368 protein-coding genes, 1 tRNA gene, 3 rRNA genes, 4 pseudogenes and 2 riboswitches (1 of these 378 only partly in view) are annotated in these 461,373 nt (G+C 70.1%); of the genes and pseudogenes, 227 read left to right on the top strand and 149 right to left on the bottom strand.

Annotated elements, in window-relative coordinates:
• Nucleotides 1-336: 336 nt before the first annotated feature.
• A pseudogene (locus RPQ07_RS10430) lies at nucleotides 337-750 on the bottom strand (peptidoglycan DD-metalloendopeptidase family protein); the annotation flags it as partial.
• A gap of 256 nt (nucleotides 751-1,006) precedes the next feature.
• Here RPQ07_RS10430 and rpsB point away from each other — a divergent pair.
• From rpsB to RPQ07_RS10375, 11 genes are all read left to right on the top strand, one after another.
• Nucleotides 1,007-1,930 (top strand): 30S ribosomal protein S2, encoded by a 924-nt coding sequence (gene rpsB / locus RPQ07_RS10425; RefSeq protein ID WP_313943831.1) that lies wholly within the window; start codon nucleotides 1,007-1,009, stop codon nucleotides 1,928-1,930.
• Between the two features lie 108 nt (nucleotides 1,931-2,038).
• Entirely contained in the window at nucleotides 2,039-2,875 is an 837-nt protein-coding gene (tsf, locus tag RPQ07_RS10420) for a translation elongation factor Ts (protein WP_313943830.1), read from the top strand.
• A gap of 181 nt (nucleotides 2,876-3,056) precedes the next feature.
• Entirely contained in the window at nucleotides 3,057-3,839 is a 783-nt protein-coding gene (gene pyrH, locus RPQ07_RS10415) for a UMP kinase (protein WP_313948849.1), read from the top strand.
• A 127-nt stretch (nucleotides 3,840-3,966) separates the two neighbouring features.
• Nucleotides 3,967-4,524: a ribosome recycling factor gene (gene frr / locus RPQ07_RS10410; RefSeq protein WP_313943829.1), complete on the top strand. Its 558-nt coding sequence runs from the start codon at nucleotides 3,967-3,969 to the stop codon at nucleotides 4,522-4,524.
• Nucleotides 4,524-5,642, top strand: coding sequence for a phosphatidate cytidylyltransferase (locus tag RPQ07_RS10405; protein ID WP_313943828.1), 1,119 nt, complete (start codon nucleotides 4,524-4,526; stop codon nucleotides 5,640-5,642). The genes frr and RPQ07_RS10405 overlap by 1 nt, the downstream gene beginning before the upstream one ends.
• A 366-nt stretch (nucleotides 5,643-6,008) precedes the next feature.
• Nucleotides 6,009-9,215 (top strand): AfsR/SARP family transcriptional regulator, encoded by a 3,207-nt coding sequence (locus tag RPQ07_RS10400; protein WP_313943827.1) that lies wholly within the window; start codon nucleotides 6,009-6,011, stop codon nucleotides 9,213-9,215.
• Between the two features lie 193 nt (nucleotides 9,216-9,408).
• On the top strand, nucleotides 9,409-10,062 hold the full coding sequence (locus RPQ07_RS10395; protein ID WP_313943826.1) for a M15 family metallopeptidase: 654 nt from the start codon (nucleotides 9,409-9,411) through the stop codon (nucleotides 10,060-10,062).
• A gap of 129 nt (nucleotides 10,063-10,191) precedes the next feature.
• Nucleotides 10,192-11,040 carry an RNA polymerase sigma factor gene (locus tag RPQ07_RS10390; RefSeq protein WP_313943825.1) on the top strand — a complete coding sequence of 283 codons (849 nt, stop codon included), beginning with the start codon at nucleotides 10,192-10,194 and terminating at the stop codon, nucleotides 11,038-11,040.
• Nucleotides 11,037-11,903, top strand: coding sequence for an NlpC/P60 family protein (locus RPQ07_RS10385; RefSeq protein WP_313948848.1), 867 nt, complete (start codon nucleotides 11,037-11,039; stop codon nucleotides 11,901-11,903). The genes RPQ07_RS10390 and RPQ07_RS10385 overlap by 4 nt, the downstream gene beginning before the upstream one ends.
• A gap of 69 nt (nucleotides 11,904-11,972) precedes the next feature.
• Nucleotides 11,973-12,743, top strand: coding sequence for a M23 family metallopeptidase (locus RPQ07_RS10380; RefSeq protein ID WP_313943824.1), 771 nt, complete (start codon nucleotides 11,973-11,975; stop codon nucleotides 12,741-12,743).
• On the top strand, nucleotides 12,737-13,144 hold the full coding sequence (locus tag RPQ07_RS10375; protein WP_313943823.1) for a hypothetical protein: 408 nt from the start codon (nucleotides 12,737-12,739) through the stop codon (nucleotides 13,142-13,144). Before RPQ07_RS10380 ends, RPQ07_RS10375 begins: the two co-directional genes overlap by 7 nt.
• A 79-nt stretch (nucleotides 13,145-13,223) precedes the next feature.
• On the opposite strand, the gene RPQ07_RS10370 is transcribed toward RPQ07_RS10375, so the two are convergent.
• Both RPQ07_RS10370 and RPQ07_RS10365 read right to left on the bottom strand, forming a co-directional pair.
• A complete protein-coding gene (locus RPQ07_RS10370; protein WP_313943821.1) occupies nucleotides 13,224-13,625 on the bottom strand; it encodes an SH3 domain-containing protein in 402 nt (133 codons plus the stop codon).
• Nucleotides 13,626-13,781: 156 nt separating this feature from the next.
• Entirely contained in the window at nucleotides 13,782-14,228 is a 447-nt protein-coding gene (locus tag RPQ07_RS10365) for a hypothetical protein (protein WP_313943820.1), read from the bottom strand.
• Nucleotides 14,229-14,466: 238 nt separating this feature from the next.
• Between RPQ07_RS10365 and RPQ07_RS10360 the strand changes: the two genes are divergently transcribed.
• Entirely contained in the window at nucleotides 14,467-14,880 is a 414-nt protein-coding gene (locus RPQ07_RS10360) for an SH3 domain-containing protein (protein ID WP_313943819.1), read from the top strand.
• 421 nt (nucleotides 14,881-15,301) lie between these two features.
• Nucleotides 15,302-16,429 (top strand): hypothetical protein, encoded by a 1,128-nt coding sequence (locus tag RPQ07_RS10355; RefSeq protein WP_313948847.1) that lies wholly within the window; start codon nucleotides 15,302-15,304, stop codon nucleotides 16,427-16,429.
• A 144-nt stretch (nucleotides 16,430-16,573) separates the two neighbouring features.
• On the opposite strand, the pseudogene RPQ07_RS10350 reads toward RPQ07_RS10355, so the two are convergent.
• Nucleotides 16,574-16,696: pseudogene (locus tag RPQ07_RS10350) on the bottom strand (MerR family DNA-binding transcriptional regulator); the annotation flags it as partial.
• Between the two features lie 286 nt (nucleotides 16,697-16,982).
• Here RPQ07_RS10350 and rlmN point away from each other — a divergent pair.
• The 5 genes from rlmN to RPQ07_RS10325 all read left to right on the top strand — a co-directional run bounded on the left by rlmN (nucleotide 16,983) and on the right by RPQ07_RS10325 (nucleotide 23,687).
• Entirely contained in the window at nucleotides 16,983-18,089 is a 1,107-nt protein-coding gene (rlmN, locus tag RPQ07_RS10345; RefSeq protein ID WP_313943818.1) for a 23S rRNA (adenine(2503)-C(2))-methyltransferase RlmN, read from the top strand.
• Nucleotides 18,090-18,116: 27 nt separating this feature from the next.
• Nucleotides 18,117-18,226: riboswitch (TPP riboswitch) on the top strand.
• Between the two features lie 77 nt (nucleotides 18,227-18,303).
• A complete protein-coding gene (locus RPQ07_RS10340; protein WP_313943817.1) occupies nucleotides 18,304-19,395 on the top strand; it encodes a thiamine ABC transporter substrate-binding protein in 1,092 nt (363 codons plus the stop codon).
• An 83-nt stretch (nucleotides 19,396-19,478) separates the two neighbouring features.
• A complete protein-coding gene (locus tag RPQ07_RS10335) occupies nucleotides 19,479-21,122 on the top strand; it encodes an iron ABC transporter permease (RefSeq protein ID WP_313948846.1) in 1,644 nt (547 codons plus the stop codon).
• On the top strand, nucleotides 21,122-22,144 hold the full coding sequence (locus tag RPQ07_RS10330) for an ABC transporter ATP-binding protein (protein ID WP_313943816.1): 1,023 nt from the start codon (nucleotides 21,122-21,124) through the stop codon (nucleotides 22,142-22,144). Before RPQ07_RS10335 ends, RPQ07_RS10330 begins: the two co-directional genes overlap by 1 nt.
• Before the next feature lie 283 nt (nucleotides 22,145-22,427).
• Nucleotides 22,428-23,687: a serine hydrolase domain-containing protein gene (locus RPQ07_RS10325; protein WP_313943815.1), complete on the top strand. Its 1,260-nt coding sequence runs from the start codon at nucleotides 22,428-22,430 to the stop codon at nucleotides 23,685-23,687.
• Nucleotides 23,688-23,701: 14 nt separating this feature from the next.
• Here the strand turns inward: RPQ07_RS10325 and RPQ07_RS10320 are convergent, their stop codons facing one another.
• The 6 genes from RPQ07_RS10320 to RPQ07_RS10295 all read right to left on the bottom strand — a co-directional run bounded on the left by RPQ07_RS10320 (nucleotide 23,702) and on the right by RPQ07_RS10295 (nucleotide 29,977).
• Entirely contained in the window at nucleotides 23,702-24,658 is a 957-nt protein-coding gene (locus RPQ07_RS10320) for a hypothetical protein (RefSeq protein WP_313943814.1), read from the bottom strand.
• Nucleotides 24,659-24,817: 159 nt separating this feature from the next.
• Nucleotides 24,818-25,954, bottom strand: a complete 1,137-nt coding sequence (locus tag RPQ07_RS10315; protein WP_313943813.1) for an LOG family protein — start codon at nucleotides 25,952-25,954, stop codon at nucleotides 24,818-24,820.
• A gap of 107 nt (nucleotides 25,955-26,061) precedes the next feature.
• Nucleotides 26,062-27,216, bottom strand: a complete 1,155-nt coding sequence (locus tag RPQ07_RS10310; protein WP_313943812.1) for a hypothetical protein — start codon at nucleotides 27,214-27,216, stop codon at nucleotides 26,062-26,064.
• A complete protein-coding gene (locus RPQ07_RS10305) occupies nucleotides 27,198-27,923 on the bottom strand; it encodes an ABC transporter ATP-binding protein (protein ID WP_313943811.1) in 726 nt (241 codons plus the stop codon). The genes RPQ07_RS10310 and RPQ07_RS10305 overlap by 19 nt, the downstream gene beginning before the upstream one ends.
• A 183-nt stretch (nucleotides 27,924-28,106) precedes the next feature.
• Nucleotides 28,107-29,486 carry an aspartate aminotransferase family protein gene (locus tag RPQ07_RS10300; RefSeq protein WP_313943810.1) on the bottom strand — a complete coding sequence of 460 codons (1,380 nt, stop codon included), beginning with the start codon at nucleotides 29,484-29,486 and terminating at the stop codon, nucleotides 28,107-28,109.
• Nucleotides 29,471-29,977 carry an Lrp/AsnC family transcriptional regulator gene (locus tag RPQ07_RS10295; protein WP_313943809.1) on the bottom strand — a complete coding sequence of 169 codons (507 nt, stop codon included), beginning with the start codon at nucleotides 29,975-29,977 and terminating at the stop codon, nucleotides 29,471-29,473. The genes RPQ07_RS10300 and RPQ07_RS10295 overlap by 16 nt, the downstream gene beginning before the upstream one ends.
• A 165-nt stretch (nucleotides 29,978-30,142) precedes the next feature.
• Here RPQ07_RS10295 and RPQ07_RS10290 point away from each other — a divergent pair, with 165 nt between their 5' ends.
• Nucleotides 30,143-31,582: a gamma-aminobutyraldehyde dehydrogenase gene (locus RPQ07_RS10290; protein WP_313943808.1), complete on the top strand. Its 1,440-nt coding sequence runs from the start codon at nucleotides 30,143-30,145 to the stop codon at nucleotides 31,580-31,582.
• Between the two features lie 82 nt (nucleotides 31,583-31,664).
• Here the strand turns inward: RPQ07_RS10290 and RPQ07_RS10285 are convergent, their stop codons facing one another.
• Nucleotides 31,665-32,219 carry a TetR/AcrR family transcriptional regulator gene (locus RPQ07_RS10285; RefSeq protein ID WP_313943807.1) on the bottom strand — a complete coding sequence of 185 codons (555 nt, stop codon included), beginning with the start codon at nucleotides 32,217-32,219 and terminating at the stop codon, nucleotides 31,665-31,667.
• Entirely contained in the window at nucleotides 32,216-32,578 is a 363-nt protein-coding gene (locus RPQ07_RS10280; RefSeq protein WP_313943806.1) for a DUF1304 domain-containing protein, read from the bottom strand. The genes RPQ07_RS10285 and RPQ07_RS10280 overlap by 4 nt, the downstream gene beginning before the upstream one ends.
• Before the next feature lie 177 nt (nucleotides 32,579-32,755).
• Here RPQ07_RS10280 and RPQ07_RS10275 point away from each other — a divergent pair, with 177 nt between their 5' ends.
• Nucleotides 32,756-33,928 carry a spermidine/putrescine ABC transporter substrate-binding protein gene (locus RPQ07_RS10275; protein WP_313948845.1) on the top strand — a complete coding sequence of 391 codons (1,173 nt, stop codon included), beginning with the start codon at nucleotides 32,756-32,758 and terminating at the stop codon, nucleotides 33,926-33,928.
• Between the two features lie 87 nt (nucleotides 33,929-34,015).
• Here RPQ07_RS10275 and RPQ07_RS10270 read toward each other — a convergent pair whose 3' ends face one another.
• From RPQ07_RS10270 to RPQ07_RS10260, 3 genes are read right to left on the bottom strand one after another with little or no spacing between them, the layout of a single operon-like run.
• Nucleotides 34,016-34,804 carry an SAM-dependent methyltransferase gene (locus tag RPQ07_RS10270; protein WP_313943805.1) on the bottom strand — a complete coding sequence of 263 codons (789 nt, stop codon included), beginning with the start codon at nucleotides 34,802-34,804 and terminating at the stop codon, nucleotides 34,016-34,018.
• A gap of 44 nt (nucleotides 34,805-34,848) precedes the next feature.
• Nucleotides 34,849-35,589: a glycerophosphodiester phosphodiesterase gene (locus tag RPQ07_RS10265; RefSeq protein WP_313943804.1), complete on the bottom strand. Its 741-nt coding sequence runs from the start codon at nucleotides 35,587-35,589 to the stop codon at nucleotides 34,849-34,851.
• Nucleotides 35,574-36,599 carry an adenosine deaminase gene (locus RPQ07_RS10260; protein ID WP_313943803.1) on the bottom strand — a complete coding sequence of 342 codons (1,026 nt, stop codon included), beginning with the start codon at nucleotides 36,597-36,599 and terminating at the stop codon, nucleotides 35,574-35,576. Before RPQ07_RS10260 ends, RPQ07_RS10265 begins: the two co-directional genes overlap by 16 nt.
• A 111-nt stretch (nucleotides 36,600-36,710) precedes the next feature.
• Between RPQ07_RS10260 and RPQ07_RS10255 the strand changes: the two genes are divergently transcribed.
• Nucleotides 36,711-37,409 (top strand): DUF4190 domain-containing protein, encoded by a 699-nt coding sequence (locus RPQ07_RS10255; protein WP_313943802.1) that lies wholly within the window; start codon nucleotides 36,711-36,713, stop codon nucleotides 37,407-37,409.
• 396 nt (nucleotides 37,410-37,805) lie between these two features.
• On the opposite strand, the gene RPQ07_RS10250 is transcribed toward RPQ07_RS10255, so the two are convergent.
• Nucleotides 37,806-38,366 carry an NADAR family protein gene (locus RPQ07_RS10250; RefSeq protein WP_313943801.1) on the bottom strand — a complete coding sequence of 187 codons (561 nt, stop codon included), beginning with the start codon at nucleotides 38,364-38,366 and terminating at the stop codon, nucleotides 37,806-37,808.
• A 175-nt stretch (nucleotides 38,367-38,541) separates the two neighbouring features.
• On the opposite strand from RPQ07_RS10250, the gene RPQ07_RS10245 reads away from it, so the two are divergent.
• From RPQ07_RS10245 to RPQ07_RS10210, 8 genes are all read left to right on the top strand, one after another.
• Entirely contained in the window at nucleotides 38,542-40,056 is a 1,515-nt protein-coding gene (locus tag RPQ07_RS10245; protein WP_313943800.1) for a gamma-aminobutyraldehyde dehydrogenase, read from the top strand.
• A gap of 46 nt (nucleotides 40,057-40,102) precedes the next feature.
• Nucleotides 40,103-41,347, top strand: a complete 1,245-nt coding sequence (locus tag RPQ07_RS10240; protein ID WP_313943799.1) for a spermidine/putrescine ABC transporter substrate-binding protein — start codon at nucleotides 40,103-40,105, stop codon at nucleotides 41,345-41,347.
• Between the two features lie 38 nt (nucleotides 41,348-41,385).
• Nucleotides 41,386-42,537, top strand: coding sequence for an ABC transporter ATP-binding protein (locus RPQ07_RS10235; protein ID WP_313943798.1), 1,152 nt, complete (start codon nucleotides 41,386-41,388; stop codon nucleotides 42,535-42,537).
• Nucleotides 42,534-43,460 carry an ABC transporter permease gene (locus RPQ07_RS10230; protein ID WP_313943797.1) on the top strand — a complete coding sequence of 309 codons (927 nt, stop codon included), beginning with the start codon at nucleotides 42,534-42,536 and terminating at the stop codon, nucleotides 43,458-43,460. Before RPQ07_RS10235 ends, RPQ07_RS10230 begins: the two co-directional genes overlap by 4 nt.
• Entirely contained in the window at nucleotides 43,460-44,257 is a 798-nt protein-coding gene (locus RPQ07_RS10225) for an ABC transporter permease (RefSeq protein ID WP_313943796.1), read from the top strand. Before RPQ07_RS10230 ends, RPQ07_RS10225 begins: the two co-directional genes overlap by 1 nt.
• A 40-nt stretch (nucleotides 44,258-44,297) precedes the next feature.
• Entirely contained in the window at nucleotides 44,298-45,710 is a 1,413-nt protein-coding gene (locus RPQ07_RS10220) for an FAD-binding oxidoreductase (protein ID WP_313943795.1), read from the top strand.
• Nucleotides 45,711-45,825: 115 nt separating this feature from the next.
• Nucleotides 45,826-46,287 (top strand): hypothetical protein, encoded by a 462-nt coding sequence (locus RPQ07_RS10215; RefSeq protein ID WP_313943794.1) that lies wholly within the window; start codon nucleotides 45,826-45,828, stop codon nucleotides 46,285-46,287.
• Between the two features lie 127 nt (nucleotides 46,288-46,414).
• Entirely contained in the window at nucleotides 46,415-48,217 is a 1,803-nt protein-coding gene (locus RPQ07_RS10210) for a glycoside hydrolase family 18 protein (RefSeq protein ID WP_313943793.1), read from the top strand.
• Here RPQ07_RS10210 and RPQ07_RS10205 read toward each other — a convergent pair.
• The gene (locus RPQ07_RS10205) at nucleotides 48,168-48,986 is read right to left on the bottom strand and encodes a phosphatase PAP2 family protein (RefSeq protein WP_313943792.1); all 819 of its coding nucleotides are present in this window, start codon (nucleotides 48,984-48,986) and stop codon (nucleotides 48,168-48,170) included. The two genes, RPQ07_RS10210 and RPQ07_RS10205, sit on opposite strands and share 50 nt — an antisense overlap.
• A 173-nt stretch (nucleotides 48,987-49,159) precedes the next feature.
• Nucleotides 49,160-50,494, bottom strand: a complete 1,335-nt coding sequence (gabT, locus tag RPQ07_RS10200) for a 4-aminobutyrate--2-oxoglutarate transaminase (protein ID WP_313943791.1) — start codon at nucleotides 50,492-50,494, stop codon at nucleotides 49,160-49,162.
• A gap of 331 nt (nucleotides 50,495-50,825) precedes the next feature.
• Between gabT and RPQ07_RS10195 the strand changes: the two genes are divergently transcribed.
• The 11 genes from RPQ07_RS10195 (at nucleotide 50,826) to RPQ07_RS10145 (ending at nucleotide 67,174) form a co-directional block, all read left to right on the top strand.
• Nucleotides 50,826-53,057 carry an ATP/GTP-binding protein gene (locus tag RPQ07_RS10195; protein WP_313943790.1) on the top strand — a complete coding sequence of 744 codons (2,232 nt, stop codon included), beginning with the start codon at nucleotides 50,826-50,828 and terminating at the stop codon, nucleotides 53,055-53,057.
• Nucleotides 53,058-53,188: 131 nt separating this feature from the next.
• Complete coding sequence (locus tag RPQ07_RS10190; protein ID WP_313943789.1) at nucleotides 53,189-54,748, top strand: PucR family transcriptional regulator; 1,560 nt, start codon at nucleotides 53,189-53,191, stop codon at nucleotides 54,746-54,748.
• 221 nt (nucleotides 54,749-54,969) lie between these two features.
• Nucleotides 54,970-55,974 carry an EamA family transporter gene (locus tag RPQ07_RS10185; RefSeq protein ID WP_313943788.1) on the top strand — a complete coding sequence of 335 codons (1,005 nt, stop codon included), beginning with the start codon at nucleotides 54,970-54,972 and terminating at the stop codon, nucleotides 55,972-55,974.
• 215 nt (nucleotides 55,975-56,189) lie between these two features.
• On the top strand, nucleotides 56,190-57,635 hold the full coding sequence (locus RPQ07_RS10180; protein ID WP_313943787.1) for an aldehyde dehydrogenase family protein: 1,446 nt from the start codon (nucleotides 56,190-56,192) through the stop codon (nucleotides 57,633-57,635).
• A 207-nt stretch (nucleotides 57,636-57,842) separates the two neighbouring features.
• Nucleotides 57,843-59,786 carry an acyl-CoA dehydrogenase family protein gene (locus RPQ07_RS10175; RefSeq protein ID WP_313943786.1) on the top strand — a complete coding sequence of 648 codons (1,944 nt, stop codon included), beginning with the start codon at nucleotides 57,843-57,845 and terminating at the stop codon, nucleotides 59,784-59,786.
• A 179-nt stretch (nucleotides 59,787-59,965) separates the two neighbouring features.
• Nucleotides 59,966-61,216 carry a 1-deoxy-D-xylulose-5-phosphate reductoisomerase gene (gene dxr, locus RPQ07_RS10170; protein ID WP_313943785.1) on the top strand — a complete coding sequence of 417 codons (1,251 nt, stop codon included), beginning with the start codon at nucleotides 59,966-59,968 and terminating at the stop codon, nucleotides 61,214-61,216.
• Entirely contained in the window at nucleotides 61,213-62,514 is a 1,302-nt protein-coding gene (locus RPQ07_RS10165) for a site-2 protease family protein (protein WP_313943784.1), read from the top strand. Before dxr ends, RPQ07_RS10165 begins: the two co-directional genes overlap by 4 nt.
• A gap of 178 nt (nucleotides 62,515-62,692) precedes the next feature.
• A complete protein-coding gene (gene ispG, locus RPQ07_RS10160) occupies nucleotides 62,693-63,847 on the top strand; it encodes a flavodoxin-dependent (E)-4-hydroxy-3-methylbut-2-enyl-diphosphate synthase (protein ID WP_313943783.1) in 1,155 nt (384 codons plus the stop codon).
• A 122-nt stretch (nucleotides 63,848-63,969) separates the two neighbouring features.
• Nucleotides 63,970-64,812: a GNAT family N-acetyltransferase gene (locus RPQ07_RS10155; RefSeq protein WP_313948844.1), complete on the top strand. Its 843-nt coding sequence runs from the start codon at nucleotides 63,970-63,972 to the stop codon at nucleotides 64,810-64,812.
• Nucleotides 64,813-64,841: 29 nt separating this feature from the next.
• Nucleotides 64,842-65,411, top strand: coding sequence for a GNAT family N-acetyltransferase (locus tag RPQ07_RS10150; protein ID WP_313943781.1), 570 nt, complete (start codon nucleotides 64,842-64,844; stop codon nucleotides 65,409-65,411).
• Between the two features lie 68 nt (nucleotides 65,412-65,479).
• A complete protein-coding gene (locus tag RPQ07_RS10145; RefSeq protein ID WP_313943780.1) occupies nucleotides 65,480-67,174 on the top strand; it encodes a proline--tRNA ligase in 1,695 nt (564 codons plus the stop codon).
• A 570-nt stretch (nucleotides 67,175-67,744) separates the two neighbouring features.
• Here RPQ07_RS10145 and RPQ07_RS10140 read toward each other — a convergent pair.
• From RPQ07_RS10140 to RPQ07_RS10130, 3 genes are read right to left on the bottom strand one after another with little or no spacing between them, the layout of a single operon-like run.
• Nucleotides 67,745-68,629: an aminoglycoside phosphotransferase family protein gene (locus RPQ07_RS10140; protein ID WP_313943779.1), complete on the bottom strand. Its 885-nt coding sequence runs from the start codon at nucleotides 68,627-68,629 to the stop codon at nucleotides 67,745-67,747.
• 15 nt (nucleotides 68,630-68,644) lie between these two features.
• Nucleotides 68,645-69,079: a ferritin-like domain-containing protein gene (locus RPQ07_RS10135; RefSeq protein ID WP_313943778.1), complete on the bottom strand. Its 435-nt coding sequence runs from the start codon at nucleotides 69,077-69,079 to the stop codon at nucleotides 68,645-68,647.
• Nucleotides 69,076-69,564 carry a hypothetical protein gene (locus RPQ07_RS10130; protein WP_313943777.1) on the bottom strand — a complete coding sequence of 163 codons (489 nt, stop codon included), beginning with the start codon at nucleotides 69,562-69,564 and terminating at the stop codon, nucleotides 69,076-69,078. The genes RPQ07_RS10135 and RPQ07_RS10130 overlap by 4 nt, the downstream gene beginning before the upstream one ends.
• Nucleotides 69,565-69,717: 153 nt before the next feature.
• On the opposite strand from RPQ07_RS10130, the gene rimP reads away from it, so the two are divergent.
• From rimP to RPQ07_RS10085, 9 genes are all read left to right on the top strand, one after another.
• Nucleotides 69,718-70,215, top strand: coding sequence for a ribosome maturation factor RimP (gene rimP, locus RPQ07_RS10125; protein ID WP_313943776.1), 498 nt, complete (start codon nucleotides 69,718-69,720; stop codon nucleotides 70,213-70,215).
• A gap of 2 nt (nucleotides 70,216-70,217) precedes the next feature.
• The gene (nusA, locus tag RPQ07_RS10120) at nucleotides 70,218-71,225 is read left to right on the top strand and encodes a transcription termination factor NusA (protein ID WP_313943775.1); all 1,008 of its coding nucleotides are present in this window, start codon (nucleotides 70,218-70,220) and stop codon (nucleotides 71,223-71,225) included.
• Nucleotides 71,226-71,343: 118 nt separating this feature from the next.
• Complete coding sequence (locus RPQ07_RS10115) at nucleotides 71,344-71,622, top strand: YlxR family protein (protein ID WP_313943774.1); 279 nt, start codon at nucleotides 71,344-71,346, stop codon at nucleotides 71,620-71,622.
• A 151-nt stretch (nucleotides 71,623-71,773) separates the two neighbouring features.
• On the top strand, nucleotides 71,774-74,917 hold the full coding sequence (gene infB / locus RPQ07_RS10110; RefSeq protein WP_313943773.1) for a translation initiation factor IF-2: 3,144 nt from the start codon (nucleotides 71,774-71,776) through the stop codon (nucleotides 74,915-74,917).
• A gap of 140 nt (nucleotides 74,918-75,057) precedes the next feature.
• Entirely contained in the window at nucleotides 75,058-75,351 is a 294-nt protein-coding gene (locus tag RPQ07_RS10105; RefSeq protein WP_313943772.1) for a DUF503 domain-containing protein, read from the top strand.
• Nucleotides 75,352-75,378: 27 nt separating this feature from the next.
• Nucleotides 75,379-75,822 (top strand): 30S ribosome-binding factor RbfA, encoded by a 444-nt coding sequence (rbfA, locus tag RPQ07_RS10100; RefSeq protein ID WP_313943771.1) that lies wholly within the window; start codon nucleotides 75,379-75,381, stop codon nucleotides 75,820-75,822.
• Nucleotides 75,819-76,718, top strand: coding sequence for a tRNA pseudouridine(55) synthase TruB (truB, locus tag RPQ07_RS10095; RefSeq protein WP_313943770.1), 900 nt, complete (start codon nucleotides 75,819-75,821; stop codon nucleotides 76,716-76,718). Before rbfA ends, truB begins: the two co-directional genes overlap by 4 nt.
• Nucleotides 76,719-76,962: 244 nt before the next feature.
• Nucleotides 76,963-80,721, top strand: a complete 3,759-nt coding sequence (locus RPQ07_RS10090; RefSeq protein ID WP_313943769.1) for a trypsin-like peptidase domain-containing protein — start codon at nucleotides 76,963-76,965, stop codon at nucleotides 80,719-80,721.
• 40 nt (nucleotides 80,722-80,761) lie between these two features.
• Nucleotides 80,762-81,706, top strand: coding sequence for a bifunctional riboflavin kinase/FAD synthetase (locus tag RPQ07_RS10085; protein ID WP_313943768.1), 945 nt, complete (start codon nucleotides 80,762-80,764; stop codon nucleotides 81,704-81,706).
• A 28-nt stretch (nucleotides 81,707-81,734) separates the two neighbouring features.
• Here the strand turns inward: RPQ07_RS10085 and RPQ07_RS10080 are convergent, their stop codons facing one another.
• On the bottom strand, nucleotides 81,735-82,643 hold the full coding sequence (locus tag RPQ07_RS10080; protein ID WP_313943767.1) for a LysR family transcriptional regulator: 909 nt from the start codon (nucleotides 82,641-82,643) through the stop codon (nucleotides 81,735-81,737).
• A gap of 155 nt (nucleotides 82,644-82,798) precedes the next feature.
• Here RPQ07_RS10080 and RPQ07_RS10075 point away from each other — a divergent pair, with 155 nt between their 5' ends.
• Complete coding sequence (locus RPQ07_RS10075; RefSeq protein WP_313943766.1) at nucleotides 82,799-83,509, top strand: type 1 glutamine amidotransferase domain-containing protein; 711 nt, start codon at nucleotides 82,799-82,801, stop codon at nucleotides 83,507-83,509.
• 83 nt (nucleotides 83,510-83,592) lie between these two features.
• Here RPQ07_RS10075 and RPQ07_RS10070 read toward each other — a convergent pair whose 3' ends face one another.
• The 9 genes from RPQ07_RS10070 to eccE all read right to left on the bottom strand — a co-directional run bounded on the left by RPQ07_RS10070 (nucleotide 83,593) and on the right by eccE (nucleotide 95,692).
• Nucleotides 83,593-84,567 carry an ABC transporter ATP-binding protein gene (locus tag RPQ07_RS10070; RefSeq protein ID WP_313943765.1) on the bottom strand — a complete coding sequence of 325 codons (975 nt, stop codon included), beginning with the start codon at nucleotides 84,565-84,567 and terminating at the stop codon, nucleotides 83,593-83,595.
• 14 nt (nucleotides 84,568-84,581) lie between these two features.
• Nucleotides 84,582-85,559, bottom strand: a complete 978-nt coding sequence (locus RPQ07_RS10065; RefSeq protein WP_313943764.1) for an ABC transporter ATP-binding protein — start codon at nucleotides 85,557-85,559, stop codon at nucleotides 84,582-84,584.
• On the bottom strand, nucleotides 85,556-86,458 hold the full coding sequence (locus tag RPQ07_RS10060; RefSeq protein WP_313943763.1) for an ABC transporter permease: 903 nt from the start codon (nucleotides 86,456-86,458) through the stop codon (nucleotides 85,556-85,558). Before RPQ07_RS10060 ends, RPQ07_RS10065 begins: the two co-directional genes overlap by 4 nt.
• Nucleotides 86,455-87,507, bottom strand: a complete 1,053-nt coding sequence (locus RPQ07_RS10055; protein ID WP_313943762.1) for an ABC transporter permease — start codon at nucleotides 87,505-87,507, stop codon at nucleotides 86,455-86,457. Before RPQ07_RS10055 ends, RPQ07_RS10060 begins: the two co-directional genes overlap by 4 nt.
• Before the next feature lie 3 nt (nucleotides 87,508-87,510).
• Complete coding sequence (locus RPQ07_RS10050; RefSeq protein WP_313943761.1) at nucleotides 87,511-89,346, bottom strand: ABC transporter substrate-binding protein; 1,836 nt, start codon at nucleotides 89,344-89,346, stop codon at nucleotides 87,511-87,513.
• Nucleotides 89,347-89,556: 210 nt separating this feature from the next.
• Nucleotides 89,557-92,715: an SCO5717 family growth-regulating ATPase gene (locus tag RPQ07_RS10045; protein ID WP_313943760.1), complete on the bottom strand. Its 3,159-nt coding sequence runs from the start codon at nucleotides 92,713-92,715 to the stop codon at nucleotides 89,557-89,559.
• A gap of 486 nt (nucleotides 92,716-93,201) precedes the next feature.
• On the bottom strand, nucleotides 93,202-93,435 hold the full coding sequence (locus RPQ07_RS10040; RefSeq protein WP_313943759.1) for a DUF397 domain-containing protein: 234 nt from the start codon (nucleotides 93,433-93,435) through the stop codon (nucleotides 93,202-93,204).
• Between the two features lie 215 nt (nucleotides 93,436-93,650).
• Complete coding sequence (locus RPQ07_RS10035; protein WP_313943758.1) at nucleotides 93,651-94,349, bottom strand: hypothetical protein; 699 nt, start codon at nucleotides 94,347-94,349, stop codon at nucleotides 93,651-93,653.
• 8 nt (nucleotides 94,350-94,357) lie between these two features.
• On the bottom strand, nucleotides 94,358-95,692 hold the full coding sequence (gene eccE, locus RPQ07_RS10030) for a type VII secretion protein EccE (RefSeq protein WP_313943757.1): 1,335 nt from the start codon (nucleotides 95,690-95,692) through the stop codon (nucleotides 94,358-94,360).
• A gap of 180 nt (nucleotides 95,693-95,872) precedes the next feature.
• Here eccE and eccB point away from each other — a divergent pair, with 180 nt between their 5' ends.
• The 7 genes from eccB to RPQ07_RS09995 all read left to right on the top strand — a co-directional run bounded on the left by eccB (nucleotide 95,873) and on the right by RPQ07_RS09995 (nucleotide 103,298).
• The gene (gene eccB / locus RPQ07_RS10025; protein ID WP_313943756.1) at nucleotides 95,873-97,393 is read left to right on the top strand and encodes a type VII secretion protein EccB; all 1,521 of its coding nucleotides are present in this window, start codon (nucleotides 95,873-95,875) and stop codon (nucleotides 97,391-97,393) included.
• An 11-nt stretch (nucleotides 97,394-97,404) separates the two neighbouring features.
• Nucleotides 97,405-98,628 carry a type VII secretion-associated serine protease mycosin gene (gene mycP, locus RPQ07_RS10020; RefSeq protein WP_313943755.1) on the top strand — a complete coding sequence of 408 codons (1,224 nt, stop codon included), beginning with the start codon at nucleotides 97,405-97,407 and terminating at the stop codon, nucleotides 98,626-98,628.
• Between the two features lie 241 nt (nucleotides 98,629-98,869).
• Nucleotides 98,870-99,355 carry a hypothetical protein gene (locus RPQ07_RS10015; protein WP_413777722.1) on the top strand — a complete coding sequence of 162 codons (486 nt, stop codon included), beginning with the start codon at nucleotides 98,870-98,872 and terminating at the stop codon, nucleotides 99,353-99,355.
• Between the two features lie 6 nt (nucleotides 99,356-99,361).
• The gene (locus RPQ07_RS10010) at nucleotides 99,362-101,200 is read left to right on the top strand and encodes a hypothetical protein (protein WP_313943754.1); all 1,839 of its coding nucleotides are present in this window, start codon (nucleotides 99,362-99,364) and stop codon (nucleotides 101,198-101,200) included.
• 193 nt (nucleotides 101,201-101,393) lie between these two features.
• Nucleotides 101,394-102,476, top strand: a complete 1,083-nt coding sequence (locus tag RPQ07_RS10005; protein ID WP_313948842.1) for a S8 family serine peptidase — start codon at nucleotides 101,394-101,396, stop codon at nucleotides 102,474-102,476.
• Nucleotides 102,477-102,582: 106 nt separating this feature from the next.
• Nucleotides 102,583-102,930, top strand: coding sequence for a WXG100 family type VII secretion target (locus RPQ07_RS10000; protein ID WP_313943753.1), 348 nt, complete (start codon nucleotides 102,583-102,585; stop codon nucleotides 102,928-102,930).
• A gap of 68 nt (nucleotides 102,931-102,998) precedes the next feature.
• Complete coding sequence (locus tag RPQ07_RS09995; protein WP_313943752.1) at nucleotides 102,999-103,298, top strand: WXG100 family type VII secretion target; 300 nt, start codon at nucleotides 102,999-103,001, stop codon at nucleotides 103,296-103,298.
• A gap of 187 nt (nucleotides 103,299-103,485) precedes the next feature.
• Here RPQ07_RS09995 and RPQ07_RS09990 read toward each other — a convergent pair whose 3' ends face one another.
• The 6 genes from RPQ07_RS09990 to eccCa all read right to left on the bottom strand — a co-directional run bounded on the left by RPQ07_RS09990 (nucleotide 103,486) and on the right by eccCa (nucleotide 116,380).
• The gene (locus tag RPQ07_RS09990; protein ID WP_313943751.1) at nucleotides 103,486-105,567 is read right to left on the bottom strand and encodes a serine/threonine-protein kinase; all 2,082 of its coding nucleotides are present in this window, start codon (nucleotides 105,565-105,567) and stop codon (nucleotides 103,486-103,488) included.
• Between the two features lie 45 nt (nucleotides 105,568-105,612).
• Nucleotides 105,613-107,826 (bottom strand): protein kinase domain-containing protein, encoded by a 2,214-nt coding sequence (locus tag RPQ07_RS09985; protein WP_313943750.1) that lies wholly within the window; start codon nucleotides 107,824-107,826, stop codon nucleotides 105,613-105,615.
• A 690-nt stretch (nucleotides 107,827-108,516) separates the two neighbouring features.
• Nucleotides 108,517-109,029: a hypothetical protein gene (locus tag RPQ07_RS09980; RefSeq protein WP_313943749.1), complete on the bottom strand. Its 513-nt coding sequence runs from the start codon at nucleotides 109,027-109,029 to the stop codon at nucleotides 108,517-108,519.
• 101 nt (nucleotides 109,030-109,130) lie between these two features.
• A complete protein-coding gene (locus RPQ07_RS09975; protein ID WP_313943748.1) occupies nucleotides 109,131-111,419 on the bottom strand; it encodes a hypothetical protein in 2,289 nt (762 codons plus the stop codon).
• A gap of 2 nt (nucleotides 111,420-111,421) precedes the next feature.
• On the bottom strand, nucleotides 111,422-111,919 hold the full coding sequence (locus RPQ07_RS09970; RefSeq protein ID WP_313943747.1) for a hypothetical protein: 498 nt from the start codon (nucleotides 111,917-111,919) through the stop codon (nucleotides 111,422-111,424).
• A gap of 489 nt (nucleotides 111,920-112,408) precedes the next feature.
• A complete protein-coding gene (gene eccCa, locus RPQ07_RS09965) occupies nucleotides 112,409-116,380 on the bottom strand; it encodes a type VII secretion protein EccCa (protein ID WP_313943746.1) in 3,972 nt (1,323 codons plus the stop codon).
• Between the two features lie 225 nt (nucleotides 116,381-116,605).
• Here eccCa and eccD point away from each other — a divergent pair, with 225 nt between their 5' ends.
• From eccD to RPQ07_RS09935, 6 genes are all read left to right on the top strand, one after another.
• Complete coding sequence (gene eccD / locus RPQ07_RS09960) at nucleotides 116,606-118,105, top strand: type VII secretion integral membrane protein EccD (RefSeq protein ID WP_313948841.1); 1,500 nt, start codon at nucleotides 116,606-116,608, stop codon at nucleotides 118,103-118,105.
• A gap of 166 nt (nucleotides 118,106-118,271) precedes the next feature.
• Nucleotides 118,272-118,562 carry a 30S ribosomal protein S15 gene (gene rpsO / locus RPQ07_RS09955; protein ID WP_093600212.1) on the top strand — a complete coding sequence of 97 codons (291 nt, stop codon included), beginning with the start codon at nucleotides 118,272-118,274 and terminating at the stop codon, nucleotides 118,560-118,562.
• A 279-nt stretch (nucleotides 118,563-118,841) separates the two neighbouring features.
• Nucleotides 118,842-121,061 (top strand): polyribonucleotide nucleotidyltransferase, encoded by a 2,220-nt coding sequence (locus RPQ07_RS09950; protein ID WP_313943745.1) that lies wholly within the window; start codon nucleotides 118,842-118,844, stop codon nucleotides 121,059-121,061.
• Nucleotides 121,058-122,437 (top strand): pitrilysin family protein, encoded by a 1,380-nt coding sequence (locus tag RPQ07_RS09945; protein ID WP_313943744.1) that lies wholly within the window; start codon nucleotides 121,058-121,060, stop codon nucleotides 122,435-122,437. Before RPQ07_RS09950 ends, RPQ07_RS09945 begins: the two co-directional genes overlap by 4 nt.
• A 26-nt stretch (nucleotides 122,438-122,463) precedes the next feature.
• Nucleotides 122,464-123,216, top strand: a complete 753-nt coding sequence (gene dapB / locus RPQ07_RS09940) for a 4-hydroxy-tetrahydrodipicolinate reductase (RefSeq protein ID WP_313943743.1) — start codon at nucleotides 122,464-122,466, stop codon at nucleotides 123,214-123,216.
• A 14-nt stretch (nucleotides 123,217-123,230) separates the two neighbouring features.
• Nucleotides 123,231-123,683 (top strand): tetratricopeptide repeat protein, encoded by a 453-nt coding sequence (locus tag RPQ07_RS09935; protein WP_313943742.1) that lies wholly within the window; start codon nucleotides 123,231-123,233, stop codon nucleotides 123,681-123,683.
• 220 nt (nucleotides 123,684-123,903) lie between these two features.
• On the opposite strand, the gene RPQ07_RS09930 is transcribed toward RPQ07_RS09935, so the two are convergent.
• Nucleotides 123,904-124,458, bottom strand: coding sequence for a hypothetical protein (locus tag RPQ07_RS09930; RefSeq protein WP_313943741.1), 555 nt, complete (start codon nucleotides 124,456-124,458; stop codon nucleotides 123,904-123,906).
• A 131-nt stretch (nucleotides 124,459-124,589) separates the two neighbouring features.
• Nucleotides 124,590-124,829 carry a hypothetical protein gene (locus tag RPQ07_RS09925; protein ID WP_313943740.1) on the bottom strand — a complete coding sequence of 80 codons (240 nt, stop codon included), beginning with the start codon at nucleotides 124,827-124,829 and terminating at the stop codon, nucleotides 124,590-124,592.
• 180 nt (nucleotides 124,830-125,009) lie between these two features.
• On the opposite strand from RPQ07_RS09925, the gene thyX reads away from it, so the two are divergent.
• The 7 genes from thyX to RPQ07_RS09890 all read left to right on the top strand — a co-directional run bounded on the left by thyX (nucleotide 125,010) and on the right by RPQ07_RS09890 (nucleotide 134,568).
• Nucleotides 125,010-125,750 carry an FAD-dependent thymidylate synthase gene (gene thyX / locus RPQ07_RS09920; RefSeq protein WP_313943739.1) on the top strand — a complete coding sequence of 247 codons (741 nt, stop codon included), beginning with the start codon at nucleotides 125,010-125,012 and terminating at the stop codon, nucleotides 125,748-125,750.
• Nucleotides 125,751-125,949: 199 nt separating this feature from the next.
• The gene (gene dapA, locus RPQ07_RS09915) at nucleotides 125,950-126,849 is read left to right on the top strand and encodes a 4-hydroxy-tetrahydrodipicolinate synthase (RefSeq protein WP_313943738.1); all 900 of its coding nucleotides are present in this window, start codon (nucleotides 125,950-125,952) and stop codon (nucleotides 126,847-126,849) included.
• 130 nt (nucleotides 126,850-126,979) lie between these two features.
• Nucleotides 126,980-128,665: a ribonuclease J gene (locus RPQ07_RS09910; protein WP_313943737.1), complete on the top strand. Its 1,686-nt coding sequence runs from the start codon at nucleotides 126,980-126,982 to the stop codon at nucleotides 128,663-128,665.
• A gap of 524 nt (nucleotides 128,666-129,189) precedes the next feature.
• A 16S ribosomal RNA gene (locus tag RPQ07_RS09905) occupies nucleotides 129,190-130,716 on the top strand.
• Between the two features lie 299 nt (nucleotides 130,717-131,015).
• Nucleotides 131,016-134,136: ribosomal RNA gene (locus tag RPQ07_RS09900) — 23S ribosomal RNA — on the top strand.
• An 88-nt stretch (nucleotides 134,137-134,224) separates the two neighbouring features.
• Nucleotides 134,225-134,341 (top strand): 5S ribosomal RNA (gene rrf / locus RPQ07_RS09895).
• Together the 16S, 23S and 5S rRNA genes with 1 tRNA gene alongside form the textbook arrangement of a ribosomal RNA operon.
• A gap of 154 nt (nucleotides 134,342-134,495) precedes the next feature.
• Nucleotides 134,496-134,568, top strand: a tRNA-Thr gene (locus RPQ07_RS09890).
• 45 nt (nucleotides 134,569-134,613) lie between these two features.
• Here RPQ07_RS09890 and RPQ07_RS09885 read toward each other — a convergent pair.
• Nucleotides 134,614-137,268: a SpoIIE family protein phosphatase gene (locus tag RPQ07_RS09885; RefSeq protein ID WP_313943736.1), complete on the bottom strand. Its 2,655-nt coding sequence runs from the start codon at nucleotides 137,266-137,268 to the stop codon at nucleotides 134,614-134,616.
• A 268-nt stretch (nucleotides 137,269-137,536) separates the two neighbouring features.
• On the opposite strand from RPQ07_RS09885, the gene RPQ07_RS09880 reads away from it, so the two are divergent.
• The 10 genes from RPQ07_RS09880 (at nucleotide 137,537) to RPQ07_RS09835 (ending at nucleotide 152,318) form a co-directional block, all read left to right on the top strand.
• Nucleotides 137,537-143,038: a HAMP domain-containing protein gene (locus RPQ07_RS09880; RefSeq protein WP_313943735.1), complete on the top strand. Its 5,502-nt coding sequence runs from the start codon at nucleotides 137,537-137,539 to the stop codon at nucleotides 143,036-143,038.
• Between the two features lie 274 nt (nucleotides 143,039-143,312).
• Complete coding sequence (locus tag RPQ07_RS09875; RefSeq protein ID WP_313943734.1) at nucleotides 143,313-143,993, top strand: two-component system response regulator; 681 nt, start codon at nucleotides 143,313-143,315, stop codon at nucleotides 143,991-143,993.
• 122 nt (nucleotides 143,994-144,115) lie between these two features.
• Entirely contained in the window at nucleotides 144,116-146,920 is a 2,805-nt protein-coding gene (locus tag RPQ07_RS09870; protein ID WP_313943733.1) for a DNA translocase FtsK, read from the top strand.
• Between the two features lie 190 nt (nucleotides 146,921-147,110).
• The gene (locus tag RPQ07_RS09865; protein WP_313948840.1) at nucleotides 147,111-147,935 is read left to right on the top strand and encodes a helix-turn-helix domain-containing protein; all 825 of its coding nucleotides are present in this window, start codon (nucleotides 147,111-147,113) and stop codon (nucleotides 147,933-147,935) included.
• Between the two features lie 72 nt (nucleotides 147,936-148,007).
• Nucleotides 148,008-149,501 (top strand): 30S ribosomal protein S12 methylthiotransferase RimO, encoded by a 1,494-nt coding sequence (rimO, locus tag RPQ07_RS09860; RefSeq protein WP_313943732.1) that lies wholly within the window; start codon nucleotides 148,008-148,010, stop codon nucleotides 149,499-149,501.
• Entirely contained in the window at nucleotides 149,498-150,163 is a 666-nt protein-coding gene (pgsA, locus tag RPQ07_RS09855; RefSeq protein WP_313943731.1) for a CDP-diacylglycerol--glycerol-3-phosphate 3-phosphatidyltransferase, read from the top strand. The genes rimO and pgsA overlap by 4 nt, the downstream gene beginning before the upstream one ends.
• Nucleotides 150,160-150,669 (top strand): CinA family protein, encoded by a 510-nt coding sequence (locus RPQ07_RS09850; RefSeq protein WP_313943730.1) that lies wholly within the window; start codon nucleotides 150,160-150,162, stop codon nucleotides 150,667-150,669. The genes pgsA and RPQ07_RS09850 overlap by 4 nt, the downstream gene beginning before the upstream one ends.
• A gap of 109 nt (nucleotides 150,670-150,778) precedes the next feature.
• Nucleotides 150,779-151,162, top strand: coding sequence for a helix-turn-helix transcriptional regulator (locus RPQ07_RS09845; protein ID WP_313943729.1), 384 nt, complete (start codon nucleotides 150,779-150,781; stop codon nucleotides 151,160-151,162).
• Nucleotides 151,163-151,352: 190 nt separating this feature from the next.
• Complete coding sequence (locus tag RPQ07_RS09840) at nucleotides 151,353-151,823, top strand: DNA starvation/stationary phase protection protein (RefSeq protein WP_313943728.1); 471 nt, start codon at nucleotides 151,353-151,355, stop codon at nucleotides 151,821-151,823.
• A gap of 111 nt (nucleotides 151,824-151,934) precedes the next feature.
• A complete protein-coding gene (locus RPQ07_RS09835) occupies nucleotides 151,935-152,318 on the top strand; it encodes a hypothetical protein (RefSeq protein ID WP_313943727.1) in 384 nt (127 codons plus the stop codon).
• Here RPQ07_RS09835 and RPQ07_RS09830 read toward each other — a convergent pair.
• From RPQ07_RS09830 to RPQ07_RS09820, 3 genes are all read right to left on the bottom strand, one after another.
• Entirely contained in the window at nucleotides 152,281-153,045 is a 765-nt protein-coding gene (locus tag RPQ07_RS09830; protein ID WP_313943726.1) for an SDR family NAD(P)-dependent oxidoreductase, read from the bottom strand. The two genes, RPQ07_RS09835 and RPQ07_RS09830, sit on opposite strands and share 38 nt — an antisense overlap.
• Nucleotides 153,046-153,165: 120 nt before the next feature.
• Entirely contained in the window at nucleotides 153,166-153,996 is an 831-nt protein-coding gene (locus tag RPQ07_RS09825) for an Fpg/Nei family DNA glycosylase (protein ID WP_313943725.1), read from the bottom strand.
• Nucleotides 153,997-154,231: 235 nt separating this feature from the next.
• Nucleotides 154,232-158,863 carry an ATP-dependent helicase gene (locus RPQ07_RS09820; RefSeq protein WP_313943724.1) on the bottom strand — a complete coding sequence of 1,544 codons (4,632 nt, stop codon included), beginning with the start codon at nucleotides 158,861-158,863 and terminating at the stop codon, nucleotides 154,232-154,234.
• Between the two features lie 90 nt (nucleotides 158,864-158,953).
• On the opposite strand from RPQ07_RS09820, the gene RPQ07_RS09815 reads away from it, so the two are divergent.
• From RPQ07_RS09815 to RPQ07_RS09805, 3 genes are read left to right on the top strand one after another with little or no spacing between them, the layout of a single operon-like run.
• The gene (locus RPQ07_RS09815) at nucleotides 158,954-159,814 is read left to right on the top strand and encodes an AraC family transcriptional regulator (protein ID WP_313943723.1); all 861 of its coding nucleotides are present in this window, start codon (nucleotides 158,954-158,956) and stop codon (nucleotides 159,812-159,814) included.
• Nucleotides 159,815-159,824: 10 nt separating this feature from the next.
• The gene (locus RPQ07_RS09810; RefSeq protein ID WP_413777721.1) at nucleotides 159,825-160,721 is read left to right on the top strand and encodes an AzlC family ABC transporter permease; all 897 of its coding nucleotides are present in this window, start codon (nucleotides 159,825-159,827) and stop codon (nucleotides 160,719-160,721) included.
• Nucleotides 160,718-161,026, top strand: coding sequence for an AzlD domain-containing protein (locus tag RPQ07_RS09805; RefSeq protein WP_313943722.1), 309 nt, complete (start codon nucleotides 160,718-160,720; stop codon nucleotides 161,024-161,026). The genes RPQ07_RS09810 and RPQ07_RS09805 overlap by 4 nt, the downstream gene beginning before the upstream one ends.
• A 40-nt stretch (nucleotides 161,027-161,066) precedes the next feature.
• Here RPQ07_RS09805 and RPQ07_RS09800 read toward each other — a convergent pair whose 3' ends face one another.
• Nucleotides 161,067-162,002: a hypothetical protein gene (locus RPQ07_RS09800; protein ID WP_313943721.1), complete on the bottom strand. Its 936-nt coding sequence runs from the start codon at nucleotides 162,000-162,002 to the stop codon at nucleotides 161,067-161,069.
• Between the two features lie 79 nt (nucleotides 162,003-162,081).
• Between RPQ07_RS09800 and RPQ07_RS09795 the strand changes: the two genes are divergently transcribed.
• The 4 genes from RPQ07_RS09795 to recX all read left to right on the top strand — a co-directional run bounded on the left by RPQ07_RS09795 (nucleotide 162,082) and on the right by recX (nucleotide 165,691).
• Nucleotides 162,082-162,276 carry a DUF3046 domain-containing protein gene (locus tag RPQ07_RS09795; RefSeq protein ID WP_313943720.1) on the top strand — a complete coding sequence of 65 codons (195 nt, stop codon included), beginning with the start codon at nucleotides 162,082-162,084 and terminating at the stop codon, nucleotides 162,274-162,276.
• 181 nt (nucleotides 162,277-162,457) lie between these two features.
• Nucleotides 162,458-163,753: an AI-2E family transporter gene (locus RPQ07_RS09790; protein ID WP_313948838.1), complete on the top strand. Its 1,296-nt coding sequence runs from the start codon at nucleotides 162,458-162,460 to the stop codon at nucleotides 163,751-163,753.
• Between the two features lie 231 nt (nucleotides 163,754-163,984).
• Nucleotides 163,985-165,115, top strand: coding sequence for a recombinase RecA (recA, locus tag RPQ07_RS09785; protein ID WP_313943719.1), 1,131 nt, complete (start codon nucleotides 163,985-163,987; stop codon nucleotides 165,113-165,115).
• A 3-nt stretch (nucleotides 165,116-165,118) separates the two neighbouring features.
• Nucleotides 165,119-165,691: a recombination regulator RecX gene (gene recX / locus RPQ07_RS09780; protein WP_313943718.1), complete on the top strand. Its 573-nt coding sequence runs from the start codon at nucleotides 165,119-165,121 to the stop codon at nucleotides 165,689-165,691.
• Between the two features lie 135 nt (nucleotides 165,692-165,826).
• Here the strand turns inward: recX and RPQ07_RS09775 are convergent, their stop codons facing one another.
• The 8 genes from RPQ07_RS09775 to RPQ07_RS09740 all read right to left on the bottom strand — a co-directional run bounded on the left by RPQ07_RS09775 (nucleotide 165,827) and on the right by RPQ07_RS09740 (nucleotide 172,258).
• Nucleotides 165,827-166,222 carry a rhodanese-like domain-containing protein gene (locus tag RPQ07_RS09775; RefSeq protein WP_313943717.1) on the bottom strand — a complete coding sequence of 132 codons (396 nt, stop codon included), beginning with the start codon at nucleotides 166,220-166,222 and terminating at the stop codon, nucleotides 165,827-165,829.
• The gene (locus tag RPQ07_RS09770; RefSeq protein ID WP_413777829.1) at nucleotides 166,219-166,776 is read right to left on the bottom strand and encodes a cysteine dioxygenase; all 558 of its coding nucleotides are present in this window, start codon (nucleotides 166,774-166,776) and stop codon (nucleotides 166,219-166,221) included. The genes RPQ07_RS09775 and RPQ07_RS09770 overlap by 4 nt, the downstream gene beginning before the upstream one ends.
• 214 nt (nucleotides 166,777-166,990) lie before the next feature.
• On the bottom strand, nucleotides 166,991-167,062 hold the full coding sequence (locus RPQ07_RS09765; protein ID WP_309544753.1) for a putative leader peptide: 72 nt from the start codon (nucleotides 167,060-167,062) through the stop codon (nucleotides 166,991-166,993).
• A 47-nt stretch (nucleotides 167,063-167,109) separates the two neighbouring features.
• On the bottom strand, nucleotides 167,110-168,705 hold the full coding sequence (locus RPQ07_RS09760) for an FAD-dependent monooxygenase (RefSeq protein ID WP_313943716.1): 1,596 nt from the start codon (nucleotides 168,703-168,705) through the stop codon (nucleotides 167,110-167,112).
• A gap of 229 nt (nucleotides 168,706-168,934) precedes the next feature.
• Entirely contained in the window at nucleotides 168,935-169,840 is a 906-nt protein-coding gene (locus tag RPQ07_RS09755; RefSeq protein ID WP_313943715.1) for an amino acid ABC transporter permease, read from the bottom strand.
• Nucleotides 169,837-170,505 (bottom strand): amino acid ABC transporter permease, encoded by a 669-nt coding sequence (locus RPQ07_RS09750; protein WP_313943714.1) that lies wholly within the window; start codon nucleotides 170,503-170,505, stop codon nucleotides 169,837-169,839. Before RPQ07_RS09750 ends, RPQ07_RS09755 begins: the two co-directional genes overlap by 4 nt.
• Nucleotides 170,506-170,579: 74 nt before the next feature.
• Nucleotides 170,580-171,419 carry a glutamate ABC transporter substrate-binding protein gene (locus tag RPQ07_RS09745; protein WP_313943713.1) on the bottom strand — a complete coding sequence of 280 codons (840 nt, stop codon included), beginning with the start codon at nucleotides 171,417-171,419 and terminating at the stop codon, nucleotides 170,580-170,582.
• Between the two features lie 53 nt (nucleotides 171,420-171,472).
• Nucleotides 171,473-172,258 carry an amino acid ABC transporter ATP-binding protein gene (locus tag RPQ07_RS09740; RefSeq protein ID WP_313943712.1) on the bottom strand — a complete coding sequence of 262 codons (786 nt, stop codon included), beginning with the start codon at nucleotides 172,256-172,258 and terminating at the stop codon, nucleotides 171,473-171,475.
• Between the two features lie 261 nt (nucleotides 172,259-172,519).
• On the opposite strand from RPQ07_RS09740, the gene RPQ07_RS09735 reads away from it, so the two are divergent.
• Both RPQ07_RS09735 and RPQ07_RS09730 read left to right on the top strand, forming a co-directional pair.
• Nucleotides 172,520-173,224, top strand: a complete 705-nt coding sequence (locus tag RPQ07_RS09735; protein WP_313943711.1) for a response regulator transcription factor — start codon at nucleotides 172,520-172,522, stop codon at nucleotides 173,222-173,224.
• Between the two features lie 6 nt (nucleotides 173,225-173,230).
• Nucleotides 173,231-174,616 carry a HAMP domain-containing sensor histidine kinase gene (locus RPQ07_RS09730; RefSeq protein WP_313943710.1) on the top strand — a complete coding sequence of 462 codons (1,386 nt, stop codon included), beginning with the start codon at nucleotides 173,231-173,233 and terminating at the stop codon, nucleotides 174,614-174,616.
• Nucleotides 174,617-174,701: 85 nt separating this feature from the next.
• Here the strand turns inward: RPQ07_RS09730 and RPQ07_RS09725 are convergent, their stop codons facing one another.
• The gene (locus tag RPQ07_RS09725; RefSeq protein WP_313943709.1) at nucleotides 174,702-175,697 is read right to left on the bottom strand and encodes a TAXI family TRAP transporter solute-binding subunit; all 996 of its coding nucleotides are present in this window, start codon (nucleotides 175,695-175,697) and stop codon (nucleotides 174,702-174,704) included.
• A gap of 99 nt (nucleotides 175,698-175,796) precedes the next feature.
• On the opposite strand from RPQ07_RS09725, the gene miaB reads away from it, so the two are divergent.
• A complete protein-coding gene (miaB, locus tag RPQ07_RS09720; protein ID WP_313943708.1) occupies nucleotides 175,797-177,287 on the top strand; it encodes a tRNA (N6-isopentenyl adenosine(37)-C2)-methylthiotransferase MiaB in 1,491 nt (496 codons plus the stop codon).
• Between the two features lie 327 nt (nucleotides 177,288-177,614).
• Entirely contained in the window at nucleotides 177,615-178,325 is a 711-nt protein-coding gene (locus RPQ07_RS09715; protein ID WP_313943707.1) for a class III extradiol dioxygenase subunit B-like domain-containing protein, read from the top strand.
• Nucleotides 178,326-178,491: 166 nt separating this feature from the next.
• On the opposite strand, the gene RPQ07_RS09710 is transcribed toward RPQ07_RS09715, so the two are convergent.
• Nucleotides 178,492-178,797, bottom strand: a complete 306-nt coding sequence (locus tag RPQ07_RS09710) for a hypothetical protein (RefSeq protein WP_313943706.1) — start codon at nucleotides 178,795-178,797, stop codon at nucleotides 178,492-178,494.
• A gap of 182 nt (nucleotides 178,798-178,979) precedes the next feature.
• Here RPQ07_RS09710 and miaA point away from each other — a divergent pair, with 182 nt between their 5' ends.
• The 6 genes from miaA to hflX all read left to right on the top strand — a co-directional run bounded on the left by miaA (nucleotide 178,980) and on the right by hflX (nucleotide 186,874).
• On the top strand, nucleotides 178,980-179,918 hold the full coding sequence (gene miaA / locus RPQ07_RS09705; protein ID WP_313943704.1) for a tRNA (adenosine(37)-N6)-dimethylallyltransferase MiaA: 939 nt from the start codon (nucleotides 178,980-178,982) through the stop codon (nucleotides 179,916-179,918).
• A gap of 105 nt (nucleotides 179,919-180,023) precedes the next feature.
• A complete protein-coding gene (locus RPQ07_RS09700; RefSeq protein WP_313948836.1) occupies nucleotides 180,024-180,464 on the top strand; it encodes a hypothetical protein in 441 nt (146 codons plus the stop codon).
• Nucleotides 180,465-180,540: 76 nt separating this feature from the next.
• Entirely contained in the window at nucleotides 180,541-181,464 is a 924-nt protein-coding gene (gene dapF, locus RPQ07_RS09695) for a diaminopimelate epimerase (RefSeq protein WP_313943703.1), read from the top strand.
• Nucleotides 181,465-181,605: 141 nt separating this feature from the next.
• Entirely contained in the window at nucleotides 181,606-183,684 is a 2,079-nt protein-coding gene (locus tag RPQ07_RS09690; RefSeq protein ID WP_313943702.1) for a RelA/SpoT family protein, read from the top strand.
• 65 nt (nucleotides 183,685-183,749) lie between these two features.
• Nucleotides 183,750-185,213: a M1 family metallopeptidase gene (locus RPQ07_RS09685; RefSeq protein WP_313943701.1), complete on the top strand. Its 1,464-nt coding sequence runs from the start codon at nucleotides 183,750-183,752 to the stop codon at nucleotides 185,211-185,213.
• Nucleotides 185,214-185,383: 170 nt separating this feature from the next.
• Nucleotides 185,384-186,874: a GTPase HflX gene (gene hflX, locus RPQ07_RS09680; RefSeq protein WP_313943700.1), complete on the top strand. Its 1,491-nt coding sequence runs from the start codon at nucleotides 185,384-185,386 to the stop codon at nucleotides 186,872-186,874.
• A 138-nt stretch (nucleotides 186,875-187,012) separates the two neighbouring features.
• Here the strand turns inward: hflX and RPQ07_RS09675 are convergent, their stop codons facing one another.
• Together RPQ07_RS09675 and RPQ07_RS09670 are read right to left on the bottom strand one after the other, a co-directional pair.
• The gene (locus RPQ07_RS09675; RefSeq protein ID WP_313943699.1) at nucleotides 187,013-188,182 is read right to left on the bottom strand and encodes a hypothetical protein; all 1,170 of its coding nucleotides are present in this window, start codon (nucleotides 188,180-188,182) and stop codon (nucleotides 187,013-187,015) included.
• A gap of 351 nt (nucleotides 188,183-188,533) precedes the next feature.
• Nucleotides 188,534-189,709 carry a hypothetical protein gene (locus tag RPQ07_RS09670; protein WP_313943698.1) on the bottom strand — a complete coding sequence of 392 codons (1,176 nt, stop codon included), beginning with the start codon at nucleotides 189,707-189,709 and terminating at the stop codon, nucleotides 188,534-188,536.
• 316 nt (nucleotides 189,710-190,025) lie between these two features.
• On the opposite strand from RPQ07_RS09670, the gene RPQ07_RS09665 reads away from it, so the two are divergent.
• Genes RPQ07_RS09665 through RPQ07_RS09645 form a run of 5 tightly spaced genes read left to right on the top strand, consistent with a single transcriptional unit; the run spans nucleotide 190,026 to nucleotide 198,077 of the window.
• On the top strand, nucleotides 190,026-191,399 hold the full coding sequence (locus tag RPQ07_RS09665; protein WP_313943697.1) for a diaminobutyrate--2-oxoglutarate transaminase family protein: 1,374 nt from the start codon (nucleotides 190,026-190,028) through the stop codon (nucleotides 191,397-191,399).
• A 24-nt stretch (nucleotides 191,400-191,423) separates the two neighbouring features.
• Nucleotides 191,424-193,319, top strand: coding sequence for an IucA/IucC family protein (locus RPQ07_RS09660; protein ID WP_313943696.1), 1,896 nt, complete (start codon nucleotides 191,424-191,426; stop codon nucleotides 193,317-193,319).
• A 42-nt stretch (nucleotides 193,320-193,361) separates the two neighbouring features.
• Nucleotides 193,362-194,099 (top strand): GNAT family N-acetyltransferase, encoded by a 738-nt coding sequence (locus tag RPQ07_RS09655; protein ID WP_313943695.1) that lies wholly within the window; start codon nucleotides 193,362-193,364, stop codon nucleotides 194,097-194,099.
• A gap of 59 nt (nucleotides 194,100-194,158) precedes the next feature.
• Entirely contained in the window at nucleotides 194,159-196,066 is a 1,908-nt protein-coding gene (locus tag RPQ07_RS09650) for an IucA/IucC family protein (RefSeq protein ID WP_413777720.1), read from the top strand.
• 43 nt (nucleotides 196,067-196,109) lie between these two features.
• Nucleotides 196,110-198,077, top strand: coding sequence for an ATP-dependent DNA helicase (locus RPQ07_RS09645; protein WP_313943694.1), 1,968 nt, complete (start codon nucleotides 196,110-196,112; stop codon nucleotides 198,075-198,077).
• Nucleotides 198,078-198,184: 107 nt separating this feature from the next.
• On the opposite strand, the gene lexA is transcribed toward RPQ07_RS09645, so the two are convergent.
• Nucleotides 198,185-198,970, bottom strand: a complete 786-nt coding sequence (gene lexA / locus RPQ07_RS09640; protein WP_313943692.1) for a transcriptional repressor LexA — start codon at nucleotides 198,968-198,970, stop codon at nucleotides 198,185-198,187.
• A 577-nt stretch (nucleotides 198,971-199,547) separates the two neighbouring features.
• On the opposite strand from lexA, the gene nrdR reads away from it, so the two are divergent.
• Both nrdR and RPQ07_RS09630 read left to right on the top strand, forming a co-directional pair.
• Entirely contained in the window at nucleotides 199,548-200,060 is a 513-nt protein-coding gene (gene nrdR / locus RPQ07_RS09635) for a transcriptional regulator NrdR (RefSeq protein ID WP_313943691.1), read from the top strand.
• A 165-nt stretch (nucleotides 200,061-200,225) separates the two neighbouring features.
• On the top strand, nucleotides 200,226-203,108 hold the full coding sequence (locus RPQ07_RS09630; protein ID WP_313943690.1) for a vitamin B12-dependent ribonucleotide reductase: 2,883 nt from the start codon (nucleotides 200,226-200,228) through the stop codon (nucleotides 203,106-203,108).
• Between the two features lie 110 nt (nucleotides 203,109-203,218).
• Here the strand turns inward: RPQ07_RS09630 and RPQ07_RS09625 are convergent, their stop codons facing one another.
• The 3 genes from RPQ07_RS09625 to RPQ07_RS09615 are packed head-to-tail and all read right to left on the bottom strand — an operon-like array spanning nucleotide 203,219 to nucleotide 205,484.
• The gene (locus tag RPQ07_RS09625) at nucleotides 203,219-203,893 is read right to left on the bottom strand and encodes an RraA family protein (RefSeq protein ID WP_313943689.1); all 675 of its coding nucleotides are present in this window, start codon (nucleotides 203,891-203,893) and stop codon (nucleotides 203,219-203,221) included.
• 43 nt (nucleotides 203,894-203,936) lie between these two features.
• Nucleotides 203,937-204,461 (bottom strand): TerD family protein, encoded by a 525-nt coding sequence (locus RPQ07_RS09620; protein ID WP_313943688.1) that lies wholly within the window; start codon nucleotides 204,459-204,461, stop codon nucleotides 203,937-203,939.
• A gap of 54 nt (nucleotides 204,462-204,515) precedes the next feature.
• Nucleotides 204,516-205,484 carry a DUF1152 domain-containing protein gene (locus RPQ07_RS09615; protein ID WP_313943687.1) on the bottom strand — a complete coding sequence of 323 codons (969 nt, stop codon included), beginning with the start codon at nucleotides 205,482-205,484 and terminating at the stop codon, nucleotides 204,516-204,518.
• Nucleotides 205,485-205,725: 241 nt separating this feature from the next.
• Here RPQ07_RS09615 and RPQ07_RS09610 point away from each other — a divergent pair, with 241 nt between their 5' ends.
• From RPQ07_RS09610 to RPQ07_RS09600, 3 genes are all read left to right on the top strand, one after another.
• The gene (locus RPQ07_RS09610; RefSeq protein WP_313943686.1) at nucleotides 205,726-206,331 is read left to right on the top strand and encodes a YdbC family protein; all 606 of its coding nucleotides are present in this window, start codon (nucleotides 205,726-205,728) and stop codon (nucleotides 206,329-206,331) included.
• A 115-nt stretch (nucleotides 206,332-206,446) separates the two neighbouring features.
• Nucleotides 206,447-207,106: a histidine phosphatase family protein gene (locus tag RPQ07_RS09605; protein ID WP_313943685.1), complete on the top strand. Its 660-nt coding sequence runs from the start codon at nucleotides 206,447-206,449 to the stop codon at nucleotides 207,104-207,106.
• A gap of 12 nt (nucleotides 207,107-207,118) precedes the next feature.
• A complete protein-coding gene (locus RPQ07_RS09600) occupies nucleotides 207,119-208,027 on the top strand; it encodes an ADP-ribosylglycohydrolase family protein (protein ID WP_313943684.1) in 909 nt (302 codons plus the stop codon).
• 161 nt (nucleotides 208,028-208,188) lie between these two features.
• Here RPQ07_RS09600 and RPQ07_RS09595 read toward each other — a convergent pair whose 3' ends face one another.
• Nucleotides 208,189-209,742, bottom strand: a complete 1,554-nt coding sequence (locus RPQ07_RS09595; RefSeq protein WP_313943683.1) for an MFS transporter — start codon at nucleotides 209,740-209,742, stop codon at nucleotides 208,189-208,191.
• Between the two features lie 118 nt (nucleotides 209,743-209,860).
• Here RPQ07_RS09595 and RPQ07_RS09590 point away from each other — a divergent pair, with 118 nt between their 5' ends.
• The 3 genes from RPQ07_RS09590 to RPQ07_RS09580 all read left to right on the top strand — a co-directional run bounded on the left by RPQ07_RS09590 (nucleotide 209,861) and on the right by RPQ07_RS09580 (nucleotide 211,984).
• Nucleotides 209,861-210,487 (top strand): TetR/AcrR family transcriptional regulator, encoded by a 627-nt coding sequence (locus tag RPQ07_RS09590; RefSeq protein WP_313948834.1) that lies wholly within the window; start codon nucleotides 209,861-209,863, stop codon nucleotides 210,485-210,487.
• Nucleotides 210,488-210,582: 95 nt separating this feature from the next.
• Nucleotides 210,583-211,284 carry a ribonuclease HII gene (locus RPQ07_RS09585; protein ID WP_313943682.1) on the top strand — a complete coding sequence of 234 codons (702 nt, stop codon included), beginning with the start codon at nucleotides 210,583-210,585 and terminating at the stop codon, nucleotides 211,282-211,284.
• Between the two features lie 82 nt (nucleotides 211,285-211,366).
• Nucleotides 211,367-211,984, top strand: coding sequence for a hypothetical protein (locus RPQ07_RS09580; RefSeq protein ID WP_313943681.1), 618 nt, complete (start codon nucleotides 211,367-211,369; stop codon nucleotides 211,982-211,984).
• Nucleotides 211,985-212,349: 365 nt separating this feature from the next.
• Here RPQ07_RS09580 and RPQ07_RS09575 read toward each other — a convergent pair whose 3' ends face one another.
• Both RPQ07_RS09575 and RPQ07_RS09570 read right to left on the bottom strand, forming a co-directional pair.
• Nucleotides 212,350-212,979: a hypothetical protein gene (locus RPQ07_RS09575; RefSeq protein ID WP_313943680.1), complete on the bottom strand. Its 630-nt coding sequence runs from the start codon at nucleotides 212,977-212,979 to the stop codon at nucleotides 212,350-212,352.
• Between the two features lie 217 nt (nucleotides 212,980-213,196).
• Nucleotides 213,197-215,377 carry a RecQ family ATP-dependent DNA helicase gene (locus tag RPQ07_RS09570; protein WP_313943679.1) on the bottom strand — a complete coding sequence of 727 codons (2,181 nt, stop codon included), beginning with the start codon at nucleotides 215,375-215,377 and terminating at the stop codon, nucleotides 213,197-213,199.
• A 109-nt stretch (nucleotides 215,378-215,486) separates the two neighbouring features.
• Here RPQ07_RS09570 and RPQ07_RS09565 point away from each other — a divergent pair, with 109 nt between their 5' ends.
• The 6 genes from RPQ07_RS09565 (at nucleotide 215,487) to RPQ07_RS09540 (ending at nucleotide 223,837) form a co-directional block, all read left to right on the top strand.
• Nucleotides 215,487-216,863 carry a DUF4192 domain-containing protein gene (locus RPQ07_RS09565; RefSeq protein ID WP_313943678.1) on the top strand — a complete coding sequence of 459 codons (1,377 nt, stop codon included), beginning with the start codon at nucleotides 215,487-215,489 and terminating at the stop codon, nucleotides 216,861-216,863.
• Between the two features lie 158 nt (nucleotides 216,864-217,021).
• Complete coding sequence (locus RPQ07_RS09560; protein ID WP_313943677.1) at nucleotides 217,022-217,786, top strand: NUDIX hydrolase; 765 nt, start codon at nucleotides 217,022-217,024, stop codon at nucleotides 217,784-217,786.
• A gap of 420 nt (nucleotides 217,787-218,206) precedes the next feature.
• A complete protein-coding gene (locus RPQ07_RS09555) occupies nucleotides 218,207-219,943 on the top strand; it encodes an ATP-binding cassette domain-containing protein (RefSeq protein WP_313943676.1) in 1,737 nt (578 codons plus the stop codon).
• A 159-nt stretch (nucleotides 219,944-220,102) separates the two neighbouring features.
• The gene (locus tag RPQ07_RS09550) at nucleotides 220,103-220,990 is read left to right on the top strand and encodes a FadR/GntR family transcriptional regulator (protein ID WP_313943675.1); all 888 of its coding nucleotides are present in this window, start codon (nucleotides 220,103-220,105) and stop codon (nucleotides 220,988-220,990) included.
• A 334-nt stretch (nucleotides 220,991-221,324) separates the two neighbouring features.
• Entirely contained in the window at nucleotides 221,325-222,884 is a 1,560-nt protein-coding gene (locus RPQ07_RS09545) for an RNA polymerase sigma factor (protein WP_313943674.1), read from the top strand.
• A 137-nt stretch (nucleotides 222,885-223,021) separates the two neighbouring features.
• Entirely contained in the window at nucleotides 223,022-223,837 is an 816-nt protein-coding gene (locus tag RPQ07_RS09540) for a serine protease (RefSeq protein WP_313943673.1), read from the top strand.
• 130 nt (nucleotides 223,838-223,967) lie between these two features.
• Here RPQ07_RS09540 and RPQ07_RS09535 read toward each other — a convergent pair whose 3' ends face one another.
• On the bottom strand, nucleotides 223,968-224,198 hold the full coding sequence (locus RPQ07_RS09535) for a hypothetical protein (protein WP_313943672.1): 231 nt from the start codon (nucleotides 224,196-224,198) through the stop codon (nucleotides 223,968-223,970).
• 433 nt (nucleotides 224,199-224,631) lie between these two features.
• Between RPQ07_RS09535 and RPQ07_RS09530 the strand changes: the two genes are divergently transcribed.
• From RPQ07_RS09530 to RPQ07_RS09510, 5 genes are all read left to right on the top strand, one after another.
• On the top strand, nucleotides 224,632-226,749 hold the full coding sequence (locus tag RPQ07_RS09530) for a DNA topoisomerase IV subunit B (RefSeq protein ID WP_313943671.1): 2,118 nt from the start codon (nucleotides 224,632-224,634) through the stop codon (nucleotides 226,747-226,749).
• Between the two features lie 101 nt (nucleotides 226,750-226,850).
• Complete coding sequence (locus RPQ07_RS09525; protein ID WP_313943670.1) at nucleotides 226,851-228,020, top strand: sensor histidine kinase; 1,170 nt, start codon at nucleotides 226,851-226,853, stop codon at nucleotides 228,018-228,020.
• A complete protein-coding gene (locus RPQ07_RS09520; RefSeq protein WP_313943669.1) occupies nucleotides 228,017-228,691 on the top strand; it encodes a response regulator transcription factor in 675 nt (224 codons plus the stop codon). The genes RPQ07_RS09525 and RPQ07_RS09520 overlap by 4 nt, the downstream gene beginning before the upstream one ends.
• Nucleotides 228,692-228,789: 98 nt before the next feature.
• A complete protein-coding gene (locus RPQ07_RS09515; RefSeq protein WP_313943668.1) occupies nucleotides 228,790-229,287 on the top strand; it encodes a DUF485 domain-containing protein in 498 nt (165 codons plus the stop codon).
• Nucleotides 229,284-230,876: a cation acetate symporter gene (locus RPQ07_RS09510; protein ID WP_313943667.1), complete on the top strand. Its 1,593-nt coding sequence runs from the start codon at nucleotides 229,284-229,286 to the stop codon at nucleotides 230,874-230,876. The genes RPQ07_RS09515 and RPQ07_RS09510 overlap by 4 nt, the downstream gene beginning before the upstream one ends.
• A 36-nt stretch (nucleotides 230,877-230,912) precedes the next feature.
• On the opposite strand, the gene RPQ07_RS09505 is transcribed toward RPQ07_RS09510, so the two are convergent.
• Nucleotides 230,913-231,614, bottom strand: coding sequence for a response regulator (locus tag RPQ07_RS09505; protein ID WP_313948833.1), 702 nt, complete (start codon nucleotides 231,612-231,614; stop codon nucleotides 230,913-230,915).
• 26 nt (nucleotides 231,615-231,640) lie between these two features.
• On the bottom strand, nucleotides 231,641-233,293 hold the full coding sequence (locus RPQ07_RS09500; protein ID WP_313943666.1) for a sensor histidine kinase: 1,653 nt from the start codon (nucleotides 233,291-233,293) through the stop codon (nucleotides 231,641-231,643).
• A gap of 329 nt (nucleotides 233,294-233,622) precedes the next feature.
• Here RPQ07_RS09500 and RPQ07_RS09495 point away from each other — a divergent pair, with 329 nt between their 5' ends.
• The 6 genes from RPQ07_RS09495 (at nucleotide 233,623) to RPQ07_RS09470 (ending at nucleotide 244,120) form a co-directional block, all read left to right on the top strand.
• Nucleotides 233,623-237,912, top strand: a complete 4,290-nt coding sequence (locus RPQ07_RS09495; RefSeq protein ID WP_313943665.1) for a discoidin domain-containing protein — start codon at nucleotides 233,623-233,625, stop codon at nucleotides 237,910-237,912.
• A gap of 90 nt (nucleotides 237,913-238,002) precedes the next feature.
• Nucleotides 238,003-239,013, top strand: coding sequence for a LacI family DNA-binding transcriptional regulator (locus RPQ07_RS09490; protein ID WP_313943664.1), 1,011 nt, complete (start codon nucleotides 238,003-238,005; stop codon nucleotides 239,011-239,013).
• A gap of 134 nt (nucleotides 239,014-239,147) precedes the next feature.
• Nucleotides 239,148-240,560: an extracellular solute-binding protein gene (locus tag RPQ07_RS09485; RefSeq protein WP_313943663.1), complete on the top strand. Its 1,413-nt coding sequence runs from the start codon at nucleotides 239,148-239,150 to the stop codon at nucleotides 240,558-240,560.
• Nucleotides 240,561-240,563: 3 nt separating this feature from the next.
• Nucleotides 240,564-241,520, top strand: a complete 957-nt coding sequence (locus tag RPQ07_RS09480; RefSeq protein ID WP_313943662.1) for a sugar ABC transporter permease — start codon at nucleotides 240,564-240,566, stop codon at nucleotides 241,518-241,520.
• Nucleotides 241,521-241,534: 14 nt separating this feature from the next.
• A complete protein-coding gene (locus tag RPQ07_RS09475) occupies nucleotides 241,535-242,410 on the top strand; it encodes a carbohydrate ABC transporter permease (RefSeq protein WP_313943661.1) in 876 nt (291 codons plus the stop codon).
• Between the two features lie 108 nt (nucleotides 242,411-242,518).
• A complete protein-coding gene (locus tag RPQ07_RS09470; protein WP_313943659.1) occupies nucleotides 242,519-244,120 on the top strand; it encodes a glycoside hydrolase family 13 protein in 1,602 nt (533 codons plus the stop codon).
• Nucleotides 244,121-244,214: 94 nt separating this feature from the next.
• Here the strand turns inward: RPQ07_RS09470 and RPQ07_RS09465 are convergent, their stop codons facing one another.
• Nucleotides 244,215-245,450 carry a citrate synthase gene (locus tag RPQ07_RS09465; RefSeq protein ID WP_313943657.1) on the bottom strand — a complete coding sequence of 412 codons (1,236 nt, stop codon included), beginning with the start codon at nucleotides 245,448-245,450 and terminating at the stop codon, nucleotides 244,215-244,217.
• A gap of 87 nt (nucleotides 245,451-245,537) precedes the next feature.
• Between RPQ07_RS09465 and RPQ07_RS09460 the strand changes: the two genes are divergently transcribed.
• Nucleotides 245,538-246,674 carry a citrate synthase/methylcitrate synthase gene (locus RPQ07_RS09460; RefSeq protein WP_313943656.1) on the top strand — a complete coding sequence of 379 codons (1,137 nt, stop codon included), beginning with the start codon at nucleotides 245,538-245,540 and terminating at the stop codon, nucleotides 246,672-246,674.
• A gap of 52 nt (nucleotides 246,675-246,726) precedes the next feature.
• Complete coding sequence (locus RPQ07_RS09455) at nucleotides 246,727-247,806, top strand: GTP-binding protein (protein WP_313943655.1); 1,080 nt, start codon at nucleotides 246,727-246,729, stop codon at nucleotides 247,804-247,806.
• A gap of 33 nt (nucleotides 247,807-247,839) precedes the next feature.
• Here the strand turns inward: RPQ07_RS09455 and RPQ07_RS09450 are convergent, their stop codons facing one another.
• A complete protein-coding gene (locus tag RPQ07_RS09450; RefSeq protein WP_313943654.1) occupies nucleotides 247,840-250,290 on the bottom strand; it encodes a DNA topoisomerase IV subunit A in 2,451 nt (816 codons plus the stop codon).
• A gap of 164 nt (nucleotides 250,291-250,454) precedes the next feature.
• Between RPQ07_RS09450 and RPQ07_RS09445 the strand changes: the two genes are divergently transcribed.
• The 4 genes from RPQ07_RS09445 to RPQ07_RS09430 all read left to right on the top strand — a co-directional run bounded on the left by RPQ07_RS09445 (nucleotide 250,455) and on the right by RPQ07_RS09430 (nucleotide 255,507).
• Complete coding sequence (locus tag RPQ07_RS09445) at nucleotides 250,455-251,807, top strand: pitrilysin family protein (RefSeq protein ID WP_313948832.1); 1,353 nt, start codon at nucleotides 250,455-250,457, stop codon at nucleotides 251,805-251,807.
• Between the two features lie 26 nt (nucleotides 251,808-251,833).
• Nucleotides 251,834-253,201 (top strand): pitrilysin family protein, encoded by a 1,368-nt coding sequence (locus RPQ07_RS09440; RefSeq protein WP_313948831.1) that lies wholly within the window; start codon nucleotides 251,834-251,836, stop codon nucleotides 253,199-253,201.
• 264 nt (nucleotides 253,202-253,465) lie between these two features.
• Nucleotides 253,466-253,637, top strand: a riboswitch (cyclic di-AMP (ydaO/yuaA leader).
• Between the two features lie 13 nt (nucleotides 253,638-253,650).
• A complete protein-coding gene (locus RPQ07_RS09435) occupies nucleotides 253,651-254,442 on the top strand; it encodes a M23 family metallopeptidase (protein ID WP_313943652.1) in 792 nt (263 codons plus the stop codon).
• A 387-nt stretch (nucleotides 254,443-254,829) separates the two neighbouring features.
• Nucleotides 254,830-255,507, top strand: coding sequence for a GntR family transcriptional regulator (locus tag RPQ07_RS09430; RefSeq protein ID WP_313943651.1), 678 nt, complete (start codon nucleotides 254,830-254,832; stop codon nucleotides 255,505-255,507).
• Between the two features lie 204 nt (nucleotides 255,508-255,711).
• On the opposite strand, the gene RPQ07_RS09425 is transcribed toward RPQ07_RS09430, so the two are convergent.
• The gene (locus tag RPQ07_RS09425; protein ID WP_313943649.1) at nucleotides 255,712-255,993 is read right to left on the bottom strand and encodes an HPr family phosphocarrier protein; all 282 of its coding nucleotides are present in this window, start codon (nucleotides 255,991-255,993) and stop codon (nucleotides 255,712-255,714) included.
• A gap of 163 nt (nucleotides 255,994-256,156) precedes the next feature.
• On the opposite strand from RPQ07_RS09425, the gene RPQ07_RS09420 reads away from it, so the two are divergent.
• The 4 genes from RPQ07_RS09420 to RPQ07_RS09405 all read left to right on the top strand — a co-directional run bounded on the left by RPQ07_RS09420 (nucleotide 256,157) and on the right by RPQ07_RS09405 (nucleotide 261,625).
• Complete coding sequence (locus tag RPQ07_RS09420) at nucleotides 256,157-259,027, top strand: GNAT family N-acetyltransferase (protein ID WP_313943648.1); 2,871 nt, start codon at nucleotides 256,157-256,159, stop codon at nucleotides 259,025-259,027.
• Nucleotides 259,028-259,063: 36 nt separating this feature from the next.
• A complete protein-coding gene (locus tag RPQ07_RS09415) occupies nucleotides 259,064-259,648 on the top strand; it encodes a DUF5998 family protein (protein ID WP_313943647.1) in 585 nt (194 codons plus the stop codon).
• Nucleotides 259,648-260,883, top strand: a complete 1,236-nt coding sequence (locus RPQ07_RS09410) for an alkaline phosphatase family protein (protein ID WP_313943645.1) — start codon at nucleotides 259,648-259,650, stop codon at nucleotides 260,881-260,883. The genes RPQ07_RS09415 and RPQ07_RS09410 overlap by 1 nt, the downstream gene beginning before the upstream one ends.
• A gap of 76 nt (nucleotides 260,884-260,959) precedes the next feature.
• Nucleotides 260,960-261,625, top strand: coding sequence for a thymidine kinase (locus tag RPQ07_RS09405; RefSeq protein WP_313943644.1), 666 nt, complete (start codon nucleotides 260,960-260,962; stop codon nucleotides 261,623-261,625).
• On the opposite strand, the gene RPQ07_RS09400 is transcribed toward RPQ07_RS09405, so the two are convergent.
• Complete coding sequence (locus RPQ07_RS09400; protein ID WP_313943643.1) at nucleotides 261,600-262,367, bottom strand: VOC family protein; 768 nt, start codon at nucleotides 262,365-262,367, stop codon at nucleotides 261,600-261,602. The genes RPQ07_RS09405 and RPQ07_RS09400 overlap by 26 nt on opposite strands.
• A gap of 227 nt (nucleotides 262,368-262,594) precedes the next feature.
• Here RPQ07_RS09400 and RPQ07_RS09395 point away from each other — a divergent pair, with 227 nt between their 5' ends.
• Complete coding sequence (locus RPQ07_RS09395; protein WP_313943642.1) at nucleotides 262,595-263,422, top strand: sulfurtransferase; 828 nt, start codon at nucleotides 262,595-262,597, stop codon at nucleotides 263,420-263,422.
• A gap of 78 nt (nucleotides 263,423-263,500) precedes the next feature.
• Here the strand turns inward: RPQ07_RS09395 and sepH are convergent, their stop codons facing one another.
• Nucleotides 263,501-264,571, bottom strand: coding sequence for a septation protein SepH (gene sepH, locus RPQ07_RS09390; protein ID WP_313943641.1), 1,071 nt, complete (start codon nucleotides 264,569-264,571; stop codon nucleotides 263,501-263,503).
• A 449-nt stretch (nucleotides 264,572-265,020) separates the two neighbouring features.
• Here sepH and RPQ07_RS09385 point away from each other — a divergent pair, with 449 nt between their 5' ends.
• Nucleotides 265,021-265,860, top strand: a complete 840-nt coding sequence (locus tag RPQ07_RS09385) for a hypothetical protein (protein WP_313943640.1) — start codon at nucleotides 265,021-265,023, stop codon at nucleotides 265,858-265,860.
• A gap of 62 nt (nucleotides 265,861-265,922) precedes the next feature.
• On the opposite strand, the gene RPQ07_RS09380 is transcribed toward RPQ07_RS09385, so the two are convergent.
• Both RPQ07_RS09380 and RPQ07_RS09375 read right to left on the bottom strand, forming a co-directional pair.
• Nucleotides 265,923-267,245 (bottom strand): D-arabinono-1,4-lactone oxidase, encoded by a 1,323-nt coding sequence (locus RPQ07_RS09380; RefSeq protein ID WP_313943639.1) that lies wholly within the window; start codon nucleotides 267,243-267,245, stop codon nucleotides 265,923-265,925.
• On the bottom strand, nucleotides 267,202-268,449 hold the full coding sequence (locus RPQ07_RS09375) for an MFS transporter (RefSeq protein WP_313943638.1): 1,248 nt from the start codon (nucleotides 268,447-268,449) through the stop codon (nucleotides 267,202-267,204). Before RPQ07_RS09375 ends, RPQ07_RS09380 begins: the two co-directional genes overlap by 44 nt.
• A gap of 137 nt (nucleotides 268,450-268,586) precedes the next feature.
• Here RPQ07_RS09375 and RPQ07_RS09370 point away from each other — a divergent pair, with 137 nt between their 5' ends.
• Nucleotides 268,587-269,714, top strand: a complete 1,128-nt coding sequence (locus tag RPQ07_RS09370; protein WP_313943637.1) for a ferrochelatase — start codon at nucleotides 268,587-268,589, stop codon at nucleotides 269,712-269,714.
• Nucleotides 269,715-269,736: 22 nt separating this feature from the next.
• The gene (locus RPQ07_RS09365) at nucleotides 269,737-270,537 is read left to right on the top strand and encodes an inositol monophosphatase family protein (RefSeq protein WP_313943636.1); all 801 of its coding nucleotides are present in this window, start codon (nucleotides 269,737-269,739) and stop codon (nucleotides 270,535-270,537) included.
• Nucleotides 270,538-270,640: 103 nt separating this feature from the next.
• Here RPQ07_RS09365 and RPQ07_RS09360 read toward each other — a convergent pair whose 3' ends face one another.
• Nucleotides 270,641-270,826: a hypothetical protein gene (locus RPQ07_RS09360; RefSeq protein ID WP_313943635.1), complete on the bottom strand. Its 186-nt coding sequence runs from the start codon at nucleotides 270,824-270,826 to the stop codon at nucleotides 270,641-270,643.
• A gap of 332 nt (nucleotides 270,827-271,158) precedes the next feature.
• Between RPQ07_RS09360 and RPQ07_RS09355 the strand changes: the two genes are divergently transcribed.
• The 4 genes from RPQ07_RS09355 to RPQ07_RS09340 all read left to right on the top strand — a co-directional run bounded on the left by RPQ07_RS09355 (nucleotide 271,159) and on the right by RPQ07_RS09340 (nucleotide 274,689).
• Nucleotides 271,159-271,812, top strand: a complete 654-nt coding sequence (locus RPQ07_RS09355) for a response regulator transcription factor (RefSeq protein WP_313943634.1) — start codon at nucleotides 271,159-271,161, stop codon at nucleotides 271,810-271,812.
• 4 nt (nucleotides 271,813-271,816) lie between these two features.
• Nucleotides 271,817-273,055 (top strand): HAMP domain-containing sensor histidine kinase, encoded by a 1,239-nt coding sequence (locus RPQ07_RS09350; RefSeq protein WP_313943633.1) that lies wholly within the window; start codon nucleotides 271,817-271,819, stop codon nucleotides 273,053-273,055.
• A gap of 394 nt (nucleotides 273,056-273,449) precedes the next feature.
• Entirely contained in the window at nucleotides 273,450-273,746 is a 297-nt protein-coding gene (locus RPQ07_RS09345; protein WP_005310959.1) for a DUF4193 domain-containing protein, read from the top strand.
• A gap of 13 nt (nucleotides 273,747-273,759) precedes the next feature.
• Complete coding sequence (locus tag RPQ07_RS09340; RefSeq protein WP_313943631.1) at nucleotides 273,760-274,689, top strand: hypothetical protein; 930 nt, start codon at nucleotides 273,760-273,762, stop codon at nucleotides 274,687-274,689.
• Between the two features lie 21 nt (nucleotides 274,690-274,710).
• Here RPQ07_RS09340 and RPQ07_RS09335 read toward each other — a convergent pair whose 3' ends face one another.
• Nucleotides 274,711-275,169 carry a DUF3093 domain-containing protein gene (locus RPQ07_RS09335; RefSeq protein ID WP_313943630.1) on the bottom strand — a complete coding sequence of 153 codons (459 nt, stop codon included), beginning with the start codon at nucleotides 275,167-275,169 and terminating at the stop codon, nucleotides 274,711-274,713.
• Nucleotides 275,170-275,317: 148 nt separating this feature from the next.
• Between RPQ07_RS09335 and RPQ07_RS09330 the strand changes: the two genes are divergently transcribed.
• The 7 genes from RPQ07_RS09330 (at nucleotide 275,318) to RPQ07_RS09300 (ending at nucleotide 281,995) form a co-directional block, all read left to right on the top strand.
• Nucleotides 275,318-275,881, top strand: a complete 564-nt coding sequence (locus RPQ07_RS09330; protein WP_313948830.1) for a PaaI family thioesterase — start codon at nucleotides 275,318-275,320, stop codon at nucleotides 275,879-275,881.
• Entirely contained in the window at nucleotides 275,878-276,393 is a 516-nt protein-coding gene (gene dut, locus RPQ07_RS09325; RefSeq protein ID WP_313948829.1) for a dUTP diphosphatase, read from the top strand. The genes RPQ07_RS09330 and dut overlap by 4 nt, the downstream gene beginning before the upstream one ends.
• Nucleotide 276,394: 1 nt before the next feature.
• Nucleotides 276,395-277,177, top strand: coding sequence for a DUF3710 domain-containing protein (locus RPQ07_RS09320; RefSeq protein WP_313943629.1), 783 nt, complete (start codon nucleotides 276,395-276,397; stop codon nucleotides 277,175-277,177).
• A gap of 273 nt (nucleotides 277,178-277,450) precedes the next feature.
• Nucleotides 277,451-279,994: a sensor histidine kinase KdpD gene (locus RPQ07_RS09315; protein ID WP_313943628.1), complete on the top strand. Its 2,544-nt coding sequence runs from the start codon at nucleotides 277,451-277,453 to the stop codon at nucleotides 279,992-279,994.
• Between the two features lie 77 nt (nucleotides 279,995-280,071).
• Nucleotides 280,072-280,761: a response regulator gene (locus RPQ07_RS09310; protein ID WP_313943627.1), complete on the top strand. Its 690-nt coding sequence runs from the start codon at nucleotides 280,072-280,074 to the stop codon at nucleotides 280,759-280,761.
• A 76-nt stretch (nucleotides 280,762-280,837) separates the two neighbouring features.
• A complete protein-coding gene (locus RPQ07_RS09305) occupies nucleotides 280,838-281,254 on the top strand; it encodes an OB-fold nucleic acid binding domain-containing protein (protein WP_313943626.1) in 417 nt (138 codons plus the stop codon).
• 3 nt (nucleotides 281,255-281,257) lie between these two features.
• Entirely contained in the window at nucleotides 281,258-281,995 is a 738-nt protein-coding gene (locus RPQ07_RS09300; protein WP_313943625.1) for a DUF3159 domain-containing protein, read from the top strand.
• An 83-nt stretch (nucleotides 281,996-282,078) separates the two neighbouring features.
• On the opposite strand, the gene RPQ07_RS09295 is transcribed toward RPQ07_RS09300, so the two are convergent.
• Together RPQ07_RS09295 and RPQ07_RS09290 are read right to left on the bottom strand one after the other, a co-directional pair.
• Nucleotides 282,079-282,750 carry a TrkA family potassium uptake protein gene (locus RPQ07_RS09295; RefSeq protein WP_313943623.1) on the bottom strand — a complete coding sequence of 224 codons (672 nt, stop codon included), beginning with the start codon at nucleotides 282,748-282,750 and terminating at the stop codon, nucleotides 282,079-282,081.
• Complete coding sequence (locus RPQ07_RS09290) at nucleotides 282,750-283,418, bottom strand: TrkA family potassium uptake protein (RefSeq protein ID WP_313943622.1); 669 nt, start codon at nucleotides 283,416-283,418, stop codon at nucleotides 282,750-282,752. The genes RPQ07_RS09295 and RPQ07_RS09290 overlap by 1 nt, the downstream gene beginning before the upstream one ends.
• A 184-nt stretch (nucleotides 283,419-283,602) precedes the next feature.
• Here RPQ07_RS09290 and RPQ07_RS09285 point away from each other — a divergent pair, with 184 nt between their 5' ends.
• Together RPQ07_RS09285 and RPQ07_RS09280 are read left to right on the top strand one after the other, a co-directional pair.
• The gene (locus tag RPQ07_RS09285) at nucleotides 283,603-285,651 is read left to right on the top strand and encodes an APC family permease (protein ID WP_313943621.1); all 2,049 of its coding nucleotides are present in this window, start codon (nucleotides 283,603-283,605) and stop codon (nucleotides 285,649-285,651) included.
• A 101-nt stretch (nucleotides 285,652-285,752) separates the two neighbouring features.
• Entirely contained in the window at nucleotides 285,753-287,081 is a 1,329-nt protein-coding gene (locus RPQ07_RS09280; protein ID WP_313943620.1) for a class I SAM-dependent RNA methyltransferase, read from the top strand.
• Nucleotides 287,082-288,533: 1,452 nt separating this feature from the next.
• Here RPQ07_RS09280 and RPQ07_RS09275 read toward each other — a convergent pair.
• Together RPQ07_RS09275 and RPQ07_RS09270 are read right to left on the bottom strand one after the other, a co-directional pair.
• The gene (locus RPQ07_RS09275; protein WP_313943619.1) at nucleotides 288,534-288,902 is read right to left on the bottom strand and encodes a DUF6193 family natural product biosynthesis protein; all 369 of its coding nucleotides are present in this window, start codon (nucleotides 288,900-288,902) and stop codon (nucleotides 288,534-288,536) included.
• Between the two features lie 161 nt (nucleotides 288,903-289,063).
• Nucleotides 289,064-289,336 carry a hypothetical protein gene (locus tag RPQ07_RS09270; RefSeq protein ID WP_313943618.1) on the bottom strand — a complete coding sequence of 91 codons (273 nt, stop codon included), beginning with the start codon at nucleotides 289,334-289,336 and terminating at the stop codon, nucleotides 289,064-289,066.
• 303 nt (nucleotides 289,337-289,639) lie between these two features.
• Between RPQ07_RS09270 and RPQ07_RS09265 the strand changes: the two genes are divergently transcribed.
• From RPQ07_RS09265 to RPQ07_RS09255, 3 genes are read left to right on the top strand one after another with little or no spacing between them, the layout of a single operon-like run.
• A complete protein-coding gene (locus RPQ07_RS09265) occupies nucleotides 289,640-294,490 on the top strand; it encodes a DUF6531 domain-containing protein (RefSeq protein ID WP_313943617.1) in 4,851 nt (1,616 codons plus the stop codon).
• Between the two features lie 15 nt (nucleotides 294,491-294,505).
• A complete protein-coding gene (locus RPQ07_RS09260) occupies nucleotides 294,506-294,862 on the top strand; it encodes a DUF6193 family natural product biosynthesis protein (RefSeq protein WP_313943616.1) in 357 nt (118 codons plus the stop codon).
• 59 nt (nucleotides 294,863-294,921) lie between these two features.
• Entirely contained in the window at nucleotides 294,922-295,368 is a 447-nt protein-coding gene (locus tag RPQ07_RS09255) for an LLM class flavin-dependent oxidoreductase (RefSeq protein ID WP_313943615.1), read from the top strand.
• Nucleotides 295,369-295,499: 131 nt separating this feature from the next.
• On the opposite strand, the gene RPQ07_RS09250 is transcribed toward RPQ07_RS09255, so the two are convergent.
• The gene (locus RPQ07_RS09250; RefSeq protein WP_313943614.1) at nucleotides 295,500-296,318 is read right to left on the bottom strand and encodes an SDR family oxidoreductase; all 819 of its coding nucleotides are present in this window, start codon (nucleotides 296,316-296,318) and stop codon (nucleotides 295,500-295,502) included.
• A gap of 499 nt (nucleotides 296,319-296,817) precedes the next feature.
• Here RPQ07_RS09250 and RPQ07_RS09245 point away from each other — a divergent pair, with 499 nt between their 5' ends.
• Entirely contained in the window at nucleotides 296,818-297,477 is a 660-nt protein-coding gene (locus RPQ07_RS09245; RefSeq protein ID WP_313943613.1) for a phosphatase PAP2 family protein, read from the top strand.
• 7 nt (nucleotides 297,478-297,484) lie between these two features.
• On the opposite strand, the gene RPQ07_RS09240 is transcribed toward RPQ07_RS09245, so the two are convergent.
• The 22 genes from RPQ07_RS09240 to RPQ07_RS09135 form a co-directional block, all read right to left on the bottom strand.
• Complete coding sequence (locus tag RPQ07_RS09240; RefSeq protein ID WP_313943612.1) at nucleotides 297,485-298,810, bottom strand: glutamate-1-semialdehyde 2,1-aminomutase; 1,326 nt, start codon at nucleotides 298,808-298,810, stop codon at nucleotides 297,485-297,487.
• 7 nt (nucleotides 298,811-298,817) lie between these two features.
• Nucleotides 298,818-299,369, bottom strand: coding sequence for a dTDP-4-dehydrorhamnose 3,5-epimerase (gene rfbC / locus RPQ07_RS09235; RefSeq protein ID WP_313943611.1), 552 nt, complete (start codon nucleotides 299,367-299,369; stop codon nucleotides 298,818-298,820).
• Entirely contained in the window at nucleotides 299,366-300,613 is a 1,248-nt protein-coding gene (locus RPQ07_RS09230) for a polysaccharide pyruvyl transferase family protein (RefSeq protein WP_313943610.1), read from the bottom strand. Before RPQ07_RS09230 ends, rfbC begins: the two co-directional genes overlap by 4 nt.
• Entirely contained in the window at nucleotides 300,610-301,557 is a 948-nt protein-coding gene (locus RPQ07_RS09225) for a glycosyltransferase family 2 protein (protein WP_313943609.1), read from the bottom strand. Before RPQ07_RS09225 ends, RPQ07_RS09230 begins: the two co-directional genes overlap by 4 nt.
• The gene (locus RPQ07_RS09220) at nucleotides 301,554-302,843 is read right to left on the bottom strand and encodes a hypothetical protein (protein WP_313948828.1); all 1,290 of its coding nucleotides are present in this window, start codon (nucleotides 302,841-302,843) and stop codon (nucleotides 301,554-301,556) included. The genes RPQ07_RS09225 and RPQ07_RS09220 overlap by 4 nt, the downstream gene beginning before the upstream one ends.
• 5 nt (nucleotides 302,844-302,848) lie before the next feature.
• A complete protein-coding gene (locus RPQ07_RS09215; protein ID WP_313943608.1) occupies nucleotides 302,849-304,123 on the bottom strand; it encodes a DUF4910 domain-containing protein in 1,275 nt (424 codons plus the stop codon).
• Entirely contained in the window at nucleotides 304,120-305,145 is a 1,026-nt protein-coding gene (locus tag RPQ07_RS09210; protein ID WP_313943607.1) for an SDR family oxidoreductase, read from the bottom strand. The genes RPQ07_RS09215 and RPQ07_RS09210 overlap by 4 nt, the downstream gene beginning before the upstream one ends.
• 3 nt (nucleotides 305,146-305,148) lie before the next feature.
• A complete protein-coding gene (locus tag RPQ07_RS09205) occupies nucleotides 305,149-305,796 on the bottom strand; it encodes a PIG-L deacetylase family protein (RefSeq protein ID WP_313943605.1) in 648 nt (215 codons plus the stop codon).
• Nucleotides 305,793-306,602 (bottom strand): glucose-1-phosphate cytidylyltransferase, encoded by an 810-nt coding sequence (locus RPQ07_RS09200; protein ID WP_313943604.1) that lies wholly within the window; start codon nucleotides 306,600-306,602, stop codon nucleotides 305,793-305,795. Before RPQ07_RS09200 ends, RPQ07_RS09205 begins: the two co-directional genes overlap by 4 nt.
• Nucleotides 306,599-307,834, bottom strand: a complete 1,236-nt coding sequence (locus RPQ07_RS09195) for a class I SAM-dependent methyltransferase (protein ID WP_313943603.1) — start codon at nucleotides 307,832-307,834, stop codon at nucleotides 306,599-306,601. The genes RPQ07_RS09200 and RPQ07_RS09195 overlap by 4 nt, the downstream gene beginning before the upstream one ends.
• Nucleotides 307,831-309,075 (bottom strand): glycosyltransferase, encoded by a 1,245-nt coding sequence (locus RPQ07_RS09190; RefSeq protein WP_313943602.1) that lies wholly within the window; start codon nucleotides 309,073-309,075, stop codon nucleotides 307,831-307,833. The genes RPQ07_RS09195 and RPQ07_RS09190 overlap by 4 nt, the downstream gene beginning before the upstream one ends.
• 2 nt (nucleotides 309,076-309,077) lie before the next feature.
• The gene (locus tag RPQ07_RS09185) at nucleotides 309,078-310,346 is read right to left on the bottom strand and encodes an O-antigen ligase domain-containing protein (protein ID WP_313943601.1); all 1,269 of its coding nucleotides are present in this window, start codon (nucleotides 310,344-310,346) and stop codon (nucleotides 309,078-309,080) included.
• A gap of 1 nt (nucleotide 310,347) precedes the next feature.
• A complete protein-coding gene (locus tag RPQ07_RS09180; RefSeq protein WP_313943599.1) occupies nucleotides 310,348-311,874 on the bottom strand; it encodes a right-handed parallel beta-helix repeat-containing protein in 1,527 nt (508 codons plus the stop codon).
• A gap of 8 nt (nucleotides 311,875-311,882) precedes the next feature.
• The gene (locus RPQ07_RS09175) at nucleotides 311,883-313,859 is read right to left on the bottom strand and encodes an alginate lyase family protein (RefSeq protein WP_313943598.1); all 1,977 of its coding nucleotides are present in this window, start codon (nucleotides 313,857-313,859) and stop codon (nucleotides 311,883-311,885) included.
• Nucleotides 313,856-316,063 carry a bi-domain-containing oxidoreductase gene (locus RPQ07_RS09170; RefSeq protein WP_313943597.1) on the bottom strand — a complete coding sequence of 736 codons (2,208 nt, stop codon included), beginning with the start codon at nucleotides 316,061-316,063 and terminating at the stop codon, nucleotides 313,856-313,858. Before RPQ07_RS09170 ends, RPQ07_RS09175 begins: the two co-directional genes overlap by 4 nt.
• A gap of 25 nt (nucleotides 316,064-316,088) precedes the next feature.
• Nucleotides 316,089-318,017 carry an asparagine synthase (glutamine-hydrolyzing) gene (gene asnB, locus RPQ07_RS09165; protein ID WP_313943596.1) on the bottom strand — a complete coding sequence of 643 codons (1,929 nt, stop codon included), beginning with the start codon at nucleotides 318,015-318,017 and terminating at the stop codon, nucleotides 316,089-316,091.
• 3 nt (nucleotides 318,018-318,020) lie between these two features.
• On the bottom strand, nucleotides 318,021-319,535 hold the full coding sequence (locus tag RPQ07_RS09160; protein WP_313943594.1) for a Wzz/FepE/Etk N-terminal domain-containing protein: 1,515 nt from the start codon (nucleotides 319,533-319,535) through the stop codon (nucleotides 318,021-318,023).
• Entirely contained in the window at nucleotides 319,532-320,929 is a 1,398-nt protein-coding gene (locus RPQ07_RS09155; protein WP_313943593.1) for a Wzz/FepE/Etk N-terminal domain-containing protein, read from the bottom strand. The genes RPQ07_RS09160 and RPQ07_RS09155 overlap by 4 nt, the downstream gene beginning before the upstream one ends.
• Complete coding sequence (locus RPQ07_RS09150) at nucleotides 320,926-322,224, bottom strand: glycosyltransferase family 4 protein (protein ID WP_413777719.1); 1,299 nt, start codon at nucleotides 322,222-322,224, stop codon at nucleotides 320,926-320,928. Before RPQ07_RS09150 ends, RPQ07_RS09155 begins: the two co-directional genes overlap by 4 nt.
• Complete coding sequence (locus RPQ07_RS09145; RefSeq protein ID WP_313943591.1) at nucleotides 322,181-323,497, bottom strand: nucleotide sugar dehydrogenase; 1,317 nt, start codon at nucleotides 323,495-323,497, stop codon at nucleotides 322,181-322,183. The genes RPQ07_RS09150 and RPQ07_RS09145 overlap by 44 nt, the downstream gene beginning before the upstream one ends.
• A gap of 82 nt (nucleotides 323,498-323,579) precedes the next feature.
• Complete coding sequence (locus tag RPQ07_RS09140) at nucleotides 323,580-325,058, bottom strand: sugar transferase (RefSeq protein WP_313943590.1); 1,479 nt, start codon at nucleotides 325,056-325,058, stop codon at nucleotides 323,580-323,582.
• 720 nt (nucleotides 325,059-325,778) lie between these two features.
• Nucleotides 325,779-326,294: a hypothetical protein gene (locus RPQ07_RS09135; protein WP_313943589.1), complete on the bottom strand. Its 516-nt coding sequence runs from the start codon at nucleotides 326,292-326,294 to the stop codon at nucleotides 325,779-325,781.
• Between the two features lie 517 nt (nucleotides 326,295-326,811).
• On the opposite strand from RPQ07_RS09135, the gene RPQ07_RS09130 reads away from it, so the two are divergent.
• From RPQ07_RS09130 to RPQ07_RS09115, 4 genes are all read left to right on the top strand, one after another.
• Nucleotides 326,812-327,342 carry a toxin-antitoxin system HicB family antitoxin gene (locus RPQ07_RS09130; RefSeq protein ID WP_313943588.1) on the top strand — a complete coding sequence of 177 codons (531 nt, stop codon included), beginning with the start codon at nucleotides 326,812-326,814 and terminating at the stop codon, nucleotides 327,340-327,342.
• Nucleotides 327,343-327,419: 77 nt separating this feature from the next.
• Nucleotides 327,420-328,265 (top strand): DUF4097 family beta strand repeat-containing protein, encoded by an 846-nt coding sequence (locus tag RPQ07_RS09125; protein ID WP_313943587.1) that lies wholly within the window; start codon nucleotides 327,420-327,422, stop codon nucleotides 328,263-328,265.
• Between the two features lie 80 nt (nucleotides 328,266-328,345).
• On the top strand, nucleotides 328,346-329,341 hold the full coding sequence (locus RPQ07_RS09120) for an ATP-binding cassette domain-containing protein (protein ID WP_313943586.1): 996 nt from the start codon (nucleotides 328,346-328,348) through the stop codon (nucleotides 329,339-329,341).
• Nucleotides 329,338-330,129 carry an ABC transporter permease gene (locus tag RPQ07_RS09115; RefSeq protein ID WP_313943585.1) on the top strand — a complete coding sequence of 264 codons (792 nt, stop codon included), beginning with the start codon at nucleotides 329,338-329,340 and terminating at the stop codon, nucleotides 330,127-330,129. Before RPQ07_RS09120 ends, RPQ07_RS09115 begins: the two co-directional genes overlap by 4 nt.
• Nucleotides 330,130-330,303: 174 nt before the next feature.
• On the opposite strand, the gene RPQ07_RS09110 is transcribed toward RPQ07_RS09115, so the two are convergent.
• Nucleotides 330,304-330,744: a MarR family winged helix-turn-helix transcriptional regulator gene (locus tag RPQ07_RS09110; protein WP_413777828.1), complete on the bottom strand. Its 441-nt coding sequence runs from the start codon at nucleotides 330,742-330,744 to the stop codon at nucleotides 330,304-330,306.
• Between the two features lie 211 nt (nucleotides 330,745-330,955).
• On the opposite strand from RPQ07_RS09110, the gene RPQ07_RS09105 reads away from it, so the two are divergent.
• The gene (locus RPQ07_RS09105) at nucleotides 330,956-332,419 is read left to right on the top strand and encodes an MFS transporter (RefSeq protein WP_313943583.1); all 1,464 of its coding nucleotides are present in this window, start codon (nucleotides 330,956-330,958) and stop codon (nucleotides 332,417-332,419) included.
• A gap of 299 nt (nucleotides 332,420-332,718) precedes the next feature.
• A complete protein-coding gene (locus tag RPQ07_RS09100) occupies nucleotides 332,719-334,038 on the top strand; it encodes an aldehyde dehydrogenase family protein (protein WP_313943582.1) in 1,320 nt (439 codons plus the stop codon).
• 29 nt (nucleotides 334,039-334,067) lie between these two features.
• Here RPQ07_RS09100 and RPQ07_RS09095 read toward each other — a convergent pair whose 3' ends face one another.
• A complete protein-coding gene (locus RPQ07_RS09095; protein WP_313943581.1) occupies nucleotides 334,068-335,054 on the bottom strand; it encodes an aldo/keto reductase in 987 nt (328 codons plus the stop codon).
• A 248-nt stretch (nucleotides 335,055-335,302) separates the two neighbouring features.
• Between RPQ07_RS09095 and RPQ07_RS09090 the strand changes: the two genes are divergently transcribed.
• The 7 genes and pseudogenes from RPQ07_RS09090 to mmuM all read left to right on the top strand — a co-directional run bounded on the left by RPQ07_RS09090 (nucleotide 335,303) and on the right by mmuM (nucleotide 340,864).
• Nucleotides 335,303-335,734 (top strand): nuclear transport factor 2 family protein, encoded by a 432-nt coding sequence (locus tag RPQ07_RS09090; protein ID WP_313943580.1) that lies wholly within the window; start codon nucleotides 335,303-335,305, stop codon nucleotides 335,732-335,734.
• Between the two features lie 79 nt (nucleotides 335,735-335,813).
• Nucleotides 335,814-336,230 (top strand): cell division protein SepF, encoded by a 417-nt coding sequence (locus tag RPQ07_RS09085; protein ID WP_313943579.1) that lies wholly within the window; start codon nucleotides 335,814-335,816, stop codon nucleotides 336,228-336,230.
• A 56-nt stretch (nucleotides 336,231-336,286) separates the two neighbouring features.
• Nucleotides 336,287-337,456, top strand: a complete 1,170-nt coding sequence (locus RPQ07_RS09080; protein ID WP_313943578.1) for an ATP-binding protein — start codon at nucleotides 336,287-336,289, stop codon at nucleotides 337,454-337,456.
• Nucleotides 337,453-337,785 carry a nucleotide pyrophosphohydrolase gene (locus RPQ07_RS09075; protein WP_313943577.1) on the top strand — a complete coding sequence of 111 codons (333 nt, stop codon included), beginning with the start codon at nucleotides 337,453-337,455 and terminating at the stop codon, nucleotides 337,783-337,785. Before RPQ07_RS09080 ends, RPQ07_RS09075 begins: the two co-directional genes overlap by 4 nt.
• Nucleotides 337,786-337,975: 190 nt before the next feature.
• A pseudogene (locus tag RPQ07_RS09070) lies at nucleotides 337,976-338,470 on the top strand (DUF6099 family protein); the annotation flags it as partial.
• A 556-nt stretch (nucleotides 338,471-339,026) separates the two neighbouring features.
• Nucleotides 339,027-339,950, top strand: a complete 924-nt coding sequence (locus RPQ07_RS09065; protein WP_313943576.1) for an LLM class F420-dependent oxidoreductase — start codon at nucleotides 339,027-339,029, stop codon at nucleotides 339,948-339,950.
• A gap of 5 nt (nucleotides 339,951-339,955) precedes the next feature.
• The gene (gene mmuM, locus RPQ07_RS09060) at nucleotides 339,956-340,864 is read left to right on the top strand and encodes a homocysteine S-methyltransferase (RefSeq protein ID WP_313943575.1); all 909 of its coding nucleotides are present in this window, start codon (nucleotides 339,956-339,958) and stop codon (nucleotides 340,862-340,864) included.
• Nucleotides 340,865-340,928: 64 nt separating this feature from the next.
• Here mmuM and RPQ07_RS09055 read toward each other — a convergent pair whose 3' ends face one another.
• Complete coding sequence (locus RPQ07_RS09055) at nucleotides 340,929-341,447, bottom strand: GNAT family N-acetyltransferase (protein WP_313943574.1); 519 nt, start codon at nucleotides 341,445-341,447, stop codon at nucleotides 340,929-340,931.
• A 174-nt stretch (nucleotides 341,448-341,621) separates the two neighbouring features.
• Here RPQ07_RS09055 and RPQ07_RS09050 point away from each other — a divergent pair, with 174 nt between their 5' ends.
• The 4 genes from RPQ07_RS09050 to argF all read left to right on the top strand — a co-directional run bounded on the left by RPQ07_RS09050 (nucleotide 341,622) and on the right by argF (nucleotide 348,314).
• Nucleotides 341,622-343,193 carry a 3' terminal RNA ribose 2'-O-methyltransferase Hen1 gene (locus RPQ07_RS09050; protein WP_313943573.1) on the top strand — a complete coding sequence of 524 codons (1,572 nt, stop codon included), beginning with the start codon at nucleotides 341,622-341,624 and terminating at the stop codon, nucleotides 343,191-343,193.
• On the top strand, nucleotides 343,190-345,745 hold the full coding sequence (locus RPQ07_RS09045) for a polynucleotide kinase-phosphatase (RefSeq protein WP_313943572.1): 2,556 nt from the start codon (nucleotides 343,190-343,192) through the stop codon (nucleotides 345,743-345,745). The genes RPQ07_RS09050 and RPQ07_RS09045 overlap by 4 nt, the downstream gene beginning before the upstream one ends.
• 247 nt (nucleotides 345,746-345,992) lie before the next feature.
• The gene (locus RPQ07_RS09040) at nucleotides 345,993-347,225 is read left to right on the top strand and encodes an arginine deiminase (RefSeq protein WP_313943571.1); all 1,233 of its coding nucleotides are present in this window, start codon (nucleotides 345,993-345,995) and stop codon (nucleotides 347,223-347,225) included.
• Nucleotides 347,226-347,288: 63 nt separating this feature from the next.
• Complete coding sequence (gene argF / locus RPQ07_RS09035) at nucleotides 347,289-348,314, top strand: ornithine carbamoyltransferase (RefSeq protein WP_313943570.1); 1,026 nt, start codon at nucleotides 347,289-347,291, stop codon at nucleotides 348,312-348,314.
• 19 nt (nucleotides 348,315-348,333) lie between these two features.
• On the opposite strand, the gene RPQ07_RS09030 is transcribed toward argF, so the two are convergent.
• Nucleotides 348,334-348,768 (bottom strand): ATP-binding protein, encoded by a 435-nt coding sequence (locus RPQ07_RS09030; RefSeq protein ID WP_328862005.1) that lies wholly within the window; start codon nucleotides 348,766-348,768, stop codon nucleotides 348,334-348,336.
• A 277-nt stretch (nucleotides 348,769-349,045) separates the two neighbouring features.
• Here RPQ07_RS09030 and RPQ07_RS09025 point away from each other — a divergent pair, with 277 nt between their 5' ends.
• Both RPQ07_RS09025 and RPQ07_RS09020 read left to right on the top strand, forming a co-directional pair.
• On the top strand, nucleotides 349,046-349,873 hold the full coding sequence (locus RPQ07_RS09025; RefSeq protein WP_313943568.1) for an enoyl-CoA hydratase family protein: 828 nt from the start codon (nucleotides 349,046-349,048) through the stop codon (nucleotides 349,871-349,873).
• On the top strand, nucleotides 349,858-352,269 hold the full coding sequence (locus RPQ07_RS09020; RefSeq protein ID WP_313943567.1) for a bifunctional salicylyl-CoA 5-hydroxylase/oxidoreductase: 2,412 nt from the start codon (nucleotides 349,858-349,860) through the stop codon (nucleotides 352,267-352,269). The genes RPQ07_RS09025 and RPQ07_RS09020 overlap by 16 nt, the downstream gene beginning before the upstream one ends.
• A 69-nt stretch (nucleotides 352,270-352,338) precedes the next feature.
• Here the strand turns inward: RPQ07_RS09020 and RPQ07_RS09015 are convergent, their stop codons facing one another.
• Together RPQ07_RS09015 and RPQ07_RS09010 are read right to left on the bottom strand one after the other, a co-directional pair.
• Nucleotides 352,339-353,145, bottom strand: coding sequence for a PaaX family transcriptional regulator C-terminal domain-containing protein (locus RPQ07_RS09015; RefSeq protein ID WP_313943566.1), 807 nt, complete (start codon nucleotides 353,143-353,145; stop codon nucleotides 352,339-352,341).
• Between the two features lie 4 nt (nucleotides 353,146-353,149).
• On the bottom strand, nucleotides 353,150-354,766 hold the full coding sequence (locus RPQ07_RS09010) for an AMP-binding protein (RefSeq protein ID WP_313943565.1): 1,617 nt from the start codon (nucleotides 354,764-354,766) through the stop codon (nucleotides 353,150-353,152).
• A 130-nt stretch (nucleotides 354,767-354,896) separates the two neighbouring features.
• Here RPQ07_RS09010 and RPQ07_RS09005 point away from each other — a divergent pair, with 130 nt between their 5' ends.
• The 5 genes from RPQ07_RS09005 to RPQ07_RS08985 all read left to right on the top strand — a co-directional run bounded on the left by RPQ07_RS09005 (nucleotide 354,897) and on the right by RPQ07_RS08985 (nucleotide 360,566).
• A complete protein-coding gene (locus RPQ07_RS09005) occupies nucleotides 354,897-356,039 on the top strand; it encodes an acyl-CoA dehydrogenase family protein (protein WP_313943564.1) in 1,143 nt (380 codons plus the stop codon).
• Nucleotides 356,036-356,434 (top strand): RidA family protein, encoded by a 399-nt coding sequence (locus tag RPQ07_RS09000; RefSeq protein WP_313943563.1) that lies wholly within the window; start codon nucleotides 356,036-356,038, stop codon nucleotides 356,432-356,434. The genes RPQ07_RS09005 and RPQ07_RS09000 overlap by 4 nt, the downstream gene beginning before the upstream one ends.
• A gap of 63 nt (nucleotides 356,435-356,497) precedes the next feature.
• Nucleotides 356,498-357,343, top strand: a complete 846-nt coding sequence (locus tag RPQ07_RS08995) for an alpha/beta hydrolase (protein WP_313943562.1) — start codon at nucleotides 356,498-356,500, stop codon at nucleotides 357,341-357,343.
• Between the two features lie 86 nt (nucleotides 357,344-357,429).
• Entirely contained in the window at nucleotides 357,430-358,974 is a 1,545-nt protein-coding gene (locus RPQ07_RS08990; protein ID WP_313943561.1) for an MFS transporter, read from the top strand.
• A 137-nt stretch (nucleotides 358,975-359,111) separates the two neighbouring features.
• Nucleotides 359,112-360,566, top strand: a complete 1,455-nt coding sequence (locus RPQ07_RS08985; protein WP_313943560.1) for a GAF domain-containing SpoIIE family protein phosphatase — start codon at nucleotides 359,112-359,114, stop codon at nucleotides 360,564-360,566.
• Between the two features lie 64 nt (nucleotides 360,567-360,630).
• Here RPQ07_RS08985 and RPQ07_RS08980 read toward each other — a convergent pair whose 3' ends face one another.
• Complete coding sequence (locus RPQ07_RS08980) at nucleotides 360,631-361,014, bottom strand: hypothetical protein (RefSeq protein WP_313943559.1); 384 nt, start codon at nucleotides 361,012-361,014, stop codon at nucleotides 360,631-360,633.
• 341 nt (nucleotides 361,015-361,355) lie between these two features.
• Between RPQ07_RS08980 and RPQ07_RS08975 the strand changes: the two genes are divergently transcribed.
• Nucleotides 361,356-362,957 (top strand): hypothetical protein, encoded by a 1,602-nt coding sequence (locus tag RPQ07_RS08975; RefSeq protein ID WP_313943558.1) that lies wholly within the window; start codon nucleotides 361,356-361,358, stop codon nucleotides 362,955-362,957.
• Between the two features lie 511 nt (nucleotides 362,958-363,468).
• A complete protein-coding gene (locus tag RPQ07_RS08970) occupies nucleotides 363,469-363,732 on the top strand; it encodes a hypothetical protein (protein WP_313943557.1) in 264 nt (87 codons plus the stop codon).
• Between the two features lie 185 nt (nucleotides 363,733-363,917).
• Here the strand turns inward: RPQ07_RS08970 and RPQ07_RS08965 are convergent, their stop codons facing one another.
• Nucleotides 363,918-364,463 carry a hypothetical protein gene (locus RPQ07_RS08965; protein WP_313943555.1) on the bottom strand — a complete coding sequence of 182 codons (546 nt, stop codon included), beginning with the start codon at nucleotides 364,461-364,463 and terminating at the stop codon, nucleotides 363,918-363,920.
• Between the two features lie 352 nt (nucleotides 364,464-364,815).
• Between RPQ07_RS08965 and RPQ07_RS08960 the strand changes: the two genes are divergently transcribed.
• Entirely contained in the window at nucleotides 364,816-365,442 is a 627-nt protein-coding gene (locus RPQ07_RS08960) for a hypothetical protein (protein ID WP_313943554.1), read from the top strand.
• 859 nt (nucleotides 365,443-366,301) lie between these two features.
• Here the strand turns inward: RPQ07_RS08960 and RPQ07_RS08955 are convergent.
• Both RPQ07_RS08955 and RPQ07_RS08950 read right to left on the bottom strand, forming a co-directional pair.
• Nucleotides 366,302-366,478: a hypothetical protein gene (locus RPQ07_RS08955; RefSeq protein ID WP_313943553.1), complete on the bottom strand. Its 177-nt coding sequence runs from the start codon at nucleotides 366,476-366,478 to the stop codon at nucleotides 366,302-366,304.
• An 888-nt stretch (nucleotides 366,479-367,366) separates the two neighbouring features.
• Nucleotides 367,367-367,786, bottom strand: coding sequence for a hypothetical protein (locus RPQ07_RS08950; protein WP_313943552.1), 420 nt, complete (start codon nucleotides 367,784-367,786; stop codon nucleotides 367,367-367,369).
• Nucleotides 367,787-368,091: 305 nt separating this feature from the next.
• On the opposite strand from RPQ07_RS08950, the gene RPQ07_RS08945 reads away from it, so the two are divergent.
• Nucleotides 368,092-368,535 carry a nuclear transport factor 2 family protein gene (locus RPQ07_RS08945; protein ID WP_313943551.1) on the top strand — a complete coding sequence of 148 codons (444 nt, stop codon included), beginning with the start codon at nucleotides 368,092-368,094 and terminating at the stop codon, nucleotides 368,533-368,535.
• Between the two features lie 91 nt (nucleotides 368,536-368,626).
• Here RPQ07_RS08945 and RPQ07_RS08940 read toward each other — a convergent pair whose 3' ends face one another.
• Nucleotides 368,627-370,156: a UDP-N-acetylglucosamine 1-carboxyvinyltransferase gene (locus RPQ07_RS08940; RefSeq protein WP_313943550.1), complete on the bottom strand. Its 1,530-nt coding sequence runs from the start codon at nucleotides 370,154-370,156 to the stop codon at nucleotides 368,627-368,629.
• A 760-nt stretch (nucleotides 370,157-370,916) separates the two neighbouring features.
• Here RPQ07_RS08940 and acnA point away from each other — a divergent pair.
• Nucleotides 370,917-373,631, top strand: coding sequence for an aconitate hydratase AcnA (gene acnA, locus RPQ07_RS08935; RefSeq protein WP_313943549.1), 2,715 nt, complete (start codon nucleotides 370,917-370,919; stop codon nucleotides 373,629-373,631).
• A gap of 89 nt (nucleotides 373,632-373,720) precedes the next feature.
• Here acnA and RPQ07_RS08930 read toward each other — a convergent pair whose 3' ends face one another.
• Entirely contained in the window at nucleotides 373,721-377,557 is a 3,837-nt protein-coding gene (locus RPQ07_RS08930; protein WP_313943548.1) for a GH92 family glycosyl hydrolase, read from the bottom strand.
• A 509-nt stretch (nucleotides 377,558-378,066) separates the two neighbouring features.
• On the opposite strand from RPQ07_RS08930, the gene ngcE reads away from it, so the two are divergent.
• From ngcE to RPQ07_RS08880, 10 genes are all read left to right on the top strand, one after another.
• On the top strand, nucleotides 378,067-379,515 hold the full coding sequence (gene ngcE, locus RPQ07_RS08925; RefSeq protein ID WP_313943547.1) for an N-acetylglucosamine/diacetylchitobiose ABC transporter substrate-binding protein: 1,449 nt from the start codon (nucleotides 378,067-378,069) through the stop codon (nucleotides 379,513-379,515).
• A gap of 49 nt (nucleotides 379,516-379,564) precedes the next feature.
• Nucleotides 379,565-380,488 (top strand): sugar ABC transporter permease, encoded by a 924-nt coding sequence (locus RPQ07_RS08920; RefSeq protein WP_313943546.1) that lies wholly within the window; start codon nucleotides 379,565-379,567, stop codon nucleotides 380,486-380,488.
• A gap of 145 nt (nucleotides 380,489-380,633) precedes the next feature.
• Entirely contained in the window at nucleotides 380,634-381,500 is an 867-nt protein-coding gene (locus tag RPQ07_RS08915) for a carbohydrate ABC transporter permease (protein ID WP_313948827.1), read from the top strand.
• 241 nt (nucleotides 381,501-381,741) lie between these two features.
• On the top strand, nucleotides 381,742-382,941 hold the full coding sequence (locus RPQ07_RS08910) for an ROK family transcriptional regulator (RefSeq protein WP_313943545.1): 1,200 nt from the start codon (nucleotides 381,742-381,744) through the stop codon (nucleotides 382,939-382,941).
• 122 nt (nucleotides 382,942-383,063) lie between these two features.
• The gene (locus tag RPQ07_RS08905) at nucleotides 383,064-384,176 is read left to right on the top strand and encodes a sugar ABC transporter substrate-binding protein (protein WP_313943544.1); all 1,113 of its coding nucleotides are present in this window, start codon (nucleotides 383,064-383,066) and stop codon (nucleotides 384,174-384,176) included.
• Nucleotides 384,177-384,373: 197 nt separating this feature from the next.
• A complete protein-coding gene (locus tag RPQ07_RS08900; RefSeq protein ID WP_313943543.1) occupies nucleotides 384,374-385,162 on the top strand; it encodes an ATP-binding cassette domain-containing protein in 789 nt (262 codons plus the stop codon).
• A complete protein-coding gene (locus tag RPQ07_RS08895; RefSeq protein ID WP_313943542.1) occupies nucleotides 385,159-386,460 on the top strand; it encodes a sugar ABC transporter permease in 1,302 nt (433 codons plus the stop codon). The genes RPQ07_RS08900 and RPQ07_RS08895 overlap by 4 nt, the downstream gene beginning before the upstream one ends.
• Nucleotides 386,461-386,623: 163 nt before the next feature.
• Nucleotides 386,624-388,537 (top strand): 1-deoxy-D-xylulose-5-phosphate synthase, encoded by a 1,914-nt coding sequence (gene dxs, locus RPQ07_RS08890; protein ID WP_313943541.1) that lies wholly within the window; start codon nucleotides 386,624-386,626, stop codon nucleotides 388,535-388,537.
• A gap of 172 nt (nucleotides 388,538-388,709) precedes the next feature.
• Nucleotides 388,710-390,257, top strand: a complete 1,548-nt coding sequence (locus RPQ07_RS08885) for an amino acid permease (RefSeq protein WP_313943540.1) — start codon at nucleotides 388,710-388,712, stop codon at nucleotides 390,255-390,257.
• A 138-nt stretch (nucleotides 390,258-390,395) separates the two neighbouring features.
• Entirely contained in the window at nucleotides 390,396-391,895 is a 1,500-nt protein-coding gene (locus RPQ07_RS08880; protein ID WP_313943539.1) for an ArnT family glycosyltransferase, read from the top strand.
• Nucleotides 391,896-392,036: 141 nt separating this feature from the next.
• Here the strand turns inward: RPQ07_RS08880 and RPQ07_RS08875 are convergent, their stop codons facing one another.
• The 6 genes from RPQ07_RS08875 to RPQ07_RS08850 form a co-directional block, all read right to left on the bottom strand.
• Nucleotides 392,037-392,423, bottom strand: a complete 387-nt coding sequence (locus RPQ07_RS08875; RefSeq protein WP_313943538.1) for an NYN domain-containing protein — start codon at nucleotides 392,421-392,423, stop codon at nucleotides 392,037-392,039.
• A 67-nt stretch (nucleotides 392,424-392,490) separates the two neighbouring features.
• Nucleotides 392,491-394,617 (bottom strand): 3-hydroxyacyl-CoA dehydrogenase NAD-binding domain-containing protein, encoded by a 2,127-nt coding sequence (locus tag RPQ07_RS08870; protein WP_313943537.1) that lies wholly within the window; start codon nucleotides 394,615-394,617, stop codon nucleotides 392,491-392,493.
• Nucleotides 394,614-395,834, bottom strand: a complete 1,221-nt coding sequence (locus RPQ07_RS08865; RefSeq protein WP_313943536.1) for an acetyl-CoA C-acyltransferase — start codon at nucleotides 395,832-395,834, stop codon at nucleotides 394,614-394,616. Before RPQ07_RS08865 ends, RPQ07_RS08870 begins: the two co-directional genes overlap by 4 nt.
• Nucleotides 395,835-396,726: 892 nt before the next feature.
• Nucleotides 396,727-398,016 (bottom strand): ribonuclease D, encoded by a 1,290-nt coding sequence (locus RPQ07_RS08860; RefSeq protein ID WP_313943534.1) that lies wholly within the window; start codon nucleotides 398,014-398,016, stop codon nucleotides 396,727-396,729.
• Nucleotides 398,017-398,094: 78 nt separating this feature from the next.
• On the bottom strand, nucleotides 398,095-398,757 hold the full coding sequence (locus tag RPQ07_RS08855) for a response regulator transcription factor (RefSeq protein ID WP_313943533.1): 663 nt from the start codon (nucleotides 398,755-398,757) through the stop codon (nucleotides 398,095-398,097).
• Between the two features lie 277 nt (nucleotides 398,758-399,034).
• On the bottom strand, nucleotides 399,035-399,715 hold the full coding sequence (locus tag RPQ07_RS08850) for a DUF3000 domain-containing protein (RefSeq protein ID WP_313943532.1): 681 nt from the start codon (nucleotides 399,713-399,715) through the stop codon (nucleotides 399,035-399,037).
• Between the two features lie 92 nt (nucleotides 399,716-399,807).
• Between RPQ07_RS08850 and hemE the strand changes: the two genes are divergently transcribed.
• Nucleotides 399,808-400,872 carry a uroporphyrinogen decarboxylase gene (gene hemE, locus RPQ07_RS08845; RefSeq protein WP_313943531.1) on the top strand — a complete coding sequence of 355 codons (1,065 nt, stop codon included), beginning with the start codon at nucleotides 399,808-399,810 and terminating at the stop codon, nucleotides 400,870-400,872.
• Nucleotides 400,873-400,934: 62 nt separating this feature from the next.
• Here hemE and RPQ07_RS08840 read toward each other — a convergent pair whose 3' ends face one another.
• Both RPQ07_RS08840 and RPQ07_RS08835 read right to left on the bottom strand, forming a co-directional pair.
• The gene (locus RPQ07_RS08840; protein ID WP_313943530.1) at nucleotides 400,935-402,311 is read right to left on the bottom strand and encodes an FAD-dependent oxidoreductase; all 1,377 of its coding nucleotides are present in this window, start codon (nucleotides 402,309-402,311) and stop codon (nucleotides 400,935-400,937) included.
• Between the two features lie 27 nt (nucleotides 402,312-402,338).
• Entirely contained in the window at nucleotides 402,339-403,241 is a 903-nt protein-coding gene (locus RPQ07_RS08835) for a DUF4349 domain-containing protein (RefSeq protein ID WP_313943529.1), read from the bottom strand.
• Nucleotides 403,242-403,426: 185 nt separating this feature from the next.
• On the opposite strand from RPQ07_RS08835, the gene hemG reads away from it, so the two are divergent.
• Nucleotides 403,427-404,866 carry a protoporphyrinogen oxidase gene (hemG, locus tag RPQ07_RS08830; protein WP_313943528.1) on the top strand — a complete coding sequence of 480 codons (1,440 nt, stop codon included), beginning with the start codon at nucleotides 403,427-403,429 and terminating at the stop codon, nucleotides 404,864-404,866.
• Between the two features lie 4 nt (nucleotides 404,867-404,870).
• Nucleotides 404,871-405,590: a hydrogen peroxide-dependent heme synthase gene (hemQ, locus tag RPQ07_RS08825; RefSeq protein WP_313943527.1), complete on the top strand. Its 720-nt coding sequence runs from the start codon at nucleotides 404,871-404,873 to the stop codon at nucleotides 405,588-405,590.
• Between the two features lie 62 nt (nucleotides 405,591-405,652).
• Here hemQ and RPQ07_RS08820 read toward each other — a convergent pair whose 3' ends face one another.
• The 6 genes from RPQ07_RS08820 to RPQ07_RS08795 all read right to left on the bottom strand — a co-directional run bounded on the left by RPQ07_RS08820 (nucleotide 405,653) and on the right by RPQ07_RS08795 (nucleotide 412,314).
• A complete protein-coding gene (locus tag RPQ07_RS08820; protein ID WP_313943526.1) occupies nucleotides 405,653-407,254 on the bottom strand; it encodes an alpha/beta hydrolase in 1,602 nt (533 codons plus the stop codon).
• A 99-nt stretch (nucleotides 407,255-407,353) separates the two neighbouring features.
• A complete protein-coding gene (locus RPQ07_RS08815; RefSeq protein WP_313943525.1) occupies nucleotides 407,354-408,139 on the bottom strand; it encodes a TIGR04222 domain-containing membrane protein in 786 nt (261 codons plus the stop codon).
• Between the two features lie 104 nt (nucleotides 408,140-408,243).
• Nucleotides 408,244-409,233 (bottom strand): TIGR04222 domain-containing membrane protein, encoded by a 990-nt coding sequence (locus RPQ07_RS08810; RefSeq protein WP_313943524.1) that lies wholly within the window; start codon nucleotides 409,231-409,233, stop codon nucleotides 408,244-408,246.
• A 5-nt stretch (nucleotides 409,234-409,238) separates the two neighbouring features.
• Entirely contained in the window at nucleotides 409,239-410,582 is a 1,344-nt protein-coding gene (locus RPQ07_RS08805) for a DUF692 domain-containing protein (protein WP_313943523.1), read from the bottom strand.
• Nucleotides 410,583-410,712: 130 nt separating this feature from the next.
• On the bottom strand, nucleotides 410,713-411,489 hold the full coding sequence (locus tag RPQ07_RS08800; protein ID WP_313943522.1) for a DUF4142 domain-containing protein: 777 nt from the start codon (nucleotides 411,487-411,489) through the stop codon (nucleotides 410,713-410,715).
• A 108-nt stretch (nucleotides 411,490-411,597) separates the two neighbouring features.
• Complete coding sequence (locus RPQ07_RS08795; protein WP_313943521.1) at nucleotides 411,598-412,314, bottom strand: aminoacyl-tRNA hydrolase; 717 nt, start codon at nucleotides 412,312-412,314, stop codon at nucleotides 411,598-411,600.
• 81 nt (nucleotides 412,315-412,395) lie between these two features.
• Between RPQ07_RS08795 and RPQ07_RS08790 the strand changes: the two genes are divergently transcribed.
• A complete protein-coding gene (locus tag RPQ07_RS08790) occupies nucleotides 412,396-413,070 on the top strand; it encodes an AIM24 family protein (RefSeq protein WP_313943520.1) in 675 nt (224 codons plus the stop codon).
• 147 nt (nucleotides 413,071-413,217) lie between these two features.
• The gene (locus tag RPQ07_RS08785; RefSeq protein WP_313943519.1) at nucleotides 413,218-413,877 is read left to right on the top strand and encodes an RraA family protein; all 660 of its coding nucleotides are present in this window, start codon (nucleotides 413,218-413,220) and stop codon (nucleotides 413,875-413,877) included.
• A gap of 64 nt (nucleotides 413,878-413,941) precedes the next feature.
• Here RPQ07_RS08785 and RPQ07_RS08780 read toward each other — a convergent pair whose 3' ends face one another.
• The gene (locus RPQ07_RS08780) at nucleotides 413,942-414,679 is read right to left on the bottom strand and encodes a flavodoxin family protein (protein WP_313943518.1); all 738 of its coding nucleotides are present in this window, start codon (nucleotides 414,677-414,679) and stop codon (nucleotides 413,942-413,944) included.
• Nucleotides 414,680-414,980: 301 nt separating this feature from the next.
• Here RPQ07_RS08780 and RPQ07_RS08775 point away from each other — a divergent pair, with 301 nt between their 5' ends.
• The 3 genes from RPQ07_RS08775 (at nucleotide 414,981) to msrB (RPQ07_RS08765) (ending at nucleotide 417,032) form a co-directional block, all read left to right on the top strand.
• Nucleotides 414,981-415,901: an NADP-dependent oxidoreductase gene (locus RPQ07_RS08775; protein ID WP_313943517.1), complete on the top strand. Its 921-nt coding sequence runs from the start codon at nucleotides 414,981-414,983 to the stop codon at nucleotides 415,899-415,901.
• Nucleotides 415,902-416,046: 145 nt separating this feature from the next.
• Nucleotides 416,047-416,499, top strand: coding sequence for a DUF5709 domain-containing protein (locus RPQ07_RS08770; protein WP_313943516.1), 453 nt, complete (start codon nucleotides 416,047-416,049; stop codon nucleotides 416,497-416,499).
• Between the two features lie 86 nt (nucleotides 416,500-416,585).
• Complete coding sequence (msrB, locus tag RPQ07_RS08765; protein WP_313943515.1) at nucleotides 416,586-417,032, top strand: peptide-methionine (R)-S-oxide reductase MsrB; 447 nt, start codon at nucleotides 416,586-416,588, stop codon at nucleotides 417,030-417,032.
• A 39-nt stretch (nucleotides 417,033-417,071) separates the two neighbouring features.
• Here msrB (RPQ07_RS08765) and RPQ07_RS08760 read toward each other — a convergent pair whose 3' ends face one another.
• From RPQ07_RS08760 to RPQ07_RS08740, 5 genes are all read right to left on the bottom strand, one after another.
• Complete coding sequence (locus RPQ07_RS08760) at nucleotides 417,072-417,368, bottom strand: DUF6510 family protein (RefSeq protein ID WP_313943514.1); 297 nt, start codon at nucleotides 417,366-417,368, stop codon at nucleotides 417,072-417,074.
• Between the two features lie 11 nt (nucleotides 417,369-417,379).
• Nucleotides 417,380-418,123 carry a ferredoxin reductase gene (locus RPQ07_RS08755; protein ID WP_313943513.1) on the bottom strand — a complete coding sequence of 248 codons (744 nt, stop codon included), beginning with the start codon at nucleotides 418,121-418,123 and terminating at the stop codon, nucleotides 417,380-417,382.
• Nucleotides 418,093-418,692, bottom strand: coding sequence for a molybdopterin-dependent oxidoreductase (locus RPQ07_RS08750; protein ID WP_313943512.1), 600 nt, complete (start codon nucleotides 418,690-418,692; stop codon nucleotides 418,093-418,095). The genes RPQ07_RS08755 and RPQ07_RS08750 overlap by 31 nt, the downstream gene beginning before the upstream one ends.
• Before the next feature lie 147 nt (nucleotides 418,693-418,839).
• Complete coding sequence (locus tag RPQ07_RS08745; RefSeq protein WP_413777718.1) at nucleotides 418,840-419,715, bottom strand: polysaccharide deacetylase family protein; 876 nt, start codon at nucleotides 419,713-419,715, stop codon at nucleotides 418,840-418,842.
• 58 nt (nucleotides 419,716-419,773) lie between these two features.
• Complete coding sequence (locus tag RPQ07_RS08740) at nucleotides 419,774-420,259, bottom strand: MarR family transcriptional regulator (protein WP_313948825.1); 486 nt, start codon at nucleotides 420,257-420,259, stop codon at nucleotides 419,774-419,776.
• A 255-nt stretch (nucleotides 420,260-420,514) separates the two neighbouring features.
• Here RPQ07_RS08740 and RPQ07_RS08735 point away from each other — a divergent pair, with 255 nt between their 5' ends.
• Nucleotides 420,515-421,024 (top strand): hypothetical protein, encoded by a 510-nt coding sequence (locus RPQ07_RS08735; protein WP_313943511.1) that lies wholly within the window; start codon nucleotides 420,515-420,517, stop codon nucleotides 421,022-421,024.
• A gap of 140 nt (nucleotides 421,025-421,164) precedes the next feature.
• Nucleotides 421,165-422,628: a S1 family peptidase gene (locus tag RPQ07_RS08730; protein WP_313943510.1), complete on the top strand. Its 1,464-nt coding sequence runs from the start codon at nucleotides 421,165-421,167 to the stop codon at nucleotides 422,626-422,628.
• Between the two features lie 165 nt (nucleotides 422,629-422,793).
• Here RPQ07_RS08730 and RPQ07_RS08725 read toward each other — a convergent pair whose 3' ends face one another.
• The gene (locus tag RPQ07_RS08725; RefSeq protein WP_313943509.1) at nucleotides 422,794-423,291 is read right to left on the bottom strand and encodes a MarR family transcriptional regulator; all 498 of its coding nucleotides are present in this window, start codon (nucleotides 423,289-423,291) and stop codon (nucleotides 422,794-422,796) included.
• Between the two features lie 97 nt (nucleotides 423,292-423,388).
• Here RPQ07_RS08725 and RPQ07_RS08720 point away from each other — a divergent pair, with 97 nt between their 5' ends.
• Nucleotides 423,389-423,802, top strand: coding sequence for an organic hydroperoxide resistance protein (locus RPQ07_RS08720; protein ID WP_313943508.1), 414 nt, complete (start codon nucleotides 423,389-423,391; stop codon nucleotides 423,800-423,802).
• A 390-nt stretch (nucleotides 423,803-424,192) separates the two neighbouring features.
• On the opposite strand, the gene RPQ07_RS08715 is transcribed toward RPQ07_RS08720, so the two are convergent.
• The 3 genes from RPQ07_RS08715 to zapE form a co-directional block, all read right to left on the bottom strand.
• On the bottom strand, nucleotides 424,193-425,554 hold the full coding sequence (locus RPQ07_RS08715) for an alkaline phosphatase PhoX (protein WP_313943507.1): 1,362 nt from the start codon (nucleotides 425,552-425,554) through the stop codon (nucleotides 424,193-424,195).
• 147 nt (nucleotides 425,555-425,701) lie between these two features.
• Nucleotides 425,702-426,127, bottom strand: a complete 426-nt coding sequence (locus tag RPQ07_RS08710) for an OsmC family protein (RefSeq protein ID WP_313943506.1) — start codon at nucleotides 426,125-426,127, stop codon at nucleotides 425,702-425,704.
• A gap of 43 nt (nucleotides 426,128-426,170) precedes the next feature.
• Entirely contained in the window at nucleotides 426,171-427,280 is a 1,110-nt protein-coding gene (zapE, locus tag RPQ07_RS08705) for a cell division protein ZapE (protein WP_413777717.1), read from the bottom strand.
• Between zapE and RPQ07_RS08700 the strand changes: the two genes are divergently transcribed.
• The 4 genes from RPQ07_RS08700 (at nucleotide 427,279) to msrB (RPQ07_RS08685) (ending at nucleotide 430,480) form a co-directional block, all read left to right on the top strand.
• Nucleotides 427,279-428,043, top strand: coding sequence for a pyrimidine reductase family protein (locus RPQ07_RS08700; RefSeq protein WP_313943505.1), 765 nt, complete (start codon nucleotides 427,279-427,281; stop codon nucleotides 428,041-428,043). The genes zapE and RPQ07_RS08700 overlap by 2 nt on opposite strands.
• 105 nt (nucleotides 428,044-428,148) lie before the next feature.
• Nucleotides 428,149-428,619, top strand: a complete 471-nt coding sequence (locus RPQ07_RS08695) for an indole-3-glycerol phosphate synthase (RefSeq protein WP_313943504.1) — start codon at nucleotides 428,149-428,151, stop codon at nucleotides 428,617-428,619.
• Nucleotides 428,620-428,663: 44 nt separating this feature from the next.
• Nucleotides 428,664-430,058 carry a UDP-N-acetylmuramate--L-alanine ligase gene (gene murC / locus RPQ07_RS08690; protein WP_313943503.1) on the top strand — a complete coding sequence of 465 codons (1,395 nt, stop codon included), beginning with the start codon at nucleotides 428,664-428,666 and terminating at the stop codon, nucleotides 430,056-430,058.
• 14 nt (nucleotides 430,059-430,072) lie between these two features.
• Nucleotides 430,073-430,480 (top strand): peptide-methionine (R)-S-oxide reductase MsrB, encoded by a 408-nt coding sequence (msrB, locus tag RPQ07_RS08685; protein WP_313943502.1) that lies wholly within the window; start codon nucleotides 430,073-430,075, stop codon nucleotides 430,478-430,480.
• Nucleotides 430,481-430,624: 144 nt separating this feature from the next.
• Here msrB (RPQ07_RS08685) and RPQ07_RS08680 read toward each other — a convergent pair whose 3' ends face one another.
• Nucleotides 430,625-431,014 carry a VOC family protein gene (locus RPQ07_RS08680; protein WP_313943501.1) on the bottom strand — a complete coding sequence of 130 codons (390 nt, stop codon included), beginning with the start codon at nucleotides 431,012-431,014 and terminating at the stop codon, nucleotides 430,625-430,627.
• Nucleotides 431,015-431,059: 45 nt separating this feature from the next.
• Between RPQ07_RS08680 and RPQ07_RS08675 the strand changes: the two genes are divergently transcribed.
• Nucleotides 431,060-431,689, top strand: a complete 630-nt coding sequence (locus tag RPQ07_RS08675) for a nucleoside/nucleotide kinase family protein (RefSeq protein ID WP_313943500.1) — start codon at nucleotides 431,060-431,062, stop codon at nucleotides 431,687-431,689.
• A 16-nt stretch (nucleotides 431,690-431,705) separates the two neighbouring features.
• On the opposite strand, the gene RPQ07_RS08670 is transcribed toward RPQ07_RS08675, so the two are convergent.
• Both RPQ07_RS08670 and RPQ07_RS08665 read right to left on the bottom strand, forming a co-directional pair.
• Nucleotides 431,706-431,951 carry a DUF397 domain-containing protein gene (locus RPQ07_RS08670; RefSeq protein WP_313943499.1) on the bottom strand — a complete coding sequence of 82 codons (246 nt, stop codon included), beginning with the start codon at nucleotides 431,949-431,951 and terminating at the stop codon, nucleotides 431,706-431,708.
• Nucleotides 431,948-432,778, bottom strand: a complete 831-nt coding sequence (locus RPQ07_RS08665; protein WP_313943498.1) for a helix-turn-helix transcriptional regulator — start codon at nucleotides 432,776-432,778, stop codon at nucleotides 431,948-431,950. The genes RPQ07_RS08670 and RPQ07_RS08665 overlap by 4 nt, the downstream gene beginning before the upstream one ends.
• A 130-nt stretch (nucleotides 432,779-432,908) precedes the next feature.
• On the opposite strand from RPQ07_RS08665, the gene RPQ07_RS08660 reads away from it, so the two are divergent.
• Nucleotides 432,909-433,364 (top strand): ATP-binding protein, encoded by a 456-nt coding sequence (locus tag RPQ07_RS08660; RefSeq protein ID WP_313943497.1) that lies wholly within the window; start codon nucleotides 432,909-432,911, stop codon nucleotides 433,362-433,364.
• A 4-nt stretch (nucleotides 433,365-433,368) separates the two neighbouring features.
• Here RPQ07_RS08660 and RPQ07_RS08655 read toward each other — a convergent pair whose 3' ends face one another.
• Nucleotides 433,369-434,493 (bottom strand): hypothetical protein, encoded by a 1,125-nt coding sequence (locus tag RPQ07_RS08655; RefSeq protein WP_313943496.1) that lies wholly within the window; start codon nucleotides 434,491-434,493, stop codon nucleotides 433,369-433,371.
• 195 nt (nucleotides 434,494-434,688) lie between these two features.
• Between RPQ07_RS08655 and RPQ07_RS08650 the strand changes: the two genes are divergently transcribed.
• Both RPQ07_RS08650 and RPQ07_RS08645 read left to right on the top strand, forming a co-directional pair.
• Nucleotides 434,689-435,651, top strand: coding sequence for a hypothetical protein (locus RPQ07_RS08650; RefSeq protein ID WP_313943495.1), 963 nt, complete (start codon nucleotides 434,689-434,691; stop codon nucleotides 435,649-435,651).
• Nucleotides 435,652-435,688: 37 nt separating this feature from the next.
• Entirely contained in the window at nucleotides 435,689-436,810 is a 1,122-nt protein-coding gene (locus RPQ07_RS08645) for an aminopeptidase P family protein (RefSeq protein WP_313943494.1), read from the top strand.
• 251 nt (nucleotides 436,811-437,061) lie between these two features.
• Here the strand turns inward: RPQ07_RS08645 and RPQ07_RS08640 are convergent, their stop codons facing one another.
• Both RPQ07_RS08640 and RPQ07_RS08635 read right to left on the bottom strand, forming a co-directional pair.
• Nucleotides 437,062-438,066, bottom strand: a complete 1,005-nt coding sequence (locus tag RPQ07_RS08640; RefSeq protein WP_313943493.1) for an aldo/keto reductase — start codon at nucleotides 438,064-438,066, stop codon at nucleotides 437,062-437,064.
• Between the two features lie 147 nt (nucleotides 438,067-438,213).
• A complete protein-coding gene (locus RPQ07_RS08635; protein WP_313943492.1) occupies nucleotides 438,214-438,915 on the bottom strand; it encodes a TetR/AcrR family transcriptional regulator in 702 nt (233 codons plus the stop codon).
• 103 nt (nucleotides 438,916-439,018) lie between these two features.
• Between RPQ07_RS08635 and RPQ07_RS08630 the strand changes: the two genes are divergently transcribed.
• The 4 genes from RPQ07_RS08630 (at nucleotide 439,019) to RPQ07_RS08615 (ending at nucleotide 447,591) form a co-directional block, all read left to right on the top strand.
• A complete protein-coding gene (locus RPQ07_RS08630) occupies nucleotides 439,019-441,319 on the top strand; it encodes an MMPL family transporter (RefSeq protein ID WP_313943491.1) in 2,301 nt (766 codons plus the stop codon).
• Nucleotides 441,316-441,999, top strand: coding sequence for a DUF2993 domain-containing protein (locus tag RPQ07_RS08625; RefSeq protein WP_313943490.1), 684 nt, complete (start codon nucleotides 441,316-441,318; stop codon nucleotides 441,997-441,999). Before RPQ07_RS08630 ends, RPQ07_RS08625 begins: the two co-directional genes overlap by 4 nt.
• 589 nt (nucleotides 442,000-442,588) lie before the next feature.
• Nucleotides 442,589-447,097 (top strand): ricin-type beta-trefoil lectin domain protein, encoded by a 4,509-nt coding sequence (locus RPQ07_RS08620; protein ID WP_413777716.1) that lies wholly within the window; start codon nucleotides 442,589-442,591, stop codon nucleotides 447,095-447,097.
• Between the two features lie 104 nt (nucleotides 447,098-447,201).
• Nucleotides 447,202-447,591 carry a hypothetical protein gene (locus RPQ07_RS08615; RefSeq protein ID WP_313943489.1) on the top strand — a complete coding sequence of 130 codons (390 nt, stop codon included), beginning with the start codon at nucleotides 447,202-447,204 and terminating at the stop codon, nucleotides 447,589-447,591.
• Nucleotides 447,592-447,789: 198 nt separating this feature from the next.
• Here RPQ07_RS08615 and RPQ07_RS08610 read toward each other — a convergent pair.
• Nucleotides 447,790-448,091 (bottom strand): annotated as a pseudogene (locus RPQ07_RS08610) (galactokinase); the annotation flags it as partial.
• 514 nt (nucleotides 448,092-448,605) lie between these two features.
• Here RPQ07_RS08610 and RPQ07_RS08605 point away from each other — a divergent pair.
• The 3 genes from RPQ07_RS08605 (at nucleotide 448,606) to RPQ07_RS08595 (ending at nucleotide 451,036) form a co-directional block, all read left to right on the top strand.
• Nucleotides 448,606-448,803 (top strand): hypothetical protein, encoded by a 198-nt coding sequence (locus tag RPQ07_RS08605; RefSeq protein ID WP_313943488.1) that lies wholly within the window; start codon nucleotides 448,606-448,608, stop codon nucleotides 448,801-448,803.
• 180 nt (nucleotides 448,804-448,983) lie between these two features.
• A complete protein-coding gene (locus RPQ07_RS08600) occupies nucleotides 448,984-450,294 on the top strand; it encodes a hypothetical protein (protein WP_313943487.1) in 1,311 nt (436 codons plus the stop codon).
• Nucleotides 450,295-450,376: 82 nt separating this feature from the next.
• Nucleotides 450,377-451,036 carry a hypothetical protein gene (locus RPQ07_RS08595; protein WP_313943485.1) on the top strand — a complete coding sequence of 220 codons (660 nt, stop codon included), beginning with the start codon at nucleotides 450,377-450,379 and terminating at the stop codon, nucleotides 451,034-451,036.
• Between the two features lie 42 nt (nucleotides 451,037-451,078).
• On the opposite strand, the gene treZ is transcribed toward RPQ07_RS08595, so the two are convergent.
• Complete coding sequence (gene treZ, locus RPQ07_RS08590) at nucleotides 451,079-452,824, bottom strand: malto-oligosyltrehalose trehalohydrolase (protein WP_313943484.1); 1,746 nt, start codon at nucleotides 452,822-452,824, stop codon at nucleotides 451,079-451,081.
• Nucleotides 452,825-452,914: 90 nt separating this feature from the next.
• Here treZ and RPQ07_RS08585 point away from each other — a divergent pair, with 90 nt between their 5' ends.
• Together RPQ07_RS08585 and RPQ07_RS08580 are read left to right on the top strand one after the other, a co-directional pair.
• Nucleotides 452,915-454,288, top strand: coding sequence for a GH1 family beta-glucosidase (locus RPQ07_RS08585; protein ID WP_313943483.1), 1,374 nt, complete (start codon nucleotides 452,915-452,917; stop codon nucleotides 454,286-454,288).
• 44 nt (nucleotides 454,289-454,332) lie between these two features.
• Nucleotides 454,333-455,232 carry a helix-turn-helix domain-containing GNAT family N-acetyltransferase gene (locus RPQ07_RS08580; protein ID WP_313943482.1) on the top strand — a complete coding sequence of 300 codons (900 nt, stop codon included), beginning with the start codon at nucleotides 454,333-454,335 and terminating at the stop codon, nucleotides 455,230-455,232.
• A gap of 73 nt (nucleotides 455,233-455,305) precedes the next feature.
• On the opposite strand, the gene RPQ07_RS08575 is transcribed toward RPQ07_RS08580, so the two are convergent.
• Both RPQ07_RS08575 and RPQ07_RS08570 read right to left on the bottom strand, forming a co-directional pair.
• The gene (locus tag RPQ07_RS08575; protein WP_313943481.1) at nucleotides 455,306-456,202 is read right to left on the bottom strand and encodes a GNAT family N-acetyltransferase; all 897 of its coding nucleotides are present in this window, start codon (nucleotides 456,200-456,202) and stop codon (nucleotides 455,306-455,308) included.
• Between the two features lie 242 nt (nucleotides 456,203-456,444).
• Nucleotides 456,445-457,410, bottom strand: coding sequence for a GNAT family N-acetyltransferase (locus RPQ07_RS08570; protein WP_313943480.1), 966 nt, complete (start codon nucleotides 457,408-457,410; stop codon nucleotides 456,445-456,447).
• 176 nt (nucleotides 457,411-457,586) lie between these two features.
• Here RPQ07_RS08570 and RPQ07_RS08565 point away from each other — a divergent pair, with 176 nt between their 5' ends.
• Both RPQ07_RS08565 and RPQ07_RS08560 read left to right on the top strand, forming a co-directional pair.
• Nucleotides 457,587-458,135 (top strand): DUF1707 and FHA domain-containing protein, encoded by a 549-nt coding sequence (locus RPQ07_RS08565; RefSeq protein ID WP_313943479.1) that lies wholly within the window; start codon nucleotides 457,587-457,589, stop codon nucleotides 458,133-458,135.
• Between the two features lie 226 nt (nucleotides 458,136-458,361).
• Nucleotides 458,362-459,291, top strand: coding sequence for a cytochrome P450 (locus RPQ07_RS08560; RefSeq protein WP_313943478.1), 930 nt, complete (start codon nucleotides 458,362-458,364; stop codon nucleotides 459,289-459,291).
• Here RPQ07_RS08560 and treY read toward each other — a convergent pair.
• Nucleotides 459,248-461,373, bottom strand: the 3' portion of a protein-coding gene (gene treY, locus RPQ07_RS08555; RefSeq protein WP_313943477.1) for a malto-oligosyltrehalose synthase. It continues 232 nt past the right edge of the window; the window shows 2,126 of its 2,358 coding nt (coding positions 233-2,358); its start codon lies off the right edge, out of view; its stop codon occupies nucleotides 459,248-459,250. The two genes, RPQ07_RS08560 and treY, sit on opposite strands and share 44 nt — an antisense overlap.

Raw genomic sequence — 461,373 nt, 5'->3', positions numbered from 1 at the left:
GCGGCGCCCCGCGCTCACGGCGGACAGATCTTGCCGCCCGGGCCCGCCGAAACCGCGCCCCCAACCCCTCAGCCCTCCGTGCACCAGCGCCGCCGTCACCAGCAGCGCCGCCGCGTGGAGCGCCCCCGCCGAGCCCATCGCACTCGCCGCCACCGGCTCAGCCGCCTGTTCCGCGGCAGCCGCCGCCGCCGCTCCCGTGTCCGGCTGAGGCACTCCCAGGACCGGAAGCAGCCGAGACGGGCCGCGCCGCAGCAGCCACGGAGGCAGCAGCGAGAGCGGGTCCAGATACTGAGTGCCCCGCAGCAGACCCCAGTGCAGACAGCCGACCGCGCAGTGCGAACGGCCGGTCTCGATGTGCCCCACCACCTCGCCGGCACGCACCTCCGTGCCCACCGTCGCCGTCGCCGCCACGGGCTCGTAGGTCGTGCGCAGCGGCGGATCCCCCGTACCGGTGAGACTGATGGTGAGCACTCCCCGTCCCGCCACCTTGCCCGCGAAGGAGACCCGTCCCGACGCGGCGGCCCGCACGGGTGCCCCGGGCGAGGCCGCGAGGTCGATGCCGCGGTGCCCCCGTCCGTACGCCGAGGCCGGTGGCTCCCAGCCCCGTACGATCTGTGGCCGTGGTGGCCCCAGCGGCCAGCTTCCGGTGTCACCCGCGGGCAAGGGGCCGGCGGACGCCCGGTCGGCCGATGCCGTCGCGACGACCAGCAGGAACAGGGCGAGCAAGGGCCCGAAGAGTCTGCGGTTCATGGCACAGACCGTCCCGTACGAGGCCGGAACCGAGTGGATCATGCTCCGGATCTGTGGAGTACCGGTCGGTTGTGGACAGCGCCGTCACCCGGCACCGTCCGGGTCCCGTACACTTCTTCTGGCGATCCGGGTCACCGGGTCGACTTCGCACGCCCCGCCATTCACCCTCTGAAGGTCGATGGCCGCGCTCCTCGGTCCCTTGTGGCATGGCGCGTCGGGGCGTCAGGACAAACCGAGAATCCAAGGAGATACGGCCATGGCCGTCGTCACGATGCGGGAGCTGCTGGAAAGCGGCGTCCACTTCGGTCACCAGACCCGTCGTTGGAACCCGAAGATGAAGCGATTCATCTTCACGGAGCGCAACGGCATCTACATCATCGACCTGCTCCAGTCGCTGTCGTACATCGACCGCGCCTACGAGTTCGTCAAGGAGACCGTCGCCCACGGCGGCTCCATCATGTTCGTCGGCACCAAGAAGCAGGCCCAGGAGGCCATCGCCGAGCAGGCGACGCGCGTTGGCATGCCGTACGTCAACCAGCGTTGGCTCGGCGGCATGCTGACCAACTTCTCCACGGTCTACAAGCGCCTGCAGCGCCTCAAGGAGCTCGAGCAGATCGACTTCGAGGATGTGGCCGCGTCCGGCCTCACCAAGAAGGAGCTCCTGGTCCTCTCGCGCGAGAAGGCCAAGCTGGAGAAGACCCTCGGCGGCATCCGCGAGATGCAGAAGGTGCCGAGCGCTGTCTGGATCGTCGACACCAAGAAGGAGCACATCGCCGTCGGTGAGGCGCGCAAGCTCCACATCCCGGTCGTCGCGATCCTCGACACCAACTGCGACCCCGACGAGGTCGACTACAAGATCCCGGGCAACGACGACGCGATCCGCTCCGTCACCCTGCTCACCCGCGTGATCGCCGACGCCGTCGCCGAGGGCCTCATCGCCCGTTCCGGCGTCGCCACCGGCGACTCCAAGCCGGGCGAGAAGGCCGCCGGCGAGCCCCTCGCCGAGTGGGAGCGCGACCTCCTCGAGGGCGAGAAGAAGGCCGACGAGGCTGAGAAGCCCGCCGAGGCTCCGGCTGCCGAGGCCGACAAGCCGGCCGAGGCCGCGGCCGACGAGGCGGAGAAGCCCGCCGAGGCCCCCGCCGCCGAGGCCGAGAAGCCGGCTGACGCCGAGCAGGCCTGAACCGCACAGCTTCGGTAGGTGAACGGCGGGGGACGGTGCCACAAGCGCCGGCCCCCGCCGCTCACCCGTAGATCTTCGACTTTCGACTTTCGAGAGAGATTCAAGGACATGGCGAACTACACCGCCGCTGACGTCAAGAAGCTCCGCGAGCTCACCGGCGCCGGCATGATGGACTGCAAGAAGGCCCTCGACGAGGCCGAAGGCAGCGTCGACAAGGCCGTCGAGCTCCTTCGCGTCAAGGGCCAGAAGGGCGTCGCCAAGCGCGAGGGCCGCAACGCCGAGAACGGCGCCGTCGTCTCCCTCATCTCCGAGGACAAGACCTCCGGTGTCCTGCTCGAGCTGAAGTGCGAGACGGACTTCGTCGCCAAGGGTGACAAGTTCCAGGCCGTCGCCAACTCGCTCGCCGCGCACGTCGCCGCCACCTCCCCGGCCGACCTCGACGCGCTGCTCGCCTCCGAGATCGAGGCCGGCAAGACCGTCCAGGCGTACGTCGACGAGGCCAACGCCAACCTGGGCGAGAAGATCGTCCTGGACCGCTTCGCGCAGTTCTCCGGTGCGTACGTCGGTGTCTACATGCACCGCACGATGCCCGACCTCCCGCCGCAGGTCGGCGTGCTGGTCGAGCTCGACAAGGAGAACGCCCAGATCGCCAAGGACGTCGCGCAGCACATCGCCGCCTTCGCGCCGACGTACCTCAACCGTGACGAGGTCCCGGCCGACATCGTCGAGAACGAGCGTCGCGTCGCCGAGGCCACCTCGCGTGAGGAGGGCAAGCCCGAGGCCGCCCTCCCGAAGATCGTCGAGGGTCGCGTCAACGGTTTCTTCAAGGAGGTCACCCTCCTCGACCAGCCGTTCGCGAAGGACAACAAGAAGTCCGTCCAGAAGGTTCTGGACGAGGCCGGTGTCACGCTGAAGCGCTTCGCGCGCATCCGCGTCGGCGCCTGAGCAAGTACGCGATCGCCACGGGAGCCCGATAGGGTTTCCTACGCAGTCATCGGCCGCGCGTGCCTGACGGCACCACTGCGTTGCAGCGCCGGACGACCGCAGATCTGACGAGGAGGCCATTGCCGACAGGGAAACAGACCCACCGGCAATGGCCTTCTCGTATGTGCACGAGGAGATCTCCATGAACAAGGGCGCGGACGCCAACCAGGCAACCGGCGACAAGAGCGACCACGACGACAAGAAGGCCGGGCGCTTCATGCTGAAGCTGTCCGGTGAGGCGTTCTCCGGCGGTGGGGGTCTCGGCGTCGACCCCGACGTCGTGCACGCCATCGCCCGCGAGATCGCCGCCGTGGTACGTGACGGCGCCGAGATCGCGGTCGTCATCGGCGGCGGAAACTTCTTCCGCGGCGCAGAACTGCAGGTCCGCGGCATGGACCGGGCCCGCTCCGACTACATGGGCATGCTCGGCACGGTCATGAACTGCCTCGCACTCCAGGACTTCCTGGAGAAGGAGGGCATCGACTCCCGTGTCCAGACAGCCATCACCATGGGCCAGGTCGCGGAGCCGTACATCCCGCTGCGCGCCGTGCGCCACCTGGAGAAGGGGCGCGTCGTGATCTTCGGCGCCGGTATGGGCATGCCGTACTTCTCCACCGACACCACCGCCGCGCAGCGAGCCCTGGAGATCGACGCCGAGGCCCTGCTGATGGGCAAGAACGGTGTCGACGGTGTCTACGACTCCGACCCCAAGACCAACCCGGACGCGGTGAAGTTCGACGCGCTGGAGTACGGCGAGGTGATCACCCGCAACCTCAAGGTCGCGGACGCCACCGCGGTCACCCTCTGCCGCGACAACGCCCTTCCGATCCTCGTCTTCGAACTCCTCACCGAAGGCAATATCGCGCGGGCCGTCAAGGGTGAGAAGATCGGGACTCTCGTGAGCGACCAGGGCACCCGGGGCTGACCCGGGGGCGTCCTTCCAGGGATAGACAAAGCCCTGCCGGTCGGACACCGTGCAGGGGAAGACGCGACACAGGTTCCGCCCAGCCCAGTTGCATGCCGGGCCCACTCAAGACACGCAGGAGCAAGTGGTGATCGAAGAGACCCTCCTCGAGGCCGAGGAGAAGATGGAGAAGGCCGTCCTGGTCGCCAAGGATGACTTCGCCGCGATCCGCACCGGACGTGCGCACCCGGCGATGTTCAACAAGATCGTGGCCGACTACTACGGTGCGCTGACCCCGATCAACCAGCTGGCCTCGTTCTCGGTGCCGGAGCCGCGGATGGCCGTGGTGACCCCGTTCGACAAGACCGCACTGCGCAATGTCGAGCAGGCGATCCGTGACTCCGACCTGGGCGTCAATCCCAGCAACGACGGCAACATCATCCGTGTGGTGTTCCCCGAGCTCACGGAGGAGCGCCGCCGCGAGTACATCAAGGTGGCCAAGAGCAAGGCCGAGGACTCGAAGATCTCGATCCGCTCCGTGCGCCGCAAGGCCAAGGAAGCCATCGACAAGCTGATCAAGGACGGCGAGGTCGGCGAGGACGAGGGCCGCCGTGCGGAGAAGGAGCTCGACGACACCACCGCGAAGTACGTCGCGCAGGTGGACGAGCTGCTCAAGCACAAGGAAGCCGAGCTGCTCGAGGTCTGATGAACGACTCTTCCTGGGGGGCTCCGCAGAGAGCCAGGTACGTCGGAGAATGGCTGCCCCCCGACCAGGGGCCTGCCCCGGCGGGTCCCGCATACGATGAGCATGACGCACAGCAGACTCGGCCCATGCCCATCGTGCCGGACTTTCCCGACGCAGGTAGAGACGCCGAAGACCGTAACGACCGCGACGAGCGCAACGACCTCGACCGGGGGGCCGCTCCACTGAGTGGCCCCCTGTTCCGGGACGAGATTCCGCAGGAGCCCATGCCTACCCCCGAGCCGGCGCCCGAACCGCCGCAGAGGAAGCGGGCCGGGCGTGACCTGAGGGCGGCCATAGGGGTCGGCGTCGGTCTGGGCGCGGTGATCGTGGCGTCGCTCTTCGTCGTCAAGGCCGTGTTCGTCGGCGTGATAGCGGTCGCCGTCGTGGTCGGGCTGTGGGAACTGACGTCCCGGCTCGAGGAGCGCAAGCAGATCAAGGCCCCGCTGGTGCCGCTCGCGGTCGGCGGGGCGGCCATGGTCGTGGCCGGTTATGTGCGCGGAGCCGAGGGTGCCTGGGTCGCCATGGCCCTCACCGCGCTGGCGGTGCTGGTCTGGCGGATGACCGAACCGCCCGAGGGATATCTGAAGGACGTCACCGCGGGTGTGTTCGCCGCGTTCTACGTCCCGTTCCTCGCGACGTTCGTGGCGATGATGCTCACCGCCGACGACGGCGCGAAGCGCGTGCTGATGTTCCTCGTGCTCACGGTGGTCAGCGACACCGGCGCGTACGCCGTGGGCTGGCGTTTCGGGAAGCACAAGCTGGCGCCCCGCATCAGCCCCGGGAAGACCCGCGAAGGGCTGCTGGGCGCGGTCACGTTCGCGATGGCGGCAGGTGCGCTGTGCATGCAGTTCCTCATCGACGACGGCACCTGGTGGCAGGGCCTGCTGCTGGGCTTCGCGGTCGCGGCCAGCGCCACCCTCGGTGACCTGGGCGAGTCGATGATCAAGCGGGACCTCGGCATCAAGGACATGGGCACGCTCCTGCCGGGGCACGGCGGCATCATGGACCGGCTCGACTCCCTGCTGCCGACGGCGCCCGTGGTGTGGCTCCTGCTGGTGATCTTCGTGGGCAGCGGCTGACCCTCGGTCGACCCCTGTCGTTCCGATGCAGCCGTTCTGAGGCAGTGACGGGCCCCCTTCCGGAAGGTTCCGGAAGGGGGCCTCTCTCGTGTCCGCGGGGAATTCCTCGTCAACGGAGAAATTTTTCCCGGCTCACTCATACGGGGACAGCGTGAGTCCCGTCCCTTCCCCGAGCGGAATCACGGCCCATTCCCGATTGCGAGGACACCTCTCCCGAGACCGAGGGCCGTGGCGACGCAACAAACAGGTCACCGGACTGCGGAAGTCGTCGCAGGCAGTCCGGTAACAGTCGTGTCCAGCACCTTCCCACCGAATATCGTTGGCACCGCAAGTGAGGGGCCGCGACATCGGAGGACGACGTTGGAGGTGCGCCTTCTGGGCCCGGCCGAGGTGTGGGACGGACATCGGCGCATTCCGCTGAGCGGTCCCAAACCCACGGCGATTCTCGCGGCTCTCGTCGTCAATCTCGGTGAGGTGCTTTCCACCGACCGCCTCGTGGACCTGGTCTGGGAGGAACAGGCGCCCGTCACCGCGCGGGCCCTCGTCGCCTCGCATGTGTCGGCACTGCGCCGGGCGCTGGCCGGGGCGGGGGACGACACCGCGATCCAGACCCGTTCACCCGGCTATCTCGCAGCCTTCCCGCCGTCCCGGATCGACGCCCACCGGTTCGAGCAGGCGCTCGCGCTCGGCCGGCGCACGGCCTCCGAGGGGCGGGCCGCCGAGGCCGTGGAGATCCTGCGGGACGCGATGGGTCTGTGGCGCGGGCAGGACGCGCTGGAAGGTCTCGATCAGTCCTTCGCACGGATCGAGGCCGCGCGTCTGGCCGAACTGCGGCTGGTGGCCCAGGAGGCACGGTTCGCCGCGGAACTGACCCTCGGGTGCCGGGCGGAGCTCGTCGCCGAACTCCTCGCGCATGTGGCCGCCCACCCGCTGCGGGAGCAGCCACGGGGGCAGCTGATGACCGCGCTGTTCCGGACCGGGCGGGTGCCCGACGCGCTGCGGACCTATCAGGAGGGGCGCGAACTGCTGCGCACGGAGCTGGGGATCGACCCCGGTCCGGAGCTGCGAGCGCTGCACCAGGCTCTGCTGACCGGGGACACGGCGCTGCTTGCCGCGGGGCCGCAGTCCGCCTCCGCCGGGACCGAGCCGGGCGCCGGGCGCGCGCCGCAGGAGGCGACAGCGGGTGAGCCGGTCCCGCGCGAGGCCTTACCTCGTCAGGGCGGGCCTCGTCAGGCCGTAGCGCGGGAGGCCGTACGCAGGGAGACCGTGCCGGACGCCCCCGGGCACCCCACGCCGTCCCATCTGCCGCCCGACGTCTCCGACTTCGTCGGCCGGAGCGAACAGATCGCCTGGGCCACCACCCTGCTGGACAGAGTCAACGATCCCGCGAGCACAGCGCCACCGATCGGGGTGATCTCGGGGCGTTCCGGGATGGGCAAGACGACGCTCGCCGTGCACATCGGCCACCGTCTGGCGGCCCTCTTCCCCGACGGGCAGCTGTTCCTGGACCTGCGCGCGTCCGACTCCGCGCCCGTGCAGACCGCCGACGCCCTCGCGAGGCTGCTGCGGGCCCTCGGGGCCGACCCCGACGCACTGCCCGGTGACCTGGAGGATCTCGTCGGGCTGTATCGCACGCACATCGCCCGCCGCCGGATACTCCTCATCCTGGACAACGCTGTCGGCGAGACCCTGCTGCGCCCGCTTCTGCCGCCGGGATCCGGCTCCGCCGTGCTGATCACCAGCCGGCGCCGGCTGGTCGCGCTCGAAGGTGCGGCCCATCTGGACCTCGCGGCCCCCGGGGAGCAGGAGGCGCTGGCCCTGATGGCCAAGGTCGCCGGCCCCGGGAGGGCCACCGCCGAGCCGGGGCAGGTCGCCGAGATCGTCGCGCTGTGCGGCAGGCTGCCCCTGGCGGTACGGATCGCGGGCGCCCGGCTCGCCGCGCGCCCGCACTGGACACCCGCACGCCTCGCCGCCCGGCTGCGTGACGAGCGCCGCCGGCTCGACGAACTCCAGGCCGGTGACCTGGAGTTGAGGGCGAGCCTGGAGCTCGGGTACGCGGACCTCGGCGAGCAGGAGCGCCGCGCGCTGCGCCGACTGGCGCTGATGGATCTGCCGGACTTCGCCGCGTGGGTCGCGGCCCCGCTCCTGGACGTGGGCGTCGACGAGGCCGAGGAGGCCGTCGAGCGCCTGGTGGACTGCCACTTCATCGACCTCGTGGGGGTCGACGAGACGGGGCAGACCCGGTACCGCATCCATGATCTAGCCCGGGAGCACGCCCGCGAGCGCTGCCTGACCGAGGAGACCGAGCAGGCCCGCGAGGATGCCGTCCTGCGACTGGTCTCCTGCTGGTTGTCACTGGCCAAGGAAGCGGCGGCGCGCGGGCCCGGCGGGGCCGCACGGCTCTTCGCCGGCAAGAGCGCGGAAGTGACCCTGGACCCGTTCGTCGTACGGGAACTGCTGGCCAGGCCCGCCGCCTGGTTCGCGGCCGAACAGCCCTGTCTGGTCGCGGCCGTCACGCACTGCGCGGACCACGGACTGGCCCGGGCGGCGCGCGATCTCGCGGCCGTGCTCATGGCGAGCTCGGCGGCGCTCTACAACCAGTTCGACGCCTGGTCCCGTTCGCACACCGTGGCCCTGGAGGCGGTCCGCCGCGGCGGCGATGCCGAGGGCGAGGCGTGGTTGCTCAGCGGCCTGGGCCAACTCCGCCTCGAACAGGACAGCTTCGAGGCCGCATACGCGTACTTCAAGGACGCCCTGCGGCTGTTCGAGGAGACGGATGACGCGCGCGGTCGCGCGGACGCCCTGGCCGGCATGGGCTCGGCGCGCCGCGAACAGGCGCGGTTCACCGAGGCCCTGGACCTGATGGGACAGGCACTCGCGCTGTGCGGTGAACTGGCCGACACCACCGCCGTGGCCCAACTGCATTACGGCATCGGCAGTGTGCACCGCGATCTGGGTCGGTACGCCGAGGCCTGGGACGAACTGTCCCTGGCCCTGGAGCTGTACCGGGAGGTGGGCGACCGGCACGGCGAGGGGCTGACCCTGCGCTCTCTCGGTCTGTGCCACCGGGCGAAGGGCGAACTCGGCGACGCCGAACGGATGTTGTCGCGCTCTCTGGACATCTTCGAGCAGACCGGTGACACCTTCGGCTCGATGTACGCCGGCCAGTCACTGGCCAAGGTCCATCTGCGGCAGGGCCGGCTCCCCGAGGCGCGGGAGCAGCTCGAACGGTGCCTGGAGGTGACCCGCGAGCGCCAGGACCTGTTCGGCGAGGCGCTCGTCCTGCGATCGCTCGGCGAGTGGCACCTCGCGGCGGGGGAGTGGGACCCGGCGGAGGCGGAGCTTCAGCGCTCGGTCGTCCTGTGGGAGAAGCTCCAGCTGCCGCTGTGGCGCGCCCGTACGGTGAGGGACCTGGGGGCGGCGGCGGCCGGCAGGGGTGACGCGCAGGCGGCCCGTGCCGCGCGGGCCGAGGCGCTCGAGGTGTTCCGCGAGCTCGGCAGCCGGGAGGCCACCGAGGAGGTCGCCGCGGAGACGGTCGACGCGGGGGAGGCCGGTCGGGACCTGTCTCCCTGACCGGCCGGCGTCGCCGGAGAGTGTTCCGGAAGGGTCCGCACGGCCGTGGGCCGCTCCGGAAGGGCCCGCACGACCGCAGAGGCACCTTCTGCGTGACCTCCTGCAGGAGCGCGCCGAGAGATGCACGGGGATGCAGAGGGTCCTGCAGAGGATCTGCATCGCTTCTGCAGCGCCCCCGGGCACGCTGGTGAGCGTGACAGAGATCATCCTGCTCTCGGACCGCCGAGTCGCCGCAACGCCCGTCGTGGACAACGGCGAGCCGCTGGTCGACGTGCGCGAGGTCGCCGGGCTGCGCGTCGATGCGCGCCAGGCCGACGGCGACGGCTCGTACGCCCATCTGCGGGCGGACGTGGTGCGCCGACTGCTCGTCGCTCAGGACGAACTGCCCACGGGCATCCGACTGTTGCTGGTGGAGGGCTTCCGCCCGCCTCAGCTCCAGGGCCGCTACTTCCAGGAGTACGCCGCCGTGATGCGGGCGGCCGAGCCGGACGCGTCACCCGACCGGGTCCGCGAGCTGACGAGCGCGTACATCTCCCCGCCGGAGGTCGCCCCGCACGTCAGCGGCGGTGCGGTCGATCTGACTCTGTGCACCGAGGACGGCGTCGAACTCTCTCTCGGCACCGAGGTGAACGCCACCCCGGAGGAGAGCGAAGGCGGCTGCCGTACGGCCGCGCCCCGCATCACCGGTGAGCCCCGCGCCAACCGAGAGCTGATGTGCCGGGCCATGACCGCGGGGGGCTTCGTCAACTACCCCACCGAATGGTGGCACTGGTCCTACGGCGACCGGTACTGGGCGCTGCTCAGCGGAGAGCCGGCGGCCAGGTACGGGCCCGTCGCGCGGGGCTGACGCACCCCGCGCATCCGGCGCTCGTCCGAAGACCTTCCTCGCATCACCACGCACCACCACGCATCGAGCCGACGAACCACACCGGCAGACGCCGGAACGCACTGTGACGACACCACCCGGGGGAAGTACGTGGAAAGCAGCACCTGCATCTCGCCTTCACCAACCACCGCGACGACGACCACCGCGACGACGAAGAGCACCGTCTCGAAGACCACGGGCCCGACGACCACCACCGACGCGGCCAACGCGGTGCGGACGGACGAGGCGGGGACGACCGCTTCGAAGACCACGCGCGCCGAGCAGCTCGCCCCCGAACCCCTCGCGGGCGCTGACCGGATGACCGCCGCCGAGTTCGACGAGGCCTTCACGGCCGTGATGCCGAAGCTGCGCCGTCGGCTGCTGGCCCTGACCGGTAACCCGCACGACGCCGACGACCTGCTCCAGGAGACGTATCTGCGGCTGTCCCGCCGCGCCCGCGCCCAGACCCTGGCCCGCCAGCGTCACCCGTACGCCTACACCTGCGCCGCCGCGCTGAATCTGCTGCGCGACGCCTGGCTGCACCCCTCCCGGCGTGAGCGGTGCACCGACCGGCTGCCCGAGCAGAGCTGGGACGGCGGGCTCGCCTCACGCGAGGCGGAGGCGGTGACGGTCGCGCTGCTGCGGCATCTGTCACCCAAGGAGGCGGCCGCGGTCATCCTCATCGATCTCGAAGGCCTGAGCCACGACGTCGCAGGTCAGCGGCTCGGCGCGCACCGCGGAACCGTGCAGCGCAACCGGATGCGGGGGCTCGCCAAAATTCGTGCCGCTCTCGACGCATACACAACGGTCCCCGATCCCGTCCCCTCACTGAAGGCCGGCGCCACGAACCGCGCACCGGCACCGGCTACGACGAACGAGGGTGGCGGGACCGCATGCTGCCTCCAGTTCAGCCGGAAGCAGTGGAACCGAAACGAGGGGGAACACACGTGCGCCGCATGAATCGGACGCTGGTGACGGTGGCGGGCGGAGTTCTGCTCGCCGCCGTCGGTACCACCGGCGTGGCCGTGGCCGAGTCACCGCAGCAGGCCCGAACCATGACCGCCGCCGCGGACTGCCGTCCTCTGACCGGGGCGTCCGCCCAGGCCGCGGCCATCGTGAACGCCGCCTGCTCGCAGCTGGGGGTGCCGTACTCCTGGGGCGGAGGCTCGATCCACGGTCCGACCTTCGGCCAGGACTATCCCGGCGGCGGTCCCGGTGCGCACGACAGCAAGGTGAAGGGCTTCGACTGCTCGCACCTGGTGCAGTACGCGGCCTGGCAGGGAGCGGGGATCGCGCTGCCCGAGGGCTCGTGGAACCAGGCCAAGTGGAGCGGTGCCAGTGCCCGCTTCACCCGTGCGCAGGGCCTCGCCCCGCTGGAGCCGGGCGACCTGCTGCTGTGGGCGTCGAGCCCCGGTAATCACGACACCGTGCACCACATCGCCATCTACCTGGGTAACGGCAAGATGGTCGAGGCCCGGGAGTCCGGAACCGTGGTGATGGTCAGTGACGTACGGCTGAACGCCCAGTACGCGGGCGCTCTGCGCATCACCAACAACGAGCAGCCGCCGGCGAACACCAAGCGCTTCATGACCTGGGGCACGGGCGTGGGCCTGCGCCCGGAGGCCGGCACGGGCAAGCCGCCGGTGACCCGTCTGCCCGGCCCCACGGCCGTCGACGTCCTGTGCCAGGCCTACGGGGAGAGCGTCACCGCCGAGGGCTACACCAACAACGTGTGGTCGTACCTGCCCAAGTACAAGGCGTGGATCTCGAACATCTACATCGACGACCCGGCCGCCTGGCTTCCCGGCGTCCCGGAGTGCTGAGCGGCGCCCGCCGGCGTCACTGAACCTCGACCCACCTTTTTCCCATCCCTGTTCGGAGGAAGATTCGCCATGCCCGTGATCAACCGCACCAAGTCACTCGGTCTGCTGGCAGCCGCGGCCGTCGCGTCCGCGCTGGTCCCGCTCTCCGCCGCCACGGCCGAGGCCGCGCCGGCCCAGCCCGCCGGCTACGCCGGTTCCTGCCCGACCGCCGGCACCGTCACGCAGGGCTGGCACTCCGGCCACGACGGCGTCGACATCGCCAACACCCGGGGCACGCCGATCTACTCCACCGGCGCGGGCACCGTCATCGTCTCCGGCACCGCCAGCGGCTACGGCCAGTGGATCCGGATCAGGCACGACGACGGCACGGTCACCGAGTACGGCCACATGTACGAGCGGCTCGTGTCCGTCAACCAGCGGGTGAGCGGCGGCCAGCTGATCGCGCGGATGGGCTCCGAGGGCCAGTCCACCGGCCCGCACCTCCACTTCGAGGCGCACAGCTCCACGTCCAGCACGCGCGGCATGAACCCCGGCCCGTATCTCGCGGAGCGCGGCGTGAGCCTGCCGTGCACCCCGGGCGGAGGCAACCCCGGCACCAACTTCACCACCTGGGGCACGTCCGTACGCGTACGGGCCGACGCCAAGCTGAACGCGGCCGTCGTCCGCACCCTCACCGGGCCGACGCCCGTCAACGTCACGTGCCAGAAGCGCGGCGACATGGTCACCGCCGAGGGCTACAGCAACGACGCCTGGGCCTACATCCCGGCGCTCGGCGGCTTCATCACCAACATCTACATCGACCACAAGGACGCCTGGCTGCCGGGAGTCCCCACGTGCTGACCGGCACCAAAGCCGGTTCGAGGGGCATCGCGGCGGCAGCTCTGACCGCCGTGATGCTCCTCGCTCCCGGTTTCACCGCACCCGCGCAGGCCGCCGACTCCGCGCCCTGCACCCCCTACCCCGGCTACCCGGGCACCTACAAGTGCCCGATGTGGGGGACCGACATCAATCTGCGCTCGGCCCCCGATCCGAATGCACCGGTGAGCGCGAAGTCCCCGGATGACGGGTTCATCCGGGCCGTCTGCCAGATCAAGGGCGGCCGCGCCACCTACGGCGGCTACTGGCACACCTGGTGGATCAAGACCCCGGCCATGGGCATGGCGCCGTCGTCGTACATGAGCGAGATCTTCCTCGTCGGCGGTGGCGACGACGAGCGCGACTCAGGTCTGCCGATCTGCTGAACACCCTCTGCGTGTAACGCACTTCGCCCCTGGAACCGTTGGACACGGTGCCGGGGGCGAAGTGCGTAGCGGGGTGAGGTCAAGAGGGGCAGACCTCGAGGCCGGGGGCGGGATCCGCGCCGACGTTGACGTTGCCGCCCCAGGCCCACACGAAGTAGTACGTATGGCCGGGGAAGTGGACAGTGACCTGGTACCAGACGTCCGTGGTGTAGCCGCCGGCCGTGACGCGCTCACCGCGCGCGTAGCACTTCGCCACTCCCGAGGCTCCCTCCGGCCCGCTGGTGTTGAGGATTCTGTACGACGTACCGGGCCCGGTCCTGATGTTGCTGTTCGGCTGCAGGATCGGAGATGCCTGGACGGTGCTGGGAGCCGGCGCGGAGGTGCTGGGGGCTGCCTGGGAGGTACCGGCCCCACCGAACAGAGTGAGGGCGGTACCCACCGCGAGACCGGCGGCGGTGAGACGGGCACGGCGCTTGAACATGGTGGACTCCTTGGTATGCCGGTGTGGGGCTCTGTCCGTGAGACCGGATGCGGCGCCACGCCATATGACGGACCCGGGCAAGAAGTTGCCCCCGGTACCGCCGTGAACGGCGGTACCGGGGGCACGTGTTGCTCACCGCACTGAGGGAGGCGCAGATCAGATGTACTCGCAGTCGATGGTCGGGTCGTTCGGCGAGTCCACCGGGGCGCCGGGCACCGGGCCGTTGTTGCTGCCTCCGCTGACGTACACGGCGGAGATCCAGCCAAGGGTCCTGCCGGGAGTGATGACCTGCACCCAGTAGGTGTTGGTGTAGCGCCCGTCGGTCACCCGGCCCTTCTCGCCGTTGTCGACCTGGCAGTACGCCTGGACCCGCACATTGGTGAGCCGTTCCGTCGTGGCGAGGTCGCACGACGTGCTCTGGCAGCTGCGCACCCGCACGTCGCTGCCCCACACGTGGACCGACCCCGACGGCGGGTGGGCCGCGGCGGGCTGAGCCCCCATCAGAAACGCCGTCGGGATGACCGCGGCCACTCCCGCCGCGCGCAGCCCGCGGCGGGCGATGGTGCTGCCGCGCCGGTCCGTGCTCTTGCGTGACCACATCATGGTGAACCCCTCGTCAGGTCAGAACCGGGCTCGTCGCTCGCGGCCCGGTGGCATCCGCTTCCGCCTCACAGACGGGACTCGGTGCCCCGGCGTATGACCGTCCCGGCAGCAAATGTTTCTTCGCCCCGTCCTCATACGGCGCGGCGTGTGCGCCCGTCCCCCCGGTGGTGCGGACAACGCACCTGACCGACCACGAACCCGTGACGGGCACGCGTCCGAACGGTCCGAAGGGGACGACATGGTGAACAAATCAGCAAGGCGCGGCGCCCGACTGGGCGGCGCGGCGGCGGTGTTGTGCGCACTCGCCATGACGGTGGGCGCCGCGCCCGCCCAGGCGACTGCCGAACAGCGTGCCGCGGGGCCGGTCTTCACCACCTGGGCGACGGATGTGAACATCCGCAAGGACTCGGCCCCGGGCTTCCGCTGCCCCGAGTTCCCCTCGCCCGGCAACTGCCCGCGGGTGATCGGTCAGGCGCAGCCGGGCGACCAGCTCGAAGTGACCTGCCAGACGCGGGGCGAGACGGTCGGCACCAACCCGAACTGGGTCTTCGTGGAGAACCGGACCCGGGGCTTCGACGGGTGGATGGCGAGCTACTGGATCTCGCACCCGGACAACTGGCTGCCCGGGGTCCCGCAGTGCTACGGGCCGTGACACGTCTGGTCCCGCGGTGCTACGGGCCGTGACACGTCTTGTCCCGCGGTGCTACGGGCCGTGACACATCACGTTCCGCGGTGCTACGGGCCGTGACACGTCGGTACGACGCGGGCCGGCTCCGCCGCTCGGCCTGCGCTGCCCGTGATCTCGCGCAGGGACCGCCCACGACCGGCCGAGCGACCCCGCCCGCGGCGGCGCTCCCCACCTCGCGAACACTCCTTCCCCCGATTCCGCCCTCATGCCGGCATCGGCTTCACCTCTCGGAGGTACCACCACCATGGCTCGTCATCTCGGATCCGGACTCGTCCGCGCTCTGCCACGCCGCTCACGACGTACCGGGGACACGAGAGCCCCGGGATCGCGTACGGCCCGCCGCGCCACCTGGGCCGGGCTGCTGTCGGTGGGCCTGGCGGCGCTGATGTCCACCACCTCGGCGGCGTCCGCCGCGCCGCCCGAGAAGCCGGCGCCCCGCGCGGCCCAGGTCGATGTGCCCGCGGGGGTCACCGCCGGCGTCGCGGTCTTCGACCGGCAGACGGGCACCTTCACCGAGCAGGTGAACAGCGCCGCCCAGTTCCGGTCGGCGTCCGTGGTGAAGCTGCTCATCGCGCTCGACCTGCTGTGGAACCGCCAGCCCGGCGACCTCTCGGCGACCGACCGGGCCCGTGTCGACGCGATGCTGCGGAGCAGCGACGACAACGCGGCCAGCACCTTCTGGGCGAACAACGGCGGCGGCGCCATCATCGACCGCATGGTGCCGCGCCTCGGCCTCACCGACACTGCCCGGCCCCCGGCGAGCCACCCCGGATTCTGGGGCTACACGGCTCTGTCGGCCCGCGACACCGTGAAGATCTACCGCTATCTGCTGGACTCCGCCCCGGCGTCCGTACGCGACTACATGATGGGCAACCTGCGCCAGTCGACGCGCTGCGCCACCGACGGCTACGACCAGCACTTCGGCATCGCCGGGGCCTTCAACCGGCCCTGGGCCGTGAAGCAGGGCTGGTCGGGCTTCAGCTCGGGCGGCTGCACGGCACCCGCGGGCGCGGCGGCGAAGGCACCGGCCGGCGCCGGCAAGCAGACGGCCGCGGCGGCGACCGCCGTCCGGTCGGCCGCCGGGATCAACGCCGTGGACCTGTCCCGCCCGGCGCTGCACACGACGGGCGTCGTCGGCTCCGGTGACCGTTCCATCGTGGCCGCGTACACCCTGCACCCGAGCGGCACCGCGTACGGCAAGGCCTACACGGACCTGGGCCGGCTGACCCGGTCACTGAACGTGCCCGGCGCCTCCCGCCCGGCGGGCACCTGGATCGGCACCTGGGGCAGCGGCGTGCGCCTCCGCACCCAGGCGACCACCGCGGCGTCGCCGCTCACCACGCTCCCGGCCGGGGTGGAAGTCCTCGTCGGCTGCCAGAAGCGCGGCCAGCAGGTCAGCGTGCCGCCCTACCTGAACGACTGGTGGGCGTACCTGCCGCAGTACGGCGGCTACATGACCAACATCTACCTGAGCTCGCCGGACAACCAGGTCCCGGGAGTGCCTGTCTGCTGAGCGGACGGTCGGCTCACCGGAGAGAAGGCCAGGTCGTACGGGGGTGCGATCTGGCCTTCTCGCGTGTCCGCGGGGCTCGCGCGCCTGTCGGGCCCGGTGCCCCCGGCGCCCCGCCTGCTTCAGCTCAGGCGAGCGGTGACGTATGCCGTAGCGGTGGCCGTTCGTCCCGATCCACGCGGGTGGCAGCAGCCCGACCTCGTCGTGGTGCCGAAGGGTCCGTGCCGTCCCGCCCGACATCCGGGTGACCTCCGCGATAGGCCAGCCCATCGCCCGCCTCCCTCGCCGGACTCGTCGGGCCGGTCTCTCCGGCCCTGGTCAGGACGGTAGAGGCTGCCGCTGCGGCAGCTTCAAGCCCGGCAACGGGGTGCCGCTCGCAGCCCGCCGCGACTGCTGATCGCCCACCCTGCACGGGGGCACGCCCGGCCGCGCCGGCGCCGATGCACCGGGAGCCGGGCCGTCCGAGGACGGGCCGCACCGGCCGATGGAGCGTGCCGTCCTCCTCCGCGGGCGACCAGTCCGGCCACGGCAACCCGTCTGCGACACTGGTACCACCATGCCCAAGCCCGGAGAACTCACTTTCGTCGCGCCCCGCGGAGCCAAGAAGCCCCCGCGGCACCTCGCCGACCTCACGCCCGCCGAGCGCAAGGACGCCGTCGCCGCGATCGGCGAGAAGCCCTTCCGCGCCAAGCAGCTCTCGCAGCACTACTTCGCGCGGTTCGCCCATGAACCCGCCCAGTGGACCGACATCCCGGCCGCCGCGCGCGAGAAGCTCGCCTCCGAGCTGCTGCCCGACCTGATGTCCGTCGTGCGGCACATTTCCTGCGACGACGACACCACCCGTAAGACCCTGTGGCGTCTGCACGACGGGACGCTCGTCGAGTCCGTGCTGATGCGCTACCCGGACCGCGTCACCATGTGCATCTCGTCGCAGGCCGGCTGCGGGATGAACTGTCCCTTCTGCGCCACCGGGCAGGCCGGGCTCGACCGCAATCTGTCGACCGCCGAGATCGTCCACCAGATCGTCGACGGCATGCGTGCCCTGCGCGACGGCGAGGTGCCCGGGGGTCCCGCGCGGCTGTCGAACATCGTCTTCATGGGGATGGGCGAGCCGCTCGCGAACTACAAGCGCGTCGTCGGCGCCGTACGGCGGCTCACCGACCCCGAGCCGGACGGGCTCGGGCTGTCGCAGCGCGGGATCACCGTGTCGACCGTCGGTCTGGTGCCCGCGATGCTGCGCTTCGCCGACGAGGGCTTCAAGTGCCGTCTCGCCGTCTCCCTGCACGCCCCGGACGACGAACTGCGTGACACCCTCGTCCCGGTCAACACGCGCTGGAAGGTGCGTGAGGTGCTGGACGCCGCCTGGGAGTACGCCGAGAAGTCGGGCCGTCGCATCTCCATCGAGTACGCGCTGATCCGCGACATCAACGACCAGGCGTGGCGCGGGGATCTGCTGGGCCGGATGCTCAAGGGCAAGCGGGTCCATGTGAACCTGATTCCGCTCAATCCGACGCCCGGGTCCAAGTGGACCGCCTCCCGTCCCGAGGACGAGAAGGCGTTCGTCGAGGCGATCGCCGCCCATGGTGTTCCGGTGACCGTCCGTGACACCCGTGGTCAGGAGATCGACGGAGCCTGTGGACAGCTCGCTGCCTCCGAGCGGTGACCTTGTAGGCTGGGCTCGAACATTTTCATATTCCGACAGGGGAGCGCCACAGCGCTGAGAGTGCGGCACCGTCAGGCCGCAGACCCTCTGAACCTTGCCCAGGTCATTCTGGGTAGGAAGTTCGGTCGTTACTCAAGCTGTTGCGCCCTGCCCGGATCTCTTCGGAGACCGGGCAGGGCCGCGTCTCTTCCTGGTCACCCCCAGGAGGAATTCAGTGAGCACCACCAGGAAGATCACGGTCACCGCGGTGGCCGCGGCGATAGGCGTGAGTACCCTCGCGGCCTGCGGCGGAGAGTCCGAGGACTCCTCGTCCGGCGCCACGAAGTCCAAGACCGTGACCCTCGTCAGTCACGACTCCTTCGCCGCGTCCGACGCCGTGCTGAAGGAGTTCACCCGGCAGACCGGCTACACGGTCAAGGTGCTCAAGAGCGGTGACGCGGGTGCCGCGCTCAACAAGGAGATCCTGACCAAGGGCTCTCCGCAGGGCGACGTCTTCTTCGGCGTCGACAACACCCTGCTCTCCCGTGCGCTCGACAACTCTCTCTTCACGCCGTACGAGGCCAAGGGCCTCGGCCAGGTGCGCGACGAGGTGCAGCTCGACAAGGACAAGCACCGTGTCACGCCGGTCGACACCGGCGACATCTGTGTCAACTACGACAAGAAGTACTTCGCGGACAAGAAGCTGGCGCCGCCGCAGTCGTTCGACGACCTGATCAAGCCCGCGTACAAGAACCTGCTCGTGACCGAGAACGCGGCGACGTCCTCGCCCGGCCTCGGCTTCCTGCTCGGCAGCGTCGGGAAGTACGGGGACGTGGGCTGGCAGGACTACTGGAAGAAGCTCAAGGCCAACGGCGTGAAGGTCGTCGACGGCTGGGAGCAGGCGTACAACGAGGAGTTCTCCGGCTCGGCCGGCGGCAAGAAGGCCAAGGCGGACCGGCCCCTCGTCGTCTCGTACGCCTCCAGCCCGCCGGTCGAGGTGCTGTTCGCGAAGCCGCAGCCGAAGGAGGCGCCCACGGGTGTCGCCACGGGGACCTGCTTCCGTCAGATCGAGTTCGCCGGACTGCTTGACGGCGCGAAGAACGAGGAGGGCGGCAAGGCGCTGCTGGACTTCCTGGTCTCCCGGCAGTTCCAGGAGGACATGCCGCTGAACATGTTCGTCAACCCGGTGGTCGAGGGGGCGAAGCTGCCCGCACTGTTCACCACGTTCGGCGCGGTCGTCGACAAGCCGGAGACCGTCGCCCCCGACAAGATCGCCGAGAACCGTGAGCAGTGGGTTCAGTCGTGGTCCTCACTCGTAGTGAAGTAACGAAGCCCGACCGCGGGGCGACGGACCGCGGGCCGCGGGCCCGCGGGACCGCGCTGCGCGGGAGCGCGACGCGGCTCGGCCTGATGGCCGTGCCCGTCGCGTTCTTCGCGCTCTTCTTCGCCTACCCCGTCGTCGCCATCGTCGGACGCGGCCTGGAGATCGACGGTGTCTGGCAGTTCGGGCGGATCGGTGAGGTGCTCGGCCGCGCCGACATGCAGCGCGTGCTCTGGTTCACCACCTGGCAGGCGCTGGCGTCCACCGCGCTCACGCTGCTGATCGCGCTGCCCGGCGCGTATGTCTTCGCGCGGTTCGACTTCCCCGGCAAGGGGGCGCTGCGAGCGGCGGTCACGGTGCCGTTCGTGCTGCCGACCGTCGTCGTCGGCACCGCGTTCCTCGCGCTGCTCGGTCGCGGCGGGCTCCTCGACGAACTGTGGGGCATCCGGCTGGACACCACCGTGTGGGCCATCCTCCTCGCGCACGTCTTCTTCAACTACGCCGTCGTCGTACGCACGGTGGGCGGGCTGTGGGCACAGCTCGACCCGCGGCAGGAGGAGGCCGCGCGGGTACTGGGCGCCGGACGCTTCGCCGCCTGGCGACGCGTCACGCTGCCCGCGCTTGCGCCCGCCCTGGCGGCGGCGGCCCTGATGGTCTTCCTCTTCACCTTCACCTCCTTCGGTGTCGTCCAGATCCTCGGCGGACCGTCGTACTCCACCCTGGAGGTGGAGATCTACCGGCAGACCGCCCAGCTGCTGGACCTGTCGACGGCTGCCGTACTGACCCTCGTCCAGTTCGCCGCGGTCGGCATCGTGCTCGCCGTGCATGCGTGGACGGTCCGGCGGCGGGAGGCCGCACTGCGGCTCGTGGACCCGGCACGGACCGCCCGCCGCCCGCGCGGCGCGGGCCAGTGGGCCCTGCTCGGCGGGGTGCTGGCCACCATCGTGCTGCTCCTGCTCGTCCCGCTCGGCGTCCTCGTCGAGCGCTCGCTCGACGGACCCGGAGGCTACGGCTTCGGCTACTACCGGGCGCTCGGCTCCCTCGACGCGTCCGGCGGCACTTTCCTCGTGCCGCCCGTCGAGGCCGTGTGGAACTCCCTGGAGTACGCGCTCGTCGCGACCGGCATCGCCGTGACCGTCGGCGGCCTCGCCGCGGCCGCGCTCACCCGACGGGCGGGCAGGCTGGTCCGCGGGTTCGACGCCCTGCTGATGCTGCCCCTCGGGGTGTCGGCCGTGACCGTGGGCTTCGGCTTCCTGATCACGCTCGACGAACCGCCGCTGGACCTGCGGGCGTCGTGGATCCTGGTGCCGCTCGCGCAGGCGCTGGTCGGCGTTCCCTTCGTCGTACGGATCATGCTGCCCGTCCTGCGGGCCGTGGACGGACGGCTGCGCGAGGCCGCCGCCGTGCTCGGCGCGTCCCCGCTGCGGGTGTGGCGCGAGGTCGACCTGCCGCTGGTGCGCCGGGCGTTGCTGATCGCCGCGGGCTTCGCCTTCGCCGTGTCCCTCGGCGAGTTCGGCGCGACCGTCTTCATCGCGCGGCCGGACAACCCGACGCTGCCGGTGGCCGTGGCCCGGCTTCTCGGCCGGCCGGGTGAGCTCAACTACGGTCAGGCGATGGCCCTGAGCACGATTTTGATGGTGGTGTGCGCGTCCGCGCTGCTGCTGCTGGAGAGGATGCGCCCCCGGACGTCGTCCCGGGGTGCGCCCATCGACCGATCCGCCGGGGAGTTCTGATGGCCTTGCTGCGACTCGAGGACGTGACCGTACGGTTCGGGACCCATACGGCGCTCGACGCCGTGGACCTGGAGGTCACCGAGCACGAGATCGTGTGCGTACTGGGTCCCAGCGGCAGCGGCAAGTCCACACTGCTGCGGATCGTCGCGGGGTTGCAGAGCGCGGACTCGGGGCGGGTGCTGCTCTCCGGTGCGGACCAGGCGGGAGTTCCGGTGCACCGGCGCGGGGTCGGCCTGATGTTCCAGGACCACCAGCTCTTCCCGCAGCGTGACGTCGGCGGCAATGTCACCTTCGGGCTGCGGATGCACGGCGTCGCGCGAGGCGAACAGGAGCGCCGCGTCGCGGAGTTGCTGGAGATGGTCGGGCTGCCCGGTGCGCAGGGCCGCGCCATCGCCTCGCTCTCGGGCGGTGAGCAGCAGCGGGTCGCGCTCGCCCGGGCCCTCGCGCCCGAGCCGCGGCTGCTGATGCTCGACGAACCGCTCGGCCAGCTGGACCGCGGTCTGCGCGAGCGCCTGGTCGTCGAACTCCGCGGGTTGTTCGGCCGGTTGGGCACCACCGTGCTCGCGGTCACCCACGACCAGGGCGAGGCCTTCGCGCTCGCCGACCGGGTCGTGGTCATGCGGGAGGGCCGGATCGCGCAGGCGGGCACACCGCTGGAGGTCTGGCAGCGGCCGGCCGACGCGTTCGTGGCCCGCTTCCTCGGCTTCGACAACGTGGTGGCGGCGACGGTCAGCGGCGCGGCCGCGGACACGCCGTGGGGCAAGATCCCGGTCCCCGACGGTTCGCGTCAGGGCGAGGGCCGGCTGCTGGTACGGCCCACGGGCGTACGCCTCACGGACGCCGGCGACGGAATGCGCTGCACGGTCGTGAGCCGTTCCTTCCGCGGGAACCACGTCGCCCTGCGGCTTCGGCCGGTCGACGGCCCGCCGCTGGAGGCGGAGTGCGCGCCGGCCGACGCACCGCACGAGGGCGCCGAGGTGGATGTGGTCTTCGCCGTCGAGGACGTCGTGGTGCTGGGCTGACGCGCCGGGCGGCGGCGGCCGCAGCAGGACGGCGAGCCATGGGTACGCGGCGTGATCGCCCCGGCACTCCTCGGTGATCACCTGCCGGCGCTCGACCTCTCAGATGTGTCGAAAACGCCTAAAATGACCATGTAGCCTCCCGGGCGCGGGGTCTGGGACCGCCGAGCACGAGGGGTGTGACGCCGGTATGAGGACCACCCGAGCCGATTCCGACGCCCCGGACCCCGCGCGCCCTCCGAGAGTCACTTCGGGGGCGTCGCGTACTGTCCGGCGCACTGCCCTGGTGGGTGCGTGCGCGGCCGTACTGGTCGCGGGTGGTGTCCTGCCCTCGGGGACGGGTTTCACGGCGGCCGCCGACGCCTCGGCCGCATCCGCGGCAGCGAGCGCCCACGTCCCCACTCCCTTGGCGCTCAAGACCATCGATCCGGCCGCGCTCCAGTCCGCCGTGGAGAGCGCGGCGAAGAAGCTCATGACCCCCGGCACCGTGGTCCTGCTCCGTACCCCGCAGGGAACGTTCAGCGCGACCACCGGCACCACCGAACTGGGCAAGGCCGACAAGCCCACGACGAGCGACCACTTCCGGATCGCCTCCAACACCAAGACCCTGACCTCGGCGCTGATCAACCTCCTTGCCCAGGACGGCAAACTCCGGATGACCGACCCGGTGTCCGACTACGTTGCGGGAGTGCCCAACGGCGGGAACATCACCATCGCCGAGCTGCTGAAGATGCGCAGCGGGCTCTACAACTACACGAACGCTCCCGAACTCGCTGCGTCCCTGGACGCCGAACCCCAAAAGGCCCGCACGCCGCAGCAGATGCTCGACATCGCGTTCCGGCGCCCGCCCAACTTCGCACCGAACGCGTCCTACGAGTACAGCAACACCAACTACGCGCTGCTGGGCCTCGTCGCGGAGAAGGTGGGCGGCCGCCCGCTGGGCGAGCAGTTCCGGACCCGGCTGCTCGCACCGCTCGGGCTGGCGGGGACCTCGCTGCCCGGCACCAGCGACGTGAACCTCCCGGCCCCGTACTCGCACGGCTACATGTACGGAGGTACGTCCTACGCGCTGGTCGACAAGCCTTACCCCGCCGACCTTCAGGCCGCAGCCAGGTCCGGGAAGCTCAAGCCGGTGGACTACACCCACCAGAACCCCTCGTACGCCACGGCCGCCGGCGGCGCCATCTCCACCGCGGAGGACATGGCCACCTGGATCCGGTCCCTGGTGACGGGCAAGGTCCTCGACCCCGCCGCCCAGAAGCAGTGGCTCAACAGCCTCCAGGCGGAGGACCCGGCCGCGTCCGACGGGCAGAAGTACGGGTACGGCATCACCTATCAGCGCTTCGGTCCACGCGCGGCGATGTATTACCACGGCGGCGAACTGCCCGGCTTCAACTCCTTCATCGGCCACGACCCGGAGAACGACGTCACGCTGGTCATCTGGGCGAACCTGACCCTGTCGCCCGACGGGAAGACCACGGCCAACTCCCTGCTTCCCTCGGTCCTCAACCAGGTCTACGCCGGCCTCTCCCTGCCCACCGTGTAGCGGTCAGGGCTGCTTCACCGCACCGGCCCGCTGTGGGCCAGCCGGTCCGGTTCCACCGCCTGTTCCGGGTCCTCGGGCAGTTGCTCCGGTTCCTGCCCGGTCGCCCCGTGCGCCTCGGGAGCGCCGAACCAGGCCACCGCCACCGCACCGGCCACCGCCAGCAGGAAGCCCGTCATGGCCACCCAGGCGAAGCCGGGCCGCGAGGTGTCGCCCAGCCACAGGACGCCGATCATGCCGGGCAGCACGGTCTCACCGACCACCAGTGCCGCCGTCGCGCCGTTCACCGAGCCGATCTGCAGGGCGACCGTGTGCAGATACATGCCGCCGATGCCGGCGACGAGGATCGCGTAGAGCGCGGGGTCCGTGAGCAGTGCGCCCAGGTCGAAGGGGTCGATGCCGTTCAGGATGCGTACGCCGACCCCGAGCGCGCCGAAGCCGAGGCCCGACAGCAGACCCGCGAGGATCGCGGCGCGCGCTCCGAGGAGCCGTACGGCCACGGTGCCACCGACCATCAGCAGCACCGAGATCGCCAGCAGCCACCAGTGCGTGGCGATCGGGGTGTGACCGCTGCCTTCCGGGCCCGCCGCCGTGGCGAGCAGCACCAGGGCCGAACAGACGACGGCGATCGACGTCCACTCGGCGCGGTTCAGCCGGATGCCGAGCAGCTTCACACTGAGCACGGCCGTGATCACCAGGTTGGCGCTGATGACCGTCTGCGAGAGGAACAGCGGAAGCATCCGGGCGGCGAGGGCGCCGAGCCCGAAGCCCACGAAGTCCAGGATGGTGCCGACGATGAACTCCCAGGTCATCGCGGCTTTCGCGGTGGACGACAGATTCGGGCCGCCGTGCTGCGTGACACCGGCCGCGGCCGCCTCGCGCCGTGCGGACCTGCGGGAACCGACGGCTTGCAGCACCGACCCCGTGCCGTAACAGATCGAGGCCGCGACAGCGGTCAGAAGGCCGATCAGCACCAAGGGCTCCATTCACGTGGGTCGGTTCAGCTCTCCGGCTGGACTGCCAGACGTGATTTCGGCGGATGGCGTTGCTTTTCGGTGCCTTGTGCTTCGAGACCTTCGAGGCGTTCGCGGATCCTCGGGAGCTGTTGCGGAACTCCGGAGAGTGCTCGCGGCTTACGGGCGGCCGCCGCCGAGCCGTGCCAGTGCGGCCGGTGCCTCCTCCACGGATTCGACGAGGGCGACACGGGACTCCATCGAGCGGCCCGCAGCGAGGGCCTGGAGCAGTGGCCAGGCCGGCAGCTTCTCCGTCCAGTGCGCCTTGTTCACGAGGACCATCGGCGTCGGTTCGCCGCGGGACTCGTAGTAGTTGGGCGTCGCGTTGTCGAATATCTCCTGGAGCGTGCCCGCGGCGCCCGGCAGGAAGATCACGCCCGCGTTGGAGCGGGCCAGGAGGCCGTCCTCACGGGTGGCGTTGGCGAAGTACTTGGCGATGTGTCCGGCGAAGGCGTTCGGCGGCTCATGACCGTAGAACCAGGTCGGGATGCCGACGGAGTCCCCGCCGTCCGGCCAGCGGTCGCGGATGTCGAGGGCGGCGGCCGCCCAGTCCGAGACCGACGGCACGAACGAGGGTGTCTTGGCGAGGAGTTCGAGCGCCTCGGGCAGCATCTCGTCCGGGTGCGGGGCGGCGTACGCACCGAGGTTGGCGGCCTCCATCGCGCCCGGACCGCCGCCGGTGGCGACGGTGAATCCGGAGCGGGTGAGCGTTCGGCCGAGGCGCGCGGCGCCCTCGTACGCGGCGGTGCCGCGGGCCATCGCGTGACCGCCCATCACCCCCACCACACGGGCGCCCACGAGGTGTTCGTCCAGGGCGTCCGAGACCGCGTCGTCGTGTACCGCGCGGAGCATCGAGGCGAAGATGTCGCGGTCGGCCTTGGTCTCCTCGAACCAGGCGTACGCGCGGGCGTCGGGTGTGGCCTCGTAGCCGCCCCGGGCGAGCTCCGCGAAGAGTTCGTCCGCGGTGTAGAGCAGCCCGCGGTACGGGTCGAAGGGGAGATGGGGCACGGGCGGGAAGACGATCGCGCCCTCGGCGCGGACCTTCACGGCCGCGTCGGGCTGCATCGGGCAGCCGAGGAACACGGCGCCGGTGCAGTCGAGGGAGAGGAGCGGGAACGTGCGGTCCGTCAGATCGACGGACTGGACGCGGTAGCCGGCGAGTGAGCCGTGGCCGACGACATCGTCGAACTCCTCGATGGTCTCGATCTCGCGGTCGTTGCTGTGCCCGCTGCAGTCGGGCCCTGATCCGTGCGCCATGCGGCCACGATAGGGGGGTCGGGCCGGGACGACGGCCCCACCCCCTGTCCGGTCCCACCCCCTGTCCGGCGCCTGCGGCCGCCGGCGAACCCCGCGGCCTGGTCGGCTCAGCCCGAGAGCGGGATCGCCGCCAGCGTCGCCACGGTCCAGGTCAGGGGACCGAAGACCAACAGCACGGCCGCCAGGCGCAGTCCGGCCGCCGCACGGAGCATGGCCGCGGGGGTGCCGAGCTTGCGGAGGTTCGCGGTGGTGACCGCGCGGGCGTGGCGGGACTCGGCCACCGAGGTCAGAAGGGTCGCCGTCGTGCACGCGATGACCAGCGCGGCGCCCAGGCCGGTCAGCGGGCCGAAGGGGCGCGGGCCCGTCCCGTAGAGCGTCGAGGCCGTGATCACCGCCGACGCGACCGCGGACACCACCCCCAGCGGACGGCCGATGCCGCGGGCCTCGTCCATCAGTGTCCGTCCGGCGAGCAGCCGGATCGCGCCGGGCCGCAGGGTCTGCAGGAGCCGGCCGCAGAAGTGGGTGATGGCCGGACCCGCGAGGGCGAGGCCGAGGGCGGTGAGCGTCCAGCCGGCGAGGACGCCGACCGGGTTCGACTCGAAGGAACCGGCGAGCGGGAAGGACGAACCGGGGCTGGTCCGGGCCGTGTACGTCTCGATGGCCAGTCCTGCCGTGGTCAGCGCGCAGCCCCAGGGCAGGCCTCCCGGCGTGCCCTTGGGCTCCTCGACGGGCTCCGGGTCGAGGCCCGTCGGCGTCCGCCGGGGACGCAGGGTCAGAGCCGTCGCGGCCGTCGCGCTCAGCGGCGCGATCGCCAGCAGCATCAGCATGGCCGCCAGGGGCAGCGGCCGGTCGGCGGCCAGCAGCTCGGAGGCGGCCCCGTCGAACGGCAGTCCGGTCAGGTCGCCCCGCAGATGCAGGAAGAACAGCAGCGCGACCATGCTGCCGAGGGCGCCGGACATGGCCGTGGAGACGGCGGCGAGCGCCGCAAGACGGCCGGGTCCGAGGCCGATCGCGGAGAGGCCGGGCCGCGGCCGGGTGCTCGGATCCGCGCGGGCCACGGCCACGGCGAAGTGCACCGTCGCGGCGAGCGGGATCAGACACCAGGTGAGGCGGGCGACGGAAGCGGCCGAGCCGGGGTGCGCGAGCGCGTACGACAGCGTGCACAGCAGCAGGAAACCCACGCCCGCCGAGGCCGCGGCCACCAGCAGCCGGCGCAGCAGGGCAAGGGGGTGGGAGCCGCGGGCTAGACGGAGAGCGAGCACTCGGCCCGGCCTTCCGCCTCGGCCGTGAGGGAGTTGACGCGACGGCCGTCCAGGAGCGAGATGGAACGGTCCGCGAGCGCCGCCACCTCCGTGTCGTGCGTCGCGAGCACCACGGTGATCCGGTGCGAGCGCGCCGCCGCCGTGATCGTACGGAGCACCTGGGCCCGCTCGGCCCGGTGCAGGGTGGCCGTCGGCTCGTCCGCGAACAGCACGGACGGCTCGCTGACGAGGGCCCGGGCGGTGGCGATCCGCTGGCGTTGTGCCTGGTCCAGGGCTCGCGGGCGCTTACGGGCGCACGCGCCGATGTCGAGGCGCTCCAGCCATTCCGTCGCGGCCTTCTTGGCCTTGCGGTGGGAGGTGCCGCGCAGCAGCAGCGGCAGTGCGGCGTTCTCCCACGCCGTCAGCTCGGGCACGAGGGTCGGCTCCGGGTCGATCCAGCCGAACCGCTCACGGCGCAGCCGCTCCCGCTGGAGCGGGGGCAGCGTGTGCACGGGGGAGCTGTTGAACCACACCTCGCCCTCGTGCGGGACGAGTTGGCCCGACAGGCACTGCAGCAGTGTCGTCTTCCCGCTGCCGCGCGGGCCGCTCACGGCGAGGATCTCGCCTTCCCGCACCCCCAGCGAGACACCTGCCAGCGCGGGGGAGCCGCTGTGCGCGTGGTGCAGGGAGCGTGCCCAGATCACATCGTTGTCCGGCGGGGCCACCATGGTGTCACCTCGGTTCTGATCAGATTTGTCCTCCCCCGTACGGGGGAACGACGTCAGGGCCGATCGGTCACTCGCACGCTAGGTAGTCGGATGCGGGGTCCGGGGAAACACACGGCCCGGGTGCCCCCATCTCACTCGGATGGGCGCACCCGGGCCGTGTCGGCGCCGGGGAGGCGGGGAGGACTAGAGCTTCGTCCAGGCCTCCGTGAGGACGGACCGGAGGATGCCCTCGATCTCGTCGAAGGTCTCCTGGTTGGAGATCAGTGGCGGCGCCAGCTGGACGACCGGGTCGCCGCGGTCGTCGGCGCGGCAGTACAGGCCGTTGTCGTAGAGCGCCTTCGAGAGGAAGCCGTAGAGCACGCGCTCGGTCTCCTCGTCGGTGAAGGTCTCCTTGGTGGCCTTGTCCTTCACCAGCTCGATGCCGTAGAAGAAGCCGTTGCCGCGGACGTCGCCGACGATCGGCAGGTCGTGCAGCTTCTTCAGGGTGTCGAAGAAGGCGCCCTCGTTGTCCAGGACGTGCTGGTTGAGGCCTTCCTTCTCGAAGATGTCGAGGTTGGCCAGGCCCACCGCCGCGGAGACCGGGTGGCCGCCGAAGGTGTAGCCGTGCAGGAAGGTGTTGTCGCCCTGGTAGAACGGCTCGGCCAGGCGGTCGGAGATGATGCAGGCGCCGATCGGGGAGTAGCCCGAGGTCATGCCCTTGGCGCAGGTGATCATGTCCGGTACGTAGCCGAACTTGTCGCACGCGAACATCGTGCCGAGGCGGCCGAAGGCACAGATGACCTCGTCGGACACGAGCAGCACGTCGTACTGGTCGCAGATCTCACGGACCCGCTGGAAGTACCCGGGCGGCGGCGGGAAGCAGCCGCCGGCGTTCTGGACCGGCTCCAGGAAGACGGCGGCGACCGTCTCCGGGCCCTCGAAGAGGATCTGCTGCTCGATCTGGTCGGCGGCCCAGCGGCCGAAGGCCTCGGGGTCGTCGCCGTGGATCGGGGCGCGGTAGATGTTGGTGTTCGGCACCTTGTGCGCGCCGGGGACCAGCGGCTCGAAGGGAGCCTTCAGCGCGGGCAGACCGGTGATGGAGAGCGCGCCCTGCGGGGTGCCGTGGTAGGCGACCGCACGCGAGATGACCTTGTACTTGGTGGGCTTGCCCTGCAGCTTGAAGTACTGCTTGGCCAGCTTCCACGCGGTCTCCACGGCCTCGCCGCCACCGGTGGTGAAGAAGACCTTGTTCAGGTCGCCCGGAGCGTGCTGGGCCAGGCGCTCGGCGAGCTCGACGGCCTTCGGGTGGGCGTAGGACCACACCGGGAAAAAGGCGAGCTCCTGAGCCTGCTTGTAGGCGGTCTCGGCGAGCTCGTGACGGCCGTGGCCGGCGTTGACGACGAACAGGCCGGACAGGCCGTCGAGGTAGCGCTTGCCCTTGTCGTCGTAGATGTAGGTGCCCTCACCGCGCACGATGGTGGGCACGGGTGCGTTCTCGTACGACGACATACGTGTGAAGTGCATCCACAGGTGGTCGTACGCGGTCTTGGAGAGGTCCTTGCTCACGGCTATCGGGTTCCCCACATGTAGGTCTGCTTCTTGAGCTTGAGGTAGACGAAGCTCTCGGTGGACCGCACGCCGGGGAGCGCACGAATCCGTTTGTTGATCACTTCGAGAAGGTGGTCGTCGTCCTCGCAGACGATCTCCACCATGAGGTCGAACGAGCCCGCGGTCATGACCACGTACTCGCACTCGGCCATGGCCGTCAGCGCTTCGGCTATCTCGTCGAGGTCGCCCTCGACGCGGATGCCGACCATCGCCTGGCGTCGCAGACCCACGGTGAGCGGGTCGGTGACGGCGACGATCTGCATCACGCCCTGGTCGAGCAGCTTCTGGACGCGCTGGCGCACGGCCGCCTCGGACAGGCCCACGGCCTTGCCGATCGCGGCGTACGGACGACGCCCGTCCTCCTGGAGCTGCTCGATGATCGCGAGGGAGACGGCGTCGATCGTCGGGGACGATCCGTTCGTCTTCCTGGATTCTGCGCTTCGACTGGCCACGGGGTCACTGTGCACCGGGACTCGTCTGTCTCGCAAGCCCTGAGCGATGATATTCGTCGTTGAAGGGCTTGGATATCACCGAATCCGAAGATGGGGAGGGTCGGGGCTGTTGAAAGCGTCGGCCGTGCGATTAGGGTGGGTTGTCTCACCCATCGGAATCTGACAGGAGGGGTGGCAACAGTGACCACCGAGCTGCGTCGTCTGCGCAACTACATCAACGGGGAGTTCCGGGACGCCGCCGACGGGCGGACGATCGATGTCATCAACCCGGTCACCGGCGAGGTGTACGCCACGTCGCCGCTCTCCGGGCAGTCGGATGTGGACGCGGCGATGGACGCTGCCGCGGCGGCCTTCCCGGCCTGGCGCGACGCCACGCCCGCCGAGCGCCAGAAGGCGCTTCTGAAGATCGCGGACGCGTTCGAGGAGCGGGCCGAGGACCTCATCGCGGCCGAGTCGGAGAACACGGGCAAGCCGCTGGAGCTGACCCGTACCGAAGAGATCCCGCCGATGGTGGACCAGATCCGCTTCTTCGCGGGCGCCGCGCGCATGCTCGAGGGCCGCTCGGCCGGCGAGTACATGGAGGGCCTCACCTCCATCGTCCGCCGCGAGCCGGTCGGCGTCTGCGCGCAGGTCGCGCCGTGGAACTACCCGATGATGATGGCGGTGTGGAAGTTCGCTCCGGCGCTCGCGGCGGGCAACACCGTCGTGCTGAAGCCGTCGGACACCACCCCCGCCTCCACGGTGCTGATCGCCGAGATCATCGGCTCGATCGTGCCCAAGGGCGTCTTCAACGTCATCTGCGGTGACCGGGACACCGGCCGCACGATGGTCGAGCACCCGACGCCGGCGATGGCGTCGATCACCGGTTCCGTACGCGCGGGCATCCAGGTCGCGGCCTCCGCGGCCAAGGACGTCAAGCGGGTCCACCTGGAGCTGGGCGGCAAGGCGCCGGTCGTCGTCTTCGAGGACACCGACATCGCCAAGGCCGTCGAGGACATCTCGGTGGCGGGCTACTTCAACGCCGGCCAGGACTGTACGGCCGCGACCCGTGTGCTCGTGCAGGAGTCCATCCACGACGAGTTCGTGGCGGCGCTGGCGAAGGCGGCGTCGGAGACGAAGACGGGCGCTCCGGACGACGAGGACGTGCTCTACGGCCCGCTGAACAACGCCAACCAGCTCGCCCAGGTCACCGGCTTCATCGACCGGCTCCCGGCGCACGCGAAGGTGGAGGCGGGCGGTCACCGGGTCGGTGACAAGGGCTACTTCTACGCTCCCACCGTCGTCTCCGGCCTGAAGCAGGACGACGAGATCATCCAGAACGAGGTCTTCGGCCCGGTCATCACCGTGCAGTCCTTCACGGACGAGGCGCAGGCCCTGGAGTGGGCGAACGGCGTCGAGTTCGCGCTGGCCTCGTCGGTGTGGACGAAGGATCACGGCCGCGCGATGCGGATGTCGAAGTCGCTGGACTTCGGCTGCGTGTGGATCAACACCCACATCCCGCTCGTGGCGGAGATGCCGCACGGCGGCTTCAAGAAGTCGGGCTACGGCAAGGACCTGTCGGCGTACGGGTTCGACGACTACACCCGCGTCAAGCACGTGATGACGTCGCTGGACGTCTGACCGGCGTCACCCGCCGGCCACTCGGCAGCCCCCGCGCCCCGTCCGGGCGCGGGGGCTGCCGCATGTCCGGAGCTACGAGGAGCTACGTCAGGGGGGTCCGGTGCAGCGCGATGAGCAGCCGCCAGGCCTGGCCGGCCATCTCCGCGGGGTCCGCCTCGATCGCGCCGTGGAGCCAGTCGGCGAGCAGGCCGGCGAAGGTGGCCGCCACGGCCGTGGCGATCAGATCCGGGCGGGGAGCGCCGGCCAGTTCGCGTTCGCGGCGGCTGCGGGCGCGCAGCTCCGTGTGGAGCAGATCGCCGAGCGGGCCGCTGCCGCCCTCGCGCAGGAGCGGGCGGTAGAGGTGCGCGCGGGCGGACAGGCCGGTGAAGAAGTCCGTCAGCGGCGGGGGCGGGGCCGCCGGGTCGGGGACGCCGCGCCAGGCGTGCAGGGCTTCCACCGCCTCCCGTACGACCTCGGCGCAGGCGTCGACCGCCAGCGCCTGAAGGTCCGCGTAGTGCAGATAGAACGTGGCGCGGCCGAGCCCCGCCCTGCGGACGACCGCGGCCACGCTGACCTCGTCGAGCGCACGGTCCGCGCACTCGTCGAGCAGCGCCGCCCGCAGCCGGGCCCGGGTGCGTTCCGCCCTGGGGTCGTTCATCCGGCCACCAGGACCGCTGCCAGGGCGAGCGCTCCCGGCAGCGCCTGCGCAAGGAGGATGCGGCGGTTCGCGGTGAAGCCGCCGTACAGCCCGGCGACCACCACGCACGCGGTGAAGAAGACCTGCACCCGGTAGCCGGTGGGGTCCGAGGCGATCAGGCCCCAGACGAGGCCCGCCGCGAGAAAGCCGTTGTAGAGGCCCTGGTTGGCGGCGAGGGGAGCGGTGGCCCGGGCCATCTCGGCGTCGAAGCCGGAGAGTTGACGGCCCGGTCTCCGCTCCCAGAGGAACATCTCCAGAACCAGGATGTAGAGGTGCAGCGCGGCCACCAGGCCGACCAGGACATGGGCCGTTGCGTTCATGACCGGCTCTTTCTGTTGCGCGGACAGGTTTCATGGACAGGTGTCCATGAAGTATAGACACCTGTCCATGATCGACAGGGTGTCCCCTCCTGCCCCCAGGTGTCGACGCACCGTCCATTGCCGCCCGCACGCACCGGCCGCCATCCTGCGGACGTGCCCGCGATCCGGATGAACCCCATGTCACGGCGGACCCTGCTGCGCGCCGTCGGCGCGGGTGCCGCTCTCGCCGGCCCCGCCGTGCTCGCCGGATGCGGGGTGCCCGCGGCCTACGTCGAGCCCGGCGACCGTGCCGCGCGCGACGACTCGGCCCACGACCGCAGTCTCGACTTCGCCAACTGGCCCCTCTATATCGACACCGACGACGAGAACACCTCCGAGCGCCCCACGCTCGACGCCTTCACCGAACGCACCGGGATCTCCGTCACCTACACCGAGGAGATCAACGACAACGACGAGTTCTTCGGAAAGATCAGCCCGGCCCTGATGAACCATCAGGAGACCGGCCGCGATCTGATCGTCGTCAGCGACTGGATGGCCGCCCGCTTCGTACGCCTCGGCTGGGTGCAGGAGATGGACCGGACGAAGCAGCCCAACGTCACCCGGTACCTGGACCCGCAACTGCGCTCGCCCGCCTTCGACAAGGGGCGTCTGCACAGCGTCCCCTGGCAGTCGGGAATCACCGGCATCGCCTACAACCGCCGGAAGCTCGGCCGTGAACTGCGGCGTACGAGCGATCTGTGGGCGGACGATCTGCGCGGCCGGGTCACGCTGCTGTCCGGGCTCGACGAGTCCTTCGCCCTGCTGATGCAGGCCGACGGCGTCGACATCACCCGGTGGACGGCGGACGACTTCCACGCCGTCTGCGACCGGCTGGAGAAGCTGGTGAAGCGCCGGCACATCAGGCGCTTCACGGGCAACGACTACATCAAGGACCTCGACACCGGTGACGTCGTCGCCTGCCAGGCGTACTCCGGCGATGTCATCCAGCTCCAGGCGGACAACCCCGACATCGAGTTCGTCGTGCCCGAGGAGGGCGGCGAACTGTGGGCGGAGAGTCTGATGATCCCCAACCTCGCCCGCCACAAGCGCAATGCGGAGGCACTCGTCGACCACTACTACCGGCCGGAGGTCGCCGCCGAACTCGCGAGCTGGGTCAACTACGTCTGCCCGGTGCCGGCCGCACGCGATGTGCTCGCCTCGTCCAAGGACGAGGAGACGGCGGCGCTCGCGGAGGACCCGCTGATCTTCCCGGACGACGTGATGCGCAGACGGCTCGCGATCGCCCGTGACATCGCCTCGGAGGAGCGCGCGGAGTTCGCCCGGCGATGGAACTCCCTCGTCGGGCTGTAGCGGGCTCTTCCGGAGCGGGTGCGTGAGTCGTCGGGCGTGACCCGGCGCGTGAAGAAGGCGCCGGTCAGCGGGACTTCGCCGTCGAGGTCAGGGCTTGCGAGCCACCGCGCCGAACTGCGCCACCTGAGGGAAGCGGCTCTCCCGCGTCACGTCGTGCCGCCAGCGGGAGCACGAGACGATGCCGGGCTCCAGCACTTCCAGGCCCTCCAGGAACGAGGCGAACTCCGCGCCGCTGCGGGCGGTGATCGGGGGAGTGGCGTTCTCGTTCCAGAAGCGCATGGCGTCCTCGTTGCCCTCTCCGCCCAGTTCGAGGGTGGGATGGGTGAGGACGAGGTAGCTGCCGGAGGGCACGGCGTCCATCAGCGTGCGCACGATGGAGCGCGCCTCGTCGGTGTCCATCACGAAGTTCAGGATGCCGAGCATCATCACGGCCACCGGCTTGTGCAGGTCCAGTGTCGGCTCGACGGCCCGCACGATCCCGGCCGCGTCGTGGGCGTCCGCGTCCAGGTACTCCGTCGTACCGCCGGTGGAGCTGGTGAGCAGGGCGCGGGCGTGCGCCAGGACGATCGGGTCGTTGTCGACGTAGACGATCCGCGCGTCGGGAGCGATGCGCTGGGCGACCTCATGGGTGTTGTCGACGGTCGGCAGCCCGGTGCCGATGTCCAGGAACTGCCGTACGCCCGCCTCGCCGGCCAGGAACTCCACCGCACGGCCCAGGAACGCCCGGTCGGCACGGGCCACTTCGCCGATGCTCGGGTACAGACCGGTGACGTGGTCACCCACCGCACGGTCGACCGGGTAGTTGTCCTTACCGCCCAGCCAGTGGTTCCAGACCCTGGCGTTGTGCGCTACGTCGGTACGGATCCTGTCGGTCACTTCTGCTCCTCCGCCGGGTGAGTGGGTCCATCATGCCGGAACGATCAAGAAGGCGGACCGGTAAGGGAGTTGTCCCGGACGACGGATGCCAGCGTGTCCACCCGGTTGGTGGTGACGGCGTCCACGCCGGCCCGGATCAGCCGGCGCATGGTGCGCCGGGTGTCGGCAGTCCAGGCGGAGATGAGCATGCCGTCCTTGTGCACACGCTCCGCGAGCTCCTGACCGACCAGCCCGAAGCGGTAGTTGAGGAACCGCGGACGTACGGCGTCGATGAGGACCGGCCGCGGCGGGGCCAGCGAGGTCCACGTCAGGGCGATCTCGGCCGCCGGGTCCTCGTTCCGTACCGCGAGCATGGCGACGGGGCCCGCGCAGTAGTACACGCGCTCGGCCGCGCCGCAATCGCGGACCAGGCCGACCACCGCGCGTACCGACTCCTCGGTGGCGCCGGGAAGGTCGATCATCAGGCGGTGCGCGCCGACGTCGAGCAGCGCGTCCCGCAGCGTCGGCACACCACCCCGCGTCAGCTCCTCGACCTGGGCACGGGTCAGCTTCGACAGCGGCCGGTCGTGCCCCCACAGGCGCTTCAGTGTCGCGTCGTGCAGCAGCACGGGCACACCGTCGCGGGTCAGTCGTACGTCGATCTCGACCGCGTCCGCGCCCCGGGTGACGGCCGAGCGGAGCGAGGGCAGGGTGTTCTCCCGCACGCGGTAGGGATCGCCGCGATGGCCGACGACACCGACGATGCGCGCGGGACCGTTCTCCACGGGGGTCAACGCGCGAGCCATGCCGCGGTGTACGTGTCGATCTCCTCGGCGATGCGCGCCTTGCCCGCCGGGTCGAGGAACGAGGCCTCCACAGCGTTCTTCGCGAGCGCGGCGAGACCGCGCTCGTCGAGGCCGAGCAGCCGGCCCGCCACTCCGTACTCGTTGTTGAGGTCGGTGCCGAACATCGGCGGGTCGTCGCTGTTGACGGTCACCAGCACGCCGGCCGCGACCATCTCCTTGATGGGGTGGTCGTCGAGAACGGTGACGGCCCGGGTCGCGATGTTGGACGTCGGGCAGACCTCCAACGGGATCCGGTGCTCGGCGAGATGGGCGAGCAGCGCCGGGTCCTGGACGGAGCTGGTGCCGTGCCCGATCCGCTCGGCCCGCAGATCGTTCAGCGCGTCCCAGACGGTCTGCGGTCCGGTCGTCTCGCCGGCGTGCGGCACGGAGTGCAGTCCGGCGGCGATGGCGCGGTCGAAGTACGGCTTGAACTGCGGGCGCGGCACACCGATCTCCGGTCCGCCCAGACCGAAGGCGACCAGGCCCTCGGGGTGCAGGTCCACCGCGAGCCGGGTGGTCTCCTCCGCCGCCTCCAGGCCCGCCTCACCGGGAATGTCGAAGCACCAGCGCAGCACCACGCCGAGTTCGGCCTCGGCGGCCGTGCGGGCGTCCTCGATCGCGGCCATGAAGGCCTTCTCGTCGATACCGCGGCGGGTCGAACTGAACGGCGTGACGGTCAGCTCGGCGTAGCGGATGTTCTGGCGGGCCATGTCCCGGGCGATCTCGAAGGTGAGCAGCCGGACGTCCTCGGGGGTGCGGATCAGATCCACGACCGAGAGATAGACCTCGATGAAGTGGGCGAAGTCCGTGAAGGTGAAGTAGTCGGCGATCGCCTCGGGGTCGGTCGGCACCTTGGAGTCCGGGTGCCGGGCGGCGAGTTCGGCGACGATGCGCGGTGAGGCCGACCCGACATGGTGAACATGCAGTTCCGCTTTGGGGAGCCCGGCGATGAAGGGGTGCAGATCGGTCATCGGGGTCCTCCGTGTGCTGTGCGGTCGCTGGTGTCAGGGATCATCGTAGGCGGCCGTCCCGTGACACGGGGCAGGCCGTAGCATGAGCGCGAACCACGATGGGGGAGAACCATGGCAGAGAACCAGGCCCAGCCGCCGGGCGGACCCGAGCCCCGTGACCGCGACCCGTGGGCTCCGCCGGCGAGCACTGCGCCGCAGGACAAGGTTCCGCTGCACAAGCCCGCCATCCCGGCTCCGTCGGTGCCGCCGGTGCACGACCAGATGACGGTCACGTCCATGCCCGGTGTCGGGGACACCGGCTCGGTGCCGCCGCCCCCGATAGCCCCGGGCGGGCCCGCCCAGCCCGCTCCCGGCCCGTACGGCTACCCCGCGGCCCCTCCGGTGACGGGTCCCGCCAGCGATCCCTTCGGTCACGCCGGATACCCCGGCTACCAGACCTACGGCCAGCCCGGCTGGCAGGCGGCCCCGGCGAACGGCATGGGCACCACGGCGATGGTGCTCGGCATCCTGTCCGTCTGCCTGTTCTGCCTCTACGGCGTCGTCGCCATCGTCCTCGGCGTCCTGGCGCTGATCTTCGGCATCCTGGGCCGCAAGCGGGTCCAGCGCGGCGAGGCCACCAACGGCGGGATGGCGCTCTCCGGGATCATCCTCGGGTCCGTCGGCATCGTCATCGGCCTGGTCGTCGTCGGCCTGCTGGCCTGGGGCATCACCGAGGCGATCAACGACGAGCGGAACAGGAACGACGACTTCGGCAACACGCTGGTGATCGACGGCGCCGCGCAGCCCGCCGCGCTCTCGGCCGCGCGCTGACCGGACCACGCGTTCCTGGGCGGTTCGCGCCAGCAGGCACCCGGGCCGGTTCGCGTCGATCAGGCCCCCGGGCCGGTGCCGCACTCGCAGCCCCGGGCTGTCGGGGCGCCTGACGCCCAGCAACCCTGCTCCCCGGGCCGGCTCGCGTCGATCAGGCCCCCGGGCCGGTGCCGCACCCGCAGTCCCGGCTGTCGGGGCGCCTGACGCCCAGCAACCCTGCTCCCCGGGCCGGCTCGCGTCGGCAGCCCCGTGGCCGGGTCCCGCACCCGTAGCTCCGGCCCACTGCCGCTGGGAAGCCTGTCCGCCGACGGGTCGCGGCCGCGGGCTCCTGGGCCGGCGCGCGCCCTCGCCGACCCGCACCCGCGCCCGGCCTCGGCGCCCTGCAAGCCCTGCCCCCTAGGTGCCCTGCTCCCCGGCAGTCCGCAGCTCCTCGCGCGCCTCCATCAGCGCGAATCCCAGCAGGTTCTGCCCGCGCCAGCGCGTGGGGTCCTGCGCCCGCTCGTCGTCCGCGGCCAGCCCGATACCCCAGATCCGGTCCAGCGGGCTGGCCTCGACGAGCACCCGGTCTCCCGTGGCCAGCAGGAACTCCCGCAGCGCCGCATGCTGGGCGAACTTGTGCACGCTGCCCGAGCGGACGATCGCGAACCGCTCCCGCTTCCAGAGCCTGTCGTCGAAACCGCGCACCTCGCGCCCGGCCCGCTTCGCCGCCCCCGGGTTCGTCGCGTCGAGCGCCTTCCGCTCCGCCTCCGCGTCGCCGAACAGCCGTGCCTTGTGGGCCATCATCCAGTGCTCGGCCGTCGCGTACCGCACGCCGTCCACCTCGAAGGGCGCCTCCCACCACTGGCTGAGGCAGCTCGGACCTATGCGACCGTCCTTGCGCGGTGCGTGCCCCCAGAAGTGCAGATACTTGACATGTCGACCGCTGCTGACCTGCCGGATCAGCTCATCCATCCCCATGCACGCGAGTCTCGCATCCACCACTGACACTCCGTACGGGGATGAGGGGCGCAACGCGACACATGGTCGACCGAATCCGTCGCGTAACCAAAAGGCAACTACGGAATCACTTGTTGGGCAACAGGTGCTCTGCCAGGATCGGCACTCAAATCGAGCTGGGACAACGGAGAGCGTCATGGGCAACCGCTTCCAGGTGCAGGACCGCTTCGCGGACGGCGCGCAGTACATCGGCGGCCGACCGCGGTCCGGCACCTCAGGACGTACGCAGGACATCGTGGACCCCGCGACCGGTGAGACGGTCCACAGCTACGAGCTCGCCGGGGCCGCCGACGTCGACGCGGCCGTCGCCGCCGCGCGCGACGCGTTCCCGGCCTGGTCGGGTGCCACGCCGGGCGAGCGCTCCGACGCCCTGCACCGGTTCGCGTCGGTGCTCGCCGAGCAGTCCGAGGACCTGGCCGGCGCGGAGTCCCTCCAGTGCGGCAAGCCGATCAAACTCAGCACCGAGTTCGATGTGCCGGGCACCGTCGACAACACCGCCTTCTTCGCCGGCGCCGCCCGCCACCTCCAGGGCCAGTCGGCCGGCGAGTACAGCGGCGACCACACCTCCTACGTACGCAGGGAGGCCATCGGGGTCGTCGGCTCCATCGCGCCCTGGAACTACCCGCTCCAGATGGCGGCCTGGAAGGTCCTGCCGGCCATCGCCGCCGGCAACACCATCGTGCTCAAGCCCGCCGAGATCACCCCGCTGACCTCCCTGATGTTCGCGGCGGCCGCGACCGAGGCGGGCATCCCCGACGGCGTCGTCAACGTCGTCAACGGCGCGGGCCGGGACGCGGGCGAGCATCTGGTCGGGCACCCGGACGTCGCCATGACGTCCTTCACCGGCTCCACCGCCGTCGGCAAGCGCGTCGCCGAGATCGCCACCTCCACCGTGAAGCGGCTGCACCTCGAACTCGGCGGCAAGGCCCCCTTCCTCGTCTTCGACGACGCGGACCTGGAGTCGGCGGTGCACGGGGCGGTCGCCGGCTCCCTCATCAACACCGGCCAGGACTGCACCGCCGCCACCCGTGCCTATGTGCAGCGCCCGCTCTACGACGCGTTCGTCAGCGGAGTGGCCGATCTGATGGCCACCGTGCGGCTGGGCGACCCCTTCGACCCGGCGACCGACCTCGGCCCGCTCGTCTCCCACCTCCAGCGCGACCGCGTCGCCGCCTTCGTGGACCGGGCGCGCGGCTACGCCACCGTCGTCACCGGCGGCGAGGCGCCGCAGGGGGCACTGAAGAGCGGCGCCTACTACCGGCCCACCCTGATCGCCGGCGCCGCCCAGGACAGCGAGATCGTGCAGGCCGAGATCTTCGGCCCGGTCCTGGTCGTCCTCCCCTTCGACTCCGACGACGACGGCATCGCGCTCGCCAACGACACCCCGTACGGCCTCGCCGCCTCGGCCTGGACCCGGGACGTCTACCGCGCCGGCCGCGCCACCCGTGAGATCAAGGCCGGCTGCGTGTGGGTCAACGACCACATCCCGATCATCAGCGAGATGCCCCACGGCGGCTACAAGGCCTCCGGCTTCGGAAAGGACATGTCCGTCTACTCCTTCGAGGAGTACACGCAGGTCAAGCACGTGATGTTCGACAACACCGCGGTCGTCCGCAAGGACTGGCACCGCACCGTCTTCGGGGACCGATAGCCAGCACCGCCCGACCAGCGGCACCCATCCCGAAAGGGCACTGTTCATGGACCACAACGAGCCCGACGGCCTGTCCGCGGCCCAACTGGCCGCGGTGCGGCGCAGTCTGACCAACGGCCGGGGAGCCCTCACCCGCCGTTCGATGCTGCGCGCCACCGGCGTCGGAGCCCTCACCGTCGGCGGCATCGGCGCGCTGAGCTCCTGCGGAATCCCGCCCGCCAAGCGCGAGGGCGAAGCGGCCTCGGACGACCACTCCGCGAAGGAGAAGCAGATCGCCTTCTCCAACTGGACGGAGTACATGGACGTCAGTGAGGACGAGAAGAGCCGTCCCACACTGACCGAGTTCACCCGGCGCACCGGGATCAAGGTCAAGTACACCGAGGACATCAACGACAACGTCGAGTTCTTCGGCAAGATCCAGCCGCAGCTCGCCGCCGGCCAGGAAACCGGCCGCGACCTGATATGCGTCACCGACTGGCTGGCCTCCCGGATGATCCGCCTCGGCTGGGTGCAGAAGCTCGACCCGTCGCTGCTGCCCCACGCGTACGCGAACCTCTCCGCCCAGTTCCGCAGCCCCGACTGGGACCCGGGACGCTCGTTCTCCTACCCCTGGACGGGCATCTCGACGGTCATCGCCTACAACACCAAGGCGACCGGCGGGAAGAAGGTGGACTCCGTCACCCAGCTGCTCGACGACCCCTCCCTCAAGGGCCGCGTCGGCTTCCTCACGGAGATGCGCGACACCGTCGGCATGACGCTGCTGGACATCGGCAAGGACCCGGCGAAGTTCACCGACGCCGACTACGACGCCGCCATCGGCCGGCTCCAGAAGGGCGTCGACAAGAAGCAGATCCGCCGTTTCACCGGCAACGACTACACCTCGGACCTGGACAAGGGCGACCTCGCGGCCTGTCTGGCCTGGGCCGGTGACGTCATCCAGCTTCAGGCCGACAACCCCGCGATCCAGTACGCGATCCCGGCCCCCGGCTACATCACCTCCAGCGACAACCTGCTGGTCCCGGCGCAGGCCAGGCACCAGCGCAACGCCACCCGGCTCATCGACTACTACTACGAACTCCCGGTGGCGGCCCAGCTCGCCGCGTACATCAACTACGTCTGCCCGGTGGAGGGTGTCGGCGCCGAACTGGCGAAGATCGACCCCGAGCTGGCCTCGAACACCCTGATCCTCCCGGACAAGGCCATGGCCGCCAAGTCCCACTCCTTCCGCTCCCTCACCAGTGCGGAAGAGAAGGCCTACGAAGAGAAGTTCGCCAAGCTCATCGGCGCCTGACCTCGTCCGCTCCACCGACACCACCGGGATCGCGACCCATGACTGACAAGACTGCGGGCGGCGAAGTCCGCCTCTCCGGGATCGGCAAGACCTACGGCTCCTTCACCGCGGTGCACCCGCTGGACCTGACCGTCCCGCAGGGCTCGTTCTTCGCCCTGCTCGGCGCGTCCGGCTGCGGCAAGACCACCACCCTGCGGATGATCGCCGGTCTGGAGGACCCGACCACCGGATCCGTATTCCTCGGCGACAGAGACGTCACCGGCCTGCCGCCGCACAAACGCCCCGTCAACACCGTCTTCCAGAGCTATGCGCTCTTCCCGCACCTCGACATCTACGAGAACGTCGCGTTCGGCCTGCGCCGCCGCGGCATCAAGTCGGTGAAGAAGCAGGTCGGCGACATGCTCGACCTCGTCCAGCTCGGAGACTTCGCCCAGCGCAAGCCGCACCAGCTCTCCGGCGGACAGCAGCAGCGCGTGGCCGTGGCCCGCGCGCTCATCAACCACCCCCAGGTGCTGCTGCTCGACGAGCCGCTCGGCGCCCTGGACCTCAAGCTGCGCCGCCAGATGCAGCTGGAGCTCAAGCGCATCCAGACCGAGGTCGGCATCACCTTCGTCCATGTCACCCACGACCAGGAGGAGGCCATGACCATGGCCGACACCGTCGCGGTGATGAACGGCGGACGTGTCGAGCAACTGGGCGCACCCGCCGAGCTCTACGAGAACCCGCAGACCACCTTCGTCGCCAACTTCCTCGGCACCTCCAACCTCATCGAGGCCGAGGTGGCGTCGAACACCGGCGGGGAGGTCGTCGTCACCGCCGCCGACGCCAAGCTGCGGCTGCCCGCGCAGCGCTGCGCGACCGCGCCCACCGCCGGCGGAAAGCTGCTGGTCGGCGTGCGGCCGGAGAAGATATCGCTGGCGCACGCGGACGACGCGGGAAGCATCGCGGACGGCCGCAACCGCTTCACCGGCACCATCGCCGACTCCAGCTTCATCGGCGTCTCCACGCAGTACGTCATCGACAGCCCGGTCTGCCCGGAACTGGAGGTGTACGCGCAGAACATCGAGCGGGACCCCCGGCTGGTCCCCGGCGCCCGGGTCGTCCTGCACTGGAACCCCGAGCACACCTTCGGTCTCGACGCCGGCCAGGACATCGACGCCGGTGTGGAGACGGTGGAGGCGACGCCGTGACCGTCACCGCGGCGCCGCCCGCGCCACCCGCCCCCGAACCGGTCGTCCACAAGCCGTCCGTGCGCCGCAAGCTGGTGCCGTACTGGCTCCTGCTGCCCGGCATGCTGTGGCTGCTGGTCTTCTTCGCGCTGCCGCTGGTGTACCAGGCGTCGACCTCGGTGCAGACCGGCTCGCTGGAGGAGGGCTTCCAGGTCACCTGGCACTTCCAGACGTACTGGGACGCGCTCACCGAGTACTGGCCGCAGTTCCTGCGCTCGGTGCTCTACGCGGGCACGGCCACCGCGCTGTGTCTGCTGTTCGGCTACCCGCTCGCGTATCTGATCGCGTTCAAGGCCGGCCGCTGGCGCAATTTGCTGCTGGTCCTGGTCATCGCGCCGTTCTTCACCAGCTTCCTGATCCGCACGCTCGCCTGGAAGACGATCCTCGCGGACAGCGGACCCGTGGTGGAGACGCTCAACTCCATCGGCTTCCTCGACGTCACCAACTGGCTCGGGATGACCGACGGCAGCCGGGTGCTGGCCACACCGCTGGCCGTGGTCACCGGTCTCACGTACAACTTCCTGCCCTTCATGATCCTGCCGCTCTACACCTCGCTGGAGCGGATCGACCCCCGGCTCCACGAAGCGGCGGGGGACCTGTACGCGAAGCCGTCCACCACCTTCCGCAAGGTGACCTTCCCGCTGTCCATGCCGGGTGTGGTCTCCGGGACGCTGCTGACCTTCATCCCGGCCAGCGGCGACTACGTGAACGCCGAACTGCTCGGCTCCACGGACACCCGAATGGTCGGAAACGTCATCCAGTCGCAGTTCCTGAGGGTGCTCGACTACCCGACCGCGGCCGCGTTGTCGTTCATTCTCATGGCAGTCGTGCTGATCGTGGTCACGGTCTACATCCGGCGGGCCGGGACGGAGGATCTGGTCTGATGCGTTGGATACGGCGCAACCTCGTGGTGATCGCGGGCCTGCTCACGCTCGCGTATCTGATTCTGCCGAACATCGTCGTGATGGTGTTCTCGTTCAACAAGCCGGCCGGGCGGTTCAACTACTCCTGGCGCGAGTTCTCCACCGACGCGTGGCGCGACCCGTGCGGCGTGGCCGACATGTGCGGCTCGCTGTCGCTGTCGCTCCAGATCGCCCTGTGGGCGACGATCGGCGCCACCGTGCTCGGTTCGATGATCGCCTTCGCGCTGGTCCGCTACCGCTTCCGGGCGCGCGGCGCGATCAACTCGCTGATCTTCCTGCCGATGGCGATGCCCGAGGTGGTCATGGCCGCCTCGCTGCTCACGCTCTTCCTCAACCTGGGCGCCCAGCTGGGCTTCTGGACCATCCTCATCGCGCACACCATGTTCTGCCTCAGCTTCGTGGTGGTGGCGGTCAAGGCGCGCGTGCTGTCGATGGACCCCCGTCTCGAGGAAGCAGCCCGTGACCTGTACGCGGGACCCGTGCAGACCTTCCTGCGGGTCACGCTGCCGATCGCGGCACCCGGCATCGCCGCCGGCGCGATGCTCGCCTTCGCCCTCTCGTTCGACGACTTCATCATCACCAACTTCAACTCGGGCAACACCGTCACCTTCCCCATGTTCGTGTGGGGCTCGGCCCAGCGCGGAACGCCCGTCCAGATCAACGTCATCGGCACGGCCATGTTCGTCATCGCCGTACTGATCGTCGTGGCCGGCCAGCTGATCAGCGGCCGGAGAAAGAACAGCGCCGCGGCCAAGTAGGGCCCGCAAGGCCCGCAAGGCCCTCGAAGGAGTGGAAACCATGGCCCCAGACGCCATGACCTTTGCCTCATCCCTTTCCGACGCCCAGCCCGTCGCCTTCTGGCTGGACGATCCCGCCAGACCCGCCGCCCTGCCCGCGCTCACCGGTGACGAGCACTGCGACCTCCTCGTCGTCGGCGGCGGCTACAGCGGACTGTGGACCGCGCTGCTCGCCAAGGAGCGCGACCCCGGCCGGGACGTCGTCCTGATCGAGGGGCACGAGGTGGGCTGGGCCGCCTCGGGCCGCAACGGCGGCTTCTGCGCCGCCTCGCTCACCCACGGTCTCGGCAACGGGATCGCCCGCTGGCCCGGTGAGCTCGCACGACTGGAGGAGCTCGGCGACCGCAACCTCGACGCCATCGAGGAGGCGGTGGCACGCCACGGCATCTACTGCGACTTCGAGCGCACCGGCGAGATCGACGTCGCCACCGAGCCGTACCAGGTCGCGGAGCTGGCGGAGATGCACGAGGAGGCGCGGCGACACGGTTTCGACGGACTCGAACTCCTCGACGCCGACGCGGTGCGCGCCGAGGTGAACTCCCCGACCTTCCTCGGCGGGCTGTGGGACCGCCGCGGTGTCGCCATGCTGAACCCGGCGAAGCTCGCCTGGGGCCTAAAGGAGGCCTGCCGCGGCCTCGGGGTCCGCATCTACGAGAACACCCGCGGCCTCGAACTCGCCGCGTCCGGTGCGGGAATGGCCGTCCGCACCCCGTACGGCCGGGTCTTCGCCCGCCGGGTCGCGCTCGGCACCAATGTCTTCCCGTCGCTGGTGAAGCGGGTGCGCGCGTACACCGTCCCGGTCTACGACTACGCCCTGATGACCGAACCGCTCAGCGAGCAGCAGCGCGCCGAGATCGGCTGGGAGGGCCGGCAGGGCCTCGGCGACGTCGCCAACCAGTTCCACTACTTCCGGATCACCGCCGACCACCGCATCCTGTGGGGCGGTTACGACGCGATCTATCCGTACGGCGGGAAGGTCAGCGCGGAGCTGGACCACCGGCCCGAGACCTATCTGAAGCTCGCCGGCCACTTCTTCCGCTGCTTCCCGCAGCTGGAGGGGCTGCGCTTCAGTCATGCGTGGGGCGGGGCGATCGACACCTGTTCGCGGTTCTCCGCGTTCTTCGGCACGGCGCACGGCGGCAAGGTCGCCTACGCCGCCGGCTACACCGGTCTGGGGGTCGGCGCCACGCGCTTCGGCGCCGATGTGATGCTCGACCTGCTGTCGGGGGAGCGCACCGAGCGCACGGAGCTGGAGATGGTGCGCAGCAAGCCGATGCCCTTCCCGCCCGAGCCCGTCGCCTGGGCCGGTATCGGGCTCACCAAGTGGGCGCTGGCCAGGGCGGACGCCCAGGGCGGGCGGCGCAATGTATGGCTGCGAGCCATGGACCGGATGGGCCTCGGCTTCGACAGCTGACCCGGCGTGACCCAGATCACTACCAACTGGTAGCCCCAACCCGCGTCATACGACGGCCCCGGGCCGCTCTCCCCTGTGAACGCACCGTCGGTGCGCAGGGAAGGGAGTAGGGGTCATGAACGACTCGGGGGCCAGGACCGCGGTGGAGTGGCTGGCGTCGGTCGCACCGGACCCGGAAGCCTGCCGGTGGGAGTGGGAGCGCAACCCTCTGGGCGTCGCGCTGCTGCCCGCCGGCAGGCGCTGGGACGTACTGATCCTGCCGGGAGAGCTGGGCTATCCGACGCTCGATGTGCTGAGCAGGCTGGTCGACAGGCCGGGGCCGGTGCTCGCCGACTTCGGCGACTCCCGCATGGGGTTTTTCGTGCCGCCCGGCACGGCCGCACGGTGGCTCGGGACCGGTGTGCGCAGCGCGGGCGCCGGCACCTGGATCGTCGTGCCCTACCCGGGGCGGGCCGGTGGCGGCGGGGTGCGCTGGCTCGTCGTGCCGGACGGCTCGGGCACGCTCACGGATCCGACGCTGCTGGAACTCGCGATGCACGAGGCGGCGGGGGCCATGGCGCGACGCGAGGGGGAGTGAGGGGCCAGGGCCTGTCGTCCGGACCCCGCCGGCTTCGTGTGCCGCTGTCAGAGGTCTTGACAACCGCATTGGTCTGGACCAAATTGCGGGAGCTCCCACTCGAATCCCCCCATGCCCGGAGGCAGTTGTGGACCGCACCAGACTCTCGGCCGCCCTGACGGCGGCCGCGCTCGCCCTCGGCGGACTTGTCGCCACGTCCACAGCCGCCGAGGCGGCCGACGCCGAAGTCGCCCGCAACGGCGGCTTCGAGGCCGGTCTCACCGGCTGGAGCTGCACGACGGGCAGTGGAGTCGTCGTCAGTTCGCCCGTGCGCAGCGGGAGTTCGGCGTTGAAGGCCACCCCGGCCGGAAGCGACAACGCCAAGTGCAGTCAGAGTGTCACCGTCAAGCCCAACTCCGACTACACCCTCAGTGGCTGGGTCCAGGGCGGCTACGTCTACCTCGGCACCTCCGGCACCGGTACCACCGACGTCTCCACCTGGACACCGTCCGCGTCCGGCTGGCAGAAACTCTCGACGAGCTTCCGCACCGGCGCCTCGACCACCTCGGTGACCATCTACACCCACGGCTGGTACGGCACGGCGGCCTACCACGCGGACGACGTCTCCCTGTTCGGCCCGGGCGGCGACCCGGTCCAGCTGCCGGCCGCCCCCACCGGCCTCACCGCGGGATCGCCGGGCTCCACCTCCGTACCGCTGAGCTGGTCGCCCGTCTCCGGCGCCACCGGCTACAACGTCTACCGCGGCGGCGCCAAGGTCACCTCCGTGACGGGGACGTCGGCCACCGTGACGGGGCTGTCGCCCAGCACGACGTACAGCTTCCAGGTCACCGCGACCAACAGCGCGGGCGAGTCCCCGAAGTCCGCGGTCGTCGGCGCGACCACCACCACCGGCGGCGGCAACCCGGGCGCCGGCCTCCCGGCCCACGCCCTCGTCGGCTATCTGCACGCCAGTTTCGCCAACGGCTCCGGCTACACCCGCATGGCGGACGTCCCCGACTCCTGGGACGTCATCAACCTCGCCTTCGGCGAACCCACATCGGTCACCTCCGGCGACATCCGCTTCAGCCTCTGCCCGGCGGCCGAGTGCCCGAACGTCGAGTCCGTCGCCGAGTTCAAGGCCGCCATCAAGGCGAAGCAGGCCGCCGGCAAGAAGGTCCTGATCTCCATCGGCGGCGCCAACGGGCAGGTGCAGCTGGGCAGTACGGCCGCGCGTGACACCTTCGTCTCCTCCGTCTCGAAGATCATCGACGAGTACGGTCTCGACGGCCTGGACATCGACTTCGAGGGCCACTCCCTCTCGCTGAACACCGGGGACACGGACTTCCGCTCGCCGACCTCACCGGTGATCGTCAACCTCATCTCGGCGATCAAGACCCTCAAGGCGAAGTACGGCCCGGACTTCGTCCTCACGATGGCCCCGGAGACCTTCTTCGTGCAGCTGGGCTACCAGTACTACGGCTCCGGCCCCTGGGGCGGCCAGGACCCGCGCGCCGGCTCCTACCTCCCCGTCATCCACGCGCTGCGGGACGACCTCACCCTGCTGCACGTCCAGGACTACAACTCCGGCTCGATCATGGGTCTGGACAACCAGTACCACTCGATGGGCGGCGCGGACTTCCACATCGCCATGACCGACATGCTGCTCACCGGCTTCCCGGTGGCCGGTGACCAGTCGAAGTTCTTCCCCGCCCTGCGGCCCGAGCAGGTCGCCATCGGTCTGCCGGCGTCCACCCAGGCGGGCAACGGGCACACCTCACCCGCCGAGGTGAACAAGGCGCTCGACTGTCTGACGAAGAAGGTGAGCTGCGGCTCGTACGCGACCCACGGCACCTGGCCCGCCCTGCGCGGACTGATGACGTGGTCCATCAACTGGGACCGCTTCAACCAGTGGGAGTTCTCCCGGAATTTCGACGCATACCGCTGGAGCTGATCAGCAGCAGCATCCCGCACAGGCACCAGCTGCCGATGACGTCCAGCGGCCAGTGGTAGCCGCGCAGCACCAGACCGATGCCCGTCGCCAGGGTGAGCACCAGGGCGACGGGCATCGACCGTCGCAATCGCAGATACGGGGCGAGGAGCAGCGCGGCCGTGCCGTAGGCGACCATCGCGGTCGCCGTATGGCCGGAGGGGTAGTAGCCGCCCGCGTCGGTGAGCGGTCCCTGGCGGTCGATCAGTGCCTTGAGCGGCACGACCAGCGCGGGCACGGCGGCCATCGTGAGGACGGCGACCAGAGCGTCACGGCGCGCGGCCCTTCTGTCGCGCCACAGGGCGTACGCGAGGGCGGCGGCCAGCACGGGCAGAGCAACGGCCACGCTGCCGAGGTCGGCCAGCGCCTCGGTGAGCGGCCGGGGTCCGTGGCCGGCGATGCGGAGTTCGACGCGCTCGTCCAACGAGCGCAGGGGTCCGCCGGCGGCGACCTGCCAGGTGATCAGCGAGAAGAGCACGGCGCACAGGACGGCCGGCCACACCTGACGAGGAAAAGCCGGCCACCTCGGAACAGGGGGGGTAGTTCCGAAGCGGCCGGCCTGACCGGTTTGCCGCGCGCCCCGGGGGGTTTGGGGCGGGCGGCCATCCGATCGGTGAGGAGTTCCGGAGCCAGAAGCTCCAGTGGTGTGCGCGAGGGCACGGCCAGGACGAAGCTGGGGAGGCCTCGGCCTGGAGTCGCCCGCAGTCCCCTGCGAGCGGGGTGTTTCTCTCATCTGCAGAAACCGTACGGCAGGGGCCGGGGGGACCGACAGACGGATCTCCATCCCGCCATCGGCCCCCCACACGTTCTTCACAGGCCCCGACCGTTCCGGCTGCTCCGCCGCTGATCAACCATGGTCCGGGCGGCTGTTCCGGTGATGCTCGGGCCCACGGTTCGAGCGCCTGGTCAGACGCCCGCGAACGCCTGCTCGAGGATGTCCAGACCCTCGTTGAGCAGGTCCTCGCCGATCACCAGCGGCGGCAGGAAGCGCAGCACGTTGCCGTAGGTGCCACAGGTCAGGACCAGCAGGCCCTCGGCGTGGCAGGCCTTGGCGAGCGCGGCGGTCGCGGCCGCGTTCGGCTCCTTGGTCTCGCGGTCGTTCACCAGCTCGATCGCGATCATGGCGCCGCGCCCGCGGATGTCGCCGATGATGTCGAACTTCTCGGCCATCGCGCCCAGGCGGCTCTTCATGACCTCCTCGATGCGCTTGGCCTTGCCGTTGAGGTCGAGCTCCTTCATGGTCTCGATGGCGCCGAGCGCACCGGCACAGGCCACCGGGTTGCCGCCGTACGTACCGCCGAGGCCGCCCGCGTGCGGGGCGTCCATGATCTCGGCGCGGCCCGTCACGGCGGCGAGCGGCAGACCGCCCGCGATGCCCTTGGCGGTGGTGATCAGGTCCGGGACGATGCCCTCGTCCTCGCACGCGAACCACTCGCCGGTACGGCAGAAGCCGGACTGGATCTCGTCCGCGACGAAGACGATGCCGTTGTCCTTGGCGAACTGCGCGATCGCCGGCAGGAAGCCCTTGGCCGGCTCGATGAAGCCGCCCTCGCCGAGGACCGGCTCGATGATGATCGCGGCGACGTTCTCGGCGCCGACCTGCTTGTTGATCATGTCGATGGCCTGGGCGGACGCCTCGGCGCCGGCGTTCTCGGCGCCGGTCGGCCAGCGGTAGCCGTACGCCACCGGGACGCGGTAGACCTCGGGCGCGAACGGACCGAAGCCGTTCTTGTACGGCATGTTCTTGGCGGTCAGCGCCATCGTCAGGTTGGTACGGCCGTGGTAGCCGTGGTCGAAGACGACGACGGCCTGGCGCTTGGTGTAGGCGCGGGCGATCTTGACGGCGTTCTCGACGGCCTCGGCGCCCGAGTTGAACAGCGCGGACTTCTTCGCGTGGTCGCCCGGCGTCAGCTCGGCGAGGGCCTCGGCGACCGCGACGTAGCCCTCGTACGGCGTGACCATGAAACAGGTGTGGGTGAAGTCGGCGAGCTGCGCGGTCGCGCGGCGTACGACGGCCTCGGCGGAGGCGCCGACGGAGGTCACGGCGATGCCCGACCCGAAGTCGATGAGCCGGTTGCCGTCGACGTCCTCGATGATCCCGCCGCCGGCGCGCGCGGTGAAGACGGGCAGCACGGACCCCACGCCACTGGCGACCGCGGCGGTGCGGCGGGACTGAAGCTCCACGGACTTCGGTCCGGGAATGGCGGTGACGACGCGGCGCTCCTGCGGGATTGCGGTCATGAGGGGCTCCTGGGGTGCTGTGGGACGCTTCGTGTTTCTTTCTCCGCAGGCTAGGCGCGGGGGAGGGGGGTGGGCATGCGCCGTTCGGGAGTGTTGGGGGTGTGTCGTTGTCCGTGCCGGACATAGGCGGGCGCGGAAGGGCCTTCGCGAACGCCGGGCGGGGCGAATCGGTGAACTACCCCCACCGGGGCACTAGATTGACCGTGCACAGAGCGGGCCTGGCTGGTCAGGGGGCAGCGGTTTCATGGAATCCGAAGGCACATTCGACGCACGCGGTACGCGGTCCGATTCCGTGCCACGTCCCGCCGGGCCACCACCCGACGAGCCGTCGATGCCGCCCGGAACCCCCGCGCGGCCGGCGCAGGCGCCGGTGTCCCGCCTGGCGGTCGCCGAATGGCTGCGCATCCCGCGGCCTGCCGCCGCCCCCGGGATCTGGCGTCTGGACCACCGTGAGCGGCCGCAGGAGGAACCGGACCTCGTGCCCGCCCGCCAGCTGTTCAGTGGCGCCTTCATCGCCTACCTCTGCGGCTGGCTCCTCTGGTCACTGCTGTGGAACGGCTACCTGGACGGTTGGTGGTTCTTCGTCAAGGACTGGTGGCTGCTGCCGATGCTGTGGCTGGTCCCGGACGACTGGCGGGCACAGGGCAGCCAGAACGCGGAACTCTTCGTCGCCGCGACCTACCTCTACGACGCCCTCGTCCTCGGTCTGCTCGCCGTCGGCTTCGGGCGGGTGGGCAACTGGCGCGAGGTCTGGCAGCGCTACGGCGTGCCGCTGTGGCCGCTCTTCGTCCTGCTGCCGGGCGTGTGGCGCGAAATGCCCCGTACCGTCACATGGCTCACCTGGGTGTCGAACATCTACTACGTGCTGCTCGTGGCCGCAGTGATCGCGGCTGTCGGGCGGATCGGCACGTGGCCGCCCGTACGGCGTCGGCTGGGGACCGCCGGGCCGGCGGCCGCGCCCCCGCCTCCGCCGGAAGCCGACCCCGCCGACTGGCCCGAGCTGCGCGCCGCCGGTCTGGGCGAGGCCGCCGCCCGGCTCGCCGACGCCACCGCACGCGGAACGCTCGGCGATGTGGACTACGCCCGGATCCGGCGCGCCTGGCAGGGAGTGCACGCCAGGCCCGACCGGCTCTCCGCCTTCGCCGACACCGTGCGCAGGGACGGGCCCGCCGCCTGCGCCCACCCCTCCGGCCGTCGGGACCTGGCCGTGCGCAGTGCCACGCACGACCTCGCCACCGCACAGGTCAAGATCGGCACCGTGGTCGACGACCCGCGCAATTCCTACGCACGCCGCACCACCGGTGTCGCCCTCGAACCCGCCCTCCTCGGGACCTCCCTCCTCGCCGTCGGGCCCTCCGGGTCCGGGAAGAGCGTGCGGCTGGTGCGGCCCGTCGTCGAGTCCCTGTGCCTCCAGGCCCTCGCCAACCGCGCCGCCGTCGTCACCGTCACCGCGCAGGGGGCCGCCGCCGCGCCCGACGACGCCTTCGACCTGGTCATCTCCGTCGGACGCCCCGATTCCACCCACGACCTCGACCTCTACGGCGGCGCCGACGACCCCGACGAGGCGGCTCGCGTGCTCGCCGAGGCGCTCGTCGGGGATCTCGCCGCCACCCTGCCCGGCGGCGACAGCCGGCGGGCCGCGACCGCGCTCGCCCAGCTGATCGGGCCGTACCGCTGCGTCCACGGACGCTTCCCCGCCGTACCCGAGCTGCGGGAACTGCTCAGCGGCGCTCCCGTCGCCGTCGGAGCGCTGCGGGCCGCGCTGGAGTCGCAGGGCGATCCGGTCGCCGCGGCGCAGCTGCGGGAGCTGGACGCCCGGGAGCGGCAGTCCGCCCGCGCCGACGACATCGGCGTCCTGCTCGCCGAGCGGATCGCCTTCCTGGACCGGCCCGCCTTCGCCACGTTCTTCCGCACCGACGGCGGCGGGCGGCAGTTTTCGCTCCGCGCCATCGAACACCCGCTGCGCGTCCGCGTCGACCTGCCCGAGCGGGGGCACGCCGAGGCCTCGCGGATCGTGGCGCGGCTGATCCTCGCGCAGTTCACCGAAGCAGCGCTGACCCGGTCGGACCGTTCGCTGTTCGCCGCGCTCGTCCTCGACGACGCGACCTACACCGTCACCGCGGACTCGGTGCGCGCCGTCCAGCGGCTGCGCTCCGCCAACGCCGGTGTCGTCTTCGCACTGCGGACCCTGGAGGACGTGCCCGAGCCGCTGCGCGGACCGCTGCTCGGTGCGGTCGGCTGCCGGATGGCGTTCGCCGGACTCGCGCCCTGGGACGGCGGACGGTTCGCCGAGGCCTGGGGCACCGAATGGGTCCAGACCCGCGATGTCACCAACCGGCAGATCATCTCCGACGAACCGCTGACCAAGGCGCTGCACATGATGCGCCGCCTGGTCACCGGCAAGGCGGCCACGGCCGAGGCGATCACGGTCCGGGAGGTCGAGCGGGCCCGCTGGTCCGCCTCGGACCTGGCGCACGCGGTCCCGGCCGGCCACGCCGTGCTCTCCCTCACCAGCGTCCGCGGCGAGCACGCGCCTCCGCTGCTGGTGGACTTGCGCACCTGAGACCGGAGTCCGCGCGGCTGAGGTACGGGCTCCCGCCGCGGAGCCCGTACTGCTACGCCCTGGCAGAATCGAAGTACGCCGTTCATACGGGACGGCGAAATTCATCGCTGCTCGAAGGGCCGAGAAGTCCCATGCCGCCCACGCTCGCCTCGCTCGTCCAGCACTCGGCGCTCAAACTCACCGTGCGCTCCGGGGAGGACCGGCTCGAGACGCCCGTGCGCTGGGCCCACGTCAGCGAGCTCGCCGACCCGGTGCCGTACATGGAGGGCGGCGAGCTGCTGCTCGTCACGGCGATGACCCTGGACGCCGAGGACCCCGAGGCCATGCGCCGCTATGTGCGCAGGCTGGTGGGCGCCGGTGTCGTCGGGCTCGGCTTCGCGGTCGGCGTGTACTACGAGGACATCCCGGACGCGCTGCTCGACGCGGCGAAGGCGGAGGATTTCCCGCTCCTCGCCGTGCCGCGCCGCACACCCTTCCTCGCCATCAGCAAGGCGGTCTCCGCGGCGATCGCGGCCGACCAGTACCGCGCTGTGACCGCCGGCTTCGAGGTCCAGCGGGAACTGACCCGGGCAGCGCTGGCCGAGGGCCCCGGCGCGGTCGTCGCCAAACTGGCCGCCCACGTCGACGGCTGGGCCGCGCTGTACGACGCATCGGGCTCCGTCGTCGCGGCCTCGCCCGAGTGGGCCGCGCGGCGGGCGGCCCGCCTCACCGGGGACGTGGAACGGCTGCGGGAGCGGGCGGCGCCCGCGAGCGCGGTCGTCGGCGACACCGACGACGACCGCGTCGAACTCCAGTCGCTCGGCAGCGGACGGCGGGTGCGCGGTGCGCTGGCCGTCGGCACGGGCGCGCCACTGGGCACCGCGTCGCGGTACGCCGTCCACTCGGCCGTCGCCCTGCTCACCCTGTCCACGGAGCGCTCGCGAGCGTTCCAGGAGGCGGAGCAGCGGCTCGGCGCCGCGGTGCTGCGGATGCTGCTGTCCGGTCAGCCCGACCATGCGCGCGCGGTCGCCGGAGACCTCTACGGCGGGCTGCTCGACGCACCTTTCCGGCTGCTGATCGCCGAGCCGGCGGGGGAGCAGGCGCCGGGCGCGGAGCAGCCCCTCCAGGCTTTCGCCGACATGCTGGAATCGGCGGCGGCGCGTGCGGCCGAGCCGGTGCTCGCGGTGCCGGACACGGAGGACCGGCTGGTGGTGCTGGCCGCGGACGGCGGCGCCGTGGTCACCGCCTGCACGGCGGCGTACGGCGAACAGGAGTCCGACGACGCAGCGCTGGTCGTCGGACTCTCGGCCCCCACCGGACCGATAGCGGCGGCGGGCGCCTACAAGCAGTGCGAGCAGGCGCTCTCGGTCGCCCGGCGGCGCGGCCGGGCCCTCGTCGAGCACGAGGAACTGGCGGCGGGATCGATCCTCCCGCTGCTCGCGGACGACGCGGTACGGGCGTTCGCGGACGGCATGCTGCGGGCGCTCTACGAGCACGACGCGACCGGGCGGGGCGATCTGGTGGCCTCGCTGCGGGCGTGGCTCTCGCGGCACGGCCAGTGGGACGCGGCGGCGGCGGACCTCGGCGTGCACCGTCACACCTTGCGGTACCGGATGCGGCGGGTGGAGGAGATCCTCGGGCGGTCGCTGGACGACCCGGACGTCCGGATGGAGTTGTGGCTGGCGCTGAAGACGTCGGCCGGTTCCGCCTGAACCGTCGGCCGTTCCGGGTGCGCGGACGGCCCGACCCCTCGAACTCCGCGACGCCCGGACTCCCGAACTCGCGGAATTCGGCCACTCCTTGAAAGATTTTCCCTTTCGGTGCCCGAACTCGGGCAGAAATCTGGCACTCGGTCGCCGAAATGCCTAGTGTCCTGCCTCGTGGTCGCCGGCGTCGGGGGTTCCTGTGCGCCGTCCAGGGACGAGAAGGACCGATGACACGACGCGCTGCCTCATCCGGCACATCCGCATCCGGCACATCCGCTGCCTGCACCTCTGCCGAAACTCTCGCCGGCGCCGGAACCGGGGTCGACGGGGTTTCCGCCCCCGACCGCCGGATCTCCGGAGCCGTCTGGGCGGCGCTCGCCATCGTCTACGTCGTCTGGGGCTCCACGTACCTCGGCATCCGCATCGTGGTCGAGACGATGCCGCCCTTCCTGTCCGCCGGCGCGCGCTTCGTCGTCGCGGGACTCGTCCTCGGAGCGCTCGTGGCCTGGCGGCAGGGCCCGTCCGCGCTCAAGGTCACCCGCAGGCAGCTGGCGTCCGCCGCGATGGTCGGCCTGCTGCTCCTGCTCGGCGGCAACGGCCTCGTCGTTCTCGCCGAGACAACGGTGCCCTCGGGCCTCGCCGCGCTGCTGATCGCCGTCGTACCGGCCTGGGTCGTCGTCCTGCGCAGGGCGTCCGGCGAACGGCCCGGCCTCGGGGCGTACTGCGGCGTCCTCCTCGGACTGGCGGGCCTCGCGGTTCTGACGCTGCCCGGCCTCAGCGGTGATGTACAGCTGTGGGGCGTCCTCACGGTGATCGTCGGGACCCTGATGTGGTCGGTCGGCTCGTTCTCCTCGTCGCGCATCCCGATGCCGGCGAACCCCTTCGCCGCGAGTGCGTACGAGATGGTGGCGGGCGGCATCGGCTGCGCGCTGGTGGGCCTCGGCCGCGGGGAGCAGCACGGCTTCGTCCTCGGCGAGGTCTCGGCCCGCTCCTGGACGGCGCTCGCGTATCTGGTGGTGTTCGGCTCGATCGTGGCGTTCACGGCATACGCGTGGCTGCTGCACTCGGCCCCGCTGTCGCTGGTGGCGACGTACGCGTACGTCAATCCGGTGGTGGCGGTGCTGCTCGGTGCGCTGATCCTGAACGAGGAGCTGTCGTGGCCGATCGCGCTGGGAGGAGCGGTGGTGGTGGCGGGGGTGTGCCTGATCGTCTCGACGGAACGTCGGCGGTGAGGCGGGGGTGGTGGCAGGGAACGGCGGGTTCTGCCGCCGCACGATCCGCACGATCCCCGGGGCCCGTTCGCCGCGTCGTCCAAGGGGGCTGCCACCCGCACGACAAAGCGGCGGGGGCGGGCCCGACAACACTCCATCGCGGACAAACGCCAGGACGGCCTCCCGCCCCTACCGTGGGGCGCAGACATCCCCATCTATCTCGGAAGGGCCGGGACATGACTTCCACCCACGCCTTCTGGCTCGCCGGCCGTCAGGCCACCGGTGAGGCCACCTTCGACGTCACCTCCCCCTGGGACGGACGGCTCGTCGGTCAGGTCTCCGTCCCGACCGAGGCCCAGGTCGAGGAGGCGGTCGCCGCCGCGTACGCCGTGCGCGACGAGTTCGCCGCCACCCCCGCCCACGTACGCGCCGCCGCCCTCGACCACGTGTCGCGCCGGCTCGTCGAGCGCACCGAGGAGATCGCGCAGCTCATCTCCGCCGAGAACGGCAAGCCCGTCAAGTGGGCCCGCGGCGAGGTCGGCCGTGCCGTGTCCGTCTTCCGGTTCGCCGCCGAGGAGGCTCGCCGCTTCAACGGTGGCGAGGCCCAGCGCCTGGACACCGACGCCGGCGGCCAGGGCCGTCTCGCGCTCACCCGCCGCTTCCCCAAGGGTGTCGTCCTCGGGATCGCGCCGTTCAACTTCCCGCTGAACCTCTGCGCGCACAAGATCGCCCCGGCGATCGCCGTCGGCGCGCCGATCATCCTCAAGCCCGCGCCCGCCACCCCGCTCTCCGGCCTGATCATCGGCGAGCTGCTCGCCGAGACCGAGCTGCCCGCGGGCTCCTGGTCCGTGCTGCCGGTGCCGAACGACAAGATGCCCGCCCTCGTCCAGGACGAGCGGCTGCCGGTCATCTCCTTCACCGGTTCCGACAAGGTCGGCTTCGCGATCATGGACTCCGTGCCGCGCAAGCACTGCACCCTGGAGCTCGGCGGCAACGGCGCGGCCGTGGTCCTCGGCGACTTCGCCTCCGAGAAGGACCTGGACTGGGCGGCGACCCGTATCGCCACCTTCTCCAACTACCAGGGCGGCCAGTCCTGCATCTCCGTGCAGCGCGTCATTGCCGACGCCTCCGTCCACGACCGCCTGGTCCCCAAGATCGTCGCGGCGGTCGAGGCCCAGGTCACCGGTGACCCGTCCGACGACGCCACCGATGTCGGCCCCCTCGTCAGCGAGGACGCCGCGAAGCGCGTCGAGGCGTGGGTCGACGAGGCCGTGCAGGCGGGCGCCACGCTCCTGGCCGGCGGCAAGCGTGACGGTGCGTCGTACGCGCCGACCGTCCTCGCCGACGTCCCCGCCGACTCCACCATCGCCTGCGAGGAGGTCTTCGGGCCCGTCCTCACCATCCGCAAGGTGGACGGCGAGGCCGAGGCCTTCGCCGCGGTCAACGACTCCAAGTACGGCCTTCAGGCAGGCGTGTTCACCCACGACGTACAGACCGCCTTCCGTGCCCACCGCGCGCTGGAGGTCGGCGGCGTGATCATCGGCGATGTGCCGTCCTACCGCGCGGACCAGATGCCGTACGGCGGAGCCAAGCAGTCCGGTGTCGGCCGCGAGGGCGTGGCCTTCGCGATGGACGACTACACGTACGAGCGGGTTCTGGTCCTCACTGGACTGGCCCTGTAGCGCCCGTACGTCACCGACCACGGCCGGAGCCCACTGTGCGGGGGCTCCGGCCGTTCCCGTACCCCGTCGGAGGGGGCTTTCGGTGCGGCACGCGGACTGGTGGAGCGCGCGGTAATCGGGTACTACGAACGAGTAGCACCGGCCGGTAAAGGCGCTTCCGTGCCCCGGCCCATGCCCCCGGCCCCGACTCGCGGCGAGGTGAGCCTCATGACCGCACCACTCGAGAAAAACCGTCCCAAGGTCAGCGAGCGTGAAGCACGACAGGTCGCCGAAGCCGCGCGCGAGAAGGACTGGCGCAAGCCGAGCTTCGCCAAGGAACTGTTCCTCGGCCGCTTCCGGCTCGACCTGATCCATCCGCATCCCATGCCCGCCGGCGAGGACGCCCGCCGCGGCGAGGAATTCCTCGCGAAACTGCGCGACTTCTGCGAGACCCGGATCGACGGCGCGCTCATCGAGCGCGAGGCGCGGATCCCCGACGAGGTGATCGACGGGCTCAAGGAGCTCGGCGCCCTCGGTATGAAGATCGACATCAAGTACGGCGGCCTCGGCCTCACCCAGGTGTACTACAACAAGGCCCTGGCGCTCGTCGGCTCCGCCAACCCCGCGATCGGCGCGCTCCTGTCGGCGCACCAGTCGATCGGCGTACCGCAGCCCCTGAAGATCTTCGGCACGCAGGAGCAGAAGGACGCGTTCCTGCCGCGCCTTGCCCGTACCGATATCTCCGCCTTCCTGCTGACCGAGCCGGACGTCGGCTCGGACCCCGCCCGTCTCGCCACCACCGCCGTCCCCGACGGCGACGACTACATCCTCGACGGCGTCAAGCTCTGGACCACCAACGGCGTCGTCGCCGACCTCCTCGTCGTGATGGCCCGTGTGCCCAAGTCCGAGGGGCACAAGGGCGGCATCACCGCCTTCGTCGTCGAAGCCGCGAGCGAGGGCATCACCGTCGAGAACCGGAACGCCTTCATGGGCCTGCGCGGCCTGGAGAACGGCGTCACCCGCTTCCACAAGGTCCGCGTCCCGGCCGCCAACCGCATCGGCGCCGAAGGTGCCGGACTCAAGATCGCCCTCACCACGCTCAACACGGGCCGGCTCTCGCTGCCCGCGATGTGTGTCGGAGCGGGCAAGTGGTGCCTGAAGATCGCCCGTGAATGGTCGGCGGTGCGCGAGCAGTGGGGCAGGCCGGTCGCCAAGCACGAGGCCGTCGGCGCGAAGATCTCCTTCATCGCGGCGACCACCTTCGCGCTGGAGGCGGTGCTCGACCTCTCGTCCCAGATGGCCGACGAGGACCGCAACGACATCCGTATCGAGGCGGCGCTCGCCAAGCTCTACGGCTCCGAGATGGCCTGGCTGATGGCGGACGAGCTGGTGCAGATCCGCGGCGGCCGCGGCTTCGAGACCGCCGACTCGCTGGCGGCGCGCGGCGAACGGGCCGTCCCCGCCGAGCAGATGCTGCGCGACCTGCGCATCAACCGCATCTTCGAGGGCTCCACCGAGATCATGCATCTGCTGATCGCCCGCGAGGCCGTCGACGCGCATCTCGCCGTGGCCGGGGACATCATCGACCCCGACAAGACGCTCGGCGACAAGGCGAGGGCCGGCGCCAACGCGGCGGCCTTCTACGCCCGCTGGCTGCCGAAGCTGGTCACCGGTCCGGGTCAACTACCGCGCACGTACAACGAATTCCACCCGCCCGGGCACCCGGATCTGTCCGGACACCTGCGCTACGTCGAGCGTTCGGCCCGCAAGCTCGCCCGCTCGACGTTCTACGCGATGTCCCGCTGGCAGGGCCGCATGGAGACGAAGCAGGGCTTCCTCGGCCGGATCGTCGACATCGGAGCCGAACTGTTCGCGATGAGCGCGGCCTGCGTACGTGCCGAACTGCTGCGCACCACCGAGGCGCACGGCCGTGAGGCGTACCAGCTGGCCGACGTGTTCTGCCGGCAGTCCCGCATCCGGGTCGAGGAACTCTTCACCCGTCTGTGGTCGAACACCGACGACCTCGACAACAAGGTCGTGGGCGGTGTGCTGTCCGGCACGTACACCTGGCTGGAGGAGGGCATCGTCGACCCGAGCGGCGAAGGCCCCTGGATCGCGGACGCGACCCCGGGCCCGGCGCAGCGGGAGAATGTCCACCGCCCCATCCGCTGACCCGTGCGCGCCCGGTGCCCCGGCCGTCGTCGATCTCCGGATCAGCGGCGGCCGGGGCACCGACGCGCCGACCGGCATCCGGTGCCCGGCCGTGCACGCGGCCCCCGTTCACCCGGCCCGGGCGCCGGTTCGCGGGACGCACTGTCCGACCGCACAGCGGATGCGGCCACAATGGGGGGATGAGCGACAGCCCATCCCCTCTCGCCGACCCCCATATCGCCTTCGATCCGTCCGAAGGCCGCCGGGACATCGTCGTCCTCGGCTCCACCGGGTCCATCGGCACGCAGGCCATCGACCTGGTCCTGCGCAACCCCGACCGCTTCCGCGTCACCGCGCTCTCCGCCGCCGGCGGACGGGTCGGGCTCCTGGCCGAGCAGGCCCGGCAGCTGCGGGTCGACACGGTGGCCGTGGCACGCGAGGACGCCGTGCCCGCGCTGCGCGAGGCGCTCGCGGGGCAGTACGGCACCGAGCCCCTGCCGGAGATCCTCGCCGGGCCGGACGCCGCCACCCAGCTCGCCGCCTCCGCCTGCCACACCGTGCTCAACGGCATCACCGGCTCCATCGGCCTCGCCCCGACCCTTGCCGCGCTCGAGGCGGGCCGCACTCTCGCCCTCGCCAACAAGGAGTCGCTCATCGTCGGCGGGCCGTTGGTGAAGGCGCTCGCCGCGCCCGGCCAGATCATCCCGGTCGACTCCGAGCACGCGGCACTCTTCCAGGCGCTGGCCGCGGGCACCCGGGCCGATGTGCGCAAGCTCGTCGTCACCGCGTCGGGCGGCCCCTTCCGCGGCCGGACCCGCGCGGAACTGGCGAACGTCACCCCCGACGACGCCCTCGCGCACCCCACCTGGGCGATGGGCCCGGTGATCACCATCAACAGCGCGACGCTGGTCAACAAGGGACTGGAGGTCATCGAGGCGCACCTCCTCTACGACATCCCGTTCGACCGCATCGAGGTCGTCGTCCACCCTCAGTCCTATGTCCACTCGATGGTGGAGTTCACGGACGGATCGACCATCGCCCAGGCCACCCCGCCCGACATGCGCGGACCGATCGCCGTCGGCATCGGCTGGCCCGAGCGGGTCCCGGGCGCCGCCCCGGCTTTCGACTGGACCACGGCGTCGACCTGGGAGTTCTTCCCGCTGGACACCGAGGCGTTCCCGTCCGTCGGACTCGCCCGGCACGTGGGGCAGCTGGGCGGCACGGCGCCGGCGGTGTTCAATGCCGCGAACGAGGAGTGCGTCGACGCGTTTCTCGCAGGGCGGCTGCCGTTCAACGGAATCCTGGATACGGTCACCGAAGTCGTCACCGAACACGGAGTGCCCGCCGAGGGAACCCGGCTGACGGTGTCGGACGTCCTGGAAGCGGAGACCTGGGCCCGGGCGAGGGCCCGGGAACTGGCAGTGAAGGCTACGGCGGAGGCTCGCGCATGACGATTCTGTTGACGGTCCTCGGCATAGCTCTCTTCGCAGTGGGGCTGCTGATCTCCATCGCCTGGCACGAGCTCGGCCACCTTTCCACGGCCAAGCTCTTCGGCATCCGCGTCCCCCAGTACATGGTCGGCTTCGGCCCGACCATCTGGTCGCGGCACAAGGGCGAGACGGAGTACGGCATCAAGGCCATCCCCATGGGCGGCTACATCCGCATGATCGGGATGTTCCCGCCCGGCGAGGACGGCCGGCTGGAGGCGCGGTCGACGTCGCCCTGGCGCGGAATGATCGAGGACGCCCGCTCGGCGGCCTTCGAGGAACTGAAGCCCGGGGACGAGAAGCGGCTCTTCTACACGCGCAAGCCCTGGAAGCGCGTGATCGTGATGTTCGCCGGGCCGTTCATGAACCTGATCCTCGCCGTCGCGATCTTCCTCGGGGTGGCGATGACCTTCGGCTTCGCGACCCAGACCACCGAGGTCGCCGGGGTCCAGAAGTGCGTCATCTCCCAGAGCGAGAACCGTGACACCTGCGCCAAGGGCGACCCGGTCTCGCCCGCCGAGGCCGCCGGGCTGAAGACGGGCGACAAGATCGTCGCCTTCAACGGCAAGCCGGTCGACGACTGGGCCACCCTGTCGAACCGCATCCGCGAGACCATCGGCCCGGCCACCATCACCGTCGAGCGCGGCGGACAGGAGCAGGTCCTCGAGGCCACGCTCGCCAAGAACTCGGTGGCCAAGAAGAACGCCGACGGCGAGGTCGTCCCCGGGCAGTACGTCCCCGCGGGCTACCTCGGCTTCGCCGCCAAGACCGAGATCCTGCCGCTGTCCTTCCCCGATTCGGTCGACCGCATGGGCGACATGATCGAGAACGGTGTCGAGTCCATGGTGGCGCTGCCCGCCAAGGTCCCGGACCTGTGGAACGCCGCCTTCAGCGACGGCGACCGCAAGGACGACTCCCCGGTGGGCGTGGTCGGTGCGGCCCGTATCAGCGGTGAGGTGATGAACCTCGACGCACCGGCACAGAACCTGATCGCGATGTTCATGATGCTGCTCGCCGGCTTCAACCTGTCGCTGTTCCTGTTCAACATGCTGCCGCTGCTGCCGCTGGACGGCGGTCATATCGCGGGCGCCCTGTGGGAGTCCGTACGCCGCAATCTCGCCAAGCTGTTCCGGCGCCCCGATCCCGGCCCCTTCGACGTGGCCAAGCTGATGCCGGTCGCCTACGTGGTCGCGGGCATCTTCATCTGCTTCACCCTGCTCGTCCTGGTCGCCGACATCGTCAACCCCGTCAAGATCAGCTGAGCGGATCCGCCGCGGCGGAAAGGTACGGAGACGGCCGGACACCCTATGTGTCCGGCCGCTCACCTTTTCGGGGTGTTTGCCTGCGCGATGTGCTGACGACAACCCGGGTGCCGTAATCTCGACTGCTGGAGCCCGCCGATCTCGGGACCTCGATCCACTCCTTGGGGTTGCACAGCAGATGACCGCGATTTCTCTCGGTATGCCATCCGTTCCGACCAAGCTCGCCGACCGCCGGGTGAGCCGGAAGATCCAGGTCGGCACCGTCGCCGTCGGTGGCGACGCCCCCGTCTCCGTCCAGTCGATGACGACGACCAGGACGTCGGACATCGGTGCCACGCTGCAGCAGATCGCCGAACTGACCGCGTCCGGTTGCCAGATCGTGCGGGTGGCGTGCCCGACGCAGGACGACGCGGACGCGTTGTCGACGATCGCGCGGAAGTCGCAGATCCCGGTGATCGCGGACATTCATTTTCAGCCGAAGTATGTGTTCGCGGCGATCGACGCGGGCTGTGCGGCGGTGCGGGTGAACCCGGGCAACATCAAGCAGTTCGACGACAAGGTGAAGGAGATCGCGCGGGCGGCGGGTGATGCGGGGACCCCGATCCGGATCGGGGTGAACGCGGGTTCGCTGGATGCGCGGCTGCTGGCGAAGTACGGCAAGGCGACGCCGGAGGCGCTGGTGGAGTCGGCGCTGTGGGAGGCGTCGCTGTTCGAGGAGCACGGTTTCCGGGACATCAAGATCTCGGTGAAGCACAACGACCCGGTCGTGATGGTCAACGCCTACCGGCAGCTGGCTGCGCAGTCGGACTATCCGCTGCACCTGGGTGTGACGGAGGCCGGTCCCGCCTTCCAGGGCACGATCAAGTCGGCGGTGGCGTTCGGTGCGCTGCTGAGTGAGGGGATCGGGGACACGATCCGGGTTTCTCTGTCGGCGCCGCCGGCGGAGGAGGTGAAGGTCGGTATCCAGATTCTGGAGTCGCTCAATCTGCGTCAGCGCCGGCTGGAGATCGTGTCGTGTCCGTCGTGCGGTCGGGCGCAGGTGGATGTGTACAAGCTGGCGGATGAGGTGACGGCGGGTCTGGAGGGCATGGAGGTGCCTCTGCGGGTCGCGGTCATGGGGTGTGTGGTGAACGGCCCGGGCGAGGCCCGTGAGGCCGACCTGGGTGTCGCGTCCGGCAACGGCAAGGGTCAGATCTTCGTCAAGGGCGAGGTCATCAAGACGGTGCCCGAGTCGAGGATCGTGGAGACCCTCATCGAAGAGGCGCTGAAGATCGCCGAACAGATGGAGAAGGACGGCGTCATGTCCGGCGAACCCGAGGTCTCGGTCAGCTGACAGGCGCCATCGGCCCCGGGCACGCAGTGTCGTGCACCGGGGCCTGTTGCTGAGCTCGGCACCCGGGGTACCCGCCAGGTACAGTTCGGAGATCAGCAGACCGTATGGTGAGGCCCCTCGTGTTGACGCAGACCACCACCCGGGTCCTTGAACCCAGCGACCTCGGCGCAGCGCTCGCCGTCCTCGAGAGCGAGCCCGTGACGAACGCCTTCGTCGCATCCCGGGTCCAGGTCGCCGGGCTCGACCCCTGGCGCCTCGGCGGCGAGATGTGGGGCTGGTACGCGGACGGGCGGCTCCGCTCGCTCTGCTACTCCGGCGCCAACCTCGTGCCGATCTGCGCCGGACCCGAAGCCGTACGCGCCTTCGCCGACCGCGCCCGCAGAGCCGGCCGCCGCTGCTCGTCCATCGTCGGCCCCGCCGAGCCCACCGCCCAGCTGTGGCGGCTGCTCGAACCGAGCTGGGGCCCCGCCAGGGACGTACGCGCCAACCAGCCGCTCATGGTCACCGAGCAGGTCCCCGACGACATCGAGCCCGACCCGCACGTCCGCCGCATCCGCAAGGACGAGATGGAAGTGATCATGCCCGCCTGCGTGGCCATGTTCACCGAGGAGGTCGGCATCTCCCCGATGGCGGGCGACGGCGGACTGCTCTACCAGGCACGCGTGGCCGAACTCGTCGCCGCGGGGAGGTCGTTCGCCCGTATCGAGGACGGCAGGGTCGTCTTCAAGGCCGAGATCGGCGCGGCGACCACGGACGCCTGCCAGATCCAAGGGGTGTGGGTGGACCCGGAGTTCCGCGGCCGGGGACTGTCCGAGACGGGCATGGCGGCCGTGCTGCGCTACGCGCTCGCGGATGTCGCTCCGGTCGTCAGCCTGTACGTCAACGACTACAACACCGCTGCCAGGGCGTCGTACCGCCGCGTCGGCTTCCGCGAGGTCGGAGCCTTCATGAGCGTGCTGTTCTGACGGAGCGCGACGGCAAGTAGGGTTCGCGCATGGCAGCACTTCCCGGAGGCGCACCCCGGACCCCCGACATCGTGGTCGGACCGGTCGATCTGGCCGCGCGCATCGACGAGGCCCTCGCGGTACAGGCCCTCGCCTTCGGGCTGAGCGACGACGAGGTCGAGGTCCGGCGCCACATCGTCGACCGCCATCTCCTGCAGCCCGGCGCCTGCGCCCTCGGCGCACTGACCGGCAACGGGCGCCTCGTCGGCTTCGTCTACGGCATGCCCAACGACCGCACCCACTGGTGGTCCACCGTCGTCGAGCCCTATCTGCGGCGAGGCGACAGCGACGGCTGGCTCGACGACTCCTTCGTCATCACCGAACTGCACGTCCACCCCGCTTTCCAGGGCCAGGGCATCGGCCGTGAGCTGATCACCACGATCACCGACCGGGCACTTCAGCCGCGGTCGATCCTCTCCGCCATCGACATCGAGAGCCCGGCCCGCGCCCTCTACCGCTCGCTCGGCTACCGGGACCTCGCGCGCCAGGTCCTGTTCCCCAGCGCCCCCAGTCCGTACGCCGTGATGGGCGCCCCGCTGCCCCTGCTCCGCGGGAACTGATTTCCGCCCGCACCCACCGCCCGGATAACCTCCTGCCAGCATCCTTATACGACGCAGGAGAATTCCCCATGGCAGCCCAGGTCCAGCGCATGTCCCGTCTGATGGTCAAGACACTGCGCGACGACCCGGCGGACGCCGAGACGCTCAGCCACAAGCTGCTCGTCCGCGCCGGGTACGTCCGGCGCAACGCGGCGGGCATCTGGTCCTGGCTGCCGCTCGGCAAGAGGGTCCTGGAGAACGTCACGCGCGTCGTGCGCGAGGAGATGGACGCCATCGGCGCCCAGGAGGTCCTGCTGCCCGCCCTGCTGCCCAAGGAGCCCTACGAGGCGACGGGCCGCTGGGAGGAGTACGGCGCGGAGCTGTTCCGCCTCAAGGACCGCAAGGGCGCGGAGTACCTGCTCGGCCCGACCCACGAGGAGATCTTCACCCAGCTGGTCAAGGACCAGTGCACGTCCTACAAGGACCTGCCGGTGATCCTCTACCAGATCCAGGCGAAGTACCGCGACGAGGCGCGTCCCCGTTCGGGCATCCTGCGGGGCCGTGAGTTCCAGATGAAGGACTCGTACTCCTTCGACACGACCGACGAGGGCCTGGCGGAGTCGTACGCGCTGCACCGCGCCGCGTACATCAAGATCTTCGAGCGACTCGGACTCTCCCACCGCATCGTCTCGGCCGTCTCCGGAGCCATGGGCGGCTCCGCGTCGGAGGAGTTCCTGGCGCCGGCGGCCGCGGGCGAGGACACCTTCGTGTACTGCCCGTCCTGCGACTACGCCGCGAACACGGAGGCCGTGACCTTCGCCGCCCAGGTGGCCTCCGGCGACCACCCCGCGGTGGAGGAGCTGGACACCCCCGAGACCCCGACCATCGAGACGCTCGCCGCGCTCCTGGAGGTGCCTGCCTCCGCGACGCTGAAGAACCTGCTGGTCAAGGTCGACGGCGAGATCGTCGCCGTCGGTGTGCCCGGTGACCGCGAGGTCGACCTCGGCAAGCTGACGGACCACCTCGCGCCCGCCACCGTGGAACTCGTCACCGCGGACGACTTCACCGGCCGGCCCGACCTCGTACGCGGCTACGTCGGCCCGCAGGGCCTGGAGAAGGTCCGCTACATCGCCGACCCGCGGGTGGCACGGGGCACGGCCTGGATCACCGGCGCGAACAAGCCCGACACCCACGCCCGCAACGTCGTCGCGGGCCGCGACTTCGAGGTGGACGACTACCTCGACGTCGTCGTGGTCCAGGACGGCGACCCCTGCCCGCAGTGCGGTACGGGGCTCAAGCTCGACCGTGCGATCGAGATCGGCCACATCTTCCAGCTCGGCCGGAAGTACGCGGACGCCTTCCAGCTCGACGTGCTCGGCCAGAACGGCAAGCCGGCCCGGGTGACGATGGGCTCGTACGGCATCGGTGTCTCGCGCGCGGTGGCGGCACTGGCGGAGCAGACGGCGGACGAGCAGGGCCTGTGCTGGCCGCGGGAGATCGCCCCGGCGGACGTCCACGTGGTCGCCGCGGGCAAGGCGCTCCAGACGGAGCTCGCCCTGGACGTCGCCGACCAGCTGGCGGCGGCGGGCCTGCGGGTCCTGGTGGACGAGCGTCCCGGGGTCTCGCCGGGCGTGAAGTTCACGGACGCGGAGCTGATCGGCGTCCCGAAGATCCTGGTGGCGGGCCGCCGCTCGGCGGAGGGCGTGGTGGAACTGAAGGACCGCCGCACGGGGGAGCGGGAGGAGCTCCCGGTGTCGGAGGCGATCGCGCGGCTGCGGGGCTGAGGGAACGGGGGGGCGCGATTCCGGCCGGCCCTGGGTTTGAGGACATGCCGGCAGGGCGTGCCCGGCGGTGAGGGTGCGGGTGGTTCGCGGGGCGCTGCCCCGGGCCCCGCGCCTCAATCGCCGGCGGGGCGGAATGTGCGGCCTGTTGTCCCGGCGGGGCGGAATGTGCGGCCTGTTGCTCTGACGCGGCTGGGCTTGTCCGGCCTTGTGTGCGGGGCGAGTTCAGCCTGTTCGACGTGTGAGGACATGCCGGTAGGCGTGCCCGGCCGTGATGGTGCGGGTGGTTCGCGGGGCGCTGCCCCGGACCCCGCGCCTCAATCGCCGGCGGGGCTTGATGTGCGGCCTGTCGTCCCGGCGGGGCTTGATGTGCGGCCTGTCGCCCTGGCGAGGGCGGAATGTGCAGCCTGTTGTTATGGCGAGGGCTGGATGCGTGGCCTGTTGCTCTGACGCGGTTCGGCTTGTCCGGCCTTGTGTGCGGGGCGAGTTCAGCCCGTCCGGCGATTGAGGACATGCCGGCGGACACGGCGCATGCGGCAGGGGACCCCCGCCGGGGAGGGGGTCGGCCACGCCTCAGAGCCAGCTCGCGAACTCCAGGCTCAGTTCCGCCTCTTGCGCCCGGCCCGACGACTGCGCCCTCGTCGCCGACTCCACCGCGCGGAACAGCGTCCAGCCCCGCAGCCGGTCCGGGTCCACCTCCAGTGAGTCCGCCAGCTTGTTCACCCGGCGGCGGGCCGCCGACGCCCCCGAGGACGCGGCGATCAGGTCCTCCACCCGGTCGCGGACCAGCCGCGCCAGGTCGTAGGCGCGTTCACCCACCAGCGGTTCCGGGCCCACCGCCAGCCACGGCGTGCGGTCGCCCGCGAGGACCTTGCCCTGGCGGAAGTTGCCGTGCAGCAACAGCGTCTCCGGCGGCGCGGCGGTCAGTTCGTCGCGGGCCGCGAGCGCCTCGGAGACCAGCGCCGACGACGCATCCGACGACGCCTCCGCCGAGACCCGCATCGCCTCCGCCTGCCGTGCCGTCCGGTCCGCCACCGACTCGAAGCCATGGGCCGCGGGCGGCTCGACCCACAGCCGCCGTACGATCCCCGACGCCTCCAGCAGCGCCTTCGCCTCCGGCAGCGAGCGCAGGCTCATCTCCGGGTGCAGCCGCTCCAGCAGCAGCGCGTCGCCCGGAGCCGCGAGCAGGCGCACCGCGCCCCAGCCGTCCCAGTGCTCCAGCGCGGCCCGTTCCAGGGCGGGCGTGGCCGCGGGCGGGGCGAGCTTCAGCGCGGCCGGGGTGCCGTTCTCCAGGCGTACGAGGACGACCAGGCTGCTCCGGCCCCCCGGGGCCATCACCCGCTCGACGTCCAGCCCCTCGCGGGACATCGCCTCGTCGGTGAGCGCGGGCAGCAGCCCGAGCCAGTCGTCGCTCTCGCCGAGCGCCCGAACCAGACGCCGGGGCGCTTCAAAACCCACGTGTGTGCTTCCCTTTCACTGCCCGGCCGCCCGCTCGGCGAGCCCAGGAAAGGCTACGCCGCTGCCGCGCCAGCGCACGGCACGCACCGCCGCCTCCCGCAGGGCACCGGCGGCCTCGCGCCGCAGCGGCCCGTCGGCGGCCCGTACGAGATCGGAGCAGACGCCCGCGACCCGGTCCTCCAGCACCGCCGCGAGGCGCACGGCCGCGGCCGAGTCCGGCACCGCGAAGGGCAGGTTGTACGCGGCGGCTGCCGCCTCCGGCGTGCCGCCGAGGTCCCGCACGGTGCGGACGAGCGCGTCGCGCCGGGCGCGGTGCGCTCCGTGTGCCGCGGTGGCCTCCGCCCGGCGGGCCTCGCCGACCCGGGCTCCGACGACTCCGTACCCGTAGACCGCGGCGTGCTCCGCGGCCAGCGCCGCCTGAAGAGCCCTCAGGACGTCGTCCGTGCTCATCGCGGGGCCCCGTTCGTCAGCAGGTAGACGTGCGTCGCGCCCGCCGCGGCGACCGACGCCAGCAGGCGGGCGAGTTCGGGTGGCGCCTCGTCCAGAGCGGCGGTGTGTGCCTCGAAGGCACGTTTCTCCGCACTGGCGAGCGAGGCGAGAGCTTCCGCGGGAACAGTCGGGACCGGTGCCGTGAGGGCCACCGGGGGCGTCCCGCCGAGCGCGGTGACATGCGCGGCCACCGCCGTGCGCAGGGGAGTGAGCCGCCCCGCCAGCGCCGGATGCTGTGCGATGGCGGCGTCGTAGTGGTCCCGCAGGGACCCGCTCGTCGCGGCCAGGCGCTTGCGCAGGGCCTTCTCCGCCCGGGCCGGATCGCCCGCCGGGCCGGAGGTCCGGGTCTCGGTGGACGGCCGGTCCGAACAACCCGTCAACACCGCCGCCGCGGCCGCACCCGTGGCCATGAGCGCACGTCTGCGTGTCGTCCCCGTGCGCCCCACGCGTCTCTCCCTCGGCATCTTGTGATCATCGCCGCAGGCGAGCGTACCTGCGGGTGCCGTGCAGGTGGACGGCAACACCCCTCGGGACCGGATACCCTTTGATCTGACACGCGACGATCCCACAACAGCACACGCGGCCGAGGAGTCACCCGGATGAGCACCACCCAGAGCGAGAGGCTGCGCGGGCTGCTGGAACCGCTCGTCAGCGCCGCGGACCTGGATCTGGAAGAGATCGAGGTGTCCCGGGCCGGCCGGCGTCGCATGCTGAGGATCATCGTGGACTCCGACGAAGGCGCCACTCTGGACGCCTGTGCCGAGCTGAGCCGCGCCATCTCCGCCAAGCTCGACGAGACCGACGCCATGGGCGAGGACGAGTACGTCCTCGAAGTGAGCTCGCCCGGCGCGGACCGCCCCCTGACCGAGCACCGCCACTACGTGCGTGCCGTCGGCCGGCTCGTGAAGCTTCAACTCACCGAGGGCGGGGACGTGGTGGCCCGCATCCTGGCCGTGGACGACGAGGGGCTCGACCTCGAGGTGCCCGGAGTGAAGGGCCGAAAGCCCACCGCCCGCCGGGTCGCCTTCGCCGAGATCGCCAAGGCTCGCGTGGAGATCGAGTTCAGCCGCAAGGACAAGAAGGAAGAGGAGGCGTAGCCGTGGACATCGACGTGAAGCTCCTGAAGGGCTTGGCACAAGAGAAGGAGATCCCCTTCGACCTGCTGGTCGAGGCGATCGAGTCGGCCCTCCTCATCGCGTACCACCGCACCGACGGCAGCCGCCGTCACGCTCGTGTCGTGCTCAGCCGCGACACCGGCCATGTGACCGTGTGGGCGAAGGAGGAGCAGGCCGATCTGGAGGAGGGCCAGGAGCCCAAGGAGTTCGACGACACTCCCTCGGACTTCGGCCGTATCGCCGCCACCACCGCCCGCCAGGTCATCCAGCAGCGGCTGCGGGACGCCGAGAACGACGTCACCTTCGGCGAGTACGCCCGCCGTGAGGGCGATGTCGTCGCCGGCATGGTGCAGCAGGGCAAGGACCCGAAGAACGTCCTGGTCAAGCTGGACGACAAGCTCGAGGCGATCCTGCCGGTGCAGGAGCAGGTCCCGGGCGAGGAGTACACCCACGGTCTGCGTCTGCGCACGTACGTCGTCCGGGTGGCGAAGGGCGTGCGCGGCCCGTCCGTGACGCTCTCCCGCACCCACCCCAACCTGGTGAAGAAGCTCTTCGCGCTGGAGGTCCCGGAGATCGCGGACGGCAGCGTCGAGATCGCGGCGATCGCCCGCGAGGCCGGTCACCGCACCAAGATCGCGGTCCGCTCCACCCGTTCCGGACTCAACCCCAAGGGCGCCTGCATCGGCCCCATGGGCAGCCGTGTCCGCAATGTCATGGCCGAGCTGCACGGCGAGAAGATCGACATCGTGGACTGGTCGGACGACCCCGCCGAGATGGTGGCCAACGCCCTCTCGCCGGCCCGCGTCAGCAAGGTCGAGGTCGTGGACCTCGGCGCGCGCTCGGCCCGGGTGACCGTCCCCGACTACCAGCTGTCACTGGCGATCGGCAAGGAGGGGCAGAACGCCCGTCTGGCCGCCCGTCTCACCGGCTGGCGCATCGACATCCGCCCGGACACGGAGCAGAGCGACGACCACGGCCCCGACCAGGGCTGAGGAATGCCACCGGGCTGAGCGCCGTTTTACCAACGGGGCGCCTCACCGGGATCGAGACAACGATCGTTCGATTTTTGCCCCGAAGGGGTGAGGTCGCTACGGGGAGGTAGACTTAAACGTGTCTGGCCGGACGCTCGACCGCGCATGCCCTGAACGCACATGTGTGGGATGCCGGGAGCGGGCGGCCAAGAGCGATCTGCTGCGCATCGTGGTGGTCGGTGGCGAATGTGTCCCCGATGATCGCGGTACGCTGCCCGGCCGGGGTGCGTATGTACACCCCGCCTCGGTCTGTCTCGACCTGGCTGTACGCCGCCGGGCTTTCCCACGGGCCTTCCGGGCCCAGGGACCGCTCGACACGGCTGGAGTACGGCGGTATGTCGAGCAGGCAGCACCGTAAGGAAGAGAAGTACGGCACGGAACCCCGTGCGGTCAGGTACCTCGCGAGTTGGAAGTAGGTCGAGATTGCGATGAGCACTCGATGAGTACGCGATGAGTACGCCCATGAAGTAGCGACGGTCCGGCGGTAACCCGGACCTAAAAGGAGCGAAGTGGCTAAGGTCCGGGTATACGAACTCGCCAAGGAGTTCGGGGTTGAGAGCAAGGTCGTCATGGCCAAGCTCCAAGAACTCGGTGAATTCGTCCGTTCGGCGTCCTCGACGATCGAGGCGCCGGTTGTACGCAAGTTGACTGACGCACTGCAGGGGCCCGGCGGCAACGCCGGCAAGTCCGCTGCGAAGCCCGGCGCGCCTCGCAAGGCCGCGCCTTCCCCCGCAGCGGCAAACCGCGCGGGCGGTACCCCCACGCCCGGCGCGCCCTCCCCGGCGCCGTCGGCCCGTCCCGCTGCCCCCAAGCCCGGCGTCCCGGCCCCCAAGCCGGCCGCAGCCGAGGCTCCGGCGAGCAGCACTCCCTCGACCGCACCGGCTTCCGGCCCCCGCCCGGGTCCCAAGCCCGCGCCGGCCAAGCCCGCTCCGGCGGCTCCGGTGCCCGCGGCCGAGTTCTCCGCACCTGCCCCGGCGCAGCCCGCCGCGCCGCAGGCCCCCCGTCCCGGTGCCCCCGCCCCGCGTCCTGCCCGTCCGGCTCCGGCCGGCGGACAGCGCGACGGTGGTCAGCGTGACGGCGGCCAGCGCGACGGCGGCCGCGGCGGCGACCGTCCTGCCCGCCCCGCGGGCCAGGGTGGACCGCGTCCCGGCGGCAGCCGTCCGGCCGGTCCCCGTCCGGGCAACAACCCCTTCACCTCGGGTGGCTCCACCGGAATGGCGCGCCCGCAGGCGCCCCGTCCGGGTGGCGCTCCCCGTCCCGGTGGCGGCGGCGCTCCCGGCGCCCCGCGTCCGCAGGGTGGCCCCGGCGGCGCTCCCCGGCCCCAGGGCCAGGGCGGCGCTCGTCCGTCTCCCGGCGGCATGCCCCGTCCGCAGGCGCCCCGTCCCGGTGGCGGCGGCGGTCCTGCCGGTAACCGCCCGAACCCGGGCATGATGCCGCAGCGTCCTGCTGCCGGTCCCCGTCCTGGTGGCGGTCCCGGTGGCGGCGGCGGTGGCCGTGGTCCCGGCGGTGGCGGTCGTCCCGGCGGTGGCGGCGGCGGTCGTCCCGGTGGCGGCGGCGGCTTCGCCGGTCGTCCCGGTGGCGGCGGCGGTGGCGGCGGCTTCGCCGGTCGTCCCGGCGGTCCCGGTGGCGGTGGCGGCGGTTTCGCCGGTCGTCCCGGTGGTCCCGGTGGCGGCGGTGGCCGTCCCGGCTTCGGCGGTCGTCCGGGTGGTCCCGGTGGCCGTGGTGGCACGCAGGGTGCGTTCGGCCGTCCCGGCGGTCCGGCGCGTCGTGGCCGTAAGTCGAAGCGGCAGAGGCGCCAGGAGTACGAGGCCATGCAGGCCCCGTCGGTCGGCGGTGTGATGCTGCCTCGTGGCAACGGACAGTCCGTCCGTCTGTCGCGCGGTGCGTCCCTCACCGACTTCGCGGAGAAGATCAACGCCAACCCGGCGTCGCTCGTCGCCGTGATGATGAACCTCGGCGAGATGGTCACTGCCACGCAGTCCGTCTCCGACGAGACGCTGCGCCTGCTCGCGGACGAGATGAACTACGTCCTCGAGATCGTCAGCCCGGAGGAGGAGGACCGCGAGCTTCTCGAGTCCTTCGACATCGAGTTCGGCGAGGACGAGGGCGGCGAGGAGTTCCTCGTGTCCCGTCCGCCGGTCGTGACCGTCATGGGTCACGTCGACCACGGTAAGACCCGACTGCTGGACGCGATCCGCAAGACGAACGTCGTTGCGGGCGAGGCCGGCGGTATCACGCAGCACATCGGTGCGTACCAGGTCGGCACCGAGGTCAACGGCGAAGAGCGCAAGATCACCTTCATTGACACCCCGGGTCACGAGGCGTTCACCGCCATGCGTGCCCGTGGTGCCAAGTCCACCGACATCGCGATCCTCGTGGTGGCGGCGAACGACGGTGTGATGCCCCAGACGATCGAGGCGCTGAACCACGCCAAGGCGGCCGGTGTGCCGATCGTGGTCGCGGTCAACAAGATCGACGTCGAGGGCGCGGACCCGACCAAGGTGCGCGGTCAGCTCACCGAGTTCGGTCTGGTGGCCGAGGAGTACGGCGGCGACACGATGTTCGTCGACATCTCCGCCAAGCAGGGTCTGCACATCGACTCCCTGCTGGAGGCCGTGGTCCTCACCGCGGACGCCTCGCTCGACCTGCGGGCCAACCCGGAGCAGGACGCGCAGGGTATTGCGATCGAGGCTCACCTCGACCGCGGCCGCGGTGCCGTCGCCACGGTGCTCGTCCAGCGCGGAACGCTCCGCGTCGGCGACACGATGGTCGCCGGTGACGCGTACGGCCGTGTCCGGGCGATGCTCGACGACAACGGCAACAACGTCGAGGAAGCGGCTCCGTCCACTCCCGTCCTGGTCCTGGGTCTCACCAACGTCCCCGGCGCCGGCGACAACTTCCTGGTCGTCGACGAGGACCGCACCGCACGGCAGATCGCCGAGAAGCGTGCCGCCCGTGAGCGGAACGCCAACTTCGCCCGCAAGGGTGTCCGGTTCTCCCTGGAGAACCTGGACGAGGCGCTCAAGGCCGGTCTGGTGCAGGAACTCAACCTCATCATCAAGGGCGACGCGTCCGGTTCGGTGGAGGCTCTCGAGTCCTCGCTGCTCCAGCTCGACGTCGGCGAAGAGGTCGACATCCGGGTGCTGCACCGCGGTGTGGGTGCGGTCACGGAGTCGGACATCGACCTGGCGATGGGCTCCGACGCCATCGTCATCGGCTTCAACGTCCGCGCTGCCGGGCGTGCCCAGCAGATGGCGGAGCGCGAAGGCGTCGACGTCCGGTACTACTCGGTGATCTACCAGGCCATCGAGGAGATCGAGGCGGCCCTCAAGGGCATGCTCAAGCCGGAGTACGAAGAGGTCGAGCTCGGTACGGCGGAGATCCGCGAGATCTTCCGCTCGTCCAAGCTGGGCAACATCGCGGGTGTTCTCATCCGCTCCGGCGAGGTCAAGCGCAACACCAAGGCCCGGCTCATCCGCGACGGCAAGGTCATCGCGGAGGACCTCAACATCCAGGGTCTGCGCCGCTTCAAGGACGACGTCACCGAGATCCGCGAAGGCTTCGAGGGCGGTATCAACCTCGGAAACTTCAACGACATCAAGATCGACGATGTCATCGCGACGTACGAGATGCGCGAGAAGCCTCGCGGCTGATCCGCGCAGCATCGGTCGGGGCCGCTCGACGGGTAAATATCCGTCGAGCGGCCCCGGCCGCTGCGTGTACGGTTCTTGTGTCCCTGCCAAACCCTGGCAGGTGTCATGAACCCGAACCGGCGGGACATCCGGATACATACATGTATGTGGGGACACTGTCCTTCGATCTGCTTCTCGGCGACGTACGGTCGCTGAAGGAGAAGCGCTCCGTGGTCCGCCCGATCGTCGCCGAGCTCCACCGGAAGTACGCGGTGAGCGTGGCGGAGACCGGAGACCAGGACCTCCACCGCAGGGCAGAGATCGGCCTCGCGGCGGTCTCCGGGGACACGGGGCACCTCACAGACGTACTCGACCGGTGCGAGCGCCTTGTCGCCGGCCGGCCGGAGGTGGAGCTGCTGTCCGTTCGACGCAGGCTCCACAGCGACGAAGACTGATGGCAAGGCAAAGAAGGAGAAGGACCAGTGGCCGACAACGCGCGGGCGAAGAAACTGGCGGACCTCATCCGGGAGGTGGTCGCCGAGAAGCTGCAGCGCGGCATCAAGGACCCGCGGCTCGGCACGCACGTGACCATCACGGACACCCGGGTGACCGGTGACCTGAGGGAGGCCACGGTCTTCTACACGGTCTACGGCGACGACGAGGACCGGGCCAGCGCCGCTGCCGGACTGGAGAGCGCCAAGGGCGTTCTGCGCTCCGCGGTCGGCGCCGCGGCGGGTACCAAGTTCACGCCCACCCTGGCTTTCGTGGCGGACGCCCTCCCGGAGAACGCCAAGACGATCGAGGACCTGCTCGACAAGGCACGGGCCTCGGACGCGAAGGTGCGTGAGGCGTCCTCGGGCGCCGCGTACGCCGGTGAGGCGGACCCGTACCGCAAGCCGGAGGACGAGGACGAAGCCTCGGAATGACACAGCAGAACAAGACGCCGGACGGCCTTGTCATCGTCGACAAGCCGTCCGGCTTCACGTCGCACGACGTCGTCGCCAAGATGCGCGGGATCGCCAAGACCCGTCGCGTCGGACACGCGGGAACACTCGACCCGATGGCGACCGGGGTCCTGGTGCTGGGGGTCGAGAGAGCCACCAAGCTCCTCGGGCACCTGGCGCTCACCGAGAAGGAGTACCTCGGCACGATCCGGCTCGGTCAGACGACCGTCACCGATGACGCCGAGGGCGAGGTCACGGCATCCGTCGACGCCTCCGGGGTCACCCGGGAGGGCATCGACGCCGGTGTGGCGGCCCTGAGCGGCGCCATCATGCAGGTGCCGTCCAAGGTCAGCGCCATCAAGATCGACGGCAAGCGGTCCTACGCCCGCGTGCGCGGCGGCGAGGAGTTCGAGATCCCGGCCCGTCCGGTGACGGTCTCCTCGTTCCAGGTGTACGACGTGCGGGAAGCGGTCGCGGAGGACGGGACCGCCGTCGTGGACCTGATCGTCTCCGTCGTCTGCTCGTCCGGGACGTACATCCGCGCGCTGGCGCGTGACCTCGGTGCCGGTCTCGGCGTCGGCGGCCATCTCACCGCGCTGCGGCGTACCCGCGTCGGCCCGTACGGGCTGGACTCGGCGAGGACGCTGGACGAGCTCCAGAAGGACCTCACGGTCATGCCGATCGCGGAGGCCGCCGAGGCGGCGTTCCCGCGCTGGGACGTGGACGAGAAGCGCTCCCGGCTGCTGATCAACGGTGTACGGCTGGACATGCCGGCCTTCGACCGCGCTCCGGTCGCCGCGTTCGGGCCCGACGGACGCTTCATCGCCCTGGTCGAGGAGCAGAAGGGCAAGGCCAAGAGCCTCGCCGTCTTCGGCTGACCGCAGACCGGGCGGGACCGGCCCCGTCAGGACGCCCACCGGCACGGCCGGGGCGAGCAGGGTCTCATCGTGGAACGGGCAGGGCCGCTGCCCGTTCCACGATCCCCCTCGGACGGTGTCTATCCACCGGGCACCCTGGATTCACCCCATCGGGCAGGCGCTCGGAGTGAACCACGGGTGCACTCGGGGGCGCGTTCGACTTGCGTACTTCTCCCGCTGATCACTGCCGACCTACCGTCGCACCATGGGACGCGGGGACCTGGCAACGCTGGTACGTATCTGCGATCTGGCGGGGCGGCCGCGTGGCACCGGGTTCGTCGCCGACCAGCTCGGCACGGTCGTGACCAGCCATGAGGCTGTCGACGGGCTGGTGCGGGTGGTGCTGCACGCACCCGGCGACCGCACCTGCCTCGCGGAGGCCGACGCCATCACCCCGCTGCCGGAAGCCGGCCTCGCGCTGGTGCGCACCGACGGCCTCGGTGTGCGGCCCCTGCCGATCGGCACGCGTGAGCGGATCGAGGCGGGGACATACGTGACACTGCCCGCCGGCGGCTGGCGCGAGGCCCGGATCCTCGGATCGGCACAGGTGACCTACACCGCCACCGACCGCTTCCATCTCGTCGCCGAGGCAGTGGAGTTGGCGATCGGGACGGACGGCAGCGACGCGCTGCGGCTGGGTGGCGGGGCCGCCGGCGGCCCCGTGCTCGACGCCTCGACGGGTGCTGTGCTCGCCGTCCTCGGCACGGCACTCCAGAGCGGACATCGTGCGGCGGGATTCGCGCTGCCTCTGCGGACCGCCGCGGCGCCCGCGGACGGGCCTCTCGCCGACCTGCTGCGGCGCAATGCCGCGACCGTCCCGGCCTACGGGCAGGACCTCAACCTGGCCGCCGTCCTTGAACTCACCGCGACCTCCGTGGGCGCGGTCGGCGGCCCCAGCGCCTGGCCCGGGCCGGTCGAACGGCCCGAGCTGCTGCGGGAGTTCGATTCCTTCACCGCCCTTGTCATGGGACTCGTCGGCGACCCCGGCACCGGCCGTACGACCGAACTCACCGCGCTCGCCGGCCGCCGCGGCCAGGGTGCCCGCCCCGCGCCCACGGTGTGGCTGCGCGGCGCGGATCTGCACGCCGACGACACCTCCGTCGCCGACGCCTTCGCCCGCACGCTGCGACAGGCCGGGCGCATCCTCGCCGCGTCGGGTGCGCACGGCGACATGGGGCCCGTCACGCCCGAACGGGTCGCCCGCCTGGCCCGGGCCGCCGGGCGCCCGCTGATGATCCTGCTCGACGGGCCCGAGGAGATGCCCCCAGAGCTGGCCCACCGTCTGACCGACTGGACGGCGGGCACGGTCGAGTGGCTCGGCGACTGCGGGGTGCGGATGGTGGTCGGCTGCCGCCCCGAGTACTGGGAGCAGGCAGGGGCACTGTGCCCGCCCGAGGTACTGCACCAGCCGGCCCGGCCCGCCCTTCGGCTGCCGCCCGCGGTCCGCGTCGGTGACCTCTCGGCGGACGAGGCGAGCGAGGTGCGCGAACGGTACGGACTGCCCGCCTACGCCATCGACGCGGCCGACGAACGGCACCCGCTGGCGCTGCGGCTGCTCGCCGAGGTCCGCGAGGCGCTGCCCGGCGGGGTACCGGGACGGCCCTCCCGCGAGGAGATCTTCACCGCGCATCTGGATCTGCTGTGCCTGCGGATCGCCGTACGCATCGCGGCCGCCTCCCGGCCACCGCTGCGAGGGGCTGCCGTACGCCGGCTGGCGGCCCGGGTGTCCGGCCGGGTCCACGAGGCCGCACGGCGCTGTCTGGGGCCGGGGCAGGGGGAGTTGGACCGCGAGTCGTTCGAGGAGATCTTCCCGTGGCGCACCGGCTGGGCATCGGCGGTCCTCACCGAGGGACTGCTCGTTCCCGCGGGCACCGGCTACCGCTTCGCCCACGAGGAACCGGCCGACTGGGTCCAGGGCGCCCATCTCGACCTGGACGCGGCCCTGCACTCCCTCGTGCACCGCTGGCACGCGAGCGCGCCGAGGGGGCTGCCGTCGAGGCCGGGAGCGAGCGGCGGCAGCGGCGGACACGTTCCGCCGCCCCCGGGGTCGGGCGCGGCCCGCACCCCGACGCTCGCCGTACCCCGTCATCGCATCGGACCCGTCGTCCAGGCACTGCTCCTGCTCGACAGGGTGCACGGCCCCGCGGCGCTCACCCGCCGTCTGGAGGGGCTGATCGATGCCCTGGAACGCCTCGACGAGGTGCGTGAGGACTCCGGCGGCGATGCCCCCGCCGACTGCGAGCGGGCGTCTACGGCGTGGGCGGTCGGCGGCAGCGAGGCAGTGGTGGCATCGGATCCGGCCGTGGCGGGGGACCGGGCCGGTGCGCAGGACCGGGTCGACGACGCACGCTGGTGGGGTGCCCACCTGCTCGGCGAGACCCTGCTGCGGGTTCCCGACGCGCGTGCGTACCTCCCCGTCCTGCGGCTGCTCGCCGACCGGATCACCCGGCGCTCCGTACGCGAGGGCGGCCCCGAACACCTCGGCGGACTCGGCGAGTTCGGGCCCTGGTTCTGGGAGCGGCTCCAGGTGCCCGAGGCCGAGCGGCTGGATCTGCTGCGCCGGCTCGTGCCCGCCGACGGGCCACCCGGGGCCCGGCGCCTTCCCCGCTATCTGGACGCCACCGCCGCCCGCCTGGCCGCCCATCCCTCGGCCGTACTGCCGCTGCTGTGCCGCTGGTTCACCGACGCCACACCGCTGCCCGCCGAGCCCGGCGCGCAGCTGCGGCCCACCGTCGCGGGCGCCGCGCAGGCGCTGCTCTACGCCCGCCGGGACCTCGCCGTCGACGACCTCACCGAGGCCCTCGTCGCCACCGCCCACCCCCGCGCCGACGAACTGCTCGCCGCGCTCGCCGAGGACGAGCCGTCCGCCCTGTGCCGGGCCGTCGACCGCTGGGCCCACGATCCCCGGCCCGAGCGGCGCGTCGCGGCAGCCGCGTACGGACCGGTCACCGCCGCCCGGGTCACCACCGAGGCCGACCGTGAACTGCTGCGCTACGCCGCGTTCGCCCTCCTCGCGCGCGCCGCCGACACCTCGCTGCACGGGCCCGCCCTCGCTCTTCTGGTCCGCGACCCGCACACCCGCTCCCGGCACCTCGGCAGGGCGCTGGCCGCCTTCACCGCGGGGGATCCGCCGCTGCCGGTGAGCGCACTCGTCATGGCCCTGACCACCCACCCCGAGCCCGTGCTCGCCGCCTTCCGGGAGCGGCTGCACCAGCCAGGGGAAGGCGCGGCGGAGGTGCTACGGGCGCTGGCGGAGATCGATGAACCGGTCCTGGCGCGCCGGGCCGCGGAACTCGTCGGCGAGTTCCTCGATCACCGGCCCGAGGGCGCGGCGCATGTCGCCGCGTACGTCGAGCGCCGTCTGGAACGGGGGCCCGCGGCCAGAGCTGTCCTCTCTCCCCTGGTGAGAGGTCTGCTACGGGGCCGCCCGTGGCAGGTGCGCCGTGCGCTGGCACCCGTGCTGGCGGCCCCTGGCACGGTGGCGTCCCGGGCGCTGCGGTCCGATCTGCTCGACCTCCTGCTGGACTGCGAGGAGAGGGAACAGGAACCGGGGTACGGACCCGCCCTGGGGCACGGGTCCGCCCCCGATGCACCGGGGTACGGGCGCGTCGCGCCGCAGAGATCGCGGAGCAGCCGTGATCCGTCCGTCCTCGACGCGGTGCTGCGGGGCGCCGCGCTGGGCTGTGCGACCCGGCCGGAGGCCCGTACCCGCGCGCTGGTGCACCGCACCGGCATGCTCCTCGTCCGTACGCCCGAGGGCGCCACCTGCTTCGACCGCCGACTGGTCGAGCTGGCCCGTGAGGTGCCCGGGTTCGCCGCCCAGGTCGCGGGCTGGCTGGCCGGAGCACCGCAGGAGTGGGCGGCGGTCGTCGGTCCGAGCGCACGGCGGATGGTCGAGACGCTGGGCAGCCCGGTGCCGATGCGTGCCGGAAGCCGCGGGCATGGCAGTCTTAGACCTGCGTAATCGGCAATCCAGACACAGGTTCGGGCGAGGAGCGGTCACAGTGCAGCGCTGGCGTGGGTTGGAGGACATCCCCCAGGACTGGGGACGCAGCGTCGTCACCATCGGCTCCTACGACGGGGTGCACCGCGGGCACCAGCTGATCATCGGGCGGGCGGTGGAACGGGCGCGTGAGCTGTCGGTGCCGTCGGTCGTCGTCACCTTCGACCCGCACCCCAGCGAGGTCGTCCGCCCCGGCAGCCATCCGCCGCTGCTCGCCCCGCACCACCGGCGCGCCGAGCTGATGGCGGAACTGGGCGTCGACGCGGTCCTGATCCTGCCCTTCACCTCCGAGTTCTCGAAGCTGTCGCCGGCCGACTTCATCGTGAAGGTGCTGGTCGACAAGCTGCACGCGCAGGCGGTGATCGAGGGGCCGAACTTCCGGTTCGGACACAAGGCGGCGGGGAACGTCGAGTTCCTCGCCGAGCTGGGCCCCACGTACGACTACGGGGTCGAGGTCGTCGATCTGTACGTCTCGGGTGAGGCTGGCGGCGGCGAACCGTTCTCCTCCACCCTCACGCGGCGGCTGGTCGCCGAGGGCGACATCGAGGGCGCGAACGAGATCCTGGGCCGCCCGCACCGGGTGGAGGGCGTGGTGGTGCGCGGCGCGCAGCGCGGCCGCGAGCTGGGCTACCCCACCGCGAACGTGGAGACGCTTCCGCACACGGCGATCCCGGCGGACGGTGTGTACGCGGGCTGGCTGACGGCGAACGGCGAACGCATGCCGGCGGCGATCTCGGTGGGCACGAACCCGCAGTTCGAGGGAACGGAACGCACGGTGGAGGCGTACGCGATCGACCGGGTGGGTCTTGATCTGTACGGACTGCATGTGGCCGTGGACTTCCTGGCGTACGTGCGGGGCCAGGAGAAGTTCGAGTCGATCGAGGCGCTGCTGGAGGCGATCGCCGCGGACGTCAAGAAGTGCCGCGCGCTGACGGCGGGTCTCTAGCGCCGCAGCCGGCCGGTCGCCGTGCGGGTCACAGTGCTCCCCACCGGCGTGAGCGCTTCATCAGGTGGTCGTGGACGAGCGCCACGGACGGATGGGCGAGACCGCCGACGCGGGTGGCCAGATAGAGCGTGTTGAGCGGTGCCGCGTCCGGCTGGTGGAGCAGTTCCACCGAGCCCGCGGCCAGGGCGGGCTCCGCGAGGTACCGGGGCAGCACCGACACACCCGCTCCGGCGACCACCGCGGCCAGCACGGCGCGGAGGTCGGGCACGACGACCGCGACGTCGTTGGACGGCCGGCGGCCGAACTCCGAGCGCCAGTAGCGGCGGATGATGGGCAGCTCCTCGGCGTACGCGACCAGGGGCAGCGCCCCCAGTGCCTTGACCGGGTCCGTGGCCAGCAGAGCGGGGTCGACGGTGCGTGCCAGCGTCGGCGGTCCGACGAGCACGAACTCCTCGTCCGCGAACGGTGTCGCCGCCACGTTCTTGAGGGCGGGCCGGACGGCGGAGACCACGAGATCCAGGCGGGAGTTCGCCAGGGCGGAGAGCAGATCGCCGGCCAGTCCGACACTGATCCGCAGCCGTAGCCCGCGGGCCGCCAGCGGAGCGAGAGCGGGGACGACGCGGGCGGTCACGAGCTCCGCCGGGCCGGCGAGGTGGACCTGTCCGTAGAGGGCGTCCCCGTCGGCGTCACCGTCGCTGATCGCGGACCGCAGCCGGTCGAGGTGCGGTCCGACGCGCCGGGCGAGATCGTCGCCGCGCGCGGTCGGTGTCACACCGCGGCGCGAGCGTACGAACAGAGGCTCCCCGATCTGCTGCTCCAGGCGCGCCAGTTGGCCGGTCACGGCCGGCTGGGAGAGCCCGCGCCGGGTGGCGGCGGTGGTCAGCGATCCAGCGCGGTGGATCTCCAGAAAGGTGGCCAGCAGGTCCAGATCCACCACGCAACCCTCCAGCCATAAGCATCGTGATGACCGAAATCAGCCTACCGGACTAATGCTGATGGCTTCGTGGTTGTGTCGATCGCAACGAGGTACGCGAAGGAAGCGAGCGATCGCCCGACGCGTCCGACCCGTAAATGACGAGAGAGAAGAACACCATGGCCAGGATCCTCATGATCGTCTCCGCCGCCGACAGCCTCACGCTGGCCGACGGCACCGACCACCCCACCGGCTTCTGGGCCGAGGAGCTCGCCGCCTCCCACCAGCTCATGCGCGAGGCCGGCGCCCAGGTCGACATCGCCACCCCGGGCGGCGTCGCACCCACCGTCGATCCGATCAGCCTCGACGAGCGCGGCGGCGTGGAGGAGGCGGACGCGGCACGGTTCCGCGCGTACCTGGACGACATCGCGCAGGACCTCGCCTCTCCGCTGACCCTGGACGCGGTGTCGGTGGGCGACTACGACGCCGTCTTCATCCCCGGCGGCCACGGCCCGATGGCCGACCTCGCCCACGACGCCGACCTCGCCGGGCTGCTCGTCGAGGCCGACGCGAGCGGAAAGCTCGTCGCCGCGCTCTGCCACGGACCGGCCGCCCTGCTCAGCGCCACCCGCGAGGACGGAGGCTTCGTCTTCGCCGGGCGCTCGATGACCTCGTTCACCGACGAGGAGGAGAAGCAGGGCGGACTCGGGGACGCGTCCCCGTACCTCGTCGAGACGCGGCTCCGGGAACTGGGTGCCGTGATCGACGCGGGCCCGGCCTGGCAGAGCAAGGTCGTCGTCGACGGCAACCTGATCACCGGGCAGAACCCGCAGTCGAGCGTCGACACCGCACGCCGGGTTCTCGCCGAGCTCGAAGCCCGCACGGCATAGGGGCACCGGGGGCGGGCCATCATCCGAAGGGGATCCGGCCCGCCTCCATCCGCCGTTTCGTGCCGCTCAACGCCCCGCCGGCTTCACGCCGATGCCCAGTGACAGGCGACCCCGGCCACCGCTTCGCTTCCCAGCACCGGCAGCTCCTTCGTACGGCAGTCGCCCGACACCCCCGCCCGGTCCGCCTCGCCCGAGGACAGCACCTGGCAGCGGGCGTGGAAGCGGCAGCCGGCCGGGATGCGGGAGGGGTCCGGGGGCTCGCCCGTGAGGACGACCGGCGGCACCTGCGACTCCGGGAGAACCGACAGAAGCGCCTGGGTGTAAGGATGCTGAGGGGACGTCAGTACCTCCTCCACCGTGCCGGTCTCCACGATCCGCCCCAGGTACATCACCGCCACCCGGTCCGCGATGTTCCACGCGAGGCCGAGGTCGTGCGTCACCACGAGGGCCGACAGGCCCAGTTCGTCCCTCAGGCGCAGCAGCAGCGCGAGGATCTCGCCGCGCACGGACGCGTCCAGCGAGGCCACCGGCTCGTCCGCGACGATCAGTTCGGGCTCGAGGACCAGTGCGCCGGCGATGACGACACGCTGACGCTGGCCTCCCGAGAGTTCATGCGGATAGCGCAGGAAGAAGCGCTCGGGCGGACGCAGCCCCGCCCGCGACAGCGCCTCGCCGACCGCCGCGCGCTCGTCGCCCTCGTACCCGTGGATCCGCAGGCCCTCGGCCACCGCGTCGTACACCGTGTGCCGCGGGTTGAGGGAGCCGCTCGGGTCCTGGAGAACCAGCTGGACCCGCTTGCGGTACGACTTGAGCGCACGCGAGCCGTAGTCCAGCGGGCTGCCGCCGAAGGTGACACGCCCCGACGTGGGCGGCACCAGGCCGAGCAGCGAGCGCGCCAGGGTGGTCTTGCCGCAGCCGGACTCGCCGACCAGGGCCACGATCTCGCCCGCGCCGATGTCGAGGTCCACCCCGTCGACGGCGCGGGCGGACGGACCGCCGCGGCGTCCGGGGAAGGTGACGTGCAGACCGGCGGCCGAGAGCAGGGGAGTGGTGGTCATGACGGGCTCCTGGGTCACAGCTGTTCCTCCACCGCGGCGCCGACGTGCACGCATGCCGCCCGGTGGGTCTCCCCGGCCGACACGAGCTCCGGGTCCGCGTCCGTGCAGACGTCCAGGGCAACGGGACAGCGGGGATGGAAGGTGCATCCGGTGGGCAGGGCGGCGGGGTCCGGCGGATCGCCCGGCAGTCCGCGCGGCGCCCGGCGGGAGCCGATGTCGCCGATGCGCGGGAACGCGTCGGAGAGCGCCCGGCCGTAGGGGTGCCGGGCGGAGTCGTAGACGGTACGGGCGGGGCCCTCCTCGACGATCCGGCCGGCGTACATGACCGCGAGGCGGTCGCAGGTGTCGGCCAGGACCGCCAGGTCGTGGCTGATCATCAGCAGGCTGATGTCCTGCTCGGCCACCAACTGCTCGATCAGGCGCAGGATCTGGGCCTGGATCATGACGTCCAGCGCGGTCGTCGGTTCGTCCGCCACGATCAGGCGCGGGGCGCAGGCGAGAGCCATGGCGATCATCACGCGCTGCCGCTGACCGCCGGAGAGCTCGTGCGGATAGGCGTCGGCGCGCGCCACCGGCAGACCCACCTGCTGGAGCAGCTCCCCGACCTTCTTCCTCGCGACGGCGGGGGTGGCCTTCTGGTGCAGCAGGATCGGCTCCGCGATCTGGTCGCCGATCCGGTGCACCGCGTTGAGCGAGTGCATCGCGCCCTGGAAGACGATCGACGCACCCGCCCACCGCACGGCCCGCAGCCGCCCCCATCGCATGCTCAGGACGTCCTCGCCGTCGAGCAGGATCTGTCCGCTCAGCCGTGCCGAGGCGGGCAGCAGACGCAGCAGCGCGAGGGCGAGCGTCGACTTGCCGCAGCCGGACTCACCGGCGACACCCAGCTTCTGTCCCGCCGCGAGCGTGAGGTCGACACCGCGAACGGCGGGCACGGCCCGGGCGCCGGAACCGTACGTCACCTGAAGGTTCTTGAGTTCCAGGAGGCTCAACGCGCCACCCCCAGCCTCGGGTTGAGCACGGACTCGATCGCCCGCCCGCACAGCGTGAACGCCAGCGCCACGAGCGCGATCGCCAGTCCGGGCGGCGCCAGGTACCACCAGTGGCCGGACGAGACCGCCCCCGCCTCCCGTGCGTCCTGGAGCATGCCGCCCCAGGAGACGACCGTCGGGTCGCCGAGGCCGAGGAAGGCGAGCGTTGCTTCGGTGAGGATCGCCGTCGAGATGCCGAGCGTCGTCTGCGCGAGGACCAGCGGCATCACGTTCGGCAGCACATGGCGGCTCATGATGTGGCTGTGGCCGCCGCCGAGCGCCTTGGCGCGTTCGATGTAGGGCCGCGACTCGACCGCGATGGTCTGCGCCCGCACCAGACGCGCGGTGGTCGGCCAGCTGGTCACGCCGATGGCGAGGATCACGGTCCACACACTGCGCGACATCACGGTGGCCAGCACGATCGCCAGCACGAGGGCCGGCATCACCAGGAACCAGTCGGTGATCCGCATCAGCACGGTCTGGAACCAGCCGCCGTAGTGCCCGGCGATGATCCCCACGACGGTCCCGATGGCGACCGAGAGCGCGGCGGCCAGCAGACCGACGGTGAGCGAGATCCGGGCGCCCCACACCAGGAGACCGAGCAGCGACCGGCCGAACTGGTCGGTGCCCAGTGGGAATTCCGTGCTCGGCCGTTCCAGCGCGGTGCCGGGAGCGTTCGTCACGCTCTGCACGTCGTCACCGACCAGCAGCGGTGCGGCGAGCGCGATCAGGGTGATCAGGGCGAGCGCCGCGAGCCCGAAGATCCCGGCCCGGTGCGTACGGTACGAGCGCCAGAAGCGGCTCACCGAGTCGCGGCGGCGCGCCCACGTCAGCGACGAGGCGGTGGTTGCGGTCGTCATCGGCCCACCCGGGGGTCGAGCAGCGGATACAGCAGGTCGGCGAGGAGGTTCATCACGATCATCGCGCCGGCGAAGACCACGAACAGGCCCTGGACGAGCGGCAGGTCGGGCACGCTCAGCGCCTGGTAGAACAGGCCGCCGAGCCCCGGCCAGGAGAACACCGTCTCGACCAGGATCGAGCCGGCCGCCACATGACCCAGATTGATGAACACCATGGTCACGGTGGGCAGCAGGGCGTTGGGCACGGCGTGCCGGCGGCGCACGACGTCGTCGCGCAGCCCCTTCGCCCGTGCCGTCGTCAGATAGTCGCTGCCCATCTCGTCCAGCAGCGAGGACCGCATCACCAGCAGGGTCTGCGCATAGCCGACCGCGACCAGCGTGATCACCGGCAGCACCATGTGGTGGGCGACATCGGCGATGTAGGCGAAGCCCGTCTCGTCGCCCGACTCCATGCCGCCGGTGGGGAACAGCCCGGGGATCGGGCCGATGCCCACCGAGAAGGTGATGATCAGCAGCAGACCCAGCCAGAACGACGGCACCGACCACAGCGTCAGCGCGACACCCGTGTTGACCTTGTCGCCCAGGCTGCCGTGCCGCCAGGCGGAACGGGTGCCGAGCCACAGACCGATCGCCGAGTAGACGACGACGGCGACACCCGTGAGCAGCAGCGTCGCCGGGACCTTCTGGGCGATCAGCTCACCGACGGGCGCATGGAACTGGTACGACATGCCCAGATCACCCGTCAGCGCCTTGCCGCAGTAGTCCGTGAACTGCTGCCACATCGGCTGGTCCAGCCCGAACTGCTTGCGCAGCGTGGCCAGTTGCTCGGCCGACGTCGGCATCCCGTGCGTCATGGCCTTCACCGGGTCACCGGGGATGATCCGGAAGAGGAAGAAGCTGGTGACGAGCACGGCGAGCAGCGAGATCGCCGCGCCGCCCAGCCTGCCCGCCACATAGAGGAGATAGGCCCGCGCGTTCCCGCCGGCGGCGCGGGCCTCAGGGACCCGCGCCACCGCGGTGGCGGTGCCTGTCGTGCTGGTGGTGCTCATCGGCTATTCACGGTCTTCCGCGGTGGACCGGCGGCGCATCGCGACGAACACTCCGAGGGCGGCGACGAGGACCACGGCCGCGCCGATGCCGATCACGACGCCCGTGGAGGAGCCGCTGTCGGAACCGCCGTCACCGGCGGCCGGCTCGGCCGACCACCAGCTCCAGTACCCGTCCTGACCCCAGAGGTTGCCCGCCGCCTCCGGCATCGTCGTGATGGACTTGATCTGGTCGGTACGGTACGCCTCGACCGCGTTCGGATACGCGAGGACATTCATGTAACCCGTGTCGTACAGCCGCGACTGCATCTGCTTGACTAGATCGGCCCGCTTGGCCGCGTCGTACTCGACCGCCTGTTGTGCGTACAGCTGGTCGAACTGCTTGTCGCAGATGAAGTTGTCGGTGGCGCCGGTGTCCTTCGGCGTGGCCGGCAGCGCCGCGCAGGTGTGGATGGACAGGACGAAGTCCGGGTCGGGGTTGACCGACCAGCCGTCGAAGGCCAGGTCGTAGTCGCCCTTGAGCCAGGGGTCGGACACATTGTCGAGACAGTCGACCTTGAGCCCGATGCCGAGCTCACCCCACCACTCCTGGAGGTACTTGCCGATCGCCTTGTCGTTGGGGTCGGTCGCGTGGCACAGGATGCGGAAGTCGAGCGCCTTGCCGTCCTTGCCGACGCGCTTGCCGCTGCTGTTCTTCTTGTAGCCCGCCTGGTCCAGCAGCGTGGCCGCCTTTGCCGGGTCGTACGCCATCTTCTGGGTGGCCGCCGGCTTCCAGAAGTAGGAGCCGAAGCGCGGCGGGATGTACCCCTCGCCCTCGACGGCGTGCCCCTGGAAGACCTTGTCCACGATCGTCTTGCGGTCGGTGGCCTGGAAGAGCGCCTTGCGCACGTTCGGGTCGAGCAGGGCCTTGTGGCCGCTGCCGAACGCCTTGCCGTCCTTCGACTTCGCCCCCGGGTTGGTGGCCAGGGCGAAGAAGCGGCGGCCCGGCGCGTCGTTGACATTGATGTTCTTCGCGCTCTTCAGCGCGGACGCCTGGGCGGGGGTGAGGCCCTGGACGAAGGAGACCTCGCCCTTCTGGAGTGCCGCGACCGCCGCGTCACCGTCCTTGTAGTACTTGAGCACCAGCTCGTCGAACTTGGGTGCGCCGCGCCAGAAGTCCTTGTTCGGCTTGAGCTTGACGAACTGGTCGACCTTGAAGTCCGTGACGACGAAGGGGCCGTTGCCGACGATCGGGAACTGCTTGTCGTTGTTGAACTTCGAGAAGTCCCCGACCTTCTCCCACACATGCCGCGGCACGATCGGGACGTCCAGCGCCGTCATCGTGGCCTGCGGCTTCTTCAGCGCTATGACCAGCGTCTCCGGGTCGGGCGCGGTGACGGTCTTGAAGTTGGACGTGAAGCTGCCGTTGGCCGTGGCGGCGTTCTCGTCCGTCATCATCTTGTTGAACGTCCACGCGGCGTCCTCGGCCGTCGCCTGCTTCCCGTCGGACCACTTGGAGTCCTTGCGGATGGTGTAGGTCCACGTCAGCTTGTCCGGCGACGACTTCCACTCGGTCGCGAGACCCGGGATCGTGTGGCCGTCCTTCACGTCGTAATTCGTGAGGTACTCGTAGGCCAACCGGTGGACGGTGGTGCTGACCAGACGCTGCGCCAGGAACGGGCTCAGCGAGTCCACGCTCTGCGACACGGCGACGGTGAGCACCTTCTTGCCGTCGTCGTCGGCCGCGTGGACCGCCTGCTGCGGTACGGCCACGAGCGCGGAGGCAGCGAGGCCCGAGGCGAGGAGAAGGCGGAGGAACCGTGGGCGTTGCCGGGCACTGCGGGACGAATCCTTGTGGACCATGGGGCGTGACCTCGCGTCATCACTCGCTGTGGAGCCCCGCGTGGAGGCGGGACTCATTTCTCTGGTTCGCCAGCTGGTGAAGCGAAGGTTTATCAGCGGTGGTCGAGCGGCGTCAACGGCGCGTCAAACATGGTGTGGTCTGCGGGAATGCATCGAGGGCCCGCACCGTGGAGACGGTGCGGGCCCTCATTGGTTCAGACCTCTGACGCCCTACTGCTGAGGGGCTGGCGGCGCCTGCGGAGGCTGCTGCTGCATCCACTCGGCGGGCGGAACAGGGCCCTGGGAATCCGCTTGCCCCGGACCGGCCTGCCGGCCCTGCTGACCAGGGTGGCCCGGCTGCGGCGGAGTTCCGGCGGGCTGCGCCGGAGGCTGGGCCTGGGGCGGCTGCTGCTGCCATCCCTGGGGAGGGTAGGGCTGCTGGGGCGGCTGCTGACCGCCGTACTGCTGCGGCGGCTGGCCCTGCTGCGGCGGGTAGGACTGCTGACCCTGGGGGTGGGGCGGCTGACCCTGCGGATAGGGCTGCTGCGGCGGGTAGGGCTGCTGACCCGGGGCAGGCTGACCCGGCATCTGCTGTCCGGGGATCTGCGGGGCGGGCGGGGCGGGGTACTGCCCCGGCGCCTGCTGGTGGCCCGGCATGGGCGGCGCCATGGTCGGCGGCGGGTTGCCGTCGGCGGTCCACAGTCCCTGCTGCTGCTGGGCCCGGGCGAAGTCCTCGGCGATCAGCGCGGACAGATTGAAGTACGCCTCACGGGTCTTCGGGCGCATCATGTCGAGGTCGACCTCGGCGCCGGCCGCCAGGTGCTCGTCGAAGGGCACCACGACGACACCGCGGCAGCGTGTCTGGAAGTGCTGGACGATGTCATCGACCTTGATCATCTTGCCGGTCTCACGGACACCGGAGATGACGGTGACCGAACGCTGAACCAGGTCCGCGTACCCGTGCGCCGACAGCCAGTCCAGCGTCGTCGACGCACTGCTCGCGCCGTCCACGGACGGCGTGGAGATGATGATCAGCTGGTCGGCGAGGTCGAGGACGCCGCGCATGGCGCTGTAGAGCAGCCCCGTGCCGGAGTCGGTGAGGATGATCGGGTACTGCTTGCCCAGCACCTCCAGCACGCGCCGGTAGTCCTCGTCGTTGAACGCCGTCGAGACGGCCGGGTCCACGTCGTTCGCGATGATCTCCAGACCGGAGGAGGCCTGCGAGGTGAACCGACGGATGTCCATGTACGAGTTGAGGTACGGGATCGCCTGCACCAGGTCGCGGATCGTGGCCCCGGTCTCGCGGCGCACCCGGCGGCCGAGCGTGCCGGCGTCCGGGTTGGCGTCGATCGCCAGGATCTTGTCCTGCCGCTCGGTGGCCAGCGTCGAGCCCAGCGCGGTGGTCGTCGTGGTCTTGCCGACACCGCCCTTGAGGCTGATGACCGCGATCCGGTAGCAGGAGAGCACCGGCGTACGGATGAGGTCGAGCTTCCGCTGCCGCTCGGCCTCCTCCTTCTTGCCGCCGAGCTTGAAGCGGGCGGCGGGGCCGGACGGGTTGCGGCTCGACTTGGCCTTCTGCTTGTTGTTGCGCAGCAGGCGGTCGGACGACAGCTCGACGGCGGCGGTGTACCCGAGCGGCGCACCCGGTACGGACCGCTCACGCTGGTCGTGCGTGACCGGCGTGGGCCATGCGGCACCGGCACGCGGATCGACGGGGGCGCCCGGGGGCGGTCCCTGCTGGTGCGTCTGCTGCGGGGGTACGTGGGGGGTCTGCGGCGGCTGACCCTCCTGGCCGGGGCCGGGCTGGCCAGGCTGGCCGGGCTGGGGGAAGCCGTAACCGGCTTGTGGCTGTGGGGCGTTGGGGCCGGGTGCCGTGGGCGGCATGGGTGCGGGCTGCGGCTGTGCCTGCTGGGGGAAGCCGTAGCCGCCGCCGTGGGGCGCTTGGGGAGGCTGGGGTGCCTGCGGCGGCTGACCGGGCTGGCCTGGCTGGGGGAAGCCGTAACCGGCTTGCGGCTGCGGAGTGTTGGGGCCGGGTGCCGTCGGCGGCATGGGTGCGGGCTGCGGCTGTGCCTGCTGGGGGAAGCCGTAGCCGCCGCCGTGCGGTGCTTGGGGAGGCTGGGGTGCCTGCGGCGGCTGACCGGGCTGGCCTGGCTGGGGGAAGCCGTAACCGGCTTGCGGCTGCGGGGTGTTGGGGCCCGGTGCCGTCGGCGGCAGCGGGGCCGGCGGTACGGCCTGCGGCGGCTGCCCGGGCTGCGCCTGCTGGGGGAACCCGTACCCGGTCGGGGCCGGGGCCTGGGGCGGCACGGACGGGTCCGGGGTCTGCGGAGTCGCGGGCCACTGCGGCGCGGGCGCGGGCGCGGCAGGCTGGAAGGCGGGCGGCAGCGGAGGCAGCCCGGCATCCTGTGCGGGCGGCGTGGGGGACCAGGGCTGAGCGGGCGCCGGTGCCGGTGCCGGGGGAGCGTCCTGCGGTTCGGCGGCCGTGACGGGCGCGGGGCTCTCGGGGACGGCGTCCTCGGGCACGGAGTCGGACGGCTCGTCCACCGCGGCCGCATCCGCGGTCACGTCGTCGGCCGTCGCCGTGTCCGGACCCTCGGGCTCGGTGTCGGCGCGCGGCGCGCTGTCCCCGTCATCGCCGGTGTCGCTGTCCGCCTCGGAGCCGGCCTCGGTGTCCGACTCCGGCTCGGCGTCGCCGGTCTGCTCGTTGTCGACGGAGGTCTCGGCGTCGGCCGGAGCATCGGCGTCGGCATCGGCGGACGTGGGCTCGGGCTCACCGGCGGCGTCCGAGGCCGCGGCCTCCTCCGCTTCCTTCGCCGCCGCACGCTCCTCCATCTCGCGCCTCAGCGCGGCGGGGGAGAACCGCATGGTGGCGCCGCTCTCCACATCACCGCCGCCGAAGGGCTGCGGCTCGGGCTCGGGAGCCGACTCCGGACCGGGCGTGGGTGCCTGAGGAGCGGGGGCCTGGGCTTCGGGTGCCCCGGCACTCTCGGGAGACTCCGGAACCGGCGGCTGCCCCTGGAGCGGGTCGGGGCCCGGCACGACCGCGGGCGGTGTCTGCGCAGGGGGAGGGGTCTGCGACGGAGGAGGCGTCTGCGGTGCGTGAGGTGCCTGGGCGGCGGGCGGAGCCGGCTGCTGCCAGTTCGGCTCGAAGCCGCCGCTCGCGGGCGCTCCGGGCATCGCCACCGGCGCCCCGGTCGGCTGCGGAGGCGGCGTACCGCCCTGCCCCTGCTGCCCCGCGTTCGCGCCCGAGGAGTCACCCGAGGCGTTCTGCGTGTACCAGGCCGGAGGGGTGTAGTCGATGGTGAACTCACCCGTCAGCTCGGCGGGCTCCGCGTCGGACTCGTCGGCGGGAAGGTCCCATCCCCCGCGGATCTCGTCCCGATCGCTGTTCACTGTGCCTCCTGGTGTGGTCGAGCACCCTTGTGCCGTAGTGGGTGGGGGCGGCGACCGCTGACAACCGATCGGCCCGGCTCTCCCCCTGGGACGCAGCGGGCATCCCCGCATGTTCCTCTGCCGCTTTCCGTACCACCCTAATCGTCAACAAGGGCGCTCCGGCAGGCCCGCCCACCCCCAGGCTGCTGTCCCGTACGTCACCCGATGCCCCCAAGTGAACTGCGGGCGGCTGAGCGTGAGGAAACGCGTGGGGCAAACCGGCACAACTGCATACGGAATTCGGCGCCACCGGATTTCAAGGAGGCCGCGCCAACAATCCGGTCTCGACGACCGGCGCGCACGATGCGCGCACCACGCTCCGGCACACAGCACCTGCACAGCACCTCGACACGAACGACACCGCTCACGGCACACAGCGGGCACGACGCGACCCGTGAAGGACGCCGCCCGGTGCGCCCGCGGAACTCGGCGCTCGGTGCCCAGCGCTCAGCGGAGGTCGAACTCCCCGTCCCGCGCACCGAGCACGAACGCCCGCCACTCGGCCTCGGTGTAGCGCAGGACCGTGTCGGGCTCCAGGGACGACCGCATCGCCACGGCTCCGCCCGGCAGATGCGCGATCTCGACCCGTTCCTCGTCCTCGCTCGTGCCGGGGGCGCTGAGCCACTCGACGTCAGAGATGTCGAGGGCGTACAGCTCGTCCTTCTCCTGAGCGCTCCCCATCAGCCAAGCTCCCTTTCGGTAAAGGCGAGACGGACCTGCCCCACGTGCCGGGAGGCTTCCCGGAGCCAGGTGCAAGTCCACGTCACGCGGGCAGTTTATGTCCGTCCCGCCCGTGAATTCCGGGCAACAAAGATGCTTCCCACGAACGGGAACGCTTCCCGCGTCCTGCGGGCTTCCCCGTACGGGGACGGCGATGGTGGTGGACGGACCGGCGGTCAGTCCATCCGGCGGGCGACGCCCAGCAGCCCCGTCTCGGCGTCGGTGCCGCTCGTCATGACCCAGTGGCGCTCACGCCCGGCGACCCAAAGCGTGACACCGTCCGCCAGCGTCGGCAGGGCGTCGATCTCGACGCGCGTCAGACCGAGGATCCGCCCGATCTGCTCCGCCTCCTGCGGAGAGACCCGCTGGACGCCCACGAGCGTCGAGTCCCGCAGCAGACGCGGCGCGACAGGGCTCAGATACGGCAGCAGCGTCAGGACCGACTGCCAGGGCGACGACACCACGCGTCCGCGCGGCGGCCGCATACCGCAGTCCCGCACCACCACGACCGGGCTGCCGACCGTCGCGCCCATCGGCGGAACGCGGCCCACGTCGTGCAGGGCGATGCAGTCGAGGCCCGCGCCGGCGGCCTGCGCAAGCGTCGTCCACGCCTGGGCGCGGCCGGTCTCCACCGCGACCCGGGCACCGGTACCCGCCGCACGCAGTGCCAGCACCTGCGCGGTCCACAGCCCGCCGATCAACAGCACGTCATAGGGGGTCGACCGGTGGAAGCCCACCATCAGGGGCCGGCCCTCGGAGTCGTCGCCTATCACCACACCGTCGTCCCCGACCGGCAGGGACAGCGCGCCGAGATGGTCGGCGACCATGGTGTGCCCCGCATGGCGCGGACCGATCAGTCCGCGCATCGCTGCCATCCTGGCCATTACAGAACACCACCCAGCGGGAGAGTCGCGTGGACACCGGGCAGCTGCTCGCGGTCCAGCCGTACGAGACCGACCTTCGCCGCACGCGCGGACTGCTCCAACGTCCGTCGTACGCCGATGAGTTCGGAGTCCGAGCCGCCGGTGATCCGCACATGGCCGGCCACCGCCATACCGCCCTGGTGCGGACCGCGGCGCAGGGTGAGGCTGAAGGTCGTCGCATACGCGGGCGCCGCCGTGAGGGTGGACACCAGCTTGGGAAGGGGCGCGGCGCCGCGTCCCAACTCGGGCCAGCGGCCCACCGCATAGGTCGTGTGCCAGCGGTCGTCGCAGCGCCAGACCCGCGCCGTTTCCGCGGTCCGCTGCTGCGGTGCGGCATCGGGCCTGCTCGCACGGGCGGCGAGGCGCGGGCTCGCGCAAGCGGCCGTCGCCATCGCGGAGTTCAGCTCCTCCTGGTCCAGGACGACAGCCTGGAACCCGGCGCCGGTGACCCGGCTCGCCACATGGTCGGCGACCCGGACGAGACAGCGCTGGGCGCCCTCGATCCCGCCGCCGCGTGCCTCGACGGCCTCCCGGCAGAGTTCGGGGTCGAGCTTCACCGCCACCCAGGTCATCCGCAGGGCGGGCGCCCCGGTCCGCTCCTGGAGCGGTGCGTACGAGAGCCGGGCGACCGACTGCTGCGGCAGATGCGGCGCAGGGGCCGAACGCACCTGCTGCACCAACTGCACCGATTCCAGCACGATGTCGTCCACCGAGAGAGCCCCGCCGAGCAGCGAGAGCGACAACGACCGCGCACCGAACGCCGGCCGCAGCGCGGAGCCGCTCGCCTCGACGCGTACGACCGCGGTCAGGAACGTGCCGTCTCCCAGCATCCCGATGGTGCGGCGGTCGCGGTCGACGAAGGTGAACGGGCGCAGACCGGGAGCGCCTTCGACGACAGGCGCCAGCGAGGGGTCGGTGTCCGCCGCGGCGGGACCTGCCGCCCGCCTGCGCACCCGCAGGCCGAGGGCGGTCGCCACCCAGTCCTGGACGGCGTGGCCACGCCGCCGCACGAAGGCCAGCAGGACGAGGACCGAGCCGATGACCGCCGCGGGGATCATCCACAGGTCACCGAGGACCATCCCGATCAGCGCCAGGGCGATCGCGATCTCGACCAGGGCGAGCTGCCGCAGCTGGAAGGGACCGACACGTCTGGTGCGGGACAGGGGGCGCAGGGTGGTCGTCGCGGGGGCGGCCGACGAAGGGGTGCTCACCTGCGCATTGCTGCGTTGCCCGCGGGAACCGCCGGGCGCCTGTCCGGAAGTCCGCCCATTTCGCGCGCGCGTCGCCGTACCCATCGCCGCGTTGCCCCCTCGTGTCCGTAATTACCAAATTCCCATGGGCGTTGACCGGGCGATCACCCTACCTGAGCAGTAAGTCGTGAACCCCAGCAGGCATAGTAGGGGGGCGGAACGACGGCGGGCCCGCTCGGAGAGTGCACAGCCCGGCCGCACAGCGGGGAGAGGGACAGCGGACAGATGGCATCACGTCGGGACGAACTCAACGCCTACACCTTCGCGAAGCGGAGATTGATCGCGCAGTTCCTCCAGCCCAACGCCACCGGCTCGGAGGAGGGCGCGCCCCGTCCCCTGCGTGCGGTCGTGCCGGGAGCGATCGTCGGTGTCGTGATCCTCGCCGTGTTCGGTGCGTGGGGGATGTTCAAGCCCGTCGCGCCCAAGGGCTGGGACATCGCCGAAGAGAACGTCATCATCGCGAGCAAGTCGACCACCCGGTACGTCGTCCTGAAGACGAAGGGCAAAAGGCAGCTCCACCCGGTGCTCAACATGTCCTCGGCCAAGCTCCTCCTCAAGCCCGGCAAGGGCAAGGTCATCAACGTCGACGAATCCGTACTCGACAGCGGCAAGATCCCGCACGGAGCCACTCTCGGCATCCCGTACGCCCCCGACCGGCTGCCCGACGCCAAGGAGGCCGGAGCGGCCAAGCGCTGGGCCGTGTGCGAGCGTCCGGGCGAGGGCGGCAGGGCGATCGAGAAGGCGGCCTTCGTCTTCGCCGAGCGCCAGGAGTCGAAGACCGAGGGGCCGAACCGCCTCACCGGCGGCGATCTGATGTACGTGGAAGGGCCCGGCGAGGCCCGGTACATCGTCGACGCCGGCGGCACGGCATACTCCGTCGCCGACGACGAGTTGCTGCTGCGACAGCTCGTCGGCCAGGGCCGTGAGCCGCAGCGGGTCTCCGAGGCCTGGCTGAGCACCCTGCACAAGGGCGACCCCATCTCCTTCCCCAGGATTCCCGACACCCCCGGCACCGACGCCGGAGTGTCCGGAGAGCTGGATCCCAAGGTCAACAAGGTCGGCATGGTCCTCACCGCGACCGACGGGACGAAGAACCAGCAGTACGTCGTCCTCCGCGGCCGGGTGGCCCCCGTCTCCGACTTCACCGCGAAGCTGCTGCTCAACAGCCGGGACCTGATCAAGCTCGGCCAGGCGGGCCGGGCGACCTCCGTCAGCGCCGCCAGCTTCCAGCCCGGCACCCCCTTCGGCGACGACAAGAAGTGGCCGGCGAACGCGCCCAGGCCGGTCAACTCCGCGAGCACCGACGAGGGAAGCCGCAACACGGTGTGCAACGTGCTGCGCAAGGTGGACGAGGACGACGGCACCACCACGCTCAGCACCTGGGCCGGCACACGGTTTCCGGCGGAGCTGCCCACGGGCTCCACGAGTGCGTACGTCACCCCCGGATCCGGCCAGCTGTTCCGCCAGTTCAAGGGATCGTCGACCCGCTCCGGCTTCCTCTTCCTCGTGACCGACACGGGTCTGCGGTATGCCATGCAGTCCAACGGTGACAGTGCGACCGACGACTCCGGCATCGGGTCCTCGGGCTCCGGCAAGGAAGACGTCCAGCAAGAAGCGCAGGACGCGCAGGAACGGCTCGGCTACAAGGAGGTCGACCCGCTGCCGATCCCGGCCGCCTGGGCCGGCTTCCTGCCGACGGGCCCCCGTCTGTCGACCGGCGCCGCGACCCAGCCCCAGGGCTCGTGAGGCCGCCCGCGATGACGTACACCCACCGATCCCTCAGGCTCGCGGCGGCGACGGCACTGGTCTTCATCGGCATGCCGGCCACGACGGCCACCGCCGACTCGGGCCAGTGCAAGTTCCCCGGCGACACCTACAAGGGCAGGCCCTGGGCGCTGCAACGCGTGCTGCTGGACGAACTGTGGAAGCAGTCCACCGGAAAGGGCGTGCAGGTCGCCGTCATCGACACCGGCGTGGACACCAGGAATCCACAGCTGAAGCGCGCGGTGGACGCCAAGAAGGGCATGAACCTTCTGCCCGCCAAGAACAAGAAGGGCGAGAAGATCGACCGCGGTGCGAGCAACGGCACCACGGACACGGTGGGCCACGGCACCAAGGTCGCCGGCATCATCGCCGCCCGCCCTCTCAAGGGCACGGGCGTCGTGGGCCTCGCCCCCGCCGCCACGATCATCCCGGTCAAGCAGAACGACGCGGAGGGCAACGGCACCGCGGCGTCGCTGGCTTCGGCGATCACCAGGTCGGTCGCCGCGGGTGCCGACGTGATCAACATCTCCCAGGACACGGCCGACGCGGTGGAGCCGGCACCCGCCCTGAAGCAGGCGGTGGACGCTGCCCTGGACGAGGACGTGGTGGTCGTCGCCTCGGCGGGCAACGACGGCCTCGGTGGCAACGTGAAGAAGACGTATCCCGCTTCGTACCCCGGCGTCCTGGCGGTGGCCTCCTCGGACCGCAACAACGAACGGGCGGCCTTCTCCCAGTCCGGCGACTTCGTCGGCATCGCGGCCCCCGGTGTGGACATGGTCACCACGGTCCCCGGCAAAGGCCACTGCGCCGACAACGGGACCAGCTTCTCCGCCCCTTACGTCGCCGGGGTCGCGGCCCTGATCAAGAGCAAGCACGGCGACTGGACCCAGAAGCAGATCGTGGCCCAGATCCAGCAGACGGCGGAACGCTCCACCCCGGGCCACGACCGCCTGGTCGGCTGGGGAGTCGTGGACCCGGTCCGCGCCCTGACGGAGGATGACAAGCCGATCGAGCAACCGGTGGCCCACGAAGGAGTGACAAAGGGCGAGGTCCCGACCCCGGCCGAACTCCAACTCGGGGAATCGGCCGCGGAACGCAACTCCCGGATGGCGACGTACGTCGTTGTGGGAGGGGGCGTCCTGGTGGCGTCGATCGCGGGCGGCGCGGTGGCGTTCCGCGACTCGAGGCGCCGCGCGCGGAGGCTCGGGGAAGGGTGAGCCGGAGTTCTGTGAGGGGTTGATGGGCTCAGTGGGGTCAACTTTCACAGGACTGTCATGATGGGAACGATTGCAACCGCATAGCGGTCGTGAAGCGTCACACCAGAGAAGTCGAGTGACGTATAAGGCACTTGGGGCTGTCAGACCCAGTGGCTAGAGTGGTAGGTCGACGATCGGTGATGGCCGGTTCACCACGATCGCAACGTGGGACAGCTGGAGCAAACGGGGAGGAACGGGCATCGTGCTCGAGGCAGAAGGTGGCGGGGGCAGCGCGTCCGGTGGGAGTGACCTCGCGCGCGGTGTAGGCGCGCTGAAGACGTTCCAGAAGCAGATCAACGCACTGCTGGCGGACTTCGAGAGCGGTGCGGCCGGAAAGTCGAAGGTGGCTGCTCAGGAGGTCTCGCGCGGCTCGTTCAGCGGAACCAATATGGCCTTCGCCGAAGCGGACGGCTTCTTCACCCAGTACAACCGTGTGCACTCGGCACTCACGTCGCTCTCCCGGAGTCTCAGCGACCAGATCGAGCTGATGAGCATCGGCGTACATGCCGCGGACGTCGGCTACAACAACGTCGAGGAAGAACTGCGGGCCCGCTTCCACACCATCCAGGCACGCCTGGAAGAGGAGAGGAAGGCTCAGGAGCAGCGGGAGAAGAAGCCGGGAGACAAGGGTGGCGAGCCCGATGCACCTCGCCAGAACGACACCGGTGGCACAGGGGAATGGGGGTGACGACTGATGGGTGATGAGAAGAAGCCGGAGCTGACCCCTCAGGATCACGAGAAGAAGCAGGCCGAGACCGCTTCGCAGATCGAGGGCCAATTCGGCGCGACTGACGCCCTCGAGCGCTTCGCAACGGTGATGGACAAGATCGGCTTCGGTAACGCCGGCGGCCTGTTCGGCAAGACGAGCTTCGAAGAAGTTCAGCTCAACGCCATGCTCGACCTGCTCGAAGCTTCCAACCCCTCGGACCTCGAGCGGGCCGGAGAGAACCTCGAAAAGGCTCGGGTCGCCCTCAACAAGGCGGCCAAGGACCTCGACGACTTCGTCAAGAAGACGGACTGGAAAGGCGAGGGAGCGACCGAGTTCCAGCGCTACGGCAGCGAACTTGCCGGTTATGCCTGGAAGCTGGGCGCCTTCGCCAACGTGGTCGGCACGCAGATGACGGTCGCCAGCACGGGCCTGACCTCGGTGAAGAACTCCATGCCGCGGGAGCGCGACACTCGGCTGATCGCGAAGAAGCCAGAAGCATTCGCGTTGGCGCCGGCCAAGGACACCAACCCGGAGTACATCGAGGCCGTGAAGGTGGAGAAGAACCGCCAGGAGGCCATCAACCAGATGAACCGCCTGTCGTCGTTCTACGCGGTCTCGGAGCAGTCGCTGGCGCAGCAGCAGCCGCCGGAGATGCCGAAGATGCTGAAGGCGGCGGTTCCGGCTCCGCGTTCCGCCGGACCGGTCTCGGAGTCGCAGACTGAGACGTCCAGGGCAGACTCCAAAGCGGCTTCACAGGCAACGGCGGATCGTGCGGTATCCGTTGACGAGCGTGACCCTTCGCGGACTGGGCCAGACCGCGTGGTCGTACCCGTTCCGGACCGGAACACGTCGATGGAGATCGACAGCGTCGCGACGCCGCCGGCTCCGACTACGGGCCCCGGACCGGCTCAGCCCGTCACAGCCACTGGTACCCCCAGCACCACAGGGGGAGGACCGGTCCCGCCGATGACCAATGGGTTCGCGAACCCTGTAAAGGGCGGGACCGCCCGCTCAGTGGGCACGTCTGGCGTGCCGAGGGTCGGTGGCGGCGGGACCTCCAGCCCTGTCGGGCGGGCAACGGGTGGCAGCGGGTCCCCCTCGGTTGGTCGGTCGGGAACAGCCGGCAATGCCGGTGCCGTCGGCCGACCGGGAGCCACCGCTACTGGCACTCCCGTGGGACGCGCCGGCGGGACAGGTGGCACTCCCGTGGGACGCGCCGGCGGGACAGGTGGCACTCCCGTGGGACGCGCCGGCGGGACAGGTGGCACCCCCGCCTCTGGACGTGCCGGTGGGGCAGGCGCTGGGGGGCAAAACCCAGTCGCAGGCCGAGCTGGTGCAGCAGGGCAGCCGACCGCGGGCCGTGCCGGGACAAGGGCTTCCGGGCCCAGGTCCGGACGAACCGATGGCATCGTAGGCGGGACGCCGCAGCGCACCGCCGGTGGCTCATCCGGTTCGCGTATTCCTCGCGGCACGGTTATCGGTGGCGAGGGGCCCACGGCAGGGCGTTCTTCCGCCGCGAGGCCTAGTCAGTCGGGTGTCGTGGGCGGCCCTGCTCAGAGTGCTGCACGGCCGGCGGGTCGGGGAACTCCCAGCTCGAACGGGGTTGTCGGCACGCCGCGGAGTGCCGGCGCAGGTGGCTCTCGGTCGGGTGCGGGTGGCTTCACGACGGGCGGTGCAGGGCTCACCGGCAGTCGCCCCGGGCAGCGGCAGCACAATGACGAGGAGCAGGAGAGTTCTGGGTCTGCCCGTCCGGACTACCTGACAGAGGACGAAGAGACATGGGCGGTACGGCGGCGCGGAGCTGTTCCACCGGTGATCGATTAAGGACAGGGAAGGTTCGGAAGGCAGGATGACGGCAGCAATGAGCCAGCCTCGGATGTACCGCAAGTTGCCTACTGTCGGACGGCGAGTGTTGTCCACAGTGGCAGCCTGTGGCGCGTTGACTTTTACCCTTACGGGGCTTGCTCCCGCCGCTGTCGCCGCGGATGTACGGCCACAGCAGTGGTACTTGGACGCGATGCGAGCCTCTGACATCTGGCGGAAGAGCACGGGGAAGGGGATTTCGGTCGCCGTCATCGATGGTGGCGTGAATCCGTCCACTCCGTCCCTGAAGGGTCAGGTTGTCAAGGGCATTGACGTAGCAGGTATCTCAGGCGATGAGACAGATGACTACGACGGCCATGGCACAACTATGGCTGAGTTGATCGCCGGCACCGGAAAAGGCGGTGGCATTCAAGGGCTCGCACCTGGTGCCAAAATCCTCCCCATTCGAACCCTTATCGCTGAAATGCGGGACAAGGAAGCGCCTGACCGGTTGCACACCTTGGACAAGGCGATCCGTGCAGCCGCAGATAGCGACGCCCAGATCATCAATGTCTCCCTGGGGCAGGATGGCTGGGATGACGACACCAGGGAAGCGGTGCAGTACGCGGCGAAGAAGGGGAAGGTGATGTTCTCCAGCGTCGGCAACGAAGCCAAAGGGCTGAACTACGTCGACTATCCCGCCGCGTACCCGGACGTGGTCGGCGTTGCAGCGACCAATTCAGAAGGACGGGTGGCGTCGTTTTCGGAACACGGCGATGAGGTCCACCTAGCGGCGCCCGGCGTAAAGATCCCTTCGTGGTGCGACGAGTCATTCAAGCGGTATTGCGTCAGCCAGGGCACGAGCCAAGCCAGCGCGATCGCATCTGCATCCGCAGCCCTCATCTGGTCTGCGCATCCCGACTGGACCGCCAACCAGGTGCTCCGCGTCATGTTCGAGTCGGCCGGCCGGGGCGACGACTGGAAGCCCGGCACCGTGAGCAACTACCTCGGGCACGGCATCGTCCGCCCCAACGCCGCCATCAACCGCGGCATCGGCAAGCCGGGCGACCCGAACCTCAGCCCGCTGACCAATGAGAAGACCGGCGGCTCCACCGCCCCCTCTGCACCAGCTTCGTCACAGCCCCCCAAGCCCAAGCCCGGCTCCGACGCCACCGTGGCAGGCTCTAGCAAGAGCACCTCGGACGGCGGGCAGTTGGGGCTCATCATCGGGATCGGCGCAGCCGTGGTGATCGCCGTCGGCGCCTTCGCCGTCGTCCGAAAGCGTCGCACCGTCTGACCGAACGGCCGGGCCGCGAAGGCCCGTTCAGACCTTCACCGCACGTTGTGCTTTACCCGGCACAACCCAGCCAGTCACAACCGTAGTTCAGAAGGGAAACGCAACCGTGTCACAGGGCCAGCGGCTTTCAGACCAGCAAGTCATCCAGCTCGAGAAGCACCTCTTCGAGAAGTTCACCTCGATCAAGGGCCAGCTTCAGCAGATTCAGGGCACGATCGACAGCCTTGAGGGCCAGTGGCAGGGTATCGCCCGCGGCGCCTTCGACGGCAAGCAGGAAGAGATCAACACCTCGATGGTGCGTCTCGGCAACATCCTGGCGAAGTTCCTCGAGGCGTTGAGCGCTTCGAGGAAGATCAAGGACGGTTCGGAGGATGACGTCCGTGCCGCTGTTCAGAGCATCAACGTCGACCTCGGTGTCGGTACCACCGCGCCGTCGAACCTCAGCAAGCTCTAGAACCGCTGGGCGGATCCGATCTCGGCAGGCCAAAAGCCGAATCACAACAACAGGTGAGTGAGGGAATCATGGGCACGAATTACGACGGGCTTGTCGTCAAGTACGGAGCTCTCGACGCGACGGCCACGGTGCTCGGCAACCAGGCCAAGAAGCTCGAAGAGGACCTGCGTTCCATCAAGACGGCCATGGCCAGCGTCGCCGCCGGCTGGGAGGGCGAAGCGCACCAGGCCTACGTCGAGCAGCAAGAGCTGTGGGACAAGGAAGCCGCAGACATTCAGCAGGCTCTCCAGGGGATCGGCAAGGTCGTCGGCCAGGCAGGCGGCGACTACATGGGTGGCGACAAGAAGGCTGCCAGCTACTTCCACTAGTAGCTCGAAGCAGTACGCAGCAAGGCGGGGTGGGCACGCGCGAGGGGTGCCCACCCTCTTGCTGTGTCGGCACACGGGCGCCCTGTTCGCGGAGACCGGCTGACCTGAGTGAGGGACCTGAGGCGGGACCCCCCGGCCCACCGCCACGCCTGGTCCTTCCCCCGAGGGACCAGATCAAGACCGCCCCTCACTCGAACACCGGAAGCGCCTCCACCTCCGCCCCCGCCCTCACGAAGAGGCGGTTGCCGTCGCCCTGCACCCAGTAGGAGCCGGCATCGTCCGGCAGTCGGCGGCTCCAGACGCGCTGGTTGTCGCTGCGGGACATCACGTGGAGCTCCCAGTCGTCCCCATCGCCCGCCCTCGGGCTGATGGCGCACACCGCATCGCCCTGCACTGCGACAGGGCTGTACATGTAGTAGCCCTTGGGTGATCTCCAGACTTCGGAGCCGTCTGTCGCGTCGCAGGCCAGGATGTACGGGCCCTGTGTGTTGTACACGACGTCGTCCTGGACGAGAGGGGGGCCCGAGGGCTGCAGCATGCCGTCGACCGTGATGCTCTTTGCCCACCGTTCGGTGCCGTCCGACAGGTTGCGGGCGGTCAGCGTGGCACCGTTGATCAGGACCATCTCCTTGTGCAACACAGGGTGGAGACCTGCCTGGTCGATGGATGACTGGTCGTCGATGTTCCACACCTCGCGTCCGTCGGCCGTGTCGACGGCCAGGACGCGGCCCTTGCCCGTCGCGATCACCAGTCGGCCGCTCCCGGCCACGCCGCGCGGTCCGGTCTTGGCATCCAGCAAGACCTTGGGGCGGACGGTCCAGAGAATGCTGCCGTCGGAGCGGCTGATGCCGCGGAGCCGGTCGTTCTCGGTGAGGACGTACAAGGCCGATTCGTCGGCGCCGAGGACGTACTTCGCGGATGCGGGGACCGACCACCGGGCTTCGCCCGAGGAGGCGACGAACGTCATCACCTTGCCCTGCTTGTCCACGGCCGCGACGAGCGCGTCCGACATGATGACGATACCGGCGGCAGCGACCGGGCCGGGGGCGTGCCAGCGGGGCTTGCCGTCGACGACGCTGTGGGCAGTCAGCCCAGTGTCTGCGGTGTTCATGGCGAACACGACGTCGCGTACGGGCACCAGTCCGCCCCCCGTTTTGGCCAGCAGTTGTACGGGCCCCCACAGCGGCTTGGGCTTCCCGGCCGTCGCGGCGACCGGGTCGGCCATCGGGGTGTCGGCCGCCGGTGGCAGGGCGTAGGGCCCCGAGTCGCCGCGGTTGCCCAGCCACCAGGCGGTTGCCCCGGTTCCGGCTGCGAGCACCGCGCCGCCCACTGCGAGTGTGGTGAGCAGGCGCCGTCGTGACGTCCCCCCAGAGCCCGAGGAAACCACCGTCGTCAGGTGGTGGATCGTGCGTTCCCGCTCCTCGATGTCCGACGCCAGCGGTCCTTGGCGCCAGATCCGCTCCGCGCCACGTGCGGGCGCGAACGCTGATGCCAACTGAGCGGGCGTCGGCCGGTGTGCCGGTTCCTTGGCGAGGCAGGGGCCGATGAGCGGCGCGAGGTGGGGCGGGACCTGGTCCATACGCGGTGCTCCGTGCACGACCTCGTACTGCACCGCTGCCACGTGGGTTCCGGTGAACGCCTGAGCCCCGGTGATCGCGTAGATCAGTACGGCACCCAGTGAGAACACGTCCGCCGCGGGTCCGACGCGCTGCCCCACCACCTGCTCAGGAGCGCCGAAGCCGGGAGTGACGGGTATCTGCCCGGTGGTCGTGAGGGTGAGCCCGTGCTCGGGCCGGGCGATGCCGAAGTCGATGACGCGCGGTCCGGCCGAGGTCAGAACGATGTTGGCGGGCTTGAGGTCGCGGTGGATCAGCCCGGCCGCATGGATGTCGGTCAGAGTCCGGGCCAGCGAGGAGGCCAGGACACGTAGTGCCGGCTCGTCCAGGGGTCCGTGTCTGCCGATGGCATCGTCCAGCGTCGGACCGGTCAGGAACTCGGTGGCGATCCATGGGCGCCCGCCTTCGGTGTGTGCGCCGAGTACCCGTGCCACGCCGGTGCTGGTGACGGACCGCGCCATCTGGGCCTCGCGGACGAAGCGTTGGGCCAGGCTCGTGTCGTGCGCCAGTTCAGGGTGAAGCACCTTCACGGCGGCTTTCCTGCCGAAGGAGTCCTGGCCGAAGTAGACCTTGCCCATACCGCCCTCGCCGAGAACGCCGAGGAGTCGGTACGGTCCGAGCCGGAGCGGGTCGCCGGTGCCGAGGGGTTTCACGAGGACGGCTGCTTTCTGCGTAATCGGGGCCAGTGAGGTGTGGGGTCACTTGTACGGATAGGCGGCGAAGTAGTCCGTGCCGATCGCGACAATCGCCTCTGGGATGCCGTCGTGGGCGTAGAAGCGGTCTCCCCTGGCCCTGCGAGCCGTGCCTGCCTTGCCCGTATCGTAGGAGAACGACCGCAGCAGGCCGGATTTACTGCTGTATGCGTAAACCTCGCTGACGCCAGGGGCGGGCGGCAGCGTCACATCGAGGTCGGCCCCACTGCGGTCGGGGGCACGCCACAGCAATTCTCCAGTGACCGAGTCGAGGGAGACAAGGCCGAGGCCTTCCTCGACGGCGTACAACGAAGTTCCCTTCGCCGCGGGGGGTCCCGTCCGTGCCTTGGCCCGGCCCGGGCCGAACGACCACTGCTCCTTGCCGTCCTTCAGGTGGAGAGCACGCAGATGGCCCACCGGCGGGTAGACACTCCAGTCGTCGGCCGCCAGCCTTCCCCGGATGGCCTCCGGATCCGGGACGTCGAGCTCCTGCCGCCACAGTTCCTTTCCCCGACGCGAGTCGTGGACAGCCAGAGAGACCCTGCCATTGGGCATTTCCTGAAGGACGGCCAGATGGTCCTTCACGGCCCGCGCGGCCAGGAAATGCAACCGCTTCGACGTTCGCGGCCGGGAGGGAAGCGGCTGACGCCACCGAACCTTGGCGGTGTGCACATCAACAGCGAGCAAGTACCACTTCTGGGAACTCTCGTAGCCGATTCCCGAGTCGGAGTGCTCGCCCTGTCCCGCCGCGAGGAAGACGACGCCGGCGTAAGCGCTCAGGAGCTGTGTCGCGGGGAGAACTCCGTTGTAGTCCTCCAGTTCGACGATGTCAGGCTTCAGGTCGCCGCCGGACTTGACAGAGGAGATGGTGAGCGGGTGGTTGCCGGATCGCGGGGATTCGGAGGCGTACACCCTGGACTCGTCGATGTCCTCGTCGTCAGTGCACCGGTGCGCCGGGCCCTTCAATAGCGAGGGGATATCGACGCCACCCTTGCCGACATCGATGGTCCGCAGCCCGTCGTCGTCCGCGATGGCGAGACTCACGCCGAAGGAGAGGGGAACCGGCGGGGACAGTGAGGCTCCCTTCAGGCGCAGCGGAAGCTCCCACAGCCAATCGCCCTTCTCGGCCGTCGGCTTGGGTGGCTTGCTCTTGCCACCCGCACTGTCGCGGCTTCCATCCGCCGAGGCCGCCCAGGTCCAGATGCCACCGCCGACCGCCGTGGCGCCGATGAGTCCCGCGCCACCGATGGTGAGGAGCTTGCGGCGGCTGACCTCCCGTGGGGACGCCGGCACGGTGTCCTCGGTGGCGTGGTCCGCCGGTGCAGGCAGTCGTTGTGGCTGGTGTTTCCAGACCTCTGTTGCCCGGCGGGCGATGTCCGTCAGCAGCGTGGGTGGGAGGTGGTCGGCGAACTCGCCGTGGCCGTTGTGCAGCTGGGCCGCCAGTTGCCCGGTGGTGAGGCGTCGCGCGGGGTCTTTTGCCAGGCCCCCGCTGAGGACGGCGGCGAGGCCCGCCGGCAGTCCCGTCAGGTCGGGGTCGGAATAGCGGACGCGATAGAGCAGGTCAGCGGCCTGTCCCGTGCCGAAGGGGCCGTGGCCTGTGGCGGCGAATACGAGGACACCGGCGAGGGCGAACACGTCGCCCGCAGGCGTGTGTTCCTGTCCCGTGGCCTGCTCCGGGGACATAAAGGCTGGGGTGCCCGCGGCGGTGCCGGTGCGGGTGAGGCGATCGTCGCCGGCGGCGCGGGCGATGCCGAAGTCGATGATCTTGGGACCGTAGGCGGTGACCATGATGTTGGACGGCTTCAGGTCGCGGTGGACGACGTCGGAGGCGTGGAGCTGAGCGAGCGCGCCGGCGAGAGCCGCGCCCAGGGCCCGGACGGATGCCTCGGGCAGGGGGCCGCAGAGGGTAACGGCGTCGTCGAGGGGCGGGCCGAGGACGTACTCCGTGGCGAGCCACGGGGTTCGGGCGGTGGGGTCGGCGTCGACGACCGTGGCGCCGTGGTGGCTACCGATGATGCGTGCTGCGTCGGTCTCGAGGTGAAAGCGGGTGCGTGCTGCGGCTTCGGCGGCGATGCGGGCATGCATGGTCTTGAGTGCGACGGTCCGCCCGCCGGCCGAGCGTGCGAGGTAGACGGTACCCATGCCGCCGTGGCCGAGGCGGGCGAGGAGCCGGTAGCCGCCGATCTCGCTGGGGTCGTCGTGGGTCAGAGGCGCAAGCATGGTCAGGTCCTGATGGTAGGCCGGAGGCTGCGGACTTCCGCGGAGCAGATCTCCGCGGACTGGCCGGCGAGGGCCGCGGCTGCGCGCCCCGGCGGCCGGCTGCGGGCGGGCAGCGACGCCCGGTCCAGCACCGTCGCAGACGGCGCGTACGAGGACGGCGTGAGGGCAAGCAGCAGCTCGGCCGCCGTCGGGTGAGCCCCGCGTAGCGGGACTGGCCGCGGGGCATCAAGGGGCCCGGGGACTTGGGGAGTTCGGCACGGTTCGGGCTCGTGACCGGTTGCGGCGTACGTGAGAACCGCGCCGAGTCCGTGGATGTCACCAGCAGGGCGCGAGCGCCCGCCGACTGCTGCCTCCCCGCCGGCGTGCGGTAGTTCCGTACGCACATGCTCCATTCGCGAACCCCTTCCGCCCCGAACTGCCTTCACGGCAACCGCACGAGCCTATCGAGGGGCCGGGAGCCGTGCTGCGTGCGGGTCGTGGCGAGGGCAGGCGGCGACTACATGGGGGAGACAAGAAGGCCGGCAGTTCCTTCGCCTGAGGCGCTTCCTGCCCAAGCCGGCGTATCGGGACCCCGACCCGGGGCGGGCACGCGCAGGGGGTGCCCACCCGTCATTCCGACGCGAGAGACCCCGGGAGCCGCCGCGCAGGCGGCTCCCGGGGTCTCTGCTGTTTGCTCAGGCACAAAGGGTGTTATGTGGCCGCCTTGCAGTCCGGCGAGTCCGCTACGGCTTTCGCGTAGGCGAGCAGCAGTTTCTTGGCCGCGTCGGCGTCCGAGAACTTCTCGTCGTGGATGAGGATTCTGACGAAGAGTTGGTTCCGGTCGGGATGGTCCTTGGCGGCCACTGGGCACGGGATACGGCGTACACCACCCTTACCCGACCACATGTATGTTCCGTCCTCGCCGGTGTGCTCGTCGAGTTCGATGTACGGGTTGATGTCGGCCGCCTTCTTCACGGAGGGATCCGCTCGCCACTCGTTGATGGCGCTGACCGCTGTCGTGCCATCGACGGCGACTCGGCAGTTCGTGTCACCCACCTCTCGCGACCGCGCCGCCGTCTTCACAGACTTCCCGCTCTTGGGTAGTACCGCGTCCAGTGCGGCGGCGGGTACCGGGGTGCCGCAGAGGTCCGGCGGCAGAGAGAAGGACCGCTTCTCCTCCGGTTCCGAGCAAGCTGTGAGTAGTAGCGCGAGCTGGGCGGCCACCACGAGAGCAGAAATCTGCCGCCGTGATCGCCGACGCGGAGCGCGAGCGGGCACCGGCATGCCCTCAGTCTGTCGGGGCTCCATGAAATTGCTCGCATGTGTCATGAGGAGGGAACTTCCGTGGTGAGGTGGTCCGCCATGGCATCGGCGTTGGTGGCGGCGTCGTTGAAACCGTCATCGCGACCGGTCAGAGCCCAGTCCGCAACCTTGTCCTGGTCTGGAAGCCCGTGGGCCTTGGCTGCGTTGATGGCTGCCATCTGGCCGTGCTCCGCGCTCAGGTCTCTGCTCTTCTCCCACAGGTCGCTCGCATCCCTGCTTGCTTCCGTCAGCACATCGGTCTCCGACTGCTGGAAGATGTGCTCGAGGACCATTCCGCTGACGGTACCTGCGACGCCGCCGGCGACCGCCCCACCTACTGGTGTGGCGATGAAGCTGACGCCGACGCCGATGCCGGTTCCGATAGCCCCGGACCATGCGTTCTTCTGCTGGGCGACAGAGTCGGAGAACTCCTTGGCCTCCTTGGCGGCTGGACCCAGGACGGCTTCCTGCATGCCGATGGCGACTGATCCGCTGACTTCTCCGGAACGCCGGGTGATCGTCTCGATCGTCTCCTGAGCCGAGTGCGGATAGCGCTGGTCCGCCGGCAAGTCAGGGTTCAGGTGGTGGTCGATGAGATTGGCCATATAGGCCTTCTGGCCCACTTCGACGGCTGAGTAGCCGTCAGGGTGCTGCCCCACGGTGATCAGAAAGGCCGTGACGTCCTGGTGCTCGAGTCTTGCCTGAGCGCCCGCCAAGGGGAAAAGCTTCTCGGTATTCCCGTGCGGGTCGTCTGCGATCGCACGGTTGATGTCCGGCAGGTACTCCGAAGCGATCTGCCCCATACTGTCTGACATGTGGGAGTGGTCCGTGAGCCGCTTGGGGTCCTCCTCCACGGAGGCGACGATTTTCGACATCAGATTGGCCTGCGCCTCCGAGTGCGGCGGGAGGTCCGGCGTCGGCTTCTCGCCCGCGGGGTGGCCGGTCGTCGCGGCTTCCAGCGCCATCGCCAGGTTGTTGCGCCCCGCGATGCTCTCCTCGCGGTCCTTGTCGTAGTCATGAGGCCAGTTACGCTCTTCGAAGAAGTACTCGAAGTTGCTGAGAGACCTCTTGTCGTCCTTGCCTTCCACCTTGAAGTCGTGGTCCTCGTCCTTCGTGACGAACGTGTCGCCGAAGAACTCGGTGGCCGCGTCGGGGCTGTTGGCGAGAGCCTTGAAGTAGCCGGTCATCGGGTCCCAGCCGGAGTCGGTTCCCGTGTGGTTCAGCTGCGGATCCATGCCCATGGGCTGCCAGGCGACATGGGCGCCGTTGTGAGTGAGCTTCTTCTCCGCTGCCACGAGCTTGTTGCCGTACTCGTTCAGGAACTTGTCGTCGTAGTCGCCCCACCGCATCAGGTTGCTCATGACCTGACCGCCGAAAGGCATGCCGCCGTTCTTCTCAAGTGGCCTGTCGGCGAAGGAGACGACGTCCCGCTTCCATGTCTCCATGGCGGCTGTGTCGCTCTGGCTGGCGGTCGCCAGTGTCAGGCTCAGACTCTTCTGGAGGTCGTCCATCTGGTCCCGGCGCTCGTGCATCAGCTCCGGGTTGACCATGGGCTTGTTGAGATCGGCCCAGAAGTCCAGGGTGCCCTTTCCACCGAGGTTCGTGGCGAACCGCTCGGCGAAGAGATCGTCGTTGGCGTACTTCTTGAGGCCGGCGTTCAGCTGGTCGAATTCCTTGACCGTGAGGTCCTCGGGATTCTTCTTCGCGATCCTGGCCAGGTCGTCGGCCTCCTTGAGCGCGTCAGCGGCCGCGTCCCGGTTCGCGTAGTTGGCGTCGGAGAAGCCGAGCTTGCTCTGGTCGACGAGCGCCTTGAGGACCGTGGTCGCCGAGCTGTCGCTCTGGGTCGCGCCGTCCAGGAGCTTTTGCACCTCGTCCCGTAGTGCCGTCACGTCCGACTGGGTGTGGTCGGGGACGCTCGTTCCCCTGGCGGCGCGGTCGGGATGGATGTTCATGGTGACCGTGAAGCCGCCTCCGGCTGTTGAGACGACGGTCAGGTTCTTCTTGAGTCCACGATCGATCGCGTCCTTGAGCTTGGTCTGGTAATCCTTCAGCTCGCTGCAGGTGTCCCTCAGGATGTTGCGGATCGACGTGGCCTGGGTGTGCGCGTCGGCGAACTCACCGGCTGTTCGGCCGATGAACTGCTTGGACATCTTCTGGTTCTCGCCTGTCCAGTTCGCCTTGTTCGCCTGCTCGCGGAGCTCGTCGTCGGCATCCTCCTTCATGCTGGCCAGCTTGCCGACGAGGGTCGTCCAGTCGGCGACGGCTTCATCAAGAAGGCCGAACTTGGCGAAACGAAGGGTTTCAAGATCCATGACTATTTGTCTTCCTTCTTCTTCTCGCCATAGATCGGGTTCTTCTCGCCCGGCTGCCCGACGCGTTCGTCGAATCCACTGTCCAACGCGGCGATGCTGCTCAGCTGTCCGGTGATGTAGTGCTCGTCGTCCTTGTGGATCTTCTTGGTCACCCGCATGTGATTCGAGATGTGGGAGCAGGCGTCCCGGAGGGAGCCGAGCTGTTCGTCCCACCGTTTGGCCACGTGGGCGAGCCCTGCGCCGAGTTCGAAGCCCTGGGTCTTGAGATCCTCAGCTGCCTTGGAGCTGCTGGGGCCGGCCACGCGCGCCTCGTCGTACAGACGGTTGAACAACTTGAACGCACTGGTGCCGATCTTCGAGAGATCGGTTTCGGAAGCCGTGAGGTCGCCGTAGGAGCCTGAGCCGCCGCCGCCCTCATCGGGCACCCGGTTCAGCTGCATCTGCTCCGATTGGCTCCCGGCTGCTTGCGTTTTGAGCTGTTCCCATTCATCCCACGCCATCTGCCACACCTTTCCCGTTCTTCACCTGGCACTTCAAGAGGAAGAGTTTGCGGTTCCTGTGCTCACTTCGTGCAGGGCCTCCCGAGACACCGGCGCGCGGGTCGCAGTCCGCGCTTCGGCGCCGGCTCGCTCGAACGCCACAGCCCGCCTGCGCCGGCTCATGCGGTGCGCCCGGGGAGCGCCCCTCTCGGTGAGGGACGCTCCCCGACCGGGACGGACGACGTGTCGGGCAGCGGCAGCCGATCGGCAATGTCCACGGTTCAAGGGAAGGTCCGTCGGCAGCGCAATGGGCCGCGTGACGAGAACGTGTCTTCTCGCAGCCGTTCGCTCGGCGTCGCTGCTCCAGCGCTGCCGTGGTGCTCGGCAGTGCTACCGCGCCCCTTCAGCCACCAGGACCGGGTGCGTTCGGCTACGCCTGTCGTGCTCCGCTCCGCCCCGGCGGCAGAGCGCAGCCGAGGGCGCTGGGTACTGCGTACCCAGCGCCCGCCGTCACTGCGGATCCCCCAGCCACCCCGTCTGCACCAGCGGCTTCCCCCGCTGCCGCGACGCGAAGATGCCCCGCCCCGCCGGCATCGGTCGCATACGGACGCCGAGCATCTCGCCCTCCTGCGGATCACCGGAGAGCAGGAGACCCTGTGCGCCGAGCTCCATCATCCGTTGCAGGAACGGCTCGTAAGCCGCGCGGCTCGCTCCCGCCGAGCTGCGGGCGATGATGAAGCGGACACCCACGTCACGCGCGAAGGGCAGGTGCTCCGTGAGCTTGGCCAACGGGTTGCCGCTCGACGTGGACACGAGGTCGTAGTCGTCGACGACCACGAACACGTCCGGGCCCTGCCACCAGCTCCGGTCGCGGAGCTGCTGTGCCGTGACGTCGGCGGTCGGCGCACGGCGCTGCATCAGCTCCGCCAGCGCGTCGACGTGATGGTCCATGTTGTTGGACATCGGCACGTACTCGGCCAGGTGTGTGGCAGGGGTGACGTCGAGCAGTGCGCGCCGGTTGTCGATCACGAAGAACTTGGCGGCGTTGCCCTCGTACCGTTCCGTCAACTGCTTGATGAGCAGGCGCAGCAGGTTCGACTTGCCGGACTCGCTCTCACCGAACACCAGGAAGAACGGGTCGCGGGCGAAGTCGGCGAACACCGGCTCCAGGTTGTTCTCGTCGATCCCGAACGCCACTCCGCGCCGGGGTTCGACGAACCCCGCGGGGAGCTGCCCCGCGGGGAGCTCGCGCGGGAGCAGACGCACCGCCGGTGCGGCGGGGCCGGTCCAGTGGCGGGTGACCTCCTGCACCATCGCGGTGGTCGCCTCGGACAGGTCACTGTCGGACTGGATGCCGTCGATGCGCGGCACCGACGCCATGAAGTGCAGCTTCTCGGCCACCAGACCGCGGCCGGGGACGCCCGGCGGCACGTTCATGGCGATCTTGCGGTCCACCTCGGAGTCCATCGGATCGCCCAGACGCAGTTCCAGGCGGTTCATCAGCTGGTCCTTGATGTTGGAGCGCACGTCCATCGAGCGGGATGCCGTCAGGATCACGTGGATCCCGTAGCCCAGCCCCCGCACCGCCATGTCGACGACCGCGGTTTCCAGACCCTCGTAGTCCGTCCGGAAGTTGCCCCACCCGTCGATGACCAGGAACACGTCCCCCCAGGGCTGCTCCGTCACCGAGATGTCGCCGCGCGCCCGCATCCTGCGGAACGTCGCGATGGAGTCGACGCCCGCGCTGCGGAAGTACTCCTCCCGGCGCGTCAGAATGCCGTACACCTCGGCCACTGTCCGGCGCACGCGCTCCGGGTCCAGTCGTGAGGCGACCCCGCCGACGTGCGGCAGCCCGGAGATCGAGGAGAGGCTGCCACCACCGAAGTCCAGTCCGTAGAACTGCACTTCCTGCGGAGTGTGGGTCAGCGCGAAGGCCGCGATGAGCGTGCGCAGCAGCGTCGACTTGCCCGACTGCGGACCACCGACGATCTGCATGTGGCCCGCGGCGCCGGAGAAGTCGCGGTAGAGCGTGTCCCGGCGCTGCTCGAAGGGCTTGTCGACCACACCGAGCGGTACGACCAGCCGGCCCGCGCCCTCGAAGCCCGGCTGGGTGAGTCCGCGGCCGTCCACGTTCGACAGCCCCGGCAGCAGTTCGTCCAGCGGAGGCGGGTTGTCCAGCGGAGGCAGCCACACCTGGTGGGCCTCGGCCCCGCGGCCCTCCAGCCGGCGCACGATCACGTCCAGCACCGAGTCGGCGAGCGCGTCGTCGTCGGAGGAGCGGCGCGCGTCCGGCACGGGGGCCCCCGCGGTCGGCTCGGCGTAGTGGACCGCCACCGGAGCCGCGGTGAACGGCACCGGCCTGCGGTCCACCGGCAGCGGACCGCCGCTCGACGCGGCCTGGTGGCCGTTCACGCGGTACACACCGGAGACGTACGCGGCCTTGAACCGCACCATCTCGTCCGTGCCGTACTTCAGGTAGCCGGAACCGGGGACGTTGGGCAGGGAGTACGCGTCGGGCACACCGATCGCCGCCCGGGACTCGGCCGCCGAGAACGTCCGCAGACCCACCCGGTACGACAGATACGTCTCCAGGCCGCGCAGCCGGCCCTCCTCCAGACGCTGCGACGCCAGCAGCAGATGGACGCCGAGCGAACGGCCGATACGGCCGATCTGCACGAACATCTCGATGAAGTCCGGCATGGCGGTCAGGAGTTCGCTGAACTCGTCGATGACCAGAACGAGTGACGGGATGGGCTGCAGCGGGGCACCCGCCGCACGCGCCTTCTCGTAGTCGTGGATGTTGGCGTAGTTGCCCGCGTCGCGGAGCATCTCCTGCCGGCGGTTGAGCTCACCGCGGATGGAGTCGCCCATGCGGTCCACCAGCGTGAGGTCGTCGGCCAGGTTGGTGATCACCGCGGCGACGTGCGGCATCTGCGACATACCGGCGAAGGTCGCGCCGCCCTTGAAGTCCGCGAGGACGAAGTTGAGCGTCTCCGAGGAGTGCGTGACGGCCAGACCGAGCACCAGGGTGCGCAGAAGTTCGGACTTGCCGGATCCGGTCGCGCCGACGCACAGACCGTGCGGGCCCATGCCCTCCTGCGCCGCCTCCTTGAGGTCCAGCATCACCGGGGCGCCGTCCTCGCCGACACCGATGGGGACCCGCAGCCGCTCCGACTGCGAACGGGGGCGCCAGGTGCGGCTGACGTCGACCGACGCGGCGTCGCCGAGGTTCAGCAGATCGGTGAACTCGAGGTTGGCGAGCAGGGGTTCGTCGTCGTCACCACCGGTGGCGACCCGCAGCGGCGCGAGCTGGCGGGCGAGCGCCTCGGCCGCCTCCAGGCTCAGCCGGTCGGGGACACCGTCGTACACGAGCCCGTGCCCGGACTCCAGTTGCAGCGAATCCGGGTGGACCACCACGGACAGCTCACCGCGCGCGCCGGTGACCTCACCGGCGACGACCTCCAGAACCGTCACGCCCTGGAGCCCTTCGGCCGCCGCGAGCGGCGAGGTCTGCGGTACGGACTGACCGTCGAGGACGACGACGAGATGCGGCTGGTCCAGCAGCGGGTGCGCGCTGCCCTGGAAGCGTGGCCGGCCGTCGAGCCGCTCGGCGAGCAGGTCCTCCAACTCCCGTGCGTCGGCCGTGATCAGGCGGCGGCTGCCCGCGCCGTCACCCGGGCCCGACGCCTGGAGGTGCGGCAGCCACTTCGTCCACTCCCAGTGCTGCGCCGACTCCCGGCCCGCGGCGACGACGATCACCAGGTCCTCGGGGGAGTGCAGGGAGGCGAGCGAGCCGACCATCGCGCGGGCGGTGGAGCGCACGGACTCGGGCTCACCGCTCACGGTCACGTGGTAGAACGCCCGCAGCGACACGGCCATCGGCAGTCCGTCGAGCGTGCTGTGCGCCGACAGGAACTGCCGCATGGCACCCGCCGTCAGCGGCTCCAGCTCGTCGACGGGGGCGGTGTCGGGGGCCAGCAGCGGGGTGGCGAGCTGCTGGCTGCCCAGCCCGATGCGCACCTGCCCGAAGTCGGCGTCGCCGACCCGGCGTTCCCACACCCGGCTGCCCTCGGCGACCAGGGCCCACAGCTGCTCGGGGGAGGGGTGCAGGTAGTACTGCGCGTCACGCTGGAGGCGAGCCGTCCGCAACACCGTACGGCGGGTCTGCGTCAGGTACTTGAGATAGTCGCGCCGCAGGTCGGCGAGCTGTCCCTGGGTGCCCTTGCGGTAGCGCACCAGCATCGCGATCGCCATGGCCACCGTCGACGCGATCATCACCATGCCCATGATCCGCATGATCGGATTCGGGGTCATGAAGAAGAAGACGACGGAACCGCCCATGCCCAGCATCGGCAGCAGCTGCATCAGCGCGCCCTCCTGCTGCCCTCTCGGCAGCTCGGGCGGAGGTTGCAGCTGCACCTGCTCGCCGGGTACCTCGGCAGGCAGGGCCCGGGGTGGGCGCTTGACGACGATCTGACTCACAAGCTCACCAATTCCCTTGCCGGACGGAAATGTTCCTATCGGCGCCCCCGTGGCGACGGGTCCCGTCCGCGGGGAGGGATCCTACTTGCGCCGGGGCGGACAGGTGGGCGGTAGGGTGGCGCGACGTGTTTGCGCACCCGTGAACTTCCGCAAAAAAAGGGTCATTCGGAGCGCAATGCCGGGCGTATGAATCATGAGGACCACGAGGGGATGCAGCAGGTGACTATGACGGCCCGAGCGGCGGCTGCGGGGACGGGTCATCCGGGTTCCGCGACTCCGTCGAGCAGCGGAACCGGTTTCTGCCGAGTGACGGTCGTCGCGCCGGACGGCCGCGTCGATGTGGCACTGCCCGAGGACATCCCCCTCGCCGACCTCTACCCGGAGATCCTGCGCCTGTCCGGGCAGAGTCCCGCGCAGGGCGCCCCGGTCGGCTACCACCTCGTGCGCCGCGACGGCACCGTGCTCGACAGCACCCGCTCCCTCGCCTCCCAGCGCATCCTCGACGGCGAACTGCTGTCCATGCGGCCGTTCTCCGAGTCGCTGCCGCCCGCGGTCTTCGACGACGTGTCCGACGCCGTCGCCTCCGCCGTCGCCCGCGACCGCACCCTGTGGAGCGACGGACTGATGCGCGGCGCCGGCCTCTTCGGCGGCTCGGTCCTGCTCGTCCTGGTCGCCTTCGTGCTGTGGACGGCCGACCCGCTGCACGACATGCACGGACTCGCCGGCATCCTGGCCGCCGTCACCGGTGTCCTGCTGCTCGCGCTCGCCTGCGTACGGGCCCGGGTGTACGACGACCGCGGATCCGCCGTCGCCCTCGGTGTCGGCGCGATGGCGAACGCCGCCGTCGCCGGCTCCGGACTGCTGCCCCCGGCCACCGGAGAGGGCATCGGCAAGCTCCAGTTCCTGCTCGCCTGCGCCGCCGTCCTGGTCTTCGCGGTGCTCCTGACGATCGTCGCCCCCGCCGGCGACGGTCCCTTCGTCGCGTTCGTCTTCGCCGCGACGGTCGGTGTGCTCGTCACCTTCGTCGCGATCCTGCGTGACCTGGAGCCGGTCGAGAGCGCCGCGGTGTGCGCACCCCTCGCCGTCGGCGCCCTCGCGTTCCTTCCGGGCTTCTCCACCCGCTTCGCGCGGCTCCCCATCGGCTTCGACCCGCCGCGCACGACCATGGGCGAGTACGGCAGCGATCCCGAGCCCGCGGGCCCGGTCGACGCCGAGCGCATCGCCGCCCAGGCCCGCCGGGGCCACGAGCTGATGGTCGGCCTCGTCGGCGGCTGCGCGCTGATCGCCGTCGCCTCCGCCGCCGTCCTCGGTTTCTCCGACAACGTCTGGGGCCAGCTGCTCGCCCTCAGCACCGGCATCGCCATGCTGATGCGCGCCCACCTCTTCCGCTACACCGCGCAGGTCGGCTGCGCGCTGTCCGCCGGCCTCGGCTCCCTGGTGCTGCTCGGGCTCGGCCTGTGCCTCAACCCGCCGGCCGGCCTCATGCGCGACGCCCTGCGGGGCGACAGCAGCGCCCTCGACATCCGTACGATCTGGCTGACCGCCGCCGTCGCCGGTGTGGCCGCACTGATCACCGCCATCGGCCTGATCGTCCCCCGCAAGGGAGTGACCCCCTTCTGGGGTCGCTTCCTGGAGGTCGCCGAGACGTTCGTGCTGCTCACGCTGGTGCCGCTGTGCCTTGCGGTGTTCGACGTGTACCACTCCATCCGGGCGCTGACCTCGTAGCCGAGGCTGGTACGCTGTGTGACGGCCGTTTGTGTGCGCCATTCCCGGAGCCTCAATGCTCTGGGTGCAGCGCTCATCGGACCTTCGCCTCCGAGTCACGGAAGCTCTCCTGAGAACAAGACCAGGGGCACTCGTGGGCGCATCGAACATCAAAGAGGAGTACCGAGTGTCTCTCGACGCCGCTACGAAGAAGCAGATCATGACCGAGTTCGGCACCAAGGAGGGCGACACCGGCTCCCCCGAGGTGCAGGTCGCGATGCTCTCGCGCCGTATCTCGGACCTGACCGAGCACCTCAAGACGCACAAGCACGACCACCACTCCCGTCGTGGTCTGCTGATCCTCGTGGGCCAGCGCCGCCGTCTGCTGCAGTACCTGGCCAAGAAGGACATCCAGCGCTTCCGCGCCCTGGTCGACCGCCTCGGCATCCGCCGTGGTGCGGCCGGCGGTGCCAAGTAAGGACGCCGTGAAGGGAGCGGTTCCCACTCTGAGGGGGCCGCTCCCTTTGCTGTACGTGCGCGACGTACCGGACGCCAATTAGTCTGGTCGCAGAACGCACCACCGAACACGAGCGGGAAGCCGCCTCGCCGCCGCCGGTCCTCGGTAGTGGCTCCCGGAGACACAAGCCCCCGGGTGCTTCGATCGAAGACCGGCCCGCAGAACGAGAGCTTCTCCGCCACCGTCCTCCCGCCACACGGGCGGAAGGACGAAAGACGCAACGTAACGGAGAAAACGCTAGTGGAGAACGAGACCCACTACGCCGAGGCCGTCATTGACAACGGTACTTTCGGCACCCGCACCATCCGCTTCGAGACGGGACGCCTGGCCAAGCAGGCCGCCGGTTCCGCCGTGGCGTACCTGGACGACGACACCATGGTGCTGTCGGCCACCACCGCCTCCAAGAAGCCCAAGGACCAGCTCGACTTCTTCCCCCTGACGGTGGACGTCGAGGAGCGGATGTACGCAGCCGGCAAGATCCCCGGCTCCTTCTTCCGTCGTGAGGGCCGGCCCTCCGAGGACGCGATCCTCACCTGCCGCCTCATCGACCGCCCGCTGCGCCCCTCCTTCAAGAAGGGCCTGCGCAACGAGATCCAGATCGTCGAGACGATCATGGCGCTCAACCCCGACCACCTGTACGACGTGGTCGCGATCAACGCCGCCTCCTGCTCCACGCAGCTGGCCGGCCTGCCCTTCTCCGGCCCGATCGGCGGCACCCGTGTCGCCCTGATCAAGGGCCAGTGGGTCGCGTTCCCGACGCACACCGAGCTCGAGGACGCCGTCTTCGACATGGTCGTCGCCGGTCGCGTCCTCGAGGACGGCGACGTCGCGATCATGATGGTCGAGGCCGAGGCCACCGAGAAGACCATCCAGCTCGTCAAGGACGGCGCCGAGGCTCCCACCGAGGAGATCGTCGCCGCCGGTCTCGAGGCCGCTAAGCCCTTCATCAAGGCGCTCTGCAAGGCCCAGTCCGACCTCGCCGCCAAGGCCGCCAAGCCCGTCGGCGAGTTCCCCGTCTTCCTCGACTACCAGGACGACGTCCTGGAGGCGCTCACCGCCGCGGTCAAGGACGAGCTCGCCCAGGCCCTCACCATCCCGGGCAAGCAGGAGCGCGAGACCGAGCTCGACCGCATCAAGGAGATCGCCGCCGAGAAGCTGCTCCCGCAGTTCGAGGGTCGCGAGAAGGAGATCTCCGGTGCCTACCGCGCGCTGACCAAGAAGCTGGTCCGCGAGCGCGTCATCAAGGACAAGGTCCGTATCGACGGCCGTGGCGTCACGGACATCCGTACGCTCGCCGCCGAGGTCGAGGCCATCCCGCGCGTGCACGGCTCGGCGCTGTTCGAGCGTGGCGAGACCCAGATCCTGGGCGTCACCACCCTCAACATGCTCCGGATGGAGCAGCAGCTGGACACCCTCTCCCCGGTGACCCGCAAGCGCTACATGCACAACTACAACTTCCCGCCCTACTCCGTCGGTGAGACCGGCCGCGTCGGTTCGCCGAAGCGCCGCGAGATCGGCCACGGTGCGCTCGCCGAGCGCGCCATCGTGCCGGTGCTGCCGACGCGCGAGGAGTTCCCCTACGCGATCCGCCAGGTCTCCGAGGCGCTGGGCTCCAACGGCTCGACGTCCATGGGCTCGGTCTGCGCCTCCACCATGTCGCTGCTGAACGCCGGTGTGCCCCTCAAGGCCGCGGTCGCCGGTATCGCCATGGGCCTGATCTCGCAGGAGATCGACGGTGAGACCCACTACGTCGCCCTCACCGACATCCTCGGTGCGGAGGACGCCTACGGCGACATGGACTTCAAGGTCGCCGGTACGAAGACCTTCGTCACCGCGCTCCAGCTCGACACCAAGCTCGACGGCATCCCCGCCTCGGTCCTGGCCGCCGCGCTGAAGCAGGCCCGCGACGCCCGCCTCCACATCCTCGATGTGATGAACGAGGCCATCGACGTCCCGGACGAGATGTCCCCGAACGCCCCGCGGATCATCACCGTCAAGATCCCGGTGGACAAGATCGGTGAGGTCATCGGCCCCAAGGGCAAGATGATCAACCAGATCCAGGAGGACACCGGCGCCGACATCACGATCGAGGACGACGGCACCATCTACATCGGTGCCGCCCAGGGCTCGCAGGCCGAGGCCGCCCGCGCCACGATCAACGGCATCGCCAACCCGACCATGCCGGAGGTCGGCGAGCGCTACCTGGGTACGGTCGTCAAGACCACCACCTTCGGTGCGTTCGTGTCCCTGCTCCCGGGCAAGGACGGCCTGCTGCACATCTCGCAGATCCGCAAGCTCGCCGGTGGCAAGCGCGTGGAGAACGTCGAGGACGTGCTCGCGGTCGGCTCCAAGGTCCAGGTCGAGATCGCCGAGATCGACTCCCGCGGCAAGCTCTCCCTCATCCCCGTCATCGAGGGTGAAGAAGAGCCCGAGGCCGAGAAGGACGACGCTGCCAAGTGACGGCTCGTAGTTCCACGACGACGGCCCGCACCTCCTCGGAGGCGCGGGCCGTCGCCCGTACCCAAACGCTTCTCAAGGGCGAGAACGGCATCGGCACGGTCCGCCGCACCACCCTCCCGGGCGGCCTGCGGATCGTCACCGAGTCGCTCCCGTCCGTCCGGTCGGCGACCTTCGGCATCTGGGCACACGTCGGCTCCCGCGACGAGACCCCCGCGCTGAACGGCGCCACCCACTACCTCGAGCACCTCCTGTTCAAGGGCACGCACAAGCGCTCCGCCCTCGACATCTCCTCCGCGATCGACGCGGTCGGCGGCGAGATGAACGCCTTCACGGCGAAGGAGTACACCTGCTACTACGCGCGGGTTCTCGACACCGATCTGCCGCTCGCCATCGACGTGGTCTGCGACATGCTCACCGGTTCGCTGATCCTCCAGGAGGACGTCGACGCCGAGCGCGGTGTCATCCTCGAGGAGATCGCGATGACCGAGGACGATCCGGGCGACTGCGTGCACGACCTGTTCGCGCACACCATGCTCGGTGACACCCCCCTCGGCCGCCCGGTCCTCGGCACCGTCGACACCGTCAACGCGCTGACCGCCGAGCGTGTCCGCCGCTTCTACAAGAAGCACTACGACCCGACCCATCTGGTCGTCGCCGCCGCGGGCAACATCGACCACGCCACCGTCGTACGGCAGGTCCGCCGCGCCTTCGAGAAGGCCGGCGCCCTGACCCGCACGGACGCGGTCCCGCTCGCCCCCCGCGACGGACGCCGCACCCTGCGCACCGCCGGCAAGGTCGAACTGCTCAACCGCAGGACCGAGCAGGCCCACGTCGTCCTCGGCATGCCGGGCCTCGCCCGCACCGACGACCGCCGCTGGGCCCTCGGCGTGCTGAACACCGCCCTCGGCGGCGGCATGTCCTCGCGCCTCTTCCAGGAGGTGCGGGAGAAGCGCGGCCTCGCCTACAGCGTGTACTCGTACACTTCCGGCTTCGCCGACTGCGGACTCTTCGGCGTCTACGCGGGATGCCGCCCGAGCCAGGTCCACGACGTGCTGAAGATCTGCCGGGACGAGCTCGACCGGGTCGCCTCCGAGGGACTGTCGGACGACGAGATCGGCCGCGCCGTCGGCCAGCTCTCCGGCTCCACGGTGCTCGGTCTGGAGGACACCGGCGCGCTGATGAACCGCATCGGCAAGAGCGAGCTGTGCTGGGGTGAGCAGATGTCGGTCGACGAGATGCTCGCCAGGATCGCGGCCGTCACCCCCGACGAGGTGCGCGCGGTGGCCGGCGAGGTGCTGGGACAGCGCCCGTCCCTCTCGGTGATCGGCCCGCTCAAGGACAGGCAGGCCGACCGTCTGCACGAAGCTGTCTCCTAGAGTTCCTCACATTAGGGATAGAAATGATGAGCAAGCTGCGCGTGGCCGTCCTCGGTGCAGGCGGCCGGATCGGCTCGGAAGCCGTACAGGCCGTCGAGGCCGCCGAGGACATGGAACTGGTCGCCGCACTCGGCCGGGGCGACAAGCTGGAGGCCCTGGTGGACGCCGGCGCCCAGGTCGCGGTCGAACTGACCACCCCCACCTCGGTGATGGGCAACCTCGACTTCTGCGTACGCCACGGCATCCATGCGGTCGTCGGCACCACCGGCTGGACCGACGAACGCCTCGCGCAGCTCAACACCTCGCTCGCCGCGTCCCCGCAGACCGGCGTGCTCATCGCGCCGAACTTCTCGATCGGCGCAGTGCTCACCATGAAGTTCGCGCAGCAGGCCGCGCGCTACTTCGAGTCCGTCGAGGTCGTCGAGCTCCACCACCCGAACAAGGCCGACGCCCCCTCCGGCACGGCCACCCGCACGGCTCAGCTGATCGCGGCCGCGCGCGCCGAGGCCGGCCTCGCACCGCAGCCCGACGCCACCGTCACCGCGCTGGACGGCGCGCGTGGCGCGGATGTCGACGGCGTCCCGGTGCACGCCGTACGGCTGCGGGGCCTGCTCGCCCACCAGGAGGTCCTGCTGGGCGGCGAGGGCGAGACGCTGACCATCCGGCACGACTCGCTGCACCACAGCAGCTTCATGCCGGGCATCCTCCTGGGCGTCCGCCAGGTCGTGTCCGCACCCGGGCTCACCTTCGGCCTGGAAAACTTCCTCGACCTCGGCTGACCCGGAAAGCCCTCATGCGCGCGAAAATCACGTACCTCGTCACGGCTGCCGTCCTGGTCGTCTACTTCGTCCTGGTCGGCAGCCGCGGGGTGATGCTCATACAGCACGGCTCTCTGCTCACCGTCAGCTTCGGCGTGGCCGTACTGATCCTGCCGGTGATCGGCCTCTGGTTCCTCTGGAAGAACACACAGTTCGTCACCCGGGCCAACCGGCTCGCGGCCGAACTGGACGCCGAGGGAGGGCTGCCGGTCGACGAACTGGAACGCACCCCCGGCGGCCGTATCGACCGCGATTCGGCGGACGCCGTCTTCGCCAGGCGCCGCGCGGAGACCGAGGACTCACCGGGCGACTGGCGCTGCTGGTTCCGGCTGGCGGTCGCGTACCACGACGCCCGGGACACCCCACGCGCCCGCAAGGCGATGCAGCGCGCCATCGCCCTGCATGACGGCCGGCCGGCTCCCACCTAAGGGCTGTCCCGTAATCCCCGGCGGGCGCACGACGACATCTACGGCACTCCCCCAAGCTCTTCGAGCAGGGGGGACCCCCACGCTGCGTTGTCGGATCGCCCGAATACGCCCAGTATGAGGACGACCCTTCGCCTTGCGATGCACCGCATCTGACGCCGCGCGCTGGTCCACCGGGGATTACGGGACAGCCCTTAGAAAACCGGCGTCACCTGGAAAGGGTTCAGGCCTGCACGGGCCGGTACTCCGAGCCCCATGCCTCGACGGTGTCCGCGGCCCGGTCGAACGCCTCGACGCGCCCCAGGAAGTCCGCGTTGTGGTCGGTGATCAGATGCAGCGGCTCGCTGCCCGCGCGTGCGAGAACGAGTGCCTGACCCTGCACCGTCCGCGGCAGGCCCAGCCAGCGGACCGGCTGCTGCACCGTACGGACGTCGGCCGCCTCGTTCCACGGAACCGTGGTGGTCCCGAAGAAGCCCACCCGGCGGAGCCCGTGCCTGCTGACCCACACACCCACGCGCAGCAGTCGCAGCGCCGCCACGATGAGCGCGAGCCCCAGGCCCGCACAGACGGCGGCACCGGGCAGCGCGCCGGCGAAAGCGATGATCATCGCGGCGAGCAGGATGAACGACGCCAGCAGCAGCAACAGCGCGGCCGCCGCGACCCGCCACGGGCCCGGCCGGTAGGGCCGGCGCCACCGGTCGTGGTCGTCGAAGGGCAGCGCGACATCGTCCGCGTTCGTGTCAAATGCGCGGTCCGCCGTCAGGAAGGGCAGGGGCACGACTGATCCTCACTCACCAGCACACTCGATTGGGCTGTGCCCGGTGAGGCTACCGAGCAGGTCACCGGCCGACCACCCCAGGGGGGCCATGGGGGTGCCTCCCCGGCCCGTCGAGGGCCGCGAAGGCGAGATCAGCGCCCCTCGGACGCCTCGGACTGCTGAGAATGGGCCGGCGCCTGGCCGGAACCGAGCGCGGGGAGCCCGAACAGCAGCGAGCCGACCAGCCCGGCGACGACGGTCAGCCCGAGCAGCGTACGGCCGGTGAGTTCGGAGACGCTCGGACGTTCACGGGGCGGGGGAGTGACGTTACTGCGGAAGCGATCGGCCTCGGCGACGAAGGTGAACGGGACGGCTTCTCGCCGGAGGAACATCAGAAAACTCCTTGAGGTCTGGTATCTGGTCGCTTCTCCTGGTAGAGACGCGAGAAACCACCCGTAGGTGCCATCGTTCGGCAAGTTGCTCCAGAAGGCTCACGAGGGCGGAGGTACCCGCGGGACGCTGCGTCGTTAAAGTGGGCGCCGCCCCCTGAGTACGACCGGAAGGACCCCCTGGTGCCCGACACCCCTGCCGAGAGCGCAACTCCGAGCTTCCGCGGTGATGTCACCGTCGAGCTGGTGAAGCACACTGCCGGCGACTCCGACGTGCTGTGGGCCGCCCGCGTCTCCACGGCCGGCGAGCAGTCGCTGGAGGAGCTCCAGAAGGACCCGGAGCGCTCCAAGGGGCTCATCAACTACCTGATGCGGGACCGCCACGGCAGCCCCTTCGAGCACAACTCGATGACCTTCTTCATCAGCGCCCCCATCTTCGTGTTCCGCGAGTTCATGCGGCACCGCGTGGGCTGGTCGTACAACGAGGAGTCCGGCCGCTACCGGGAGCTTCAGCCGGTCTTCTACGTGCCCGGCCAGGACCGCAAGCTCGTCCAGCAGGGCCGCCCCGGCAAGTACGTCTTCGTCGACGGCACTCCGGAGCAGCACAAGGTCGTCAGCGAGGCCATGGAGGAGTCCTACCGGCGCTCCTACGAGACCTACCAGGAGATGCTGGCCGAGGGCGTCGCCCGTGAGGTGGCCCGCGCGGTCCTGCCCGTGGGTCTCTTCTCGTCGATGTACGCGACCTGCAACGCACGCTCGCTGATGCACTTCCTCGGCCTGCGCACTCAGCACGAGCTGGCGACCGTTCCGTCCTTCCCGCAGCGGGAGATCGAGATGGTCGGCGAGAAGATGGAGGATCACTGGGCGCGGCTGATGCCGCTCACCTACGCGGCCTTCAATGCCAACGGCCGCGTGGCTCCCTGAGCAGCCTGCGAGTACATACGTACGCATCCACGGGTGAAGTGTCCGCATTGCGGTGTTTCGTGAAGTTCATCTAGGCTGATCAAACGGACCCGGCACTGCTTGAACCCCCGAGCAGGCAGTGCCGGGCTCCTCATGCCACGTCGTACGTCACGTGCCCCGAGGGGACACACCGTGCTGAGCAGCGAGTAGCGTGTTACCCATGGCTCCGATCTCCACTCCGCAGACCCCCTTCGGCAGGGTCCTCACCGCCATGGTCACGCCGTTCACGGCTGACGGCGCACTTGACCTCGCCGGTGCTCAGCACCTGGCGGCCCACCTGGTGGACGCAGGCAACGACGGCCTGGTCATCAACGGCACCACCGGTGAGTCGCCGACCACCAGCGACGCGGAGAAAGACCAGCTCGTACGAGCTGTACTGGAAGCGGTCGGAGACCGGGCCCACGTGGTGGCCGGAGTCGGCACCAACGACACCCGCCACAGCATCGAACTCGCCCGCGCGGCCGAACGAGCCGGCGCGCACGGCCTGCTCGCGGTGACGCCGTACTACAACAAGCCCCCGCAGGAGGGCCTGTTGCGTCACTTCGCGGCGATCGCCGACTCGACGGAACTGCCCGTCATGCTCTACGACATCCCGGGCCGCAGCGGTGTCCCCATCGATACGGAAACCCTGGTGCGTCTGTCCGAGCACCCGCGTATCGTCGCCAACAAGGACGCCAAGGGAGACCTCGGCCGCGCCAGCTGGGCCATCGCCCGCAGCGGCCTCGCCTGGTACTCCGGCGACGACATGCTGAACCTCCCGCTGCTCTCGGTCGGCGCCATCGGATTCGTCTCCGTCGTCGGCCATGTCGTCACCCCGGAGCTCCGCGCCCTCGTCGACGCCCATGCCGGCGGTGACGTCCAGAAGGCCACCGAGATCCACCAGCGGCTGCTTCCGGTCTTCACCGGCATGTTCCGCACCCAGGGCGTCATCACCAGCAAGGCGGCGCTGACCCTTCAGGGCCTCCCCGCCGGGCCGCTCAGGCTCCCGCTCGTCGAGCTGTCCCCGCAGGAAGCCGCCCAGCTCAAGATCGACCTGGCGGCCGGCGGGGTACAGCTCTGACCACCGACTTCACAACTGAATAAGCAGGACGAACCGGCCATCCGCGGTCGGACAGACAACAGCAAGTGCACGAATGACATGTACGCCACGTGCCCCAGCGGTACGTGGCGTACGTGGTGAGGAGAGTCTTTTGAGTCATCCGCATCCCGAACTCGGCGCCCCGCCGAAGCTCCCGAAGGGCGGCCTTCGCGTCACCCCGCTCGGTGGTCTCGGCGAGATCGGCCGCAACATGACGGTCTTCGAATACGAAGGCCGACTGCTCATCGTCGACTGCGGCGTCCTCTTCCCCGAGGAGGAACAGCCCGGAATCGACCTCATCCTTCCGGACTTCACCACCCTCCGGGACCGCCTCGACGACATCGAAGGCATCGTGCTCACGCACGGCCACGAGGACCACATCGGTGGCGTCCCCTATCTGCTGCGCCTGAAGGCGGACATCCCGCTCATCGGCTCGAAGCTGACCCTCGCCCTGATCGAGGCGAAGCTCCAGGAGCACCGCATCCGGCCGTACACGCTGGAAGTGAGCGAAGGCCACCGGGAGCGCATCGGCCCGTTCGACTGCGAATTCATCGCGGTCAACCACTCCATCCCGGACGCCCTGGCGGTCGCGATCCGCACCCCCGCGGGCATGGCCGTCCACACCGGCGACTTCAAGATGGACCAGCTGCCGCTCGACGGCCGGCTGACCGACCTGCACGCCTTCGCCCGGCTCAGCGAGGAAGGTATCGACCTTCTCCTGTCCGACTCGACGAACGCCGAGGTCCCCGGATTCGTCCCACCGGAGCGGGACATCTCCAACGTGCTGCGCACGGTCTTCGCGAACGCCCAGAAGCGCATCATCGTCGCGAGCTTCGCCAGCCATGTGCACCGGATCCAGCAGATCCTCGACGCCGCCCACGAATACGGAAGGCGCGTCGCCTTCGTCGGGCGCTCGATGGTCCGCAACATGGGCATCGCCCGTGACCTCGGCTATCTGAAGGTCCCGCCCGGCCTCGTCGTGGACGTCAAGACGCTCGACGACCTGCCGGACCACGAGATCGTCCTCGTCTGTACGGGCTCGCAGGGCGAACCCATGGCGGCCCTGTCCCGCATGGCCAACCGCGACCACCAGATCCGGATCGTCCAGGGCGACACGGTGATCCTGGCGTCGTCGCTCATCCCGGGCAACGAGAACGCGGTCTACCGCGTGATCAACGGCCTGAGCCGGTGGGGTGCGAACGTCGTCCACAAGGGCAACGCCAAGGTCCATGTATCGGGCCACGCCTCGGCGGGCGAGCTGCTGTACTTCTACAACATCTGCCGGCCGAAGAACCTGATGCCTGTGCACGGTGAATGGCGCCATCTGCGGGCCAATGCCGAACTCGGTGCACAGACGGGCGTCCCCAAGGACCGCATCGTGATCGCCGAGGACGGAGTCGTCGTCGACCTCGTCGACGGCAAGGCCAGGATCGTCGGCAAGGTCCAGGCCGGCTATGTGTACGTGGACGGTCTCTCGGTCGGCGATGTCACCGAAGCGTCCCTGAAGGACCGTCGCATCCTCGGAGACGAGGGCATCATCTCGGTCTTCGTCGTGGTCGACTCCACGACGGGCAAGGTCGTCGGCGGCCCGAACCTGCACGCGCGCGGTTCCGGAATCGAGGACTCGGCCTTCAACGCGGTCATCCCGAAGATCGAGGACGCGATCGCCAAGGCAGGCGCCGACGGCGTCGCCGAACCGCACCAACTCCAGCAGCTGGTACGCCGAACGGTGGGCAAGTGGGTGTCCGACACCTACCGTCGCCGGCCGATGATCCTCCCCGTCGTCGTCGAGGTCTGACCCTCTGACGTCGCTGTTCTCGGAGCGGAGCCCCTCGATTTGCATCGGGGCGCTCCGCTCCAGTACGTTTACGTCTCCGCCCGCAGGGAACTCGATGTGCTTACGCGCTCGAAGCAGTGACCTGAACGGGCGGGAAATTCCGACTCAGAATCTCTGATAAAGTCGGTGCAGCCGAAAGGCAAAGGCCACTCCAATCGGCCATCGGATTCAAACTCCACCGGAAACGGAACGGAAAAAGAATCTGGTAGGGTTGGAAACGCAAGACCGAAGGGAAGCGCCCGGAGGAAAGCCCGAGAGGGTGAGTACAAAGGAAGCGTCCGTTCCTTGAGAACTCAACAGCGTGCCAAAAGTCAACGCCAGATATGTTGATACCCCGTCCATCTTCGGATGGCGAGGTTCCTTTGAAAGTCCTGCCGGCCCTTGTGGTTGGTAGGCAATGACACAGCGAGGACGCTGTGAACAGTCGGTCCTATTCCGATCGGCTGTTCCGCTCTTGTGGTGTTCATCCCGATTACGGGAAAACATTCATGGAGAGTTTGATCCTGGCTCAGGACGAACGCTGGCGGCGTGCTTAACACATGCAAGTCGAACGATGAAGCCCTTCGGGGTGGATTAGTGGCGAACGGGTGAGTAACACGTGGGCAATCTGCCCTTCACTCTGGGACAAGCCCTGGAAACGGGGTCTAATACCGGATAACACTCCTTCCTGCATGGGGAGGGGGTTGAAAGCTCCGGCGGTGAAGGATGAGCCCGCGGCCTATCAGCTTGTTGGTGGGGTGATGGCCTACCAAGGCGACGACGGGTAGCCGGCCTGAGAGGGCGACCGGCCACACTGGGACTGAGACACGGCCCAGACTCCTACGGGAGGCAGCAGTGGGGGAATATTGCACAATGGGCGAAAGCCTGATGCAGCGACGCCGCGTGAGGGATGACGGCCTTCGGGTTGTAAACCTCTTTCAGCAGGGAAGAAGCGAAAGTGACGGTACCTGCAGAAGAAGCGCCGGCTAACTACGTGCCAGCAGCCGCGGTAATACGTAGGGCGCAAGCGTTGTCCGGAATTATTGGGCGTAAAGAGCTCGTAGGCGGCTTGTCACGTCGGATGTGAAAGCCCGGGGCTTAACCCCGGGTCTGCATTCGATACGGGCTAGCTAGAGTGTGGTAGGGGAGATCGGAATTCCTGGTGTAGCGGTGAAATGCGCAGATATCAGGAGGAACACCGGTGGCGAAGGCGGATCTCTGGGCCATTACTGACGCTGAGGAGCGAAAGCGTGGGGAGCGAACAGGATTAGATACCCTGGTAGTCCACGCCGTAAACGTTGGGAACTAGGTGTTGGCGACATTCCACGTCGTCGGTGCCGCAGCTAACGCATTAAGTTCCCCGCCTGGGGAGTACGGCCGCAAGGCTAAAACTCAAAGGAATTGACGGGGGCCCGCACAAGCAGCGGAGCATGTGGCTTAATTCGACGCAACGCGAAGAACCTTACCAAGGCTTGACATCGCCCGGAAAGCATCAGAGATGGTGCCCCCTTGTGGTCGGGTGACAGGTGGTGCATGGCTGTCGTCAGCTCGTGTCGTGAGATGTTGGGTTAAGTCCCGCAACGAGCGCAACCCTTGTTCTGTGTTGCCAGCATGCCCTTCGGGGTGATGGGGACTCACAGGAGACTGCCGGGGTCAACTCGGAGGAAGGTGGGGACGACGTCAAGTCATCATGCCCCTTATGTCTTGGGCTGCACACGTGCTACAATGGCCGGTACAATGAGCTGCGATGCCGCGAGGCGGAGCGAATCTCAAAAAGCCGGTCTCAGTTCGGATTGGGGTCTGCAACTCGACCCCATGAAGTCGGAGTTGCTAGTAATCGCAGATCAGCATTGCTGCGGTGAATACGTTCCCGGGCCTTGTACACACCGCCCGTCACGTCACGAAAGTCGGTAACACCCGAAGCCGGTGGCCCAACCCCTTGTGGGAGGGAGCTGTCGAAGGTGGGACTGGCGATTGGGACGAAGTCGTAACAAGGTAGCCGTACCGGAAGGTGCGGCTGGATCACCTCCTTTCTAAGGAGCATCTAGATCTCGCAAGAGATCCAGAGCCACTACGTCGGCAAATGTTCGACGGTGGTCAGCTCATGGGTGGAACGTTGACTATTCGGCACGGCTCAGATGATGACTGTTAGTACTGCTTCGGCGTGGAACACAGGATTCGACTGGTCGTGCCGGGCGCGCTGTTGGGTATCTGAGGGTGCGAGCGTGAGCTCGTCCTTCGCGATGCCGGCCCCAGTGAACTCGCCCTGTTGGGTGGGGTGGTGGGTGGCTGGTCGTTGCTTGAGAACTGCACAGTGGACGCGAGCATCTGTGGCCAAGTTTTTAAGGGCGCACGGTGGATGCCTTGGCACCAGGAACCGATGAAGGACGTGGGAGGCCACGATAGTCCCCGGGGAGTCGTCAACCAGGCTTTGATCCGGGGGTTTCCGAATGGGGAAACCCGGCAGTCGTCATGGGCTGTCACCCGCTGCTGAACACATAGGCAGTGTGGAGGGAACGAGGGGAAGTGAAACATCTCAGTACCCTCAGGAAGAGAAAACAACCGTGATTCCGGGAGTAGTGGCGAGCGAAACCGGATGAGGCCAAACCGTATGCGTGTGATACCCGGCAGGGGTTGCGCATGCGGGGTTGTGGGATCTCTTTATCATCGTCTGCCGGCGGTGAGACGAGTCAGAAACCGTATGGATAGGCGAAGGACATGCGAAAGGTCCGGCGTAGAGGGTAAGACCCCCGTAGCTGAAATTCATGCGGCTCGTTTAAGAGACACCCAAGTAGCACGGGGCCCGAGAAATCCCGTGTGAATCTGGCGGGACCACCCGTTAAGCCTAAATATTCCCTGGTGACCGATAGCGGATAGTACCGTGAGGGAATGGTGAAAAGTACCGCGGGAGCGGAGTGAAATAGTACCTGAAACCGTGTGCCTACAAGCCGTGGGAGCGTCGCGCAAGGAACTTGTTCCTTGCGTCGTGACTGCGTGCCTTTTGAAGAATGAGCCTGCGAGTTTGCGGTGTGTTGCGAGGTTAACCCGTGTGGGGAAGCCGTAGCGAAAGCGAGTCCGAATAGGGCGATTTAGTAGCGCGCTCAAGACCCGAAGCGGAGTGATCTAGCCATGGGCAGGTTGAAGCGGCTGTAAGAGGTCGTGGAGGACCGAACCCACCAGGGTTGAAAACCTGGGGGATGACCTGTGGTTAGGGGTGAAAGGCCAATCAAACTCCGTGATAGCTGGTTCTCCCCGAAATGCATTTAGGTGCAGCGTCGTGTGTTTCTTGCCGGAGGTAGAGCACTGGATAGGCGATGGGCCCTACCGGGTTACTGACCTTAGCCAAACTCCGAATGCCGGTAAGTGAGAGCACGGCAGTGAGACTGTGGGGGATAAGCTCCATGGTCGAGAGGGAAACAGCCCAGAGCATCGACTAAGGCCCCTAAGCGTACGCTAAGTGGGAAAGGATGTGGAGTCGCAGAGACAACCAGGAGGTTGGCTTAGAAGCAGCCACCCTTGAAAGAGTGCGTAATAGCTCACTGGTCAAGTGATTCCGCGCCGACAATGTAGCGGGGCTCAAGCGTACCGCCGAAGTCGTGTCATTCCAGCATATAGGGCCAACGCCCGCTGGGATGGGTAGGGGAGCGTCGTGTGCCGGGTGAAGCCGCGCCGGAAGGCAGTGGTGGACGGTTCACGAGTGAGAATGCAGGCATGAGTAGCGATACACACGTGAGAAACGTGTGCGCCGATTGACTAAGGGTTCCTGGGTCAAGCTGATCTGCCCAGGGTAAGTCGGGACCTAAGGCGAGGCCGACAGGCGTAGTCGATGGACAACCGGTTGATATTCCGGTACCCGCTTTGAAACGCCCAATATCGAGCCCATTAATGCTAAGCCCGTGAAGCCGTTCCGGACCCTTCGGGGAAAGGAAAGTGGTGGAGCCGGCGATCCAAGGTGGTAGTAGGTAAGCGATGGGGTGACGCAGGAAGGTAGTCCAGCCCGGGCGGTGGTTGTCCCGGGGTAAGGGTGTAGGCCGAGGGGTAGGCAAATCCGTCCCTCGTTAAGGCTGAGACCTGATGCCGAGCCGATTGTGGTGAAGTGGATGATCCTATGCTGTCGAGAAAAGCCTCTAGCGAGTTTCATGGCGGCCCGTACCCTAAACCGACTCAGGTGGTCAGGTAGAGAATACCGAGGCGTTCGGGTGAACTATGGTTAAGGAACTCGGCAAAATGCCCCCGTAACTTCGGGAGAAGGGGGCCATCACTGGTGAGAGGACTTGCTCCTCGAGCTGGGGGTGGCCGCAGAGACCAGCGAGAAGCGACTGTTTACTAAAAACACAGGTCCGTGCGAAGCCGTAAGGCGATGTATACGGACTGACGCCTGCCCGGTGCTGGAACGTTAAGGGGACCGGTTAGTACGCTTTCGGGCGTGCGAAGCTGAGAACTTAAGCGCCAGTAAACGGCGGTGGTAACTATAACCATCCTAAGGTAGCGAAATTCCTTGTCGGGTAAGTTCCGACCTGCACGAATGGCGTAACGACTTCTCGACTGTCTCAACCATAGGCCCGGTGAAATTGCACTACGAGTAAAGATGCTCGTTTCGCGCAGCAGGACGGAAAGACCCGGGACCTTTACTACAGTTTGATATTGGTGTTCGGTTCGGCTTGTGCAGGATAGGTGGGAGACTGTGAAGCGGCCACGCCAGTGGTTGTGGAGTCATCGTTGAAATACCACTCTGGTCGTGCTGGATGTCTAACCTGGGTCCGTGATCCGGATCAGGGACAGTGTCTGATGGGTAGTTTAACTGGGGCGGTTGCCTCCCAAAGGGTAACGGAGGCGCCCAAAGGTTCCCTCAGCCTGGTTGGCAATCAGGTGTTGAGTGTAAGTGCACAAGGAGCTTGACTGTGAGACCGACGGGTCGAGCAGGGACGAAAGTCGGGACTAGTGATCCGGCGGTGGCTTGTGGAAGCGCCGTCGCTCAACGGATAAAAGGTACCCCGGGGATAACAGGCTGATCTTCCCCAAGAGTCCATATCGACGGGATGGTTTGGCACCTCGATGTCGGCTCGTCGCATCCTGGGGCTGGAGTCGGTCCCAAGGGTTGGGCTGTTCGCCCATTAAAGCGGTACGCGAGCTGGGTTTAGAACGTCGTGAGACAGTTCGGTCCCTATCCGCTGTGCGCGTAGGAATATTGAGAAGGGCTGTCCCTAGTACGAGAGGACCGGGACGGACGAACCTCTGGTGTGCCAGTTGTCCTGCCAAGGGCATGGCTGGTTGGCTACGTTCGGGAGGGATAACCGCTGAAAGCATCTAAGCGGGAAGCCTGCTTCGAGATGAGTATTCCCACCTCCTTGAGAGGGTAAGGCTCCCAGTAGACGACTGGGTTGATAGGCCGGATATGGAAGCCCAGTAATGGGTGGAGTTGACCGGTACTAATAGGCCGAGGGCTTGTCCTCAGTTGCTCGCGTCCACTGTGTTAGTTCTGAAGTAACGAACTGTCGAACCCCCGTCTGTGTGGGTTCCGGGTCGATATCTTCATAGTGTTTCGGTGGTCATTGCGTTAGGGAAACGCCCGGTTACATTCCGAACCCGGAAGCTAAGCCTTTCAGCGCCGATGGTACTGCAGGGGGGACCCTGTGGGAGAGTAGGACGCCGCCGAACAATTTTTAGCCTCAACCCCCGGATCATGTCCGGGGGTTGAGGCATTTTTGCGTTCACGACCGGCCGCCGGCGAAGACGCAGATTCTGTGGCCCCGGTGGTTCGAACCACGCCTCGGTTCGGGGTATGATCTATCCCGTTGCCACAGCGCAGCAGGCCCCAATAGCTCAGTCGGTAGAGCGTCTCCATGGTAAGGAGAAGGTCTACGGTTCGATTCCGTATTGGGGCTCGTACGAAGAAGGCCCCCGCCAAGTGGCGGGGGCCTTCTTGCTGTTCAGGAGTGCTGAGGCTCCGGTACACGCATCGCGAGGATGGCCATGTCGTCCGAGGCCGGCTCCGCGGCGAAGCGTTCCACGGCTCGCAGGACGCGCGCGGCCACCGCGCCCGCGGTCAGTCCGGTGCAGGTGGTCAGCACATCGGTGAGGCCCTCGTCGCCCAGCATGCGTGTCCCCTCGCGGCGTTCGGTGACGCCGTCCGTGACGCAGAGCAGGACGTCACCCGGGTCGAGGGTGACCATCTGCTCGTACAGCTCGAGGTCGTCCATGACACCGAGCAGGGGCTGCGGGTCGGCCGCCGGTTCGACGGTGCCGTCCTGGCGCAGCCGCAGCGGGAGCGGATGGCCGGCGCAGACGACCTTGAGGACGGCACTGCCGTCCTCCTGCGGCCACAACTCCCCGTAGAGCAGGGTGAGGAAGCGGCTACGGGCGCCCTCGTCGAGGATCGCGGCGTTGAGGCGCTCCAGGACCGCGGGGCCGCCGAAGCCCTCCCTGGCCAAAAGGCGCAGAGCGTGCCGGGCGAGACCGGTGACCGCCGCGGCCTCCGGGCCCGTACCGCAGACGTCGCCGATGGCGAAGCCGTACGCGCCGTCGCGGATCGGGAAGAGGTCGTAGAAGTCGCCGCCGACTTCGTTGCCTTCGCCGGCCGCGCGGTAGATGACCTCGACCTCGACGCCCGGGATGTGCGGCAACTCCGGCGGCAGCAGGCTGCGCTGGAGGGACTGGCTGATGGCCACGCGCTCCGAGTACAGCCGCGCGTTGTCGAGGGCCAGGGCGGCCCGGCGCGAGAGGTCCTCGGCGAGCTCCAGGATCTCCTGGCGGAAGTGGTCGTCGGACGGCTTGCCGAGGGTCAGCATGCCGATGACGCGGTTGCGCGCCACCAGGGGCAGTACGACCGTCTCCCCGCCGACGGCGGCTGCCGTGGCGAGCGTGGTGCCGATGCCGGAGGAGACCGGCGGGGTGGAGCCGATGCCGAGTTCGCGCTTGGAGGTGAGCAGCGCCGCCTGCTGGCCTGCTTCGGCGGGTGCGGTCCACACGCGTGCGCCGGGGGTGGGCACCGGGTCCGGGGGCGCGATCTTGGAGAGGAGGGCCTTGAGGCCGTCGATGCGTTCCTCGTCCTCGTGGAGCACATAGCTGAGGTACGGGTCCGAGGCCTGGTCGGCGATCGTGTAGACGGCACACCAGGTGGCCAGCGTCGGGACGGTCATCTGTGCCATGAGCGCCAGTGTCTGGTCGCGGTCGAGGGTGCCGGCGAGCAGGTCGGACGCCTCGACGAGGAAGGAGAGCGAACCGCGGCGCAGTCGTTCGAGCTCGCCGAGACGGGCGGACTCCACGGCGAGCGCGATGCGGTCGGCGGCGAACTGGAGGCGCAGGGCCTCCTCGTTGGAGTACCGGCCCGATGCTTCCGCGGCGACGCCCAGCGATCCGGTGAGGCGGCCCTCGACCTTCAGCGGGACGGTGACGACGGACCGCATGCCCGTCGAGTTGAGGAGCGGGACCGCGCCCGGCACCACGGTGAGGTCCTCGTGCACCGCGGGCATCCGCGCCGAGCCGTAGCGTCCGGTGCCGGCCTCCACGGGCACGCGGGCGAAGCGCTGGCGGGCGGAGGGGAGTCCGGTGCTGGCCCGCACTTCGAGTTCGGTCTCGTCGTCGGTGGCCAGCAGCAGGAAGGCGGCGTCGCCGTCGAGCATGTCCCGGGCGCGCTCCACCGTGCGCTGGAGGAGCCCGTCGAGGTCGTCGGGCGCAGGGGAGCCGATGAAGACCTCGAACGGGTCTGTCGTGTGGCTCTCGGCGCCCGTGTCGGTCACGGGGGCGCGCTGCGGGCTCTGGAGCACGGCGCGTTCGTCGTCCCTGACGAGCAGACAGACGGTGGAGGGTTCGCCATTGGTGTCGCGGACCCGCAGGTGCGAGGCGTAGACCGGGACGACACGGCCGTCGGTGCCGCGGATGCCGTAACTGCCCTCCCAGCGGGAGAGCTGGAGCGCTTCGGCGATGCCGGTGCCGATGCCGGGGGTGTGCGGCCAGGCGGCGAAGTCCGTGAGCGGCTTGCCGATGACCTGGTCGGCCGCGTAGCCGAAGAGGTGCTCGGCGTCGTCGTTCCAGACGGAGATCGCGCCGCTTCTGTCGATCTGGGTGACGGCCACGCGGACGCGTTCGTCGGCGACGGGGAGGAGCGGTGTCGGCAGGACGGGTCCCGCGGAGCGGGTGCCCACCGGGCGCTGGGGGAGGTCGAGTTGGAACCAGACCTGCTTGAACGTGGGGCTGTACTCGACGCCCCAGCGGGAGGCCAGCGCCGCGCAGAGCAGAAGCCCGCGGCCGTTCTCGCGGTCGGGGCTGCCGAGGGAGAGACCGGTGCCCTGGATCGGGACCTCGCGCTCCGGGTAGCGGTCGGCGACCTCGACCCGTACACCGTCGTCCGAGCGCAGACACAGGACGTCGGCCGCGGTGCCGGCATGGATGACGGCGTTGGTGACGAGCTCGCTGGTGAGGACGACCGCGTCGTCGACGACGTCCGAGAACCCCCACCCGTGGAGTGTGTCGCGCACGAAGGCCCGGGCGGTCGCGACGGACCGCCCGACAGGGTCGAAGGTGGCAGCCGCCCGCGCGGTGATCACAGAACTCCTCGTACGCGTCTCGACGCCCGGCTCTGCCATGATCGGCCTGCCCCTCCCGGTGCCCGGTGGTAGTACTGCGTCCGGGCCGCCCCCGCCGGGCGGACCGGGGCGGTTGGACAGCCGGATGCCAGGTTACTTACCTTCGCTGTCCGAGCGGATGCCGGTTGCCGCTGTTTCCGCCCGACGGGGGCGGGGACGCTATGCGAAGCTGCCGAACTGTTATGGCCTGGTTCGGCGCAGGTGAAACACTGGGCAGGCTTCCAGGTACAGCCCGGACAGTACGGTCAACCCCTGCGGGAGGGACACGGTGGAGTCTGGCGTGGCGGCGCGTGGCAAGAGCACGCGTGCGAAAGGCGGACGGTCCCGTAGCAATGGGACAACCGAGGTGGACACAGCGGCCCTGAACAGGCTGCTGGGAGCTTTGGTGTCGATGCGGGACGGCAATTTCCGTCGGCGCCTGACCGTGTCCGGCGACGGGGTGATGTCCGAGATCGCGGCTGTCTTCAATGAGGTCGCGGACCGGAACGTTCATCTCACGGGCGAGCTCGCCCGGGTGCGCAGGGTGGTCGGACGTGAGGGAAAGCTCACCGAACGGCTGGAGACGGGGGCCTGCGAGGGCTCCTGGGCGGCGGCGATCGACGCCTCGAACGCTCTGGTCGACGATCTCGCGCGACCGGTGTCCGAGGTGGGCCGTGTCCTGTCGGCCGTCGCCGAGGGCGATCTGGAACAGCGGATGGAGCTGCGCTCCCACGCCCCCGAGGGGGAGGGGGCCGTACGGCCGCTGCGCGGCGAGTTCCTGAAGGTCGCGCGGACCGTCAACAGCCTGGTGGACCAGCTGTCGGCGTTCACCGATGAGGTGACCCGGGTCGCCCTGGAGGTCGGCACCGAGGGCAAACTCGGCGGTCAGGCGCAGGTGCGCGGTATGTCCGGTTCGTGGAAGGACCTCACGGATTCGGTCAACACCATGGCGTACCGGCTGACGGCGCAGGTGCGTGACATTGCTCTCGTCACGACCGCCGTGGCCAAGGGTGATCTGTCACAGAAGGTCACCGTCCATGTCGCCGGCGAGATGCTGGAACTGAAGAACACCGTCAACACGATGGTGGACCAGCTCCAGTCCTTCGGCTCCGAGGTCACGCGGGTGGCCCGAGAGGTCGGTACGGAAGGCGAGCTCGGCGGTCAGGCCGAGGTGCCGGGTGTGGCGGGCGTGTGGAAAGACCTCACCGATTCCGTGAACACCATGGCCGGCAACCTGACCTCCCAGGTGCGCGGTATCGCCGAGGTGACCACCGCGGTCGCCAATGGTGATCTGTCGCAGAAGGTGACGGTCAGCGCACGCGGCGAAGTGGCTCAACTCGCCGAGACGATCAACCAGATGACCGAGACGCTGCGGACGTTCGCGGACGAGGTCACGCGGGTGGCGAGCGAGGTCGGCGCGGAGGGCCTGCTCGGCGGCCAGGCACAGGTGCCGGGCGCCGCCGGGACCTGGAAGGACCTCACCGACTCGGTCAACACCGTCTTCCGCAATCTGACCACGCAGGTCCGTGACATCGCCCAGGTGACGACGGCGGTGGCCAATGGTGACCTGTCGCAGAAGGTCACGGTCGATGTGGCCGGCGAGATGCTGGAGCTGAAGAACACCGTCAACACGATGGTGGACCAGCTCCAGTCCTTCGGTGCCGAGGTCACACGGGTGGCGCGCGAGGTCGGCGTCGAGGGCCGCCTGGGCGGTCAGGCCGAGGTGCCGGGCGCGGCGAACACCTGGAAGGACCTCACCGACTCGGTGAACACGGCCTTCCGCAACCTCACCGGCCAGGTCCGTGACATCGCCCAGGTGACGACGGCGGTGGCCAACGGTGACCTGTCGCAGAAGGTCACGGTCGATGTGGCCGGCGAGATGCTGGAGCTGAAGAACACCGTCAACACGATGGTGGCGCAGCTGTCGTCCTTCGCCGACCAGGTGACCCGTATGGCGCGGGACGTGGGTACGGAGGGCCGCCTCGGTGGCCAGGCCCGCGTCGACGGCGTCAGCGGCACCTGGAAGGAACTGACCGACTCCGTCAACTTCATGGCGGGGAACCTGACCTCGCAGGTGCGGCAGATCGCCCAGGTGACGACGGCGGTGGCGCGTGGTGACCTGTCGCAGAAGATCGACGTTGACGCACGCGGCGAGATCCTGGAGCTGAAGAACACCATCAACACGATGGTCGACCAGCTCTCCGCGTTCGCCGAGCAGGTCACCAGGGTGGCCCGCGAGGTGGGTACGGACGGCCGGCTCGGCGGGCAGGCGCAGGTGCCCGGTGTCGCCGGTGTGTGGCGCGATCTGACCGACTCCGTGAACGGCATGGCGGGCAACCTCACCGCCCAGGTCCGCAACATCGCCCAGGTGGCCACCGCGGTGGCGCGTGGTGACCTGTCGCAGAAGATCGACGTGGACGCACGCGGCGAGATCCTGGAGCTGAAGAACACCCTCAACACGATGGTGGACCAGCTCTCGAACTTCGCCGAGCAGGTCACGCGGGTGGCGCGCGAGGTGGGTACGGAGGGCATCCTCGGCGGTCAGGCCGAGGTGCAGGGTGTCTCCGGCACCTGGAAGGACCTCACGCAGTCCGTGAACTTCATGGCCAACAACCTGACCAGCCAGGTCCGCAACATCGCCGAGGTGACGACGGCGGTCGCCAAGGGCGATCTCTCCAAGAAGATCACCGTCGACGCCAAGGGCGAGATCCTCGAGCTGGTGACGACCGTCAACACGATGGTCGACCAGCTCTCCGACTTCGCGGACGAGGTGACCAGGGTCGCCCGTGAGGTGGGTACGGAAGGTGTGCTGGGCGGTCAGGCCCGGGTGCGCGGCGTCACCGGCATCTGGAAGGACCTGAGCGACAACGTCAACCTGATGGCCAACAACCTGACCAGCCAGGTGCGCAACATCGCCCGCGTCTCCGCGGCCGTCGCCAACGGTGATCTGACCAAGAAGGTGACGGTGGAGGCGCGCGGCGAGGTCGCCGAGCTCGCCGAGACCGTGAACACGATGGTGACGACCCTGTCGTCGTTCGCCGACGAGGTGACCCGGGTGGCCCGCGAGGTGGGCACCGAAGGCGAGCTGGGCGGTCAGGCGCATGTGCCGGGCGTCTCCGGTACCTGGAAGGACCTCACCGAGTCCGTGAACTCGATGGCGTCCAACCTGACCGGCCAGGTGCGGCAGATCGCCACGGTCACCACCGCCATCGCGAAGGGCGATCTCACCAGGAAGATCGACATCGATGCGCGGGGCGAGATCCTGGAGCTGAAGACCACCATCAACACGATGGTCGACCAGCTGTCCTCGTTCGCGGGGGAGGTCACCCGCGTGGCCCGCGAGGTGGGCACGGACGGGCAGTTGGGCGGTCAGGCCCGGGTGCGGGACGTCGACGGCACCTGGCGCGACCTCACCGAGTCGGTGAACGAGATGGCCGGGAACCTGACCCGGCAGGTGCGCGCGATCGCGGCTGTCGCGACGGCGGTGACCCGTGGCGATCTGAACCTCAAGATCGACGTGGACGCGGCCGGCGAGATCCAGGTCCTTCAGGACAACATCAATACGATGATCGCGAACCTCCGCGACACCACCCTCGCCAACGAGGAGCAGGACTGGCTGAAGGGCAACCTCGCCCGGATCTCCGGTCTGATGCAGGGCCGGCGCGACCTGGACGACGTGGCCTCGCTGATCATGAGCGAGCTCACGCCGGTCGTCTCGGCGCAGCACGGCGCCTTCTTCCTGGCGATGCCGACGGGGAGCACCTCGGACGTACCGGGCAACGGGGAGCTGTCGTACGAGCTGTGCATGCGCGGCAGTTACGGATACTCCGCGGGGCTCATGCCGACGTCTTTCCGGCCGGGCGAGACGCTGATCGGGACGGCCGCCGAGGAGAAGCGGACGATCCAGGTCAATGTGCCGCCGGGCTATCTGAGGATTTCCTCGGGTCTCGGGGAGGCGTCGCCGGCCTATGTGATCGTGCTGCCGGTGCTCTTCGAGGGGAAGGTCCTCGGGGTGATCGAGCTGGCCTCGTTCCAGCCGTTCACGCAGATTCAGCGGGACTTCCTCAACCAGCTCGCCGAGATGATCGCGACGAGCGTCAACACCATCAGCGTCAACACCAAGACCGAGGTGCTGCTCAAGCAGTCGCAGGAGCTGACCGAGCAGCTGCGTGAGCGCTCGGCGGAGCTGGAGAACCGGCAGAAGGCGCTCCAGGCGTCCAACGCCGAACTGGAGGAGAAGGCGGAACTGCTCGCGCAGCAGAACCGCGACATCGAGGTCAAGAACACCGAGATCGAAGAGGCCCGGCAGGTGCTCGAGGAGCGCGCCGAGCAGCTCGCGGTCTCGATGCGCTACAAGAGCGAGTTCCTGGCGAACATGTCGCACGAGCTGCGGACGCCGCTCAACTCGCTGCTGATCCTGGCCAAGCTGCTCGCCGACAACGCCGAGGGGAACCTCTCGCCGAAGCAGGTGGAGTTCGCGGAGACGATCCACGGCGCCGGCTCGGACCTGCTCCAGCTGATCAACGACATCCTCGATCTGTCGAAGGTCGAGGCGGGCAAGATGGACGTCAGCCCGACGCGGATCGCGCTGGTGCAGCTGGTCGACTACGTGGAGGCCACCTTCCGTCCGCTGACCGCGGAGAAGGGCCTCGACTTCTCGGTCCGCGTCTCTCCGGAGCTGCCGGCGACGCTGCACACCGACGAGCAGCGGCTGCTTCAGGTGCTGCGCAACCTCCTGTCGAACGCGGTGAAGTTCACCGACTCCGGCGCCGTAGAGCTGGTCATCAGGCCGGCGAGCGCGGATGTGCCGCAGTCGATCCGTGAGCAGCTGCTGGAGGCCGGGTCGTTGCAGGACGCGGACGCCGATCTGATCGCCTTCTCCGTCACCGACACCGGCATCGGGATCGCGTCGGGCAAGATGCGTGTGATCTTCGAGGCGTTCAAGCAGGCCGACGGTACGACGAGCCGTAAGTACGGCGGTACGGGCCTGGGTCTGTCGATCAGCCGGGAGATCGCGCGGCTGCTCGGCGGCGAGATCCACGCGGCGAGCGAACCGGGCCGCGGTTCGACGTTCACGCTCTATCTGCCCCTTCACCCGAGTGAACTGCCGCCGCAGGGTTATGCGCAGGTCACCTCGGGCGCCGTGGAGGCGCAGCCGGGGCCGGCCGACGACGCGGCGGACGAGGCCTCTTCGCAGCCCCGTCCCGAGCGGTCCGCGCCGCAGGGTCCGGCCGCTCTTTTCCGGCGCCGCCGCAAGGCGCTGGAGGCGACCGAGGAGCGGACGGCGCTGCCCGGTCGGCAGGGGTCGCAGGGCGACGGCGCCGGGGCGCCGGGCGAGGGTGCCCGGGGCCGTGAGGATTGGCAGGGCGGCCGCGGTGGCCAGGAGGTGCCGGAGCAGCGGCGGACGTTCACCTTCGACAACGAGAAGGTGCTCATCGTCGACGACGACATCCGCAATGTCTTCGCGCTCACCAGCGTGCTGGAGCAGCACGGCCTGTCCGTGCTGTACGCGGAGAACGGCCGTGAGGGCATCGAAGTCCTGGAGCAGCACGACGATGTGACGGTCGTACTGATGGACATCATGATGCCGGAGATGGACGGCTACGCGACGACGACGGCGATCCGCAGGATGCCGCAGTTCGCCGGACTGCCGATCATCGCGCTCACCGCGAAGGCGATGAAGGGGGACCGGGAGAAGGCGATCGAGTCGGGGGCATCCGACTATGTCACCAAGCCGGTCGATCCTGACCATTTGCTCTCTGTGATGGAGCAGTGGATGCGCGACGAGTGAGCGGCCGCTGTCCGGACCTTCGCCCGTTGTCGACCGGCTGTGGCCGATGGCGTGTGAGGCGGTGGTATTCGGGGAACCTTCTGGTCTCCCGCTACGTTTCTGCTTCGTGCACTGTGACAACGCGGTGACAGGGTGTGGCGACGGGCGGGGTGCGGCTACCATGACCGGCACAAGGACGGGCGACGCAAGGGAGTCGCCCCCTGGGGCGGCGCCCGGTGCGTCCCCCGGCTCGAAGAGCTGGGGAGACCCCACGCCGGGGCGAGGAGGACGGGGCATGGTGCAGAAGGCCAAGATCCTCCTGGTCGATGACCGGCCGGAGAATCTGCTGGCGCTGGAGGCCATTCTCTCTGCGCTCGATCAGACACTGGTGCGGGCATCGTCAGGGGAGGAAGCGCTCAAGGCGCTGCTGACAGACGACTTCGCGGTCATTCTGCTGGACGTCCAGATGCCTGGAATGGACGGTTTCGAGACCGCGGCGCACATCAAGCGGCGGGAGCGGACCCGGGACATCCCGATCATCTTCCTCACCGCGATCAACCACGGACCGCATCACACGTTCCGGGGCTATGCCGCGGGCGCGGTCGACTACATCTCCAAGCCGTTCGACCCGTGGGTGCTGCGCGCCAAGGTCTCGGTCTTCGTCGAGCTGTACATGAAGAACTGCCAACTGCGGGAGCAGGCCGCGCTGCTGAGGCTTCAGCTGGAGGGCGGCGGGCAGTCGGGCGCCGACAACCACAAGGAGCCGGCGGGCCTGCTCGCCGAGCTCTCCGCGCGCCTCGCGGCCGTCGAGGAGCAGGCGGAGGCGCTCTCGAAGCAGCTCGACGACGACTCCGCGGATGCGGCCGCCGTGGCGACCGCGGCCCATCTCGAGCGCAAACTCACGGGTTTGCGCAGAGCCCTGGACGCACTGGAACCGGGTACCGGCGGCCCCAGCGCCCTGCCCTCGCAGAACTGAGCGGCCGAAGTGTCGGCCGGTGTGTGAGGGAACGTCACTTTGCCGCCTCCGCAGGGCGACACGAACGGGTGAAGCAGTAAGCACACGTGTCCACTGCCTCCCACACCGGTAACCTCACCACTATGGCCTCACGTACGTCCGGCAAGGGTTCCCAGGGCACGGCGGGCACCGCGAAGCCGCGCCCCGGCCGTACGACCGGTGCCGCGAAGAAGGCGGCGCCCGCCAGGAAAGCCGTCGCAAAGAAGACCGTGCCCGCGAAGAAGGCACCGGCCAAGAAGGCCGTTGCCAAGAAAGTCGCGCCGAAACCGGCACCGTCTCCCACCGGTGGTGTCTATCGGCTCGCTCGCGCGCTCTGGCTCGGACTCGCGCACGGCCTGGGTGCGATGCTCCGCGGCATAGGGCGTGGCGCGAAGGGACTCGACCCGGCCCACCGCAAGGACGGCCTGGCGCTGCTGCTCCTCGGACTCGCGCTGGTCGTCGCCGCCGGAACCTGGTCCAACCTCCGCGGTCCGGTCGGCGATCTCGTCGAGATGCTGGTGACCGGTGCCTTCGGCAGGCTCGATCTGCTGGTGCCGATACTGCTCGGCGCGGTCGCCGTCCGGCTGATCCTCTATCCCGAGAAGCCCGAGGCCAACGGCCGCATCGTCATCGGCCTGTCGGCCCTCGTCGTCGGCGTGCTCGGCCAGGTGCACATCGCGTGCGGCTCTCCGGGGCGCGGCGAGGGCACCGGCGCCATGCAGGACGCCGGCGGTCTGATCGGCTGGGCCGCGTCCAAGCCGCTGATCTTCACGATGGGTGAGGTGCTCGCGGTACCGCTGCTGGTCCTGCTCACGCTCTTCGGTCTGCTCGTCGTCACCGCCACGCCGGTCAACGCCATTCCGCAGCGGCTGCGACTGCTCGGCGCCAAGCTCGGCATCGTCGACCCGGTGTACGAGCCGGGGGAGTACGGGGACGGCGAGTACGAGGGCACGGACGACGACCACCGCTACGACGAGCAGTGGCGCGAGGCCGTTCCGGCCCGCGCCCGCCGCTCGGGCGCCCGCCGCAGCGAGGCCCCCGTCGACTACGACCCGGACCAGGCCGAGTCGGAGGCCCTGTCGAGGCGACGCCGGCCGCGCCGCGGCTCGGTGCAGCCCTCCATGGACCGCCCGATGGACGCCGTGGACGTGGCGGCCGCCGCGGCCGCGGCGCTCGACGGAGCCGTCTACAACGGATTCCCGCCCTCGCCCCTGGTCGCCGATCTGACCAAGGACGTCACCGCGGAGCGGCAGCGTGCCGCGTCTCCGCTGCCGGCCGCGCGCGAGCCCGAGCAGGCGGAGCCCAGGAAGCGACGGGTCAAGGAGCCCGAGGAGACTTCCTCGCAGAGCGGGCCCGTCCCCGATCTCACCAAGCCCGCCCCCGACGACTCCCAGCCCCTGCCGCCGCGCGCCGAGCAGCTCCAGCTGGCCGGCGACATCACGTACTCCCTCCCGTCGCTCGACCTGCTGGAGCGGGGAGGGCCGGGCAAGACCCGCAGCGCCGCCAACGACGCGATCGTCGCCTCGCTCTCCAACGTCTTCATGGAGTTCAAGGTCGACGCGGCCGTCACCGGGTTCACCCGGGGCCCGACGGTCACCCGCTACGAGGTGGAACTCGGCCCGGCGGTCAAGGTCGAGCGGATCACCGCCCTGACGAAGAACATCGCGTACGCCGTCGCCAGTCCCGATGTCCGGATCATCTCCCCGATCCCCGGCAAGTCCGCGGTCGGCATCGAGATCCCCAACACGGACCGCGAGATGGTCAACCTCGGCGACGTCCTGCGGCTCGCGGACGCGGCCGAGGACGACCACCCGATGCTGGTCGCGCTCGGCAAGGACGTCGAGGGCGGCTATGTGATGGCCAACCTCGCCAAGATGCCACACGTCCTGGTCGCCGGCGCGACCGGCTCCGGCAAGTCGTCCTGCATCAACTGCCTGATCACCTCGGTCATGGTGCGCGCCACCCCGGAGGACGTCCGGATGGTGCTCGTCGACCCCAAGCGGGTCGAACTCACCGCTTACGAGGGCATCCCGCACCTGATCACCCCGATCATCACCAACCCCAAGCGGGCCGCCGAGGCGCTCCAGTGGGTCGTGCGGGAGATGGACCTGCGCTACGACGACCTCGCGGCGTTCGGATACCGGCACATCGACGACTTCAACCAGGCCGTGCGCAACGGCAAGGTGAAGGCCCCCGAGGGCAGCGAGCGCGAGCTGTCGCCGTATCCCTATCTGCTCGTCATCGTGGACGAGCTCGCCGACCTGATGATGGTCGCGCCGCGGGACGTGGAGGACGCGATCGTCCGCATCACGCAGCTGGCGCGCGCCGCGGGCATCCATCTGGTACTGGCGACGCAGCGGCCGTCCGTGGACGTCGTCACCGGTCTGATCAAGGCGAACGTGCCGTCCCGGCTCGCCTTCGCCACCTCCTCGCTCGCCGACAGCCGGGTCATCCTCGACCAGCCGGGCGCGGAGAAGCTGATCGGCAAGGGCGACGGGCTCTTCCTGCCCATGGGGGCCAACAAGCCCACCCGTATGCAGGGTGCCTTCGTGACCGAGGACGAGGTCGCGGCCGTCGTCCAGCACTGCAAGGATCAGATGGCACCGGTCTTCCGCGACGACGTCGTGGTCGGCACCAAGCAGAAGAAGGAGATCGACGAGGACATCGGCGACGACCTGGATCTGCTCTGCCAGGCAGCCGAACTTGTGGTATCCACCCAGTTCGGGTCCACGTCGATGCTCCAGCGCAAGCTGCGCGTCGGTTTCGCCAAGGCCGGACGGCTGATGGACCTGATGGAGTCGCGCAACATCGTCGGCCCGAGCGAAGGCTCAAAGGCTCGTGATGTTCTGGTGAAACCTGATGAGCTGGATGGAGTGCTGGCCGTGATCCGCGGGGAGTCTCACTCGTAAGGGTTTCGAGAGCAACCGTTTCCCCCGGTCCTACGTCAAGTTGGAGGGAGGGACATACAGATGTCCCACCATCACGGATGCCCGGCCATTCCGATGGCGTACAAACTCCCTCCGCCCAGTTGCCCCACCCTTTCGTACCACCCATAGACTGAACCTCCAGCAGGTGGCTACACGCTCGAAAGGCACCCCCGTGTCCATCGGCAACTCCCCCGAAGACGACCGGCCTTCCCCCGAGGACGACCGGCCTTCGATCGGTCATGTGCTCCAGCAAGCCCGCATCGACGCAGGTCTGACCGTCGACGAGGTCAGTGCCTCCACCCGGGTGCGCGTCCCGATCGTCACCGCGATCGAACAGGACGACTTCTCCCGCTGTGGCGGTGACGTGTACGCGCGCGGCCACATCCGCATGATCGCGCGTGCCGTCGCCCTCGATCCTGATCCGCTCGTGTCCCAGTTCGACGCCGAGCACGGTGGGCGGCCCGCGCCGACGCCCGCCGCGCCGCTGTTCGAGGCCGAACGCATCCGGCCCGAGCGCCAGCGGCCCAACTGGACCGCGGCGATGGTCGCGGCGATCGTCGCCGTGATCGGTTTTGTCGGCTTCACGCTGTTCAACGGCGACGACGAGGGCAAGGACGGCTCCAACGTCGCCGAGGGCTCGGCGCCGGACAAGAAGCCCTCGCCCAGCAAGTCCACGAGCAAGCCCGTCGACCCCAAGCCCGAACCCTCCGACAGTGCGATCGCCGCGGTGCCGAAGGACAAGGTCACGGTGAAGCTGTCCGTCCTGGACGACAAGAGCTGGATCTCCGCCAAGTCGCACAACGGCAAGCTGCTCTTCGACGGCACCCTTCTGAAGGGCCAGTCCAAGACCTTCCAGGACGACGAGCGGGTCGATCTGATCCTCGGCAACGCCGGCGCGATCGAGCTGTACGTCAACGGCAAGAAGGTCGAGGACCGGTTCGAGACGGGCCAGGTCGAGCGGCTGTCGTACACCAAGGGTGACCCCGAGGTCGGCTGACGCCACAGGGCGGCGGACGGCCGGGAACCCTCGGGGCCGGGGTGAGGGCGTGGACAAAGTAGTCTTGAGCCCATGCCCGAACGCCGTACCGTCGCCCTTGTCACTCTTGGCTGCGCCCGTAACGAGGTGGACTCGGAGGAGCTTGCAGGCCGCTTGGCAGCGGACGGCTGGGAGCTCGTCCAGGAAGCCGCCGACGCGGACGTCGCCGTCGTCAACACCTGTGGCTTCGTCGAAGCCGCGAAGAAGGACTCTGTCGACGCACTCCTCGAAGCCAATGATCTGAAGGACCACGGGAGAACCCAGGCCGTCGTGGCGGTCGGCTGCATGGCCGAGCGGTACGGCAAGGAACTCGCCGAGGCGCTGCCCGAGGCGGACGGTGTGCTCGGCTTCGACGACTACTCCGACATCTCCGACCGGCTGCAGACCATCCTCAGCGGCGGTGTCCACGCCTCGCACACTCCGCGCGACCGTCGCAAGCTCCTGCCGCTCAGCCCGGTGGAGCGCCAGTCGGCGACCGAGGTCGCGCTGCCGGGCCACGCCCAGGCTCCCGAGGACGTGCCCGAGGACCTTCCCGAGGGAGTCGCCCCGGTGTCCGGGCCGCGTGCCCCGCTGCGCCGGCGCCTCGGCACCAGCCCCGTCGCGTCCGTGAAGCTCGCCTCCGGCTGCGACCGCCGCTGCTCCTTCTGCGCGATCCCCTCCTTCCGCGGCTCCTTCATCTCCCGGCGGCCCAGCGACGTCCTCGGTGAGACGCGCTGGCTGGCGGAGCAGGGCGTCAAGGAGGTCATGCTGGTCTCCGAGAACAACACCTCGTACGGCAAGGACCTCGGCGACATCCGGCTGCTGGAGACCCTGTTGCCGGAGCTCGCGGACGTCGACGGCATCGAGCGGGTGCGCGTCAGCTATCTCCAGCCGGCCGAGATGCGGCCCGGGCTGATCGACGTGCTGACCTCGACTCCGAAGATCGCGCCCTACTTCGACCTCTCGTTCCAGCACTCCGCCCCCGGCGTGCTCCGAGCCATGCGGCGCTTCGGCGACACCGAGCGGTTCCTGGAGCTGCTGGACACCATCCGGACCAAGGCGCCGCAGGCCGGTGTGCGCTCGAACTTCATCGTCGGTTTCCCCGGCGAGACCGAGGCCGACTTCGCCGAGCTGGAACGCTTCCTCACGCATGCGCGTCTGGACGCCATCGGTGTGTTCGGTTACTCCGACGAGGACGGCACGGAAGCCGTCTCGTACGACAACAAGCTGGACGCCGACGTCATCGCCGAGCGGCTGGAGCACCTGTCGCGGCTCGCGGAGGAGCTGACCGCGCAGCGCGCCGAGGAGCGGCTCGGTGAGCGCCTGGAGGTGCTCGTCGAGTCCGTGGACGGGGAGGACGGTGCGGTCGGCCGCGCCGCGCACCAGGCCCCGGAGACGGACGGCCAGGTGATCTTCACGTCGGGCGAGGGCCTGGCCCCCGGCCGTATGGTCGTGGCGAAGGCTGTCGGTACGGAGGGTGTCGACCTGGTGGCCGAGTTCTGCGAGGTCCTGGAGGGCGACCACAGGGTTCAGGAGGCGGCCAGATGACCGGAGTGCCGGCATCCGCGGGGGGCGGCACGGGTAGGCCCGCGCCCGGCGGCAAGCTCGGCGCTGCGGCCGTCAATCAGGCCAGCCTCTGGAACATCGCCAACATCCTCACCATGGTGCGGCTGGTGCTGGTGCCCGCCTTCGTCCTGCTCATGCTGCAGGACGGCGGGTACGACCCGGCATGGCGGGCCTGGGCATGGGCCGCTTTCGCCGTCGCCATGATCACGGACATCTTCGACGGTCATCTGGCGCGTACGTACAACCTGGTCACCGACTTCGGGAAGATCGCCGATCCGATCGCCGACAAGGCGATCATGGCGTCCGGCCTGATCTGCCTGTCCGCGCTCGGCGATCTGCCGTGGTGGGTGACCGGAGTGATCCTCTTCCGCGAGCTCGGCATCACGCTCATGCGGTTCTGGGTGATCCGCCACGGCGTGATTCCCGCCAGCCGCGGCGGCAAGATGAAGACCCTCGCGCAGGGCGCGGCGGTCGGGATGTACGTCCTCGCACTGACCGGTCCACTCGCCACCCTCCGCTTCTGGGTGATGGCCCTCGCCGTCGTGTTGACGGTGCTCACCGGCCTCGACTACGTGCGGCAGGCGATTGTGCTGAGGCGCAAGGGGCTGGCCAGGGAGCGTGCCGTGGCGGAGGCCGACCTGTGACCGTCGCCGCCCGGATCATCGCGGTGCTTGCGGAGCGTGGTCAGACCCTGGCGGCCGCGGAGTCCCTGACGGGCGGTCTGGTGGCCGCGGAGCTCACCGGTGTCCCCGGGGCCTCGGCGGCCTTCCGCGGGTCCGTCACGGCGTACGCAACGGAGCTGAAGCGGGACGTCCTGGGCGTCGACGGGACCCTCCTGGCGGAGCGGGGCGCGGTGGACGCCGAGGTCGCTGTGCAGATGGCGGCCGGTGTGCGCACGGTCCTGGGCGCCGGCTGGGGCATCGCCACCACCGGTGTGGCAGGTCCCGAGCCGCAGGACGGGAAGCCCGTCGGGACGGTCTTCGTCGCCGTCGCAGGGCCGGACGGTTCACGGAAAGTCGCCGCATTGCGGTTGAACGGTGGCCGGGCGGAAATCCGTAGAGAGAGTGTACGGAGCGTGCTCGAGCTGCTCTCCGGCGAACTGCACGAAAATGCGAGGGCACAGGATACGGAACAGAACGGGGGGAATTGATGTTTGCAGCCCTGAGTGAACACGACATCGCTCCCCGCACGGCCGCAGCGCGAGGCGGTACGGTGGGGCGTGAAGGATGCGGCTACACGGTCCGAGGAGGGAGCCACCGATGATTCTGCTCCGTCGCCTGCTGGGTGACGTGCTGCGTCGGCAGCGCCAGCGCCAGGGCCGTACTCTGCGCGAAGTCTCCTCGTCCGCCCGAGTTTCGCTCGGCTATCTCTCCGAGGTGGAGCGGGGGCAGAAGGAGGCTTCCTCTGAGCTGCTCTCCGCCATCTGCGACGCGCTTGACGTACGGATGTCCGAGCTCATGCGAGAAGTGAGCGACGAGCTGTCGCTGGCCGAACTGGCCGAGTCGGCAGCGGCCACCGAGACGGTGCCTGTGCCAGTACGCCCGATGCTCAATTCCGTATCCGTGACGTCGGTGGCAGGTGTGCCGACGGAGCGGGTGACCATCAAGGCGCCTGCGGAGGCGGTCGACGTCGTGGCCGCCTGATACGTACGGCTGGTGCGGCTCGTTTTCGAGCTGAGCCCCGGTCGCTGCCCCTGCGGGCGGCGCGCCGGGGTTTTTGCATTGCGCGGTTTGTGTCCGAATGTCTGGTACGGGCGCGTATGTCATGGTGGGTAAGCCTGACAGCCGAGCTGACTCGAGCTGACTCGCGCTGACCACCTACTGGAGGACACGCATGTCTGTCGTGAAGAGCCCGTTGTCCGAGGCCGACCTCAAGGCGGTCGGTAACGCGCTTCGCGGAGCCCTGGTGGATCTGGTGGATCTCGGCCTCGTGGCCAAGCAGGTCCACTGGAACGTCGTGGGGCCGCGCTTCCGGTCCGTCCATCTCCAACTCGACGAGGTCGTGGACACGGCCCGCCTGCATTCGGACACCGTGGCCGAACGCTGCTCTGCCATCGGTGTGACCCCGGACGGCCGGGCCGGCACCGTGGCGTCGCAAAGTGCCATCGGCACCGTCCCGGAGGGCTGGATCAAGGATGTCGACGCCGTGAAGACGCTGGTGGACGCCCTCGGCGCGGTGATCGAGCGGATGCGGGAGCGTATCGAGGTGACGGACGAACCGGACCCCGTGAGCCAGGACATCCTGATCGGGCTCACCGCGGACCTGGAGAAGCACGCCTGGATGTTCCAGGCCGAGAGCGCGTAGAAGAGCGCGTAGATCGGAGCCCGGTGCCGTTTCGCGCGCCGGGCCTGCATCCGGTGCGCCCTCCCGGCGGATGATCGCGCCGGTCTAGCGTGGTCCGGAGGGAGGCGAGCCATGGCACGAGGCGGAGGAGTGCGCGTGCCCGTGGTCGCCCTGGGACTCATAGCCGGCGGTCTGTGGTGGTGGGCGGTGTTGCGTCTGCTGCTGGCGCCGGACCAGTCCGGTCTGGTCGAGGGGGCGGTGGCGGCGGGCGGCTGGGGGCTGAGCCTTCTGCCGGTGCACGTCACGGCATCCCGCGGGGGTGGTGGGACGGTGGGCCGCATCGGAGGCGGGGCTGCTGCCGAGGGCCCGGCTCGCGTCGGTGGCGGATCGCGCCATACCGGTAAGGCATCGCGCAGCACGTGGATGCGGCGCCTCACGCAAGCACTGCAGGGTCCCCAGGTCCACGGTGGTTCCGGCCTCACCAGGGCATGGCGACGCCCCCGTTCGGGCGAATGATCTGACCCGTCGTGAACGACGATGCATCCGAGGCGAGATGGAGGACCGCGTGCGCGATGTCCTCTGGCTCACCGACCCTGCGGAGCGGAGAGAGCCGGACCATGGCCGCCTCCGCCTGATGCTGGAGCGTCGTGTCGTGGCGGTCGGTCATCGGGGTGCGGACCCAGCCGGGGGCGATGGCGTTCACGCGTATGGAGTGCGGGCCCAGTTCGGTGGCCAGCGTCTTCGTCAGCTGGACGACGGCAGCCTTGGCCGCGCTGTAGCAGAGCAGGCCTGCGCCGGCCGCGTCCACGGCTCCTGAGGCCATGGTGACGAGGGAACCCGGAGTGCCGGCCGCGATCATGGTGCGTGCCGCCTCCTGGCAGGCGTACAGAACTCCCTTGAAGTTGACGGCGAGGACACGGTCGAGGTCCTCGTCCCTGGTCTCCAGCACGGAGCTGCTGTGCATGATTCCGGCGATCGCGGCCAGGATGTCGAGCCGTCCGGCGCTCTCGATCGCGGCCTTCACCTGTGCGCGGTCCGCGACATCGAGGGTGTGGGTGGAGACCGTGCCGCCCGCGTCGCTGATCATGCTGCGGGTCTCGTCCAGTCCCTTCTCGTCGATGTCGGCGCAGTGGACCGCGGCACCTGCTTCGGCCAGGAGTGCGGCCGAGGCCCGGCCGATGCCGCCGGCTGCACCGGTGACGAACGCCGTCCGGCCGGTGAGGTCGTACGCGGTGAGACCCATGCCGGGACCGTACGACCAGATCTGACGGACCGTCAACTGGTCGTCGTGGACTCGTTGTCCGTCGACGCGTACATGTGAGGGTCGGGGTGCCGGGGTGCCGGGGTGGCCTGGCCGGAGGTGTCAGGGAGTCGGGCCCGCCTGGCAGCCCGGGCACCAGTACGTGACGCGTTCGCCGGTGCCGTCGCTCTGGTCCGCCTTGCGTACGGCGGTGCCGCAGCGCAGACAGGGATGGCCACCCCGGCCGTAGACGTACAGCCGGGGGCCGAAAGCCTGTCGACGAGGGCCGGCCAGCACACTGCGGTCGGTGGCCGTGGTCTGCCGTTCGAAGGTGTTCTTGTTGAGCTCCAGGAGCCGCTGGGCGGTGGCGACGAGCCGGGCGGGGACGTCCGCGGGCAGTTCGCCCACGGGGAGCCAGGGCGTGACCCCGGCGAGGAACGCGAGCTCCGACTTGTAGACATTGCCGATCCCGGCGAGATTGCGCTGGTCGAGGAGCGCTTCGCCGAGAGGGCGGGCCGGGTCCGCGAGGAGGTTGGCCCGGGCGGTGTCGGGGTCCCAGTCAGGGCCCAGGAGATCGGGACCGAGATGGCCGACGACGGTGGTCTCCTCGGCCGTGCGGACCAGCTCCAGGACGGGGAGGCGATAGCCGACGGCCGTCTGGGCGGCGGTGCCGAGGACGACCCGGATCTGGTGCGCGGGTCCGCCGCTCCAGCGCTTGCCGACGGCGAACACACGCCACGCGCCGTCCATCCGCAGGTGCGAATGGAGGGTGAGACCGCCCTCGAAACGGGTGAGGAGATGCTTGCCGCGTGAGGTGACGTCCAGAACGGACCGGCCGGTGAGGTCGGCGGTCGCGAACCGCGGCACGCGTAGATCGGACACGGTGAGCACCTGGCCCGCGAGGGCGGTGTGCAGCCGCTTCGCGGTCAGCCAGACGGTGTCTCCTTCGGGCATGGATCCATGATGCGCGAGGCGGGCACGGTGTGGGAGCCGGGCCGCGCAAATGAGCCCTCGGGGTGAGGGGGCGTACCCGGGAGCGAGCCTTGTGCGCGCAGCATTCCGTAAGGGGGGAGCGGGCCTTCTCTGTGACGGCCCGGACCCTCCCGCGCCCCGACCTCGCGGGAAACGTGTCTGTGGGCGGGCCGTCTCTCTGCGGACTCTCGAGCTCCCGACCTCGCGGCCAACGCCTTCAGGGGCGCAGCCGAAGCCCGCGCGGTGTGGCGAGGAAGCCCGAGACCTCCAGCGCCCGGGACAGCGGTGAGGTCAGCGCTGAGACCCCGTTCGCCCGTTCCACCGTGATCGTGCCGATGGCTCCCGCACGCGCCGCGTTCGCCAGTGCCGTGGCCGCCGCATGGAGAGCCGGCGCATCCGGGTCGGTCGCCCACGACAGCAGCGACTTGCCGCCGCGCTCCATGTACATCGTGAGCTCGCCGTCGACCAGGACCACCAGCGATCCCGCCTTCCGGCCCGGCTTGTGGCCGGCGCCGTCCGGCGGCTCGGGCCAGGGCAGCGCGGCTCCGTAGGCGTTGGCAGGGTCCGCGGCCGCCAGCACGACCGCCTGGGGCGGCGCGTCGCCTCCGCTCCGGTCCAGGGTGTTGGCCGCGGCCCGGAGACGGTCCACCGCGCCGTCCATCGCGAACTGGGCCGCCCCCAGCCCCTCGACCACATAGCCGCGCCGCGCCTGTCCGCTGTCCTCGAAGGCGGCGAGGATCCGGTACGTGGCGGAGAAGCCGCCCTCGACCCCCTCGGCCGCCACCGCGCCCCGGGTCACCACGCCATGTCGGTCGAGCAGGGTGCGGGCCAGGGCGTGTGCGCGATGGGTCGGTTCGGGTTCGAGGGGCGGCAGCAGTGACCAGCGGCCACTGACCGTCGGTGGTCCGGTACGGGAAGCGGTGCGGGCGCTCGCCGTCAGGGTTCCGTATCGCCCGCGGGGCACCGTCCGCTTGGCGCGGTGCGCCGTCGACCCGGCGGTGCGGCCCGAGCCGAGCAGCGAGCGCAGCGGGGAGAGGGTGTCGTTGGTGAGCCGGCCCGACCAGGCCAGGTCCCATACGGCGTCGGCCAGTTGGGGATCGTTGACGTCCGGGTGGGTCGTGGCCCGGATCTGCTCGGCGATCTGGCGGAAGAACAGTCCGTATCCCGCGGCGAGGGTGGTCAGGACGGATTCGTGGAGGGCGGTGAGCTCCAGCGGATGGGGCTGGGGAAGCAGCAGCGGTGCCGCGTCGGCGAGGTAGAGCGAGACCCAGCCGTCCTTGCCGGGCAGCGCGCCCGCGCCGGCCCACAGGACTTCGCCGGCCGTGGTCAGCTCGTCCAGCATCGCGGGGCTGTAGCCGCGGACGCGAGAGGGCAGGATCAGCTTCTCCAGGGCGGAGGCGGGGACGGCCGCGCCCTGCAGTTGCTCGATGGCGCGGGCCAGCCCGTCGATGCCGCTCAGGCTGTTGTTGCCCAGGTGCTGCCATTGGGGGACGAAGACGGCCAGCGCGGCCGGTGGCACGGGCTCCAGCTCGTGGCGCAGGGCCGCCAGCGACCGGCGGCGCAGCCGTCGCAGCACGGCCGCGTCGCACCATTCCTGGCCGATGCCGGCGGGGTGGAACTCGCCCTGCACCACGCGCCCGTTCGCAGCGAGCCGGTGCAGCGCACCGTCGGTCACGGCCACGCCCAGCCCGAAGCGGCCGGCGGCCTGTGCGGTGGTGAACGGGCCGTGCGTCCGCGCGTACCGGGCGAGCAGATCGCACAGTGGATCCTTGACCGGTTCGGTGAAAGCCTCGGGGACGCCGACCGGGAGCGCGGTCCCGAGTGCGTCGCGCAGCCGTCCGGCGTCCTCGATCGCCGCCCAGTGATCGGCTCCGGCGATCCGCACCTGAATCGCCCGGCGGGACGCGGCCAGGTCCCGGGGCCACTGCCGTTCGGCGCCGCGCTCGACGAGTTCCGCGTCCGTCAGCGGGCCGAGGAGCCGCAGCAGGTCGGCGACGCCCTCCTCGTCCTTGATCCTTCGGTCCTCGGTGAGCCACTGGAGCTCGCGTTCCAGCTCGGTCAGTACGTCGGCGTCGAGCAGCTCGCGCAGCTCCGCCTGGCCGAGGAGCTCGGACAGCAGCCGGGAGTCCAGCGACAGGGCCGCCGCCCTGCGCTCGGCCAGCGGGGAGTCGCCCTCGTAGAGGAACTGGGCGACATAGCCGAACAGCAGCGAACGGGCGAAGGGCGAGGGCTCGGGAGTGGTGACCTCGACCATCCGGACCCGGCGGGCCTCGATGTCGCCCATCAGCTCGGTCAGGCCCGGCACGTCGAACACGTCCTGGAGACACTCGCGGACCGCTTCGAGGACGATCGGGAAGGACCCGAACTCGCTCGCCACCTCCAGGAGCTGGGCCGCACGCTGGCGCTGCTGCCACAGCGGGGTGCGCTTGCCGGGGTTGCGCCGGGGCAGCAGGAGCGCCCGTGCGGCGCACTCGCGGAACCGGGAGGCGAACAGCGCGGAGCCGCCCACCTGGTCGGTGACGATCTGGTTGATCTCGCCCTTGTCGAAGACGGCGTCGGCCGCCCCGACCGGGGCCTGGTCGCTGTCGAACGTCGCGTCCAGATGCACCGGGTCCTGGTCCAGGAGGTCCAGGCCCATCAGATCGGCGTCCGGCAGCCGCAGCACGATGCCGTCGTCGGCATGCATGACCTGGGCGTCCATGCCGTACCGCTCACTGAGCCGGGCGCCGAGCGCCAGCGCCCAGGGGGCGTGCACCTGGGCGCCGAACGGCGAGTGGATCACCACCCGCCAGTCGCCCAGCTCGTCCCGGAACCGCTCGACGAGGATCGTCCGGTCGTCGGGCACATGGCCGCACGCACGGCGCTGCTCGTCGAGGTACGCCAGGATGTTGTCGGCGGCCCAGGCGTCCAGGCCGGCGGCCAGCATCCGCAGCCGGGCGTCCTCGGAGGACAGTCCGCCGACCTCCCGGAGGAACGCGCCCACCGCGCGCCCCAGTTCGAGCGGGCGCCCCAGCTGGTCGCCCTTCCAGAAGGGCAGGCGTCCCGGAACTCCGGGCGCGGGGGAGACGAGCACCCGGTCGCGCGTGATGTCCTCGATCCGCCACGAGGTGGTGCCCAGAGTGAAGACGTCGCCCACCCGCGACTCGTACACCATCTCCTCGTCGAGCTCGCCGACCCGGCCGCCGCCCTTCTTCGGGTCCGCGCCTGCCAGGAACACGCCGAACAGACCGCGGTCCGGGATGGTGCCGCCGGACGTGACGGCGAGACGCTGCGCGCCCGGGCGGCCCGTGACCGTGCCCGCGACGCGGTCCCAGACCACACGCGGCCGCAGCTCGGCGAACGCGTCGGAGGGATACCGTCCCGCCAGCATGTCGAGGACGGCCGTGAACGCCGACTCGGGCAACGAGGCGAACGGCGCGGCCCGCCGGGTCAGCGCCAGCAGGTCGTCGACCTGCCAGGTGTCCAGGGAGACCATGGCCACCAACTGCTGGGCGAGCACGTCCAGAGGGTTCGACGGGACGCGAAGCGCTTCGATGGAACCGGTGCGCATCCGCTCGGTGACGACCGCCGACTGCACCAGGTCGCCGCGGTACTTCGGGAACACGACACCGGTGGAGACCGCACCCACCTGATGGCCCGCGCGGCCGACGCGCTGAAGTCCGGACGCCACCGACGGCGGAGACTCGACTTGCACGACGAGGTCCACCGCCCCCATGTCGATCCCCAGCTCCAGGCTGGAGGTGGCGACGACGGCGGGCAGCCGCCCCGCCTTCAGATCCTCCTCGACCAGGGCTCGCTGCTCCTTGGAGACCGAACCGTGGTGCGCGCGGGCGAGGAGGGGCGGGGCGCCGCGCACGGACCCCGACTGCCCCATGAGCTCCGCGGGCGAGGCCTCCTCCGGCATGGCCTCGCCCGTGGCCCGTTCATAGGCGATCTCGTTGAGACGGTTGCACAGGCGCTCGGCCAGCCGGCGGGAGTTGGCGAAGACGATCGTGGAGCGATGGGCCTGGACGAGGTCGACGATCTTCTCTTCGACATGCGGCCAGATCGACGGCTTGTCTCCGCCGTCCGGCGACGACGAGGCCTCGGACGCAGGGGATCCGCCCAGTTCTCCCATGTCCTCGACCGGGACGACCACGGAGAGGTCGAACTCCTTGCCCGATTTCGGCTGGACGATCTCCACCTTCCGCTGCGGGGAGAGATAGCGGGCCACCTCGTCCACCGGGCGGACCGTCGCCGACAGGCCGATGCGCCGGGCCGGGCGCGGCAGCAGCTCGTCGAGACGCTCCAGCGACAGGGCGAGGTGCGCACCCCGCTTCGTCCCCGCGACGGCGTGCACCTCGTCGAGGATCACCGTCTCGATGCCCGACAGCGCGTCCCGTGCGGCGGAGGTGAGCATCAGGAACAGCGACTCGGGTGTGGTGATGAGGATGTCCGGCGGCTTCGTGGCCAGGGAGCGGCGCTCGGCGGCGGGGGTGTCCCCCGAGCGGATGCCGACACGGATCTCGGGTTCGGGCGTCCCGAGACGCACGGATTCCTGGCGGATACCGGTCAGCGGGCTGCGGAGATTGCGCTCCACGTCGACGGCGAGCGCCTTGAGCGGGGAGACGTACAGGACGCGGCAGCGCTTCTTCGGGTCCGCGGGCGGGGGAGCGGAGGCGAGGCCGTCGAGCGCGGCGAGGAACGCGGCCAGGGTCTTGCCCGAGCCCGTCGGCGCCACGACCAGGACGTCCGTGCCCTCGCCGATCGCCTGCCAGGCCCCTTCCTGCGCGGCGGTGGGCGCGCTGAAAGCTCCCGTGAACCAGCTGCGGGTCGCGGGAGAGAAGGAATCGAGTGCGGTCCTGGCCATGTCCACCATCGTGCACCGGACCACTGACAATTACTGTCCGCAGCATGGACCCGCAGGTCAGCGGGGCCCGCTCGGGCGCACAATGGCTGAATGAGCGGTCCGGCGGATCACGAGTGGGCACGGCACTGGCAGTACGAGGAACTGCCCGGCCTCGACCTCCTGCGGGCCCGCTATGTGCGGCACACCTTTCCCCGCCACAGCCACGAGGGCTTCGTCTTCGGGGCGGTCACCGGCGGGGTCGAGGACGTGAGCATGCCCGAGGGCAACATCAGCGCCCGGCCCGGCACGGTCGTCATGATCAATCCCGAGGTGCCGCACTCGGCGCGCGCCGGGGTGGACGAGGGCTGGGCGTACTCGACCCTGTATCCCTCCGTGGATCTCGTCACCGAGATAGCCGGCGAGGTCAGCTCGGTGCGGGGCACGCCGGCGTTCGGCGAGACGATCGTCGAGGACGCGCAGACCGCCGAACTCATCCGCGGTGTCCATCAGGCGGCGGAGGCGGGCAACGCACTCGCCGCCGACAGCCTGCTCCGGGTGGCCGTGGCCCGGCTGGTGGCGCGGCACGGCAGCCGGCTGCCCTCCCGGACGCCGAGTGCCTCCGGGGCGCGTACGGCAGCGGAGGCGAAAGCGCTGTTGGAGGAGCGCATGACGGATCCGCCGTCCCTGGAGCGACTCGCGCTGGAGCTCGGCACGAGCCCCTTCGCGCTCCTGCGGGCCTTCAAGGCGGCGTACGGCATGCCTCCGCACACCTGGCTCACCGATGCGCGGGTACGCCGGGCCCGTCGGCTCCTGGACGCTGGGGCCGCGCCCGCCGACGCGGCCGTCGCCGTGGGGTTCACCGACCAGCCCCATCTGAACCGGCATTTCACCCGGATCGTGGGCGTGCCTCCCGGCGCTTATCGCAAAGAGCGTGCAAGAACGTACAAGACCTCGGGCGAGAGCCCCACGTAGCGTCCCTGACGTGCCAGAACAGACAGCCTCTCCCCAGACCCGCACCCCGAGCCCGCCGGAGATACGCACGACACCCCCAGAGCCCCCGTCCAAGCCGGACTCGGCCGTCGTCCGGGACGCGCTCGGCGTCGGCATCGCCGTCGGCCTCTCCGGCTTCGCCTTCGGTGTGACGTCCGCGGGTGCCGGACTCACCCTGCTCCAGACCTGCGCGCTGAGCCTTCTGGTGTTCACCGGCGCCTCGCAGTTCGCGCTCGTCGGCGCGATCGCTGCGGGCGGCAACCCGCTCGCCGCCGCAGCCGGAGCGTTCTTCCTCGGCGTGCGGAACGCCTTCTACGGGTTGCGCCTGTCGCAGTTGCTCGCCCTGCCGCGCTTCGTGCGTCCGTTCGCCGCGCACTGGGTGATCGACGAGACCACGGCCGTCTCCCTCGCCCAGCCGACCCGCAGGGCGGTACGGATCGGCTTCACGGTCACCGGTCTGACGCTGTACGTGCTGTGGAACCTGACCACGCTGGTCGGCGCGCTCGGTGCCGAGGCGCTCGGTGACACGGATGCCTGGGGGCTGGACGCCGCTGGACCCGCCGTGTTCCTGGCACTGCTCGCACCCATGCTGCGGACGACGACCGAACGTGTGGTCGCCGGGCTGGCCGTCGTCCTGGGGCTCGGGTTCCTGCCGGTGCTGCCCGCCGGAGTCCCGGTGCTGGTGGCGGCGCTCGCCGCGCCCGCGGTGCTCTGGCTCAAGGGGCGGGGGCTGCTCGGGCGCAGGGCACAGGAGACCGATATCGCGGCGAGGGCCGCAGGACCGGCAGCTTCGGCTGAGGCCGGCGCGGCTCAGGCGGACCGTACCGAACGAGGCAGTGACGAGTCCGGCAGTGACGAGTCCGGCCGCACGAAGGGAGACGACCGATGAGCATCTGGATCGCGATCGCAGCCACCGCCGTCGGCTGCTACCTGGTCAAGCTGGCCGGTCTGCTCGTGCCGGCGCACACGCTCGAGCGCCCGGTCGTCCAGCGGCTCGCGGCCCTCCTGCCCGTCGCGCTGCTGGCCGCCCTGACCGCCCAGCAGACCTTCAGTGACAACAGCTCCCTGGTCCTCGACGCCCGCGCGGCCGGCCTCGCGGCGGCCGCCGTCGCGCTGATCCTGCGGGCGCCCTTCCTGATCGTGGTCGGCGCCGCCGTGGCGGTCACGGCGGGAGTGCGGGCACTCGGCGGGTGAAGCGGCGGCGACGAGTGGGGCGGTGAGGCGGGCTGCGCGGTCAGCCGATCGCGCGGCCGTACGCCCGCAGTGTCCGCAGTGCCTCGATCGTCACGATCGGGCGGGCCTCCAGGGCCGTACCGGGTGCCCACTGGCGCCAGTTCACGGGCCAGCCGCCGTCCTCCTGCTGACGGCTCTCCAGGTGGTCCAGCGACCGTGCCATCTCGTCGTCCGTGAACCACCGTCTCGCCAGGGATTCAGGTGTACGGGCGTAGTCGTGCGGGAAGTGGTGCTCCTTTGGCGCATAGCCGTCGGCGACCGGGAACGCCTCGATCCGCGCCGGGTCCAGCACCGCCAGTCTCTGCTCCCGCACCAGCCGCCCGAGCCGGTCGGCAGCGGCCTCCGCCCGGACCCGGTCCGGCACACCCTCCAGGAAAGTGACCGCCGCCTCGATCTCGTACGGATGCGACTTCTCCAGCGCGTCGACAGCGGTCCAGCAGTAGTCCGTGGCACGGAACAGCCACGCGTGCCAGACCTGGTTGCGGTGCAGCAGCCCGACCACCGGCCCCGTCGTGAGGAGTTCGCTCGGCGGATCGTCCACCACGGGGACGAACGGCGCCGACGGATAGCCGCGCTGCGAGGGATGGACGGCGGGGAGCGCACCGTCCGGCGTCGAGACATCGGTGAGGTAGCGGCACATCCGCTCGATGCGGAGCCCGCCGCAACGACCGATGGAGTCCAGGACGCGCAGGGCGTGTGCGGTGTGCAGGGGCTGGCTCACGGGTCCGCGCAGATCCGGTTCGAGGGCGTGGCCGTAGCCCCCGTCCTCGTCGAGATAGGCGGCCAGGGCGGTCTCGACGGCATCAGAGCTTCCGCGCAGGAAGTGATACGCGAATCGCCGCTGCTCCAGCACCCGGGCCGTGAGCCAGACGAACTGCTCGGCGCGGGCGGTCGGTGACGCGGGAGAGGGCACAGAGGTTGCTCCGGTTCCAGCCATCCTCCGACGGTAGGGCGGAAAGAGCTTTCGGCATGCGGGACGGACGATGCTGCACCCCCGGGAGCGGGATAATGCAGTCATGCGGTTGACGATTTTCTGGGAGCGGATGGCGGACCACTTCGGTCCTTCCTACGCCGACTCCTTCGCGCGCGACCATGTGATGACCGAACTCGGAGGGCGTACGGTCCACGAGGCGCTGCGGTCCGGCTGGGAGGCGAAGGACGTCTGGCGAGCCGTGTGCGCGGCCATGGACGTACCTGCCGACAAGAGGTGATTCATGTGATGGACACCCGGGCGGCCGACCAGCGGCCGCGGCTGTAGGCGAGACTGAGCCCGTGGCCCAGACCGACGAGAGTGACCAGGACAGAACCGAGCAGGGCACGCCCGCGGGAGGCGCGACTCCTCCGCAGGCGCCGCCGAGCCCGCCGGTGGCCGAGCCCGCCGGTTCTGCCCGGATGCCCCGCTGGCTGCCGCGCGCGCTGGTGCTCGCTCTGACGCTCTACGCCTGCTTCCAGCTCGGCAGTTGGGCCTTCCATCAGCTCATCGGGCTGCTGATCAACATCCTGATCGCTTTCTTCGTGGCGCTGGCGATCGAGCCCGCAGTCGGCAGGATGGCCGCGCGGGGGATGCGGCGAGGACTCGCCACCTTCCTGGTCTTCTTCGCCGTGCTGATCGCGGGAGCCGGCTTCGTCTTCCTGCTCGGCTCGATGCTGGCCGGTCAGATCGTGCAGATCGTCGAGGACTTCCCCCAATACCTCGACTCGGTCATCAAGTGGATCAACGACACCTTCAGCACCCAGCTGTCCCGGGTGGAGGTCCAGGACAGCCTGCTGCGCTCGGACTGGCTCCGTCGCTATGTGCAGAACAGCGCGAGCGGCGTGCTGGACATCTCGGCCACCGTGCTCGGCGGTCTGTTCCAGGTGCTGACGATCTTCCTGTTCTCGTTCTACTTCGCGGCCGACGGACCCCGGCTGCGCCGTGCCCTGTGCTCCGTCCTGCCGCCGGCCCGGCAGACCGAGGTGCTGCGGGCGTGGGAGATCGCCGTCGACAAGACGGGTGGCTACATCTACTCGCGCGGCCTGATGGCACTGATTTCGGGCGGCGCGCACTACGTCCTGCTGGAGATCCTGGGTGTGCCCTACGCCCCGGCGCTCGCCGTGTGGGTCGGCCTGGTCTCCCAGTTCATCCCGACCATCGGCACCTACCTGGCGGGCGCGCTGCCGATGCTGATCGCCTTCACCGTGAACCCCTGGTACGCGCTGTGGGTGCTCGGCTTCGTGGTGGTCTACCAGCAGTTCGAGAACTACGTGCTCCAGCCGAAGCTCACCTCCAAGACGGTCGACATCCATCCCGCGGTGGCCTTCGGATCGGTCGTGGCCGGCACGGCGCTGCTCGGAGCGGTGGGCGCCCTGGTGGCGATTCCGGCGGTCGCCACGCTCCAGGCCTTCCTGGGTGCCTATGTGAAGCGCTACGAGGTGACCGACGACCCGCGGGTGCACGGTCACCGGCACCGCGGCGGCCGGACGCTCCGGCGGATGCGCGATGTGCTGGGCAAGAAACGGGATGCCCCGGGCGCGGGGAAGAACGCGCCCGCTGAGGCCGCGCACGAGGCCGAGCCGCCTGAGGGAGCCGCGCGCGAGGGGGAGCCGCCCGTCGGCGGTCCGCCCGCCGCAGGTGGTCCGTCGGCAGGGGATCCGCCCGACGAACCCGGTGCGGGGCCCGGCATCGACGGCCCCGGTCGTCCCGCCTGACGGGTGCCACCAGGCAGGGTGCGGGCCTGCCCGGACAGGCCGGGGGCGACGGTTCGTGGCGCGCCGCGTGATGCGCTTGACACCGAAATCGAACATCCATTCTTATGGGATTCCGGCCGCGGTGACCCGGGAGTTGTCCACAGGCTGGAAGGACGTCGAGGCCCATTGTCAGTGGCAGGGGATAGCGTCTTTGACGTGAAGCGATCGACTCAAGCAAATCGGGTGGAACCCATGGCAGGAACCGACCGCGAGAAGGCGCTCGACGCCGCGCTCGCACAGATTGAACGGCAATTCGGCAAGGGCGCGGTGATGCGCCTGGGCGAGCGGCCGAACGAGCCCATCGAGGTCATCCCCACCGGGTCGACCGCGCTCGACGTCGCGCTCGGCGTCGGCGGACTGCCGCGCGGCCGTGTGGTGGAGGTGTACGGCCCGGAGTCCTCCGGAAAGACGACTCTCACGCTGCACGCCGTCGCCAACGCCCAGAGGGCAGGCGGCTCGGTGGCATTCGTGGACGCGGAGCACGCCCTCGACCCCGAGTACGCGAAGAAGCTCGGTGTCGACATCGACAACCTCATCCTGTCCCAGCCGGACAACGGTGAACAGGCGCTCGAGATCGTCGACATGCTCGTCCGCTCCGGCGCGCTCGACCTGATCGTCATCGACTCCGTCGCCGCGCTGGTGCCGCGGGCGGAGATCGAGGGCGAGATGGGCGACTCGCACGTCGGTCTGCAGGCGCGGCTGATGAGCCAGGCGCTGCGGAAGATCACCTCCGCGCTGAACCAGTCGAAGACCACCGCGATCTTCATCAACCAGCTCCGCGAGAAGATCGGCGTGATGTTCGGCTCGCCGGAGACCACGACCGGTGGCCGCGCGCTGAAGTTCTACGCCTCGGTGCGCCTCGACATCCGGCGAATCGAGACCCTGAAGGACGGCACCGACGCGGTGGGCAACCGCACCCGGGTCAAGGTCGTCAAGAACAAGGTCGCACCGCCGTTCAAGCAGGCCGAGTTCGACATCCTCTACGGCCAGGGCATCAGCCGCGAGGGCGGTCTGATCGACATGGGCGTGGAGAACGGCTTCGTGCGCAAGGCGGGCGCCTGGTACACGTACGAGGGCGACCAGCTCGGACAGGGCAAGGAGAACGCCCGTAACTTCCTGAAGGACAACCCCGATCTCGCCAACGAGATCGAGAAGAAGATCCTCGAGAAGCTGGGCGTCGGCGTGAAGCCGGAGGCGCCGGCCGCCGAGCCCGGTGCGGACGCGGCGGGCAGCCCGGCTGCTCCGGCCGAGGACGCGGCGAAGTCGGTGCCTGCGCCCGCCACCAAGGCCAAGGCGGCCAAGACGGCGGCGGCCAAGGGCTAGCGCATGGCCCGGCGAACCGAATGGCCGGGCGACAGCGCCGACTCGTCGAGGGCCGAGAAGGAGCTGTCGCCCCAGGACCCGGCGGAGCGGGCGCGGGCGATCTGCCTGCGCCTGCTCACCGGGACGCCGCGCACCCGCAAACAGCTCGCGGATGCGCTGCACAAGCGGGAGATCCCCTCGGAGGTGGCCGAGGAGGTTCTCTCCCGCTTCGAGGACGTTGGCCTGATCAATGACGCGGCCTTCGCGGACGCGTGGGTGGAGTCCCGCCACCACGGCCGCGGCCTCGCCCGACGGGCGCTGGCGCGGGAGCTGCGGACGAAGGGCGTGGACTCGTCGCTGATCGACGAGGCGGTGGGGCAGCTCGACTCCGAGCAGGAGGAGGAGACCGCGCGGGAGCTGGTCGCCCGCAGACTCCGCTCCACCCGCGGCCTCGACCGCGACCGCCGCATACGCCGCCTCGCGGGCATGCTGGCCCGCAAGGGCTACCCGGAGGGCATGGCGCTGCGGGTGGTCAGACGGGCCTTGGAGGAAGAGGGCGAGGACGTGGAAGGCCTGGACGAGGGCGGTGGGTTCTAGCCTCTCGGGCCGACGGGGGAGGAGCCACGGGGAACGGGCTAGCTTCCAGCCGGAAGCCGGAAGCCGGAAGCCGGAAGCCGGAAGCCGGAAGCCGGAAGCCGGACCCGCAGGCGGGCGGCGCGTCCCCGTGCCGCCCTACGCCTCGACCGGGAAGCCCGCTGCCTTCCACGCCTGGAACCCGCCGATGAGGTCGGTCGCGCGGTGCAGGCCCAGGTCGCGCAGTGAGGCCGCCGCGAGGGAGGACGCGTAGCCCTCGTTGCAGATCACCACGACCCGCAGATCGTGGCTGACCGCCTGAGGTGCGCGATGGCTGCCCTGCGGATCCAGGCGCCACTCCAGCTCGTTGCGCTCCACGACCAGCGCGCCGGGGATCAGCCCGTCCTGGTCGCGCAGGGCCGCATAGCGGATGTCCACCAGCAGGGCGCCCTCCGCCGCCTCCGCGAAGGCCTGCTTCGGCTCGACACGGTCCAGTCCTTCGCGGACCCGATCCAGCAGTTCGTCGATCCCGACCCGGTCACCCTGCCTACTCACTGCCAGTCCTCCGGGCTCTCGACCTGCTCGAGACGGAGCACCGCACCGGTCCGGCTGAAGCGCCGGATCAACGGCAGCGGCGGGTAGTACGCATGGACCGAGACGGCATGCTCGCTCGCCGACTCGTTCAGCACCTCGTGCACATGGTGCGTGCCGAAGGCGCGGCCCCGGCCCGGGCCCAACTGCCGCTCGCGGTCGACGCCTTCGTGCAGTTCCAAGGTCTTCCAGCCGCTCGCGGGCAGCCGTACGGCGAGGGAGTTCTCCTTCAGCTCACCGGCGGCCGTGGCGAACGCGCCGAACGACTCGGCGTGGTCGTGCCAGCCGGTGCCCGTGCCGGGTGGCCAGGCGATGAGCCAGGCCTCGCTGCCGCCGGGTCCTTCGAGCCGTACCCAGGTGCGGCCCTCGGGGTCGAGGGGCAGTGAGGCGATGAGGTCGGTGTCGGCTGCGGCGTTCTGCACGAATGCGAGGAGCTCGGCCACGGTCGGAGCCGACGGCTCGGCCACCAAGTCCACCGAGGCGGGCACGCTCTCGACCGGAGCGCCGGAGACGGTCACGGCGGGCTCCGCGACAGCGGCACCAGAGGCAGCGGTGCCGGAGACAGCGGTGCCGGAGACAGGGGTGCCGGAGACCGAGGGGTCAGAGGCAGAGGTGTCGGACGCAGGGGTGCCAGGGGTAGGGGTGACGACAGACTGGGACACGGAAACCGTCCTGGAAGTTCGCGGGTGCGCGCGCAGGCTCAGCGGGCCCGCGCGCGAGGGAGAGGCGAATTCAGCAGGAGGGGCGACACACGCAGCCCGCATAGCGGACGAGGTCCATATGGACCCTCCGCCACAGGCGCACATCGGTGTCAGTCACGTTCCGGAGTACACCACGCGTGTCCGCGACGGTCAATTGATGTCCGCAGTGCGGTCACTGCGCACCGAAGATGGTGGGCCACCTCGCGCCGCGTCCGCCGCCGCGTACAGCTCCGCGGGTCGCACACCCGTGAACGCGGCGACCAGATGCCCGTCCGGCCGCACCAGCAGCACGGTGTGTGCCGAGGCGCCGGGATAGCTCTCCGTCACCAGCAGCTCCGCCCGCACGGGCAGTGCCGTCACCGCCGCCGCCAGGCGCGGCATCACCCCCGCGCTCATCCAGTGCCGTTGGTCCCACACCCCCGTACCCGGTGCGACGAGGACCACGAGCAACTGCCCGCCGCCCAGCCGGTCCCGCAGCCGCGCGCTGGTCCCGTCGGGTGTCGTCACCCGGACGTCGACGACCGGGGCGCCGGCCTCCGTGCCGACGAGGGTCTGCCCAGGGGCGTATTCGGGCGCGAGAGGGGAGTGCGTGTAGACGGGGGGCGCACCGAGCGGGCCCAGCCCCAGATGGCCGTCCATGAGGAGGGCGTCGTGGCCGCGTGCCGCACCGGGAAGGTACGTACGCAGCGCGCTGCTGCCGCGCAGTATCGGCAGTGACTGGTCCGCGGCCCGCAGCCGGGCAGCGACACACGACCGGCGTTCCGCCTGGTAGCTGTCCAGCAGCAGCTCGGACCCACCGTGGTGCCAGACGTGCGCCAGCTTCCAGGCAAGGTTCTCCGCGTCCCTGAGGCCTTCGTCGAGCCCCTGAGTGCCCACGGCACCGAGCAGATGCGCGGCGTCGCCGGCGAGGAAGGCACGGCCCACGCGCCAGCGCCGGGCGAGCCGGTGGTGCAACGTATGGACGCCGGTGTCGATCAGTTCGTACGACGCCGCCCCGCCGGACCAGCCGGCCAGCGTGTCCCGGACCCGTGCGATCAGGGCGTCGGGAGTGACCAGTTCGCCGCGGGCCGGCAGCAGCCAGTCCAACCGCCAGACGTCGTCCGGCAGCGGGCGCGCGGTGATCTCCTCACCGCCCGTCCGCCACGGCGGCAGGCGGTGCAGCAACGCCTCGTCGGGCCAGGGGAGTTCGGCGCGCAGCGTGGCGACCGCGTGGCGCTCCACCGCCGTACGCCCCGGGAAACGGACACCGAGGAGCTTGCGGACCGTCGACCGGGCGCCGTCGCACCCCACGAGATGGCTCCCGCGCCACCACGTCGCCTCCGGGCCGCGAGTGTGGACGCTGACCCCGTCGTCGTCCTGCTCCAGCGAATCCACATGGCTCTCGGTCACGAGATTGATCAGCGGCTGGGCGGCGACGGCGTCGCGCAGCCCGCGGGCCAGGGCGTGCTGAGGGATGTGCAGCGGTGAGGGAGCAAGGTCGTCCCCCAGCGCGACCACGCGCACGTCCTGCTTCCGTCGCATCGTGCGCCAGCCGGCCCAGCGGGCTCCTTCGTCACGAAGAGTGGTGCATCCGAGCCGCTCCATCATGGACGCGACATCGGGGCGCAGCACGACCGTGCGTGCGGGGCGGGGCTCCTCCTTGCCGACGCTGTCGTCGAGCAGGACAGAAGGGACACCTCGCTGGGCAAGGGCCACGGAGAGCGCCAGCCCCACGGGACCCGCGCCGACGATGATCACCGGGTCCACGGCGTGACTCCTCGGGCCCGGAGGGACGTGCGGAGAGGTGCGGTAGGAGCCCGGTGCGCGATCACAGAACGTATGCAACCTATTGCGCGTGCCCGCGTCAAGCGACCACGGTACGCAACGGAGGGCCCTGCGTTTTGCGGGCACTCGTGTGACGCGCCACCGGAACGCGGTGAGGGGGCGGCAGCCCATGGCCGCCGCCCCCTCACCGGTCGTACATCTCGATGAGCCGTCAGGTGGTGCTGCCGTCACCGGTCCTGATGCCTGGCTCCGCGACGGGCTCCTCGGCACCGGCCAGGTCGGCGGCGAGCACCGCCCCCGTGCTCTTCTTCGCACGGCGCAGCCTGCGCTCCAGCCACGACGCGAAGGTCGTGAGGATCAGGTTGAGGACGATGTAGATCAGCGCGACGACGATGAAGCTGGGAATGACGTTCGCGTAGTTCGCGGCGAGGGTGCCGCGGGCGTTCAGCAGTTCCGTGAAGGCCAGGATCGCGCCGCCGAGAGCGGTGTCCTTGACGATGACGACGAGCTGGCTGACCAGCGCGGGGAGCATCGCGGTCACGGACTGCGGCAGCAGAATGCTGGTCATCGTCTGACCCTTGCGCAGACCGATGGCCTTGGCGGCCTCCGTCTGGCCCTTGGGCAGCGACAGGATGCCGGCCCGAACGACCTCGGCGAGCACCGAGGCGTTGTACAGGACGAGGCCGGTGACCACGGCGTACAGCGGACGCAGGTCACTGCTGATGCCGGAGGAGTTCGCGTACAGCTGGTTCGCGAACAGCATCAGGAGAAGGACCGGGATCGCGCGGAAGAACTCCACGACGACCGAGGCCGGAACCCTGATCCAGCGGTGGTCCGACATCCGGGCGATGCCGAAGATCGCGCCCAGGGGCAGGGCGATGACCATCGCGAGCGCAGCGGCCTTCAGCGTGTTCCCGAGGCCGGGCAGCAGATAGGTCGTCCAGGCCTGTGCCTCGGTGAACGGCTTCCACAGGGACCATTCGAGCTGTCCCTTGTCCGACATCACGCTGAAGATCCACCAGCACAGCAGCGCAAGCACTGCCAGGAATCCGGCGGTGTAGACGATGTTGCGGCGCTTGGCGCGGGGGCCGGGAGCGTCGTAGAGGACCGACGTCATCGCTTCACCGCCACGCGCTTGCCGACCCAGCCGAGGAGGAGGCCGGTGGGGAGAGTCAGAACGACGAACCCGAAGGCGAAGACGGCCGAGATGAGCACCAACTGCGCTTCGTTCTCGATCATCTCCTTCATCAGCAGGGCCGCTTCCGCCACACCGATGGCCGCTGCGACCGTGGTGTTCTTCGTCAGGGCGATCAGCACGTTGGTGAGCGGGCCGACCACCGAGCGGAACGCCTGCGGGAGAACGACACTCATGAGCACCTGGGTGAAGCTGAGCCCGATGGCCCGCGCCGCCTCCGCCTGGCCGACCGGCACCGTGTTGATGCCCGACCGCACGGCCTCGCAGACGAACGCCGCGGTGTACGCCGACAGTCCGAGGACGGACAGCCTGAACGCCAGGGTGTCGAAGTCGTCCGCCACGCCCAGTGTCATGCCGAAGACATCGGCGAGACCGAGCGAGGAGAAGACGATGATGACGGTCAGCGGAATGTTCCGGACCAGGTTCACGTAGACCGTGCCGAAGGCACGCATCAGAGGAACAGGGCTCACCCGCATCGCGGCAAGAATGGTGCCCAGTACCAAGGAGCCGATTCCGGAGAAGACGGTGAGCTGCACCGTCACCCAGAACGCTCCGAGCAAGTCGTAACCTTCAAGAAAGTCGAACACTGTCTCCCGCGCTTCCGCGTGTAGGAGGGCGCGGCACGCCGCCGTCAGTGGCGGCGTGCCGGGTCAGCCCTGCTTCACTTGACGATGTTGCCGATCTTCGGGGCGGGCTCGTTCTTGTAGTTGGCCGGACCGAAGTTGTCCGTCACGGCCTTGTCCCAGGCCTTGTCCTTGACCATCTTCTCGAGCGCGGCGTTGATCTTGTCGACCATCGCCTTGTCGCCCTTCTTGACGCCGATGCCGTAGTTCTCGTTGCTCAGCTTCAGACCGGCGAGCTTGAACTTGCCCTTGTACTGGTCCTGCGCGGCGAAGCCGGCGAGGATCGAGTCGTCCGTGGTCAGCGCGTCGACGGCGCCGCTCTGGAGGGCGCTGAGGCACTCGGAGTAGGTGCCGACCTGCTTCAGCTGGGCCTTCGGCGCGAAGTCCTTCTTCACGTTCTGGGCGGACGTGGAGCCGGTGACCGAGCAGAGCTTCTTGCCGTTGAGGTCATCGCCCTTGGCGACGTTGTCGTCCGACCGGATCAGCAGGTCCTGGTGGGCGAGCAAGTAGGGGCCGGCGAAGTCGACCTTCTGCGCGCGCTCGTCGTTGATCGAGTACGTGGCGGCGATGAAGTCCACGTCGCCGCGGGCCAGCGCGGTCTCGCGGTCGGCGCTCTTCGTCTCCTTGAACTCGACGTCGCCCGGGGCGTAGCCGAGCTCCTTGGCGACGTAGTTGGCGACGTCCACGTCGAAGCCGGTGAACTTGCCGTCAGGCGTCTTCAGGCCGAGGCCCGGCTGGTCGTACTTGATACCGACGGTGATCTTCTTGCCGCCCGAGTCGCCCGAGCCGCTGTCCTTGTCGTCCGAGCCGCAGGCAGTGGCGGTCAGGGCAAGCGCGAACACGGTGGCCGAAGCGGCGGTGACCTTGCGAAGCTTCATGATGATTTCCCTAGAGTTGACGCGAAGTGATGCGGATCGGGGGGATCCAGGACTCAGTGGTGAAGGATCTTCGACAGGAAGTCCTTGGCCCGGTCGCTGCGCGGGTTGCTGAAGAACTCCTCGGGGGTGGCCTCTTCGACGATCTTGCCATCTGCCATGAACACGACCCGGTTGGCGGCGGACCGGGCGAAGCCCATCTCGTGGGTGACGACCACCATCGTCATTCCGTCACGGGCCAACTGCTGCATGACCTCGAGGACCTCGTTGATCATCTCGGGGTCGAGGGCCGAGGTCGGCTCGTCGAACAGCATGACCTTGGGGTCCATCGCCAGTGCCCGCGCGATCGCGACGCGCTGCTGCTGGCCGCCCGAGAGCTGGGCGGGGTACTTGTCGGCCTGGGCGCTGACGCCCACACGGTCGAGAAGTGCTCGCGCCTTCTCCTCGGCGGCCTTCTTGTCCGTCTTGCGCACCTTGACCTGGCCCAGAGTCACGTTCTCCAGGACGGTCTTGTGCGCGAAGAGGTTGAACGACTGGAAGACCATGCCGACATCGGCACGCAGCCGGGCCAGCTCCTTGCCCTCCTGGGGCAGCGGCTTGCCGTCGATCGAGATCGCTCCGGAGTCGATCGTCTCCAGACGGTTGACGGTGCGGCACAGCGTGGACTTACCGGACCCGGACGGTCCGATCACCACGACGACCTCGCCGCGAGTGATCGTCAGGTCGATGTCCTGGAGCACATGCAACGCGCCGAAGTGCTTGTTCACGTTGCTCAGCACGACCAGGTCGCCCGCTGCGGGTACGGCGTCGTCGGCGCCCTTGGTCACTGACACTCCGCTCATCGGCTTCTAGCTCCGTCCTCCTCGGTTGGAAGGACCTTAGTCACGCACCGCGACCAGCGTCATTACATCTGAGCTGAAATTGAGCATAACGATCCGGCTGCAAACGGACACTATGTGTGAACGCGCTGACGCAGGGCGTACGGTCGGCGTACCGGGTGGATAACGGAAAGCGTCGGGAGTGGGAAAGTCTCTTGACTGTCCGCCCGGGAATCGGCCTTGATGCCCTGGTACGCCGGAAGACCGCACGACCGAAGGGGGGCCATGAGGCTGCTGCTCGTCGAGGACGACGACCATGTCGCCGCCGCCCTGTCCGCGGTGCTCGCCCGGCACGGTTTCGACGTCGTGCACGCTCGCAACGGCGAGCAGGCCCTGCACGCGGTGCTGCCGGCGACGCACCCCGACAAGCCGCCGTTCGGCGTCGTCCTGCTCGACCTGGGGCTGCCCGACCAGGACGGCTACCAAGTGTGCGGAAAACTCCGGAAGATCACGTCGACCCCGGTGATCATGGTGACCGCACGCGCCGATGTGCGCTCCCGGATCCACGGCCTCAACCTCGGCGCCGACGACTATGTCGTCAAGCCGTACGACACCGGCGAACTGCTGGCCCGTATCCACGCCGTCAGCCGGCGCAAGTCGGGAGGCGACGAACCGGCGGTGGTCGTGGGTGACGAGGCGCTGCGGCTCGGTGCCGTGACCATCGAGCTGCCCACCCGGCGCGTCAGCGTCGACGGCGCCCCGGTACAGCTCACCCGCAAGGAGTTCGACCTGTTGGCGCTGCTCGCCCAGCGGCCCGGTGTCGTCTTCCGCCGGGAACAGATCATCAGCGAGGTCTGGCGCACCAGTTGGGAAGGCACCGGCCGCACGCTCGAGGTGCACGTCGCCTCCCTGCGCTCCAAGCTCCGGATGCCCGCACTGATCGAGACCGTGCGTGGCGTCGGCTACCGCCTGGTCGCCCCGGCCGTGTAACTCCCTGTGCGTACCCGACTTCTTCCGCTCCTCATCGTCCTCATGGCGGGCGTGCTGCTCGCGCTCGGCTTTCCGCTCGCGGTGAGCGTCGCGGCGGCGGAGCAGCAGCGGGTGGTCGTGGACCGTATCGACGACACGGTGCGCTTCGCGGCGCTCGCGCAGTTCGTCACCGATCCTTCCAGCCTGGACGAGCGGCGCTCCACGCTCCAGGAGCAGCTCCGCCGCTACCACGCCACGTACGGCATCAAGGCCGCCGTCTTCTACCGTGACGGCGATGCCTTGGCCCGCGCGCCCGAGGACTGGTCCGTGCCGACGGACGGCGAGGGCCGCGAGGCCTTCAGGGACGCCCTGTCGGGCCGCCGCAGCCAGGACCCGCCGCAGGTGTGGCCGTGGCAGCAGGGCGGCCGTCTCGTCGTCGCCTCGCCCGTCGTACGGGACGGGGACGTCGTCGCGGTCGTCTTCACCGACTCACCCACCAGCCAGCTGCGCTCGCGAGTGCTGCGCGGCTGGCTGTTGATCATCGCCGGCGAGAGCGCGGCCATGCTGGTCGCCGTCGGCGCGGCCATCCGTCTGACCGGGTGGGTGCTGCGGCCGGTCCGCGTCCTCGACGCCGCCACGCACGACATCGCGACGGGCCGGATGAAGTCGCGGGTCGCCGCGGCCGGCGGGCCGCCCGAGCTCAGACGGCTGGCCGGCTCGTTCAACGAGATGGCGGACAACGTCGAGCAAGTGCTGGAACAGCAGCGCGCGTTCGTCGCCGACGCCTCCCACCAACTGCGCAACCCCCTGGCCGCGCTGCTGCTGCGTATCGAACTCCTCGCCCTCGAACTGCCCGAAGGCAACGAGGAGATCGCCTCCGTCCGTACCGAGGGGAAGCGTCTCGCCCAGGTCCTCGACGATCTGCTGGACCTGGCGCTGGCCGAGCACGCCGCCGCGGATCTGCAGCTCACCGACATCGGTGAGCTGGCGGCAGAACGCGTCGCCGCCTGGCGTCCGCTCGCCGAGGAGAAGGGCATCCGGCTCGTCGAGCACCGGGCCGCGGTCACCGCCTGGGTCGACCCGATCGCCCTGTCCAGCGCCCTGGACGCGGTGATCGACAACGCCCTGAAGTTCACGCCGGCGGGTGAGGAGGTCACGGTGACGGTCGCCTCCAACGGCGAGAGGTCCACCATCGTGATCACCGACTGCGGACCCGGCCTGACCGACGAGGAGCTCACGCGCGTCGGCGACCGCTTCTGGCGCAGCGGCCGCCACCAGAACGTCAAGGGCTCGGGCCTCGGACTGTCCATCTCGCGTGCCCTGCTGTCGGCGGGCGGCGGTCGGATCTCCTACGCGCACCATGATCCGCGCGGACTTGTGGTGACGGTGAGTGTGCCGCGCACGTCTCCGTGAGGGATGCCGCGAGCGGCCGGTCCTGGCGGGGCTCAGGGTGTGGGGGAGCCGCAGCCGCTCTCGCGTGAAGCGGAGCCGTACTCGCTCAGGGCTTCGAGGAGCTGTAGTAGCGCCGGGCGCCCTCGTGCAGTGGCAGCGGGTCGGTGTAGACCGCGGTCCGCAGATCCACCAGCTGGGCGGGATGGACGGTGTTGCCGATCCGGTCGCGGCTCCTGATCACCGTACGGGTGAACCCCTCCACCATTGCCGGGTCGATCCGGTCGGTCGTCACCAGCAGGTTCGCCACCGCCATCGTCGGTACGGTCGCCCCGCTCTGCGCCTCGAGGTAGGCGTCGGGCGGCATGATGGCCGAGCGGTAGTAGTTCGCCGCGCTGGCGACGTGCAGTTTCTCCACCAGTTCCGACTCCAGCGGCACGAGCCGGATCTGGTAGCGCTCCGACAGCTTCTGCACGGTGCTGGTGGGCAGACCGCCCGACCAGAAGAAGGCGTCGAGCTTTCCGCGCTCCAGCTGCGACGGCATGGTGTCGATGCCGGCAGGCACGGCCGTGATGTCGCTCTTGGGATCGATGCCCGCGGCGGTCAGCAGCCGCTCGGCGACCAGACGCACTCCTGACCCCACCTGGCCCACGCCGACCTTTCTGCCGCGCAGGTCCTCGATATTGAACACCGGCGAGTTCCGGGGCACCACGAGCTGGACATAGTCGTCGTACAGGCGCGCACAGCCCCGCAGCCGCTCCGCGCCCGCCTTGTTCTCGCGCTTGTACTTCGCGACGGCATCGGCGGTGGCGATGGTGAAGTCGGCCTCGCCGGAGGCCACCCGCGCCAGATTCTCCTGCGACCCCTCGCTGAGCCGCAGATCTATGTCGACGTCCGGCAGGTCCTTGGCGAGCGCGTCCTTCAGCAGCACGCCGTATCGCTGGTAGACACCGCTCTGCGAGCCCGTACTGAACGTGATCGAGCCCTCGGGCGAGGTACTGCCGAAGGGCAGCAGCCACCAGAGCAGCAGTCCCACCACCGCGAGCGCGGTGGCCGACGTCTGCAGAGCACGACGACGGCTGACACGGGACAAGGGCTGGAGCATGCTGGCGATCCTGCCAGCTCACTCCCTGTGATGGCCAGGCCCTGCCTCGTGGAAGGCCGGGGCGGAGGGCCGGTGCCACCCCGTACCCTGGTTGGCGCGATGAGTGCGAAAACTTACGAGGTGCGCACCTACGGGTGCCAGATGAACGTCCACGACTCCGAGCGCCTGTCGGGCCTGCTGGAGGGTGCCGGATACGTCCGTGCGCCCGAGGGGGCCGACGGTGACGCCGATGTCGTCGTCTTCAACACCTGCGCGGTGCGGGAGAACGCGGACAACAAGCTGTACGGCAATCTCGGCCGGCTCGCCCCGATGAAGACCAAGCGGCCCGGCATGCAGATCGCCGTCGGAGGCTGCCTGGCCCAGAAGGACCGCGACACGATCGTCACCAGAGCGCCCTGGGTCGACGTCGTCTTCGGTACGCACAACATCGGCAAGCTGCCCGTCCTGCTGGAGCGCGCCCGCGTCCAGGAAGAGGCGCAGGTCGAGATCGCCGAGTCGCTCGAGGCCTTCCCCTCGACGCTGCCGACCCGCCGCGAGTCGGCGTACGCGGCCTGGGTCTCGATCTCCGTCGGCTGCAACAACACGTGCACCTTCTGCATCGTCCCCGCGCTCCGCGGCAAGGAAAAGGACCGCCGGCCGGGCGACATCCTCGCCGAGATCGAGGCACTCGTCGCCGAGGGCGTCTCCGAGATCACCCTGCTCGGCCAGAACGTCAACGCGTACGGCTCCGACATCGGCGATCGTGAGGCGTTCAGCAAGCTGCTGCGCGCCTGCGGTGCGATCGAGGGTCTCGAGCGCGTGCGCTTCACCTCGCCGCACCCGCGCGACTTCACGGACGATGTCATCGCGGCCATGGCCGAGACCCCGAACGTGATGCCGCAGCTGCACATGCCGCTGCAGTCCGGTTCGGACACCGTGCTCAAGGCCATGCGTCGCTCGTACCGGCAGGAGCGTTTCCTCGGGATCATCGAGAAGGTGCGCACCGCGATCCCGCACGCCGCCATCTCCACCGACATCATCGTGGGCTTCCCCGGCGAGACCGACGAGGACTTCGAGCAGACGATGCACACGGTGCGCGAGGCACGTTTCGCGAACGCCTTCACCTTCCAGTACTCCAAGCGCCCCGGCACTCCGGCCGCCACCATGGACGGCCAGATCCCCAAGGAGGTCGTGCAGGCGCGCTACGAGCGTCTGGTCGCCCTCCAGGAGGAGATCTCCTGGGCGGAGAACAAGAAGCAGGTCGGCCGGGTCCTCGACGTCATGGTCGCCGAGGGTGAGGGCCGCAAGGACGGTGCCACCCACCGTCTGTCGGGCCGTGCGCCCGACAACCGCCTGGTGCACTTCACCAAGCCGGACGAGGCGGTACGGCCGGGCGACGTGGTGACGGTCGAGATCACCTACGCGGCGCCGCACCATCTGCTCGCGGAGGGCCGGGCCACGTCGGTGCGCCGCACCCGCGCGGGCGACGCCTGGGAGAAGCGCAATGCCACGCAGGCGGCGCAGCCCGCGGGCGTGATGCTGGGTCTGCCGAAGATCGGCGTCCCGGAGCCGCTTCCGGCGGCCGCGGCACCGGGCTGCGGCTGCGACTAGGTCCTGTCCGGGCGGTCTTCGAGGATCAGCCTGTGGCGTCGGATGCGGTGCATCGCACGGCGGTGGGGGCACCCCCGCCGGAGGCTGGGGGAGATGGTCGTACTGGTCGTACTCGGGCGACTCAGGCAACACAGCGTGGGGGCATCTCCCGTGCCCGAAGGGCTACGGGGGAGTGCCGTAGCTGTCGTCACAGGCCCGACAAGATCGCCCGGACAGGGCCCAGGACCGGGTCCGGACGGGGCCTGAGCGACTGGACGCCGCCAGGCCCTCCGCGGGGCTTTCGACCGACCGCGCCGCGGCTTGCCCGGGCGGACTAGGCTGCCGATCATGCTTGTCGCCGCCGCCGTGTGCCCCAGTCCGCCGCTGCTCGTGCCCGAGGTCGCCGCGGGGGCCGCGCCCGAACTCGACGTGGCGCGCACCGCGTGCGCGGATGCCCTCGGGGTGCTCGCCGCCGCCCGCCCCGATCTGCTGGTCGTGGTCGGGCCCACCGGTGAGAGCGACAGCGGTCCGTATGCCGCCGGGGCGCCCGGTTCCTTCCGTGGCTTCGGCGTGGACGTCGATGTCCGCCTCGGCGACGACCGGGCTCAGACGCTGGACCGGATCCTGCCGCTGCCTCTCGCGGTCGGTGCCTGGCTGCTCGACCGCGCCCAGTGGTCGGGCCCGGTGGAGGGCCTCGGTGTCGGCGAGGACCTCTCTGCCGAACGCTGCGCCGAGACGGGGCGGGAGCTCGGTGCCCGGGCCGGGCGGGTCGCTCTGCTGGTGATGGGCGACGGCAGCGCCTGCCGCACGCTCAAGGCACCGGGATACCTGGACGAGCGTGCCGCGGACTTCGACGCACTCGCCGCGCGTGCGCTCGGCGACGCCGATGTCGAGGCGCTGAAGGCGCTGGACGAGTCCCTGGCGCACGAACTCAAGGCGGCGGGCCGGGCCCCGTGGCAGGTTCTCGCCGGGGCGGCCGAGGGCGCCGATCCGGAGGGCCGGCTGCTGTACGACGACGCTCCGTACGGCGTCGGCTACTTCGTGGCCACCTGGTCCTAGACCGGCCACCTGGTCCTGGACCGGCCCCCGGCCCTGGACCGGTAGTGGTGCGCTCCCGGGCCCGTCGACTCAACGGCGGACGGCCGCGGACATGTCGTTCCGCGGCCGTCCGCCGTTCAGTACCGCCGGCCCGGAGAGCAGGCGGTTTGGTGGCTGCCGAGCAACCTCAGGTGCGCGCGCTCTCGCCCGCTGTCGTCTCCGCCGCCTCCTCGGCCGACTGCTGCTTCGGGATCTCCACGACGTCGGCGCTGGGGGCCTCCGCGGCCTCCGGCTCGTCGGACGTGGCGGCCTCCGGCGTCACCGGGGACGCCTCCGCCTCGGGGGCGGCCTCGCGGGCGGTCTCCGAGGCCGCGTCGGAGACTGCTTCGGCAGCGCCATCGGCCGGGTCCTCCGCCGTCACCGGCGCGGCGTTCGTCTCCTCGGACGGCGCCTCGGGTGTCGCCTTACGGCGGAAACGTGAAAAAACGCCCATATCTACTCCAAAACCTACTCGTGTGGGCGAAGTTCCGTACCGCCCGGAGCGTCTCCTTGCGCCGCCCGCGGGCACCGGTCGGTAAACCGGCGTTCGGAACCTCGCAACAGGCAACGAACCCCCGGCCGTACCGTCACCTCGCTCGTTCGGGGACTCCTCCGCATGTTTGCGAAACTGGGTCGGTGAGAACTGCAGCTCCCGCACCGCGGGTCATCGCCGTCGTCGGTCCCACCGCGGCCGGAAAGTCCGATCTGGGTGTCTTTCTCGCCCAGCAGCTCGGGGGCGAGGTCGTCAACTCCGACTCCATGCAGCTCTACCGGGGGATGGACATCGGCACCGCCAAACTGACGCCCGGCGAGCGCGGCGGCGTCCCGCACCATCTCCTCGACATCTGGGACGTCACCGAGGCCGCGAGCGTCGCCGAGTACCAGAGGCTGGCCCGCGCGGAGATCGACCGGCTGCTCGCCGCGGGCCGCACCCCGGTTCTCGTCGGCGGTTCCGGGCTGTACGTACGCGGTGCCATCGACGCCCTCGAATTCCCCGGCACCGACCCGGCGATCCGCGCCCGCCTGGAGGACGAACTCGCCGAGCTCGGCCCCGGCGCTCTGCACGACCGGCTCGCCGCCGCCGATCCCGGCGCGGGCAAGGCGATCCTCCCCAGCAACGGCCGCCGTATCGTCCGAGCACTCGAAGTGATCGAGATCACCGGCCGGCCCTTCACCGCCAATCTGCCCGGCCATGACGCCGTCTACGACACCGTGCAGATCGGCGTCGACGTCGAGCGGCCCGAGCTCGACGAACGCATCGCGCTGCGTGTCGACCGGATGTGGGAGGCGGGGCTCGTCGACGAGGTGCGCGCCCTGGAGGCGCTGGGACTGCGGGAGGGGCGCACGGCCTCACGCGCGCTCGGCTACCAGCAGGTCCTCACGGCGCTCGCGGGGGAGTGCACCGAGCAGGAGGCGCGCGCGGAGACCGTACGCGCTACCAAACGCTTCGCGCGCCGTCAGGATTCGTGGTTCCGCAGGGACCCGCGTGTGCACTGGCTGAGCGGGGCTGCCGCCCACCGGGAGGAACTTCCGCATCAGGCGCTGACGTTGGTCGAACGAGCGGTCACAGCCTGATCACGTGATGGCATCGGGACGCCCTGCCCGTCATTTCGGCGCCCCGGACCGTGCCATCATCGAGCATCGATCGACGGTGAGTCCGAGTTGGGAGGGCGCGTGGCGATGGAGGCCGGCCCTCATGACACAGAGCAACAACCGCTGGGCGCGACGGACAGCGCGTCCCGGTTGAGCCCTGACGGACCCGACGAGCAGGACGTTCTCGCGGACGAGGTCGAGGTCGAACTCCGGCCGCCGCGCCGGCTGCGGATCTGGCAGCTCGCCCCCATCGTGATGCTCGCCGCCCTCGGCTCGCTGATGTTCGCCTTCCCCCTCGCCTTCGGCACCGGGGACGGCGGCGCGGTCGTCGCCATGCTGGGCCTCCTGATCAGCTGCTGCGCCGCGGGCTGGGGCGTCATGGCCGCCCGCCGGGTCGGCCACATCTGGCCCGGACTGCCGCCCCGCGGCTCCGGCGAACGTCCCGACTGGCGTGTCATCGCCCTCTACGTCGGCGTGGGCGTCGTGATCGTCACGCTCGCCGTCTGGCGCGTGGCCCGCCTCCGCTGACTCCTGCCGCGGCGCACCCCTCGGTCGCGCCGGGGAGTCCGCCTCGGATCACCCGTTGTCGCACCATCCTCGTACGATGGACGGCGTGAGCACCTCGCAGACCTCGGCGGTCCCCTTCCTCAAGGGTCACGGGACCGAGAACGACTTCGTGATCGTCCCCGACCCGGACAACGTCATCGACCTGCCCGCGCCCGTCGTCGGGCGGCTGTGCGACCGCCGGGCCGGCATCGGCGGCGACGGGCTGCTGCACGTCGTGCGCTCCGCGGCCCATCCCGAGGCGCGGGCCATGGCGGACGAGGCCGCATGGTTCATGGACTACCGCAATGCCGACGGGTCCATTGCCGAGATGTGCGGCAACGGCGTACGCGTCTTCGCCCGCTACCTCCAGCGGGCGGGCCATGTCGAGTCCGGCGATCTCGCCTTGGCCACCCGCGGCGGCGTCAAGACCGTGCACATCGCGAAGGGCGCACCCGGCAGCGGAGCCGACGCGGGTGACATCACCGTGTCGATGGGCCGGGCGGCCCTGCCCGGACAGTCCGTCACCGTCACGGTGCAGGACCACAGTTGGCCCACACAGAACGTGAACATGGGCAATCCGCACGCCGTCGCCTTCGTCGAGCACCTCGACGACGCGGGCACCCTGTACACCGAACCGTCCTTCTCCCCGGTGGCCGTCTACCCGGACGGGGTGAACGTCGAGTTCGTCGTCGACCGCGGTGAACGCCATGTCGCCATGCGGGTGCACGAACGCGGCTCCGGCGAGACCCGCTCCTGCGGCACCGGTGCCTGCGCCGTCGCCGTCGCGGCGGCCCGCAGGGACGGCATCGACCCCGCGGCCACCGGTGTCCCCGTGACGTACACCGTGGATCTGCCGGGCGGACGGCTGGTGATCACGGAGCGTCCCGACGGAGAGGTCGAGATGACCGGGCCCGCTGTGATCGTCGCCGAGGGGTACATCGAGTCCGGTCTCCTCGCACAGACCGAAACCCCGCTCGGATAGAGCTTCGCTCGAATGGGTGATCCGGTTCACGCTCAGCGAGAGCCGGACTGCGCCACGTGGTGGGCTCGGTAGCATCAAGCACCGGCCCGGAGGGCACGCCTGCTCTTCCACCGCCGGTCGATTGTTGCCGGAGGTGCCCCCATGAGTGCAGAGGCCGCCAACCCTGGTGCCCACAGCCGCAGACGCGGCCGTCCCAGGATCGACCTCCGCCGGCTGGGGCGTGCCGCGCTCCTCGGACCCGCCGGGCGTGACCGGCTGCCCGACGCCATCGGGCATGTCGCCGAAGCGCACCGCGCCCACCACCCCGACGCCGACCTCGCCATCCTGCACAAGGCGTACGTCCTGGCGGAGACGTCGCACCGCGGACAGTTCCGCAAGAGCGGCGAGCCCTACATCACCCATCCGCTCGCGGTCACGCTGATCCTCGCCGAACTGGGCGCCGAGACCACGACGTTGACGGCGTCTCTGCTCCACGACACCGTCGAGGACACCGATGTGACGCTGGAGCAGGTGAAGGCGGAGTTCGGCGCCGAAGTCGCCTATCTCGTCGACGGAGTCACCAAGCTGGAGAAGGTCGACTACGGCGCCGCCGCCGAACCCGAGACCTTCCGGAAAATGCTCGTCGCCACCGGCAACGACGTCCGCGTCATGTCCATCAAGCTCGCGGACCGGTTGCACAACATGCGCACGCTCGGCGTGATGCGCCCCGAGAAACAGGCCCGCATCGCCAAGGTCACCCGCGACGTCCTCATCCCGCTCGCCGAACGGCTCGGCGTCCAGGCGCTCAAGACCGAGCTGGAAGACCTCGTCTTCGCCATCCTTCACCCGGAGGAGTACGAGCAGACCCGCGCCTTGATCGCCGAGAACACCGCCGCCGGAGAGCTGCTCGATGCCATGGCGGAGCGATTCGGCGCGGTGCTGCGGGAGGCGGACATCACCGCCGAAGTCCTCATCAGGCCGCGGCACTTCGTCTCCGTTCACCGCGTCAGCCTCAAGCGCGGCGATCTGCGCGGCACGGACTTCGGACGCCTGCTGGTCCTCGTCGGCGAGGATGCCGACTGCTACGCGGTCCTCGGCGAACTGCACACCTGCTTCACGCCGGTGATCTCCGAGTTCAAGGACTTCATCGCCGCCCCCAAGTTCAACCTGTACCAGTCGCTGCACACCGCCGTCGCGGGCCCGGACGGTGCGGTCGCCGAAGTCCTCATCCGTACGCACCAGATGCACAAGGTCGCCGAGGCCGGCGTCATCGCGCTCGGCAATCCGTACGTACCCCTGGAAGGTGCGGAACCGGCCGACGGCGAGCGCGCCGACCCCACCCGGCCGGGCTGGCTCTCGCGGCTGCTGGAGTGGCAGGAGTCCACGCCGGACCCCGACACCTTCTGGACGTCGCTGCACGCCGATCTGGCGCAGGACCGCGAGATCACGGTCTTCCGTGCCGACGGGCGGATGCTCGGTCTGCCCGCAGGCGCGAGCTGCGTCGACGCCGCCTACGCGCAGTACGGCGACGAGGCCCACGCCTGCATCGGCGCGCGCGTCAACGGCCGTCTGGCGACGCTGAGTACGGTGCTCAGCGACGGCGACACGGTGCATCTGCTGCTTGCCCACGACTCCGCATCGGGGCCCTCGCCGGAATGGCTCGACCACGCCCGCACGCCCGCGGCGCGCATCGCCATCACCACCTGGCTCCAGGCCAACCCCGAAGAGACCAAGGACGCGGCGGCGGCGCCCCGCCGGCCCGTACCCGTCACCACCGAGCGGCCCGCCGACGCGAACGCGGTCGTCGATCTGCCCGACGCGACCGTACGGCTCGCCGGCTGTTGTACACCCGTACCGCCCGACGCCGTCACCGGCTTCGCCGTACGCGGCGGAGTGGTGACCGTCCATCGCGAGGAGTGTTCCGCCGTCGCGCGGATGAGGTCCCTGGAGCGCGAGCCGATCAAGGTCAGCTGGGGCGACGCCGCCGCATGCCGGGTCACCCTGGTCGCCGAGTCCTTCGGCCGTCCCCGGCTCCTCGCCGATCTCACCGAGGCCATCGCCACCGAGGGCGCCGCCATCGTCTCCGCGACCGTCGAGCCGCCGAGCCAGTCGCGCGTCCGCCACACCTACACCCTGCAACTCCCCGACGCGGCCGGGCTTCCCGCCCTGATGCGCGCCATGCGCGATGTGCCGGGGGTGTACGACGTGAGCCGCACCCAGCATCCGGCGGCCACCACCTGACCTCGTTCGGGTGGCGCGACGCGCGTCGTCACCGCCGCCGCCGTACGCGCTGGTAGCGGTAGGGCATGCTGCTCTCTTCCCGGCGCCGTCTGCGTGCCGCCCTGCTGGCCGCCGCGTCGGCCACCCTCGTCGCCGCCGCCCTGCCGTCACCGACGCCGCTCGGCATCGGCGACCCGCTGTTCCCGCACCTCGGCAATCCCGGCTACGACGTGGTCGCCTACGACATCGACCTCACCTACAACGGCACCAACACCACACCGCTGGACGCCGTCACCAGGATCGACGCCGTCGCCACCCAGCGGCTCGACCGCATCAACCTCGACTTCACCCACGGCACGGTGAGCGAAGTCGTGGTGAACGGCCTTCCGGCCGAGTTCGCCACCGCGGGCGAGGACCTCGTCGTCGAACCGGCCGTCGCCCTTCAACGCGGCTCCCAGGTGCGCATCACCGTCGCGCACACCAGCGACCCGAGGGGCGCGGCCAGTGCGGGCGGCTGGGTGCGCACCGGGGACGGGCTGGCCATGGCCAACCAGGCCGACGCCGCCCACCGGGTGTTCCCGTCGAACGACCATCCCGCCGACAAGGCGTTCTTCACCTTCCGCATCACCGCCCCCAGCCAGCTCACGGCGGTGGCCAACGGGCTCGCCGAGTCGAAGCGCCGGAACGGCACCACCACCACCTGGTCCTACCGCACCGCCCACCCCATGGCCACCGAGCTGGCGCAGGTCTCCATCGGCTCCTCGGCCGTGGTGAACCGCCACGGCCCCGGCGGACTGCCCGTGCGCGACGTGGTCCCCGCGAAGGACCGGGACCGGCTGGAGAAGTGGCTGGCGAAGACGCCCGGCCAGCTCGAGTGGATGGAGGAGAAGGCCGGCCGCTACCCCTTCGAGACCTACGGCGTGCTGGTCGCCGACGCCGACACCGGGTACGAGCTGGAGACCCAGACCCTCTCGCTGTTCGAACGCGCGCTCTTCACGAACCCCGCCTACCCGGAGTGGTACGTCGACTCGATCATGGTGCACGAGCTGGCCCACCAGTGGTTCGGCAACAGCGTCTCACCCCGCACCTGGTCCGACCTGTGGCTCAACGAAGGCCACGCCACCTGGTACGAAGCCCTCTACGCGGAGGAGAAGTCCGGCCACACGGTCGAGAGCCGGATGCGCGAGGCGTACAAGCACTCCGACCAGTGGCGGACCGACGGCGGCCCGCCGGCGGCACCGAAGCCGCCCGCCCCGGGGAAGAAGATCAGCCTCTTCCGCCCGGTGGTCTACGACGGCAGCGCGCTGGCCCTCTACGCACTGCGGCAGACGATCGGCAAGGAGGCCTTCGAGAAGTTGGAGCGGACCTGGGTGAGTGAGCACCGGGACGGCACCGCGACCACCGCGGACTTCACCGCACTCGCCTCCGAGATCGCGGGGCGTGACCTCTCGGTGTTCTTCCGTGAGTGGCTCTACGGGCAGCGGACCCCGGCCATGCCGGGCCACCCGGACTGGCGTACCACGGCTCCGAAGCAGGCCGCGGCCCGGTGAAATAAGGGTGACGGCCCCGGAGGCACCGTGCGACCATCATCAGGTCGGCGACGCGGCCGGGGCCGGAATCTCCCCACGGGAATGATCCGGGCCCGTCACCCGTTGTCACTGACATACGTACCGGAGCTCTCCGGCACGTCACGGCATTTTTCTTCGACGCAAAGGATCCAATGACCTCCTCTTCATCCCCTTCCCAGGACGAGCAGAGTTTCGCGGAGACGCGCACCGAGAGCCTTCGGGCCGATGCCCTGATGGAAGAGGACGTCGCCTGGAGCCACGAGATCGACGGAGACCGGGACGGCGATCAGTTCGACCGTTCCGAGCGTGCGGCGCTACGGCGTGTGGCGGGCCTCTCCACCGAGCTCGAGGACGTCACCGAGGTCGAGTACCGGCAGCTGCGCCTGGAGCGCGTGGTGCTCGTCGGTGTCTGGACCACGGGGACGGTGCAGGACTCGGAGAACTCCCTCGCAGAGCTTGCGGCCCTCGCCGAGACGGCGGGCGCCCTGGTCCTCGACGGTGTCATCCAGCGCCGCGACAAGCCGGACCCGGCCACCTACATCGGCTCCGGCAAGGCGCAGGAGCTGCGGGACATCGTGCTCGAGACCGGCGCCGACACCGTTGTCTGCGACGGTGAGCTGAGCCCCGGCCAGCTGATCCACCTGGAAGACGTCGTCAAGGTCAAGGTGGTCGACCGGACCGCACTGATCCTCGACATCTTCGCCCAGCACGCCAAGTCCCGAGAGGGCAAGGCGCAGGTGGCCCTGGCACAGATGCAGTACATGCTGCCGAGGCTGCGCGGCTGGGGTCAGTCGCTGTCCCGGCAGATGGGTGGCGGCGGCGGTGGCGGCATGGCCACCCGAGGCCCCGGTGAGACCAAGATCGAGACGGACCGTCGTCGGATCCGCGAGAAGATGGCGAAGATGCGCCGGGAGATCGCGGAGATGAAGACCGGCCGCGAGATCAAGCGGCAGGAGCGCCGGCGCAACAAGGTGCCTTCCGTGGCGATCGCCGGTTACACCAACGCCGGAAAGTCGTCCCTGCTCAACCGCCTCACGGGCGCCGGTGTCCTGGTGGAGAACTCCCTGTTCGCCACCCTGGACCCGACCGTCCGCCGAGCCGAGACGCCGAGCGGCCGGCTCTACACGCTGGCCGACACCGTCGGGTTCGTACGGCATCTGCCGCACCACCTCGTCGAGGCGTTCCGCTCCACCATGGAAGAGGTCGGTGACGCCGATCTGATCCTGCACGTGGTGGACGGCTCGCACCCCGCACCGGAGGAGCAGCTGGCCGCCGTGCGTGAGGTGATCCGCGATGTGGGTGCGGTCGACGTACCCGAGATCGTGGTGATCAACAAGGCGGACGCGGCCGACCCGCTGGTGCTGCAGCGACTGCTGCGCATCGAGCGGCACGCGATCGCGGTGTCGGCCCGGACCGGCAAGGGTATCGACGAGCTGCTGGCGCTCATCGACATCGAACTGCCGCGGCCCGAGGTCGAGATCGAGGCACTCGTTCCGTACACGCAGGGCAGCCTGGTCTCGCGGGTGCACGCCGACGGTGAGGTCCTCTCCGAGGAGCACACCACGGAGGGCACTCTGCTCAAGGCGCGGGTGCACGAGGAGCTGGCCGCCGCGCTGGCCCCCTATGTACCGGTGCCTCACTGATCGCCCGACTGATCGCGCACTGATCACAGCCGACGGCGCCCGCCCCTCGTCGAGAGGGGCGGGCGCCGTCGCTCTGTTGCGCGGGCTGTCCGGCGGTGGTGGTCCGCGCTCACCCGAGGGTGACGTCCCGCGCCGGGTCTACTGGTTCGCGAACTTGTCGCTCATCGTCGTGTAGATCTGCTGCGCGCCCTCACCCAGGCGCGGGCCCGCCAGCCAGCCCGAGGTGACCGGGCCGATGGACGTGTTGGACACGAGCGCGAGCTTGCCGTTCGGCTGGGTGGCGAACCATCCGCCGCCGGACGAACCGCCGGTCATCGTGCAGCCGATCCGCCACATCGTGGGCGTGCCCGGCGCGATGGAGAGACGGCCGGGACGGTCGATGCACTTGTGCATGATCGCGCCGTCGTACGGCGGTGCTGCCGGGTAGCCCCACGCGCCCATCGAGCTGATGCTCCGTGCCTCGGGAGCGGCGAAGTTCACGTCGAGCGCGACTCCGACGGTCTCCTCCAGCGACTTGCCGCCCCGCTCCGGCTTCACATGCATCACGGCGTAGTCGTACGGAGCGCCCGTGCCACCGGTGGGACCGCCCTGGCTGATCCACTCGCCGGAGGTCGAGACCCAGTCCGCCCAGTACACGCCGAACGGAGCGACGTCCTGCGGCTGCGCGGACTCCAGCGCCGCGGGGGACTGGCCCTTGCTGTTGTAGGCGGGGACGAAGGCGATGTTGCGGTACCAGCCGCCCGCCTGACCGGCGTGGACACAATGACCCGCGGTCCAGACGAGGTTGGACTTGCCCGGGTTCTTCGGGTCCTTGACGACGGTGGCCGAGCAGACCATCGAGCCCTGCGGGGCATCGAAGAAGACCTTGCCGACCGGTGCGGCGTTCTGGACGTACGGCTTCTTCTCCGGGACGGCCTGCACCGGGCGCGGCTCCGGGTCGGTGACGTCCTGATCGCCGGAGATGTCGCCGGCGGCGAGCGTCTTCGCCGGCGCCTTGGCCGTCGTCATCCGCTCGGGCTTCCACAGTCCCTCGATCACCGGGTTGACGAAGTCCTTGGCCTCACGCAGCCACGTGTCCTTGTTCCAGTTCTTCCACTCGCCGTTCTTCCACTTCTCCGGGTCGACACCGTGCTCCTTGAGCCGGTCGGCCAGATCCGCGGGAATCTCGGCGCCGCCCTGATCGGCGGCGGAGCTGGAAGAAGCGGGCTTGTCGGCGGCCTTGTCCTCACCCGGGCCACATGCGGTGGCCGTCAGCGCGAGCGCCGCGGCGGTGCCGATGACGGCCACCAGCGGACGTATGGATCGCATGGAAACGATTCCCCCTGAAGGTGCTTTCTGTAGATGCTTCTGACGTGCTGCGGAATGCGTCATGAACGCGTCACGTGACAGGCCGTGCACCGGTCATGCGAAAGGGCGGCCTTCCGGGGCCGCCCGCTACCGCGGGGCCACTCTATGACGGTGGCATGCCACGGAGTTGGGGCGGACCCTCACCTGCACGGAGTCTCCACGAGGCGGGACGTCATTGGGCTCCGCGGGCACTGGCGAACGCCGGTTCAGAACGCCGGGCCAACGCTCAACGCCGGATGCCCGCATGGAGAAGGCAGGGGCCCGCGACCGCCCGGCCACGGGCCCCTGCCCTTCATTCCTTCGAAACCGTGCCTACTGGCCGGCGAACTTCTTGCTCACGGCGTCGTAGATGGCCTTCGCCCCGTCACCCAGGCGCGGGCCGGCCAGCCAGCCGGCCGTGACCGGGCCGATCGAGGTGTTGGACACCAGCGCGGGCTTGCCGTCCTGGCCCTCGGCCACCCAGCCGCCGCCGGACGAACCGCCGGTCATGGTGCACCCGATGCGGTGCATCGTGGGCTCGTCGGCCTTGAGGGAGAGACGGCCCGGCTTGTCGGCGCACTGGAACATCTTCTCGCCGTCGAACGGCGGCGCCGCCGGGTACCCCGTGGCGGTCATCTTGGCGATGTCCGTCGCGGCCGGTGCGTTGAAGTCGACGGGGAGCGCGGAACCGACCGTCTCCTCCAGCGACTTGCCCGTGCCGCCCTTCTCCGGGGTCACATGGATCACGGCGTAGTCGTACGGCGCGCCCTGACCGCCCGTCGCCGCACCCTGGTTGATCCACTGCTCGGACGTCTGGGCCCAGTCGCCCCACCACACACCGTACGGAGCGATCTCTTCCCTGGGCGCCTTCGCCAGCTCGGCGGTGGACTTGGCGCTGTCGTTGTACGACGGCACGAAGGCGATGTTGCGGTACCAGCCGCCGTTCTTGCCTGCGTGCACGCAGTGGCCCGCCGTCCACACCATGTTGGACTTGCCGGGGTGCGCCGGGTCCTTCACGACGGTCGCCGAACAGACCATGGAACCGTCGGGGCCGTCGAAGAGGAGCTTGCCCGCCTCGGGCTCGCTGGAGTTGTACGGGGCCTTCACCGCCTGCGCCTTCACCGGGTCCGGCGTCGGGTCGGTGACACCCTCGTCACCGGAGATGTCGGGGTCGACCGGCTTCTCCGGCGGCTTCTCCGCCTCACGCATCCGGTCCGGGTCCCACAGGTCCTCGATGATCGGGTTGACGAAGTCCTGGGCCTCGCGCAGCCACTTGTCCCGGTCCCAGTTCTTCCACTCGCCGTTCTTCCACTTGTCCAGATCGATCCCGTGCTCCTTGAGCCGGTCCTTGAGATCGTCCGGAATGGTGATCTTGCCGTCGGTGGACTCGCTGGCGGCGGCGCTCGGCTTGTCGCCCGCGTTGTCCTCGCTCGGACCGCAGGCAGTGGCAGCCAGTGCGAGCACGGCGGCGAAGGATGCCGCTGCCAGCTTCGGGCGAATGGGTCGCATGTCGTGATCCCCCTGGGACTTCAGAACTGATGAGCTATTGAACCGTCGAACTGCCGGAACCCTACAAGGGCCCCCGCTCCCGGCGGTGATGCCCGGAGCCGGAAGGCGTCCCCCACTATGCCGGTGCCGTTGGGGACGGCACGCGGCAGGTTCGCGGTTCCGCCGGCCCAAGGATCTTCCGATTGCCCGTGATCTCCGGCTTCCGGCGTCGTTGGTACGTACGGGGGACACCAGGACAGCGTTCATCCCAGGTGGGCGGCGTACGGACGCCGTACCGATGTGCAACGCAACTGTTACAGCTGGAGGACCAACAGCCGTGGCCGTGACCGAACCTGCTCCGGCGCCGCCGGCCGCGCATGAGGGAATTCTCCGTCGGCAGTCGCTGCGCGAGTCCGCGGCCAGGACCTACGCGCGCTCGCTGCCCATCGTTCCCGTGCGCGCACGAGGGCTCACGATCGAGGGTGCGGACGGCCGGCGCTACCTGGACTGCCTCTCCGGGGCGGGGACCCTGGCGCTCGGTCACAACCACCCGGTGGTGCTCGAAGCCATCAAGAAGGTCCTCGACTCCGGCGCACCCCTCCACGTCCTGGACCTCGCGACCCCGGTCAAGGACGCCTTCACCACCGAGCTCTTTGCCACGCTGCCCCGGGAGTTGGCCGATGACGCCCGCATCCAGTTCTGCGGGCCCGCGGGCACCGACGCCGTCGAAGCGGCCCTCAAGCTCGTGCGCAAGGCGACCGGCCGCTCCGGGCTTCTTGCCTTCACCGGTGCGTATCACGGCATGACGTCCGGTGCCCTCGACGTGTCCGGCGGCGCGACCGACGTCCGGGTGAGCCGGCTGCCGTTTCCTCAGAACTACCGCTGTCCCTACGGCGTCGGTGGTGAGCGCGGAGCCGAACTGGGCGCGCGGTGGACCGAGAGCCTTCTCGACGATCCCCAGAGCGGTGTGCCGATGCCGGCCGGGATGATCCTCGAACCCGTCCAGGGGGAGGGCGGAGTGAACCCGGCCCCCGACAACTGGATGCGCAGAATGCGGGAGATCACCGCGGACCGCGCCATCCCGCTGATCGCCGACGAAGTGCAGACCGGAGTGGGGCGCACCGGCACCTTCTGGGCTGTGGAACACAGCGGAGTCGTCCCCGATGTCATGGTCCTCTCCAAAGCGATCGGCGGCTCCCTCCCGCTGGCTGTGATCGTCTACCGCTCCGAGCTCGACGCCTGGCAACCAGGCGCGCACGCAGGCACCTTCCGTGGCAACCAGCTCGCCATGGCCGCCGGTGCGGCCACACTCGCCTTCGTACGCGAGAACCGGCTGGCCGACCGCGCCGCCACCCTGGGCGCCCGCATGCTCGGCCGCCTCCAGGGCCTGGCGACGGCCCACCCCTGCATCGGGGACGTCCGAGGGCGGGGCCTCATGATCGGCGTCGAACTCGTCGACCCGGATTCCGCGGCCCCGGACGCGATGGTGCCCCCGCCCGCCCCGGAACTCGCCTCGGCCGTCCAGCAGCAGTGCCTCGACCGCGGGCTCATCGTCGAACTCGGCGGCCGGCACTCCGCCGTCGTACGGCTCCTTCCTCCTCTCACCCTCACCGACGAACAGGCGATGGCCGTCCTCGACCGATTCGCCGACGCTCTGGCCGCGGCCGAGCGGTCCCTGCGTGGACGCAACGACACCAGGCAGTCCTCCTGACGGACAGAACGCAAGGAAGCATCCGTGAACCCCATTCCCGTTCCCGACGCCCCCGAGGCCGACGGCCGTTCCACCGCTGCCGACCGCCGACACGACGGTGACCAGGGCCCTCTCACGGCCGAGTCGGCGACGGTGCCGCGCCAGCAGGGGAGCCATGGTGCACCGCAGCCTCCTGCGGTGCTGCCCGTCGGAGCCCTGAACACCGAACTTCTCGACCACCCCGACGCCCACCGCGCGGCGGACGCGGCAGCGGTCGAGAGCCTGCTCCGTTGCTGGGCGCGGGAGAACAACCTCGACAGGCCCGAAGGACCCGCCCTGCGCATCCCTCTGCACGCCAGCGGCACCGCGCTGCTCGTCCCTGTGCGCTACTGGTCGGCCGCAGGCCTGCACCGCTTCGGCGCGCCCTCCATGGAGAGTGCACTTCGCGACGCGCAGGCCGTCGACGCCGTGACCGTCGCCGCCCTTCTCAGCCGGGAAGCCGGCCAGAGCGAAGGGACCGATCTGGTCGGCCGCGTCGCCGACTCCGTACGCCGCACAGCCGACTTCATCGCCGACCGCCGCGTCCGCCCCACCCCCGCGGCCGAGTCGGATCTCTTCCTCAACGCCGAGCAGTCGCTGCTGCTCGGCCACCCCCTGCACCCGACGCCCAAGAGCCGAGAAGGGCTCTCCGAGAGCGAAATCCGGAGCTATTCACCGGAGTTGTACGGCTCCTTCCCTCTGCACTGGATGGCCGTGGACCGGTCCGTCCTCGCCACCGATTCCGCGTGGACCGAGCAGGGCCGCGCGCTGCCCGCCGAACAGCTCACCGCCCGGCTCAGCGGCGACCTGGCACTCCCCGACAGATGCGTCGCCCTGCCCCTGCACCCATGGCAGGCACGAGAGCTGCGGGACCGCCCCGCTGTCGCCGCACTCCTTGATGCCGGTCTTCTCCATGACCTCGGCGCCCACGGAGATCCCTGGCACCCCACCTCCTCGATCCGGACCGTGCACCGCCCCGGCGCCCCCGCCATGCTCAAACTCTCCCTCGGCCTGCGCATCACCAACTCCCGTCGTGAGAACCTCCGCAAGGAACTCCACCGCGGTGTCGAGGTCCACCGACTGCTGCGCACCGGCCTGGCCAAGCAGTGGCGGGCGGCTCACCCCGGTTTCGACATCGTCCGCGACCCCGCCTGGCTCGCCGTGGACACCGCCGACGGTGAACCGGTGCCGGGGCTCGACGTCCTGCTCCGGCACAACCCGTTCGGGCCCGGGGACGACGCCGCCTGCATGGCAGGACTGACCGCCCTCCGGCCCTGGCCCGGGCACCCGGGCATGCACTCGCGCCTCGCCGAGCTCGTGGGCCGACTGGCCGTGCGCACCGGCAGGCCCGTCGGCGCCGTCGCCGCCGAGTGGTTCCTGCGCTACCTCGACCGCGTGGTCCGCCCCGTGCTCTGGCTGGACGGCACCGCGGGCATCGCCCTCGAAGCGCACCAGCAGAACACCCTCGTCATCCTCGACCCCGAAGGCTGGCCCGTCGGCGGCCGCTACCGGGACAACCAGGGCTACTACTTCCGCGAGTCGCACCGCGACGAACTCCAGCGCCGTCTCCCCGGCATCGGCACCCTCAGCGACACGTTCGTCTCCGACGCGGTGACCGACGAGCGCTTCGCCTACTACCTCGGCATCAACAACGTCCTCGGCCTGATCGGTGCTTTCGGAGCACAGCGCCTCGCCGACGAGCGGATCCTCATCGCCGGCCTGCGCCGCTTCCTCGCGGCGGCCACCGGCCTCGGCTCCCCGCTGCCCGCGCAGCTCCTGGAGTCCCCGACCCTGCGCTCCAAGGCCAATCTGCTGACCCGGCTGCGCGGCCTCGACGAGCTCGTGGGCCCCGTCGACACCCAGTCCGTCTACGTCACCATCGCCAACCCCCTTCGTTCTTGAGGAAGCACACCCCTGACCGACCTGCGAGAGGAGAGCGCCGCAATGCCTCCCATCGATGCGAGCAACGGAACCGAAGCCGGTGCCGCCGCACCCCAGCTCGCCGACAGCGTCGAGGACACCCTCGATCTACGGATCCCGGACGAGCTTCTGGCGCTGTTCCGGGAGGGCGAGGCCGACGCCGCCCCCGAGCAGGCCGACGGCTGTGCCGGCGATCTGCTCGACCACCTCGCCGAATGGGGGCCGGCGACCACCTCCCACGGCTCCTTCCAGCTCGTCCCCGTGCGCGTCGAGCGGGACCTGGCCCTGATCAGCCGCTGGATGAACGACCCTGCTGTCGCAGCCTTCTGGGAGCTGGCGGGACCCGACTCCGTCACCGCCGCCCATCTGCGCACCCAGCTCGACGGCGACGGCCGCAGCTTCCCCTGCCTGGGTGTGCTCGATGGCGTGCCCATGAGCTACTTCGAGATCTACCGGGCCGACCTCGATCCCCTGGCGCGGCACTATCCGGCTCGTCCTCATGACACCGGCCTTCACCTCCTCGTCGGCGGTGTCGCCGACCGCGGCCGCGGCGTCGGCTCCACCCTGCTCAGAGCGGTCGCCGATCTCATCTTCGACAAGCGCCCCCGGTGTACACGCGTCATCGCAGAACCCGACCTCCGCAACACCCCCTCCGTCTCCGCCTTCCTCAGCGGTGGCTACCGCTACTCCGCGGAGATCGACCTTCCCCGCAAGCGGGCCGCTCTCATGGTCCGCGAGCGCGCGCTGCGCAACCTGCTGTGAACGATCCGCTGCCTTACATACACCGCTCGCCCCGCATCGGTTCCACTCGAGGAGTCCCCGTGCCCAAGCCTCCTGTCAGCTCCGACTCCGAGCACCCGTCCGCGGCACCCTTCAGCCCACCCGGCCTGACCGCCCAGCGCTGGGACCGGGCGGGAGCCCGCCTTCTCGCCAAGATGCTCGGCGAGTTCGCGTACGAGGAGATCATCGAGCCGGTACGGGACGAGGCCGGTGAGCCACCTGCGTCAGCCGGTGGCGAACGGAACCGGGAGGCTGACGCCCAGCGCCCTCAGGCACCGGGCATAGCTCCGAGCGGGAACGGCTGCCCCCGGCCCGCTCACTACACCCTCGATCTCGACGACGCCGTCCGCCTGTCCTTCAGTGCCCGCCGTGGTGCCTACGGAAGCTGGCGTGTGGACGCCGACTCCATCCGGTGCGACGACAGGCCGTATGCCGATCCGCTCGACTTCCTCGTCCGGGCCCGCAACCTCATCGACCTCGACGGCGCCACCCTCGGCCACCTGCTCCGTGAGCTCAGCGTCACCCTTGTCGCCGACACGGGTCTCGACCACACGGCACCGGCCGCCGCCGAACTCGCCGATCTCGGCTACGCCGAACTCGAAGGTCACCAGACCGGTCACCCCTGGCTCGTGCTCAACAAGGGCCGTATCGGCTTCTCCGCCACCGACACCGCCGCGTGGGCGCCCGAGGCCCGCAGGCCCGCACGGCTGCCGTGGATCGCTGTCAGTACATCGCTCGCCTCCTTCCGCGGAGTCTCCTCCCTCGCCACCGCAGGCGACTTGTACGCCCGCGAACTCGACACCCCCGTGCGCGAGTCCTTCGTCGACGCCCTGCGCGCCAGGCAGCTCGACCCGGACTCCTACCTGCTCCTGCCGGTGCACCCCTGGCAGTGGGACGAGGTGATCCTTCCCCTCTACGCGCCGGCTATCGCGCGTGGCGAGATCGTGCCATTGCCGACCGACGGTGATCTGCGGCTGCCCCAGCAGTCCATCCGCACCTTCGTCAACCTGGACTGCCCCCAACGGCACACCGTCAAGCTGCCGCTGTCCATCCTCAACACCCTCGTCTGGCGCGGCCTGCCGACCGAGCGCACGCTTGCCGCCCCCGCCGTCACCGCCTGGGTGCACGGACTGCGCGACGAGGACCCCTTTCTGCGGGACGACTGCGGCGTGATCCTTCTGGGTGAAGTCGCGTCGGTCAGCGTCGAGCATCCGCTCTACGACCGTCTGCCCGAGGTGCCGTACCAGTACAAGGAACTGCTCGGTGCGATCTGGCGCGAGCCCTTGCAGCCGCGCCTGGCACCCGGCGAGCGGGCGAGGACGCTCGCATCGCTGCTGCACACCGACCCGCAGGGCCGCTCGTTCACCGCCGAGCTCGTCACCCGCTCCGGACTCGACCCCGCTGCCTGGCTGCAGCGCCTGTTCGCCGCCCTGCTTCCGCCGCTGCTGCACTTTCTCTACCGCTACGGAACGGTCTTCTCCCCGCATGGCGAGAACGCCATCGTCGTCTACGACGGCCAGGACGTTCCCGTACGTCTCGCGATCAAGGACTTCGTCGACGACGTCAACGTCAGCGCACAGCCACTGCCCGAGCACGATTCGATGCCGCACGACGTGCGTTCCGTGCTGCTCACGGAGGAGCCTGCGTTCCTCACCCAGTTCATCCACTCCGGCCTCTTCATCGGCGTCTTCCGCTACCTCGCGCCTCTGTGCGAAGACCACTTGGCCGTGCCGGAAGCCGACTTCTGGGCGCTGGTCAGAGCGGAGATCCTGCGTCACCAGGGCCGGTTCCCCGAGCTCAAGGACCGCTACGAAGCGTTCGACCTGCTCACTCCCCGTATCGACCGGCTCTGTCTCAATCGAAACCGGCTCCACCTGGACGGCTACCGGGACCGGCCGCAGCGCCCGCACGCCGCAGTGCACGGCACCGTCCCCAACCCTCTGGCGTGATCGGATCGGAGTTGTCAGTGGTGAGCCGTAGGGTGGTCGGCCTATGACGAAGCCATCCCTCCCCGAACTACTCCACGCCGCCGTCACCGCCGTCGGTGGTGTGGAGAGGCCTGGCCAGGTCACCATGGCCGAGGCCGTGGCCGCCGCCGTCGACGACGGTTCGCATCTGCTGGTCCAGGCCGGTACCGGCACCGGAAAGTCCTTGGGCTATCTGGTGCCCGCGCTGGCGCACGGGGAGCGCGTCGTCATCGCCACGGCCACCCTGGCCCTCCAGCGGCAGCTCGTCGAGCGGGACCTGCCGCGCACGGTGGACGCACTGCATCCCCTGCTGCGCCGCCGGCCGGAGTTCGCCATGCTCAAAGGCCGGTCCAACTACCTCTGTCTGCACCGTCTGCACGAAGGTGTGCCGCAGGAAGAGGAGGACGGGCTGTTCGATCCCTTCGAGGCGGCCGCCCCCACCAGCAAGCTGGGCCAGGATCTGCTCCGTATGCGGGACTGGGCCGACGAGACGGAGACCGGCGACCGGGACGACCTCACGCCCGGGGTCTCCGACCGGGCGTGGGGACAGATCTCCGTCTCCTCCCGCGAGTGCCTGGGCGCCAGCAAGTGTGCGTACGGCGCTGAGTGCTTCGCCGAGATGGCCCGGGAGCGGGCCAAGCTCTCGGACGTCGTCGTCACCAATCACGCGCTACTGGCCATCGACGCGATCGAGGGCGCGCCCGTGCTGCCCAGCCATGAGGTCCTGATCATCGACGAGGCCCACGAGCTCGTGTCCCGGGTGACGGGTGCGGCGACCGGGGAGCTCACGCCGGGCCAGGTCAACCGGGCGGTGCGGCGCGCGGCCAAGCTGGTCAACGAGAAGGCGGCGGATGCCCTGCAGACCGCTTCGGAGACCTTCGAGCGGCTGATGGAGCTCGCCCTTCCCGGCCGACTGGAGGAGATTCCCGAGGACCTCGGATACGCCTTGCTGGCGCTGCGCGACGCATCGCGCAATGTCATCTCGGCGCTCGGCTCCACCCGCGACAAGTCCGTCCAGGACGAGGACGCGGTACGCAAGCAGGCGCTGGCAGCCGTCGAGAACATCCACGGCGTCGCGGAGCGCATCACCCAGGGTTCCGAATACGACGTCGTCTGGTACGAGCGCCACGACCGGTTCGGTGCCTCCCTGCGGGTCGCCCCGCTGACCGTCTCGGGATTGCTGCGGGAGAAGCTGTTCACCGAGCGGTCGGTGGTGCTGACGTCCGCGACCCTCAGGCTCGGCGGCGACTTCAACGGTGTGGGCGCGTCCCTCGGTCTGTCCCCCGAGGGGTTTGCCGGGGAGGACGTCCCGCAGTGGAAGGGCCTCGACGTCGGCTCACCGTTCGACTACCCGAAGCAGGGGATTCTCTACGTCGCACGCCATCTGGCGACGCCGGGCCGCGAGGGGTCCCGCGGCGACATGATGGACGAACTCTCCGAGCTGGTGGAGGCGGCGGGCGGCCGCACGCTCGGACTGTTCTCGTCCATGCGGGCCGCCCAGGCTGCGGCCGAGGAGCTGCGTGGCCGGCTCGACAACCGGATCCTGTTGCAGGGCGAGGAGACACTCGGCGAGCTGATCAAGGCCTTCGCCGCTGACCCGGAGACCTGTCTGTTCGGCACACTCTCGCTCTGGCAGGGCGTCGATGTGCCGGGCCCCAGCTGTCAGCTGGTGGTGATGGACCGCATTCCCTTCCCACGGCCCGACGACCCCCTGATGAGCGCCCGCCAGAAGGCAGTGGAAGAGGCGGGTGGCAATGGCTTCATGGCCGTAGCGGCGACGCATGCCGCGCTGCTGATGGCGCAGGGCGCCGGACGTCTCGTACGGGCCACGGGCGACCGCGGCGTCGTTGCTGTACTCGATCCCCGGCTGGCCAACGCACGGTACGGGAGCTACCTGAGAGCGTCGTTGCCGGACTTCTGGTACACCACGGACCGCAACCAGGTGCGTCGCTCACTGTCCGCGATCGACGCCGCAGCCAAGGCAGGAACCTGACGCCGGGGTACGCGCGAGACGCGGTGGAGTGCGGGCCCTGCGGACATGGCAGGGCCCCGGGACCGGCGCAGTGGGTCCCGGGGCCCGGTCGGAGCCGGCGGGTGGTGTCAGACCCGCCGCAGCACAGCCACCACCTTGCCGAGGATGGTCGCTTCGTCGCCGGGGATCGGCTGGTACGCCGCATTGTGCGGGAGCAGCCAGACATGGCCGTTCTCCCGCTTGAACCGCTTGACCGTGGCCTCGCCGTCGAGCATGGCTGCCACGATGTCACCGTTCTCCGCGACGGGCTGGCGCCGCACCGTCACCCAGTCGCCGTCACAGATGGCGGCCTCGATCATCGAGTCACCGACGACCTTGAGGACGAACAGCTCGCCGTCGCCGACCAGCTGCCGGGGGAGCGGGAAGACGTCCTCGACCGACTCCTCGGCCAGGATCGGGCCACCGGCCGCGATCCGGCCGACCAGCGGGACGTACGATGCGGCGGGCTTGCCGCTGGTGTCCGTCGGCTGGGTGCTGGGCTGGTCGGAGCCGCGCACCTCGTAGGCCCTGGGCCGATGAGGGTCCCGGCGCAGGAAGCCCTTGCGCTCGAGCGCCATCAGCTGATGAGCGACCGAAGAGGTGCTGGACAGGCCCACGGCCTGTCCGATCTCGCGCATCGACGGCGGGTAACCCCGTCGCTGGACGGAGTCACGGATCACCTCGATGACACGCCGCTGCCGATCCGTGAGCCCGGAGCTGTCCGCCCTGATCCCTGGGGGCCGGCCGGGCAGCGAACGCGTCGGCTTGGGACCCTCGGGGGTCGTGGCTGCGTCATTCATGGCATGCACCGGCTCGAATCGGTTCTGGGAGCGGTCCTGGGCAGTGATGGTGGCACTGTCTGCGGTGGTGGTCACGTCGGCCCCTCTCGAATGGTCTCCCTAGCTGGACAACGGTAGTTGCTTTCGAAAGGTTGCGCCAAACACACGTTCGAGTGAAATATGGCAGATTAGCTGACGCAAGCGCGTGGCTGGGTGTATGTGCGAATGATCGCTCGGCGAGCAATTCGGGTCATGACGGTGATCACCCGCCTCGCGGAACGGCGGGACGGTGCCCGCAGTCTTGCATCCAGGCCCCGGAAAGAGGTGGCGCCGCGCCCCTCGCGTACCCTCGTGGCCGGTCTCCGTGAGCGGTTCCGCGCCGGACTCCCTGAGCGTCTTCGCTGCATCGGTTCGCCGCCTGCCGGGCGCCGTCGGTGCCGGGGTGTCACCGCCCGTATGCCGTCTGCGATCCGTGCTCGCCACGCGACACGCGCTTGGGGTGAAAAAGGCGGCCCAACCCCAGATCTAGTGGTTGGATTGTGTCTGTCGCCCACAAGTTGTGGTCCCCGGTGCTTCAAGACCGTGGTCATCGCCTATGCTTGGGGCTGCTTCGAAAGGGCTTCGACCGCCTGTCGAGGCTATTCAGTCGTGCTGCGAAGGAGGGTTGGGAACCATGCACTGCCCCTTCTGCAGGCACCCCGACAGCCGTGTCGTCGACAGTCGCACCACCGACGACGGGACGTCGATCCGGCGCCGTCGGCAGTGTCCCGACTGCTCCCGTCGCTTCACGACGGTGGAATCCGCCTCGCTGATGGTGATCAAGCGCAGCGGTGTGACCGAGCCCTTCAGCCGTAACAAGGTCATCTCCGGCGTGCGCAAGGCGTGCCAGGGGCGGCCGGTCACCGAGGACGCCCTCGCCCAGCTCGGCCAGCGGGTCGAGGAGGCGGTGCGCGCCACGGGAAGCGCCGAGCTGACCACCCACGACGTGGGTCTGGCCATACTCGGTCCCCTGCAGGAGCTCGACCTCGTCGCCTACCTGCGCTTCGCGTCCGTCTACCGGGCATTCGACTCACTCGAAGACTTCGAGGCGGCCATCGCGGAGCTCCGCGAGCAACGGCCGCCCGCAGAGGAAGGCGGCACGGGCGAGACCCTCGAGGTCCCCGTTCCCGCCACCGCCGCCGACTGAGCGACGCCGGCCGGAGCGGTCGGACACCCGACCGCCCGCCGACCACAGTCAGGCGGCACCAGGACCTGCTACGGCGCCCTGCGGCGTTCACGGCATCGGACAAGAACTGTGCCTCGGGAAGATCTGGGCACATCAGGGCGTTTTTGCCCACGTATGGGAGGCGGCATGACAGAGACGGCGAGCGGCCCGGCACGAGGATCCCGAGCCAAGGGGTCCAAGGCGAGCAAGGGTCTGCGCATCGAGCGAATCCACACCACCCCCGGAGTGCATCCGTACGACGAGGTGGTCTGGGAGCGCCGTGACGTCGTCATGACCAACTGGCGCGACGGCTCGGTCAACTTCGAGCAGCGGGGCGTCGAGTTTCCCGACTTCTGGTCGGTCAACGCGGTCAACATCGTCACCAGCAAGTACTTCCGCGGGGCCGTCGGTACCCCGCAGCGCGAGACCGGTCTGCGGCAGCTCATCGACCGGATCGTGAAGACCTACCGGAAGGCCGGTGAGGACTACAACTACTTCGCCTCGCCCGCCGACGCCGAGATCTTCGAGCACGAGCTGGCGTACGCCCTCCTGCACCAGATCTTCAGCTTCAACTCGCCGGTGTGGTTCAACGTCGGCACGCCTCAGCCCCAGCAGGTCTCCGCCTGCTTCATCCTGTCCGTCGACGACTCCATGGAGTCGATCCTCGACTGGTACAAGGAAGAGGGCATGATCTTCAAGGGCGGCTCGGGCGCCGGCCTGAACCTCTCCCGGATCCGTTCCTCCAAGGAACTGCTGTCCTCCGGCGGCAACGCCTCCGGTCCGGTCTCCTTCATGCGCGGTGCGGACGCCTCTGCAGGAACGATCAAGTCGGGCGGCGCCACCCGTCGCGCGGCCAAGATGGTCATCCTCGACGTCGACCACCCCGACATCGAGAACTTCATCGAGACCAAGGTGAAGGAGGAGGAGAAGATCCGCGCCCTGCGCGACGCGGGCTTCGACATGGACCTGGGCGGCGACGACATCACGTCCGTCCAGTACCAGAACGCCAACAACTCGGTGCGGGTGAACGACGCGTTCATGCGGGCCGTCGAGGCCGGTGACAAGTTCGGTCTGCGCGCCCGGATGACCGGCGACGTCATCGAGGAGGTCGACGCCAAGTCGCTCTTCCGCAAGATGGCCGAGGCGGCCTGGGCCTGCGCCGACCCCGGCATCCAGTACGACGACACCATCAACAACTGGCACACCTGCCCGGAGTCCGGCCGTATCAACGGCTCGAACCCTTGCAGCGAGTACATGCACCTGGACAACACCTCGTGCAACCTCGCCTCGCTGAACCTGATGAAGTTCCTCAAGGACGACGACAAGGGCAACCAGTCCTTCGACGTCGAGCGCTTCGCCAAGGTCGTCGAGCTGGTCATCACCGCGATGGACATCTCCATCTGCTTCGCGGACTTCCCGACGCAGAAGATCGGCGAGAACACCCGCGCCTACCGCCAGCTCGGCATCGGCTACGCCAACCTCGGCGCCCTGCTGATGGCGACGGGTCACGCCTACGACTCCGACGGTGGCCGCGCGCTCGCCGGCTCCATCACCTCGCTGATGACCGGTACGTCGTACCGGCGCTCCGCCGAACTCGCCGCGGTTGTCGGCCCGTACGACGGCTACGCCCGCAACGCGGCTCCGCACCAGCGCGTCATGAAGCAGCACGCCGACGCCAACACCGCGGCCGTCCGCATGGACGACCTGGACTCGCCGATCTGGGCCGCCGCGACGGAGGCCTGGCAGGACGTCATCCGCCTCGGTGAGAAGAACGGCTTCCGCAACGCGCAGGCCTCGGTCATCGCGCCCACCGGCACCATCGGTCTCGCGATGTCCTGCGACACCACCGGTCTCGAGCCCGACCTCGCCCTGGTCAAGTTCAAGAAGCTCGTCGGCGGCGGCTCGATGCAGATCGTCAACGGCACCGTGCCGCAGGCCCTGCGCCGCCTGGGCTACCAGGAGGAGCAGATCGAGGCGATCGTCGCCCACATCGCCGACCACGGCAATGTGATCGACGCCCCCGGCCTCAAGACCGAGCACTACGAGGTCTTCGACTGCGCCATGGGTGAGCGTTCCATCTCCGCGATGGGACACGTCCGCATGATGGCGGCCATCCAGCCGTGGATCTCCGGCGCCCTCTCCAAGACGGTCAACCTGCCGGAGACCGCCACCGTCGAGGACGTCGAAGAGGTCTACTTCGAGGCGTGGAAGATGGGCGTCAAGGCGCTCGCGATCTACCGCGACAACTGCAAGGTCGGCCAGCCGCTCTCCGCCAAGACCAAGGACAAGGAGAAGGCCGAGGTCACCGCGAAGGCGGAGGAGACGATCCGGACCGCGGTCGAGAAGGTCGTCGAGTACCGTCCGGTCCGCAAGCGCCTCCCGAAGGGCCGTCCGGGCATCACCACCTCCTTCACGGTGGGTGGCGCCGAGGGCTACATGACCGCCAACTCCTACCCGGACGACGGTCTGGGCGAGGTCTTCCTGAAGATGTCCAAGCAGGGTTCCACCCTCGCGGGCATGATGGACGCCTTCTCCATCGCCGTCTCGGTCGGTCTGCAGTACGGCGTCCCGCTGGAGACGTACGTCTCGAAGTTCACCAACATGCGCTTCGAGCCGGCCGGTATGACGGACGACCCGGACGTGCGGATGGCGCAGTCGATCGTCGACTACATCTTCCGCCGTCTGGCGCTCGACTTCCTGCCCTTCGAGACCCGTTCGGCGCTCGGCATCCACTCGGCCGACGAGCGTCAGCGTCACCTCGAGACCGGGTCGTACGAGCCGACCGACGAGGAGCTGGACGTCGAGGGCCTGGCCCAGTCCGCTCCGCGGCAGCAGGAACTGAAGGCGGTCGCCACCCCGGAGGCGGCCATCCCGGCCCCGCAGCAGGCGCACACCTCTGCGGAGCTGGTGGAGATGCAGCTGGGCATCAGTGCCGACGCGCCGCTGTGCTTCTCCTGCGGGACGAAGATGCAGCGGGCCGGCTCCTGCTACATCTGCGAGGGCTGCGGCTCGACGAGCGGCTGCAGCTGATCCCGGGCACCCCTCGAGGGTGAACCACCCTGTCGGGGCGGGGAGTCGAATTCTTCGGCTCCCCGCCCCTTGGTCTGAGCCCGTGGGGCGGGACTACCGAGGGGCGGGAACTACTCCTCGATCGCCCCGCCCACGGCGCGCAGATGGTCGCGGAAGGTCAGCGACGGCGTCTGCTCCCGCGCGGTCAGATAGGCCCTGAACCGGACCTGGCTGCGCAGCGACTCACCCGCGCGGATGCGTTCCGCCTGGCGGCGCTCCGTGTCCCGGATCGACTCCGCGAGTGCGAACAGCTCATCGGCATGCGCCGCCGGGATGAACAGGACGCCGTCCTCGTCGCCCAGGACCAGGTCCGCGCCGTCCACCGTCCACTCGCCGACCATTGCCGACTCCAGGGCATCGTCCGGACGGACATCGAGTCTCAGCGGGCCCGTCGGGACGGCTCCCAGGCTGAAGACCGGCAGGCCGATCTCCCGGATGTCGGCCGTGTCGCGGTGAAGGCCCCAGATCACGATGCCGTCCAGACCCGCGTCCAGCGCCTCCAGAGCCACGAGGTCACCGACGCACGCCTCGTCCGTACGGCCGCGGTTGTCGACCACGAGCACGTCGCCGGGCCGCGCCCCCTCGAACGCCTCCAGGAAGATGTCGACGCTGCCGACATGCCGGGCGGGCACGGCCCGCCCGGCCAGCCTGCTGCCCGGCACCACCGCGTGCATCGCTGCCGGGGCGCAACGAACCGGCAGCCGGGCGCGGATGCAGGCGTCGGTGAGATGGGCGGTCGTCAGCATCGCGAAACGCTTCCGAAGTTCTTGATCCATCCGGGCCGGCCTCTCAGTCGTTGCCCATCAGCGAGATGAATTCCTGCGGCTCGGTGTCGTAGCCGCGCACGACCTCGCGGAACTGCCACTCGCCCGTGTCGCCGCGGACGAACTCCGCGACGACGGCCGCCGTGGCCGTCGGGAGGCCCGAGAGGTCGTTCTGCCCGAGCTCGGTATGGCCCTCGGCGACTTTCACCAGGGTGTTCGCCACATCGCCGAACACCCGGTGACCGTCCCGCTGCTGTATGACCACACCCACCAGAACACGTCCGTACGTGGGGGCCAGCCGGTCGAATTCCAGCGTCATGACCTCGTCGGACCCGAAGCCCTGCCCCGTCTTGCTGTCCCGGGTCAGATTGATGGTGCCGTCGGGCGACCGGCTGTCGAAGTGCACGACGTACGCCGGTTCACCGTGGGGCGCTTCCGCGGTGTACGTCGCGGCGACTATGTCCAGGTCGTGGGGCGCCTCGCCCAGGGGACTCGGATCCCATCGGAGGGACACCTCGACCTTGCCGACGCCCTTGCTGAGGCTGCTCACCAGTTTGCCCTTCCCGTAACTGTCGGGATTTCACGGTCGGTTGACGTTATCGGCTCAGTGCGGGATGCGGCGAGGCGGTCGCTGTCGAACGATCTCGTCGCGGAATGCCTCGATCGCGCTGCTGACCTGGCGTATGAGATGGGTGTGCTCGATACGGTCCAGGTAGAGGCAGCGCCGGGCCAGTCCGTCCAGCTCGAAGGCGAAGCAGAGGGACATCAGAGGGTTGATGAAGAGTTCGCTGCCCCGGGTGCGGGTGGTGAACTGGACGTTGCCGAAATCGCCTCGGACCGCGGCGGCGATCGAGCCGTTGACGATGCTCGGATGATCCGCGGTGTGCGCCTGAGCATGGGCCACGGCATCCAGGAAGAGCGCACCCTCGCGGGTGGTGCGCGGCACCGAGAAGGCGCCGAGGTACGCACCGTCGGCGTCCAGCGCGGCGATGTTCTCCAGTACCAGGCCGTGACTCACCCCGTGGTGGGCGTCGACACCGAAGCCGACGGAGACGACCAGCCGCTCCGGCGCGAGATCCTTCGGGATTCCGTGGAGCGCGGCCACGCTCGTCAGATCCTCCTCGGGGGTGCCGAGCCCCGATTCGTCGCCGCGCATCAGGATGTCCGTGCCGCCGTCCACCAGGACCACAGCGTCGATGTCGTACTGCTCCAGGAGAGCCGTGTACGCGGCGCGCAACGGCTGGACTCCCACGCGGGAGAAGGCGTGGACCGTGCTCGGACAGCCGTGGAGGTCCAGCCACTGGGCGAGGGTGCGCTCGGGGAAATAGGTCTGGTGAAGCGATGTTGCCGGGGTGACGACTGCGAGGTCGGGTGCGAGCCAGGCGTCGAGCGGGAGACCTTCGAGGGCGCTGAACGACAGATTCGCGAGGTGGACCTCTTTGCCCTGGTGATGCAGGGACAGTGCCACCGGCAAGCCGGCATACACGTCGAACCCGCCGCCCGCGCCGGCGACGAGGACGCGCTCGGCCGACTCCAGCCGGCTGAACAGGGGATTGGTGTGCAACGCCGTCATGACGATCATTGTGCAGCGTGGGTCTGACAGCGCGGCCGGCTTTCAGGGGAGGGGCGGGGCCGGTCCCGCCCGCTCCGAACGGCACGCGGCCCGGAATCGATCATTTCCGAGGGTCGGTGGGGCCCGGATCCTCGTCGGCGGGTTCGAGATCGAACTGGCGGCCGATGCTTCTGCCGATCTGGAAGGAGTGCACTCCTCGGGAGAGTGACCGGCGCCACGTTCCGAGCCGTACGATGGCGCGGTGCTGGTCAAGTGGATTCGCTGCACCGTGGTGGACCGTCGTGGGTTCGAGCGGGGACAGCGGAAGTGGGCGGGGCTGCTGGGTGAGCCGGGATTCCGGGGACAGGGTGGCGGGTGGAGCAAGGGGCGGCCGCATGTGGCGCATGTGTTCGCATTCTGGGAGAGCCGGGCGTTCTACGACTCGTTCATGGCGCGCTCACACGACCGGCTGGCGTCCGGCCAGTCCGGCACGTACAAGGACAGCCAGGCCAAGCTGTTCGACCACCGCTTCGATGTGAAGACCGGCTTCGAGCCGCGGTTCACCGGGGCCGACGTGGTGCGGGTCGCGCACTGCAAGGTCCGCGAGGAACGGGTCGAGCACTATGCGCTCATGCAGGAGAAGGTGTGGAACCCGGCCATGGCGGGCTCGCCCGGAATGGTCCGGGGGCTGTTCGGCGAGGCTCCCGAGAACGAGTTCCTGGTGATGTCGATGTGGCAGTCGGCCGCCGAGCACGGGAAGTACCGCCGGGAGCGCGTGGAGAGGCTGCTCCTGCGGGCGCAGACCGAGGCGGATGTCGCGGCACTCAGCGGTGATGTCGTCCAGCTCGAACCGTCCTGGACCGTCTGACGGCCTCCTGCCGACAGGGCGGCGGCCCCTGATGTGCCACACCTCACGGGCCGGATCGGCCGCCTGGATCCTGTCCCGCCGCTCAGCGGGCCCCAGGGCGATCTAGGGTCGAGACATGGCAAGACCGCAACGCATCGTCCTCGTCCGGCACGGAGAGTCGGAAGGGAACGCCGACGACACCGTGTACGAACGCGAGCCCGACCATGCGCTGGGGCTGACCAGCAAGGGCTGGGCCCAGTCCGAGGAGACGGGCCGCCGGGTGCGTGAGCTGTTCGGCCGCGAGCAGGTGAGCGTCTACGTCTCTCCCTACCGCCGCACGCACCAGACCTTCCGCGCCTTCGACCTCGACCCCGAACTCGTCCGGGTCCGCGAGGAGCCGCGGCTGCGGGAGCAGGACTGGGGAAACTGGCAGGACAGGGACGACGTACGGCTCCAGAAGGCCTATCGAGACGCCTATGGGCACTTCTTCTACCGCTTCGCCCAGGGCGAGTCCGGAGCGGACGTGTACGACAGGGTCGGCGCCTTCCTGGAGAGCCTTCACCGGAGCTTCGAGTCGCCCGACCACCCGCCGAACGTGCTGCTCGTGACGCACGGACTGACCATGCGGCTCTTCTGTATGCGCTGGTTCCACTGGACGGTCGCGGACTTCGAGTCGCTGGCCAATCCCTGCAACGGGGACATGCGGGTGCTGGAGCTCGGCGAGGACGGCCGCTACGCCCTTGACCGGCCGTTCGAGCGCTGGCGCACCCCCGAGCCGTACGGCGTCACCGGATAGAGTGGCAGGAAGATGACCGCTGACTCCTCTCGTGACCGGCGCTTCGCACGCGCCCTGGACAGCCTGCGCGGACTGTCCGTGGGAGACGCCCTTGGCTCCCAGTACTTCGTACCGTCGAACTACCCGCTGCTGAAGCGGCGCGAGGTGCCCTCGGGCACCTGGCAGTGGACCGATGACACGGAAATGGCCTCCTCGGTTCTCGCCGTGCTCGCCGATCACGGCCGCATCGACCAGGACGCGCTGGCCGGCTCCTTCGCCGAGCATCATGACTTCGACCGCGGGTACGGCCCCGCTGTCAATCGCATGCTCCGGCTGATCCGCGAAGGCGGCGACTGGCGAGAACTGGCCACGGGGCTGTTCAAGGGCCAGGGTTCGTGGGGAAATGGATCTGCGATGCGGATCGCGCCCCTCGGCGCCTGGTACGCGGACGACCCGGAGCAGGCCACGCACCAGGCCGAGATCTCCTCGTACACCACGCACCAGCACCGTGAGGCTGTGGTCGGCGCCATGGCTGTGGCGGCGGCAGCAGCGATCGCAGCGAATCCGGCGGGACCGCCCCAGCCCACGGATCTGCTCGACGGCGTCATCGCGCTCGTGCCGCGCAGTGCGGTGGGAGCGGGGCTGCGCCGGGCGCGGGACATGCTCGACTACAACGACGCCGGGACCGTCGCCGCGGTCCTGGGCAGCGGCAGGCGCACGAGCGCGCACGACACCGTGCCGTTCGCGCTCTGGTCGGCCGCTCGGTCGCTCGGTGACTTCGAGCGGACGTTCTGGACGACCGCGCAGGTCGGAGGCGACGTGGACACGACGTGCGCCATCGCCTGCGGGGTGGTCGCCGCGGGGAAGGCCGGACAGCCGCCGGCCGCGTGGCTGGAGCGTACGGAGACGCTGCCGGACTGGCTCCCGGCATCGGCTCGCTGACGCTCTGCCGCTGATCGTCGATTCACACTGCGTGAGTGTGCGGCTTCGACCTGCTCGGGGTCTGTTGCTCAGTCCCGCTGACAGAACGTGGTGCGAGCCGCGTCGGCAGCCGGGGCCTCTGTGCGGGCCGCGTCGGTGGCCGACGCGGCCCGCACCCGGCGCTACGCGGCGTGCCCTCCCGGGCCCGCTGTACCACTGAGCGCCTCCAAGTCGCTCTTGCGGACCCGAATGACGAACAGGGCGATCACCGCGGCCAGTCCGACCAGGCCGACACCTGCCCAGAACGATGTCGCGATGCCCTCGGCGAGTACTTGGTGTCCCCACGGCGGCGGCATCTCGTGAGTCTTCTCGAACACGGCTTTTTGTGCCGGAGTGGACTCGGCAAGGAATGACGGCAGCTGTCGCTCGGCCTCGTCGCGGCTGGCGGTGCTGAAGATGGTCATGAGGATCGACAGCCCCAGCGAACCGCCCACCATCTGGGTGGCGTTGAGCAGACTGGATGCCGCCCCCGACTCGTGCTGCGACACCCCGGAGACCGCGGTGAGAGTGGCGGTCACGAAGACCAGGCCCATGCCGAAACCGAAGAGGAGCATCGGCCCCAGCACCCCGCCGAGGTACGAGCTCTCCGGGGAGAGTGCGGTCAGCCACGCCATACCGCTACCCGTGAACAGCGCCCCGGCCACCAGGAACGGCTTGGGGCCGAGCACGGGGAGCAGCTTCGACGAGAGCCCGGCCGCAGTCACGATCATGACGGTGACCGGCAGGAACGCGAGACCGGAGGTGATGGGGCTGTAGTCCAGCACGTTCTGCACGAACAGCACGATGAAGAAGAACATGCCGAACATGGCCGCGGCGAGGCTCATCATGATCAGATATGTGCCCGAGCGGTTGCGGTCGGCGAACATGCGCAGCGGTGTGATCGGTTCGCGTGCCTTACGTTCGATCATGACGAACGCGGTGAGCAGGATGATCGCCGCGGCGAACGCGGCGAGCGTGAGCCCGTCGCTCCAGCCGTCCTCGGAGGCCCTGATGAACCCGTAGACCAAGGACGCCATGCCCACGGTCGAGGTGAGCGCACCCGTGATGTCGAAGCGCCCGGAGTGCCGGTCGGACTCGTTGATGAACATCGGCGCGAGTACGGCGATGAGGATGCCGATCGGCAGGTTGACGTAGAACACCCAGCGCCAGTCCAGCCACTCGGTGAGCATGCCGCCGGCGAGCAGACCGATGGCCGCGCCGCTGGCGGAGACGGCGGCGAAGATGCCGAACGCGCGGTTGCGCTCCGGGCCTTCGCGGAAAGTGGTGGTGATCAGTGCCAGCGCGGTGGGCGAGGCGATCGCGCCACCGACGCCCTGGAGTGCGCGCGCGGCGAGCATCTGCCAGGCCTCCTGCGCGACGCCGCACAGCAGCGAGGCGAAGGTGAACAGCAGCACGCCGAAGATGAAGACTCTCCGGCGGCCGAGTATGTCGCCCGCCCGGCCGCCGAGCAGCAGCAGCCCGCCGAAGGTGAGTGTGTAGGCGTTGACCACCCAGGACAGCTGGGTCGTGGTGAACTCGAGTGTCCCCTGGATGTGGGGGAGCGCGATATTCACAATCGTGGTGTCGAGGACCACCATGAGCTGGAGGGCGGCGATGACAGTGAGGGCAATCCCGGGGCGTCCTGGTCGGCGAGCGGCCCCGGGCGTACTGGGAGCTGCTAGTTCAGAAGTTGTCACTGGTGTCCCCCCACAAGTGTGTTAGTGAACGCGGTCGTTCACTGTTGTCAACCGTAGAGAGTCCCCATCAGTGAACGCAAGCGTTCACTGAACTCCAGTCCCCAACGGAGAGAAGATGATGGCCAATTCGCGCTGGACGGTCGCTGCCGAGACATCCCCGGTCTCGCTGCGCCGTCGTGGGCAGGTGCTGGAACGCGCGATCCTCGATGCTGCGCTGGAGCAGCTGAGCACCGTCGGCTGGAGCGGACTCACCATGGAAGGTGTCGCCGCCGGTGCCCAGACCGGAAAGGCGGCCGTCTACCGGCGCTGGCCCTCGAAGGAGGACCTCGTCGCCGATGCCCTGCAGGCCGCCCTGCCCCAGCTGGTCGAGGCCGATGATCACGGAAGCATCCGCGAGGACCTCTTCCAGCTGTGCCGTCGAGTGCGGGACGCGATGTACTCGCGGTCCGGATTCGCACTCCGCTCAGTGCTTCACGAGTGCGACTCTGCCGCTGCCGAACGGTTCCTCGCGGTGATCGTCCGCCAGGTGATCGAACCGTCCACGCAGCTCTTCCGTGACGTCGTACGTCGCGGAATGGTCAGGGGGGATGTCCGCCCCGACGCCGCTCACGACCTCGTCATCGACGTGATTCCGGGCCTGATGATGTACCGATCCAAGGTGTGCGGAAGCGAATGGCCGGACGGAGACATCGCCGAAATGATCGACCAGGTGATGGTGCCACTGCTCCGTCCGTACAAGGGCTGACCGCCTCTCCCGGGCGAGGTCGTCGGGCGCGGTCGAACCGTGACGGGAATCCGGTTGTTCCGGGCGGGGTCGGTCGGCGTAGGCTTGCTGGCGCCATGCCGTACGAACCACCCACACACACAGTCGAGCGCTCGATCCGAGCGACCACCGGCGCCAAGATCATTGCCGGTGTCGACGAGGTCGGACGAGGCGCCTGGGCCGGTCCCGTCACGGTATGCGCCGCGATCACCGGACTGCGCCGGCCGCCAGTCGGGCTCACCGACTCCAAACTGCTGAGCCAGAAGCGCCGCGAGGAGCTCGCCGTCCAGCTGGAGAAGTGGGTCACGGCCCACTCCCTGGGGCATGCCTCGCCGGAGGAGATCGACGAACTCGGCATGACCGCGGCCCTCCGGCTCGCGGCCACCCGCGCGTTGGACGCGCTGCCGGTACGCCCGGACGCGGTCATCCTCGACGGCAAGCACGACTACCTCGGGGATCCGTGGCGCGTCCGTACGGTGATCAAGGGAGACCAGTCGTGCGTCGCGGTCGCCGCGGCCTCGGTGCTCGCCAAGGTGCGCAGGGACGCGATGATGGCCGAACTGCAGGGGGAGTTCCTCGACTTCGCCTTCGCCGACAACGCCGGCTACCCCTCACCCGTCCACCAGGCCGCTCTCAGGGAGCTCGGCCCCACGCCGTATCACCGGCTCTCGTGGGCCTATCTCGACGCCCTGCCTGCTTGGCGGCACCTGAAGAAGATTCGACTCTCTCCGGAGGCGGCAGAACTGGAGAGTGGGGGACAGCTCGGCTTCGAATTCTGAACCAGCCCTGCCGGCAGGGCAGTCGCACTCATGTGCCCACCCGCCTATGCCGTTCGAACCGGCATTTGATAGACATCCACCCATGCCTCTCATTCCCGAGGAGCCTCAGATTCACGAGAGCGCCCAGGGTCCCCGCGCTACACCGGCCGCCGGCCGCACCGCGCCGACCCCCCGTCCCGTACCCGGTCCGCGTTCCATGGCCTCGCCGCGTCCCGGACATCCGGGCCCGGGTTCCACCCGGCCCGCGCCGACACCGCGTACGCACGCCTCCACCGGACAGCCGCAGGCTATCCGGTCGGAGACCCGACCCCAGCCCCAGATCCAGTTGATCCCCGCCCCCGCGGACGGCGCACTCGACGCCGCCGAGGAGGCGATCGACCTTCTGCTCGACACAGGCAGGGCACCGGGCGACGTCCTGGTGCTCACCACGGGCGAACAGCACCCGTGGGCCGCGCATGAGCTGTCCTTCGGCGAATCCGCCTATTGGGCACAGCACGACGCCGGCGACGACGTGTTCTACGCCGCCGCCACCGCTGTGGGCCGGGCCTCCACCCGTCCCGTCGTGGTCGTCGCGCTCAACGGTGGTACCGACGAGGAAGCCGCCACAGCGCTCCCGGCGGCGATGGCCAAGGCAGGTGCACTGCTCATCGTGTGCGGTGACCCGAAGCGGATCAACACCGCACTCGGTGTGGCGGCCTGACCGCGAGCCTGCCCGAACCTCCCGGTGTGCCGTGGTCCGGCTGCCCTGACGAAGGACAGCCGGACACGGTAGGGCACAGAGGGTGCTTCGGTGTGCGCGTCGCCCGATGAAGAAGCCGCGACGGGTCTCCGTACCTGCTCCATGAGCCCTGGTCAGGTGGCCGTCAGTTGGCCGGGCGCACGGTGAGTTGACGGGACACCTCGTGGTGCGGGGGCCGGCCGAGGGGGCCGATGCGCGACACGGGGCCCGGCGGGCCTGTCCGGCATCGGGTTGACCGCAGCCATGGCAGGTTCGCGGGGCGCCCGGCGTCGGCCGTTGATCAGTCGCGGCCGCCACCGGCTCCCACGCGCCGGCAGCTCAGGGCTTCAGCGGGCGGCTGCGCGACGCAACGCGTCCACCGCGCCGCTGGCGGTGCGCAGCTCCAACGGCTCGCCGACCGCCGCCATCTCCGCCAGATCCCCCGGAGTCGATGTGGAACTCGGCCGGCGGCCACCCCGGCCCTCGCCCAGGACCTGCCAGCCGCCACGGGTCAGCGTGATGTACGCACCGCAGCGCAGCCCGTGGAGAGTGCAGGCGTCCCGAAGCCCCCACATCCACGCACCGTCCTCCTCCGTCCACCGCTCGTCGCCCTCCCGGCAGTAGAGCAGCACGGCTGTCCGCACCGGCGTACGACGGCGAAGATCGTGTGGGATGACCCGGCGCAGATGGGCCAGCAGGACGTTCCGGAACTCCCAGCCGTCGACCGGTGCGGAGCGCCGCGCGAACGACGCACTGGCGGCGAGCCGTTCCTCATGATCGAGGACGGCGACGACCGCCGTCGTCGGGGCGGGACTGTGCCGGGCGTGCAGACCACTGACCACTTCTCGCGGATTGCGCAGCAACGGGATTCCCGCGGCCGCCCACTCGGCGGGCTCGAGCAGCCTGGCGAGGCGGTTGGCGGAATTGCCCGAGCTGGTGATCGAAGTGGCTGCGGACGAAGCGAATCCGAAGGTCACGAAACTCCCTTCGCATACGCGCCCACAGTGCGGGCAGGATCGGGTGGAGGCGCACCGCGGCACGGCTCATCCGGACCGCGAACGGGCCGTGCGGGGAGCGTTCCAATTCTCGCTGGCGCGTCGGCATGCGGCAACGAGCAATTTGGCGCCACCGGCGGGATTCGGCGGGTATGACGCAGATATCCCTGCCCATCGACAGCTTCTTTGACCCCTCCGGTCACGCCTGGACTGCAAGGACCAGCGGGAACACCCCCTTTGCACCGGCCCTGCGCAGCAACCGCGCCGCCACAGCCAGTGTCCAGCCGCTGTCCGAAAGATCATCGACCAGCAGCACGGGCCCGCCGGTCGCCGTCAGCGTTTCGGCCAGCTCGGCCGGCACCGTGAAGGCTTCATGCAGGGCCCGCACCCGCTGAGCGCTGTTGGTGCGCGAGATGCGGGTGTCCGTCGCCTCGGGTGCGTACTCGACGGAGCCCAGCAGCGGCATCCGCCCCACCTCGGCGATTCTGGCGCCCAGAGATCCGACCAGCTGTGGCTTGCTCCGCGATGCGACGGTCACGATGCCGACCGGACGCGCCGGTGCGTCCGGTGCACCCGATGCCCAGCCGCCGGGCCCCTTCGCCCAGTCGGCGAGGACCGTCACCACCGCGTTCACCACGTCGTCCGTCACCGGAGCGTCCGGCGACTGCGCGGTCAGCATCGGTCGCAGACGATTCCCCCAGCCGATGTCGGAGAGCCGGCCCAGCGCCCGCCCGGTGAAGGCCTGCTCGCCTTCCGGAATCCGGCCCTTGAGATTGACGCCCACCGCGGACAGACCGGTCGGCCACATCTTGCGGGGATCGAGGTCGACACCGGGCCTGCTCAACTCACCGCGAGCGGCGTCCAGCGCCGTGTCGGAGACCTTGTCGCTGAACCGGCCCCCCGCACAGTTGTCACAGCGGCCGCACGGAACCGCCTCCTCGTCGTCCAGCTGGCGCCGCAGGAACTCCATCCGGCAACCCGTCGACCGCGCGTACTCCCGCATCGCCTGCTGCTCGGCGTCCCGCTGCCGGGCCACCCACGCGTAGCGGTCGGCGTCGTACTGCCAGGGCCGGCCCGTGGTCGTCCAGCCGCCCTTCACCCGGCGCACCGCGCCGTCCACGTCCAGCACCTTGAGCATGGTCTCCAGGCGCGTACGCCGCAGTTCCACCAACGGCTCCAGCGCCGGCAGGGAAAGCGGCCTGTCCGCCTGCGCCAGCACATCGAGAGTGCGCCGCACCAACTCCTCCGGAGGAAAGGCGACCGATGCGAAGTACTGCCAGATCGCCTCGTCCTCCTTGCCGGGCAGCAGCAGCACTTCCGCGTGCTTCACCCCACGTCCCGCACGGCCCACCTGCTGGTAGTAGGCGATGGGCGACGACGGTGAACCCAGATGGACCACGAAACCGAGGTCGGGCTTGTCGAACCCCATCCCGAGCGCGGATGTGGCCACCAGCGCCTTGACGCGGTTGGCGAGGAGATCCTCCTCGGCCTGCTGGCGATCCGCGTTCTCCGTACGACCCGTGTACGAGGCCACCGTGTGCCCGCACTGGCGCAGATACGCCGTGACTTCCTCGGCCGCCGCGACCGTGAGGGTGTAGATGATCCCCGACCCCGGCAGCTCGCCGAGATGATCGGCGAGCCACGCAAGACGGGTGGCGGCATCGGGGAGCTGGAGCACACTCAGGCTGAGGCTCTCCCGATCCAGCGGGCCTCGCAGCACCAGGGCGTCCGTCCCCGCGCCCGTACCCAGCTGCTCCGCCACGTCCGCCGTCACCCGGGCATTGGCCGTCGCGGTGGTCGCCAGCACCGGCACCCCGGCCGGCAGCTCCGCCAGCATGGTCCGCAGCCGTCGGTAGTCGGGGCGGAAATCATGGCCCCAGTCGGAGATGCAGTGAGCCTCGTCCACCACCAGGAGGCCGGTGGCGGCGGCGAGCTTGGGCAGCACCTGGTCGCGGAAGTCCGGATTGTTCAGCCGCTCGGGGCTGACGAGCAGGACGTCGACCTCGCCCGCGGCCACCTCCTCCTGGACGGTGTCCCACTCCTCCGTGTTGGACGAATTGATCGTCCGGGCGCGGATGCCCGCCCGGGCCGCTGCGTCGACCTGGTTGCGCATGAGAGCGAGCAGCGGAGAGACGATCACGGTCGGGCCGCTGCCCTGCCCGCGCAGCAGCGCCGTCGCGACGAAGTACACCGCCGACTTCCCCCAGCCGGTCCGCTGCACCACCAGGGCCCGGCGCTTGTCGGCGACGAGCGCCTCGATCGCCCGCCACTGGTCCTCGCGCAGCCGGGCCGTGCCCGAACTGTCCGAGACGAGGCGGGCGAGCACGGCGTCGGCCGAGGCCCTGAGGTCCGCGGAATCCGCGAGGTCTGCGTTGGTCATGACCCCATGCAACCCGATGGCACCGACAAACCGCGAATGAGCCGCCAGCCTGTGGATAACGTTATCCACAGGGGTCGCGGACGGTGATCTCCCGCGAGACCGTCATGCCATGAACAAGCACCACGAACCCGTCCACCGCACCGACGACCAGCAGATCACCCTGCGCGGCCCCGCCGAACTGGCCGACGCGCTTCCGTACATGATGGGTTTTCACCCCACCGACTCCATTGTGATCGTCGCCCTGCACGGCAGCCGCGGCCGCTTCGGAGGCCGGGTGAGGCTCGGCATTCCCCGCTCGCAGCGTGAATGGTCACCCGTGGCACAGCAGCTCGCGGAATGCCTGATCGAAGGGAGCGAACGGCGAGGGTCGCGTCCCGACGGCTTCGTCGTCTACCTCTGCCAGGACCCTGCCGAAGGCGAGACGAGCCGAAGCGTGATGGAGCGACTGCGCCCTCTCGCCCAGCGGCTGCGGACCGCTTGCGGTTCCCTCGACGTGCCCGTCTACGAGGCGCTGTGCATCTCCGACGGACGCTTCTGGTCCTACTGCTGCCCCGACGAACGCTGCTGCCCGCCGGAAGGGAAGAGGCTCGCCATCCCCGGCACATCGGTGATGGCGGCCGCCGCGGCCTACGCCGGGGTCCACGTGCGCGGATCACTGCGCGAGATGGAGGCGCGACTCGCACCCACGACGGCTCCGTCGGCCGGCGCCCAGGCGAAAGCGCTCGACAAGGCGGGAGCAGCACTCGTGCCGAGGATCCTCGACGAACTGGGACGCAAGCAGGTGGCCGCGGAGACGCTCACCCTGGCCCGGACGCTCATGGCACGCATCGCCGGGGCGCCCTGGACCTCCAGCAGGTCGCAGACCGACGCCACCGACGACGCACTCCTCAGCCACGACGAAGCCGCCGCCATGATTCTCGGACTGCAGGACCGGGAGACCCGGGACCGCGCAGCGGAGTGGATGGAGGGCCCCGACGCGGATTCGGCCCTGCGCCTGTGGCGGGCCCTGTGCCGGCGATGCGTCGCCCCGTATGCCGAGCACGCCACAGCCCCCCTCACCCTCGCGGGCTGGGTCGCGTGGTCCACCGGGGACGAGCCCAGTGCCCGCGTCGCTCTCGGACTCGCCCTGCGCCTCGACGATCAGTACGTCTTCGCCCGCCTCCTCCACCAGGCCTGCAACGAGGGCCTGGACCCGGAGACCCTGCGCAACTGCCTCCGTAGGGAGCGCACTTCACGAGAGGAGCTCCAGAGCGCCGCCGACGGAGAAAGCGGGCGTATCCACGAGACACCTGACCAGCCGCAGACCCCCGACGCTGCCGGGCGGCGCGGGCGCCCGCGCACCCGGCAGGCCCGAGCCCCGATCGGCACCCGGCCCCGCCGGCCCGCGAAGACGGCCTCCGCGTCGGCGCACCCCCGTAAGGCAGCAGGTCAGCGCAGCCCGGACAGTCGGCGCGACGGCCGGCAGGACTCACGGAGCGAGCCATGACAGCCGCTGGCTGCCCGGCATGATCGAGGAGGCAGCGCCGGGCCTCCGACTGGGGGTGTGAGCGGGTGGGCGGGGTGGGTGGGGAAGGGGGGGAGGAAAGCGCCCCCCACCCCGACGAAACGAGTGTTTATCGTCAGGCAGACGACTATGATCACGGCATGCCTCCCTACGACCCGTCGGCCTACCCCCCTTTTGCTGTCACCGTCGATCTGGTCGTGCTCACCGTGCGTCGGCATGCGCTCTGCGCGCTGGTCGTTCGCCGCGGGGAGCCGCCGTTCCAGGGCCGGTGGGCGCTGCCCGGTGGCTTTGTCCGCGGGGACGAGGATCTGTCGGCGGCCGCGGCACGTGAGCTCTCCGAGGAGACGGGCCTGTGCGTCCACGACCCCTTGTCGCCGGCCCCCGGCAATGGTGCGCACCTCGAGCAGCTCGCCACCTATGGCGATCCGAAACGGGACCCGAGGATGCGGGTCGTCAGCGTCGCCCATCTGGTTCTGGCTCCCGATCTGCCGGCTCCCCGGGCCGGCGGGGACGCGAACAGTGCGCGGTGGGCGCCGGTCGAGGACCTTCTCGGCCAGGAGAGCGGGTTCGCGCGGGAGGGTGAGTCGGCGGCTCCGCTGGCGTTCGACCACGCGCGGATTCTGGGGGACGGGGTGGAGCGGGCGCGCTCCAAGATCGAGTACTCGTCGCTGGCCACAGCCTTCTGCCCGCCCGAGTTCACCGTCGGTGAGCTGCGCAGGGTGTACGAGGCGGTGTGGGGTGTCGCTCTGGACCCGAGAAACTTCCACCGCAAGGTGACCGGCACGCCAGGGTTCCTTGTCCCGGCGGGCGGCACGACCACTCGTCAGGGCGGCCGGCCCGCGCAGCTCTTCCGGGCGGGTGGGGCCACCGTGCTGAACCCGCCGATGCTGCGTCCGGAAGTCTGACACCGCCGCGGCGCGTCCGACCGCGTCACGCCCGGGCCGCCGCGCCAAGGACCCGGGTGCCCCGCCCACGCCGCCGGTCTGAGCCTCCCGCGGCCCCCGCCCCGCTCCGGCGGCCCTCCAACCCAGCCCGATCCGCACGCCTCGCCCGCACGCCCCTCCCGCATGCCCCGCACCCTCAGGGCACGCGCCGCCGCCTGACACCTTGCCCGCTCCGACCCGCACGGGCCCCCCACACCCCCCTGCGGGCACCCCCATCGCCCCAACCCCGCCGTCCTGCGCCCCGCGCTGCCTGACACCCGCGCTGCCTGACACCCGCCGAGTCACCCCTCCACCCTGCGCCAAAAGTCCAAAATGTCGCGTTATCTTGCTGCGGTAGCCCCACGCCGCCGAGCGGTACACCGCTCCTCCGCGAGAGAACAGATGCTCCAGGCCATCGGACTGACCAGTGCCCACCGGCGGGACCTCCCGCCCGCCGTCGACGACCTCACCTTCGAGGCGCGGCCCGGCCAGGTCACGGCCCTCCTCGGGGCGGACGGTTCCGGCAAGTCGACGGCACTGCGCCTGATGCTCGAACTCGAACCGGGCCGCGGCATCACCTACTTCCGCGGCAACCCCCTGCATCGCATCGCCCACCCCGCCCGCGAGGTCGGGGTACTCCTCGGCGACGTGCCCGGCCATCCCGCACGCACCGCCCGAGGTCAGCTCCGTATGCTCTGCGCCGCCGCCGGCGTGCCGGTGGCAAGGGCCGACGAGATGCTCGACGTCGTCGGGCTCGCAGGTCTCGGCGCCCAGCAACTCGGTACGCTCTCGCGCGGGATGGACCGCAGACTCGGCCTCGCCTCCGCCCTGTTGGGCGACCCGCAGACCCTCATCCTCGACGAGCCCGGCAAGGGCCTCGCCCCGCGCGAGACGGGCTGGTTGTACACCCTGCTGCGCGAGCACGCCGAACAGGGCGGAACCGTGCTCTGTACGACGAGCGACCCCAGAGAGGCGGCCCGCCTCGCGGATCATGTCGTCACCCTCGACGGCGGGCGGCTCGTCGGGGACCAGGACGCCCGGGAGTTCTCCCGCACGCGGCTGCGCCCCCGGGTCGCCGTCCGCACCCCCCACGCGGCGCGTCTCGCCGCCGTCGTGCAGCGCGAGGCGCGGGCCGCCCAGCGGTCGGTCGAAGTGGTGACCGAGGCCAGCAACCGGCTCTCGGTCTACGGCAGCAGCTGTGCCGAGATCGGTGAAACGGCCTTCCGGCACGGCGTGCTCGTACACCGGCTCACCGACGAGATCGGTGACACCGGCCTCGCGTCCCCGGTTGCCGGGGACGCCGAAGTCGCGGCAGGGGCACGGCCGACGCCGCCCGCCGCCGGCCCTCCGCCGCTGCCCCGCCCCGCCACCAGCCCTGTCAGGCCGCTGCGTTACGAACTGCTGCGGCTCCTCGGCGTGCGTACTCCCGCCGTCATCCTCGCCGTCGTCATCCTCGTCTCCCTCGCCGCCTGCATCCTGCTCGCCCGCTCCCGGACCATGCCGCTGCCGGTCGTGCTCGCCGCCTGGCCGCCGTTCTTCCCGCTGCCGCCCGCGGCCTTCGGTGCCGGGCTGATCGGGGCCCTGTCCTTCGGTGAGGAGTTCCGCCACCCCGCGCTCGCCACCGCCCGAGGCACCGTCCCGCGCCGACTCGGGCTGCTGATCGCCAAACTCATGGTCACCGCCACTGCCGCCCTGCTGCTGGCGCTCGTCGTCGTGGTGGCAGACGCCCAGGCTCTGCGCGTCGTCTACGGGAGCGATGTCACCGACCTGCCACGGAACTGGCCCGCGCTGGCGGCCGGTTGGGGCGGTCTCTCCGTCGGCTGCGCCTGGGCCGGTCTGCTCGCGGCGGGAGTCTTCCGCGTCACGGCCGCCGGAGTGGCCGCCGTGCTCGCCGTGCCGATCATCATTGCCCCACTGGTGCAGAAGGCGATCATCGGACCGTCCGTGCGTTCGATCGCCGGAATCTCCGGGAGACTTCGCGAACTGACCTGGGTGCGGCTTCCCCGGCAGGCCGACGACCTGGTCATGGCCGGGGTGCGGGTCCTCGCCCAACCCGTCGGAGCCGCACTGGTCTTGTCGTTGTCGGTCCTGATCTGCGCATATATGGTCACCGGCCTTCGCCGTCGGGCACCTTGGTGATCATGAGCGACCGCGGAGCGGGCTTCTGCTCACAACTCCCTTGAGTGCGCCCGTTTCCTTCCGATAAGGCGTCAATTGCGGGGCGAGCGCCGATCACCCTTTCGTGTGCTTTTCACCAAAGACCTCAAGGGCTGCCGGAGCCTCGCCGACAAAGGATGCGTGAGTACCCTTGCGCACACCATGATGACCGCCGCCCGCCCCGCCGATTCGGGCCTCGCAGGACCGGGCGAACTCGACCGCTACCCCTACCCGGAGTCCCCGGGTGTCGACCGCGTCGGCCCGCCCTCCTGGGAGGGTTCGGAATCGGAGTTGGGCCGGGTCGGCCGCCGCGCGGCAGGCAACCGGGGCCGCGGGCTGCACGGCCAACTCGTGCAACAGCTCGGCCAGATGATTGTTTCCGGGGATCTGGGTGCCGACCGCCCGCTCGTTCCCGAGGAGATCGGCCAGCGTTTCGAGGTCTCCCGCACCGTCGTCCGTGAGTCACTGCGCGTCCTCGAGGCGAAGGGCCTCGTCAGCGCCCGCCCCAATGTCGGCACCAGGGTCCGGCCCGTCAGCGACTGGAATCTTCTGGACGCCGACATCATCGAGTGGCGCGCCTTCGGTCCGCAGCGTGACGATCAGCGTCGCGAGCTCTCCGAGCTGCGCTGGACCATCGAGCCCCTCGCCGCCCGTCTCGCCGCCGGCCACGGCCGTGAGGACATCCAGCAGCGGCTCTCCGACATGGTCGAGATCATGGGCCACGCCCTTGCCCAGGGTGACGGCATCACGTTCTCGCGGGCCGACACCGAATTCCATGCCCTGCTCATCCAGCTCGCCGGGAACCGCATGCTGGAGCACCTCTCCGGCATCGTCTCGGCGGCCCTCCAGGTCTCCGGCGGTCCGGTCACGGGCTGTGACCGCCCGAACGAGGCCTCTCTGGCGCACCACGGCCGTATCGTCGAAGCTCTCGCGGCCGGGGACGCGCCCGGCGCCGAGTCCGCCATGCGTCAACTGTTGACCGTTCATCCGGAGGTGGAGCGCGTCGTGCCCGCCCCTCGCGAGCACTGATCCGCTCACGGCCGGAACGCAGAGGCGTACGCACCGCGTGTCGCCGGATTCCACGGGGGTCCGGCGGCACGATTGTGTGGGGAACGCCTGTTCTGGTCGTTTCGCGGAGAATGGGGTGTGACTCGGGCCACGCGGATTGGGCGTAACACTCCTCGAAACAGTGCGATGACCTAAGAGGTGGCAGCCGAGGAGGGAATACAGCAGTCGTTCACGGCGCTGTCGAGTTCCAAGGTTCCGCCCGCGCCACCGGCACATCCGCAGCCAGGTGGTCGTCGGCTCCGGCCCGATCATGGGCGGGGCCGGAAGCCGTTTCCATCGTTCCGAGAGGTTGTTCGTGTCGGCCAGCACATCCCGTACGCTCCCGCCGGAGATCGCCGAGTCCGAGTCTGTGATGGCGCTCATCGAGCGGGGAAAGGCTGATGGGCAGATCGCCGGCGATGACGTGCGTCGGGCCTTCGAGGCTGACCAGATTCCGCCAACCCAGTGGAAGAATGTTCTGCGCAGCCTCAACCAGATCCTCGAGGAAGAGGGTGTGACGCTGATGGTCAGTGCCGCGGAGTCGCCGAAGCGCGCCCGCAAGAGCGTCGCTGCGAAGAGCCCGGCAAAGCGCACCGCCACCAAGACCGTCGCGGCCAAGACCGCCACGGCGAAAACTGTCGCCGCCTCCGCGGCGCCGACGGCCGAGTCCGTCGACGTCCAGGCCGGCGACGAGGTCTCGGAGGCCGCGCCTGCCAAGAAGGCGGCCGCCAAGAAGACGGTTGCGAAGAAGACGGCGGCCAAGAAGACCGCCGCCAAGAAGACCGTGGCGAAGAAGGCCACGTCGAAGAAGGACTCCGACGAGCCCGCCGAGGGCGAGGAGCTCGTCGACGAGGCACAGCCCGGAGCCAAGGGCGAAGAGGAAGAGACCGAGGGCGAGAGCAAGGGCTTCGTCCTGTCCGACGACGACGAGGACGACGCGCCCGCACAGCAGGTCGCGGTCGCCGGCGCCACCGCCGACCCGGTCAAGGACTACCTGAAGCAGATCGGCAAGGTCCCCCTCCTCAACGCCGAGCAGGAGGTCGAGCTCGCCAAGCGCATCGAGGCCGGCCTGTTCGCCGAGGACAAGCTGGCGAACTCCGACAAGCTGGCGCCGAAGCTCAAGCGCGAGCTGGAGATCATCGCCGAGGACGGCCGCCGCGCCAAGAACCACCTGCTGGAGGCCAACCTCCGGCTGGTCGTCTCGCTGGCCAAGCGCTACACCGGTCGCGGCATGCTCTTCCTGGACCTCATCCAGGAGGGCAACCTCGGTCTGATCCGCGCGGTCGAGAAGTTCGACTACACCAAGGGCTACAAGTTCTCCACGTACGCCACCTGGTGGATCCGTCAGGCCATCACCCGCGCCATGGCCGACCAGGCCCGCACCATCCGTATCCCGGTGCACATGGTCGAGGTCATCAACAAGCTCGCGCGTGTGCAGCGCCAGATGCTCCAGGACCTGGGCCGCGAGCCCACCCCGGAGGAGCTGGCCAAGGAACTCGACATGACCCCCGAGAAGGTCATCGAGGTCCAGAAGTACGGCCGTGAGCCGATCTCCCTGCACACCCCGCTGGGCGAGGACGGCGACAGCGAATTCGGTGACCTCATCGAGGACTCCGAGGCGGTCGTCCCGGCCGACGCGGTCAGCTTCACCCTGCTGCAGGAGCAGCTCCACTCGGTGCTCGACACGCTCTCCGAGCGTGAGGCCGGTGTCGTCTCCATGCGCTTCGGTCTCACCGACGGTCAGCCGAAGACGCTGGACGAGATCGGCAAGGTCTACGGCGTGACGCGGGAGCGGATTCGCCAGATCGAATCGAAGACGATGTCGAAGCTGCGCCACCCGTCGCGTTCGCAGGTGCTGCGCGACTACCTCGACTAGTCGGCACAGTTGATTTTCGGTCGTTCGAGGGCCCGGATCCCGTCAGGGATCCGGGCCCTCGGCCTGTGTGAGGGTGCGCCTGCGGTCGACCTGCGTGACTCTGAGTGGACTCCATTCACGCAGAGTCAGGAGGCCGTATGCGTCGTCCCCTCGTCCGAGCCTTGACAGGGGCGCTGGCCCTCATGTCCTCGGCGGTTCTCGCGCCCCTGGCGGCGTCCGTCCCGGCAGCCGCCGACGGCGTCGTCGTGGGTGGCTCCCCGGTACGCGCCGCCGACAGTCCCTGGGTGGTGGCCCTCTCCAGCCGTGACCGGTTCGGAGGAACCCGCGCGGGTCAGTTCTGCGGCGGCGTCGTGGTGGCGCCGACCAAGGTGATGACCGCGGCGCACTGCCTGAGCCGGACCGTGCTGGGCCAGAAGGTGAGCGACGTCGCGGACCTGCGGGTCATCGCCGGACGGTCGGCGCTGGCCGGCGCGGGCGGGCAGGAGATCGCCGTCAGTGACAGCTGGGTCTCGCCCCGTTACGACCCTGCGACCAACAGTGCGGATATGGCGGTGTTGACGCTGGCGAAGGCCCTCCCGGCGTCCTTCGTCCTGCCGCTGGCGGGTGCCGGTGACGCCGCGTACGCGCCGGGCACCAGCGCCACCGTCTACGGATGGGGCGACATGAGCGGCAGCGGCCTCTACGCCTCGTCGCTGCGTGCCGCCCCGGTGACCGTCCTGTCGGACGGGACCTGCGAGCAGGCCTATCCCGGCGGTCTGGGGGGCCGCTACGTGGCTTCCACGATGCTCTGCGCCGGAGACCCTCGAGGAGGCCACGACGCCTGTCAGGGGGACAGTGGAGGCCCGCTGGTGGCCCAGGGCCGCCTCATCGGGCTGGTGTCCTGGGGGAGCGGCTGCGGGCGGGCCGACAGTCCGGGGGTGTACACGCGGGTCTCCGCGGTGTCCGGGACCTGAAAGGCCTCCGGGTCAGAACGGACCGCTGACGCGGTCACGGTACGAGAGCGGGCGGCCGCCCCTGGTGTTCAGGGGCTGCCGCCCGTCAGCCGGTCCTGGACCGACCTTGGCTCGTCGTGGATGTGAGGTATCAGTGATCCTCTTCACCGACGGCGGCCGGTACGGCCGTGAGTCGGTCGGTCTCATCCTGTATTTCTGCGGCGATCTTCTTGAGTTCCGGCTCGAACTTGCGTCCATGGTGGGCGCAGAAGAGCAGTTCACCGCCGCTGGTCAGGACGACACGCAGATAGGCCTGCGCACCGCAGCGGTCGCAGCGGTCACCGGCCGTCAGCGGGCTCGCGGGGGTCAGAACAGTAGTCACGTCGCCTCTTCTCTAGCTCGACGAGCTGTCGTACCAGGGTCAACATCCAACCAGCCCGAAAACGTTCCCGCTCGGGGCTTTTCCTCGAAACTTCTTCTCGAGGTAGCTGTCTGCTGCCGGTTGGCGGCGAATGAGCCGTATTGCTTCGCTCTACGGATTTCGCGTTGCTTGTCTCGATTGGCCCTCCCGGCTGGGTTGCCGGTTGTTGATGAGGACGTGCCCGGAGCCTAAATGGTTCATGCCTCGAAGGGAACGTGATGTACGCGTCACCCCATCGAGGGATCGAACATGTATGCGAGGCTGGACTAGCATGAAAAATCACGTGGGTGGCGTTACATCGGCTCTACCAGGCCTCGGTACCCTCTGACCGGCGACCGACGCCGGGCCTCTACCCCACTTGGCCACATCTGAAATTCAGCGAGGAGCGAACCGCGTGACCGCCGAAACGTCCGTGCCGTCCAGTGCGGTACTGACCGCAGACCGTGACGGGTCCAACTACACCGCGCGGCACCTGCTCGTCCTCGAAGGGCTCGAAGCGGTCCGCAAGCGCCCCGGCATGTACATCGGGTCGACCGACAGCCGCGGTCTGATGCACTGTCTCTGGGAGATCATCGACAACTCCGTCGACGAGGCTCTCGGTGGCTATTGCGACCACATCGAAGTGATCCTGCACGACGACAGCTCCGTCGAGGTCCGGGACAACGGCCGGGGCATCCCGGTCGACGTGGAGCCCAAGACCGGCCTGTCCGGCATCGAGGTCGTGATGACCAAGCTGCACGCCGGCGGCAAGTTCGGCGGTGGCTCCTACGCCGCCTCCGGCGGTCTGCACGGCGTGGGTGCGTCCGTGGTCAACGCGCTCTCGGCCCGCCTCGACGTCGAGGTCGACCGCAACAGCGCCACCCACGCGATCAGCTTCCGCCGCGGTGTGCCCGGCATCTTCACCGAGCAGGGCCCCGACGCCCCCTTCGACCCGGCGAACGGCCTGCTGAAGGGCAAGCGGGTACCCAAGGCCCGTACCGGCACCCGTGTGCGGTACTGGGCGGACCGCCAGATCTTCCTCAAGGACGCCAAGCTCAACCTGGACACGCTCCACCAGCGCGCCCGCCAGACCGCCTTCCTGGTGCCTGGTCTCACCATCGTCGTGCGCGACGAGCGGGACCTGGAGGGCCAGGGCAAGAGCGAGGAGATCTTCCGCTTCGACGGAGGCATCAGCGAGTTCTGCGAGTACCTCGCCCAGGACAAGGCCGTCTGCGACGTCGTGCGGCTCAACGGCACCGGCAGCTTCAAGGAGACCGTCCCGGTCCTGGACGACCGCGGCCACATGACCCCTACCGAGGTCACCCGTGAGCTCGGCGTCGACATCGCGCTGCGCTGGGGCACGGGCTACGACAGCACGGTCAAGTCCTTCGTGAACATCATCGCCACCCCCAAGGGCGGCACCCACGTCAGCGGCTTCGAGCGCTCGCTGACCCGGACGGTGAACGAAGTGCTCCGTTCGGCCAAGATGCTGCGCGTCGCCGAGGACGACATCGTCAAGGACGACGCCCTGGAGGGCATCACCGCGGTCGTCACGGTCCGGCTGGCGGAGCCCCAGTTCGAGGGCCAGACCAAGGAGGTGCTGGGCACCTCGGCCGCCAACAGGATCGTCGCAGCCGTCGTCGCCAAGGAGCTCAAGGCCTTCCTGACCTCCACCAAGCGGGACGCGAAGGCGCAGGCCAGGGCCGTCCTGGAGAAGGCCGTCTCCGCCGCGCGCACCCGGATCGCCGCCCGGCAGCACAAGGAGGCGCAGCGCCGGAAGACGGCCCTGGAGTCGTCCTCGCTGCCGGCCAAGCTCGCCGACTGCCGCAGCGACGACGTGGAGCGCAGCGAGCTCTTCATCGTCGAGGGGGACTCCGCGCTCGGTACCGCCAAGCTCGCTCGGAACAGCGAGTTCCAAGCGCTGCTGCCGATCCGCGGAAAGATCCTCAACGTTCAGAAGTCGTCCGTGTCGGACATGCTGAAGAACGCCGAGTGCGGCGCGATCATCCAGGTCATAGGAGCCGGTTCGGGCCGGACGTTCGACATCGACGCCGCCCGCTACGGAAAGATCGTGCTGCTCGTCGACGCCGACGTCGACGGAGCCCACATCCGCTGCCTGCTGCTGACCTTGTTCCAGCGCTACATGCGCCCGATGGTGGAGGCGGGCCGGGTCTTCGCCGCGGTCCCGCCGCTGCACCGGATCGAGCTGGTCCAGCCCAAGAAGGGCCAGGACAAGTACGTCTACACCTACTCCGACAACGAGCTGCGGCAGACCCTGCTGGAGTTCCAGCGCAAGGGGGTCCGCTTCAAGGACTCCATCCAGCGCTACAAGGGTCTCGGCGAGATGGACGCCGACCAGCTGGCGGAGACGACGATGGACCCGCGTCACCGCACGCTGCGCCGGATCAACATCGGTGACCTCGACTCCTCCGAGCAGGTCTTCGACCTGCTGATGGGCAACGAGGTCGCGCCCCGCAAGGAATTCATCACCAGCTCCGCGGCCACGCTGGACCGGTCCCGGATCGACGCCTGATCCACCGTCCGCCCACCCAGGGGTGGAGCCGCCGGCTCCACCCCTGAGCCGATTCCGGGCGGCGGCCCTCCTCCGTAGCATCGAGGCGACGGAGGAGGGGCATGAATGTGCTGAGCAGCAGAGGGACCGCGTGGCCCACGCGGGAGTCGCTGTCCCGGATCGGTGTGCCGCGCACCCGCGCGGTCCTCGACGGCATCGTGCTCGCCGGACTGGCCACCTGGGCGCTGGCCGGCTCCTACGCCTCGGGCGCCTTCAGCGGCCTGGAGACGGTCCTGCCGCCCGTCGGGCTGCTGCTCTGCGCCGGCGCCTTCCTCGCTTTCCACGAGACGACCCTCAAGCACCGGCTGCTGCCGTCCCTCGGCATGCTGCTCGTCCTCGCCGGGGTGGGCTGGGGGGCGTACGCGGAGGGCGCCGAGGTGGCCGCGGCCGTCCCGTGGATCACGGCGGCCATCCTGGCGATGGAGCGGCTGCCGCTCGCGTACGGCCTGGCCACCGGGGTGCTGATGGTCGGCTCCTTCGCGATGATGCAGCAGGGCGGACCGCTCGGCTCGGTCATCACCGTCGCCGCGATCCTCTTCGGTGGCTATTCGCTCCGGCTGGACGGGCAGGCCCGCGGTGCGGGGTTCCGGCTGCTCGCACAGGAGCGGGCCGCGCGCGAGGCCGAGGCCGTCTCGGCGGCTCTCGGGGAACGCGCGCGGATCGCCAGGGAGATCCACGACGTCCTCGCCCACAGTCTCTCCGCGCAGCTCGTGCACCTGGAGGCCGCCCGGATCCAGATCGAGAGAGAGCCGGAAGGACCTTTCCGCGACCGGATCCTGGAGCGGGTGGTCGCGGCCCGCGGCATGGCGCGCGAAGGGCTCGCCGAGACCAGACAGGCGCTGTCCGCGCTCCGTGGCGAGATGGTGCCCGTCGAGGACTTCCTGCGGGAGCCGGCCGTCGCGGACGGAGCCGCGACCGAGGTGAGGGGCGCCCCGAGGCTGCTGACCGCCGAGGCTTCACAAGCTGTACGCAGGGTGGCCCAGGAGGCCCTCACGAACGCGCGCAAGCACGCCCCCGGCGCCACGGTGCGGGTGCTGCTCGCCTACGAGACGGACCACGTGATGCTGGAAGTACGGGATTCGGGCACGGCCGAGAAGACGGGCGAGCTCGGGGCCTCCGGGTCCGGGTACGGTCTGCTGGGAATGCGCGAGCGGGCCGAACTCCTCGGCGGCAGCCTGGAGGCGGGACCGGAGGGAGAGGGTTTCGTGGTGCGGCTGCGAGTGCCGGCATGAGCGAGCAGAACGCCAGAGTGATCGTCGCCGACGACCAGGCGGTGGTGCGCGAGGGGATCGTGATGCTGCTGGGGCTGCTGCCCGGCATCGAGGTCGTCGGCTCGGCGAAGGACGGCGACGAAGCGGTCGCCCTGGTCGCCGAACTCGCCCCCGATGTCGTGCTGATGGATCTCCGGATGCCCCGCTGCGACGGGGTCGAGGCCACGCGCCGGATCCGCAGCGAGTACCCCGCGACCCAGATCGTGGTGCTGACGACGTACGCCGACGACGAGTCCCTCTTCCCCGCTCTGCGGGCGGGAGCGCGCGGCTATCTCACCAAGGACGCCGACGGCGACGAGATCGTCCGGGCGATCCAGGACGTCATGGCCGGGCGGGCCGGGCTCTCACCGGTCGTCCAGCGCCGTCTGCTGGAGCAGGTCACCGCCGCCGGCCCGCCGGCCGCGCCGCAGCTGCCCGACGGGCTGACCGCCCGTGAGGGCGAGGTGCTCACCCTCATCGCGGAAGGGCTCACCAACGCCGAGATCGCCCGCCGGCTGCACATCTCCACCGCCACCGTGAAGACCCACATCAACAACCTGTTCTCGAAGGCCGATCTGCACGACCGCGCCCAGGCCGTGCGCTACGCCTATCGGGAAGGTCTGGCGCAGCCACCTGGGACGAGCGTCACCTGATGGGGTGAAGACCGGCGGGAGAAGAGTCCGGGATCTTCCCGCTCTGTCCATCCTTGGGCACGCGGCCGAAACGGTTCGCTGACAAGGAGAGTTGATCGGTGGAGAAGCAGGACGGGCAGGACGCCGCCGCGGTGCGGCTCGACGACCCGTGGTACGACGCACTGGCCGCCGGCTGGGGCGAACTGGACAGCACGGGTGCGCCCGCCACCGCCGTACCGGTCCAGCCCGTGGAGCGGGCCGCCGACCGGCCCGGGACCGCGGAGATCTACCTGGAGGTGCACCGCAGCGCCGCCTTCCAGGAGGTCCGCAGCCGCTACCGCCGCTTCGTCGTCCCTGCCGCCCTCGCCTTCCTCCTCTGGTACCTGGCCTACGTCGTGGCGGCCACCGCAGCCCCCGGTCTGATGGCCCGGCCCGTCGTGGGCGCCGTTAACGTGGCCATGGTCGCGGGCCTCGGCCAGTTCCTCACCACGTTCCTGCTGACCTGGGCGTACGCCCGCCATGCGCGACTGCGCCGGGACCGGGCCGCGCTCGATCTGCGCTGGACCGTGTTCGACCGGGCGCGGGCGCAGGAGACGTCCCGGGGGAGCGAGCGGTGACCGGCGACCACCAGACCCTGGCGCTGCTGCTGTTCAGCGCGTTCATCGCGGTCACGCTCGGCATCACCACGTGGGTGAGCCGCAACAGACACGGCTCGGCGGAGGAGTTCTACGCCGGCGGCCGGCTGTTCTCCCCGATGGAGAACGGCTTCGCCATCGCCGGCGACTACATGTCCGCCGCCTCCTTCCTCGGCATCTCCGGTCTGATCGCGCTCTACGGGTACGACGGCATGCTCTACTCCGTCGGCTTCCTCGTGGCCTGGCTGGTCGTGCTGCTGTTCGTCGCCGAACTCGTGCGCAACTGCGGCCGGTTCACCCTCGCCGATGTCATCGCGTCGAGGATGCGCGAGCGCCCGGTGCGTATCGCGTCGGGTACGTCGGCGGTCACCGTGTCGGTGCTCTACCTGGTGGCGCAGATGGTCGGCGCCGGCAGTCTCGTCGCGCTGCTCCTCGGCGGCACCAGTGAGGCCGCTCAGTCCTGGACGGTGATCGGCGTGGGCGCGCTGATGGTCATCTATGTGTCGTTCGGCGGCATGCGGGCGACGACCTGGATCCAGATCGTCAAGGCCGTGCTGCTGATGGCGGGTGCGATCGCCATGACGCTGCTCGTCCTCGCCCGCTTCCATGGCGATGTGAACCACCTGCTCAACACCGCCGCCGAACGCAGCGGCCACGGCAAGGACTTCCTCGCGCCCGGCCTGCGGTACGGCGGGGACTGGACCGCGCGACTGGACTTCATCAGCCTCGGTCTCGCGCTCGTCCTGGGCACGGCCGGCCTGCCGCACATCCTGTCGCGGTTCTACACCGTGCCCACCGCGCGGGCCGCCCGCCGTTCGGTGGTCTGGTCGATCGGCCTCATCGGCAGCTTCTATCTGATGACGATCGTGCTCGGTTTCGGTGCCGCCGCCGTGCTCGGCACCGAGGAGGTCCGTGCCTCGAACGCCGCGGGGAACACGGCCGTACCGCTGCTCGCCCTGGACCTCGGAGGCGGCGCGGGCTCCACCGGAGGCACGGTGCTGTTCGCGGTGGTCGCCGCCGTCGCCTTCGCGACGATCCTGGCGGTGGTCGCCGGCATCACCCTGGCGTCGTCGGCCTCGGTCGCCCACGATCTGTACGCCTCGCTCAAGCGCCGGCACGCCAAGCAGCGCAGCGAGGTCGCGGTCGCGCGGCTCGCCGCCGCCGGGATCGGTGCCGTGGCGATCGCCCTCGGCCTGCTGGCCCGCGATCTGAACGTGGCGTTCCTGGTCGGCCTGGCCTTCGCGGTCGCCGCCTCCGCCAATCTGCCCGTCCTGCTCTACTCGCTGTTCTGGCGGAACTTCACGACGCGCGGCGCCGTCTGGTCGGTGTACGGGGGACTGATCCCCGCCATGCTGCTGGTGGTGCTCTCACCGGTGGTCTCCGGCACCCCGGAGTCCCTGTTCCCGGGAGTCGACTTCCATGTCTTCCCGCTGCAGAACCCGGGCGTGATCTCCATTCCGCTGGGCTTCCTCGCGGGCTGGATCGGCACCGTCACCTCCTCGGAGCCCCCGGACGACGCCCGGCACGCCGAGACGGAGGTACGGGCGCTGACCGGCGCGGGCGCGGTCTGACGCGCGGCGCATCCGCCGGCGGCCCCTGGCGATCGGTCAGAGGCTCGTGGCCCAGGAGTAGCGGTGCTCGGGGCGGCCGGTCTCGCCGTACCGCAGACTCAGCTGTACGCGGCTCGTGCGCTCCAGCAGCTTCAGATAGCGCTGGGCGGTCTGTCTGCTGACGCCCGCCCGGTCCGCGATCTCCTGTGTGGACAGCGGCCCGTCGGCCGCCAGCAGCACCTGGCGTACGACTTCGGCGGTGGTCGGTGAGTGGCCCTTCGGCAGATCAGGGGCGACCGATCCGGCCGACAGGGCGCCGAAGATCCGGTCCACCTCGGCCTGTTCCGCCTCCCCGCCACCGCGCAGGGTGCGGCGCAGCCCCGCGTACGCCTCCAACTTGGCCCGCAGACCGGCGAAGTTGAACGGTTTCACCAGGTACTGGAGCGCGCCGTGGCGCATCGCCGCCTGGACGGTGGCCACGTCGCGCGCCGCCGTCACCATGATCACGTCGGTCTGATGACCCAGCCGGCGAAGCTCCCGGACGACCGCGAGGCCGTTCCCGTCCGGCAGATAGTGGTCCATCAGCACCAGGTCCACGGGGGTGTCGGCGATTCGGGCGAGTGCCTCGCTCGCCGAATGCGCTGTCGCCGCGACGTGGAAGCCCGGCACCTTCGCCACGTAGGCCGCGTTGATCGCCGCCACGCGTACGTCGTCGTCCACGACGAGGACCTCGACGGGATTCTCGGCGGTCTCGGTGATCCCGGTGGTCTCGGAGGGTCGGTCGTTCACGGTGCCTCCCCGGCGACGGCCGGCTCCGGATCGGCCAGTTCGGTCAGTGCCTCGGGGAGCACGACGGTGAACTCCGCGCCTCCGCCGGCCCCTTCGCCGACCGCGGCGCTGCCGCCCTGCCGTTCCGCGAGTCGGCGCACCAGTGCCAGCCCGATGCCGCGCTTGCCGTGGGCCGGGAGTTCCTTGGTGGACCAGCCCTCGGTGAAGATCTGCTCACGCTGTTCAGGCGGCACTCCGGGGCCGCTGTCCGAGATCCGCAGCACCGCGGTACGCCCCTCTGCCCGCAGGCGGACCTCGACGCGTGCGTCCGTTGAGCCGGCTGCGGCGTCCATGGCGTTGTCGACGAGGTTGCCGACGACCGTGACGATGCCGCGCGGATCCACCAGGCGGTCGGGCAGCAGGGTGTCCGGTGCGATGCGCAGGGAGACCCCGCGCTCGGCCGCGACGGTCGCCTTGCCCACCAGCAGCGAGGCCAGCAGCGGGTCATGGATCTTCTCGGTGACCTGCTCGGCGGTGGCCCGGTGCACCCCGACGACCTCGGTGACGAACTCCACCGCTTCCTCGTGCATCTCCAGCTCGAGCAGCCCGAGCAGGGTGTGCATCCGGTTGGCGTGCTCGTGGTCCTGGGCCCGCAGGGCGTCGATGAGTCCGCGGGTGGAGTCCAGTTCCCGGCCCAGCTGTTCCAGCTCGGTGCGGTCGCGCAGGGTGGCGACGGCGCCGCCGTCGTCCGTGGGCATCCGGTTGGCGATCAGCACTCGGTGGCCGCGCACGGTGACGAGGTCCTCGCCGGCGACGCGGCCGGTCAGGACGTCGGCCGTACGGCCCTCGCCCAGCACCTCGGTGAGCGGCCGGCCTCTGACGTCGGAGCCGAGGCCGAGCAGCCGCTCCGCCTCGTCGTTCATCAGCCGGATCCTGCCTGTCGCGTCGAGGGCCACGACGCCCTCGCGGATGCCGTGCAGCATCGCCTCGCGCTCGGCCAGCAGCGCGGAGATGTCGGAGAAGGCCAGGTCATGGGTCTGGCGCTGGAGTCTGCGGGAGATCAGATAGGCGGCCAGCGCCCCGACGGCCAGGGCGCCCCCGGCGTAGGCGAGCAGGCCGGGGATCGCCGCGAGGAGACGGGCGCGGACGCTGTCGTACTCGATACCGACGGACACCGCTCCGACGATCGCGCCGCTGTCGTCGCGCAGGGGCACCTTGCCCCGGGCGGAGCGGCCGAGCGTGCCGCTGTCGATCTCCATGACGTCCCGGCCCGCGAGCGCTTCGCTCGGGTCGGTGGAGACGACCCGGCCGATCTGGGCGGGGGAGGTGTGCGACCAGCGCACCCCGGTCCGGTCCATGATCACGACGTACTCGGCGCCGGTGGCCCTGCGGATCCGCTCGGCCTCGGTCTGGACCGGTCCGGTGGCCGTGGGCTCGGTGCCGGTGAGGTCCTCGGCGACCTCGGCGGACGCCGTGGTCTCGGCGATCGCCAGCGCCCTGCGCATGGCCTGGTCGTCGAGCTGCTCGCTGAGAGGCGCCAGAAAGAGACCGGTGGCCAGGACGGTCACACCGGTCGCGATGGCCAGCTGCATCAGCAGGACCTGGGAGAAGACCCGCTGCGGCCAGCCGAACCGCCGACGTCCGGCCGGCGGGGTCGGTTCGGGACTCATGCCTACGAACGGTAGAGGTCGAGCAGCCCTTTCTGAAATTTCCGGACTGTGACGCAAGCCGCTTGCGTGGATTGCCGTCTGTTTGCGATTTCCTGAAAGTCGGCGATAAAGCCGCTGGTGTGGGCGGATTCGCGAGTTCCCCAGCGATCGGCGACCGAATTTGACGCGGTCATGGCGGTAGACGACTTAGCAGTTCTCTGCAACTCTCTGACCGCCGAACGCAAAAGTCTCAGTTCAACCGTGCACAAACGCCAGTCGCACGGGCACGTCGTCATGTACGCCGACAGAGCCGCGCCTCGCCTCGGCGCGAGGCCGAAGATCGGGGACAAATGAGACCGCAACGCCGGAGTTGGCGGGTGCTCTCCGCCGTGATCACGACCAGCCTTCTGCTGATCGGATGGCCGACGCTCACCGCCTCGGCGGCCGACGGCCCCAATATCGCCGCGGGCAGACCCGCGACCGCCAGCACCGCCCATGCCGAGTACCCCGCCGGGAACATCACCGACGGCAGCCAGGGGACGTACTGGCAGAGCGCCGGGCCGGGTCTTCCCCAGTGGGTGCAGACCGATCTCGGGGCCACCAGCCGGGTCGACGAGGTGGTGCTGAAGCTGCCCGCGGGCTGGGAGAGCCGCAGCCAGACGCTGTCCGTGCAGGGCAGCGCCGACGGCACCAGCTTCACCACGATCAAGAGCTCTGCCGCCTACAGCTTCCAGCCGGGCTCGGCCAATACCGTGACCGTCGGCTTCCCGGCCACGCAGACCAGATTCGTCCGCATCCACATCACGGCCAACACCGGCTGGGCCGCCGCCCAGCTCAGTGAGCTGGAGGTGCACGCGGCCGGCGAGTCGTCCGTCGATCTGGCCCGCGGCAAGACGCTCACCGCGAGCAGCCACACCGAGGTCTACACCGCGGCCAACGCGAACGACGGCAACAAGGCCAGCTACTGGGAGAGCGCCAACGGCAGCCTCCCGCAGTGGATCCGCGCCGACCTCGGCGCATCCGTCCGCATCGACCGCGTGGTGCTGCGGCTGCCGGACGGCTGGCCGGATCGAACGCAGACCCTCCAGATCCAGGGCAGCGCCAACGGCACCGACTACACGGACCTGACCGCGTCCAAGGCGTACGCCTTCAACGCGGCCGGCGGGCAGTCGGCGACGATCACCTTCGACGCCGCCACCACGCGGTACGTCCGGGTCCTCGTCACCGCCAACTCCGGCAGGGCGGCAGCCCAGCTGTCCGAGCTGGAGATCTACGGACCGGCCACCGGGGACACGCAGGCTCCGACCGCACCCACCGAACTCGCTTACACGGAACCGGCCACCGGACAGATCAGGCTGTCCTGGAAGCCGTCCACCGACAACACCGCGGTGACCGGCTACGACATCTACGCAGGCGGCGACCTGCGGACGAGCGTGGCGGGCAATGTCACGACGTTCACGGACACCCAGCCGGCGAGTGCGACCGTGTCGTACTTCGTGCGGGCCAAGGACGCTGCCGGGAACCAGTCCGGCAACAGCAACACCGTCACCCGCAGGGGCGACACCGGCGACACCCAGGCCCCGACGGCCCCGGCCGGCCTCGCCTTCACCGAACCCGGCGCCGGACAGATCAGGCTGACCTGGGGCGCGTCCACCGACAACACGGCGGTGACCGGTTACGACATCTACGCGAACAACTCGCTGCGCCAGAGCGTGGCGGGCAATGTCACGACGTTCACGGACACCCAGCCGGCGAGTGCGACCGTGTCGTACTTCGTGCGGGCCAAGGACGCTGCCGGGAACCAGTCCGGCAACAGCAACACCGTCACCCGCAACGGCAGTGGGGGCAACGGGTCCAACCTCGCGGTCGGCAGGCCGATCACCGCGTCGTCCGTGATCCACACGTTCGTCGCCGAGAACGCCAACGACAACAGCCTCGCCACCTACTGGGAGGGCGCGGCGGGCAGCTACCCGAACACCCTCACCGTCAAGCTGGGTGCCAACGCGGACGTCAGCAGTCTCGTCCTGAAGCTCAACCCCGACAGCTCCTGGGGCAGCCGCACCCAGAACATCCAGGTCCTCGGCCGTGAACAGAGCGCATCCGGCTTCACCGGCCTGGTGGCCGCCAAGGACTACACCTTCAACCCCGCGAGCCAGAACACCGTGACGGTCCCGGTCGACGCCCGCGTCGCGGACGTCCAGCTGAGGTTCACCTCCAACACCGGCTCGTCCGCGGGGCAGATCGCCGAGCTCCAGGTCATCGGAGTCGCCGCGCCCAACCCGGACCTGGAGGTCACCGGTCTCACGGCCGCGCCCGCCGCGCCCGTCGAGTCGGATCCGATCACGCTGTCCGCCACCATCCGCAACAGCGGTCCCGCGGCCTCCGCCGCGAGCACCCTCGCCTTCCGCCTCGGCGGGACGAAGGTGGGCTCGGCCGCGGTCGGGGCCCTCGCGGCCGGGGCGCAGACCGTCGTCAGTGCCACCATCGGTGCCCGCGACGCGGGTACCTACCAGCTGAGCGCGGTGGCCGACGAGGCGAACGCCGTCATCGAGCAGAACGAGTCCAACAACACCTACACCAGCCCCACCTCGCTGGTGGTGAAGCCCGTCGACAGCTCCGACCTGATCGCCTCGGCCGTGAACTGGACGCCGAGCGGCGCCTCCGCGGGTGACACCGTCACCTTCTCCGTGGCCCTGAAGAACCAGGGCACGATCGCCTCGGCAGGCGGAAGTCACGGCATCACGCTGACCCTGACCGACTCCAAGGGCGCCACGGTGAAGACCCTCACCGGTGCGCACAGCGGGGTCATCGCCGCGGGTGCGACCGCTGCGCCGGTCGGCCTCGGCACCTGGGCCGCCGCCAACGGCTCGTACACCGTGAAGGTTGTCGTCGCCGACGACGCCAACGAACTGCCCGTGAAGAGGGCCAACAACACGAGCAGCCAGTCGCTGTTCATCGGCCGCGGGGCGAACATGCCCTACGACATGTACGAGGCCGAGGACGGCTCCGCGGGCGGCGGAGCGGCCGTCGTCGGACCGAGCCGCACGGTGGGCGACATCGCGGGAGAGGCCTCGGGCCGCAAGGCGGTCACCCTCGACAACACCGGCAACTACGTCGAGTTCACGACCAGGGCCAGTACGAACACCCTGGTGACCCGGTTCTCCATCCCGGACGCGCCCGGCGGCGGAGGCATCGACTCCACGCTGAACGTGTACGTCAACGGCACCTTCCGCAAAGCCATCGACCTGACGTCGAAGTACTCCTGGCTGTACGGGGCGGAGGCGAGCCCCGGGAACTCGCCGGGCTCCGGCGCCCCTCGGCACATCTACGACGAGGCGCACGTGATGCTGGGCGAGACCGTCCCGGCGGGCAGCACGATCAGGCTGCAGAAGGACGCGGCGAACACCTCGCGCTACGCGATCGACTTCGTCAGCCTGGAGCAGGTCGCGCCGGTCGCCAACCCGGACCCGGCGAGGTACACCGTCCCGGCCGGATTCACGCACCAGGACGTGCAGAACGCCCTGGACAAGGTGCGCATGGACACCACCGGCACGCTGGTCGGCGTGTATCTGCCGGCGGGTGACTACCAGACGGCGAGCAAGTTCCAGGTCTACGGCAAGGCCGTCAAGGTGGCCGGCGCGGGGCCCTGGTACACCCGGTTCAACGCCCCCTCGACGCAGGACAACACCGATGTGGGCTTCCGGGCGGAGGCAGCGGCGAAGGGCTCGTCGTTCACGGGCTTCGCCTACTTCGGGAACTACACCTCGCGCATCGACGGCCCGGGCAAGGTGTTCGACTTCTCCAACGTCACCGACATCGTGATCGACAACATCTGGAACGAGCACATGGTGTGCCTCTACTGGGGTGCGAACACCGACAGGATCACGATCAAGAACTCGCGGATCCGCAACATGTTCGCCGACGGCATCAACATGACCAACGGGTCCACGGACAACCTCGTCACCAACAACGAGGCCCGGGCCACCGGCGACGACAGCTTCGCCCTGTTCTCGGCGATCGACGCCGGCGGGGCGGACATGAAGAACAACGTCTACGAGAACCTGACGTCGATCCTCACCTGGCGTGCGGCGGGTATCGCCGTCTACGGCGGCTACAACAACACCTTCCGCAACATCCACATCGCGGACACCCTCGTCTACTCGGGCATCACGATCAGCTCACTGGACTTCGGGTATCCGATGAACGGCTTCGGGACCGAGCCGACGACCGTCGAGAACGTCTCGATCGTCCGGGCCGGCGGCCACTTCTGGGGCGCGCAGACCTTCCCCGGGATCTGGCTCTTCTCGGCCTCGAAGGTGTTCCAGGGGATCCGCGTCAACAACGTCGACATCGTCGATCCGACGTACAGCGGGATCATGTTCCAGACCAACTACGTGGGAGGACAGCCGCAGTTCCCGATCAAGGACACCGTGCTCAGTGACATCTCGATCACCGGTGCACGCAAGAGCGGCGACGCCTTCGACGCCAAGTCCGGCTTCGGCCTCTGGGCGAACGAGATGCCCGAGGCGGGGCAGGGCCCCGCGGTGGGTGAGGTCACCTTCAACGGCCTGCGGTTCGCCGGCAACGCCCAGGACATCAAGAACACCACGTCCACTTTCAAGATCAACATCAACCCCTAGGCCGGCCCCGGGATCACGCCCGTGATCGACTACTGATCGAAACGCGGACTAGCGCAAGCCGCTTGCATGGCTTGCGCTAGTCTTGCGTGCATGACGCGACGACTTGCTCAGGTGGCGAAGAAGGTAGGGGTCAGCGAGGCCACGGTCAGCCGGGTGCTCAACGGCAAGCCGGGGGTCTCCGAGGCCACCCGCCAGTCCGTCCTGACCGCGCTGGACGTCCTCGGCTACGAGCGCCCCACCCAGCTGCGCGGCGAGCGCGCGCGCCTCGTGGGCCTCGTGCTGCCGGAGCTCCAGAACCCGATCTTCCCGGCGTTCGCCGAAGTGATCGGCGGAGCGCTGGCCCAGCAGGGCCTCACGCCGGTCCTGTGCACCCAGACGAAGGGCGGGGTCTCCGAGGCCGACTACGTCGAACTGCTGCTCCAGCAGCAGGTGTCCGGCGTGGTGTTCGCCGGCGGGCTCTTCGCCCAGGAGGACGCCCCGCACGACCACTACCGGCTGCTGGCCGAACGCCGGATTCCGGTGGTGCTCATCAACGCCGCCATCGAGAATCTCGACTTCCCCTGCATCGCGTGCGACGACGCCGTGGCGGTCGAGCAGGCCTGGCGCCACCTCGCCTCGCTCGGCCACGACCGCATCGGTCTCGTCCTCGGCCCGCTCGACCACGTGCCGTCCCGGCGCAAGCTCGCGGCTGCCCACGCGGCCGCGAAGGCATCCGGCGGGGAGCTGACCGACGAGCGCGTCGAGCGCTCCATGTTCTCCCTGGAAGGCGGGCAGGCGGCGGCCTCCAGGCTGCTCGACCGCGGTGTCACCGGCATCATCTGCGCGAGCGATCCGCTCGCCCTCGGTGCCGTACGCGCGGCGCGCCGGCGGGGGCTCGCCGTTCCGGGAGACATCTCCGTCGTGGGCTACGACGACTCCGCCTTCATGAACTGCACCGAGCCGCCGCTGACGACCGTCCGTCAGCCCATCGAGGCCATGGGCCGTGCCGCGGTCGAACTGCTCTGTGCGCAGATCCAGGGCGGCGAGGTCCCGCCCGGTGAGCTGCTCTTCGAGCCGGAACTGGTGGTGCGCGGCTCCACCGCAAAGGCTCCGCGCTCCTGATTCAACCGCCTGTCAATCATTTACGAAATCGGCGCGACATATTGCGGTCTTCTGTCGCCGGTGGTTGAGTGTGCCGCGTTCCCGCTGCGTGTCAGCCGCGGGTCATCCACGCTCAGGCCCGAAGGGGACCACCGATGAGAAGTGCTGGGTTCCGCCGTACGCGCCGTTCCGCCGCGACCGCGCTCGTCTCCGCGCTCGCCCTGACCGCCCTGGCCGCCTGCGGCACGAGCAGCAGCGGTGACAACGACGAGGGATCCGGCGGCGGTTCGTCCGACCCGTCAGCTCCGCTGGACCCGAAGACCAAGCTGACGCTGACGATCGACTGCATGCCGCCGGCTGCGAAGGCCGCGGAACTCAAGGAGTGGAAAGAGGACGTCAAGGCGTTCAACAAGACGTACCCGAACATCAGGATCGAGGGCCGGTCCACCCCCGGCCAGTGCCTGGAGCCGCCGCGGTTCACCGCGATGCTCAAGGCCAAGTCCCAGCCGGACGTCTTCTACACGTACTTCACGGACCTGACGCAGGTGCTGGACAACGCCGGCGGCGAGGACATCACCGCGTACGTCACCCCGAAGACCGTCCCGGCGATCGCGGACATCGACCCGAACGTCCTGAACTCCCTGAAGAAGGACGGCAAGCTCTACGGCCTGCCCACCAGCAACTACACCATGGGCCTGCTGATCAACCGCAAGCTCTTCGAGCGGGCTGGGCTCGATCCCGACGCCCCGCCGACGACCTGGGAGGGCGTCCGCGCGGCCGCGAAGAAGATCGCCGGACTCGGCAACGGCATCGCCGGGTTCGGGGAGTACAGCGCCGGCAACACCGGCGGCTGGCACTTCACCGCCCAGATGTACGGCCTCGGCGGGAACATCGTGGACGAGAGCGGCAAGAAGGCCGCCTTCAACGACGCGACCGGCAAGCAGGTCGTCGAGAACCTCAAGGCGATGCGCTGGCAGGACGACAGCATGGGCAAGACCCAGCTGCTCAAGTGGGGCGACCTGCAGAAGCAGATAGCCAGCGACAAGCTCGGCATGTTCCTCGCCGCGCCCGACGACATCGCGTACATGGTCCAGCAACTCGGCGCCAAATACGAGAACTTCGGCATGGGCCCGATCCCCGGCCAGAAGGCCACCCTCTTCGGCGGCAACAACTACATGGTCAAGAAGGGCATCTCGCCCGACAAGATCAAGGCCGCCGTCGCCTGGCTCAACTTCAAGAACCTCACGGTCGGCAAGGGCCAGTTCGACTGGGCCCGGACCAAGGCCGACGGTCTGCCCGTCGGTGTGCCGCAGCCCAACTTCTGGCTGGGCGGCAGCAAGACGAAGGACGACGCGGCGCGCGCGGCCAACGCCACCATGCCGGTCGAGAACTTCAAGCCCTTCATGGACAACCCGGTGCAGGGCAAGGCGGAGCCGCCCAAGGCGCAGGAGATCTACAAGGTCCTCGACAACGTGATGTCGGGCGTCCTGACCAACAAGAACGCGGACGCGGGCAAGCTGCTGGCCACCGCCGAGTCGCAGGTCAACCAGATCCTGGCGAACCAGTAGCCGATGTCGGCCCCCACTCTCATCCCACGCAAGGCCGCACCGCGTCCCGGGCGCGGCGGCGGGCCCCGTACGAACGCGTCGAGGGAGGCGTTCGTACGGGCCCTGCGCCGCAATCTGTCGGCGCACGGCTTTCTGATCGGCGCCGTCGTCTGCTTCTCGTTCTTCTCCTGGTATCCCATGGTCAGGGAGTTCATCCTGGCCTTCCAGAAGACCGAGAACGGACAGACCACCTGGGCCGGCTGGTCCAACCTGACCACCGTCTTCAACGACCCGGCGTTCTGGCAGGCCTGGCGCAACACCCTCCTGTTCACGGGGCTCGCGCTGGTCTTCGGATTCATCGTCCCGTTCGTCGTCGCCCTGGTCCTCAACGAGTTCCGCCACGGACAGGGGTTCCTGCGCCTGCTCGTCTACCTGCCCGTGATGCTGCCGCCGGTCGCCTCGGTCCTGCTGTTCAAGTACCTCTACGACCCGGGCTACGGACTGCTGAACCGGCTCCTGGAGCTCGCGCACCTTCCCCAGCAGCAATGGCTCCAGGATCCCGACACCGCGATGCTCTCCGTGGTCATCGCCGCCACCTGGATGAACATGGGCGGCGCCACCCTCATCTACCTGGCCGCCCTCCAGGGCATACCGGGGGAGCTCTACGAGGCGGCCGAGCTGGACGGCGCCGGCGTGCTGCGCAAGATCTGGTACGTCACCATCCCGCAGACCCGGCTCATCCTCTCGCTGATGCTGCTGATGCAGATCATCGCGACGATGCAGGTCTTCACCGAGCCGTTCCTGCTCGCCGGCGGCGCCGGCCCCGAGGGCTCGACCACCACGGTCGTCTATCTGATCTACCAGTACGCCTTCAACTTCAACAACTACGGCAGCGCGGCCGCGCTCGGCCTGGTCCTGCTCGTGCTGCTCGCGGGATTCTCCGCGGCGTACGTCCGGCTCAGCCGCGCCGCGGAAGAGTAGGCGGGAAGACGGCCATGACCACACGCACGCTCATCTCACCGGCCCAACTCGCCAGGCCCCGCGGCAGACTGCTCTACTGGACCGCCTTCGTCCTGGTGATGGTCCTGTTCACGCTGGTCTTCCTCGGACCGCTCTACTGGATGGTCTCCGGCGGGCTCAAGACCACCCAGGAAGTCGTCCAGTCGCCGCCCACCCTGGTCCCGGGCTCGGTGAATCCGGAGAACTACTCCCGGGCCTGGGAGGTGATGGACCTCTCCCGGCTGCTGTTCAACACGCTCTACTACGCCTTCGGCGCACTCGCGTTCCAGCTGGTCTTCGACGTCGCCGCGGCCTACTCGCTCTCCCGGCTGCGGCCCGTCTTCGGCAAGGCCATCCTGGCGATGATGCTGGTGACGCTGATGATCCCGGCCACCGTCCTCGTCGTGCCCCAGTACCTGACGGTGCTCGACGTCCCGATCATCGAGCGCAACCTGCTCAACTCGCCCTGGGCGATCTGGCTTCCGTCGGTCACCAACGCCTTCAACATCTTCCTGCTCAAGCGGTTCTTCGACTCGATCCCGCACGAGCTGCTCGACGCGGCCGCCATCGACGGCGCGTCCCGGTTCAGAACCCTGTGGTCGGTGGTGCTGCCGATCTCGCGGCCCATCCTGGGCGTCGTGTCGATCTTCGCGGTCGTCGGCGTCTGGAAGGACTTCCTCTGGCCGATGCTCACCCTGCCCGACCCGACCAAACAGACGCTCAACGTCGGCATCTACTCCCTCTCCAACGGCGTACCGGAGAACGTGCTGATCGCCGCGCTCACGATCGCCTCGATCCCCACACTCCTGATCTTCCTCGCCTTCCAGCGCAACATCATGAGCGGTCTCACCGCGGGCGGACTCAAGGGCTGACCTCGGCCCGCACCGCCCGTTCCCCCTCGAGCCTCCGCCGCCGGCCCTGCCCTGGCGCCCCGCTGTCCGGGCCGGCGGCGGAGTCCCACCTGCCCGAAAGGACCTCACGTGGCAGCCCCTCTGGATCACACGGACGACTGGTGGCGCGCCGCCGCCATCTATCAGGTCTACGTACGCAGCTTCGCCGACGGTGACGGCGACGGCACCGGTGATCTCGCCGGGGTGCGGGCCCGGCTGCCCTACCTCGCCGAACTCGGCATCGACGCCATCTGGTTCAACCCCTGGTACCTCTCACCGATGGCGGACGGCGGCTACGACGTCGCCGACTACCGTGCCATCGACCCGGCCTTCGGCACCCTCGCCGAGGCCGAGAAGCTCATCAGCGAGGCACGCGGACTGGGCATCCGCACCATCGTCGACATCGTGCCCAACCATCTGTCGGACCAGCACGCCTGGTTCCGGGCCGCGGTCGCGGCAGGGCCCGGCAGCGCGGAGCGCGAGCTGTTCCACTTCCGTCCCGGCCGCGGCGAGAACGGTGAACTGCCGCCCAACAACTGGCCGTCGCAGTTCTCGGGGGAGACCTGGACCAGGGTCGCGGACGGCGAGTGGTATCTGCATCTGTTCACGCCCGAGCAGCCGGACCTCAACTGGAGTCACCCGGTCGTCCGCCAGGAGCACGAGGACGTCCTGCGCTTCTGGTTCGAGCGGGGAGCCGCCGGCGTCCGCATCGACTCGGCCGCCCTGTGCGCCAAGGACCCCGATCTGCCGGACGCCGCCGAGGAGGACACCACCCCTTACGTCGACCGCGACGAACTGCACGACATCTACCGCTCCTGGCGGGCCGTCGCCGACGAGTACAACGGTGTCCTCATCGGCGAACTGTGGGTGCCCGACCCGGACCGGTTCTCGCGCTATCTGCGCCCCGACGAGCTGCACACCGCCTTCAACTTCGACTTTCTCGCCCGGCCCTGGGACGCGGCGGAGCTGCGTGCCTCCATCGACACGACGCTGGCCTTCCACGCGCCGGTGGGCGCGCCCGCCACCTGGGTGCTCTGCAACCACGACGTGACCCGCACGGTCACCCGCTACGGACGGGCCGAGGACACCGGCTTCGACTTCGCCAAGAAGCGCTTCGGTACACCGTCCGACCTGGTCACCGGAACCCGGCGGGCACGCGCCGCCGCCCTGCTCTCGCTCGCGCTGCCCGGCAGCGTCTATCTGTTCCAGGGCGAGGAACTGGGCCTCCCCGAGGCGGACATACCGCTGGACCGCATCCAGGACCCGATGCATTTCCGCTCGCTCGGGGTGGACCCCGGACGGGACGGCTGCCGGGTGCCCCTGCCGTGGCGCGCGGACGCCCCGCACTACGGCTTCGGTTCCGAGCAGGAGCCCTGGCTGCCGCAGCCCGCGGACTGGTCCGCGTACGCAGCCGACCGGCAGGCCGCGACGGAGGACTCCATGCTCGTCCTCTACCGCGAAGCCCTGCGCCTGCGCCGCACCGAAACGGGCTTCGGCGACGGCCCCCTGAACTGGCTGCCATCCGGCCAGGACGTCCTCGCCTTCGTCCGGACCGGCGGGCTGATCTGCGTCGTCAACCTCTCCGAGGAACCCGTCGAACTCCCCGGCCACACGGGCGTCCTGCTGACGAGCGGCCCTCTGGACGACGGCGGGCGGCTCCCGCAGGACACGGCGGCCTGGCTGCGGTCCTGACCCGCGGCCGGGGCCGCCGGCCGTCCGTAGGTCTCAGGGCCTGCCGCTGCCGACGGACGCGCGCCGCCCGCCCACCCCGGCCCTTCCCGCCCGTTCACGGCGCGGGCCTGGGCGGGCGGGGGCCGCTGTAGTGACCGCTCGGCCGCATCCGCAGCGGCTGCTCCTCGTACTCCTCGAGCGCATGCGCGATCCAGCCTGCCGTACGCGCCACGGCGAACACGGTCTCACCCGCCTCGGCCGGCATCCCCGACGACAGCGAGAGCACGGCGAGCGCCATGTCGACATTGGCGTGCAGCTCCACATGACGGGCGGTCGTCGACTCCACCTCACGAGCCGCGTCCAGTGCCGGACCGGCGGCCGGGATCTGCTCCAACGCACCGAACAGGGCCTCGGCGCGCGGGTCCTGGGCCGGGTACAGACGGTGCCCGAGCCCCGGGACCCGGCGTCCCGCCCGCAGATGGTCGGCGACGACCGGTGCCGCCCCGCCGCGTTCGAGCACCTCGGCGAGCATCCGGTGGGCGAGCCCGCTGGCCGCCCCGTGCAGCGGCCCGTCCAGCGCGCCGAGTCCGGCGGACACGACGGCGTACGGATGGGCGCGCGCGGAGGCGGCGACCCGCACCGCGAGGGTGGACGCGGCCAGGTCGTGGTCGATGAGCAGCGAGAGCGCCATGTCCAGGGCGCGCAGAAACGCCTCGTCGGGGCGCATCGCGGTGAGCCGTGACCACAGCCGCCAGGCCAGCCGGCCCTCTCCCCGATGCGGCTCACCGACCGTGGGGAGCGCGTCGACCAGGACGGGGATCAGGGAGCGGGCGCTGCCGAGGACGGCGTCACGGCCGAGGTCGAAGCGGAGCGGATCGGCGACGGCCGCGGCGATCGCCGCCACCCGGAGCCGGTCCGTGGACCCGCTGTGCACGGGCAGCGCCTCGACCGCCCGGCGGGCGGCGGCCAGCGGCTCGGGCGGGGAGGTGAAGCGGATGCCGCTGTGCAGTGTGCCGGTCCAGAGCCAGTCGGCGATCTCCTCGTAGGAGTGGCTGCGGGCCAGCTCCGTGGCGTCCACCCCCCGGAAGTAGTACCGGTCCTTGTCGATCAGCGTGATGCCGGTACGGATCCGCTGGGTGACGTCACTGCCGGCAGAGGGCTCGCGCCGCCCCTTGCGGACGAGCGCGTCGACCTCCTTGGCGTCGAAGGTGCTGCCGCGGCCGGTGGGGTCGCGGCGGCTGGAGAGCTGTCCGCGGCTGACGTACGCGTACACCGTCTCGGGTTTCACACCGAGCCGCTCGGCCGCCTCGCGCGTGGTGATCCGGTCCGTCTCCGGTGCGTTCTCCGTCATGAGGAACACCGTACACATATTGATTCAATCAATATTGACAGTGGTGCAATCAAGCATGGACAGTCGAATCAATTCAAGGAGGCTGTTATGCAGATGGACGTACCGCGCGGACTCGCCGGGGTCGTGGTCACCGACACCGCACTGGGAGATGTCCGGGGGCGGGAGGGCTTCTACCACTACCGCCAGTACTCGGCCGTCGAGCTCGCGCAGAGCACCGGGTTCGAGGACGTCTGGCATCTGATGTTCTACGGGGAGCTCCCCGACGCCGACCGGCGCCGGGCCTTCCTCGCCGAGACGGTGTCCTTGCGCCGGCTGCCCGACGACGTACGGGCGGCACTGCCGGCGATCGCCCGCGCCGGCGCGCCGTCCGGCCCGCTGTCCGGGCTGCGGACGGCGCTCTCGCTGCTGGGAGCCGCCTCCGGACTGCGGCCGGTCTACGACCTCGACACCGAGTCCCGCCGCAGGGACGCGCTGGCCGCGTGCGCCGTCGTCCCGACGCTGCTCACCGCGCTGTACCGGCTGGGCCGGGGGCTCGAACCGGTCGAACCGCGCGAGGACCTGCCGTTCGCGGCCAACTACCTCTACATGCTGTCCGGTTCGGAGCCGGAACCCGCCCGGGCCAGGGCGATCGAGCAGTACCTCATCTCCACCGTCGACCACGGCTTCAACGCCTCCACGTTCACCGCCCGGGTCATCGCGTCCACGGGCGCGGACCTCGCGGCCTGCCTGGTCGGCGCGACGGGCGCGCTCTCGGGCCCTCTGCACGGCGGCGCCCCGAGCCGCGCCCTGGACACCCTCGACGCCATCGGCACCCCGGACCGGATCGACCCCTGGATCCGCGAACGGGTCCTCGCGGGCGAACGCATCATGGGCTTCGGCCACCCCGTCTACCGCACCGAGGACCCGCGCTCCCGCATGCTGCGCGGCATCGCGGAGAGCTTCGGTGGCCCCCTGGTGGAGTTCGCGGTCCAGGTGGAGGCGCAGGTCGAGGCGATCCTGGCGGAACTGAAGCCGGGCCGGGAACTGCACACGAACGTGGAGTTCTACGCGGGCGTGGTCATGGAGCTGTGCGGACTGCCGCGGGAGATGTTCACGCCGACGTTCTGCGCGGCGAGGGTGGTGGGCTGGAGCGCGAACATCCTGGAACAGTCAGAGGACTCCAAGATCATCCGCCCGGCGGCGAGGTATGTCGGGCCGCCGCCGGTGCTGCCGCGGGCGTCCTGAAGCGCCGTGCGCGGCCCGGAGTTGTCGGCCGCGTCCACTACGCTCGACCCCCATGACCAGCAAACCCGTGCCCGTCGTCGTCCTCGCGGGCTTCCTGGGATCCGGCAAGACCACCCTGCTCAACCACCTTCTCCGCGCGAGCCGTGGCACCCGTATCGGCGTCGTCGTCAACGACTTCGGGGCCATCGAGATCGACGCCATGACCGTGGCCGGGCAGCTCGGGGACTCCACCGTGTCGCTCGGGAACGGCTGTCTGTGCTGTGCCGTCGACGCGAGCGAGCTCGACGTCTTCCTGGACCGGCTCACCCGCCCCGACGCCCGCCTCGATGTCATCGTCATCGAGGCGAGCGGGCTCGCCGAGCCGCAGGAACTCGTCCGGATGGTGCTCGCCAGTGAGAACGAGCGCGTCATGTACGGCGGGCTCGTCGAGGTCGTCGACGCGGCCGAGTTCGACGCCACCCTGGAACGGCACCCCGAGATCGCCCGGCACCTCGGCATCGCCGATCTCGTCGTGCTCAACAAGGCGGACCGGGTCGACGACGCGGCCGGGCAGCGGCTGCGGGAGCGGATCCGCGGGCTCGGCGGCGGGGCACTGGTCACCGCGACGTACGGGCGGATCGACCCGGAGCTGCTCTTCGAGTGCCGGCCCCGCGGCGAGCGCGTCGGCCAGCTCTCGTTCGAGGACCTGCGCGAGGAGGAGGACGGCGACGGGCACCAGGACGGTGACGGCCACCCTCATGGGCAGGCGCACGACGGCCATCTGCATGCCGCCTACGAGAGCGTCTCCTTCACCGCGGACGAACCCCTGCACCCGCGCCGGCTGCTGGACTTCCTCGACTCACGGCCCGAAGGCCTGTACCGCATCAAGGGATTCGTCGACTTCGGCGCTCTCGATCCGCGCAATCGCTACGCCGTCCACGCCGTCGGCCGGTTCCTCCGGTTCCACCCGGAGCCCTGGCCGGCGGGCGGGCGGCGGCAGACCGGGATCGTCCTGATCGGCTCGGGCATCGACACCGCGGCCCTGCGCAAGGAGCTCGACGCCCTGCCCGTGACCGGGCCGCAGGACGCCCCCGATGAACACACCATGTGGGGCGTCCTGCGTTTCGTACCCGACGTGCCGGAGGGTTCGTAAGGCCCTCCGGCGCGCCCTTCGGCAGAGCCTCGATCAGCTCGAAGGACCGGCCAGCACCGCCACCGGCGACGGCGGCGGGGTGCCCGAGCCGTCACGGCGCGGGTCCAGATCCGGGAGCCGCGCCGGGGAGCCGTTCGGCTGGGCCGCCCGGACCGGATTCGCGCCCGCCCAGGCCAGCAGCAGGATGTCCTCACCCTTCAGGAAGCGCTGGCAGCGCACGCCACCGGTCGCCCGCCCCTTGCGCGGGTACTGGTCGAACGGCGTCATCTTCACCGTCGTGATCGAGTCGTCCAGCGCGCCGGTGGAGCCCGCGGCCGTGAACACCACCGCGTCCGCGGCCGGGTCCACCGCGGTGAACGAGATCACCTGCGCGCCGTCCGCGAGCTTGATGCCGGCCATGCCGCCCGCCGCCCGGCCCTGCGGCCGCACCTGCGACGCCTGGTAGCGCAGCAACTGGGCGTCGGAGGCGATGAAGACCAGGTCCTCCTCGCCGGTCCGCAGCTCGACGCCGCCGACGATCCGGTCACCCTCCTTGAGGGTGATGACTTCCAGCTCGTCCTTGTTCGCCGGATAGTCGGGCACCACCCGCTTGACGACACCCTGGAGTGTGCCGAGCGCGAGGCCCGGGGACGACTCGTCGAGCGTGGTCAGGCAGATCACCGTCTCGTCCGTCTCCAGCGAGAGGAACTCCGAGAGCGGTGCGCCTCCCGACAGGTTCGGCGCGGACGCGGTGTGCGGCAGCTGCGGCAGGTCGATCACCGAGATCCGCAGCAGCCGGCCCGTCGACGTCACCGCTCCCACATCGCCTCGCGCGGTCGCGGGGACGGCGGAGACGATCACATCGTGCTTGGCGCGCTTGCCCTCGTCGTCAGGGATCGGCTCGCCGGTCACGGTACGCGCCAGCAGTCCGGTCGAGGACAGCAGCACCCGGCACGGGTCGTCCGCGACCTCCAGCGCCACCGCCGCGACCGGCGTGGCACCGGACTCCAGCAGCACCGTGCGCCGGTCGGTGCCGAACTTCTTCGCCACCGCGGCCAGTTCGCCCGAGACCAGCTTCCGCAACTCGGCGTCGGACTCCAGGATCGCCGTCAGCTCGTCGATCTCGGTGTTCAGCCGGTCGCGCTCGCTCTCCAGCTCCAGCCGGTCGAACTTGGTCAGCCGGCGCAGCGGGGTGTCGAGGATGTACTGCGTCTGGATGTCGCTCAGCGAGAAGCGCTCGATCAGCCGCTGCTTCGCCTCCGCGGAGTTCTCGCTGGACCGGATGAGCCGGATGACCTCGTCGATGTCGATCAGGGCGACGAGCAGGCCCTCGACCAGGTGCAGCCGGTCGCGGCGCTTGGTGCGGCGGAACTCGCTGCGCCGGCGCACGACCTCGAAGCGGTGGTCGAGGTAGACCTCCAGCAGCTCCTTCAGCCCCAGCGTCAGCGGCTGGCCGTCCACCAGCGCCACGTTGTTGATGCCGAAGGACTCCTCCATCGGCGTCAGCTTGTAGAGCTGCTCCAGGACGGCCTCGGGAACGAAGCCGTTCTTGATCTCGATGACCAGGCGCAGTCCGTGCGCACGGTCGGTGAGGTCCTTGACGTCAGCGATGCCCTGGAGCTTCTTCGCGGCGACCAGGTCCTTGATCTTCGCGATCACCTTCTCCGGACCGACCGTGAAGGGCAGTTCGGTGACGACGAGGCCCTTGCGGCGGGGCGTGACGTCCTCGATCGTGACCGTGGCACGGATCTTGAAGGTGCCGCGGCCGGATTCGTACGCGTCCTTGATGCCCGTGAGGCCCACGATCCGCCCGCCGGTCGGCAGGTCGGGCCCCGGGACGTACCGCATGAGGGTCTCGAGGTCCGCGCCCGGGTGCTTGATCAGATGGCGGGCCGCGGCGATGACCTCGCCCAGATTGTGCGGCGGCATGTTGGTCGCCATGCCGACCGCGATGCCGGACGCGCCGTTGACCAGAAGGTTCGGGAAGGCCGCCGGAAGAGCGACCGGTTCCCGCTCCTGGCCGTCGTAGTTCGGCGAGAAATCGACGGTGTCCTCGTCGATCGACTCGGTCATCAGCGACGTCGCGTCGGCCATCCGGCACTCGGTGTAACGCATCGCCGCGGGCGGGTCGTCATTGCCGAGCGAGCCGAAGTTTCCGTGCCCGTCGACCAGGGGCACCCGCATGGAGAAGGGCTGCGCCATCCGCACCAGGGCGTCGTAGATCGAGGCGTCGCCATGGGGGTGCAGCTTGCCCATCACCTCGCCGACGACACGTGCACACTTGACGTATCCGCGGTCGGGCCGCAGGCCCATCTCGTTCATCTGGTAGACGATGCGGCGGTGCACCGGCTTCATGCCGTCGCGGGCGTCGGGCAGGGCGCGCGAGTAGATCACGGAGTACGCGTACTCGAGGAAGGAGCCCTGCATCTCGTCGACGACGTCGATGTCGAGGATCCGCTCCTCGAAGTCGTCGGGCGGAGGGGTCTTCGTGCTGCGGCGGGCCATCGCGGCTGCTGCTCCTTCACGTACCGGATCTGGATCTGACGCGGACCATTGTGGACCGTCCCACTGACAACGCAGACCACGACCCGGGAACTTCGCCAGGTGTCAGCCCGCTTGCATACAGTGGCAGCACTCTCCATATCGCGATCGAAGGGACGTACATGCCCATGGGTCACACGGCCACAGCGCAGGCCGGCTCCGGCGGCCTGACAGCGACTGAGCATCGGCTGGCCAACGGCCTGCGCGTGGTGCTCTCCGAGGACCACCTGACCCCGGTCGCCGCGGTCTGCCTCTGGTACGACGTGGGCTCGCGCCACGAGGTCAAGGGCCGTACAGGGCTTGCTCACCTCTTCGAGCACCTGATGTTCCAGGGCTCGGGCCAGGTGAAGGGGAACGGTCACTTCGAGCTCGTGCAGGGCGCCGGCGGCTCGCTGAACGGCACCACCAGCTTCGAGCGCACCAACTATTTCGAGACGATGCCCACCCACCAGTTGGAGCTGGCGCTCTGGCTGGAGGCCGACCGTATGGGCTCCCTGCTCGCCGCCCTCGACGACGAGTCCATGGAGAACCAGCGCGACGTCGTCAAGAACGAGCGCCGTCAGCGCTACGACAATGTGCCGTACGGCACGGCGTTCGAGAAGCTGACCGCCCTCGCCTACCCCGAGGGCCACCCGTACCACCACACCCCGATCGGCTCGATGGCCGACCTCGACGCCGCGACCCTCGAGGACGCCCGCGCCTTCTTCCGTACGTACTACGCGCCGAACAACGCCGTGCTGTCGGTCGTCGGCGACATCGACCCGGAGCAGACGCTCGCCTGGATCGAGAAGTACTTCGGCTCCATCCCCTCACACGACGGCAAGCAGCCGCCGCGCGACGGCTCCCTGCCGGAGATCATCGGTGAGCAGCTGCGCGAGGAGATCCGGGAGGAGGTCCCGGCGCGTGCGCTGATGGCCGCCTACCGGCTGCCGCACGACGGCACCCGCGAGGCCGACGCGGCCGACCTGGCGCTCACCGTCCTCGGCGGCGGCGAGTCCTCCCGGCTGCACAACCGTCTGGTGCGGCGGGATCGCACGGCCGTCGCCGCCGGGTTCGGTCTGCTGCGTCTGTCCGGTGCTCCCTCGCTCGGCTGGCTGGACGTGAAGACGTCCGGTGGCGTCGAGGTCCCGCAGATCGAGTCCGCCGTCGACGAGGAACTCGCGCGGTTCGCCGCCGAGGGCCCGACGCCGGAGGAGATGGAGCGCGCGCAGGCGCAGCTGGAGCGCGAATGGCTGGACCGGCTCAGCACGGTCGCCGGCCGCGCCGACGAACTGGCCCGCTACGCCGTGCTGTTCGGCGACCCGCAGCTCGCGCTGACGGCCGTCAACCGCGTGCTGGACATCACCGCCGAGGAGGTGCAGGCGGTCGCCCAGGCCCGGCTGCGCCCCGACAACAGGGCGGTGCTGGTGTACGAACCGGTCTCCGCCGACCAGGACGAGCAGGACGACCAGAGCGACGAGGAAGAAGGGGCGGACCAGTGAGCGACGCCGCCGAGCCATTGACCGCCATGACGTTCCACCCGCAGCCGCAGGCGGGTACCGCCAAGCCGTGGGCCTTCCCCGCGCCCGACCGCGGCACCCTGGACAACGGTCTGACCGTGCTGCGCTGCCACCGGCCCGGTCAGCAGGTCGTGGCCGTCGAGATCTCTCTCGACGCCCCGCTCGACGCCGAGCCGGAGGGCCTCGACGGCGTCGCCACGATCATGGCGCGCGCCCTGTCCGAGGGCACCGACAAGCACTCCGCCGAGGAGTTCGCCGCCGAGCTGGAGCGCTGCGGGGCCACCCTCGACGCGCACGCCGACCACGCCGGCGTCCGGGTCTCGCTGGAGGTGCCGGTCTCCCGGCTGCTGAAGGCGCTCGGGCTGCTCGCCGAGGCCCTGCGCGCGCCCGCCTTCGACGACAGCGAGGTCGAGCGGCTGGTGCGCAACCGGCTGGACGAGATTCCGCACGAGATGGCCAACCCGGCCCGCCGCGCCGCCAAGGAGCTGTCCAAGCAGCTCTTCCCGGCATCGCTGCGGATGTCGCGCCCGCGTCAGGGCACCGAGGAGACCGTGGCCCGGATCGACGCCGCGGGCGTGCGGGCGTTCTACGACGCCCACGTCAGGCCCGCGACCGCGACCGCGGTGATCGTCGGCGACCTCACCGGGGTCGACCTCGACGCCGTGCTCGCCGAGACCCTCGGCGACTGGACGGGCGACACCGCGCAGTCCCGGCCCGTCCCGGCGATCACCGCCGACGACACCGGCCGCGTGATCATCGTGGACCGGCCCGGAGCCGTACAGACGCAGCTGCTGATCGGCCGCGTCGGCCCGGACCGCCACGACCGCGTCTGGCCCGCCCAGGTACTCGGTGCGTACTGCCTCGGCGGCACGCTCACCTCCCGTCTCGACCGCGTGCTGCGCGAGGAGAAGGGCTACACCTACGGCGTACGGGCGTTCGGTCAGGTCTTGCGTTCGGCGCCCGACGGCACGGGTGCCTCGATGCTCGCCATCAGCGGCTCGGTGGACACGCCCAACACCGGCCCGGCGCTGGACGATCTGTGGAAGGTGCTGCGCACGCTGGCGGCCGAGGGTCTCACCGACGCCGAGCGCGACGTGGCCGTGCAGAACCTGGTGGGCGTCGCCCCGCTGAAGTACGAGACGGCGGCGTCCGTCGCGAGCACGCTCGTCGACCAGGTGGAGCAGCATCTGCCCGACGACTACCAGGCGCAGCTGTACGTGCGGCTGGCCGAGACGGGCACGGTGGAGGCGACGGCAGCGGCCGTCAGCGCCTTCCCCCAGGACCGTCTCGTCACGGTGCTCGTCGGTGACGCGTCCGCGATCGAGGAGCCGGTCAAGGCGCTCGGTATCGGTGAAGTGACGGTTGTCACCGGCTGATTGAGGCCGTCGGCCGCTTCCCCTCGCGGCGGAGCAGCCTCTGCCTCCCGGTGGAGCGGCCTCCGCGGTCCGGTGGGGCAGTGGGCGCGGCCAGGGACCCCGGCATCACACGATGCCGGGGTTCCGTCGTTTGCCCGATTTGCTGCGGGGCTTCCGCTCTGCCCTGTGGCATGCGCTACAAACAGGGCTGTCTGTTTGGTGATTGAAAGTTGCCACGCTTAGCGTCGGTCCGGCTGTTCGCCAGTACCGCCGCATCCGCGGCACGGACAGCCATCGCCGAGTCCCCGTCAGGCGCGAGCCTGGGGAGCCGGGGACCCACACGAAGTCCCTGGGGTGAATCGGATGCCTTCGCGGCTGTGTCGCGGCGGAGGCGCCCGTAGGAGACCTTCCTGCTCCGAACCCGTCAGCTAACCCGGTAGGCGAGAAGGAAGGAAAGGACCAGCCACTTCATGGCGTTCGCCCGTCCCACCGGGAAGCACCGTGCCCCGAGCCGTATGACGCGCAGAGGCGCGAGCATCGCCGGCGTCGCGGCCCTGGCCACCACCGGCGTCATCGGAACCCTCGCCTCTCCGTCGCTGGCCGCCGAGTCCGGAGCCGCCGCTCCCGAGCCCGGCACCGTCACTCTCGAGAGCACCGGGCTGAGTACGGCCGTCGCCGCCGACTCGCTCGCCACCGAGATAGCCGACCAGGCCGCGGCCCAGGAGCAGGAGGCCGAAGAGGCCGTCGCCCGCGCCAAGGCCGCAGCCGAGGCCAAGCGCAAGGCCGAGGCCCGCGCCAAGGAGGCCCGCGAGGCTCGGGAGCGCGCCGCCCGCGAGGCCGAGCGCAAGCGCCTGAACGCCTTCGTGTCACCCATCTCCGGCTCGTACGTCTCCACGGGCTACCAGGCAGGCGGAGCCGTCTGGTCCTCCGGCAGCCACACCGGCATCGACTTCCACGCCGCCACCGGCACCCCGGTGCACGCGGTCGGCGCGGGCACCGTCGTCGAGGCCGGCTGGGGCGGCGCCTACGGCAACAACATCGTGATCAAGATGAAGGACGGCTCGTACACCCAGTACGGCCACCTCTCGTCGCTGAACGTCTCGGTCGGCGAGAGTGTCACCCCGGGCCGGCAGATCGGCCTCGCCGGCTCGACCGGCAACACCACCGGACCGCACCTGCACTTCGAGGCCCGCAGCGGCGCCGAGTACGGATCGGACATCGACCCGGTCTCGTACCTGCGCTCGCACGGCGTCAACATCTGAGCCACGTGACGGACGGAGCCGCGGTGCCGACAGGGCCGCGTGACCACTGAGCCACGTGACCACTGAACCGCGTGACCGACAGAGCCGCGTGACCATCTGGTCGGCTCGACCGTCTGACGGCTCGGACGGCCGGGAGGCGCCGTGTGCGCCCGGCGTCCGCGCATCGCACCCAAGGCCCCGGCCCACCGCCGGGGCCTTTCGTGTGCGCCGATGTGTGTGCGCCGGTGTGGGTATGCCGCGTGATGTACGCGTGATGTAGGCCGGTAACTGGCCAAAAGATATCCATGAATGCCCGCCGGGCATCGGAAAATGTGGAACGCTGCAATAGAGTCACCGAACGGTCGTCAATCGGCTGCGTTTCGCGCGGATTAAAGCGGAGGTTCGGTCATGCGCATTCCCGCGCACTCGGTATGCACGGCGATCCGCGACGACATCGTCTCCGGTGTGTTCGGGCGCGGCAGCAGACTCACCGAGGAGCAGCTGGCCCGCCGCTACGGCGTCTCACGCGTCCCGGTGCGCGAGGCCCTGCGGACCCTGGAGTCGGAGGGCTTCGTCACCACCCGGCGTCACGCGGGCGCGTGTGTGGCGGAGCCGACCGAGCGGGAGGCGGCCGATCTGCTGGAGGTGCGGATGCTGCTGGAGCCGCTGGGCGCGGCGCGGGCGGCCCAACGACGCACCGAGGCCCATCTCAAGGTCCTGCGCGGCCTGGTGAGGCTGGGCCAGGAGCGCGCCCGCCGTGGTCAGGGCGAGGATCTGCGCTCGCTCGGCGGCTGGTTCCACGAGACGCTCGCCCAGGCCTCCGGCAGCCCCGGCCTGATCGCTCTGCTCACCCAGCTGCGGCACAAGATCGCCTGGATGTACGTCGTGGAGCAGCCTGCCGCGCCCGTCGAGTCGTGGGCCGAGCACGGCGCGATCGTGGATGCCGTCGCGCGGGGCGACGCCGAACGGGCCCGGGCGCTGACCGCCCTGCACACAGAGCGGGCTGCGGCCGCGCACCGGCTGCGGATCACGGAACGCGTGAGGACTTCGCAACATCCCGTAAACACCGCGAGCGCCCGCAATTAACAGGCGCGCCGTATACAAAGAGGGAACTGTTCGCGGGGCTTCTTTCCGGCTGCCCGAATTCCTTTCACGGGCTCGGAATGGCCGGGCGGTGCAGTCCGAATAGTCAGAACGCCCGGAAAAGGCCGAGAGTCGGGCGGGAAATGCAGGAGCCGCGGCCTCCCGTATCCGGGATGCCGCGGCTCCTTGCCGCCGGACCGTCGGGTGTCAGACGGTCTCGGGAAGCTCGTCGAGGCCCTCGGCCACCAGCTTGGCGAGCCGGTCCAGGGCGGCGTCGGCGCCGTCCGCGTCGGAGGCCAGCACGATCTCCTCGCCACCCTGGGCGCCCAGGCCGAGCACGGCGAGCATCGAGGCGGCGTTGACCGGGTTGCCGTCGGCCTTGGCGATCGTCACGGGGACGCCGGAGGCCGTGGCGGCACGGACGAAGATGGAAGCGGGGCGGGCGTGAAGGCCCTCGGCCCAGCCGACGTTGACGCGGCGCTCAGCCATGGTGTTGCCCTTCAAGTCTTAGCGGTTGTCTAGACCAGTCTCTCATGTGCGGTCGCGGGTGGGCACCGGCCCCGGGTCCGACCGCGGACGCCCGCGGGCCATCCTCAGACTGCCGCGCCCCAACACCCTCCGCGACCGGTGATCGCGCCGTACGCTTTCTGCCATGCAGACCCAGCCGGACCACGCCTACCCCGCTCACTGGGAAGCAGACGTGGTGCTGCGCGACGGAGGCACCGCGCGCATCAGGCCGATCACCACCGAGGACGCGGATCGCCTGGTCAGCTTCTACGAACAGGTCTCGGACGAGTCGAAGTACTACCGCTTCTTCGCGCCCTACCCCCGGCTGTCCGCCAAGGACGTCCACCGGTTCACCCATCACGACTACGTGGACCGGGTGGGTCTCGCGGTCACGGTCGGCGGCGAGTTCATCGCGACCGTCCGCTTCGACCGGATCGACCCCACGGGACGCCCGGCGAGCGCGCCCGCGGACGAGGCCGAGGTCGCGTTCCTGGTCCAGGACGCGCACCAGGGCCGGGGCGTGGCCTCCGCGCTGCTCGAACACATCGCGGCGGTGGCCCGGGAGCGGGGCATCCGCCGCTTCGCGGCCGAGGTGCTGCCCGCGAACAGCAAGATGATCAAGGTGTTCCGGGACGCCGGCTACACCCAGAAGCGCAGCTTCGAGGACGGCTCGGTCCATCTCACCCTCGACCTCGAACCGACGGCGGAGTCCCTCGCGGTGCAGCGCGGCCGCGAGCAGCGAGCGGAGGCGCGCTCGGTGCAGCGGCTGCTCGCGCCGCGCTCGGTCGCGGTCATCGGCACCGGACGGGCGCCCGGCGGTGTGGGCCGTACGGTGCTGCGCAATCTGCTGGGGGCGGGCTACACCGGCCGTACGTATGCGGTGAACCGGGCCTTCCCCGCGTCGCAGACGGAGCTGGAGGGCGTGCCGGCGTTCCGCTCGGTCGGCGAGATCGTGGCCGGGACGGCGGAGCCGGTCGACCTGGCGATCGTCGCCGTGCCCGCCGAACGGGTGCCGGAGGTCGTCGCCGACTGCGGTGAGCACGGCGTCCAGGGCCTGGTCGTACTGTCCGCGGGATACGCGGAATCGGGTGCCGAAGGCCGGCTTCTCCAGCGGGAACTGGTGCGCCAGGCACGGTCGTACGGCATGCGGATCATCGGTCCGAACGCCTTCGGCATCATCAACACCGCGCAGGCCGTCCGGCTGAACGCCTCGCTGGCGCCCGAGACCCCGGCCGCCGGCCGCATCGGTCTGTTCACCCAGTCCGGGGCGATCGGCATCGCGCTCCTCGCGGGACTGCACCGCAGGGGCGCCGGGCTCTCCTCCTTCATCTCGTCCGGCAACCGCGCGGACGTGTCCGGCAACGACTTCCTCCAGTACTGGTACGAGGACCAGGACACCGATGTCGTCCTGCTCTACCTGGAGACGATCGGCAATCCGCGCAAGTTCTCCCGCCTCGCCCGGCGCACGGCGGCGGTCAAGCCGGTCGTGGTCGTCAAGGGCGCGCGGCACAGCGGCAGCGAGCCGCCCGGTCATGCGGTGCCGGTGACCCGCGTCCCGGACGCGACGGTCGGTGCGCTGCTGCGCCAAGCGGGTGTGATCCGCGTCGACACCGTCACGGAACTCGTCGACGCCGGCATCCTCCTCGCCGACCAGCCCCTGCCCGCGGGCCCGCGGGTCGCCGTCCTCGGCAATTCCGAGTCCCTCGGTCTGCTCACCTACGACGCCTGCCTCGCGGCCGGTCTGCGTCCGCTGCCCCCGCTGGACCTGACGACGGCGGCGACGCCGTCGGACTTCCGCGCGGCGCTGGCCCGGGCCCTGGCGGACGAGGGCTGCGACTCGGTGGTCGTGACGGCGATTCCGTGGGTGGGGGAGGACGGAGACCCCCAGGCGGGCGACGGCGAGGTCCTGGCGGCCGCGCTCCGCGACGCGGCCGCCACTGCCCCGGCCAAGCCGGTCATGGTGGTACACGTCGAACTCGGCGGTCTCGCGGACGCCCTCTCGGCGGCGACCAGCACCCGGACCGCACCCGGACAGCCGTCTCCGGCCGCGCCGCCGGCCGGGGGCATCCGGGACACGCGCGGCCCCGCGGACGCGAGCGAGGCCGACGGCGGTGCACAGGAGGCGCCAGGCGCCCGGCCGGCGGGCAGCCGCATCCCCGCCTATCCCGCGGCCGAGCGTGCCGTCCGCGCCCTGACCGAGGCGGTCGGATACGCCCAGTGGCGACGGCAGGCGGCCGAGCCCGGGCGCGTCCCCGAGTACGAGGACATCGACGAGGCCGGCGCCGGCGCCAGGATCGAGGCGCTGCTCCAGGCCCCCGGGGACGCCCGGGGCATCACCCTCGCCGCGGCCGACGCCCATGATCTGCTGGCGCGGTACGGGATCCATGTGCGGCCGACCCTGCCCGCTCCCGGACCGGACGACGCCGTACGGGCGGCCGGCCGGCTCGGCTACCCCGTCGCGCTCAAGACCACCGCCCCCCATCTGCGGCACCGTGCCGACCTCGGCGGCGTGCGGCTTGACCTGGCCAACGAGGAGCAACTGCGGCAGGCGTACGCCGAGTTGACCGAGCTGCTCGGCAAGCCCGAGGAGCTTCAGCCGGTCGTGCAGGCGATGGCTCCGCGGGGTGTCGACACCGTGGTCCGTGCCGCCCTCGATCCCGCCGTGGGCGCGGTGCTCTCCTTCGGGCTCGCGGGCGCTCCCTCCGAGCTGCTCGGGGACACCTCGCACCGTCTCGTTCCGGCCACCGATCGCGACGCGGCCGAGCTGATCAGGTCCATCCGCAGTGCCCCGCTGCTGTTCGGCTGGCGGGGTTCGGCGCCGGTCGACACCCCCGCCCTGGAGGAACTGCTGCTCCGCGTGTCACGACTGGTCGACGACCATCCGGAAGTGATCGGGATCAGTCTTGAACCGGTCGTCGTCGCTCAACACGGGCTCACGGTCCTCGGCGCGTCCGTACGCCTCGCCCCACCTGCCACCCAGACCGACCTGGGACCCCGACGACTCCCCAGCTACTGAACGCTCACCGCTGTCGGGGCCCGTAGGATGGGCCCCATGGCGAAGACCGGTACGACGACCCAGGGGCTGCGCGCGGCGATCGAGCGCAGCGGCTACTACCCGGCTCTCGTGGCCGAGGCGGTGGAGGCCGCCGTCGGAGGCGAGCAGATCGCGTCCTACATGGTGCACCAGGAGACCACGTTCGACGCCAACGAAGTGCGCCGCCATGTGACGGTCCTCGTGCTGACGGCCAACCGCTTCATCGTGAGCCACACCGACGAGCAGGCCGCCGACACCAGCTCCCCGACGCCGTACGCCACCACCTCCACCGAATCGGTCAAGCTCAGCCGGATCTCGTCGGTCGTGGTCAGCCGGGTCGTCGCCAATCCCGAGTCGTACACCCCGGGCACGCTGCCGCGTGAGGTCGTCCTCACCATCGGCTGGGGCGCCGTCTCCCGTCTCGACCTGGAGCCCGCCGCCTGCGGCGACCCCAACTGCGAGGCGGACCACGGCTACACCGGCAGCTCCACGGCGGACGATCTGAGCCTGCGGGTCAGCGAGGCCGGCGACGGACCCGACACGGTCCGCCAGACCCTCGCCTTCGCCCAGGCGCTCTCCGAAGCCACGGCAGCCACGCGCTGATGGCCCAGCCCGCTGCCTGGCGAGACGACTCGACCCCGGCCCCGGAGCCTGCGGGCTGGGGGAACGTCCACCCCGCCCCGCTCGCCGTCGACACCGCGCCCGTGCCCGCCTACGGCACCGGCTCCCTCGCCGATCTGCTGCCGACGCTCGCCGCCGGCCAGGGCGTCCCCGGCTTCACCCACAGCATCCCCGAGCTCACCCCCGCCGACCGGAACTGCGTCTTCCTGATCGACGGCCTGGGCTGGGAGCAGATCAAGAACCATCCCGACGAGGCCCCGTACCTCACCTCGCTCCTCGGCACCTCGCGCGGCGGCACGGGACGTCCCATCACCGTCGGCTTCCCCGCCACCACCGCGACCTCACTGGCCTCCGTCGGCACGGGCCTGCCGCCCGGCGTCCACGGCCTGCCCGGCTACACCGTCCGCGACCCCGACTCGGGCGCGCTGATGAACCAGCTGCGCTGGAAGCCGTGGACTCCGCCGAAGGTCTGGCAGCCGTACCCCACCGTCTTCCAGCTCGCGGACGCGGCGGGTGTGCACACCGCGCAGGTCTCCTCGCCCACCTTCGAGCAGACCCCGCTCACCCAGGTCGCGCTCAGCGGAGGAACGTTTCACGGACGGCTCGGGGCCGAGGAGCGGATGGACCTGGCGGCCGAGCAACTGGCCGCCGGTGACCGCTCGCTGGTCTACACGTACTACAGCGAGGTCGACGGAAAGGGCCACCGTTTCGGTGTCGACTCGGACGCCTGGCGCGGTCAGCTGATGTACGTCGACCGGCTGGTGCAACGCCTGGCCGAGCAACTGCCGCCCCGCTCCGCGCTGTACGTCACCGCCGACCACGGCATGATCGACATCCCCTTCGACGAGCAGTCGCGCATCGACTTCGACGAGGACTGGGAACTGCGCGCCGGAGTCGCCCTGCTGGGCGGTGAGGGCCGCGCCCGTCATGTCTACGCGGTCCCCGGCGCCGAGGCCGATGTCCTCGCCGTCTGGCGCGAGGTGCTCGGCGAGCAGTTCTGGGTGGCGGGCCGCGAGGAGGCGATCGAGGCGGGCTGGTTCGGTCCCGTGATCGACGACCGCGTCCACGGCCGGATCGGCGATGTGGTGGCCGCGGCCTGCGACGACGTCGTGGTGACCGCCTCCGTGCGCGAGCCGAACGAGTCGGCGATGGTCGGGATGCACGGCTCGATGACCCCCGTCGAGCAGCTCGTGCCGCTGATCGAAGTACGCTCGTAGCCGTCCCGCCGCCCCGTACCTCACCCCAGAACACCCCCGAACGACGCCCACAGACCCGAAAGGTCCTCAACCTCCCATGCCCGAGCTGGTGTTCTTCTCCGGAACCATGGACTGCGGAAAGAGCACCCTCGCTCTTCAGATCGAGCACAACCGGTCCACGCGCGGTCTCCAGGGCATGATCTTCACGCGCGACGACCGGGCCGGCGAGGGCAAGCTCTCCTCCCGGCTCGGCCTGGTGACCGACGCGGTCGAGGCCGCGGAGGGCTTCGACTTCTACGCGTACCTGGTCGAGAGCCTCTCCCAGGGCGGCCGTTGCGACTATGTGATCGCCGACGAGGCGCAGTTCCTCGCGCCGGAGCAGATCGACCAGCTCGCCCGGGTGGTGGACGACCTTGACCTGGACGTCTTCGCCTTCGGCATCACGACCGACTTCCGCTCCAAGCTCTTCCCGGGCTCGCAGCGGCTGGTGGAACTCGCCGACCGGGTCGAGGTGCTTCAGGTCGAGGCGCTGTGCTGGTGCGGCGCTCGGGCCACGCACAACGCCCGTACGGTCGGCGGGGTGATGGTCGTCGAAGGCGCCCAGGTCGTGGTCGGAGACGTCAACGCGGGCGACGAGGTCGGCTACGAGGTGTTGTGCCGGCGGCACCACCGGCGCCGGATGACCGCCGCGAGCGCCCGTGCGGCGACGCTGTCCCCGGACGTCCTGCCGGTGGACGTCAACGGAGTGACCGTACGATCGTGAACACCGCGCCCTCCGGGTCGGCGACCCTCGCGAGCCGTCCGTGGGGGCCGTCAGCGGGAGGTTCGAGGACCTGACCGCCGATCCTCGTGATCTGGCGTGCCGTCATGTCGGGGTCCTCGACCTCGAACCAGGTCATCCAGTGGCTGCCCCGGTCGCGGGTCCGGGACGGGACGCCGTGCAGGGCGGCCACGGGACGGCCGTCGAGGCAGAGCGTCACCCGGTCCTCGCCGGGATCGCCGTCGGGCTTGGTCTCGTAGCCGAAGACGGCCTGGTAGAACTTCGTGACGGACTGCGTCTCCGTGGTGAGCAGCTCGTTCCACACCGGCGTGCCATGTGTGCCGTGCAGGGCGGTGCCCGCGTGTGCGGCCGGTTGCCACAGACCGAACACGGCGCCCGCCGGGTCGGTCACGATCGCCATGCGGCCGGCGTCGCCGGCGTCCAGCGGGCCGACGCCCACCGTGCCCCCGCGGCTGCGGACCGCCTCCGCGGTCACATCCGCGTCGTCGGTCGCCAGATACGGCGTCCACGCGGTCGGCAGATGCCGGTCGACGGGCAGCCGCCCGATGCCCGCGACCTCGTTGCCGTCGATCAGGGCGCGGACGTACGGGCCGAGTTGCTGCGGCCCGGGAGCGAACTCCCAGCCGAACAGCTCGCCGTAGAAAGCCTGAGTCGCCTCAAGGCCGTGCACCATCAAGCTGACCCAGCAGGGTGTGCCGGGCGTGTGCCGAGTCGCCTCGGTCATTGTCTTCTCTCTCCTCGGACCATCGTGGTGGCCGTGCGGGGGAACAGGATGTGGGCCGTTGTGCGGAACGGCCGGTCGCCCCAGCAGATGCTTGCACCCCGAAGCGTCCGACGCGCCCCGGCCGCGCCGGATTTGGCGGGTTCCCGATGGAGGATGCCCGTTTTGAGGCGGCACATCCGAATCAGCGGCGTTACGGGAGGGCCTGGTGCTGCGCGAGGATGGCTTTCATGAACCCCATCATCACTGCTGCCGATCTTGCGAATGAGCTGGCCGGCCCCCGCCCGCCGGTGCTCCTCGACGTGCGCTACCAGCTCGGCGGGCCGCACGGGCGGCCCGACTACGACGCCGGTCACATCCCCGGCGCGGTCTTCGTCGACCTGGACGCGGAACTGGCCACCCCGCCCGGAGCGGCGGGCCGCCATCCGCTGCCCGATCCCTCGGCGTTCGGAGCGGTGATGCGCCGCGCCGGGGTCTCGGCCGGCACGCCCGTCGTCGCGTACGACGCGGCCCAGGGGTGGGCGGCCGCCCGCGCCTGGTGGCTCCTGCGCTGGACCGGCCACACGGAGGTACGGGTCCTGGACGGCGGCCTCGCGGCCTGGACCGGGCCGCTGGAGACCGCGACGCCGGAGCCCGCGGAGGGCGACTTCATGCCCGCCCCGGGGGCGCTGCGGGTCCTGACGGCGGACACCGCGGCCGCGCTGGCGCGCTCGGGCCTGCTCCTGGACGCCCGCGCGGGGGAGCGGTACCGGGGTGAGGTCGAGCCGATCGACAAGGTGGCGGGCCACATCCCCGGCGCGGTCTCGGCCCCGACGACCGAGAACCTGGACGACAAGGGCCACTACCTCCCGCCCCAGGCGCTGGGGGCACGCTTCGCGGCGCTGGGAGCCGAACCCGGTACGGAGATCGGGGTCTACTGCGGTTCGGGCGTGTCCGCAGCCCAGGAGATCCTCGCTCTGGAACTGGCGGGCTTCCACCCCGCCCTCTACGCCGGCTCCTGGTCGGAGTGGTCCCAGGACCCGGACCGCCCGGTGGCGACGGGCCCGGACAGGGGCTGAGGCCCCCGCGGGCATCCGGACGGGACACGCGAAGGGCCCGGCACCCACGGTGCCGGGCCCTTCGCGTCACTGCGCCTGCTACTCCTGCTTCTTGCGCCGCGTGCCGAAGACGATCTCGTCCCAGCTCGGGACCGCCGCACGGCGGCCCGGTCGGACGCCGTCCGCCTCGGCCTGGCGGTCCGTGGTGCCGGTCAGACGGTCGCGGTGACCCGCCACCGACCGGGGCATCAGCACATCCGCGTACGCCGAACCGGCGCCCGCGGACGCCGCCGGGGCAACCGGCTCCTCCGCCTCGGGCTCCTGCGCCGGCTCCGTCGGCGGCTCGGGCGGGGCCGGGCGCTCCGGCACCACCATGTCGCCGCGGAAGCTCGGCACCGCCTCCAGCAGACTCGTCAGCGAATCGCGCTCACTGGTGCCGTTGCTGTTGTCCTCCGCCGACGGGGGCTCCGCCGGACGCTCCGTGCCACGGTCCAGCGGCCGGTCCCTCGGCAGCCGTGCGATGCGCGGAACGAACGGGAAGCTCGGCTCCTGCGAGGCGATCGTGTCGTCGGTCTCGCCGATCAGCGCGCGCGCCTCGTCGTCGACGGCCTGGACGAGCCGCCGCGGCGGGTCGTACGTCCAGCTCGCCGAGTGCGGTTCGCCCGCCACCCGGTAGACCAGCAGCACTTCCCAGGTGCCGTCGTCGCGGCGCCACGAGTCCCACTGCACGGCGTCCTTCTCCGCGCCGCGCAGGGTCAGCCTCTCCTGCACGGCCTCGCCGAGCTGCGGTCCGGTGTTCTCGCCGGGGCGGCGCACGGGAGTCTTGCGGGCCCGCTCCGCCATGAACGCGCGCTCGGCGAGCACGGGGCCCTCGAAGCGGCGTACGCGGTCGACCGGGATGCCGGCCATCTGCGCGACCTCTTCGGCGGAGGCACCTGCGCGTATACGTGCCTGGATGTCGCGGGGACGGAGGTGGCTCTCCACCTCGATCTCGATCTGCCCGAGGCGGGCGCGGTCGTTGCGCACGGCGGCGCGCAGCCGCTCATCGATCGGAAGCGTGTATTCCGTGCTGTCCGCAGCCTTGAGCACCAGTCGTGTGCCGTCGTTGGAGACGGCCACGACACGCAGTTCGGGCATGGGGACCTCCCGGGTGGTGCCTGCCGACGTCACGTGCGTCGCTGCTTCCGCTAGTCGAGTGTGGCCTGCCCGGGTGCAGCCTGCCACAACCTTGCCGAGTTGCCCGGCGTGTCGGGCACAGGCCCTGGATCGCCGTTATGGCACGGTTACCTGTTCGGCACTCAGCGTGACCGACGGTCACTCTGTGTGCAGGTTCCCGTGCGGTACCGCGGCGCCGCCGGATCGAGCGCCAGATTCGGCCCCCTACCTGGGGTCCTGACATCCACAAGGGACGCCGGGCCCAGGGCTCGCCACAGTACTCCATTCGGGCCATGTGGGTGGACTGCCGCGCCGCCGAACTTCTGCCTGCGTACGGCAGTTCGGGGCCGGGACATGGGTGACGGGTGTCGTGATTCACAGAATCTTCCCAAAGGGAACTATTCGCTTCGCTCGTTTGTCCTTCATTGGTACAGACGTGACAGAAGGGCAAGCAGGGACTGAGGATGCATCAGAAGCCGGACACCGGAGCACAGCGCACGGAAGAGGGAGGACAGCGACTGGACCTGAGCGTCCCGCAAGTGGCGGGCAGCGCGCTCGCGGCGATCGCGGCGGCGGTGCTCGCCTCCCAACTCGGCGTCTACGGCACGATCATCGGGGCGGGCCTCGTCAGTGTCGTCGCCACCTGTGGCGGCTCGGTGTTCCAGCACTTCTTCCGCCGCACCGGAGAGCAGATACGCGATGTGACGGTCCAGGCGAAGCCGAAGGGCCGTCAGGTGCCGCTGCCGCCGGCCGACGACGCGACACAGATGCTCCGGCAGGTCCACCGGGACGAGGCCCGCGAGGAGTTCAGCGCGGCGAGCACCCACGGCACCCGCGTCCGCGGCTGGAAGCGGCCCCTCGTCGCGGCGTCCGTCGTGTTCGGGGTGGCCATGCTCGGCATCACCGGGTACGAGGTGGCCTCAGGGTCCGAACTGGGCGGCGGCAACGGCACGACCGTCGGCTCGGCCGTCCGCGGCGGGGGCAGCGGGGGCGGGGGCGGTGGGCATCCCACGCCGGCCACCAGCCCGTCGCAGAGCCCCGACGAAGACCGCGATCAGCGGCGCTCTCCGGAAGGGGAGACGAAGTCGAGCCCCGGCGACGGCCGTTCACAGGATTCCGGGACCGGCCGGCAGGGCGACGGCGAGGACACCGAGCCCACGACCCCCGACTCGTCCCCGTCCACCGGTGACGAGGGGACGCAGAGCCCGACGCCCACGCCCACACCGACTCCCACGCCGTCCGGCTCCGCCCCGGATCCCGGTACCGGAACCGGCGCGGACGCGGGCACCGACGACGCCCGGTGAACGGACCGCGGCAACGGTGACACCCGGAGAACGGAACGCGGCGCCGACGATGCCGGGGGCGGTCAGTCGCCCAGGACCCGCCGCAGATAGTCGTTCCCGAACCGCCGCTCCGGGTCCAGCCGGTCGCGCAGCGCCGTGAACTCGCCGAAGCGCGGGTACACCTCGGCGAAGTACTCCGCGTCGCGGGTGTTCACCTTGCCCCAGTGCGGCCGCCCGCCGTGCGCCGTCATGATCCGCTCGACCGCGGTGAAGTACGACTGGTACGGCGTCCCCCGGTACATGTGCACCGCGATGTAGGCGCTCTCCCGGCCCGAGGCGGTGGACAGCGTGATGTCGTCGGCCGGAGCCGTGCGGACCTCCACCGGGAAGCTGACCCTGAGCGGGGAGCGCTCGATCATCGCCTTCACCTCGCGCAGGGCCGCGACCGCGGTCTCCCGCGGGAGCGCGTACTCCATCTCCACGAAGCGCACCCGGCGCGGCGAGGTGAAGACCTTGTACGGGATGTCGGTGTAGGTGCGGGCGGACAGGGCCCGGCTGGAGACCTTGGCGATCGCGGGGATGGTCGCCGGCACGGCCCGGCCCACCGAATTGACCACCTGGAACAGCCCGTTGGAGAGCAGTTCGTCCTCGATCCAGCCGCTGACCGTACCGGGAGGGGCCGCCGGGCCCATGCTGCGGTTGTTGCGCTTGGTGTTGCAGTTGCCGGTGTGCGGGAACCAGTAGAACTCGAAGTGCTCGTTCTCCGCGTGCAGCGCGTCGAACTCCGCGGTGACCTTGTCGAAGGTCATCGGTTCCTCGCGCGCCGTCAGCAGAAAGATCGGCTCCACGGCGAAGGTGATCGCGGTGATCACGCCGAGTGCGCCGAGACCGATCCGGGCCGCCGCGAAGACCTCCGGACGCTCCTTCTCCGAGCACGTCAGCAACGAGCCGTCGGCCGTCACCAGTTCGAGGCCCCTGATCTGGGCGGCGATCGAGGCGGACTCGCGGCCCGTGCCGTGGGTACCGGTGCTGGTGGCGCCCGCCACCGTCTGCTCCATGATGTCGCCCATGTTCGTGAGCGACAGGCCCTCGCGGGCCAGGGCCGCGTTCAGCCGCTTCAGCGGGGTGCCCGACTCGACCGTCACGGTCATCGCCGTGCGGTCGATGTGCCGGATACCCGTGAGCAGGTCGGGCCGTATCAGCAGTCCGTCGGTGGCGGCGACCGCCGTGAAGGAGTGACCGGCACCCGCCGTCTTCACCCGCAGACCGGCCTCGGCCGCCTGCCGTACGACGTCGGCGACCTCCTCGGCCGATGCGGGGGAGGCCTCCCTGGCCGGACGAGCGGAGACGTTCCCGGCCCAGTTACGCCACGTGCGGCTCGTGCTCGTCGTGCTGATCGTGCTCATCGGCCCGCCCCTCCCGCGTCGGCACCGGCCTGTTCAGCCGGCGATACCCCAGGAACGCCACCACGGCCGCGACCGCTCCCGCGACAGCGGGCACCGCGTACCCCGCGTCCGCTCCGGCGGCATCGACCGTCCAGCCGGCGGCCGAGGAGCCGAGCGCCACTCCGACCGCGAGGCCGGTGCTGATCCAGGTCATGCCTTCGGTCAGTTTGGTGCGCGGTACGTGCGCTTCGACGAGAGCCATCGTGGTCACCATCGTCGGTGCGATGGACAGGCCCGCGACAAAGAGCGCCACGGCCAGGAACGTGAGGCTCCCGGCCAGTTGGAGGGGGATCATACTCACGGCCATCGCACAGACTCCCACCAGCCACCTCCGGCCGGCCGGACCCTTCAGATGCAGCAGTCCGAAGACGAGGCCCGCGACGCAGGAGCCGAGCGCGTAGACCGCCAGCACCACACTGGCCGCGGCCTTGTGCCCCTGCTCCTCGGCGAACGCCACGGTGACCACGTCGACCGCCCCGAAGATCGCGCCCGTGGCCACGAAGGTGAGCACCAGGACCTGAAGTCCGCCGGAGCGCATGGCCGACGCCCGGGTGTGCTGCTCGCGCGGATGCGGCACCGGCTCGGTGGAGCGCTGAGCGGTCAGCCAGAAGACGCCGATGAGCAGCAGGACGGCCGCCAGCAGCGGTCCCGCCTCGGGGAACCACGCCGTGGACAGCCCGATGGCGATGATCGGACCGAGGACGAAGCACGCCTCGTCGACGATCGACTCCCACGCGTACGCGGTGTGCAGCTCGCGCGGTGAGCCTCGGTAGATCGCGGCCCACCGGGCGCGGACCATCGAGCCCACGCTCGGCACGCACCCGGCAGCGGCGGAGAAGACGAACAGCGTCCAGTCGGGCGCACCCTGCTGCGCGCAGACCAGCAGGCCCGCCACCGCGGCCACCGACGCGAGGGTGGCTGGACGCAGCACCCTGGCCTGGCCGTGCCGGTCGACCAGCCGGGAGATCTGCGGTCCCATCACCGCGGCCGACATCGCCAGCGTCGCCGAGAGCGCGCCGGCCAGCCCGTAACGGCCGGTGAGCTGGGAAATCATGGTCACGACGCCGATGCCCATCATCGACAGCGGCATTCGGCCGAAGAACCCCGCGAAGGAGAAACCCTTGCTGCCGGGGGCGGCGAAGATGGCGCGGTAGGGACTCGGCAACGGGGGGCTCCGTAAGGCGTATCAGTGACGTTGACAGATTACGTCCGCCGGCGGGGGCCGCGCACCGCCGTTTCCGGTTCACCGGCGTGGGGTGGGTCCCCGCCGGACGGCGCGGGGGTGGTGGCAGGATCGTTTTCATGTCCGACGATCGCGATCCCACCCCCTATGACGCCCTGCTGCTGCTCTCCTTCGGCGGCCCCGAGGGCCCGGACGATGTCGTTCCGTTCCTGGAGAACGTGACGCGCGGCCGCGGTATCCCCACGGAGCGGCTCAAGGAGGTGGGGCAGCACTACTTCCTGTTCGGCGGCGTCAGCCCCATCAACGACCAGAACCGTGCCCTGCTGGGCGCCCTGCGCAAGGACTTCGCGGACCACGGACTGGATCTCCCGGTGTACTGGGGCAACCGCAACTGGGCGCCGTATCTGACCGACACGCTCCGCGAGATGACCCGCGACGGCCACCGCCGCATCGCGGTCCTCGCCACCAGCGCCTACGCCTCGTACTCGGGCTGCCGCCAGTACCGCGAGAACCTCGCGGACGCGCTCGCCACCCTGGAGGCGGAGGGGCTGGAGCTCCCGCGGGTCGACAAGCTGCGGCACTACTTCAACCACCCCGGCTTCGTCGGCCCCATGACCGAGGGGGTGCTGCGCGCCCTCGCGGACCTCCCCGCAGACGTACGCGAAGGAGCGCACCTCGCCTTCACCACCCACTCGATCCCGACCGCCGCGGCCGACACCTCGGGCCCTGTCGAGGACCACGGGGGCGGTGGCGCCTACGTACGCCAGCACCTGGACGTGGCCCGGCAGATCGCCGACGCCGTGCGCGCGGAGACGGGCACCGAGCACCCCTGGGAGCTCGTCTACCAGTCCCGCAGCGGCGCCCCGCACATCCCGTGGCTGGAGCCGGACATCTGCGACCACCTGGAGGAGCTGCACGGCTCCGGCGTACCGGCGGTGGTGATGGTGCCGATCGGCTTCGTCTCCGACCACATGGAGGTCCTGTACGACCTCGACACCGAGGCCACCGCCAAGGCGGCCGAGCTGGGGCTGCCCGTACGCCGCTCGGCGACCGTGGGCGCCGACCCGCGCTTCGCCGAAGCCGTCCGCGACCTGGTGCTGGAGCGCGCCGCCACCGAGCGCGGTGTGCCCGCCGAGCGCTGCGCGCTGGGCGCCCTCGGCCCCTCCCACGACCTCTGCCCCATCGGCTGCTGCCCGGCCCGGGCCCCTCGCCCCGCGGCCGCCGGCGCCGACAGCCCGTACGCATGATCCGTACGCCCAAGGAGTCGCCGTGACCGACCCTCTCCTGTCCGAACTGCTCGACATCGCCCTGGAGGCCGCCCGACGGGCTGGGGAGCTGCTGCGCGACGGCCGCCCCGCCGACCTCGGTGTCGCCGCCACCAAGTCCAGCCCCATCGATGTCGTCACCGAGATGGACATCGCCGCCGAGAAGCTGATCACCGGCTTCCTGGCCGAACGCCGTCCCGACGACGGAGTACTCGGCGAGGAGGGCGCGTCCAGCGCGGGCACCAGCGGCATCCGCTGGGTCGTCGACCCGCTCGACGGCACGGTGAACTATCTGTACGGCCTGCCGACCTGGGCCGTCTCCATCGCCGCCGAGCGCGACGGCGAGACGCTCGTCGGTGTCGTCGAGGCTCCCATGCGCCGCGAGACCTACCGTGCGGTGACCGGCGGTGGCGCGTACGCCGGTGACCGGCCGCTGCGCTGCCGTCCCGCGCCCCCGCTGGCGGAGGCCCTCGTCTCCACCGGCTTCAACTACGTGGCGACCGTGCGCAGCCACCAGGCGGACGTGGCCCAGCGGCTGATCCCGCGGCTGCGGGACATCCGCCGCAGCGGTTCGGCGGCCGTGGACCTCTGCGACGTCGCGGCGGGCCGCCTCGACGGGTACTACGAGCGCGGGCTGAGCCCCTGGGACCTCGCGGCCGGTGACCTCATCGCCCGCGAGGCGGGCGCGCTGACCGGCGGGCGCCCCGGGGAGCGGCCGTCCTACGACCTCACGCTGGCGGCGAGCCCGGGCGTCTTCGAGCCGCTCCAGGGTCTGCTGGAGGAGTTCGGGGCCTGGCACGACTGACGCCTCGCCGCGCGCACGGAACTCCGAGCACGAGGCGGAACCCGCACACACAGGGGCCCCGACGCCGTCCCGCGGCGTCGGGGCCCCTGTGCGTGGTCCGGCGTCAGGCTGCGCCGACCCGCTGCTCCTCGTCGACGTGGACACCGTGCTCGGCGGCCAGGCGGTGCAGATCGTCCAGCTCCGCCTGCTCGACATCCGCCAGGAAGTCGTCGCCCGTCTCACGCGCCAGTGTCAGGTCGGTCTCCGCGGCCTTTATGCGCTGAAGCAGTCCTGCGGTGAATGCGTCCATGTGCGCCCCCTCGTCGTGGGTCGGTGGCACGGGGGTGTGCCTTCGGGGTCCCCCTGCCGCAGCAGAGGTGGGGTGATCAACCCTGGAACAAGTCGTGGCGTGCCACATACAGGGCGTGATCGCGGGTGTTTAGTCGTCCTCCCCAGCGCTTCCCTCAGAGAAACCTCAACTGGCCCAGGAATCCGCCCCTTTCCGGAAGACCCTGGTCCGCCGGGGCCGGCCCTCCTCGCCTTACAGCCGGTTTACGCGCGTAACGGGCAGGATGGAGACACACAGACAGTGCACAACCAGCCCTGATCATGGGTGACGGGCCCCGGAGGAAGGAACGCGACGTGCGCGTACTCGTCGTCGAGGACGAGCAGCTGCTCGCCGATGCGGTGGCCACCGGACTGCGCCGGGAGGCCATGGCCGTCGACGTCGTGTACGACGGCTCGGCGGCCCTGGAACGAATCGGCGTCAACGACTACGACGTGGTCGTCCTGGACCGCGACCTCCCCCTCGTCCACGGCGACGACGTCTGCCGGAAGATCGTCGAGCTGGGCATGCCGACCCGCGTGCTGATGCTGACGGCCTCCGGCGACGTCAGCGACCGGGTCGAGGGCCTGGAGCTCGGCGCCGACGACTATCTGCCGAAGCCGTTCGCCTTCACCGAGCTCACCGCCCGGGTGCGCGCGCTCGGCCGGCGTACGACGGTGCCGCTGCCGCCGGTCCTGGAGCGCGCCGGGATCAAGCTGGATCCCAACCGCCGGGAGATCTTCCGCGACGGCAGGGAGATCCAGCTCGCCCCCAAGGAGTTCGCGGTCCTGGAGGTCCTCATGCGCAGCGAGGGCGCGGTCGTCTCGGCCGAGCAGCTGCTGGAGAAGGCCTGGGACGAGAACACCGACCCGTTCACCAACGTCGTGCGCGTGACCGTCATGACGCTGCGCCGCAAGCTCGGCGAACCGGCCGTGATCGTCACCGTGCCCGGCTCCGGATACCGGATCTGACCCCGTGACCGCCGCTCCGGCGCCGCCCACGGCGCCCCCGAAGCCGACCTGGGACCCGCGCGACCCGGTACGCCCCCTGCTCCGCCCGACGATCCGGATACGGCTCACGCTGCTGTACGGCGGGATGTTCCTGATCGCGGGCATCCTGCTGCTGTCGATCATCTACCTGCTGACCGCGCAGGCCCTGCACGCCGGTAACGGTGTGCCGATCAAGCTGCTGCCCGACAGCAGGGTGCAGCTGACCGACAACAGCTGTGCGGGCCTGACCTCGGACCTCTCCGCCGACGAGGCGAACGCCGCTCTGCGGGCCTGCGTCTCGCACCAGCGCGAGATCGCCCTGGACAACCTGCTGCGCCGCTCGCTCTTCGCGCTGCTCGGCCTCAGCATCATCGCCTTCGCCTTCGGCTACGCGATGGCGGGCCGCGTCCTGTCGCCGCTCGGCCGGATCACCCGCACCGCACGCCAGGTCGCCGGCTCGGACCTCTCGCGCCGTATCGAGCTCGACGGGCCCGACGACGAGCTGAAGGAGCTGTCCGACACCTTCGACGAGATGCTGGACCGCCTGGAGCGGGCCTTCACCGCCCAGCAGCGCTTCGTCGCGAACGCCTCGCACGAGCTGCGGACCCCCCTCGCCATCAACCGCACGCTGCTGGAGGTCCACCTCTCCGACCCCGGGGCACCCGTCGAGCTCCAGCAGCTCGGCAAGACCCTGCTGGCCACCAACGAGCGCAGCGAACAGCTCGTCGAGGGTCTGCTGCTGCTCGCCCGCAGCGACAACCAGGTCATCGAACGCAAGCCGGTGGACCTGGCGGAGGTCGCTACCCGGGCGGTCGACCAGACACGGGGTGAGGCCGAGGCCAAGGGGGTGGAGATCCGCGGCGAGCGCGGGCCCGCCACCGTGCAGGGCAACGGCGTCCTGCTGGAGCGGATCGCGCTGAACCTCGTACAGAACGCCGTGCGCTACAACGTGCCGGACGACGGCTGGGTGGAGGTCACCACGGAGACGGACGGCGGCCAGGCGGTCCTGGTGGTCTCGAACACCGGACCGGTGGTTCCCGCGTACGAGATCGACAACCTCTTCGAGCCGTTCAGAAGGCTGCGGCAGGAGCGCACGGGCAGCGACAAGGGGGTGGGCCTGGGGCTCTCGATCGCCCGCTCGGTGGCCAGGGCTCACGGAGGCCGTATCATCGCGGAGCCTCGCGAGGGCGGAGGCCTCGTGATGCGAGTCACCCTGCCCGTCTGAGACAGTGGTCGGCACCTGCGCACTTGGTTCGCTTTACGCGGAATTTTCGGGACCTGTTCCGAAGTTGAGGGTGTGGGATCGATCACAGATATGAATTTCAGGCCATCTACTCTCCGTGATCAAGACTCTTGCCGGAAAGCCGGGAAAAGTCCGGGTTTCCGGGGGTCCGGATCACGGGAAGTACACGGGGTGGCGCTGTGAAGTGCGGCATTCGGACCGTGTACGGTCCCCTTCGCCACTCAACGGATCACCTCTCGAGGGATCCGGTTGGGTGTCGATTGAGTAACAGACCTTGATGTGAGGCAAAATCTCCGCCTCAGGTCGGGCACAAGTCCGGCCTCTCACGCGTTACGTGCGCTGGAGACACCGCAACCACCCAGAGGGGGAGAGCGACATGGCAACGGACTACGACACCCCACGCAAGACCGACGACGACGTCGATTCCGACAGCCTTGAGGAACTGAAGGCCCGCCGGAACGACAAGTCGACCTCGACCGTCGACGTCGACGAGTTCGAGGCAGCCGAGGGCATGGAACTGCCCGGCGCGGACCTTTCCAACGAGGAACTGGCCGTCCGGGTCCTTCCCAAGCAGGCCGATGAGTTCACCTGCATGAGCTGCTTCCTCGTGCACCACCGCAGTCAGCTGGCGCGCGAGAAGAACGGCCAGCCCATCTGCCGCGACTGCGACTGAGGACTGGTCGGCCGTGGCAGGCGACACACCGTCCAGGAAGCGGCGTTTCCGGCGTCAGAAGCCGTCGGAGACGCCCTGGGGCGGTTCGGGACCCGCAGAAGGCGCCACGCCTTCTGACGGGCACTCGGCCGTCCTCCTGCCCCACGGCGCAGGAGACGACGGGCGGGGCCTTCCGGCCTCGTTCGAAGGACCCCCGCACGCGGCGGACGGACCCGGGACCCCGGCCAAGCCGGGGCGTCTGGCCGCGGTGCGCCAGGGCGTCCGCAAGAGCGGCGAGAACGCCAAGGCGGCGCTCGGCCACCTCGCGGACCGGATCATCGAGATCGCGCCGCGTGTGCCGGTGCGTGATCTCGACACACTCCGCCGGCAGTTCCCGGGCCTCGGCCCGGAGCAGCTCGCGGACAAACTCGTCGCGGGCGCTGCAAACGCCACCTCGACGGTGGGCGCCGGCATCGGAGCCGCCGCGATGATGCCCGTACCTCCGGCGATGCCCGCCGAACTGGCCGCGGAGATCGCCGGCGTATCGGCGATCGAAATGAAGCTCATCGCCGAGCTCCACGAGGTCTACGGCATGAGGCCGGAAGGCAATCTCAGGGAGCGCAGCACCGCGTATCTGACCGCCTGGACGGAGGAGCGCGGACTCGATGTGACCAAGCCGGCCACCTACAAGAACATCGCGCTGAGCGGCGGTCTCAAGCGCGAGCTGCGCCAGCAGATCATGAAGCGCACGATCCGCAACCTGCCGAACCTGATGCCGTTCATGGTCGGCGCCGCGGTCGGTGCGGTGATGAACCGGCGGGACACCAGAAAGCTCGCGGACCGCATCCGCAAGGATCTGCGCACCCGGCAGGTGCCCTGGGACGCCCTGCCCGCCCTGCCGCCCCTGGAACAGCACAAGGACGCCCTGGACGCGAGCCAGTGGCCCCGGGAGCTCGGGCACTGAGCCCGAGCGCCGGTCCTGGCGTCAGGCCGCCCGCACCGCGGTGAGGGCCGCCGCCAGCGCCTGAGGATCGCGCGTCGACAGATACACGTACGGAGTCGGGTCGTCCGGGTCCGTGATCTCCACCTTCAGCGCGGTGGGCACGTAGCTGCGCAGCAGCATGAACGCCCGCGGATCGGCCTTGTACGACCGCCAGGCACGCGCCTCCTCGGCATCCAGCGCCACGGGCTCACCGAGCGCCGTCAGCGGGATGCGCGCATCGCCCGCGACCAGCGAGCCGGCCACCACCCGGATGCGGACCGAGCCGTAGGAACTGACCACGACGGCCGCCAGCGCGGAGGCGCCCACGAGCCCCGCGAGCATCGGCAGCGTGCCGAGCGGGAGGGCGACGAGACCGCCCGAGATCCCGAGGAGAGCGGTGATGGCCCACCACGAAGCGGGAGCGGTCAGACGTTCGTCGTACTGCGGGGCGGAAGGCTGCATGCGCTCAAGCTTGGCACGGTGCGGCCGGGGGGTATTCGCGCGGGTAAGGTCTGCGCCTGTGAGTACTGCGAAATCCCGGGGGGAGAACCCCGGATCCTCCCCCTCCGCCCCCGGGGCGCGGGGAGACCGCCAGGACCGGGCCTCGGCTCTGATCCCGCCGGCCGACGCCATAGCGCCGGCCCGCCACCCGGACGCCCCGGCCCCCGGTGAACTCCTCGGCGCTCACTACGACCACTGCTTCGGCTGCGGCGAGGGCCAGCCCCACGGACTCCATCTCCAGGCGCGGGCCGGTGAAGGCGTGAGCATCACCGCCGAGTTCACCGTCAAGGAGGCCCACCAGGGAGCGCCGGGCCTCGCGCACGGCGGGGTCCTCGCCACCGCCCTGGACGAGACGCTCGGCTCGCTGAACTGGCTGCTGCGGACCATCGCGGTCACCGGCCGGCTGGAGACCGACTTCGTGCGCCCGGTGCCCGTGGACACCGTGCTCCATCTGAAGGCCGAGGTCACCGCCGTCGCCGGCCGCAAGATCTACTCCACCGCCGTCGGCCGGATCGGCGGCCCCGAAGGGCCCGTCGCCGTCCGCGCCAACGCACTCTTCATCGAGGTCAAGGTCGACCACTTCATCGACAACGGCCGCACGGAGGAGATCCGCGCGGCCATGGCCGACCCCGATCAGATCCGGCGCGCACGCGCCTTCGAGGTGAACCCCTGATGCCCAACCCTGTCGACGTGCTGATCCGTCGTGTGGACCCCGAGGTTCCGCTGCCGGCGTACGCGCACCCCGGCGATGCCGGTGCCGATCTGGTGACCTGCGAGGCCGCCGAACTCGCCCCCGGTGAGCGCGCCGTGCTGCCGACGGGGGTGTCCATCGCGCTCCCCGACGGGTACGCGGCCTTCGTGCACCCGCGATCGGGTCTCGCCGCCCGCTGCGGAGTAGCCCTCGTGAATGCCCCGGGGACGGTGGATGCCGGGTACCGTGGGGAGATCAAGGTGATCGTGGTCAACCTCGACCCGCGCGAGAGTGTGCGGTTCGATCGGTTCGACCGGATTGCCCAACTGGTCGTCCAGCAGGTCGAGAAGGTGCGCTTCCACGAGGTGGCGGAGCTTCCCGGCTCGGCGCGGGCCGAAGGGGGCTTCGGGTCCACCGGCGGTCACTCCGTCGTGGACGGCTCTACGGGTGGGAATCGATACGCTTCGGCCGTATCCGACCGGGAAGGACAGTGACGTGTTCGGACGTCGCAAGAAGAGTGGTTCCGCGGAGGACGCGGACGCAACGGGCGAGGCCGAGCGAGTCGCAGACTTGTCTGCCGAGCGCGACACGGAGTATGCCGACGACGAGGACGGCCCCCGCCGGACGAATCTTCCGCCGGCGCCGCGGCCCGACGGCCCCTGGGACCTCTCCGAGGTCTCCAAGCCCGGCGAGGGCCGGGTCGACCTGGGCGGCCTCTTCGTGCCCGGAGTCGAGGGCATGGAGCTGCGCGTCGAGGTAGCGGGTGACGCGATCGTCGCCGCGACGGTCGTCCTGCGCGACAGCGCGGTCCAGCTCCAGGCGTTCGCCGCGCCCAAGAAGGAAGGCATCTGGGGCGAGGTCCGCGAGGAGATCGCCTCGGGCATCACCCAGCAGGGCGGCATCATCGACGAGGTCGAGGGCCCGCTCGGCTGGGAACTGCGGGCCCAGGTACCGGTCCAGCTCCCGGACGGCACCGGCGGTGTGCAGCTCGTGCGCTTCGTCGGCGTCGACGGCCCCCGCTGGTTCCTGCGCGGAGTGATCTCCGGCCAGGGAGCGGTGCAGCCGGAGGCCGCCGGTCTGCTCGAGCAGATCTTCCGGGACGCGGTCGTGGTACGCGGCGAGGGCCCGATGGCTCCGCGCGACCCGATCGTCCTCAAGCTGCCCGACGACGCCCAGATGGTGCCCGAGGGTGTCCAGCAGGAGGAGCAGGAAGGCTCCCGCTTCTCCGGAGGCATGGGACAGCTGCAGCGGGGCCCCGAGATCACCGAGGTCCGCTGACGCAGGTCACGCACGACGGATCGCTGACAGCGTTCCAGCACGACGGATGGGCCGTACTCCCCGAGCGGGGGTGCGGCCCGTCCGGCTGTCCGGGCGCCGTCGCGTGGCAGGCGCCGGAACCGGCGCTGGGCGAGGCCCCCGACACCGCGGCCGCACACGCATCAGAATCACGTCAAAGACGCCGGTCAGGACGGCCATCGGTCCGAAATGTCCGAAACCCCCGCCGTAGGGTGCACGCAGGTTGACGGGCAGTTTCTGAAAGACAATGGGGCCATGGCACGCGGCAAGCTTCGGATATACCTCGGTGCGGCGCCGGGTGTGGGCAAGACCTACGCCATGCTCTCCGAGGCACACCGCCGTGTGGAGCGGGGCACGGACTGTGTCGTGGCCTTCGTGGAGCACCACGACCGTCCCCGTACCGAGGTCATGCTGCACGGCCTCGAACAGATCCGGCGACGTGAGATCGAGTACCGCGGCAGCGTCTTCACGGAGATGGACGTCGACGCCGTACTGGAGCGACGGCCCGCTGTCGCCCTGGTGGACGAACTGGCCCACACCAATGTGCCGGGCTCGCGCAATTCCAAGCGGTGGCAGGACGTCGAGGAGCTGCTCGCGGCCGGGATCGACGTCGTGTCGAGCGTCAACATCCAGCACTTCGAGTCGCTGGGTGACGTGGTCGAGTCGATCACCGGGGTACGGCAGCGCGAGACCGTACCCGACGAGGTCGTCCGCCGTGCCGATCAGCTCGAACTGGTCGACATGTCGCCACAGGCACTCCGCCGCCGCATGGCCCACGGCAACATCTACAAGCCGGACAAGGTCGACGCGGCCCTCTCCAACTACTTCCGCCCCGGCAACCTCACGGCCCTGCGGGAACTGGCGCTCCTGTGGGTTGCCGACCGGGTGGACGAATACCTCCAGCAGTACCGCGGCGAGCACAACATCCGCTCCACCTGGCAGGCCCGGGAACGCATCGTCGTCGGCCTCACCGGCGGACCCGAGGGCCGCACCCTCATCCGGCGCGCCGCCCGCATGGCCGCCAAGGGCTCCGGCAGCGAGATCCTCGCCGTCTACATCGCCCGCAGCGACGGACTGACCTCCGCGTCACCCAAGGAGCTGGCCGTCCAGCGGACCCTCGTCGAGGACCTCGGCGGCACCTTCCACCACGTCATCGGCGACGACGTCCCCACATCGCTGCTGGACTTCGCGCGCGGGGTCAACGCCACCCAGATCGTGCTCGGCTCCAGCCGCCGCAAGGCCTGGCAGTACATCTTCGGACCCGGCGTGGGAGCCACGGTCGCCCGCGAGTCGGGACCCGACCTCGACGTGCACATCGTCACCCACGGCGAGGCCGGCAAGGGCCGCGGACTGCCGGTGGCCCGCGGCGCGCGACTCGGCCGCTCCCGGATCATCTGGGGCTGGATCGTCGGCGTCGTCGCCCCGATACTGCTCTCCCTGCTGCTCACCGCCCTCGACGACCGTCTGGGTCTCGCCAACGACGTCCTGCTCTTCCTGTTCCTGACCGTGCTGGCGGCGCTGCTCGGCGGGCTGCTGCCCGCCCTGGCCTCCGCGGCGGTGGGCTCGCTGCTGCTGAACTACTACTTCACCCCACCCACGCGCACGCTCACGGTCGCCGACCCCAAGAACCTCGTCGCCATCGTGATCTTCTTCGCGGTGGGCGTGGCGGTGGCCTCCGTGGTCGATCTCGCCGCCCGGCGCACCCATCAGGCCGCCCGGCTGCGCGCCGAATCCGAGATCCTCTCCTTCCTCGCCGGCAGCGTGCTGCGCGGCGAGACCACTCTGGACGCCCTGCTGGAACGGGTCCGCGAGACCTTCGCCATGGAGTCCGTGGCGCTGCTGGAGAGACAGAGCGACGTCGATCCGTGGACCACCGCGGGCAGCGTCGGCCCCAGCTCCGTCGTGCGGCCCGAGGACGCCGAGGTGGACATGCCCGTCGGCGACCACATGGCGCTCGCGCTCTCCGGACGGGTGCTGCCCGCCGAGGACCGCAGGGTGCTGGCCGCGTTCGCCGCGCAGGCCGCCGTGGTCCTCGACCGGCAGCGTCTGGTCGGGCAGGCGGAGGAGGCCCGCAGGCTCGCGGAGGGCAACAAGATCCGTACCTCGCTCCTCGCCGCCGTCAGCCACGATCTGCGCACGCCGCTGGCCGCCATCAAGGCCGCCGTCACCTCGCTGCGGTCCGACGACGTCGCATGGTCGCAGGAGGACCGGGACGAGTTCCTCGAAGGGATCGAGGACGGCGCCGACCGGCTCGACCATCTCGTCGGCAACCTCCTCGACATGTCCCGCCTCCAGACCGGCACCGTCACCCCGCTGATCCGGGTGACCGACCTCGACGAGGTGGTGCCGATGGCCCTCGTCTCGGTCCCCGACGACAGCGTCGAACTGGACGTGCCCGAGACCCTGCCGATGGTGGCCGTCGACCGTGGCCTGCTGGAGCGCGCCGTCGCGAACATCGTCGAGAACGCCGTCAAGTACAGCCCCGACGCCACCCCCGTCACCGTGGCCGCGAGCGCCCTCGGCGACCGGGTCGAGGTGCGCGTCGCCGACCGCGGCCCCGGCGTCCCCGATGACGAGAAGGAGCGGATATTCGAACCGTTCCAGCGCTACGGTGACGCTCCACGGGGTGCCGGAGTCGGCCTCGGCCTCGCGGTCGCCCGCGGCTTCGTCGAGGCCATGGGCGGCACCCTCACCGCCGAGGACACCCCCGGCGGCGGCATGACCATGGTCCTCACCCTCCAGGCGGCCCCTCGCCATGAGCCCGCCGAGCCCGGTCTCTCCTCCGGGATCACCTCGTGAACGGCCGGGACGGGGGAGCCGGGGGCAGTGTGGGCGGGGACAGTGGAGAAACGACAGTGCAGAAAGGCAGGCCCGCCATGACCCGGGTGCTCGTGGTCGACGACGAGCCGCAGATCGTACGTGCCCTCGTGATCAATCTGAAAGCACGCAAGTACGACGTGGACGCGGCTCCCGACGGTGCGACGGCGCTCCAGCTGGCCGCCGCCCGGCACCCCGACGTCATCGTGCTGGACCTCGGCCTTCCGGACATGGACGGTGTCGAGGTGATCAAGGGCCTGCGCGGCTGGACCCGGGTGCCGATCCTGGTCCTCTCCGCGCGGCACACCTCCGACGAGAAGGTCGAGGCGCTGGACGCCGGCGCCGACGACTACGTCACCAAGCCCTTCGGCATGGACGAACTGCTCGCACGGCTGCGGGCCGCCGTCCGCAGGGCCGAGCCCGTCGGCGGAGGTGACGACGACGTCGTGATCGTCGAGACCGAGGGCTTCACCGTCGACCTCGCCGCCAAGAAGGTCCACCGCGACGGACGCGACGTACGGCTGACCCCGACCGAGTGGCATCTGCTGGAGGTCCTGGTGCGCAACGCCGGCCGTCTGGTCAGCCAGAAGCAGCTCCTCCAGGAGGTCTGGGGCCCGTCCTACGGCACCGAGACCAACTATCTGCGGGTCTACATGGCCCAGCTCCGCCGCAAGCTGGAGACCGACCCCTCGCACCCGAGGCACTTCGTCACCGAGCCCGGAATGGGCTACCGCTTCGAGCGATCCTGAGGCCCCTTCCGGCCGCCCCGGCAGCCGTGGCAATGCGGCACCCGGAGCCGCCGTCGGCGGCCGGTAGGCTTGCTGTATGAGCGCTGTACCCCGTTCCGGGAATGCCGACAGGGCAGAGAAGCCCGCCGGCCGCTTCCGCCGCATGCTCGACCGGCTGTCCAGCTCGCAGGAAGACCTCGAATCGGAGGAGCTGCGAGAAGACGCGCAGGCATCGGGGTGTACCCGCATATCCGAGTGCAACGACCGCCAGATAGTCCGGGTGGCTGGTACCTTGCGCACGGTCACCCTGCGCCCGCGGGCCGGAGTGCCCGCTCTGGAGGCGGAGCTCTTCGACGGTACGGCCCCACTGGACGTCGTCTGGCTCGGCCGCCGGTCGATCGTGGGCATAGAACCGGGCCGCAGGCTGATCGCCTCGGGACGGATCTCCATGAGCCACGGCCGCCGGGTGCTGTTCAATCCCAAATACGAACTCCGACCACTCGGACAGGAGTAGCCGGTGACGTCTGTCGACAAGCCGACCACGACGAACGACCAGCAGCAGCAGGACAGGGACGCCAAGGCGGTCACCGAGGCGGCCCTGTTCGAGGCCTTCGGCGGCGTGCGCGGCATGGTGGAGACGGTCCTGCCCGGACTGCTTTTCGTCACGATCTTCACGATCAACAAGGACCTGCACATCGCGGCGATCGCGGCTCTCGCGGTCTCCCTGACGCTCGTCGCGGTCCGCCTGCTGCGCAAGGACACCGTCAAGCACGCCTTCAGCGGCGTCTTCGGGGTGGCCTTCGGTGTCGTCTTCGCGATGATGACCGGCAACGCCAAGGACTTCTATCTGCCGGGCATGCTCTACACCCTCGGCCTGGCCCTCGCGTACATCATCACGACCATCGCGGGCGTCCCGCTGATCGGTCTGATCCTCGGACCGGTCTTCAAGGAGAACCTGTCCTGGCGCACCCGTAACCCGGGCCGCAAGAAGGCGTACGCCAAGGCCAGCTGGGCGTGGGGCCTGATCCTGCTCGCCAAGTGCGCGATTCTCTTCCCGCTCTACTGGTGGGCCGACACCACACAGTTCGGCTGGGTCCTGGTCGCCCTCAAGATCCCGCCGTTCCTACTGGCCGTCTATCTGACCTGGCTGTTCCTGGCGAAGGCGCCCCCGCCCATCGACGTCTTCGCCGAGATGGAGGCGGAGGAGCTCGCCGAGAAGGAGCGCAAGGCGGCGGCGCAGCAGCGCGAGGCGTAGCCCTCGCCGACAGCGCACGGAGCTCCGACGACGAGAGGGGCCGGACCGATCGGTCCCGGGCCCCTCTCGTCATGCTGTGCCGTTCAGGAAATCTCCCGGCGGACCGAGAGCAGGTCCTCCAGTTGTTCCTCGCGGGCCTGGGCCGCCACGAACAGCAGCTCGTCACCCGCCTCCAGCGTCTCCTCCGTGCTGGGCGTGAGCACCCGCGAGCCGCGGATGATCGTGACCAGGGAGGTGTCCTCCGGCCAGGCCACATCGCCGACCGAGGTGCCCGCCAGCGCCGACTCCGGCGGGAGCGTCAGCTCCACCAGGTTCGCGTCGCCGTGGCTGAAGCGGAGCAGCCGGACGAGATCACCGACGCTCACCGCCTCCTCCACCAGCGCCGACATCAGGCGCGGTGTGGAGACCGCGACGTCGACGCCCCAGGACTCGTTGAAGAGCCACTCGTTCTTCGGGTTGTTGACCCGGGCCACCACCCTCGGCACCCCGTACTCGGTCTTCGCCAGCAGCGAGACGACCAGATTGACCTTGTCGTCACCGGTCGCCGCGATCACGACGTTGCACCGCTGGAGCGCCGCCTCGTCGAGCGAGGTGATCTCGCACGCGTCGGCGAGCAGCCACTCGGCCTGCGGCACCCGCTCCACCGAGATGGCGGTCGGTGCCTTGTCGACGAGGAGGACCTCGTGCCCGTTCTCCAGCAGTTCGCCCGCGATGGAACGGCCCACCGCGCCGGCGCCCGCGATTGCGACGCGCATCAGTGACCGCCCCCCTCAGGGCCTTCGGCGAACGCCGCTTCGACCTTCTCGATCTCGTCCGTGCGCATCATCACGTGGACGAGGTCGCCTTCCTGGAGCACGGTCTGCGAAGTCGGCAGCTCCGCCTCCCCGAGCCGGGTGAGGAAGGCGACCCGTACGCCGGTCTCCTCCTGGAGGGTGCTGACCTTGTGCCCGATCCAGGCGGCGGAGGTGTGCACCTCCGCGAGCTGGACCCCGCCGCTCGGGTCGCGCCACAGGGGCTCCGCCCCCGACGGCAGCAGCCGCCGCAGCATCTGGTCGGCCGTCCAGCGCACCGTGGCGACGGTCGGAATGCCGAGACGCTGGTAGACCTCGGCGCGGCGGGGGTCGTAGATGCGGGCGGCGACGTTCTCGATGCCGAACATCTCGCGTGCCACCCGCGCCGCGATGATGTTGGAGTTGTCGCCGCTGCTGACGGCTGCGAACGCGCCGGCTTCCTCGATCCCCGCTTCGCGCAGGGTGTCCTGGTCGAACCCGACTCCGGTGACGCGACGGCCACCGAACCCCGAGCCCAGGCGGCGGAAGGCCGTGGGGTCCTGGTCGACGACGGCGACCGTGTGCCCCCGCTGCTCCAGGGTCTGCGCGAGAGCGGATCCCACTCGCCCGCATCCCATGATGACGATGTGCACGCCCGTCCTTCCGGCTGTCAGTTCTGCAAAGGGCCTTACTCAGGCTTAACAGGGTCTCAGACCGTGGCCCAAGCTACACACGCGCGGTCCGCGCGGGGACCCTCGCGAGGCTGGGGGCGAAGAATCCCGGGCGATGGGGGTGGTGGGTGGGCGCTGTTCATATGGACCGCATACGATCCTCTGCGTGTCCAAACTGACCGACATTCCCAAACGGATCCTCATCGGAAGGGCCCTGCGCAGCGACAAGCTGGGGGAGACGTTTCTCCCCAAGCGCATCGCGCTTCCCGTGTTCGCCTCCGACCCGCTGTCCTCGGTGGCTTACGCACCCGGTGAAGTCCTGCTCGTGCTCTCCATCGCGGGCGTGTCGGCCTACCACTTCAGCCCGTGGATCGCGCTGGCCGTCGTGGTTCTGATGTTCACGGTGGTCGCGTCCTACCGGCAGAACGTCCACGCGTACCCGAGCGGCGGCGGCGACTACGAGGTCGCCAACACGAACCTCGGCCCGAAGGCCGGTCTCACCGTCGCCAGCGCCCTGCTCGTCGACTACGTCCTCACGGTCGCCGTCTCCATCTCCTCCGGCGTGGAGAACCTGGGCTCCGCGATCCCCTTCGTCGTCGAGCACAAGGTCTTCTGCGCGGTCGGGATAATCGTGCTGCTGACGGTGATGAACCTGCGCGGTGTGAAGGAGTCGGGCAAGCTCTTCGCGATCCCGACGTACGTCTTCGTCACCGGCGTGTTCATCATGATCGCCTGGGGTGCTTACCGGGGCCTCGTCCTCGACGACACCATGCGGGCCCCGACGGCGGACTTCGAGATCAAGCCCGAGCACCAGGGGCTCGCCGGCTTCGCCCTGGTCTTCCTGCTGCTGCGCGCGTTCTCCTCCGGCTGTGCCGCGCTCACCGGTGTCGAGGCGATCAGCAACGGAGTGCCGGCCTTCCGCAAGCCGAAGAGCAAGAACGCCGCGACCACGCTGGCCCTGATGGGCGGCCTGGCCGTCACCATGTTCTGCGGCATCATCGGCCTGGCCATGGCCACCGACGTGAAGATGGCCGAGCAGCCCGCGCACGATCTGCTCCGCGACGGCACCCCCGTCGGCGAGAGCTACGTCCAGAACCCGGTGATCTCCCAGGTGGCGGCCGCCGTCTTCGGCGACGGGACGTTCTTCTTCATCGTCCTCGCCGCGGCCACCGCGCTCGTCCTGTTCCTGGCCGCGAACACCGCGTACAACGGCTTCCCGCTGCTCGGCTCGATCCTCGCGCAGGACCGCTACCTGCCTCGCCAGCTGCACACCCGCGGCGACCGGCTCGCGTTCTCCAACGGCATCGTGCTGCTGGCCGGCGCGGCCATCCTGCTCGTCGGGATCTACGGAGCCGACTCCACCAAGCTGATCCAGCTCTACATCGTCGGCGTCTTCGTGTCCTTCACGCTCAGCCAGACCGGCATGGTGCGGCACTGGAACCGCCATCTGCGGACCGAGAAGAACGCCGCCAAGCGCCGCCACATGATCCGCTCCCGCGCGATCAACACCTTCGGTGCCTTCTTCACCGGCCTGGTGCTCGTGGTCGTGCTCGCCACCAAGTTCACCCACGGCGCGTGGGTGGCCCTGCTGGGCATGGTGATCTTCTACGGCACGATGAGCGCGATCCGTAAGCACTACGACCGGGTCTCCGAGGAGATCGCGGCACCGGACGAGCCCAGCGACGACACCGCGCGGCCCTCCCGGGTGCACGCCATCGTGCTCGTCTCCAAGCTCCACAAGCCCACCCTGCGGGCCCTGTCGTACGCCAAGCTGATGCGGGTCGACAAGCTCGAGGCACTCAGCATCAGCGTGGACACGGCCGAGACGAAGGCACTGCGCCAGGAGTGGGACCGGCGGGGCATCAATGTGCCGCTGAAGATCCTCGACTCCCCGTATCGCGAGATCACCCGGCCGATCATCGAGTACGTGAAGGGACTGCGCCGCGAGAGCCCGCGGGACGTGGTGAGTGTCGTCATCCCCGAGTACGTGGTGGGCCACTGGTACGAGCACCTGCTGCACAACCAGAGCGCCCTGCGGCTCAAGGGCCGGCTGCTGTTCACGCCCGGTGTGATGGTCACTTCGGTGCCGTACCAGCTGGAGTCCTCGGAGGCGGCGAAGAAGCGGGCGGGCAAGCGCCAGGACTGGAGCGCACCCGGCTCGGTACGGCGCGGTCCTGTGGACCAGCGGCCCAAGGAGCCGACCGGCAAGGGGTGAGCCCGCGCTGAGACGTTCATGGCAAGCGGCCGGTCGGGACCCACGTACAGTGGTGGGTTGTTGTCCGGCCGTTTTCCTTTGATCCCTGGAGTCACCCCGCCATGCAGAACGCACCTGAGTCTTCGCTGGTCGGGGAAGAGTACGAGGTCGAGGTCGGGCCGGTCGCCCACGGTGGCCACTGCATCGCCCGCACCGAGGAGGGGCGGGTGCTGTTCGTCCGGCACACGCTGCCCGGTGAGAAGGTCGTCGCCCGGGTCACCGAGGGCGAGGAGGACTCCCGCTTCCTGCGCGCCGACGCCGTACGGATCATCGACGCCTCCAAGGACCGCGTCGAGGCGCCGTGCCCGTACTCCGGCCCGGGTAACTGCGGCGGCTGCGACTGGCAGCACGCCAAGCCGGGTGCCCAGCGCCGGCTCAAGGGCGAGGTGATCGCCGAACAGCTCGAGCGGCTCGCGGGTCTCACCCCCGAGGAGGCCGGCTGGGACGGCACGGTCATGCCGGCCGAGGGCGACAAGCTGCCGCAGGGCGAGGTGCCGGCCTGGCGCACGCGCGTGCAGTACGCGATCGACACGGAGGGCCGCGCGGGTCTGCGCAAGCACCGCTCGCACGACGTCCAGCCGATCGACCACTGCATGATCGCGGCCCCGGGCGTGACGGAACTGGGCATCGAGAAGCAGGACTGGGCCCAGATGTCCACGGTCGAGGCGATCGCGGCCACCGGCTCCCACGACCGCCAGGTCATCCTGACCCCGAAGCCGGGCGGCCGGCTCCCGCTGGTCGAGCTGGACAAGCCGGTCTCGGTGCTGCGGGTGGACGAGCGCGACGGGGGAGTGCACCGGGTGCACGGCCGCGCCTTCGTCCGCGAGCGTGCCGACGACCGCACCTACCGCGTCGGCAACGGCGGTTTCTGGCAGGTCCATCCGCAGGCCGCGGACACCCTGATGAAGGCCGTCATGCAGGGCCTGCTCCCGCGCAAGGGCGACATGGCGCTGGACCTGTACTGCGGCGTCGGCCTGTTCGCGGGCGCCCTCGCCGACCGGGTGGGCGAGAAGGGCGCGGTGCTCGGCATCGAATCGAGCAAGCGCGCGGTCGAGGACGCGCGTCACAACCTGCAGAACTTCGACCGCGTCCGCATCGAACAGGGCAAGGTCGACCAGGTGCTGCCGCGCACGCAGATCACCGAGGTGGACCTGATCGTGCTCGACCCGCCGCGCGCGGGGGCGGGCAAGCAGACGGTGAAGCACCTGGCGGGCCTGGGAGCGCGCAAGATCGCGTACGTGGCGTGCGACCCGGCGGCGCTGGCGCGGGACATCTCGTACTTCGCGGAGAACGGGTACCGGGTGCGGACGCTGCGGGCGTTCGACCTGTTTCCGATGACGCATCACGTGGAGTGCGTGGCGATTTTGGAGCCTGCGGACAAGGGTGCCTGACCTGCAGCTTCGGGTGGTGTGCGTTATGGGCGGTATCTTGACGCTGAAACGACGCTCGCGACGCTCGTTCTGATGGGACGTCAAATGGCTGATCGTGCAGGCATGCTGGGGGTGGCGCACTTCCCGAGGGCTGGCTTGGCGGGAACTCGAAGCAAATCAGTCGGGTTCCGGCGCTCCTGATTGCGGCGGCAGACGCGCTGCCGCCGTGCTTCGGCGGGCCGAATGTCTGGCGGAGTGTGCGCTCAGTAGGTGGGCCCGTAGGGGCTCCAGCCGCGCATGAACGGCTTGAGATCTTCGGGGCGGGGTTCGGGGATGTCCGGCAGCAACGGTGAACCCGTTGAGGGGGTTCAGGCGTTGCACGTGACTCTCGGCCCACATGATCCATGCCTCGGCTTCGTCCCTGGCCGGTCCGGTCGGCAGACTCTCTGCATGGAGGCGTAGCGCACTGACGTACTCGGCCAAGCCCGCTGGGCGCCGCCACGTTTCTTCTTGCGCTTCGAGGTGCCGGACACGGTATGTCTCTGCGTACTCGGTCGTTGCCCGCCGCTTTGCGGCCTCCCAGCGCAGGCGCTGCTGCCGTGCTTCCTCCAGGTCGGCGCCTGGCGCTTGCGTTCGGCCGCCTCTCCGCGGAGACCGACCTCTTGCACGAACTCGGCGAGCTGGTCCTCAAGAGGGCGTGCGACCGTGTCGGCCCACTCGCCGGCCCGGTGTGGCCGCCCACCGCTTACACGGATTCTCAAGCGGTCAGCGGGGGAGCAGTCGTAGCGAGGGATCCTGACCCAGGAGTGCTTCTCGGCCTCCGCGAGTTCCTTCTGTGCGGGGACGTGCTCGACCCGGTCCTGTTCTTGCAGGACGAGGAATTCGCAGTTCTGGCCTCGTGTCGTGATGGTGAAATGAGGTGGGCCACTTCGCCGACGATGCGGTAGCGGTGCACCATGCGCTGTGCCGATTGCGCTGATGTGACTTGCCCTCTGCGTTGCCGTGAGCAGGGCGTGGATGAGCCGGAAAGCTCGGTTCTGCACGGAATCTGTGAGTCCCGTGGGCTGGGGAATGCCCTGTGGGGCTTTGACGACTGGGTGTGGTCTTGCGAGCCGTGCTGGTACCGGAACGGGTACCAGCGTGGCCAAGCGCCCACTGGCCTCCTGTTTGACGATCCGGCCGCCCGCCTCAGCAAGGTCTTCCAGAAGCTGCTCAGTGACGGTCTTCTTCCTCTCAAGCCCTTGGGTTGGGACTCGGTTGGATACTTTGACCAGCCCTCGGCTCTGTAGCGCCTGGCAGCTGAGCTTGTGCGTCTCTCCCTCACATGCGCCGTCGGGGCAGCCCTGTCCGACCCACCGCAGCACATGCAGTTGACGCTCGTTCAACTGACGCGGCACCTGACCCCCTACATTGCGAAGTTGCTCGCCAGCAAGGAGCCCTCTTCCAGCCACCGGGGGGTCGCACTGTCTGCGGTCACAGGTCGTTGGCCGTTCCGGTGATGGCTGGTCCGCAGCCTTCCGGCAGGTTGACTGCCACCAGGGCGAACGCCTCCTCGACCGTGGCCACCTCGCCCAGGACTCCGGTGTCGGATGCGCCAGAGACTTGGAAGCCTCCCTTGACCAGGGGGTACACCAGGGGGATGTCATGCGATGAGGGGAAGCCCGTGCACCGGCTCAGGTGCAGGATCCCGTGGCTGACGCGTGGATACAGTTCCTGCAGCCGGGGCTGGGCGTAGGCGGCTCGGACCATAGCAGGATCGATGAGATCGGGGTCGAACTCCAGGATCGCCCGCCATTCGGCGGCTACAGCGGCTGCGGCGTCCGTGGAACCAGTGTTCTTCATTTCACGCTTCACCTTCCATTCGGATTGGGCACTTGGATCTCAGGAATATCCGACTTGGGTACCTTGTGGCTCTACGCACCCGCCAGTACCGCTCCCACCGGTTACCGCGGCCCGCTCGACATCCCCGCGCTCGCCGACTTCACGACACGCCCACCGCAACGTCATGGTTCGACGACTTCGGGCCGACAGCCCAAACCCTTACCCAGTTCCTCGAACCGCTCCACCGAGCCACTGCGGTCTTCACGGACGAGACCAAGCGCCACTCGGCCGCCCAACACAGCTGATCGACCCAACCGATGGGCACCGTCCACGAGGCATTCCGAGAGTTTCCAGCGCTCCAGCGTGTCGGCCTGCGGGATATCCCGGAGTTGGTCGTCGTAGGAGATGCGCAGGTGCAGTTCGGAGAGATCGCCGGGGAGCGAAGTGGGGTCCATCACTGCGGAGGGCCGCGCGCGTGCGCGCACGACAGAGCCCCGGATCCGGGGCTCTGTCGTGAAGAGGGTGTAGTGCGGGTTACCCAGTTCTCGGCGGAGGCGATCAGGGGTCGGCGCGGGCGGCGCCGCGCGATGCTGAACTGAGCCGGCGGGCAGACATCTTCAAGATGCCCGGCCGACAGTTCGCCACCCTTCTTGTGCCCCAACGGCCAGCCCCCTGAATCCACTTGGTACCGACGGGACGTCACATGAAAGGGTGTTCTCCTGACTGACCGATTGCAGGTGGGAACGGGGGCTGTTGTCGTGGGGTACACGATTCCTGAGGGCGTCGACACGATGCTCGATGTCGTCGGTGTGGGCTGGCCGAATGTGGACGAGGACGCCTACCGCGATATGGCGGACTCGCTGCGGGAGTTCGCGGATGACGCCGACGACGACGCGGGGGCCGCGTACGGGCACATCCAGAAACTGCTCTCCACGGGCCGGAGCGAGTCGCTGACGGCGCTGGACAAGCACTGGTCGAAGGTGCAGGGCAAGCACAAGGACCTGGCGAAGGCGGCCCGGCTGGTGGCCGGCGCGCTGGACCGCGTGGCGGACATCATCGTGGCCCGGAAGATCGCCGCGGTGGGTGAACTGGCGGACCTGTGCGCCACGGTGGGCATCACGCTGGCGTTCGCACCGGTGACGGCCGGTCTGTCGACGCTGCTCGCCGGTGCCAAGATCGCGGCCACCCGGATCGCGTTCAAGAAGATCCTGAAGGAGATGGCGGAGGCGGCCGTCGCGGAGATCGTCGCGACGCTCACCGAGCCCGCGGTCGCCGCGATCGAGAACATCGTCGCCGACCTCGCCATCCAGACAGCGCTGAACGCCGCCGGTGTCCAGGACGGCTATAACACCGACCAGACGGTGCAGGCCGGCAAGGACGGGCTGCAGATCAATTCCGCCGGCGGACCGACCGGACCCGGGGGCGGTGGTGGTCCGGAGATCGACCACGACGCGCACGGCAAGGCCGGCATGCACCTGGCCAACGTGCAGATCTCCATGAAAGGCAGGACGAAGGGCAAGCTCGGCAAGGCCAGGGGCCACCACGGGCGTGCCAAGGGCAAGGACTCCCTGACCGCCGTCCTCGACACCACCATCGAAGGCGTCACGGTGAAGCTCGGCAAGGCGCTGGACGACCTCGGCGACCACGTCGGCAAGAAGGTCCCCGACGCCATCACCGGAGGCTCCAAGACCCACAAGGACACCGACGGCGACGTCCGCGACCGCGTCAAGAGCATCCTCACCAAGGACGGCAAGGACGACGGGGGCCTGGGCGGGAAGCAGGGCAGCTCCGAGCCCGGGCGAGAACAGCGCCGAGCCGACGACAAGCGGACGAAGCCGGACCGTCTGGACACCGCCAAGGACGACGCGCGCCGCAACGGCATCTCGCTCGACAAGAAGACCTGTGAGAACGACCCGGTCGATGTCGCCACCGGCGAGATGACACTGCCCCAGACCGACCTGTCCCTGCCCGGTGTCCTGCCCCTCGTCCTGCGCCGCACGCATCTCTCCTCATACCGTTACGGCCAGTGGTTCGGCCGCAGTTGGGCTTCCACCCTGGACGAGCGGATCGAACTCGCCCCGCTCGGCGCCGGTGCGGTCTGGTCACGCGAGGACGGCTCGCTCCTGGTCTACCCCCGGCTGCCGCTGCCGGACGACACGGACGGCGTCCTGCCCCTGGAGGGTGCACGGCTGCCCCTCCTGTACGGCGGACAGGACAACGCGGAAACCACTTACCAGGTCACCGACCCGCACTCGGGTCTGACGCGCTCCTTCACGGGCAGCCCGTACAACGAGTCCCCGGCGTACTGGCTCGCCGAGATCGAGGACCGCAACCACAACCGGATTACGTTCACGCGCCGCGGCGACGGCAGCCCCACGGCCGTCACTCACGACGCTGGCTACCGGGTCCTCCTGGCCGTCGAGGATGCACGAATACGCGAACTCGCCCTGCGCACGCCCGACGGTCCGGTCACCGTCATGCGCTACGGCTACGACCCGCAGGGCAACGTCGACGCCGTCACCAACTCCTCGGGCCTGCCGCTCCGCTTCACGTACGATGCGGACGCGCGGATCACCTCGTGGACCGACCGGAACGACTCCACATTCCGGTACGTATACGACGCCGACGGCCGTGTCGTCCGCACGATCGGCCCGGACGGCTACCTGTCCTCCACGTTCGCGTACGGTGCCCACCCGGAGACCGGCGACCACATCACGCGTTACACCGATTCGGTGGGCGCCACGAAGGTCTTCCACTTCAACGACCGCCTGCAGGTCGTCGCGGAAACCGACCCTCTGGGCAGCACGACCCACCGGGAGTACGACCGCTACGACCGCCTCCTCTCCCGCAGGGACGTGCTCGGCCGGACCACCACGTACACGTACGACGACCGGGGCAACCTCACCCGTGTCGACCACCCGGACGGCACCGTCGCAGGCGTCGAGTACAACGAGCTGAACCAGCTCACCTCCGTGACCGGCCCGGACGGCGCGACGTCTCGCCAGGAGTACGACGAACGCGGCAACCCGACCCTCTTCACCCGTCCGAACGGGTCGACAACCCGGCTCACCCACGGCCCGCGCGGCCAGCTCACCGGCGTCGACGACTCCCAAGGCGCGCTGGACCGGGTGCACTGCGACGCGGCCGGCCTCCCTCTGGCGATCCGCGGCCCGCTCGGCGTGATCACCCGCTACACACGGGACGCGTTCGGTCGCGCGGTCGGGATCACAGCCCTCGAGGGGCGCACCACCGCCTTGGAGTGGACGGTCGAGGGCAAGCTCGCGCGCCGGACCGATCCGGACGGCTCCCAGCAGTCCTGGATGTACGACGGCGAAGGCAACTGCCTCGTCCACACGGACGCGGTGGGCGGTGAGACGCGCTTCGAGTACACGCACTTCGACCTGGTCAGCGCCCGGATCACACCGGACGGCGCACGCCACGAGTTCGCTCACGACACGGAGCTGCGTCTCGCTGCCGTGACGAACCCGCAGGGCCTCACCTGGAGTTACGCATACGACGCGGCGGGTCGTCTCATCTCCGAGACCGACTTCGACGGCCGCACGCTCGCCTACACCCATGACGCGATGGGCCGCCTGTCGGCGCGCACGAACGGCCTCGGGCAGACCGTCCGCTTCGAGCGCGATGCCGCGGGCCGCGTCATCACCAAGGATGCGGAGGGAGCGGTCACCCGCTTCACCTACGACATCCACGGTCACCTCGCCCGTGCCGTCGGTCCCGACGCGGAACTGACCTTCATACGCGACAGCTCGGGCCGGATCCTCCGAGAGATCTGCAACGGCCGGGAACTGACCAACGTCTATGACGAGACCGGCCGCCGTGTCAGCCGCACCACACCAACGGGGGCGGTCAGCACCTGGTCCTTCCCCGCCGATCTGCATGCGGAGCTGAACGCATCGGGCCACCAGGTGGTCTTCGAGTTCGACGAGTCGGGCAGGGAGAGCGCCCGCCGCATCGGCGACGCGCTGGCCATCGAGCACGCCTACGACGCGGCCGGACGCTTGACCGACCAGCGGGTCCGAGCCGCCGACGACCGTACTCTCCAGCACCGCTCCTACACGTACCGCGCGGACGGGCATCTGACGGCCGTCAACGACCAGTTGGGAGGCCGGCGGCAGCTTGACCTGACGCGTGAAGGCCGGGTCAGGGGCGTCACCGCCGACAACTGGAGCGAGCGGTACGCGTACGACGAGGCCGGCAACCAAACGGCGGCGACCACGCCCGGCAACGGCGACGCCGACGGCTCACGCGAGTACACCGGTACCCGCATCACCCGCGCGGGACGGGTCCGCTACGAGCACGACGCGCAGGGCCGGGTAGTCCTGCGCCAGAAGGCCCGCCTGTCGCGGAAGCCGGACACCTGGCACTACGGCTGGGACGCCGAGGACCGCCTGGTCTCGGTCACCACACCGGACGGCATGCACTGGCGCTACCTGTACGACGCACTGGGCCGCCGCATCGCGAAGCAGCGTCTTTCGACGGACGGGGCGACAGTCGCCGAGGAGGTGACCTTCACCTGGGACGGCGACACCCTGTGCGAACAGACAACCTCTGCGTCCGACTCCCCCGACACCATCGCCCTGACCTGGGACCACGACGGCGTGAAGCCGGTCACTCAGGTGGAACGCCGTCTCCTGGAGCAGTCGGAGGTCGACCGTCGCTTCTTCGCGATCGTCACCGACCTCGTCGGCACACCACGCGAACTCGTCGACGAACAGGGCGAGGTGGCCTGGCACACCCGCGCGACGCTGTGGGGCACGACGACATGGAACCGCAGCGCGACGGCGTACACGCCGCTGCGGTTCCCCGGCCAGTACTTCGACCCGGAGTCGGGTCTCCACTACAACCGTCACCGCCACTACGACCCCGAGTCGGGTCGCTATGTCTCCCCGGACCCGCTGGGCCTCGTCCCGGCCCCGAACGCGGTCACGTATGTCGACAACCCGACGCGGTGGATCGACCCACTGGGACTGGCGACATGCCCGCACAGGGGTGATGGCAAGCCTCGGCACAGCGTCGTACTGGGCCCGAACAACCCTGGGGCCCCCGAGGGCCCTTCGAACAGACTGGCAAGGTATCTGCGCAACGATCCCAACGACGTAAACCACGATCCGGATCGCCCGCAGGATCCAGGTGCACACACATACAACGGCCCGGACTACGCTAACGGCGAGCCTCCTGAGTGGATGACGAACGTCGTGAATTCGGTGAGTGATCGTGGGACTACGTTGTCGATCACTCTCGATGGCATGCCGAATGAGAAGGGCGAGAAACTCAACTGGGACTCACCGGAAACAATAGTGGAGGCCTTCCAGAAAGCAGCGAACTTCGGATCTCAGTTCAACATGGAACGCCGCGCGGACTACCCGCCGCCGGGTGTGGGGGGGACCGCCTGGGAGATGAGTCAAGTCGCTTACTACGTGCGCAAGTACGAGATCGACGTCGCGATGGATGAGCCGGAGGAGATGCGCAGCGGACGCCCATGGGAGTCGATCCATTGGTACACCCAAGACGAAGATGGGGGATTCAAAGAAATCAAGGTCCCCAAACCGGACATCCCTGAGATCCAGGCGCGCCGCGTCAGCCCGTGAATACAGCGAGAGGAAATGGTGCATCGCATCATGACATACCCGCAAGGCTCTGAAAGCGCCGCAGATGCGGTGACCGCGCAGTGGCGCCGGCTCATCGAGGGGGGGGAGGAGGTAGTCGATCCGGCGATGGTCCGAGCGGCATACGCACAACCTCGATTGCGGAGTCTTTACCCCGGTGTGAGTCACGGCATCATGTTCTTCAAACAAGGCGACGGGATCTCGGGAGACCCTGTTGGGGGCTACGTGTACCCCCAAGAAGACGGGCGCTTCTGGGTCCGTGGGCCTCTTGGTGTGGGCTCACTCGGCGAAGTGGACACGCTCGAGGAAGCTTTTTCTCTGGTCGCGGGGAGTCTTCCCGAGGGCAGCGAATAGGCCACTGACGAGACGAAGGAGGACTGTGACGCGGGCTGCAGAGATATCGTGGCCGCCGAGTGGCAGCGAGCCCTCGCGTGACGGCGGCCCGTGAGTATCTCGGCATCGTCCGCGGGCTGCTCGACGGCGAAACCGTGCAGGCCGAAGGCGAGTACTTCTCATGCCACGGCGGACTTTCGCCGAGCCCGGCTCCTCCGGTGGAACTCGGACTCGGTGTGCTGCGTCCTGGCATGGCACGCGTCGCCGGTGCGGTCGCGGGCTGCGCCATCACCTGGCTGACCCCGGCGTCGTACCTTACCGTGCTCCGGCCCTGCGGGAGGGGGCCGCGGCGGCAGACCGGCCGGTGCCCCGGATCGTGGCCATGGTGCCGCTGGCCCTGCGCCGGCCGGACCGTGACCCGGCGGAGGTCGCGCTGGCCGGCAACGCTCCACACCTCGCGGCACTGCACTACCTCGACATGCTCCACCGCGCCGGTGTCGCGGTGGACGAGGGCGACACGACACTGAGCGCCGAACGCCTGGTGGAGGGCCGCGGTTTCCTCCACGGGGACATCGGCGAACTCGTCGAACAGCTCGCCGAGTTCCCGGACGCGGGGGTGGACGAGGTCGTGCTGACCACGACCGGCGTGTTCGAAAGCTCAATGGTTGTCATCGCGTCGGGTGACGTGGAATTCGAAGGGAACAGTTCCGGGATCCAGTGCGGTCACTCCGCCATCCACGGTCAGGACGGCTCCGTTGACGAAGGACGCGGCCGAGGACAGCAGCCAGGAAATTGCCTCGGCAACCTCACGAGGGTCTCCGGGGCGCTGTGCCGGCAGCAGCCTCGTGGCTTCTTCGTATGCGTCGTCGACGTCGTCGATGGTCGGTCCGGCGTCGTCCGCGAACCGTGTCATGCGGCGGTCGGCCATCTCCGTACGTATCCAACTGGGGCAGACCACGTTGGCCCGCAAGCCTTGCGGCCCGTAGTCCACGCAAAGCGACCGGCACAACTGCAGCAATGCCGCTTTGGAGGTGGCGTACGCGGCATTACCCACTCCGTTTCGGAGGGCGGAAACCGAGGAAACCGCGACGACGGAGCCATGGGCCCGGAGCAGGTGGGGCAATGCCGCGCGCATCAAGAGGAAAGGGCCGGTCACGTTGGTGCGGAGTACCAGATCCCAGTCCTCGTTCGACAGGTCGCCGACGCCTCCGCCGCGTCCCACTCCTGCATTGAGGACCAATCCATCAAGTCGGCCGAATCGCGCCATGGTGGTTTCGACGAGACGGTGAACGGCGTCCGGGGCGGCGGTGTCGGCCGGACAGGCCAGAGCTCCGGTTTCCGCGGCTATGCGGTGCAACGGTTCCGGGCGTCGACCGGAGACGACGACGTCGTGGCCGGACGCCCGGAGCAGCCGCGCCGTCGCCGCACCGATTCCGGTTCCTCCCCCCGTCACGACCACAACGCGCTGATCCGTCATATGAGTTCGCCTTCCTGTCGCTGCCCGGCTCGGGTGAATCGATCCTACGTGGCAGCATTCGAAGGACCGCGGCCCTGCCGAGGGTGCTCGAAGGCCCCCCACGCAGTCGGTGTGGGAACCGCGGTGCCACTCTCCGAACCAATGGAGATGGTGGTGCCGCCCAGGCGGACGTTGAATTCGGAGAGCACCACCCGGACACCTGGCGCGGGTCATGATGTGCGAGCCGCGGCCGGATTGAGCGGGGCGGAGACTGCCCGGGGAGCCGGTCGTGGCAGCCGGTTCTGCCCCGAGCTGGAGGGAAGGTTCGATGAAGGGAAGGTTCGTGGAATCGAAACCGGACGAGGCTGAGCCGCAGCCCTTACATCTGACGTCCCGCCCATCTCGGCGGCCGGCAGTGGGCAGTTGTCGTGACGGACGGGGGAGGCGCAGATGTCAGGGCCCTGAACACCCCCTGTCCATCGCGGCAGATGACCGCGGGTCGACCGCCCCCGGTGGCCGCGTGGCCGGCCCGTCGGTGCCCGCGGTGCTGCCTCCCTCGCTGGGCGCCGGGCTCGGGTTCGTCGCGGCCCTCGCCGCGCTCGTGGTCGTCGTGCTCGGGGTCCTGTACGCCGGCCACAGCGAGCCCGGCCGCGTGGACATGCGGATCCAGTCGGCGGTGGGCGATGTGCGGTCGCCGTGGCGGGAAGTCGCCCTGGCCATCGACTTCTTGGGCGAGCCCGCCGGAGCGGCGATGCTGGTCGTGGCCGCCCTGACGGGCTGCCTGCTGCTCCGGCGTCCTCGCGCGGCGGTGTTCCTCGTTGCCGGCGCCGGCACGACCGTGGCGACGACCACGCTCCTCAAGCCTCTGGTGGGACGCACCATCCACGGCGCCGACAATCTGTCCTACCCGAGCGGGCACACCGCCTTCTTCACCGCGCTCGCCCTTGTGGCGGCACTGCTCGCGACCGGCCGGCTCGGACTCGGCAGGACAGCCCGCACGCTGACAGTGCTCACCGCGGCGCTGGTTGCCGGTGTCGCCATGGGCTGGGCGCAGGTCGCCCTGGGCGCGCACTACCCGACCGACGTCATCGGCGGCTGGTGCACCGCGCTGGCGGTGATCCCGGCGACCGCGTGGCCGGCGGACCGGATCGCCGGCGACGGCCGGTGGCGCCGTCGCTGACGTCACGTCATGCCAGGCGGCGGAACACGGGTTTCACCGGTCGTCCGCCCAGCCAGGACGTGGGATCACCCACGTCAAGTGCCTTGCGGTACACCGCACAAGCCTGGGCCACCGCGTCGACGGTGTGATCGATGTCGGCGTCGCTGAGCGCGCTGCTCACCACGAACGACGGGGCCAGCACCCCGCCCGCGAGAAGACGGCGCAGGAAGAGGGTGCGGTACTGCTGCGACGGCTGCCCGTTCTCGTCGAGAGTGGCGAAGACCAGATTGCTGGCCCGGCCCCGGACGACGACATGGTCGCCGACGCCCATGCCGGTCGCGGCTTCGCGGACGCCGACGGCCAACCGTTCGCCGAGGGCGTGCAGTTGCGCGGTGATGCCCTCCTCGACGTAGGTGGTCTGCACGGCCATCGCGGCTGCCAGGGAGTGCGTCTCCGCGCCGTGCGTGGTGGACAGCAGGAACACCCGGTCATCCAAGTGCCGCAGCCCGCCCCGCTCCATCAGCTCGCGGCATCCGGCCAGTGCGGAGATGGCGAATCCGTTGCCCAGCGCCTTGCCGAAGGTGGAGAGGTCCGGGACGACGCCGTACAGGCCCTGGGCGCCCGCCTCGGACCAGCGGAAGCCGCTGATCATCTCGTCGAAGACCAGCACGCAGCCGTGCCGGTCGGCCAGTTCGCGCAGGCCGGTCAGATAGCCGGGCGGCGGCTCGGTGTGGCCGGCGGGTTCGAGGATCAGACAGGCGACCTCGTCCTGGTACCGGGCGAGCAACTCCTCCGTCGCGGCGAGGTCCCCGTAGGGGAACGCCACGGTGAGGTCGGTGATCGCCGACGGAATACCGGCGGACATCGGTGTGGAGCCGATGAACCAGTCGTCGACGGAGAAGAACGGCTGGTCGCCGCAGATGGCCACCCGCGGGCGCCCGGTGGCGGCGCGGGCGAGGCGCACCGCGGCGGTGGTGGCGTCGGAACCGTTCTTCGCGAACTTCACCATCTCGGCGGTCGGCACCGTGGCCAGGAAGCGTTCCGCGGCTTCGGCCTCCACGATCGACGGCCGGACGAAGTTGCTGCCACGGTCGATCTCCCGTCGCACCGCCTCGGTCACGCGCGGGTGGGCGTGGCCGAGGCTGACCGACCGCAGGCCGGAGCCGTACTCGATGTAGCGGTTGCCGTCGACGTCCCACACATGGGCACCGCGGCCGTGGCTGATGACGGGGGCCAGGTTCTCGGGGTACTGGTCGTCGCCCTTGGCGTAGGTGTGCGCACCGCCGGGGATCATGGCGTGCAGGCGTTCGTTCGCCGCCTGCGACCGGGGCAGTTGGAACTCTTCGGTGTCCACGCCGACCTCAACTCTCTCTGTTCTTCAGGACCTCGGCGAGACCCGGCGCCTCCCGGTCCCGCTGGGACATCGATGTGACCGGCAGGGGCCAGGGGATGGCGAGCTCCGGGTCGTCGAAGGCGATCGTCACGTCCTCTGCCGGATCGTGGGGGCGGTCGATCCGGTACGAGGTGTCGGCGGTTTCGGTCAGCGCCTGGAAGCCGTGCGCGCACCCCGCCGGGATGTACAGGGTCGTCTGCGTATCGCCGGACAGCTCGAAGGAGGTGTGGTTGCGGTAGGTCGGCGAGTCCGGCCGCAGATCCACGACGACGTCGAAGATCTGCCCGTACGAGCACCGCACCAGCTTGGCCTCGCCGGCGCCTGAGCGCAGGTGCAGACCGCGCAGCACGCCTCGGACCGAGCGGGACACGCTGTCCTGGACGAAGGCGTTCGGATCGAGGCCCACCGAGCGGACCACGTCGGCGTCGAAGGTGCGGCAGAAGAAGCCGCGTTCGTCGGCGTACGACGTCGGCTCGAAGAGGTACGCGCCCGCGATCGCCGGGACTTCGGTCGCCTTCATGGTGTCTCCTGCCGGGTGCGGGCGTGTCCGTGGCCGGTCGCCGGGAACAGAGCGGCGGTCAACGCGATGAACTGGTCCTTGAGTTGGCGGGCGGCGACCAGGTTCCGCTCGGCGAGGATGTGCCGCAGCTCCGCCGATTGCTTCTCCAGCTCCCGGAACTGCTCCAGCAGCCGGTCGGCGTCCACCTCGCGAGCCGGGTGGCAGTACGCGTCCAACCCCATCCGATCCATGAGCGCGTCGCTCTTCGCCGCATAACTCAGGGCAAGCGTCGGGGTGCCGACCTTCAGCGCGCAGATCAGGTTGTGGTACCGGGTCGCCACGACGGTCTCGGCAGCCGCCATCTCCTTCATCAGGTCCGCCAGCGTGGCCGCCTCGGCAGCGGTGACCAGCGGTGAGTCCACCGCGTCGAGGATCGCGGCGACCACCGGCGCATCGCACGCGTCGCCGGTCAGCAGCCGGACCGGCCTGCCGTCCTCGGCCAGCGCGCGGACGAACCGGGTCGTTCCGTCGAGGTAGCGCCGGTGGATCTCCTCGGACCGGGCGCGGTCGTCGTTGCTCCCGTGGAAATCCATGACGCCGACGCATACCGGGCCCGGCGGGACCGAGAGCCCGTCGGGACCGCCTGCCGGCGGTGTCGGCAGGGCGAAGGCGAGGTCCGGGTAGATCTCGTCGCGCGCGGTGTCCACGCCCATCGCCCGCATCGCGTCGCGGGACTGGGTGTCCCGGTACGACCGGTACGTGGCCAGCCGTGCCGACCGGCGAACCAGGGCCCGGGTCGGCCGGTCGGCGATCGCGGTGGCGCCGACGCCGACCAGCGCGACCCGGGTGCGGAACAGCCGGCCGGTCGCGCAGAGCAGGAACAGCGAGTACGGGAAGCCCCACGGCCGCAGCGGCAGCGTGGCCTCCAGGACGCCCATGCCCGGCACGATCACCACGTCGTGCCGGCGCACCCACGCGGCGGTGCGGAACGCGTCGACGAGCTTGCCCAGAGCCTTGCCCGCGATCGCGCCCGCACGCGACGCGGTCCGGTACTCCCCGCGGTACCAGTGCAGCCGTGTCGCGGGGATCCCGTACCGGGCCGCGACGACCTCGGGCCCGCCGCACAGCGCGTCCACGACCGCCTCCGGGTGCTCGGCACGGAGGTAGCCGAGCACGGCCTCGAGCGACCCGTCGTTGCCGAGGTTGCCGGAGCCGAGCAGGCCGAACACCCCGACACGCACCGGGGTTTCGTCCACGGGCGTCACGCCTGCCTCCGCTCACGCCCGGCGACGAGGGCGTCGACGGAGACGGTGAGCCGGCCCGGGTCGACCGGGGCGCGGTCCTCGACCCGCTCGCCGGCGCCCGGCCGGACCCGGCTGGTCGCCCACGCGGCCAGATGGCGGAAGCACGCGCGCCGGTCGGCCGGGGACAACGGGGCCCGCCGGATCGCCGCGACGAAGCCCCAGACGTACTCGGCGAGCAGCCGGGGCGTCGGGTGCAGCGCGCCTGCCCGCCGCGGGTCCAGATTGACGCACCGGGAGCGCTTGGACGGGTTCGCCCGCTCGGCACGGGTGGGGTGGTCGCGGCGGAAGTACAGCAGCTCCGGCACCTGGTGGAAGGGCCCGTTCAGGACGATCTCGGCGACGAACGTCCGGTCCGCGTGGTGATAGCTGTTGTGCGGCCTCACGCGGCGCAGCATGTCGGCGCGCATCACCCCGTAGAAGTCGTCGCCACCGGGTTCGAACAGGAAACTGCGGAAGCGCTCGGGCGCATGCGGCGAGGCGGTGGCGAGGCCGTACTCGTAGGGGACCTTCAGCTGTCCTTCGCCGTCGATGACCGCCTGGTCGGAGTGCGCGAGGATCACGTCCGGCCGCTCGTCCAGCGCCTCGACGCACCGTCGCAGCAGGTCGCGGGCGTAAAGGTCGTCGTGCGAGGCCCACTTGAACAACTCGCCGCGGCACTCGGTGAAGACGTAGTTGTGGTTCGGAGCGGCGCCGATGTTGCGCAGCAGCCGGATGTACCGGATGCGCGAGTCCTGCGCGGCGTACGTGCGGCAGATGTCCTCGGTCCCGTCGGTCGAGGCGTTGTCGGAGATGACCAGCTCGAAGTCCTCGTAGGTCTGACCGAGGAGGGCGTCGAGCGATTCGGCGAGGTACTCCTCGCCGTTGTACACGGGCAGGCCGATGCTCAGCCTGGGTTGCGCGGTCATGGCGTCCTCGCTTCGGGGATGGTGTCCTGGTGGTGTTCGCGCAGGGCGGAGCGCAGCTGGAGCCACCACACGGCGGAGCCGGCGAGCGTCGCTGCGGCGACGCCCCAGGCCGAGCCGACCGTGCCGCCGAGGGCGGCTCCGCCCAGCCCGCCCGCCACGTAGCAGGCGGAGGCGAACAGTTGGCAGCGCAGGCTGCGCCGGGCCGCGGCGAGCGCGCGCAGCCCCGCCGCCGCGCCGGTGCCGAGCCCGGCCCATGCGACGCCGAGGGTGACCGGCACGATGAGCTGGGAGGCGGAGTGCCAGACGTCGCCGAGCACGAGTTCGCCGAGCCGGTCCGGCATCAGGAGCAGCGCCCCGCCCCAGAGCAGCGCGGCGACGGCCTGCCCGCCTCCCAGCAGGAGGCAGAACCTGCCGAGGCGGTGCGGGGACTGCCGCAGCACCCGTGCCGCCTCCGCGACCGTGACCAGCGAGAGGCCCATCAGCACGGCGAGGAACGGGCCGAGGAGGAGTTCGGCGCCGCGGACCGCACCCACCGCGCCGACCCCGACGATCACACCGAGCCCGTACGCACGCAGCTGGCCGGCGCCGCTGAGGCTGACGTTCTCGACGAGGTACCGGTAGCCGAGGTCGCGTTGCTCGCGGAGCCACGCGCGTGCCTGGGTCGTCCGGGGCCGGATACCGGACTGGATGTATCCGTACCCCGCGGCCACCGTGGCGGACGCGCCCCACGCGAGCACGAAGGCGGCCACGCTGCCCGCGTGGGCCGCCACGACCAGGGCCGGGACGAGCGCGATGCCCCACACGAGGTCGTTGACGAACGCCTTCCGCCCGAGGCCCGCGGCGAAGAACGAGTACCGCCAGGCGTCCTGGAGCAGCAGCCCCGGCAGCATGACGCCGAGACACGCGAACGCGGGTCCCACACTGCCACCGAGAGCGACGCCGATCACCAGGCACATCGCACCGATGGCGCCGCCGACGACGAGCGCGGTACCCGACGACCGGGCCACGGCCCCGCGCCAGGACGCCTCCGACACGCCGCTGAAGCGCACCACGAGCGGATCGGTGGCAAGGCCGCGGGAGACGTTGAGCACCACGCCGTACGTCACCCAGGCGAGGCTGAACACGCCGAACGCCGTCACGCCCAGCGAGCGCGCCACGTAGACGCCCACCGCGAAGTTGCTGATGCTGGAGGCCGCCTGGTCGGCCAGTCCCCAGGACAGCCGCCCGGCGAAGGCACGCCGGGCGGATCCGGCTGCTGCCGTCGCCTTCTCCTCCTCGATGGCCATCCGCGTCATGCCTTGATCAGACCGGCGCCGTGCAGGGCGTCGGCCGCGGCCGCGACGGTGTCGAACGGCAGCCCGGACCGCTCGGCGACATCCAGCAGACTGTGCTCGCCGTCGGAGAGGCTGAGGACCCAGAGCATGGCCATCTGGGCCTGCTGGGCATCGCTGCGGCCGCCGAGCGAGTCGTACAGCCCGCGCCGCCCCAACTGCGGCTCCCCGTAAGGGCTCAGGTTGAGATACCGCCGGTTGCGGTCCAGCAGGGCGAACGCCTCGCGGCAGACGGCGAGCGTGTCCGCCATGGCCGCGGGGGAGACGAAGTCCGGGTTGTCCGCCGAGGTGTGGTACTCGGGGTAGCCGGCGTACGGCGTGCGGCTGAGCGAACCCACGCCGAGATTGAACCCGGGCGAGCAGTACTGCCGCTCGTCGTAGCCGTACGGGGTGAACTCATTGACGTGGTGCGGGCGTTCGGAGGCGGCGAGGACGTGTCGCATGACCTTGTCGATCTCCGCTTCGCCGCGTCTGCTCTGTTTGTACGTCAGTGAGCCCGCGTCGCCGGCGCAGGCCAGCACCAGCCCGTGCTTGACGCTCTCCACCCGCTCCGCGTTGCGGGCCAGCCAGGTGATCGCCCCGATGGTGCCGGGCGCGTAGATGAACCGGTAGGTGTAGTACGGCGTTTCCTGCGCCAGTGCCCGGGCCAGGTACGTCGCCACCGCGATGCCCGCCAGATTGTCGTTGGCCAGCGACGGGTGGCAGACGTGGCAGGAGACGATCACCTCGTCGGGGACCTGACCGGGGATCACATGCTCGGCGTAGGTGAGGTGGCCGTCCGCGAGGGTGGAGTCGATACGTACCTCGTAGTCGCCGTCCGGCAGTGCGTCCAGGGTCTCCTGCGACAGGCAGAATCCCCACTCCGGCTTGTAGTAGCTCGTGCGGTACGGCACCCAGCTCGGGTGGTCCGGCAGGGTGTGCAGGTGCGCGCGCAGCTCGGAGAGCGGCATGGTGCGCGACACCGGCACGCTGTAACCGAGCACGTGCAGGCTGGACGCGGCGAAGTCGACCACCCGGTTGCCGGCGGCGTCGGCGATGTACGCGTCCCGGATGTTCCACTCCTGGGGCACCGTCCAGTCGAGTACCGGTGTCCCGGTCGGCACCTCGTGCACCTGGAGCGGGACGTACTCGCCGACGATGTCCAGGGTGGCGCGCACTCCGTCGCCGGTGATGCTCCGGCAGAGCGGGTAGAGCCGCTCCACCAGTGTGTGCATGTCTTCGCCGGCAGAGGTCATCGGCGCCACCGCAGGGTGTCGTCGACGGCGCCGGTCTCGGACGCCTCGCGCAGCACGGCGAGGCGGGTGAAGCGCTGCTCGAAGTCCTCCCGCGTGAGCCCGTGTTTCCGGTAGGCGTCGGCGAGTTCGAGCGCGCCCTGCTTGACCGTCCACTCGCAGTCGAAGCCGGGTATCGCGGCGCGGAACCGGGAGAAGTCCACGCGGTACGAGCGCGGATCGGCGCCGTTCTCCCCGGTGATCTTCACCTGCGCGCCGGAGACCGCCTCGGCGACCTGATCGGCGATCTCGGCGACCGTGACATTGTTGACCTCGCTGCCGATGTTGAACGCCCGGTCGTGCACCGCCTCGCGCGGCGCGGTCAGCGCGGCCGCGAAGGCCCGTGCGATGTCGGCGGCGTGGACCAGCGGACGCCAGGGGGTGCCGTCGGAGAGCACCAGCACCTGGCCGGACAGGAGTGCGTGGCCCACCAGGTTGTTGAGCACGATGTCGGCGCGCAGCCGGGGTGAGAAGCCGAAGGCGGTGGCGTTGCGCATGTACACCGGGCTGAACTCGGCGTCGGCCAGCGCGTGCAGATCGTCCTCGACCCGCACCTTCGACTCCGCGTACGGCGTCACCGGGCGCAGCGGGGCGTCCTCGGTCACCAGGTCGTCACCGCCGGAGGCGCCGTACACCGAGCAGGTCGACGCGTACAGGAAGCGCCGGGCTCCGGCGTCGCGGGCCAGCCGGGCCAGGTGTACGGACGCGTGGTGGTTGATGTCGTAGGTGAGCTCCGGCGCCAGCGATCCCAACGGGTCGTTGGACAGGGCGGCCAGGTGGATCACGGCGTCCACCCCGGCCACGTGGTCGGCGGTGACGTCGCGCAGGTCCACCCGGTGAGCCGTCAGGTCCGCGGGCGGCGGGCCCAGCACGCAGTCGGCGAACAGGCCGGCGTCGAGCCCGACGACCTCGTGCCCGGCGGCCGTGAGCACCGGAGCCATGACGGTGCCCAGATAGCCCTGGTGTCCGGTCAGAAGTACGCGCAAGGTTCATTCCCCCAGGTCGAGAGTGAGTTTGGTGACGGCGAAGGCCTCGGCGTAGCGCGCCTGGCATTCGATACCGCGGATCCGGGCCAGCCCGAGGAAGGCCTCCCGGTCGTACCAGGGCCGGTGCCGCTGCGAGGGGTAGTGCTCCTGCAGCAGTCGCACCTTCTGTTCGGCGATCTCCGGTGACAGCGGCTGGTACGCCGACGGACGGCCGAGGTCGCCGTCCCACTTGACGATCTCGTAGCCGAGGACGAGGTGGTCGCGGAACGCGGTGGGTATCAGCTGCGCCAGGCCGCGGTGATCCTGGTGCGCGTCATCGGTGCGCGGGGCCAGGATCAGATCCGGCTCGGCCTGTCCGCGCAGCTCCTCGACCGCCGACTTGGCCTCTTCCCAGTACGCGGGCAGCCGGCCGTCCGGCAGCTTGTGCACGGTGAGCCGCAGGTCGGCGCCCGGGCAGAAGGCGGTCAGCGCGGCCTGCTCCTCCTGCTCCCGGTCACTGCCACCGCCGGAGAGCACCAGCGCGTCGACGCGGATGCCCGGGCGCGCGAGGCACAGCGTCAGCAGCGTGCCGCCGGCGCCGATGGCGATGTCGTCGCAGTGCGCGCCCACCGCGACGATCCGGTCCAGGCGTCCGGCGCCGAGCCGGATCATACGGTCCTCACCCCGGCCTTGGCCCCCGCGCCGTCCCGTTCCCACACGGCCCACGGGCGGTCGCCCCGGGCGTAGGCGGCGTCGAGCGCGGCCCGCTCCTTCACGGTGTCGGTCGGTTTCCAGAAGCCACGGTGCTGGTGCGCCACCAACCGTCCGCGCTTGGCCAGTTGGGAGCAGCCGTCGGCGACCAGGTCCCCGTCCTCCGGGATATGGTCGAAGATCTCCTGGCGGAGCACGAAGTAGCCGCCGTTCTCCCACAGCGGCAGCTCGCTCACCGCGGTGATGCCTCCCACCAGGCCGTCCTCGCCCAGGTCCACGCAGTGGAAGGACGACTGCGGCGGCACCACCATCATCGACGCACCGGCGTCGCGCGCGGCGAAGCGGTCGATCATCTCCGGCAGCGGGGCGTCGGTGAGTACGTCGGCGTAGTTGGCGAGGAACATCTCGTCGCCGTCCAGGTGGTGTCGCACCCGGCGCAGCCGCTCCCCGATCGGTGACTCGACGCCGGTCTGCGCGAACGTGATCGTCCAGTCCGAGATGTCGGTGGACAGCAGCTCGGTCCGACCCCTTCTCAGCACGAAGTCGTTGGACGTCGTCTCCTCGTAGTTGAGGAAGAAGTCCTTGATGTGGTGGGCGCCGTACCCGAGGCACAGGATGAACTCCGTGTGCCCGAAGTGCGCGTAGTAGCGCATGACGTGCCAGATCAGCGGCCGCGGGCCGACCATCGCCATCGGCTTGGGCACGTCGTCGGGGGTTCCGTTGCGCATCCGCATCCCGTAACCGCCGCAGAACAGGACGACCTTCACGACGCGACCTCGACAATGCTCAGTTCCGGGATGGGGAAGACCAGCCGGCCGCCCCACTCGCCGATGAAGGACAGTTGCTCGACCAGCTCGGCCCGCAGGTTCCACGGGAGGACGAGGACGTAGTCCGGCCGATCGACGGATATCCGCTCGGGCGGCAGGATCGGGACGCGGGTGCCCGGGGTGAACCTGCCGTGCTTGTAGGGGTTGCGGTCGACCGTGTACGGGAGCAGGTCGGGCCGGATGCCGCAGTGGTTGAGCAGGGTGTTGCCCTTGCCCGGCGCGCCGTAGCCGACGACCGTCTCGCCGCGGTCGGCCGCTTCGATGAGGAACCGCAGGAGGTCCCGGCGCACCTTGGCCACACGGGCGGAGAACTCGGTGTACCCGGACAGCTCCTGGAGTCCGGCGGCCTTCTCCCGGGCCAGCACGTCGGCCACCCGTCCGCTCGGCTCGCCGGCCGCCTCGGCCGGCCGGGCCCACAGCCGGATGGAGCCGCCGTGCGTGGGCAGCAACTCGACGTCCACGAGCGCGAGTCCGCCGCCGGCCAGTGCCCGGATCGCGGATGCGACCGTGTAGTACTGGAAGTGCTCGTGATAGATCGTGTCGTACTGGTTGTCCTCGATCAGGGTCAGCAGGTGCTGCACCTCGATGGAGACCCAGCCGTCGTCGGCGACCAGGGCACGCAGTCCCTCGGTGAACCCGACCACGTCGGGGATGTGCGCGTACACGTTGTTGGCCACGACCAGGTCCGCCGGTCCGTGCTCCTTACGGACGGCGGCGGCGGTGGCCGGGTCCAGGAACTCCGTGAGCGTCGGCACCCCCGCGTCCCGCGCTGCCTTGCCGACGTTCACCGACGGCTCGATACCGAGGCAGCGGATCCCGCGGTCCACCACATGCCTCAGCAGGTACCCGTCGTTGCTCGCGACCTCGACCACGAAGGCGTCGGTGCCCAGCCCCAGCCGCTCCACGGCGTCGGCGACGAACGTGCGCGCGTGCTCCACCCAGGAGGTCGAGAAGGAGGAGAAGTACGCGTACTCGCTGAACGTCTCCTGCGGCGTGATCAGCGGCGGGAGCTGCGCCAGCCAGCAGTCGGTGCAGACCCGCAGGTGCAGCGGGTACGCCGGCTCCGGCCGGTCGAGTTGGTCCGCGGCGAGAAAGCTCTCACATGGCGGCGTCGCCCCAAGGTCGACGACGCTCGCCATCGCTTCCGAGCCGCAGAGTCGGCATCGTGTCATCTGCTGTCCCCATCCCCCCTGCTCGCGCGGACGGTTCCGCCGCGAGCCAGTGCTGACCGTCCCGCGATCGCGGTGCGGTACTCCTCCAGCAGGCGCTCCAGGCCGACGGCCGGGCTGAACCCCTGCTCGTACCGGCGCCTGGCCGCCTGGCCCATCTCCCGGTTGCGGGCTGGTTCGGCCGCGATCCGGCGTATGCAGGACGCGAGCGAGGCCACCTCGCCCGGCCGGTGCAGCAGCCCGGTCACGCCGTCCTCGACCAGTTCGACGAAGGCGCCGTGACCGGCGGCGACGATCGGGACGCCGGCCGCCATCGCCTCGACGACCACGAGGCCGAACGCCTCGAGCCATGTCGAGGGAGCCACCACCGCGACCGATCGCGCGATGGCCTGCCTGCACTGGTCCGTGTCGTACAGGCCGACGTGGCGCACGTCGTCGCGTCCCGCCGCCCAGGCGGTGACCTCGTGCTCCAGCGGTCCCGTGCCGGCGATCACGAGCGGCACGCCCACACCGCCGCTCGCTGCGATCTCGTCCCACGCGGCCATGAGCAGCCGTATGCCCTTGGCCTCCGCGAGCCGGCCCAGATAGAGCAGATGCTCGCCCGCGCCCGATCGGCGGGCATCCGTGTCGGGCACGAAGTTGTGCTTCACCGCCAGCCGTTCGGCCGGCATGCCGGACCGCACCAGGACATCGCGCTGCGCCGCGGAGATGCAGAGGAACCGCTCCACGCCGGACCACCACCGCCGCCGGTTGACCCTCAGGCTGACGGCGAGCGGCACCGTCGCGAGGCGGGAGTTCCGGTAGCAGCCGTGCCGGACGGCGGGCAGCGCCGTCGCCGACCCGACGCACTCGGTGCACGGCCGGCCGTCCCGCTGCAGCGTGCCGGGCGGGCAGACCTGGGTGTAGTTGTGCAGGGTGGCGACGGCGGGCACGTCGGCGTCGGCGCAGGCAGCCAGCACCGCGGGCGACAGGAGCGGGAAGACGTTGTGGATGTGCACCACGTCCGGCCGCTCGGTGTGCAGCCGGGCGGCGAGCTCCGCGCGGACGGCCGGGTTCCACGGCACGAGCAGCGGCACCGCGGCCTTGCTGAGCAGAGAACGGGCGGCGATGTCGTCGCTGCGCCGCTCGAAGACCGTGACCCGGTGGCCGGCCGCGCGCAGCAGCTCCGCCTCCTGGTCGACGACCTTGTTCTCCCCGCTCGGCTGCGCCGAGGCGTAGCGGTTGTGCACCACGAGGATGTGCATGGTCAGGCCACCTCCGATCTTCGGGCCCATCGCGGAATACGTCGTCGGGGTACGTCGGGTGTGGCGAGGGGGGCGGCCGTGGCGGGTGCCGCCAGCAGCGAGGCGGCCAGGGCCAGATGCAGCAGATACGGCGAGGCGTCGCCGAGGCCGGCCTCGGTGTACGACGCGATCGCGCAGTAGCTGATCAGGAAGATCGCACAGGCCCTCGGCAGCGACGGCGGCCTCAGCAACGCGACGCCGCCCAGCACGATGATGATCGCCGCTACCAGGGTGACGCCGGTCAGACCCTGCTCGTGGTAGACGGCCAGCCAGCTGTTGTCGATGGGCAGTCCTCCGAACGACTTGTCGCCCAGGCCCATACCGAGCCACTCGTCCGCGGTCGTGCGGGGCGCTGCCAGCAGGGCGTCCCAGACCTTGGCCCGACCGGTGAGGCTGGTGAAGTTCTCCTGGCTCTGTCCGCGCAGGAACCACTCCCGCAGCGCGGAGCCGAATGCCACCGCGGCCACCGCGGCGCAGGCCACCGCCCAGGTGAAGAACCGGCGGGCCGCCGTGCTGGTCAGGAAGAGCGAGCCGATCGCCAGAGCCAGCCCGATGAACAGGCCGAGCGTGGCCGTCCGGGTATGGGTCAGAGCGAGCAGGACGAGGGACGGCACGATGACCACCGCGGCGCTGACCCGGTCGGTCCGCCGGCCCAGTACGAGCAGCACGGTGAGCCCGATGATCACGGCGGCGTACTGTCCGATCTGCGGCGGGGTGAGGGGCCACAACGCGCCGACCAGCCGCCCGCCGTAGAGCTCGGGCATGGCCGCGCCCGGCGAGACGACCAGGCCGGCGGCCACCGACCCGAGCACCGCGAAGTACATCCGGATGTGGTGCCGGACGAAGGTGAGGCCGCCGTTCCACCAGCGGCTGAGCAGCCACAGCGTGCCGATGAAGAGAGCCAGCCGGGCGCAGCGGAACAGTGCGCCGAACCCGGACTCCAGGTCCGCGCTGGAGATCACGCTCGGCACCAGCAGCAGGGTGAGCAGGAAGACGAAGGCGCTGGGCCGGATGCGTAGTTGGAGGTTGATCGCGAGCGCCAGCGCGAACGCGGCGACCAGGGCCCCCATGGTGACCATCTGGATGAGGGAGCGGGGGAGGGGGACGATGGTCTTCGCCCCGGCGGAGCCGAGCGTGTTGAGGATCAGCAGCCCCCAGACCGTCCCGACGATCTTCGACGTGTGGTCAGTGTGGTCTGTGTGGCCCGTGTGTTCCGCGTGGTCACGGCTCATCTCAACCACCGACCCCTGCGCGGAAGGTGCTGCCCGCGTCCTGCTGGTACGGCGTGCCCTGCCACTGCACGGGGTCGAGTATCCGGCTCGGGTCGTGGGCGACGAACTTCCATGGTCCGATGTAGACGTTGTCGTGCCATCGATTGTGCTGCTGGTGGGTGATCGCCTCGGCCACCCGTTCGCCCTGGTACGGCGACCAGTCCGGATAGGTGCCGTAGTTGGCCAGCACCGCCATGCGGTCGCACTTGACCGTGCAGTCGACGACCGAGGTGTCCAGCACGAAGCGGTTGTGGTGGATGTCCACCCGCTGTGTCTTCCACCGGCAGTCGGCGTACAGCGGTGCGCCGGCGATCGCCGGCTGTGCGCAGCGGTCGGTGTTGTCCACCAGCAACGTGCAGTCGCCGGCCGAGGTGTTGGCCGGGCTGTTGCAGAACCGGTCGGCGTTTTCCCACAGGGTGATGCCGGACCAGTTGTTCTCCAGCACGTTCCGGTAGATCTCGATCTTGTCGGTGCGGGCCCGGACGCGGGGTTCGCCACCGGACTCGGACAGGTAGACGGTCGCGAACGGGAAGCTGTCCCCGCGGTCGGCGTATCTGCGGCCCTCGACCCAGTTGTTCCGCCGGATCGTGTTGTTCCGGATGACCGCGTTGTAGCTGGTCTCGTAGATCAGCGCGGCACCGTCGTTCGCCTCGAGCAGGTTGTTCTCGATGCGGAAGTCGTTGTTGTTGGTGTCCGCCCACAGCCCTGATCCACGGTTGTCGTGCACCCAGTTGCCGCGGACGTCGGCGCCGTTGACGGCCCAGAACTTGATGCCTCCGGTGCAGCCGCAGCCCGGCCGACGCCGTTCCCAGTCCTCGGTGTTGTTTCCCGCGATCTCGTTGCCCTCGACCACCAGGCCGCGGATGGCGTCGCCGGCCTTGTAGGCGTTGATGCCGTACTGTCCGTTGTCGCGCAGGCAGCTGGCGCGGACCTGCTGGCGGGCACCGGCCATCAGCCCGGCGCCGGAGTTGTTGCGGATCGTCGCGTGCTCGATCACCCACCCGTCGGCCGAGTCATGGTTGACCACGCCCTCGTTGTGCGGCGCGACGAAGCCCTGCACGGTCAGATGCCGGATGGTGACGTTGCGGGCATTGCCGCTGAACGCGTACTGGTTCTTCTTCCGGCCGTCGAGCACCGCGCCCGGCGCACCGAAGTAGCGGTTCCCCTCCTTGGGGACGACCTGGGCGTAGCGGTCCGGGGCGAGCGTGTGCTTGCCCGGCCGAAGCCAGAACGAGGTGTTCGGAGGGCTGATCCGGGTCTTCGCCGCCAGGTCGCCGACCACCGCGGGGTCGACCGTCACGGCGCCCGCCGGCGCCTTCGCGGGCCCGGCGGCGGGCTTGGCGCACACCCGGGCCACGGGCGTCGACGGCGCGGCGGTCGGCTTCGCCCGGGCGGTGGGCGTGCTCTCACTGTCACAGCCGGTCGCTGCCAGCAGGGCCAGCGTCAGTGGTGCCGCAGCCCATGCCCGGTGCCGCCTCTTGATCCCCACGCGCCCCCCTAGCCGTGGAACCTGAGCACGGTGGTGAAGCCTTCCGTGCCGTCGGTGAAGCCGGTGCCGACCAGCGTTGTGGTGGGTTCCTTGCGCCCGAAGCCGGCGGAGTACCAGCCCAACGGCGGGTCGGTCTCGCCGCGATGCGCCTGCCAGGTCAGCCGGCCGGGCAGGTCGAGCTCCGCGGTGCGCTCCTGTGCGTCCCGTGACCAGGTGAGCCGTGCCCGGTTGTCCGCCAGGTCCGCGGTGATCGCCGGACCGAGGTGGAACGCCAGGCGCACGGCCCGGCGTGGGCCGCGTACCTCGTCGACCACCCTCAGCTCCTGTGCTGCGGCCGTCAGTTCCACCCGGCGGCGGTGCACGGAGTGCTGGTAGCCGTCGTGTTCGGCGCACCAGCGGGCTGTCCCTCCTTCAAAGGCTCCGGATGTGTCCGCGGTCAGGACGCGGCTGCGGGCATGGCGGGTCCACAGGAACGGGCCGCCGGACACGGACTGGTCATGGCCGTCCAGTTGCAGGGTGTTGTGGCCGAGGGTCGACCGGAAGTACTGCCGCCACTCGGGTTGCCCGTGGTAGCAGTACGTCCCCGGGTCGGCGAGTACGTCGACCCCGTCGTGCCGGACCTCCAGGGACAGCGCGTCCGCGTGGCCGTGCGCGGCGATGGACAGGAAGCCGTGCGGGCCACCGTCGCAACGGCACCAGATCTCCCCCGGACCGCGCAGGATGGTCATGCCCGCGTCGGCGAAGTGGTCCGGCCGGCTTGCCGGTCGGGTCGCGGCGGGTGCCCCTCCCGTGTGCGTGCGTGGCCGGATGAGCGCGGCCAGCAGCGGGGTGCGCACATCGGTGCCGGTCACCGCCGGCCACCATGCGAGCCGGCCGAACACGGCGTCCCCGGTGGCGAGCAGCGAGGCCCAGCGGTCGGTGCCCGCGCCGTCCACGATCAGACCGTGCCCGTCGTCCGCGTCTCCCTGGCGTGGCGGACGTAACCGGCTGTCCACGACGGCCGCGAGCGCGTCGGTCATCCGCTGCAGCACCAGCCGGATCGACGCGGGGAGCGGCACGCCGGCGGCATCCGCCTCGGCCGTCGCGGCCAGGCCGAGTTCCAGCACCAGTCCGTGGTACTCGGTGGCCAGCTCGCGGTTGAGGCCGGATGCGAAGGTATTGGCGTGCAGATGCCGCTCCAGCGACCGCAGCGCGCCGGCTCGCCAGCGTGCGGAGGACGGGAACCACCCGAACGCGCAGGCCGCGGCGAACTGTCCGGCGGCCTCGGCGATGACGTGGTTGTTCGCCGACGACCCCCGGCTGGGGAAGGCGGCCAGCCAGCGCTGGTGGTGCCAGATCTGGTTCAGCGCCACCGGGTTGCCCTCGAAGAGCACGGCCGCACCCGGCCAGCCGTCGAGCAGCCGGCGGATCCACACCCAGGACAGCAGCCGGATGCCCAGCTCGATGCCGCTGATCCAGTGCACGCCGCGCAGCGGTGGGTTGGCTGTCCACCACGAGCGCAGGTGCTCGGCGACGCGCTCCGCGTACCGCTCGTCGCCGGTGATCGCGTAGGCGGCGGCGAGCACGGTGAGGTACTGATGCCGGGACAGTTCCCAGATCTGCTTGATGTCCCCGACCGCTTCTTCGTTGCGGTACGGCACGTCGAAGGCGTAGCCCCACGGGGCGCGGCGGCCGGTCTTCGGGTCGCACCACCAGTCCGGGTCGTCCAGGTCGTCGCGGACCACGCCGAAGTACTCGGCGTGCCCGTACATGAGCCGGTCCGCCTCGGCGACCAGACGTTTCGCGGCGTCCGGAGGTATGGCGGCGATCGTCCCGGCGGGCAGTACCGCGGTGAACCGCGCGCCCGTCACACTCGGGCAGTCCGGGCGTGCCGAACGCCAACGGCGCCTGCGTACCGCGTCGCCCGCCCGGCCGCCGATCTCCCGCGGTCCCATCCGGGACAGCCGCCTCAGGTACCAGCCCGGACTCCCCGAGCTCATCGTCATCGTGTCCTCGCCAGCGTCACCGGTGCGCCGCCGGCCAGACCGGCCTGCACGGCGAGGGTGGCCGATGTGGTGGCGACCAGGGATTCCAGCGGAACCGGCATCGGCCCTCCGGTCCGCACGGCCCTGATGAACGCGGCGAGTTCGGCGGACTGGCCCTTGTCCCGTGCTTTGGGGAGCCGGGAGCTGACCCACCGTCTGCGGCCGACCCCTCCGTCGGCGAACAGCGAGGCACGGACGAAGTCGTCGAGCCGCAGCACCTTGCCGTCCGCGACCAGGTCCAGCGTTTCCTTGGGGAAGCCGGCCGCGCCGGTGGTGACGTAGCTGATGGTGGCGGTCGACCCGTCCGGGTAGCGCAGCACGACCTGCAGATCCTCGTTGCCGGTCGTGGCGACCGCGTACACCGAGACCGGGTCGGCATCGAGGAGCCAGCTCGCCGTGTCGATGAAGTGTCCGCCCTCGCCGGCGAACCGTGAGCCCTCGCTGCCCTGTTGGAGGTACCAGCTGCCGTGTTGCAGCCGGCCCGCGTTGACCAGATAACGGAGGCTCGCCGGACCGGTCCGGGCTCCGAACCGCTTCCTGGCCTCCTGCAGCAGCGGCGCGAACCGGCGGTTGAAGCCGACCTGCAGCCGGTCGTTGCCGGACTCCTCCACCGCCGCGAGCACACCGGCCAGTTCGTCCCCGGTGAGCGCCAGCGGCTTCTCCACGAACACCGTCTTGCCGGCCAGCAGCGCCTTTCGGGTCAGTTCGGCGTGCGAGCTGTGGCGGGTGACGACGAACACCGCGTCGATGGACTTGTCGCCGAGTACGGCGTCCAGATCGGTGGTCGCCTCGGCGAAGCCGAACTTCCGCCGGGCGTTGGCCGCGGACAGCGCCGTCGTGGTGACGACGGTCGACAGCTCCACGCCGTCGCGCTGTGCCAGATGAGGCAGCAGCATCGACGTCGCGTAGTTGCCCGCGCCGACGAACGCCAGCCGCACCGGCGACGTGGCGGATCGGGCCGGGGTGGACACCGAGCCGCTGCGTCGCTTCACCGCGGGCACCGTGACCGCCGGGGCCACCGCCTCGGCTGTGTCCTCAGCGGGGCCGGCGTACCGGAACAGGACGGCCACGGCCTTCAGATCGCCGTCCTTGAGGCTCTGGTACGTCTCGACGGCGTCATCGAAGTCGGCGATGTGGGAGACCAGCGGCTCCACATCGACGCTGCCGCGGGCGACGAGGTCCAGGAAGCACGCCAGATTGCGGCGCTCGGTCCAGCGTATGTAGCCGATCGGGTAGTCCCGTCCTTCGAGTTCGTACTCCGGGTCGTAGCGCCCGGGGCCGTAACTGCGCGAGAAGCGGACGTCGAGCTCCTTCTCGTAGTACGCGTTCCACGGCAGGTCCAGGCGGCACTTGCCGATGTCGACGACGCGGCCGCGGTCCCGGCAGAGCCGCGCGGCCAGCTCGACGGGCTGGTTGCTGCTGCCGCCGGCGGCCAGGTACACCTGGTCCACGCCGTGACCGCCGGTGAGTTCGGCGACGGCGGCCTCCACGGCGGCGGAAGCGGGATCGCCGCAGGCCGCGGCTCCCAGGCGCTCGGCGAGCTCGCAGCGCGCCGGATCGGGGTCGGCCCCGACGACACGGACTCCCGAGGCGGTGAGCAGCTGCACCACCAGCTGCCCGATCAGCCCGAGGCCGATGACCAGCGCGACCTCGCCGAGCCGCGACTCGCCTTGGCGGACGCCCTGCATCGCGATGGACCCGACCGTGCCGAAGGCCGCGTGGCGCGGCGCGAGGCCGTCCGGCACCGGCGCGTAGAGGTTCTTCGGCACCCAGTTCAGCTCGGCGTGCAACGCGTGCTCGTTGCCGGCGCAGGCCACCAGGTCGCCGACCTTCACATCGTCGATCCCGGCGCCGACCTGCTCGACCACCCCGCACAGCGAGTAGCCCAGCGGTGTGTAGGAGTCCAGCTTGCCCATCACCTTGCGGTAGGTGGCGGGCACCCCGTTGGCGGCCACGCTCTGCATGACCTTGGCCACCTGGTCCGGGCGGGAGCGGGCCTTGCCGAGCATCGACATGCCGGCCTCGGACACCTTCATGAGCTCGGTCCCGGTGGATATCAGCGAGTAGGCGGTGCGGACCAGCACCCCGCCCGGTTTGCACCCCGGCACCGGCACGTCGAGCACCGCCAGCTCGCCGCTCTTGTAGTTCTGAACAACCTGCTTCACCCGAGCTCCTCTTGTTTCTACGCCGTCAAGCCGCTTGGCTCTGGCCGGAGCCAGAGGTCGCGTCGCGATACCAGTACTCGAGCGTCAGCACATGCCACAGATGCTTGGAGAAGTCCCGCTGCCCTGCGGCGTCCTCGGCGACCATGCGCGCCAGCGCATCGCGGCGCAGGAAACCGGAATTGACGAGCACGCCGTCGTTGACCACCTCGCGCACCAGCGGTGCCAGGTCCCTGCTCATCCAGGCGCGCAGCGGGGCGCTGAACAGGCCCTTGGGCCGGTACACGATCTCCCGGGGGAGGATCGAGGCGGCCGCCTCCTTGAGGACGGCCTTGCCCTGTCGTCCGGCGATCTTGCGTTCGCCGGGCACGGCGAAGGCCGCCTTGACCACCTCGACGTCCACGTACGGCACGCGCACCTCGGTCGACGCGGCCATGCTCGAGCGGTCCGTGTACGCGAGGTTCAGGCCCGGCAGGAACATCCGGGCGTCGCCCAGGCACATGCGGTTGACGAAGTCGTCGAGGTCGTTGTCCTGGTAGATGTCCGCATGTTCGGTCAGCACGTCGTCGACCGTCGGTGCCAGGTCCGGATCGATCAGGGCGAGCAGCTCGTCCTGGTCGTACATGGTGTAACTGCGCCGGAACGCGGTCTCCTCCGGCAGGTCGGCGAAGGAGAGGAAGCGCTTCGCGAAGCGCACCGACCGGTACCCCCGGCGGGCCGTGGCGACCGGCAGCCGGTTCACGGACCGGGACAGGACGCGGCGCAGCGGCCGTGGGACGCGCTGGTAGCGCAGCGCGATCAGGTTGGCCAGGTGCTTGCGGTACCCGGCGAACAGTTCGTCGGCGCCCATCCCCGAGAGCATCACCTTGACCCCGGCATCCCGGGCGGCCGAGCAGATCAGAAAGGTGTTGATCGCGGCGGGGTCGCCGATCGGCTCGTCCAGGTGGTACGTCATCCGGGGCAGCAGGTCGAGCACGTTCGGAGCGATCTCGATCTCGTGCAGGTCGACGCCGAACCGTGCGGCCACCTGCCGGGCATAGCGCAGGTCGTCCGGCATCGCCTCGAACTTGGCGTCCTCGGCGCGGAACCCGATCGTGTAGGCGGAGATCCCGGGCCGGTCGCGGGCCGCCAGCGCGGTCAGATAGCTGGAGTCGAGACCGCCGGAGAGGAAGGTCGCCACCGGCACGTCGGCGAGCAGGTGGCGACGCGTCGACTCCTCGACGATGGCGGCCAGGTCCGGCTGCTCGCCGGCCCGGGCCCGCTCCTGGCCCTCGGCGGCGATGTCCTTCAGGTTCCAGTACCGGCCGCGCTCCACCCGGCCGTCGGGCCGGCACCGGAGCCAGCTTCCCGGTGGCAGCTTCTCCGCTTCGCGGAACGCGCACCGCGAGTCGGGCACCCAGTAGTACAGCAGCGAGGCCACCAGCGCCGCATGGTCCACCTCCAGGCCTTTGCCGGTGGCCGCGGCGAGCGCCTTGAGCTCGGAGGCGAACACGAGGCCCTCACCGCGCCGGAGCAGGAACAGCGGCTTGATGCCGAGCTGGTCGCGGGCGAGCACCAGGTCACCGGTTCGCTCGTCGAAGATCCCGAACGCGAACATCCCGCGCAGCCGGGGCAGGCAGTCCGTGCCCCAGCGTCGCCAGGCCTCCAGCAGCACCTCGGAGTCGGAGGTTCCGCGAAAGCGCACCCCGGCGGCTGTCAGCTCGGCCCGTAGCTCGGGCGCGTTGTACAGCTCTCCGTTGTAGGTGAGGGCGAGGCCGCCCGAGACCATCGGCTGGGCGCCGGTTCCGGACAGGTCGATGATGGCCAGCCGGCGGTGTCCGAGCTGTACTTCGCCGTCACCGACGGGATGGCTGTAGCGGCCCGCTCCGTCCGGACCGCGGTGGGCGAGGGTATCGGTGAGCCGGTCGGTCACGGCCTTTCCGTCCGGCCATCGGTACGTGCCTGCGATGCCACACATGTCTTACCGCGCTTCCTGGTCGATGTCCGGGACCCGTGCCCATGACGGCGGCTGACTCCGCGGTCGGTCCGTCACGTTCTCCCGGGCCGGCCGCGCGTTGTGGCCGCGCAGCGCGGTGTGCAGGCCGTCCCACAGCGTGCCGTCGGTCCGGTCCCGCGGATCGGGGTCGATCAGCACCACACCGATCACGGGTATGAGCAGGTCCGCGAGTTGCCGCGCCACGGTGTGCAGCCATGCGGCGCTGCCGTGTCCGGCACGCACGACGAGCACGGTCTGTGCGCCGAGGTCCTGAAGGCCGGTCCATGCGGTGCCGGGCGCCACGGAGCCGACGCCGAGTCGGCGCTCCCGGTGCGACACGGTCGCGGCGCGGTCGCTGCCGACCACGGTGGGGTCCCCCGGCTTCGGGCGGCGCTTGGCGAGGTGCCGGCCGGGCAGGGCGTCGATGACGACCACCGGCTCCTCGGCCGCGAGGGCCCTGGCGAGGTCCAGGACGATCACGCTCGTGCTGTGCGCGCAGCCCAGTTCGAGCAGCGACACCGGTTCCGAGGAACCGCGCACGGTGCGGGCCAGGGACGCGGTGAGCCGTTCGCGTGTCGCCCGGGTCCGTCGGCGCTGCCACAGCCGGCCCGAACGGCGGGGCAGTTCCGCGATGACCGAGGCGCCGAGGTTCGCCGCGATGTCCCGGCGCAGTACGGGTCGGTCCGCCACCACGGTGCCGACCGCGGCCAGCGCGAGTCCGAGGACCAGCCCGAGGACGAGCCCGATTGCGGCGTTGGTGGCAGCGGCCCTGGGCAGGGAATGCCGCACCGCGCGTGGGGCGTCCACGATCTGTGTGCCGGCGACGAGCCGGGGTGTGCCGGTGCGCGCCTCTCCGGCCCGTTGATCGAAATCGGCTATGCGCGAGGTGAGTTCGGCCCGGCGGGCGAAGAGCGACTCGAGGTTCGCGGAGTCTTCCGGGCCGCTCTGCGGCGATGCCTCGCCGATCGCCTCGTTGACCTGGGCGAGTTCGGCCCGCATGCGGTCACGCTGGCCGAGCAGATCCTTGGCCTCGGCGTTCGCGGCCTGCTGGATCCGTCGGACATGGTCCGCGACGAACGCTTCGGCCAGCGCCTTGGCGCGGGCCACCGCTTCGGTGTCGCTGTCACCCCTCGCATTGATCTGCAGCAGGTTGTTGGTCAGACCGACACCCTCGTAGTCCCGCATGAAGTCCTCGGGTTCCGCGGGGGAGTCGAGGGACTTCAGGGCCGTACCGGCAATGCGCGTGGTCTGGAGCAGGGCGACGTCGGTGCGGATCAGTGTTCCGGGGTCGTTCGGCTGGTCCGCCTGATGGGCGACGAGCACCTTGGTCACCGCGGTCGGCGGCGGCGGCATCAGGACCGCCACCGCGGCGCCGACCAGCAGTCCGAGAAGCGCCAGGGAGCCCCACAGACGGCGGCGCCTGCGCACCGCGACGACCAGCGCGTGCAGGTCGAAGAGCGGAGTGGCGGCCGACGACTTCGACGTCGTGCTCGTCGTCATGCTGTACCTCCCCGTGCGTCGACGCCCACCGGAACGGCCGCCGTGGCGCCATCCGGAGAATCGCCGGCGGATGACGTCGGACGGCCGCGGACCGGACCGGCGACGACGGTGCCGACGACCTCGTGCCCGGCGTCCGCGCACGCCTCGGCGATGCCGGCGAGCTCCGCCGCGGTCCAGTTGCCCGCGCTGAGCACAACCACGGCACCGGACTCTTCGTCGCGGTCCGGAATCAGCGGCTGGGACACCGAAACCCCCACCACGCGCAGCACGGGGTATCCCCTGCTCGCAGAGCTGGGGGAAGGATCGCCCTGCGCCTCGGTGACCAGGTGCCCGGCGGCCCGGTGGGCGATCTCGTCGCCTTCCGGGACGACGACCAGCAGCCTTGCGGGGGAGGGCAGTTGGTCCCGGAGGCGGGCGCACACCCGCCGGTAGCGGATCTTCCTGCCGGCCTCGTCGCCGGACGTCTGCGGGGGCGGTGTGTCCCACCGCGTGTCGACGCCGAGCAGCCGGCGGATCCGGGCACGCGGGCCAAGACCTTTCGGCCGGCGCGCGCGGGGTTCACCCGGCACGTCGACGGTGCCGAGGAGCGCCGAGCCCAGCGCGGCGGCGATCTCGGGTTCGGTGCGCAGCCGGCGGCTCATCCGTGCGGCGGTGAGATGGCCGATGACCGTGATCAGGAAGAACAGCAGCGCACCGCCGACGATGAGCTGCATCCGCGTCGGCGGTGCCTCGCCGGCCGGCCGGGCTGCCGGCCCCATGACGACCATGTTGGCCTTGTTGGTGGCCGGATCGGCCTGCTCCAGTTTGCTGACGGCCACCTGGAGCGCGGTGCGCAGCTTCGCGAGCTCGGTGCGGGTCTGCACGCTCTCCACGGTCCGGCCCGGATCGGCTGCCTCGGCCAGGTCGGTGATACGGCGGCTGGTCTGCATCACCATCTTCCGCAGCGCTTCGGGCGCCTCCGCCGTTTCGGGGTCGGCGTTGTCGCCCGCGATCCGCGCGGCGAAGGTGACGTACTGCTGGGCCACCTGGTCGGACAGCCGCTGCGCACGCTCCGGGGTCTCGGCCGTGCCCGAGATCTTGATGATGTTTCCGTCGGCGGCCTCGGCGTTCACCCGGTCCCGCAGCTCGCTGCCGCTGACCCCGCTCCAGCCGAGTGCGCCGGCCGCGCGGTCGACCACGACCGAACTGGTCGCGATCTCCGCCTGGGTGAGCAGCTCGCGTTCCTCCCACGCCCCGGGCAGCAGGACGGATGCCGACGTCGTGTAGCGCGGCGGCAACAGCAAAGAGGTGCCGTAGCCGGCGAGCGCACCCACCAGGGTGAGGATGGTGAGAAGCCGCCGGCGCCGACGGATGATCCTGCCGATCGTGGCCAGGCGTATCGTGTCATCGCTCAACGGTGCGGCCTCTTCCCTGCACGGTCGGGGTCGCCCGCCGACACCGGAGTGTGGTTCCGGCAGGCTGCGGCGTAGGCGGCGAGCAGTGACGCTTGCGAGTTCCGCCAGGAGAGCGGTCCGCTGATCCGTTCCTGTCCGATCCTGCCCATCCGGGCCCGCTCCTGCGGATCATCGAGCAGCAGCGCGATGAGCTTGGCGAACTCGGCCTCGTCGTCGGCCGGCGCGTAGACGGCGGCGTCACCGGCGGAGACGCGCGCCTCCTTGAGGTCGAACGAGACGATCGGCCGGCCCATCGCCATGTACTCCAGGACCTTGTTCATGGTCGACACGTCGTTGAGCGGATTGCGCGGGTCGGGAGAGAGACACACGTCCGCGGTGGACAGGTAGCGCACCAGGTCGGCGTCCGGAATGCGCCCGGTGAACTGCACCTGCTCGGTGAGACCGAGCTGCCGTGACAGCGCCACCATCGCGTCGAAGGCGTCGCCGGAACCGACGAACACCGCGTGCCAGTCGGTCCGTCCGAACTCGTCGCGCAGCTTCGCAAGGGCCCGCAGGGCGTAGTCGACCCCGTCCTGAGGACCCATGACGCCGAGGTAGCACAGCAGATGCTGCTTGCCCCGCTTCAACTCCGCTTCGGGTGGGGCCGGTTGGAACCGGTCGGTCTGGGGCGCACTGCGCACCACGAAAACGTCCTCAGGGCGTCGACCGCCCCGGCTTATCGCGACGTCCCGATAGCTCTCGTTCGTGGCGAGCACGATGTCCGCGGCACGGTAGGTCCGCCGTTCCAGTGCGCATACGGCGCGGTAGAGCAGATCCTTGCCGCGGCCGAACCGCGAGAGGTACAGCTCGGGTACCAGGTCGTGCTGGTCGAAGACGAACCGCGCGCCGCGCCGCTTCAGCCACAGCGCGGGCAGGAACAGCAGGTCGGGCGGGTTGCAGGCGTGGACGACGTCGACCGGACCGACCTTCCGGGCCAGCCGGGCCGTGTGCCACAACGCCGTTCCGTACTCCCGCAGGTAGCCGGCCGGTCCGCCGGTGGCCGCGCGCAGCGGGTAGCGGTGGATCCGCACCCCGTCGATCACTGCCTCCGGCTCCGTGTCCCGCTTCTCCCCCCGGGGACAGATGACGTGCACCTCCCAGCCCGCGTCCCGCAGGGTCGTGCACTCCTGCCACACCCGCCGGTCGAACGGCACCGACAGGTTCTCCACCAGGATCAGCGCGCGACGGGCCGCCCCGTCGCCGCTGGTTGCGTCACCAAGCAAGGCCCACGTACCCCGGTTCGGTCCGGCGCGCATCGGCGTCGGGAAGGTGGATGAGATCGATGATCACCGGGCCGTCGCCATGGGGCAGTGCCGAGAGCACGGCTGGGTCCCTGGTCCCGACCAGGCACACCTCGGCGTGCTCGAGCACATCGTCGACGGAATCCGCGAGCAGGCGGGCGAGGTGCGGCAGCCGGGTCTCGATGTACTCGCGGTTCGCGCCGAGCAGCCGGGAGAGGTTCACGTTGGGGTCGTAGATCCGCAGGTCGTACCCCTTGCCGAAGAGTGTCTCCGCCAGTTCGACGAGCGGGCTCTCGCGGAGGTCGTCGGTGCCGGGTTTGAAGGACAGCCCGAACAGGCTCACCCGGCGCTTGCCGGTGCGTTCGACCAGCTCCACCGCGCGTTGCAGATGTGCGGAGTTGGAGGGCAGCACATGGGCGAGGATGGGCACCGAGACGTCGGCCCGCTGCGCCGCGTGGACCAGGCTGCGCAGGTCCTTGGGCAGGCAGGAGCCGCCGAAGGCGAAGCCGGGCCGCAGGTAGGCGGGGCTGATGTTCAGCTTGCGGTCGGCCAGGAACACGTCCATCACCTGGTGCGAGTCCACGCCGAGCGCCTGGCACACCGCGCCCAGTTCGTTCGCGAAGCCGACCTTGAGGCCGTGGAACGCGTTGTCTGCGTACTTGATCGCCTCGGCCGTCGGGACCGGCACCCGGAACACCTCGCCGGGCAATCCGTCGTACAGCGCCGTCAGTACGTCGCCGCTTGCCGGGTCGAGCTCGCCGATGACCGTCTTGGGCGGGTCGAAGAAGTCCCGCACGCTGGTGCCTTCGCGCAGGAACTCCGGGTTGACCGCGACTCCGAAGTCGACGCCGGCCGTGCCGCCGACGTATTTCTCCAGGATCGGGACCAGCAGGTTCAGACAGGTGCCCGGCAGCATGGTGCTGCGGAACACGATGGTCTGCCGCCCGCCCCGCTCGGCCACCGCGGCACCGATCTGCTCGGTGACACGCTCCAAGTACGTCGTGCACAGGCTGCCGTTGGGCTCCGACGGCGTACCGACGCAGATCAGTGACACCTCGCTGCCCATGATCGCCTCACGGACGTCCCCGGTGGCGCGTAGTGCTCCGGTCCGTACGACATCGGTGATGAGCTCGCCGATCCGCTCCTCGACCACCGGGGCCTTGCCGTCGTTGACCAGGTCGACCTTCACCGGGTTCACGTCCACCCCGATGACCTCGTGCCCCATGCTGGCCAGGCACGCGGCCGACACGCAGCCCACGTAACCGAGCCCGAAAACGCTGACTCTCATGACGCGTTCCTCCCCCCAGACAGGCCTTCGTGGCCTGTGGTACCTGCGTCGGCCGGCCAGTTGAGCCGCTGCCTTCCGCGCATCAGTAGGCCCCCTGTCCGTGGAGCACGGCACGCAGCGTCTTCCACAAGATCACCGTGTCCAGGGCGAGCGACCAGTCCTCCACGTACCGCAGGTCGAGGCGGACCGCCTCCTCCCACGGCAGGTCGCTGCGTCCGCTGATCTGCCACAGACCGGTGAGTCCGGGCTTGACCAGCAGCCGCCGCCGGATGTCCGGGCCGTACGCAGCGCACTCCTCCGGCAACGGAGGCCGCGGACCGACGAGCGACATCGAGCCGGTGAGCACGTTGAAGAGCTGTGGGAGCTCGTCGATCGAGTACCGGCGCAGCACCGCTCCCACCCGGGTCACGCGCGGGTCCCGGCGGAGCTTGAACAGCAGTCCCGCCCCCTCGTCGAGGCCGGCCAGCTCGGCACGTGCCCCGTGGGCCCCGGCGACCATGGTGCGGAACTTCAGGATGGTGAACTCGCGGCCGTCCTTGCCGACCCTGCGCTGGCGATAGACCGCGCCACCCCGGCTGTCCACCAGGACGAGCAGCGCGACGCACACCATCAACGGGGCGAACAGCATCAGCAGGAGCACCGCGGCCAAGCGGTCGACGACCCCTTTCACCGCTCTGCGGCCCCCGGTGAAGGTCGGCATGCTGACCCTCAACAGCGGGATCCCGAGGACCGCGTCGACGTGCAGCCGCGGGCCGGCCACCTCCATCAGCACGGGGGCCACGACCATCTCGGCATCGCTGCCTTCGAGGTTCCACGCCAGCCGCTGCAGCCGGTCCGGTGACCAGTGCGGGTCCGGTGTGACCGCGACGACACGGTAGCCGTCGCGGCGGACGTGGCCCGCGACGTCCGTCAGTCGGCCGACGACCGGCACACCGTCCAGCTGGTCACCGTCGAGCCCGAGACCGTCCGTCGTGCACACGGCATCCACCCGCCAGCCGAGGTGCGGGAACTTGCGGGTTCGGCTGATCAGATCGCGCACCGTTGCCGGGCTCCCGGCAGCGAGCACCGGTCTTAAACACCGCCCCTCGTACCGCTGTTTGTGCAGCCCGAGGCGGAGCAGATATCGCTCGGTCATCGTGACGAGCGCGATCGCGGGGATCGCGACGAAGATCCAGAGCTTGATGTTGCGCGAGGTGAGGGCGATCCCGCCGAGCGCCAGTACGACGGTGGCCGTGAACAGTGAGCGTCCGAGCCGGCGGAACTCCTCGGCGCCCTGGCCGAGCACGGCCGGGGCCCACGACCGGTTCACTGCGAGTGCTCCCAGCACGAGCAGTTCGGTGCCGAAGGCGAGAATTCCCCACTTCTCGTGCCAGTTGGCCGCGTCGCGGGACCCGAAGAAGTTGCCGATCGCCGCCACCACCAAAGCGGTGGCCACGGTGTCGCTGATGATCACGGTACGGCGGTATCGCTGCTCCCAGCCGTTCACCGGCCGGCTGATTGCCCCATTCGCCAGACGCCCCCGCGTCGACGGAACAGGGCCGACTAGTCCCCCCTGCTGCACAGAACCCCCCAGGTTCCCAGTGGTTCGACGTGCTCGCCTAACACTGTTCCTCCCCCCGGGAGGCCCCCGCCCCCCGCACGCTTCCACCCCTCGGGAGGCCCATCGCCCCCCGCGCCGCGCTGTTCCTCTCGGTGGGAGGGCCCCCGCCCGCCCCTTGCACGACATCACGGCCGCTTCGGCGCTACATGAACAACCCGCCCCGGCAGCGGTGGACTTGCACGTCCTGCCGGACTCTCGCGTGCACGGGAACCCGCCGAAACCTCGGGTGCTCCCCGCACCCGAAGCCCCTTCTCGGGCTCCAAGAACTGATCGGCCCCACGTCTGGCGGTGGGGATGCGACTGCTGGCTTTCCGTAGTGCCGGACTTGTCGGTCACTACTGGTCGTGTTGTGTCCGAGACTGGTCGTCTTGTGCCCGAGCGGTTGAAGCACGGTCAATCTAGACCAACAGGGCCGATCTGTAGAGAGGATGTGTGCAATTTGTGGTCAAGCTTTGAGGCCGGGCCCAACTGCCGCCGTCTGCAGGTGATTTGACTCCATCGCGCGTTCAGGGGTGCACGATGCGAGCGTGTCGGTGTCCGGCGGGAAGTTCAAGAGCGCCCCAGCGCCCCACGGTCCGCGTGCGGGCCGTGAGTCGCTGATGGGGGCCGCGTCACAAGCAGTCGGCGCTCGAAGTACGGGCAAGCTTGACCGATCCCGAGCGGCGGCCGCCCGACGGAACGTCAGGCGGCGTAGCAGAGCGCCTCGGAGCCGGCCGGGATCGAGGGCCGGTCCACGGCCAGGTGCAGCGGACGAGCATCCGCCGCGCCCTGCGAGCGCCGGCGGGCGAAGACGACGAGACGCAGCACCGCGAACCGCGCGACACCGGCCAGCGCGGAGGCGGACAGGTAGACGACCTGCTGGAGCAGCGCGCCCGGCTCCGCCGCCAGTTGGTGCAGAACGAGCATCGCCACGCAGGTCACCGCATACGCCGCCGCCGCGGATCCGGCCGACTGCACATGCTGGCGCCAGGTCGCGCGCCCACCCGCGCCGAAGGTGAAGCGCGCGTGCAGCTCGGTGGCGAGGAGTGTGGAGACCACGGTGATCAGAGCGTTGGCGAGGGCCCAGGGGATCCAGGAGGCGAGGGCCGCCACGGCGAAGCTGGAGGCGAGCCCCACCCCGCCGCCGCAGAGTACGAAGCGGGCGAAGGCGGTGACGGCGCCGGGTGTCGCCTGCTGCTGACCCTGTGCTGTCTCCATGGTCCGACCCCTTCGGGACTCGCTCTGCGAAACGCGCACGACTCGACCGTGGGGCCGAGCGCTACGCTGCTGTGACGCCATAATGGCACATGAGTGGCGCCACGTGGAGCCATTTTCGGCATCGCGTGTGCCGCTCACAGCGGCATGGCGGGGGGCGGCTGGTAAATGCGCAGGTCAGAAGCTTGGTGCGGTGTCGGTGGTCCGGTGCCTGTCCTTCGTCGCGGGGAGCGGCAGGTGCAGGGCAGAGGCATGTCTTCTCTGTGTCTTCCCTGAAGGACTCCTTTGAGTGGGCTCCCGGGAGTCGCTCGTCGAACCTTGCGGCGTCTCGCGGTGCCAACCGGCACCAATAGGCGCCTCTGTGGTGGCGCCCAGGAGGTTGTACATCCGTATGGTGCCGCGCTGGCGCAATCCGATGTTGGCGCGTTTTCCCAGTTCAGAGCCCTTTTGGCGGTCGGGTGAGGTGATTGCTTCCGTTGGGCACTTGCCTGTGACGCCACTGTGGTGCCATGATGACGTCATGGACCTCACGCCGTATGTCGACAACCTGCGCCGCGAACTCGCGGTGGCCGCCGAAGCCGGCGGCGAAGAAGCCCGCGAAATCGCCGAGCGCCTCACCGCTCCCCTGGAGTCGGCGACCCGCCTGACGATGCTCAACGTGCTCTCCGCCGCGATGGACGAGGTCACCCGTGAACTCGCCCCGGGTTCGGTCGACGTACGGCTGCGCGGACTCGACCCCGACTTCGTGGTGACACGGCCGGCGGGCGACGAGGCGTACGACGAGGGGAGCGGGCCGGCCGAGCCGCTCAGGGCACCGGCTCCGGCGCCCGCCGACGGCGACGAGGGCGGCACCGCCCGCGTCAATCTGCGCCTGCCGGCCCACCTCAAGGCACGCGCCGAGGAGGCCGCGAGTCGCGAGGGCCTGTCGGTCAACGCCTGGCTGGTGCGGGCCGTGTCGGCCGCGGTCGACGGTGGCACCCAGTCGCGTACGGCGGAGAAGACCCGGGCCACCCGCACCGTCGGAAACAGCTTCACGGGCTGGGTGCGCTAGCCGCGCCCCGCTCCCACTCACTCACACCACGTCCCACCAGCAGGGACGCCGCGAAGACCCAAGAGGACGGGACAGCCATGCCTTCTTTCGACACCCCTCTGCCGATCTCGGTCACCGCCAACGTGGCCGCCGGTTCCATCCAGTTCACCGCGACCGACCGCCACGACACCGTGGTCGAGGTGCGGCCCCGCGACCCGAAGAAGGACAAGGACGTCCGGGTCGTCGAGCAGACCGAGGTCTCCTATGCCGGCGGTGTGCTGACCATCCGGACACCCAAGGGTCCCTACCTCGTCGGCCCCACCGGCAGCGTCGACGTGACGGTCGAACTGCCCACCGGCTCGCGCATCGACGCGACCGGCTCCTGGACGCAGGTGCTCGGCGAGGGCCGGCTCGGCGAGGTCCGTGTGAAGACGTCGTCGGGTGACGTCCGCCTGGACGAGACGGGCCCGCTTCAGCTGACGGCGTCGCACGGGTCGATCACCGTGGGCCAGGTCGAGGGCCTGGCCGAGATCACCACCAGTTCCGGCAGCGTGCGCGTCGGTGTCGTGGACGGCCCGGCCGTCCTGAAGAACTCGCACGGCTCCACGACCATCGGTGCCGCTCTCGGCGAGCTGCGAGTGCGCGGTGCCAACGGCGACATCGACATCCAGCGCGCCGAGAGCTCGGTCGCCGCGACCACCGCCCACGGCACCCTGCGCGTGGGTGATGTGGCCCGTGGCACCGTCCAGTTGGAGACCTCCTACGGCGCCATCGAGATCGGTGTCCGCGAGGGCACGGCCGCCTGGCTCGACGTCAGCTCGAGCAACGGGCAGGTCCGCAACGGACTCGCCTCCTCCGACAACCCGGACAAGACCGACGAGACCGTCGAGGTCAAGGCCCGCACCCGCTACGGCAACATCGACATCCGCCGCGCCCGCGCCTGACCGCCCGGTCTCCTGCCCACCACGCCCACTTCACCGCTCACCGCTCCTTCGAATGGGAGGGCCCCATGCCTTCTTCTGTCATGCCCACGTCTAGTCAGTCCGGCGGGTCCCCGTCGCCGGCCGCCGTCTCCGCCGTCGGTCTGCGCAAGTCGTACGGCGACAAGACCGTCCTCGACGGCATCGACCTCGTCGTGCCGGCCGGGTCCGTGTTCGCGCTGCTCGGCCCGAACGGCGCCGGCAAGACCACCGCCGTGAAGATCCTCTCCACGCTCATCGCGGCCGACGGCGGGCAGGCCCAGGTCGCGGGTCACGACCTGACCGCCGAGCCGCAGGCGGTGCGGGCCGCGATCGGTGTCACCGGGCAGTTCTCCGCCGTCGACGGTCTGATCACCGGCGAGGAGAACATGCTCCTGATGGCGGACCTGCACCATCTCTCCCGTGCCGAAGGCCGGCGTACCGCCGCCGAGTTGCTGGAGCGCTTCGACCTCACGGACGCGGCGAAGAAGCCCGCCTCCACCTACTCCGGCGGTATGAAGCGCCGTCTCGACATCGCCATGACGCTGGTGGGTGACCCGCGGATCATCTTCCTCGACGAGCCGACCACCGGACTCGACCCGCGTGCCCGTCACAACATGTGGGGCATCATCCGCGAGCTGGTCTCCGGCGGTGTCACCGTCTTCCTCACCACGCAGTACCTCGAAGACGCGGACGAACTCGCCGACCGCATCGCCGTCCTGAACGGCGGGAAGATCGTCGCCGAAGGCAGCGCGGACGAGCTGAAGCGCCTGATTCCCGGCGGACACGTCCGGATCCGCTTCACCGACCCCGCCGCCTACCAGTCGGCCGCCGTTGCCCTGCACGAGGTCACCCGCGACGACGAGTCGCTGTCGCTTCAGATCCCGAGCGACGGCAGCCAGCGCGAACTGCGCTCGATCCTCGACTGGCTGGACTCCGCCGGCATCGAGGCGGACGAGCTCACCGTGCACACCCCCGACCTCGACGACGTGTTCTTCGCCCTGACCGGCCCTGCCGGCACCACCGCCGTCCCCAACCAGTCCAAGGAGACCGTCCGATGAGCGCCCTCTCTCTCGCCGTCCGCGACTCGAACACCATGCTGCGGCGCAACCTGCTCCACGCGCGGCGCTATCCCTCGCTCACCCTGAACCTGCTGCTCACGCCAGTCATGCTGCTGCTGCTCTTCGTCTACATCTTCGGCGACGTGATGAGCGCGGGCATCGGCGGCGGCGGAGCCGACAGATCCGAGTACATCGCGTATCTCGTCCCGGGCATCGTGCTGATGACCATCGGCTCCACCACGATCGGCACCGCGGTCTCCGTCTCCACCGACATGTCCGAGGGCATCATCGCCCGCTTCCGCACCATGGCCATCCACCGCAGCTCCGTCCTCGTCGGACACGTCGTCGGCAGCGTCCTGCAGGCAGTCGCCAGCGTGGTCCTCGTCGGCGCCGTGGCGGTGGCCATCGGCTTCCGCTCCACCGACGCCTCCGTTCTGGAGTGGCTCGCGGCGCTCGGACTGCTCGTCCTCTTCGCCACGGCGCTCACCTGGATCGCCGTCGGAATGGGCCTGATCAGCCCGAACGCCGAGGCCGCCAGCAACAACGCCCTGCCGCTGATCTTCCTCCCGCTCATCTCCAGCACCTTCGTCCCGGTCGACGCGATGCCGGGCTGGTTCCAGCCCATCGCCGAGTACCAGCCCTTCACACCGGCCATCGAGACCCTGCGCGGCCTGCTGCTCGGCACCGAGATCGGCCACAACGGCTGGCTCGCCGTGCTCTGGTGCGTGGGACTCGCCGTCCTCGGCTACGTCTGGTCCAAGTCGGTGTTCAACCGCGACCCGAAGTAGGGGGCAGCAGCTTGCGGGCCGCGCCCGCAGACCGTCCTCCAGGGCGGCGTACTCCGACAACGCGTCGGCGTACGCCGCCCGTTGGTCTTCCTGCCGCCTCCCGCCCCGGCTACTCCGGCAACCCCTGGCTCCGGACCGTCGGAGTCGAGGCTGGGGAGAGAGCCGGATGTGTCCTCAGGTCCGCGGCCAGGGCCGCCCGTCGAGGCGTTCGATGTCGCGGTTCAGACGGTCCAGACAGGACGCCAGTTGGCCGGCCTCCTTCGGGGTCCAGTCGGCCAGCACCTTCGACAGGCCGTCCAGGTTCTGGGCGCGGTCCGACTCCAACTGGCGCTCGCCCTCGGGGGTGATGGAGAACTTGCGGGCGATGCCCCCCTCCGGGTCGGGAATGCGCTCGACGACCCCGGCGCGCATCATCGCGGCCGTCTGCCGGTTGAGGGTGGAGGTGTCCAGGCCGAACGCGTCGCTGAGCTGGCTGATCGACATGGGTCCCTCTGCCTGGATGCGGCTGAGCAGGATGTAGGCACTGCGGTCGAGCAGGCGGTTGCTCCGGTGGGACAGCAGGTTCATGTACCGCCCGAGCAGCATGGTCTCGAACTCGATCTGGGCAAGGGGCATGTCCACGCGCGGCTTCCTTCGGCTCCTGACGCACCCTCCGTCGCGAGAGGGCGCCTCGGGTTCAGATATACCACGGGCCGTATGTATGATGCATTTAATGTGCATGATGCATATCGACTGTATGGTGCACATCGACATCGACATCGACAGCGCCGGGCATCGACGGCACCGGGCGCGCCTCACCAGGACCCGCAGAGCACGAGGAGTACCCGTGGACAGTTCCCAGCCCGAAGCCCGCCCCGGCGGTGTTGTCGGGATCCTCGCCTTCGCGGGCATCGTGGCCGCGCTCACTCAGACCCTTGTGGTGCCGCTGATCGCGGAACTGCCGAAGCTGCTCGACACCTCGGCGTCCAACGCCTCATGGGTGATCACCGCGACGCTGCTCGCGGCCGCCGTGGCCACCCCCGTCGCCGGGCGCCTCGGTGACATGTACGGCAAGCGGCGCATGCTGCTGGTCTCGCTGGCCCCCCTCGTCCTCGGCTCCGTCGTCTGCGCCCTCTCCTCCTCCGTGGTCCCGATGATCGCCGGGCGGGGTCTCCAGGGCCTCGGCATGGGCGTCGTGCCCCTCGGTATCAGCCTGCTGCGCGACGTGGTCCCGGCCGAGAAGCTCGGTTCGTCCATCGCGATCATGAGCGCGTCCATGGGCGTGGGTGGCGCGCTCGGCCTTCCGTTCTCCGCGGCGATCGCCGAGAACGTCAGCTGGCGCGTGCTGTTCTGGGTCGTCGCGGTCCTGGCGCTCGCGGTCGCCGCCCTGATCCGGGTCGTCGTGCCCGCGGGCCGGCAGACCACCGGGACGGGCGGCTTCGACGGGCTCGGCGCCGTCGGACTCGGCACCGCGCTGGTCTGTCTGCTGCTCGCCGTCTCCAAGGGCGCCGACTGGGGCTGGGGGAGCGCCACCACCCTCGGCCTCTTCGCCGCCACCGTCGTCGTGCTGCTGGCCTGGGGCCGGTGGGAGCTGCGGATCACCGACCCGTTGGTCGATCTGCGGGTGACCGCCCGCCCCCAGGTCCTGATGACCAACGTGGCCTCGGTCCTGGTCGGATTCGCGATGTACGCGCAGTCGCTGGTCGTTCCGCAGCTGCTCCAGTTGCCCGAGGCGACCGGCTACGGCCTCGGCCAGTCCATGCTCGCCATGGGCCTGTGGATGGCCCCCGCCGGTCTGATGATGATGGTGATGTCGCCCCTCGGGGCCAAACTCTCCGCCGCCAAGGGGCCCAAGGTCACCCTGGCCGTCGGCAGCCTGGTCATCGCCGCCGGCTACGGCCTGTGCGTACCGATGACCGGTTCGGGCTCCACCTGGGGGCTGCTCGCGGTGACCATCGTCTGCAACACGGGGGTGGGCTTCGCCTACGGCGCCATGCCGGCCCTCATCATGGGCGCCGTGCCGCAGTCGGAGACCGCGTCGGCGAACAGCTTCAACACCCTGATGCGCTCGATCGGCAGCTCCGTGTCCGCCGCCGTCATCGGTGTGGTGCTGGCTCAGATGACCACCGACTTCGGCGGCTACGCCCTGCCGTCCGAGAGCGGATTCCGGCTCGCCGTGATCATCGGCTGCTGCGTGGGCCTGGCCGCCGCGGTCGTCGCCGCGCTCATTCCCGTCCGTGCCGTGGTCGCGGCACCGCCGGCCGGAGGCGGGGAGCAGCCCTCGCCCAAGGTGCCGCAGGCGCGGGCCTGACACGCTGCGACGCGGTCCGGGGGGTGTGCCGCCGTGGGCCCGGCCGGTCGGCGGGGCGGGGGCGTACGCCGCCGCGGGGCGAGGTCGTGTCCCGCCGTCGCGGGGGAGCGGGGAGCAGGGTGCGGTTGCGGGGGATGCGGGGTGCCGCCCCTGTGAGCCGGTGAGGGCTGCCTGGTGCGGGGAGCCGTACCCCCGCCCCCGCGGGGAAGTCGCACACCAGCGCCGGAATGTCTCCGTCCGCGAGAACGTTGGTATCTGCAACGACCGACCGGAAGTCCCCACGTCATCAGCGAGGAACCGTGAACCAGCACAGCCCCGAGCAGCCCGCCGACATCGTCGCCCGTCTGCGGGCCACGTACCGCGCCGGACGCACCGCCCCTGTCGACTGGCGTACGGCCCAGCTCCGCCGGCTGCGCGAGATGCTCACCGAGCACGGCACCGACCTCGCCGACGCCCTCCACGCCGACCTCGGCAAGAGTTCCGCCGAGGCATTCCGTACCGAGATCGACTTCACGGTCCGCGAGATCGACCACACGCTGGAGCACCTCGACGACTGGCTGCGCCCGGAGCCCGCGCCCGTCCCCGCGCACATCGGCGAGGCGGCGGCCTGGACCCAGTACGACCCGCTGGGCGTCGTCCTCGTCATCGCGCCGTGGAACTATCCGGTGCAGCTGCTGCTGACTCCCATGATCGGCGCGCTCGCCGCGGGCAACGCGGTGGTGGCCAAGCCCAGCGAGATGGCCCCGGCCACCTCCCTCGTCCTCGCGCGCCTGCTGCCGCGGTTCCTCGACACGGACGCAGTGGCTGTCGTCGAAGGCGGGATTCCCGAGACCACCGCCCTCCTCGCGGAACGCTTCGACCACATCTTCTACACCGGCAACGGAACCGTCGGCCGCATCGTCATGACGGCCGCGGCCCGGCACCTCACGCCGGTCACGCTCGAACTGGGCGGCAAGTCACCCGTGTTCGTCGACCGGGACGCCGACCTCACCACGGTCGCCGCCCGTCTGGCACGGGGCAAGTTCCTCAACGCCGGCCAGACATGCGTCGCACCCGACTACGTCCTCACCGATCCGGAAACGGCCCGTGCCCTCGAACCCGCCCTGACCGAAGCCGTGCGGCAGCTGTACGGCGCCGAGCCGGCGATCTCCCCCGAGTACGGCCGGATCGTCAACGAACGCCACTTCGACCGGCTCCGTGGCCTGCTGGACTCCGGACGCGTGGTGGTCGGCGGCGCCACCGACCGCGACCGCAAGTACATCGCCCCGACCGTCCTGGCCGATGTCGACCCCGGCGCCCCGGTCATGCAGGAGGAGATCTTCGGCCCGGTCCTGCCCATCGTCACCGTTCCCGGACTGGATGAGGCCATCGACTTCATCAACGACCGCGACAAGCCGCTGGCGCTGTACGCCTTCACCGAGTCGCCCGACACCCGCCGGCGGCTCGCGGCGGAGACGTCCTCGGGCGGCCTCGGATTCGGTCTGCCGCTCGCCCATCTCACCGTCTCCGACCTGCCGTTCGGCGGAGTCGGTGAAAGCGGCATGGGCAACTACCACGGCCGGTACTCGATCGAGACGTTCAGCCACCGCAAGGCCGTCCTGGAGAAGCCGCTGGGCTGAGGCCGACCGGCGACCGTGTGCCCGCCAGGTCAGTACGCCGAATCCAGCCGCTCCCGCTGCTGCTCCGTGAGCTCCAGGTCGACCGCCTCCAGGCTCTCGTTCAGCTGCGCCACCGAGGACGCCCCGACGAGGGGAATCATGGGAACCTCGCCACCGATCAGCCAGGCCAGCACCACCTGGTTGACCGTCGCGCCGGCCTCCTTCGCCACCTCGTGCAGCGCTGCCAGCCGTACCGGCGTGCCCGCATGCTCGAAGTCGCTCCCCAGCGGCTTGTCCTCCCGGACGTACGCGCCGGACAGCAGCGGCGAGTAGGCGACCAGCGGCAGCCCGGGTTCGGAGCGCAGATAGCTCAGCAACTCCCCGCTCATCACGCCTTCCTGGCCGTCGGGTGAGCGACGGCTCGGGAAATCGGTGCGCCGCCGCAGATAGCTGTGGTGGTACTGAAGGACTTCGTACCCCGGCAGGCCGGCGTCCCTGGCCAGGGACCGGGCGCGTTCGACCTGCCAGGCCCAGTGGTTGCTCACCCCCAGCAGGCCGACGCTGCCGTCGGCGACGAGCCCGGCGAAGGCCTCGACGGTCTCCTCCATCGGCACCCGCCGGTCCTGGGTGTGGGCGTAGAGGAGGTCGATCTTCTCCACGCCCAGGTGCTTGCGGCTCCGCTCCGCGGACTCCCGGATCACCCGTGCCGACAGCCCCTCGATGTCGTGGGAGAACGTGGTGCTGGGCCTGTTGGGCCGTCCGCCGAGTTTGGTGGCGATCACCACCTCGTCCGTGACACCGCGGCTGCGCCGCCAGCGGCCGAGGAGCTGCTCGCTCTCCCCGCCCTGGCTTCCGGTGTGCCAGAACGCGTAGTTGTCGGCGGTGTCGATGAAGGTGCCACCCGCCTCGACATAGCGGTCGAGCACGGCGAACGACGTGGCCTCGTCGGTGGCGGTGCCCAGCAGCATGGCGCCGAGGCTCAGGACGCTCACCTCGCGGCGGGTCCTCGGGTCCTGGCCGATCGTGCGGTATCTCATCCCGGTTCCTCTCCTGCGCCGTGGGGCCAGGGCGCTGGCGGGGAGTCTGGATCTTCGAGAGCACTCCAAGTCAACCCCTGCCGCGGACGGTTGCCGGGGCGTGCCCGGTCGGCAGCGGGTGCCGCGGCCGTCGGGTCGGCGTTCACCCCTTCCGTCGTCCGCACTCCGCGTGATACTCAAGAAACTGACTAGTCACTATTCTGACTATGGCATCCATGCAGAGTCAGTCCGGGAAGCCTGGAGGAACCATGACGAGCACCACCGACCGATTCCGTGCAGCCGTGGAGAGCCGTGATCTCGCCGCTCTGGACGATCTGTTCACCGAGGACGTGCGCTTCTACAGCCCGGTCAAGTTCAAGCCCTTCGAGGGCAGGCCGATGGTGATCGGCCTGTGCAATGTGCTGTTCCGTACGTTCGAGGAATTCCGCTACGTCGGACGGCTCGACGGCACGGGGGAGACCGCGGACGGCAAGGAGGCGCCGTCCGAGATCCTGGTCTTCCGGGCCACGGTCAACGGCAAGGAGATCCATGGCCTCGACCTCCTTCAGCTCGACGAGTCCGGAAGGATCAAGGAGTTCACCGTGATGGTCCGCCCGCTGTCCGCCGTGCAGGCCATGTCGGACGCCGTCTTCACGGGTCTGGTCGCCGACGGCCTCGTGCCCGCACCGGCCGAGGGCTGACCCAGGGGCGTCCGATCCGTGCCCGACTCACCCGTGTCGCTGTTGGGCCGAACGGGTGAGGCGCGCCAGGATGGGGAGCATGAGTAGGTACGAGAGGTACGACGTCACCGACGAGCAGTGGGAGGGCCTCGCCCAGGTCGTCCCCCTGCGCAGCCGTAACGAGTGGCCGTCGCGTGTCGACCACCGGACCGTTCCCCATGACTACGAGGCCGTCGAGCAGCGCCGCTTCGTCGTCCTGCGCGTGCAGGTCTTCGCCGACGCGCGCGAGGTGGCCGAGTACCTGGTCGCGCAGATTCCCGTCCTGCTCGACCTGACCGGCGCCGACACCGATGTCGCCAAGCGCATCCTGGACTTCAGCAGCGGGGTCGTCTTCGGCCTCGGCAGCGGCATGCACCGAGTCGACCGGAACGTCTTTCTGCTCGCCCCCGTCGGCACCGAGGTCGAGGGCCTGGCAGCCGCCACCGACACCCTGAGCCGCTCCGTCCCCCGTTCGTAGGAAGGTCGCCGAGGCGGAACGGTTCGGCGTGTCGAGCGCTGCGTACCGTCCGGTTCATGACCACCAGCAGCCCGCTCACCGGCCCGGATTCCGTGCCGGCCGGCGCATCCAGTGCTCGCCCGACCGTCACCGAACTGCGGTTGTCCGCCTTCCGCAAACACCGGGGAGCGACGTATCCCGTCGCCCCGATCACTCTCTTCGCCGGGCCGAGCGGCAGCGGCAAGTCCAGTGTTCTGCAGGCGTACGAGGCACTGGCGCGGCTCGGCGCGGGCGACGAACTCGACGAGGTGTTCCCGGACCCGGCGGCCTGCGTACCGGAGTCGGCGGGGCCCGACGCACAGGGACGGCGGGGATTCCGCATCGGCTGCACGGTCGACGGTCCCGCGGGCCCGGTACGGCTCGACCTCGCCGTCCAGGCCGAACCCGAACTGCGCATCGTCGGCGAGCGGTTGAGCTGCGGGCGCCAGACCCTGCTCACCACCGCGCTGCGCGACCCCGGACGGTCCACGGTCCAAGCCGCATGGCACACCGCCGGATCCGTGTCCGTGACCCGCGCACCGCTCCCCGACGACCGGCTCGGCACAGCGCTGCTGCCCTTGCGCGTGGCCGGCAAGACCGACGGCCAGTTACGCGTGCTCGCCGCTGCCGAACAGATGGTGGTCGCTCTGCGCTCGGTCTTCGCCTGCGACCCGCAGCCCTACGGCATGCGCCGGCCGGTGGCAGCGGGGGAGGGCAGGCTGCGACGGGGCTGCGACAACCTCGCCGAAGTGCTGCACCGTACGCGCAGCGAGTGCGCCAAGCGACATGCCCGGCTGGCCGCGGCGGCCCGCACGGGATGCGCCGGGGAGGTGGCGGATCTGGCCGTGGAGGAACTGGGGGACGGGACGGTGCGGGCTCTGCTCGGCCGGGGCGAAGGGCGGGACGCGACACCCGTGGGGCGGCTCGGGGAGGGCGAGTTGAGGTACCTGGGACTCGCGCTGGTGCTGCTCACCGGGCCCGGCGTGCTCGCGATGGACCAGGCGGCGGAGGTGCCGTCCGCGTATCAGTCCCTCACCGTCCTCGCCGACGGCTTCGACCGCTGTCTCGACCCGCGGCAGGCACGCGAACTGACCCTCCTGGCCGCGGAGATGACGGCCCGCGGGCATGTGCGCCTGGTGGGGGCCGTCGCCGACGCGGGCTTCGCGCGCGGGGTCGAGGGCGCGACGGTGGTAGATCTGGTCCCGTGACGAGACACGACGGACTGGATGTGGCCGGGTTGCAGCGCAGGCTCGCCGAATTCGCTCAGGCGCGCGGCTGGGAGCCGTACCACACCTCGAAGAATCTGGCAGTGGCGCTCAGCGTCGAGGCGGCCGAACTGGTGGAGATCTTCCAGTGGTTGACGCCCGAGGAGTCGGCGCGGGTGATGGACGACGAGGAGAAGGCGCACCGGGTGCGGGACGAGGTCGCCGATGTGCTGGCGTACCTGCTCCAGTTCTGCGAAGTGCTCGGTGTGGACGCGCTGTCGGCGCTCTCCGACAAGATCGACCGCAACGAGACCCGCTTCCCCGTGAAGTGAACTCCAGGTGGAATGAGGGGGTCCGGAAGCCTGTTGATCATGCTTCTGTCACTCTCCGGAGTTGTCTACTTATCCACAACCGCCTGGCTGTCCACAGATTTCCGAATTCCTCTGGCGTTCAGGCTCAACCGCCTTCACTCTGGGTAATGAACTGAGTGGGCAGTAAGTCGTACGAACGGGGGCGGCGTTCATGGACGCGGAGCGGCTCATCGACGCGAGTCGACATGCCTTGGTGCAGAGCAGGGAAGTGCCGGACATCGTGGCGGAAGCCTGGCAGGCCCAGGCCCTCGCCCAGGCGATCGGAGACAGGCTGGCGGCCCACGGGCCACTGGAGGTGAGAGGCGAGGCGCGCGGGCTCAGCGAGATCGGCGGAGGCGGCGGTGTGGCGCTGGACCACCCGGCCGTCCGCAGCGCCGGGATCAGAGCCGCGCAGCTCTCCGGGGTGGCCGACGCACGGGAGACGCTGATCGCACTCGGCGCGCTGCTGGGCGATGTGGGGATCGCCCTGGTCGGTGTGGCCTGCGGCACCGACGAGGAGGGTTTGTACTGGCAGTGCATCGAGGCCATAGACGCGGCCGACGAGTCGAACGACCGGGTGCGCGGGATGCTGCGCCGGCTGACGGCGCGGGAAGCGGCGAGACCGCCTGATGCGGTCAGAGGGAGAGCCGGACCTGCGGCTACCCCGTCCGTTCGGAGTGACTCTCCGGCCGAGCGGCTGACGAAGCCGTCCGGGGCCGGTCCGTCGTGCCCGGGTGGCGCGTCCGGGCAGTCCGGGCCGCCGGTACCGCCCGGCAGGTCCGGGCCGTCGGAGCTGCCGGGCGCATCAGAAACGCCGGTGACGTCCGGGCCGGTGGTCATGCCGGACGCGGTGGACTCGGCGGCGGGTACATCGTGACGGGTGCGGGTGCGGGTGCGGGTGCGGGTGCGGGTGCGGGTGCGGGTGCGGGTGCCGGGGCTGGCGCGGGCTCGTGTGCCGGACGCGGCTCGGGTGTGGGTGCGGGGCGCGGGACAACCTTTGGGGCGCCCGGGGGTGACGCGGGCTTGGATGCGGGTGCCGGGCAGGGCACGGTCCGGGTGCGTGCCGGAGGCGGCGCGGTCTCGCGTGCCGGACGCGGCTCGGGTGCGGGTGCCGGTGCGCCACGACCGGTCCTGTGCACCGGGGCGTGTTCACCCGACCGTGGCAGGGCGGGCCTGGCCGCGACGGTGGGGTTGACTCACCCTCGAAGGTGCAGGATGGATGTATGGATCTTCGAATCTTCACCGAGCCCCAGCAAGGGGCGAGCTACGACACCCTGCTGACCGTTGCCAAGGCGACCGAGGACCTCGGCTTCGACGCCTTCTTCCGGTCCGACCACTACGTCGCCATGGGCTCCGCCGACGGGCTGCCCGGGCCCACCGACGCATGGATCACCCTGGCCGGGCTCGCCCGGGAGACCAGCCGTATCCGGCTCGGGACCCTGATGACGGCGGGCACCTTCCGGCTTCCGGGGGTGCTGGCCATCCAGGTGGCCCAGGTCGACCAGATGTCGGGCGGCCGGGTCGAGCTGGGCCTGGGCGCCGGCTGGTTCGAGGAGGAGCACAGGGCCTACGGCATCCCCTTCCCCAAGGAGAAGTTCGCGCGGCTGGAGGAGCAGCTCGCGATCGTCACCGGGCTCTGGGCGACGGAGGTCGGCAAGACGTTCTCCCACACGGGCCGGCACTACCAGCTGACCGATTCGCCCGCGCTGCCCAAGCCGGTACACGGCAAGGTGCCGGTGCTGATCGGCGGACACGGGGCGACCCGCACCCCGCGCCTCGCCGCGCAGTACGCCGACGAGTTCAACATCCCCTTCGCCTCCATCGAGGACAGCGAGCGCCAGTTCGGCCGGGTCCGCGCCGCCGCGGAGGCGGCCGGTCGCGCGGCCGGCGACCTGGTGTACTCCAACGCCTTGGTCGTCTGCGTGGGCAAGGACGACGCCGAGGTGGCCCGCCGAGCCGCTGCCATCGGCAGGGATGTCGACGAGCTCAAGGCGAACGGACTGGCCGGCTCGCCCGCCGAAGTCGTCGACAAGATCGGGCGGTACGAGGCGATCGGCGCGTCCCGGCTCTACCTCCAGGTCCTGGACCTGCACGACCTGGAACACCTGGAGCTGATCTCCGCGCAGGTCCAGCCCCAGTTGAGCTGACTCCCGTGCAGCCCGCCCGTTCGCTCGCCGCCGCCCTCGCCGAAGGCACCGTCGTCCTCGACGGAGGGCTCTCCAACCAACTGGAGGCCCAGGGATGCGACCTGTCCGACGACCTCTGGTCGGCCAGGCTGCTCGCGGACGATCCGCACCAGATCGAGGCGGCCCACGCCGCGTACGTCCGGGCGGGTGCGCAGGTCCTCATCACCGCCAGCTATCAGGCGACGTTCGAAGGCTTCGCCCGCCACGGCGTGCGCCGTCCCGAGGCGGCGAGGCTGTTCGCCCGCAGCGTGCAGCGGGCCCGGGCCGCCGCCGAGTCGACACGGAACGAGGTGTGGGTGGCGGCCTCGGTGGGTCCGTACGGGGCGATGCTCGCCGACGGGAGCGAGTACCGCGGGAGGTACGGGCTGTCCGTGCGGGAGCTGGAGCGTTTCCACCGGCCCAGGATCGAGGCCCTGGCCGACGCGGGGCCCGATGTCCTCGCCCTGGAGACGGTGCCGGACCTCGACGAGGCCGAGGCGCTGCTGCGCGCGGTCGACGGCTGCGGGATTCCCGTGTGGCTGTCGTACAGCATCGCGGGTGACCGGACCCGGGCCGGCCAGCCGCTGGCAGCCGCCTGTGCACCGGCCGCCGGGCATGACCAGGTGATCGCGGTGGGCATCAACTGCTGCGAGCCGGACGACGCCGGCCCCGCGGTCGAGCAGGTGGCCGCGGTGACCGGAAAGCCCGTCGTCGTCTATCCCAACAGCGGCGAGCGGTGGGACGCCGGTGCGCGGCGCTGGCGGGGCGGGCCGACCTACGATCCCGCCCGCTCACCGGACTGGTCGGCGTCGGGCGCCCGCCTGATCGGCGGCTGCTGCCGGGTCGGTCCCGACACGATCGCCCGCGTCGCCGCCCTCACACGTGGCGGCGGCTGAACCCTGCCGGTAGGTCGTGACCGGTCGACCGTCGCATACGCGGACGCGATCAGCTGGACAGCCCTCAGGCGCGTGGTTCGGCCGGCGCCGCGTCGGGCCAGGTGATCTTGTAGTACGTCAGGCGTTCGTCCTCCGCGAACTGCTCCATGCCGGCTGCGGCCATGACGCGTTGGGACGCGATGTTGTCGCGGTCGGTGTCACCCTGCACGCAGGTGATGCCGCGTGCGCGGGCGAACGCCAGCAGAGCGCGGAGCGCCTCGGAGGCGTACCCCTTGCCCTGCACCGACGGGATCAGGCCGTAGCCGATCGTGACGCTGCCGCTGTGGTCCGCGGGGCCGTGGAAGCCCGTCCCGCCGATCGCCCGTCCGTCCTCGCGCAGCCGGATCTCATAGGCGCCGAAGGGCTGGGGATCACCGGTGCTCGCGCACACATCCAGGAAGCGCCTGGCTCCGGCCATGTCCCCGTCGGCCGGGTATCCGGGCGCCCAGCGGTCGCCGCAGTCCGGCTCGCCCGCCACCACGCGTTCCGCGTCGCCGGGGCTCATCGGATGCAGTACGAGCCGCGCTGTCACAAGGTCGTCCATGGGCGCTGAAGTAGCACGCGGGGCGGCCGGAACGCATGCGGATTATCCGTCCCGACTCCCCGGCACCCGAAGCAACCGCAGGTGCGGTGCGGCCCGCCGCCGCCCCGTCGCCCGGCTTCCGTCCGACGGGGAATTCCCTGGTCGGGACCGGTGAATACGGCCATACTCGGACGGGTGTTCCTGACGATCAGCACCACCGGCACCCCAGAGCGTCCCGCGACCGACCTCGGCTTTCTGCTGCACAAGCATCCCGACAAGGCGCAGACGTTCTCCACCTCGCACGGCACGGCGCACGTCTTCTACCCCGAGGCGTCCGCCGAGCGGTGCACTGCCGCACTTCTGCTGGAGGTGGATCCGGTGGCGCTCGTGCGGCGTGGCAAGGGCAAGGGCCGTGGCGGCGCGCCCGACGCGGCGCTCGCGCAGTACGTCAACGACCGCCCGTACGCCGCGTCCTCGCTGCTCTCCGTCGCCATGACCACCGTGTTCAAGAGCGCCCTGCGGGGCGTGTGCGCCGCGCTTCCCGAGCGGGCCGAGGCACCTCTGCCGCTGCGGATCGAGGTGCCCGCCATGCCCGCGCGCGGTGGCGCCGAACTGGTGCGGAAGCTGTTCGGCCCGCTGGGCTGGACCTCGGTGGACGCGCGGCCGGTGGCGCTGGACGAGCAGTTCCCGGAGTGGGGAGACTCCCGCTACGTACAGCTGGTGCTGGAGGGGGACCTGCGGCTCTCCGACGCGCTGCGGCAGCTGTATGTGCTGCTGCCGGTGCTCGACGACGCCAAGCACTACTGGGTCGCTCCCGACGAGGTCGACAAACTGCTGCGGGCGGGCGAGGGATGGCTGGCCGAGCACCCGGAGCAGAAGCTCATCACCAGCCGCTATCTGTCACGGCGCTGGGGGCTGACCCGGCAGGCGATGGAACGTCTCGAACTGGTCCGCCTCGCCGAGGCCGACGACCTCGAGGTCGAGGCCGTGGACAACGCCGTCGACGAGACGACCGACACCGAGGACCGGCCCGTGCCGCTCGCCGTGCAGCGGCGGGACGCCATCCTCGAAGCGCTGCGCGCGGCCGGTGCGAGCCGGGTGCTCGACCTGGGCTGCGGGCAGGGCCAGTTGGTGCAGGCGCTGCTCAAGGACGTGCGCTTCACCGAGATCGTCGGCGTCGATGTGTCCGTACGCGCCCTGACCATCGCCGGGCGGCGGCTGAAGCTGGACCGCATGGGCGAGCGCCAGGCCGCGCGCGTCCGGCTGATGCAGGGCTCGCTCACCTATACCGACAAGCGGCTGACCGGCTATGACGCGGCTGTTCTCAGCGAGGTCATCGAGCATCTCGACCTGCCGCGGCTGCCCGCCCTGGAGTACGCGGTGTTCGGGTCCGCCCGGCCGCAGACCGTGATCGTGACGACGCCGAACGTCGAGTACAACGTCCGCTGGGAGACGCTGCCCGCCGGACATGTCCGCCACGGCGACCATCGGTTCGAGTGGACCCGTGAGGAGTTCCGCGGCTGGGCGACGGGCGTCGCCGAACGTGACGGCTACAGCGTCGCGTTCGTCCCCGTCGGGCCCGACGACCCCGAGGTCGGACCGCCGACCCAGATGGCCGTGTTCACCAGGAACGACACCAGGAACGACAGCAAGAGCGACACCGGGAACGACACCACGAACGACAGCGGCAGCAAGCGCGACACCGACAGTCGGAACAACACCACGAACGACACCACCGGGACCGAGAAGGAGGCGAAGGCCGCATGACCACGACGAGTACCACCGCCGCGCCGGCGAAGCGCGTGCTCCCCGTCACCGACCTGTCCCTCGTCGTGCTCATCGGCGCCACCGGGTCGGGCAAGTCCACCTTCGCCCGCAAGCACTTCAAGCCCACCGAGGTCATCTCCTCGGACTTCTGCCGGGGACTCGTCGCGGACGACGAGAACGACCAGAGCGCGAGCGGCGACGCCTTCGACGTCCTGCACTACATCGCGGGCAAGCGGCTCGCCGCCGGGCGGCTGACCGTCGTCGACGCCACCAGCGTGCAGTCCGAGAGCCGTCGTCAGCTCGTCCAGCTGGCACGGCAGCACGACGTGCTGCCCATCGCGATCGTCCTCGACCTGCCGGAGGACGTGTGCGCCGAACGCAATGCCGCACGTCCCGACCGTGCCGGCATGCCCCGCCACGTCATCTCGCGTCACCGCCGCGAACTGCGCCGCTCCCTGCGCGGCCTGGAGCGCGAGGGCTTCCGCAAGGTCCACATCCTGCGCAGCGTGGAGGAGGTCGAGGCCGCCGAAGTCGTCCTGGAGCGGCGCTACAACGACCTCACCCATCTGACGGGGCCGTTCGACATCATCGGCGACATCCACGGCTGCAGCTCCGAGCTGGAGACGCTGCTCGCCGCGCTCGGCTACAGCGACGGCGTGCACCCCGAGGGGCGTACGGCCGTGTTCGTCGGTGACCTGGTCGACCGCGGTCCGGACAGCCCCGGCGTCCTGCGCCGTGTGATGTCCATGGTCGCCTCCGGCAACGCGCTGTGCGTGCCCGGAAACCACGAGAACAAGCTCGGCCGCTACCTCAAGGGACGCAACGTCCAGCACACCCACGGACTGGCCGAGACGATCGAGCAGCTGGACAAGGAGGACGACGCGTTCCGGGCGGAGGTACGGGAGTTCATCGACGGCCTGGTCAGCCACTACGTCCTGGACGGGGGGAACCTGGTCGTCTGTCACGCCGGACTGCCCGAGAAGTACCACGGCCGCACCTCCGGCCGGGTCCGCTCGCACGCGCTGTACGGCGACACGACCGGCGAGACCGACGAGTTCGGGCTGCCCGTGCGCTATCCGTGGGCCGAGGACTACCGGGGACGCGCCGCTGTGGTCTACGGCCACACCCCGGTCCCCAGCACCTCATGGATCAACAACACCATCTGCCTCGACACCGGCGCGGTGTTCGGCGGAAAGATGACGGCGCTGCGCTGGCCCGAGCGTGAACTGGTCGACGTACCGGCCGAGAAGGTCTGGTACGAGCCGGTCCGGCCCCTGCTCACCGAGGCACCGGGCGGACGGGAGGGCAGGCCGCTGGATCTCGCCGACGTCCAGGGACGCCGGGTCGTGGAGACCCGGCACATGGCACGGATCGGTGTGCGCGAGGAGAACGCGGCGGCGGCGCTGGAGGTCATGAGCCGCTTCGCCGTCGACCCTCGGCTGCTGGCCTATCTGCCGCCGACGATGGCACCGACGGCCACCTCGAAGGCGGAGGGTTTTCTGGAGCACCCCGTCGAGGCGTTCGCGCAGTACCGCGCGGACGGTGTCGAGAAGGTCGTGTGCGAGGAGAAGCACATGGGTTCGCGGGCGGTGGCGCTGGTGTGCCGCGACGCCGCTGCCGCGCGCGAGCGGTTCGGGGTCGAGGGACCGACGGGCGCCCTGCACACCCGTACCGGCCGGCCCTTCTTCGACGACCCGGCCGTCACCGAGGAGATCCTGGACCGGCTGCGGACGGCCGTGACCGAGGCGGGGCTCTGGGACGAGCTGGACACGGACTGGCTGCTGATCGACGCGGAGCTGATGCCGTGGTCGCTGAAGGCCGCGGGGCTGCTGCGCTCGCAGTACGCGGCGGTCGGTGCCGCGGCCGGGGCGGTGTTCCCGGGTGCCACGGCCGCCCTCGAGAAGGCGGTCGGGCGCGGCGTCCCGGTCGACGGCCTGCTGGCCACGCAGCGCGAACGGGCCGCCGACGCGGCCGCGTTCACCGACGCGTACCGGCGCTACTGCTGGACGACCGAGGGGCTGGAGGGGGTGCGTCTCGCGCCGTTCCAGATCCTCGCCGTGCGGGGGCGTTCGCTCGCGGCCGTGCCGCACGACGAGCAGTTGGTCTGGCTGGACCGCCTGGTGGAGCACGACCCCACCGGTCTGCTCCAGGTCACCCGCCGGCTCGTCGTGGAGACGGCGGACGCGTCCTCGGTCGCGTCCGGGGTCGACTGGTGGCTGGAGATGACGGGGCGGGGCGGCGAGGGGATGGTCGTCAAGCCGCTCGGAGCGCTCGCCCGCGACGGGAAGGGCCGCCTGGTGCAGCCGGGCATCAAGGTCCGCGGCCGTGAGTACCTGCGGATCATCTACGGCCCCGAGTACACCCGCCCGGAGAACCTGGAGCGCCTGCGCGGCCGGTTCCTGAACCACAAGCGTTCGCTGGCGCTGCGGGAGTACGCGCTCGGTCTCGAGGCGCTGGACAGGCTGGCCGACGGGGAGCCGCTGTGGCGGGTCCACGAGGCGGTGTTCGCGGTGCTGGCACTGGAGTCGGAGCCGGTGGACCCGCGGCTCTGATTTCCCGCCGGGCGGGGGCCGGGCCGCGGCGGCCGGATCCGCCGCCGCTGCCCGGTCCGGGTCCGCCGTCACGGCGGACTCCGGACCGGCACGCAGGCAGTCGAGCCCGTACAACGGTGTGCGGGTATCCGTGCGCGAGGGAGAAACGCCGTCGAAATGCCCGATGCGGCGGCGGCAAGCATCAGGATTCATCGTTTGACTGGCCATTCGCCGGGTGAACGGCGCATTGCGCGGTGAGGATGGGGACATGGGATTCCACGTCGACTCCGAGACCGGGCGGCTGCGCCGGGTCATACTGCACCGGCCCGACCTCGAACTGAAGCGCCTCACTCCGAGCAACAAGGACGCGCTGCTCTTCGACGACGTGCTGTGGGTGCGCCGAGCCCGCCACGAGCACGACGGGTTCGCGGACATACTGCGTGACCGCGGGGTGGAGGTGCACCTCTTCGGCGATCTGCTGCGCGAGTCGCTGGACATCCCCGAGGCACGCAAGATCGTGCTGGACCGGGTCTTCGACGAGAAGGAGTACGGTCCGCTCGCCACCGACCACCTCAGGGTCGCCTTCGACGAGTTGCCGACGCCCGATCTCGTCGAGGCGCTGGTCGGAGGGATGACCAAGCGGGAGTTCCTCGCCGGTCACCCCGAGCCGACGTCCGTGCGTTTCCATGTGATGGACCTGGACGACTTCCTTCTCGACCCGCTGCCCAACCACCTGTTCACCCGCGACACGTCGGCCTGGATCTACGACGGGGTCTCGATCAATGCCATGCGCTGGCCCGCCCGGCAGCGCGAGACGGTCCACTTCGAGGCGATCTACAAGTACCACCCGCTGTTCACCGGCTCCCAGGCCGGACCGTTCCACCACTGGTCGGAGGGGCAGGACGACTACCCCTCCACCATCGAGGGCGGCGACGTGCTCGTCATCGGCAACGGCGCGGTGCTGATCGGGATGAGCGAGCGCACCACACCGCAGGCGGTGGAGATGCTGGCGCGTGGGCTGTTCGCGGCCGGATCGGCACGCACGATCGTGGCGCTGGACATGCCGAAGAGACGCGCCTTCATGCACCTCGACACCGTGATGACCATGGTCGACGCGGACACCTTCACGCAGTACGCGGGCCTCGGCATGCTGCGCTCGTACACCATCGAGCCCGCGGACGGTTCGAGCGGTCTGAAGGTGAGCGACCATCCCCCCGAGCACATGCACAGCGCGATCGCCGCGGCGCTGGGCCTCAAGGAGATCCGCGTCCTCACGGCGACGCAGGACGTGCACTCGGCGGAGCGGGAGCAGTGGGACGACGGGTGCAACGTTCTCGCGGTGGAGCCGGGCGTCGTCGTCGCGTACGAACGCAATGTCACCACCAACACACATCTGCGCAAACAGGGCATCGAAGTGATCGAGATCCCCGGCAGCGAACTGGGGCGGGGGAGGGGCGGGCCGCGCTGCATGAGCTGCCCGGTCGAGAGGGATGCTGTATAGCAATACAGCCTCTCGTATACACTTCCATGGTCACCGCATTTTCGCGACCCAGGAGCAGCCGCCATGGCCATACATCTCGAAGGCCGCCACTTCCTCAAGGAGCTCGACTTCACCGCGGAGGAGTTCCGCGGTCTGGTCGAGCTGGCCGCCGAGCTCAAGGCTGCCAAGCGGGCCGGTACCGAGGTGCAGCGGCTGCGCGGTAAGAACATCGCGCTGATCTTCGAGAAGGCCTCGACACGTACACGCTGTGCGTTCGAGGTCGCGGCCGCGGACCAGGGCGCCGCGACGACGTACATCGACCCGTCGAGCTCCCACATCGGCACCAAGGAGTCCGCCAGGGACTCCGCACGGGTCCTCGGCCGGATGTTCGACGCCATCGAGTTCCGCGGTGACGCGCAGGCCACCGTCGAGGAACTGGCACGGTTCGCCGGGGTGCCCGTCTACAACGGCCTCACCGCGGACTGGCACCCCACCCAGATGCTCGCCGATGTGCTCACCATGGTCGAGCACAGCGGCAAGCCGCTCGGGGAGATCGCGTATGCCTACCTCGGCGACGCCCGCTTCAACATGGGCAATTCGTATCTGGTCACCGGCGCCCTGCTGGGCATGGATGTGCGGATCGCCGCACCACGGGCCTACTGGCCGGCCGACGAGATCGTGACCCGAGCCCGCGCTGCCGCGGAGTCCAGCGGTGCCCGCATCACCCTGACCGAGGACATCGCCGAGGGTGTCCGGGGTGCGGACTTCGTCGCCACCGATGTCTGGGTGTCGATGGGGGAGCCCAAGGAGATCTGGGCCGAGCGCATCAAGGCGCTGGCGGCGTACGCGGTGACCATGGACGTCCTGCGGGCGACGGGCAACCCGGAGGTGAAGTTCCTGCACTGCCTGCCCGCGTTCCACGACCTCGGCACCGCGGTCGGCCGGGAGATCCACGAGACGTACGGTCTGGGCGAACTGGAGGTGACGGACGAGGTGTTCGAGTCGGAGCACTCCGTCGTCTTCGACGAGGCCGAGAACCGTATGCACACGATCAAGGCGGTCCTGGTCGCCACGCTGGCGGGACCCGCCGGCGCCGGTATCTCCGGATAGTCATGCGGGGGGAACCGCGTCAGGTCCGCGACGGCAGCGTGAACCAGACGGCCTTGCCCTCCGCGGTCGCCCGGTGCCCGCAGTCCGAGCTCAGGGCCCGTATCAGCAGCAGTCCGCGCCCGTGCTCCTGCCAAGGGTCCGGCTCACCGCCCGGCACGGCGATCCGGCACAGATCCCCCGGCGGCGCCGGATCACCGTCATGGACCTCCACCTGGCAGCCGCCCGCGAGCAGCTCCACCACCAGCTCTATGGGTGACTCGCTGGGGGTGTGCTCCACGGCGTTCGCCACCAGCTCGGCCGTCAGCAGCTCCGCCGTGTCACTGTCCGCCGTCGCCTCGATCTCCGCGAGCGCCGTGCGGATCAGGGCACGCGCGATGGGCACCGCTGCCGTGGTGTGCGGCAGGGCGATGCGCCACGAGGCGGGGCCGGAGGCATCGAGCAAGGCAGGGTCCATTCAGGGGTCAGCTCTGGGTGGGTCCGTTCACGAGGTGAGGGTCCTGCTCTCCACCATAGGAATCGCGGCTGCGGGAACAAGGGGCGCAGGCCACCCCGATCAGGACCTGTGTCACAACCGCTACAGGACCATTGCCGTGTCACGCCACCTCTGTCGCGCACATCACAGCCTCGGTGTCCGCCCGGTCCTGTCGTATAGCGCACTCGTGACGGCAGTCACGTACGAGTGATAGCTTCGAAGGGCAGGCAGGACCGCCGGCCGAGGGAGGCACCACTCCATGAGCCCCTTTCCCAGCTCAGCGCCGCGCGCGGACGCATGGCGTCATCTGCGCGTCACCACGCAGGACGGCGTCGCGACCGTCACGCTCGCCCGGCCCGAGAAACTGAACGCCCTCACCTTCGGCGCCTACGCCGATCTGCGCGATCTGCTCGCCCAGCTGTCGCGCGAGCGCTCCGTGCGGGCGCTGGTGCTCGCCGGTGAGGGCCGCGGCTTCTGCTCCGGCGGCGACGTCGACGAGATCATCGGCGCGACGCTCTCCATGGACACCGCGCAGCTGCTCGACTTCAACCGGATGACCGGGCAGGTCGTCCGGGCCATCCGTGAGTGCCCCTTCCCGGTGATCGCGGCGGTCCACGGGGTCGCCGCCGGCGCCGGCGCCGTGCTCGCGCTGGCCTCCGACTTCCGGGTGGCCGACCCGTCCGCCCGGTTCGCGTTCCTGTTCACGAAGGTCGGGCTCTCGGGCGGTGACATGGGCGCCGCCTATCTGCTGCCGCGCGTCGTCGGCCTCGGACACGCCACCCGGCTGCTGATGCTCGGCGAAGCGGTGCGCGCCCCCGAGGCCGAACGCATCGGACTGATCAGCGAGCTGACGGACGAGGGCCACGCGGACGCCCGCGCGGCCGAACTCGCCCGCCGTCTCGCCGACGGCCCGGCGCTGGCCCTCGCCCAGACCAAGGCGCTGCTGACCGCCGAACTGGACATGCCGCTCGCCGCGTCCGTGGAGCTCGACGCCTCGACGCAGGCCCTGCTGATGACGGGCGAGGACTACGCGGAGTTCCACGCGGCCTTCACCGAGAAGCGTCCGCCGAAATGGCAGGGCCGGTGAACCCCGCGGATGCCGTAGGACCGGCGAACCCGGCCGCCGGCGGTCAAGAACCCCGCACCTCCGGCCGGCCCGCTGGGACCCCGCTGCCCGGGACGGACTCCACCGGCACCGGCACCGGCCCGCGCCCCCTGCGCGTCGCCGTCATCGGCGGCGGACCCGGCGGTCTGTACGCCGCCGCCCTGCTCAAGCGGCTCGATCCTGCCCGCGACATCACCGTCTGGGAGCGCAACGCCCCCGACGACACCTTCGGCTTCGGAGTCGTCCTCTCCGACGAGACCCTCGGCGGCATCGAGCACGCCGACCCCGTCATCTACCGCGCGCTCCAGGACGAGTTCGTCCGCTGGGACGACATCGACATCGTCCACCGCGGCCGCACCCTCACCTCCGGCGGCCACGGCTTCGCCGCGCTGGGCCGGCGCAGACTGCTGGGGATACTGCACGAGCGCTGCGAGTCCCTCGGCGTACGGATCCGCTTCCGCACCCCCGCGCCTCCCGCCGCCGAACTCGCCGCCACGCACGACCTCGTCATCGCGGCCGACGGGGTCAACAGCCTCACCCGCGAGGCACACGCCGACGCCTTCGCGCCCCGGATCACCACCCACCGGTGCCGCTACATCTGGCTGGCCGCCGACTTCGCCCTCGACGCGTTCCGGTTCGAGATCGCCGAGACCGAGCACGGCGCGATGCAGCTCCACGGCTACCCCTTCTCGCCAGACGCCTCCACCGTCATCGTCGAGATGCGCGAGGAGGTGTGGCGGGCGGCGGGCTTCGACGCCTGTGACGAGCAGGAGTCCACCGAACGCTGCGCCAAGATCTTCGCCGACGCCCTCGACGGCCGGCCGCTGCGGAGCAACAACTCCGCCTGGATCGCCTTCCGGACGGTCGTCAACGACCGCTGGTCCCACGGCCGCACCGTGCTGCTGGGCGACGCCGCGCACACCGCCCACTTCTCCATCGGCTCCGGCACCAAGCTCGCCGTCGAGGACGCACTCGCCCTCGCCGCCTGCATCGATGAGCAGCCGACGCTCGACGAGGCACTGGCCGCGTACGAGAGCGAGCGCCGGCCGGTCGTGGAGTCGACCCAGCGGGCGGCCGCCGCGAGCCTGCGCTGGTTCGAGGAGCTCGGCACCTATCTCGGCCAGCCGCCGCGGCAGTTCGCCTTCAACCTGCTGACCCGCAGCCGCCGCGTCACCCACGACAACCTCCGGCTGCGTGATCCGGCGTTCACCGACGACGTCCAGAAGGACTTCGGGTGTCCGCCCGCCACGCCTCCCATGTTCACCCCCCTCCGGCTGCGCGGCCTCGAACTGCGCAACCGGGTCGTCGTCTCGCCGATGGACATGTACTCCGCGACGGACGGGCTGCCCGCCGACTTCCACCTCGTCCACCTCGGCGCGCGGGCCCTCGGCGGCGCCGCGCTGGTCATGACCGAGATGGTGTGCGTGAGCGCGGAGGGCCGCATCACACCCGGCTGCACGGGCCTGTACACCGAGGAGCACGCGACGGCCTGGCGCCGCATCACCGACTTCGTGCACCAGCAGGCGCCCGGTACAGCCATCGGTGTGCAGCTGGGCCACTCCGGCCGCAAGGGATCCACGAAGCTCATGTGGGAGGGCATCGACGAGCCGCTGCCCACCGGCAACTGGCCGCTCGTCGCCGCCTCACCGCTCTCGTACCGCCCGGGCGTCAACCAGATCCCGCGAGAACTGGACAGTGCGGGACTCGCGGACATCCGCGAACAGTTCGCGGACGCGGCCCGCCGAGCCGTCCGCAGCGGCTTCGACCTCCTCGAACTCCACTGCGCGCACGGCTATTTGCTGTCCGGGTTCCTCTCGCCGCTCACCAACCACCGCACGGACGCGTACGGGGGATCGCCGGAGAACCGGCTGCGCTTCCCCCTCGAAGTCTTCGACACCGTGCGGGACATCTGGCCCGACGACCGGCCCATGACCGTGCGTATCTCCGCCACCGACTGGGCGGAAGGCGGCACGACCGCCGAGGACGCCGTGGAGATGGCCCGGGCCTTCGTCGCCCACGGCGCCGACGCGATCGACGTCTCCACCGGACAGGTCGTCGCCGAGGAACGCCCCGAGTACGGCCGCTCGTACCAGACGCCGTACGCCGACCGGATCCGCAACACCCTCGGCGTACCGGTCATCTCGGTCGGAGCGATCTCGTCCTGGGACGACGTCAACTCGCTGCTGCTGGCCGGCCGCGCGGACCTCTGCGCCCTCGCCCGCCCTCATCTCTACGACCCGCACTGGACGCTGCACGCGGCGGCCGAACAGGACTACTCGGGCCCGGGCGCGCCCTGGCCGCTGCCGTACGGCGCGGGCAGCCGCAAGCCGCCGACAGGCCGTACGGACGCTCCCAAACCGAGGCTCACGCTGCGCTGAGGCGGATGGCACGGAGGGCGGGGGCCGACGAGCTCCGACCGGCGCCCGCCGCCCCGGCCTTGACCACCCTCACGTCTCGACGAAGACCGCTCCCGCGTCCCGCAGCAGCTCGTGCAGACGGGTGAACACCTCGGCGGAACGGCCGCCCGGCCAGCCCTCCGGGAGCAGTTCGAGCGGCAGCCCGGGGTCCACGTACGGCAGCCGGCGCCAGGAGTCGAGCGCCCGCAGATAGTCCCGGTACGCCTCCTCGGGCGAGCCCGTGTGCCCCGCGGACCAGATCCGCAGCACCGGCTCGTGCGCGTCGAGGAACTCCTCGTGCTGCTTGGCGATCGCTCCCAGGTCCCACCAGCGCGCGACCGCCTCCGCCGTGGCCGCGAAGCCGAGGTGCTCACCGCGGAAGAGCTCGACGTACGGGTCGAGCTGGAGGCGGCGCAGCGTGTGCCGGGTCTCCTGGTACAGCCGGGCCGGGGCGATCCACACCCCCGGCGCCGCCGACCCGAAGCCGAGACGGCCCAGCCGCGAACGCAGCAGATGCCGCTTGTGGCGTTCGGCCTCGGGGACCGAGAAGACGGCCAGCACCCAGCCGTCCGTGAGCAGCGGCGCCGGCGGCTCGTAGATGCGCCGGTCGCCGTCGTCGAGCAGTTGCCGGGCGTCATCGGACAGCGCGTATCCGGCCGCGCCGTCGGGCGCGCGGCCGGCGATCAGCAGTCCGCGGCGCTTGAGACGGGAGACGGACGAGCGCACCGAGGGCGCGTCCACGCCGAGTACCGCCATGAGCCGGATGAGCTCGGCGACGGGCAGGGGCCCGGGCCGTTCACGTCCGTACGCGCCGTAGAGGGTGACGATCAGGGAACGGGGGGTGTGCTGGTCGGCCACGTGATCACTCTAGGGCCCGCAGCCGGAAGCGCTGCAGCTTGCCGGTCGGGGTGCGCGGCAGCGCGTCGAGGAAGACGATCTCGCGGGGGCACTTGTACGGCGTGAGCCGGTCCTTGACCGACTCGGTGAGCGCGGCCGCCGTCTCCTCGCCCCGGGAGACCCCGTCGCTCAGGACGACGTACGCCACCACGATCTGCCCGCGCAGTCCGTCCTCCCGCCCGATGACCGCGGCCTCCGCGACGTCCGGGTGGTGCAGCAGGGCCTCCTCGACCTCGGGTCCGGCGATGTTGTAGCCGGCGGAGATGATCATGTCGTCGGCGCGGGCGACATAGCGGAACCAGCCGTCCGGGTCGCGCACATAGGTGTCGCCCGTGAGGTTCCAGCCGTCGCGCACGTAGTCCAGCTGCCGGGGGTCGCTCAGATAGCGGCAGCCGATCGGGCCGCGGACCGCGAGCAGCCCCGGTTCGCCGTCCGGGACCGGTGTGCCGGAACGATCCACCACCCGTGCCTGCCAGCCGGGCACGGGGATGCCCGTCGTGCCCGGCTTGATGTCCTCGTCGGCCGCGGAGATGAAGATGTGCAGCAGTTCGGTCGCGCCGATGCCGTTGATGATGCGCAGACCTGTCCGCTCCAGCCAGTCCTGCCAGGTGGCGGACGGGAGGTTCTCACCGGCGGACACGCAGCGGCGCAGCGAGCCGACGTCGTGCGCGTCCAGGTTGTTCAGCATCACGCGGTAGGCGGTCGGAGCGGTGAACAGCACCGACACCCGGTGCTCGGCGATGGCCGGCAGCATCTGCAGCGGACCCGCCTGTTCCAGCAGGAGCGCGGAGGCACCCGCCCGCATCGGGAAGATCACCAGCCCGCCCAGGCCGAAGGTGAAGCCGAGCGGCGGGCTGCCGGCGAAGACGTCGTCCGGCTCCGGCTTCAGCACCTGCGCGGAGAAGGTGTCCGCGACGGCCAGCACGTCCCGGTGGAAGTGCATGCACCCCTTGGGGCGGCCGGTGGTGCCGGAGGTGAAGGCGATCAGCGCGACGTCGTCGGCGGCCGTCTCCACCGCGGTGAACGGCTCCGCGGACTGCCCGGCGGCCAGCTGGAGCAGGTCGTCGGGGGAGTCGCCGCCGTACGAGGTGATCCGCAGCCCCGGCACCTCGGCCTTCGCCAGGTCGTCGAGCGAGCGGATGTCGCACAGGGCATGGCTGACCGCGCCGATCTCGCACACGGTGGCCAGTTCTCCCGCCCGCTGCTGGGCCAGCACGGTGACGGCGACCGCACCCGCCTTCAGCACGGCCAGCCAGCAGGCCGCGAGCCACGGTGTCGTGGGGCCGCGCAGCAGGACGCGGTTGCCCGGGACGACCCCGAGGTCGGTCGTGAGGGTGCGGGCGATGCGGTCGACCCGCTCGCGCAGGTCTCCGTACGACCAGGTCTCGCCCCCTCCGGTACGGAAGACGGGCCTGTCGGCCCCGAAGCGGTCGATCGTGCGGTCCAGCAGCTCGGCGGCGCAGTTGAGCCGCTGGGGATGGTGCAGAGCGGGCAGCTCGAAGAGGAGTTCCGGCCACTGCCCGGCGGGCGGGAGGTGGTCGCGCGGAAAGGTGTCGACGTGGGCCGAGGGTGTCAGCTCCATGGTGCGCCCCCTTCTCGTCGTGGGGTCGTGAATGGAGCGTATCGTTAAGGTGACGACAGTCAATGGTCCGCGATATTGTGCTTCTCCGGGGGCCACCGCCGGACCCCCGGCCGTCGAAGTGGGGGCACGAATGCCCGTATTCTCGCTCGATCCGGCTCAGACCGCCTGGTGTGCGGAGCTGCGCACCCTGGCGGCCGAGACGCTCCGCCCGCTGGCGGAGAAGGGCGAACCGGGCCGGGTGAACCGCCCCCTGGTCGCCGCTCTCGGCGAGCGCGGCCTCCTCGCCCGTCTCTTCGGAGCGGGCGCGCTGGAACTGTGCCTGCTGCGCGAATCGCTCGCCCACGGCTGCACCGAGGCCGAGACCGCACTCGCCCTCCAGGGGCTCGGCACGTACCCGGTCGTCCAGGCCGGCACCCGCGCCCAGCAGGAACGATGGCTCCCCGAGGTCATCGCGGGCCGCGCCGTCGCCGCCTTCGCGCTGAGCGAGCCGGACGCCGGCTCGGACGCGGCCGCCCTCGCGCTGCGGGCCGAACCGGACGGCGAAGGATGGCGGCTGACCGGCGAGAAGCGCTGGATCTCCAACGCCCCCGAGGCCGACTTCTGCACCGTCTTCGCCCGCACCACCGAGGGCGCGGGCGCCCGCGGGGTGACCGCCTTCCTCGTACCTGCCGACCGGCCGGGGCTCGGCGGACAGGCGCTGGAGATGCTCTCGCCGCACCCGATCGGGGCCCTGACCTTCGACGGCGTACCGGTCACCCGGGACGACATGCTCGGCGAGCCCGACCGCGGCTTCCGCGTCGCCATGAACACCCTCAACCTGTTCCGGCCCAGCGTCGGTGCCTTCGCCGTCGGTATGGCGCAGGCGGCCCTCGACGCCACGGTGGAGCACACCGCCCGCCGCACGGCGTTCGGCGGCCCGCTCAAGGACCTCCAGTCCGTCGCCCACCGGGTCGCCGAGATGGCGACCCGCACCGAGGCGGCCCGGCTGCTGGTGTACGCGGCGGCCGAGGCGTACGACGACGGCGCCGCCGATGTGCCCAAGCGCTCCGCGATGGCGAAGCTTCTCGCGACGGAGACGGCGCAGTTCGTCGTCGACGCGGCCGTTCAACTCCACGGCGCGCGTGCGCTGCAGCGTGGCCATCTGCTGGAGCATCTGTACCGTGAGGTGCGGGCTCCCCGGATCTACGAGGGTGCCACCGAGGTCCAGCGCTCGATCATCGCCAAGGAGCTGTACGCCGGGAAGCCGCACGCCGCCAAGGAGCCGCCCGTATGAGCCTGCACCGCCACAACCCGGCCGAGCTCTCGCCGCCCACCGGCTTCACGCACGCCGTCACGGCGACGGGGTCCCGGCTGGTGTTCCTCGCCGGACAGACCTCGCTGGACATGGGCGGGAAGGTCGTGGGGGAGACCCTCACCGAACAGTTCGAGACGGCTCTGGCCAACCTGCTGACGGCCCTCGCAGGCGCCGGCGGAGCACCGCAGGACCTGGCCCGGGTGACCGTCTACGCCACCGATGTCGAGGACTATCGCGCCCACGCGCACGAACTGGGCACCATCTGGCGGCGGTTGGCGGGCCGTGACTATCCCGCGATGGCCGTCATCGGTGTCGTGCGGCTCTGGGACGAGCAGGCGATGGTGGAGCTCGACGGCATGGCGGTCCTGCCGTAACGCCCTCCCCGCGACGCCGTGACGCCGTGACGCCGTGACGACCTGGGACCAGGGGGACATGCCATGCCGGAGATCGAGCTGCGGGCCGGGACGATCGCCTACGAGGACACCGGCGGTTCCGGTCCCGTCGTCGTTCTGCTGCACGGTCTCGTCCACGACGCGACGGTCTGGCGCAAGGTGATCGCGGATCTGCGCCGGGACCACCGCTGCATCGCCCCGACCCTGCCCTACGGTGCCCACCGCACGCCCATGCGCCCGGACGTCCCGCTGAGCCCCGACTCCGTCAACGAGCTGATCGCGGAGTTCCTGGACAGGCTCGGTCTGCGCGAAGTGACCCTCGTCGAGAGCGACTGCGGACGCGCCCAGACCGTCGCCGGCCGGCATCCGGAACGGCTCGCGCGGCTGGTGCTCATCTCCTGCGAGGCCTTCGACAACTACCCGCCCGGTCTGCCGGGCAAGATGATCTCGGCGGCCTGCAAAGTCCCGGGCGGTGTCGGCCTGCTGGTGCGCACGCTCGCTCTGAAGCCGCTGCGCCGGCTGCCCGTCGGTTTCGGCGCGCTCACCAAGCACGGAGTACCGGACGACGTCGTCGACGCCTGGCTGCGGCCGTTGCTGACCGACAAGGCGATCCGGGCCGACTTCCGGCGCTACGGCAACGCCGTCCGCAGGACCGAACTGCTCGAAGCAGTCGACGGACTGCGGGCCTTCGGCCGTCCCGCCCTGGTGGTCTGGGCCACCGAGGACCGGATGATGCCGCGTGAGCACGGCCGGCGGCTGGCCGAACTGCTGCCCCGGGGACGCCTGCTGGAGATCGACGACAGCCGTACCCTCGTCGCGGAGGACCAGCCGCAGCGGCTCGCGAGCGCCCTGCGCGCGTTCACCGCGGAGCCCACCGCCGGGGGCTGTTGATCGACTGGTGGCGCCGGGTGCCCGGGTTTACCGTCGATGAGTGGACGGAACCGTCTGCTCACCGCTGTGTGAGGGCACGATGCGCCATGACGAGCTCGCAGCCGACACCCGCCTCGCCGGCCACCACGCCGGACTCCGGCGGAGGCCACGGAATAGCTCTTCTCGTCATAGCGTCCTGCCAGCTCATGGTGGTTCTCGACATCACCATCGTGAACATCGCGCTCCCCCACATCCAGAGCTCGCTGGACTTCTCCACGACGAGCCTGGCCTGGGTGGTCAATGCCTACACCCTGACCTTCGGCGGACTGCTCCTGCTCGGCGGACGCGCAGGTGACATCCTCGGCCGGCGCCGGGTCTTCATCTTCGGTGTGCTGCTCTTCGCACTCGCCTCGTTCCTCGGCGGATTCGCCCAGAACGAGGCCCAACTCCTCGCCGCACGCGCCCTCCAGGGCGTCGGCGGCGCCATCGCGTCGCCGACCGCTCTCTCGCTGATCACCACGACGTTCCCCGAAGGCCCGGCCCGCAACCGGGCGTTCGGCGTGTTCGCGGCCGTGTCCGCGGGCGGCGGAGCGATCGGCCTGCTCGCGGGCGGCATGCTCGTCGAATGGCTCAACTGGCGCTGGGTGTTCTTCGTCAATGTGCCGATCGCCCTGATCATCGTGCTGCTGACCCCCCGGCACATCAACGAGTCCGAACGCCACCCCGGAAACTTCGACCTCCTCGGGGCACTGACCTCCACCCTCGGCATGGTCGCGCTGGTCTACGGCTTCATCCGGGCCGCCCAGGAAGGCTGGCGCGATCCGGTCACGCTCGGCTCGTTCGCGGCGGCGGTGGTGCTGCTCGCGTCGTTCATCATGGTCGAGCGCCGCTCGTCCCAGCCCATCACACCGCTGCACATGTTCGCCGACCGCAACCGCGCGGGCACGTACGGCATCATGCTGAGCCTCGCGGCAGCGATCTTCGGCATGTTCTTCTTCCTCACGCTCTTCGTCCAGAACGTCCTCGACTTCAGCCCGCTCATGGCCGGTCTCGCCTTCCTGCCCGTCAGCGCCGTCATCGCCGTGGGCGCGGGACTTGCCTCCCAACTCCTGCCGAGATTCGGGCCGAAACCCTTCATGGTGACCGGTGCGATCCTCGCCGCGGCGGGGCTCGGCTGGCTGACGCAGACCGACATCCACTCCACGTATCTCGGCAGCATCCTCGGACCCATGCTGATCTTCAGCCTCGGTATGGGCATGCAGTTCGTCTCGCTGACGCTGATGGCGGTCTCGGGAGTGGCGCCGGCCGAGACGGGAGCGGCCTCCGGCCTCCTCAACGCCACCCAGCAGGTGGGCGGTTCACTGGGACTGTCCATCCTGGTCACGGTGTTCGGCACCGCCAGCCGCAACGAGGCCGAGGACCAGATCGCGGACTTCATGACCAACGCCACCCCGGCGGAACGGCTGATCTTCCAGCGGACGGGGCAGCTGCCGGCGCACTGGGGCGACGAGGTGCTGACCTCCGGGGTCTCCGCGGCCTTCGTGGTGGCCGCGATCTTCACGTTGATCGCCGCCGTGATCGCTCTCCTGGTGATCCAGGTCCGTCCCTCCGACCTGGAACGGCTGAAGGGCGGTGTGACCCCCGGCCCCTGACACCACCCGCCCGTCGTCACCTCCTGCCACCACCCCCCCTTACCAGGCCCTTCCGTCCCACGGTCGGCAGGCCGGATGCGGTGTCCCGTGGGGCGCACGAGACTGAGATCATCGCCGGTGACGGAGGAGGTGATCGTGTGCGTGCCGACTCGCCTGACGGAGACGGGGGTGCGTCCCAGGCGGTGGGTCTCGCCGTGCTCGATACGGACATGAAATACCTCTTCGCCGACCCGTCCTACTGCCGGATCTCGGGCGAAGTACGCGCGGGTCTGGAGGGCCGCGGCATCAGCGCCCGCGCGGCGCTCAGCGTCGGCGCCGCACCCCTGCCGGCCGCCGTGCTCGCCGATGGCCACACCCGTTCGTTCGCTACGCCCGCCACGCGCTGCACCTGGGAGCGGCTCACCGTCCACGGCGAGGTACTGGGTGTGGTGGTGCTGGTCACCGAGACCGTCACCACGGCCGACCGGCTCCGCATCGCCGAGGCCGCCGACCGGATCGGCACGACCCTGGACGAGCGGGCCACCTCATCGGAAGTCGTCAGCTTCCTGCACACCGAACTGGCCGACGCGGCCGCCGTCGACCTGCTGCCGGAGGATCCGGCGGCCCACACCAGCCCCGTGGCGGACCGGGTGGCCTCCGCCGGGAGGGTCGAACTGCTGCCGGACCACCCGCCCCGGGCCGTCCTGCGCGGTCGCCCGGTCCTCGTCGAAGGACGGCTCGCCCTGCCGCTCACGCTGAAGGGCCGCGTCCTGGGCGCCGTGACCCTCGCCCGCGCCGAGGGGGACTTCACCGACCGCGATCTGCTGATCGCCCAGTCCGCGGCCCGGCGGGCGGCCGTCGCCATCGAGCACGCCCGGATGTTCGCCCAGGCCCAGCGCACGGCGGTCGAACTCCAGCGGGCCCTGCTGACCGACCCCGGCCTGCCGCACCCCAACCTCCAGCTCGCCACCCGCTACCTGCCCTCGGGCATGGGAACGCTGGTGGGCGGCGACTGGTTCGAGACCGTACGGCTGCACTTCGGCCGCACCCTGCTGGCCATGGGCGACGTCATGGGCCACGGCGTCGAGGCCGCGGTCGACATGAACAGCTACCGCTCGGCCCTGCGGGACTTCGCCTCCGCCGACCTCCCGCCGCACCGCGTCCTGCGCCGCCTCGACCAGGACATCTCCGACGCCGACACCCGCCGCCCGGCGACCTGCCTGCTGGCCCGCCTCGACCCCGCCCGAGGGCTCGCCACCTTCTCCAGCGCCGGCCACCTCCCGCCGGTGGTCTTCAACCGCGAGGGAGTCGCGGACCTGATCCGCGTCCCGGTCGGCCCCCCGCTCGGCACGGGCCTCGGCGGCTACGACATCCTGTCCCGCGCCCTCGACCCGGGGGACACGCTCCTGCTGTTCACGGACGGCCTGGTGGAGCGCCGCGGCGAGGACATCGACGCCTCCCTCGCCCGCCTGGCCGCGGTCCGCCCCGACCCGAAGGGCTCGCTGGACGACCTGGTGGACGAGGTCCTGCGTGAGCTGGACGCGGCGCACGCGGAGGACGACGTGGCCCTGATGGCGGTGAGGATCCGGCGCAAGGCGCCGGGGGAGGAGTGAGCGTGCGACGCACGGGACGCGGCCGAAGGGCCGAGGGCGACCGGGGGCTCGTCGCCGGGGGATGTCAGCACTGGTCGACGGAGTCCGAGGGGTCCTTCCCGATGTTCACATTGCCGCCCCACACCCAAGCGGTCCGATAGGTGGCGGGAGAGGCACTGTCGAAGACCGTTCCCCGGTACCAGATGTCGGTGGTGTAGCCGCCGGCCGTGACGCGGTCGCCTTCCAGGTAGCAGACGCCGTCCATGTAGAAGCGGTCCACCGTGGGGCCCGTGTTGGTGAGCAGTCTGGCCACGACGAAGGGTCCTGTACGGACGTTGCTGTTCGGCTGCAACGACACGTAGAACCCCGAAGCCCCCGCGTGGGCGGTCCCCGCGGCGACACCGGTCATGGTGGCGGCTCCTACGAGCGCGAGGCCGGCGGCGGCGAGACGGGTGCGATTCCTGGGCATGGGGCGCTCCTTGAAGTGTCTGCGAGGACGGGGCTGTTCGCTCAGGAGACGGGTCCCGCAGGCCTGTCGTATGACACCGGTCTCCCTTGATTTCGGAGTGGGAGCGGGTGCCATGAGCCCCTTCGGTGCTGCGTCACAGGTGAGAGTCCGTCAGGGGTGATCTGCCGGGTCTGTCCCCGGTTCTCCCGCGTTGCGAGATCCCTCAGGGAGGAGAAGAGTGGTTCTTGTATCGCCTGTGCATCGTTGAGCTGTAGATCTCCATGCCACGGGCAGTCGCCGCCTTCAGAACCGGGTTCCTCGGGGCGCCAAGAAAGTACGTGCAGAGCACACTTGGAACAGCCATGTCGAGAACTGCCCAGCAACAAGTCTTCCGTTTCGTCGGTGCCTCCTGCCTGGCTGCGGCGCTCGCGCTGTCGCCGGGCCTGGCGAGTGCTGAGGCAGCACCCCAAGCACGCGCTGAAGCAGCGACCGCGCTGCCGGCCGCACCAAGTCCTCCTTCTCCACCGCCGGCGGAAGAAGAGCAGCCTCCGCCGCCCCCGCAGGAGCAGGAGCAGCCGCCTCCGCCGCCCCAGGAGGAGCAGGAGCAGCCACCGCCTCCGCCCCCGCAGGAGGAGCAGCAGCCTCCACCTCCGCCCCAGGAGGAGGAGCAGCAGCCCCCGCCGCCGCCCCAGGAGGAGGAGCAGCAGCCCCCGCCGCCCCCGGCGGAGCAGGAGGCGGACTTGAAGAAGCTGACTCCTGACCTGAAGAAGGACGTTCAGGAACTGACGAATCAGCAGGACGCCCCGCAAGAGCTCAAGGAGACGGCAACCAAGCTGAACGACACGCTCAAGGTGATCGAGAACCCGAACACACCGCTCGCAGAGCGGGTCACGCTGGCGAACATCGTGAAGCAGTCGTCGGACGTCCTGGCGAATGTCGACAAGTCGAATGCGTCGGCCGAGGTGAAGGCGGCAGTGACCAACACCGTGGAGCAGTCGACGGATGTCCTGGTGGATGTCGGGAAGTCGGATGCGCCGTCGTCGGTCAAGGTGGCCGTGAACAACACCGTGGAGACGACGACGAGCGTTCTGGTGGACGTGCTGAAGTCGGATGCGCCGTCGTCGGTGAAGGTCGCGGTGACGAACACGGTGAAGACGACGACGAGCGTTCTGGTGGACGTGCTGAAGTCGGACGCGCCGTCGTCGGTCAAGATCGCTGTGTCGAACACGGTGAAGCAGTCGACGAGCGTGCTGGTCGACGTCCTGAAGTCCAATGCTTCGCCCGCAGTCAAGATCGCTGTGACGAACACGGTGGAGACGACGACGAGCGTTCTGGTGGACGTGCTGAAGTCGGATGCATCGCCGGCGGTGAAGGTCGCGGTGACGAACACGGTGAAGACGACCACGAGTGTGCTGGTGGACGTGCTGAAGTCGGACGCGCCGTCGTCCGTGAAGGTCGCGGTGACGAACACCGTGGAGACGACGACGAGTGTCCTGGTCGACGTCCTGAAGTCCGGTGCGTCGCCGGCGGTGAAGGTCGCGGTGACGAACACGGTGAAGACGACGACGAGCGTTCTGGTGGACGTGCTGAAGTCGGACGCGTCGCCGGCGGTGAAGGTCGCGGTGACGAACACTGTGGAGACGACGACGAGTGTCCTGGTGGACGTGCTGAAGTCGGACGCGCCGTCGTCGGTCAAGGTGTCGGCGACCAATGTCGTGAAGTCGACGTCGGAGATCCTGGTTGCTTCTCTGAAGGCTGGTACGCCACCGGCGCAGCAGAAGGCGGCAACGAACTTTGCGAACCAGGTGAACAACACGCTGAAGGCGGCCCAGAACCCGAAATCCTCGTCCGAGCAACGGTCTGAGGCAACAAAGAAGCTGACCCAGTGGGACGACTCGCTTCCGAAGTGCCTGCAACAGAACCCGTTCCAGGAGTGCGTGGCCTCGGCGACAACTGGCCAGTGAGGTGCCGGTGCCTGCATCGGATTCCACCTAAGGACCGGGGAGCGGCCCCTGCAGTGCCCGCGGAAGGTGCGCTGCACAAGGGGGCCGCTCCTTCGTCCGGTCCTCCGTGCACGCCGAACGCGCTCGCTGGGGGAGACCCGCCCCGCGGAGATATGCCTCCGGCGGGGGACTTCCGCGCCGGCGCGTCTTCATCGGGGCGTGACGGCCCTGCGGGTCGCTGCTCGCCTTGGAGTGCGGACAGCCGGCTACCGGGGTGGATCAGGAACGGCAGACGGCACGTGCGCCGTTCGCGAGTGCCGGCCGTGAGTGGGGTTGGTGCGGGGGCTCCCCTCCCGGCCGTGCAGACCGGGCCCAGGCAGGTCGTTCGTACAGTGGCGCGCTCCACCTTGACGACCTGAACCACGCCCGCTTCACGGTGCGCGGGTCGACGGCAGACGGGATGGGAGCTGGGGAGAGTGGTGGGCGAGGGTGATCGTTGACGCGCTCAGGGCGACGCGTCAGGATGCGTGTCATGCAGCTCAGTGCCCAGGCCACCCATGGCGGTCAAGTGTTCCTGTTGATCTGGGGAGTGGTCGCACTGCTCATGGGGTCGGTACTCTCCTCGCAGAAGGGGTCCGGCTGGTTCCGCGAAGTGGTCAGGTCCGGGCTCCAGGGGTGGCCCGCGCAGCAGGCCCGTGCGCAGAACTTCGGTGGTGTGCGAGTGATAGGCGCCATGCTTGCAGTAGCAGGCCTGACGGGACTGGTGGCGGCCGTCGCCCTGCTGACACGAGGCTAGTCCAACGGTCATGCACCAGCCATGTCTGCAAAGGGTGCCCAGATTTCTGACATCAGCGACAGACACCACCAGGCACGTACAGCGCCGGTCGACGCAGAACCTCAGCGGCCGGTCAATCGAGAGACGGGGCGAGTTGACCGACCGCGACAACTCCCCGCGAATTGAGTCGAACTCCTCACGACCATCTACGGGTTGTGTGTTCCGAGGTCCTGGCGCATGGCGTCTCTCAGGCCGATCCACTTTTCCCAGAGCGCCAGCAAGTCAGTGCGGATTTCGTCGAATGAACCCCCTTCCTCGGCGTCCCCTCGTTCCAGACGCTTGATCCTTTGGAAGGTTCGAGACAATCCGGAGAAGACTATTTCCATTTCGTCCAGAACTGCGCGAGATGCTACGAGTTGACCTTCCGCTAATGCCGCTGCGTAGGCTCGACGGGCTGCATGAAATTCGTTGCGATCGTCTTCTTGCAAGCGATCCTCGTGCAGGGCGTGAAGGTAGTTCATCTGTGCTATTCGATACCAGCGTGCGCTTGAAACCGTGACATAGCACGCTCGCTTTGCTGCCAGTGCGGCATTTGAGTCGTCGCGGTCCCGCAATTCTCGCGCCTGCCTTGACTGCTGGTCAGCGAGTTCTCGCTGCATGCGGGCTGTCACTCGCACGGTTACGATGGGCGAAAGCAGAGTTCCGAGAATTCCGAAGACAGCCAGAATTAGAGGACTGATCAGGCTTTCCATGCGCCCCCACTTCGTCCGGAAAGCGATACCGTGCTCGGCTCTGCGTGTGTAAAGGGACGGCTCGGCACGTGGCCGCGTGTAAGCCAGGTCTTCAGCCATTCTTGGATACCCCTCCGTAGGCGTGGGCATGCGAAGAAGCCAGGTACTGGGCGTCCGTTCATGCGTCCGTGCCGGGCATGGGCGAGATGACCATTGACACGGACGCCGCCGGCTTCAAGCTGTTCGCCGGCAGGGGAGATCACGACACGTCGATCGGCCTGCCCCCTCGTGGCCGGATTGCTCCCTTGTGTGCGCATCGCGTGCATGTCACACAGTTGAGAGGCGGGGTGATCGGGGGAGGGGGAGGCGCTGCATGTCTACGTTCGGCGACGATCAGGTCGTGCCCTCAGATTGGGCGATGGAGCGGTTTGGCCGGAAGGCCGGCCAGCTCGCTGCGGCGCTTCCGGTGCAGCTGGCCCAGGCTCACGCTCGGGCCCATGCCGTGCACCTGGAGGCGCGGTTGAAGAAGCGAAGCCCCTACGGTGCCACCCTGGCCGAGGCCGTACGCGAGAACCTGGCGGATGCGGCACGAGGGCTGGACGAAGCCGTGCGGGACGTGCGTGGGTACGAATACGCCGTCATCAACGACCACGCGCTCTTCCCCTTCAAGTACTCGGACCGTCCTCGGCCGCTCGAGCGTGCCCGGTTGGCTTCCAACGCATCCCCCACGCGCCGCCGGATGCTCTTGAGTCATGGGCCGCAGCCTGCGGAGGGGCTGTTTCCTCTCGACGACGACCTGACGACGGAGGAGTACGACGACCTGCACGAGACCTTCGAGGCCCTGGGGGCGGCCACGAAGCTCGTGTGCCTGTTCTTCACGGCTCACCCGGAGAGCGGCATCCACGCCATTCATTGGGGAGACGCATACCTCGAGCCGGACCGCACCTTCACCTGGCTCTACAACGAACAGCTCCCCGTCGCCTGCCAGTTGCTCATGTGATCGACCCGGGGAGTAGCCCATCGAGCGATTGTGGGCCCTGCGCCGGCACTGTACGTTCCCGCACACGGATCGACGTAGCTCAGGGGGCGGGGATGTCTGGATACGGCCGCGCGGAAAGCGAGTGGGAAGAGCTGGTACGTGCCGGTCGTGGCTTCCTCGTTGAGCGAGCGAAGCTGGGCAAGCTCACCTCGTACACCGAGCTCAACGTGACTCTGGCCAGGCGAACAGGCTGCCGTCCCTTCGACTTTGAGCGTGCTGACGAGCGCCGCGATGGGGGCTCCTGGGTCAAGCAAGTGAAGCAGCTCCACGAATGCCATGGAGCTGGTCCACTAGTGGCCTGAGATCAAGCACCCTGAGTGTCTGACTGCGTCACAACGCCGACGGACAGCGGCGGAGATCTGCACACACCCTGCGGAGCATTGCAGCAGGTATGAGGCGTGCCAGCGCCTGGTCGAGCGCCCTCGCACGTTGCTTCGGAACGAAGCGGTCGCTCCGTTAGGGTGCGCCGCATGACCGACGATGCCCCGGCCTGTCCCGAGTGCGGCCGGCCCATGGAGTCAGGCGGCTTCGTGCTCTCCAAGCGTGAGGACGTTGGCCAGCGGACCTGCCGGACGCTCTGGAGGTGTGCCGGTCGGCATGTCTGGTGGGGCTGGGCCGACCTGCCGGATGAGCCTTTGGAAGTTTGCCCGGTGTCGGAGCTCTTTCGCTGACAGCAACGACCACGGACGGCGGCGACGATCGGCGGTTGTGGCACCGATGCACGAGGCGGGCCCTCAACCAAGCCCTTGAGTTACCCCAGGCGCCCGTCCACACAGGTCAGGCCGCAGCCGTGGCCCCATAGCGCGGTGATTCCCAAGCTTCAGAGCGCGGGTTCGATTCCTTTCACCCGCTCCATGAAAAAGGCCCAGGTCGTAGACCCGGGCCTTTGTTGGTTGTCCGAACCGAGCTGGGCGCCTCGAATCACGTGGTTGATCGTCCGCGATTCCTGGTTGGGCCTCTCCACATGGTCGTGGCCGGCGGCGACCTGCTGGCTCACTCTGCCGTGTCCGTGTCCGTGTCCGTGTCCGTGAGCGCCGGCACCGGACCGGGTCGTGCACCCTGTGCTCCACTGGACGAGGCATAGCGCGCGCGAAAGCCAGTCAACGTCACTGCACTCCGTGCCCGTTGGCCGGGGCTGTCACGCGCGGCGACGGCAGGCTCCTGGCGATCCGCCGAGCGGACAACGGGACTTGGCTCGACCGGCGGGGCAGCTCCCGCCCAAAGCCGCTACACCGACCTTCGCATCCGACCAGCCGCGTGTCAGACTGCCGTTCATGACTCACAGCCGAAAGGTCCATGGCGCGTAGGCGCCCCTCAAGCCTCCGGGCCGACAACAAGCGCTTTGCCGCACATCTCGGCAGCTACTCGAAGATCAGTCGGCTTTCCGGCCCAGCTCAGGCACAGATCATTCAGTTGGAGCGGACGCGACTCCAACCCGGCGTGGTCGAGCAGGCTCTCTCTCGGTGGGCTGCCATCGCACGAGCACCGAGGGATCAGCTCCCTTCGCCGTTCAGCGATCGGTGCGGGGTCCTGGACTGTTGCCGCGAGCCGGCGGACGAGCGAGATCTTCTGGAACTAGCAATCCGCGCTCTCCCCAAGAAGAGCTCCCTGGAGCTCCGCAACATCGTGCAGCCTCTCGACCTGAAGATCCTCGACCGTCCCGACGCCGTGCCGTACGTCCACACACCCCATCGCTGGTGGCAGAGCGCCTTCTGACCAAGCCGTGCCCCTGCCGTGCCCGATCGAGCGGGGATTCACGGGGAAGACCGGCAACCACGACGGCTGGACATGCCGAGGGCCCCTGACCAAGATGGCTGGTCAGGGGCCGTTCACCTGCGGTGGGTGTGGGATTTGAACCCACGGTGCATCGCTGCCACGACGGTTTTCAAGCCTGTTCGGTGGTGTCCGTCCGCCAAGATCGGTCGGCCTCTGCCCGAGCCAGTTCGGCGTCGTAGAGGGTGCCCAGGAAGTGAAGGTCAAGCGGAGGGGTCTCGTCGCGCGGAGCTTCCCAGTCCGTCCAGCACACGACGCCCTCCGTTCGCTGAACGACAGCGCTCAATGCGCCGCAGCAACCAGCCGTGCATGCGGTTTCGCCGAAGAAGAGACGCCGTGCCTCTCCCGTAGCGCGGAAGGGGCTCGGGCGGTCGACCGGCAGTGCATCCTGGGCGAAAGGGCCGCGGCCGCCCTCGCCGACGACACCGTTCACTGCACCGTGCACGATGTCCTCTCCGTTGACCAGAAACCGTACCTGCGCAGCCCATCGCGGGCCTCGGGGAAGCACTCTGATCTCAAGCCGATCGAACATCGGTCCACCCTACGGTCAACCTCGATCCACTGCTGAGCCGCAGGCAGCGACGTCGGTTCATCAGCTGTAGAAGCCTCTGACATACTCGCCTGGCCCACCTATGAAGTCTCCTGCGCCCCCGACGGACTCCCATCCCCGGTGCAGACCTCCTCGGTTGCGCTCGGCCACGGGGCAGAGGCCTGATCGATCAGGCTCCGCATTACCCCTGACGTAATCGACCCCACCGCGCCACCACGGCACCGTGGAACACGTCAGCGGGAGCCCCGGCGAGGGATCCCGAACCGCAGGCCCGAGGAGCGCGCACCATGTCTCTCACGTCCCCCGACACCACCGCGGGTTCCACCGCCGACGCCACCCGTCACGTCGTCCAGGAGTTCATCGCCGCCCGGGTGGCCGGTGACGTCGAGCGGCTCGTCGAGATCTTCGCCGACCAGGTCGACTGGCAGCTCGCCGAGAACCCCGCCGTCCCGTGGATCCGCCCGCGCTCCACCGGAGCGGAGTGCGCCGCCCAGTTCACCGACCTCGCCGAGCACACGGTCGCCGAGGATGCGCGGGCCTCCGTCGACACCTTCCTCGTGGACGGCGCCGACGCCGTCCTGATGGGACACCTCTCGGGAACCGTGCGAGCCACGGGAAAGAGCTTCGAGGGCCCCTTCGCCCTCCACCTCACGGTCGAGGAGGGCCGGATCACCCGGCACCATCTGTACGAGAACAGTCTGTCCATCGCCGAGGCGTGCACCGCCAACTGACCCCGAGTTCCCGGCCTCGGCCGTGTCCGGACCACGCCGGTGACACGGCCGACGGCCGGCATGCCGCCAGGCAGCAGGACCCGCGGCGGGCTCAGATGTCCCGGAAGATCTCGATCTGCGCCCCCACCGAGTTCAGCCGCTCCGCCAGCTCCTCGTAACCCCGGTTGATCACATACACGTTGCGCAGGACCGACGTCCCCTCCGCCGCCATCATCGCCAGCAGCACCACCACCGCCGGGCGCAGGGCCGGCGGGCACATCATCTCCGCCGCGCGCCAGCGGGTCGGGCCCTCGACCAGGACGCGGTGGGGGTCCAGGAGCTGGAGGCGGCCGCCGAGGCGGTTGAGGTCGGTCAGGTAGATCGCCCGGTTGTCGTAGACCCAGTCGTGGATCAGCGTCTTGCCCTGGGCCACCGCCGCGATCGCCGCGAAGAACGGGACGTTGTCGATGTTCAGGCCCGGGAACGGCATCGGGTGGATCTTGTCGATCGGCGCCTCCAGCTTCGAGGGACGCACCGTCAGGTCCACCAGCCGGGTGCGGCCGTTGTCCGCCGCGTACTCCGCCGTGCGGTCGTGGTCCAGGCCCATCTCCTCCAGCACCGCGAGCTCGATCTCCAGGAACTCGATCGGGACGCGCCGGATGGTGAGTTCGGACTCCGTGACGACGGCGGCGGCCAGCAGGCTCATCGCCTCGACCGGGTCCTCGGAGGGGGAGTAGTCGACGTCCACGTCGATGGTCGGGATGCCGTGCACGGTGAGCGTCGTGGTGCCGACGCCCTCCACCCGTACACCGAGCGCCTCCAGGAAGAAGCACAGGTCCTGGACCATATAGTTGGAGGAGGCGTTGCGGATGACGGTCACACCGTCGTGCCGGGCCGCGGCCAGCAGCGCGTTCTCGGTCACCGTGTCGCCGCGCTCGGTCAGCACGATCGGCCGGTCCGGCGTCGTCGCCCGCTCCACCTCCGCGTGGTACAGCCCTTCCGTCGCGGTGATGTCGAGGCCGAAGCGGCGCAGCGCGATCATGTGCGGCTCGATCGTGCGGGTACCGAGGTCGCAGCCACCCGCGTACGGGAGCTTGAAGGCGTCCATCTTGTGCAGCAGCGGGCCCAGGAACATGATGATCGACCGGGTCCGCCGGGCGGCCTCGGCGTCGATGGCGTCCATGTCGAGCTCGGCGGGCGGCACGATCTCCAGGTCCAGGCCCTCGTTGATCCAACGGGTGCGTACACCGATGGAGTTGAGCACCTCCAGCAGGCGGAAGACCTCTTCGATGCGGGCCACGCGGCGCAGCACGGTGCGGCCCTTGTTGAGCAGGGAGCCGCACAGCAGCGCCACACAGGCGTTCTTGCTCGTCTTGACGTCGATGGCGCCGGAGAGCCGGCGTCCGCCGACCACCCGCAGATGCATGGGCCCGGCATAGCCGAGGGAGACGATCTCGCTGTCGAGCGCCTCGCCGATGCGAGCGATCATCTCAAGGCTGATGTTCTGATTGCCGCGCTCGATGCGGTTCACAGCGCTCTGGCTGGTGCCGAGTGCCTCCGCGAGCTGTGTCTGTGTCCAGCCCCGGTGTTGTCGGGCGTCACGGATGAGCTTGCCGATGCGTACGAGGTAGTCGTCTGCCATGGGGGCACGCTATCTCAGATATGAGATGCGATCGCGCAAAGGGGCCTGTCGGAGTGACGAATCGTTAGCAAACGGGTGATGTTGCTCATCCAGGGACAGTTCGGGGCGTCGAGAGCTTCGGTCGCCGAGCGTCCCGGGCTGCCGTTCTTTCAAGCGCGCCCCGCGTCGCCGTTCCGTTCGGCCGTGGCCGCCGTGGCCGGGCCGGCCGGTCGTGAAGGCGCCGGGCGAGGTCGGTACACGGCGCCGGCGGCGCAACCCGCGGCGCAACCCGCAGCGCCGCACCGTCGGCGCGCTCGGCCGGGCGTCGCCGGCCCTGTTCTGTGGTCGCCGCCTTCACTCCGGGGCCGCGCTGACGCGTGGTCGCGCGCGGCGCCGGGTGCCGTGCAGCGGCCGGCCCGCGACTGCCCGCTCGCCGCGGCCCACTCGCCGCGGCCCGCTCGCCGCGGCCTGCTCTCCGCGGGCGCGCGCAGCCCATACGTGCCGCCCCGCCCGGGGCGCTCTCCGCGCATCCCCCCGTCGGCAGAAATGACCCGGTTCGCCCGCCGGTATCCGTCCGGGGCATGAGGTCCGTCACCTGAGTCCAGGCATGACCGATCCGCGGTCATGTACTAGAGTTATCTCGACATCGAGATATCTGCCGAAGGCGTACCGCAGCCGCCACCGGTAAGGGTTACCTAACTAAGCCTTACCTTAGCGGATCGGCGAGGAGCCGTGGCGGCAGCATGGACGTAGTACGCGCACATTGATGAAGGAGACTGTCGTGTCGGCGAACAGCTTCGACGCCCGCAGCACGCTGCGCGTGGGCGACGAGTCGTACGAGATCTTCAGGCTGGACAAGGTCGAGGGGGCCGCCCGCCTCCCTTACAGCCTGAAGGTGCTGCTGGAGAACCTGCTCCGCACCGAGGACGGCGCGAACATCACCGCCGACCACATCCGCTCCATCGGCAACTGGGACTCCCAGGCGCAGCCGAGCCAGGAGATCCAGTTCACGCCGGCCCGTGTGATCATGCAGGACTTCACCGGTGTGCCCTGTGTCGTCGACCTCGCCACCATGCGTGAGGCCGTCAAGGAGCTCGGCGGCGACCCGGCGAAGGTCAACCCGCTCTCCCCGGCCGAGCTGGTCATCGACCACTCCGTCATCGCCGACAAGTTCGGCACCGCGGAGGCCTTCGGCCAGAACGTGGAGCTGGAGTACGGCCGCAACAAGGAGCGCTACCAGTTCCTGCGCTGGGGTCAGACCGCGTTCGACGACTTCAAGGTCGTCCCGCCGGGCACCGGCATCGTGCACCAGGTCAACATCGAGCACCTCGCTCGTACGGTCATGGTCCGAGGCGGCCAGGCCTACCCCGACACCCTCGTCGGCACCGACTCGCACACCACCATGGTCAACGGCCTGGGCGTGCTGGGCTGGGGCGTCGGTGGCATCGAGGCCGAGGCCGCGATGCTGGGCCAGCCCGTCTCGATGCTCATCCCGCGCGTCGTCGGCTTCAAGCTGACCGGCGAGCTGCCGGCCGGCACCACCGCCACCGACCTGGTCCTCACGATCACCGAGATGCTGCGCAAGCACGGCGTCGTCGGCAAGTTCGTCGAGTTCTACGGTGAGGGCGTCGCCGCCACCTCTCTCGCGAACCGCGCCACCATCGGCAACATGTCGCCGGAGTTCGGCTCCACCGCCGCGATCTTCCCGATCGACGACGAGACCCTGAAGTACCTGCGTCTGACGGGCCGCGACGCCCAGCAGGTCGCGCTCGTCGAGGCGTACGCCAAGGAGCAGGGCCTCTGGCTCGACCCGGCCGCCGAGCCCGACTTCTCCGAGAAGCTGGAGCTCGACCTCTCCACGGTCGTCCCCTCCATCGCCGGCCCGAAGCGTCCGCAGGACCGCATCGTCCTCGCAGGCGCCTCCCAGCAGTTCGCGCTCGACGTACGCAACTACGTCGAGGACGACGACGAGGCGGGCAAGGAGTCCTTCCCGGCCTCCGACGCCCCGGCCTCCACCAACGGCGTGCCGTCGCGTCCGACGACCGTCACGGCCCCCGACGGCTCGACCTACGAGATCGACCACGGCGCCGTCACCGTCGCCGCGATCACCTCGTGCACCAACACCTCGAACCCGTACGTCATGGTCGCCGCCGCGCTGGTGGCGAAGAAGGCGGTCGAGAAGGGCCTGACCCGCAAGCCGTGGGTCAAGACCACGCTCGCCCCGGGCTCCAAGGTCGTCACCGACTACTTCGACAAGGCGGGCCTGACCCCCTACCTCGACAAGGTCGGCTTCAACCTGGTCGGTTACGGCTGCACCACCTGCATCGGCAACTCCGGCCCGCTGCCGGACGAGGTCTCCAAGGCCGTCAACGACCACGACCTCGCGGTCACCTCGGTGCTCTCGGGCAACCGCAACTTCGAGGGCCGGATCAACCCCGACGTCAAGATGAACTACCTGGCGTCCCCGCCGCTGGTCGTCGCGTACGCCCTCGCCGGTTCGATGAAGGTCGACATCACGAAGGACGCCCTCGGCATCGACCAGGACGGCAAGCCGGTGTTCCTCGAGGACATCTGGCCGACCGAGGCCGAGGTCAACGACGTCGTGGCGAACGCCATCGGCGAGGACATGTTCAACAAGTCCTACCAGGACGTCTTCGCGGGCGACGCCCAGTGGCAGGCGCTGCCGATCCCGACCGGCAACACCTTCGAGTGGGACCCGCAGTCCACCTACGTGCGCAAGCCCCCGTACTTCGAGGGCATGACCATGGAGACCACCCCGGTCGAGGACATCACCGGCGCCCGGGTGCTCGCCAAGCTCGGCGACTCGGTCACCACCGACCACATCTCCCCGGCGGGTGCCATCAAGGCCGACACCCCGGCCGGCAAGTACCTCACGGAGCACGGCGTCGAGCGCCGGGACTTCAACTCCTACGGCTCGCGCCGAGGCAACCACGAGGTCATGATCCGCGGCACGTTCGCCAACATCCGCCTGCGCAACCAGATCGCGCCGGGCACCGAGGGCGGCTACACCCGCGACTTCACGCAGGACGGCGCTCCGGTGTCGTTCATCTACGACGCCTCGCGCAACTACATCGAGCAGGGCACCCCGCTGGTGATCCTGGCGGGCAAGGAGTACGGCTCCGGCTCGTCCCGTGACTGGGCCGCCAAGGGCACCGCACTCCTCGGCGTCAAGGCCGTCATCGCCGAGTCGTACGAGCGCATCCACCGCTCGAACCTCATCGGCATGGGCGTCCTGCCGCTCCAGTTCCCGGAGGGCGCGACTGCCGAGTCCCTCGGTCTGACCGGCGAGGAGACCTTCTCCTTCACCGGCGTGACCGAGCTGAACAACGGCTCCACGCCGCGCACGGTCAAGGTCACCACCGACACGGGTGTGGAGTTCGACGCGGTCGTCCGCATCGACACCCCCGGTGAGGCGGACTACTACCGCAACGGCGGCATCATGCAGTACGTGCTGCGGAACCTGATCCGCAACTGAGTACGGCAGTACGACGGAAGGGCCGCACCCCCGGTGGGGGTGCGGCCCTTCCGCCTGTCCGGGGCGGTTCCCGGATCGGGAGAGCGGGATCAGGAGATCAGCTCGATCTCCGCCAGCGTCGGTGTCCCCACCGCCACCAGCCGGTACGTGGTGTACGTACCGGGCCGCGCGACGGTGAAGGCCCGGGTCTGCTTGTCCCAGGTGAACTTCTGGCCGGACCGCTGGTCGAGATCCTTCCAGCGCTCCCCGTCGTTCGAACCCTGGAGCACCCACCCGGTCGGCGCCTTGGCGCGGGCCGAGGAGGTCAGGGTGTACTGGAGCGCCCGCGTCTTCGACGCCACCGGCAGCTCCACCGTGCCGAGCGTCGTCTCCGTCGCCGACGAGTTGTCGAACAGCGGACCCGAACCCTCGATCACGTCGTGCCGCGGCTTCGGCGCCTGGTCGTCCTGGGTGATGGAGACCGGGGCCGCCTTCTTCCCGCTGCCCCAGGCGGACGGCTTCGGCCCCATCGCGAACTCCAGGGTGCCGCCGCGGGCGATCAGTTCGTGCGGCAGGGCAGTGGAGTTCCAGGACTTGCCGTTCACCTTCAGGCCCTGGACGTAGATGTTCTTCGCGCTGTTCTTGGGCGCCTTGACGACCAGCTTGCGGCCGTTGTCCATCCGGACCGTCACCTTGGTGAACAGCGGCGAGCCGATCGCGTACTCACCACTGCCCATCACCAGCGGGTAGAAGCCGAGCGAGGAGAACAGGTACCAGGCCGACTGCTCGCCGTTGTCCTCGTCGCCGTGGTAGCCCTGCCCGATCTCGCTGCCGGTGTAGAGGCGGGAGAGCACCTCGCGCACCTTCTCCTGCGTCTTCCAGGGCTGCGAGGCCGCGTTGTACATGTAGGTGACGTGGTGGGCGACCTGGTTGGAGTGGCCGTACATGCCCATCCGTACGTCACGCGCCTCGGTCATCTCGTGGATGACGCTGCCGTACGAACCGACGAACTCGGGGGAGGCCGTCTCCGGGGTCGAGAAGTAGGTGTCGAGCTTCTTGCCGAGCCCGGAACGTCCGCCGTAGAGGTTCGCCAGGCCCCGGCTGTCCTGCGGAGCGGTGAAGGCGTAGCCCCAGCCGTTGGTCTCCGTGTAGTCGTAGCCCCACACCCGCGGGTCGTACGAGGCGCTCGGCACCCGCCAGTCGCCCTTGAGATCGCGGCCCTGGAAGAAGCCGGCCTCGGAGTCGAAGAGCGAGACGTAGTTGCGCGCCCGGTTGAGGAAGTACTCCGACTCCTCCTTGTACCGCGGGTTCTTGGTCTTCTGGTAGAGCGCCTTGCCCATCGAGGCGATGCCGTAGTCGTTCAGGTAGCCCTCCAGCGACCAGGACAGGCCCTCATGGGTCGAGGTGGAGGCGTAGCCGAGGAACGGCGAGGTCTCCATGCCCTTGCGGCCGACGCCCGAGGACGGCGGGACGACCGACGCGTTCTTCAGCGCCGCCTCGTACGCCGCCTCGGCGTCGAAGTCCACGCCCTTGACGTACGCGTCCGCGAAGGCGACATCGGAGCTGGTGCCGGTCATCAGGTCCGCGTAGCCCGGTGAGGACCAGCGGGAGATCCAGCCGCCGTCCTTGTACTGCTGGACGAAGCCGTCCACCAGCTCGCCCGCCTTCTTCGGAGTGAGGAAGGAGTACGCGGGCCAGGTGGTGCGGTAGGTGTCCCAGAAACCGTTGTTGACGTAGACCTCACCGTCGACGATCTTCGCGCCGGTGTGGGTGGGGGTGTCCGGGCCGGTCATCGGCGAGAACGGGCTCGCGTACTGCTGCTTGGGCCGCGACTTCGTGCCGGTGTTCTCGAACCCGGAGTTCGGGTAGAGGTACAGCCGGTACAGGCTGGAGTAGAGCGTGGTCAGCTGGTCGCGGTTGGCGCCCTCCACCTCGATCCGGCCGAGCACCTCGTCCCATGCGTCCTGCGCCTTGTCCTTGACCCGGTCGAAGCGGCTGCTCGCCGGGAGTTCGTCGGCCAGGTTCTTCTTCGCCTGGTCGACGCTGATGAGCGAGGTGGCCAGGCGCAGTGTGACGCTCCGGTCCTTGCCGGCGTCGAACCGGAAGTGACCGCTGACGCCGGTGGCGCCCGAGTCGGTGACCGGGGCGTCGAAGACGCCGTGGACGAAGAGCCGGGTGGCGCCCGTCGACAGGCCGCTCTTCACGTCCGAGTAGCCGCTGAAGGAACGGGTGGCCGCATCGAGGGTCAGGCCGCCCTCCTTCGTCACGTTGTCGAAGAGGATGCTCGCGTCGTCACCGGGATAGGTGAACCGCATCATCGCCGCGTGGTCGGTCGGGGTCATCTCGGCCTTGAGGCCGTTCTCGAACGTGACGCCGTAGTAGTGCGGACGCGCGGTCTCGTTCTCGTGCCTGAAGGGCAGCGCCCGCTTGTCACGGTCGGTGTCCGGGGTGCCGGCGAGCGCCGACGGCATCACCTGGAACGTCTGCCGGTCACCCATCCAGGGGCTGGGCTCGTGGCTGGCGGCGAACGCCTCCACGGCGGGCAGATTGTCCGCGTTGTTCCCGCGGGAGTACTCGTACAGCCAGCTCTTGGACTCGGCGTTGGTGACCGGGGTCCAGAAGTTGAAGCCGTGCGGCACGGCGGTCGCGGGGAACGTGTTGCCGCGTGAGAAGGAGCCGCTGGAGTTGGTGCCGCGCGTGGTCGAGGCGTAGTCCGACAGGTGCGCCAGGCGCTTCTCCGGGGCCTTCGGCGCGAGCGTGATGTCGTCGACCCAGCCCTGGAACTTCGCCGGGCCCTTGGGGGAGTCGTACGCCACCAGCACGCGGTCGACGGTCTTGCCGGACGCCACCGAGCCGATCCGGGAGGCCACGTGGTTCCACTGGTTGACGTACAGCCGCTTGGCGGCCCCCTGGCCCTGCGGGGTCAGCAGCCCGCCGTGCGCGTCCACGGCCCGCAGATCGCTCAGATAGGTGCCGTCGGTGAAGGCGAGGTCCACCGACACGTTCGTGGCCGGGTAGTTCAGATCCGTCTCCGGGAGGGAGGGGAAGATCCGGTACGAGAGCTCGGTGTCGCGGCCGACGGCCGTGTTGACGTCGAAGACCTTGTTGTACGAGTAGGCCCGTCCGTCCGCCTTGTGGTTGCCGGCGTAACGCAGGGCACGCTTTCCGGTGAATCCGGCGTTCGACTTGGCGGTGGGGGAGCCGGCCGGCCCGCGGTCGACGAGGCTGCGCATCTCGTCCGGCGTCGGGGCGCTGGTGTCACCGTTGGAGAACTGGACGTCGGCCAACTGGGTGGCGTCGGAGGCACCGTTGTTCTTGGTGATCTCCAGCCGGTAGTGCGCGTAGGCCGTCACCTCGGACGCGGCGCCGATGTCGTACGTCCTGGTCTGGAAGCGCTTCTCGAAGCTCTGGCCCTCGCGGGTGTCCAGGACCTTCCAGTCCTTGCCGTCGGCGGAGCCCTTGAGGGTCCAGTCCTTCGGGTCCCGTTCGGCGTGGTCGTTCGCGGACGTCATGGCGTACGTGACGACCTTGACCGGCTCGTCGGTGTCGAACTCGATCCAGGCGGTGGGCTCGAATCCCAGCCATTTGGTGCCCGGCTGAAGGTCGACCAGGTTCTCCTTGGTTTCTCCCGCGCCGGTGTTCTCGCCGCTCGCGCGGAGCTCTATCACCTTGTCGGTGATATTGCCCGGTATTCCGGTGGAGAAGCCGCCGTCGACACCGGATGACCGCTTCTTTCCGTCCGGGCCGTCTTCTACGGTATTGCGCCAGTCGGGCTGGCGTTCGTCCTCCTCGAAGGAGGTCGTGAATTCCCGGTCTGCCGCGGCGGATGGAGCCGCCGGCGCGGGCTGGGCGACGGCGGCCGACTGGCCCGTCACCACGAGCAGGGAAGCGGCAGCCACCAGGGCTGCCGCATTGAGTGGACTCTGCCGAAGTCTGGGTCTGGCCATCACGGGCCTGTCCTCCAGGTGAAGCCGCGTCGGACAACGTTGTCAGCGCGATGCGCAGGCTCCAGTAGGGAGGCAAGTGCTACGCGGTGTCAAGGGTGTTGGCGATGTGGCGCGGCTGGATTCGACCGTTCCGCAACAAATGATGTGGTCATATGGGCGCGCACGGGGGCCAGGTATCCGTCGAGGTCTCAACTCGGGAAAGACTGCCCCCCAAAGTTGCTTTCGATCTTGCTCCGTTGACCTGAAGTGGACTATACCTGTCGGCGTCCGCCTACCTGTTTTATATGGCAGCGGGCCAGGGGGGACGGGGGAGGCGGACGGCCGAGCGTATCGACTACCGTCCCCACACGATCCGTTCCCGCTGCCAACCGTGCACGACCCCGAGCTTCACTGGTTTTCCCCCCGGGAGAACACAGCAACTGACCGCGGTGGCGGGGCCCTTCGCCTGTGGCGATATGGACGGGCGACCGGTACACCGCCTGAGTCCTGGAGAAGGCGAGGACTTGAGCATGGGATCCACCTCCGCCCACAACAATGAGGGCCTTGGCCGTCGTAGTCTGATCAAGCGGTCTGCCGCACTCGGCCTGCTGACCGTGCCGACGATGAGCTTCCTGTCCGCCTGCGCGAGCGGCGACGGTGGCAGCAGCGACAAGGTCGACAAGGGCCAGAAGTCCGCCAAGAACCCGCTCGGCGTCAACGAGACGGCGCAGCTCGAGGTGGTCATCTTCGACGGCGGATTCGGCCAGCAGTACGCACTGGACGCCGAGAAGAAGTACGAGGCCGCCTTCCCCAAGGCCCCCAAGGTCAAGCACCGGGCCACCCAGAAGATCCAGTCGGAGCTCCAGCCGCGCTTCAACGGCGGCACCCCGCCGGACCTGATCGACAACTCCGGCGCCCAGCAGATGGACATGGGCGTCCTGGTCGGCAAGAAGCAGCTCTCCGACCTCACCCCGCTGCTCGACGCGCCCTCCATCGACGACCCCAACAAGAAGGTCCGCGACACCCTGCGGCCGGGGATCGTCGAGATGGGCCAGTTCGACGGCGAGCCGGTCTGGATCCTCTACTACGCCTACACCGTCTACGGCGTGTGGTACTCGCAGACCAACCTCGAGAAGCTCGACTCCGCGTACCCGGAGACCTGGGACGAGATGCTCGCGCTCTGCGCGAAGGCGAAGAAGAAGGGCATCGCCGGCTGGACCTACGCGGGCAAGCACCCGTACTACCTGCCGTTCTCGCTCTACCCCTTCATCGCCAAGATCGGCGGCCGCGAGGTCCTCGACGCCATCGACAACCTGGAGCCGAAGGCCTGGGAGCACTCCGCGGTCAAGGCCGCGTTCGAGGCCTACTACGAGCTCTACAAGAAGGGCTACATCCTCAAGGGCACGCCCGGCATCGACCACATCCAGTCCCAGACGGCCTGGACCGAGGGCAAGGCGCTCTTCATCCCCAACGGCTCCTGGGTGGAGAACGAGGCGGCGAAGACCACGCCCAAGGACTTCAAGATGATGGTGGCCGCGCCCTCCAGCCTGGACGCGTCCGACAAGCTGCCGTTCGGCACCATCTGGGCGTCCGGCGGCGAGCCCTTCATCGTGCCGGCCAAGGCGAAGAACGCCGAGGGCGGTATGGAGCAGCTGCGCATCATGCTCAGCGAGGCCTCGTCGAAGAGCTTCACCGCGTCGGTGAAGTCCCTGACGGCGTTCAACGGCGGAACCGACGGTCTGACGCTCTCGACAGCCATGCAGTCCGGCGTCGACTCGCTGAAGAAGGCCGGCGACAACGTGGTCAACCCGCGCATCCAGGACTGGTACGTGAAGCTCCAGAAGGAGCAGATCGGCGTTGCCGGTCTCGGTGAGATGATGGCCGGCCGCGCGACCCCCGCGGAGACCATCAAGAAGATCCAGGGCTTCGCGGACGCGGCGGCCAAGGACCAGTCGATCAAGCACTACAAGCACCAGTGAGCAGGCGTCACCAGCGGCGGCATTCGCCGGAAGATCGGGGTCGGTAACCATGCAACACGGCAAGTACCGGTTCATCGTGGGCTTCTTGGCTGCCCCCTTGGCCTTGTACGCGGTCTTCGTCATCTGGCCGTTCATCCAGTCCATCTACTATTCGTTCACGGACTGGACGGGCCTGAGCCCGGACTTCAAGATGGTCGGCTTCGACAATTACAGTCGAATGCTCGACGACGACATCTTCTGGAAATCGCTGCAGCACAGCCTCTGGTTCGCGCTGCTCCTGCCGCTGGTGACGCTCGGCCTCGCACTGTTCTTCGCGTTCATGCTGAATGTCGGCGGGCGGCGCCGGAAAGGCGCCGCCATCGCCGGTGTCCGCGGTTCGTCCTTCTACAAAATCGCGTACTTCTTCCCGCAGGTGCTGTCGATCGCGATTGTCGCCCTGCTGTTCCAGTTCGCGTACAACCCCAACGACGGTGCGATCAACGGCGCTCTCCAGGCCGTCGGTCTCGACAGCATCCAGCCGGACTGGCTCGGCGACCCCGATCTCGCCCTGTGGTGTGTCATGGCGGTCCTGGTCTGGAGCACGGTCGGATTCTTCGTCGTCCTCTTCTCCGCCGGTATGGCGTCCATTCCCAAGGACTTCTACGAGGCGGCACTGCTCGACGGCGCGAGCCGGTTCACCACCTTCTTCCGCATCACCCTTCCGCTGCTGTGGGACACCGTGCAGTCCGGCTGGGTCTACATGGGCATCCTCGCCCTGGGCGCGGAGTCGTTCGCGGTCGTGCAGATCATGACCGTGGGACCGGGCGGACCCGACTACTCGACCACGGTCCTCACGCTGTACGTGTACCAAACGGCCTTCCGCGACGGACAGGCCGCCTACGCGACCACGATCGGTGTCGCCCTGCTCGTCGTCACCCTGGCCTTCGCGGCCGTCGTGATGCGGCTGGGCCGGCGCGAGCGGCTGGAGTACTGATGCGGCGTCATCCCGGGGACAGGCCCTCGGACCCCCGGCAGAAAAACAGCTCGGTCGCGGTGGCCGGCACGACAGCACGAGGTGATTTCCGGTGAAATCCACTGACGCGCCGCCCGCCGGTGTCTCCGAGGTCCGCCAGCCGGTCATGAAGACGAAGGCGGAGCCCGCCGCCCCCGCCAAGAAGACCTCGGGCAGTGTGCTCAACGTCTTCTCGCACGGCGTGCTCGTCATCTGGGCGATCATGGTCGTGCTGCCGCTGCTGTGGGCGGTGATGACGTCCTTCAAGACGGACCGGGCGATCTTCACCTCGCCGTGGTCGCTGCCCGACTCACTGCACTTCGAGAACTGGTCGCGCGCCTGGAGCCAGGCGCACATGAGCGACTACTTCCTCAACACCATCCTGGTCGTGGGCGGTTCGCTGATCGGCACGCTGCTGTTCGGCTCCATGGCCGCGTACGTCCTGGCGCGCTTCGACTTCCCCGGGAACCGCTTCATCTACTTCCTCTTCATCGGAGGGATGAGCTTCCCGATCATGCTGGCGCTGGTGCCGCTGTTCTACGTGCTGAACAACGTCAGCCTGCTGAACACGCTGCACGGGCTGATCCTCGTCTACATCGCCTACTCGCTGCCGTTCACGGTCTTCTTCCTGACTGCCTTCTTCCGGACTCTGCCGTCGTCGGTGGCCGAGGCCGCGATGATCGACGGCGCGTCGCACACCCGGACCTTCTTCCAGGTCATGCTGCCGATGGCCAAGCCGGGACTGATCAGTGTCGGCATCTTCAACTTCCTCGGTCAGTGGAACCAGTACATGCTGCCGACCGTGCTCAACACGGACCCGGACCGCAAGGTGCTCTCGCAGGGTCTGGTGGAGCTGGCCGTGAGCCAGGGGTACAAGGGCGACTGGTCCGGACTGTTCGCCGGTCTGGTGATGGCGATGCTGCCGGTGCTTGCCGCGTACATCATCTTCCAGCGTCAGGTGGTGGCGGGACTGACGGCCGGCGCGATCAAGTAGCCCGTCCGTGCCGAAGCGACGGCCGTGCCCCGGCGGGCCTTCCCGCCGGGGCATTCGCCGTACCGGTGCCCTGTGCGACGGTGCGCGGGTGTCCCTCGCGCCGCTCAAGGTCTTGACGGGATAACCCCCTGGGCGTTCAGCTTAGAGTTCACAAGTTGGAGAGACGTCGGGATTGCCTCACGGGCATTCCGGCCGGGGGCGGCCGTCGTGCCGCCCACCGGGGGCAGGAGTGGATGAGTCAATGGAGACTCCGGGATCGCAGACATCTCTGCACCGGGCCAACCTCGAACGGGTTGTGCGCGCGGTCCGCATGGCGGGCTCGCTGACGCAGGCCGAGATCGCGAGGAGCACCGGCCTGTCCGCGGCCACGGTCTCCAACATCGTTCGCGAACTGAAAGACGGCGGCACCGTCGAGGTCACACCCACCTCCGCGGGCGGCCGGCGGGCCCGCAGCGTCTCCCTCAGCGGTGACGCGGGCATCGTCATCGGCGTCGACTTCGGCCATACGCATCTGCGGGTCGCCGTCGGCAATCTCGCCCACCAGGTGCTGGCCGAGGAGTCGGAACCGCTCGACGTCGACGCCTCTTCCGCACAGGGCTTCGGGCGGGCCGAACAGCTGGTCAACCGGCTGATCTCGGCGACCGGTATCGGCCCGGACAAGGTGATCGGCGTGGGCCTCGGTGTGCCCGGTCCCATCGACGTGGAGTCCGGCACCCTCGGCTCCACCTCGATCCTGCCGGGCTGGACGGGGATAAACCCCAGCGAGGAGCTCTCCGGACGGCTCGGCGTCCCGGTCTACGTGGACAATGACGCCAACCTCGGCGCCCTCGGCGAGCTCGTCTGGGGCAGCGGACGGGGGGTGCGGGACCTCGCGTACATCAAGGTCGCCAGCGGTGTCGGCGCCGGTCTGGTGATCGACGGCCAGATCTACCGCGGGCCGGGCGGCACGGCCGGGGAGATCGGCCACATCACCCTGGACGAGTCCGGTCCCGTGTGCCGCTGCGGCAACCGCGGCTGCCTCGAGACGTTCGCCGCAGCCCGCTACGTCCTGCCGCTGCTCCAGTCCAGCCACGGCGTCGATCTGACCATGGAACGCGTGGTCCAGCTGGCCCGGGAGGGCGACCCCGGCTGCCGCCGGGTCGTCGCCGACGTGGGCCGCCACATCGGCAGCGGCGTCGCCAATCTCTGCAATCTCCTGAACCCGAGCCGCGTAGTACTGGGCGGGGACCTCGCGGAGGCCGGAGAATTGGTTCTCGGACCCATTCGTGAGTCCGTCTCCCGGTACGCCATCCCCAGCGCAGCGCGGCAGCTGTCGGTGGCACCGGGCGCTCTTGGTGGACGGGCCGAGGTGCTTGGCGCACTGGCTCTGGTGCTCAGCGAAATGGGCGATTCGACCCTTCTTGACAGCGCTCTGCCGACCAGTGCGCCTGCCTTCACTTAGATAACGAATGGCACCGTTGTCATCTCGTTAAGGATTTACTCCTTGACGCTGGCACCGGGGCCGAGTTGACTTCCAGCCACCTCGGCCGCAACGACGCGGCCCCGTCAGGGAGGTTTCCACAGATGAACGCACATCTGCGTCGTGCCGCCGTTGCTACTGCCGCCACCGCCATGGCCGTCTCGCTCGCTGCCTGTGGCAGCGCGAAGGAGTCCGGCGACAAGGCCAAGGAGTCGGGCGCCGCGAAGGGCGACGACATCACGGTCGGTCTGCTGCTGCCGGAGAACCAGACCGCGCGCTACGAGAAGTTCGACAAGCCGCTGATCGAGAAGAAGGTCGGCGAGCTGACGAACGGCAAGGCGAAGGTCGTCTACGCCAACGCCAAGCAGGACGCGACGCTGCAGACGCAGCAGGTCGACACCATGATCACGAACAAGGTCGACGTGCTGATCGTCGACGCTGTCGACTCCAAGGCCATAGCCGGTGGCGTCAAGAAGGCCAAGGAGGCGGGCATCCCCGTCGTCGCCTTCGACCGCCTGGCCGAGGGCCCGATCGACGCCTACACCTCCTTCGACAACGAAGAGGTCGGCCACGTCCAGGGCAAGGCGCTCCTCGGAGCGCTGGGCACCAAGGCCAAGGCCGGCTCCATCGTCATGATGAACGGTGCGATCACCGACCCGAACGCCGCGCTCTTCAAGAAGGGCGCGAAGGCCGAGCTCGATGGCAAGGTCACCGTCGGCAAGGAGTACGACACCAAGGAGTGGAAGCCGGAGAACGCCAACGCCAACATGGAGGCGGCGATCTCGGCCCTCGGCAAGAACAAGATCGTCGGCGTCTACTCCGCCAACGACGGCATGGCGGGCGGCATCATCACCGCCCTCAAGGCCGCCGGCATCTCCCCGCTCCCGCCGGTCACCGGCCAGGACGCCGAGCTCGCCGGTGTGCAGCGCATCGTCGCGGGTGAGCAGTTCATGAGCGTCTACAAGCCGTACCAGCCGGAGGCCGCGGCCGCCGCCGAGATGGCTGTCGCGCTCGCCAAGGGCGAGAAGCTCGACTCGATCGCCAAGGACACCGTGGACAGCCCCACCACCAAGGGCATCCCGACCGTGCTCGTCCCGGTCGTCTCGCTGACCAAGGCCAACATCAACGACACGGTCATCAAGGACGGCGTCTACACCGTCCAGGAGATCTGCACCCCGAAGTACAAGGCCGCCTGTGACGCGGCGGGCCTGAAGTAAGGCCGGGGGCCCCTCCGGGCCCGCCCCCGCAGAAGCCTGTCCGGCGTCCCGCCCCATCCCAACCACCCCGCTGATGGGGCGGGGCGCCGGACGGATCGCTTCGCCCCTGGTGCCGCTCCCGGGGCACTAGTTCCCTGCTGCTCAGCCTCCGCGCCACACCCCGGCGCGGCATCCCCGCCGGTCAGGCGGCGAAGGAGATGGTTCACGTGTCCGCTACGCCCGTGTTGGCGTTGCGAGGGGTCTCCAAGCGATTCGGTGCCGTCCAGGCGCTCACCGACGTAGAGCTTGAGGTCCACTCCGGAGAGGTCGTAGCCCTGGTGGGCGACAACGGCGCCGGAAAGTCCACGCTGGTCAAGACGATCGCCGGCGTGCACCCCATCGATGACGGTGTCATCGAGTGGGACGGCAAGTCGGTGTCGATCAACCGTCCGCACGACGCCCAGGCCCTGGGCATCGCGACCGTCTACCAGGACCTCGCGCTGTGCGACAACATCGACGTTGTCGGAAACCTCTACCTCGGCCGGGAGATCCGCAAGCGCGGCATTCTCAACGAGGTCGAGATGGAGCGTCGTGCACTCGAGCTCCTGAACACGCTGTCGATCCGCATCCCCAGCGTGCGCATCCCGATCGCGTCGCTGTCCGGCGGTCAGCGCCAGACGGTGGCCATCGCCCGTTCGATGCTCGGCGAGCCCAAGCTCGTCATCCTCGACGAGCCGACCGCGGCCCTCGGTGTCGAGCAGACCGCCCAGGTCCTCGACCTCGTCGAGCGCCTGCGCGAGCGCGGTCACGCGGTGATCCTGATCAGCCACAACATGGCTGACGTCAAGGCCGTCGCCGACAAGGTCGCCGTCCTGCGCCTCGGGCGCAACAACGGTGTCTTCGACGTGAAGTCCACGTCGCAGGAAGAGATCATCTCCGCCATCACGGGCGCCACGGACAACGCCGTGACCCGTCGTGCGGCGCGCAACGCGGAGGTTCAGAAGTGAACATCGACAAGACCTCCACGACGACCGACGCGCCCGCGGACGCGCCCGTCGTGAACCCGGAGGCCGCCAAGGCCGCCGTCACCGCGGTCGACCCGCGGCTGCTGGTACGCGAGCAGGGCCTCGCGGGCTACTTCTCCGAGTTCAAGCGCAAGATGCACGCCGGTGACCTGGGCTCGATGCCGGTCATCGTCGGTCTGATCATCATCGGCGCGATCTTCCAGAGCCTGAACTCGAACTTCCTCTCGGCCGAGAACCTGAGCAACATCGCGGTCACGATGGTCGCCACCGGCATGATGGCCGTCGGCATCATCTTCGTTCTGCTGCTCGGTGAGATCGACCTGTCGGTCGGCTCCGTCAGCGGTGTCTCCGGCGCCGTCGTCGCGGTGCTGAGTGTCACCCACGGCATGAACGAGTGGCTCGCGGTCCTCGTCGCGGTCGTCTCCGGCGCCGCCATCGGCGCGCTCCACGGCTTCTTCTTCGCCCGGATCGGCGCCCCCGCGTTCGCCGTCACGCTGGCCGGCCTGCTGTTCTGGCTCGGCTTCATGCTCCAGCTGCTCGGCGAGAACGGCACGATCAACCTGGACGGCGAAGGTGTCGTCGGCAAGCTGACCACGTACTACTTCACCGACGTGGCTGCCGCCTACGGTCTGGCCGCGGTCGCCGTGGCCGGCTTCTTCCTCTCCAGCTTCTACGACAACCGCCGCCGTGCGGCCGCCGGCATCCCGTCCCGGCCGCTCGTCGACATCGTGGTGCGCACCGTGGCCCTGGCCGTGATCGCCTTCGCCGGCGCGATCATGTTCAACCAGTACAAGGGCCTGCCGCTGGCGCTGGTCCTGTTCCTCGCCGTCCTCGTGATCACGGACTTCGTCCTCCGCCGTACCACCTACGGCCGGAAGATCTTCGCGCTCGGCGGCAGCGTGGAGGCCTCGCGGCGTGCCGGTATCAACGTCACGGCGATCCGGATCTCCGTCTTCTCGCTCGCCGGCACCTTCGCGGCCATCGGCGGCCTGTTCTGGGCCTCCAAGATCGCGGCGGCGAACCAGAGCGCCGGCGCCGGTGACCTGCTGATGAACGTCATCGCGGCGGCCGTCATCGGCGGCACCAGCCTCTTCGGTGGCCGGGGCCGGACCTGGAACGCCCTCCTCGGCGTCATGGTCATCGTCTCGATCCAGTACGGACTGGCGCTCGAGGGCATCGCCACCCCGATCCAGTACATGATCACCGGTGGTGTGCTGCTGGCCACTGTTGTGATCGACTCGATCACCCGCAAGACGCAGAAGACCGCAGGTCGCGCCTAGCACAACCGGCCAGTGCCCGGCACCGTGACACGGTGCCGGGCACTGCTGCGTCTGGGCCGTTGGAGTGATGCGGAACGCACCGCCCGATGACTGCGCTCCGGCGCGGAACATTAGACTCGACGAATCGGCACGCTCGACCAGCTCAACAGTCAAGGAGGCACGGGTGGCTTTGCTTACCCGTATCAAGGGACCGCGCGATCTGGACCGGCTCAGCCCGGAGCAGCTGGATCAGCTGGCCGCAGAGATCCGGACCTTTCTCGTCGACGCGGTCTCCAAGACCGGCGGACACCTCGGTCCCAACCTCGGCGTCGTCGAGCTGACCATCGCTCTCCACCGGGTCTTCGAGTCCCCGAAGGACAAGGTCCTGTGGGACACCGGTCACCAGAGCTACGTGCACAAGCTCCTCACCGGCCGTCAGGACTTCTCACGGCTCAAGATGAAGGGCGGCCTCTCCGGCTACCCGTCGCAGGCCGAGTCCGACCACGACGTCATCGAGAACTCCCACGCCTCCACGGTGCTCGGCTGGGCCGACGGCCTCGCCAAGGCCAACGAGGTGCTCCGCAAGGACGACCACGTCGTCGCGGTCATCGGTGACGGAGCCCTGACCGGCGGTATGGCCTGGGAGGCGCTGAACAACATCGCCGCCGCCAAGGACCGCCCGCTCGTCATCGTCGTCAACGACAACGAGCGCTCCTACGCGCCCACCATCGGCGGCCTGGCCAACCACCTCGCCACCCTCCGGACGACCGACGGCTACGAGCGCTTCCTCGCCCGCGGCAAGGACATCCTGGAGCGCACCCCCGTCGTCGGCAGGCCGCTCTACGAGACCCTGCACGGCGCCAAGAAGGGCCTCAAGGACTTCATCGCTCCGCAGGGCATGTTCGAGGACCTGGGACTGAAGTACGTCGGCCCCATCGACGGCCACGACATCGAGGCGCTGGAGTCCGCCCTCGCCCGCGCCAAGCGCTTCGGCGGGCCCGTGATCGTGCACTGCCTCACCGAGAAGGGCCGCGGCTACCAGCCCGCCCTCCAGGACGAGGCGGACCGCTTCCACGCGGTGGGCAAGATCCACCCCGACACCGGTCTGCCGATCGCGAGTTCGGGACTCGACTGGACCTCCGTGTTCGGCGAGGAGATGGTCCAGCTCGGCAAGGAGCGGGAGGACATCGTGGCGATCACCGCCGCGATGCTCCAGCCGGTCGGGCTCGACAGGTTCGCCAAGGCCTTCCCCGACCGTGTCTACGACGTCGGCATCGCCGAGCAGCACGGCGCGGTCTCCGCGGCGGGTCTGGCGACCGGCGGCGTGCACCCCGTCTTCGCGGTCTACGCCACCTTCCTCAACCGCGCCTTCGACCAGGTCCTGATGGACGTGGCCCTGCACCGCTGCGGCGTCACATTCGTCCTGGACCGCGCCGGTGTCACCGGCACCGACGGCGCCTCGCACAACGGCATGTGGGACATGTCGATCCTCCAGGTCGTCCCCGGCCTGCGGATCGCCGCCCCGCGTGACGCGGACCAGGTACGGGCCCAGCTGCGCGAGGCGGTCGAGGTCGACGACGCGCCGACCGTCGTGCGGTTCTCCAAGGGCGCCGTCGGCCCCTCGGTGCAGGCCGTGGGCCGGGTCGGAGGCATGGACGTCCTGCGGGAGGCGAAGGTTGCCGACCCCGACGTCCTGCTCGTCTCCGTCGGCGCGCTCGCCCCGATGTGCCTGGAGATCGCCGATCTCCTCGACAAGCAGGGCATCTCCACCACCGTGATCGACCCCCGCTGGGTCAAGCCGGTCGACGAGGCCCTCGCGCCGCTCGCCGAGCTGCACCGGGTCGTCGTCACCGTCGAGGACAACAGCAGGGTCGGCGGCGTCGGATCCGCCGTCGCCCAGGCGCTGCGGGACGCCGGCGTTGATGTCCCGCTGCGTGACTTCGGCATCCCGCCGCGCTTCCTCGACCACGCCTCCCGCAAGGAGGTCATGGCCGAGATCGGCCTGACGGCACCGGACATCGCCCGTCAGGTGACGGGGCTCGTGGCCAGGCTCGACGGCCGTTTCGACAGCGAGGCCGTGGAGCCCGCCCGCGACTGACCGTCACCCGGTTGACGCGAATGGCGCTGCACAGCGTGCATGAATAGGGGCCGGAGGGTCACCCTGGTGGGGTGGTCCTTCCGGCCCATTCGCGTGAAGCGTGCTGTGACGGCCGCCCGTGGACCACCCACCGTCCCGATGATGTCGGGGACGTCAAGCGTGGAGGTGCACGGTGAGCACACAGACAGACCCTGCGGGCGGCCCAGCAGGCAGAAGGGGCGCCTTCCGGACCAAGACGGTCGAGCAGTCGATCCGCGACACGGAGGAGCCGGAGCACGCGCTGAAGAAGTCGCTCTCCGCCTGGGACCTGACCGTCTTCGGCGTCGGCGTCATCATCGGCACGGGCATCTTCGTCCTCACGGGTATCGCGGCCAAGGAGAACGCCGGGCCCGCGACCGCCCTGTCCTTCGTCGTCGCCGGCGTCGTCTGCGCACTGGCGGCGCTCTGCTACGCGGAGTTCGCCTCCACCGTGCCGGTGGCGGGTTCCGCGTACACGTTCTCCTACGCCTCCATCGGCGAACTTCCGGCCTGGATCATCGGCTGGGACCTGGTCCTGGAGTTCGCGCTCGGCACCGCCGTGGTGGCGGTCGGCTGGTCCGGGTACGCGCGGCACCTCCTGGACACCAACCTCGGCTGGCAGATGCCCTCCGCCCTGTCGGGACCCGATGCGGGAGGGCACTTCGACCTGCTGGCCTTCCTGCTCATCCTGGCGCTGACCGCCATCCTGGTCATCGGCATGAAACTGTCCGCCCGGATCACCGCGATCGTCGTCGCGATCAAGGTCACCGTGGTCCTGCTGGTCATCGTCGCGGGCCTGTTCTTCATCAAGGCCGACAACTACACCCCGTTCATCCCTCCGGCCGAGGCGCAGGAGACGGGGGGCGGTCTCACGGCGCCGCTGGTGCAGGTCCTGTTCGGCTACGACCCCACCAACTTCGGCGTCATGGGCATCTTCACCGCGGCGTCCATCGTCTTCTTCGCCTTCATCGGGTTCGACGTCGTCGCCACCGCGGCGGAGGAGACCAAGAACCCCCAGCGGGACATGCCCCGCGGCATCCTGGGCTCCCTGATCATCTGCACCGTGCTCTACGTGGCCGTGACGCTCGTCGTCACCGGTATGCAGAACTACAAGGAGATGTCGGCGACCGCGCCGCTCGCCGACGCCTTCAAGTCCGTCGACCAGCCCTTCTTCGCCGGTGCCATCAGCCTCGGCGCGGTCGTGGGCCTCATCACCGTCTGCATGATCCTGCTTCTGGGCCAGACCCGGGTGTTCTTCGCGATGAGCCGTGACGGACTGCTGCCGCGCTTCTTCTCCGTCACCCACCCGAAGTTCCGGACCCCCCACCGGGCGACCATCGTGCTCGGCTGCGCCATCGCCGTCATCGCGGGCTTCACCAGCCTCGAGGCGCTCGCGGCCCTGGTGAACATCGGCACGCTCTTCGCCTTCGTGATCGTGGCCCTCGGCGTCATCGTCCTCCGCCGCACCCGCCCCGACCTGCACCGCGCCTTCCGTACCCCGTGGGTGCCGGCGCTCCCCATCATCTCCATCGCGGCGTCGCTGTGGCTGATGCTGAACCTGCCGACCGAGACCTGGCTGCGGTTCGGCGTCTGGATGCTGATCGGTGTGGTCGTGTACTACCTCTACGGCCGCGGGCACAGCCGGTTGCAGACGCGAGCAGGGTCCGGCGGATCCCTCTCGGGTGACGGCAACCCCAAGTAGCCCGGCGGGCCGCACCCCCGCTCAGCAGCGGTAACAGCGCCACCTTTCGCACCGGCCCCGTATGTCCTGCTCCGGCAGGACCTGCGGGGCCGGATACTGTGCGTTTCCGGGCCTGCACCCTGACCCGGAAAGGCACTCATGCCGGCGGAGCCGCCATCCTCGCTACGCCGCGTCCCCGCGCGGTCCCTGCCCCGGCAGCGCCGCCGGGTACCGGCCCCGGCGCGCCGTCTCCACTACTGGCGGCGGCTGCTTCCGGCCCTCGGCCTGCTCGCGCTCGTCACCCGCATCCCGTCCTTCGGGCACCGGCTGTGGAGCCCGGACGAGGGCTATCTCGCCGTCCAGGCGCGGATACTGGCGGACGGCGGAGCGCTGTACGAGACCGTCGTCGACCGCAAGCCGCCCCTGCTGCCGCTGCTCTACGAGACGCTGTTCGCGCTGTTCGGCGACGAGTCGCTGCGCTCGGTGAGGGTCCTCGCGGTCCTCGCCCAGCTCGTCACCGCCGCACTGCTCGCCAGCATCGCCCGCCGCCGCTGGGGCGATCGCGCCGGGCGCACCGCGGGCGTGCTGTATCTGCTGGTGTCCATCGGCCTGAATCCCGAGGACGCCCAGGCCGCCACCTTCGAGGTCTTCATGCTGCCGTTCACGGCCGCGGCCGTCCGGTACGCGGACCGCGGCCGCTGGGGCGCCGCGGGCGTCGCGGTTGCGGGGGCGTTCCTGACCAAGCAGACCGGCGGAGCCGTCCTCGGTCCGGTCCTGTGGCTGCTCTGGCAGACCGCGCCGGTGCACCGCAGCGCACTGCTGCGCACGGCTCTGGGATTCGCCCTGCCGGTCCTGGCCGCCGCGCTGCTCACCGACCCGTCCGGCTTTCTGTTCTGGACGGTCACCGGATCGGGGGCGTACGCCTCGTTCACCGGCTCCGAACTGCACGTCCTGTCCCGGGCCGTGGCCAACACGGCGCTGCTCGGGGCCGCCTGCGCGGGACTGGTCCCGCCGGTCGTGCGGGTGCTGCGCAGTGCGCGCACGGGCGTGGGCGACCTCTGGCTGTGGCTGGCGTCGTCGGCGGCCGCCGTGCTGCTGGGTTTCCACTTCTTCGGGCACTACTACCTGCAACTGATCCCGCCGCTGGCCCTGTTGGCGACGGGAGCCCTGCAGATCCTGCCGCGTCACCGGCTGGCGTCCGCGCTGGCGTGGTCGGCCTGCGGCTGCGCCCTGTTCCTCCTCTGGGGGACGCTGACGCCTCGTCCGGAGCTGGCCCACGCCCAGCGCCTCGCGACGGCCGTACAGGCCCGTACAGGCCCCGCTGAGAGCGTTCTCGTGTGGGGGATACACCCCGAGACGTACTGGCTCGCCGACCGGCCGCCCGCCAGCCGCTTTCTGACGGCCGGTCTGCTCACCAACTACAGCGGCGGCCGCAACGGCCCCCAGGTGGGGGAGAAGTACGGGGTGGAGGGCGCCTGGCCCACGTTCGCCGACGAGATGCGCGCCCACCCGCCGGCGCTGATCGTCGACGACTCCCGGGGCAAACCCTTCGCCCCCGAACGCGTCCCGACCCTGCGCAGACTGCTGGAGCGGCACTACGAACCGCTCCCCGGCGAGATCGACGGCGCGGTGCTCTACGTCCGCTCGTCCGGCGGCTGAGAGCCTGTCGGGTGATCTTCGACCGGGAAGCGGATGCGGTCTGGTGCGTGCGATTCCAAGGCGCCAGGATGCCCTTGTAGCGGAGCTGCCAGGGTATTTCGGTAACGCGGGAAGGGTGCGTGCCAGGGTGTGGACGCCCGGTCAGAGGTCACCCGGCAGGTTCTGAAGCGCCCGGGGACCCACGCAGCCGGCGCCGAGTGCCTCGACGCGCCGCCGCAGTTCCCGGTCGGCCGTGACCACCACGACGTCCCGGCCGGCATCCGCCTCGGCGACCAGCTCCACGATCCGGTCGTCACCGCTGCCGGGCGCCGAGGAGACCCGTACCGCGGGGATGCTCTCCACACCGCGCGCGGCCCCCTCCGCGACGAGCACCACGTCGAGGGGGCCGGGATGCGCGGCCAGCCCGGCGGCGGCGACCTGCGGCAGCCGGTCGCGCAGTCGTTCCACGGCCCCGCGCCGGTCCCGCCACCAGCCGTCCGGCACGGATCCGATGACGTTGGCCGCGTCGACGATCAGCAGGGGTTCCATGCATTCAGCGTGACATGCGAAGGCCCCGGCACCGAGAGAGGTGCCGGGGCCTTCGTCAGCGGTACGACTACGCGGGGACGCTCGCGACGCCCTGCGCCAGGAACGGCTTGCCGTTCACCCGCTGGGAGACACCCTCACGGTCCAGGTACGGCGTGATGCCGCCCAGGTGGAAGGGCCAGCCGGCGCCGGTGATCAGGCAGAGGTCGATGTCCTGGGCCTCGGCCACGACACCCTCGTCCAGCATCAGACCGATCTCCTGCGCCACCGCGTCGAGAACGCGGTCGCGGACCTGCTCCTCGGTGAGGACGGAGTCGCCCTGCTGGAGGAGTGCGGCGACCTCGGGGTCCAGCTCCGGCTTGCCGGAATCGTAGACGTAGAAGCCGCGCTTGCCGGCCTTGACCACCGCGGCCAGGTTCGCCGAGACCGTGAAGCGGTCCGGGAAGGCGCGGTTGAGGGTCTCGGAGACATGCAGACCGATCGCCGGGCCGACGAGCTCCAGCAGGACCAGCGGCGACATCGGCAGACCGAGCGGCTCGATCGCCTTCTCGGCGGTGGCGACCGGGGTGCCCTCGTCGATGACGTTCTGGATCTCGCCCATGAAGCGGGTCAGGATGCGGTTCACGACGAACGCCGGGGCGTCCTTCGTCAGGACCGCGGTCTTCTTCAGCTTCTTCGCGACACCGAACGCGGTGGCGAGCGAGGCGTCGTCCGTCTGCTCGCCGCGGACGATCTCCAGCAGCGGCAGGACCGCGACCGGGTTGAAGAAGTGGAAGCCGACGACCCGCTCCGGGTGCTGGAGCTTCGACGCCATCTCGGTGACGGACAGCGAGGAGGTGTTGGTGGCGAAGATCGCGTGGGCGGGGGCGACGGCCTCCACCTCGGCGAACACCTGCTGCTTGACGCCGATCTCCTCGAAGACGGCCTCGATGATGAAGTCGGCGTCGGAGAAGCCCTCCGCCTTGTCCAGCACACCGGAGACCAGGGCCTTCAGGCGGTTGGCCTTGTCCTGGTTGACGCGGCCCTTGCCGAGCAGCTTGTCGATCTCGGCGTGGACGTAGCCCACACCCTTGTCGACGCGCTCCTGGTCGATGTCGGTCAGGACGACCGGCACCTCGAGGCGGCGCAGGAAGAGCAGCGCCAGCTGGGAGGCCATCAGGCCCGCGCCCACGACACCGACCTTGGTGACCGGGCGCGCCAGGCTCTTGTCCGGGGCGCCCGCGGGACGCTTGGCCCGCTTCTGCACCAGGTTGAAGGCGTAGATACCGCTGCGCAGTTCGCCGCCCATGATCAGGTCGGCCAGCGCGGTGTCCTCGGCGTCGAAGCCGGCCTGGAGGTCGCCGTCCTTGGCGGCGGCGACGATGTCCAGGGCGCGGTAGGCGGCCGGGGCGGCGCCGTGCACCTTGGAGTCGGCGATGGCACGGCCACGGGCGACGGCCTGGTCCCAGGCGTCACCGCGGTCGATCTCCGCCCGCTCGACGACGATCTCGCCCTTGAGGACGGACGCCGTCCACAGCAGCGACTGCTCCAGGAAGTCGGCGCCCTCGAAGATCGCGTCGGCGATGCCGAGCTCGAAGACCTGCGCGCCCTTGAGCTGCTTGTTCTGGTTGAGCGAGTTCTCGATGATGACCGAGACCGCGCGCTCGGGGCCGATCAGGTTCGGCAGCAGTGCGCAGCCGCCCCAGCCGGGGACGAGACCGAGGAAGACCTCGGGCAGCGAGAAGGCGGGGATGGCCTGCGAGACGGTGCGGTACGAGCAGTGCAGACCGACCTCGACACCGCCGCCCATCGCCGCGCCGTTGTAGTACGCGAAGGTCGGCACCGCGAGGTGGGACAGACGCTTGAAGACGTCGTGGCCGCCCTTGCCGATGGCGAGCGCGTCGGAGTGCTCCTTGAGCAGCTCCACACCCTTGAGGTCGGCGCCGACGGCGAAGATGAACGGCTTGCCGGTGATGCCGACGCCGGTGATCGAGCCCTCCGACGCCTCCTTCTCGACCTGGTCGATCGCGGCGTCGAGATTCGCGAGCGACTGCGGGCCGAAGGTGGTCGGCTTGGTGTGGTCCAGGCCGTTGTCGAGCGTGATCAGCGCGAACCGGCCCGCGCCGGGCAGGTCGAGGTGGCGTACGTGCGCCTGCGTGACGACCTCGTCCGGGAACAGCTCGGCCGCGCCCTTCAGGAGTTCCGTGGTGGTGCTCACTTGGTGCCTCCGTCGAAGTGCGGGTTCTCCCAGATGACCGTCGCGCCCATGCCGAAGCCGACGCACATCGTGGTGAGGCCGTAGCGGACCTCGGGCTGCTCCTCGAACTGGCGGGCCAGCTGCGTCATCAGACGGACGCCGGAGGAGGCCAGCGGGTGGCCGAACGCGATCGCGCCGCCGTACTGGTTGACGCGCGCGTCGTCGTCGGCGATGCCGTAGTGGTCGAGGAAGGCGAGCACCTGGACGGCGAAGGCCTCGTTGACCTCGAAGAGGTTGATGTCCTCGATCGACAGGCCCGCCTTGGCCAGCGCCTTCTCGGTCGCCGGGATCGGGCCGTAGCCCATCACCTCGGGCTCGACGCCGGCGAAGGCGTACGAGACGAGACGCATCTTGACCGGCAGGTTGTTCTCGCGCGCGAACTCCTCGGACGCGATGAGCGAGGCGGTGGCGCCGTCGTTGAGACCGGCGGCGTTGCCCGCGGTGACGCGGCCGTGCACACGGAAGGGGGTCTTCAGACCCGCGAGGCTCTCCAGCGTGGTGCCGGGACGCATCGGCTCGTCCTGCGTGACCAGGCCCCAGCCGGTCTCGCCGGCCTCGGGGTTGGTGCGGCGGACCGAGATCGGCACCAGGTCCTGCTGGATCTTGCCGTTCGCGTACGCCTTCGCCGCCTTCTCCTGCGAGCGCACGGCGTACTCGTCGGCGCGCTGCTTGGTGATGTGCGGGTAGCGGTCGTGAAGGTTCTCCGCGGTCATGCCCATGAACAGGGCGGACTCGTCGACGAGCTTCTCGCTCACGAACCGCGGGTTCGGGTCGACGCCCTCACCCATGGGGTGGCGGCCCATGTGCTCGACACCGCCGGCGACGGCGATGTCGTACGCACCGAAGGCCACGCTGCCCGCGACGGAGGTGACGGCGGTCAGGGCGCCGGCACACATGCGGTCGATCGAGTAGCCGGGCACGGACTGCGGCAGACCCGCGAGGATGCCCGCGGTGCGGCCGATGGTCAGGCCCTGGTCACCGATCTGCGTGGTCGCGGCGATCGCCACCTCGTCGATCTTCGCGGGGTCGAGGTCCGGGTTGCGGCGCAGCAGCTCCCGGATCGCCTTCACGACGAGATCGTCGGCCCGGGTCTCGTGGTAAATGCCCTTCGGGCCCGCCTTGCCGAACGGGGTGCGGACGCCGTCGACGAAGACGACGTCCCTGACGGTACGAGGCACGATGGCTCTCCTCCAGGGTGCGGGGTGGCACTGCTGCGGGGCGCGCTGAGCGCGCGCTTTCCTCCGGCCATGCTACTTGTGGGTAACCAAGCTGCCCACCCCAAGAGGCGGGAGCGGCGAACGTCACACCGGGGTGAGGCGCTTCCGCCGTTTCCGGGGGCGGGGATGCGTGGGGTTCGGCAGGGCGCGCGCCTGCTTGGTTGCGTGCCACCGGCGTGCGGGTCTCGGTGGGGCTCCGCCTCTGGGCCGGCGGCGGGCGGGACATTCAGCCCGTCCCGCGTGGGAGGTACGCGCCGGGTGGACCGAGCCACCTGCGCCTGGGTGACGCCCCGGGACCGCGTTCGATGGCCGGGTCGGGCCGGAACGTCCAGCCTTCCAGCGCGGGAGACCCGTCCGCAGGATGTCGTGCCAACGGCGTGCGGATGCACGGCGGTTCCGCCGTGGGGCCTGTGCGTTGCGGGCGTGGCCGGAGCCGGGAGGACACCGCCCCAGGGTGAGCCGTGACCGGGCGCCGGGGGAGGGCAGGCCTGCAAGATGCGGCGTACCACCGGCGTGCGCGGCGGGGCGGAGTCCGCCCCGGGTCGGTGGCGGGCGGGGCATTCAGCCCGTCTGGCGTGGGAGGTACGCGCCCGCAGGCGTGGCCGCCGGCGCAGGCCCCGAGTCCGACTGCCAGGCGGAACCCGGGCGTCCAGCCCGTCCCGCGTGCGACCCCGCCCGCAGGGTGCGCCACCGGCGTGTGGGTCTCGGTGGGGCTCCGTCTCTGGGCCGGCGGCGGGCCGGCGCATCCGGCCCGTCACGCGAGGGAGAGCCCGCCCGCAGGGTGTGCTCGGCCACCGCGTGCGGGACCCGCGTCCCGAACGCCGGGCGGACGCAGACGCGGGTCCCGGCCGCGTCAGGTCGTCGCCGTCGCCGCCAGCGCGCGCGTCAGCAGCGGTGCCACCTGCTCGATCTGCCACGGACGCGCCCCGTACGACGCCAGCGCCTGTGCCACCGACTCGACCGACGGCTGCGCCGGCGGTTCCCAGCACACGCGTCGGACCGTGTCCGGAGTGATCAGGTTCTCCTGCGGCAGGTTCAGCTCCTCCGCGAGCGCGGACACCGCTGCCCGCGCCGCCGTCAGACGAGCGGCGGCGGCCGGGTCCTTGTCGGCCCAGGACCGCGGCGGCGGCGGGCCGTTCAGCTGCTGGCCCGGCTGCGGCAGCTCGGCGTCGGGCAGTGCCTTCGCCCGGTCGACCGCCGTCTGCCACTGCTCCAGCTGCCGCCGGCCCATCCGGTGTCCGAACCCGGGCAGCGCGGTCAGCTCCTGAACGTTCGCCGGGAGGGCGAGCGCCGCTTCCACGATCGCGCCGTCGCCCAGCACCTTGCCCGGTGACACGTCCCGCCGCTGGGCCACCCGGTCCCGGGTCGTCCACAGCTCCCGTACGACGGCCATCTGACGCCGCCGGCGCACCTTGTGCATGCCGGACGTCCGCCGCCAGGGGTCCTTGCGCGGGGGAGCGGGCGGCGCCGAGGCGATCGCGTCGAACTCCTGGTGGGCCCACTCCAGCTTGCCCTGCCGGTCCAGCTCCTTCTCCAGCGAATCGCGCAGATCGATCAGCAGCTCGACGTCGAGCGCGGCGTAGCGCAGCCACGGCTCGGGGAGCGGGCGGGTCGACCAGTCGACGGCGGAGTGGCCCTTCTCCAGGGCGAAACCGAGGACGGACTCCACCATCGCGCCGAGCCCGACCCGGGGGAAGCCGGCGAGCCGCCCGGCCAGCTCGGTGTCGAAGAGCCGGGTGGGGAGCATGCCTATTTCGCGCAGGCACGGCAGGTCCTGTGTCGCCGCGTGCAGGATCCACTCCGTGCCGGACAGCGCCTCGCCCAGACCGGACAGATCGGGGCAGCCGATCGGATCGATCAGCGCGCTGCCCGCGCCCTCACGGCGCAGCTGTACGAGATAGGCGCGCTGGCCGTAGCGGTAGCCGGACGCGCGCTCCGCGTCGACGGCGACCGGGCCGGTGCCGGCGGCGAACGCGGCGATCACTTCGGCCAGCGCATCGGCGTCGGCGACGACGGGAGGGATCCCCTCGCGGGGCTCCAGCAAGGGGATCGGTACTTCTTCGGCTGCGACGCCGTCGTCCGGGGGAGCGCCCCCGGCGGTTCGCAGTGCGGTCTCTGCTGCGGTCTCTTGGGCGTCGGTCACGTGTCAAGGGTATCTGTGAACGGACAGCGCCCGTCGACGGAACGTTCCGTCGACGGGCGCGAAAGAAATGTGGAGCGATCAGTGAATGATGCCGGTGCGCAGGGCGACGGCGACCATGCCGGCACGGTCGCCCGTGCCGAGCTTGCGGGCGATGCGGGCGAGGTGGCTCTTGACGGTGAGCGCGGACAGGCCCATCGAGACGCCGATGGCCTTGTTCGACTGGCCTTCGGCGACGAGCCGGAGCACCTCGACCTCACGGCCGGAGAGCTCGCGGTAGCCGCCCGGGTGGCTCGGGGCACCCGGGGGGCGGCGGTGCAGTCGGCCGGCTCCGGCGCCGATGGGTGCCGCGCCGGGACGGGTGGGGTGACCGATGTTCGTACGGGTACCGGTGACGACGTATCCCTTGACGCCGCCGGCGAGCGCGTTGCGCACGGCGCCGATGTCGTCGGCGGCGGACAGCGCCAGACCGTTCGGCCAGCCGGCCGCGCGGGTCTCGGACAGGAGGGTCAGCCCGGAACCATCGGGCAGGTGGACGTCGGCAACGCAGATGTCGCGCGGGTTGCCGACGCGGGGACGCGCCTCCGCGATGGACGACGCCTCGATCACGTCACGTACTCCGAGGGCCCACAGGTGGCGGGTGACGGTGGAGCGGACGCGCGGGTCGGCCACGACGACCATGGCCGTCGGCTTGTTCGGGCGGTAGGCGACCAGGCTTGCGGGCTGCTCGAGAAGAACGGACACCAGGCCTCCTGGGGAAGGTGCGGGACGGGGCCGGCTCGGGGAAGCCGGGGCGAAACCGTGCAGTTAGGTCACTGACCTCTTCGGCACCGAACCCGGCCGCCTTTAGAGAATGATCACGATTTAGTGAGTAACAATTGGGGCAATTCGGACAGGTGATCGATCATCCTACGAGCGAGCTCATCAGGCTGTTCGCGCGAGGCCGGGTGGGGAGAGCGGTACGGGCACGACACAAAGCACGGCCCGCGCACAGTGTCGCGGGCCGTGCCGGGGGTGAACGTCACCGATGTTGCGGGCCCCGCCGCTGCGGAAGGGAGACCACGCCCGTCACCGCGTCCGCCGGACCGGCCGGCATCGGTGGCAGTCCCGCGACCTGACAGAGCAGATCGCACCAGGCAGCGAGGTGTGCGCCCGAGTCCGGCACCCCGCCGTGGCCCTCGCGCGGTGTCCAGGACGCACGGATCTCGATCTGCGTCGCGGGCCGCCGGTCGGAGAGTCCACCGAAATAGTGAGACCCCGCACGGGTGACGGTGCCGCTCGGCTCACCGTACGAAAGTCCGCGCGCTTCCAGCGCGCCCGTCAGCCACGACCAGCACACCTCCGGAAGCAGCGGGTCGGCGGCCATCTCCGGTTCGAGCTCCGCCCGCACCAGCGTCACCATCCGGAACGTGCCCTGCCAGGCGTCGTGGCCGGCCGGGTCGTGCAGCAGCACCAGACGTCCGTCGGCGAGATCGTCCTCGCCGTCGACCACCGCCGCCTCCAGTGCGTACGCGTGCGGGGCGAGCCGCTGTGGCGGCCGGGCCGGATCCACCTCGATCTCGGGGCGCAGCCGTGCGGCCCGCAGCGCATCGACCGCCTGTGAGAACGCGCGCGGGACGGCATTCCCCTCCGCGCTGTCCGTCGCATCAGCGCCGTTGGAATGATCCGGATGATCGGAAAACTGTCCCTGAGCCGCAGCCATGCGGGGAAGAGTAGGCGGAACGGGGGCTCGGCGCAGGGAGGGACACCCGGGCCGGGGCAGCCACTTCAGGTGTACGTGCGAAGATTTGGGGCGTGAGCGCCAACGAACGCCCCTCGGGCCAGCAGCCGAAGACGTACGACTCCGCCTTTCTCAAGGCGTGCAGGCGCGAGCCGGTGCCGCACACGCCGGTCTGGTTCATGCGGCAGGCGGGCCGCTCACTGCCCGAGTACCTGAAGGTCCGCGAGGGCATCCCGATGCTCGAGTCGTGCATGCGTCCCGAGCTCGTCACCGAGATCACGCTGCAGCCCGTACGGCGCCACAAGGTCGACGCCGCGATCTACTTCAGCGACATCGTCGTCCCGCTCAAGGCGATCGGCATCGACCTCGACATCAAGCCCGGCGTCGGACCCGTCGTCGCCGATCCGATCCGCACCCGGGCCGACCTGGACCGGCTGCGCGATCTCACGCCCGAGGACGTCTGGTACGTCACCGAGGCGATGGGCATGCTCACCCAGGAGCTCGGCTCCACCCCGCTCATCGGCTTCGCCGGTGCGCCCTTCACTCTCGCGAGCTATCTCGTCGAGGGCGGCCCCTCGCGCAACCACGAGCACACCAAGGCGCTGATGTACGGCGACCCGCAGCTGTGGGCGGATCTGCTGGACCGGCTCGCGGAGATCACGTCCGCGTTCCTCAAGGTGCAGATCGAGGCGGGCGCGAGTGCGGTGCAGCTGTTCGACTCCTGGGTGGGGGCGCTGGCTCCCGCGGACTACCGGCGCTCGGTGATGCCGGCGTCGGCGAAGGTGTTCGACGCGGTCGCCTCGTACGGCGTGCCCCGCATCCACTTCGGCGTGGGCACGGGCGAACTGCTCGGTCTGATGGGCGAGGCCGGCGCGGACGTCGTGGGTGTCGACTGGCGCGTCCCGATGGACGAGGCCGCGCGCCGCGTCGGCCCCGGCAAGGCGCTCCAGGGCAATCTCGACCCGGCGGTGCTCTTCTCCACCCGCGAGGCGGTCGAGACGAAGACCCGCGAGGTGCTGGACGCGGCGTCGGACCTGGATGGCCACATCTTCAACCTGGGCCACGGGGTGCTCCCGACGACGGACCCGGACGCCCTGACCCGGCTCGTGGAGTTCGTCCACGAGCGGACCGTCCGCTAGGTCCTCCCCGCCGTGACCGTGACCGGGCTCCAGGCCCGGTCACAGCAGGGTTCGGACCGGGCTCAGCCCGCCTTGCGGACCGCTGCCACTGCCTTGCGGGCCGCGACCAGGACCGGGTCCCAGACCGGTGAGAACGGCGGTGCGTAGCCCAGGTCCAGGGCCGTCATCTGCTCCACCGTCATCCCGGCCGTCAGCGCCACCGCCGCGATGTCGACCCGCTTGCCCGCACCCTCCCGGCCGACGATCTGCGTGCCCAGCAGCCGCCCCGTGCGGCGCTCGGCGAGGATCTTCACCGTCATGGGCGCCGAGTCCGGGTAGTAGCCGGCCCGGCTCGTCGACTCGATCGTCGCGGTGACGTACTGGAGTCCGACCGCGGCCGCGTCCTTCTCGCGCAGACCGGTCCGCGCGATCTCCAGCTCGCACACCTTGCTGACCGCCGTACCGACGATGCCCGGGAACGTCCCGTACCCGCCGCCGACGTTCGACCCGATGATCTGGCCGTGCTTGTTGGCGTGCGTGCCCAGCGGGACGTGCCTCTCGCGGCCCGAGACCAGGTCGAGCACCTCGACGCAGTCACCGCCCGCCCAGATGTTGTCGTGACCGCGGACCCGCATGCCCAGATCGGTCAGCAGCCCTCCGTACGCACCGAGCGGCAGCCCCGCGGCCTCGGCGAGCGTCGTCTCCGGCCGCACACCGATGCCGAGGATCACCACGTCCGCCGGGTACTCCCTGTCATCCGTGGCCACCGCCCGGACCCGGCCGTCCTCACCGGTGAGGACCTTGGTGACCTCTGCCTCGTTCACCGTCGTGATGCCCATGTTGTCCATCGCGGTGTGGACCAGCCGGCCCATGTCCGGGTCGAGGGTGATCATCGGCTGCTCGCCGCGGTTGAGCACGGTCACCTCGAAGCCGCGCTTCAGCATCGCCTCGGCCATCTCGACACCGATGTAGCCCGCGCCGACCACCACCGCGCGGCGCCCCTCGATGCCGGCGAGCGTGTCCAGCAGCTGCTGACCGTCGTCCAGGTTCTGCACGCCGTGCACCCCGGGCGCGTCGATGCCCGGCAGCGGCGGGCGTACCGGGCGGGCGCCGGCCGCGATCACCAGCTTGTCGTAGCCCGTCCAGGCCACCTCGCCGCTCTCCAGGTCACGCGAGCGCACCCGGCGGCCGGCCACATCGATCTCCGTGACCTCCGTGCGCATGCGCAGATCGATGGCGCGCTCGCGGTGCTCCTCGGGCGTACGGGCGATCAGCCGCTCCCGTTCGCGTACGTCACCGCTGACCCAGTAGGGGATCCCGCAGGCCGAGAACGAGCTGAAGTGGCCGCGCTCGAACGCGACGATCTCCAGTTCCTCCGGGCCCTTGAGCCTGCGTGCCTGCGATGCGGCGGACATGCCCGCCGCATCGCCCCCGACGATCACCAGTCGCTCTGTTGCCATGGGAACACGCTACGGGGGAGCCGTGGTTCAGTCCTGACCAGGGCCGCGCGCCGGTCCGGATCCACTGCCACCCGCAGTGCCGTCGCCCGGCCACGGCAGATGCGCGGGCGCCGCCGGCTCGGTGGCCGCGCGCCGCGGCAGCCGCGGCCGTACCCCCCACCGCCAGAGCGCGTAGAGCAGCACGAGCACCGCGGCGAACGGGGCCACCGCGCCGATCACGACGCCCGCCCAGCGGCCCGTGGCAAGCAGCGCGTCCCAGCCGCCGCCGAGCGCGTCCAGGAAGCCCGGGTCGTCGTCGCGCTGCTCCTCCTTCTTCTCCTTCTCGGAGAGCGAGAGGGTGATCGTCGCCAGCGTGGTGCGGTCCTTGAGCGCGGCCTGCTGCGCGAGCAGCGACTCCAGATCGGCCTGACGGCTGCTCAGCTGGCCTTCGAGCGCGACGATGTCGCCGAGCTTGGTGGCCCGGTCCATCAGTGCCCGCACCCGGGCCACGCTCGCCCGCTGGGTGGCGATCCGGCTCTCCACGTCCACGACCTGGTCGGTGACGTCCTTGGCGTCCGCCTTGCGGGACAGCAGCCTGCCCGTGCCCGCCAGTGCCGACAGCACCTCGTCGTACTTCTCCTGCGGCACGCGCAGCACGACCCGCGAGGCCACATGGGTGTCGTCGATCCGTTCCGTCGACTCGTCGGCGACATGACCCCCGGCCGTCTCGACGGCGCTGCGGGCGGAGGCCAGGGCCTTCTGCGCATCCGCGACCTCCACCTCCAGTGCCGCGGTACGGATGATGTGCGCCGGCGCGAGGGAGACCGGCTTCTTCGGCGCGGCGTGCTGTGCGTCGGACTCCGCCCTGTCCGCGGCGGAACCCGCCGCCCCTCCCGCGCGGCCGGACCGGCCGCGCTCTCCCCCTTGTCGTCGCTCGCCCCGCCACTGCATCCGGCGACGGTGAGTGAAGCGGTGAGCAGCAGTGCCGCGAACGTACGTCGAGCCCGCATGTCGGCCCCCCAGGGACATCGGTGAGTGTCACCGGTTCGACGGCGGGCCCGCGGCAAGGGTTGCCGTCCTGCGGTCCCGAAGCGGTCACGGTCGGGACTCGGAACGGCGTTTGAGAGAGTGGGGACATGGAGTCTTCACCGAACACGGGCACCCCCACCGGCCATGTCGTCGTCGTGGGCGGCGGCATCGCCGGCCTCGCGGCCGCCCACCGGCTCGTCACCGCCGGGGTGCGTGTGACGCTGCTGGAGGCGACCGACCGGCTGGGCGGCAAGCTGCAGACCGGCGAGATCGAAGGGCTGACCGTCGATCTCGGCGCCGAGTCCATGCTCGCCCGCCGCCCGGAGGCCGTGGACCTGGCCCGTGCCGTGGGACTCGGCGAGCGGCTTCAGCCCCCCGCCACGGCCACCGCCTCCGTGTGGACGCGCGGCGCACTGCGACCGATGCCCAAGGGGCATGTGATGGGCGTACCGGGCTCCGCCGACGCCCTCGCCGGCCTCCTCTCCGCCGACGGCATCGCCCGGATCGAGCGGGAGCGCGACCTCGCCCCCGTCGAACTCGGCGACGATGTCGCGGTGGGCACCTACGTCGCCGAGCGCCTCGGCCGCGAGGTCGTCGACCGGCTGGTCGAGCCCCTCCTCGGCGGGGTGTACGCGGGTGACGCCTACCGGATCTCGATGCGCGCCGCCGTCCCCCAGCTCTTCGAGGCGGCCAGGACACACGACTCCCTGCTGGAGGGCGTGGCCGAGATCCAGCGCCGGGCGCAGGAACGGCCGCAGAGCGGGCCCGTCTTCATGGGCATCGCGGGCGGCGTCGGGCTGCTGCCGGGGGCCGTCGCCGACGCCGTGCGCGCCGCCGGGGGTGAGATCCTCACCGAGACCCCCGTCGTCGGTCTGAGCCGCGACACCGAGGGCTGGCGGATCCGCACCGACCGCGGGGAGTTCGCCGCCGACGCCGTGGTGCTCGCCACCCCCGCCTGGTCGGCCTCGGCCCTGCTCTCCGCCGAGTCGCCCGAAGCCTCGGCCGAACTCGGCCGGATCGAGTACGCCTCCATGGCCCTGGTGACCCTGGCCTTCCGGCGAGCGGACCTGACCGGCCTGCCGGACGGCAGCGGCTTCCTGGTGCCGCCGGTCGACGGCCGCACCATCAAGGCCTCCACCTTCTCCAGCAACAAGTGGGGCTGGGTCGGCGAGAGCTCGTCGGACCTGTTCGTCCTGCGCACCTCCGTCGGCCGGTACGGCGAGGAGGAGCATCTGCACCGCGAGGACGCCGACCTCGTCGGGGTGTCCCTGGACGACCTCGGGGCGGCGACGGGGCTCGCGGCCCGGCCCGTGGCCACCGAGGTGACCCGCTGGATCGGCGGGCTGCCCCAGTACCCGGTCGGCCACCTGTCCCGCGTCGCCCGCATCCGTGACGAGGTCGCCAAACTGCCCGGCCTGCGGATCTGCGGGGCCGCGTACGACGGTGTCGGCATCCCCGCATGCATCGCCGACGGACGGCGCGCCGCGGACGAGATCATCGCCACGCCCACCCTGGCGCGAGGCACCGGTCGGCAGGCGGGAGAATAGCCACATGAGTGCGCCCGAAAAGATCCCGAACGCAGGCAAGAAGGCCAAGGACCTCAACGAGGTCATCCGGTACACGCTGTGGTCCGTCTTCAAGCTGCGCGATGTGCTCCCCAGCGACACCGACCGGTCCGCCTACGCCGACGAGGTCCAGGAGCTGTTCGACCAGCTCGCCGCCAAGGACGTCACCGTGCGCGGCACGTACGACCTCTCCGGGCTGCGCGCCGACGCCGACCTGATGATCTGGTGGCACGCCGAGACCGCGGACGAGCTCCAGGACGCGTACAACCTCTTCCGGCGCACCCGCCTCGGCCGGGCGCTGGAGCCGGTCTGGTCGAACATGGCGCTGCACCGCCCCGCCGAGTTCAACAAGTCGCACATCCCGGCCTTCCTGGCCGACGAGACGCCGCGCGACTACGTCAGCGTCTACCCCTTCGTGCGCTCCTACGACTGGTACCTGCTGCCCGACGAGGACCGCCGCCGCATGCTCGCCGACCACGGCAAGATGGCCCGCGGCTACCCGGACGTGCGCGCCAACACCGTGGCGTCCTTCTCGCTCGGCGACTACGAGTGGCTGCTGGCCTTCGAGGCGGACGAGCTGTACCGCATCGTCGACCTGATGCGTCATCTGCGCGCCTCCGAGGCACGGATGCACGTCCGTGAAGAAGTCCCGTTCTACACCGGCCGTCGCAAGTCGGTCGGCGACCTGGTGGCGGGCCTCGCCTGAGGCCGGCCACACCATGAAGGCCGGGCCCGCATCCGCGGACCCGGCCTCGGCGACCCGGAAGATCAGACGGCGTGCGGCAGCTTCGGCTGTGCGGCCCGCCGGTCCAGCGACACCGGGTCAGGCTCCGGGTGCGGCGCGCACGACGCGCGCCGCACCGGTGTCTCACCGCGGAGCAGGTAGTTCTCCAGGTGGGCGTTGACGCACCCGTTGCTGCCGCCCCCGATGCCGTGCGTCCCGGAGTCCTCCTCCGTGATCAGCACCGAACCCTTCAGCCGCTGCGCCAGTTCGCGCGCCCCTTCGTACGGTGTCGCCGCGTCCCTCTCGGCCGCCAGGATCAGCGTCGGCGGCAGCGCCCCGCGCTTCGTCCGGACCTCCAGCGGCTCCTGCCGGGGCGCCGTCCAGAACGCGCAGGGCAGGTTCATGAAGGCGTTGTCCCAGGTCTCGAACGGCGCCCTGCGGGCGAGTGCGGTGTTGTCGCGGTCCCAGACCTCCCACTCGGTGGGCCACGGGGCGTCGTTGCACTCGACGGCGGTGTAGACGGCGTTGGCGTTCTCCGATTCCTTGGCGTACTCCGGCCTCGGGGCGGCCTGCGCGATCAGCGGCTTCTCGTTGCCCTTCAGATACTCCGAGAGCGCGGTCGCCCGCGCCACCCAGACGTCGTCGTAGTACCCGGTGCCGAGGAACGCCGCGTGCAACTGACCCGGGCCGACCTTGCCGCCCGCCGGCTTCGCGGCGAGACGGTCGCGCGCCTTCTCGTAACTGCGCATCACCTGCTCGGGCGTGGTGCCGAGATGGAACGTCGCGTCGTGCCGCGCGGCCCAGGCGCGGAAGTCCGACCAGCGGCTCTCGAAGGCCAGTGACTGGTTGAGGTTGTTGCGGTACCAGATCTGGTCGGTGTCCGGGTTCACCGCCGAGTCGAAGACCAAGCGGCGTACGTGCGAGGGGAAGAGGGTCGCGTACAGCGCGCCGAAGTACGTGCCGTAGCTGGCGCCCATGAAGGTCAGCCGCGGCTGGCCGAGCGCGGCCCGCAGCACATCGAGGTCACGGGCGTTGTTGAGCGAGGTGTAGTGACGCAGCGCCGCTCCGGTCTTGCGCGCACAGCCCTCCGCGTACGCCTTCGCCTGCGCGATCCGCTCGGTCTTGTACGCGGGGGAGGGGTGTACCGGTGACGGCGTCGGAGCCTTGCCGAAGTCGGCGGAGTCCTGGCAGGACAGCGGCGCCGAACGGCCCACCCCGCGCGGGGCGTAGCCCACGATGTCGTACGCCCGCGCGATCCGCTTCCACTCCGGGAGCTGGGCCGCCATCGGGAAGTACATGCTGGAGGCGCCCGGGCCGCCCGGGTTGTAGACGAAGGCCCCCTGGTACTCGGTCGCCTCACCGCTCGCCTTCACGCGGCTGACGGTCAGGGTGATCTGACGGCCCGACGGGTCCGCGTAGTCCAGCGGAACCTTGACCGTGCCGCAGCTGACGGATGAGGGCAGCCCCTCGACCTTGGGGCAGGTGCCGAACACGATGCCCGCGTCGGCGGCCCGCTTCGCGGCGACAGCCGTTCCCTGCATCTCGGTGTCGAGGGTGGTGGTACCGCCGGCCGGGGCGACGGCCAGTGCGGTGATGACCAAGGAGCCGAGGCCGCTCACGGCCCCGTACTTCGTCACTGCTCTCATCGCGTTCCCTTCGTACGGACGGCGGCTGTGCGGCCGTGGAAAGGGAGATCCTTCGCGGAGCAGATAGTCATGTAAAGAACCTGAATGGGGTGTCGGCCCTCAATGACCCGTAAGAGGTGAACCACTTGTGCGGCCGACCGTGAGAGCGGCCCGCAGCGACGGGTCGTCGACCGCGCCGACGCCGTGCACCGCCACCGCGGTCAGAAACGCCCGCTCGCTGCCGTCCCCGGTGCCGACGAGGCCGACCAGCAGACGCCGGCCGTCGGGTGAGGCCCACCGGGTGTAGGGATGCACCTCGATCCGCGCGATCGCCAGAGCGCCGAGCGTGAGGACGAGCGGCAGCGCGAACCAGACGAGCAGGGGCCCGCCGCCGCCCTCCTCCTGAGGGACCATCAGCAGCGAGAGGGCCGCCAGCGCCGCGGTGAGCACGGTCGCGCCGCGCACCTGACGGACGGCGGAGGCCACCTGCGTCCGGTCGCCGTCCGGGACGGCGAGGCCCGCGTGGACCAGACGGTCGGCGAGGGTGCGCACCGCGTCGGCGGCGGAGGCGGCGGCCCGTACCGCCCCTATCCGCGCCTGGCCCGCGGCCCCGATAGCGCCGATCACCGAACGTTCCAGATCGTCCTCGCCGTCCGGGTCCACGACGGTGGCCCAGCCCGTGTGCGCCAGCAGCAGCCTGCGCCGGCGGTGCATCGAGACGAGGGTGAGCTCGGTGACCCGCTGCGGGCCGCCGGCCAGGAAGGCCGCCTCGTACAGCGTCAACTCCCGCTGTGCGCCGAGCCGCGCGCTGGGCGGGCGCGCCGTGTCGACCGCCGCGAGACACAGGCGGGCGCAGCTGAGTCCCGCCGCTGACCAGGCCAGGAACAGAAACACGAGCGAGAGCATGCGCGTGTTGTACGCGAGATCTCCTTCGCGGCGCCACATCTTGTCCACGATCCGGACACGGCATCGCGGACCGGTGACGCACCGGCGGTCACGGGGGACCGGGGTCAGGAGCTGCTGCCGCCCCCGCAGCTCGACCCGCCGGACGAACCCCCGCCCCCGCAGCTGGAGCCGCCCGACGAACCGCCGGAGGACCCGCCGCAGCCCGACCCGCCCGACGAACCGCCGCACCCCGAGCCGGAACTGCTGCCGCAGCCGGACCCTCCGCCGCCGTCCGGGCTCGACGCCGCGCACCACACGACCGTGGTGGTGGCCGCGAACGCGGCCGAACGCTCGTACCGGGACACGGGAGTCCGGGCCGCGGTCCTCAGCTGGGCCTGGAGGAAGGGATCCGTCACGCCGTGCAGGCCGTGGAGGGCGACGAGATGGGCGGGGGAGTGCAGATGCGCGAACTGCACCCCGAAGGAACGCAGGGCGTCCTGGCCGGCCGAACTGATCCGGCGGCGCGAGCGGGCGGCCGCCGTGAAGCCGAACCCGATGCCCACGAACAGGGCGGGCAGTACCAGCATGATGAACGGAATGTCGGGGTCGTCGGGACCGGAGACGAAGCTCAGAACCGTGACGACGAACGCGAACGGAATCCCCATCACGCACACGAACCCCTGACAGAGGCCCCAGACGGTCAGCGCGCGGTTCGCCCGCGGCGGGAGCATCAGCCCGCGCGCGGCGAGACCGTCGCCGATCTCCTGCACGGCGGGGCTGCGCATCACCGAGCGGCGCAGGGTGTGCAGCGCACCGGTGGGCGACGCGGCCAGTTCGTCGAACACCGCCCGTTCCACGAGGTCCTGGGCGACCGGGCGCTGGGCGACGGCGATGCCGGGACCGCCGATCGCCAGCCGCCCGTCCGCGTGCAGCACGGCGAGCGCCGCGTCCACCACCCGCGCCGGACCGCCGCCGAGGAAGGCGGCCTCGTACACGTCGTGGATCTGTGCCCGGACGCCGGGGGCGGGGCGGCGCTGCGACCAGGACACCCGGACCAGCAGCGTGGTGGACGAGGCGGCCACGGCGACGTAGACGAGGATCGCGAGGACGGTCACGGCGGTCACCTCCTCACCAGCGCGGCCCGGGCCGCCCGCACGATGCGGGCGGTGCGCCGGGGCGGGTGCGCTCCGGCGCGCTCCTCCCACCACCGGGTCAGCAGCCGGCGGGCGCTCTCGTCGGCGGGCTGCCCGGCCACGAGCAGCTGCTCCGCGAAGTCGAGCGCGTCACGCCGGTAACCGGCCTGCATGGGGCGGTACTTGGCGTAGGCGAGGAAGGCGGGCCGGTAGCCCGCGCCGAGGATCTCCGGGAGTTCGGGCGCGACCTTGGCGACGACGTCGGCGCGCTTGGCGGCGAGCGCCCGGCTCTGCACACGGAGCCGCTGCGGGTCGAAGCCCTCGGGGGCGGGAGTCCCGGCGACCAGGGCGGAGAGCAGGGAGGCCTGGGCGATACCGACGCGCTCACGCGCCCCGGGGTCCACGTCCCCGACGGCGGCGCGCACGTCGCCGTCCGTGGTCCCCGCCGCCACGCGCACGCCATCGCCGGCGCGGACCGTGCGTGCCTCGTCGGTGCGGGCCGCGGGCCCGGCGCCGTTCACCACCGTCGCGCGGACGGTCTCCAGTTCGGCCGCCAGCTCCCCCGGCGGGGGGAAGTCGTCGTCGCGCTCCAGCAGGACACCGGGCGGCGCGACCCGCGACCGCAGCTCGCGCAGGACCTCAAGGACCGGTTCGGTGACCGGGTGGGCGTGGGTGTCGTGCCAGACGCCGTCGCGTTCGACACCGCCCGCGACATGGACGTACCGGATCGCCTCGACCGGCAGTTCGTCGAGCGCCTTCGCCGGGTCCTCGCCGCGGTTCACGTGGTTCGTGTGGAGGTTCGCCACGTCGATCAGCAGGCCCACGCCGGTGCGTTCGACCAGCTCGGCCAGGAACTGGCCCTCCGTGAGCTCCTCGTCGGGCCAGGAGATCAGCGCGGCGATGTTCTCCAGCGCCAGCGGCACCGGCAGGAGGTCCTGCGCGATGCGCACGTTCTCGCAGAGCACCTTGAGCGCGTCCCAGGTGCGGGGCACCGGCAGCAGATGGCCGGCCTCGAGCTGGGGGGATGCGGTGAGCACACCGCCGGCCCGGACGAACGCGATGTGCTCCGTCACGAGGGGCGAATCCAGCGCCACGGCCCGCTCCGCGAGATCCCCCAGTTTCTGCTCCGAGGGACGGTCCGCGCCGCCGAGACCGAGGGAGACCCCGTGCGGGACGATCTTGGTGCCGCGCGAACGCAGCCGCGTCAGCGAGGCGGGCAGATGGCCGGGGCAGACGTTCTCCGCCACGACCTCGACCCAGTCGAGGCCCGGCAGGCCCTCCACGGCGTCCGCGATCTCAGGACGCCAGCCGATTCCGATACCCAGTTCCATGGGAAGTCCCCTCCTCTGCCCACTGCGCCGTGTGACGGTGCGTGCAGGGCCTATGGCCCCGCAGGACGGCGGTGAACCCGGAGGAGGGGACGTTCAGAGGTTCATTTGAGGTTGCGGTCCGGACAGGGACCTAGCCGGCGGGCTGCGGTTCCGGCGCCTCCGGGCGGTTGGTGTTGACCGTGCCCGGCGCGACCGGCGAGGGCTTCGAGGTGCCGGGTTGCGACGGCTCCGCGGGCTGCGGCGCCGGCGGCAGGTTGCCGTCCGGCGGCGGCGGGCCCGTGGGGCTCGCGGTCACGCCGGTGGCCGCCTCGTTGGCGATGGCGTCGAAGTCGACCATGCCGGTGTTCTCCAGCATGGTGATGTGGTCCAGGACCGTCAGGTTGGCGTCGCTCGCGAGCTGGCGGATCAGCGTGTTCCTGGTGGTGTGCCGGACCAGCGCGATAGCGGAGAAGACCTTGCCGTGCGCGTTGCGCAGCAGGTTGGCGAACTTGTACTCGTACTCCCGCCCGCTCGCCGCCGACAGTTCCCGCAGCCAGCCCTGCTGCTGCTCGGTCGGCTGGTTCGGCAGCTCCACGCCGAGCTGCGCCGCCACGGTGCGGGCCCGCTTGTCGAGGTCCGCGTGCCCGACGATCAGGTGGTCACCGGCGTCCTTGATCGCCTTCGTGGGGGCCCGTTCGATCGCCTGCTGCCCCGCGGGCAGCTCCCAGAGCCCCGCCAGGCGGACCTTCACCAGCAGGTCGCGGTCCATCGCCGTCAGGGGTCCCCACTGGGTGGCCACCGTAGAGGCGTTGATGTTGTCCTGGCCGGTACCGGAACGGTCCGCGTACGACCACACAGGGAACGCCAGGGCCCCTACCGTGGCGACCAGGGCCGCGATGATGAGTGCCGTCCCGTTGATGCGCCGCAACAAAATGCCTCCTGAGCCGATGTGCTACACCGCAAACCAACCGCCAACTGAATCCGTGTTCAATGCATTCGGCGGTACTGAGAGGTACGTAACGCGGCGGCGGAGTGTTCAACTCCGGAGCGAGGGATGATCGGCGACCACCGTGCAGGAGCCCGGAGCGATCTCCGTGAAGCCGGCGTCGCGCACCACGGGCAGCCCGCTGACCGTGAGTTCCTGCCACAGGGCACGCCCCGGGGTGCGGACGGACAGCCGAAATCCCGTGTCCCGCCACGACTTGCGGTCGGCGTCCGACAGTTCCCACCACGCCAGTTGGGCGCCGTGTCCGGCCTGGGCCATCGCCTTGCCGGCCGACATGTCCAGTTCGGGGCTCAGCCACAGCACCGGCTCTCCCGGGCCCGGCTCGGCCGGCGGCTCCGGATCGTCCAGATCCGTGCCGGAAACCTGTAGTTTGGCCAGCTCCTTGGGCCAGCCGTCGAGGGGCACCGGCGGGAAGACGCGTACTTCCGCCTCCTCGCCCGTCACCGTGATCCCGGGCAGCGCCGACGCCTTGCGCCACTCCGCGCCCCGCGCCCGCCGGACGACCTTGCGGATGCGGGCGTCCTGCCAGTCGCGCATCGCCTGCGCCCACTCGCCGTCCCCGGCCGAGCGGTCGTCGGACAGGATCGTGAGCACGGCCCGTGCGGCGGTCTCCAGCGCGTCGGTGCGCGCCGGGGGCGCGGCCTTCTCGATCCGCACGACCAGCGGCAGTACGTACTGCGGGGCTTCGTCGCGCGAGACGCTCTCGTGCCGGAAGGGACTGTCGGGGCTGATGTCTTCGCTGCTCACACCGCCAGTCTGCCAGCCGCTCCGGAACCCGATTCGCGGGGCTGTTGGCGGAACGGACGCGTCCGGGCGACGATGCACCCCATGAAAAGCGATCTTTTTGCCTCGGAGAACATGGCGCAGCAGGCCACCGTGCCCGGAATGACCCTGCAGAACGCCAAATCGGTCAAGTACGCCGTGAACGGCGAGATGCACGCGCGGCAGGGATCGATGATCGCCTACCGCGGAAACCTCCAGTTCGAGCGCAAGAGCCAGGGCATCGGCGGCATGCTCAAGCGTGCGGTCACCGGTGAGGGCCTGGCGTTGATGGCGGTGCGCGGCCAGGGAGAGGCGTGGTTCGCGCACGAGGCGCAGAACTGTTTCATCGTCGACATCGACCAGGGCGACGCCCTGACGATCAACGGCCGCAACGTCCTCTGTTTCGACGCCACACTCTCGTACGAGATACGGACGGTGAAGGGCGCCGGCATGACCGGCGGGGGCCTCTTCAACAGTCTCTTCACCGGCTACGGGAAGCTCGCCGTCATCTGCGAGGGCAACCCCATCGTCATTCCCGTCACCGCGCAGCAGCCCGTCTACGTGGACACGGACGCCGTCGTCGGCTGGAGCGCCCAGCTGAACACCTCGCTGCACCGCTCCCAGTCCGTCGGCTCGATGATCCGCGGCGGCTCGGGCGAGGCCGTCCAGCTGATGCTCCAGGGCGAGGGCTTCGTGATCGTGCGGCCCAGCGAGCTCACGGCGCAGCCCGCGTCGAACTGACGCGGCGGGTGATCGGGTAGCCGCCGACGGCGCGGCGGCGCAAGATGGAGAGTGCTGCTGAAGAGCTCGCCGAAGGCGCCGGCACGCCATCGGGCGCCGCCGTTCCCGCGCCGCAGGCAGGGCTGCGGCGGACGTGCGGGAGGTCCGATGGTGGAGGAAGCGCCGCGACTGCGCGAACTCGCGGCCCGTGTGCACACCGCAGACGTCGTGGACGCCATGGGGCGATTTCACCGGCACCGATGCCATCTGATGGATCTCAAGAGCCCCACGCCGGATCGTCTGCTCTTCGGACCGGCCGTCACCGTCTCGTATCTGCCGTCGTGCGAGAAGTCCCTGCCGACGGACCGGTACAACTTCACCGAGCTCTTCCGTGAGGCCATCCGTGAAGGCGGGCAGGGGCGGGTGCTGGTTCTGGCGAGCAACGGCTACCCGGACGCGTCGCTCGGCGGCAAGGTCAAACTCTCCCCGCTCGCTGCCCACGGGCTCGCCGGAATCCTCACGGACGCCCGCCTGCGGGACTTCAGCGAGCTCGCGGAGTACGAGTTCACCGCCTACTGCAGCGGCGAAGCCGTGCACTGGGGCGGGAACGCCGTCACGCCGTACGAGGCGAACCGGCCGGCCGTGGTGTCCGGAGTGGTGGTGCGTCCCGGTGACTATGTGTTCGCCGACGCGGCCGGGGCGGCGATCATCCCCGGGGCGGAGGTGCTCACGATCCTGGAGGAGGCCGTGCGGGTGGTGGACGAAGAAGCGCGCTTCGTCGAGACGAGCCATGGTGAGAGCGGATCCGGCGGCGGGCCGAAGCAGTAAGCCCGGGGGGTCCCGCACCGCCCCGCGGGCACCCGGGCGACCTGTCCGCAGGCAGCCGGCCCGCTCACCGGTGTTCGGGGTTCGGCTGGTCGAAGCGTGCGCCCGCGTCCCACTCGGTGCGCTGGTTGCCGCGGGCCGGGATGCCCCCCGCCCGCTTGATCATGGCCGCGAGGTGCATCAGGTTCCAGGTCATGAAGGTGACGTTGCGATTGGTGAAATCGTTCTCGGGGCCGCCCGATCCGGGGTCGAGATACGAGGGCCCGGGGCCGGCCTCACCGATCCAGCCCGCGTCCGCCTGCGGCGGGATCGTGTACCCGAGGTGCTGGAGGCTGTAGAGGACGTTCATGGCGCAGTGCTTCACCCCGTCCTCGTTGCCCGTGATCAGACACCCGCCGACCCGCCCGTAATACGCGTACTGGCCACGGTCGTTGAGCAGCGACGAGCACGCGTACAGCCGCTCGACGACCTGCTTCATGACGGAACTGTTGTCGCCCAGCCAGATCGGACCGGCCAGGACGAGGATGTCGGCCGCGAGGACCCGCTCGTACAGGGCGGGCCACTCGTCGCTGGGCCACCCGTGCTCGGTCATGTCCGGCCACACGCCGGTCGCGATGTCGTGGTCGACGGCCCGTACGACGTCGACCCGGACCCCCTGCGTCTCCATCAGGGCCCGGCTCTTGTCGATGAGTCCCTGGGTGTTGCTCACCTCGGGCGACCGCTTGAGCGTGCAGTTGACGACGAGGGCGCGGAGGCCGTCGAAGCGGTCGGGAAGCGCGTCGGCGGTCGGCGGCTGGGCGGTCACGGAGCCCTCCTGGATTCTGTCACCGTGCCGTTCACGGCGGTGCGACGCCGTCCATGGTGCGCTCCCGGGCTCCGCTCCGGCCGCTGCGGCGCGGAGGGCGGCGGACGACCACACCACCAGCCCAACGGCCGGGCGGGGCCGCACTCCGTGAACCACGCACCGGCGACCACAGGGAGGTCCGGCGGCGCGACGGTGTGTGAGTGCGGCCGAGTTGCCCGTGCCACGGCCGGGTGGTTGTGTCGATGGACGGGCGTGCGCGCGGGGTGAGCGATGTGATCCTTCGTCACAGAGAGGACCTGCCATGCAAGCCATCACCGTTCGAGACCGCGACGCCGGTCTCGGTGGACTCTCCCTGACGGACATGCCCCACCCGCATGCCGCCGAGAACGACGTCATCGTGAAGGTCCACGCCGCGGGGTTCACGTCCGGGGAGCTCGACTGGCCGGGGACCTGGACCGACCGCGCCGGCCGCGACCGGACCCCGAGCGTGCCCGGCCATGAACTGTCCGGTGTCGTCGCCGAACTCGGTTACGGAACGACCGGCCTCACCATCGGCCAGCGGGTGTTCGGACTGACCGACTGGACCCGCAACGGCTCACTGGCCGAGTACACCGCCGTGGAGGCCCGCAACCTCGCGCCGCTCCCGTCGGACGTCGACCACGTGGTGGCCGCCGCGGTGCCGATCTCCGGGCTGACCGCGCAGCAGGGCCTGTTCGGCCACGGACGTCTCACGACGGGGCAGACCGTGCTGATCCACGGTGCCGCGGGCGGCGTCGGGTCGATCGCGGTGCAGTTCGCGCGCGATGCCGGGGCCCGGGTGATCGGCACCGGGCGGGCCGGCGGCAGGGACGTGGCCCTCGGTCTCGGCGTCGATGTCTACCTGGATCTCGAGAACGACCGGCTGGAGGACGCCGGCGAGGTCGACGTGGTGTTCGACGCGATCGGCGGCGAGGTCCTCGACCGCTCGGCCGCGCTGGTGCGCGCCGGTGGCACGCTCGTCGCCGTCGCCATGCCGCCCACGGTCCGTCCCGAGGACGGGCGCGCCGTCTTCTTCATCGTCGAACCCGATCGCGCCGGGCTCGTGGATCTCGCCCGGAGACTCCGCGACGGCAGGGTGAAGCCGATCGTCGGATCCGTGCGGCCGCTCGCCGAAGCGCCGGACGCACTCGGCCCCGGCCGGCGCGGCCGCGGCAAGACGATCATCCGTGTCGCGGAGGACTGAGCGAGGCAGGACTCTCTCCTTCCACATTCCCGTGACGGCCAACAGCGTTACGCTGGGTGGAACGATGCATTCCGGGATGGCGGCGTCCCCCGGGCCGCTGTTCAGCTCCCGCCGGGGCGCATCCCACGGCACGAAGGACTCAGCGATGGCATCGACGAGCGAGTCGGAAAGCTCCGAATCGGCGGGGCTGCTCAGATCCCAGGAGGGTCTGGACGACGAGGAGATCGGCGACTTCCTGGACGCCGGGTACTCGCCGCCGGAACGGCCTCTGGGTATCGGCGAGTGGGGCGTCACGGCCCGAGAGGCGCTGTCGCACGAGGACCTCGACCATCGGCTGGCCCGGGAGGTCGGCGAGAACGCCGTCGACGAGGGTGACGGAATCGGTGACGCCTCGGACACGGATGGCGAGCTGATCGACGACGAGGTGGGCGACGAGCGGGCGGGCCGTCTGCTGGCCTGGGACACCGACGTGACGGGCGGCCGGCGCGACGACGGCTACGACTACTGGGCGCACGACGTGGGCATCGACGGCGGGGCCGCCTCCGCGGAGGAGGCTGCCGTGCACATCGTCCCGGACGCCCAGGACCAGCAGCGCTGAGATCGGGAGCGGTCGATCGGTGCGGTCGCTTCGGGGCGCCCGTCGACTCGGTGCCGTCCGTCCGAGGATCCGCCCCAGGAGGTGCCATGCCCGAGTACGTCAAGAACCCCGAGGCCGTCGCGCAACTCGCACCCGAGCAGTACCGGGTCACGCAACAGGACGGCACGGAGCGCGCGTTCGCCAACGAGTACTGGGACAACAAGGAGCCCGGCATCTATGTGGATGTCGTCTCCGGTGAGCCCCTGTTCGCTTCGGTGGACAAGTACGACAGCGGAACGGGGTGGCCCAGTTTCACCAAGGTGATCGACGCGTCGAACGTCGTCGAGCGGCGGGACGCCTCGCACGGGATGCTGCGTACCGAAGTCCGCTCGGCCCACGGGGACAGCCACCTCGGCCATCTGTTCCCCGACGGCCCCAGGTCCGCGGGCGGACTGCGCTACTGCATCAACTCGGCTTCCCTGCGTTTCATCCACCGCGACGACCTGGAGCGTGAGGGCTACGGGGCTTATGCGGGCCTTTTCGGGGCGACGTGAAGGGACGCGCCGACGTGGGCAGGCGTGTTCGGCGCCTGCTCACCGGTCGTCCATCGGAATGGCGAGCGCCGCGGTGCCGCTCATGTCGAGCCAGACCTCGCCCCTGCCGCGGACCATGCGCATCATGACCTCCCCGCACCCCGGGCAGCGAGCGACGCGGCCGGGGCCGCGGTCGTACACATGCAGCCCGCCCAGGGGCCCGGTACGGGTGCAGTGCGCACACCGGCTCACCGCCGCGGTGACATCGACCGCGAAGATCTCGGACAGTGGCCCCGCGAGTGCGTTGCCGTCCCTGTAGGTGGGCCCGCTGAACGGGTAGCCGGCTGAAACCGTCATGTCACCCTCCGCTAGCCGAATCGTTCTGTGCGGACGCGATCGGGGGAATGGCCGAGAAGGACCAGGTAGGCGGCGGCCTTCTCGACGAAGCCGGTCGGGCCGCAGACGTAGCAGGTCGGCTCGAAATCCGGGGGCCAGCCGTGCCGCGCCAGGTCGTCCGGCTCCACGCGTCCCGCCGGCCGGGGCCACCCGTCGGGTGTCACCCGTGTGTAGACGTACGTCATGTCGAGGCCCGGAGACCCCTTGCGCAGCTCGTCGGCATAGAGACGGTCCGCCGGATCGCGCACGGAGTACAGCAGGCGGAACGGCACCCGGCTGCCGATCGACGACCTCGTACGGATCATGGACATCAGCGGCACGATGCCGGAGCCGCCCGCCACCAGCAGGACCGGCTCCGCCTGCTCGGGCTGCCAGACGAACCAGCCACCGACCGGCCCGCGTATCTCGACGAGGCCCCCGACCAGCAGCGTGTCCACGAGATAGGGCGAGACCTCCCCGTCATCGATGCGCTGCACCGTGAGTTCCAGGTGCTCGCCGTCCGGGACGGACGCGATCGAATAGCTGCGCTGCGTGCTGTACCCGTCCTCGGCGGTCAGCCGGACGTCGACGTGCTGACCCGCGAGATGACCCGGCCAGTCCGGCACGCTCAGCACGAGCGTGGTCGCCGTTCCCGACTCCGTACGCCGGTCCTCCACCTGAGCGGTTCGCCAGCGCAGACGGTCACCTAGTCGCCCCTGTATCGCTGCTCTTGCCATGGGTCTCCGTAGTTGTGGTAGCCGGCGCTCTCCCAGAACCCCGGTTCGTCGTCCAGGCGGAGCTCGATCGCGCGCACCCATTTCGCGGACTTCCACAGATACAGATGCGGAACGAGAAGCCGGGCGGGGCCGCCGTGCTCGGGCGCCAACTCCTGGCCGTCGTAGTCGTGCACGATCCACGCCTTGCCGTCGAGCAGGTCCTCCAGCGGGAGATTGGTGGTGTAGCCGCCGTAGGAGTGGACGAGGGCGAAGTCCGCCGCGGTCTCGACATCCGCGAGCAGGACGTCGAGGGACACTCCTCGCCACTCGGTGTCGAACTTGGACCACTTGGTCACGCAGTGCAGGTCGACCGTGGGCGTCTCCATCGGCAGCTTCTGCAAGGCCGCCCAGTCCCACGTGTGCCGCCGGCCGTCCTCCGCGACGACCGCGAGTTCCCAGGTCTCCAGCGGCACATGGGGAGTCGGGCCGGTGGAGAGCACCGGGAAGTCGTATGTCTCGTACTGGCCGGGCGGCAGCTTCTTGCCGTCGGTGGGCCGCCGGCCGTGGAATCCTGGCGAAATGATGGGCATGCGCGCATCGCCTTCCTCAGCGCAGGACGCGCTTCGAGGACAAAGGGGTCCCTTGCCCTGAAGGCCTGTATCCAGCATGCGCCCGCGGGCGGCGATTGCTCCACTCGGGGCGGGCGGGGGCGAGGCACCCGGGCACCCGGCAACCCCCTAGGCCCGGCCCCGCCGCATCAGCTCCGAGACCTTGACGAGGCGGTAGCCGCGCTTGCGCAGTTCGGGGACGATCTTCCGGACCGCTTGTTCGGTGACCGGGGCCGCGCTGCGCGTGCAGTGCATCACCACCAGTGATCCGGGCTTCACCCCGGCGAGGACCTGTTCCGCGACCGCGTCCGCGTCCGTCGCGAAGGCGTCCCCGCTGACGACGTCCCACTGGACGGCGGTCACCTGGGCCGGGGCGATGGCCCGCAGCGCGGCGTCGTCGTAACAGCCGCCCGGGAACCGGAAGTACGGCACGGTATTGCGGACCCCGGCCTTCGCGAACGCGGCGAACGCCCGGTCCACATCGGCCCGCATCTCGCTCCTGGCCACCGTCGGGAGGCCGTAGCAGGAGGCCTTGAAGGCATGGTGGCTGTAGGAGTGGTTGGCGGTCTCGAAGAGCGGGTCGTTGCCGATCGCCCTCGCCTGGTCCGGATACTGCTCGGCCCAGCGGCCGGTCATGAAGACCGTCGAGGGGACCTTCATCTCCCGCAGTGACGCGATGAGGCCTGGATTGTCGAAGTGCTCTCCGTCGGCCGCCCGCGGTCCCTGATCCGCCGTCATGTCGGCGTCGAAGGTGAGCGCCACGGTCATGTCGCCCGTCGCGGTGGAGGAAGCGGCCCGCTCGAAGACGGGTGTCACCCCGCCCGGACCGGGGGCGAGTGTCGGCGGGGCCTGCTTCGGGCGCTGCTGCGGGGGTTTTCCGGGGTGGGGCGAGGCAGCGGCGGCCTTGCCGGGGGAGGGCGGCGCGGACGACGACCCGCTTCCGCAGCCGGCGAGCACGGCACCCAGGGCGGCCACGGCCGCAAGCCTTCGTACGATAATGATCACTGACGGAAAATATACGATCATTCCATCAATGAAGGGACACCTCGCTCGGTGTCGGGTTCTACGACCCGGAGGTCCAGCCGAGCGGGTGCAGTTCCACCGGGCCGGACGGGGCGTCCGGCTCGCCGCCCGCCTCGGAGAAGGCGTTCAGCGCCGCGATGAGGGCCGCGCGCTGCTCCGGAGCCAGGCGCTCGACGATCGTGCTGATCTCCCCACGCCGCTTGGTCATCACCTCGTCCACGATGCGCGCGCCCTCCGGGGTGAGCCGAAGCTCCGTCTCGCGGCGGTTGCCGGGGTTGGTCCGGCGGTCCACCAGGCCGACGGCGATGAGCCGGTCCACCATGCGCATCGCCGTCGAGGGGCTGACCGCCAGCCGCTCCGCGAGCAGGACGAGCTTGGCGGCACCGTGCGTGGACAGCACGACCAGCAGCCGGAACTGAGGGAGCGTGACCCGGTCCTCCACCGACGCGAGGGACCGCGCCGAGATCGCGACCAGCAGTCGGGAGGCGGTGAGCACCGCGCCCGTGACCGCCTCCACGTCGTCCATCCTGTCGGCGCGCAGCCCGCTGCCGGGACCGGCCGGCTCCCGGAGGTGACCGGTCGCGCCGGACTGCTGTGTCTGCTCCTTCATGGGCCTCTTTCTACCCTGCCGCGACCGCCGCCGATGAACGTGCCCTTCGCCCGACCCGTACTCATGGCGGGGCGCCGCACCGGCCGCCGGTCGCGGTACCGCTCTCTTGCACTGTGCAATGATGCCCGGCGGGGGCTCGCCGACGTCCGGGCCCTGTTCGGGAGGAATGCGATGACGGTGTCCCCGAGAGCCGGAGTTCTCGCCGGCTTGGCCGACGTGCGCGCGGTACCCGTGGACCGGGGCGGCGCGCTGTGGCGACTGTCGGAGGCGGGCAGGCAACTGGACGCCAACATCATCCGCGTACCGCCCGGTGACCGGGTCGCGCGCCATGCCGAAGCGGACCTGGACGTCCTGCTCTGTGTACTCGACGGCAGCGGTGAGCTGGAGACCGACGCGGGCCGGCAGCGCCTGGAGGCCGGTTCGGTGGCCTGGCTCCCGCGTGGCAGCCACCGGGCGCTGTCGGCCGGAGCGGACGGACTCGCCTACGTCACCGCGCACACCCGCCGTCCCGGGCTCGCCATCCGCAATGCCTCCGCCTCCGCCGTCGCTGCCGTTTCCGCGGAGCCCGAAGGCGGCGAAGCGGCCTGCCTGCTGAACCGGATCTGTCCCGCGTGCGATCGTCCGGCCGAAGCAATCGACGCACGTTACTGCACCCGTTGCGGCAGTTCACTGGCGCCCTGAGCGCCTTCTGACGAACCATCAACAAGGTTCTTTTGCTTGTGCGATGAGAACAACACGCGCCTCATGCGTATCCAAGGGCGGACGCGTCCCCCGGTGTCCATCGGCAACCGGACTCCGTACCCCCTACAGGAGGCGACGAGTTGAGTCACAGGCGAATATCCAAGCGAAAGGCCGTTCTGGCGGGAGCGGGTGCCGTCGGCATCGCCGCGGCCGCCATCCTGCTCCCACAGGCCTACGCTGGGCAGGACGGTTCCCAGTCCGAGGCGGCGTCGGCTCCGAAGAAGATGAGCGCCGCCTCCGCGGCAGAGCTCCTCCAGCAGCTCGGCCAGCAGCTCGGCGAGTCCTACGGCGGTGCGTACTACGACTCCGACAAGCAGCAGCTCGTCGTGAACGTCGTGGGCAACAACAACAACGTCGTCGTCCAGGTCAAGAAGGCCGGCGCGGTGCCGAGGAGCGTCCAGAACAGCGCCACGAAGCTGACCGCGGCGAAGAGCACGCTCAGCAAGCAGGCCACCATGGCCGGCACCTCCTGGGCCGTCGACCCGCGGAACAACCAGGTCCTGGTGACCGCGGACCGCACCGTCGCCGGCGAGCGCTGGGACAGACTGGAATCCGCCGTGCAGGCCCTCGGCCCCGGCGTGGCCCGCATCCAGAAGTCCGCCGGTGAGTTCAAGACCTTCCTCGAGGGCGGCGACGCCATCTTCGGTGGCGGTGCGCGCTGCTCCCTGGGCTTCAACGTGACCACGCAGGACGGCAGCCCCGGCTTCCTGACCGCCGGACACTGCGGTGTCGCGGCCGAGCAGTGGTCCGAGGAGGCGAACGGCGAGCCGATCGGCACGGTCCAGGAAGCGGTGTTCCCGGGCGAGGGTGACTTCGCACTGGTGACGTACGACGACCCGGCGACCCAGGCGCCGAGCGAGGTCGACCTCGGCAACGGCCAGACGGTCGCGATCACCCAGGCGGCCGACGCGGCCGTGGGCCAGGACGTGATCCGGATGGGCAGCACCACCGGGCTCAACGACGGCCAGGTCACCGGACTCGACGCCACCGTGAACTACCCCGAGGGCACCGTCACCGGTCTGATCCAGACCAACGTGTGTGCCGAGCCGGGTGACAGCGGCGGCGCGCTGTTCACCCAGGACGGCAGCGCGATCGGCCTCACGTCGGGCGGCAGTGGCGACTGCACCGCGGGCGGCGAGACGTTCTTCCAGCCGGTGACCACGGCCCTCGCGGCGGTCGGCGCGCAGATCGGTGACGGGGCGGGCGCCGGAGAGGGCGCTGACGGCGGCGCCGAGGCCAATGCCGGTGCCGAGGCGAACGCTGGTGCTGACGGCGGTGCCGAGGCGAACGCGGGTGCTGACGGCGGTGCCGAGGCCAACGCCGGTGCCGAGGCGAACGCGGGTGCCGACGGCGGTGCCGAGGACAACGGCGGCCTCGACGGAGGCGTCCAGGACAACGGCGGTGCCGAGGCCAATGCCGGTGCCGACGGCGGTCTGCAGAACAACGGCGGAGCCGACGGCAACGGCGGCGCCGACGACAACGGTGCCGGCGGGAACGACGCGGGGGGTGACGCGGCCGGCGACGGCACGGGCCAGCACAACTGAGGCCGGTCTCTCCGCGGACACGCGCAGACGAGGAGCCCCGGACATCGGCGGATGTCCGGGGCTCGTCCGTGCCCGGGGTGCCCGGGGCTCGTCCGTGCCCGGGGTGTCCGGCGCGTCGGCCGGACCCGCGTTCCTGCGTGCGTGCCGTGCCCACCCCGCCGGGCGTCAGTCGTCCTCCGTCAGGCAGGCCGCTGCCTCCAGCCCGGTCGTGTCCAGCGTGGCGGTCAGCGCTTCCAGCTCGGAGCGCAGCGCGCGGATCCGCTCCACCGACAGCCCGGTGGCCTCGCCGATCCTGCGGGGCACGTCCAGAGCCTTCTCCCGCAGCTCCGCGCCCGCCGCCGTGGGCCGGGCCGTCACGGAGCGCTCGTCCTCCTTGCTGCGCCGACGCTCCACATAACCCGCCGCTTCGAGCCGCTTGAGCAGCGGGGACAGAGTCCCGGAGTCCAGGCGCAGATGCTCGCCGATCTGTTTGACGGGCAGCTCGCCGTGCTCCCACAGCACCAGCATCACCAGGTACTGCGGGTAGGTGATCCCCAGATCCTTGAGGGCGATCCGGTAGACGCTGTTGAACGCCCGGGACGCGGCGTGCAGCGAGAAGCAGATCTGGTGGTCGAGGCGGAGGAAGGCCTCGTCCGGCACATCGGTCAGTGGCGTCTTCTCCATGCGTCCAGCATACCTGCGCCCCATTGAGTTGTGCACAACTTAGTTGTGTGCTCTACTTACGCCATCGATTCGCAACGGACGAAGAGGGATGCATTTCATGGACGCGATCTACACCGCAGTCGCCACCGCCAATGGCCGTGAGGGCCGCGCCGTCAGCTCCGACGGTCAGATCGATCTCCCGCTCGCCTTCCCCGCGGCGCTGGGCGGCAACGGTCAGGGCACCAACCCCGAGCAGCTCTTCGCCGCCGGCTACGCGGCCTGCTTCGCCAGCGCGATGGGCGCCATCGGCCGCCAGGAGCGGATCGACGTCAAGGACGCGTCCGTGACCGCCGAGGTCAGCATCGGCAAGGACACCGACGGCGGCTTCGGTCTCTCCGTGATCATGCGCGTCGAGCTTCCGGACCACCTCCAGGGCGAGGCCGGCCGTGACCTCCTGGAGAAGACCCACGCGTACTGCCCCTACTCCAAGGCGACCCGCGGCAACCTGCCGGTCGAGCTCGTCATCGAGTAATCGCCCCGTGCAAGGCGAAGCCCGGGACAGGGAGTTACCGGACCTGTCCCGGGCTTCGCCGATTGCTCCAGAATTCTGGGAGCGCTTCTGGAGACGGCTCCATCGTGCGGCGCGCCTCTCCCGGGCGCACGCCGGGCGCGGCTGACCAGGGGATCACGCCCGCCGGCCGGACCGGCACCACCCGGAGCTCACGGCGGCCGCGCCCCGTACTCCTGAGCCCGCCCCCCTGAGCCCGCAAGCCCACGGCCCACGGCCCGCGGCCCGCGGCTCATGGGCCCAGGGGGCACGACCGCCCGGCACTCATGGACCGGTCACCCGGTGACGTCCCGGGCCGGGCATCCACCACCCCGCCCGGAACCGCCGCCGCGCCACCCACCCCGCCCGCGTCCGTCAGCCCCAGGGCCCCGTGACCGCGAACGTCGTCCCCGGTGTGTAGCAGTTGACGTACATCGTCTCGCCGTCCGGCGAGAAGGTGACCCCCGCGAACTCGCCCCACTCCGGTGCCTCGGGGGTCCCGATGTTCTGGCGGCCGCGGGCCATCGCGTACACGGCGCCGGACTTGGTCAGCCCGTACACGTGCTGGGCGCCGCTGCCGTCCTCGCAGACCATCAGCCCGCCGCTGGGAGCGAGGCAGATGTTGTCCGGGGATTCGCCGGGGAGCTGGATGTCCGTGCTCGGACCGAAGGCGATGACCAGCGTGAGCCGGCGCCGGTGCGGTTCGTACTTCCACACCTGGCCGAAGTGGTCCGCCGCCGAGCCCTCGCCGCTGCGGGCGAAACTGGAGACGAAGTAGACGGAGCGCCCGCCCCAGTAGCAGCCCTCCAGCTTCTGCGCGTGGGTGATGCCCTTGGGGCCGAAGTCCTGGAGCCGGATGGGTGTTTCCTTCGCCTGGCTGTCCGGTACGGGCACCCACTCGATCCGGTCGAAGCTCGCTCCCGGTTCCTGGATCGCGGAGAGGTCGGGCACGCCCGGCACTCGCATGGCCTCCAGTTCGCCACCCGCGCGCAGTGAACGCGTCCCGCCCAGTGGCCTGTTCGGCAGGAAGCGGTAGAAGAGGCCGAAGGGACGCTGGAAGGCGTCCTCCGTCTCGTAGATGATCCCGCTCTGCGGATCGACCGCGATCGCCTCGTGCTGGAAGCGGCCCATCGCGGTGAGCGGTACGGCCCCGGTGCGCTGCGGGTCGGCGCCGTGCACCTCGAAGACGAACCCGTGATCCTTGGTGTAGCCGTTGGTGCCGGCCTTGTCCTCGGTCTCCTCGCAGGTCAGCCAGGTTCCCCAAGGGGTGGGCCCACCCGCGCAGTTGACGGCGGTGCCGGCGATCGCGACCCGCTCGGACAGGACGTTGCCCCGTCCGTCGAGCTCCAGGGACGTGCAACCGCCCTTGCCCATCGGGTCGTAGGTCAGACCCTTGACCGTGGGGACGGGGATCGCGGCGTCCGCGCGGTTCTCGTGGTTGCGGACGAGGTGCACCCGGCCGCGGCGACCGGCGAAGGCCGCCATGCCGTCGTGATTGCTCGGAACGCGGCCCTCGCCGGAGCTCAGCGGTTCGCCCTCCCGTGAGAGGACCCGATAGCGGAATCCTTTCGGCAGATCGAGCAGACCGGCTGGGTCGGGGACGAGGGGTCCGTAGCCGGCGTGGTGCCCGCGAGCGGCCGCGGTCCCCGCGAAGAGCTCGGAGAAGGCGCCGGTGAACGCGATTCCGGCGGTCAGTGCGCCGGTACGGGCCAGAACTTGTCGACGTGTTGCGGACATGAGGCAACTCCCTGTTGGGGGGACCTCCCGTTGCCGAAGCCCGGGGAGGGGACAGGAGATGTGACCCGCACGTGTGTATCACGCACCTGGATGCACGGGAACCGTGCGGGCCACATGAGCCTTCAGCTGTCCCTACAAGTCAACCGTTCAGGCGAGCGAGGCACTCAGGGTGATCGTCGTGCCCGACAGGGCCTGGCTGACCGGGCAGTTGGCCTTCGCGTCCTCGGCCGCCTTGACGAAACCCGCCTCGTCGAGACCGGGGACCGTGCCCTCGACGGTGAGGTGGATTCCGGTAATGCCCGTGCCGGGCTGGAAGGTCACCTCGGCCTGGGTGTTGAGCCGGGTCGGCGGGGTGCCGGCCTGGGCGAGCCCGTGCGAGAGGGCCATCGAGAAGCAGCTGGAGTGGGCGCCGGCAATGAGCTCTTCGGGGCTCGTCTTTCCATTGGCCTGCTCGGCGCGGGAGGGCCAGGAGACGGCGTACTCGCCGATTCCGGAGGAGTCGAAGGTGACGGTGCCCGTGCCTTCGGTGAGGTTGCCCTCCCAGACCGTGTGCGCCTGACGCGTGGTGGCCATGATGCGAATCCCTTCTGACGGAAAGGTGGTTACGCACCCGAACCTACTGCTCCACAAGGCCCTTCGCGTCACGGGCCAGCGCGGTGAGACGGGAGATGGCGCGGAAGTACTTCTTGCGGTAGCCGCCGTTCAGCATCTCTTCGCTGAACAGTCGGTCGAAGGGCATGCCCGAGGCGAGCACCGGCACTTCGCGGTCGTACAGCCGGTCGGCGAGTACGACGAGGCGCAGGGCGGTCGACTGGTCGGGCACCGGCTGCACATCGGTGAGGCAGACCGCGCGTATGCCGTCGGTCAGGGCGCCGTAGCGGCTCGGGTGCACCTTGGCGAGGTGGTCCAGCAGTGCCGGGAAGTCGTCGAGCGCGGCGCCTTCGGTGGCGTACGCGGCCTGGGTGACCGTCTCCTCGGAGTACGGGGGAGGGGCGTCGGGCAGTCCGCGGTGGCGGTAGTCCTCCCCGTCGATCCGCAGCGGACGGAACTGCGCGGAGAGGCCCTGGATCTCGCGGAGGAAGTCGGCGGCGGCGAACCGGCCCTCGCCCAGTTTGCCCGGCAGGGTGTTGGAGGTGGCCGCGAGTGCCACACCCGCCTCGACGAGCTTGCCGAGGAGGGTCGAGACGAGGACGGTGTCGCCCGGGTCGTCGAGCTCGAACTCGTCGATGCACAGCAGCCGGTGACCGCTCAGGGTGCGCACGGTCTGCTGGAAGCCGAGGGCGCCGACCAGATTGGTGAGCTCCACGAAGGTGCCGAAGGCCTTGAGCGAGGGCTCGGCCGGGGTGGCGTGCCACAGGGAGGCGAGGAGGTGGGTCTTGCCGACGCCGTAGCCGCCGTCGAGGTAGACCCCGCGAGGCCCGGTGGGAGCGGCCGGCTTCTTCGCGAACCACCGGCGCTTGCCGGATCCGCTCGCGTGCGCCCCGCCGAGGCTCGCAGCGAACGAGCTGAGGACCGTGACCGCCTCGCGCTGGCTGGGCTGGTTCGGGTCCGGGACGTAGGTGTCGAAGCGCACCGAGTCGAAACGCGGCGGCGGCACCATCTCCGCGACCAGCCGGTCGGCGGGGACGTGCGGCTCGCGGGCGCACAGCGAAAGGGGGGCCGCTTCGGTCATGGCACTGGTCGACACAGTTCCCAACTGTAAGGGTCGTGCCAGACTGCTCCGCATGCGACGACTGCTCCCTGTGACCGACCAGACATCCGGTGAGGACCGCGAATGGTCCCTGGACGAGCTGGCGGAGGCCTACGCGTATCCGGACGCCCTTCAGGGTGCCTGGCTGCGGGCCAACATGGTGTCCTCGCTGGACGGGGCGGCCCAGCACGACGGCCGGTCCCAGCCCCTGTCCTCCGACACGGACATGCGGATCTTCGGCACCCTGCGGGGCCTCGCCGACGCGGTCGTGGTCGGCGCGGAGACGGTCCGTCTCGAGGGCTACCGGCCCGCACGTGCCCGGGAAGCCTTCGCGGAGCGCCGGGCCGCTGCCGGTCAGGGTCCCGCCCCCGCGATCGCCGTGGTCAGCGCCTCGCTGAACCTCGACTTCACCCTGCCCCTGTTCACCGAACCCCTGGTGCCGACGCTGGTGCTGACAGGCGCCGCGGCCCCGGCGGACCGGGTCCGGGAGGCGGAGAAGGCAGGCGCCGAGGTGGTGGTCGCGGGCGACGGGCCCGGGGTGGATCCGCCGAGGGCTGTGCGGGCGCTCGCCGAACGAGGCCTGCGGCGGCTGCTCACCGAGGGCGGGCCGCGCATGCTGGGGCAGTTCGCCGCGTCGGGCGTGCTCGACGAACTGTGTCTGACCGTGTCGCCCACGCTCACCGTCGGGGACGCGCAGCGCATCACGGGCGGGCCGGGACTCGCCGTCCCGGCGCGCTTCGCCCCGACGTCCGTACTGGAGGAGGCAGGGTTCCTTTTCACCCGCTACCGTCGCATCTGACAATCGGCGGAATTCGTCGTTCCGGTTTGCTCCGGCCGGGCAGACTACTCTCGCAGTCCCCGTGTCGGCGCGGGGAAGGATGGTTTCCGCAGAAGGGCTCCTGACGTGTTCACTAGCGTATTGATGATCGAGAAGCCCCTGACCTCGGAAGATGTGGAATTCGTCACCACACTGCACGGTGACGAGAACGTCTCCTTCGTCGTCCTGATGCAGCCGCGCGGCGACCAGGCCGACCTCCTGCTGCGTGCCATCGACGACGTGGCCTTCGGTGAACTGAAAGAGGCCGTCAAGGAGGGTGAGGAGCCGGAGGGCGAGGCTGCCAAGGCTCCCGCCGAGCGGGCGCTGGAGAACTCCCTGGCCGCCCTGCGCGCCGCCGGCAGCGAGGCCGTGGGCCAGGTCGTCGAGGACCATCCGCTCGACAAGCTCAAAGCGGTCGTCGACGAGGCGGGCGCCGACGAGGTGATCGTGCTGACCGCACCTCACTACGTCGAGGAGTTCTTCCACCGGGACTGGGCCTCCCGGGCCCGCCACAAGGTCGGCGTCCCGGTGCTCAAGCTCTTCGCGCACAGCGAATAGGCTGGCCCCTCGCACGTACTCGTACCTCGTGGGGAGACACACGCATGGCACCCGCCATCCCTAGCGCCATGGAACGCCCGCACTTCATCGGCATCGGTGGCGCCGGAATGTCGGGCATCGCGAAGATCCTCGCCCAGCGCGGCGCCGCGGTGGCGGGCAGCGACGCCAAGGAGTCCGCGACCGCCGAGAGCCTGCGTTCGCTGGGCGCCACGGTCCACATCGGGCACGCCGCCGAGCACCTGGCCTCCGATGCCAGCTGTGTCGTCGTCTCCAGCGCCATCCGCGCCGACAACCCGGAGCTGGCCCGTGCCGGTGAGCTCTCGGTCCCGGTCGTCCACCGCTCCGACGCGCTCGCGTCCCTGATGACCGGCCTGCGCTCGATCGCGGTGGCGGGCACCCACGGCAAGACCACCACCACGTCCATGCTGGCGGTGGCGCTCACCGAGCTCGGTCTCGATCCCTCGTACGCCATCGGCGGTGACCTGGAGGGCCCCGGGACCAATGCCCGGCACGGCGCCGGTGACATCTTCGTCGCCGAGGCCGACGAGAGCGACCGCAGCTTCCAGAAGTACGACCCCGAGGTCGCGATCGTCCTCAACGTCGAGCTCGACCACCACGCCAACTACGCCTCGATGGACGAGATCTACGACTCCTTCGAGACCTTCGTCGGCAAGGTCGTCCCCGGCGGCACCCTGGTGATCTCCGCCGACCAGCCGGGCGCGGTGGAGCTCACCTCCCGCATCCGTGACCTGTCGACGCTGAAGGTCGTCACCTACGGCGCCTCCGAGTCCGCGGACGTACGGGTGCACAAGGTCACCCCGCGCGGCCTCACCAGCGAGGTCACCGTCCTGCTCAACGGCAAGTTCCTGACCTTCACCGTCTCGGTCCCCGGCAGCCACTACGCGCACAACGCCGTGGCCGCGCTCGCCGCCGGCGTCGCGCTGGGCATCCCGGCGCACAATCTCGCCTCCGCCCTCGGCAAGTACACCGGGGTCAAGCGCCGGCTCCAGCTGAAGGGCGAGGCCGCGGGCGTCCAGGTCATCGACTCCTACGCCCACCACCCCACCGAGATGACCGCCGACCTGGAGGCCATGCGGGGCGCCGCGGCCGACTCCAGGCTGCTGGTCGTCTTCCAGCCCCACCTCTTCTCCCGTACGCAGGAGCTCGCGACCGAGATGGGCCAGGCACTCGCCCTGACCGACGCCTCGGTGGTCCTCGACATCTATCCGGCCCGCGAGGACCCGATCCCCGGCGTCACCAGCGAGCTGATCATCGACGCCGCCCGTGCGGCGGGCGCGGATGTCACCGCCGTCCACGACAAGGAGACGGTCCCCGAGGTGGTCGCGGGAATGGCGAAGCCCGGCGATCTCGTTCTCACGATGGGCGCGGGAGACGTCACGGACCTCGGTCCGCTGATCCTGGCCCGTCTGTCGAGCTGAGGGAGCCGAATTTCATGGCGTACGACATCGAGAAGCCGGACGAGCAGTGGCGCGCGGAGCTGAATCCGGCGGAGTACAAGGTGCTGCGCCAGGCCGGTACGGAGCCCGCCTTCGTCGGTGAGTACACCGACACCAAGACGGAGGGCGTCTATTCCTGCCGGGCGTGCAGCGCCGAGCTGTTCCGCTCCGACACGAAGTTCGAGTCGCACTGCGGCTGGCCGTCCTTCTACGACCCGAAGGACACCGACGCGGTCGAACTCATCGAGGACCGCTCGCACGGCATGGTGCGCGTCGAGGTGCGCTGCGCGCGCTGCGGATCGCACCTCGGGCACGTGTTCGAGGGTGAGGGATACCCCACCCCGACCGACCAGCGGTACTGCATCAACAGCATCTCGCTGCGGCTGACGCCGGACGAGAGCTGATCCCACGGGCGATCCCGGCCACGGCCGGGTGACCCCCACCGAGCACAGCCGGCCGCGGCCGGGGCCCTGTCCGAGTACGAGCCGGGCAGCCCCCAGGCCGCGGCCGGCCCGTTCGCCGGCACATCCCGGGGGCGGCGAGCGGGGCTACTTGGGCTGGAGCAGGTCCCACCGGTTGCCGTACAGGTCCTCGAAGACCGCGACCGAACCGTAGACCTCGTGCCTCGGCTCCTCCAGGAAGCGCACGCCCGCCGCCGTCATGCGTGCGTGGTCGCCCGCGAAGTCCTCGGTGTGCAGGAAGAAACCGACCCGGCCGCCCGTCTGGGCGCCCACACTCGCGCGCTGCTCCTCGTCCTTGGCGCCGGCCAGCAGCAGTGCGCTGCCATGGCCGGAACCGGCCGGGCGGACCACGACCCAGCGGCTCCCGTCGCCGCGGTCGGTGTCCTCGACCAGTTCGAAGCCGAGCGCGTCGGTGTAGAAGGCAATGGCCTCGTCGTAGTCACGGACGACGAGGGTGACCAGGGCGATGAACGACATGGACCTCACGTTATACGTATGACCGGTGATGGAACAATGCGGCACATGCTTGCGCAGCCGCCCCCTCCGCACCTGCTGGAACGAGCCCGCGCCCTCGCCGTCCCCGGCCGGCGCCGCATCCTGGGGCTCGCCGGAGCGCCCGGCGCGGGCAAGTCGACGCTCGCCGGCCGTCTCGTCGACGCCCTCGACGGTCTCGCCGTCCTCGTCCCCATGGACGGATTCCATCTGGCACAGGCCGAGCTCGAACGCCTCGGCCGGGCCGGGCGCAAGGGCGCCCCCGACACCTTCGACGCGGCCGGATACGCCGCTCTCCTCGCCCGGCTGCGCACGCGATCCGCGGACACCACCGTCTACGCCCCCGCCTTCGACCGGAGGCTGGAGGAACCCGTCGCCGGGAGCATCGCCGTCCCGCCGGACGTCCCCCTCGTCGTCACGGAGGGGAACTACCTCCTGCACGACGAAGGCGCCTGGGCCGGCATCCGAGCCCTGCTCGACGAGATCTGGTACCTGGAGCTCGATCCCGCGGTCCGTGTGCCCCGACTGGTGGACCGGCACGTGGAGTTCGGCAAGGAGAGGTCCTTCGCCGAGCGCTGGGTCCGCGACTCCGACGAGGCCAACGCCCGCCTGGTCGCACGGGGCAGGGACCGGGCGGACGTCGTCGTCCCGATGCCGTAGGGCGTGTGAGACGCCGTCAGACCTGAGCGGTGTGGGTGAGGAAGGCGGTCCAGGAGGCGGGGGGGAGGGCGAGTTGAGGGCCCTGCTCGACCTTGGAGTCCCGGACGTGGACGGTGGTTGGGCAGGTGGCGACCTCGACGCACGAGTCGCCCTGCGTGCCGCTGTGGCTGGACTTGTGCCAGTCGAGGGCGACTTCGACACAGTCGTCGCCCTGCGTGCCGCTGTAGGTGCTCTTGAACCAGTGGAGTTCTGTGCCGCTCATAGCGCTCCTCGCAGTCGCTCCAACAGGCCCAAGGAGTCCCCGGGGGTAAGGGCCTGCGACCGCAGTTTTGCATACCGCTGGAGCAGGATGCTGACCTGTTTCGCGTCGGCGATGAGATGGCCCGACTGTTGCCCCTCGGCGTATCCGAGCCACCTGTTGTTTGCTGTTTCCAGGAGCCGGACGGGGCCGTCCAGGCCCGCATGCTGCTCCTGCCGGGTCGGCTTCACTTGGATCTCGACGTTCCGCAGCGTCGCGCACTCCAGCATGTGGTCCAGCAGGTCCCGCGTCACCCGTGCGCCACCCAAGTGCCGTGTCACCACCACCGCCTCCTCGATGATGAAGCTGAACGGCAGATTGCCCCGCTCGCGGAACAGCCGCTGCCGGTCCATGCGCGCGGTCACCTGGGCTTCGAGCTGTTCATCCGTCAGGGGCGGCACACTCTGTGCGAACACGGCCCGTGCGTACGCCTCCGACTGGAGCAGGCCCGGTACGAGTCGGCACTCGTACGTATCAAGACTGACCGCCTCCGCCTCGAGGCGCGCCCACTGCCGGAACCAGCTCGCCAGCCCGGGTCGCCGCGACAAGTGCCGTGCCGCGCCCCGGATCGTTCCGAACGCGTCCAGCGCCTCCTCCGCCCGGTCCACGAAATCCGCCGGCGGAAACCTCCGGCCCTGCTCGATCGACGCCACCGTCGGCATCGAATACCGCACCCGTGGCGCGAACTGTTCCTGCGTCAGTCGCGCCCTCTTCCTGAAAGCCTTGACCACTTCCCCGAACGCCTTCAGGCTGTCCGAGACCTCCGGCTCCCCGCATCCGCTGTCCACCATGGACGGCCACCTCCCGCGTCCATGGTCACGGAGGGTCACTGCGACTGTCCACCGTGTGTACTCGTACGCTGACGCAGCGTACGAGTCGCTGATCTGGAGCGGCCCCCTTCCGGGCGGCCACGGTGGGCCCATGCACTCACCCGTCACACCCCAACAGCTCGGCACCGTACGTGTGTTCACGCAGCGATTCAGCTCCACGGCTCTCGGCGCCCGGCTCGCCCGTCACCTGGCTCTCCATCAACTCCACGCCTGGGACGTGCCGCACGGCTCCGAGGCGTCCGACAACGCCGCACTGATCGTCGCCGAGCTGGCGGCGAACGCCGTGACGCACGGCCGGGTCCCCGGCCGGGACTTCGAGCTGCGGCTCACCCGTACGCCCGCAACCCTGCGTATCGAGGTCTCCGACACCCGCGGGGAATGCCGTCCGCCCGGCCCCGGAGATGTCCACCCGCCCGCCGCGCTCGACGGAGCCGGCCGGGGGCTGATGCTGGTGGACGCGCTGGCGGACCGGTGGTCGGTGCTGGACCGCGTCCCGGTGGGAAAGACCGTGCGCGCGGAGCTCGATCTCGGGAACGGGAAGCCCTGAGGGCTCACACCTTCGGGAGGCGCGCGACCGCCCACTTCGCCCGGGCGGGCAGATCGCCCAGCGACTGGCGGAACTGCTTCGCCATCACCGTGAGCAGGTCACGGGCGTGCGCCAGCGTCTCCCGGGCCAGGTCCTCTTTCCCGGCGGCGATCGCGGCGAGCACCAGCTCGAGATGCTCCTCGGTGATCATCCGGCCGAGACCGCGACGGTGCCACTCCTCGGCGCTCGCGTCCGGGGCGGGCGGCTCGCCGGCCGCACCGAGGTCCAGCGTCTGTTGCTCGTGCGAGGGTGGCGGGGCGGGGGAGTCCAGGCCGATCGCCGTACGGACGCGCGCCAGGGTCCGGCCGGCGGCCTCGAGATCGCCCGCCGAGCGTTCTCGCCGCGCGAGCACATGCCCGGCCGCGGCCCGGTCCCAGGCGCTGTCCTGGAGCGAGAGGAACCCGCGCTGCGCCCGGGCGGCCTGCGCGTACTCGCCGATCTGCTCCAGTTCCCGGCCCAGTTCGCCCAGCCGCTCCGGATCCGGGCCCGTGTCGTCGAGCCGGCGGATCAGCGAGGCGCGGACAACTTCCCTGCGGACCGGCCCGATCGAGCGCTCCGGATGGCGGGGCAGCCGGTCCAGGAGCTCGTACGCGAGCAACTCCTGCGAGTTCAGCAGCAGATGGTCCGGATCGGTGCGCAGCAGCGCGGCATGAAGACGGGCCACCAGCTCGGCGGGGGAGCGCGCGGGCAGGCCGAGGGCGGTGCGCAGTTCGGTGCGCCGGGCGTCCAGGTCGGGTGCGTAGGAGGTGCGCATCCCGTCCTCCAGTTCGCGGATCTCCTCCGGACCGGGGTCGGGACCCATCAGGTCTCGCCACGCCGGCAGCCCCACGATGATGTCCAGCGCGTCCGTCACGCTGTCCGCCAGGAGACCCGCACCGCCCTCCGAGTCGGCGTACAGCACGGCGTTGCCCCCGCACAGGAAGAAGGTCCCGCCGGTGTCGTCCCCGGCGATCGGCTCCAGCGCGGCGCCGGAGGCGAGGTGCACCTCCTCGCCGTGCTCCGCCCGGTCCAGGTCGAAGTCGAAGGGGAACGCGGCCAGGGCCGCCAGATCCGGCCGCCGCCGAAGCAGCGCCAGGGAGGGATCGGTCATGCGGCCGCATGCTACTGAGCCGTACCGACAGCCCGGCGCGCCCCTGTGCCGTCCGGGCATCGGCCCATGAGTCGGCACAGGCCGGGCAAAGCGCAGGCCACGACCCCTCTCCCGGGGGATCACCCGCCGATGGGGTGGGTACGCTCGGAGTCCAGGCAGGTCCGGTCCTGGCGGGCAAACGAAAGGGCTGATGACGTGGGGTTGTTCCGGCGGGGGCCGAAGCGCGACGGACTCGATGTGCCCCGGGACCCCGAGTTCTCCTTCTTCTCGGTCGACGAGGGTGCGCGCTTCCGGGGCCAGGTGCGGGAGGCTTTCGCGGAGCACGGCCTCGAAGTGACCGTGTTCGCCGATGTCGTCACCGACAGCGACGGACGTCAGTTCGGACTCGGCAATCTGGCCGCCGTCCTGCACAACGACGACCGCGGACCGCGTGCCTGGTCCGAGCTGGTCCGGCGGCACGTCGGCATGGTCCTGCGCACCATGAACGCGCCCTCCGCCCTGGACACCCTGCCGACGGAGCAGATCCGAGCCCAGCTCTACCCCCGGGTTGTCGGCCACGAGGGTTTCGATCCGCAGAATTTCGGCTACGCCCGCCCCCTCGCCCCCGGCCTCTTCGAGATCATCGCGCTCGATCTCCCGGAGAGCGTCATGATGCTCACCGACGAGGCCCTGGAGCCGCTCGGTGATCTGCCCTACCTCCGTGAGCAGGCGCTCTACAACCTGCGCGGTCTGCCGGTCGAGGGGCACGAGACGGTCAAGGGCGAGGGAGGTATGTGCTTCGAGGTCGTCCTCGGCGATTCCTTCTACACCGCGAGCCGCGTCCTCGCGCTGGAGAGCGTGGTCCGGCAGATCGGCGGCGAGCAGCTCACCGCCGACGGCGCCCTGGTGGCCATGCCGTTCCGGCACCAGCTCGCCTTCCACGCCATCCACGACACCGGTGTGATCCCCACGCTGAGCGCCATGACCTCGTTCGCGGCCTCCGGCTTCGCCGACACCCCCGGCGCGATCAGTCCGTACGTCTACTGGTGGCGCGACGGGACGCTCACCCAGCTCAGCGACCGGGACGAGGACGGCGACGGCCTGCGGATCGTCGTCGGCGAGGACTTCCAGGAGCTGCTGGAACGGCTCGTGGCCGAGGACGGCGGATACGGAGATTGAGCTCGCGCGGGATGTGAGCCGGAGGCAGGATGGGCTCATGCCGACGACTCCCGCGCCCTTCACCGCCGACGACTACCGGGCCCGGATGGCCCGCGCCGCCGAGGCCGCCGCCGCTGCGGGGCTCGACGGTCTGCTGATCGCTCCCGGGCCCGATCTCGTGCATCTCACCGGCTATCAGCCGGGGGTCACCGAACGGCTCACGCTGCTCGTCCTCGTCGCGGGCCGCGACCCGGTGCTCGTCGTTCCCAAGCTGGAGGCGCCGGACGCGGAGGGCGCCGTCGGCGGGCCCGCTCTCACGCTGCGCGACTGGACGGACGGCACCGACCCCTACGGGGTGACCGGGCCGCTGCTCCCTGCCGGCGGCCGGTTCGGCGTCAGCGACAACGCCTGGGCGATGCATCTGCTCGGTCTCCAGCGGCAGTTGCCGGATGCCTCGTACGCCTCGGTGACCGAGGTGCTGCCCATGCTGCGCGCGGTGAAGGACGGACCGGAACTGGAGCGGCTGGCCGCGGCCGGTGCCGCCGCGGACGCGACCTACGAGGAGATCCTCAAGGTCCGCTTCTCCGGGCGGAAGGAGTCGGACATCGCCGCCGATCTCGCCGGTCTGCTGCGGCAGTTCGGCCACTCGCAGGTCGACTTCACGGTCGTCGGCTCCGGGCCCAACGGCGCCAACCCGCACCACGAGGCGGGGGAGCGGACCATCGAGACCGGTGACATGGTCGTCCTCGACTTCGGCGGGCTGCTGGACGGCTACGGCTCCGACACCTCCCGCACGGTCCACGTCGGCGAGCCCGCCCCCGCCGAACAGCACATCCACGACGTGGTGCTGGAGGCCCAGCAGGCCGGCGTCGACGCGGTGAAGCCGGGTGTCGCCTGCCAGGAGGTCGACCGGGCCGCCCGCGAGATCATCGAAGAGGCCGGATACGGCGACCTGTTCATCCACCGCACGGGCCACGGCATCGGTGTGACCACGCACGAACCGCCGTACATGATCGAGGGCGAGGAGCAGCCGCTCGTCCCGGGGATGTGCTTCTCGGTCGAGCCGGGGATCTATCTGCCGGGCCGGTTCGGGGTCCGCATCGAGGACATCGTGACGGTGACGGAGACCGGGGGCCGCCGGCTCAACAACACGCCCCGCACCATGGCGATCGTCGACTAGGTCCTGTCGGGGCGATCTTCGAGGATCAGCCTGTGGCGTCAGATGCGGTGCATCGCACGGCGGTGGGGGCGCCCCCCGCCGGAGGCTGGGGGAGATCGTCCTCGTACTGGGCGTACTCGGGCGACTGAGACAACACAGCGTGGGGGCGCCTCCCGTGCCCGAAGGGCTACGGGGGAGTGCCGTAGCTGTCGTCACAGGCCCGACAAGATCGCCCGGACAGGACCTAGCGGCCCCGGGCCGGGTAATGCCGGCTACCGCGGGTCGTGGTGGGACAGCCGCGCCAGCATCTCGTACGGATACGGCAGCGGCCTGCGGCTCGCCTCGTCCAGCCGCGCCGACTGCGCGTCCGTCAGCTCGAATGAGACCGCCCCGAGATTCTCCTTCAACTGCTCGGCGTTCCGCGGGCCGATGATGGGAGCCGTCACCGCCGGCTGCTGCATCAGCCACCGCAGCGACACCTGCAAGGCCGTACGGCCGGTCTCCCGCGCCACCTCGTCGACCGCGTCGAGCGTCCGCCAGGTCTCCTCGGTGTCCCGCTCGCGCCAGCCCTCTTTGCCCGACTGCTCCTGGAAGTGGGCCTCACGCGAACCCGCGGGCACGGAGTCCATGCCGCGCCGGTACTTGCCCGTCAGCCAGCCGCCCGCGAGGGGGCTCCACGGAATGACGGCGATGCCCTGCTCCTCGCACATCGGCGCCAGCTCCCATTCCAGTTCGCGGCTGAGCAGGCTGTAGCGCGGCTGGAGACTGACGTACGGCTCCCAGCCGCGGAACTGTGCGAGATCCAGAGCCCGTTGAAGCTGAGACGGTGTCACATTGCTGGTGCCGACATAGCGGACCTTGCCCGACCGTACGAGCGTGTCCAGCGTCGCGAGAGTCTCCTCGAGCGGGGTGGTCGCGTCCCAGATGTGCGTCTGGTAGAGGTCGATGTAGTCCGTGCCGAGCCGCCGCAGGCTGGCCTCCACCGCGGCGATGATGTGTTTGCGGCTGAGCCCGCCGTCGTTCGGCGCCTCGCCCATCCGCCCCCACACCTTGGTCGCGATGACGAGATCGTCCCTGCGGCGTCCCTTCAGCCAGCGCCCGAGGATCTCCTCGGAGCCTCCCCGCGCATACATGTCGGCGGTGTCGATGAAGGTGCCGCCCGCCTCGGTGAAGGCGTCGAGGGCGCCGTGGCCGCTCGTGTCGTCGCCGAAGCTCATGGTGCCGAGGCACAGTTCGCTGACGCGCAGACCCGTCCTGCCGAGATTGAGTTGCTTCATGCTCCGAGACTAGGTCGTGTCCGCAACGTCTCGTCTGGGGCGCGGCGTCCTCCGACGGACGACGACACTTTGCGGACACTCCCCACGAGTTGGAGCGCTCTCGATCGCAGGACTCGTCCTCGGCCGATGTCGCCGGCGCAGGGAGATCTACGGGCTCGGCGCCGAGGCGGGCGCGTCGGTCGTCGCGAGCAGCGCGTGCACGGTCGTCTCCATCGCGCGCCGGGCCGTCGCGGTGTCCAGGCCGCTGCTGCGCCAGTGGTACCAGGCCCCCCAAGTGGTCACCCCATCCAGCCCGTTGAGCAGATCCGCCCGGCGGTCCGCGGGCAGCCGGTCGAGTTCCTCGGCGAAGATCTCGGCCAGGCGATCGCGCGCGAAGTCGTAGACCTCACGGGTCACCTGCTCGACGCGTTCCGACGGCTGGTCCTGGCGCATGATCGCCAGCCGCGTCGGGGTCATCCACTCCAGGATCCGGGAGCGCTGTTCGGCCATCGCCGCGACCCGCACACCGCGCGGACCGTCTGTCGGCAGCGGCTTGATCTGTGCGAACAGCTGCTCCAGCCGGCGGGTGATCGCGGTGTCGATGACCTGGGACATGTCGGCGAAGTGATGGAACACCAACCGCCGGGACACACCGGCCCGCTCGGCGACCCGGTCCGCGGAGAAGTGCGCCTCGCCCTCGTCGAGCAGCGCCAGCAGCGCGTCGGCGATCTTCTCGCGCGTCTGCCGCCCCCGCTCGGTACGCCCGTCCGGAGCGCGGGCTGGGGTGTTGCCCTCGCTGCCGCCCTGTGCCCGGCCCGGGGCACGCGTCTCGCCGCCCTCCGGTGACTGTCGCGCCGGCTGCTTCACCACGGTCCCTCCTGAAGTCTCGCTGTTGACATTGTTGCACTCGCGATGCAACGGTTCTGATTGCACGCCGAGTGCAATGAGTTCGTACGGAAGGGCGACAATCCTGATGCTCCTGTCCGTCGGGCGCTGGTGCGCCCGCAGACCCAAGAGAACCGTGGCCGCCTGGCTGCTGCTGCTCACCGCCCTGGCTGCCGCTGTCGGTGTCTTCGGGACGGTCACCAGCGAGGCCGTCACCATCCCGGGCAGCGACAGCCAGGCGGCCCGCGACGCGGGCGAGGCTTTCGGCGACGCGGCCTCCGGGCCGCAGCCCGTCCTGCTCCACACCACGGCCGGCGAGGCGGAACTGACCTCCTCGGCGCAGCGGGCGGCGGTCGAGGCGGCCGCGCGGGCCATCGCCGACGTGGACCACGTCGTGGCCGTCACCACCCCCTACGGCCGGGCGGGCGGGAGCGCCCTCAGCGCCGACGGCCGTACCGGCCGGATGCTGGTCGAACTCGATCTCACCGGGCGGGACATCACCCCCTCGATCACCCGCGGCATCGTCGACGCGGCCGGCCCCGCCGCCGACGCGGGCATCGAGGTCACGCCCGGCGGCGATCTCGCCGAGGCGGAGGACAAGGGCTCCACCGGGCACAGCGAGATCATCGGGCTCGGCGCCGCCTTCGTCGTCCTCGCCCTGGGCTTCGGCAGTCTCGTGGCGGCCGGGGTGCCGCTGCTCACGGGTGCGCTGGGGCTCGTCGGGTCCCTGTGCGTGGTCGGCCTGGTCGGACACCTCGTCGACATGCCGTCCTCGGGCACCACGATCGCGGCGATGATCGGCCTCGGTGTGGGCATCGACTACACGCTGTTCTGCCTGACCCGGTTCCGTGAACTGCTGGCCGCCGGGGCGGGCGTGGAGGACGCGGTCGCACGCACCATGGCCGGCTCCGGCAAATCGGTGCTCTTCGCCGGAGCCGCGGTCATCGCCGCGCTCGCCGGTCTCGCGCTGGGCGGGCTGCCGCTGCTGCACGCCCTGGCGCTGGCACCGGGGATCGCCGTACTGGTCGCGGTGGCGGCCACGCTGACGCTGCTGCCGGCGGTGCTGGCGCTGCTCGGGCCGAGGCTCGCACCGAAGCCCGTAACGGCACGCGTACCGAGGTTCATGGCGAAGCTCGCCTCGAAGCGTTCCGCGTCGCGGCCGGCGGGGAGCGACCGGGTCGCTGACGCGGGCGCCGGCACCGGCACCGACGCCCGCCCGCGCGGCTGGGGACGTATCGCCGAGTACGTCGCCGCCCGGCCGTGGCGCTGTCTGGCGGCCGGGCTCGTCCTGACCGGCGTCCTGGCCGCACCCGCAGCCCACTTGACGTTCGGTCAACTCGACGGCGGCGACCGGACCGTGGGCACGGCGAGCCGTACGGCGTACGACCGGACCGCGGCCGCCTTCGGCCCCGGCGCCAACGGGCCGCTCCAGGTCACCGGCACCCTGTCCGACCCCGCGGCCGCACCCGACGACCCGAGGCTCGCCCCGGTCACGGCCGCGCTGCGGACCACCCCCGGCGTCGCCGCGGTCGCACCGGCCGAACTGGCCGCCGACGGTCGCCACGCGCGCTGGCAGGTCACCCCCGAGACCGCGCCGGGGGATCCGGACACCGCCGCTCTCGTGCACCGGCTGCGGGAGGACACCCTGCCCGAGGCCACGGCCGGCAGTGGACTCGTCACGCATGTCGGCGGTGCGACGGCAGCCCAGGCCGACCTCAACGAACGCCTCGCCCGGCGGATGCCGCTGGTGGTCGGATTCGTCCTGGCGGTGGCGGGGCTGCTCCTCCTGCCCGCCTTCCGTTCCCCTGTCATCGCGGTGAAGGCCGCGGTGCTGAACCTGGTGTCCGTGGCGGCCGCCTACGGAGTGCTCACCGCGGTCTTCCAGTGGGGCTGGGGCGCGCAACTGATCGGCCTGGAGGGGGCCGTCCCGATACCCGGCTACGTACCGCTGCTGATGTTCGCGGTGCTGTTCGGGCTCTCGATGGACTACGAGGTCTTCCTGCTCAGCGCCATCAGGGCGGCGTATGTACGCGACGGCGACAACCGCGGTGCGGTGATCAGCGGCCTGGCGGGCACCGGCCGGATCGTCACCTCCGCGGCACTGATCATGGTCAGCGTCTTCCTGAGCTACGTACTGTCCGACGACCCTGTGGTGAAGATGTTCGGCATCGGACTGGCCGTCGCCGTGGCCCTGGACGCGACGGTCGCCCGCGGCATTCTCGTCCCGTCCACGATGGTCCTGCTCGGCCGCGTCAACTGGTGGCTGCCCGCCTGGCTGGACCGGCTGCTGCCGCACATGGACATCGAGGACGACGGCCACGGTCCGGCGCGACCACCGAAGGAAGCGGTCGCCGATGCGGCCCTCGCGAGTGACGGAAGTGCGTCATGACCCGCCTGTTCAGAGCGTGGCGCGGCCGGCGCCGCTGGACCGTTCTCGCGCTGTGCGCCGTGCTCGCCGCTCTGCCCATTGCCGACCGCGTCGCCGCCGGCGTCGCCGAGGAACGGATCGCCGACCGGGTCGCCGCCGTGAGCACCACGGTGGTCGGCACCCCGCAGGTACGGATCGACGGCTTCCCCTTCCTCCTGGGCGCGGCCCGTGGAACCTTCCCGCAGGTGTCGGTGCGGGCCGACGCGGTCACCGCCGAGGAGCAGCCCGTGCGCGCCGCGATAGAACTGCACGGCGTGACGGAGAAGGCCGGCACCTATACGGCGGCGAGCGCGGACGGACGATTCACGGTGCCCCTCGACTCGTTGGGCGGCAATTCCGGCGGTGCCGCGTCGCTCTCCGCCGACGAGGACGGACGGCTGCGTATCGAGGGGGTGCGCGGGCTCCCGCTGACCGTGACGGCGGAACTGCGGCTCACCGGACGCACCATCACGGCGGTCCCGGTGTCGGCCTCGTTCGCGGGACGCCCCCTCGACCCGTCCGCTCCCCGGATCGCCCGGGCCTTCGCGGAACGGGACCGCGTGGTACCGGTTCTGCCGGCGGGCCTCAGCCCGACGGATGTGACGGTCGGGGAGTTGGGGGTGACGGTGCACGCGCGGGGGGAGGATGTGCGGCTGGGCTGACGGCGGTCGCGTCGCAGCAGTGGCCCGTCGGGGGCGGGGTCGGACAGGGCTGAATATCGGTCAAGTTTTGGCCAGGACATGACCTCTGGTTCCGTTCTGTATTCACAGGAACTTCATAGATAACTCCCGGCGTGAGCACGGGATTTCCACAGATGGGCGCGTGGCGACCCTCGCTCATGTCTTCGAGTCGTGAGCCCGGGATGCTCAAGTTATCCCTTGCCCAAGGGCGTTGACCTGTGTCTATGGTGATCACCGCGCACGCGCGGCGGTCCCTGACCGCTCCGCCGTGACGTACGCGCATCAGCCGGCGGCCGGGGGAACAGTGCCGCCACGGGGAGGGGACCGCCATGCCGCGACACCGGCTCACTGTGTGCGCCGCCTGCTGTCCCCGTCCCCGTGCCGGCAAAACGGGCTGATCAGCCCACACCGCCTCTGCCTCATCCGGACAGTGACCCCCGCCTGCCCCACGTACGCGACGAAGGATGCCCTCTTGCGCTCCAGACCTGGGTTGTTCAGACCCCGATCACGAAGATCTGCGATTTTCACCTCTGTCGTCACGTCCGTTGCCGGCTTGGCCGTCCTCGGCGGCTTGGCCGTCCAGCCTGACGTGCTCAACCAGTTCGCCGCACAGCGCACGGCCACGGCGAGCGAATCCGAGGACTGGTTCGAGGACACCGCCGCGGAACAGTTGCGGCAGGACCAGTGCCTGATGAGCGATGTGCTGCGGCTGGGTGGGCCGTCCATGGCCGCCGTCGCGCAGGACGGGCTCAACCAGCCGCAGGACAAGCTCCACGAGCTGGCGAACCGGGAGCACTGGGAGGACACGCCGCTGGCGCAGGCGTACAACAAGGACAAGGAGGCGGCCTCCAAGGAGCTGGAAGCCGTTCATGCTCTGCGAGGCACGTGGAAGAAGCCGCTCGACGGTCTTGAGACACCGCGCGGCTTCACCGACGCCGACTTCCACTGGCCTCCGGGCTCGCCGGGAGACGGCAAGGACGACTTCTACGGTCAGACGGGTCTGACGAAGTGGACCGCCGACCGGTTCTGGAAGAGCGACAGCGACTTCTACGAGGACCCCACCCCCAAGGCCGACGCCGCGACGGCGAAGGCCGTCAAGGACCTCGGCCTGCCGCTGTACGGCAAGGAGCCCGATCCGCAGCTGCCCGAGTGGGACCGACAGGTCGCTGAGCACGGAGCTTTCGACTACCTGACGGACTGGTCGCTGGAGCCGACGGGTGCGGACAACGCCCGTCTGTTCCTCGCCTCCGGCGGGTTCCCTCGCACGGCGCCGCAGCCGGGCACGGCGGAGCACCGCATCGCGGTCGAGGACTTCAAGACCCGGTTCGCCGCGTGCACATGGCGTGATCCGATCGACCCGAACAAGGCGCTGGGCGGTATCTCCACCACCGCCGCCACGGAGTGGCAGCAGGAGATCGCCTCTCAGGCCGTTCAGCGCAACCAGCTCCTGACGTCCAACAAGGATGCCACCAAGGCGCTGGCCACCGGGGCAAAGGCCCTGGGGGACATGCTGGGTCATTCCTGGGTTGCCGACCATCTGGCTCGCTGGCAGGACTACTGGTCCGCCGGTGGGCTGGGCTGGATCGGTGACAGCTACGCGACGATCGAAGTGCCGGGCGCGAAGGGCATGTGCCTGGACGTCGCAGGCGGTGCCAAGACCAACGGCACGCCGATCCAGATCTACACCTGCAACAACGGCGCGGCCCAGCAGTGGACGCTGGAGGGCAGCGAGGACGACCTCCACCTGCGCAATGTCGGCTCGCAGAAGTGCCTGGACGTGGCCGGGAACGCGTCGGCGAACGGCACGAAGATCCAGATCTCGGACTGCTACAAGTCCAAGGGACAGTCGTGGAAGGGCGACGTCCGTGCGTCCTCGCCGCTGAAGAGCGTCACCACGGGCAAGTGCCTGGACCTCAGCTCGTTCACCAAGAGCACGGACGCGCGGCTGTACGACTGCAAGGACGCCAGTGCGCAGAAGTTCCTGATCAAGCCGTCCGGCCACAAGGGCACGGACAGCCTGTCGTACCCGGACAAGGCGCAGTTCGACAAGGCGAAGAAGGGCATCACCGACACCCAGGCGGCGGCGAAGAAGCAGCTCGCCACGCTCAAGGCGCAGTTGGAGAGTGCCAAGCAGGCGGCCACCGTGTCCGACACCGCGGAGAAGGCCGCGTACGGCATCGCGGACGCCGCTGGGGCGCCGCGGGGCCGTGGGCTGCTGGTGGGTCAGCAGAAGGCACAGGTCACCAAGGGTTCCGTGGCCGCCCTGACCGCGATGGTGAAGGCCGGTGAGACGGCGGAGGCGGCGACCCGGTCGTCCGCGGGCGACAGCGAGACGATCGCGCAGCGCGCGCTGGCGCAGGCCGCGCAGTCGAAGGCGGAGTTCCGCAAGGAGGCCGCGCACACCGCCGAGTTGCAGGCCAAGGCCGCGGCGGATGCGGCCAAGATCCACCGGGACAACGCGAAGAAGGACAAGGAGACCGCGGAGGCCAAGCTCACCGAGGCGCTGAAGGCCGAGGCCGATGCCAAGGCGGCTGCCGCGGAGGCGCACGCAAAGCGGCTCGCGGCCGAGGCCGAGGAGAAGACGGCCAAGGCGGAGAAGGACACCGCCGCGGCCAAGCAGGCCGAGGCCAACCAGCACAAGCAGACCGCGCAGGCCGAGGCGACGAACGCCAAGGAGGCCAAGGAGAAGGCCGAAGCCGCCGAGGCCACCGCGGTCGAGAAGAAGAACGGCGCGGTCAAGGCCCGCGACAAGGCCCGCGAGTTGCGGGACGACGCGTGGGACGCCGCGCAGAAGGCCGACGCGGCGCGCGCCAAGGCGGATGCGAAGGAGGCGTTCGCGCAGGCGCACGAGTCCGACAGCAATGCCCAGGAGTCCAGGGCGGCTGCGGACGCGGCGAGCGCTCACGCCGACGACGCCGAAGCGGCTGCCGGCCGTGCTCGCACCGCGGCGGATGCCGCGACCGACGCGGCCGCCGAGGCGGACGCGGCGGCGACCCGTGCGGAGGCAGCGGCCAAGCGGTCCCGTGCACACGCGGACGACGCCCAGGCCGCAAAGCTCAAGGCCGATGCCGCGGTGAAGACCGCGACGAGCGCGGCGGCCGACGCCATCGACGCGTCCGAGCACGCCTCCGGCGAGGCCAAGTCGGCCGTCAAGCTGGCGGAGGAGGCGGAGAAGCTGGCCAAGGCCGCCAAGTCGCATGCGGACGAGGCATTCAAGGAGGCCGGCAAGGCGCTGGTCGCCTCTGCGAAGGCCGCGGGCTTCGCCCATGTCACCGCGCAGGCCGCGGTCGACGCGGGCAACGCAGCGGCCCAGGTCGCCAAGCCGGCGAACGACGCGATCCAGCTCGGCTCGCCGTATGTCACCACCGACTCGGCCGCGAGCCTGGTCGTGCTGACCGGGCAGGCGTCGAAGTCGATCGCGGAACAGCAGAAGGCCGTCGCGGACGCCCACGCCAAGAACGCACAGGCCGAAGCGGCCGCCGCGAAGAACCTCGCCGAACAGGCAACGGGCGACGCGAAGATCGCCTACCAGTACGCGGCCAACGCAGCCGGTCATGCGGCGAACGCCCGCACCTACTCCAAGGAGGCTCTGGGCTACGCGGCCGACGCAGCAGCCGCCGCCGCCAAGGCATCGGCGTCCCTGGCCCGCACGGTCGAGTACGACCGCAAGGCCACCGTGGACGCGGCCGCGGCCGACCAGGCGGCGGGCCGTGCCGAGGGCTACGCCCAAGCCGCGCGGGACTCCGCCGACCAGGCCGCGCTCGACGCCCAGGCCGCCCGCGACGCCGCAGCCGCGGCGGAGCAGTCGGCCAAGGACGCACGCGCAGCCGCGAACCGCGCCGACGCCGCAGCGACCGAGGCCGAGCAGGCCGCCAAGGACGCACTGAAATACGCCAAGGAGGCCCAGGAGGCCGCGAAGCAGGCCGAGAACGCGGGGAACACCGGCCAGATCGAGACCGGGACGGTTCCTGACCAGGCCGGCGGACCCATCGGAGGCGTGTTCTACGTCGTCAACCACATCGAGCAGGTCGGCAAGCCGCAGGTCTTGAAGAAGACCGACGGCTGCGACGGCTGGTGGGACCAGCTCGCCTACGACGGCGACTGCACGATGACCGAGAAGATCGGATACAAGGCCGACCTCGACCTGTACATGTGCGCCACGGAGGTATGGGAGAACACGTGCCCCTCCGCGGACACGCTCCACCTGGGCGAGCACAAGACGGACACGCTGTACACCGAGGTCACGCACAACATCACGATCGCGGAGTACCAGCAGGGCGTCGACCCCGTCGACATCCTGTTCGGCAGCTGGATCCGATGCGCCCAGAAACTCACCCCCGGTGGTGAGAACGGGAGCTGGGGCGGTTGCGCCTGGGCCGTGGTCGATGTGGCCCTACTGTTCGCAGGCAAGATCATCCGTCCCATCGCGGACGCCGTCCGGGCGGTGGACGGTGCCGCCAGGACCGGAATCGGATTCATCGACGCGTGGAAGGCGCTGAGCGCCCTCAGGCTTTCCGACGCCGCTATGGCCGGAATCGCCGGGAAGATGGCGGAGAGGTTCTACACCGCCTGCCGGAAGGCTTCGCGGGTCGCCTCTGTCGGGCCGAAGTCGCGGGTCGCGGCCGTCGCTCCGATGGGCAGCATCGGAAGCCCGGTTCCCGAGTATTCCTGCGAAGGGCTGATCGCGTACAACAGCACCGAACTCTCCAACATGGCCTATCGGGCCAGAATCGAGTCGGGTTTCGGTGTCTTCGGCAACAGGAATGTGGCCGTCGCGAGGGTGCCGGGCTGGAATGACCCGAAGACCGGCGACCTCGTCATCGGTTTCAGTAAGGGGGGCGGGTTCCACGCGGAAGACGACATCCTTACTCAGCTGGCTGCAAAGGATGTCTCACCGAAGCAGATCAACGCGCTCTACACCGAACGGCAGCCGTGCCCCGTGTGCGGACCGAATCTGGAGAACCTCCTCAAGGAGGGCACGGAGATCACGTGGTCCGTACAGTGGGGATCGAACGGATTGATGAACAAGGCGTTCGAAAAAATTCTGGCCGGTATGATCCAGGCCCAGGGGCGCCCCTAGGTCCTGATCTCGGCCGGCTAGCCCCGTAGGATGTAATGGGGTGGGGACCCGATGGGTCACCCACCCCTTCTCCTAAACTCATGGCGAAATGACAGCAGGTAGAGATGTTCGAAATCAAAAAGGCGAGCGAGGCGGAGATCGCCGAACGGAACGATCTGGCCGGAAAGGTGGCCGAAGCGTTGGCGATGGCCGGATTCACCGTGCACCAGGACGTAAACGATGCGTCTGCGGCGCTGGGCGCGATGGTCTGGGTGGACCCGGCAGATGACTCCAGGGGAGGGGTCTTCGTCCAGTGGCTGATCAGTTCGTCCCTCAGTCTCGCTGCAGCGGAGAGTGCGCAGAAGGGCGAGATCCAGTCGTCGGCATTCCGGCAGTTCAGCTTTGTGACCGAGCACATGTACGCGACGTTGATCGCAATTCTCGGATCCGCGGGCTTTCAGGCTGGTGATGCCGATGACGACATGACTCCCTACCTGATCCGCGTTGAAAGCTGATCTCCGAGGGAGGGCCGGCTGGTCTCGCAGTGGTCGCCGCGGCGCACGAAGGCGGCATACTGCATTAAAGCGGTGCCAGGTCAGCCGTGGACAGCCGCGAGAGTCGTCCGCCGCGGTCGCAGATGCACACGTTCGCGACGCACCTCACCGACGCTCTCACGGACGTGCTCCTCCTCGCTGAGAGCCGAACGGCCCGCGTCACGAAAGCCGACGCGCTCCCGCCGACGGCACCGCCGTGAACACCCGGGGTGTTTCCAGCGACCGCGCCTCGAAGGCGTCGACGACCGCCTTGCTCACGACGGACGCCGACGACGACTCCGTCAGCACGATCGCCGAACCGCCGAAGCCGCCGCCCGCCATCCGGGCGCCCAACGCGCCCGCGGCCAGTAACGTGTCCACCACCAGATCCAGTTCGGGCGGGAGATCCTGAAGTCGTCCCGCAGCGAGGCATGCCCGCCGGTCAGGACCGGTCCAGGGCATCGACCTCGACCCGTCGACATTCTCTTAGGCAGCTGGATCCGATGCGCCCAGAAACTCACCCCCGGTGGTGAGAACGGGAGCTGGGGCGGTTACGCCTCGGCCGTGGTGGATGTGGCGCTACTGTTCGCAGGCAAGATCATCCGCCCGATCGCGGATGCAGTCCGGGCGATGGACGCTGCCGCCAGGACCGGAGTCGGATTCATCGAACGCGTGGGCGGCCCTGCGCTCCCTCCGGTTGTCCGAGGTCGCCGTCGCGAGCATCGCCAGCAAGATCATGCAGGCGGTGTACGAGGCGTGTGAATCAGCTACTTGGAGGGCGCTGTCGGCCGCGGGCGCTCGGGCGTTCGCTGCCCAGAGCTCGTCTCAGGAGTGCATAGAGAGGGTCCTCAGGGACCTGGTGAAGGACGGAGAGCACAACGTCCTCGGCATCAACCCCCCGCGCGGACGACCTGGCCCAACGGGGAGCCGGTGCCGTGATCAAGAGAGGGCTTCGGGCATGACCACATCCGGCGCGCCAGTCCGGAGGAGTTCGCGGTGCTGGCGGAGCGGCACGGGCTGGAGCCCGAGGAAGCGATCTACACCTGGATGCTGGACCCTGACAGTGACAGCTTCGTTGTCGGCAGCCCTCCGGACTGGCGCGAGGCGGAGTACGCAATGATGGGCGGCCGGGAGTCGCTGTGCGCCGGGCCCTGGCCACCGGACTTCCCGACGGATTCGGGAAACCTTTTCTGACGCCTCGGCGACGCGGACACGAAAGGTGAGGGCGGCACCCGCATCGCGGGTGCCGCCCCTCAGCCGGTTACTCCTGGTCCAGCATCGAACGCGACTCGAACTCGAAGCAGACAGAGCCGGGCAGGCCTGGACGCGGGCCCCCTCACGATGAGGGGGCCCGTCCCCGGTGAAAGGTGTGTGATGGTTCGGCCCCGCGAGGTGTACTACTACGACTTCGGTGCGGACTTCGGGCTCAGCGGCCTCGCGGAAACCCTGTCCTCCCGTACGAACCTGCGTCTCGACGATCCGGTGGTGCTCGCCCTCGCTGCGAAGGCGGCCGAGGAGGACGAGGACGATCAGCTCGGCAAGGACGTACGGCTACTGCTGGATTCTTCGCTTTCGGACACGACGATCCATGCCCTGTGGCTGGCTGCCGCGCGAAGGTGTTTCGATCCGGTTGAGCTGGGTTCGAACGTGCGCGCCTGGCTGCGCCGCATCTCGGATGTATGCCCGCCGCAGGTCCGGGGGAGGGATCCGTTCGAAGCCAAGGTGCTGGACGCGGAACGACCGGTGGTAGCCGAGGAGGAACTGCGCGCAGCCGTGGCGGCGGAGATCGACCGGGCCGCAGCCGGCCTGGAAAGGGCTGTCGCGGTCACCGGCATTGTCGCGGCGCTGCACCAGGTGGTGGCTCAGGTCGACGCCGACCTCGGTCTGCGAATGTTTCTGCGGGCAGCCAAGGCGTACTCCATGCCGATCGGGATGGTGCAGTACGACCGGCTGATGGCGATCGGTGAACGACTGGCCTATCCGGCAGCCGCCGTCTACAAGGATCTGAACGTGTCGTGGGCACCGATCGATTCGAGCTGGCGTGACTTCGAGCTGGGGCGCTTCGGACTACCGATCCTCGCGGCCGTTTTCCAGGGACCCGGGTGGCCGTACGTCGGCACCGTGCGGGAGAACATCGAGAACGTCACCACTGCCGACTCCGGATACGTTCCCGGCTCCTACGCGTCCGTGCTGCTGGAAGACGTGCAACGGCTGTTGCATTCCACTCTGCCGGACGACGCTGTCACCGCGCTGTGGCGGGCGGCTTCGGGACGGTGGAACAACACCGACGAGTTCGACGCGGACGGCCGGACATGGCTCCGGCAGATCGCCGACGTGTGCCGTGAGCACCTGAAGAACGTCGACCCCACTTACACCCCCGTTGTGTCGCCCGCCCGGACCGAGTTGGCGCAGACGGTCCTCGCGGAGGTCAGGCAGATGGTCCCGAACGTGACGGACAGGACCGAAGAGACCGGCGCCGCGACCCTGCGGAACGCCGTGGAGGCGCTGCAAGAGGTGGTCATGGCCGTCGACCCCGACCTGGGTTTTCGCCTGTTCCTGCAGATGGTCGGTGCGTGCGAGATCGCTGTCCCTGAGGGCCCGCGCACCCGCTACAAGGCGATCGCCGATCAACTGGGCTACAGCGATGACCATATTGACGAGCGTTTGCCACCGGGCCCGGCGTGATCCGCTGAGCCCGCTGCCGCCGGGAGGAGGCAGTCGACGGACACCGAGTACCCACGTCCCACCCGCAGCAGGAGACGGAACCATGACGCATCCACACCGGCATCTCGGTGTCGACATCGGCCTCAGCGGGCTGATCAAGTGGATCCGCTACCCCTTGGTCAACAGTGAGGCCGCAGGCCTGGAGGTCGTCGGGAGTGTCGCCGACCGCTTCGACGGTGCGGTCGCCCACCAGCTTCTGCGGGACTGTCTCGTGCTACTGGACTCACCTCTGTCCAGTCGGGACGTCGAGATCCTTTGGCTGGCGGGGACGTTCCGGGAATTCGACCTGGAACGCCTCGGCATCGACGGGCGAGTGTGGCTGCGCCGGATCGCTGGCATCTGTACCGACCGGATCCGGCGCGACGACCCCTCCTTCGAGCCCGAGGCTGTCGCCCCGATCGTGGACGACGCGACGAAAGAGTCGGTCCGGGCCGAGATCACGTCGGTCGGGCCTGCCCTGGAGCAGGCCACAGCCCACCACTCCTACAACGCGCTCGACGGTGTCGTCCCGGCCCTGGAACAGGCAGCGGACATCGAGGCGGACCTCGGGTTCCGGCTGCTGCTCCGGGCCCTGAAGGCGTACTCCGTACCGATCAGCGAGGCCCGGTACGAGCGCTACCTCGCGCTCGGGGACGAACTCGGCCTCGGTGAGGACGTCGTGGACGACACGGATGTCAACACCTGGTCCGACCTGGTCGATTGACCGCGCCCCCGCCGCCGGAAAGCCGCACCGCACAGGCAGGCCTCACCCGTCCGCCAGCACCACACACGACTCCGCCGGCAGGTGCAACACCCCGTCCCCGCCCGGCGGTTCGACCGCTTCCCACGCCGCCAGCACCCTCCCCCCGCCTCCCAGCGGGATCGCCGCCGGTTCCTTCGACAGGTTGACCGCCACCCGCAGATCGCCGCGTCGGTAGGCCAGCCAGCGCGCCTGTTCGTCGAACGCCACCTTCACCGCGGCCAGGTCCGGGTCCGCCAGGTCCGACTGGGCGTGGCGCAGGGCGATCAGTTCGCGGTGCCAGGCCAGCAGCCGGGCGTGCGGGTCGCGGTCGCGTTCCGCGCGGTCCAGGCAGGAGCGGTCCCGGGTGGCCGGGTCCTGGGGGTCCGGGATCTCCTCCTCCGGCCAGCCGTGTTCTCCGAACTCCCGCCGCCTGCCGTTGCGTACGGCTTCGGCGAGTTCCGGGTCGGTGTGGTCCGTGAAGAACTGCCAGGGCGTACGGGCGCCCCACTCCTCCCCCATGAACAGCATCGGGGTGAACGGCCCGGTCAGTACCAGCGCGGCCGCGCAGGCCAGCATCCCGGGGGAGAGGGAGGCCGAGAGCCGGTCGCCGAGTGCCCGGTTGCCGATCTGGTCGTGCGTCTGGGCGTAGCCGAGGAAGCGGTGGGCGGGCGTGGCGGCCACGTCCAGGGCGCGGCCGTGGGTGCGGCCGCGGAAACTGGAGTACGTGCCGTCGTGGAAGAAGCCGTGGGTGAGGGTCCTGGCGACGGCCGCGAGCGGCGCTGCGGCGAAGTCGGCGTAGTAGCCCTGGGACTCGCCGGTCAGGGCGGTGTGCAGGCCGTGGTGGAAGTCGTCGTTCCACTGGGCGTGCAGGCCGATGCCGCCCGCGTCGCGCGGTGTCGTCGTGCGCGGGTCGCACAGATCCGACTCGCCGATCAGGAACAGCGGGCGCCCCACCTCTGCGGAGAGTCCGTCGACCGCCGCCGCGAGCTCCTCCAGGAAGGTGAGCGCCCGGTGGTCGACCAGGGCGTGCACGGCGTCGAGGCGCAGGCCATCCAGCCGGTAGTCCCTCAGCCAGGCGAGCGCGCTGCCGAGCAGGAAGGTGCGGACCTCGTCCGAGCCGGGGGCATCGAGGTTGACCGCCGAGCCCCAGGGCGTGGTGTGGGTGTCGGTGAGGTAGGGGCCGAAGGCGGGCAGGTAGTTGCCGGACGGGCCGAAGTGGTTGTGGACCACGTCCAGCACCACGCCGAGGCCGTGCGAGTGCGCCGTGTCGACGAAGCGCTTCAGTGCCTCCGGGCCGCCGTACGGCTCGTGCACGGCCCACAGTGACACCCCCTCGTAGCCCCAGCCGTGCACCCCGGGGAACGGGCAGAGCGGCATCAGCTCGATGTGGGTGATGCCCAACTCGGCCAGTTCGCCCAGACGTTCGGCCGCCGCGTCGAGTGTTCCCTCGGGGGTGTATGTGCCGATGTGGAGCTCGTACAGCACCGCACCCCGCAGACCTTTCCCGGTCCAGGCATGGCGCCACACATAGGTGTCATGCCGCACCAGCGCGCTCGGGCCGTCCGGGCCGTCGGGCTGGCGGCGCGAGCGGGGGTCGGGCAGCACCGGGCCGCCGTCCAGCGAGAAGCCGTAGCGGGCGCCGTCGTCGGCCTCCGCCTCGGCGGTCCACCAGTCCCTGCGCTCTGCGTCCCTGGCCATCGGGCGCTCGGCGCCCTCCAGCCACAGCGTGACCTGCTCCTCGGCCTGCGGTGCCCATACCTCGAACAGCACTGGCGGTCCCCTCGTCGTCGATGCCGACCCCCATCCTGACAAGGCCGGGGTCTGGAGGGGGTGACGTTGCGGCCATTAAGGTCAACGGCTATGTCATCGGTCAGGTCCATGCCACCGCTGCCCGCCTTTCCACCCGGCTTCCTGTGGGGCGCCTCCGCTTCCGCCTTCCAGACGGAAGGGGCCGCGGACACCGACGGCAAAGGGCCGTCGGGATGGGACGCCTTCGCGGCCCGGGGCCGTATCAAGGACGGTTCCGACGCCTCGCGCGGCACCGGCTTCCACGAGCACTACCGCGAGGACGTCGCCCTGCTCGCCGGACTCGGCGCGGACGCCTTCCGGTTCTCCGTCAGCTGGCCGCGGGTCGTGCCCGGCGGCAGCGGTCCGGTCAATGCGGCCGGGCTCGGCTTCTACGACCGGCTCGTCGACGAACTGTGCGCGAACGGCATCATCCCGGCGCCCACGCTGTACCACTGGGACACCCCGCTCCCGCTGGACGAGGCGGGAGGCTGGCTGAACCGGGACACCGCGTACCGCTTCGCCGACTACGTCTCCGCGGTCGCCGACCGCCTCGCGGACCGCGTCCCCATGTGGATCACCGTCAACGAGCCCGCCGAGGTCACCCTGCTCGGCTACGCACTCGGCGAGCACGCCCCCGGCAGACAACTGCTGTTCGACGCCCTGCCCGCCGCCCACCACCAGTTGCTCGCCCACGGACTCGGGGTCCAGGCCCTGCGGGCGGCCGGCGCGACGAACGTCGGCATCGCCGTGTCGCACTCGCCCGTACGGGCCGCGAGCGCCGGGGAGGAGGACCGGTTCGCCGCGGACCTCTACGACACGCTGACCAACTGGCTCTTCGCCGACCCGGTCCTCACCGGCGCCTACCCCGACGAGAGCCTCGCCGCGCTGATGCCCGGCCCGGTCGCCGAGGATCTCGCCGTCATCGCCGCTCCGCTCGACTGGTACGGCGTGAACTACTACCACCCCATGCTCGTCGGAGCCCCCGCCCAGGACGCGCTCGATGACTTCGCGGGGGTCGGTATGCCGGCCGAACTGCCCTTCGGGCTGCGGGAGACACCGAGCGAGGAGCGCACGGCCTTCGGCTGGCCCGTCGTCCCCGACGGACTGCGCGAGATGCTGATCCACCTCAAGGACCGCTACGGCGACCGCCTGCCGCCGGTGTACATCACGGAGAACGGCTGCTCCTACGACGGACTGGACGACCATCGCCGGATCACGTTCCTCGACGCGCATCTGCGGGCACTGCACCGGGCCGTCGACGAGGGGGTCGATGTTCGCGGCTACTTCACCTGGTCGCTCACCGACAACATCGAATGGGTCGAGGGTGCCTCCCAGCGCTTCGGTCTCGTCCACATCGACTACGCGACGCTGCGGCGCACGCCCAAGGCCTCGTACGCCTGGTACCGGGACGTGATCGCGGCCCAGCACGCCGTACGGCCGCGGTGACGGCCGCACTGGACCCCTCGCCATTCTCTGACTAAAGTCAGAGAATGGATGCGGCGCAGATCGGACAGGTGCGACGGTTCAATCGAACCGTCACCGAACGCGTCGGCGCGCTCCAGGATCACTACCTGGGCCGCGACCGGCCCATCGGCGAGGCCCGGCTGCTCTGGGAGATCGACGACCGGGGCCAGGACGTGCGGCGCCTGCGCGAGCGTCTCGGGCTCGATTCCGGATACGTCAGCCGTCTCCTGCGTTCGCTGGAAGCCGCCGGTCTCGTGACGGTGGAACCCCAGCCCCGGGACAGACGGGTGCGCACCGTCCGGCTCACCGACGCGGGCCGCGCGGAGCGCGCCGTGCTCGACGGCCGCAGCGACGAGCTGGCGGGCTCCATGCTCGAACCGCTCAGCCCCGCCCAGCGCGGCCGGCTGGTCGCGGCCATGGCCGAGGTCGACCGCCTGCTGACCGCCGCGACGGTCGTACTGGACGCCGTCGACCCGGACAGCCCCGACGCCCGGGACTGTCTGCGGTCCTACTTCACCGAGCTTCAGGAGCGCTTCGACAACGGCTTCGATCCCGCCCGGAGCCTGTTGCCCGACGCGGGTGAACTCCGGCCGCCGCACGGCCTGTTTCTCGTCGCCCGGATGCAGGGCGAACCCATCGGCTGCGCCGGTCTGAAGCTGCCGGCCGGCGCCCCGGCCGAGATCAAACGGATGTGGGTCGCACCCCGGGCGCGGGGCCTCGGTCTCGGCCGCCGGTTCCTCGCGGAGCTGGAGGCGCGGGCCGTCCGGCACGGCTGCGGCGTCCTGCGCCTGGACACCAACAAGGCACTCGACGCGGCCATCGGCCTGTACCACTCCGCCGGCTTCGAGGAGGTCCCGGCCTTCAACGACGAGCCGTACGCCCACCACTGGTTCGAGAAGCGGATCGGCACGCCGGCGCCGGAGTAGGGCAGGGGCCACGGGCAGGGAGACGAGGACGCGGGCCGGGACGCCCGGAACCCCGGACGCCCCGGCCCTCACCTCAGTCCTGCGAGCCCGGCTCCAGGTGGACGCGCTCCTGCACGACCGGGTGCCCGGCCTTGGTGAAGTTCGCCGCCATCGGGAAGTTGCCCTGGTCGGTGGCGCCCGCGATGAACTCCGCGCCCCGCTCGGCCAGGAAGTGCGTGCACTCGGCGAGCAGGTCGTACGCGTAACCGCGACCGCGCTGCTCGGGCACCACCCCGATGAAGCCGACGCACGGCCCCGACGGATTGCGCGCCGGGATGTGCAACCCGACCAGTTCACCGTCCGGGGTGTGGGCCAGCTGCCACCACTCGCGCGGCGACGGGCACCAGTGGAAGAAGTCCAGCTCCTCCTGGGCCGCCCGGTCCGGACCGCCCTCCGCGATCGCGCGCAGGGCATGGGCGTCGAGGGTCGATGAGTGCACCCGGCGCAGGACGTCGAGGAACACCTCGTCGTCCGGGTCCGGCCGGAAGACCAGCCGGCCCGGCCGCTCCGGCAGCCCGTTCTGCGGTGTCCACCGGTACTGGAAGCGTTCCACCAGCACCGTCATCCCGGCCGCCTGCGCGGCCCGCAGCCGGCTCTCACCTGCGGCCCGCAGGACCGGGTCCTCGCGCCAGCCGGCGGGCAGGATCAGCTCGTACTCCACCTGGTGCGGGGAGGTGCGCAGCAGTTCGGCGCCCGCGTCCTCCTCGCCGTCGGCGACATCGAACCAGTTGATGTTGACAGGGGCCGTGTCGTCGGGCCCGCCCCACCAGGCGGCCCGTGCGACGACCTTGCCGTCGCGCAGGGCGACGCGCTTCCAGTCGGGCCGGTGGGTGGCGCGGGACAGCGCACGGCCGACGCCGAGCGGGTCGGGAAGCGAGTCGAAGAGGTGTGCGTCGCTCTCGTCGAGCGCGCGGATGACCAGATCGGTCATGAGGATGTCCTCCGGGAAGAGATCAGGGTTGATGCGCTCCCGGTCAGACTGCGAACGCCGGGCGGACGGGGCGGGAGCGCGGGAATCGTGTGGTGCACATCGCACTCGCCTCCTTCCGTCGTCACAGGCGTTGTGATCACCGTAGACGGCCCGGCCCGGGCCGTCCAGTGCTTTTCCCCGGTGAACTCCGGCCCGCGGTCCCGGTCCTCGGAGTCGGGCCCGGGCGACGTCGAGCGCCGGCATCAGTCCCAGACGAAATTGAGCGCCCGCTCGAAGTTCACGTACCCGGCCCGCTCGAAGGCCTTGGCCATGGGCACATTGGCCAGGTCCGTCGCCGCCCGGATCCGCGGAACGTCCTCGGCGGCCAGGACGCGGGTGCCCTCGGCGAGGATCTCGTCGATGTAACCCTTGCCGCGGTGGCCGGGCAGCACCCCGATGTACGCGATGATCGCGTTGTAGTTGTTGCGGGCGGGGATCACGAATCCCACGGGCTCACCGCTGCCGGGCAGTTGGGCGATCCGCCACCACGCTCGCGGCGACGCGTAGCCGGCGAGCTCCTCGTCGTAGTGCTTCTCCGCCGCCTCGCGGGCGCTGAGGCCGGAGGCGAGATCGTCCCGGGTGTGCGCGTCGAGGGTGCCCTCCATGACCGGAGTCATCAGCGCGAGGAGATCGTCCCGGCCGGCGACGGCGCGGAAGTCCAGACGTCCGCCCGGCGCCGGCACGGCCGTTCCCGGGCGCCACTCCAGCCGCAGCCGTTCCACCAGCGGCCGGGCGCCCGTCGCCTCCAGGATGGCGGTACGCGTCTCCACCACCGCGCGGGCCGCCGGGTCCTCGCTCCAGTCGGGTGGGACGAAGCGTCCGTACTCCGGCCGGGGCGCGTCCGCCGGGAGGACCGCGGCGGTCGCGGTCTTCAGCAGCCGCAGCCCGGCCTCCGACCGCTCGGCCGGGGGCAGTTCGTCGTCGACGTCGAAGAAGTCGAGAGCGAGCGGCCTGTCGCCGCCGGCGGTCGTCCACCAGGAGAGCCGGGCGAGCACCCGCTCCCCGCGCAACGCGACCCACATCCACTCGGGCCGCCGCCGGCCGGTGGCGAGATCGTCCTCGAGTTCATGGTCGAGAACGTACGAAAGGCGCTGGAACAGCGGGAGTTCGTCCGGTCCGCTCAGCGCGCGGACGGTGAACTCCGGGTGTGCCGCCGGTGCAGCTGTCACGTGTGAGGGCTCCTCGGTGTCCGGGTCCGAGGGACAGTAACAGCCGCGCGGGCAGGGGCAACGAGGTTTTCCCGGGCCGGAATGGTTGCTTCCGTGCAGGTCAGCGGCAGGTCGGGCGGGATGAGAACGCCGGTTCTTCTGGACACCTCAGGCCTTTCGGCCCGACAATTACGGACGTGACGTCGTCCCCCGAGTTCCACACGTACCCCGCACGGCTTTCGGATGCCGAGCGGGACCGTGTCGTCGGCGTGCTCCGCGAGGGCGCCGCGCAGGGCAAGCTGTCGCACGACACCTTCCTGCGGCGCATGGAGCTGGCCCTGGTCGCGCGCCGGCCGGAGGAACTGAGCGTGCTCACCGCCGATCTCCGCGTCGAGAACCGTGCGTCACAGGTGCTGTTCGGCGCGGTGGGCGGAGTGTCCGCGTTCTTCGTACGCCTCCGCAGGGCGTGGCAGGCCGAGAAGCTGCCCCCGCTGCTGCTGCCGGAACCCGGCCCGTACCCCCTGCGGATCGGCCGCGACCCGGGCAACGGTCTGCGGCTGAGCCACGACAGCGTCTCGCGGCTGCATGCCGAACTGGGCCTGCAGGGCAGCCGGTGGATCCTGCGCGATCTCGGCTCCACCAACGGCACCACCGTCAACGGACAGCGGGTGACCGGCGCGGTCGTGGTGCGCGAGGGCGACATGGTGGGCTTCGGCCGGATGAGCTTCCGGCTCACGGCGCGCTGACGGGGCAGGTGGTCCGGCCCCCGATCCGGCCCGACGCCCCTCCGGCCCGACGCCCTACGTCCCTACGCAGGCCGTTCCGCGCCCGAGCCCACCCGCGGACGAGCCCCAGCCCGCCGCATCCTCACCCGTCCGGCGCACGCGGACTGCGCCGAGCGCGTACCGGTGGTCGCCTTGGGGAGATCCGCGTGACCAGACGCGCGCGGCGGCCTCAGGGAAACGAGTCACGATGGACGCTGCCGCCCCCGGCGATCTGATACCGGTCCAGCCTTCCGCGACGGCACGTCCCGCGCCCCTGCCCGGCCTGCTCTCCCAGACCCGTGAGCAGGACCCGTACGCGTACTACCGCCGGCTGCGCGAGGACCATCCCCTCGTCCACGACCCCTCCATCGGCGCCTGGCTGCTCAGCCGTTACGCCGACGTCGCCGCGGCCCTGCGCGACCCCCGCCTCGTCGACGGCCGCCGGCCCGGCGACCGGGCCTGCGGCCGGCACCGGGGAGCCGTGCCGCTGGCGATGCAGGAGGTCGTCGAGCGCACCTCGTACGTCCTCGCGCACCGCATCGCCCGGCGTGAACAGGCAGACCTGGTCGAGGAGTTCTGCCGCTGGCTGCCCACGGGATCCCTCGGCGGGCGCGGACGACGGGCGCCTGCCGCGGGTCCCGCCGGGAGGTGCGTCGCCCAACTGTCGGTCCGCGAGATGGCCCTCGCGTCCTTCTTCGCCAACGTCCTCGGCCATCCCGACCGCGTCGCCGCGCTCCGCAGGGTCCCCGGGCTGATCGGGCGCGCCTGGCAGGAGTCGCTGCGCCGCGACCCGCCCGTCCTCGTCGTGGTGCGCCGGGCCGCCATCGAGATACGGGTGAGCGGCGGCACGATCCCCGCGGGCGCCGCCGTCGCCTGTCTGGTCGGGGCCGCCGGCCGCGACCCCGACCGGTTCCGGGAACCCGACCTGTTCGACCTCACCCGGGAGGACAGCGGTCAGCTGACCTTCGGGCCCGGCGACTGCCCCGCCGTGGAGCTCGCCGCGCTGGAGGCGGACCACGGACTGCGCGCGCTCTTCGACGCGATGCCCCGCCTCCGGTGGGCCGACGGGTTCCGGCCCGCGGCGACCGGACTGTTCACCCGCTCCCCTCGGAGCCTTCTCGTACGGCCGTGCGGCTGAGGAGCGCGACGGGCCGGTCCGCGAACAGGGTGTCCAGCGGCACCGCGCCACCGTCGAACTCCCGCGCCCCGTCGAGCAGATCCGCCCAGCGTCCCGGCGGCAGGGACAACTCCGTCCCCTCCCAGCCGCCCGCCGCCGACAGGCGCTTGGAGAGCCGGGTGACGGCCGTGACCACCTCGCCCGTACGGCAGAAGGCCACACAGTGCGCGGCGGCCGGACCGCTGGCGGCCAGCGGCACATAGGTCCCCGATTCGCCGAAGGCCTCCGGCCTCTCCCGGCGCAGCAGCAGCGCCACGCGGGTCAGCGCCGTCTTCTCGTTCGGCACGGCCTCGCCGAACGGGTACCGGTTGTCCGGATCCACCAGCGCCAGGAACTCACCCTCCGTGCGCTGGTAGAGGTCGGGCACCCCCGGCATCGTCAGCTGGAGCAGCGCGGACCCCAGCACATTGGCCCGCACGAACGGGTCCAGCTCACGCGCGAACTGCGCCACCGAATACAGCGGCGGCCCCTCGGGACCCGCCTCCACGAAGTCGGCGACGGCCTTCTCGTACGCCTCGTCGGGCTCCGTCCAGGTGGTGTGCAGCGCCGCCTCCCGCACGCTCTTGAGCAGTGCCTCCCGCAGCCGCCCCTCGTAGGGGAACCCGAAGCCGACGGCGGTCTGCCATGCCACCCAGGCCAGATGAGGATCGGGAGCCCGCCCGCCCTCCAGCCGGCCCGCCTCCTCGGTGATCTGCTGCACGAACGCCGCCCACCGGTCCGGGCACTCGGACAGCACCGCGATCCTGGCCCGCACATCGGAGCTGCGCTTGGTGTCGTGGGTGGTCAGCACGGTGCCGGTGGCGGGCCAGTCGCGTGCCAGCCGTTCGCAGTAGGCGTGGAAGTCCTCGGGGGCGACCGCCGGGCTGCCCGGGTCACCGCCGACCTCGTTGGCCGAGATCAGCGGGACGTAGCGGTAGAACGCCGTGTCCTCCACGGACTTGGCGCGCAGGGCCGAGGACGTCTGTGCGAAGCGGGCACGGAAGGCCACGTGGTCGGGGCCGTCGCCGAGCCGGCCGAGCGCCAGATCGCGCACCACGTCGACCGCGGTGCCCTCCTCCGGGACCGCGAAGGCGCCCTTGGCGCTCGCCGCCGCCTTCACGGTGAGCACCTCGTCCCCGCCGACGCGGTACGGACGGTAGACCGGCACCCGCACCAGCAGTTCCCGGATCGCCGTCCGCAGCGCCCAGGGCGCATGGTCGCGCAGCGCTGTATCCCGGTCGCACACCCGCTCGGCCAGCCGGGTCAGCGCGGCGGTCTCGGCGGCCAGTTCATGGGTGACCACCCGGTACGCGGCGCGGCGCACCGTGGCCTCCCAGTACCCGCCGCGGTCGCCCGCGGGGCCCGCGAACTCCCGGTACAGCGTGACCAGTTCCCCGGCGCCCACCGGATCCGTGAACAGCCCGTCCAGCTGCCGCAGCGCGTCGTACCCCGTCGTGCCCGCCACCGGCCAGCCTGCGGGCAGCCGTTCGTCACCGGTCAGGATCTTCTCGACGACGGTCCAGCACCCGCCACCCGTCGCCTCGTCCAGCCGCCGCAGATAGCCCTCCGGGTCGGCGAGCCCGTCCGGATGGTCGATTCGCAGCCCCTCCACCACACCGTCCCGCACCAGCTCCAGGATCTTGCTGTGCGTGGCCTCGAAGACGTCCGGGTCCTCGACCCGGACCCCGATCAGGTCCGAAATCGTGAAGAAGCGGCGGTAGTTGAGCTCGGTGCGGGCGAGGCGCCACCAGCCGAGCCGGTACCACTGCGCTTCGAGCAGCTCGGGCAGCGGAAGGTGTGACGTCGACTCGCGCAGCGGGAAGCGCTGCTCCCCGTAGTGCAGCACATCCCCCTCGACCTTCAGGGAGCCGAGCTCGTCGCCGACCCGCCCGCCGAGCACCGGCAGCAGCACCTTCCCGCCGCCGGCCTCCCAGTCGATGTCGAACCACGGCGCGTACGGGGAGAGCGGTCCCTCCCGCAGCACCTCCCACAGGGCGGGGTTGTGCCGTGGGACGGCCGCCATGTGGTTCGGCACGATGTCCAGGACGAGCCCGAGACCGTGCT

This window comes from Streptomyces sp. AM8-1-1, assembly GCF_032229325.1.
Classification (GTDB): domain Bacteria; phylum Actinomycetota; class Actinomycetes; order Streptomycetales; family Streptomycetaceae; genus Streptomyces; species Streptomyces achmelvichensis.
The sequence above is the reverse complement of the archived record's forward strand: the minus strand, read 5'-3'. Positions and strand labels throughout refer to the sequence as shown.

Bases quoted from the DNA above. Each gene is read 5' to 3' on its own strand.
- rpsB (WP_313943831.1), top strand. From the start codon at position 1,007: ATGGCCGTCGTCACGATGCGGGAGCTGCTGGAAAGCGGCGTCCACTTC.
- tsf (WP_313943830.1), top strand. From the start codon at position 2,039: ATGGCGAACTACACCGCCGCTGACGTCAAGAAGCTCCGCGAGCTCACC.
- pyrH (WP_313948849.1), top strand. From the start codon at position 3,057: ATGAACAAGGGCGCGGACGCCAACCAGGCAACCGGCGACAAGAGCGAC.
- RPQ07_RS10405 (WP_313943828.1), top strand. From the start codon at position 4,524: ATGAACGACTCTTCCTGGGGGGCTCCGCAGAGAGCCAGGTACGTCGGA.
- RPQ07_RS10385 (WP_313948848.1), top strand. From the start codon at position 11,037: ATGAATCGGACGCTGGTGACGGTGGCGGGCGGAGTTCTGCTCGCCGCC.
- RPQ07_RS10380 (WP_313943824.1), top strand. From the start codon at position 11,973: ATGCCCGTGATCAACCGCACCAAGTCACTCGGTCTGCTGGCAGCCGCG.
- RPQ07_RS10370 (WP_313943821.1), bottom strand. From the start codon at position 13,625: ATGTTCAAGCGCCGTGCCCGTCTCACCGCCGCCGGTCTCGCGGTGGGT.
- RPQ07_RS10365 (WP_313943820.1), bottom strand. From the start codon at position 14,228: ATGATGTGGTCACGCAAGAGCACGGACCGGCGCGGCAGCACCATCGCC.
- RPQ07_RS10360 (WP_313943819.1), top strand. From the start codon at position 14,467: ATGGTGAACAAATCAGCAAGGCGCGGCGCCCGACTGGGCGGCGCGGCG.
- RPQ07_RS10355 (WP_313948847.1), top strand. From the start codon at position 15,302: ATGTCCACCACCTCGGCGGCGTCCGCCGCGCCGCCCGAGAAGCCGGCG.
- rlmN (WP_313943818.1), top strand. From the start codon at position 16,983: ATGCCCAAGCCCGGAGAACTCACTTTCGTCGCGCCCCGCGGAGCCAAG.
- RPQ07_RS10335 (WP_313948846.1), top strand. From the start codon at position 19,479: ATGGCCGTGCCCGTCGCGTTCTTCGCGCTCTTCTTCGCCTACCCCGTC.
- RPQ07_RS10330 (WP_313943816.1), top strand. From the start codon at position 21,122: ATGGCCTTGCTGCGACTCGAGGACGTGACCGTACGGTTCGGGACCCAT.
- RPQ07_RS10315 (WP_313943813.1), bottom strand. From the start codon at position 25,954: ATGGCGCACGGATCAGGGCCCGACTGCAGCGGGCACAGCAACGACCGC.
- RPQ07_RS10305 (WP_313943811.1), bottom strand. From the start codon at position 27,923: ATGGTGGCCCCGCCGGACAACGATGTGATCTGGGCACGCTCCCTGCAC.
- RPQ07_RS10285 (WP_313943807.1), bottom strand. From the start codon at position 32,219: ATGAACGACCCCAGGGCGGAACGCACCCGGGCCCGGCTGCGGGCGGCG.
- RPQ07_RS10280 (WP_313943806.1), bottom strand. From the start codon at position 32,578: ATGAACGCAACGGCCCATGTCCTGGTCGGCCTGGTGGCCGCGCTGCAC.
- RPQ07_RS10275 (WP_313948845.1), top strand. From the start codon at position 32,756: ATGTCACGGCGGACCCTGCTGCGCGCCGTCGGCGCGGGTGCCGCTCTC.
- RPQ07_RS10265 (WP_313943804.1), bottom strand. From the start codon at position 35,589: ATGGCTCGCGCGTTGACCCCCGTGGAGAACGGTCCCGCGCGCATCGTC.
- RPQ07_RS10260 (WP_313943803.1), bottom strand. From the start codon at position 36,599: ATGACCGATCTGCACCCCTTCATCGCCGGGCTCCCCAAAGCGGAACTG.
- RPQ07_RS10255 (WP_313943802.1), top strand. From the start codon at position 36,711: ATGGCAGAGAACCAGGCCCAGCCGCCGGGCGGACCCGAGCCCCGTGAC.
- RPQ07_RS10250 (WP_313943801.1), bottom strand. From the start codon at position 38,366: ATGGGGATGGATGAGCTGATCCGGCAGGTCAGCAGCGGTCGACATGTC.
- RPQ07_RS10245 (WP_313943800.1), top strand. From the start codon at position 38,542: ATGGGCAACCGCTTCCAGGTGCAGGACCGCTTCGCGGACGGCGCGCAG.
- RPQ07_RS10240 (WP_313943799.1), top strand. From the start codon at position 40,103: ATGGACCACAACGAGCCCGACGGCCTGTCCGCGGCCCAACTGGCCGCG.
- RPQ07_RS10235 (WP_313943798.1), top strand. From the start codon at position 41,386: ATGACTGACAAGACTGCGGGCGGCGAAGTCCGCCTCTCCGGGATCGGC.
- RPQ07_RS10225 (WP_313943796.1), top strand. From the start codon at position 43,460: ATGCGTTGGATACGGCGCAACCTCGTGGTGATCGCGGGCCTGCTCACG.
- RPQ07_RS10220 (WP_313943795.1), top strand. From the start codon at position 44,298: ATGGCCCCAGACGCCATGACCTTTGCCTCATCCCTTTCCGACGCCCAG.
- RPQ07_RS10215 (WP_313943794.1), top strand. From the start codon at position 45,826: ATGAACGACTCGGGGGCCAGGACCGCGGTGGAGTGGCTGGCGTCGGTC.
- RPQ07_RS10205 (WP_313943792.1), bottom strand. From the start codon at position 48,986: ATGAGAGAAACACCCCGCTCGCAGGGGACTGCGGGCGACTCCAGGCCG.
- gabT (WP_313943791.1), bottom strand. From the start codon at position 50,494: ATGACCGCAATCCCGCAGGAGCGCCGCGTCGTCACCGCCATTCCCGGA.
- RPQ07_RS10195 (WP_313943790.1), top strand. From the start codon at position 50,826: ATGCCGCCCGGAACCCCCGCGCGGCCGGCGCAGGCGCCGGTGTCCCGC.
- RPQ07_RS10190 (WP_313943789.1), top strand. From the start codon at position 53,189: ATGCCGCCCACGCTCGCCTCGCTCGTCCAGCACTCGGCGCTCAAACTC.
- RPQ07_RS10185 (WP_313943788.1), top strand. From the start codon at position 54,970: ATGACACGACGCGCTGCCTCATCCGGCACATCCGCATCCGGCACATCC.
- RPQ07_RS10180 (WP_313943787.1), top strand. From the start codon at position 56,190: ATGACTTCCACCCACGCCTTCTGGCTCGCCGGCCGTCAGGCCACCGGT.
- RPQ07_RS10175 (WP_313943786.1), top strand. From the start codon at position 57,843: ATGACCGCACCACTCGAGAAAAACCGTCCCAAGGTCAGCGAGCGTGAA.
- dxr (WP_313943785.1), top strand. From the start codon at position 59,966: ATGAGCGACAGCCCATCCCCTCTCGCCGACCCCCATATCGCCTTCGAT.
- RPQ07_RS10165 (WP_313943784.1), top strand. From the start codon at position 61,213: ATGACGATTCTGTTGACGGTCCTCGGCATAGCTCTCTTCGCAGTGGGG.
- ispG (WP_313943783.1), top strand. From the start codon at position 62,693: ATGACCGCGATTTCTCTCGGTATGCCATCCGTTCCGACCAAGCTCGCC.
- RPQ07_RS10150 (WP_313943781.1), top strand. From the start codon at position 64,842: ATGGCAGCACTTCCCGGAGGCGCACCCCGGACCCCCGACATCGTGGTC.
- RPQ07_RS10145 (WP_313943780.1), top strand. From the start codon at position 65,480: ATGGCAGCCCAGGTCCAGCGCATGTCCCGTCTGATGGTCAAGACACTG.
- RPQ07_RS10135 (WP_313943778.1), bottom strand. From the start codon at position 69,079: ATGAGCACGGACGACGTCCTGAGGGCTCTTCAGGCGGCGCTGGCCGCG.
- rimP (WP_313943776.1), top strand. From the start codon at position 69,718: ATGAGCACCACCCAGAGCGAGAGGCTGCGCGGGCTGCTGGAACCGCTC.
- RPQ07_RS10105 (WP_313943772.1), top strand. From the start codon at position 75,058: ATGTATGTGGGGACACTGTCCTTCGATCTGCTTCTCGGCGACGTACGG.
- truB (WP_313943770.1), top strand. From the start codon at position 75,819: ATGACACAGCAGAACAAGACGCCGGACGGCCTTGTCATCGTCGACAAG.
- RPQ07_RS10090 (WP_313943769.1), top strand. From the start codon at position 76,963: ATGGGACGCGGGGACCTGGCAACGCTGGTACGTATCTGCGATCTGGCG.
- RPQ07_RS10075 (WP_313943766.1), top strand. From the start codon at position 82,799: ATGGCCAGGATCCTCATGATCGTCTCCGCCGCCGACAGCCTCACGCTG.
- RPQ07_RS10070 (WP_313943765.1), bottom strand. From the start codon at position 84,567: ATGACCACCACTCCCCTGCTCTCGGCCGCCGGTCTGCACGTCACCTTC.
- RPQ07_RS10060 (WP_313943763.1), bottom strand. From the start codon at position 86,458: ATGACGACCGCAACCACCGCCTCGTCGCTGACGTGGGCGCGCCGCCGC.
- RPQ07_RS10055 (WP_313943762.1), bottom strand. From the start codon at position 87,507: ATGAGCACCACCAGCACGACAGGCACCGCCACCGCGGTGGCGCGGGTC.
- RPQ07_RS10050 (WP_313943761.1), bottom strand. From the start codon at position 89,346: ATGGTCCACAAGGATTCGTCCCGCAGTGCCCGGCAACGCCCACGGTTC.
- RPQ07_RS10040 (WP_313943759.1), bottom strand. From the start codon at position 93,435: ATGGGGAGCGCTCAGGAGAAGGACGAGCTGTACGCCCTCGACATCTCT.
- RPQ07_RS10035 (WP_313943758.1), bottom strand. From the start codon at position 94,349: ATGGCAGCGATGCGCGGACTGATCGGTCCGCGCCATGCGGGGCACACC.
- eccE (WP_313943757.1), bottom strand. From the start codon at position 95,692: ATGGGTACGGCGACGCGCGCGCGAAATGGGCGGACTTCCGGACAGGCG.
- eccB (WP_313943756.1), top strand. From the start codon at position 95,873: ATGGCATCACGTCGGGACGAACTCAACGCCTACACCTTCGCGAAGCGG.
- mycP (WP_313943755.1), top strand. From the start codon at position 97,405: ATGACGTACACCCACCGATCCCTCAGGCTCGCGGCGGCGACGGCACTG.
- RPQ07_RS10010 (WP_313943754.1), top strand. From the start codon at position 99,362: ATGGGTGATGAGAAGAAGCCGGAGCTGACCCCTCAGGATCACGAGAAG.
- RPQ07_RS10005 (WP_313948842.1), top strand. From the start codon at position 101,394: ATGCGAGCCTCTGACATCTGGCGGAAGAGCACGGGGAAGGGGATTTCG.
- RPQ07_RS09995 (WP_313943752.1), top strand. From the start codon at position 102,999: ATGGGCACGAATTACGACGGGCTTGTCGTCAAGTACGGAGCTCTCGAC.
- RPQ07_RS09985 (WP_313943750.1), bottom strand. From the start codon at position 107,826: ATGCTTGCGCCTCTGACCCACGACGACCCCAGCGAGATCGGCGGCTAC.
- RPQ07_RS09975 (WP_313943748.1), bottom strand. From the start codon at position 111,419: ATGGATCTTGAAACCCTTCGTTTCGCCAAGTTCGGCCTTCTTGATGAA.
- RPQ07_RS09970 (WP_313943747.1), bottom strand. From the start codon at position 111,919: ATGGCGTGGGATGAATGGGAACAGCTCAAAACGCAAGCAGCCGGGAGC.
- eccD (WP_313948841.1), top strand. From the start codon at position 116,606: ATGACGGCCCGAGCGGCGGCTGCGGGGACGGGTCATCCGGGTTCCGCG.
- dapB (WP_313943743.1), top strand. From the start codon at position 122,464: ATGAGCAAGCTGCGCGTGGCCGTCCTCGGTGCAGGCGGCCGGATCGGC.
- RPQ07_RS09935 (WP_313943742.1), top strand. From the start codon at position 123,231: ATGCGCGCGAAAATCACGTACCTCGTCACGGCTGCCGTCCTGGTCGTC.
- RPQ07_RS09925 (WP_313943740.1), bottom strand. From the start codon at position 124,829: ATGTTCCTCCGGCGAGAAGCCGTCCCGTTCACCTTCGTCGCCGAGGCC.
- dapA (WP_313943738.1), top strand. From the start codon at position 125,950: ATGGCTCCGATCTCCACTCCGCAGACCCCCTTCGGCAGGGTCCTCACC.
- RPQ07_RS09885 (WP_313943736.1), bottom strand. From the start codon at position 137,268: ATGGCAGAGCCGGGCGTCGAGACGCGTACGAGGAGTTCTGTGATCACC.
- RPQ07_RS09875 (WP_313943734.1), top strand. From the start codon at position 143,313: ATGGTGCAGAAGGCCAAGATCCTCCTGGTCGATGACCGGCCGGAGAAT.
- RPQ07_RS09870 (WP_313943733.1), top strand. From the start codon at position 144,116: ATGGCCTCACGTACGTCCGGCAAGGGTTCCCAGGGCACGGCGGGCACC.
- rimO (WP_313943732.1), top strand. From the start codon at position 148,008: ATGCCCGAACGCCGTACCGTCGCCCTTGTCACTCTTGGCTGCGCCCGT.
- pgsA (WP_313943731.1), top strand. From the start codon at position 149,498: ATGACCGGAGTGCCGGCATCCGCGGGGGGCGGCACGGGTAGGCCCGCG.
- RPQ07_RS09845 (WP_313943729.1), top strand. From the start codon at position 150,779: ATGATTCTGCTCCGTCGCCTGCTGGGTGACGTGCTGCGTCGGCAGCGC.
- RPQ07_RS09840 (WP_313943728.1), top strand. From the start codon at position 151,353: ATGTCTGTCGTGAAGAGCCCGTTGTCCGAGGCCGACCTCAAGGCGGTC.
- RPQ07_RS09835 (WP_313943727.1), top strand. From the start codon at position 151,935: ATGGCACGAGGCGGAGGAGTGCGCGTGCCCGTGGTCGCCCTGGGACTC.
- RPQ07_RS09830 (WP_313943726.1), bottom strand. From the start codon at position 153,045: ATGGGTCTCACCGCGTACGACCTCACCGGCCGGACGGCGTTCGTCACC.
- RPQ07_RS09825 (WP_313943725.1), bottom strand. From the start codon at position 153,996: ATGCCCGAAGGAGACACCGTCTGGCTGACCGCGAAGCGGCTGCACACC.
- RPQ07_RS09820 (WP_313943724.1), bottom strand. From the start codon at position 158,863: ATGGCCAGGACCGCACTCGATTCCTTCTCTCCCGCGACCCGCAGCTGG.
- RPQ07_RS09815 (WP_313943723.1), top strand. From the start codon at position 158,954: ATGAGCGGTCCGGCGGATCACGAGTGGGCACGGCACTGGCAGTACGAG.
- RPQ07_RS09805 (WP_313943722.1), top strand. From the start codon at position 160,718: ATGAGCATCTGGATCGCGATCGCAGCCACCGCCGTCGGCTGCTACCTG.
- RPQ07_RS09800 (WP_313943721.1), bottom strand. From the start codon at position 162,002: ATGGCTGGAACCGGAGCAACCTCTGTGCCCTCTCCCGCGTCACCGACC.
- RPQ07_RS09795 (WP_313943720.1), top strand. From the start codon at position 162,082: ATGCGGTTGACGATTTTCTGGGAGCGGATGGCGGACCACTTCGGTCCT.
- RPQ07_RS09790 (WP_313948838.1), top strand. From the start codon at position 162,458: ATGCCCCGCTGGCTGCCGCGCGCGCTGGTGCTCGCTCTGACGCTCTAC.
- recA (WP_313943719.1), top strand. From the start codon at position 163,985: ATGGCAGGAACCGACCGCGAGAAGGCGCTCGACGCCGCGCTCGCACAG.
- recX (WP_313943718.1), top strand. From the start codon at position 165,119: ATGGCCCGGCGAACCGAATGGCCGGGCGACAGCGCCGACTCGTCGAGG.
- RPQ07_RS09755 (WP_313943715.1), bottom strand. From the start codon at position 169,840: ATGACGTCGGTCCTCTACGACGCTCCCGGCCCCCGCGCCAAGCGCCGC.
- RPQ07_RS09745 (WP_313943713.1), bottom strand. From the start codon at position 171,419: ATGAAGCTTCGCAAGGTCACCGCCGCTTCGGCCACCGTGTTCGCGCTT.
- RPQ07_RS09740 (WP_313943712.1), bottom strand. From the start codon at position 172,258: ATGAGCGGAGTGTCAGTGACCAAGGGCGCCGACGACGCCGTACCCGCA.
- RPQ07_RS09735 (WP_313943711.1), top strand. From the start codon at position 172,520: ATGAGGCTGCTGCTCGTCGAGGACGACGACCATGTCGCCGCCGCCCTG.
- RPQ07_RS09725 (WP_313943709.1), bottom strand. From the start codon at position 175,697: ATGCTCCAGCCCTTGTCCCGTGTCAGCCGTCGTCGTGCTCTGCAGACG.
- miaB (WP_313943708.1), top strand. From the start codon at position 175,797: ATGAGTGCGAAAACTTACGAGGTGCGCACCTACGGGTGCCAGATGAAC.
- RPQ07_RS09715 (WP_313943707.1), top strand. From the start codon at position 177,615: ATGCTTGTCGCCGCCGCCGTGTGCCCCAGTCCGCCGCTGCTCGTGCCC.
- RPQ07_RS09710 (WP_313943706.1), bottom strand. From the start codon at position 178,797: ATGGGCGTTTTTTCACGTTTCCGCCGTAAGGCGACACCCGAGGCGCCG.
- RPQ07_RS09700 (WP_313948836.1), top strand. From the start codon at position 180,024: ATGGAGGCCGGCCCTCATGACACAGAGCAACAACCGCTGGGCGCGACG.
- dapF (WP_313943703.1), top strand. From the start codon at position 180,541: ATGGACGGCGTGAGCACCTCGCAGACCTCGGCGGTCCCCTTCCTCAAG.
- RPQ07_RS09690 (WP_313943702.1), top strand. From the start codon at position 181,606: ATGAGTGCAGAGGCCGCCAACCCTGGTGCCCACAGCCGCAGACGCGGC.
- RPQ07_RS09685 (WP_313943701.1), top strand. From the start codon at position 183,750: ATGCTGCTCTCTTCCCGGCGCCGTCTGCGTGCCGCCCTGCTGGCCGCC.
- hflX (WP_313943700.1), top strand. From the start codon at position 185,384: ATGACCTCCTCTTCATCCCCTTCCCAGGACGAGCAGAGTTTCGCGGAG.
- RPQ07_RS09675 (WP_313943699.1), bottom strand. From the start codon at position 188,182: ATGCGATCCATACGTCCGCTGGTGGCCGTCATCGGCACCGCCGCGGCG.
- RPQ07_RS09670 (WP_313943698.1), bottom strand. From the start codon at position 189,709: ATGCGACCCATTCGCCCGAAGCTGGCAGCGGCATCCTTCGCCGCCGTG.
- RPQ07_RS09655 (WP_313943695.1), top strand. From the start codon at position 193,362: ATGCCTCCCATCGATGCGAGCAACGGAACCGAAGCCGGTGCCGCCGCA.
- RPQ07_RS09645 (WP_313943694.1), top strand. From the start codon at position 196,110: ATGACGAAGCCATCCCTCCCCGAACTACTCCACGCCGCCGTCACCGCC.
- nrdR (WP_313943691.1), top strand. From the start codon at position 199,548: ATGCACTGCCCCTTCTGCAGGCACCCCGACAGCCGTGTCGTCGACAGT.
- RPQ07_RS09630 (WP_313943690.1), top strand. From the start codon at position 200,226: ATGACAGAGACGGCGAGCGGCCCGGCACGAGGATCCCGAGCCAAGGGG.
- RPQ07_RS09625 (WP_313943689.1), bottom strand. From the start codon at position 203,893: ATGCTGACGACCGCCCATCTCACCGACGCCTGCATCCGCGCCCGGCTG.
- RPQ07_RS09615 (WP_313943687.1), bottom strand. From the start codon at position 205,484: ATGACGGCGTTGCACACCAATCCCCTGTTCAGCCGGCTGGAGTCGGCC.
- RPQ07_RS09605 (WP_313943685.1), top strand. From the start codon at position 206,447: ATGGCAAGACCGCAACGCATCGTCCTCGTCCGGCACGGAGAGTCGGAA.
- RPQ07_RS09600 (WP_313943684.1), top strand. From the start codon at position 207,119: ATGACCGCTGACTCCTCTCGTGACCGGCGCTTCGCACGCGCCCTGGAC.
- RPQ07_RS09590 (WP_313948834.1), top strand. From the start codon at position 209,861: ATGGCCAATTCGCGCTGGACGGTCGCTGCCGAGACATCCCCGGTCTCG.
- RPQ07_RS09585 (WP_313943682.1), top strand. From the start codon at position 210,583: ATGCCGTACGAACCACCCACACACACAGTCGAGCGCTCGATCCGAGCG.
- RPQ07_RS09580 (WP_313943681.1), top strand. From the start codon at position 211,367: ATGCCTCTCATTCCCGAGGAGCCTCAGATTCACGAGAGCGCCCAGGGT.
- RPQ07_RS09570 (WP_313943679.1), bottom strand. From the start codon at position 215,377: ATGACCAACGCAGACCTCGCGGATTCCGCGGACCTCAGGGCCTCGGCC.
- RPQ07_RS09565 (WP_313943678.1), top strand. From the start codon at position 215,487: ATGAACAAGCACCACGAACCCGTCCACCGCACCGACGACCAGCAGATC.
- RPQ07_RS09560 (WP_313943677.1), top strand. From the start codon at position 217,022: ATGCCTCCCTACGACCCGTCGGCCTACCCCCCTTTTGCTGTCACCGTC.
- RPQ07_RS09555 (WP_313943676.1), top strand. From the start codon at position 218,207: ATGCTCCAGGCCATCGGACTGACCAGTGCCCACCGGCGGGACCTCCCG.
- RPQ07_RS09540 (WP_313943673.1), top strand. From the start codon at position 223,022: ATGCGTCGTCCCCTCGTCCGAGCCTTGACAGGGGCGCTGGCCCTCATG.
- RPQ07_RS09525 (WP_313943670.1), top strand. From the start codon at position 226,851: ATGAATGTGCTGAGCAGCAGAGGGACCGCGTGGCCCACGCGGGAGTCG.
- RPQ07_RS09520 (WP_313943669.1), top strand. From the start codon at position 228,017: ATGAGCGAGCAGAACGCCAGAGTGATCGTCGCCGACGACCAGGCGGTG.
- RPQ07_RS09500 (WP_313943666.1), bottom strand. From the start codon at position 233,293: ATGAGTCCCGAACCGACCCCGCCGGCCGGACGTCGGCGGTTCGGCTGG.
- RPQ07_RS09495 (WP_313943665.1), top strand. From the start codon at position 233,623: ATGAGACCGCAACGCCGGAGTTGGCGGGTGCTCTCCGCCGTGATCACG.
- RPQ07_RS09490 (WP_313943664.1), top strand. From the start codon at position 238,003: ATGACGCGACGACTTGCTCAGGTGGCGAAGAAGGTAGGGGTCAGCGAG.
- RPQ07_RS09485 (WP_313943663.1), top strand. From the start codon at position 239,148: ATGAGAAGTGCTGGGTTCCGCCGTACGCGCCGTTCCGCCGCGACCGCG.
- RPQ07_RS09480 (WP_313943662.1), top strand. From the start codon at position 240,564: ATGTCGGCCCCCACTCTCATCCCACGCAAGGCCGCACCGCGTCCCGGG.
- RPQ07_RS09475 (WP_313943661.1), top strand. From the start codon at position 241,535: ATGACCACACGCACGCTCATCTCACCGGCCCAACTCGCCAGGCCCCGC.
- RPQ07_RS09465 (WP_313943657.1), bottom strand. From the start codon at position 245,450: ATGACGGAGAACGCACCGGAGACGGACCGGATCACCACGCGCGAGGCG.
- RPQ07_RS09460 (WP_313943656.1), top strand. From the start codon at position 245,538: ATGCAGATGGACGTACCGCGCGGACTCGCCGGGGTCGTGGTCACCGAC.
- RPQ07_RS09455 (WP_313943655.1), top strand. From the start codon at position 246,727: ATGACCAGCAAACCCGTGCCCGTCGTCGTCCTCGCGGGCTTCCTGGGA.
- RPQ07_RS09450 (WP_313943654.1), bottom strand. From the start codon at position 250,290: ATGGCCCGCCGCAGCACGAAGACCCCTCCGCCCGACGACTTCGAGGAG.
- RPQ07_RS09445 (WP_313948832.1), top strand. From the start codon at position 250,455: ATGGGTCACACGGCCACAGCGCAGGCCGGCTCCGGCGGCCTGACAGCG.
- RPQ07_RS09440 (WP_313948831.1), top strand. From the start codon at position 251,834: ATGACGTTCCACCCGCAGCCGCAGGCGGGTACCGCCAAGCCGTGGGCC.
- RPQ07_RS09435 (WP_313943652.1), top strand. From the start codon at position 253,651: ATGGCGTTCGCCCGTCCCACCGGGAAGCACCGTGCCCCGAGCCGTATG.
- RPQ07_RS09430 (WP_313943651.1), top strand. From the start codon at position 254,830: ATGCGCATTCCCGCGCACTCGGTATGCACGGCGATCCGCGACGACATC.
- RPQ07_RS09425 (WP_313943649.1), bottom strand. From the start codon at position 255,993: ATGGCTGAGCGCCGCGTCAACGTCGGCTGGGCCGAGGGCCTTCACGCC.
- RPQ07_RS09420 (WP_313943648.1), top strand. From the start codon at position 256,157: ATGCAGACCCAGCCGGACCACGCCTACCCCGCTCACTGGGAAGCAGAC.
- RPQ07_RS09415 (WP_313943647.1), top strand. From the start codon at position 259,064: ATGGCGAAGACCGGTACGACGACCCAGGGGCTGCGCGCGGCGATCGAG.
- RPQ07_RS09410 (WP_313943645.1), top strand. From the start codon at position 259,648: ATGGCCCAGCCCGCTGCCTGGCGAGACGACTCGACCCCGGCCCCGGAG.
- RPQ07_RS09405 (WP_313943644.1), top strand. From the start codon at position 260,960: ATGCCCGAGCTGGTGTTCTTCTCCGGAACCATGGACTGCGGAAAGAGC.
- RPQ07_RS09400 (WP_313943643.1), bottom strand. From the start codon at position 262,367: ATGACCGAGGCGACTCGGCACACGCCCGGCACACCCTGCTGGGTCAGC.
- RPQ07_RS09395 (WP_313943642.1), top strand. From the start codon at position 262,595: ATGAACCCCATCATCACTGCTGCCGATCTTGCGAATGAGCTGGCCGGC.
- RPQ07_RS09385 (WP_313943640.1), top strand. From the start codon at position 265,021: ATGCATCAGAAGCCGGACACCGGAGCACAGCGCACGGAAGAGGGAGGA.
- RPQ07_RS09380 (WP_313943639.1), bottom strand. From the start codon at position 267,245: ATGAGCACGATCAGCACGACGAGCACGAGCCGCACGTGGCGTAACTGG.
- RPQ07_RS09370 (WP_313943637.1), top strand. From the start codon at position 268,587: ATGTCCGACGATCGCGATCCCACCCCCTATGACGCCCTGCTGCTGCTC.
- RPQ07_RS09360 (WP_313943635.1), bottom strand. From the start codon at position 270,826: ATGGACGCATTCACCGCAGGACTGCTTCAGCGCATAAAGGCCGCGGAG.
- RPQ07_RS09345 (WP_005310959.1), top strand. From the start codon at position 273,450: ATGGCAACGGACTACGACACCCCACGCAAGACCGACGACGACGTCGAT.
- RPQ07_RS09335 (WP_313943630.1), bottom strand. From the start codon at position 275,169: ATGCAGCCTTCCGCCCCGCAGTACGACGAACGTCTGACCGCTCCCGCT.
- RPQ07_RS09315 (WP_313943628.1), top strand. From the start codon at position 277,451: ATGGCACGCGGCAAGCTTCGGATATACCTCGGTGCGGCGCCGGGTGTG.
- RPQ07_RS09310 (WP_313943627.1), top strand. From the start codon at position 280,072: ATGACCCGGGTGCTCGTGGTCGACGACGAGCCGCAGATCGTACGTGCC.
- RPQ07_RS09305 (WP_313943626.1), top strand. From the start codon at position 280,838: ATGAGCGCTGTACCCCGTTCCGGGAATGCCGACAGGGCAGAGAAGCCC.
- RPQ07_RS09295 (WP_313943623.1), bottom strand. From the start codon at position 282,750: ATGCGCGTCGCAATCGCGGGCGCCGGCGCGGTGGGCCGTTCCATCGCG.
- RPQ07_RS09280 (WP_313943620.1), top strand. From the start codon at position 285,753: ATGCAGAACGCACCTGAGTCTTCGCTGGTCGGGGAAGAGTACGAGGTC.
- RPQ07_RS09275 (WP_313943619.1), bottom strand. From the start codon at position 288,902: ATGAAGAACACTGGTTCCACGGACGCCGCAGCCGCTGTAGCCGCCGAA.
- RPQ07_RS09270 (WP_313943618.1), bottom strand. From the start codon at position 289,336: ATGGACCCCACTTCGCTCCCCGGCGATCTCTCCGAACTGCACCTGCGC.
- RPQ07_RS09260 (WP_313943616.1), top strand. From the start codon at position 294,506: ATGGTGCATCGCATCATGACATACCCGCAAGGCTCTGAAAGCGCCGCA.
- RPQ07_RS09250 (WP_313943614.1), bottom strand. From the start codon at position 296,318: ATGACGGATCAGCGCGTTGTGGTCGTGACGGGGGGAGGAACCGGAATC.
- rfbC (WP_313943611.1), bottom strand. From the start codon at position 299,369: ATGAAGGCGACCGAAGTCCCGGCGATCGCGGGCGCGTACCTCTTCGAG.
- RPQ07_RS09225 (WP_313943609.1), bottom strand. From the start codon at position 301,557: ATGACCGCGCAACCCAGGCTGAGCATCGGCCTGCCCGTGTACAACGGC.
- RPQ07_RS09220 (WP_313948828.1), bottom strand. From the start codon at position 302,843: ATGGCCATCGAGGAGGAGAAGGCGACGGCAGCAGCCGGATCCGCCCGG.
- RPQ07_RS09215 (WP_313943608.1), bottom strand. From the start codon at position 304,123: ATGACCTCTGCCGGCGAAGACATGCACACACTGGTGGAGCGGCTCTAC.
- RPQ07_RS09205 (WP_313943605.1), bottom strand. From the start codon at position 305,796: ATGATCCGGCTCGGCGCCGGACGCCTGGACCGGATCGTCGCGGTGGGC.
- RPQ07_RS09195 (WP_313943603.1), bottom strand. From the start codon at position 307,834: ATGACACGATGCCGACTCTGCGGCTCGGAAGCGATGGCGAGCGTCGTC.
- RPQ07_RS09190 (WP_313943602.1), bottom strand. From the start codon at position 309,075: ATGCACATCCTCGTGGTGCACAACCGCTACGCCTCGGCGCAGCCGAGC.
- RPQ07_RS09185 (WP_313943601.1), bottom strand. From the start codon at position 310,346: ATGAGCCGTGACCACGCGGAACACACGGGCCACACAGACCACACTGAC.
- RPQ07_RS09175 (WP_313943598.1), bottom strand. From the start codon at position 313,859: ATGACGATGAGCTCGGGGAGTCCGGGCTGGTACCTGAGGCGGCTGTCC.
- asnB (WP_313943596.1), bottom strand. From the start codon at position 318,017: ATGTGTGGCATCGCAGGCACGTACCGATGGCCGGACGGAAAGGCCGTG.
- RPQ07_RS09160 (WP_313943594.1), bottom strand. From the start codon at position 319,535: ATGACGACGAGCACGACGTCGAAGTCGTCGGCCGCCACTCCGCTCTTC.
- RPQ07_RS09150 (WP_413777719.1), bottom strand. From the start codon at position 322,224: ATGCGCGCCGGACCGAACCGGGGTACGTGGGCCTTGCTTGGTGACGCA.
- RPQ07_RS09145 (WP_313943591.1), bottom strand. From the start codon at position 323,497: ATGAGAGTCAGCGTTTTCGGGCTCGGTTACGTGGGCTGCGTGTCGGCC.
- RPQ07_RS09135 (WP_313943589.1), bottom strand. From the start codon at position 326,294: ATGGAGACAGCACAGGGTCAGCAGCAGGCGACACCCGGCGCCGTCACC.
- RPQ07_RS09130 (WP_313943588.1), top strand. From the start codon at position 326,812: ATGGACCTCACGCCGTATGTCGACAACCTGCGCCGCGAACTCGCGGTG.
- RPQ07_RS09125 (WP_313943587.1), top strand. From the start codon at position 327,420: ATGCCTTCTTTCGACACCCCTCTGCCGATCTCGGTCACCGCCAACGTG.
- RPQ07_RS09120 (WP_313943586.1), top strand. From the start codon at position 328,346: ATGCCCACGTCTAGTCAGTCCGGCGGGTCCCCGTCGCCGGCCGCCGTC.
- RPQ07_RS09115 (WP_313943585.1), top strand. From the start codon at position 329,338: ATGAGCGCCCTCTCTCTCGCCGTCCGCGACTCGAACACCATGCTGCGG.
- RPQ07_RS09110 (WP_413777828.1), bottom strand. From the start codon at position 330,744: ATGCCCCTTGCCCAGATCGAGTTCGAGACCATGCTGCTCGGGCGGTAC.
- RPQ07_RS09095 (WP_313943581.1), bottom strand. From the start codon at position 335,054: ATGAGATACCGCACGATCGGCCAGGACCCGAGGACCCGCCGCGAGGTG.
- RPQ07_RS09090 (WP_313943580.1), top strand. From the start codon at position 335,303: ATGACGAGCACCACCGACCGATTCCGTGCAGCCGTGGAGAGCCGTGAT.
- RPQ07_RS09085 (WP_313943579.1), top strand. From the start codon at position 335,814: ATGAGTAGGTACGAGAGGTACGACGTCACCGACGAGCAGTGGGAGGGC.
- RPQ07_RS09080 (WP_313943578.1), top strand. From the start codon at position 336,287: ATGACCACCAGCAGCCCGCTCACCGGCCCGGATTCCGTGCCGGCCGGC.
- RPQ07_RS09065 (WP_313943576.1), top strand. From the start codon at position 339,027: ATGGATCTTCGAATCTTCACCGAGCCCCAGCAAGGGGCGAGCTACGAC.
- RPQ07_RS09055 (WP_313943574.1), bottom strand. From the start codon at position 341,447: ATGGACGACCTTGTGACAGCGCGGCTCGTACTGCATCCGATGAGCCCC.
- RPQ07_RS09045 (WP_313943572.1), top strand. From the start codon at position 343,190: ATGACCACGACGAGTACCACCGCCGCGCCGGCGAAGCGCGTGCTCCCC.
- RPQ07_RS09040 (WP_313943571.1), top strand. From the start codon at position 345,993: ATGGGATTCCACGTCGACTCCGAGACCGGGCGGCTGCGCCGGGTCATA.
- argF (WP_313943570.1), top strand. From the start codon at position 347,289: ATGGCCATACATCTCGAAGGCCGCCACTTCCTCAAGGAGCTCGACTTC.
- RPQ07_RS09030 (WP_328862005.1), bottom strand. From the start codon at position 348,768: ATGGACCCTGCCTTGCTCGATGCCTCCGGCCCCGCCTCGTGGCGCATC.
- RPQ07_RS09025 (WP_313943568.1), top strand. From the start codon at position 349,046: ATGAGCCCCTTTCCCAGCTCAGCGCCGCGCGCGGACGCATGGCGTCAT.
- RPQ07_RS09020 (WP_313943567.1), top strand. From the start codon at position 349,858: ATGGCAGGGCCGGTGAACCCCGCGGATGCCGTAGGACCGGCGAACCCG.
- RPQ07_RS09010 (WP_313943565.1), bottom strand. From the start codon at position 354,766: ATGGAGCTGACACCCTCGGCCCACGTCGACACCTTTCCGCGCGACCAC.
- RPQ07_RS09005 (WP_313943564.1), top strand. From the start codon at position 354,897: ATGCCCGTATTCTCGCTCGATCCGGCTCAGACCGCCTGGTGTGCGGAG.
- RPQ07_RS09000 (WP_313943563.1), top strand. From the start codon at position 356,036: ATGAGCCTGCACCGCCACAACCCGGCCGAGCTCTCGCCGCCCACCGGC.
- RPQ07_RS08995 (WP_313943562.1), top strand. From the start codon at position 356,498: ATGCCGGAGATCGAGCTGCGGGCCGGGACGATCGCCTACGAGGACACC.
- RPQ07_RS08990 (WP_313943561.1), top strand. From the start codon at position 357,430: ATGACGAGCTCGCAGCCGACACCCGCCTCGCCGGCCACCACGCCGGAC.
- RPQ07_RS08980 (WP_313943559.1), bottom strand. From the start codon at position 361,014: ATGCCCAGGAATCGCACCCGTCTCGCCGCCGCCGGCCTCGCGCTCGTA.
- RPQ07_RS08975 (WP_313943558.1), top strand. From the start codon at position 361,356: ATGTCGAGAACTGCCCAGCAACAAGTCTTCCGTTTCGTCGGTGCCTCC.
- RPQ07_RS08970 (WP_313943557.1), top strand. From the start codon at position 363,469: ATGCAGCTCAGTGCCCAGGCCACCCATGGCGGTCAAGTGTTCCTGTTG.
- RPQ07_RS08965 (WP_313943555.1), bottom strand. From the start codon at position 364,463: ATGGAAAGCCTGATCAGTCCTCTAATTCTGGCTGTCTTCGGAATTCTC.
- RPQ07_RS08960 (WP_313943554.1), top strand. From the start codon at position 364,816: ATGTCTACGTTCGGCGACGATCAGGTCGTGCCCTCAGATTGGGCGATG.
- RPQ07_RS08950 (WP_313943552.1), bottom strand. From the start codon at position 367,786: ATGTTCGATCGGCTTGAGATCAGAGTGCTTCCCCGAGGCCCGCGATGG.
- RPQ07_RS08945 (WP_313943551.1), top strand. From the start codon at position 368,092: ATGTCTCTCACGTCCCCCGACACCACCGCGGGTTCCACCGCCGACGCC.
- RPQ07_RS08940 (WP_313943550.1), bottom strand. From the start codon at position 370,156: ATGGCAGACGACTACCTCGTACGCATCGGCAAGCTCATCCGTGACGCC.
- RPQ07_RS08930 (WP_313943548.1), bottom strand. From the start codon at position 377,557: ATGGCCAGACCCAGACTTCGGCAGAGTCCACTCAATGCGGCAGCCCTG.
- ngcE (WP_313943547.1), top strand. From the start codon at position 378,067: ATGGGATCCACCTCCGCCCACAACAATGAGGGCCTTGGCCGTCGTAGT.
- RPQ07_RS08920 (WP_313943546.1), top strand. From the start codon at position 379,565: ATGCAACACGGCAAGTACCGGTTCATCGTGGGCTTCTTGGCTGCCCCC.
- RPQ07_RS08915 (WP_313948827.1), top strand. From the start codon at position 380,634: ATGAAGACGAAGGCGGAGCCCGCCGCCCCCGCCAAGAAGACCTCGGGC.
- RPQ07_RS08910 (WP_313943545.1), top strand. From the start codon at position 381,742: ATGGAGACTCCGGGATCGCAGACATCTCTGCACCGGGCCAACCTCGAA.
- RPQ07_RS08905 (WP_313943544.1), top strand. From the start codon at position 383,064: ATGAACGCACATCTGCGTCGTGCCGCCGTTGCTACTGCCGCCACCGCC.
- RPQ07_RS08900 (WP_313943543.1), top strand. From the start codon at position 384,374: ATGGTTCACGTGTCCGCTACGCCCGTGTTGGCGTTGCGAGGGGTCTCC.
- RPQ07_RS08880 (WP_313943539.1), top strand. From the start codon at position 390,396: ATGCCGGCGGAGCCGCCATCCTCGCTACGCCGCGTCCCCGCGCGGTCC.
- RPQ07_RS08875 (WP_313943538.1), bottom strand. From the start codon at position 392,423: ATGGAACCCCTGCTGATCGTCGACGCGGCCAACGTCATCGGATCCGTG.
- RPQ07_RS08850 (WP_313943532.1), bottom strand. From the start codon at position 399,715: ATGGCTGCGGCTCAGGGACAGTTTTCCGATCATCCGGATCATTCCAAC.
- RPQ07_RS08840 (WP_313943530.1), bottom strand. From the start codon at position 402,311: ATGGCAACAGAGCGACTGGTGATCGTCGGGGGCGATGCGGCGGGCATG.
- RPQ07_RS08835 (WP_313943529.1), bottom strand. From the start codon at position 403,241: ATGCAGTGGCGGGGCGAGCGACGACAAGGGGGAGAGCGCGGCCGGTCC.
- hemG (WP_313943528.1), top strand. From the start codon at position 403,427: ATGGAGTCTTCACCGAACACGGGCACCCCCACCGGCCATGTCGTCGTC.
- hemQ (WP_313943527.1), top strand. From the start codon at position 404,871: ATGAGTGCGCCCGAAAAGATCCCGAACGCAGGCAAGAAGGCCAAGGAC.
- RPQ07_RS08820 (WP_313943526.1), bottom strand. From the start codon at position 407,254: ATGAGAGCAGTGACGAAGTACGGGGCCGTGAGCGGCCTCGGCTCCTTG.
- RPQ07_RS08815 (WP_313943525.1), bottom strand. From the start codon at position 408,139: ATGCTCTCGCTCGTGTTTCTGTTCCTGGCCTGGTCAGCGGCGGGACTC.
- RPQ07_RS08805 (WP_313943523.1), bottom strand. From the start codon at position 410,582: ATGGAACTGGGTATCGGAATCGGCTGGCGTCCTGAGATCGCGGACGCC.
- RPQ07_RS08790 (WP_313943520.1), top strand. From the start codon at position 412,396: ATGAAAAGCGATCTTTTTGCCTCGGAGAACATGGCGCAGCAGGCCACC.
- RPQ07_RS08785 (WP_313943519.1), top strand. From the start codon at position 413,218: ATGGTGGAGGAAGCGCCGCGACTGCGCGAACTCGCGGCCCGTGTGCAC.
- RPQ07_RS08775 (WP_313943517.1), top strand. From the start codon at position 414,981: ATGCAAGCCATCACCGTTCGAGACCGCGACGCCGGTCTCGGTGGACTC.
- RPQ07_RS08770 (WP_313943516.1), top strand. From the start codon at position 416,047: ATGGCATCGACGAGCGAGTCGGAAAGCTCCGAATCGGCGGGGCTGCTC.
- msrB (WP_313943515.1), top strand. From the start codon at position 416,586: ATGCCCGAGTACGTCAAGAACCCCGAGGCCGTCGCGCAACTCGCACCC.
- RPQ07_RS08760 (WP_313943514.1), bottom strand. From the start codon at position 417,368: ATGACGGTTTCAGCCGGCTACCCGTTCAGCGGGCCCACCTACAGGGAC.
- RPQ07_RS08755 (WP_313943513.1), bottom strand. From the start codon at position 418,123: ATGGCAAGAGCAGCGATACAGGGGCGACTAGGTGACCGTCTGCGCTGG.
- RPQ07_RS08750 (WP_313943512.1), bottom strand. From the start codon at position 418,692: ATGCCCATCATTTCGCCAGGATTCCACGGCCGGCGGCCCACCGACGGC.
- RPQ07_RS08740 (WP_313948825.1), bottom strand. From the start codon at position 420,259: ATGGACGACGTGGAGGCGGTCACGGGCGCGGTGCTCACCGCCTCCCGA.
- RPQ07_RS08735 (WP_313943511.1), top strand. From the start codon at position 420,515: ATGACGGTGTCCCCGAGAGCCGGAGTTCTCGCCGGCTTGGCCGACGTG.
- RPQ07_RS08725 (WP_313943509.1), bottom strand. From the start codon at position 423,291: ATGGAGAAGACGCCACTGACCGATGTGCCGGACGAGGCCTTCCTCCGC.
- RPQ07_RS08720 (WP_313943508.1), top strand. From the start codon at position 423,389: ATGGACGCGATCTACACCGCAGTCGCCACCGCCAATGGCCGTGAGGGC.
- RPQ07_RS08715 (WP_313943507.1), bottom strand. From the start codon at position 425,554: ATGTCCGCAACACGTCGACAAGTTCTGGCCCGTACCGGCGCACTGACC.
- RPQ07_RS08710 (WP_313943506.1), bottom strand. From the start codon at position 426,127: ATGGCCACCACGCGTCAGGCGCACACGGTCTGGGAGGGCAACCTCACC.
- RPQ07_RS08700 (WP_313943505.1), top strand. From the start codon at position 427,279: ATGCGACGACTGCTCCCTGTGACCGACCAGACATCCGGTGAGGACCGC.
- zapE (WP_413777717.1), bottom strand. From the start codon at position 427,280: ATGCGGAGCAGTCTGGCACGACCCTTACAGTTGGGAACTGTGTCGACC.
- murC (WP_313943503.1), top strand. From the start codon at position 428,664: ATGGCACCCGCCATCCCTAGCGCCATGGAACGCCCGCACTTCATCGGC.
- msrB (WP_313943502.1), top strand. From the start codon at position 430,073: ATGGCGTACGACATCGAGAAGCCGGACGAGCAGTGGCGCGCGGAGCTG.
- RPQ07_RS08680 (WP_313943501.1), bottom strand. From the start codon at position 431,014: ATGTCGTTCATCGCCCTGGTCACCCTCGTCGTCCGTGACTACGACGAG.
- RPQ07_RS08675 (WP_313943500.1), top strand. From the start codon at position 431,060: ATGCTTGCGCAGCCGCCCCCTCCGCACCTGCTGGAACGAGCCCGCGCC.
- RPQ07_RS08670 (WP_313943499.1), bottom strand. From the start codon at position 431,951: ATGAGCGGCACAGAACTCCACTGGTTCAAGAGCACCTACAGCGGCACG.
- RPQ07_RS08665 (WP_313943498.1), bottom strand. From the start codon at position 432,778: ATGGTGGACAGCGGATGCGGGGAGCCGGAGGTCTCGGACAGCCTGAAG.
- RPQ07_RS08660 (WP_313943497.1), top strand. From the start codon at position 432,909: ATGCACTCACCCGTCACACCCCAACAGCTCGGCACCGTACGTGTGTTC.
- RPQ07_RS08655 (WP_313943496.1), bottom strand. From the start codon at position 434,493: ATGACCGATCCCTCCCTGGCGCTGCTTCGGCGGCGGCCGGATCTGGCG.
- RPQ07_RS08645 (WP_313943494.1), top strand. From the start codon at position 435,689: ATGCCGACGACTCCCGCGCCCTTCACCGCCGACGACTACCGGGCCCGG.
- RPQ07_RS08640 (WP_313943493.1), bottom strand. From the start codon at position 438,066: ATGAAGCAACTCAATCTCGGCAGGACGGGTCTGCGCGTCAGCGAACTG.
- RPQ07_RS08630 (WP_313943491.1), top strand. From the start codon at position 439,019: ATGCTCCTGTCCGTCGGGCGCTGGTGCGCCCGCAGACCCAAGAGAACC.
- RPQ07_RS08625 (WP_313943490.1), top strand. From the start codon at position 441,316: ATGACCCGCCTGTTCAGAGCGTGGCGCGGCCGGCGCCGCTGGACCGTT.
- RPQ07_RS08615 (WP_313943489.1), top strand. From the start codon at position 447,202: ATGTTCGAAATCAAAAAGGCGAGCGAGGCGGAGATCGCCGAACGGAAC.
- RPQ07_RS08600 (WP_313943487.1), top strand. From the start codon at position 448,984: ATGGTTCGGCCCCGCGAGGTGTACTACTACGACTTCGGTGCGGACTTC.
- RPQ07_RS08595 (WP_313943485.1), top strand. From the start codon at position 450,377: ATGACGCATCCACACCGGCATCTCGGTGTCGACATCGGCCTCAGCGGG.
- RPQ07_RS08585 (WP_313943483.1), top strand. From the start codon at position 452,915: ATGTCATCGGTCAGGTCCATGCCACCGCTGCCCGCCTTTCCACCCGGC.
- RPQ07_RS08580 (WP_313943482.1), top strand. From the start codon at position 454,333: ATGGATGCGGCGCAGATCGGACAGGTGCGACGGTTCAATCGAACCGTC.
- RPQ07_RS08575 (WP_313943481.1), bottom strand. From the start codon at position 456,202: ATGACCGATCTGGTCATCCGCGCGCTCGACGAGAGCGACGCACACCTC.
- RPQ07_RS08560 (WP_313943478.1), top strand. From the start codon at position 458,362: ATGGACGCTGCCGCCCCCGGCGATCTGATACCGGTCCAGCCTTCCGCG.